The sequence below is a fragment of the Borborobacter xinjiangensis genome, assembly GCF_047739745.1.
Lineage (GTDB): Bacteria > Pseudomonadota > Alphaproteobacteria > Rhizobiales > Rhizobiaceae > Pseudaminobacter.
This window is the reverse complement of the sequence record NZ_JBLLVA010000003.1, coordinates 1-423,018: the sequence shown is the minus strand read 5'-3', so window position 1 is coordinate 423,018 and position 423,018 is coordinate 1. Positions and strand designations below refer to the sequence as shown.

Genomic DNA, 423,018 nt, shown 5'->3' with positions numbered 1-423,018 from the left:
CGTCGCAACCATCGAACCCGCCGAATGCGCAAACTACATCGCAAACGCCGGTTACGCTTCCGTAAACCTGAAAGGCTCTAGCCGGCTGGAGCAGTTACTTTGGCGCCGATTTCCTTTCGCACGATCGGCGCGACCTTCGTGCCGAACAACTCGATCGCCTTCATCAGCTTGGCGTGCGGCACGGTGCCGATCGCCATCTGCAGGAGGAAGCGGTCGTTCTTGAACAAGGCATGGCTGGCGATGATCTTTTCGGCCACCTGTTCGGGATTGCCGACGAACAGTGCGCCGCGCGGCCCGCGTGACTGGTCGAAATGCGCGCGGCTGGTCGGCCCCCAGCCGCGTTCGCGGCCGATGCGGTTCATCACCTCCGCCTGCGGCAGATAAAAGTCGTCGGCCGCCTGTTCGGCCGTTTCTCCGACAAAACCGTGCACATTGATGCTGGTGGCGAGCCTGGCCGGATCGTTGCCGGCGCGTGAGGCCGCCTCCCGGTAAAGGTCGAACAACGGTGCGAAGCGGGCCGGTTCACCGCCAATGATGGCGAGCGCCAACGGCAGGCCGAGCACGCCGGCGCGCGCGACCGATGCTGGAGTGCCGCCAACGGCGATCCAGACCGGCAGCTTTTCCTGCAACGGGCGCGGATAGACGCCGCGATCATGGATCGGCGCGCGCATCTCGCCCGACCAGGTCACGCGCTCGCTGTCCCGCAGCTTCAACAGCAGGTCGAGCTTTTCCGCAAACAGCCGGTCGTAATCCTCCAGGTCATAGCCGAAAAGCGGGAAGGATTCGATGAATGAGCCGCGCCCCGCCATGATTTCGGCGCGGCCGCCCGACAGCAGGTCGAGCGTCGCGAATTGCTGGAAAACCCGCACCGGGTCGTCCGAGGACAAAACGGTTACGGCGCTGGTAAGCCTTATGCGTTTGGTGCGCTCGGCCGCGGCCGCGAGCGCCACTGCCGGCGCGGAAGCCGCATAGTCGGGGCGATGATGCTCGCCAAGCCCGAAAACGTCGAGGCCCACCTGGTCGGCCAATTCGATCTCCTCGACGAGATTGCGGAGCCGCTGATGCGGGGTGACGGCGTCCGGCCCGCGCTCAAGGCTGACATCGGCGAAAGTATAAAGACCGATTTCCATCGGATTGTCCTCGATTGCGCCAGCGCGTCGGTCCGAAAGTTGGAAGTCGCTTTCGAATGACGCGAAGCTTGGATTGAGTTCACAAAAGGAGCGTCTTTTTGCACCCGATTGGACGCATGACTTTGCGCTTCAGATAACGACGCGTCGGCCTGATCGCCAGGGACCCGATCGTGAACGGTGTTTCCAAGATTTGGGGCAGCCAAACCGTTCCCCTACGGCAACATCTACCGATTACATGGCAGGCATTCCGAATTGGCGCTTGAACTCTCAAGTTTCCCGCGTATGTAAGCCTCGCAAGGCGACGACAGACTTCGCGAACTGACGACTAGGATTGAAGGCGAACATTGGCACTCTACAAGGAACAAGACATATTCGAACGGCGCAACGCCGCAAATGAAGCAAAAAGAGCCATGCTGGAGCGGTTCAAGGCAAGACCGGCCGACGACGATCCGGCGGTGCTGGCCCGCAGAGCCGAACGCCAGGCAATTCTCGAGGCGCGCGAAAGGCGCAATGCCGAGAAGGAAAGACTGAGGCAGGAACGTCTGGCACGCGAGGCGATCGAAAGAGCCGAGCGCGAAGCGGCGGAAGAAGCTGCACGCATCGCCGCCGAAGAGGCTGCCGCTGCCGAGGCAAAGGCCAAGGAAGCCGAGGAGATGGAGCGCATCTCCCGCCTGCTCGCCGACGAGGCAGCGCGCAAGGCCAAGCGTGACGCACGCTATGCGGCCCGCAAGGCTCGCGGTGGCCGGATGCCGCCACCGAGGCCGCTCTAATTCGGTACTCTGCGTAATTCAGATCGCAAACCGGCCTGGCGCTTCGCGCTATGGCCGCGGCTGCGTTCCGAACAACGCGCGATGAGTGTTTGAAGATACGTTCCGGCAAGGACCGGAACGTATCCGTTTCATGTTGGGCCTATTTGCTCTTGTCCTTCAGCCTTATCGCTTGAACCGCCGGCGCCTTGAGTGCCGGCTCGGCTGCCGGCTTCTTGGCGTCCTTCTTCGGCTTTCGCGGTTCCTTGTTACTGCGCAACTGTCCCTTGGCCATGGCGTGCTCCCTTGCTGCCGACGCATGTTTCCTAAGCCGACATCGGCTTTGAAAGACCACGCGCAAACTCAAATCGGCAGAGCGTCCCTTGCTTGCCCAAAGCACATATCGCGCTTCGGGCAGAGGGAGTGAACCAACAGATCGTGACAAGAGCAAGAGCCGAAAGCGGAGGCGGTTAACGCTCCTCACGCTTCCCCTGTAGTCGTGCGGTGATCAAATGTTCAGGGATGGTGGAGCGCTGGCTTCAATGCTCCCGCTCTTCCACCACCCGCAGCCGCAACTGGCCGGTCTTGGACTCGGCCGCGCGCCCGGCGGGAAGGGTGGCAGTGCCCGATGCCGGCTCGTCGGGACGGCTCGTGCCGAATTCCAGCGATTCGATCTTGGCGCCGCGCTTGGTCACCTTGGTCGACGAGACCAGAATGTCATCGATATCCTTGGACGCCTGGCCGAAATGCGTTTGCAGTTTGCGCACCCGCTCGTCGAGGCGCGAAACGTCCTCCATCAATCGGATCACCTCGCCCTGGATCAAATGCGCCTGTTCGCGCATGCGCGCATCCTTCAGGATCGCCTGGATGACCTGGATCGAGAGCATCAGCAGCGAGGGCGAGACGATGACCACGCGGGCACGGTGAGCGCGGTGTACGAGTTGCTCGAAATTCTCGTGGATCTCGCTGAACACCGATTCGGAGGGCACGAACATGAAGGCCGTGTCCTGCGTTTCGCCGTTGATCAGGTATTTCTCGGAAATGTCCCTGATGTGGATTTCGACGTCGCGGCGAAAGGCCTGAGCCGCAAGCTTCTGCGCATCGGGTCCTTCGGCGGCGCGAATCGCATTCCAGGCCTCCAACGGAAACTTGGCATCAATGACCAGCGAGGGAGAGTCGTTCGGCATCTTCACCAGGCAATCCGGCCTGTTGCCATTGGAGAGCGTCGCCTGGAAGGCATATGAGCCGTGCGGCAGGCCGTCGGCGACGATTGCTTCCATGCGCGACTGGCCGAAAGCGCCGCGCGTCTGCTTGTTGGAGAGGATCGCCTGCAATTGCACCACCTGGCCGGCGAGCGACTGGATGTTGCCTTGCGCGGTGTCGATGACGGCAAGCCGCTCCTGAAGTTTGGCAAGGCTCTCATGCGTCGATTTCGTCTGCTCGGTCATGGTCTGGCCGAGCCTGCCGGTCATCGCGTCGAGGCGCTGGCCGATCGATTGGGTGAGTTCGGCCTGCCGCGATCCGAAGACCTCGGCGATGGCGCCCATTCGACCCTGCATTTCCGCCTGCGACTGAAGGATCGAGGCCATGCGGGCCTCTGCGTCCCGCGCATGTTCGGCCGCCTCGATCGCTGCGACCGCCCGCGCCTTGGAGGAGCGCCATAGCGCGACGATGAGCACGACGAACACCGCCAGCACCAATGCGGCGCCGAGGGCGAGCAACTGGCCGAATGTGAGGGTTGAGGCGCCAAGGCGCAGGACCGGTTCGGAAAGCGGATCGTTCATTGCCGCACAATACGTGATTCGGGCGCCAAGGACAGATCAAAACAGGAACATCGACAGAGCCAAGATGGTTGACGGGTTTTAAGGGAAGTCTTAGGTGAAGCGAATGACCATCAAGCCGCTCATTATTCTTCCCGATCCCTTGTTGCGCCAGGTGTCCAAGCCGCTGGAGCGCGTCGACGAGCCGTTGCGCAAGCTGGCCGACGACATGCTGGAGACGATGTACGATGCGCCGGGCATAGGCCTGGCCGCTATTCAGGTTGGCGAGCCGCTGCGCATGCTGGTCATCGACATCGCCAAGGAAGGCGAGGAGCGGGCGCCGCAGGTCTTCATCAATCCGGAGATCGTGCACAGCTCCGACGAGCGGTCCGTCTACGAGGAGGGCTGTCTCTCCATTCCAGACTATTATGCGGAGGTGGAGCGGCCGGCCTCGGTGCGCGTCCGGTTCCTCGATCGCGAGGGCAAGGAACAGGAAATCACCGCCGACGGCGTAATGGCAACCTGCCTGCAGCATGAGATCGACCACCTCAACGGCGTGCTTTTCATCGATCATATATCCAGGCTGAAGCGCGACATGGTGGTCAAGAAATTCAAGAAACTCGCCAGAGACCGCCAGCCGAGCCGATTGGTCGGGTAGGGGCGGATGCCCCTTCGCATCATTTTCATGGGGACGCCGGAATTTTCCGTGCCGACGCTTCGCGCCCTGGCCGAAGCCGGGCACGAGATTGCCTGCGTTTACACGCAGCCGCCGCGCCCCGCCGGCCGGCGGGGGCTGGAACTGACGCCGTCGCCGGTACAGCGCGAGGCAGAGCGGCTGGGCATCGAGGTGCGTTCACCGGTCTCGTTGAAAGGTTCGGCCGAGCAGGAGGCATTCAGGCGCCTTGAGGCCGATGTCGCTGTGGTCGTCGCCTATGGCCTGCTGCTGCCGAGGCCGATCCTCGAAGGTACGCGGTTCGGCTGCTACAACGGCCATGCCTCGCTGCTGCCGCGCTGGCGCGGCGCGGCTCCCATCCAGCGCGCCATCATGGCCGGCGACGAGGAAACCGGCATGATGGTGATGAAGATGGACGAGGGACTGGATACCGGGCCGGTGGCAATGACCGCCCGCGTCAGCATCGAGCCTGACATGACCGCCGGCGAATTGCATGACCGCCTGATGAAGACTGGCGCGGAACTGATGGTCACGGCGATGGGAAGGCTGGAAAGCGGCGATCTGCCGCTTGTTGCGCAAGCAGCGGAAGGCGTCGTCTATGCGAGGAAGATCGACAAGGCCGAAACGCGCATCGACTGGTCGCGGCCGGCGCGCGAGGTTCACAACCACATTCGTGGCCTGTCGCCATTCCCCGGCGTCTGGTGCGAAATGACATCGGCGGGCAAACCCGAGCGGCTCAAACTGCTGCGTTCGACACGCGCGGATGGCAGGGGTTTGCCTGGCGAAATCCTGGACGATCGTCTGACCGTCGCTTGCGGCGAGGGCGCGATCAGATTGCTGGAAGTGCAGCGGGCGGGCGGCAAGCCGGTTGGCACGGATGAATTCCTGCGCGGCGCAAAACTTGGCAAAGGCATGAAGCTCGCATGAACGGCGTGACAATCAGGCAGGCAGAGGCTTCCGATCGGGCGGGCATCCGCCGTGTCGAGGAGCGGGCCTTCGGGCAGGTCTTCGAAGCCGACTTGGTCGAGCAGTTGGTAGCCGATGGCGACACGGTTCTGGAACTGGTGGCGGAGCGTGACGGGAGCATCGTCGGCCATGTGCTGTTTTCCCGGCTGGGGATCGAGGCAGGCGACGCAAGATTTGAAGCCGTGGCGCTGGCGCCGCTGGCGGTCGATCCTGATTTTCATAGTCAGGGCATAGGCAGCGCGCTGGTCGAAACCGCCCATGCGCGGCTGAAGGCTGACGGAGAAAGGCTTTCGGTGGTGCTCGGCGATCCAGCCTATTACGGCCGTTTCGGCTACGCCCACGCGCAGGCGGCGGGCTTTGAAAGCGACTATCAAGGCGAGGCGCTGCAGGCGCTGGCCTGGGGCGAAGCACCGACGACCGGCCTGCTGGTCTATGCCCGCGCCTTCCTGGCGCTCTGAGCCGGGCAATGCCGCGCTACCGCCTCGACATCGAATATGACGGAACCGTTTATGCCGGTTGGCAGCGGCAGGATGGGCCGGCGACGATTCAGGGCGTGATCGAGCGGGCGATCAGGGATTTCTGCGGCGAAGAGGTGACGTTGCGCGGGGCAGGGCGCACCGATGCCGGCGTGCACGCAACGGGCCAGGTCGCGCATGTGGATCTCCTGAAGACCTGGCGCGATGACACGGTTCGCGATGCGCTCAACGCACATCTGCAAATGGCCGGGGAGGCGGTGGCGATCCTTGCCGCCCGCGCCGTGGCGGACGATTTCGATGCGAGGTTCTCGGCCATCGGCCGGCGCTATCTTTACCGTATCCTCAATCGCCGCGCGCCTGCCGCGCTGGAGAGAAACCGGGTGTGGGTGGTGCAGAAGAAGCTCGACGCGGATGCCATGGATGAGGCGGCGCAGCTTCTGCTTGGCCGGCATGATTTCTCGACCTTCCGCTCCGGCCAATGCCAGGCGTCCAGCCCCGTCAGAACGCTCGACCGTTTCGATGTTCGGCGGGTCGGTGATGAGATCGAAATCCACGCCGCCGCGCGATCCTTCCTGCACAATCAGGTGCGCTCGATGGTCGGCACCATCAAGCGTGTCGGCGAGGGCGCCTGGAGGCCGAGCGACGTGAAGGCCGCGCTGGAAGCCAGGAACCGTGCGGCTTGCGGCTCCGTCGCGCCCGCTTGCGGACTCTACCTGACGGGAGTCGACTACGCGGGAATGTAGATGCCGAATGCTGCTTGCAGCACCAGGAGCACGACGACCGACGCAATGAACATGCCGGCGAAGACTGCGGTGCCCATTGCCGGTCCGCGATCGATCACTGCATTAGTCAGCCGCCAGGTCAGGGCCATGGAAAGTGCAAACAGCGCCAGCGACAGCACGATGACCAAGTCCGACCCTGACGAGGTGACCATCCGCAAAAGCGCGGCCGGCAACATCACCCATGACAGGATTGCCGACGCCCAGTTGGTGGCCACGACATAGTGGACGAAACGGTCGCGCAGGCCGGCAAGCGGGGCGGCGAAAGCGAGCGCGACCAGCGGCAATATCCAAGAGCCGAGATCGATGAGGGCGAGGCGCAGGAGATAGGAGAAGCGGCTCGCCGAAGCGGCCGGATCCGCACCGAGTTCGTTGGCGGTTCCCACCCAGCCGACGATCAGCGCCGGCAGCGCCACCACGATGGCGAAGAAGGAGTTCCAGAAGCCATCGGCGGAAAGATCGAGCATGGCGATGCCGTCGCGCCGGCCGGTCATCAGCCGCCATGCGCCGACCAGATATCTCTGGATGTCCTCGGAAGGTGGCATATGTCAGCCCTGTTCGAACCAGTCCTCGATGAACCGTGTGTAGATATTGGTCAGCATTTCCAGATCGTCGAGCGCGACCCGCTCGTCGACCATATGCATGGTCTTGCCGACCAGGCCGAATTCGACCACCGGGCAGTAGTCCTTGATGAAGCGCGCGTCCGAGGTACCGCCGGAAGTCGACAGCGCCGGTTGCCTGCCGGTAACCGCCTTCACCGATGCGCTCAACGTCTCGATCAGCTTGTCGTCGCGGGTGAGGAATACATGGCTCGGCCGGTCGCGCCAGGTGACCTCGAATTCGACCGGTTCCTTGCGCCCTTTGCGGTATTTCCGCCGGCCGCTGGCGATATCCAGCCGATTGTGGACTTCAGCCTGGATGGTTTCCGCAGTCCATGTATCGTTGAAGCGTATGTTGAAGGCTGCGGTCGCCTTTGCGGCGATGACATTGGTTGCCGCATTGCCGACATCGATCGAGGTGATTTCAAGATTGCTCGGCTGAAAGTTTTCCGTTCCGTCGTCGAAAGCCGGGCTCATCAGCGCGTCGAGCAGCGTCATCAGCCCTCGCACCGGGTTGTCGGCAAGGTGGGGATAGGCGACGTGGCCCTGCCGGCCGTGGACGGTGACGAGGCCGGAAATGGAGCCACGCCGTCCGATCTTGATCATGTCGCCGAGCAGGTCCGGATTGGTCGGCTCGCCGACGATTGCCGCATCCCAGGCTTCGCCGCGGCCGACCGCCCAATCGAGCAGCTTGACGGTGCCATTGATCGCCGGTCCTTCCTCGTCACCGGTGATCAGCAGCGACACCGAGCCTTTCGGCTTGCCGCGTGATTCGATATGGCGGGCAAGCGCGGCGACGAAACAGGCGATGCCGCCCTTCATGTCGACGGCGCCGCGGCCGTACATTTCCCCATCATGGACGGCGGCGGAAAACGGCGCTTGGCTCCATGCCGTCTCATCGCCGACCGGCACGACATCGGTGTGGCCGGCAAACATCAGATGCGGGCCATTGCCGGACAGGCGTGCGTAGAGATTCTCGATGTCGGGGGTGCCGTTTTCCGAAAAAACGGGGCGTTCGACGGCAAAGCCGAGCGGCGCAAGCATTGCTTCGAGCGCCGTCAGCGCGCCACCTTCGGCGGGAGTCACCGATGGACAGCGGATCAGGGCGGCGAGGTTTTCGGCAGGGTCTTTAGGCAAGCTCATGCAAACGCAGATACTTCAAACCGCCAGCGCTGTCACGGCGCATAAGCCATTGGCATTTGGTCCATCAACGCGGATTGGAACGACTGTCTGTTGGCAATAGACTGCCGTTCTCTCCGTTCATGACAGGACTGGAAAATGCCTTCCCGAAGCTTGCCGCTCTCCACCATCGGCTTCGACGCCGACGACACACTTTGGCAGAACGAGCAGTTCTTCCGCGTGACGGAAACGCATTTTGCTTCGTTGCTAGCCGAATATGCCGAGGGCAGCGACATTCACGCCCGCCTGCTTGAAGCGGAAAAGCGCAACCTGGCGGTCTATGGCTTCGGCATCAAAGGTTTCACCCTGTCGATGATCGAAACCGCGTTGGAGCTGAGCGGAGGCCGGGTACCGGCGCGCGTGATCGGCGAAATTCTCGCAGCCGGACGCGACATGCTCTCGCATCCGGTCGAAACGCTGCCGAACGTGCGCGAGACGCTGGAGGAACTGGCGGGAGCCTATCGACTGATCCTGATCACCAAGGGCGACCTGTTCGATCAGGAGCGCAAGCTGGCGCAGTCAGGGCTCGGCGAATTGTTCGATGCGGTCGAGATCGTCAGCGACAAGAACGCCGCCACCTATGAGCGCATCTTCGCCCGTCACGGCGACGGGCCGCACCGGGCGATGATGGTCGGCAATTCGCTGAAATCGGACATCGTTCCGGCCATCGAGGCCGGAAGCTGGGGCGTCTATGTTCCGCACGATCTCACCTGGGTCCTCGAACATGTCGAGGAACCGGCCGAGGCGCCGCGCTTCCGGCGCCTGGCGCATATAGCCGAGCTGGCCGATCTGATCGATGAATTGGAACGCTGACCGCCTATTTCGCCGCGTTGGTCTGCCTTGCGTACCGATTGGGTCCGGGCTCGCCCGGAAAGACGCAGAGCGCCAGGAAGGCGATGAACGAAACAATCGGAATGAAGAGCGAAACCGCGATGATGCCGGGCTTTCCCATGTCGTGCAGGCGCTTCACGCTGGATGAGATATGCACCCAGAGGAAGATGGCGAATGTTACGCCGAACACCACCGACCAGGTCTGCGCGGCCGGACTTTCCTCCGGCACGCGCATGAACTGGTAGAGCGGAAACGACACGACCGCCAGCATGAATAGAAACGTCAGTATGTACACCGCCCGGTTGATGCGACCGGCGAAGCTGAAGAAGAGCCAGAGAAACTGGTTTTTGTCAGGCAATTTCGTGCGTTTCCTGTCATGCGACGCGGGGTCGATCAGTCCCGCAGAAGCTCGTTGATCGACGTCTTGGAACGGGTCTGCGCGTCGACGCGCTTGACGATCACGGCGCAGTAGAGGCTGGGGCCGGGCTCACCATTGGGGAGCGGCTTGCCGGTCAATGAGCCTGCGACGACGACCGAATTGGCCGGCACCTCGCCATAGGTGATCTCGCCGGTGGCGCGGTCGACGATCTTGGTCGACTTGCCGATGAAGACGCCCATGCCGAGCACCGAGCCTTCGCGTACGATGCAGCCCTCCACCACCTCGGAGCGAGCGCCGATGAAGCAATTGTCCTCGATGATGGTCGGGCCGGCCTGCATCGGTTCCAGAACGCCGCCGATACCGACGCCGCCGGACAGATGCACGTTCTTGCCGATCTGGGCGCAGGAGCCGACCGAGGCCCAGGTGTCGACCATGGTTCCGGAATCGACATAGGCGCCGAGATTGACGAAGGACGGCATCAGAACCGCATTCGGCGCGATGTAGGCCGAGCGGCGCACCACGCAGGAGGGCACGGCGCGAAAGCCGGCCTTCTCGAAATCGACCGCACTCCAGCCGGCGAACTTCGACGGCACCTTGTCCCACCAGATCGAATCGCCCGGCCCGCCCTTGACGACTTCCATCGGATTGAGCCGGAAGGAGAGCAGAACGGCCTTCTTCAGCCATTGGTTGACCTTCCACACACCATCGGGCTGGCGCTCGGCTACGCGGGCGACGCCGCGGTCGAGCAGGCTCAGCGCGGTCTCGATGGCTTCGCGCCTTTCTCCGCGCGTATCGGTGGTGATGGTCTCGCGCTCCTCGAACGCCTTCTCTATGGTCGCTTCAAGATTCGCAAGGTCGGCTTTGGGCATGAAGTTTCTCCGCTACACGTGCTGTTAAGGGGCGTCTTTTAGGGTCGGGACCTAACAATATGGTCGACTGGCGTTGGGCTGTCGGCTGTTCCAAGATCGCGCGGACCCTATGTCAGGGCATAGAAGCGGTCAATCACGCCAGTGTCCCGGGACGGTGCTGGGGTGTGGAATTTTTGACGGGGGTTTTGAGAACGACATGAATCCGATGGAAAAGGAGGGGTGGACACCGCTACCCCACTCCGACGAGGACCTGGAACGGGTAAAGAGCGTCCCCGACACCCCACAGACGCGTGCCGCCACATACAGGCTTGCCTGGAACGACTCGGACTTCATGACAAGGCGCGAGTTGCGGGCGGTCAGGCTTCAACTGGAGTTGCTGAAACCTGAAATGGTGCTGGCCGAACGCGGCATTCGTTCGACCGTAATTCTGTTCGGCGGGGCGCGCATACCTGAACCGGGCGGCGAGGCCTGGGCCGCCAAGGACGAGACGCAGCGCAAGAACCTTGAGAAAAACAGCAAATATTACGACGAGGCGCGCAAATTCGCGCAACTCTGCTCACGCCATTCCGCCACCTCGCGCTATCGCGAATATGTGGTGGTTACGGGCGGCGGGCCGGGCGTCATGGAGGCGGGAAATCGCGGTGCGGCCGATGTCGGCGCGCCGTCGATCGGCCTCAACATCGTTCTGCCGCATGAGCAGGCGCCGAACGCCTATGTGACGCCGGAACTCTGCTTCAATTTCCACTACTTCGCCATCAGGAAGATGCATTTCGTCATGCGCGCCAAGGCGGTGGCGGTGTTTCCCGGCGGCTTCGGCACGATGGACGAGTTCTTCGAAACCCTGACGCTGATCCAGACCGGCCGCATGGAGCGGGTTCCTATCGTTCTTTTCGGCAAGGCGTTCTGGGAGCGGGCGATCGATCTCGATTTCCTGGCCGAGCAGGGCACCATCACGCCAGGCGATCAGGACATCATCGAGTTCGTCGATACCGCCGACGAAGCCTGGAAGATCATCCGCGAATTCTACCAGTTCTGACGCGGAAGCCCTCCGGGTCCGTCACGCGGCGCTTGGCGTTATCGTGCCGAGAAACGTCGCCAGATCGTCGGTGACGAAGTCCACGGCATCGTCATAGGACGGGTCGCGTTCCCAGATTTCGGAAAATGTCGGCTCGAAGTTCTTGGGTACGATCAGAACCGTCTGCATGCCGAGCGCCTTGGGAACGATCAGGTTGCGCGCCAGATCCTCGAACATCACCGCATTGGGGCCGGCGATGCGGTGGAGCGCGATGAACTTGTCGTAGGTCTCCGGCGCCGGCTTCGGCGTCAGGCCCGCCGCGACGATGTCGAAGATGTCGTCGAAATGATCGAGAATTCCGAGTTGGCGCGCGGTGCGCTCGGCATGGCCCCGGTCCCCGTTGGTGAAGATGAACTTGCGCCCCGGCAGCGCCTTTATCGCCTCGCCGAGCGCGGGATCGGGGACCAGCCACGAATAGTCGATGTTGTGGACTTTATTGAGAAAGTCGTCGGGATCGATATTGTGGCGCTGCATCAGCCCGCTCAGCGTCGTCCCGTATTCCAGGTAGAGCTCTTTCTGCAGCTTGCGCGCCTCATCGCGCGGCAATTGCAGAAGCTCCGACACATAGGCGGTCATCTTCACATCGATCTGCGAAAACAGATTGGTGTGATGCGGATAGAGCGTGTTGTCGAGGTCGAACACCCAATCGGTGACATGGGCGAATCGGGCGGATTTCGGAGACTGGGTCATGACAGTCCTTATGACACGACTGACGCATCGATGGCCATGAGCGCTTTGCCACGCTCGGGCCCGAAGCCGGAAAAGATCAAATCTTATGCATGCCTGAAAGGAGACCTTTAACGCTTTGCTGTCATGGGCTTTCGAAATCGGAAGCTGTCGATGAAAAGCATATTTGTAAGGTCCGGGCTGGTGGCGTTCGGGGCGGTTGCCGGGTCCCTACTGCTGGTGATCACCATCGTTCCCGCGCTCGGAGGGGTGGTTGACGGCAATGCGTGGCTGATGTGCATTATTTGCCCTCTCGCGACCGCTTGGCCGGCCAGCGCCTTCACCTTCTGGCAGAGCGATCGGCTGAAGCAGGCCCATCGCGACCTTGCCCGGGTCCATGCGCAGCTTGCCGCCGCCCATAGGCGCTTGGCCGAAAAGGCGCAGCGTGATGACATGACCGGCATGCTCAATCGCGAGGCTTTCTTTGCCGCGCTGGATGGTTCGCGGCGCAAGGCGGACCGTGGCGCGCTGCTGATCATCGATGCCGATCATTTCAAGCGAATCAACGATAATTTCGGTCACCTAACGGGAGACGACGCCTTGCAGAAGATCGCGGCGGCGATTTCGCGCGGCGTGCGCTCCAGCGACATACTGGGACGCATTGGCGGCGAGGAATTCGGCGCAATCCTCGTAGGTGCCTCGGACGAGGAGGCCGCAAGCGTTGCCGAGCGTATCCGCAGCGAAGTCGAGCAGATTCATTTCGCGCCGGTGGATGACGCGGTCGTTCGCCTCACCGTCAGCATCGGCGGAACGCATTGTCCACCCGATGGGACAGTGCCCGAACTGATGCGCGCGGCCGATGCCCGTCTTTACGAGGCCAAGCGACGCGGGCGCAACCTGGTGATCATAGGCGAGGTGATGGTGAGGGCCGCGTAAGAAGGACCCTAGGTCACCACGGCGGTAATTGAGGCCGCAACCAGGAAACCGGCGAGCACGAGCAGCACGCCATAGATCTTCGGCTTGCCGAACAGCACGGCGAATGCCGATATCCACACGACGATGGCGGCGGCGAGCGCGAACAGGAAACCCGGCTTGTCGCTCCACATGATACCGATTGCCATGAGGCCGCCGATTATCAGCGCCCCGAAGACAAGCATTATCGAGAGCGCGAACTTCTCCACCGAATCCATTGGTCGTCCTCTGATCGTCATGTTTGGGTAGCGTGCCGGGCGCCGCTAATCAACACGCCTGATGCGACCCTTGTCGAGCTTGAAAATTCCGTTCTGTCCGCCCTGCCGTTCGAAATCGCTCTGCAACTCGTCCCAGGTGCCGAGATATTTCCCGCAATCCTCGCAGGAAATGAAGGTTTCCGGCCTCACGGTCGATGGAATGCGCAAACGAATGGTGTGGCAGTAGGGGCATTCGAGACGATGATCGAGGAATTGCTCGGGCATTTTGTCTCCCTCCGGACATGAACGCCCGCACCTGACCCTAACACGATATTCGAACCCGTCGAATCACTACTGTGGTGATGAAGCCGAAAGCGCAATTGACGCTTCGTCTTTCCGCGGCTAGCTTCCCGCCCGGAACTGGTTTCGCCTTCGGGCGGATGAAAAGGGAATGCGGTGACGCCGTGATATCGGCCATTCCGCAACTGCCCCCGCAACTGTAGCCGTTGAGCCTTCTTCCAAAAAGCCACTGAGAGCGCATGGCGCGACCGGGAAGGCGGAAGAAACGCAATGACACGGAAGTCAGGAGACCTGCCTTTCCAGTCACCCATGCCCGAACACGAGGGGTGTTCCGGCGCGGTCGTCCGTGGCGGTGACATTTGAAAAAGTGTTGCCGCGCGCCCGGATGGCTGATGGGTTCTTGCCCTGACAAATCCTTCCGGTCCGCGGTTCTGATTGTGCCTGTGAAGCAGATTATCGCTTTGCCGGCCGGAACGGAGGGCTGAATGTCTACGACTATTTTCCGCGCGGGCTTTTCCGCATTTGCCGCAATCGGCGCTGTCCTGGCTTTTCAAGGCGCGGCTGGCGCGCAGGACGCAGACGGCGTCATCAAGCTCGAGCAGATCACGGTTACAACGCCGCTGCGGCGCGAATCGACGCTGGCCAGGAGCACATCGTCGGTGACTGTCATCGACGAAAAGGAGATCGAGCAATCGGGCGCGCTCGACCTGCCGACGCTGCTGAAATCCTACCCGGGTGTTTCCATCCGAACCAATGGCGGGCTCGGATCGGAGTCCAGCATTTCGCTGCGCGGAACGACTTCAACGCAGACATTGGTGCTTGTAAACGGTGTGCGGGCAAGCTCGGCGACGATCGGCACGACAGCCATCGCCAGCATCCCCCTGAGCTCGATCGAACGTATCGAGATCGCCAAGGGCGGGCATTCAGCCCAGTATGGCGCCGACGCTATTGGCGGCATCGTCAACATCATCACCAAGCAGGGCGGCACCTGCGCCAATGGCAACGCGATGTGCACGACGGTGAGCACGGGCGTGATGCATCCCTGGGGTGGTTATGTTTCCGGCAATGTCAGTGGCCAGACCGAGGACGGCACCAACTACGCCTTCGGCGGCAGTCTCCTGGGAACGCGCGGCTACGAGTTCACGCTGCCGTCCAGTTTCTCGCATGAGAAGGACGACGATGGGTTTCTCACCGGATCTGGCAATTTCTCACTGTCCAAGGATTTCGATTGGGGTCGCATCTATACCGATGGACTCTATGCGCGCGGGCGCAACCAGTATGATCGGCCATTTCCCGATCCCAACGAATCCGACACCGATACATTTGCCGGCAGGCTTGGCGGTCGCCTTGATCATTCCGATAGCTGGTCTTCCACCGTCGAACTGACTTCGGCAGTGGACAAGTCCTCGAACTTCCGTGGTGATATTGCCGGCGACGACTTCGATACACTCCGCTACGGCATATTTGCATCGACGCAAAAGTCACTGGAGCTTGACAACAGCCGGCACGTCTTTAGCGGCGGTGTCGAGGCATACCGCGAAACGATCTCTGGCAGCTCGGTTTTCGGTCTTCCCTACGATGCCACGGCGCGAGATCTTGCGGCGGTGTTCGGCCAGCATTCGCTCGAATACGAGGCGCTGACGATCGATTCGGGAATTCGCTACGATCACAACGAACAGTTTGGCGGCGCGACGACCTACAATATCGGCGCCAGCTATGAATTCGTGCCGGGTCTGGTGGCGCGCTCCTCGTTCGCCACCGGCTTTCGGGCACCGACCTTCAACGAGCTCTATTATCCGTTCATGGGAAATCCCGACCTCAGGCCGGAAAAATCGCGCTCCTATGAAGTGGGCCTGAACTGGCGGCCGACAGATTCGACCAGCCTCGATCTGGCGCTTTACCGGACCAGCATAAGGGACCAGATCAACTGGAGCGAGGTGTTTCCGGGCACTTGGCTACCGTCGAATATCGAGAACGTCATGATTACGGGCTTCGAAGCCGCTCTCGAGCATCGCTTCGACAATCGCTGGCGCGGCAGGGCCTCGGTCGATATTCGCGAGCCGAAAAATCGCGACAGCGGCCTGGATATTCCCTACCAGAACCGCTTCAAGGCATCCGCCGAGCTTTCGTTCAAGGCGACCGACAAGCTCGATCTGACGGCCGGGCTGCTATATGTAAGCAGCCGCTTTGCGGACGAGGACAATACGATCAAGCTGCCAGCCTATACGACCGTCGATGTCCTGGCATCCTATGCCTTCGATGAGCAGTCCGAGCTGAAGTTTGCGGTCGAGAATGTCTTTGACGAGCAGTATTCGACATCGAACGGCTACCGCTCGCCCGGACGTACGTTCAATCTGAGTTTCTCGCGAACCTTCTAGCGATTGCCGACGCCACTATGCGTTTCATTGAACGATCCGGAACAAGCCTTCTCCTCGCGGCGCTGGCCGGCCTGTTTCTGGCAGCGTCTGCCATGGCGGAGCCCGCGCCGCGCCGTGTCGTATCGTTGAATGTCTGCACCGATCAGTTGGCGATGCTGATTGCCGGCGAGGGGCAACTTCATTCCGTGTCGTTTCTCGCCCGCGATTCGGGCACCTCGGCAATGGCGGCTGAGGCGCAGCGCTACGTGATCAATCACAGTCAGGCCGAAGAAATCTTCCTGATGCAGCCCGACCTGGTTCTTGCCGGAACATTTTCGTCGCGGCCGACGATCGATCTCTTGCGGAGGCTCGGATTTCGCGTCGAGGAATTCGCGCCGGCAAGATCCTTTGAGGATGTGCGCGAGAATTTGACCCGCGTCGGCAGGCTGCTGCATCGCGAGATAAGAGCCGCCGAGCTGGTGGCGGACCTGGACGGTGGGCTTGCCGGACTGCGGGACGCCAAGGTTCCTCCGCGCACTATCGCGCTTTACGAGGCCAACAGCTATACGTCCGGCACCGGCACGCTGACGGATGCCATTTTTCGCGCCGCCGGGCTCACCAATATCGCCGAGAAACTCGGCGTCGCGGGAACGGTAAGGCTGCCGATGGAACTGCTGATAATGGCCGATCCCGACCTGATCGCCGCAAGCAACCGGGACTATGGCGCGCCGGCGCTGGCGCAGGAAAATTTTACGCATCCCGCCTATCTGGCGCTTGGCGCGCAAGAGCGGACCGTCAATGTGCCGGTACCCAATATGATCTGCGGCGGACCTTTTACGCTTGAGGCGGCGCGCATCCTTCAGGAGGCGGCGTCGATGCCGATCGGCAACGTCAAATGAGGGACCGTTCGCTCTATAGGCTGGTCGCCTCGGTGCTTGGTTTAGCCACAGTGGCGCTTTTCATCCTGTCGCTGACGGTGGGGCCGGCCGGCATCGCCTTTGGCGACAGCATTGCCGCACTTTTCTCCGCCAAACGCGACGGAATCGCCCTGATCATGCAGGAGATTCGCCTGCCGCGCGCCATCCTCGGTCTGATGATCGGCGCCACGCTCGGCCTTTCAGGCGCGGTGCTGCAAGGCTATCTGCGCAACCCACTGGCCGAGCCTGGCCTGCTCGGCATCAGCGCGTCGGCTTCGCTCGGCGCCGTGCTTGCAATCTATACCGGCCTCTCGGCCGCCTTCCCGCTCGGTCTGCCGCTTGCGGCCCTGGCTGGAGCGGTGGTCGCTGTCCTCGTCGTCCAGGCGATGGCGGGCATACGCGGCGGGGCGCTGACGATCATCCTTGCCGGGGTCGCGGTCACCAGCTTTGCCGGCGCCATGACCTCGCTGGCGCTCAACCTGTCGCCTAATCCATTCGCGGCGCTCGAAATCATGTTCTGGATGCTCGGCTCGTTGACCGACCGTTCGATGATCCATGTCTGGCTGGCTGGTCCTTTCATGCTGGTCGGCTGCCTCATGCTTGCGGGGCTCGGCCGCTCTCTCGATGCGCTGACGCTCGGCTCGGACGCTGCCGCAAGCATGGGAGTGGAGATGCGCCGGGTGCAGTTTCTGGCGGTTTTCGGCACCGCCGCCTCAGTCGGCGCGGCGACGGCTGTTGCCGGCGCGATCGGCTTTGTCGGGCTTGTCGTTCCGCATATCCTGCGCCCGCTGGTCGGCGCGCGGCCATCTCGGCTGCTTCCGGTCAGCGCGCTTGGCGGCGCATGCGTGCTTCTGGCGGCCGACATTCTGGTGCGCGTGATCGCGCCCGACCGCGACCTGAAGCTCGGCGTGCTGACGGCGATCGTCGGTGCTCCCTTCTTCCTCTGGCTGGTTTATCGCACCCGCAGGAGCATGCTGTGACCTTGCTTTCGGGATCGGACCTGCATGTTTCGTTGGGCGGCAAGGAGGTGCTGCACGGTCTGACGTTCGAGGTCGCCGCGGGCGAGTTCGTCGGGTTGATCGGCCCGAACGGCGCTGGAAAATCGACGCTGCTGCGCGCCATCCTCGGTCTGGTGCCGAGCCAAGGACGTGTTGCAATCGGTGGCGGCGATTCCACCACGATGAGCGCAATGGAACGGGCGCGCCATCTCGCCTATCTGCCGCAGGAGCGCGAGATTGCCTGGCCGGTTTCGGTCGAAATGCTGGTTTCGCTGGGCCGTGCTCCGCATCGACCGGCCTTCGCCGCGCTGACGCATGAGGACAAGGTTATCATCGAACAGGCGATGCGCCGGATGGAGGTCGAGGCGTTTCGGGATAGACCCGCGACGCAGCTTTCCGGCGGCGAGAAGGCGCGTGTGCTGATCGCGCGGGCGCTCGCCCAGGACGCGCCTCTGCTGCTTGCAGACGAGCCGGCGGCCGGCCTCGACCCCTCGCATCAGATCGCCCTGATGCGGACGTTCTCAGGGTTGGCCGGCGAGGGTAGGGCGGTCATCGCGTCGATGCACGATCTCGGCCTTGCCGCCCGCTGGTGCACGCGGCTGATTTTGATCGACAAGGGCATGATCGTCATGGACGGGCCGCCGAGGCAGGTGCTCACGCAGGAAGTGCTTCGCGGCGTCTACGGCGTCGAAACCTATCTCGGCGAGGCGCAAGGCGCGTTTGTCGTCCAGCCGCTGGATGTGGTTGGCGGTGCGTCTGCGGTGCCAAATGACGGCGCTTCTGCCTGATCTCTTCGCCCGCCACTTTACCTACCGCTCAAGGATACTACTCACGGCTGCAGCAAAAAGCCCCCGCCGTGGCGAGGGCCTTATTTGGTGCTGTCGAAGCTTGTTAACAGCCAGACCGCGTTTTCTGAACTGCTGAGCAGTAACGGCAACTTATCCAAGTATAGTTGATTGTCAACCAAATTTACGCGCAAGCTTAAGATTGACAAGCATCTACGTTCTGACATCAACTCACGGTTGGGTTAGGGGGGCGGAATTATGGCGGCATATTCCTTCGCATTTGACATAGGCACCAACTCCATCGGCTGGTGCGTTCTGGGGTTGGATGCGCAAGGGCAGCCGAACAAGATCAGCGATGCGGGGGTCCGCATCTTCTCGGATGGTCGCGAGCCGAAGTCGGGAAATTCACTGGCGGAAGGGAGGCGCGTCGCGCGCGGCATGGCGAAACGACGCGACCGCTACAAGCGCAGGCGCAAAGCGGTTATCCGCACGCTGGTGGAATATGGGCTGATGCCGGCCGATCCGGCTGACCGCAAGGCGCTGCTGGCCGAAACGAGCGACCGCAGCCCCGATGCTGTTATCGATCGCGTCTTGGCCGACGTCTATAATCTGCGCGCTCGGGGGCTCGATGAAAAGCTGCCGCTTTTTCATATCGGCCGCGCTTTTTTCCACCTCAACCAGCGGCGCGGCTTCAAGTCGAATCGCAAGGCGGACAGGCGTTCGAACGAGAAGGGTGCCATCGAGCTTGGCGCCAATCGCCTGCGCCAAAAGATGGATGAGGCCGGCGCCAGAACGCTTGGCCAGTTCCTCGCTATGCGCCGTGCCGCTGGCGAATGGGTGCGGGTGCGTGCCGGTGCGTTCGGCGACGAGGGGGACGAGCAGAACAAGTCGCCGGCCAAGACCGTCTATGACTTCTATCCGGTCCGCAAATTGCTGGAGGAGGAATTCGATGCCATCTGGCAAAAGCAGCAGGAATATTATCCCGAAACCCTGACGGAGGATCGCCGCGCGCATCTTTTCACGGTGATGTTTTATCAGCGGCCGTTGAAGCCGGCCGTCATCGGCAAATGCAGTTTCAATCCGGCCGAAACGCGGCTGGCCAAGGCGCATCCGCTGTTCCAGGCATTCCGCCTGTACAAGGAAGTCAATGAGCTGGAAATCGTCCTGCCGGACCAGTCGCAACGCAAGCTGACGTTCGATGAGCGCGATGCCTTGGTCCTCAAGTTGCGCGGTCAGCGAAAGGCTACCTTTGCTATGTTGCGCAAGGTCCTGAAGCTGCCGCGTGATATGCGGTTCAACAAGGAAACTGACAATCGCACTGATATGATGGGCGATGAGGTCAATGCGGCACTGTCGGACAACAAGGCTTTCGGCAATCGCTGGTCGAGCTTCTCCATGGATGAACAATGGGCCGTCATCGAGCAATTGCGCGAGCAGGAAGACCCGCTGGCGCTGCATGAATGGCTGGTTTCGGTCTATGGCCTTTCAGACGACGCAGCCGAGACGGTGGCGGCAATGCATTTGCCCGATGGCTACGGGCGGCTTGGGCCGACGGCGCTGGCTTCCATGCTGGAAGAGTTGAAGGTCGAGGTTATTCCGGAGGCGGAAGCGGCTCGCCGGGCCGGCTACGATCACGCGTTGGCCCGCACCGACGACGAAGGTTTTGATAGGCTGTCTAAATATCAGGAAATACTTGAGCGACGCATACCGCCTGGCACCGGCGAGGCGGACGACCCCTATGATGTCCGTAGAGGACGCATCACCAATCCCACCGTTCACATCGCGCTGAACCAGCTCCGTCGGGTGGTGAATGGGCTTATCCGCCGATATGGAAAGCCTGACCAGATTGCGCTTGAACTCGGGCGGGAACTCAAGCTCAACGACAAGCAGAAGGATGAGGTGAACCGCAAGATTGGCGAGAACACGCGCGCCGCCATAAAGCGCTCCGACAAGCTGCGCGAACTCGGCCAGAAGGACAATGGCTACAACCGCAACCTGCTGAAGCTCTGGGAAGAACTCAATCCCGCCAGTCCCGAGGATCGCGTCTGCATCTATACCGGCCGGCCGATCGGCATCCGCATGCTTTTCTCGAACGAGGTCGATGTCGACCACATCCTGCCGTGGTCGCGAACGCTGGACGACAGCCAGTCCAACCGCATTCTTTGCATGGCCGACGCCAACCGCGTGAAGGGCAACTGCGCGCCGGCGGAGGTGCGGGAATGGGAAGCGGATTATGACGCCATTCTCGAACGCGCCAACCGCTTGCCGCGCAACAAGCGCTGGCGTTTTGCCCGTGACGCCATGGAAAAATATAAGGACGACGAGGAATTCCTCGCCCGTCAGTTGACCGATACGCAATATCTTTCGCGGCTGGCGCATGAATATCTCGATGCGCTCTATCCAGGCGCAGAGGCCGATGGCAATGGCGTCCTGGCCAGGCGTCGGCATGTGCGGGTCGTTCCCGGCCGCATGACCGAGCTGCTGCGCCGCAAATGGGGGCTGAACTCCATCCTGCCAGATCATAATTTCGCCGGCACGGATCAGGCGAAAAACCGCAAGGACCATCGACACCACGCCATCGACGCGGCAGTCGTCGGCGTCACCACCCGCAGCCTGTTACAGAAGATCGCCACCGAGGCTGCATCGCGGGAAGCCGCCCCGCTGGAGGAGACAATCACCAAAATTCAGGAGCCCTGGCCGGGATTTCGTGAAGACCTCAAGGCGGTCGTCGAAAGGATCGTCGTCAGCCACAAGCCCGATCATGGAACCTTGCCGAAGGCCGGAGAGCGGGGGCGCACTGCCGGCCAGCTTCACAACGACACCGCCTATGGCATCACCGGCGAGATAGATGACAAGGGCAATCCGATCGTGGTGCGGCGCAAACCGTTCCTGTCACTGACCGATAAGGAGATTCACAGCATCCGCGACGCGGAGTTGCGCGAAAGCCTTTACACCGCAACGGCTGGTTTGAATGGCCGGGATTTCACCGCTGCCCTCGACCATTTCCGCAAAACCGACCGGAAATTTCGTGGAATTCGCCGTGTTCGCGTCGTGGAAGGCTTGGCGGTTATTCCCATCCGCGACAAAAATGGTGAAGTCTATAAAGGTTACAAGGGCGGCTCGAACTATCGGTATGATGTCTGGGAACTTCGAGACGGAAGGTGGGACGCCGAGGTGGTTTCGATGTTTGATGCGCATCAGCCAGGCTGGGAACCCAGAATGCGGGCCGAACACCACAATGCTCGCAAGGTGCTCAGCCTCCAGCAGAACGATATGGTGGCTTATGATGATGGTGGTCGTCGCGTAATCGCGCGCGTTCGAAAATTCGGTCAAAACAAACAAATATGGTTCGATGGGCATAAAGAAGCTGGCAAGCTGGACGATCGGCACAAAAATCCCGAAGATCCGTTTCGTGATTTCAGCAAAATGCCGGCCGGGCTGAAACAGATAAAGCTCCGCCAAATTCGCATTGACGAGATCGGCCGAGTGTTCGATCCAGGGCCGCAGGATAGCGTATCGCGAGAGGCAAGAAAGGCGAAGCCCGCGTAATTAAGCTTAACAAAAGCTTTCGCTTCCTTATCGTAATACAAGACCGTACGTTTTCAATATTATGGAACGCGTGGTCGACATAGAGACGGATGGGCTTTTTCTTGCCGCGCATCGTGGTTTTCTGACCGTCAGTTCCGCCGGCGAAGAAAAGGGGCGAATTCCACTTGATGACGTCGGTGCGCTTATCATTCATGCGCATGGCACAAGCTGGTCCAATACGGTACTTGTGCGTCTGAGCGAGCGCGCCGTGCCGGTTGTCATTTGCGGCGCCAATCACGCGCCGGTCGCCTGCGTCTGGCCTCTGGAGGGGCACTATCAGCAGGGCGCCCGCATGCGGGCGCAGGTCGGCGCGTCGAAACCTCTGACCAAGCAGATCTGGCGCCAGATCGTGGCGGCCAAAATTCGTATGCAGGGATACGTGCTGTCATGGGCAGGGAAAGAGGCGGGAGCCTTCGACCTGCTCGCGCGCAAGGTGCGTTCGGGTGACCCGGACAATATCGAGGCACAGGCCGCGAGACGCTACTGGAAAGCGCTGCTCGGTTCGGATTTTTCACGCGACCGCACGGCCGATGGCGCCAACGCGCTTTTGAACTACGGCTACACGGTGCTGCGCGCCGTTATCTCGCGAGCAATCTGTGCCGCCGGCCTGCACCCCACGATAGGTGTTTTCCATGCCAATCGAGCGAATGCCTTCGCGCTTTCCGACGATCTGATGGAGCCTTACCGGCCGCTTGTCGACCGGATCGTGTTCGAGCTCGTATCGAGCGGACATGTCGAACTGACAAGCGATGCCAAGCGCCGGCTGGCCTCCATCGCGACCCTCGACCTCGACAATGGCGACGGCACGGTCTCGCCGCTTTCCCTCCAGGCCCAGCGTTTTGTGCATTCGGTTGCCGTCAGCTTCGAAACCGGACGGGTGGAGATCGCCTTGCCGGGCAAACCGGCGCCGCAGGGGGTGCGCGAACTCATGGACGATCCATGACGGTGCGGGAGGAAAGGGCCAATGTCGGCCCGTCACATCTCAGCGGATACAGACTGATGTGGATGCTTGTGACCTTCGATCTGCCGGTCGAAACCAAAATCCAGCGGGCGGCCGCGACCAAATTCCGGCTATTCCTGCTTGATTGCGGCTTCGAGATGAGTCAGCTTTCGAACTATCTGCGGTTCTGCAGCGGCAAGGAGCAATTCGAAACCTATGTGCGCAGGATCGAGAGCAATCTTCCGGCCTGGGGCGATGTCTATATTTTCCAGTTTACCGACCGGCAGTACGAAAACATCGTCCGTTTCTCCGATCAGCGCCGGCGACGGCGGCAGAAAAATCCGGAACAGATGGCGCTTTTCTAGCGGAAACACGCAATTCGCCAGCACCGCCACCGCCGATTTTCCCTTTGCTTTCAGGAAGATCGGCGGACAGCGAGCTTAGCAGTTCAGAAAACGCGGTCCAGCGGCAACAAGGGCGCCTTCACAAATCACATGTTGGCTAGCTTAGCAGTTCAGAAAACGCGGTCCAGCGGCAACTCGCCACCTGTGCATCCGTGATATGGCGCAGAGCTTAGCAGTTCAGAAAACGCGGTCCAGCGGCAACTGCTTCCGGCATATAGAGGCCCTTGGCGCTAGCTTAGCAGTTCAGAAAACGCGGTCCAGCGGCAACCCAGAGTGGGCCACTCCGCTATTCAAGGAAAGCTTAGCAGTTCAGAAAACGCGGTCCAGCGGCAACTGGAGCACCACAGGTTCCATACCGGTAGCTAGCTTAGCAGTTCAGAAAACGCGGTCCAGCGGCAACGACACTTTGGACATAAACAAGGCCATTGGAGCTTAGCAGTTCAGAAAACGCGGTCCAGCGGCAACAACTGGCGCAAGGCGCAACTCTCATCCCTCAGCTTAGCAGTTCAGAAAACGCGGTCCAGCGGCAACCCGCCGCCGCTTCGAGCGTGCGCTGCGTGTAGCTTAGCAGTTCAGAAAACGCGGTCCAGCGGCAACTGTACCGTTTGTGAAGGCGAAGCCGGCTGCAGCTTAGCAGTTCAGAAAACGCGGTCCAGCGGCAACAAGTGAACGTGTCGGCCGCCTGCGACAGGAAGCTTAGCAGTTCAGAAAACGCGGTCCAGCGGCAACGTCGGCGCTGAACGGAACCGGTTGGTCATCAGCTTAGCAGTTCAGAAAACGCGGTCCAGCGGCAACACAAAAAGCCAGCCGTAGTTTGCTTTGTCGAGCTTAGCAGTTCAGAAAACGCGGTCCAGCGGCAACCAGAGCCATACCATCTACCTGAACAGCACCAGCTTAGCAGTTCAGAAAACGCGGTCCAGCGGCAACAACCTTTTCCTTGATCAGCTTGTGAGTGTCAGCTTAGCAGTTCAGAAAACGCGGTCCAGCGGCAACACGATGCTGTGTTGGAGCACCATATGGCTGAGCTTAGCAGTTCAGAAAACGCGGTCCAGCGGCAACTTTCTCGAAATAGTCGAGGGCTACTTTTCGAGCTTAGCAGTTCAGAAAACGCGGTCCAGCGGCAACTTTGTCGTCTTCGGTGAGCGTTGCCTTCTGAGCTTAGCAGTTCAGAAAACGCGGTCCAGCGGCAACGCGTAATTGACGCTTAATAGTCGTAAGATCAGCTTAGCAGTTCAGAAAACGCGGTCCAGCGGCAACCCGCTAAGTCGGCTTCCAACTCATCAATCCAGCTTAGCAGTTCAGAAAACGCGGTCCAGCGGCAACAAGGGCGGCCATCAGGTTGATAGGCCATTTTAGCTTAGCAGTTCAGAAAACGCGGTCCAGCGGCAACTGCCCCCTGCTCTTTGGCCCAGGCCTCAAAGCTTAGCAGTTCAGAAAACGCGGTCCAGCGGCAACTGGTCGCGAAGCCAGCCAACGGCCTCCTTGAGCTTAGCAGTTCAGAAAACGCGGTCCAGCGGCAACGGATGAACGAACCATTCGGCCCAAGCGTGCAGCTTAGCAGTTCAGAAAACGCGGTCCAGCGGCAACTCGCATTCTGTAATCGGCAGACGCAGCTTAGCAGTTCAGAAAACGCGGTCCAGCGGCAACAGGAATGGCAGGCGAGGTTAGGCACGTCGGAGCTTAGCAGTTCAGAAAACGCGGTCCAGCGGCAACCAACGAGACAGGAAGGCGTTACTCCTCGTTAGCTTAGCAGTTCAGAAAACGCGGTCCAGCGGCAACTAGATGGCGATCTGTTTGAATTCAGCCCGGAGCTTAGCAGTTCAGAAAACGCGGTCCAGCGGCAACCTATTCCGAGGGCGCACCGCAAGCCAGGACTAGCTTAGCAGTTCAGAAAACGCGGTCCAGCGGCAACGGTGTAGGCTATCCAACGCCGGGTAGGAGGAGCTTAGCAGTTCAGAAAACGCGGTCCAGCGGCAACCGGATGCGCCGCAAAAAGCTCAACTTTGCGAGCTTAGCAGTTCAGAAAACGCGGTCCAGCGGCAACCGGGTGTCACTTGATGTGCATTGTTTTAGAGCTTAGCAGTTCAGAAAACGCGGTCCAGCGGCAACTCCTGACGACATAGCCCCATGCAAACATGCAGCTTAGCAGTTCAGAAAACGCGGTCCAGCGGCAACAAAATAGGACAGTGTGTCGGTAAAGGAAGAAGCTTAGCAGTTCAGAAAACGCGGTCCAGCGGCAACCGCGAGAAGAACCCGCAAGCAGCCTGGGCTAGCTTAGCAGTTCAGAAAACGCGGTCCAGCGGCAACTCGATCGGCCATTCACCAAGGCCAATCTCAAGCTTAGCAGTTCAGAAAACGCGGTCCAGCGGCAACGCGAAGGACACGCGCACGCCAGCGCAGCGCAGCTTAGCAGTTCAGAAAACGCGGTCCAGCGGCAACACCATGAGCCGCCGTCTGTCTTGAGGCCGCAGCTTAGCAGTTCAGAAAACGCGGTCCAGCGGCAACCACCTCACCTCAATCGCCCCGACCGGAACCAGCTTAGCAGTTCAGAAAACGCGGTCCAGCGGCAACCAGATGGCTGATTTTAGCATTCCTTTCGCCCAGCTTAGCAGTTCAGAAAACGCGGTCCAGCGGCAACATGATCTGGATCGATGGTCAAGGTGCCAAAAGCTTAGCAGTTCAGAAAACGCGGTCCAGCGGCAACTGGGCCGAACAATGATGCAGATGAGCCGAAAGCTTAGCAGTTCAGAAAACGCGGTCCAGCGGCAACAATCCGGTGAATCGGGTCGCGGGCGCGCGGAGCTTAGCAGTTCAGAAAACGCGGTCCAGCGGCAACGACCATGGGAACCTTCCCACCGAGCCTTATAGCTTAGCAGTTCAGAAAGCGCGGTCCAGCGGCAACCGGATCACATCGACTTCATCGGCCGTGAACAGCTTAGCAGTTCAGAAAGCGCGGTCCAGCGGCAACGAAAAGTACCTGGCCCATGTCGCTGTACAGAGCTTAGCAGTTCAGAAAGCGCGGTCCAGCGGCAACAATGGACGTGTGGTTTCTCCACGTTCTTAGAGCTTAGCAGTTCAGAAAGCGCGGTCCAGCGGCAACGCGTCGTCGCCAGCATGTGCAGCCCGTAGAGCTTAGCAGTTCAGAAAGCGCGGTCCAGCGGCAACCGAACGCACCAGTGACGCCCCTGCCGTCCGCAGCTTAGCAGTTCAGAAAGCGCGGTCCAGCGGCAACTCTACCGCTCTGATTAATGTTGCTCGTGAGAGCTTAGCAGTTCAGAAAGCGCGGTCCAGCGGCAACGCCAAGGGCCGCCAATTGCGCGTCGAGGCCAGCTTAGCAGTTCAGAAAACGCGGTCCAGCGGCAACAACCTGCTCAATTGAGCAAATCGGAGAGTAAGCTTAGCAGTTCAGAAAACGCGGTCCAGCGGCAACCCGCCCGACTGAATGTAATCAAGCCCTTGGAGCTTAGCAGTTCAGAAAACGCGGTCCAGCGGCAACCGTTCGGGCAAGAAGGCGACTGCCGGGTGGAAAAGAAAGATGGGCAGGAAGGCGAGGATGAACGGGTCCGCGCCTTCCCTGTGAGTGGACTTGCTATTCCATCTCGATTTCGGGGTTGGTTGCCATCAGGTCTTCCCGCGTCATGCGCGAAAACATTGCAGGATACATGTAGCCGTAGCCTTCGGCGGCATATTTGGCCACGTCGATCACGGCGGCGGGCACCACGGTCATCATGTCGTAAAACTCTTCCGGGGCGTAGCCGCGGCTCTTTGCGGCGTTGCGGCAGATATGGATCTCGACGCCCTGGTCGGCGAGTTCCTTGAAGGCTTCATAGGCTTGCGGGAATGCCGCCCTGTTCTTGCGCGCGAAGGCATGCAATTCGTTGCCATGTGCGACGATGACGATGCGCGAGCCGTCAAAATCGCCGAACTCCTTGAGCGCCTTGATGTGGTTCTTGACGAAGCCGAGCGCGCTCAGCCCGTCCTTCGGCTCCCCGAAATTGAAATCGTAAAGGAATTTCTGGGCTCCATACTGCACCGGCTCGAATTTCGAGGGATCCTCCGGTCCGGCCTGGGCGACCGTGGCCATGGCCACGAGGCAGATGGATGCGGCAAGCGTTCTGAATTTCATTCTTTTACTCTCTCCCGGAAACGACATGTCTATACGCGCGCTGGTCGGCGCGGCGGCAACCTAGCGTATCAGCGGCGAGGTTTGAATGGCCGTTGGCGAAAAGATCATGCGTAAATTCAACAAGTTGGAGCACGATCGCCTGCATTGACCATTTTCCGAGGACGATGTTCAGCTTGGCAGGGGCTCAGTCGCAAGTCGTATGCAGGCTGCCGACCCGGCTGGCGACGACCCGCTCGATTGCCGACAGACCGTCCTGGATCAGTGCGGCCAGGATGCCGACAATCAGGCCGCCTTGCATGCGCGAGTTTGGCCAAACATCTGCCGATTGCAATTTTCGGGTGTACACTCGCGCTCGCTGCGGACAGGATGGAGCGGAGTATCATGGATGTCAGGATCAAGCGTATCTACGATTCCAGGTCGGATGCCGATGGCATGCGCATTCTCATCGACCGTTTGTGGCCGCGCGGCCTCAAGAAGGAAGATGCGGGAATCGATCTGTGGCTGAAGGAGATCGCGCCGAGCGACGATCTGCGCCGCTGGTTCCACCACGAGGCCGGAAAATGGGCGGAATTCCGTGAGCGTTATGAAAAGGAACTGCGCGAAAACGAGGCGGCCGTGAAAACATTGGAGGATCGTATTGGACGCGCCACGGCAACCCTGCTTTACGGAGCCAAGGACACCGAGCACAATCAGGCAATCGTGTTGCGCGACTTCCTGATGAAGCGTCGGCATTGACGGGGCGTTTCCAAGCGGCAAATGGACATTTCGTCGATTTGGAAATACCTGCCTCATTCGGATACAACGTTTCCGGCGCTCGGCCAGTAAGGATTCAGCAATGACCGTCAATGTCGCTCCCGTCGGGCTTGCCCGCGACCTCGCCGAGCGGGAAAAATCGGGCCGTCCAATCCGCATCGGGCTCATCGGGGCAGGCGAAATGGGCACCGATATCGTTACCGGCGTCGCGCATATGCCCGGCGTGGAGGTCGGAGCGATTTCGGAGCTGAATATCGAGGCTGCCAGCAAGGCCGTCGAGATCGCCTACCGGGAGCCCGGCCACGCGCGCGAAGTGTCGAACGCCTCTGCCATGACAGAAGCCATGGAGGCGGGCAGGATCGCGGTTACCGGCGATGCCGATCTGATTATCGGCAGCGACCTGATCGACGTGGTCGTGGACGCCACCGGCGTTCCGGCGGTTGGCGCCGAGATCGGTTTGCGCGCCATGGAACATGGCAAGCACCTGGTGATGATGAATGTCGAGGCGGATGTAACCATAGGCGCCTATCTCAAGACCGAGGCCGAAAGGCTGGGCGTCATCTATTCGCTGGGTGCCGGCGACGAGCCGTCGTCTTGCATGGAGCTGATCGAATTCGTCTCGGCAATGGGTCATACGGTCGTCGCGGCCGGCAAGGGCAAGAACAATCCGCTCAATATCGATGCCGTTCCGGACGACTATGCCGAGGAGGCGGCCCGCCGCAACATGAATGTCCGGATGCTGGTCGAGTTCGTCGACGGCTCCAAGACCATGGTGGAGATGGCGGCGATTGCCAACGCCACCGGGCTGGTGCCGGACAGGCCGGGCATGCATGGCCCGTCCGCGGCGCTTGACGAGCTTTCCAGCGTGCTCATTCCGCAGAAGGATGGCGGCGTGCTCTCGCGGGTCGGCGTCGTCGACTACACGATCGGCAAGGGCGTTGCGCCGGGCGTATTCGTCATCGCCGACATGTCTCATCCGCGCATTTCGGAGCGGATGGAGGACCTGAAGCTGGGCAAGGGTCCTTATTTCACCTTCCATCGCCCCTATCACCTGACCTCACTCGAAGTGCCGCTGACCTGCGCGCGGGTCGTGCTTTACGGCAAGGCCGATATGGTGCCGCTGGCAAAACCCGTGGCCGAAGTTTGCGCCGTGGCCAAGAAGGACATGCAGCCGGGCGAAAAGCTCGATGCGATCGGCCAATATTGTTACCGCGCCTGGATCATGACGGCGGCTGAAGCCCGCGCCGCGAAAGCCATTCCCTGCGGCCTGCTGCAGGACGGTTCGGTCATCCGGGCAATCGCCAAGGGCGAACTCATTACCTATGCCAATGCGGCGCCGGCGGCGGGTTCGAAGATTGCCGAAATGCGGGCGCGTCAGGACAAGCTGGTTTACGGCTCCTAGATGCGGCAATTTCTGACGGGCGGCGGCACGACAAGCCGGGCTTGACGCGCTATCAATGGGAAATGGGCCAGATTCTTTCGACGGACATCGCCATCATCGGCGCAGGAATTGCCGGCGCCGGAATGGCGGCCGCCATCGGGGCCGGGCGCGACGCGATCCTGGTCGAGCAGGAGGAGCGGCCGGGCTATCATTCGACGGGGCGTTCGGCGGCGATCTTCATCCAGAACTACGGCAATGATGTCATCCGGGCTTTGAGCCGGGCCAGCGCACCCTTGTTTACTCACGCGGACCCGGAACTGTTTCCGACGCCGCTTCTGTCGCCGCGCGGCATTCTGTTCGTAACCAACGAGAACGGCCTGAAGGATCACCGTGAACTGCTCTGTGCCGCCCAGGGCCTCGAGGAAATCGCGCCCGATGTGGCCAAGCGCATGGTTCCTCTGCTCAGGCGCGACTGGATCGCGGCCAGCGCCTTCGAGCCGGGCGCCCGCGACATCGACGTGGCGGCACTTCACCAGGGCTGGCTGAAGCGGGCGAAAGCGTCCGGTGTCCGCATCCTTTCCAGCGCGCCGCTCATTCGCGGCGAGCGCGCCAATGGCCGCTGGCGGATCGACACGGCGGCCGGACGGATCGAGGCGAATATCGTGGTGAATGCCGCCGGCGCCTGGGCCGATCGTGTTGCCGCCGCCTGCAGCGTCAGGCAGGTCGGGCTCACACCGATGCGCCGCTCCATCGCCGTTCTGCCTTGCCCGTCGGGTTTCGATTGCGCGCGGTGGCCATTCGTGGCCGAGACCGCCGACACCTGGTATTTCAAGCCGGAGCCGGGCCGGCTGCTGGTCTCGCCCGCCGACGAGGATCCGGTCGAGCCGCATGACGCTTTCATCGACGACATGGTGATGGCCGAAGGTCTGGATCGCTACGAACAGGCGGTGACCGTGCCCGTTACTCATGTCGAGCGCAGTTGGGCGGGACTACGCACCTTCGCGCCGGATCGGACCCCGGTGGTCGGGTTCGATTCGCAAGCGGAAGGCTTTTTCTGGCTGGCAGGGCAGGGCGGCTACGGTATCCAGACCGCGCCCGCACTTTCGTCGCTTGCCGCGACTCTGGTCAACGGCCAGGCGGCACCGTTCGAATTGCAGGATGCTGCTGCGGCAATGTCGCCGGCGCGCCTGCAAGCCTGATAAAACACCTGTACGCAGGCTGCGCGTCTCAGCTTCGCTGACAAGGTGGTTTCGAATATAGCTGGAGAATAAGTCAAGGACATTTTCCTGATTATTTATTGCGATGATAGTTTTATTCGGCAGCTTGATTGAGCGAAATAATCAGGATGAAAAAAGTATAGTTTAGGAAATGCAAAAAATATAATAGGATGCGCTTCGACAATTTAATATGAGATTCATTTCATATTGCACGGTTGTCCTTCCCCTGACTAGCATTTGAGAGCGTCGGAAGTCTGAGCCCCTGCGGCCCGGACATGCGGTGCACATCAAAGTACCTGGGAGGGAATGTTGTGAGGCAACCGATAGCTTGGGATGGCGACTACGCGCGCAGCGTGCTTGCCGAGCACAAGGGCCGACCCGGCGCGATGCTGCCGATGCTTCATGCCCTGCAGGAAGCATTCGGCTATATCGATCCGCAAGCTGTTCCGCTCATTGCCGATGCGCTGAACGTGTCGAAGGCCGAGGTGCACGGCGTCGTCACGTTCTACCATGATTTTCGTACCGCCCCGCCACCGCGTCATGTGCTGAAGATCTGCCGTGCCGAGGCTTGTCAGGCTTCCGGCGGCGACGGGCTGGCCGACCATGCCTGCCGGAAGCTTGGCGTGAAGTTTGGTGAGCAGACATCTGATGGTCGCGTCAGTCTCGAGGCGGTCTACTGCCTGGGGCTCTGCTCGGCCGCTCCCTCGGCGATGTATGACGGCCGGCTGGTCGGCCGTCTCGATCGCGCCAAGGTGGATGCACTGGTTGCGGAGGCAGAGCTATGAGCTTTCGCGTTTACATCCCCAAGGATTCCGTAGCCGTCGCCCTCGGCTCGGACCGGATCGCAGCCGCCTTCATCGAAGTCGCCGATAAAGCCGGAACGGATCTTGAAATCGTTCGCACCGGATCGCGCGGTATGCACTGGCTGGAGCCGCTGGTCGAATTCGAGACGGCCGACGGCCGCATCGGCTTTGGCCCGGTCGATCTCGCCGATGTTGAAAGCGTGTTCACCGCCGCCGCTACCGGCGCCGCCCATCCGCTCGGCATCGGCAATCCGGAAGAGCATCCCTTCATGAAGGGCCAGACGCGCCTGACTTTCGAGCGATGCGGCATCATCGATCCGGCATCGCTTGAGGACTACCGGACCCATGGCGGCTATCGCGGGCTTGAGGCTGCGCTTGCGGCCGGGCCTCAGGCAATCATTGCGACCGTAACCCAGTCCGGCCTGCGCGGCCGCGGCGGCGCCGGTTTCCCGACGGGCATCAAGTGGGACACGGTCGCGAAGGCTGCGGCGGATCAGAAATACATCGTCTGCAATGCCGACGAGGGCGACAGCGGCACCTTCGCCGACCGCATGGTGATGGAAGGCGACCCTTTGCTGCTGATCGAGGGCATGACCATCGCCGGCATCGCTGTCGGCGCCACCCAGGGCTATATCTACGTCCGCTCCGAATATCCTCTGGCCATCGAGGCGCTTAACGTCGCCATCGCAGCCGCACGCCGGGGCGGATTGCTTGGAAAACGGGTCGCCGGGTCGCAATACGACTTCAACCTTGAGGTTCGCGTCGGTGCGGGTGCCTATGTCTGCGGCGAGGAGACCGCCCTTCTGGACAGTCTCGAAGGCAAGCGCGGCACGGTGCGGGCCAAGCCGCCGCTGCCTGCCCACAAGGGTCTGTTCGGCAAGCCGACGGTCATCAACAACGTTCTGTCACTTGCCGCCGTACCGACCATTCTCGACAAGGGCGCGGAGTTCTACCGCGACTTCGGCATGGGCCGCTCGCGCGGCACGATGCCGATCCAGCTTGCCGGCAACGTCAAACATGGCGGCCTGTACGAAGTCGCCTTCGGCATTACGCTCGGCGAGCTGGTCAATGGAGTGGGTGGCGGAACGGCGTGCGGAAGGCCGGTGCGCGCGGTGCAGGTTGGCGGGCCCCTCGGAGCCTATTTCCCCCCATCCCTGTTCGATACGCCGTTCGACTACGAGGCCTTCGCCGCCAAGGACGGCCTGATCGGCCATGGCGGCATCGTCGTGTTTGACGACACGGTCGACATGGTGAAGCAGGCGCGCTTCGCCATGGAGTTCTGCGCGGTCGAATCCTGCGGCAAGTGCACGCCCTGCCGCATCGGTTCGACGCGCGGCGTGGAGACGCTGGACAAGATCATGATGAATATCGAGCCCGAGAAGAACCTCGCGCTCGTCACTGACCTTTGCAACACGATGAAGTTCGGATCGCTTTGCGCACTGGGCGGCTTCACACCCTATCCGGTGCTGAGCGCCATCACCCACTTCCCGGAAGATTTCAAGCCGCGCCCTGTCGCGGAAGCAGCCGAATAGGAGCGCCGCCATGGGTCTCATTCACGAAATCGACTACGGCACTCCGGCCTCGAAATCGGAAAAGCAGGTGACGTTGAACATTGACGGATTCGACGTCACCGTTCCGGAAGGCACGTCGATCATGCGCGCCTCCATGGATGCCGGCATTGCCATTCCCAAGCTGTGCGCGACCGATATGGTCGACGCCTACGGTTCCTGCCGGCTTTGCCTCGTCGAAATCGAGGGGCGGGCCGGCATGCCGGCCTCCTGCACGACGCCGGCCATGGATGGCATGGTGGTCAAGACGCAGACCCAGCGCCTGCGTGACATTCGTCGCGGCGTGATGGAGCTCTACATTTCCGACCATCCGCTCGACTGTCTCACCTGCGCGGCCAATGGCGATTGCGAGTTGCAGACGCAGGCCGGCGTGGTGGGCCTGCGCGACGTTCGCTACGGCTATGAGGGCGGCAATCACGTCTTCGCCAAGCAGAACGGCGAAGAGAATTTCCGCTGGATGCCGAAGGACGAGTCCAATCCCTACTTCACCTATGACCCGTCGAAATGCATCGTCTGCTCGCGCTGCGTGCGCGCCTGCGAGGAAGTGCAGGGCACGTTTGCGCTGACCATAGGCGGCCGTGGTTTCGAAAGCCGTGTGTCGCCGGGCATGCAGCAGCCCTTCCTCGAGTCCGAATGCGTGTCTTGCGGTGCTTGCGTGCAGGCTTGCCCGACGGCAACGCTGACCGAAAAGACCGTCATCGAGATCGGCCAGCCCGAGCATTCGGTGGTGACCACCTGCGCCTATTGCGGCGTCGGGTGCTCGTTCAAGGCGGAAATGCGGGGTGACCAGCTCGTGCGCATGGTGCCCTATAAGGACGGCAAGGCCAATCACGGCCATTCCTGTGTGAAGGGCCGTTTCGCCTGGGGCTACGCCACCCACAAGGACCGCATCCTCAATCCCATGATCCGCGAGAAGATCACCGACCCATGGCGTGAGGTGACCTGGGAGGAGGCCTTCGCTCATGTGGCGAACGAATTCCGCCGTATCCAGTACCAGTACGGCAGGGGTGCGATCGGCGGCATCACCTCGTCGCGCTGCACGAATGAGGAGACCTATATTGTCCAGAAGCTGATCCGCCAGGGTTTCGGCAACAACAATGTCGACACCTGCGCGCGCGTCTGCCATTCGCCTACTGGCTACGGGCTTGGCCAGACGTTCGGCACTTCGGCAGGCACCCAGGATTTCGACTCTATCGAGCATACCGACGTGGTGATGGTGATCGGCGCCAACCCCACCGACGGACATCCGGTCTTCGGCTCGCGCATGAAGAAGCGGCTCCGGGAAGGCGCCAAGCTGATCGTGATCGATCCGCGCCGCATCGATATCGTCCGTTCGCCGCATGTCGAGGCGGCGCACCATCTGCCGTTAAGGCCCGGCACCAATGTGGCCGTGGTCACCTCGCTGGCGCATGTCATCGTCACCGAAGGACTGTTCGACGAGGCCTTCATTCGTGAACGCTGCGACTGGTCCGAATTCGAGGACTACGCCGAGTTCGTCGCCGACAAGCGCCACAGCCCCGAGGAAGTGGCGAAGCTTTCGGGCGTGCCTGCGGAAATTATCCGGCAGGCGGCTCGCCTCTATGCCACCGGCGGCAATGGCGCGATTTATTACGGCCTCGGCGTTACCGAGCACAGCCAGGGCTCGACCACGGTGATGGCGATCGCCAACCTTGCCATGCTGACCGGCAATATCGGTCGACCGGGCGTGGGCGTGAACCCGCTGCGCGGCCAGAACAATGTGCAGGGCTCCTGCGACATGGGCTCCTTTCCGCATGAATTGCCGGGCTATCGCCATGTCTCGGGCGATGCGGTTCGTGACATCTATGAGAGCCTTTGGGGTGTGAAGCTCGACGACGAGCCGGGCCTGCGCATCCCCAATATGCTCGACGCCGCTGTCGAGGGTTGGTTCAAGGGCATTTACATCCAGGGCGAGGACATTTTGCAGTCCGACCCCGACACCAAGCATGTATCGGCCGGCCTCGCGGCGATGGAGTGCGTCGTCGTTCACGACCTCTTTCTCAATGAAACCGCGAACTACGCGCATGTCTTCCTGCCCGGCTCGACCTTCCTCGAGAAGGACGGCACCTTCACCAATGCCGAGCGGCGCATCAACCGCGTACGCAAGGTGATGGCGCCGAAAAATGGTTATGCCGATTGGGAGGTCACGCAGAAGCTCGCCCAGGCCATGGGCCTGTCGTGGGATTATAAGCATCCCTCTGAGATCATGGACGAGATTGCGCGGACGACGCCGAGCTTCAGCAACGTTTCCTACGACTATCTGGAAAAGATGGGCTCGGTGCAGTGGCCCTGTAACGAAAAGGCGCCGGAAGGCACGCCGGTGATGCATATTGACGGCTTCGTGCGCGGCAAGGGCAAGTTCATCCGCACCGAATATGTCGCGACCGACGAGAAGACCGGCCCGCGCTTTCCGCTGCTGCTGACGACCGGGCGCATCCTGTCGCAATACAATGTCGGCGCGCAGACGCGGCGCACCGACAATGTGGTCTGGCACAAGGAAGATCTCCTGGAAATACATCCGCACGACGCCGAGCAGCGTGGCATCCGCGACGGCTCGTGGGTGAGGCTTGCAAGCCGCGCCGGCGAGACGACGCTGCGGGCGCATGTAACCGACCGGGTGGCGGCCGGCGTCGTCTACACGACGTTCCACCACCCCGACACGCAGGCCAACGTCGTCACCACCGACTACACCGACTGGGCCACGAACTGCCCGGAATTCAAGTGCACCGCGGTTCAGGTCGCGCCCTCCAACGGCCCTTCGGATTGGCAGGAGGAATATTCCGACTTCGCGCGCAGGAGCCGGAGAATCGTTCCGGCCGAAGCCGCGGAGTAGCCCGCCATGGAAGCGTTCAGTTGCGTCGATCGCGCCGTGTGGCGCGGCGACGGGCTCGTTCGCGGAGAGCGCAGCATTCCCGAGGAGGTGGCGGTCGCCTTCTCCTACAACGGTTCCTCGCACGCCGTGATGATGGCGACGCCGCAGGATCTGGCCGACTTCGCCGCCGGATTCAGCCTGACCGAAGGCGTGATCGGCTCTGTCGCGGAGATCGAAAGTCTCGACATCGTCGAGGCGGAAGCCGGCATCGACCTGCGGATGTGGCTCACCGCGTCTCGGCGGGCCGTGTTGCAGGAACGGCGACGGTTCCTTGCCGGCCCGACCGGATGCGGGTTGTGCGGCATCGAATCCCTCGAGGAGGCCATGCGCGTGCAGGCGCCGGTGCTCGACGACGTCGTCTTCTCGCCGCACGAAATCATGTCGGCGCTCGACGCGCTGACCAGCCGGCAACCGCTCCACAAACGCACCAGCGCCGTCCATGCCGCCGCATTCTGGACGCGCGACGAGGGCCTACTCGCCTTGCGCGAAGATGTCGGCCGGCACAATGCGCTCGATAAGCTCACTGGCGCATTGGCGCATATGGGCCGAACCGGCCGCGGGGGGCTCGGAATCATGACCAGCCGCCTGTCGGTCGAACTGGTGCAGAAGGCGGCAGCGGCGGGGATACCGGTGCTGGTCGCCGTCTCAGCCCCGACGGCACTGGCCCTGCGGACGGCGCAAGCGGCAGGCATCACGATCGTCGCCGTGGCGCGCCGCGATGGCTTTGAAGTGTTCACCCACCCCCGCCGTATCGCTCAAAAAGGATTCAACGGTCATGTCGCCTAACAAACTCGTCTATATGGCCAACCAGATCAGCACGTTCTTCGCAACGCAGAGCCGGAGCGTGGCGCCGCAGGCGGTCGCCGATCATCTGAAGAAATTCTGGGAGCCGCGAATGCGCGAGCAGATTTGCGCGCATTGGAAAGAGGGCGGCGAAGGGCTGGACCCGATCGCCAGTGAAGCGATTGGTCTTCTTGCCCGCAAATAGCTGCATTTGAGTGCATTAAATCCGGCTTTTGCCATTCGAGCGTAAATTTGGTAGATGCCCGCAGCAAACGCCTCCCCGTTGGCGGGGCGGTGGACGTGCATCCTGCTGCGATCGGCATCGCTTCCTGATCCTGCTGGCGCTATCAATATTTGCACCGTGATCCGGGGGTAATGGCTGCGATGGTCCGCATAAACATCGAGGCGACGTGGCACTTCACCAACGAGACGTCTCCCCATTCGATGCGGGTGCTGCTTGGCTTCCTGCGCGAGATCAAGACCTCTGGTACCTTGGCGACGGCCGCCGAACACACCGGTATGTCTTACCGCCATGCGTGGAACCTGGTTGACCAGTGGTCGGCGTTTTTCGGCGAACCGCTGGTGGAAAGGCACCGCGGCAAGGGTTCGCATTTGACGCCGCTCGGCAGCAAGCTTGTCTGGGCCGAGCAGCATCTGAAGGCTCGGCTTGGGCCGCAACTTCACAATATCGCACAGGAACTGGAGATGGAGCTTGCCAGTCTCCTTCCAGATGTGCCGCCGCGCGTAAGGATACATGCAAGCCACGGCTTTGCGATATCCAAGCTCAGCGAGTTTCTCGCCCGCAATCCTGATTCCGGCATCGATCTGCGCTACATGACCAATCAGGCCTCGCTCGATTCGCTGCGGGCGCAGGAATGCGAACTTGCGGCAATTCACTTGCCGCACGGCGACCTGCGCAAGCGCGCCGTGGCGGCGTTGAAAAAATGGCTAGATCCGAGCATTTATTGCGTCATCGGCTTCGTCACGCGCGAGATGGGTCTTTTCGTCAGGCGCGGCAATCCGCTCAATATTTCAGGTCTCGGCGCGCTACGCGATCCCAAGATCAGCTTCGTCAACCGTGACGTCGGTTCAGGCTCGCGCGCACTGTTCGAGCAACTCTTGGCACAACACAAGATCGACAGCGGTGAAATCACCGGCTACCAGAACGTCGAACTCACGCATGCAGCGGTAGCAGCCCATGTCGCGAGGGGCATGGCCGACACCGGCTTCGGCGTCGAGGCCGCCGCGGTCGAGTTCGATCTGGATTTCGTGCATGTCATCACGGAAGACTATTTCTTCATCTGCCGCAGCAATGTGCTGAACACCAAAGCGGTCGAGCGGCTCAGGGAGATCATCAGCGGAACCGACTATCGTCGGGCTGTGAACTCGCTGCCAGGATATGCGGTATCGGACGCCGGCAGTGTCAAAACGGTGCGGAAGTTCTTTAAAGAGAATTCGTAGTTGGAAAATAGAGTTGCCAGTGCAAGTGTTTGCGTAACTTCATTCTGACGCATCGAGCGAATTCGCCTATCCTCTCCAGCCCAGGGACAACAGATTTGTCGACGATCGCGCCGGTGCCGCCGCTGGAGAATTGTGAGAAGCGTTCCGGCAACGATTGCCGGGAGGGACGCGGGCTTCTTTCCGTGGACGAGGCCCGCCGGCTGATCCTCTCCAGCGTCTCACCCCTTCAGGAATGTGAAGATGTCCCATTGCGCGAAGCGGTGGGCCGCGTTGCCGCCGCCGACATACAATCCAGCCTTGCACTTCCGTCTTTCGACAATGCGGCGATGGATGGCTTTTGCATTCACCTGGATGATCTTGGCAGTATCCCGCCAATCGGATTGCGGCTGCAAGGCGAAGCCAGGGCCGGCGACGAGCAGCGCCTGATGCTGCGGCGCGGGCACACGATCCGTATTACCACCGGAGCCCCAATTCCCGATGGCGTTGCGGCAATCGTGCCGCATGAACGGGCACGGATGGTGGAAGGCCGCGTCGAGATCGCCGCAAGAATTGAAGCGGGACGAAACATCCGCCGGCGCGCGGAGGATGTGGTACCGGGGGCGACGATCGTCGAAGGCGGAGCCCGGCTGAACGCTTGCCATCTCGCCATTCTCGCGGCGGCGGGAAAATCGCATGTACGCGTGCGTAGGGCTCCGCGCGTCGGCATATTGTCGACCGGAAACGAACTGGTTCCGCCGGGGACGCTGCCGGAAGGCGGCCGGATCGTCGATACCAATCGTTTCATCCTTTCCTCAATGCTGCGCTCGGCGGGTGCGACCGTGGAGGATCTCGGGATCGCCGCCGACGATGTCGATCTTCTTGCCGGAGTGCTCGGAGCCAATCGCCACCTCGATGTCCTCGTCACCTCGGGCGGCGTGGCCGGAAGCGTGGCAGACCGGGTTCCGGCGGCGATTGCCGCGCTGAAAGGCGAGACGACGGTTCTTTCCCTGGCTCTTCGGCCCGGCAAGCCGATCGGGTTCGGCTCCCTTGGAAAATGCAAGCTTTTGAATTTGCCAGGCAATCCGATGGCAACACTGGTCACGGCATTTCTCTTCCTCGGCCCATTGGTAAGAGCCTTGGCGGGACAAGACGAACGCCGGCGGCCTGGCGTCGCCAGGACCGCGCACGAATTCACTCACATCGAAGGCAGGCAGGAATTTGTTCCGGTCCGGATTGTCGACACCGGACCGGACGGCATTCCGCGTGCCGAGAAGCTCGGAAAGGGAGGTTCGGCGCGTCTGCTGCCGCTGGCGCAAGCCGACGGGCTGGCTGAGCTGCCCGCCTCGACTGGTGCCATACCGGCCGGGCAGCTGATGGTTTTTCACAGCTTCGTGGAGATGGGCCTGCTCCCGGCCTGATGCTCCCAGCCGCTCCGCGGAGCAATCCGACCGGCTTTGTTAGTTTTCCTATACTCCGACGAAGCCAAACTAAAAGACTTCAGCGTTGACCTGAGGCCTGGTTGATCTTCTAATTGTTGCGAATAACGCAACAGCGAGGAGATATAATCATGTTGGACACGAAGAAGGTCAGAGGCGGAAATGGTCTTGCGCCTATTGACGCTGAGGTCGACGAAATACTTGATGATGTTTTCAACATTACCAAGGAAGCGACCGAGTCTTTCTTCAATGCCTACAATGCGAACCCAAACCCACGTATCCTGGCGACGTGGCTTGAGACGCGCGCCTGGCGCGAGATCGACTATGTCTTTCTGCTGAACGAGCAAATCCGTCGCTACGGCCTGCGGTTTCGGCGCGACCACATCACCCTTTTGGCGAAGCAGTCGTTCCAGGAGGCTGAGCATTACGAGGAAGTCGGCAAGGCGGTTGAATCCCTTGGCGGCACGGTTCCGACATCGGTGCCGACGGCTGCGGTTCCCTGGAGCAACTTCCTTTGGGAGTGCATGGACCGGCACCATCTCGCCGCGATCGCAGCCTGGTATGTGTCCGAAACATCGGCTTCCGGCAGTTTCGAGCCGACCTTCAAGGGCGCGGAGCGCCAGGGCCACATGGATGTCGTGAGGATCTACAAGCAGATCGAAATCGACGAGAAATTCCACACCGGACTGGGTCGCCAGGTCCTCTCGACCTATGCCGAGACCGACCAGGATCGCGAAGAGATCCTGCGGGCGATGAGAGGCATGCGAGACATCGCGTGGAAATCGTTCACGCCGGAGGTTGTCGCTGCAACGATGCGGGCAGCCTGACCGCTGAAGTGTAGCACCAAAAGCGTGGACTGCCCCGGACCCTAGCCGGGGCAGTCGTCAACTCCCGGAACCTGGAAGGCTGACCCCATGAATCCGCGTCCTGAAAACATATTCGAAGGCCTGAGCGACCAGTTGTCGCTGAAGATCGAGGCAATGGAGGTAGAGGCGGAGGGCGTCGTATCGTTGGTGCTGACCGATGGTTTCGGCGGCACCCTGCCGTCCTGGGAGCCCGGCGCGCATATCGATCTGATCCTGTCGTCGGACCTGACCCGGCAATATTCGCTTTGTGGCGACCCTTCCGAGCGCGACCGGTGGCGGGTCGGCGTGCTGCTGGCACCCGATAGCCGCGGCGGCTCCCAATTCGTCCACGATCGGCTCCGCGCCGGCGATATCGTGCAGGTGGCTGGGCCGCGAAACAATTTTCGCCTGGTCGAGGCCGATCATTATCTGTTCATCGCCGGCGGTATCGGCATAACCCCGATCCTGCCGATGATCCGGGAAGTGGCGGCCAAGGGGAAGCGCTGGACCTTGCTTTACGGTGGCCGCACTGAAAGCTCGATGGCTTTCGTCAAGGAAATCGGTGAGTTCTCCGGCGGCGATGTCCATCTCGTGCCGCAGGACAAATACGGCCTGCTCGACCTCAAGCGCTTTCTGGCCGATCCCGTGCCGGGTCAGGTCGTTTACTGCTGCGGTCCGGGGCCGTTGATCGACGCGGTCGAGACCCACTGCTTCGGCTGGCCCGCCGGCATGCTTCATCGCGAGCGGTTTGCGCCGCGCCAACGGCCGGAAATCGTCGATGACGGCGAGTTCGAGGTGGAACTGGCAAACTCCGGTCGCAGGCTCAGCGTACCGGCCGGCAAAAGCCTGCTCAAGGTTCTCGAAGAAGCCGGCTGCAAGATTTCCAATTCCTGCCGCGCCGGAATCTGCGGGACTTGTCTGGTGAAGGTGCTGGACGGCGTACCGGAGCACAACGACGATCTTCTGGACGACGAACAGCGTGAGTCCGGCGCCGTCATTCTGCCTTGTGTTTCGCGATCGAGGACGAAAACCCTGGTTCTCGATCTCTAGGGCATCGGACCGAAAAGTGGAATCCGGTTTTCGGATCGATCCGATGCTTAGTCAAAAGAGTTAGAGCGTCCTTGTACGTCCGTCTTGACGCGGCGCTGTAATACCAGACCGGATTGAACGACAAAAATGGAGTGAGATCCCGGCCCGGAAAAAGGCCGGAATGCATGGGCCCGATATTTCCAATTATTCGAACTGGGAGGTAGAATAAGATGAGGAAGCGTAATTCAATACTCAGATCTGCATTGATATCCGGCGCGCTGATGTTCGGCGCTACGGTTCCGTCGCATGCCGAGGACATCAATATCGGCGTGAACATGCCGCTGACCGGCGCGTTCGCCGCATCGGGCGATTATGTCACCAACGGTGCGAAGATCGCAGTTGAGGAAATCAACGCCAAAGGCGGTGTCCTCGGCAAGAAGCTCAACCTCGTCATAGAGGACAACAAGAGCAACCCGACCGAGGCCGCGGCCGTCACCGAGAAGCTCATCGTCAGGGACAAGGTGCCGGTTCTGCTGGGTGCCTGGGGCTCGAGCCTGACGCTCGCCACGATGCCCAAGCTCATGCAGTATCAGGTGCCGATGGTGGTGGAGACTTCCGGCGCCAACAAGATCACCGAAAGCGGCAATCCCTATGTGTTTCGGATCGCGGCCACGCAGAACATCGAGGCCAAGGGATTTGAGGAGAAACTTGGGCTTTTCAACATCAAGAAGGTCGACTTCCTGGTGATCAACAACGACTGGGGCCGCAGCACCGTCACCGAGTTCACCAAGATGCTCGAGAGCAAGTCGATCCAGGTCGGCTATGTCGAGATGATGGACCAGGCGACGCAGGATGTGAGTTCGCAGCTTTCCAAGCTCAAGTCCTCGGACTCAGACACCATCATCGTCACGACGGCGGTGGAGCAGTTGACGCTGGTTCTGAAGCAGGCGCAGGCGCTTGGCATCGACAAGCAGATCATCACCACCGGCGGGTCGCAAAATCCCGACCAGCTGATCGAACAGGCCGGCAGCGCGGCTGAAAACACCACGCACCTGGTTTTCTTCGCCCCGTGGGAACCGGAGAATACGGCTTATCCCGAGAAAACCAGGGCTTTCATCGAAACCTGGAAAGCCAAGGGCTACAATTTCGCCGGGCTGACCGAAAGTTTCCGCGGCTATGACGGCATTCAGGTCATCGCCGCCGCGATCGAAAAGGCTGGCGCGACCGATCCGGTTTCCATCCAGAAAGCCCTTTGGGAAACCAAGGTCGACGTGCTGAATGGTGCCGTATCCTTTGCCAAGGTCGGTCAGTCGGGCGCCGAAAGCGCGCAAAGCACGCCGAACATCTATTTCGGCAAGGTGGAAAACGGCAAGGTCCACGTACTGCAATAACCACTCGGCAGCCTCACGGCGCCAGTGTGTTCCTCTCCTGCTTTCGTGCCAAACCCACGATCCAGCGATGGAATTCACTGGCGCCCGTCTTGTCGAAGACCGTCCTGTTCCAGGCAAGGATATAGGGCGAGGGCAGCATGAGGACCTGCTCGAAAGGCGCGATCAGTCGGCCGGTTCTCAATTCTTCAGCCACCATGGCCTTTTGCGCGAGCGCAATGCCGCGCCCCTCTATGGCTGCTTCGATCGCCAGGCTCGACAGCGAAAGCATGAAGAAATCGCGGATTTCGCTGCCATCCAGTCCAACGAGGCGGAACCAGTCCTGCCAGGTCGGCGCCGGCGACAGGAACGGTCGCCAGTCGATGGTAAGAAGGCGGTGCGCGAGCAGGTCAGCAGGCTTTTCGAGCGGCTGGGAAGCAGCGAGTTCGGGACTGCACACCGGAACAAGGCCATCGTTGAAGAGCGGAACGAAACTCTCGAACAGATGCGCCTTGTCGGCGTAGGTGATGCGGAAATCGAACGGCTTGCCGTCGAGCACCGGTTCGATTGCCGTGCCTTCCAGATGGAAGCAGACATTCGGATGGGTTTTCTGCCAGGTGAACATGTTGGGTGAAAGCCAGCGACTGGCGATCAACGGCAGGGCGCTGATAATCAGCGCGCTTGAGCGGTGAAATTCGACGATGTCGCTGCTGGCCTTGTGGAAATCCGCGAACGCCTTCGCTACTGCCTGGTGATAGGCGAGCCCCACTTCGGTCAACGCAAGCCCATTGCCTTTGCGGGCGACGAGATGTAGGCCCATCGCCTCTTCGAGGATCTTGATCTGCTGGCTGATCGCCCCCGGTGAGACCTTTAGCTCCTGGGCAGCTTTGGTCATGCTCCCGAAGCGTCCGACAGCTTCGAAAACTTGCAGCGCGCGAAGGGGCGGCAGTTCAACCATCCTGACCTCTTGGTTCGTTACTATGACCTGGTTCTGCCGTTGCCGGCTCGGTGCAAGCTCAACCGTATCCGCTGCGAAAACAAGAGGGAAGGAATTTGGAGAATGTGCCGCCGCTCCCGAAGACGGCCACATTCATCGGTAAGCGATGAATGCCGAAGACGCGAGCCGGAGCCCGCATCGTTCTCCAATTACGGTGCATGGCGCAAAAAACTGGGCTTGCGCTCTTGTTGTTCCTGTCTTATTATGGTCCTAATGATAATATGACCTTAACGTGCATTGGCCTTGGGCGATCTTCGGAACGCGTAGGAGGAGGTGTGCGCCGTCGCCGTGAAGCGGGTTGGAGCATGCTTTGTCGGCGAGGAGGCGTCTTGCCATCGGTCAGGCTGGAGGAGCAAGGAATGGTTGATTTTCGATAGGAATCGCGCCGGTGCCGGCGCGGCATGAACCGGCGCTCGGTTCTGCGGTGATCTAGCGGGTCGAGCGCCCGACATATTCACATCGGCAGAAATTCCTGCGGCAACGCGGAGAGACATTGTTGCGGCGCCCCGCTGTGGAGGTGCGATGCTATCCGCTTGTCCGCAAACAGCGTGTTCTTCGGAAAATTGGTGAGGAACAGTCTTGGATCAGTTACTTCAACATCTCGTCAACACGCTCATCATGGGCGGCACTTACGCTTTGCTTGGCATCGGCCTCACTCTGATCTTCGGGATCATGAGGATCGTCAATTTCACGCATGGCGAGCTTTATGCTTTCGGTGCCTACATGATGTATTTCTTTGCCGTCATTCTCGGCATGGATTTCTTCGTCTCGATCGCGTTCGCGATCGTCGCCGGCATGGTGCTGGGGGCGGCGATCGAATTCACGCTGTTGAGAAACAAGCGCGGCGCCGACATCGATACCACGATGCTTCTGATGATCGGCGCCTGGATCGTCATGCAGAATGTCGAGCATCTGACCTGGGGCGGTATCGCCAAGTCGGTGCCATCGCCGCTGCCGACCGAGCCGCTGGTGATCGGGCCGATCTCGATTTCCTGGCTGCGGGCCATGGTTCTGCTGATCGCGCTTCTTCTGATTGCCGGCACCTATCTTGTGATCAACCGCACCAAGCTCGGCAAGGCGATGCGCGCGACGTTCCAGGATAGCGGCACCGCCGCTTTGATGGGCGTCAATATCAGTGCCATCTACACCATGACCTTCGCTCTCGGTTCGGCGCTCGCGGCGGCTGCCGGCGCGCTGCTCGGGCCGGTCTTCGTCATTGCGCCGACCATGGGCGACCTCGCCTCCCTCAAGGCCTTCGCCATCGTCATTCTCGGCGGCCTGGGCAACATCACGGGCGCTGCTCTCGGTGGGTTCATCCTGGCCTTTGCCGAAGAAATCGGCGCCGGCTACATCTCGTCCGGCTACCGTGACGCGATGGGCTTCCTGATCATCATCATCGTTCTGATCTTCAAGCCTACGGGGCTGTTCGCACGCACGGAGCGCATCGGATGAAACGCTTTCTTCCCTATATTGCCGTCGCGTTCTTCGCTTCGGTTCCGCTGTGGCTCCAGGACCAGTACTTCCTGCACACATTGGTGGTTTCCGGCATCTTCATGCTGGCAGCCATGAGCCTGAACCTCCTGCTCGGCTATACCGGCCAGCTCAGCCTCGGCCATGTCGCCTTTTTCGGCATCGGCGCCTATGTCAGCGCGCTGACGTCGCTTGGCTTCAGCGTCTCGATCTTCGGTTATCAGATTACCCATGAGCCCTGGCCGCCGGTTGTCGGCGTCATACTCGGGACGCTGGTTGCCGGCCTTTGCGGCTATCTGATCGGTAAGCTCGCCTTTCGTGTGCGCGGCGCCTACTTCGTCATCGTCACGATCAGCTTCGCCGAGGTCGTGCGCCTGGTCGCGCTGAACTGGGTGGAACTCACCAATGGCCCGCTGGCCTTGCCAGGCATTCCGCCGCTGACGCTCGGCTTCGAATGGACCGGCTATGCCACGCTCTGGGGCAAGGCGCAGAACTACTATGTGGTGCTCGTCGCCATCATCGTCGCCTATGTGATTATCAAGCGGCTGGTCTACTCGCCCTTCGGCCGCGCCATGATCGCACTGCGCGAGAATGAAACCCTCGCAATGTCGGTCGGCATCAGCGTCACCAAATACCTGGTTCTGGCGGCAATCTTCGCCGGCGCAATGGCGGGTGCTGCGGGCGGCCTCTATGCCCACTACATCCAGATCATCGATCCTATGATCTTCATGTTCCTGAACACCGTCACCATGGTCATCATGGTGATCACCGGCGGCAAGGGCACCCTGGCCGGTCCGGTGGTCGGCGGCATCATCTTCGGCCTCGCGCCGGTGGTGCTGCGCTCCTATGTCGGTCCCGAACTGCAGTGGATCCTCTACGGCCTGCTGATGATCCTTATCGTCTACGTCCTGCCCGACGGCATCGTACCGGCCATCGAACGCTGGTTCGGCCGCCCGTCGAATTCAGCGAGCGACGGACGCTCCCTGACCCTCGAGACCAGCAAGGCGCCGCAATGATGAACGCACAGACAACTCCCCGTCAGCCGATCCTGGCCATCGAGCATGTCGCGGTCCATTTCGGCGGCCTGATCGCCATCTCCGACATGAATTTCCATGTCGGCGAGGGCGAACTGGTCAGCCTGATCGGCCCGAATGGTGCCGGCAAGACCACCGCCTTCAACGTCATCACCGGCTTCCTCAAGCCCACCAAGGGCAGGGTCACTTTCCGCGGCACGTCGCTCAACGGCCTCAAGCCGCACGAAGTGACGTCGCTGGGCTTGGTGCGGACGTTCCAGCGCACCAGCGTGTTCGACAAGATCACCGTCTTCGAGAACGTGCTGATCGGCCTGCATCGCCGCACGGCCGCCAGCCTCTTCGGCACGCTTCTGTCGCTGCCGAAGGAGCGCAAGGCCGAAGCGGCGCTGCGCGAAGAGGCATGGGAAATTCTGCGCCTGGTCGGCATCGATCATCAGGCCGACGAGCCCGGCGGCAGCTTGCCTTACGGCGACCAGCGCCTGCTTGGCGTGGCGCTCGCGCTTGCCGCCAATCCCTCCGCTCTGCTGCTGGACGAACCGGTTTCCGGCATGAATGCCTCGGAAACGGGACGCTTCATCAACCTGCTCAACAAGCTGCGCGCCAAGGGCAAGACCATTCTCCTGGTCGAGCATGACATGCCGATGGTGATGGGCGTATCCGACCGTATCGTGGTTCTCAACTACGGCCGCATCATCGCCGACGGCACGCCAACCGAAATCCAGAACGACCCCGAAGTCATCCAGGCCTATCTGGGTCAGGGAGTTAAGCATGCTTGAGATCAGGAACCTGGTTTGCCGCTACGGCAAAGTCACCGCGCTCAAGGGCATTTCGCTGAAAGTGCCGGAAAAGCAGCTTGTCGTGCTGGTCGGCGCCAATGGCGCGGGCAAGAGCACGACGCTGCGCGCCATCTCCGGCTTGGTGCCGGCGGCAAGCGGAAGCATATTCTTCTGCGGTCAGGACATCACCGGCATGTCCGCCAGTCGCATTCTCTCGCTCGGCATCGCGCATTGCCCGGAAGGCCGGCGGGTGTTCCCACACATGTCGGTGCAAGAAAATCTTGAGATGGGCTGCTATCTGCGCTCCGACAGCAAAGGCATCAACGCCGATCTGGATCGCATCTTCGGTCTGTTTCCACGGCTTGCGGAGCGCCGCAAGCAGGTTGCGGGCACATTGTCCGGCGGCGAGCAGCAGATGCTGGCGATCGGGCGCGCGATGATGTCGCGGCCGAAGCTGATCATGTTCGATGAACCATCGCTCGGCCTGGCTCCGAACATCGTCGAACAGACCTTCGAGATCATCCGCGGCATCCGCGAGTCGGGCACGACCGTCCTGATGGTGGAGCAAAATGCCTATGCCGCCCTCGACATGTGCAACTACGCCTATCTTCTTGAAGCCGGATCGATGGTGCTGGAAGGCCCTGGCGAAAAGCTGATCAATGATCCGCATGTCCGCGAAGCCTATCTCGGCGCCGGACTTGCCCATGCCTGATTGTTCGATGCGAGCGCGCTCTTCGCGCTCGCATCCGCTTTGACGGATCTGTGAAAAGATTCGTCGCTTGCTGCATCGTCGGCATGGCCTGAACGCCTCACGCGCAAGGCGACGATGTATGGGACACCGTATGGCGTCCGTTCCAGATTCCGGCGTGTGCTGAATCCGACTTGTATTATCTTCCTATTGATAGTAAGTATTTTGAATGGCGAGTCCTTGATGGGCTCGCGCAGTCGGGAGCGGCGTATTCATCCATCGCGACGCCTCGCGGCTGACTGCCACAACAACAGTCTCGAGGTTTGAATATGTCTGATACGTCCAAGCCGGTCATTGGCATCATCGGAGGAACCGGCGATTTGGGGTCGGGTCTTGCCAAGGGCTGGGCCGCGGCCGGCTACAAGGTCGTGATCGGTTCGCGCTCGCGCGAAAAGGCCGCCGCACTCGCCCCGGAACTCGGCGCCGGCGTGATCGGTGAGGACAATGTCGGCGCGGCCACTGCCGCCGACATCGTCATTCTGGCCGTACCGTTCTCCAGCCACGATGCGACCATCGAAGAGATCAAGCATGCCGTGCAGGGCAAGATCGTCGTCGATGCGGCTGTGCCGCTGGTGCCGCCCAAGGTCTCGACGGTTCAGCTTCCGGGCGAGGGCTCGGCCGCGCAGATCGCACAGCGACTGCTTGGCGACGGCGTCAGGGTCGTCTCGGCGTTCCACAATGTCGGCGCCGCGAAGCTTCACGCCGGCGGCCGCGTTGACTGTGACGTGCTTGTCTTCAGCGACGACAAGGAGGCGCGCGCCGCGGTGATCGAGATCGCCGGTGCGGTTGCCAAGCGCGGTGTCGGCGGCGGCGTGCTCGCCAATTCCGCAGCCGCAGAGGCGCTGACTTCGGTGCTGATCTGGATCAACCGGCAGTACAAGGTGCCGGGCGCCGGCATCAGCATTACCGGCCTCGAAGGCGCCTTGCAGGCCTGATTCCGATGTCCGTCTCGCCCGTTTCCTTCTACGCCCTGCCCGACATTCCGCTTGTCGAGCCGGGCGACGACCTCGCGGCGATCCTCACGGACGCCTTGCGCAGGAACGGTCTCGGGCTGGTCGATGGCGACATTCTGGTCATTGCCCAGAAGATCATTTCCAAGGCGGAAGGGCTCTATGTCGATCTGGATCAGGTAGAGCCTTCCGATCGGGCGCGAGAATTGGCCGAAAAGCTCGGCAAGGACCCGCGCCATGTCGAGGTCGTGCTTTCCGAGTCCGAGGAAATCGTCAAGGTCGGCGAGCATGTGATCGTCGCCGCCCATAAGCTCGGCTTCGTCATGGCCAATGCCGGCATCGACGAATCCAACATCAGCCATGGCGAGAGCGGCAATCGCGTCCTGCTTCTGCCGCGCGATCCGGATGGCTCGGCCGCCGGACTGAAGCGGCGGCTGGAACAGGAGTTCGGCGTGTCCATCGGCGTCGTCATCAATGACAGCTTCGGCCGTCCGTGGCGCAATGGCGTCGTCGGCGTGGCGCTGGGTGCGGCCGGCGTGCCGTCGCTCCTAGACCGGATTGGCAGCAAGGATCTGTTCGGGCGCACGCTGAAGGTCACCGAAATCGCCGTGGCCGACGAGCTTGCTTCCGCGGCTTCCCTGCTCATGGGGCAGGCCGACGAAGGGCTTCCTGCGGTGCTGGTGCGCGGCTTCCGCTCGGCTGCACCTCACCGTGCCGCGTCGTCGCTGATTCGAGACCGCGAGAGGGATATGTTCCGATGAGCACCGCAGTGCAGACCCAGCCGAATTCGCAAGAGGGCAAGGGCCGCATCGTCGCGCTTTGCGGCGGCGTCGGCGGCGCCAAGCTGGCATTCGGCCTGTCTCGCGTGATCGGCTCCGACCTGACCGTGGTGGTCAATACCGGGGATGATTTCGAGCATCTCGGGCTGCTGGTCTCGCCCGATCTGGACACGGTTCTCTATACGCTCGGTGGCATTGCCAACAAGGAACTGGGCTGGGGCCGCGCCGACGAAAGCTGGAACTTCATGGAGGCGTTGCGGCATCTCGGCGGCGAGGCCTGGTTCCAGCTTGGCGATCGCGACCTGGCGCTGCATGTCGAGCGCACGCATCAGCTTCGGACCGGGGTTTCGCTCACCGAGTTCATGGCGATGGCGGCTGAACGCCATGGGATTGCATCGAAAATCCTGCCCATGTGCGACGATCCGATCCGTACCATGCTGGCAACCTCGGAAGGAATGCTTCCTTTCCAGCGCTATTTCGTCGAGCGCCGCTGCGCGCCGGAGGTCAACGGCATCGTCTTCGAGGGTGCGGGCGAGGCACGGCCTTCCGCGCAGGTTACGGCCGCGCTGCAGTCGCCCGACCTGCGCGGCATCGTGATCTGCCCGTCCAATCCCTTCCTCAGCATCGATCCCATCCTGGCGACGCCCGGAATCCGCAAGCTGCTTGAAGGTGCGCGCGTGCCGGTTGTCGCCGTCTCGCCCATCATCGGGGGTGCGGCGGTCAAGGGACCGACCGTGAAGATCATGGCGGAGCTCAATGTGCCTGCAACCTCCCGCGCCATCGCCCAGCATTATGGCGGTCTGCTGCATGGTCTCGTCATCGATGAGGTCGATGCCGCTGACAGCGCCGGGATCGGGGGTCGAGTTCATGCGGCGCCGACATTGATGAAGAGCGACGAGGATCGCGAAAGACTGGCGCGCGAAGTGCTTGGCTTCGTCGATCTGATCGCTGCCGATCTGCAGACGAAGGCGAGGGCGCTCGGGTGAAGGCGGATTCGTGCATGCGCGGCGGCATTTGGGCACTGGTCCCGGTCAAGCGGCTTGATCGCGCGAAGTCGCGGCTGGCCGACATACTTGAGCCGGGCGAACGCAAGGCGCTGGCACGGGCAATGCTTTGCGACGTGCTTGGCACGCTTTCGCGCGTTGACGGGCTTTCCGGCATTCTGGTGGTAACCGGCGACTCGGAGGTCGCCTCGATAGCGGCCAGCTTCGGCGCGACTGTTATTCCCGATATGGTCGAGGACGGCATCAACGGCGCCGTGCGACACGGCATGCGCTGGTTCGATGCCGAGCACGAGTCGGGCGCTGTTGTCGTTCCCGGAGATGTTCCGTTCGTCACCGTCGCGGAGCTCAATTCGGTGCTGACTGCCTTGCGTTCCAGCCCTGTGGTCATCGCACCCGCCCTGCGGGATGGCGGCACCAATGTTCTGGCCGTGGCGCCGCCGCTGCTTTTGCGTCCGGCATTCGGGCCCGACAGTTTCGCCCGCCACGTCGCGGCCGCGCGCGCGCTCGGAATCGAGCCCAGGACGCTGCTGCTCGACGGAGCCGGCCACGATATCGACGTTGCTTCCGACCTTGCCTTCTACGATGGCGAGAGCCCGGCAAAGCGCACGCGTGCCTGTATCGGCCATTTCGCCGGCATAGGCTTTCCGGTTCCGGCCGGTTCATTCAAGGAGGTATTGCTGCCATGAGCGTCTCCACGCTTCTCACCAACTTTGCTCCGGACCGCCGCTTGACCCGCGAAGAAGCGCTCGCTCTGATCGACATTTCCGACCTTTCGCCTTTGCTCGCAGCTGCCTCCGCGCGACGCGATGCAGCACATGGCAATGCGGTCTCCTATTCGCGCAAGGTCTTCATTCCGCTGACGCAGCTTTGCCGCGACGTTTGCCATTACTGCACCTTCGCGCATCCGCCCCGGAAGGGTGAAAGGGCTTTTCTGACGCGCGAGCAGGTGCTGGCGATCGCCGAGGCCGGCAAGAAGGCCGGTTGCAAGGAGGCGCTTTTCACGCTCGGCGACAAGCCCGAGCTTCGCTACCGGCTGGCGCGCGAGGAACTCAGCGAGCTCGGCCACGAAACGACGCTCTCCTATCTGGCCGAAATGGCCGAGATGGTGCTGCGCGAGACCGGCCTGCTGCCGCATGTCAATCCGGGCCTGCTGACCGACGAGGATTTTGCATCGCTTCGCCGCGTGTCGGTATCGCAGGGCATCATGCTGGAAAGCACCTCGGAGCGGCTGTGCGCCAAAGGCGGCGCTCACTACGGCTCGCCGGACAAGCTGCCGGCGGCGCGGCTCGATACGATCAGGCGCGCCGGCGAACATGCAGTGCCCTTCACCTCTGGAATCCTGATCGGGATCGGTGAAACCCGCGCCGAGCGTATCGACTCGCTGTTGGCGCTGCGCGATCTCAACGACGCCCACGGCCATATCCAGGAGATCATCGTCCAGAATTTCAGGCCGAAGCCCGGCACGCTGATGGCTGGCGCGGAGGCGCCGTCGCTTGAGGATCATCTTTGGACCATCGCCGTCGCCCGGCTGCTGTTCGAGCCCGAAATGAACATCCAGGCTCCGCCCAATCTGAGCCCGGGCGTGCTGAGCCAGCTGGTTGCGGCCGGCATCAACGATTGGGGCGGCGTTTCGCCGGTCACGCCGGATCACGTCAATCCTGAGGCGCCGTGGCCGCATCTCAAGGAGCTTGAGGCCGCCACTAAGGCCGCGGGCAAGGACCTGACCGAGCGCCTGGCGATTTATCCTGCCTATGCTCGCCACGCGCTGCGCTGGGTCGATGCAAAGCTGCGCACGCCGCTCTACGACTTCATCGATGCCGATGGCTGGCCGCGCATGGACGGCTGGTGCCCGGGTCGGGCCGACCAGCCGCCGGCGGCCGATGTGGCGCTGCTCAAGGCACCGGCGCTTGCGCCGGCAGGAGACGAATTGCAGTCTATCCTCGATAAGGCCGCCGACGCAAAGCCGCTTGGCGAAGCCGAGATCGTCCGTCTGTTTCGGGCGCGCGGCGAGGAATTCGCCGCGGTGTGCAGGGCGGCCGATGATCTGCGCCGCAAGGTCAATGGCGACGTGGTCAGCTACGTCGTCACCCGCAACATCAACTACACCAACATCTGCTATTTCAAATGCCAGTTCTGCGCCTTTTCCAAGGGCAAGCTCAGCGAAAATCTGCGCGGCCGGCCCTATGATCTGGAGATGTCGGAGGTGGCGCGCCGGGTTCGTGAAGCCTGGGAGCGCGGTGCGTCCGAAGTCTGCATGCAGGGCGGCATCCACCCGTCCTACACCGGCAGCAAATATATCGAGCTTTGCCAGGCGGTGAAGGAGAGTGTGCCGGAGATGCACATTCACGCCTTCTCGCCGCTCGAGGTCTCGCAAGGCGCAAAGACGCTTGGCATTCCGGTCGTGGAATTCCTTGGGAAACTCAAGGCCGCCGGCCTCAGCACCTTGCCGGGCACGGCTGCCGAAATCCTCGATGACGAGGTGCGCGCACTGCTTTGCGCCGACAAGATCAAGACGGACGAATGGCTCGATGTCATGCGCGCGGCCCACGGTCTCGGCTACCGCACGACGGCGACCATCATGTTCGGCCATATCGAGCGTTACGAGCATTGGGCGCGGCATCTGATCCGAGTCCGCGACCTGCAGGTCGAGACCGGCGGCTTCACGGAATTCGTGCCGCTGCCCTTCGTCCATATGGAGGCGCCGATCTACCTCAAGGGCAAGTCGCGGCCTGGCCCGACCTTCCGCGAATCGATCCTGATGCATGCGGTGGCTCGCCTGGCGCTTCATCCGCATATCACCAACATCCAGGCGTCCTGGGTGAAGCTTGGCCCGGACGGTGTTAGGCATTGTCTGAATGCCGGCGTCAACGATCTGGGCGGCACGCTCATGGATGAAAGCATTTCGCGTTCGGCCGGCGCCAGTCATGGACAGGAAATGACGCCGCAACGCATGGAGGAGATCATCCGCTCCTCCGGACGTTTGCCGCGGCAGCGCAATACGCTCTACGGCAACGCGCCGGCGGCACTGCGCGAGCGTTCTTACATGCGCCGGCAGCAGCTTCCAAATGCGCCGCTGAGCCTTCAGCCGGCCTGCGCCGGCTGATTTCGCAGAAGAATCCACCGCGTGAATAGCGGTGGATTCTTTGCGTCATGGACTAGTCTTACTAACATTAGTATGATAGGTTGACTTGAACGCTGTGTGAAGCGGTGGCTCTCGAGGCCGGCTTATCACCGAATTCAACGCCGAGGTCGGCCCATTTTTGCAGAGAGCGGCTTGCCGCCAATGGAAGGAGGAGTGTGTGCTTGAAGCTCAGGTAGAGCCCTACAAGCGGCTCAGGGATAATATGTCCCAGCGCGACAGAAGTCTGCGCGAGAAGGTCATGACGCTCGAGGAGGCCGCTTCATTCGTCCAGGACGGCATGAAGGTGGGCATCGGCGGTTCCACTATGTCGCGCACGCCGATGGCATTGATCTGGGAGCTGGTGCGCCAGCGTCGCAAGAACCTGTCGTGCTCGCGCTGTATCGTTTCGACCGACGGCGACCTGCTGTTTGGTTCGGGAATTTCCGATCACATCGTGACGAGCTGGTTTGCGCAAGGAATTCTGTGGGGTCTCTCCAAGGTCATGCGCCACCATGTCGAGAAGCAGGGCAAGCGCTATGAGGAGTGGAGCCACATGGCTGTCGGCATGCGGTTTCGCGCCGGTGGCATGGGCGTGCCTTTCATGCCGATCCGCTCGATGCTCGGCTCGGACGTCATGAAGCAGCGGCCGGAAGCCAAGCAGATCGATTGTCCCTTCACCGGCGAGCAGTTGCTTCTGGTGCCGGCCCTCAACCCGGATGTCGCTCTGATCCATGTCCAGCGCTGCGACGCCTATGGCAATGCCCAGATCGACGGGCTGCAGTTCATGGACATCGATCTGGCGCTCGCCGCAAATCGCGTGATTCTGACCACGGAGCGCATCGTCTCCAACGATCAGATCCGTCGCGCCCCCGACCAGACGAAAATCCCGTTCTTCTGCGTCGATGCGGTAGTCGAGGTGCCTTACGGCTCGGCTCCGCACGAGTGCTACGGCCTTTACGAGCCGATGATGAAGCACATGGAAGCCTATGTCGCCCAGGTCAATTCCGACCCGGTCAAGGGCATGCGCGACTATCTCGAGCGCTACTTCTACGAGCCGAAATCCTGGAACGAATATCTTTCCCTGATCGGCATGGACGAACTTCTCGAAGCAAGCCAGAGGGGCCGGAGCATCTACAATGACTGACACGCAGCGCTATACCGCCAGCGAAATCCTGGCGATTTTGAGTGCGCGCCAGTTGCGCGACGGGCAGGTGGTGTTTGCAGGTGTCGGCGTTCCGCTTCTGGCCGCCACGCTTGCACAGCAGCTGCGTTGCCCGGGTCTGACCATCCTGTTCGAGGGCGGCGTCGTCGGCGCCTTCGTGGAGCCCGGCAAGCTGCCGCCCTCCACCAATGACCAGCGCTGCACCAAGCGCGCCAACATGGTGCTCGGCAGTGCCGAAGTGCTGCTGTTGCTGCAGCGCGGCTATGTCGACATCGGCTTCATGGGTGGCGCCCAGATTGATCAGTATGGCAATCTGAATTCGTCTTTCATCGGCGATCCATCGGACCCGAAGACGCGCCTTCCCGGCACCGGTGGCGGCAACGACATTTCGAGCCTCACCAACATGATCGTCGCCATGAAGCACGAGAAGCGGCGCTTCGTGGAGAAGGTCGATTTCATCACCAGCCCGGGCTTCATCCGCGGCGGTACGAGCCGCGGCGAAAGCGGCCTGCCTGCCGGCGGCATGTTCCGCGTCATCACGGAACTCGCAGTGTTCGGCTTCGACGACAAGACGCGGCGCATGAAGGTGCTGGCGCTCAATCCCGGCATTACCCGCGAGAACGTTCAGGACAATACCGGCTTCGATCTGGTCTTCGACGAGAAGGTCGCGGTCACCGAGCCGCCCACCGACCACGAACTCGAAATCCTGCGGCGCCTCGATCCCGAACGCCTGTTCACGGCCTGATCCAATTCATCTGGAGGAATTTACATGACCAAACTGAGCAACACGTTCGGCATCGCCGCGCGCAATTTCACCGCCTATCCGGAAATGCCGAACGCCAAGAAACTTATCGAATACGGCGTGCGCGTCGAGGAACTGGGCTTCGATTCGGTCTGGGTCTGGGACCACATGCTGCTTGGCGTTGACCCCAACTTCCCGATCATCGATTCTCTGACCGTGCTCACCGGCATTGCCGCGCGCACCACCCGCATCAAGATGGGCACGGGCATCCTCGTCCTGCCGCTGCGCAACCCGGTGGCGCTCGCCAAGCAGCTTTCGAGCATGGATCAGCTTTCGGAAGGTCGCCTGATCATGGGCATGGCCTCCGGCTGGTACAAGCGCGAGTTCGACGCCGTCGGCATTCCGTTCGAAAAGCGCGGCAAGTTCATGGCCGAGAACCTCGAGATCCTGAACCGCCTGTGGACCGAGGAAAAGGTCAGCGGCGAATACATGAACCACAAGATCTCGTCGGCTGTCATGTATCCGAAGCCGTTCCAGCAGCCGCGCATGCCGATTCTGATCGGCGGCTATGTCGACCGCGTGCTGCAGCGCGCCGCCGTCGATGGTGATGGCTGGTTGACCTATTTCTATCGCCCGGAGGACTTCAAGAAGTCCTGGGCAAAGATCCGCAACTTCGCCCAGGAAGCCGGCAAGGATCCGGATACGCTAATGAACGCCTCGCAGCTCCCGATCATGGTTGGCCCGTCCAAGGCAGCCGTCCGCGACGAGATGATGGACTGGCTGAACAAGGAGTGGGACTTCCCCGAGCACAGCGACTGCTCGCGTGAGAGCGCCATCATGGGTTCGGTCGACGAGTGCGTCGAGCAGTTGCGCGAGCATCTGGACGCCGGCGTCCAGAAGATCATCTTCGTTCCCTACAAGTACGAGATGGATCAGGTCGAGACGATCGCTCGCGACATCATCCCCCGCCTCAAGAATCGCTGAGCCCACCGCATCAAAGCCCCGTGCGGTCCGCGCACGGGGCAAGCACAGCCGCCAAGCAGGATTTCGGAGCCCTTCTCCATGACTGATGCCAACCGCCAGAAGATTCTAGACAAGGTCGACCAGAGCCGCGACCAGGCGATCACGTTCCTTCAGGAAATGATCGCGATTCCAAGCGTTACAGGCGACGAAGCCGCCATCCAGAAATATGTGTCCGAATACATGAAAAAGATCGGCCTCGATGTCGACATGTGGGACACCGACTGGGAAGAGCTGAAGAAACACCCAGGTTACCGGCCGGTCGATCGCGGCTATGAAGGCCGCCCCAACATCGTCGCCACGCTCAAGGGCACCGGCGGCGGCCGTTCGCTGCTGCTCAACGGCCATACCGACGTCATTCCCGTCGGCAATGGCGAGGGCTGGAGCGACGATCCGTGGTCGGCGAAAATCAAGGATGGCCGCATCTATGGCCGTGGCTCCTGCGATATGAAGAGCGGCGTCGCCAGCCACATCCTGGCCGTCCAGTATCTCAAGGAACTCGGCCTGACGCCGAAGGGCGACGTGCTGATCAATGTCGTCATCGACGAGGAGGTCAGCGGCCACGGCACGCTCGACACCGTCATTCGCGGCTACAAGGCTGACGCCGGCATTTCCGGCGAGACCAGCGACCTGGCCGTGCAGCCTGCCTGCATCGGCCGCATCTGGTTCCAGATCGACGTCCAGGGCAAGCCGGCGGGCATCCAGCAGCGCTATCTCGGCATCAGCGCCATCGATCTCGGCAACAAGATCGTCAAGGCGGTGCAGGAGCTTGAGGATCATCGCGTCGCCACCGTCAAGCATCCGCTCTACCCGAATGCGCTGGACTCGCTGCCCTGCATCATCGGCAGCTTCCAGGCCGGCAATTATCCGAGCGCCTTCCCGGCAAGTGCTGTGCTCAAGGGCTCGATCGGCACGGTTCCGGGCGAGGACCACGAGGGCGTCAAGCAAAGCCTGGTCGACAAGATCGCCAGGGTTGCCGCCGAAGATGAGTGGATGCGCGATCGTCCGCCGGTCGTGCGCTTCGTCGGCTATGACGCCGAGGCGTCGGAAATTCCGCGCGAGCACGCGATCGTGGAGACGGTCTGCCGCACCTACACCGAAGTGACCGGAAAGACCCCGGTGATCAGCGGACGCCAGGGCGCGGCCGACACGCGCTTCCTCAACAGCTACGGCAGCACGCCGACGGTGATCTTCGGGCCGGGCTCGACCGCCGTCATGCACGCCAATGACGAATATGTGTCGATTGACGACTACCTGACCTCGATCAAGGTCATGGCGTTGAGCATCTACGACTGGTGCAACGGGGAAGCCGCCCGGTAAACCGGCGCATTACTGTCAAATCTCGAAGAGGGGTCCAGCCAAGGCTGGGCCCTTTTTTTGTTCATGATCCGTGTGCCTGAAGGATGGTCTGGCTCCAAAATGATTCTATCTTACTATAAATAGGTTGACTTCGGTTTGAACCAGGCGCAAAGTCATGTGGACGTTAGGGCAAGTCCGGCAAATTGCGTCGATGGTCCCTGCCGTCGTTCGATTTTCAGGAGATGAGGGTCATGCATATTGCGGTTTTGTCCGACACGATGACCGACGCGCGGGTTGCTGCCACGCCCGAGACGGTCAGGAAGTACGAGACGCTGGGCGGCAAGGTTTCGATTCAGGGCGGCGCAGGCGGCGGCGCGGGTATTGCGGATAAGGATTTTGAAGAGGCCGGCGCCAGGCTCGTTCCCGATGCCGTGTCGGCCGTGAAAGATGCGGACATCGTGCTCGCCGTGAACCGGCCGAGCGGCGATGTCATTCGGGCCTGCAAACCTGGGGCAATCGTCATCGCCACCATGGACCCGCATAGGCCGGAAGCCGGGCTCGATGTCATGGCGAGCGCTGGCGTTTCCGCCTTCGCAATGGAGTTGATGCCGCGCATCACGCGCGCGCAGGCGATGGATGTGCTGTCCAGCCAGGCAAACCTTTCCGGCTATCGCGCGGTGATCGACGCCTCGGCCGAGTTCACCCGCTCGCTGCCGATGATGATGACGGCGGCGGGAACCGTGCCTGCGGCGCAGATATTCGTCATGGGCGCCGGCGTGGCCGGTCTGCAGGCGATTGCAACGGCCCGCCGTCTCGGCGCGGTCGTCTCGGCGACCGACGTGCGCCCGGCCGCCAAGGAGCAGGTTGAGTCGCTCGGCGCGCGGTTCGTCGCCGTCGAGGACGAGGAGTTCAAGGCTGCGGAATCCGCCGGCGGCTACGCCAAGGAAATGTCGAAGGAATATCAGGCAAGGCAGGCCGAGCTTATCGCTACCCATATCGGCCGGCAGGATATTGTCATCACCACGGCTCTTATTCCCGGCCGTCCGGCGCCGAGGCTGGTCACCCAGGCGATGATCGACACCATGCGAGCCGGCTCGGTTTTGGTCGACCTCGCGGTCGAGCGCGGCGGCAACATCGAAGGCTCGAAAGCCGGCGAGATCGTCACCACCGCGCGCGGTGTCAAGATCATCGGCAACTCGACCATTTCGAAAGTCGCCGCGACAGCGTCGAACCTTTACGCACGCAACCTCTACAGCTTCGTGTCGACCATGGTCGACCAGTCCAAGTCGAGCCTGGCGATCGATTGGGAAGACGAACTGATCAAGAGCACCAATCTCACGCGTAACGGTGCCGTCGTTCATCCGGCCTTTCTGAAGGCGACGCTTAACTAAGCAGCCTCTCATCCGCGATCTGGCGGGGCCGCAAGCCCGCCGCTTTACCCCTCCCGCGAGCCTCGCGGGAGAATGCCTTCGCTCGCGCCGCCGAACCGGCTGCGCTCACGATCTTGGAGGATCGATATGACGTCCACCGCTGTCATCCAACTATTCGTTTTCATGCTTGCCGGCTTTGTCGGCTTCCAGACCATCAGCCGCATCCCGCCGCTGCTTCATACGCCGCTGATGGCCGCGACCAATGCGATCTCAGGCATCTCGCTGGTCGCCTCGCTGGTCCTGGCGGGTTCAGACCAGGGACCGATCAGCACCGTGCTCGGCGCCGTTGCCGTCGCCTGCGCGATGGCCAACGTCGTCGGCGGCTTTCTCATCACCGACCGCATGCTGGCGATGTTCGGCCCCGCCAAGACCGCGAACAAGGGAGAGCGCAAGGGCGCTGACCATCAATGACCGAGACGTTCATCCAACTCGCCTATCTGCTCGCCGCAGCCCTTTTCATTCTGGCGCTGCGGTCGCTCTGCCATCCCGATACGGCCCGCCGCGGTATGCAGATGGCCGCCCTCGGCATGCTGGTCGCCGTTGCCGCGACACTGCTTCATCAGCGCATAGTCACCTTTGAATGGCTGGCGGTCGGCGCCGTCGTCGGCGCACTGATCGGCTATCCGCTCGGCATGTGGGTGCCGATGACGGCCATGCCGCAGCGCATCGCCTTCAGCCACGCTTTCGGCGCGCTCGCCGCCACGCTGGTCGGCATCGGCGAATATATCCACAGCTACGACACGCAGCACCTCACGCACGGCCATGTGCTGGCGCTCGGCTTCGAAGTGCTTCTGGGCGCGCTGACCGTCACCGGCAGCCTCATGGCGTTCGGCAAGCTGCAGGAAATCCTGCCTGGGCGGCCGATCACCTTCAAAGGCCAGAACGTATTCAACCTGTCGCTCTTCGCCATCGGCGTTGGCTGCCTCGTCTGGCTGGTGGTCAATCCCTATGACGTCTGGACATTCGCCGCCATCGGCGTCATCGGCCTTCTCGTCGGCATCCTGTTGGTGATGCCGATCGGCGGCGCCGACATGCCGGTGGTCGTCTCCCTGCTCAACTCCTATGCCGGCCTCGCTGCCGTCGCCACCGGCTTTGCCCTCGACAACAACATCCTGATCGTCGTCGGTGCGCTGGATGGCGCCAGTGGCTTCATTCTGTCGATCGCCATGAGCAAGGCGATGAACCGTTCGTTTTCGAACGTGCTTTTCGGAGCGTTCGGCTCGGCGGCATCGGACGAAGCGGCGGCATCCGGAGCCGGCGGCGAAATGGCGCCCATCAGCGCCGACGACGCAGCGCTGCGGCTCGCCTTTTCCCGGCGCGTCATCATCGTGCCCGGCTACGGCCTGGCCGTTGCCCAGGCACAGCATCAGGCCCGCGAACTCGTGGATCTCCTGGAAAAGAGGGGCGTGGATGTCCGCTTCGCCATCCATCCGGTTGCCGGGCGTATGCCGGGCCATATGAATGTGCTGCTTGCCGAAGCCGGCATCTCCTATGACAAGCTCGTCGACATGGAAGACATCAACCAGCGCTTCGCCGATACCGATGTCGCTCTGGTGGTGGGCGCCAACGACGTGGTCAATCCGGCGGCGCGCACCAACAAGTCCTCGCCCATCTATGGCATGCCGATCCTCAACGTGTCGGATTCCAAGAGCGTGATCGTGCTGAAGCGCGGCAAGGGCGCGGGCTTCTCCGGCGTCGAGAACGATCTCTTCGTATCGCCGAGAACCTCGATGCTGTTCGGCGATGCCAAGCAATCGCTGATGAAGCTTGGGGCCGAGGTCAAGCTGGCCTAAGATTTGACAGATGCGTTTTGGGGGCGGTGTCCTATAGTGGCGCCGCCCACAGTTGAGGATATCCCAAGCGAACGCCAGCCTGACGCGGCAGCGACGCCGCCAAATAAGTCTTGCTATCATTCCAAAAATAAGATGATATGGCGACGCAACAGGCGAACCGCTCGGTTAGCCGGCGGCATCCCGAAATCTGCCGATGCCGGTTGAACCCTTCCCAAGGGCCAGAGGAGGACGAGTATGACTGAACAGGGCGTCGGTGCCTCATTGCTGCGCAAGGAGGATGACCGTCTCCTTCGCGGCCGCGGCCAGTTTGTTGCCGACATTCGGCTTGCAGGCATGAAGGATGTCGCCTTCGTGCGCTCGCCGCTGGCTCACGCCAAGGTCGGAGAGATCCGGGTTCCCGACACCTGCCGCGACCGTGTCTTCATCGCCGCCGATCTTGAAGGTGTGAAGCCTATTGTCGCCGTGTCCGGTCTGGCTGGCTTCAAGGCCTCGGAACAGCCGATCCTCGCCTTCGAAAAGGTCCGTCAGGTCGGTGAACTCATCGCGATGTGCGTCGGCGATACGCGGGCGCAGGCTGAGGATGTGGCCGCCGCCGTGGAGGTCGATCTGGACGAGCTTCCGGCCGTCCACGACATGATTGCAGCGCGTAGTCCGGAGTCGGCGCTGGTTCACGAACACTGGGGCGACAACGTTTTTCTGGAGACCTTCGTCGATATCGACATCGAGACGGCGTTTGACGCGCCGATCAAGATAAGCCGCGAAATCTCCACCGCGCGCCAGAGCATGGCCCCGATGGAAGGCCGCGGGACCGTGGCCTATTGGGACAAGCGCATGGAGCAGCTCGTGCTCTATACGGGCACCCAGATGCCGCACATTGTCCGCACCGGCCTGGCCGAATGCCTCGGCCTCGATCAGGCGCAGGTGCGCATCGTTTCGCCGGACGTCGGCGGCGGTTTCGGCTATAAGGGCATCCTGCTGCCGGAAGACGTGTGTCTTGGCTGGCTGGCAATGCGCTGTGGTCATCCCGTTCGCTGGATCGAGGACCGCCGTGAGCACCTGACGGCTGGCGCGAACTGCCGCGAGCACCACTATCGCATCACTGCCTATGCCGATCGCGACGGCAAGCTGCGCGGCATCGACTGTGAGGCGACAGTCGATTCCGGTGCCTATTCGTCCTATCCGTTTTCGGCCTGCCTGGAAGCAGCCCAGGTCGCCAGCATTCTGCCGGGGCCATACGACTTTCCAGCCTATCGCTGCCGCACCTGGTCGGTCGCCACCAACAAGTGCCCGATCCTGCCCTATCGCGGCGTCGCCCGAACCGGCGTCTGCTACGCGCTCGAACTGGTGCTCGATGCGGTTGCTCGCGAGGCGGGCATCGAACCGCACGAGGTTCGCATGAAGAATCTCGTCAAGCCCGAGCAGATGCCGTTCGACAACATCACCAAAAAGCATTTCGACAGCGGCGACTATCCGGAGGCGCTTGAGCGCGCCCTTGCGGCGATGGACCTGAAGGCGATCCGCGAGCGCCAGAAGCACCCGGAACCCGATGGCAGGCTGATCGGCATCGGTCATTCCATTTACTGCGAGCAGGCCGCGCACGGCACCTCGGTCTATTCCGGCTGGGGCATACCGATGGTGCCTGGCCACGAGCAGGCCACCGCCCGCATGACGCCGGATGGCGGTCTAGAACTGCGCGTCGGCGTTCATTCGCATGGCCAGAGCATGGAAACGACGCTGGCCCAGGTCGCTCACGAAATCCTCGGCATCGAGACCGCCAAGATCAAGCTCGTCCACGGCGACACCGAATACACGCCCTATTCGACGGGAAGCTGGGGCTCGCGTTGCGCGGTGATGGCCGGCGGTGCGGTCGCGACCGCATCGCGCGAGGTTGCGGGCATGGCGAAGCGCATCGGTGCGCACCTGCTGCAGGCAGATCCGAAGGATGTGGAGATCGCCCACGGCAAGGTCGTCGGACCTTCCGGCAGCGTTACCTTCGAGGAGATTGCCCACACCTGGTATCGGCGCCCGCAGGACCTTCCGGAAGCCGTCGATCCGCGTGGTCTGGAGTCGACTATCGGTTTCAAGCCGGTGCGGGATTCCGGCACCTTCAGCTACGCCGCCCATGTTGCGCTCGTCGCCGTCGATCCCGAAATCGGCGACATCGAGATCCTCGACTATGTCATCGTCGAGGACGGCGGCAAGCTGATCAATCCGATGGTGGTGGACGGTCAGATTTACGGCGGCCTCGCCCAGGGCATTGGCACGGCGCTTTATGAAGAAATGAACTTCGATGCCTCCGGTCAGCCGCTGGCGTCGACCTTCGCGGATTATCTTCTGCCGGGACCCACAGAAGTTCCGGCACCGAGGCTAGACCATATGGAGACGCTGTCGCCCTATACCGAGTTCGGCGTGAAGGGCATAGGCGAGGGGGGTGCCATCGCCCCGCCGGCTGCAATCGGCAACGCTGTCAACGATGCGCTACGGCCCTATGGCGCCGAACTTCTGCGCTCGCCGATGACGCCACGCCGCGTGCTGGAGGCGATCCGCGCCGCAAGCGAGGAAAAGACAACTGAAGCGGAGCGGGAGGAGGCGGCGTGAAGCCTGTCAATTTCGACTATGCACGTCCGGCCGATGTCGGCGCAGCCCTGGCGCTTCTTGCCGAGGACAGCCTTTCGGTGAAGCTGATGGCCGGCGGCCAGTCGCTGGGGCCGATGCTCAACATGCGGCTGGTACAGCCCGATCTCCTGGTTGATATCGCCGGGATAGAGGAGCTCAAGCTGGTGGAGGAGCGGCCCGACGAGATCGTACTCGGCGCCTGCATCACTCATGCCGATGTCGAGGATTTGCGCGTTCCGGACGTGACGCTTGGTGCGCTTCCTGGCGTGGCGCGCGGCATCGCCTATCGGGCGGTGCGCAACCGCGGCACGATCGGCGGCAGTCTCACCCATGCCGATCCGTCCGCAGACTGGCTTTCAATCCTGTCGGCCATGGGCGCCAAGGTGACCCTGCGCGGACCTTCCGGCAGCCGGACGATCCCCGTCGAGGACTATATGCTCGGCGCGCTCGAGGCCGATTTGCGTCCGGGCGAGATGCTGGTTTCGATCTCCGTGCCGAAGCTCAGCCGCTCCGCCCGCTGGGGGTATTACAAGAGCTGCCGCAAGACTGGCGAGTTCGCCCACGCGATCGGCGCTTTCCTTGCCGATCCGGAGCGCGGCGTGAGCCGGGCGGTGATCGGTGCGACCGAGAGCCGGCCGATCGTCATCACCGAAGCGTCCCATCTCATCGGCGACGGAAAGGCCGAGCGCCTCGATCTCGCCTTCGACAGCCGTGCCGCCGGCGTAGTCATCGAAGCCGCCGGCATGACCGACCCGATCGACCGGCAGACCCATGTCGTCGCGCTGCGGCGCGCCATCGAGCGAGCACATTCAGCATGAACACGGTCACCCTCACGGTCAACGGCAAGCCGGCCAGCGCCACCATCGAGCCGCGCACGCATCTGGCCGATTTCCTGCGCGAAACCCAGAATCTGACCGGCACCCATATCGGCTGCGAACACGGCGTTTGCGGCGCCTGCACCCTGCTCGTCGACGGTGTGCCGACGCGCTCCTGCATCACCTACGCGGTCTCCTGCCAGCAGGCTGAAGTGACCACGGTGGAAGGACTTGACGACGACGATATCGCCGCCGAGCTCCGCACGGCCTTTTCGAAGGAACACGGTCTGCAATGCGGCTATTGCACGCCGGGCATGATCGTTTCGGCGCGCGATGTGGTGCTGCGCATGGATGCGCCATCCGAACACGACATCCGTGTTGCCATGAGCGGAAATCTTTGCCGCTGCACCGGCTATGTCGGCATCGTGCGCGCAATCCAGGGTGTGATTGCGGCGCGTCGTGCGCGTGGCATTGCAGCGATTGCCGATGGCAACCGCAAGATACTCGGACCCGCGGGTTCGGGGCATGCGGTCCCTGAATCCAACGGGGCAACCCTTCGTGCCCGCACTTCCGTCGGCACGGCAGCGCCGCAGGCGCGGGCGTCGGTGCCGACGTCGCGCCAGGATGCCGATTGGAAGCCTCAGACCACTTTCACCCAGAGTTTCACCGTCGCGCATCCGGTTGATGTCGTCTGGGATTTCTTCGGCAATATCGGTGAAGTCGCATCCTGTCTTCCCGGCGCTTCGCTGGCCGGGGAGCCGGTCGACGGCCATGTCGAGGGCCAGATCAGGGTGAAGGTCGGCCCGATCGCAGCCGAGTTCCAGGGTGTCGCCGATGTCACGCGCGACGACGCCACGCGTACGGGTACGATCAATGGCAGCGGCAAGGACAAGCGCAGCAACTCGCAAACTCGTGGCCTGATCGGATATGCCGTAAAGCCCGGAGATACGCCGGGCGAGACGCGCGTTGATGTCAGCATCGGCTACACGCTGACCGGCATGCTGGCGCAGTTCGGCCGCTCCGGCCTGGTTCAGGATGTGGCGGGTCGCCTCATTGCGGCCTTTGTCCAGAACCTCGAAGCCAAGCTCGCGCACAAGGCCCATGGCGGTGATGCGGATGCGCCGCCCGTGATCACCGAACTCGACGCCGGCTCGCTGGTTTCGTCCGTCATCATCGGCCGCGTGAAGCGCTTCTTCGCCAGCCTGTTCGGCCGGCGCTGAGTTCCGCGGACAGGAAGCAATCGGGACGATGCCGTTGCAGGCGTGCAGGACAGCGCGCCTGCAACGGCTCTGTGCATGCTTCAATATTTTCTCGAAAGTGTTCGGCAATTCCTCGCAAAGTGAAGGCTCGAAGCCGTCCCGCAACGCATGGTAAAGTTGCGAGGTGCCTTGCTGCGGAACCGGCCGCTGGGAACAGCAAAAGTGAATTTGCCTGGTAGAAACCCGGTCCCGATGTAAGCTGTTGTTTTGAGGACAATCTTTAATCACAGATTTGCAACTTTCCAGGAACAAACTCTGGCAAAGTGAACCTATTTGTCGTACATTCGTATCATGAGCAAACTTGCATCGATCTACGACCGCAGTCGCGTTCCTCTCTATGTCCAGGTGGCGTCCGTCATGCGCCAGCGCATCGACACCGGCTTCTGGATGGAAGGGGACAAGATCTCGACGCTTGAAGAACTCGAGCAGGAGTTCGCAGTGGCGCGGGTCACCATTCGCCAGGCCATCGAACTGCTGCGAGAAGAGGGGCTTCTCGATGCCCAGCAGGGCAGGGGCACTTTCGTGTCCGGCAAGCCCAAGCACAATCGTTGGCTCAACCTTGCCACCGACTTCGATTCAATGGTCGCATCTATCCGGGAAAACGTGCTGAAGCGCGTCCACATCGAGGAAAACGCTCCTCTGCCTGAACTGGCGGAGGGCGAGGGCAAGCCGGCGCCGGAAGGCTATACTTTCCTCAGGAGCGTGCAGTACAACAACGAGGAGCCGTTCTCCGTCGTCAATTTGTATCTGGCGCAGCATATCTTCGCCAAGGGGCGCGACCTTTTCAGCCACGTCGCGGCCCTGCCCAACATCGCGGAAATGGACGACGTCCTGATCACCCATGCCCATCAGACCGTGACGATCGGCGTCGCCGACCCGGAAACGGCGGATTTGCTCAAGATAGGTCTTGGCGAACCGACAGCCGACTGTCGGCTGGTTCTGGTGGACAGCGAGGATGTGGCGATTTACGTGGCAGACATCCATTACCACAAGAGCTGCTTTGCCCTACGTGTCGATCTGCTCGAGAAGACCGGCCCCCGCGGCGGTCGGAAGGCGGCAAACAGCAAGTAGAACGAGTGCGCTCAACTGAGCGCACCTATGCTTCGACGGCCTGACGCGTCGGACCGTCTGCGTGATTCCATCGGATATTGCGGTAACGTCTTATTGCGCGTGCGACCGGCCCCGAAAGGAGCCGGCCTTTTTCGCTTTTGCCGATTTTACGCGGCCGCAAGAACAGCGGTCGGGGCAGCGCCGACAATGTTTTCATAACGGGCTTCGTCGGTGGCGCCTTCGGTGTTGATGACGAAGACGCGCGACTGCGAGTCAAGACCGAGCTCCCGACGCAGCTTTTCATTCTTCATGACGCTCAGCAGGCCGGCCAGGCCGGCGCCGCCGCTTTCGCCGGCGACGATCGCCGGATCGCCGGAGGTCGGGCGCGCAAGCCGGCGCATGGTTTCGGCAGCATCATCCTCGCCGATTGTCATGAAGGCGTCGGCCGTGCGCGTCAGCACGCGCCAGGCGACGAGCGAGGGCTCGTAGCATTCCAGCATGGCCATGATCGTTGCCTCGCCATGCTCGACCTTGATGGGCTTGCCGGCGCGCGCGCTTTCATAGATGCAGGCGGCGCGATCGGGCTCCACCACGATCAGGCGCGGCCGGTCCTTGCCGAAGACAACGTCGAAATAGCCGGCGACGGCGGCAGCCAGGCCACCCACGCCGGCCTGGATGAACACGTGCGTCGGGCGCTGCGGCAGATCTCGCACCGCTTCGTTGAGCATCGCGGTGTATCCTTGCATCACCAGGCCGGGTATGCGCTCATAGCCCGGCCAGGACGTATCGGAAACGACGATCCAGCCTTTCTCATTGCACACGCGCTCGGCCTCGGCGACCGAATCGTCATAGGTGCCTTCGACCCGGATCATCTCCGCGCCGAAGCGCGCGATCGCTGCGACCCGTTCGTCCGAGACGCCCGAATGGACGAAAATCGCGGCCTTGGCGCCGACGAGTTGCGCGCCTGCCGCCACCGAGCGGCCGTGGTTGCCATCGGTGGCGCAGCCCACCGTCATGCCTTGTGCGACTTCGCGCACCGCCGGCGACTGCAACTCGCTGATGTCCACCGTTCTTCCGAGTTTGCGGCCCGCTTCCTCCAGCACCAGCCGGATCACCGCATAAGAGCCGCCGAGCGCCTTGAAGCTGCCGAGGCCGAGCCGAAAGCCCTCATCCTTCACATGGATGGCGCCGATGCCGAGTTCCTTCGCCAGTCCGGCCAGCGAATGAAGCGGTGTCGGCTTGTGATTGTCGCGATAGGTCAGGAAGCGCTCGACTTCCTTTGCCGCCTCGATGCTCAGCGTCTCGGCGTCGGCGGGGTCCAGCGGCTTGTTATGATCGGGGTGGGTATTGAGAACAAACATGAAATCGCTCCTGTTCAGGTGAGGAAATTATATTGCAGTAAGGTCGAATTTTGCGCTCTATTTGGCCGCATTGAATGAAACGTTTTTGCATGGAGAGCAGAGTGCAGGATGCTGCGGCCATTCCCCCCGACCTCGACCGCTTCGATCTTGCCATTCTTGAAATCCTGCAGCGGGACAACACCACGCCGCAGCGCGTGATTGGCGAGAAGGTCAATCTCTCGGCCGCCGCGGTGCACCGGCGCATCCGGCGCATGGAAGCCGATGGCGTCATCACCGGCAATGTCGCGAGCGTCGATCCGGCCCGCGTCGGGCGGCCGATCACCATCGTCGTGGAGGTTCGTGTCGAAAGCGAGCGGCTCGACCTTCTCGATGCCACCAAGCAAAGTTTTTCCAATGCGCCTGAGGTGCAGCAATGCTTTTACGTTACCGGTGATGCGGACTTCGTGCTCATCATCACCGTCGCTTCCATGGGCGAATACGAAGCGCTCACCCGCAGGCTGTTCTTCGAAAACCACAATGTGAAGCGGTTCCGCACACTGGTGGTGATGGACCGCATCAAGACCGGCGTTGCCGTTCCGCTGGGTCGGATACCATAGAAAAACGCCCCGGTGGTATTCACCGGGGCGTGGCAGTTGGCTCGATCGGGCCCGCTCAGGACCCCCCGGCGGCCAGCTCGATCTTGCCGTCGACAATCTTGATCAGCGTGCCATTCGCCATGTACTGGCCGCTCTCCCTGCCTTCAGGTCCGTCCTTGATGAAGGTAACGGTGCCGTTGAGGGTGGGGACTTCGATCTGCCAGAACGCTTCGCGGATTTTATCGGGCTCGGCGACGCCGGCCTTTTCGATTGCCGCCTTGATGACGCGGATGCCGTCATAGCCGCGATAGCTTTCGGTCAGGCCGGCCTCGTCATGGCCCTGCTTGGCCCAGGCGTCGATGAATGCCTTGGCCTGATCCGGATGCGGCGACTTCTCCGGCATCCAGGGAGCGAAGAACACCATATGCATGGTGTTGTTGGCGGCCGAGCCGGCCTGATCGACCAACTGGTCCGGATTCTGCGAACCGCCGGTGGTGATGATCTTCTTGGTGATGCCGAGTGCGGCCGCCTGCTTCAGCACCAGCGTCAGCTGCTCGACGGCCGTGGTGATGATGATCGTGTCGGCATCCGATGCCTTGATCTTGGACAGCTGGGCGCTCATGTCCTGCGACGCCTGATCCATGATTTCCGTCAGCCCGACTTCGACGCCGTTCTCCCCGAACATGGTGGTGAAGTCGGTGATGGTGCCGCGGCCCCAGTCATTGTTGATGGCCAGGAAATCGACCTTCTTGACGTCGAGCGTCGGCAAAAGCTTCTTGAACAGCTCCGCTTCGACCCATGAGGGCGGCGAGATCCGGAAGATATAAGGGTTGCCCTGCTTGGTGATCTTGCTGGAAGATGAGGTCTCGACCAGCATCGGCACTTCATATTGCATCAGCTTGGGCATGGCGGCGAGCGTCAGGCTGGAGCCCCAGGCGCCCATCATCACCGGCACCTTGTCGCGCTCGATCAGCTTTTCGGCGACCGCCGCCGCTTCAGTCGGATTGCTCTTGTTGTCCTCGATGACCAGTTCCACCTGGTTGCCGAGAATGCCGCCATTGGCATTGATCTCTTCAGCGGCGATCTTGGCGCCGTCGACGATATAGGTGCCCGATGCCGCGAACGGCCCGGTCAGCGGCTGGTTGATGCCGATTTTGATGGTGTCGGCGCTTGCGACGCCGGCCGTCGCCATCAAGAGCGACAAAGCGAATGTTGTAATAAAGTTGGTGCGCCTGCTCATTAATTCTCCTCCGGATCGGATTGATTGCGCCGCAAACCACTGCGCACCGGCGACAACGGCGCAACGAACCACCCTAGGGCCGCTCACGCCGTTCCGCATTGTCGCTTTCGGGCTGTGTGGCAGGAAAGCCCCGTTCACGGCCCAGGCACGTCAGTCATACCATCATTCTATTTTTAGGATGATAACGCAAGTGGAATTTAAGAACGCAGTGATGTGTGTAGGAACTTAAGCAACTTCTTCGTGTCGCGGTTTCGGTCATGGAGAATGGATGAATGGACCAGCGCTCGTTGCCGATCATGCCGACGTCAGATTGGACGTCCGGATGCCGCAAGATAGCGAGCTCCGACATGGTTCGCAGAATCTTGCAACTTTGCGGGGTTAGGAACAGGGTTGTGGCTTAAGTCGCGGGATTTTTGTGACCGAGGTGCATGCCATCTAACGCAGCTTTTGAAATCTCAGAGGACTTTCATCATGCCAGATAATCTTAGGCAAGGCGTCGATCGCCGCGATTTCATAATCGCGTCTGTTCCCACCGTCAGCGCGTCGGTTGCCTTCGCCGTCAACGCCGGCCGCAATTATGCGATCCGCTTCCGCCAGTTCGATGCGACGACACGGTGGAACATCGATCGTCCGGACGGTGCAAACCGCTCCGGGGAGACATCGGCGTTGCTGCTGACCGGCAGCGGCGAAAAGCGGGCCCCGGCACCATCATCCATTTCGGGCCGGCCGCGCTGGAGAGCATTCCGCTGGTGATGTTCACGGTGCCCGTCACAGCCGTCAAGGCCGCGAATCTCGTGGCTCTCGGTGTGAAAGATTACGCGAATGTGACACGTCGCCGGCTACCGGCGCCGACTCCACCAAGTGGATAAGCTTCGCACCGCAGAACATCGTGAACCAATCGTAGCATTACGAGTCGGGCAAATCGTCAGGTCCTACGATGTCGAGGGACCGTACGACGGTGGCGACGGGGCGGTGCGGTTCGAAGTGTGGAGATACTCGGCGACGACGGCCGATACCCGATGGTCCCGCGCCTGAAACTGAACTGGGAAGAGAACTACGGCGCGCCTCAGCGCGAGAGTTTGAGTACAACAGCTCGAAATCTACGCTGAGCCGCTGCGATGAGATCAGTTCATTCTCACTTGGTGAATTCCATCAATAGCAGTGAGAGTCAAACTCTCGACCCTCATCGAAAACGTGCCATCCACCACGATTCGCGGTTCGATCCATCTCGTGAAAGGCGAAACCTTGAACCTCATGCCGAACTCACGCGGCGCACCTTGCATTTCCCAAGAGCTGAGCGGAACGACGCTCAGCAACTCGCGATCTTCGGAATACTCAGCGAAAAAGAGCTCAACGTGCGAGCGGCCGCCGCCTAGTAACACGTCTATTGCATATTCGCCATCAGGTTCAACGGGGAAGAGACCATCATCTGCGCCCGCCAGATGGAAGCGCAAGAGGCTACGCCAGTTGCGTTGGAACAAGCCGAGCGGCGACTGCACGGACACCTCTGACCCCTGAAGTGTTGCTTCTGGCGTCCATCCGTTCGTGGCGACGGCTTTGCGCCCGCCAATCTCTAAACCCGTTTGAACGGTCCATGCAGAAATCCCTTCGGGCAGAGCGCCGGGCGCAGTTATCACTTGGGTTTGGAGATTGGTTGAGTTGGCAACAAAAGAGGCAACAGCAATGGCAACGGTTATGGCAAACCCACTGCTGATGAGCCATTTCAATTTCAATCTTTTGACCATGGAGGTCTGATCTCGCGTGCTTGCCGAACTGAGCGTGGTAGCGTTCAGCCGGTGGGTGATTGGGTAGGTTGCGCCTAAGCCAATCTACCGGGCGGTTTTGCTGCCAAGCCGACGAGGAGCGCAGCTATAACCGCGTGCGGAAGCGAGAAAATTGTGTCTCCGGATATCAGGCTGTACGGCATGACAGCCAAAGCGATGAAGCTGGAGCCTGACAGTAAACCCTCGCTGCCTGATTGGAATATGTAGATGGCGGTCAAACCGTAGAAGGATAGTGCGAGGAAGAGCCCGAGAACACCGAATGCGATCCAATGCGGACATGATGGACGCATGCGGGTAGTCAATAAACTCGCAATTGACGAATCTACACGAGAACTGCTGGTGATAGGCAAAGCCACGGCCCAATATGTAGCCGTTCTCCTGAATCATCTGCTAGCCGAGCTTCCACTTCTCGAGCCTGCTACCGAAGCCGTAGTTGTCCTCGAACGTTGATGCTAGAGCAACGGGAGACACATCGCGGGCGGCTAAGACTCGTGGCTGGCCGGTCTCGTCAGTGCTGACGGGACCAAAAGTGCCCTTAGGAGGCTCCCTCGCCTCCAGCAGCTCAATGGGAGATGCCGGCTCAGCAATTGCAGGCTCAGCGGTTCGAGATGCGGGCTCGGTGTGAGCGAACCAACCGGCGACCACCTGCTCGACGGTTACAACTTCTTCATCGGCAATTTTGGCCCGTGGCGCACCATAATAGGCGTAGAGCAAGGCAGTTAATGCGAGAGGAACAATGGCTAGTCGCGCAGTCCGAGCGGGTGACCGAAACGCATGTGCAGCCCAATAGATGGCGACCAAAACGGCGATTGCTGCGAATCGACGGGAGCCGGCGAAAAGCCCTGCTGCAAGGATGATCGCCAAACAAACGAGAAGGATTGCTTTGTATCGACTTTGATAACATAGGATCAGAGCGCTCGCACCGAGAGCCGCGATCCCGATATAGAGACTGAAAAGATTGTAATCGCCGCAGAAGGTCGTCCCTTGCGGATATCGTCCGAAGCACGTGTTTATCAGCGATCCGAACAGAACGCCGTTCAATTGCAAGCCGTACTTCACAAGACCTGCCACTGCAATTGGCACTGCGGTCACCGCGGCGGCGGTGAAGAAACCTAAAATGATGTCCTGTGGCCGATCAGAAGGATCAGACGCCAATAGTACAACCCCAACGACCCCTCCCGACCATATGAGGTTTCGGAGAACGTCATCGCTGTAAGGGGTTGTGCCAAGTAAAATCGCGGCGACGTGGCATGCCGCAAGAGCAACAATTACGAGATGCAGCAGGGTAGGCTTAAAGAATGGCGCCATTCGAATCCGGCGCACAAAAAGATCGATGATCAATGGCAGAAGCAGAAGCGCCGCAACGACTGTTGGGTATGGGTTGGCAGCGAATGGAGCACTAAGCGCCACCCCTGCCAGAAAGCCCCGAGATGGCCATTTGAGATCATAAGACAAGCCAATCCCCTGCAACTATTCGCCGTCGGCGGCGGCTAATGCCTCGTCCAGATATGATGCCCACAGATCGCGAGTTTCCTTCAGTGTCTCGCTTCAGTTATGGTGTACAGGGCGTGGAGCTGGTAGACGTGAACCGAGTGGTAGGAGGCGCTGAGGTAAAGGTTTCTCGCGTTGTTGAAGGTGAAATGGGTGAGGTCGTAGGCTGTCATCCCGCCCATGTCGTAGTACGGAAGGATGCGCTCTAACGTGACAATCCCACGGTCAAAGAAGTTCTTCGCTATCGCCTGGTCGGCCTTGATCTGTGCCGGGACCTGTGACCAGTCATACAGCCCGAGCAGGGCGAACATGTAGCCGTTGAGGATGTAGTTGTCCCTTGGCTGCGTCACGATCTCCTCGAAGAACACATAGTCCTTCAGGCTGGGGTCGAGGTCGGCAAGCGTTGTCATGACGCCGCCACTCGTCGTCGGGGTCAGCATGTAGGCTAATGCCTTCTTGCCGGCCGCTATGAACGCCTCGTCTTTGGTCGCATCGTAGAGGCGCACGAACAGGCTCATCGCCTGCCCCTGCGCCATAGCGGAGGTCCAACCGGCCTGAAGGAGCTGGTTCGTGACGTAATACCACCAGCGGTACGAGTACGGAAACGCGCCTACGTCATTTTGCAGTTCCAGCAGCTTGCGGCCGTTCTGTATGGCGACGTTCAGGTAGTTTTGATCGTTAGTGCGGAGCCACTTGCCATGCGCCTTCAAGCCACACTGCGCAAGCAGCACCGGATCATAGAACCAGCCATCCTCCCCTTTGATCACGCCCTTCGTGACGTTGATCAGAAAAATGCCTTCGGCGTCGGGCTTGAGGTAATTGGACGCCGCACACACGTCCATCCCGGAGTTAAGATAGTCGCCCGTTGCAGTGTGTTCAGTGATTTGCGCCCGCCAGTTGCTTGGTTCGATGCGCCACATGTTATGGGCATTGGCGACAGCGGCGGGGGCCGTCTCGGGGCGTAGGATTTCTGGCCATTGCTCCTCGCTCGCGATCAGTGAGAATGAATACACCGCAGAGCCAAGAAGCGCAGCGAAAACAGCAACAGCGACCAAATATCTCAAAATTCACCTCCAAGCCCACGCTTGAATAGGATCATTGGCGCCGCAAATCAACTGGAAGCTGTAGTAACAACGGTGCGAGCGATTATCGAAAGTTGTCTCGGCTTCTATCCATCGGCGTCGAAGCGCTTGGAGATGAAGGTCATCCCGACCACGAATACGACGGTAAGGAGCAGAGAGTAGATCGCATGCTCGAAAACCCTCTAAGCGAACGCTTCTTTCAATTCCAAATCTACCCGCTTTAAGGCGCCCCATAGCAAAGGATAGACGGGTCCGGCAGGGGCGTGGATTGGAAACAAGGCTCCGGGCAGGCTTGGCTGGAACACTTCACTCCACTCTGCCGCATACACATCGGCCCGAAAGAGTGAGATGTTAACTAATCGAGATCCACGACAACTGGCACGGCCCGCAGCATCGACGCGAAATCACCATCCGACAGAGATTTGCGCGGGCTTTCCCAAGTCCCTCGCCACTGCCGAAGCTTGTAGTATTCAAAGGTTGGGCGGTCGTCGGTATTCAGATCAATGGCGGTGAGATCACTGGACCTGTCTAGAACCAGAACGTCTAGATGATCCGCTCGCTCCGACTTCTCCTCGCGTCCGGGAAAACGCTTGAACCATGCGTCAGAAATGTCGGGCGTAACCGTAGCTCTATTTAGCGGGGGCAGGGCGCCATTCTTGAAATACACATGGTAGTAGCCCGGATAAAGCGCGGCTTCGAACACCTGAAGCCCATCGCGGGCGTGCCCTAGCAATGGCCTGACACCAAGGTAGCCCCCTTCAGTAAGTAGGTTCCGTTGCAGGCGCATGAACTCTACGGTGAAGAGATTTCCGGAACCGGCGTGCCATGGTTCATTTATTTTTGTTTGAATCAGGTCGTAGTTACCCCCAGCGGCTAATGCCTGCTGGACGAAGCGTCGACCGTCCTCAATAATGATTTGCACGCGAGAATCTTCAAATATCCGCCGAGTTGACGTCGTGGTATTGTCCCGCACTGCCTCGACTACTTCCTCTGAGATGTCCACAATGTCGATCTTCTCGACAAAAGGTAGATCCAGCAACGCGTCGATCAGATAAGCGTGGCCGATCCCGATGATGAGTATGCGACGGGGGCGGAAGCCAGGATCGAGAGCCAGTAGTTCAGTCAGGTTCCAGCGCCAGGCCTCGTATTGGTCTCCAGGACCTGGATCACGCACCATGGCAGAGGCTGACGCAGTGCGGTTCATGTCAATGATCTTGTAGAACGTACTCGTCGGCACCGTGGTGGCAACGCCGTTCCGCCCTTCATAGACGCGCTCGACCTCGTAGCCCCCAAGATGAAATTGGCGGTAGTAGTCGCGGGGGATAAGGAGAGCTAGCGCTAGGCCGGCAGAGGTTGCGACGAGTATGCGGCCGGACCCAAGCCGCGCCACGAACAGAATACCGGCTGCCACTATGCACGCGGTGATGGTCAAGGAAAGGCCCGTCCCGACGGATGGCAACAGCCATAGGCCGAACGCAAAAGTGCCGAGCACATTCCCAACGGTGTACAGTGAATAGAGGCGTGCAAACGACTTGCCGGCATCATCTATCCGGGCCGTCATTAGACGGGTCATCACTGGGAAAAGCGCCGACCACGCCAGCACGGGCAACATCAGCAAGCCGCCAAAAAGAAACACAATAAACGGATTCGGATCGCCGATCAGGTGAGACCAGTTCAGGGAAATTAGCGAGCCATTGAAGGTCGTGAAAGTTAGCGCGCCCAGCCATGCCGCCCACTCAGGCGGAAAGCGCATAGCGATAAGAAGCAGCAATGAGCCGGAGACGAAGAGTGCAGTCAGCACCCCGTTGCGAGATCGCCATGGCGCACGAGTGTCCGGCAAAGCGCGGCAAGACGCCTTGCAGCAAGGTGATTGAAATTAGCCAGAGTTTGCGGCGGGAGCGCAATTTCAGGGAGCCAATCTAGCAGGTGATCGATTAGCTCGTCCTTCCGCCATAAATCGCCATCAAACTCGACATCATAGGCGTACAAGGCCCGTTGAATACCCACCTCGTCCATCGAGCATATTTCTGAGAAGAACTGGGGGACATTCGAAATCTGGTAGACCTTGACGGTGGCACTCGCCGCCGTTCGTATTGTGTCAACCTGAGAAGCAAACCATTCTAAGCAGTCTCTGCGCGTCCAGACTTTCTCATTGGCATCTACCGAAGGTTTGTCGCCCATTGCGCGAACTTTGTCGGCAAGTTGACGATAAACCTCCTCCATAGCTTCGTAGCTCGGATTGACGCCTTGGCTGCTCGACAGTTTGAGCAACGCATTTATATTGCGAGACCTCAATGCGTCTTCTTCACCCTCGACTTCCCACAGCATATTGCTGGCCCAATCGGCCAGAGTCCGGCCTGAAGCCGATTTCACGGTTTTGAATTTCTTAGAGAAACTAGTGACCAGCCCCGCAAGGGCTGAATAGCCGGCGCGTTTCACACGCGGGCGTCGGAATGGTTGTAGCTTTGCCGAAACCGCGCGCGTGGTTACAAATCGAAACCAAGCAATTTCCCCATGCTTATCACAAAGGAGAGATTTCTCACAAACGGAGCTACCTTGCTTATTATCGACGCGCGCTGTGAGTTCTTTGATCGACCATTTTGCATCGATCTCGGTCGTTTTGACCTGAACATATTCTATAATTGTTTGCCCGGCCTCAATGCGACGCAGGACAACATCGTCTCCGGTCTCGCACTCCAATTGCAATATTGTGGAATCATGTAACATCTCAAGAGCAAGACGGGCTGCAACATGATCCTGAATTCGGAAACCTTTGCGGGCAGCTATGCCCCCCCCCGCATCTGTCGACGCAGCGATAATACTCAAATTATTAGACACCCGGCCCTTCTCCTGACTGGGCTGAACCTGGTGCGTGCGCCGATTTAAGACAATTATCCATGAGCCCCCCTCAAAAATGCTTACATCAGCGTTGTCCATTTGCCTACGGATTCCGTGTCACCGTTTGAACTCGATCAACTTTGGGTCGAGCTACGAGCACAAGCCTGAGCCTGCCGAATAAGGGTATAGCTCCGATGGCCGCAGTGACCACTCAAAGGGGAGTGAGTGATTTCAGTAGGTTATGTTCAGTCGGACTTCAGCACCTCTAGGCCAGCGCGCCTGCCGCTGCGTCCTGCTCAACAGGTTTGCTAAGGGCTTTGCCCTCGCGCCAGCAAGGTAAGTGGAACCGTCCGGGCGGTATCACCAGCCTTCCGCGCTTCGCTTGTGCCGGCCGGGTGATTCCCCTCCACCCCGGCCGCCCTTGCTCGTTGCTACCCCAGTCTCGGCGACGGCCAGAAGGTCAGGCGCGGCGTTCCGCTTCGCTGACCTTCAGACCTGAGGATCAGAGACATGACCAACGTATCCGACAACAACCCCCGCATCTATGTCGCCTGCCTTGCCGCCTATAATAACGGCTATCTGCATGGGGCTTGGATCGACGCGGATCAGGACGCCGACCAGATCAGGGACGAGATGACGGCCATGCTCGCGCGGTCCCCCATCGAGCACGCGGAGGAATACGCCATCCACAACTACGAGGGCTTCGAGGGCGTCAGCATCCATGAGTATGCCGGGATCGACACCGTGGCGCGGATAGCCGCTTTCATCGCAGAGCATGGCGCATTAGGCGCGGGCCTGCTGGAGCAGTTCAGCGGCGACATGGACCAAGCCGAATCCACCTTGCAGGACTGCTATCATGGTCAGTTCCCCAAGCTTGCCGACTACATGGAAGAACTGACCACCGAGAGCGTTACGATCCCCGACGCGCTGCGCTACTATGTCGATTGGGATGCGATGGCACGCGACGCTGAGATGGCCGGCGAGTTTTTCACCATCGAGACCGCATATGGCGAGGTCCACGTGTTCTCCAACAGATGAAAAATGGTCGCCCGTCCGCGCACGCGGGCGGGCGACCGGGTACCTGAGTTCAGCAGGGTTAAGAAGAAACCGATACTGATCGGGTTAGCCGATCAGTATATCGGCCGTGAGCGGCTTCTATATTTCTAGAAATCCTTGAGCCTCTTTTTGCCGGGCGCTGCCCAGCACGTCCCGGCTTGGGGAGGTGACGCCATGCTGAGCATTGATTGGCGATCACCGGCGGCATATGGCACACAAAGCAAATCCCGGCCGCTGGTTTCGCTTGGGAAAATCTGCGCCGCAACCATGATTATCGTCAGGACTTCCTGACCATCGCACAGACGGGGGACCGAGCGGCCGCGACCTTGAAACGTTCGCACGTCGCTGGGGCGTCCGATTTCCCCTGCGATCCAGATTCTCCGCATGACCAACAGTTACCGATGTGGAGTCCAAGCTTTCAGCCGCAAGTGGTGACGCTGTCGCCGGTTGAGCACAAGGACGGCGACACAGAACCAATAATGACGCTTGCGCATTTCGACGGCCTCGATCTGCGCCGCGCTCCCGATGGTTGGCACGGCATTTGGCAGGTGGATGACATCGCGCATCAATTCTGGTTGCCGGACGCTGCGCCGGACGCCGCCGCGTTCTACGCCGTCACGCTGCCGATGGACTCTTTTCTGGAGCTTCGTGCCCACGCCGCTCGCCGTTTTTGGCGATCCCTCAACGGCCGTGCTCCCGGTCCCGACTTCCGAGCGATCCCCGCCCAGCTCCGGCAATGGCATATCCTATCCCTGCGCGCGCTCGACGCTCGGCTGCGGGGCGAAAGCTATCGCACCATCGCCGAAGTCCTGCTCGGCTTTCGCGGCTCCAAGGAGGATTTCGAGAATGATTCGCGCAAAACAAGGCCCGCCGCCTGGTTGCGCATGGCATCAAGATGATGCGCGGCGGCTATCGCCTTCTGCTTCACTATCCGATCAAGCCCGGCAAGCGTTGATTGCGCCAGCATGGCCCTCACGCCCTGTTGGAACGAGAACGCCCGCCAAGGGTTTTGGAACGGCGCACGGCCGCCCATCGGCTACCGCATCGTCGCGGCGGAGCAACGGGGGTCGAAAATCAAGAAGAAGCTGGAGATCGACCCATTACACGCCGACACCGTGCGGCTGATCTATCGGCTATATCTCGAAGATGACGGCACATGCGGCGCGATGGGCGTCAAGGCCATCGCCACCTATCTCAATGAGCGCCGTTTCTTCACCCGTGACGGCGGGCGTTGGGGACTGGCGCAAATCCACGCTATCCTGATCCGCACCACCTATATCGGCGAGCACAGGTTCAATACCCGCTCGCACAAAGACCGAGAAAAGAAGCCGGAGAGCGAGGTCGCCATCATGGCGGTGCCGCCCCTGATCGAGCGCGAGATATTCGATGCCGTACAAGCGCGTTTGAAGTCACGCGATCCTTTGGTGACGCCCGCACGTGTTTCCAGCGGCCCCACACTGCTGACCGGTATTTGCTTCTGCGCCAAGTGCGGAGGTGCCATGACGCTTCGCACGGGTAAGGGAAGCGCAGGACAGACATATCGCTACTACACCTGCTCGACCAAGGCACGACAGGGGAATACTGGTTGCAAGGGGCGAGCGATTCCGATGGGTAAGCTCGATCATCTCGTCGCCGATCATATTGGAGATCGCCTGCTCCAGCCCAAGCGGCTGGAAACAATCCTTGCCAGCGTCATCGACAGGCGGCAGGAGCGCGTCGAGCGCCGCCGAGCACATCTGGCCGATCTTAACAGGCGAATCGCGGAAACTGACCAGCGGCTCGGCCGCCTGTTTGACGCCATCGAAGGTGGAATGATCGACAAGGATGACGCTATGGCGAAAGAGCGCATGGCGAGTCTTAAGGCGATCCGGGATCAAGCCGCAGCCGATGCCGAGCGCACGCAGCTCGCGCTAAACAGTTCAGTCAATCAGGGTGTCACCCCCGACATGCTCAAGGCATTCGCCTGCAAGGCTCGTGAACGGATACGGCTCGATGATGGCGGTTATCGCCGCGACCACCTGCGCGCCCTAGCACAGCGTGTCGAGGTCACCGACGATGAGGTTCGCATCATGGGATCGAAATCGGAACTGCTGCGAACGCTGGTCGCCGCTTCTAGCGTAGAAACGGCGGCGTTCGGCGTTCATAGTTCTGTTCTGAAATGGCGCGCCCGAAAGGATTCGAACCTCTGACCCCCAGATTCGTAGTCTGGTGTCAGTTGTTGAATTTGTTTGGTTTTCCAGCAAAAGAATAAAAATAGTAATGTTGTTTATGCAACAGTTTTTACTACATCTGCAAAACGAAAACCGCACTTTGAGAGTCTGTATCAAGACTGCTTCTGCGCCGCAAGCGTGCTCTCGAATTTCGCGATTGCATTCGTCGCCATCGTGCTAGTCCTGGACAAGTAGCGGTCAAGAATCTCCTGCGCGCGGCGAAGCGTGTGGCCCGTGATAGATGCGACTTCAGCCACGGTGCACCCTGCCTCAAAGAGCATGGTGACAGTCGTGCCTCGTATGTCGTGAAAGTGTAGATCGGCAATGTCCGGTCGCTTCTCGGCTGCCAGCTTCGCCGCCTTGTCCCAGCACTCCGCGAAATATCGCTTCTGGAACGCCTTGTCGGTTTTTGTCAGCAAGATAAGCGCCCCTCGACGGGGTATGGCATCCAGAGTGGCCTTGAGCGCCTGGGTGCATGGAACGCGCACATGCGCGCCAGTCTTGCCTTGCCGCAGGGTTATCGTCTGGCCGTCGTACTGCGACCACGCCAGCTTTCGAATGTCAGCTTGCCGCTGGCCGGTGTGGAGCGCCAGCACCATGGCAAGTTGCATCTCCGAGTCGGCAACAGCCATGAAGGCATCGACGTGCTCCGGCAACCATATCTTGTCGGATCGATCACTGGTGTAGGCGCGCTCGAATCCGTCGAGGACGTTCTTTTCTAAGTCGCTGTCCTTAGCCGCCCACGACAACACACGGGCAAGCACAGTTACGCGGTTGTCAGCCTCCCGAGGCTTGTCGGCAGAAAACTCGTCGTGCCAAGAGATGACATCGCGACGGAAAGTCTTCTGTGACAAGCCGCGCTTTGGAAGCGTGCCGAATTTATCCTCCCAGAACGTGAAGACTCGCGCGTACTCTTTCTGCGTGCTTGGCGCCAGCTTCCGCCATTTGGCCGTCTGCTGGAAGTCGCGAATAATGCCCGCGAGCGTCCCCGTCCCGCGCTTCGCCATGGATTGCTCAGCCTCGGCGATGGATGCAATGAACGTCGCTGTTCCCGGTTTACCAGCCAAGCGCTTGCCGCTGGCTCTGTGGTAATAGTAGGTCGACGTTTTGCCGTCCGCCAATTTCGCCTTGACGGTGTTGATGCCTTTAAGCCGCACTTTCATTATCGAGCTTCCATTGTTCGTATGGATCCAGATTCGCGCGCGCCACGTCGCCATTCAGAACACGCAAGATAGCATCCCGGCTCCACCGACGCGTGCCTGTAATGGCGGGGGGCACGATGCCCTTTCGCACCCAAACGTCAAAGCCAGCAGGCGTCAAGGCGCACATAGCAGCCGCTTGTGGGCGCGTTAGGATCGGGGGGTAGTTATCATTATCCGCCTTCACACCCCGCCTCCCTCTTTGCGGCCCTCTGTGAGAGCGGAACGGCGAATGACGTTATGCCGTTTGACGCACCAGTCGTAGAAGGCGACCATGGGCCACACTACGACTGCACACAGGACTGACACGACTTTCGCGAGGTAGTCGAACGTCATATCGATAACGTAAAATGGCACCGCCAAGAGCATAACTGCTTTGCCTGACACCCTGTAAGCGGCGCATTTCGCTTCCGTCAGCTTATCGGCCATCCTGCGCCTCCTTGAGCAATGCGATGAGCAGGGCGATGGCGGGCGTTGCTCCGACCCCTTCATATTCCGCGTCAGGTTCAGATGGTCGCCTTGGTGAATTGTTCACGAAAGCTGTGAAAGGCCCCTTGGCAACTGTCTCCCCCGCGCGCGTGGACGTTAAGGGTTTCGCGGCCATAATGGTCCAAGCCCACCCCGGCAGCACCCGCTCTACCAGCGCAATGGCGGCGTCTAGCGAGGCGGTGACCGGTGTTCCGTACAGGCGCATGTAGTTCACTGACCGCCACTCACGTTCCGGCCAGCCGCCTACGGCTTCCCAAATTGCCTCATCCAAGATTTCGCTCGGCCCGTCGAGCTTTTCGAGCTTGGCGATAAGGTCACGCCCTATCACGTCTCTGGCGGTGTCAGCCATCTATCTGCCCTCCTGCGCGGCGGGGAGGGCGGGACGGAGATCAGACGGCACAAAGCCGTCCGTTTGGCCGTAGCCTCTGGTGATGTCTTCTGCTGCTGCGATGCTGATGTTCCAGCCGCGCGACGGGACCGCCCGGTGATCCCATGTAATGCCTGCCACATAGTAGATCGCGCTCGGGTCTTCTTCGGCGTATGGGTTGGCCAGATGTACGGCCTGTCCGATGCGAAACTCGCATTCATGCGCCGGTACAGGTCCATTCACCATGCCTTCCGGCACCCGCCACCCACCAGAACCGGAGCCTGCCAGGGTGGCGCGGGCGGCACTGTGCCAGTTCACATAGACCTGCGGAACATCGTGCTGCGCCTGTTTCACAAGTGAACGTATCCGCGCCAGTTCGGCCTTTGCGTCGGTAAGCGCCGCCTCAAGGTGGGCGTACTCGCGCTCAAGGGCTTCGTGCAGATCGGCGCGTATGTATTCGGTTTCATAATCAACGGCTGTTCCGCCGATCTTAGAGGGATGCCATGTCTTCACACGAGCAACATTAGCCGCCCAAATCTTCTCCGGTTCCTCACCCATGACGGCCACCCTCCTGTGCCTTGAGGGCGGCGAGCCTGTCGAGCGTGTCCCTGATGTCGCCTTTCAGTGTCGGCGTTCCTTCCGGCGGCCTGCCTCGATAGGCGGGATAGGAATAGTCGCCATTCGCGAAATCAAATAGACGAACCGTGGTTTCGTCAGCCGCCTCCACCACCCGCTCCTCGGCTGGCGCAGGGGTGGCGGCTTTCGCTTTATCCAGCACCAGACGCAAATCCCGAGACACCCACCCGATGGCGTGTAGACAGTGCTCCAAAGAATGGCCGTGGTAAGGGCTAGAGGTGCCCTCATCACGCGCCTTCTCGCCAGCGCGCACTGCATCAAGCAACGGGTGATCGAGCTTGTCGTTCAGTGGCGTCTGTCCTTCCGGGACCTTGAAACGCCCTGTCACCTCTCCGCCCTCTACCAGTGCCGAGCGGGCGAACTCACGCAGCTTGTTGGCATCTATGCGGTAATCTTTTCCGGTGCGGAGCGCCGCCCTATAACCAGCATTGATGACTTCGGCCAGCTGCTCCCAAGCCACCGGCGATGATGCTTGTGGGGCGGCGTAGAGGGGTTCCCACGTCCAGCGTTCACGGTTGAACGGAAGATCGTCTATCGGCTTAAACCGGAGGTCACGCCCGCCTGTGTTTTTACTGGTGCAAAGCCAAGCCACCGGCTCTGCGTTGACTGTGGCGAGGGCGGCGGTGAGGGCGGTGCGCATCCATTCCTGTATCTCTGGCGGGACAGGTCGTTTCTCGATGCCCGAAAAGATGATGCCATCTCGCTTGTTGATGGCCTTGTACGCTGCGTCGCAAGCCGCCTCGACCATCTTGTCATTCACCTGCATGGCAGCCTCCTTGGATTGCGGTGAGGGCGGAGCGGGCGGAACGAAAATCAGATGGTCCGAACCAATCGCATAGCCTGTCATTCTTGCAGGCCAAATCGGTCCAGCCCTCATCATCAACCCATCCGTCCGCCAGACTGGCAAACGGCTCCAGCGCCTCCACTGCCTTATCCAACAGCGGCTCTAGTGCGGAGAGGCGGGCTTCGGCGGCTCCCTTGAGCTGCAGTGCGTTTGTCAGCGCTTCGTCAATCACAGCAGCGCGAACGGCAAGATCGTCCCGTTCCGCCCTGAGCCGTTCGATCTCGGCTGCTTGCGCTGTGATGGTGTCGGCGGCTTCCGAGATCAGATCAACACTACGGGCGGCGTAATACGCGGCATGGTTCGGCCACTCCGCTTCGTGCTCCCGCAACCGCTCCAACAGCCCATTGTCGGCTGGGGCGAGGACGGTGAGCTGCTGCGAAAACCATGCAAAGTCTTGCGGCGCAGGGTTGACCTTGGCCGCGAGGCAGTCGCCGTCTGGGCAGTTGCACATGTTGCGATCCTGCATTGTCTGGCAGACAGCATTCGTTGCGGCATCCCAAAGGTCTGTCGCCGCCTCCAGCGCTTCCTGGTGGCTGCTAATGCCGGTCATTGGTAAGCTCTCCCATGTCGCCGCGGAAATCCACGTCGGGAACGATCGATTGCGGCTTAAACACAACGCGGTAGTGGTAGGCGCTGACGTTAGCACTCTCCAACTGCTCGACGAACGCGCTAGTGTTGTCAGACAGCACCAGCGTATGGCGCTTGTATTCACTGGGGCCGGTCTTGCAGATAACGTTGAACGCCGTACCTGCCGAGTTCAAATCCATCGAGCAGCGGCCCTCCACCGACAGCATATAGCTATCGGTGATGCCGTTGTAAAAAACAACACGACGCGTGATTTCGAAATTATCGGCCGCCCGCTTGATGTTCTCTGTGGCGACGGTTGCATCGCTGGAGCAGCCCGTGATCGCGGCTCCAATCAATAGCGCGGCCAGTGCGGCCTTCAACAGGCCGCCCATCACGCAGCCCTCTTATTACGAGCCGCGCTACGCACCTGCCGGTTATCATTAGCGAAGCGACGCCGCTTGCCGTACAGGTCGACGCCCATAATATCTGCAACCTCGTTAGCAACCGAGCGGACTGCCGCCGCCAGTTCCTTCTGCGGCCTATGCTGGTAGTTGCCGGACTCAAGGCTGCGCGCAATTGACATTATGGCTGCTGCGGACGTGCCTTGTGCGATAAATTCGCGAGCGGTAAGGATATTCATGTGGTGGTTCCTTGTGGTGTGGTGATGTTAGATAGACCAGCGCGCACCGTGCAGAGCGCGGTTGGCGTCAACATGCGACTGGCTGTTGGTATTGGCGGCTATGCGGGCGCGAATGACATCGTGGGCATTAGCGCCGCGCCGGACTTGATACGCCGGCGCTTGCAGCAACGCGGGCAGTTCACTTGCAAACTCAAGCGCAAACTCTTTCTGCGGCAGGTTGCTGTTGGCAGCAACTCGCCGCTCTAACTCCTCAGCCGTCTCCGCCAGACCCGCCTCAACCGCCGCCGCGTATTCCCTCGCGGCTCGCGCGTCAGGCTCATCGAGTAGCGGCAGCACGTCGTCAAGGCCGCCATTTAAGACCAGTGCCAGGATGTTCTTCTCCTGCAAGATGCTGTCCTTGGCGCGGTGCTTGAGAACGTAATCGTCGCCCTTGGCCTTAACCCATAGGCCGTTGTCGAAACGCACGACGAACCCCTCTGCGCCTTGAATTGCGCGTGCGTAGGCGAGGAAGTCGGCTGCATTGGTGTGGCTGGGGCTGCGGTGAGAGACGAGCGGAATGCCCATGTCGCGCGCCCACATGGCGGCAGACTTCCTGTCCTGATACGCACCGCTGTAGTTATGGCGGACCGCTAAAAGCGTAAGGTTGCTGTCGTCATATCGAACCACGATTCGATTCTCTGGCGCGGTCCACTCAAATATCGGCGTAATGTGGTTGTCGAGCATAGCGCGACACGCCATCTCGACGTGTTCAGTCAAGTGCCGCTCCGCCTTCTTGGCAACATCGGTCCTGCCCATCCGTGTCATAAAGACAACTTCGCCGCTCACAATGGCGGGATGGATCATAGAACCGTCCAGTTTCTCGGTGATGGTGTGCGGCTGGCCGAAGTCGATCTTGTCGGGCTGCGTATCTGGCGCCTGCCCGATATTCATGAACTTATGCAGCGGTCGTGCCAAAACGGAACCATCCGGTGCAAACTTAATTCCGCGGCACTCGACGCGCGCAGGATGGTCGAATGTGTCTTCGCCTGCGAACACATAGTCGATTACGGTGTAGTCGCCTTTATCCGCAACCACGAAGTCCTTGCGCCCCTCAACGTAGGGGAGGACGTCGTTGATATGGGAGATGTGGAAGTGTCCGGTCATGCTGCCACCCTCGCGCCCTGGTTGGTGCGCAAGTCCACTACATTGACGTTCGGCAGGCCATCGCCAGCCAGAATGTCGCGCAGTGCGGACTGGAAGCGTTCATGATGAAACTCGACGAGCGGCTTGCCTTTGACGGTGACGTCGGCCCGCCAACCGGCCGTTGCCTTCTTCTCGGACAGAGGTCTATCGATGACGATGTAGGAAGTGCGCGCACCGACTGGAGCAAGAGCCACGCAAGCTAGCCTGTCTCGACGGCGCAGATTGGTTGCATCGATGCAAACAGGCAGGCCGCTATCGAGGCGCGCCTTGGCTATGCGATGCAGCGCAGTGAACACGTCATCATTGCGCGTCTGGTCTTGCTGCGAGCCGGTGTATTCGGCACGTAATTCGTCGCTGGAAACGTATCCCGGTAAGCCTTTTGCGTAGTTGGTCTTACCGGCGCCGCTTGGCCCCACCATAAGGGTCAGAAGCGCAGCACCAGGGTCAACTGGCGGGATGACGCGCCCGGCATCTTCCCAATTCGCGACAACTTGAAAGCACGGTATGCCTTCCGACCGCCACATGTCGACGACGCGCTGCCGGTCGTCATAGACGAGATCGGGCCGCTCCTGCTCTTGATTGAGCCAATAGCGCTTAAGCTCCACGTCTGGCGTGTTGTCACCCTCGGCGCGCATGTGCTGCAGGAAGCAAGGGTCTATGCCGTTTTCGGAAAGCCATTGTTCCGTCTCTGCTTGCACAACGTCGCTTCGCGCCGACCAGACTCGAACCTTATGCCCTGCCGACAGATGCGCGTGAAACGTCTCAATGACATGCGGCACAGGCAGGTCGTTGACGCACTCGCGAAAGAATGAGTCCCAATCGCCACGAACGAAGTGCGTGCGGTGATTGATGTTAGCTATCGTGCCGTCCAGATCGAAGATAACGAACATCACCTTACCTCCGCCACAACAGACCCACACAACCATTCCGCCGTGCTGGTTTCGACAATCTGCCAAGCCAAGTCCGCAATAATCTCAACGGCTATGTCTTCCGGAACGCCTTCCTTAACGGCCAAGGCAAGCAACGCCTCGCTGCGGTCGTAATCCGGCCAATCGCAGGCGTATTCTTGCGCGGCGTAGTGCGCGGCTTGTTCTAGCGTGCCAAGGTCAGCGGCCCGCGCCAACATGGCGCCGCCAAGCAGTAGCGAGCCGGTGTAAATGGCGAGGGCGGTGTAGAAGCGGAGGGTGGTCATGACTGCACCCATTCGAACCACGCCGATACCAAGCGCTCTAGTCGCGCCTTGGCTTCGTCGATCGTTTCGTAGTGTTCGGGAGCCTGCTTGATGCCAGGCAACAAGCAGGTGCATCCGTACTTCTTAGGGTCGCCGCGCGGCACCAATCCGGAATAGAAGGCCGCCCCTACGATCACCCGTCCTACGCGATAGTTCTCGCCATTCTGATACTGGCCAGTTTGCTTTTCCCACTTCGCGTTCATGACCGGCCCTCCGCTTTGGCGATTGCTGCGCGGGCGGCGCGGGTTTCCGGGTCGGGAACACCCATTCTTTGCTCGTACAGATTCCGCATATCCGCGAAGGGCCTGAGCGCGGCCAACAAATCAGGTGCAGCGGCGATCAGGCGGGCGTCCGCGCTGTTGATGCCGCGCACGTCGTATCTGTAAACGCTGCCTTCCTTCCGAGCCGCATCGATGCCCACGATGGACTGATCGCCTACCTCGAACTGAAGAAGGTCTTTTGCATCGATCATGCCACCACGTTTTGGCTGGAAGCGAGGTTGCGCACCGTGCATGCCCCACCGCACAAAATCCATGACATAGCGGCGGCCGCTGTGAGTGGTGGCCAGATAAACGTGGTTGCTGCTGGCGTTGCCGAACCATGCCCAAGGCCCCGGCGTATGCGCCACATTGCGCCCCGCGCAAGCAGGCGCACTGCTGCCGGCAGCAGCATCCACCGCCCCACTCACAGCCCGCACTCCACGACGCGCGGATCAAAGTCCCACTCGTCGTCTTCCGCCCGTACAACGGGCCTTGCGCGCCGCAATTCCGCATTTACGGCAGCAAGCTCTTTCACAAGAGCGCGGCGGCGCAGTTCAAGAAAGCGGATGTTGGCGCGGGAATGCTGGCTGCGGTGGCGCGTGCTGCGTGCGGCTACAATTGTTGACATGGCGACTCTCCTCTGTGGTGGTGAGGAGAGTTATGCGATATTCACCTATGTATGTCAACCAGAATTATGCGATTATCAAATATAGGCCGATAAACGCGTTTGATCGGCATCTAGCTACCGGCCAAATCAATGAGCGAATTTAAACTTTCCGCCAGTAGTCTCTGGAAAGGCGAAGAATGAACGCGCGCGCCCAATCGAGCGGTACGTCTTCTATGTCGGGTGCGTTCGAGCTGGTGAGCGTGTACAGGCCCTCCTGCGTGCCGCGGCGGACTCTCTTTATAAGCATGCGTCCATCGCTAAGCTGCACAACGCAGGTTGAGCCGATCGCCTTTTCGGGGGCCAGCGGCTCGCCTCCATACGCGACCAGGTCGCCGTCTTCGAAGATAGGGAACATCGAGTCGCCCCGGACAATGGCGGCCACCGAGCCTTGCGGAACAGGGAAGTCGACCTCGATTTGCTGCAGGGGCTCGCCATCGTTGATCGGTCGAACCTCCGCGCCGGCGCCAATATAGCCAATGACGTCCAGCGTGAAGTTCTCGCCCGGCATTGGAACGCCAAGGTATTTTGCAATCTCCGCCGCTTCGCCTGCCGAAAGGTCACGTTTGCCGCGGATGATCTTGCTTATCTTATCCTGGGAAAGGCCAATTGCGTCGCCAAGGTCTGCCTGTGTGACCTCCTTGCGCGCCATATGCGTCTGCAACCATCTAGCGACTTGATTTCTATCCATATTTCTTTTTCGCATAAATTTTGCCCCCTAGTCATGCGCGAATATCGCATAATCAGGGTTGACTTTAACATGTGAAATTCGCATAAGTGCGTCGTTAATTCGGATTAACCCTAACGATTCTCTACTATTCGTTTGGCTTACCCGGCAACCGAAACGAAAAAAGCGGCGCCCGCTTGCAACAGGCACCGCTTTGATAACCACCAACCGAACCACCACAGAACGGAAGGTTGCGCACTCTTACGGCGCACCCTCCCGGTTGTCAATACCGAGGAGCATTATGAGAAAAGAAGAGAAGAAGGCCGCAGCTCGCTTGCTGCGGGCGCGCGGCTTTTCGCTCGCCGCCATAGCATCACGTTTGGGCGTCACCAGAACGTCAGTTCACTACTGGCTGCGAGGGCGTAGGGCTGCCGTACCGCGTTTGCCGGCGCCAGTCGCGAAGCCAAACACCGCAGTTCGCTACATGCCAGTTAACGGCGGTGCGTCAACGATCTGCTTCCACCAACCCGTTTCATTGCCGCGCGTCACTTTTATCGACGGCCCGCAGGCAGGAGCGCGTGCAGAGGGGGCGGCGGCATGACCCAGCAGACCCTGCAGAGCCCGCAAATAGAGCTAGGCGTAAAGGTCCGCGCGTCGTTCGAGGGCAAGGTTATCGCGCGCACCGTTTCATTGGACCGCCCGCCTTCCGTGCTTGTCGAGTGCAAGGCGGACGCGGACAGCAACCGTGTGCTGCGCAAGTGGATCCCGGAAGACGAGCTGGAGGTGGTGGAATGAGTGGCAATAGCAACACTGACGACGACTTCATTGGGATCGGCGACGTCGTTGAGCACCGAATGAACACCGACGTGTTCGGTGTGGTTATCGGGTTCGAGGGCTCGCTTCTGCATGTGCGGCTTAGCCCGAGCCTGGTCGTGGCGAAGTTCCACGAATTCGAGCTTCGGATGGTTGAAGACGACGAGTACGAGCCGGAGCCAAAAGAGGCGGAGCCCAGCAACGTGATCAAGGTGGACTTCACCAAGCGCGTGAAGCTGGACAAGAACACCAAGACAGGAGGAGCGGCGTGATGGGCAAGTTTAAGGTAGGCGATAGGGTGCGGCTAGTAAAGGATGGCCGCTCGACGACCGGCGCAATTGGCAAGATGGCGACCATTAGCGCGTGGTCGTCTGGCAAAATCATCGATAACGGGGAATACCTGCTCGATATCGACCCTCCTGTAGACTACAAGACACTTGCCTGCACGCCGAACTTTACGCGCGCAAAACCGGACTGCTTTGAACTCGTTACTGAGTCGAAATTCAAGGTTGGCGACCGCGTAAACTGGACTCGCGTGAGCGGTGAGTTCGACGGCTCGACAATCGAGGCCATTGATGTTGATACCGGTTTCGCCACCCTCCGCATCGAAGCCGGCAAGTTCTACAAGACGCGCGACGGGCTCAAGGTGGGGCCGATGGTAGATCGTGGTGGATACTATACGCCAAACGGCGGGAGGCACCATTACAACAGCGACGGTAAGCGCCGGTTTGGCGATGATGATGGCACTGTGGTCATCGCCGAATGGCCCGCAGACGACCCGGCCAGCAACGACAACGAGCCGCCGGTTGCCATGCAACAGCAACCCGCCAGGTTCAAGGTTGGTGATCGGGTACGGGGCACGGGGTATAGTCACGGCTATAAAGGTGCGGTCGTGGAAGGCGTAATCACGCAGACTGACCGCACTTCGCTTCCTTATCTTATTGATATGACAAACGGCGACACTACGTGGCTTCACGAAGACGGCGTTGTGCTTATCACATCCAACACCCCCGCCATCGTCTGCCTCCTCGACAACGGCCAGCCTAAGCCAGCCGTAAGGCCGTTTGTCCACGGGAGCCGTGCCGCGGCAGAGAAAGAGGCGGCCCGCCTGTCGCACAAGTACCCTGGCAAAGAGTTCGGCGTGTACGAGTTCGTGTCCAGCGCCAAGGAAGACGCGGTTTACGAGCATGAATGGCAGCGGCTGGCGGCGCAGGGCCAGTTCTTTAGCGCCATAACAAATCTGCGGCAACTGTCTGGGCTAGATTCAGAAGCGGCCCAACTTGCCGTGGGCGACTGGCTCAACCGCGCCGCCTAGTTGTTGTTGCGGGCAGCAAACAACCAAACCAAACAACCAACCACCACAACAGCCTACTGCGCAAGCAGTAGGGGATGGAGGAACTATGTTCGAACGCATCCGCAATATCTTCACGCGCGTCGTAGATCGCGAGCACGAAACCGACACAAAGCTCGGCATGCCGTTGAGTGGCTCTGCACACCGCAGGAGGCTTGACACGATGTCCCGCATGACGGGCGGCAATGGCTTTACCGTCCCCGCAAAAGAACCTGAAACGGACAAGCAGGGCCGCACTCGTGGCGAGCGTAAGCGTGCCTTGCGTGCTGCAACGATGGAGAAGGTTAGTGAGACGCGGGAGCCGAAGTTCATGCATTCGGCGGCGCGTCGTAGGCTTGCCGGTGAGCAGCCGCGTCAGATGACGGGCTTTCCGATGCAGGTGGCAGCATGAGCAACTGGGCGCGCACCGTGGACAACCTAGCCGCAGCGGCTTTTATCCTGTCGCTGCTGGCTGCAACTGCCGCCTGGCTCGTCATCCTACCGACCGTAGGGCTGCTCTACAGCGTGGGAGTGCTGCCGTGAGCGACAAGCCCAAAACCGAGATCATCATTCTGCACGAAACCGTGCTGCAGTCATACCTTATCGACACCAGCACATTCATACTGTTCCTCGCGCTTATCGGGATAGGCGTCTACCTCGACAGCACCGCAATGCAGTGGATCGGCGCCATCATCGGCTTTTTCACCATTGCGGGCCGCGCTAGCCGCAAGCGGCGCATGTCGTTCGACGAAGCCCGGAAGCGCATCGACGAATTGGAGGCCAGCGTATGAAGGCCGTTGTTGACGGCCTTACCGACCTGCTTGCAGGCGCCCCGTTGGACTATGCGCCGGATGACCGAGGAGACGAACCTTACATCGAGACACACGCACTGTGGCGGGGAGTTATTGCGGCAGCAATAACGTTCGCCATTGTCGCCGCAATCTGCTGGGCCGGCTACGGCTTGTGGTTTGCGGCGGGCGTTCTGGCGGCGGTGTGGCTATGAAGAGGATCATGGTTGACGCTGATGGTCACGAGATAGTGACGCTCCGCGACTGGTTCGCAGGGCAGGCCACAGAAGGGGACATCTCCATGTACCTAACGGGGTTCATCGGCGACCAGTGGGTACAGCGAAATCGCGAAGAAGCAAAATACGCTTACGCCGACGCCATGCTCGCCGCCCGCTTCAAGGACCCCTCATGACCTGCCCACCCAACCCTTGGTGGCCAGCCGCGATGGCACTGGCCGCAATGACCGCAGCCTATGCGCTGCATCTGCTGGCGACAACGCCGGTTAACTGAAGGAGGTAACAACACTTGGCAATCTCACTATCAAGCCTCACATCCAGCAAGAAGGTCTACCCGCCCAAGGTCGTAATTTACGGCGTGGACGGCGTAGGCAAGACCAGCCTTGCATCCGAATGGCCGGATCCATTGTACCTGGCGACTGAGGGCGAAGCGCCGCCGTCCGATATCGAGATGGCGACGCCCAGCGATGAGAACGGCAACCCAAAGCCAATCGAGACGTTCGATGAACTGCTTACCATCTTCGGAGAACTGCTTACCGAAGAACACGCATTCAAAACTGTCATTATCGACAGCCTGGACGGCCTGGAGAGCCTTGTGTGGCAGGCGACGTGCGCGCGCCTTGGCATCAACAGCATTGAAGAGGCTGGGTACGGCAAGGGCTATATCGAAGCCGACACTGAGTGGAAGGACTATCTCGGCGCAATCGGTGCGCTTGCTCGCTCCGGCGTTAGCGTGGTGCAGCTTGCGCATCCAGAGATCGTGCGTTTCGACTCCCCGACAACAGACCCGTACAGCCGCTACGGTATCAAGCTTCACAAGCGGGCCAACGCGCTTATTCGCGAGCAGGCCGACATCGTGGCGTTCATGAACTACCGAATTTCACTCAAGGAGAAGGATGTAGGATTCAACAAGAAGGTTTCGCATGCGGAGGGCGGCAACGAACGCATCATCCACCTTTCCGAAAAGGCTGGCTTCGTCGCAAAGAACCGCATGAGCGCGCCAGACAGCATCCCTTATAAGAAGGGGCAGGGGTACGCCTCATTGTCCAAGTTCTTTCCGACTGACAACGACAACGCAGCACAAGAGGAGGCGGCTTGATGGAGGGCAACAACGAACTACGCCTTAACGAAGCCACTATGCAGAAGATTGTGCAGGAATGGCTTGATCGTGAGTTCAAGCCACCGGCCCATGTAAAATCGGTTTCGTATCTGGGTGGCGGCGATAGCACCTTTGTGGTGCGCATTGGCGACAAGCCCAACCCGCCACCTTTCAACTAACCACCACACCACCACCACCACCACAAGGAGTTACATATGGCCAAGTTTGGCGTGAGTATAGCTGTTACCGAGGAGAGCACGGAACAGCGCGAATTCCCGGACCTTCCGTCTGGGGTGTTTAAGGTCGAGATTAGCGCGGCCGAAGTTCGACGGAAGAACGAAGGCGAGCAAGATGAAACCGCCGGGTTCAATGCCACGTTCGACGTGATCGAGCCAGAAGAACTGCATGGCAGAAAATTCTTCAATTATTACAATCTAACCCATCCGAACCCCGAGGCGCAGCGGATCGGACAAGAAGAGTTTAGCCGTCTGCGTCGCGCCCTTGGCTTCGGCGACGTTGACGCTGACATGGAGGAACAGGACGTCATCGATGAGATGCGCCTTGTTCCGCTGATAGTCACCTACGGCATGGGCAAGGATTCCAAGAAGAAAAATCCTGATGGTACGCCCAAGTATCCGGCGCAAATGGGCATTCGCCGCTACTGGTATCCCGACCTTAACGACGCCCCGCCGATCGGCGTAGCGGCCGCGGCTAATGATAATCGTCCTGCCGCGAAGGTCGTGGCTAAGCCGGCAACGCCAGCCGCTACTGGTGGCTCAAAGCCTTGGAAGAAGTAGGCCTGATGATGGAGGTACAATCAGACAAGTTCCTGAACACCATCCGGGGCAAGGCAATCGCCGGTCACGCCACGCCCGACGAACTCATGAAGGTGTTCGGCCACATCGATGCCCTTGAGGACTTCCTAGACGAGCAAGACGAAGACGATGTGTTCGGCACGGAAGGCTGGCGTCATCTTCTTGGTCTCGACTAACCACAAACAACGGCGGCTGGTTGCTGGCGCAACTGGCCGCCAGATAGAGGAGAATGGTATGGCTTACGAAGCCGAAAGAAAACAGATACTGGGCGCCACGCCGTTGCGATTTGATAACGCATTCGTTGCAGGCGGCGCAGTGACGAGCGTCTTTACGGGCGCAGACATCAACGACGTTGATGTGTATTTCAAGTCGCGGCGCGCGTTCGAGACTGGCGTCTATCAGGCGTACGAAGATGGCCTCTGGTGCGTTGCGGCCAGCAAGCGCGCGGTGACGTTCGCACAAAATGGCGACGTGGTGCAGTTGATGCACTTCGATTACTTCCCGACCGCCGAGTGCATCTTCAAGGCGTTCGACTTCACGATCTGCATGGGCGCGCTGGACCTGGACGCCGGGCCAAAGTCCAAGTGGGAGGGCATAAAGCTGGTAACGACCGGAGAAGAGCACCCCGAATCCGGCTTCGTGTTCCATCCCGATTTCATGAAGCACAACAGCCAGCGCTTCCTGAAGTTCAACCCCGGCACTCGCTATCCCTTGGCTAGCGCCACCCGCGTCCTGAAATACCAGCAGCGCGGCTATACCATCGGCAAGGGCGACATGATGAAAATCGCGCTCGCCGTGCGTGGCGTTCGCATCGAATCGTGGGACGATCTAAAGGACCAGATCGGCGGCGCATACGGCGATAAGGTTGTCTTTGAGAAAGAAGACACGCCGTTCTCGCTTGAGGCTGCAATCGAGGCGCTGACGGTTGAAGGCGCGGAAAGCGAGCTGTGGTCGCAGCCCGCGAACGACAACATGCCGGGCAATGCGGAGGCTTTGCTTCGGCATCTGGCGGACCTGAACGGCGTCGAGTTCGTGCCGCCCGAATTGGACGAGGATGGCTGGCCAAAGGCTGACGCCGCAGAACAACCGCTGGCCGCGTAGTTCCTTTCCGCGCCAGCCGGGCCGTAAGTGTTACCAGCGCCTACGGCCCACCACCACACCGCGAACCACCACCGAGGAGACACGAATGCGCATCTCTTTGCCGCGCCACGACCTGGCGCACCTTCTATCGCATGTAACAAAGGCCGTTCCGAGCCGGAACACGATCCCGGTTCTGGGAACCGTTCGCCTTATCGCGCGCGACGGTAAGCTGACCGTCACGGGCACGAACATGGACCTTGAGATATCCGGCAGCATCGAGGCGGACACGCCCGAGCCGCTAGAAGCTTGTGTCGACGCCAAGTTGCTTTCTGCGGCGGCAGGCAAAGCTCCCGGCGAGACGATCACCATCGAGGCGGACAGCGGCCACATTCTCGTCAAGGCAGGCCGCAGCCGGGTTAAGTTGGACGTGCTTCCAGTTGATGATTTCCCGACGATGGAGGCCGGAGAATTCGCCGCAGAGTTCGAAGTCGACGCCGCTGCGCTGTTTGCACCGGTAGCGTTCGCCATGTCGGACGAGCAGACTAGATATTACCTCTGCGGCGCGTACCTGGAGCCGACCGCTATTACCGCCACCAACGGTCATAAGCTTTCAAGTGTAGCGCACGAGCTGATCGAATTTGCGCCCGTCATCGTTCCGTCCGCTACGGTCGCCATTGCACCAAAAGGCAAGGCAACTGTTCGTGTGTCCGAGCGAAAGATCCAGTTTGTCGCGGAAGGCATCACCATCACCAGCAAGCTGATCGACGGAACTTACCCAGACTACGAGCGTGTGATTCCCAAGAACCTTGAGAACGTTGCCGTGTATGACAATGCGACCATGAAGGCCGCTGCCGAGCGCGTGGCTATCGTGTCGCAGGATAAGTCGCCCTCTGTTCGGCTGGACCTGACTAGTGAGGAAATCACGTTGACCGCTAGAGGCAACGGCGAGGCGGACGATGTTGTGTCGTGTGCCTACGACGGACCTGCGCAGGCCGTAGGCTTCAATGCGCGTTACCTCGCTGAAGTGTTGGGCGCGCTGCCTGCAGGCGACGTGCGCATGGCTGTGGGCGATTGTATGGGGCCTGTGGTGTTTACGAGCGACGCGGCCCCCGAGCAGCGCGTTGTCTGCATGCCGCAGAGGGTAAGCTGATGTTCTTTTTCGAAGATGAATTCGGCTTTGATGAGGAACTGCGCGGCAAGACCGCAGCCATTGAAGCCATCAACCAAATCCGACGCGGTGATTACACCGACGCGATTACCACGCTGGAACGCGAGTTCCTGCCGCAGTGGGAAGACGTGTCGGATTGCGAGGCGGCTTACAGGGAGGCGATGGGAAAATGAAACTCACCGGACGAACACGCTACCGGACAGACTGGCGCGGCAGGCTAATCCTGCAAGTAGAGTACAGCCGATACTACTGTCACGACTTAAACGGCAGCGGCTATTACGACGAAGGTCATACGACACACTGGCGCGATGCGAAAGCCGAAGACCTGATCAACAAAGAGCAAGCCTAATGCCCTTATTTCCCCGCCCCACTCCATCGACTGTCCGCGCCATTTACGCGGCTTACGAAGCGGCTAACGAGCACTACGACAGCCTCGGAATAAGCGTCGGGGAAATCGGCGAAGCTTGTGATAGGGCGCTTTGGTACACGCTGCATTGGGTATCTCAGCCCGAAGTTCTGGACGGTCGCAAACTGCGGCTGTTCCAGACGGGCAACATTGAGGAAGAGAGACTTGTTCAAGACCTGGAAAGGATAGGCGTTGAGGTTTACGGCCAGCAGGACCGCATTCGCCTAGTGTCGGGTTTTGTGCGCGGCAAATGCGATGGCAAGGCCATGGGTATTCCAGAGGCGCCAAAAACAGAGCACTTGCTAGAGTTCAAATCCACAAACGAAAAGGGCATGAACGAGCTTCAGAAGAAGCGGAGCGTGCGCGAGGTCAAGCCGCTGCATTTTGGGCAGTGCCAGATCGGGATGCACGCCTTCGGTCTGTCGCGTTGTCTCTACCTTGCATCTTGTAAGAACACAGACACGCTGTACGCGGAACTGCTGGAGTATGATGCGGAATATTGCCTCCGACAGATAGCCCGCGCTCAGAGGCTCGTGTGTGCCTCTGAGCCACCATCCCGTATTAGCGATAAGCCGGACTTCTTTGGCTGCATATTTTGCAAGCACAAGGCGGTCTGTCATGAAGGTGCGTTTGCTCGTGTCACGTGCCGTTCGTGCGTTCACTCAACAGCAGAGCTAGGCGGTGATTGTCATTGGTCCTGCGCGCGGTTTTCGAAGCCACTCAGTGTTGATGAACAAAAGGCGGCTTGCCCCGCTCATCTATACCAGCCGGCGCTCGTACCTGGATCTTTGGAAGACGTCGACGAGGCGGCGGAAACGATCACCTACACCTTGCGCAACGGCGAAACGTGGGTGGATGGGGCGGCGGAGAAGAAGGAGAAAACGGCGTGAAACACATCTCTAGAGGGGACGAAGTACTAGTTGCCGGCGCTTGGTATCCGGTCGCCGGCTATTCAATGCGGCTAGAACCAAATGGCGGCAAGTCAGGGAGCGTCTTCACACTAAAGCCGTACGGCAAATTCGAGCCGTGCCTTGGCTATCGTATCGACTTTAAGGATGTCGAAGAGGTTAGGCAGGCAGCATAATGGCACTCAGATATTACCAGCGCGAAGCAATCGACGCGATCTTTTCCTATTGGCAGGAAGAGGCAGGCCACCCGCTTGTGGACATGGCCACGGGTACGGGCAAGTCGATTACGATGGCCACGCTGACCAAGGAATTGGTCGAGGGCTGGCCCGATCTGCGCGTGGTAAACATTGCCCACCGGGAGGAGTTGGTCGCCGGTAACTTCCAAGAACTAATAGGCATCTGGAACTTTGCCCCGACCGGAATCTACGCCGCAGCATTGAAGCGACGGGACGCCCACGCTCAAGTGCTCTTCGCCCAGATCCAGACCGTTTACAACAAGGCCAAGGAAATCGGCCACGTCGACGTACTTGAGATTGATGAGGTGCACCTCGTCCCTGCGAACACAGAGACGATGTACGGCAAGTTCATAGCTGCGCTTATGGAAATCAATCCGGATATGAAACTAGTTGGCTTCACTGCCACCCCATATCGGCTTGATAGCGGTCGCCTTGACGAAGGCGAGAACCGCATGTTTGACAAGGTGGTATATACCTACGGCATTGCTCAGGGAGTTGAAGACGGATACCTGGCGCCGCTGTCAAGTAAAGGTATGGACACTGGTTTCGACCTGACGGGCGTCGGCACGCTGGGCGGCGACTACAAGAAGGGCGCGCTCCAAACAGCGGTCGACAAAGAGGAGGTGACACGGCAAGCCGTTGCGGAAGCCATTGCTTACGGAGTTAACCGTAGAACCGCGCTGTTCTTCTGCTCTGGCGTTGAGCACGCAGAGCATGTCCGCGATGAAGTGCGCAGGAACGGCAAGTCGTGCGAAATGGTTTGCGGCGATACCGCAAAAGATGAGCGGCGGCGAATATTGGCCGACTTCAAGGCTGGTCGCCTCTGGGGCGTGACTAATGATGCGGTGCTGACCGTTGGCACCAATATACCAGGTATCGATCTCATCGCAGACCTGGCGCCGACAAAGAGTACAAGTCGTTACGTTCAAAAGGCGGGGCGGGGAACTCGTCCAATATACCGCGCTGGCTTTGATGCCAACAACGACAACACCACCGCGGAGGAGAGACGGGCCGCGATTGCCGATGGCCCGAAGCCTAACTGCCTCTATCTGGATTACGCAAAAAACGTTTCATATCACGGGCCGGTCGACCGCGCGCAACCGAAAACACCGGGGAAGGGTGACGGATCCCCGCCCGTGAAGCAATGCCCGCAGGATGAAGGCGGTTGCGGCGAGTTGGTGCACATATCCATTATGACCTGCCCATGTTGCGGTCATGAATTCCCGCCTTCGGAGGACGTAAAGATTACGCAGCACGCGGCGATGACGCCCATCATGTCTTCCGAGCAAGATATGTGGCGCGCCGTAACCAGCCGCCGCTTTTTCGAGCACCCCGGCAAGCAGGGCAAGCCGCCAAGCGTGAAGTGCGCGTATACCTGTGGGTTTTTGAACGTTAATTCATGGCTGTGCCCCGGCCATACAGGATTTGCGAAAACTAAGGCGGACCACTACTGGCGAGACCATGGCGGGCTACGGCCATTCCCTGATAGCGTGGAAGCTTGGCTTTTGAGGCAGCACGAACTCCTGCCGACCGCGGAAATCGAGATCGAATACAACGGCAAGTGGCCGAACGCAAAAAATTATAGGGCGGCAGCGGCTAACGATAACCCGCGACAGGCGGACAACGATAACGAAGTGCCGACCGGCCACACGAAAGAGAGTTGGGAAGCGTTGTTAGCGGATGAAGTGCCGTTCTAGCACCACCACCATGTGCCTAGTTGTGCGAGGCACAACATGGCGCAATTACCACCACCGAGGAGACCAACGCATGACCGCGCCCATCATTAACCCGCCACGCAATCACAACGCCGACCCTATCGACGTCGCCTTGGATCACATTCAAGACCTTTACGATGAGGCAAAGAATTTCGCCGATGGCGAGCCTATCGACAGCGAGGAAATGCACGACGCGATTACTAAGCTGTACGACGCTATTCACGACGCGGGCAAGGCTGCAGACGCCTTGCGCGTCGAGGTTAAGAAACCTCTGGACGAACAGATCAACGCGATACAATCAAGATTCAACCCCTTCATCCAGCCCAAGAAAGGGAAGGTCGATCTGGCTAAGGCTTCCCTCGGCGCTTTGCTTGCCGCGTGGCGCCGCCACGTCCAAGAGGAAAAGGCCCACATTGCGGAGGAAGCCCGCAAGGAAGCGGAACGGCTGGCCGAAGAGGCGCGTGCCATCCGTAAGGACGGCAACCTGGAGGCAACAGAAGCCGCTGAACTGCTTATCAAGGAAGCCGCCGCGGTAAGCCGATTTGCGAAGGCGCAGGAGAAAGGGCCGACTGGCCTTCGCACCGTGTGGCGGGCAGAGCTAGTCGATATCGAGAAAGCCTTGGACTGGGCATACGGGCGCGACCCTGATGCGTTCCGCGCACTGTGTCAGTCTCAGGCCGACGCGGTTGTGCGGGCCGGTATGCGGATGGTGCCAGGGTTTAGGGTTTTCGATGAGAAGGTGGCTGCTTGATGGTGTATGAACGCTACTACTACATGCCAATGCCGGTCAACGCTGACGGCGACGGCCCCGCAATGGGAGATGAAGCTGTTGCCACACTTCATGAGGTATGGGACGACGCCTGCCTAACGGTTTGCACCTGTGGCGATGAAGCTATGGCGCGCCGCGTTGCCGAGGCGCTTAACGCAGCCCAATCGTTGCCACCTATTGCCCAGCAATAGGCCGCAACCTTTCGTTAACCACTACCCACCACCACCACACACCACCACACCGGCACGGCTACTGGCCGCGCGAGAAGGAGGTACTATGAGAATTGAATGCATAGGCAACGCTACCCTGTACAACGGCGATTGCCTAGAAGTTATGGCGGGGCTGGGTCCGGTCGACCATGTGATCTCGGATCCGCCGTACGAGGCTCGAATGCAAATGCTGCACGCCAAGTTTAAGCTTCGCCGAACGGATGGCGGGCCGCAGAGGCAAGAGCTAAATTTCCAATCCATCAAGGATGTTCGCGACCCTTTCATCGATGGAATGAAGCCGCTCAATCAAGGATGGCTGCTTGCATTTTGTAACGTAGAGGGCGTTGGCGACTGGCAGAAAGCTATCGTTGACCGAGGCTTGAAGTTCAAAACCACATGCATCTGGGTAAAGCCCGATGCCACGCCAAAATTGAACGGGCAGGGGCCGGCGCTCGCCTATGAGTGCATCACGACGACGTGGTGCGGCAAAGGCCATGCCCGCTGGAACGCAGGCGGCAAGCGCGGCGTCTACACGCACCTAACCAACCAGCGCGACCGTGACGGTAGGCACCCGACCGAAAAGCCCATCCCGTTAATGGCTGAGTTGCTAGCCGACTTCACCAATCCCAACGAAACCATCCTCGACCCGTTCATGGGTGGCGGGACGACCGGCGTGGCTTGCGCTCGAATGGGGCGGAGGTTTGTTGGTATCGAATTGGACGAACGCTACTTCGACATCGCCTGTGAGCGCATCGCCAAAGCTTACGCTCAGGGCGACATGTTCGTGGATCGGCCCAAGAAAGAGAAGGCAGCGGGGCTGTTCGACGCCCCGGCCAACGACAACCATGCCGCTCCCGCGCAAGCAGGTGCAGCATGAACGCGTCCACCCAACACGACCCCGCCGAGTGCCACGTGTGCGGACGGCACGCGATAGGCATAGGCTTTGCGGGTCGCAAGCCTGAAGACACCCGCTGGCTCTGCGCCGAGTGCGCGCTGATCGTCGAAGACATAAAGAAGGTCAAGCGCATGGACGCATTCGAGTTGCGCGCCAGAGAGGGCGGCGTCGAGGCCGCGGCTGATGTGATCGCGGCCTACGGCACTGAGCTGTCCGAATACACAGATGAGCAGGCAGCGATGCTCGCGGGGGCGATCTGGAAGGGGTGTGCGGCGCGGTTGCGGGAGTTGATTAGAGAGGGGGAGGCGCCGTTTTGATGGACTGGACAGATAGAGTTCCGAATTGGACCGACTTGGCAACAGACGAACTCATAGCCGCTCTACGCCACGACCTAACGGCTAGCGAACATGAACTAGTTGCCGCCACAGTGCGCGCAGCTTACGCGCACGGCAAAGAGGCGGGTAGAGCGGGAGTCCTTAGCGCGATCACATGCAAGGGCCAGAACGGTGAGGTGTACAACTCATACAACGGCGGCGAAGATTTGCGGGAGTTTCTGACATGAAGCAGGGTTGGCACAAATGGTTTGCGTGGCATCCAGTGACTGTGTGTGCACCCACACCAGGCAAGCGCGTGTGGTTGCGGACGGTAAATAGGCTGCGGCTGAACGGCGAGTGGTTCCACGACGAGGGACCGCGCATTGAGGCTATTGAGGGTGAATCGCTCTACGGCGCGATGGAAAGGAGTCTGCGGCATGAACACTGACAAAATGCGCGAAATGCCGATCTGGATAGCAGGAGCGTCGCGCCGTTTTAGCAACGCCGGTAACTCCGCGCAGCGTCTCCGGGAGAGGGGAGAGTCGCCACGCGGAGTCTCGTCCGGTTAGTGCCGGAGAGCCGTTGTTTCGCCTTCGTCAAAAGAGCGGATCAACGGGATCAGCTGCCATACGGCCGACGCGCCAACGAGGATGTACACGATCCTGGAAAGCAAGGTCATTCGCCCGAAGATTGCCGCGACAAGATCGAAGTCGAATAGGCCGACAAGACCCCAATTCAGTCCGCCGACGATCAGAAGGATGAGGGAAACTATGTTGATAGTGCGCATTGCGGTTCCTTTGTTCGGTTCGTCCTTCAACAACGACGATGAGGATTGGTTCCGGCGCAGGCCGCCGTTTTTTGGGCGCGCAGATAATCATGCATCTCTCGTGGTGCCCGCAAACTGCGCTCCTGACGCTGCAACGATTGTCGATCAATGCAAAAACGGAGTCCAAATTGAATTACGATAACGATAACGCACCAGCAGGGGCGCTCCGCTTCCTATCCGTGTGCAGCGGCATCGAAGCTGCGTCCGTCGCATGGAAGCCGCTCGGCTGGAAGGCCGTCGCCTTCTCTGAAATCGAACCCGCGCCATGCTCGGTTCTCAAGCACCACTACCCCGACACGCCAAACCTCGGCGACATGACAAAATTCAAGGAGTGGCCAGACTATGGCAAAAATGGCGACCAACCAATTGACCTTCTTTGCGGAGGAACCCCCTGCCAGAGCTTTTCCGTCGCGGGACTTCGTTCGGGCCTTGCTGACCCTAGAGGCAACCTCGCACTCACATTTCTTGCAATCGCTGAGCGCTATCAGCCCCGCTGGATCTTTTGGGAGAACGTCCCTGGCGTCCTATCAAGCACCAGCCACGTCAGTCCCGATATCCGTGAGCCGGAAGTTCCGGTGGATTTGGGGTGCGACGGACAGGAAGTGGACACTGAAGACGAGTACGACGCAGAAGAAGTACACGCCTTCAACTCATTCCTGGCCGGACTTTCAGAACTCGGGTATGGGTGGGCATACGTCGTTCGTGACGCTCAATACGTCCGAGTGGACGGCTTTGCCAGAGCAGTTCCCCAAAGACGAAGGCGTGTGTTCGTTGTCGGATATCTTGGAGACTGGCGACGTGCCGCAGCGGTATTACTTGAGCCCGAAAGCATGTGCGGGAATCCTCCGCCGCGCAGGCAAGCGGGGCAAAAGCCTGCCCCAACCCTTAGCGCGCGCACTCAAGGCGGTGGCGGACTTGGTACGGACTTCGAGCTAGACGGTGGGTTGATTGCGAAGCAGGCGGACTTCGTGTGCGCTACATGCGGAGAGGAAAACGCTGCGACGTGGTGGCCTACCTGCGAGTGGTGCGGCCATGAACACTCTGACGACGTTGCGCACCCGCTGCTTGCAAAAGGAAACAGCAGCCACGACGATAGCAAGGAGACGTATGTGCCGGTCGCCTTTGGCGGCGGCAATACATCGGAAATCGATGTTGCCACGACGCTGACAACAAAAAACCAGCGCATCGATTTCGAGGCGGAGACGTTCGTTGCCACCCGCGAAGTTGCTGCGACACTGACGCGCGGCTCAGAAAACGAGAACGGCAAGGGAGGCTATGCGGGGCGCAGACAGGAGGATGACGTAAACCTGGTGGCACACAGCCTTACCGCCAACGGCTTTGATGCCAGCGAGGATGGAACCGGGCGGGGCACGCCTATTGTGCCGGTTCCCTACACCCTCGCCATTCGCGGTCGAGGCGACAGTCACAATCTCGAATGGAGGCAAGATGGAACGGCCAACGCCATCCTGACCCCGAACGGTGGGCGTGCTGGCATTGGTGTTGGTGCGATTGCGGCACCTGTGAACCACATCGAGTTTGAGGCAGCAGGAACAATGAAAGCCTGCAAGGATAGCGGCGGGTGGTCAAACTCGATCGACCATGCGGCCGCCGATTATATGGTTCCGCAGACCCACGCCATCCAAGCGGGCGCGACCCGTACCAATCCCAACAGCGGCCCCGATGGTGTCGGGGTACAAGCCGACGTCGCCTACACATTAGAAGCGCGTGCGGAGGTGCAAGCCGTCCAGCAGGAATGGGCCGTGCGCCGCCTTACGCCAGTAGAATGTGCTCGTCTTCAGGGCTTCCCTGACGGCTACCTGTCCGTCGTCATGCACAACGGCAAGCCGCTTGCAGACGGGCCGATGTACAAGGCGCTCGGCAATAGTTGGCCGGTGAATTCCGTCCGGTGGATTGGCCGACGCATTCAACTGGTCGAGGAGGTTGCAGCCGAACTTGCCTCCCACACACCCGCCAACGACAACAACAAGGAGGCCGCCCGTGCAGCGTGATAGTGAGACAGATAATCCGATGAACCCCAGCCAAGCGCACGACACAGCGTATGACCGCACACCAGAGCACGACCAGATGGTGGTGGAAGTTTACGAGTATATCAAGATGCGCGGCTTGCCGTATCGCCCGGTCTACACTCCCGCAGGCGGCGGCCACCAGGAATATGAAAACAGTTGGGTGGAGTGCGAGAAGATGTATGTGGGACGGCGAACGTTTTTCGCGGATATCGGCGTCGTAAAATGGTCGAACCACAAAGGAGGCCGACTAACCCCCTCTAAATACAGCCACCATTTGATCCTGGAGATAAAGCCAAAGATTTACTCGGTCGGTGCCGTCATTAGGCAAGTGAAGGCGCAGCAGCACCTCATAAACGGGTGGTGCGAAGCACTTGGTGACCGAGGAGGTCTCGGCTCGACAACTTCATGGGGAAAGGCGGCGCCGGTACTCGCGGCAAATGACCCTCTCCTTGATCTTTTTAGTCGAGCCGTCGAGCATGGCTTTACCTATTTTGTTTGGGATGGCGTCAAACTAGTGAAGCCGTCCGCGGCGACTTTCGTTCCGCTAGACCCGGAAACAGGGGAAGTATTCGAGCATGGAGAAGCAGCATGAACACCATGCTCGACGTTGCATTGTCCTACTCATCCAGCGGAATTCCTGTCTTCCCCTGCCGTGAGAAAGACGAAGAGACAAGCGATTTTGACCCCGAAACCGGCGAACTCATCGTCCTAAAAGCGAAAACCCCGCGGCTTGGGAACGGCTTCAAGGGCGCAACCAAGAGCGAGCGGCTAGTACGTGAGCTTTGGAAACGCGACCCTGACTCCATGATAGGCATTCCGACTGGCGAGCAAATGGGCGCATGGGTGCTCGATGTTGACATGCACAAGGATGACGACGGCAACGTCATCAACGGCTTTGAAACGCTCGCCATTCTCGAGAGCCAAAACGGCCCGCTTCCACGCACGGCTGTAGCCCAGACCGCAGGCGGCGGCGAGCACCATTACTTTGCCTACGTGCCGGGCGTCCGCAACCGCGGCAGGCTCGGTGCTGGTCTCGACGTGCGGGGATCCGGCGGATACGTCGTGGCACCAGGTAGCCGGCTGGCAACAGGCGCGGAGTACGCTTGGGTGGACTATGACGGCGACGGCCTGCCCCCGCTGCCAGAGGCCCCCGCCTGGCTCTTGGACCTTGTGCTGCCCGCAGCTCCGGCGGCACAGTCGCCCGCATACCCCACCGACTACACATACACGCCAGGCGACAACGCGGTGTACGTCGAGCGCTCCGTATCCGCCGAGCTTAGTGAACTAGCCACAACGCCACAGGGAGGCCGCGGACAGGCGGTGAACCGCAGCGCGTATAACCTTGGCACTTTCGTTGGCGCCGGCGCCCTGTCGCGCCAGGAGGCCGAAGCTGGGCTATTTGACGCGGCATACGCCAACGGCGTTGTCGCCAAAGATGGGGAGAAGGAAATCAGAGCCAAGATTCGCCGCGGTCTGGATGCCGGCATGAAGCATCCTAGGTCGATTCCTGCGCCCGCCGTGGGCGATGATACACCCATCGTCTCGCTCGGCGTGTTGACGCAGCCTCGCCATGAGCCGCGCGCGCTTGTTGTCGACGCCGAGCCGGACCCAGAAGACATACCGGAGTACAAACTAGAGTCGGTTGACGACCTAGAGGCGCTGACGCGGCCGGGCGGCTTGGTCGAAGACCTGATCGATTGGATCGTTTCCAGCGCGGAGCAGCCCTGCCGCGCGTTGGCAATGGCGGCCGTCCTGCCATTCGTGGCGGCGCTCTGCGGCTCGCGCTATTCGACCGGCTCAAGAGACACCCGCCCCAATATCTACACCGTTGCGCTGGCGGAGTCGGGCTTTGGCAAAGAGCACGCCCGCAGCCAGATCAAGCGGCTACTTATGGCCGATCAAGGCGTGTTCGAGAAGTACAGCGGCCCGGCGCGCATTATGTCGGCCTCCGCGCTTCGTGAGGTGCTGGAGGCAAACCAATCAGTCAACTGCCAGATTGACGAGTTCGGCGGGTTCGTGCGGGATATCACCGACCGCAAGGCAGGCAGCCACCAGCGGGCTATTTCGACCGACCTGCGCGATTACTACAGCGCCAGCTCCACGTTCTTCGAAGGCGCGGCCTACCGCGGCACCCCCCCCAAGCGCATCTATAACCCGAACCTGTGCATCCACGGCACGTCGACGCCCGACCAGTTCTGGACCGCCCTTAGCAGTGCTAGCGCTGAGGACGGGCTTTTGCCGCGCCTCATCCTGTTCCACATAACGGGGGACAAGCCGGCCGCAGTTCGCCCCGAAAGGGATGTGCGAGACACCCCGTACCTCCTGATGGAGCGAATGGCACACGTTGCAGGCATAAATGTTGTTCAGCAGCGCATGCCTGGTAGCAAGAAGTTCCCGCCGACAGGACCGGCAACAGGAGCGCAGAATAAGCCGACCATCGTTCCCTGGACAGAGGACGCACTAGGCATCTTCAGGGCGGTCAAGGGAACGATCGATGCCAACGAGATGGCCGCGGCTCCAGAGGCTAGGCCATTCATGCGCCGCATTGTCGAGAACGCCATCAAACTGGCGCTTATAGTGGCCGTAGGGACGGATCCTTTAGAGCCTGTGATAACGGAAGCCAACTTCGAGTGGGCCGCAGCTGTGGCATGGACGTGCGCCGCAGGAATGCTCTCCGAGGTAACGGAACGGCTGGCCGATAACCAGCGCGAGGCGAACTACAAGAAGATTGCCGGGCTCATCCGAAAAGCTGGCGCAAACGGCATCACGGAGGGCCGTCTGTTCGACCGATGTAAGGCGATCGACGGTTGGCAAAAGAAGGAGATTCTCGACGAATTGCGGTCGGTCGGAAGCGTCGTTTATGCGTCGAACGACAACAAAAAAGGGCGCCCTACAAGGCGGCTAAAGTGGGTGGATTAACGTCCATCCACGCCGTGGTTTCGTCCGTGGACGAAATTCACGCCTCCGACTTTCGTCATGGATGAAACCAACGCAAAAATGGACGAAAGTCAGCCTGAAAAGACGAATGAAATCAATAGGATATATATACTATATATAGTTTCATCCATTTATCCAATCGTTATGTAAAGAGTAGTCTTTTCTATCATTTTCATTGGTCTGTATAATATATAGGAGCGGAAATGACAAAATCGGAATCCACCACCGCGCTTGCCTCCACCACATCCAACGCCCCTGGCAAACGCCGCCAGACCACCGTCACGATAAAAGGCAAGCGGATGGTTGTTACCACTACTGCGGCCGGGGTAACAACGGTTAAGACTGCAACTCCGCAGGAGTGGGAATGCCAAAGTGAACAGGTCCGGCGCCTACGCAGAATACCGGGTGTATTGTTTGTCGGGGGGATGGAGGCCGGCAAGCGTGGCCCCCGAGCGCGTATGATAGCATTGGCTACCGGACTCACAGCCGGTCACCCCGACTTGACGATATTTATGCCGGGCGGACGCTGCGCTTTCATCGAAAACAAGGTGGGCAACGGAAGGCTGTCCCCTGCGCAAGTAGCGAGACATACAGCGCTGCGCAAACTCGGGTTTGAGGTTGAGGTGGTTCGAGCCAGCTCAACTGATGAGGCTGGTGACAAGGCGGTCGAACTCGTCAAGAAATGGCTGACTGCCAATGATAACAATAATGTCGCAAACGCCATATATGGCACTTGACATACTATCGCAAAAGACATACATTCAAGCCATCATGACGAGTCAGGAATTCAAACTCATTCGGACAAGACTCGGCTTGACCCAGGCGGAATTGGCTTCCGTTTTGGGCTATGCGAGCGCGCTACAGATATCCAGTTACGAGCGCGCCACCAATCCACGACCAGTGCCACAACTTCTGGCCCTGCTTATGAAGGCGTACGATGAAGGATACAGACCAAGGAATTGGCCACGAGCGCAGTGACTTTTACGTCTACACGTGGTCCAGACCAGACACAGGAGAGGTTTTCTATGTTGGCAAAGGGCACGGCAACAGAGATAAAAACCTCAGCGGACGCAACAAGCTATTCCGGAGCATACTTGATAAATTGAGCGCCTTAGGGATGGAGCCAACGGTTGAGCGTGTTAGTTCGGGGCTTACAGAGATTGGCGCGTTCCAATTAGAGGCCGAACTGGTGTCTCATTACGGCAGACGAGACTTGGGAACTGGCTCGCTTGCCAATTTTACGGATGGCGGAGAAGGTCGAGTTGGGTCGATCGTTAGCCTGAGAACTCGCAAAAAGAAGAGTTTGGCGCTCGCCAGGACGCTGCAAGACCCTGCAGTAAGAAAAAAATGGAGTAGGGCGCAGTTCACAAGGTACGAAGACCCAGCACAAAGGGAACTCACGTCACTCGCGCTGAAGAAGCGTTATGAGGATCCATCAGAGCGCGAAAAAACGGCGGCGGCCCTTCGCGGCATCCCCAAAAGTTCAGAGCATATTAAGCACGTAAGGGAGGCACTACTCGCTTCATGGGAGAGCGATGAGCTAAGGGCGGCCCATAGAAGGCAATCGCTTAAAAGGGGACCATCTAAGGCCAATAAGTCTGGCTTTAAAGGTGTCTCGTTTGATGCGTCTACAGGGAAGTGGCTGGCTCAAATTGAGGTTGCAGGCAAAAATAAGCACTTAGGTAGATACGGAAGCGCAGCGGAGGCCGGCAAGGCGTACGACGATGGAGCGGTAAAATTCTACGGGCGCGACGTATACCTAAATTTTCCCGATGCAGCGCAAGCCGCCAATGATAATGAGATCGCAACAGAGCAATCAATGAAGGTCGCCGGTTAAGGCAATGCACCGCTAGAGCCCAGCCAGCGCACTAGGCACCCCGCCTTGGCCGCGCTAGGGCATCCAGTACACGTAGTGCGCGCCACAACTTGCGAGGACGCCGCAGCGCAAGCCGTAGCCCTTGTTCGCGCATGGCTAGCCGCCCCCGTAGCTGCTAACGATAACAACGCCACAAACACCAAAGCGGCTTGACACAAAGCCCTGACAACACCTATAAGAAACCATCCGGCATTTTGCGATTCTAGCTATCCTTGTTTTGTTAAAGCGCGCGCACATAGCGCACATGGTCGCCGGACCAATCACAACAACAGAACGCGCACCATGCGCAGATACGAGGAATGGCTATGACGCATAGCGCACGGGCGGCTACGGCCGCGAATGATAATGCACCTCAGCGAATTGCGGTGACCGGCAGCTTACGGCATGGGGACGCGTCGTTCCCGGCGCACGAACTGGAGGATTTCATCGAGTACGACCTGAAGTTCGGACGGGCGCAGCCGGAATACCCCACCAGCGAAGATACGCAACTAAAGGCTGGCGGGACTGCGATCAAGTTTATCGACGAGACGGGGCGGCAGGTATGGGCTGCTGTTATTCCAGAAAGCGGCGACAACTGCTACGCATACCGGTGGCGCGTCGAGCTATATCGCTACAAGAATGAAGCCTATAGCGCTTTAGTGCGCGCCCAGCCGGCATACGTCGTTTGCGACTACGACGATTACTACGATGATGATTACGAGGTCGCTGCGTGATGGCCGCTGGACATAGGCCAAGGCTGCGCGGAGATCACCCGTACCAGACCACCACCAAGTTTCAGCGCGATGCTGATGGCCATCTCATTCGAGGCGACGACGGCATGTTGGTTCCTGTTGTGGCACACAACACAAATGTTCCCGTGGCGGCTGCCGCGGCGAGCCGTGTTAGCGTAACGGCACTGGCCGAGCACCGGGGGGCGGAGGAGAAGAAAGCTATGGCAAGAGAACGGCGCCGCATCAATAAGCGTCAACGCATTGGCGATCCGTCATGCGAGCAGTCGCGTGATGAGGATTTCCCGTTGCTGGCCGTGCTGCGGCGGGACCGCAATGAAGACGCCATTCGCGTCGTGCTTGAGTATCGCCGACTGGTAGCCCTGTGTGCAGCCGAGCCGCTGAAAGGCGTGGCATATTCCAACCGCGAGGCAACGGGCATGTCCGTCGAGTACGAAAGCATCTTGCGCGATGGTGTTGCCGAGGTTGATGCGGCAAAAAAAGGCGGATGGAAGGATACAGCGGTTCCTGGTGGCGAAATTGAGTATATCAAGCCAAGGCGGTCCAAGGGCGCCTACAACATACCGGCAAGGCGAAAGGCTGCCATCGAGTATGACGACAACTGCGAAGCCCGCACCGGCCGAACCGCGAGCCTGCATGTCAAGGTGACGGAAGACGTATTACTTGACCGCATAGACCGGTTCCCCATCCTCATGCGAATTCGTTCAGCGCTTGGGCCACTCGTAGATCCGTTTGAGGATGCTGTATTGGGCGGGCAGACTCTAATCAGCATAGGTGTCCGCGCTGGGTTCCACGGACGGGAGGCAGTTTCGGCAGGAAAAGCGCTAGTAATGCAGGCGGTTGAAGCTGCTTCACCGTTCCTACACACAAAAAAATACGTCGCGACAAACGACAACTATTTGATTGAGCATAAGAATTCCGCCTGAGTGCCACTAACGCGCATTCAAGTCACCTATAGGTGAGGGGCAATAAAGCCCCAAACCTCTTGCGGTTACAATTGCCGCCCCGGTGCCTTGCGCCGGGTAACTACACAAAGACGACCTTGGCCAGTGATGGTTCGAGATAGGCGCGGTAAGCGGGTAATCCGCACGCGATGCAGCCCGACTACCCGATTGGGGCTGCCGTCTTTGTTCGATGTAAGCCGTGGTTACCGTCTCTGCGCAAGCATGCGGCCATGGCAAATATCCGCCCTTGGCGCTGCCTCCTCCGGCGACTTGGGCGTATCTGCGGCGGGTTGAGGTGCCCAACGATAAAGGGCGTGCCTCCCCGCCGCTACAGATTCTTAGCAGCCCGCGTCTGTCCTGCGCAGATGCCACTGAACGACCGATTGTGTTGCCTAAAAGGAGCAATCGCCGTGGGTGGATTGGACGTCCCTTGGGCAAGGCATCATACCCGCGCTTCATGCGCTACCCACCACCCGCTTGGCCGCAGGTCCAGCCCGCCCGTTGTGGCGGGCTGCGTTTATTCTGGAGGAAATATGTTCGACTTCATATCGCGCACACTGTCGACGGCGTTCGATGTGGCCACGTTGCCTGTTGCTGCCGCCGCTGATGTTGTGACGCTCGGTGGTGCGCTTATGGATCGGAGTGAGCCGTACACTGCCACCAAGGTGAAGCGTGTTGCCCGTGGCGTGGGCGATGTAACTAAGGCTCTTGTCGAATGACGCATGAAGGCTGGGGCGGACTTGGCTAGGCCAGATAGCCGCAGTGCTGAAGCGCAGGCTTACAGGCGTCTGTACAAGACAGCCCGCTGGCAGCGACTGCGAGACGCCAAGCTTTCGCAGGATCCACTGTGTCAGTGGTGCCTAGAGCAGGAGATCGTCGAGCCTGCAACTGAGGTGCACCATGCAGATGGCGGCCATAAGGGCGATGTCGACAAGTTTTGGAATGGCCCATTCATCAGCACATGCAAGTCATGTCACTCATCACGGGGCCAGCGCGAGGACTTAGGTCAGGCCGTAGTGACGTTCGGCATTGATGGATATCCCCTCTAGGGGGGGAGGGGAGGGTCGGGTTTCTAGGGGCGCGCGGCCACGGACCGGCGGGGTAGTCGAGAACTAGCGCTAATACAGGAATTTCTATGAGTAAACGCAAGGCTCGTATCGATAGCGCTACCGAATCTGTGCGGGTCATGGCGAAGGCGACGGCCAAGATTGCGCCGCCAGACAACGTGCCTCTGGACGACGGGGACATGCCCTTCTTCGAAAGCGTCATCGCCGAATACGCACGGTCGGAGTGGTCGGCGCATCAGCTTGAGCTTGCGGCGATGCTCGCCCGCACCATGGCTGACTTGACGCGAGAGCAGCAGTTGCTCCGCGAAGAGGGCGGGGTTGCATACTCCGACAAGGGCACGCCGGTAGCAAACCCGCGCAAATCGATCGTACAGATGCACGCATCTTCAATCTTGTCATTTCGTCGGTCGCTGTCGCTTCACGCGCGCGCGCAAGCGGGAGAGGCAAGGGATGTGGCAAATCGGCGTGCTGGTGCAAAATCAATCGAGGCGGGAAACCCGCTAGAGGACGACTTGCTGGCGCGCCCGGAGTAGTCGCTGGAGCGGATGGCCAAGAAACAACTGTCGCGCGGCGAGCGCGTGATTGCGTTTATTGAGAAATACTGCTGCGTTCCAGAAGGGACATACAATCTCGGCAAGCCGGTCAAGCTTCTGCCATTTCAGCGCAAGTTCATTCTTGAGGTTTACGACAACCCGCATAACACGGCACGCGCTTACCTCTCAATCGCCCGCAAGAACGGCAAGACGGGATTGATTGCCTGCTTGCTCTTGGCGCACATTGTCGGCCCTGAGGCGTATCAAAACAGCCGCATCGTGTCGGGTGCCAGGTCAAGGAAGCAGGCCGCAGAAGTCTTCAACTACGCTGCGAAAATGGTGTGGATGTCGCCGGAGCTTAACAAGCTCGCGAAGTGTACGCCGTCCAGCAAAACTATTATCGGGTACGCAAAGAACGTTGAGTACCAGGCGATTTCCGCAGAGGCGAAGACTGCGCACGGCGGATCGCCAATTCTGGCGATTTTGGACGAGGTAGGCCAGATCAAAGGGCCGACTGACGACTTCGTTGAGGCAATTGTAACGTCGCAGGGCGCGTATGAAGGGCGAGCGATGCTGTTCGCCATATCGACGCAGGCGGCGACCGACAACGACCTTTTTTCCAGATGGATCGATGACGCGGAGACGTCGAAGGACCCGACTATAATTAGTCACGTCTACGCAGCGCCGGCGGATTGCGACGTGCTCGATGAATCTGGATGGGCTGCAGCAAACCCGGCGCTTGGGCTGTTCAAGTCGAAGACAGACGTGCGGAACGCCGCAGCCATTGCATCACGCATGCCCACGGAAGAGGCGAGCTTTCGCTGGCTTCATCTGAATCAGCGAATTGATGCCACGGCGCCGTTTGTAACTCCTGCTGTCTGGCGGGAATGCAACAAGCCGCCTATGGAGTCGTTTAAAGACCGACCTGTTTTTGGCGGCCTCGACCTGTCGGAGGTCAGCGACCTTACGGCGTTGGTGCTTTTGGCGCCGGAGGATGCAGACAAAGGAACGGTTTGGCACGTCAAACCAACATTCTGGCTTCCCGAAGATGGGCTTAGAGATAAGGCCAAGGCTGACCGCGTCCCATATGACGTCTGGCACAGTCAAGAGAAGCTAGAAGCGACGCCGGGTAAGACGATCGAATATGAGTTCGTCGCGCACCACTTGTACGATCTGTTTGGTGAACTCGACATTCGCAAGATTGCGTTCGATGACTGGAACTGGCGGCACTTAAAGCCGTGGCTACTCAAGGTTGGTTTTTCTGAAGAGCAACTTGAGGGCGATGGTGCGCTATTCGAGCCGATGCGACAAGGGTTCAAGACCATTTCGCCAGCGCTGCGTGACTTGGAAAGCCACATTCTCAATAAGCGAATAGCTCACGGAGATCATCCTGTACTCAACATGTGCATGATGAACGCTACGGTGCGGCGCGACCCTGCCGGAAACCGTAAACTCGATAAAGAGAAGTCTCGCGGACGTATAGATGGTGCCGTAGCCCTCGCCATGGCGACGTCAGTTGCGGCAACGTATGAGCCTGCGGCAATGCCAATCGACCCATGGGCTGACCCTGACTTCAAGCTTTCGGTCATATAGGAAGGTATTTGCCCATGTGGCCATTTTCTAGGGCGGAGAAGCGCGCTGACGCGGCTGAAAACCCGCAGGTTCCGCTTTCCGACGTTCGCGTGTGGCGTTCGCTGTTCGGCGAATGGAACGGCGTAGCAGGCGTCGAGGTGACACCAGAAACAGCGTTGACCGTTCCGGCTGTATGGTGCGCGGTCAACTTCTTGGCCGGCACGATTGCCAGCCTTCCGCTGCAGGTCTTCGCCAAGACGGATAAGGGGCGGGAAAGCAACGACAAGGATCAGCTTTACGGCATCCTGCATGATGCGCCGAACGAGGAGTGGACGTCGTTCGCCTGGCGCAAGTACAGCATGGTGAACACGCTCATTCACGGTCGGTCCCTGACCTTTATTGAGCGGAACAAGGCGGGCAGGGTGATGAACCTATGGCCGCTTGATCCGCTGAAATGCATGATTGAGCGTCGAGAGGGCCGCAAGCGGTACGTTTACGAGGACGGCGGTCGCAAGGTTGTGTATGCGGCGTCGGAAATCCTCGATATTCCGTTCATGTTGAAGGCGGACGGCGTCTCGCATGTAAACCCTATCGACAAGCTTAGCGGCGCTGTCGGCCTTGCGCTGGCACTAGAACAGTATGCGCAGAAGTTCTTCCTGAACGGTGGCGTGCCGCCATTGGCGCTTTATGGGCCAATGAAGTCGCCAGCATCTGCTGGGAGAGCGGCGACAGACATCGCCCAGGCGGTTCGAGATGCGAACTCCGAGCGTCGAAATGTCTTGATCATGCCAGACGGGCACGAACTCAAGCCGGTTGGGGTGGATCCTGCCGACTCGCAGATGGTTGAAGCTCGGCGCATGCAGATCGAGGAAATCGCCCGCGTTTTCGACATCCCGCCAGTGTTTTTGCAGGATCTTACGCACGGGACGTTCTCCAACACGGAACAGCAGGACCTCCATTACGTGAAGCACACCCTGACCCAGTGGACGAAAGCCTGGGAGCAGGAGTTGAACTTGAAGCTGTTCTCGGCGCGCAATCGCACCAAATATTGCGAGTTTAATGTCGACGGACTTTTGAGGGGCGACTTCAAAACCCGGATGGACGGGCTGGCCCGCGGTGTGCAGGGAGGCATTATTAAGCCTTCCGAAGCGAGGTCATTTGAGAACTACCCGGATGCTGGGCCGGACGCCGACAAGCTTTGGATGCAGGGCGCAATGGCTCCCATGGACGTGCTTGCGAAGGGGCCGGTCAAGCAGCCGGCGCCCGCTCCTGTAAATGACAACAACGAAGATGAGGCGAACGCCGCATGACCAAGATTGAGAAGCGCGGCGGCCTTTTGGGCGTTGAAACCCGCGCTGATAATGAGACGCGGACCCTGACGGGATATGCCGCGATCTTTAACAGTGACGCGGATATTGGCGGCTGGTTCACGGAGGCAATTGAGCCGGGTGCTTTCACTGGCGCACTTACCGCGGACGTTCGAGCGCTCGTCGATCATGATACTGGCCGTGTCATTGGCCGCACCAAGAGTGGGACGCTGCGATTGTCGCAGGACGCAAAAGGTCTGGCCGTAGAGATCGACGTTCCAAACACGACGGACGGCAACGACCTGTGGGCGCTCGTCGAGCGGGGCGACATTTCCGGCATGTCGATCGGGTTCATGGTCACCAAGCAGGAATGGGACGAGACGGTTGACCCGCCGAAGCGCACCATCAAGGAGGTTGAGTTGTTTGAGGTGAGCGCAGTTGCGTTCCCCGCCTACGACGACACCGAATTGGGCAAGCGTTCCCTTCAGGAATGGCGAGACGCCCACGCCGCATCTCCCGAAGATGAAACCACGTCCGATGAGGACAACACGAATCCGGCGGCGACTGACTTGCCGGTACGGAAGGCCGCGAACACAAGGACGCGACTTTCTATGAGCCTGGACCTGAAGGTCCGCAAACGCGGCTAGTCGCCGCACGCACCACTACAACTTAGCAGGGTCGCTTTGGCGGCCCTTTCTTTTGAAAGGGGACTTGATGTCCACTATTGCAGAACTGCGCGCAAAGCAGGAACAGCACGTTGCTGAGGCGCGCGCCGCCCTTGCCGAAATCAAGGACGACACCGCGGAAGACCGCGTAGCCGAGCTTGAGACCCAGCACGACCGTGCTATGGCTGAGTACGACAAGCTTGAGGCGCGCATTGCTCGCGAAGAAAAGCTTGCTCAGCGCGAAGCTGAACTGAACGCCGCCGATGAGCGCCGCCCGAACGGCGAAAACCGGCAGGTGAATCCCGGTGGTTCGGAAGGCACCGAAGAGCAGCGCGTTGCCAAACGTCTTGCAGCGTTCCGCAGCTACCTGCGCCTTGGCTTGGAGGACATGCCGGCCGAAGAGCGCAAGATTGTTCGCGAGATGCGCGCGCAGGGCACCACGCCCGACAATAAGGGCGGCTATCTGGTTCCAGACGGCTTTATGGCCGAACTGATCAAGTCGCTGAAGGCTTGGGGTCCGATGCTCGATCCGGGCGTAACGCGCCGCCTTGATACTGCGACCGGCAACTCGATTGCTTGGCCGACGATGAACGACACCTCGAACAAGGGTGCGCTTATCGCAGAAAACACGCAGGTCACCGCGACTGACGTGACGTTCGGCACCAAGACCCTTGGCGCCTACAAGTACACGTCCGGTGTTGTGCTGGTTTCTTCGGAACTCCTGCAGGACGCCGCGCTCAATGTTGAGTCGATCGTCCGCGATGCTATGGCGGAGCGCATCGGTCGTATTGCCAACGAGCATCTGACCATTGGCGATGGCACTGACAAGCCGAACGGTCTCATTACCGCTGCCGGCACGACTGCCGCTGCTGCAGCAGCCGCCATCTCGTTCGACGACATGATCGAGCTGGAGCATTCGGTCGACCCGGCCTACCGCTCGGACCCGAGCGTTCGCTGGATGTTCAATGACACCACGCTGAAGGCTCTTCGCAAGATCAAGGATCTTGAGGGCAACTACATCTGGCAGCCTGCCGATGCGAAGGCCGGCGCACCTGCGACGATCCTGAACTACGGCTACAGCATCAACCAGGATGTTGCCTCGGTTGCGGCTAGCGCCAAGTCGGTCGCGTTTGGCGCGTTCAACCGCTACGTGGTCCGCATGGTCAAGGAGTTCGCTATCCGCCGCCTCGTCGAGCGGTATGCAGACTTCGACCAGGTCGGCTTCATCGGCTTCACCCGCTTTGACGGTGAGCTGCTTGACGCCGATGCCGTCAAGGTTCTCGCCCACCCCGCAGCTTAATTTGAGACGGGCGGCCTCGGCCGCCCTCTTACTTTTCCGCGGAGGCGTGAATGAAAGTGAAATTGACCACCAGTTTGGCTGGTGATGGCTTCTCCTACCGCTTCGGCGAGATCGTCGAGCGTGACGAGTTGCTGAAAAAGATCGGCTCTGGCGTGGACAATGTCAGCGTGCCGTTTGTCGAATCCAAGGTTGAGCGCGCTGTAAAGGCGCCGCTAGCGAAGGAAACTCGCGACAAGGAAGCGCGGTAATGAATGAGTGGTCGCGATTGTCGCTTGTCACCGCGGCCACAACGCCGGTTGTGACAACGGTCGAAGCCAAGCGGCATATGAACGTCTTTCACGACGATGATGATACGCTGGTGGATTTGTATGTCACGGCGGCCACCGAGTTGATTGAGGGGCCGAATGGTATAGGCATTGCGCTTAGGCCGCAGACTTGGCGCTTGTCGCTGGATTACTTTCCGGCGGAGATACGAATTCCGCTTGGGCCTGTGACGGGCGTGACGAGCGTCAAATACACCGATACGACGGGCGCTGAACAGATCGTTACTGGCTACAGGCTGGACAAGGACGCGCAGCCCGCGCGATTGCTGCCCGCGCTGGGCGCGTCCTGGCCGACTATTTGTGATCCTGGCGCTGTGAAGGTTGAATTCAAGTGCGGTTACGCAGAGGTGCCGTTTGTGCTGAGGGCCGCAGTGCTTCTGCTTGCGGGCCATTGGTACAATAATCGCGAAACCGTCGACGACACCAGCCTGAAAAAAATTCCCTATGGCGTGGATACCATTCTGGAGAGGTATCGCGTCGGGAGGTTTGGATGAACAGGAGAGATAGTTGGTAGACCTAGTAATTACTCCCGCAAGCGTCGTGGCCGACAGCAACGTTACGCGCGATAGCGGCACGGCAGGCGAAGCCATCGCGGCTGGTCAGGCTGTTTACCGCAGTTCGACCACCAACAAGTGGATGCTTGCAGATTCGAACAGCGCGACCGCAGAGGCTCGCAAGGCGACGGGTATCGCACTGAATGGCGCGGCGCTCAACCAGCCTGTCACGGTCGCCAAGAATGGTGACGTAACGCTTGGTGCTGTGCTTACGGCCGGAACGGCATATTACCTATCGGACACACCGGGCGGGATTTGCCCCGTGGCGGACATTGGCGCGGGTGAGTATGTCTGCCTTTTGGGTTTGGCAAAGTCCACGAGCGTTCTGGCGCTTGGGATCCAGTATCCGGGCGTGAGCTTGTAACGGTAAGCGATAGGAGTAGGCATGTGGATCCGGGTTACTGAGGATTTTGACTGGCGGCAGCCCGGATTTACCATTGCTTACAAATCCGGGTGGGTTGGCAACGTTCCGCACGAAGCCGGCGAGGCTGCTATTGCGGCGGGCAGGGCAGTTCGGCTTAAGCCGCCACGGAAGAGTGAGGAGCCGCAGGAAAGGCTCGAACAGAAGGAGGATGACAATGACTGAAGTTGATTGTACGTGCGAGCCGGTTATTGGTTGCGAGTCGCTAATCGGGTATGCCTGCGGTGGTGTCCCTGTAGTAAAGTTCCGCGATAGCGATATCCTGTTTGTGCGCACAGAGCGCACACTAGCCGCAGACAAATACCACGAAATCCGCGATAAGATCGAGGATGATTTGCGTCACGCGGGCGTCAATTCCCCGCGCGTCGTCGTATTGCCCCCGCATCTCGACATTTCGATCCTAGACCGCGATGCCGCAGAACAATAGGCGAGCAGGCGCTTTACGCTCCCTCTGCAACATACAAGGCTGGGTAGAAGAGCCAGATGAGTGGGGCGGGACGAAGCAGGTATTCGGCACGATTGCTACGGTCGCTGCACACTTCCAGCCCTTGCGCGGGACCGAAAGTGTCATGGCTTCGCGGCTCGCTTCAGAGCAGCCATTCGTAGTTACGGTGCGCTCCTCTACCCAAACAAGAGCCATTACACCGGCCCATAAGCTGCAGGACGCGCGCAACACGTCACGGATGTTCGACATCAAGGCTGTTGCGGACCCGGATGGAAAAAACCAGTGGCTAGAATTGCTGGTGGTGGAGGTAGTGACCTGATGTGTGTTGAGTGCACCTCAGAAAACCTATACTACTAAGTTTCGAGCTTTCGCTGACCCTGAAATAAAGAAGCGAGTGTCGGACGGACTTAAGAGGGCATTCGCAAACCCAGAAGTGGCCGCGAGGAAAGTCGCCGCTGCGGAAGAGGTAAATTCTCGACCTAGCGTCATAGCGATCAAGCGAGAAAAGAGCGCAAACCTACGAAAGATGGAAGGGCCGAAGGGAAAGCCATACAAGGGCGTGGTGTCGGGGTGGAAAGAAGGTGTCTGGTTGGCAAGAATAAAAGTTGATAAGAAAAATTTCACATATGGGCCGTTCAGAACACAAGAAGACGCAGCAAAGGCCTACGACGTAGCAGCGATAGGGGCCTGGGGCGCGGGTAACTGTTATCTGAACTTTCCAGATACGGCGCACCATGGCTAAAAGCATCATCGGACTAGACCGCCTCAACCGCAAACTAAAGAAGCTTCCTGCTGCTGCTGAAAGAGCAATTCGCGAAGCTATGGCTGCAGGCGCCGACGAAATCGTCGCCATGATGGCGTCGTTGGTGTCAGTAGATAGCGGCGACCTCCGCGGTTCGATTGGCTGGGCATTTGGCGAGGCGCCAAAGGGGGCGCTAAAACTGGCGACGGTTAAGGCTGCAAACGGCAAGACGGTTATCACCATTTACGCCGGCAACAGCGAAGCGTTTTATGCTAGATGGGTGGAATTCGGAACGGCAGCACACACGGCCGGCGGCATGTTTAATGGCTCTACAATTCCAGCTATTCCTGCCTCTCCGTTTTTCTACGTCTCGTTTCGCAGCCTACGACGCCGCACAAAGTCGCGCATTACGCGCGCCATAACGCAATCAGCAAAACAGGTGGCGGCAGGTGGCGGATCCAGTTCTTGAACTCCAGGCCGCCATATTAGCGCGGCTTAAATCGCAGGCAGGCGTAACTGCGTTGGTCGGATCGAAGGTTTACGACACCCCGCCCGTTGGCGCAGAAATGCCGTACATCAGCATCGGGCCCGGCAATTACCAGACCGAAGATGTAGATTGCGTCTACGGCGGTGAGGCGATGATACAAGTCGACGTCTGGTCGAAGGCCAGCGTCCTGTCGGAGTCGCGACTTATCGCGGGTGCGGTACGGTCTGCGTTGCGAGGGTGGGAGCCGGCACTGGCAACCAATTCGGTTGTAACGTTCGACCATTGGCGTACCGATTACATCGAAGACGATCCGATCAAGCATGTATCGATCCGCTACACGGCGATTATTGAAGAGCCGTAACCGCGGCGCACCACATCCCCATCACCAAATGGCCGCCATCGAGCGGCCTTTTCTTTAGGAGGCCACATTGGCTGCACCAGTTACTGCAAAGTTCGGGAAATTTCGTATTCTTCTTGGGGACTCGGCCAGCCCGATGGTCTATAGCGCCCCATGCGGCTTCACCAGCAAGTCCCTGACGCTTGGAAAGTCGCTCTCGGAAGTTAGTTTGCCGGATTGTGAAAATCCAGATTTGCCGATCACCATCGGGAGAGATGTTCAGAGCATCTCGGCTTCCGTGTCTGGCGAGGGCGTTCTAGCCGCAAGCTCTGTTGAGACATGGCTAACCGCCTACGAAAGCACAGACAGTGTTCCGGTGAAGATTGAGGTTGAGTTCTCGACCGGCGTCGTTACTTGGACGGGAAACTTCCATATAGAGTCGCTTGAACTTGGCGCCGAGCAGGGCGGGCGCGTTACGCTCAATGTATCGATGCAAAGTGACGGCGAGTTGGTCCGCACGGATACGTTGGCGTAATGTCACGGGATGGGTCTGTTGAGCTTCCTTGGGCGGATGGTGATTACACCTTTCGCCTTGGCTGGAAAGAGATAGTCAAGCTTCAAGAGGCGGTGGACGCTGGCCCTTACTACATCTACGGCCAGTTTTTAGCGTCTGCCAGGATGCTTCTTGATCCGAGTGCCGCAAAAGGCATGCGGATTGAGTACATTCGAGAGGTTATTCGGTGGGGGCTCATTGGCGGCGGCAAGTCGGCCGAAGAAGCCAAGAAGCTTGTCAGCCTTTACGTGGAGGCGATGCCGCCAGATGCGAACTTAGAAGTTGCCGCGAAGGTACTTGGTGCGGGGCTGATGGGAGCGAAGGACGAAACGGTGGGGGAAGCCGACGCGGCAAGTCTAACGGCGACAAACTAGACGACTTGCCGCGCGGTAAAATCCGAATTGCCTCACTATACGGCAATGGTGCCGTTATGGGCTTCACGCCGCAGCAAATTGACGCAATGTCGATGTGGCAGTTCATGGCCGCCGCGGAGGGATACGTTAAGGCGAACAGTGGCGAGGAAGGGCTAAGTGCTTCTGAAGTAGACGAGCTTTGGGCTTGGATTACCTCTTAATCCAAGCCAGCAGCGTTCCTAAACCTGGCGCGTGCGAGTTCGAGCCTCTTTGTGGCGTCCGTCGTTACTGCCTGGCATGCAGTACGATCGACTATCATTCGCGTGCCTTGCAGCTTCTTATCGATGTCGCTGACTAACAACATCGCGTCAGCGCGCGACTTCCCCGCCATCGTTAGATCGTTAACGGCGACCTGCCTGTACGTTTCATAGAGTGCAGGCAGTCCGATCGTCTCTCCGCACATACGGAATGACGCCATCGTCTCAACGTTGGCATCGAACATCTCTTTGGCCGCAGCGTACGGGTCTTGGGCGACAGCTGCCCCGGACGCGAACAAAGACGCCACGAAAGCAATTCGGGAAGTGTAGATGGCCACGGACATAGAGCGTCTTGTAGTACAATTATCAGCCGACGTAAAGAAGTACGAGAACGCACTTAATAGGGCTCTCGGTGTCACCAATCGCCAGACAAGAGCGATGGAGAGCCGCTTCGACCGTATGAGCAAGAACGTGTCGGCGTCACTTGCTAACACGCTCCGCAACACAACTGCTCTAGTCGGCGGTGGCCTTGGCGTGCGTGAAATCGCGCAATACGCTGATGCCTGGACAGAGGCGGGGAACAAGATCCGCGCGGCAGCAACGTCTGCTGGCGTTCAGGCGCGGTCTTTGGAGGAGTTGAATAAGGGGGCTAACGACGCTCGTACTTCGCTGGCCGGCTATGCCGACCTTTATGCCAGACTTATTAGGTCTGCGGCGGGTGTAGCTAAAAGCGAAAGCGAAATTGCAGCGGCTACGAATGCGGTCTCTAAGGCATTCAAGGCAGGCGGAGCATCAGCAAGCGAGCAAGCTGCGGGTATTCTCCAGCTTGGTCAGGCATTGGGATCTGGCGTTCTGCAGGGCGACGAGTTGCGCTCACTGCGTGAAAACGCGCCCATTGTAGCACAAGCTATCGCCAAGGAATTCAATGCTACCATCGCTGGGCTGAAGCAGCTTGGCGCAGACGGCGAACTTACGTCCGACCGAGTCTTTAAGGCTATTCTGGCGGCGATACCGGACATTGAGAAGCAATTTGCCGCGACCAATAAAACGATTGGCGATGGCTTCATACAGGTCAAGAACAACCTTACCGAATACATTGGCACGATGGCCGAGGCAACGGGTCTCACGGAAGCCATCAATACGGTTCTCGGCGCGCTTGCGGGGAATATTACCTCCGTAGCGAACGCCGCTGCCGCGGCGGGAGTTGTGCTTGCCGCTACGTTCGGGCGAGGCGCAGCATTGGGCGCGGTCGCCGCGCTGGCAAACCCATTCGTTGCTCTTGCTGCAGCTGTCGGGGCGGCAGCATATGCGATCACGCAGCTTTGGGACAACATCGTCCCGCTACAGGGAAGCCTTGCCACTCTTGGCGACTACGCAGCGGCCTTGTGGCAGGTCTTGGGCGATGGTGCTGCTACGGTTCAGCAGACTGTTGTGGATGCCTTTAATACGATTGTAGACGGCATCAACGGCGCCCTGTCTGGGGTTGGGACATCTATCTCCGGATTGTGGGAGATGGTTAAGTCGGGCGTCAATTCGATCATCGACGCTTTTGCCCGCATGGCGGACTTGATACAAGCCGCCTTCGCCGCCGTTCCTAACGCGGTGGGAAGTGCAGTCGTCGCGGCTATGAATACCATGATTTCCGGCGTAGAGGCGGGCATCAACAAAGTAATTCAGGCTGTAAACGCAGCTATTCGCTCCATAAATAGTCTCAGTGGTTTTGCGGGTATCGCGCCCATCGGTGAACTGTCTACGCAACAACTAGGCCGCATCGAGGACTCGTACGCAGGGGCTGCTAAGGCTGCCGCTGGCGCGTGGAACGATGCTATCAACCGGGAGACGGTCGATTACCTTGGCATGGCCGGGAAGGGCATCACAGATGCAACTACCGGCGCTGTTGACGCTATCGTTTCCAAGGCCAACGAGGTTGCCAACGCTCGTAGGGAATTGGAGCGCGAGACTAACAGGGGCGGTGCGCTTACCGGGTTAGGTGAAAACACCGCCGGTTTTGGCGGCGGTATTGCTGGCGCGGGCGACGGTAGCGGCGGCAAGAAGAAAAAAGGAGGCGGCCGCTCCAAGCAAGACGAATTCGCTCGCGAAATCGAACAAATAAAGGAACGCACTGCCGCCCTGCAGGCCGAAACTGCCGCCATGGCGGGTATCAACCCGCTTATCGACGACTATGGCTATGCGCTAGAGAAGGCGCGAGCCAAACAGGACTTGCTTACTGCGGCAAAGAAGGCGGGAATTGCGGTCACTCCGGAGCTTGCTGCCAAGATTGATGAGTTGGCAACTGGCTATGCGAACGCAAGCGCAGAAGCCGATAAGTTGGCCGAAAGCCAAGACCGTGCACGTGAGATGGCGGAAGATTTCCGCGAACTCGGCAAAGACGTTCTGGGTGGATTTATCAAGGACTTGCGCGACGGAAAGTCCGCATCCGAGGCGCTGGCCAACGCGCTAGGCAAGGTGGCAGACAAGCTCCTCGACATGGCGCTGGACAGCATGTTTGGCGGCGGTGGCCTGTTCGGGGGTGGCGGTGGCCTGTTTGGCGGCGCGATCATCCCCGGCATTCTGCATTCCGGCGGCGTGGCCGGCCGTGACGGCTACGGGCATGGACGGGCGGTGTCTCCATCGGTCTTTGCTGGCGCCAAGCGCTATCACAAGGGCGGTGTCGCCGGTCTGATGCCAGGAGAGGTTCCCGCCATTCTGCAGCGCGGTGAAGTCGTCATTCCGAAGGGCACTAAGGCTGGGGCGACAGCGGGTCCGCAAAACCTGAACATCAACGTTAACGTCGATGGCGCCAATGGTGACGAGCACGTCATCAGCCTTGTGCGCCAAGGCGTGAGCGCCGGTCTCACCCAGTACGACAAGCAGTTGAACCATACGCTCAGCGGCAAGATAGCCAACGCGCAGGCGCGGACGATGTAGTCGCGCTTGCCCATTTCTAGGAATAGCAATGACCATTCGTTGGCCGAGGGCGGTTCTTCGCCCTCAAAACCCCAGCTTTGACATAGCGCCTCGCTCTTTGGCTGCGCCCGCCTCTGTTTCGGGCGCTACACAGGTCGTGTCGTCGGATGCCGGAATATGGAAGGCGACGTTCGGCAGCGTCATCATCCGCGATCGGCAGCATGTGCTAGCTTGGCGGGCGATTGCCAACTTGCTTGAGGGGCGGCTGGGGTCGATTTTGGTTCCGGTCTGTCGCGGTTACCAGCCGGTACCGGAAGGCTCCAAGCCGCTTTACGAGCCTGTGCCACATTCAGACGATGCATTCTTTGACGACGGGACCGGTTATGTCGGCCGCGTCATTGATGTGGTGACGGTCGGCTCCATGGCGCTGCGAGCGGTGTCTGGAACGGTCGCGGTGAACTATGCCGGCACGATTGAGCCGGGTCAGCATTTTTCGGTTGGCGAGCGGCTGTATCGGGTGCGGTCGTTCAATCCTGATACCGGTGCAATCACATTCCGTCCGCCGCTGCGCGAGGCCGTGCCGTCCGGGACCAACATCGAGTTCGACGAACCGGTCGTGAGGATGAGGTTAGCCACTGATGGTGAAATGGACCTGCCGCTCGATCTCGGGCGGTTCGCGTTTCCAAGCGTCAACTTTATCGAGGATCTGTGATGTCTGAAATCAGTGAAGATCGCGTGCGCGAAATCATTCGCGAGGAACTGTCAAAGCTCATGCCGCCCGCCTTGGCAGAGATCGAGCGGAAGCTGCCCGACATGCTGGATCGGCTTAAGGCCCGGAGCATGTGATGGCATTTTTCACACCCGAGCAGATTGCAATCCTTTCGGCCTCGACGGTGCGCGTCGACCTCCTTGTGAAACTCGAATTTAGATCATCCACGCAATACCTCTGGAATGGCAGCACCGATCTGGTGACTGGCGGGCAGACATGGAAGCCGATGCATGGCACCGGCGTTATCGACGGACTCTCCGCGCCGACAGGCACGGCGGCTGAGGCGGTGACATTCCAGCTCAGTGGCTTGCCAGACCAGGCGACCGACCTGCTCAGGATGGCGCTGGAAGATAAGCAGGACGCGACGCAGCAGTTAGTAACGGTCTACCTGCAACTGTTCAATGCGGACTGGCAGCCGGTTGGTGTGCCGATCGGCATCTGGTGGGGCTTTATGCAGCCGGCGCGTGTCACGCGGACGCCGATGCAAGGCACGGAAGGCGCGATCCAGTCGATCACGCTGCAGGCCGAGAATGCCTTCTTCAACCGGTCGCGCCCGCCTTATGGGCGCTATACCGATCGTGATCAGCAGAAGCGATATCCGGGCGACAAGTTCTTCCAGTTCACGCCGTCGCTCCTGTTCAAAACCTTCACATATCCGGACTGGTAACCTTGACCATCAACGAATTCATCGCCGCGGAGGCGCGGAAGCCTTTCGCGTGGGGTGAGACCGACTGCGCCTCGACCGCTGACCGGTGGGTGCAGTCGGTGCGTGGCTTCTCGCCCATGGCGCGGTACGGCCGCCATCACCAGAGCCGCGACGAGGCGCATGCGTGGCTTGCGGAGACGGGCGGGCTGGCGGTTCCCTTCAATCGCGTCATGCGTGCCGCCGGTTTCAAGCGGACCAGTGAGCCGAAGGCCGGCGATCTTGGTTTGGTCATCTTCGACGGGCGCCTTTGCATAGCCATCCACACGGGAACCATCTGGTTCAGCCGCCATGAGGATGGACTGATCGGCGCGCCGCTCGCAAACGTATGGAAGGCGTGGGCCATATGAGACCCAATTGGCGCATGCGAAACCTCGACCGGTATCTCGAAGATACGACGGCGCTCCGCAACCCGCAGCTCTACAAGACTTTCGGCTTCATCGAGGGCATTGTTTTCTCGTCGCTGGTTGCTTCGGGATCGGCGCTCGCTGGCTCTGCTTTCGCAATCGCTGCCATTACCGGCGCAGTCAGCATCGGGCTTTCAGTGGGGCTGTCATATCTGGCAGCCAGCATCTTTGCACCGAAGGCACCCAAGCCGGAAGATGTGCAGCAATCCGTTCGCCAGCCGGCAGCACCGCGCGTTCGGCATTACGGCCGGGTAAAGGTCTCGGGACCATGGGTGTTCGCCGAGGCCAAAGCGGGCGCATTCTATAAAGTGCTCGTAATAGGTCAGGGTCCGATCGATGCGATCGAGGAGTATTGGGTCGACGATACGCTCGTCACATTGGACAGCAACCGTGATGTTACCCATCCTACATGGCAGTCGGGCTGGGGTCCGCTATTGCATATCGAGACCAGGCTGGGTGCTGGCACCGAGGCTTTCTACAGTCCTTTGGCCGGTGAATTTCCCAACTGGACCTCGGCGCATCGCGGCAATGGCGTGGCATCGTTGTTTGCTGTTCAACGGCCAGTAGAGGCCGAATTCTACGGCGGCTGCTTTCCGAACGGCATCAACACGAATTACCGATTGGTGATCCGAGGCGCCAAGGTCAAGAACCCAGTTACAGGCGTTACGGCCTGGAACGACAACGCGGCCGCCGTCATCCGCGATTACATCGTCCATAGGGACGGCATGCGCTTGCCGGAAACCATCGTTTCGACGCCGCTGGCGCAGGCCGGTTGGGTCGAGGCCTATAATCGTGCCGCTGCGAGCATTGCGACCAAGGCGGGCAGCGAGCCGCGCTACCGCCTGTGGGGCTCCTACACGCTTGAGGAGCGGCCGGCCGATGTGCTTGGTCGCATGATGGCTTCGTGCGACGGCAGGCTGGTTCCGACAGCTGACGGCGGCCTGACACTGGATATCGGTGAGTGGCAGGAGCCAACGGTCACGCTGGGCACTGACACCATCGTTGGCCTTTCAGAGGTCGGGCCTAGCCGCGATATTCTTACGACCGCCAACACGATCCGAGCGAAATATCTCGATCCAAACCAAGACTACCAAGGGGCGGACGCGGATCCATGGGTCGATGCCGCCGATGTAAGCGAGCGCGGCGAGATCGCCACTGACATGGAATTCATCATGGCGCCGTCGCACAGCCAGGCGCGCCGCTTGATGAAGCTGGCGTCGTTCCGCGCGAATCCGTCGTTGGTCGGGCAGTTCCAGTGCAATCTCGGTGGACTAGCCGCCTTCGGCGAACGTTTCGTGCGCATCTCCTACCCGGACTTTGGCATCAACAGCGTGTTCGAGGTTCAGGACTTCCGCTTCAACATCGGGGAGGGCGGAATTTTGCAGGGCGTGACGATTCAGGTGCAGTCGATGCCGTCTGCCGCCTACACTTGGGACGCGGCGCAGGAACAAGGCGATGCGCCGGTCTATGATGAGACGGAAGTCGACAACACGGTTCCGGTCCCGGTTGCCCCTACCGTTGATATCCTCGCCGGCCCGATTGCTCGGCTATCGTTCAGCCCAGCACCAGCCGTCATCCTGTCGGTTGAGGCGCGGTACAAGCTGACCTCAAGCAGCACTTGGAACAGCATCACCGTCACAAAAGGCGCCACCACGGCGGACAGTTCAACGCTGGTCGAAGACGAAGAGTACGAATTCCAGCTCCGCTACGTGACCGAGAAGGGCAGGGCTGGCGATTGGTCGGTAAGCGCCGTCGCCCTGGCCGACTCCGTCCCCTGATCTAGCCCCCCCAATAGCACATTCGCCCTGCCGCTCCCGGTGGGGTCTTTAGAGACTTGGAGAATCCATATGGCGCAGACCGCCGAGACCGTATTCCGCGACTTCGTCATCGACGGCGTAGCATCATCCGGTGCCAACAAGGTGAAAAAAGCGGAGGTTCGCGAGCTTCTGAGGGGCTATGAAACCGCTATCGCTGGCTTTCAGGCTGGCGGCGGCGTCATCTTCCAGACCAAAGCTGCGATGGTGCTTACCTACGCGGCGAACCAGATGGCGTGGGTAGTGGCTGATGCCACCGCCGCGAACAACGGCATCTACCAGAAGCAGGGTGCTTCCGGCGGTGGCTCGTGGTCGCGAGTTGCTGATCTGCCGTACTCGTTCGTTCGCGCGAACAATGCGGGGGCGGGAACGGCCGACGCTATCGCGGCCACATCGTCGATACCGCTGCCATCGGCCACATATGGCGCGATCATCCTCATGAATGTTGCGGTGGCGAACACTGGCGCCGTGACGATTTCTATCAACGGCGCCGCGGCAAAGCCGCTGGTCACCAACTCGGGCAATGCACTTGCAGCCGGTTACCTGGCGGCAGGCATGCTGGTGGCGTTTGTGGATGCGGGAGCGAATTATCGTCTGCTGTCGGATATTGTCTCCTCATCAATCGTGGCCGCTGCGGATGCTGCGCGGGTAGACGCCGAGGCGGCCCGGTTAGCAGCCGAAGCCGCCGCTGCCGGCGTCAACCTGCCGAGCGTTACCGCCAACACCATGCTTGTCGATAACGCGGCAGGCACGGCGCGTGAGACGCGAACATTCGATGAAGTTCGATCTCTGCTTGGTGTGGGCCTTCGGCTTACCAGGAAAACTAATCGGTTGCCTTACGGCTCGTTCATCCGGGGGGCCGAAGGGTGGGCCGTCTCCAACCCAGCGGCCGCGAGGGTCTTCTTCAGCTTCGAAACCGACACCTCTGACAACATGGCGCGGTATTTCACTCGTTCCAAGGTTCAATTGGACGCTTCAGCCGCAAGTCAAACTCTTCTAGCGGGTTCTGCTTCCATTTTTGCAGTCGAGTCAGAAAGGGCATGTGTGGTCGGGTTCTGGGGGGCTGCTTATGGTTCGGTTGATCCACTGCCAATTAACATCCAGGTGAAGTGTTATGACGACGGTGGTTCGCTATTAGGCACGCTAACGATCGCCAAAAGCGTTGCTGCGGCGAGAAGCCCTACGGGAAGCTTTTATCTTGGGTTGGTCAATGCCCAGGGGGGCGCTTCCCCGGCATGGCCGGCGGGCACTGTTTCAGCCAGCGTGTTCGTGTCTCTGTCATCAACGGCGGCACAGGGGCTGCATTGTTTTGCTGTGCTGGCCATCCCATCCGACGAGTATCCGGGACAGCCCACAGCTACTGCTTTGTCAAACGCTGGTGGCGGAACCCATGAGGCGCTTACAATAGGCGACTATCTGTATGTCCTAAATCACGGCTTCAACTGGCTTGTGAAGTTCGATGCTGACCTCAAGTATGTTGGTCACATCTCAACCGGCGATTATCCGCATGACATCGTTGCCATCGGCGGCGATCTTTGGGTTGCAAACTTTGATGCGGCGACACTGCAGCGAGTGAATATCGGGACATTCTCTGTCACGAACACATATAACATAACGGGTGGCAGGGGCGGGTTCGGATTGGCCACCGATGGCGCGCGGCTATGGCTCGGGGCCGGCACCAACGCGCAGGGCTGTGCCTTATACGAGGTCGATATCAGCACCGGAGTGATGACGCTGCTTTCGACTGATCTTAATACAGGCGGGGCGAACATTCCCGTGCGCTACCTCGATGGTTCTGTCTGGACGATTCACGAGGGCAACAGTCAGGTCAAGCGGATCAACCCGACAGGTGGAGCTACGATCGCGACCATAAACTGCGGCCTCGGGCGGCTGTACGGGCTTGGCGTTGGCGAAGGTTTTGTCTGGGCAAATGGCCGTAATGGCGTTGCCAAGATCGACCCAGCAACCAACACGGTTGTGGCAAAATATCTGTACCGGAGCCTGACTTCAGGCCAGTCGAACGTACTCGTTCACAAAGGCTTTGCTCTGGCGTGCGGCGAACAGGGAGTTATGGCTGTCAATGCGCAGACCGGAGCGGTGCAAGAGCTGCTACTAGACTCCGGCGCATGCAAGTGGGTTCGCGACATGCCGAATGGTGATATAGCAGTCGGCGCCTATGCTGCGCCTTGGATGTTTGTGCTGAGGGCATAGCGCTTTTTGCCGCGCTACGCCCTTCGGAGAACCGAAGCATGCGGCCGATGGGGGCTGTTGGGATAGCAACCCCGCCAGGCCGACATAACTACCCCCTGCTTCAGCGCCCAGCCATTTTGCCCAATGAAATAAGGGTTGCTAGTTCTCCTATGCCCGCCGGGGGTATATTGTGCCCCCGGTCGGGTGTGTCGTCCACGTAGAAATTGAGTCCTGGCACGCCCCACTCTGCGGCTAGGTCCATCAGATAGGGGAAAAACACTTTGGCGCGGGCACCTTTGAAGCAACAGGTGTCGAACTTGTTCCAGAAGTATGTGGCGCGACGACCTTCGCCAAGCGCCGACATCAGGTAGAGATCGCCATAGTCAACGATGTCATAAAGACGGCTTCCGTGTTGTTCCCAATCACCAACGTCATCCGTGCGGACGCCTTTAGCCTTGGTCGGCATGCTCCCCATGAACACTAGCGTTGCATCGATCCGAGGGTCGAGCGCGCCAAGTAGCCCTGCCGTCCAGCCACCGCCCGAACGCCCAGCTGCAATGATCTGGTCATATCCGGTGCGGCTAGTGGCCCAATTCAACGAGAGTACAGCAGGCTCAACAAACCAGCGTAGCGAAGAAAAATTGTCCGTTTCGAACGTGCCGAGCCAGTTGTGAGGCAGCTTGCTGCCAAATTTCTGCGGCGGCCGATCAGCAGCATTGTCGCCGCTCATCGGCATTGATAGGTGGAGCAAGTCGCAGCCCAGTAAAAGGGCAGAGCGCATCAGCACGAAAGCATCGGGCTTGGGTTGGTCAACACCCTCCCCATGCCCTGAAAGGTAGAGGAACAAGCAGGCAGGTGTCTCGCGCTCGCTGCGTACAAACAGGACTCTGGACGTGCCAGCCTCGCCGTTTAGAAAGTTCAGGCGTTCCGCGCGAAATGGAAGGAAAGCGTGTATTGGGAGCGGGTGGCTTTCGAATTGCGCCGCAGTTGGAAGATCAGCGCTACCAAAAATGAATTTTGTGATTTCCGCTCTCTTGGCGAGAAGTTCCTGCCCGTTGGACGACTTGAGAAGGTCGAATGCGTCATTCGGCACTTCCTGGTCAAATATGACGTTCGCCGACACGTTGGACACATCCTTCGAGAGAGCGTCGAGGCGATTCTCTAATATTTGAACGAGGGATATCGTCATGTCGTTCCCGCGGTTTACCACGCTTTTAATGTACAGCGTACTCGCGATGCCCAAGCAACAGACGATCACAAAAGCGGTAATTCCAACACGGTAGTCTGCTATTTTCATAACCAACGTATAACCACACTCGCCCTACCCATTTCAAGAGCGCACCTTATTCTTCAGCGGGCAATCGTTCTATGCAGGCGGTGGCCTTAGGTCGTCCTGCCCCTGCTAGTTTGACGCGATGTCGTCTTTCCCGGCCCGAGTTAAAACCTCCGTCAATCCGATCAGGTCAGCATAATCTCGCTTTGTTGCCTCGGACAGGTTTCTACGAATGTGGCTGGCATCACGGTAGAGGAATTCGCCTCCAAGAGAAGATTGGCACCAGTCGCCCGTACAGAGGTGATCGCCGGGGAGAACCACTTCCACGTCATCTCGTCTTTTGGCGATTTCTGACAAATCCGCATACATTTTGCCCTGGTATCTACGGAACTCCTGTGAGGAAACGGTGTCACCGCCTTCCGGGCAACTTTTGCGTAGGAGCCCAAGCAGGTGGTGTGTAGCGCAAGGGATCGGGTCACTTCGCAGCTGCGGAACATCAGCGATTATGATGAATCTGCGGCCAGGTGCAGCCGCCTCGTTGATTAGTGTTTCCAGCCCGTATGCGATCATCTCGTACGGGTCGGGATGGCCAGGCAAAGACCCATCTTGAGAAACGACGTTGCCCAAGTTGGTCCAGGAGGCGGACAAAATCACCATGTTGACGTTTGGGCTATTGGACAGAAACTTGATTGCCGCCTCTCGCCAAGCGACGCATTTGCTCGGGTAGTCTGGGTCTTCTTTTCGAATTCTGTGCACGCGCTCCCCCAGCGCAGCTGGGCAAGTCCTGTATAGGATGAACGACGACCTAGCCCCTGAAGTCGCAGCCTCTATGACAGGCGCCATGTGCTCCGCATGGCTGTCGCCCCACAAAATCGCCTTTGTAGATGCAGAATTCCAGGGTGCGCCGAAAACGCAATAAGGCGCTTTCAAATCACCAAACTTCATCGAAGTCGGACACGACCAGTCCCACATAACATCAAGGCTACTTAGCTTCTCAAATTCCGGTGATATCCGGGTGGCGAACCCGCCATATTGCACAATCACAAGGCTAGCGATGGCTACCGCTGCCGACAGGCTTAATCCTCCGCCGAAAGCGGAAAGAGGTCTGAATGGTGCCTTCCGGGCAGGAATTTCGATGAACTGCCACGACAGTGAGGCGAGTATGACAGAGATACCCGCTAGCGCCGCAGCTTGAGCGGGAGTCGGCATCTCGCCGTTTGCGTAGTGGCGAAACAGCACCAGAACAGGCCAGTGCCATAAATAGAGTGAGTAGGAGATCAGCCCTACGAACCGCATGGGCGGGGCCGCCAAGATTCGCGCAGTGCGACTTTCGGCGCGAGGCCACACAAGCAATGCCGAGCCAAGAACAGCGGGCACCATAGGCCAGCCCGGAGAAGCCTCCGTGCCTACCAGGGAGGAGACTGACCAGAGGATTAGACCAAGCCCGACAATGCCCATCGCCTCGGATGCCAACCGATTTCGGATGACCGGGAGGAAGGCTAGGAGTGCTCCGGCCCCTAGTTCCCATGCGCGCGGGTGGGGGAGGTAAAACGCGGCTTTCGGGTCAGTGGCCACAGTGTGAACGCTATATGCGAAGCCAGCGACCATCAGCGAGGCGATGCTGTACGCGACGACCAAATGACGGCTCCGCGCCATCCAGATTATGCCGGCGAGCAATACCGGCCAAACGAAATAGAACTGCTCCTCAACCCCCAAGCTCCACATGTGCAACAGCGGCTGTAACTCCGCCTCGCGGTCGAAATAGCCGGTGTTCCAAAAGAAGTAGAGATTACCGAGGCCAAACGCCGAATAGGCAGCGCTTTCGCCCGTAGACGCGTAGTCGCCGGGCATGAGCAGAAACCAACCTGCGCCCAAGGTGGTTGCTAGAACCACCAGCAGTGCCGGCACGATGCGGCGAATGCGTTTGTTGTAGAACCGGACCAGTAGCGGTCCGATTGAGTGCCCATTCTTTCCGATGTCGTCGGCCAAGCCCTTGGTGATCAAGTAGCCGGAAATCACGAAGAATACGTCCACGCCGACAAAGCCGCCGGACAACGTCGTGACGCCATAGTGAAACAATAGGACGGAGAGGACTGCAACAGCGCGCAGACCGTCAATGTCCGGCCGATAGTCAGCCGTCTTTGTCATGTCGAGTTTCGGGAACCCCTGATTGCAATTCTGGAGATTTCGCGCATCCCGCTCGACAAATCAACCAGCCAGATACGCAAGCGGGCCTGACCGCCGTGGTGCAGAGGTCAGCAATCAGGCCCTCCCGCCCGGACCAGGCGGTGCGCAATTTTAGCGTGCGCGCGTAACTCATTACAACTAAATCAAAGGGACTATGTCATGGAACGCGCATACCGCGTGCTCGGCAGTCTTTCGCGCGTCCTCAATCGGCTAGCGAAAGGCAAGTCCGGTCAAACTCTGTGCGCCCGCATAGCCGCCAGCCACGGCACCGACTGCCTGTTCTGCCGGCTTGTTGCGTTGGCAACCAGCCCGGACCACTGCGCCGACGAACTGGCCCGCTGGAACAGGCGGGGGACGAGCGCGGCGATGAGGCTGCGCCAGCGCTAGAAATAAGGAAAATCCAAATGGACAAGACTGTTCCTTCTGGAGCAGCGATTCTGCTCGACTTCATTCGCAAGACGGAAGTCGGAACGGCAGAACCGCGCGGCTACGACGTCATCTATGCCAACAAGCAGGCCCATCTGCCTAAACCAATCACGCGGATGACAGTTGCGGAACTGCAGGCACACCAGTCAAAAGGCTGGCCAGCCAAGTCCACGGCCAGCGGAGGGTATCAGTTCATGCGCGCCACCTTGGCGGGGCTGCGCAAGGAACTTGGCCTGCGTGATGGTCAAATATTCGATGCTGACCTTCAGGACCGGCTTGGCTTCCACCTATTGAAGCGGCGCGGCTATGAATCGTTCATGGCGGGCAAGATCAGCGCGGCGGAATTCGGCAAGCGGCTCGCAATGGAGTGGGCGAGCTTTCCGGTGCTGGCCGCCACGAAGGGTGCGCATCGGCAGCTAAAGCGTGGTCAGTCGTATTATGCCGGGGATGGCCTCAATAAGGCGCTCGTGGCGCCTGAAGTGGTCGAAGCGATGATCGAGCGAGCCTGGAAGGCGGGCAATAAGCCGGTCGCAAATAAGCCAGCCGCTCCCAAGCCCACTACTAAGCCCACAACTGGACCCGCGTTTGCCGCCGTCCTGCTGATCGCCGCTGCGGCGGCGCTATTCCTCATCTTTGGCACATAACGAAGGGGCATAGAACATGCTCGCATCAATTCTGCTGGAGGCGGCCGGGTCGCTGGCCGTCCCTGTTATAAAGAAAATCCTGGCTGACAAGCTTGGCGGCATGGCTGGCGATCTCGTTGGCGGCGTGATCGACGCCGTGGCGGAGAAGGCCGGCGTGTCGCCTGATAAACTGCCCGACCTGCCGCAGCCCGAACTGGAAAAGGCTATCGTGGCTGCGGAGCCGATCGCCGCCGACCTATTGGCGCAGCACGTCGAATCGCAGCGCCTCATGAACGAAACGCTGGCCGCAGAGATGGACAAAAACGGCCCGCTGTGGACCTGGGCCTGGCGCCCGTTCGGCATGTGGTTGTTTCTGGCCCTAACCGCCCACTACGGCGTTATCGTGCCGCTGCTGAACGCGGTGCTAACGAGCCCGCTGGTGCTGGTGTTGGATATCCCGACATTCGTCACGCTCTTTATCACGTACACCGGCCTGTACATGGGCGGGCACACCGCGAAAGCCGCGGTTGAAAAGTGGCGGGCCAAATGACCGTGGAACTGATGGGTGCCATTGGGTTCCTCGTTATGCTGGCCGGCGCATTGTTCGGGCAGTACAAGTGGTGGGGCGGCGCGATTGGCAAGGTGCGCGACGATCTTGCCGCGCACAAGCTGCATGTTGCCGAAACGTATGTCAGCAAGCAGGGCCACCGCGAGGCGACCGAACAAATCATGGATGCCATCGGCGCGGTGAAGGCGTCTATCGACGGCACGAACCAGCGCATCGACCGGATATTAGAGAACGGCAGCAGGACAACGGCCCGCCGCTCCAGCTAAAAATAACCCTTGACGCGGCGCCATTTTTGTTGCAGCCGCTTGACAAGGTGCCGTGACAACACCTATAAAGGTCACATTCGGCAGAATCGCCAAATCCACCAATCCCGATAACCGGCCGCCAGAGCTACGGCGCATAGTGCGGCTATTGTAGGAGACTCCGCCATGCGGAAGTCGTGGATTGCGGCGATTGCTGCCGCATGTGTGCTTGCCTTTACACCGCTACAGCCAGCCGTTGCGCAGCAGCAGTGCGTACCGATTGCGGCACTTGTGGTTGAAATAACGAACGCCAACATTCCAGCCGACAAGGTTTTTGTCACCAGGGACGTCGGCATTATCAACGCTTACGTTGGTAAGCTTGGCATCGGCATTCCGGACGGATCGCAGCCGATTGGTCTGGTTACGGTTGAGCTTTCCGACCGCGTGTTTATCGCGCTAGTCGAGCCGGGCGATTGCATCCGACATACCGGCCTTATGTCAATCCAGCGTCACCGCATCGCGCTTAATGCTGCGATTGCTGGTGTTTGAACCTATGGGGCTGTCCGTAAAGGGCAGCCCCTATTTTTCGTTTTAGGGGAGATAAGAATGGAACGGTTCTTTGTTGCGTTCTTTGGGACGCTAATCCTTGTCGCTGTAAGCATTGGCATCATCGCCGCTGTAGTCCTCGGCTTTCACTATTTTGGTCTGGTTGGCGGTGGGCTGCTGGGTGCGCTTTCGCTCGCGTCGTTTGCAGGGCTAATGAACTACCTCGACGGCCCGGCGAAGAAGGAGCCAGCATAATGGCAACGTCGAGGTTTGACGCAAGACTGGTTCGCGACAAAGCGCAGGCCGCTATTGACGAGCAGTTTACGAAGCGTGAAAGGGCCAGCGAGGACGCCCTACAGTCTTACGTGGGCGAAATCGTTAGCGAAGGAATTTGGCCGTTTAAGCGTTACCACGTTCGAACGCGAACAGAAGCCGAGGAAAGATACGGCAGGGAAGGCTCGTTGCGCACAACCCGTTATTGGGTGGAGCGCCCCTTTAACCTGCGCATCCAGAGAATACGTGAAATTCTGCTTTTGTCGAAAGCCGCTGTTGGGCCGTCCGTGAGAATGGGAACCATCAGCGATGGGTTCGTGACGCTCAATTCCGATGAAGCGCAGCTTATAGGCCTTCACGAGGTGGACGCAGTATGACCGACTGGATTGAATGGCGCGGCGGCGAGTGTCCTGTGCGGGATGGTACTACGGTCGATATTAAGACGCGGATGCGTACTGGCGTCCAATACCCTGATGCCAGTCTGGCTGACTGGAGCCATATCGGAAGCGCGACAGACATTATCGCCTACCGAATCGTCAAGGAGGAGCCATGACCGACTGGCCCACTCACCCAGACGGCACAAACAAGACCATTGGCGAAATGACGGAGGAGGAGCGCCGCCCGATTCTTCGTACCGCATTCTTGCGCAGCAAGATGGCCGCAGTTCCAGCGCTCGCCGATACATTCAAGGAGCCCACCACTTGAAGCCACAAATTTCAAACGACCTCGCGCTTGAGGCAGCCATCATGCGCGCGGCTTGCGACAGCGACAGCGAAGCCGCCGCACGGCTCGGCATAGCTCGCTCGACGTTCCAGAACCGGCTTAGGCGCGCTGCGGAGCGTGGGCTTGTTGCGCCGGGCAGAGAGACGATGCCGGGGTATGTGATTAAGTCGCTAACTGAGGCGCCCACCGGCACGTACATCAAGCAGCAAAAAGAGCATGGTGAGCCGTACAAGCCGACTGAAGGTCTGGCCGTAAAGGGTAAGACGACATTGATTGATGCGGAAGGCCGCATCATCACGCAGCACATCATGGAGCGCCACGATGCGGCCGCGCAGCGGGCAGCGTTCGAGGCGACGCTGGAAGCAATGAAGGAGACGCTGCCGCGCATTCAGCCCGTAGCGGCGCCTGTGAGCGTACAGGACGATCTGCTAAATTTCTACGGCGTCACTGACAACCACTTCGGCATGCTATCCTGGCGCGAGGAGACGGGAAGCGACTACGACCTGCGTATTGCCGAGCAGCTATTCCTTGATTGGTTTGCCGCAGCCATAGCCCAAAGCCCGCAGGCACATACCGCTGTTCTTGGGCAAATTGGCGACGTGATGCACCACGATTCGATGGAGTCGGTGACGCCAGCGCATAGGCACGTCCTCGATGCGGATTCGCGACTGCAGAAGGTTATACGGGTTGTCATCCGGTGCCTGCGCCAGGTTGTGGACATGCTGCTGCAAAAACACAAGCACGTCCACGTCGTGATGGCGAGTGGTAACCATGACCCAGCAAGTTCGGCGTGGCTGCGCGAGATGTTCGCGGCCATATATGAGAACGAGCCGCGCGTGTCGGTCGATAATTCGCCGTCGCTGTATTACGCCTACGAGTGGGGCGACACCGCACTTTTTATGCACCACGGCCACAAGCGCAACATTGGCAATGTCGACGTGACGTTCGCTGGCATGTTCCGCGAACTGTTCGGTCGAACGAAGTACGCATATGGCCATGTCGGGCATCTACACAGCGACGAGGGCCGCAAGTCAGGTCTTATGTACATCGAGCGGCACGAGACGCTGGCCGCGCCGGATGCCTACGCGGCTGGGGGAGGGTGGCTATCCGGCAGGTCTGCCAAGGTTATCACCTACAGCAAGAAATATGGCGAAGTTGGGCGGCACACGCTGCGCCCGGAAATGGTGGCAGGAGCATCCCGCATGCAGGCCGCAAACGACAACAATCCGGAAGCGAGGAGGGTGGGGTGAGCACAATGAAGCCAATACCCATTGGCGCTGCCAAGCGCATAGCCAGCGAATATGGATACGATCAGGTCATCATCTATGCACGCCGCTGTCACGACACACCAGAGCCTCACGGCGAGCACGTGACTACATATGGACGCAACGTTGCACACTGCGGTGCAGCGGCGAAGATCGGGAACCACCTCAAGCGAGTCATGGGATGGGAGGTCTAGATGCGATGCGGCTACTGCGGCAAGGACGGCCATCCTTACACGTGCTGTCCATCTAACGGTTCGTCCGCGAACTTGCGGTGCTCTTATTGCGGTGGGCGCGACCACAACTACGAAGCATGCACGAAGCACTGGGGTGGCGGCAAGCTTCCGGGCGCCATTCGGCTGAAATAACCACTGCCCGCCTCACCAGCGGGCCAACCACCACAAAGAGGAGATAACATGCAAGTCGGCAAGATTGAATACGCGCCCAACCACGGGCGCAGCGCGGCGGGCACTCTCTACGACCACCCGCGCAACGTGCCCAAACTCCACTGGGACTCGGCCTCGCGCCGCTACGTCGAGTACGACACCGAGCACATGGAAACGTTTGGCGAGATTGGCCTATACGGCAAGCACACGCCCGTTGCGGTCGGTGCCGGCACGGCAGCCAACGATAATCGACCCAGCCTCGACCCCATCCGCAACCTTCCCGGCTATGTGTACCTCGGCTCGCCTTACACCCTATATCCCAACGGCTTGCACGAAGCGGCCCGCACGGTTGCGCTCGCGGCCAGCCGGCTTATGGCGAGGGGGCTCGTCATCTACAGCCCTATAGCCCACGGGCACTACATCGCCAGTCATTTTAAACTCCCCGCCGAATGGGAATTTTGGAAGCGCCAGTGCCAACCGCTGATGGAGGGCGCGTCTTCGCTAATTGTCCTTAAAATGGACGGATGGGCGGACAGCGTCGGTCTGACCTACGAAATCGAGTGGTTCCACGAAAACGGCAAGCCGATTGTTTATCTGGAGCCGGGTGCGTTGGAAGAGAGGAGGGCGGCATAATGGCTGGCGCACCACCTTATAGATGGCTGACCGGTCGGCGCCGTTTCAGAGTGGCAACAGACGGAACTGTCGTATTGCAGCTAGAGGAAGGTTGCGTCGACCATGGCGATAAATGGCGAGACGCTACCGTCGAAGACATAACAACCGAAAAGGGTTTCCGCTACGTGGAGTTGGCAGCATGAACCACTTCTATGTCGGCCAAGAAGTTGTCTGCGTGGATGCGACGTTCAAAGGCGTGACCATCCCGCAAGGCATAACCGAAGGCCAGGTTTACACAATTCGCTGGATCGGCGGGTTCACGACTTACGTGGACGGCACGTATATCGGAGTTCGCCTTGAAGGCGTGGACCGTGGCGTAGACCCGACCTATGGCTACGAAGACCCGCCGTTTGCTGCCCGCCGCTTCCGGCCTTTGGTCAAAGATCCTATCGCATTGTTCCGGCGCATAGCGACCGACCCCGACTATAAGATTGATGCACCAGAAGGGCCGCTGCACCCGGACGGGCCGCTGCCGGAAAAGGAACGAGAGAGGGAAGAAGTATGAACCTCGCGAAACATGCCGACGCCAGTGCGGAGATTCGCAGGGCTGCGGACTTGGCGTCCGGCCTCGCCGACGAGTTGAGGGCACTGAACCTCGGCCCTGTCTTCGATCGCGAACGCGACAAGCGGATCGAGAATATCAGTATGTATTTCGCCGGCATCGCCGAACGCCTTGGCTACAGAGTGGAGGCCGCGCAATGACCACCCACGCATATTCGCCATTCGGCCCGCAGCCCCTTGCCGACCGCGCGCCCGCGCCAGCAAACGACAACCCGATGCTGATTGGCCTCACCGGCAAGCGAAACGTCGGCAAGACCACCGTTGCCGACTTGCTGGAGGAAGAGTTCGGCTTTTCCCGCGCGCACGCTTTTGATGGCGGCAAGGAGGCGTCTCGCGCTTATTTCGAGCACGTCACGGGCGACTTTGAGATTGCCCGCCGCATGGTGTGGGGCGACCTGAAAGACCAGCCGTCGCCCTACCTGCCGGGCAATGTCGCGCCGCGGTATTTCTTGGAGCGGTTCGGCCACTTTATGGGCGCAGACATGGGCGTTGAGTGGACGCTTGCTATGGAGATTGGCCGTTTGCGTCGCTCGTCGCCGCGTACGCCGATCGTTGTCGAGAGCCTGGTGTACGAAGCGCCGTGGTTTAAGGCACAGGGAGGCTTTGTGGTGCGAGTCGAGCGTCCGGGGCACGATGGTCCCGCAGGAGTCGAAAGCGACGCTGTGCAGGCCGCTGTGGCGGCAGACGCCACGATTTCAGCAACGACGTTGCCGGAGCTTCGTGCTAATGCCAGGCGGCTAGTGGCGCGGTATGTGGGTGATTGGGAGCAAGCGGCGTAATGGACTTAGCCAAAGCCTACGAGATCGCTGCAGAGTGGCACGACAAGACCGCCGCGGGTTGCCGCGCTATCGCAGATGACGAGCCACGTATAGGCGCCGACATTCGCGCCAAGGCAAAGGAGGCGGCAAAACACCACGCGGGAAGCGCGGCTGCCTTACGGTTAGCCGCAATCGAGCATCGACGAAACAGGCTATTGCTGCAGTTGGATTAGGGCGCTTCGGCGCCCTTTTATTTTTGTGACGCCTTACTAGGCACCAACTCTCCTGTTTTCGGATCCCGCACGCGCCTCCGCTTCTTCTCGCCTGACGGCCTTGCCGCACGCGGCACAAGTTGTTCTGCGGTCACGCTGCGGAGGAACGTGGATGGTGCGAACGCACCAGTACCTAGCGTTAGCGCATCGACCAGCCGCTTATTTAGTAAGTCGTTATCGTGGAGGAACTTCACGCCTGCAAGCACCGCATCAACGTGACGGTTAGCCTCTGCGGCAAGTTCTTCCTTTGCGGCCACCTCCGCGCGCCTGGCTAGCTCGGCTTGCGCCATCGCTATTTCAGTGGCTAATCGCTCTAGTTCTGCCGGCGATTTCTCAAGCAGTTCCGGTCGTAGCTTCTCAATGCCTATGGCCATTCGTCCCTCCTGGTTGCAGGAAGGATTACAGCAGACGACCCGGCACAGCAACATGCAAAGCGACCGGCTCGTCTCCGCACCGGTCGCCTTAATGGCCGATACGCGGTGCGCCTAATAAACCTCCACTCGCACGCACATGGCTTCGGTTTTCCACTCGCCGTCTTCCATTATGTCGAAGCGCCAGAGTTCCAGGTTGCCTTCCGCCCACTCAAGCAGTTGCGCCTCTGTCGCGCGCTCGAACCTGATGCGCTTTGGCCTTGGCTCGCAGGCTGGGTTTTGCGCTACCTTGGGCGCCAGTTTGTTATCGTCTCCTTTCCCTCCCTTTCTTGCCGCCGCATTTTCCGCCACGTCTTCCGTGTCGGCCCAAAGTGTTAAGTCTTCCATACGCTCTTGTTGCCTCTGTACTGACTCGTCCCTCGCATTTCGGCGTTCCACCCGACCGCCCAGTTTGAATTTCCATGCTTTTTATTGGGTGCGGGAAAAAGGGCGCCGCCCGAGCCGGGGGTTGATAACCGGTTCGGCGACCGGCCGATTAGCTTTCGCCTGGACATACGCATCGCCCCCGGCCGTAAAGGCCAGGACGTGCGTTGCCACCGAGCAAACCGCACACAGGTCAGCGTTATTCAAGCGCCGACTAAAACCGGGTTATCAAGCCCTGCTCATATTGAGGATGATTTGCTTGAAAAGAGCAAGCGAAAACAGCCATTATTGATGCCTGTTAATAAACAGCTATGTGATTAGAATTTTAACGATTATTTGGAGGTAAGCGCGAACCATTAAGAGCGTTTGTTGCTGCGGCGCAACTGCTCGTTAGCGTCATTCCGGGGCGAGCCTTTTGCGTTTTTCGACCTCCCGCCGACCCGTTGTCTTCCGGCTCGCACAATCACCACGCCGCGAAAATGTTCCCGACTCGTTCCTCTGTGATTCGCGGCGGCGGCTTCTTAGATTCGCGCCATGTCCACCTTGAAGTTCGTAGAACCAATGATCCCGGCGCCATCGGACGATGTTCCGGTCGGTGACGACTGGATCCATGAAGTCAAATACGACGGCTACCGCGCCCAGATCGTCAAAGACGAGGCCGGCGTTCGCGTCTTCACGCGCAATGGCTATGACTGGTCCTCGAAGTTCTGGCCGATCGCGCTTGAGGCGCGGACCTTGCCTTGCACCTCAGCGATTATCGACGGTGAGATGATCGTCACCGATGAGAAGGGCGCATCGCACTTCCCGAGTCTGCCGGAGGCGATCCGCACCCAGCCGAGCCGGCTGGTGTTCGTCGCCTTCGATATCCTGCATATGGACGGCGAGGACATGCGCGGCAAACCTCTGCTAGAAAGGCGCACCGCGCTGTGGAAGCTAGTACAGCCGGCAGATAATCGCATCCAGTACAGCCATCATTTCGAGGGGCATGGCCCAGCTTTCTTTCAGGCGGTCGATGGCATGGGCCTTGAAGGCATTGTGTCCAAGAAGGCCAGCAGCCGCTACCGAAGCGGCCCGACGAAGAACTGGCTCAAGATCAAGTGCTACGAAGAAAGCGAATACGAGGTCGCTGGCATCCTACGCGAGCCTGGCAGCGCACCGCTGGCGCTGATGGTGACGCGCGATCCTGAGCGCCGCTATGTCGGCTCAGCGATCGTGGCGCTCAAGCAGGATATGCGCGAGCGGCTGTGGAGGCGCGTTCAGGAGAAGAAAGGCGCGCCGCCTCGTGGCGTGAAGAAGCCGCTGGCGAAGTGGACGCAGCCGGGTCTCGTCGGCCGTGTCAGGCATCTCCGCGGCGAGGAGAGGCTGCGGCATGCTACGCTGAAGGATTTGAAGGAAGAGGAGTAGGAGCTACTACGCCTTGACGCCAGCCCGCCATGTTCCTAATTCGTTCTCATGCAGATCGAGACGCTCGGAGACGCCTACAGCCATTCGGTGAACGTGCGCATGTGGTGCGCGCACGGTCCATCTGACGGCATGAAGCGGCGGCGTGAGTGCAATTTCAACGCGACCTTGGACATGATGACGCTGGTTGCCACTCGCGGGAGGGACTTCCCGATTGCCCGGCTGGCTGAGCGCCTGCGCTGTCCGCGCTGTGGTTCAAGGCGAATTCGGGTGCTGTTCGACATGCCAGCCGAAAGCCCTGCTGCATCGGCGAGGTTTGGCTGATGTCCAGGTGGACGGGGCGAACATGGGTGGAACAGATTCTGCAAAATGACTGCAAAATACCAACTACGTCAGATTTCGTCGGCGGAATTTATCCAATGAAATCAACGCTTGAATGGCGCGCCCGAAAGGATTCGAACCTCTGACCCCCAGATTCGTAGTCTGGTGCTCTATCCAGCTGAGCTACGGGCGCGCAACCGACCGTCGTAAACGGCCGCCCGATCGAAAAAACAATCGACCGCGAAGGAGAGTGCTACCTAGCGACTGAATGGACGAAAAGCAAGCCGGCTTGAGCAAACTTTTTGTGGAGCTGTATCCGGTGGTCTCGCTCGCCGAATTTGTCGGGGCAAACGCGTTTTCGCCGACTGGCCGCCGGCTTTTCAAAGCTCGAACTCAGCCCCGCGGTTCAAGCCGGGCGGCGAAGGCTGTTTCGGGCTTCGTCCAGTCTGATCGGCTGATCCGGAATCGTCACGCCGAAGATGGTGCGCCCGCCGACGCTCTCGACCAGATCGAGCGAGCCGCCATGGGCGCGTACGAGCTCATGGGCGATGGCGAGGCCGAGGCCGGTGCCGCCGCTGCGCGCCGATCCTCGAAACGCCGCAAACAGGTTTTCGCGGGCTTTCTGCGGCAGGCCAGGCCCGGTATCGGCGACGAGAATGCGGCTGACGCCGCCCTTGCGCTCGGCCGAGATCGACAGGCGCTTGACGACCGCGCTCTCCTTTTCGGCCGACATCGCCTGCACGGCATTGCGGCACAGATTGGTAAGAACCCGCAGCAATTGCTCGGAATCGGCATCGATTTCGAAGCCGGGATCGACATTGTTGACGAATTCGATTTCGCCCTCCGGCTCGATGCCGAGAAGACCGCGCAACTCCTCTATCACCTGCCGCAATCGCAGCCGCCGGCGCGAAGGGGCAGCCTCCTGCGTGCGTCCATAGGTCATCACGCCCTTGGAATAGGAGACAGCACGGTCGAGCGCCCGCACCAGCCTTGGGGCGAGCGCCTGCACGGTCGGGTCTTTCACGGTCCCCAGCCGATCGGACATCAGCTGGGCGGAGGCCAGCATGTTGCGCATATCGTGGTTGATCTTGGAGACCGCCAGGCCAAGATCGGCCAGCCGCTTCTGCTCGCCGAGCGTCTTTTGCAGGCGCTGCTGCATGTCGCTGAGTTCGCGCTCGGCGACTCCGATTTCGTCGCCGCGATCCTCGGGTTGGATGACGCGGCCAGGATCGTCCGGCGCCTGCGAAAAAGCCAGCATAGATTGGGTCATGGCGCGGATCGGGCGGATCATGATGCGGTTGATCGCGTAGTACACCAGCGTCGCCGTGAACAGGGAGATGATCAGCGACAGCAGCGCCACATTTCGCGAATAGACCAGCATGGCGTTACGCAGCTTCTTGTCGGGAATGATCAGCTCGAACTCTTTGTCACTGTCACCCACCGGCCCGAAAACGCGCAACATGCGGTCACCGCCGGCAAACAGCGTCATCAGGGCTTCGCCCATTGCGGCGGCCGGGCCGGTGTGGGCGAGATCGACGTGCTCATCCACCTCCGGCGGCATCTTGGCTACCACCAGCAGGCGGGCGACGCCTGCGTCGCGCACAGCGATCGCCTTGACGCCGATCGAGGCCAGAACGTCGTCCTGCACGCCGCGCGAGAGATCGGAAGGATCGACCTGCAGCAGGAGGATCGACACCGCCGCGGCCGTGCCCAGTCTTTCCTCCAGCCAGCGCAGGCGGAAGTTGGCTACCGAGGGCAGAAAGATCAACACCTCGGCAATCATCACGAAGAGAATGGTGAGGACCAGAAGCTTGGTCGACAGGCCGCGCGACAAGGGGACGGAGCGCGCCGTCTGCCGGCTGAAGCCGGCGGCGATGTCGGCTAGCGATTTCTCAGCCATTGGAGCAGCCTCATCGATGCTGTCGCCGCACCCAACGATAGCTTGGAGCTTTGCCGCGTTCAATCCGAAGGAATGACGCCTAACCGAAAAGCCGCAGGAAACGGATCAGACGACGAACCGCCTTCCCGCGCGTGGACGGTATAAAGTAGGTGATCGCCGCCCGTTTGCCAATTTCGCCCATGGTCGGGTAAGGCGCGACATAACGGGCGATGTCGCTTGTCCTAAGGTCTTTCGACAGAGCCAGCGCCCAGATATTGATCATCTCCCCCGCATTGGCTCCGACGATCGAAACGCCAAGAATCCTGCCGCGGGGGGAGGTGACCACCTTGATATGGCCCTGCGTGCGGCGTTCAGCCTGCGCGCGGTCGTTCTCGGCGTAAGGCCAGCGCAGAACGCGAATCGGCAGGCGCAGCTTGCGTGCCTCATCCTCGCTGATGCCGACCTGGGCAAGTTCGGGATCGGTGAAGGTCACCCGGGGAATGATCTGTCTGTTTTCCCGCGCCGGCAGCCGAAACAGCATTGCCCGCACCACCAGCCCGGCATGATAATTCGCGGCATGGGTGAACTGCAGCGAGCCGGCCGCATCCCCGATGGCGTAGACGCGACGGTTGGTGGTGCGCAGTGCCTTGCCGACCTTCAGTCCGTTGCCATCGTAAGCGATGCCCGCCTTGTCGAGCTCGAGACCAGCGACATTGGCACTGCGACCGGCCGCGACCAGAAGGTGCGTGCCGTCGATGGTTCGCGTGCCGGCCTCGGTCTCGATATGGGCGCGGACGCCAGTTTTGCCGCGCGGTTCCACCTCGGCGACCCTGGTATGCTCGAATATGCCGACGCCTTCCTTCCGCATCTGCGCGAGCACCACGGTGGCAAGTTCCGAATCCTCCTTGCCGAGCACCGACTGCGCTTCGATGACGGTCACCCGCGCGCCGAGACGGCGATAAGCCTGCGCCAGTTCCATGCCGACTGCGCCGCCGCCGATGACGATCAGGTGGCCGGGAAGCCGCTTCAGGTCGAAAATAGTTTCGTTCGTCAGGTAGGCGACTTTGTCGAGACCGGGGATCGGCGGTATCAGCGGCGACGAGCCGGTCGCGACCACGAAGCGCCGAGCACGGATTTCCGCATCTCCGGCAATAAGCGTGCGCCTGTCCTTGAAGCGGCCTTCGGCCTTGATCACCTGCACGCCGAGTGCGGTGAACCGCTCGGCCGAATCGTTCGGCGCTATGGAAGCGATCACCTCATGAATGTGACGGTGGACGGCCTGGAAATCGACCTGCGGTTCGACTGCGGCCACCCCGAAGGCCGCACCCTCGCGCATCGCATGGGCTTGCCTGGCCGCGGCGATCAATGCCTTCGAGGGCACACAGCCATAGTTCAGGCAGTCGCCGCCAAGCTTGCCTTTCTCCACCAGCACGACCCGAACGCCGAAAGCGGCCGCAGCCGCGGCCATCGACAATCCACCCGAACCGCCGCCGATGACGCAGATGTCCGGATCGAGGATCTTCACCATTGCAGGCCTTCGATTGACCAGGGATTTGGGAGCCGGGAAGGGTGCGGCAGATCACTGCATGCGTGATGCCCAGGTCCTCTTTACGATGGTGGCGAGTGCGGCGACAAGGGCAAGCGCTGCAAAGGCAAGCGTGATTTCCGGTGTCAGCAAATCGCCGATGCTGGCCTCCTGGCCCGTGGCTTCGGCGGCCACCAGAACGCTGTCCAGCCCGGCGCCGAGCCAGGCATATGCGAAACCGCCGGGCAGAATACCGATCAGGGTCGCGGCCAGGAACGTCTTGACACGAACGTTGAAGAAGGCCGGCGCGATATTGACCATGAAGAAGGGAATGAACGGCGCGATCCGCAGCACCAGCAGATAGCTGAAAGCATCTCGCTCGAAGCCTTCCGAAAGCTTCGCGGCAAAGGGACCGACGCGTGCCTTGAGATAGCCGCCGCATGCGCTGCGCGCGGCCACGAACAGCGCCGTCGCCCCGATCGTCGCTGCGACGATCGCGATAAGGCCGCCAACGAGCCAGCCGAACAGAAAGCCCGAGAAGACAGTCAGCACCGAGGCTGCAGGGAACGAAAAAGCCACCGCAAGCGCATAGAGCCCGATGAAGCCGGCAGGGGCAGCCACAGGATGCGCGGCCACGATGGATTTGAGCGCGAGCCTGCTGTCGGCGAGATAGTCGAGTGACAGATAGTGGTGCAGCCCCAGCGCATAGCCGAGCACCAGGCCGGATACGATCACGCCGAGCGGCAAGAATCGCCTGAGCGGCGGTCTTTGCCTGTCGATTTCTTTCGGTCCGGTCATCTCGGCGTTGGCGGCGTGCTTTGCCAAAGTTTCGCTTTCATCGTGATTCTGGCGGCGAATGCGGCGAGGATCGATCCGTATCGTATTCGATCTATACGCCGTTCCTTCAGTTGAGGCACAACAGACCGCGAAGCAAGCATTGAATGCGCACATAACCGACAGTTGAGCGGCATCGGCTTCGAAATCACCGCTTCGTGACGGGCTCGTGCGAGGAATATTCAGCGCGATGCGGCGATTGACTTCGCGGGGCCTTCTTTCTATAAGCCCGCACACGCTTGCGGCCATCCGTCCGGCGCATTTTGCATTGCGCCCAGGAAAGCCCGGCAAAGCCAGCTCCTGTTACAGTGTGACAGACACAAGAAGGGCCGCACGCCGCGGTATTAAAATAAATGAAGCGTACCTACCAGCCATCCAAACTCGTCCGCAAGCGCCGGCACGGCTTCCGCGCGCGCATGGCCACCAAGGGCGGCCGCGACGTCATTGCCGCACGCCGCAACCGTGGCCGTAAGCGGCTCTCCGCCTGAGCGGGAACGGACGGCCTTGCCGGATGACGGCAAGCCTGCACGCCCGGCTCCGCCAAGGCTGCGCAAAAGAGCCGAGTTTCTGGCGGTCCGGCGTGGCGAAAAACGCCGGGGGCGGCTTTTTCTGGTCGAAGCGCTCGACCGGAAAGACGAGGGTGCGCCGCGAGTGGGTTTCACCGTAACCAGCAAGGTCGGCAATGCGGTCGTGCGCAATCGCATCAGGCGGCGCCTCAAGGAGGCGGTCCGCATCCATGCCGCAGATGACATGGCGCCAGGCAATGACTATGTGATCGTCGGCCGCCAGGACATTCTGACGGTTCCCTTCGGCCAGCTTGCTGCCGAACTTTCACGGCGAATCCGCGGGACGCGATAAGGGCTTTCGATGGAAAACAACCGCAATTTCCTCATCACCATCGCGCTTTCGGTGCTGATCCTGACATTGTGGCAGGTGTTCTATATGAACCCGCGCGTCGAGCGCGAGCGTGAGGTGGCCCGCATCGAGGCCGAGCGGGTCCAGGCCGAGCAGAAGGCGCAGCCGGGCCAGGGTGGCGCTGATGTTCCGGCGGTACAGGGCGCGCCCGGCGCGATCCCCGGCGTTCCGGGCACCGATGGCGTGCCGCAGGCAAGCCGCGAGCAGGCGCTCGCCGCCTCCCAGCGCGTGAAGATCGATACGCCGAGCCTGGGCGGCTCGATCAATCTCGTCGGCGCCCGCATCGATGACCTTCTCCTGAAGGAATATCATCTGACGGTCGAGAAGAACTCGCCCAATATCGATCTTCTCAATCCCTCGGCACTGCCTAACGGCTACTATGCCGAAGTCGGTTTCGTCGGCAATGAGGCGACCGGCGCCGTCCCTGGGCCGGATACCATCTGGACTGCGGAGCCTGGCGTCACGCTGACGCCGACGACGCCCGTGACGCTCACCTTCACGAACGAGAAGGGACTGACCTTCAAGCGCACGATCGGTGTCGACGCCGACTATATGTTTACGATCTCCGATACGGTGACGAATGCCGGCCAGGCACCGGTGACGCTCTCCAACTATGGGCGCGTCATCCGTTTCGACAAGCCCACTACGGCCAGCATCTATGTGCTGCATGAGGGTCTGATCGGCGTCACCGGCGAGGAGGGACTGAACGAGATCACATATTCGACGATCGAGGACGATAAGCAGATCGTGCCGGGCAAGTCGAATGACGGGTGGCTCGGCATAACCGACAAATACTGGGCCGTCGCCCTCGTGCCTTCGACCAAGCAGGCCTTCCAGCCGCGCTTCAACTATTTCGGCGAAGGCCGCCCGCGCTACCAGTCCGACTTCATGACCGATGCGATCACCGTCGATGCCGGTCAGTCGGCGACGCTGGAGACCCTGGTCTTTGCCGGGGCCAAGGAAGTCGCCAAGGTCGACGCCTATGAGACGCAGCACAATATTCGCCAGTTCGAGCTGTTGATCGACTGGGGCTGGTTCTACTTCATCACCAAGCCGATGTTCTGGCTGATCGACTGGCTCTACAAGCTGCTCGGCAATTTCGGCCTGGCCATCATCGCCACCACCGTTCTGGTCAAGGCTGTCTTCTTCCCGCTCGCCAACAAGTCCTATGCCTCCATGGCGAACATGAAGAAGGTCCAGCCGAAGATGATGGAAATCCGCGAGAAATACGCGGACGACAAGATGAAGCAGCAGCAGGCGATGATGGAGCTGTACAAGACGGAGAAGATCAATCCGCTTGCCGGCTGCTGGCCGGTTCTGATCCAGATCCCGGTGTTCTTCGCGCTTTACAAGGTGCTCTACATCACCATCGAAATGCGGCACGCGCCCTTCTTCGGCTGGATTCAGGACCTCGCCGCACCCGATCCGACTTCGATCTTCAACCTGTTCGGCCTGCTGCCTTTCGCGGTGCCCGCCTTCCTGATGATCGGCGTCTGGCCGATCATCATGGGCATCACCATGTTCCTGCAGATGCGGATGAACCCGACGCCGCCCGATCCCACCCAGGCGATGATCTTCACCTGGATGCCGATCATCTTCACCTTCATGCTGGCATCGTTTCCGGCGGGTCTCGTCATCTACTGGGCATGGAACAACACGCTTTCGATTCTCCAGCAGGGGGTCATCATGAAGCGCCAGGGCGTCAAGATCGAGCTGTGGGACAATCTCGTCGGCATGTTCAAGCGAAAACCCAAGCCGGCGGAGTAGCGAGCGCGAATTCTTTTAAGGCCCCGCTTGTCCGGGGCCTTTTGTTTTCGGCTATGGACGGCCCTGGCTCCGCCTCATCGGCTGCCGACCCACCGAGAGCGGATCGCATTTCATTTGTCCATTGCCAGCCTTCCTGTCGCGGCGCGCAGCGTGGTCACGCTACGGTTCTTGCGATTGCATGGTGGAACTGGCCGGTTGACAAGGTGACGCGCAATCTTGATGCGATACCCGGCGCCGACATTTCCTAACTGGAGCAGGCAGAGTGACCGAACAGAACCCGACCAGAACCGTGACTCCGATGGCCGGCAGCCTGTTCGCCACGCCGTGGATATTCATCCGCGGCGTGCCCGCAATGAAGTTCCTGCCGCCGGAAGGGCCGCCCGAGATCGCCTTTGCCGGCCGCTCCAATGTCGGCAAGTCGTCGCTGATCAACGCTCTGGTTGGGCACAAGGGGCTGGCTCGCACGTCGAATACCCCCGGCCGCACCCAGGAGCTCAACTATTTCGTGCCCGACGGCTATTCGGGCGAGGGGGCGGACCTGCCGCCGATGGCGCTGGTCGACATGCCCGGATATGGCTACGCCAAGGCGCCGAAGGACCAGGTCGACCAGTGGACGAAGCTCGTCTTCGACTACCTTAAGGGCCGCGTGACGCTGAAGCGCGTCTATGTGCTGATCGATTCCCGCCACGGCATCAAGAAGAACGACGAAGAAGTGCTGAGCCTTCTCGACAAGGCCGCCGTTTCCTACCAAATCGTGCTGACCAAGACCGACAAGATCAAATCGGCCGGCGTGCCGCGGCTGATTGCCGAAACACTGGACAAGATCCGCAAGCGCCCGGCCGCCTTTCCAGCGGTCATTGCCACCTCTTCGGAAAAGGGCGACGGCATGGAGGAATTGCGCGACGCCATCGCGCTCGCCGTCAGCGGCGGCTGAACAGTACAGTTTTCGGATAACCCTGAAAGGCTCTAAGCGGTTGCCGGCTTGAAGGTCAACGCCAGGCCGTTCAGGCAGTGGCGCTTGCCGGTGGGCGGTGGCCCGTCATCGAAGATATGGCCAAAATGCCCGCCGCAGCGGCGGCAATGCACCTCGGTGCGCGTCATGAACAGCGTGTTGTCTTCCTTGGTGCCGATTGCGTCGGGCAGCGATTGCCAGAAGCTTGGCCAGCCGGTCTCGGACTCGTACTTCGCCTCCGACGAATAGGCGGCAAGGTCGCAGCCGGCGCAATGGAAAATGCCTTTGCGCTTTTCATTGTTGAGCGGGCTCGATCCGGCAGGCTCGGTGTCCTCCTGGCGCAATACGGCGAATTGCTCGGGCGTCAGCAGCGCCCGCCACTCCTCGTCGGTCTTGCTGATCTCGAAGGGTGCGGCCACGGCGGCGGCAGGCTTGCCCATGCGCCACAGCGCGGTGGCGCCGGAAGCAAGGGCGACGGCGGCGGTGCCGCCAAGCAGGAAGTCACGGCGAGTCATTGGCTTCTCCTCATGGCTTGACGGTAAGCCCAGCCGCGCATCACAGGCCAATCAACTCCGATTGAGGCGATGAAAAAGACGCTCCCCACAAGCGGCCAATTGCCCGGCAGCGCCTTTGCCGCTAAGACACCGCCGATTCCATTCGATGGGAGCCACCGATGACATCTACCGACATTGCAGCCACGGCGGCGGAACAGGCGCACCTGCTTTCGGCGGCACTGCCTTATATGCAGCGTTACGAAAACAAGACCGTCGTGGTGAAATATGGCGGGCACGCCATGGGCGACGCGGCGCTCGGACAGGCATTCGCCCGCGATGTCGCCTTGCTCAAGCAGTCCGGCGTCAATCCCATCGTCGTGCACGGGGGCGGCCCGCAGATCGGCGCCATGCTCACCAAGATGGGCATCGAATCGAAATTCGAAGGCGGTTTGCGCGTCACCGACCGCAAGACGGTCGAGATCGTCGAGATGGTGCTGGCGGGCTCGATCAACAAGGAGATCGTCGCCCTCATCAACGCCGAGGGCGAATGGGCGATTGGCCTCTGCGGCAAGGATGGCAACATGGTGTTTGCCGAAAAGGCCCGCAAGATTATGATCGATCCGGATTCCAACATCGAGCGCGTGCTCGATCTCGGCTTCGTCGGCGAGCCGGTCGAGGTTGATCGCACCCTGCTCGACCTGCTTGCGCGCTCCGAGATGATCCCGGTGATCGCCCCGGTCGCGCCCGGCCGCGACGGCCATACCTACAACATCAATGCCGACACCTTCGCCGGCGCCATTGCAGGCGCCCTCAACGCCTCGCGGCTTCTGTTCCTCACAGATGTGCCGGGCGTGCTCGACAAGAACAAGAAGCTTATCGACGAGCTGACGGTCGCCGAGGCAAAGGCGCTGATCAAGGACGGCACGATTTCCGGCGGCATGATCCCGAAGGTCGAGACTTGCATCGAGGCGATCGAGCGTGGCGTCGAGGGTGTCGTCATCCTGAACGGCAAGACGCCGCATTCGGTGCTGCTCGAATTGTTCACCGAACATGGCGCAGGAACGCTGATCGTTCCCTGATCATCTTCTAAGGTGGCCGAGCGGCACGTGCCCCGGCCCCTTGATGTTCTGCAGCACCAGTTGCGTGTGCACGTCGCGCACGCCTGGAAGCCGCATCAGCCGATGCATGACGAAGTCGTTGAGATCATCGACCGTCGGTACCATCACATGCAGCAGGAAGTCGTGGTCGCCGGTCATCGTCCAGCAGGCCGATACCTCGTCCATGCGCTGCACGGCGGCGATGAAGCGCTCCGGCGATTCATCGCTGTGGCTCACCAGCCGCACCTGAATGAAGACTTCGACCATCAGTCCGACTGCCCGCCGGCCGATCACCGCCCCGAAGCCCTTTACGACACCGGCCTGCCGCAGTGCGTCGAAACGGCGCGCGCATGGCGTGGTCGACAGGCCGATCTCCTGCGCCAATTCCGATACCGGCTTGCGGCCATCCCGCTGCAGGATATCAAGCATCCTGATCTCGAATTCGTCGAATTGAGGCATTTTCACTCCCAAATCCGAGTTTTGGTGTGAAACATACCTTGATTTTCCGCGAAAATCGACGGTTCAGGCGAAAACCGCCTCGGAACCCGCGTTATCCTCCGGGTCCGTGGAGGATTGGCCATGAATATCAGCGTCGAAGCCTATGCCCGTGAATGTGCGGCTCAAGGACTGCGTGGCGACTATTCGGTCTGCCGCGCCGATTTCACCGTCGAACAGAACTATGCCTACAGCGATGCCGAGCAGGAGGTGTGGCGCATTCTGTGCGACCGTCAGACCGAACTGACGCGGCGGTTGGCCCATCGATCATATCTCGACGGGGTCGAGACGCTTGGGCTGCTCGATCGCATCCCCGATTTCGACGAGGTGAGCGGCAAGTTGAGCAAGCTCACCGGCTGGACCCTCGTGGCGGTGCCGGGACTGATCCCGGCCGACGCGTTTTTCGTGCACCTCACGCATCGCCGTTTCCCGGTCACCAACTGGCTGCGCAAGCGCGAGGAATTGGATTACATCGTCGAACCGGACATGTTCCACGATTTCTTCGGCCATGTGCCGGCGCTGACCCAACCCTCCTTCGCGGACTTCATGCAGCAATATGGCGAAAGGGCCGCGGGCCTGATCGAGCTCGGCGGCCACGACATGATCTCGCGGCTCTATTGGTACACGGCCGAGTACAGCCTGATGCAGGAACCGGGCCAGCCGCTCAAGGCGTTCGGCGCGGGGTTGATGTCGTCCTTCAGCGAATTGCAGTTTGCCGTGGAAAGCCCGGACGCGCATCACGCCCCCTTCGAACTGGAGACGGTTATGCGCACCACTTATGAGATCGACAAGTTCCAGCGCGTCTATTTCGTGCTGCCTTCCTTCGACGCATTGCGCGATGCGTTCAGGCATGGCGATCTCAAGGGCATCATCGCGCGCCGCAAGGACGAACCGCCTCTCGATCCGGCGAGCGTGTGATCACCCGGCGGCAAGCAGGATCAGGATTCCTCCGACGATGAGCAGGCAACCGGCGATCTCCAGCCGGTTGATCTTCTCTCGGAAAAAGAAGACTGACGACGCGAAGGTGAACAGCATTTCTATCTGCGCCAGCGATTTGACGATCGCCGCCTGATGCAGCGTCATCGCCATGAACCATCCGAAGGAGGCCGATGCTCCGAAAAGCCCCGTAAGGAGCGCGGGCTTCCAGGCTTTCGCGATGCGCAGTATTTCGCCCCGGTCCTTCCACAGCATCCAGCCCAGCATGATGACGGTCTGGAAAACGATGACGAAGGCAAGCGTGAACGCTGCCTGCATCATGAAGTTCGGTCCGCCCAAGGCCAGTGAGGCGGCGCGATAGGCGACCGCCGAGACACCGAAACAGGTGCCGGACGTGAGCCCGATCAGCGCGTTGCGGCTGACGAGCGAAGACAGCATGGTGCGCCAGCTCAAATGCATGTGAGCGACGGAGATCAGCATAACCCCGAACACGCTGACGATGATCGCCGTTACCACGCCCGCCGTCACGCGTTCGCCGAGGAACATCAGCCCGAATATTGCCGCTTGTGCCGGCTCGGTGCGCGAATAGGCGGTGCCAACGGCGAAATTGCGGAATGAAAACAGGTGGATGAGCAGGAACGTCGCGGCGATCTGGCCGATTGCGCCCAACATGGCCCAGGCGGCGAAAGCCGTGTTCGGCGCCGGCAGCGGGTAGGCGGTAATGAAATGAAGGCCGCCGACAAACAGCAGCGCGAACGGAAATCCGAAGCCGAAGCGCACGAAGGTCGCGCCTGTCGTGCCCATCACGCTTTTCAGGTGCTTTTGGAACGCCGACCGCAAATTTTGCAGAAATGCAGCGGCGATGGTGATCGGGATCCAAAGCTCCATCGGAATTCTTGCAGACCGCGCCTTGCCAAGGGTGGGGACCAGACCTTTAATCGATTCCGGCTGCCGGAAACAGCGCGGCGGCTCATATGTATGGTGGATACACCTGCCGGCCGATTGCCGCTTTTCTGAAATTCGACTAGCGTTGACCGGATGATAAAAAACGGGGTGGACGTGGGGTCCGGACCCGACAGCCGGAGGTGGTTGACGATGTCCAAAAACAGGAATTCGGTGGAATTTTCCGGTATATCGCGCCGCACGGTGCTGAAGGCGGCTGGCGCGGGTGCGGCCTTGGCGACTGCAGCGGGTCTGCCCACGCATCTGTTCGCCGCCGATCCGCTCAAGGTAGCGGCCGTTTACACCGTACCGGTGGAGCAGCAGTGGGTGAGCCGTATCCACAAGGCGGCTAACGCGGCCAAGGAACGTGGCGATATCGAATATGTCTTTTCGGAAAACACCTCAAACAACGACTATGAGCGCGTCATGCGCGAATATTGCGAGGCAGGTCACAAGCTGATTGTCGGCGAAGTGTTCGGCGTCGAGGAAGCCGCCCGCGCGGTGGCGCGCGACTATCCGGACGTCGCTTTCCTGATGGGCTCGAGCTTCAAGCCGGACGACGCGGTGCCCAACTTCTCGCCCTTCGACAACTACATCCAGGATGCCTCCTATCTCACCGGCATCATTGCGGGCGCCATGACCAAGTCGAAGAATATCGGCATGGTCGGCGGATACCCGATTCCGGAGGTCAACCGGCTGATGCACGCCTTCATGGCGGGCGTGAAGGAAATCGCGCCCGACACCAAGTTCCAGGTCGCTTTCATCGGCTCCTGGTTCGATCCGCCCAAGGCAAAGGAAACGGCTTTCGCCCAGATCGATGGCGGCGCCGACCTGCTTTATGCGGAGCGTTTCGGCGTATCGGATGCCGCCAAGGAGCGGGGCATACTTGCCGTCGGGAACGTCATTGACACGCAGGCGGACTATCCTGAGACCGTAGTCGCCTCGGCGCTCTGGCATTTCGAGCCGACACTTGAAAAAGCGGTTACCGAGGTGAAGGCCGGTACCTTCAAGGCCGAGGATTATGGCGTCTATTCCTTCATGAAGAACGGTGGCTGCTCGCTTGCGCCGCTCGGCACCTTCGAGGGCAAGGTGCCGGCCGAGGTGATGGCCAAGGTTGCCGAGAAGGAAAAGGCGATCAAGGACGGATCTTTCACCGTCGAGATCAACGATTCCGAGCCGAAGTCGAATTGATGACAGCTCTCTTCTTCCCGCTTACGGGGAGAAGATGGCTCCGACGGCCGGATAGGGGCGGCGCCAGCCTTTAACGCCTATACTGCCCCTCATCTGCCTGCCGGCATCTTCTCCCCGTGAACGGGGAGAAGGCACGCCCCGACTGCTGTTTCAGCAACACACGAAGCCTTTCGATCTGGCCTACTATTGACGAGCACAGCCAAAACCTCTGACGCCGGCGCCGCGCCCGTCCTTCGCCTGACCGGCATCACCAAGCGGTTCGGGCCGCTGGTGGCCAATGACGCGATTTCCTTCGAGTTGAAGCGGGGCGAGGTCATCGCCCTGCTCGGCGAGAACGGAGCCGGCAAGACCACCTTGATGAACATTCTGTTCGGCCACTACGTTGCCGACGAAGGCAGCGTCGAGGTGAAGGGGAGACCGCTCGCGCCGGGCGATCCGCGTGCGGCACTCGATGCCGGAGTCGGCATGGTGCACCAGCATTTCACGCTGGCCGAGAACATGACGGTGCTCGAAAACATCGCGCTCGGCACGCAGAGCGCATGGAGGCTCAGGCTTGATCGTGCGGCCGCGCGCCAGCGCATCGCCCGGCTTTCGGCAGATTTCGGCCTCGCGCTCGAACCGGACGCGATGGTCTCGTCATTGTCCGTCGGCGAGCGCCAGCGTGTCGAGATCCTGAAGGCGCTCTACCGCGACGCCAGCATCCTCATCCTCGATGAGCCGACCGCGGTGCTGACGCCGGCTGAGACGGATGCGCTGTTTCGCACCCTGAAGCTCTTGGTCGGCCAGGGCTTGTCGATCATCTTCATCTCGCACAAGCTGCACGAGGTCATGGCGGTCAGCGACCGAGTACTGGTGCTGCGCGCGGGCAGGCTGGTCGGCGAACGCGTCACCGCAGGCAGCAGCCGCTCCGAGCTTGCGGCGCTGATGGTCGGCCAGGACATTGCCAGCCCGACCGTCCGTGAGGCCAAGACCGGCGCGGTTGTGCTCGAGTTGAAGAACGTCTCGACGGCGGGGCAGGGCTCCTCCGCGCGCCTCGACGATGTCTCGCTTGCGTTGCGAGGTGGCGAGATCACCGGGCTTGCCGGCGTTTCCGGCAACGGACAGGCGACACTCGCTGCGCTGATCGCCGGCACGATGAAGCCGGCTTCGGGCGAGATGACCGTCAGCGGCGCAAAGGTGGCCGATTGGTCGCCGCGTGCTGCTCTTGGCCACGGCATCGCCCGCATTCCGGAGGATCGCCATGCGGTCGGCACCATCGGCGATATGAGCGTGACCGAAAACGTGATTTCCGAACGCTACGGTACGCCCCGCTTCAGCCGCTACGGGTTTCTCGACTGGCGTGCGGCCCGGAACTTCGCCGCAGGCATCATCCGCGACTACGATGTGAAATGTCCGTCGCCCGAGGCCCGCATCCGGCTGCTTTCCGGCGGCAACATGCAAAAGCTCATTCTTGGCCGTGCGCTCGATGCCGAGCCCTCGATCATCCTTGCCAATCAGCCGACGCGCGGGCTCGATGTCGGCGCGGTCGCCTTCGTCCATCGCCGCCTGCTTGAGGCCCGTGATCGTGGCGCCGCCATCCTGCTGATATCGGAAGACCTCGAAGAAATATTGGCGCTGTCCGACCGCATTCTGGTGATGTCGAAGGGCCGGCTTTCCTCGCCCTCGAAGCGCGGCGAGCGCACCATCCGCGAACTCGGCGAACTGATGGCTGGCCATGGCGAGGAGGTGGCGTGATGATGGAAAGGAAATTTTCCCCCTCATCCGGCGCTCCGCGCCACCTTCTCCCCGCTGGGGAGAAGAGGAAAGCGGCAACGTCTCAAATCTCCTCTCCCTTCGGGGAGAGGTCGGCCGAGCGAAGCGGAGGCCGAGTGAGGGGGAATTTGCGCGGAGTACGTCATGCGGCTTGAGCCGAAACCTGCTCCGTCGCTGGGCGTCACCTTGCTTTTCCCCGTCGCCGCGATTGCCGCCACGCTGGTCATCGCCGCGCTGCTGGTGCTTGCCGCGGGTGCCTCGCCCTTTTCCGTATTCTATCTGGTTGCAAGGGGTGCGGCGGGCTCTCAGTTCGCCATCCTCGAGACGCTGACGCGCGCCACGCCGCTGATCTTTACCGGGCTTGCGGTGGCGATCGCCTTCCGCGCCAGGCTCTGGAACATCGGCGCGGAGGCGCAGCTTTACATCGGCGGTGTGGTCACCGTGGTACTTGGCACAGGCGCTTTGCCGCTGCCGTCGATCGTGCTGATACCGCTCATAATGCTCGCCAGCATGGCGGCCGGCGCGCTGTTGCTGGCGGGTCCCGCGCTGCTGAAGACGCGCTTCGGCGTCGACGAGGTGGTGACGACGCTGCTCCTCAATTTCATCGTCATCCTGTTCGTCTCCATGCTGTTGGAAGGCGTGTTGAAAGACCCGATGGGCCTCGGCTGGCCACAATCGCAGCGCGTGATCGCGGAGGCGCAATTGCCGCGCATCATCCAGGGCAAGCGGCTGCATCTCGGCTTCGTCATTGCGATCATTGCCGCCATTTTCACCTGGGTGGTCATGAAGAAGACGGTGCTCGGCTATGAGATGCGCGCGGTCGGCCACAATCCGGAGGCCGCCCGTTTCGCCGGAATTCCGGTCAATGCGGTGCTGATGAAGACGGCACTTCTTTCCGGCGGGCTTGCCGCCCTTGCCGGCTTCTCGGAAGTGGCCGGGCTCAAGGGCAATCTCACGCTCGACCTGTCGCCCGGCTACGGCTACACCGGCATCGTGGTTGCCATGCTGGCCATGCTCAATCCGCTCGGCGTCATCGCCGCTGCCATTTTCGTCGCCGGCATTTTCGTCGGTTCCGACGCCATGAGCCGCACCGTGGGTGTTCCAAGCTATATTGCCGAGGTCATGGTGGCCACCGCGCTTCTGACCATGGTCACCGCCATTCTGCTGACGCGCTTTCGGTTGAGGTGGAAGTGATGGCAGCGCTTGTCTCGACATTCCCCCTCATCCGGCCCTTCGGGCCACCTTCTCCCCGGTGGGGAGAAGAGGGAAGTGGCAAGGTCTCAGGTCTCCTCTCCCCTCGGGGAGAAGTCGGCCGAGCGAAGCGGAGGCCGGGCGAGGGGGTGCTTCACCGTCGCGCGGAGGGGCAGGACTGATGGAACAGGCCGTCGAAATCCTCTTCCAGACCTCCTTCTGGGTCGCGGCGGTCCGCATCGCTTCACCGCTGATCTTCGCCACAATGGGTGAACTGATTTGCGAACGGGCCGGCGTGCTCAATCTCGGCATCGAAGGCATCATGACGGTGGGCGCCTTTGCCGGCTGGTTCACCGTCTATTCGGGTGGTGACCTGTGGACCGGCGTGCTGATCGCCGCCATCGCCGGGGCAAGCTTCGGGCTCCTTCACGGCACCCTCACCGTGCCGCTCGGCCTGTCGCAGCATGTGGTGGGCATCGGCATTACGCTGTTTGCCACCAGTCTAACCTATTTCACCTACCGGCTGGCCTTGCCGGAAGTGACGACACCGCCCAAGATCGTGCCGTTCCAGCCGCTGCCGATCCCGGGCCTGTCGTCTATTCCAATCGTCGGCGAGGCGCTGTTCTCGCAGACGCCGTTGACTTACCTGGCCTTCGCCACGGTGGCCGTCGTCGCCTGGGTGCTTTACCGCACGCCGGTCGGGCTTGCGGTGCGGGCCGCCGGCGAAAACCCTGCGGCAGTCGAGGCACAGGGTATCAGCGTCACCGGCGTTCGCATCGGCGCCGTCATGATCGGCAGCGCGCTGATGGCGGTGGGCGGCGCGTTCCTCACCATGTCCGCCTTCAACTCCTTCTTCTTCGAAATGATCAACGGGCGCGGCTGGATCTGCATCGCGCTGGTGGTGTTCGGCTCCTGGAGGCCAGGCAAGGCGCTGCTCGGCGCCATCCTGTTTGCGGCTTTCGATGCCTATCAGGTCCGCCTGCAGCAATTGTCCGGGGGTGTCGTGCCATATCAGGTGTTCTTGATGATGCCCTATGCGCTTTCGATCCTGGCGCTGATACTGGTGGCGCGGCGCGCGACCTATCCCAAGGCGCTGATGATACCTTACCAGAAAGGCGAGAGATGAGTTTTGACCTGATCGTTCGTGGCGGCATTCTGCCCGATGGCGACATTGCCGATATCGGCATCAAGGGCGACAAGATCGCCGCCATTGCACCGAAGCTGGAGGCCGAGGCGCGAGAGGTCGTCGACGCGACCGGCAATCTCGTCACACAGCCATTCGTCGATCCGCACTTCCACATGGATGCGACGCTTTCCTACGGCCTGCCGCGCATCAACGCTTCCGGCACGCTGCTGGAGGGCATAGCGCTTTGGGGCGAGTTGAAGCCGCTGCTCACGCATGAGGCTGTCAAGGAGCGAGCGCTTGCCTATTGCGACTGGGCCGTATCGATGGGGCTGCTTGCCATCCGCACCCATGTCGACACCTGCGACGACCGGTTGCTCGCCGTAGAAGCCTTGCTGGACGTGAAGAAGACGTTCGCGCCCTATCTCGACCTCCAGCTTGTCGCCTTCCCGCAGGACGGTTTCTACCGCTCGCCCAATGCCCGCGAAAACACCATCCGCGCGCTCGACATGGGCGTGGAGATCGTCGGCGGCATTCCGCATTTCGAGCGGACCATGGCCGATGGCCGCCGCTCGGTGACGGAGCTTTGCGAGATCGCGGCGGAACGCGGCCTGATGGTCGACATGCATTGCGACGAGACCGACGATCCGAACTCGCGCCATATCGAGCAGCTTGCCTATGAGACGCAGCGTCTCGGACTTCAGGGCCGGGTCAATGGCTCGCATCTCACCTCCATGCATTCGATGGACAATTACTATGTCTCGAAGCTCTTGCCGCTGATTGCCGAAGCCGGCGTGTCGGCCTGTCCGAACCCGCTGATCAACATCGTCATCCAGGGCCGGCACGACACCTACCCGAAGCGGCGCGGCATGACCCGCGTGCCGGAGATGCTGAAGGCCGGCATCAAGGTCGGTTTCGGCCAGGATTGCGTGCTCGATCCATGGTATCCGCTCGGCACCGCCGACATGCTGGATGTCGCGTTCATGGGCCTGCATGTGGCGCAAATGACCAGTCCGGCCGATATGCGCCAGTGCTTCGACATGGTCACCAGAACCAACTCCGAGATCATGGGGCTTGATCATCTCGGGCTCGAGGTCGGCAAGTCCGCCAGCCTGGTCGTGCTCGATGCCGGCAATCCGGTGGAGGCGCTGCGCCTGCGTGCCGAACGGCTTTGCGTGATCTCCCGCGGCAAGGTCGTCGCCAACCGGGAGAAACGCGAGACGCGGCTTTCGCTTGCCGGCCGCCCGGCCTCGGTCAATCGTCGCCACAAGACGCCGCTGCAATCGCGGTAGTCCGCGACCGGCTTCCTCAACAGTTCCACAATTTCCCGCCAGAATACCGGCAGGGAGGATCGACCGATGATGTCCCGCATTTTGCCGGTCCTGGCGCTGGTCGCGCTCGTTGCCGGCTGCACCACCATGACGCCCGAGGAACGCCGCGCCGCCGACGAGGCGCAGTGCCGCTCCTATGGTTTCATGAAACGCAACGATGCCTTTGCCGAATGCCTGCAAAGGCTGGACCTCGACCGGCGGGCGGACCTGCGCTACCGCTCGGATTTCGATACATGGCACCGGCCGATGATCATATACCGCTCTGGGCCTGGCTGGATCGACCGCTACTAAAGATGCGTCTGGAGTGCGGCGGTCATCGGTAGTTTCCTCTCGCCACACGGTGCAGGCTGGGCTATGCGTGAGCTTTACGGGCGATTGCCTGGTTAGGTCCGACCCAATCGAAAGAAGCCATGAACCTGCGCCGCGCCCTGTCTTTTCCCAAGACGAATCTCGTACTTGCCGGCGTTATCATAATGCTGGTCGGCGATTTTTTCTTTGCGTTGAACGATGCGATGGGGAAGTGGCTGGTGGCGAGTTACTCCGTTGGCCAGGTGCTGCTCATCCGCTCCTGCGGCGCCTTTCTGGTGCTGGGGCCGATGCTGATGCGGCAAGGAACGGCCAAGCTGTTTCGCATGGAACGGCTTGATCTCCAGATATTTCGCGTCTCCATGGCAACCGCCGATGTCGGCCTTTTCTACGCCGCTGTCGTCTATCTGCCGCTGGCCGACGTCATGACCTTCTATATGGCAGCGCCGATCTATGTCGCGGCGCTGTCGCACTTCTTCCTTGGCGAGAAGGTTCGCTGGCGACGCTGGCTGGCCATCATCATCGGCTTCTGCGGCGTCGTGATTGCGCTTCGCCCATCTTCGGCTTCGCTTTCGCCGGCTTCGATTTTCGCGCTGGTGGGAAGTCTGTCCTTCGCGATCATGCTCATCCTCAATCGCCGGCTGCGCGGCACCCCCGACGTCACGCTCGTCACCTGGCAGACGGTCGGCGCGCTGGTGGTCGGACTGCTTATGAGCATCGGAACCTGGCAGACGCCGGGGCCGCTCGATCTCTTCGCGCTGCTGCTGCTCGGCGTCGTCTCCGGCACCGCCCACATGATGATCACCAGGGCGCTGAAGCTGGCGCCCGCCTCGACGCTGGCGCCGCTGCAATACACTCTGCTGCTATGGGCGGTGGTATTCGGCGTGGTGTTCTTCGGCGACATTCCGGACAGCCAGATGCTGATCGGCTCGGCCATCATCGTCGTTGCCGGACTGTTCATCTTCCATCGCCAGAACGTCGTCACGGAGGTGCCGCCCGAGAACGTGCCGCGCAACGTTCATTGAGGCCGGGACGGGGCCATGGCGTTCACCATCAGGCAGTTGCAGTTCTTCGTCGCCGTGGCCGAGCAGGGCACCGTGTCGGGCGCGGCGCAGAACCTGTCCATTTCGCAATCGGCCGTCACCGATGCCATCAAAGATCTGGAGCGTGATCTTGGCGTCGAATTGTTCGAGCGCCACCCGCGCGGCCTGAACATCACCCACAAGGGCCACCAGTTCCTGCGCCACGCCACCAAGATCCTCGCCGATGTTTCGGATGCGCGGCGCACATTTTCCGACGACAAGGAGCTTGCGACCGGGCGCCTGCAACTTGGCGTCACCTCGCTCGTCGCCGGCTATGTGCTTTCCGATCTGCTGGCACGTTATCGCCGCGCCTTTCCCTCGATCGAAATCTCGGCAATCGAGGACAATGGCGACTATCTCGAGCATCTGCTGATCGGTGGCGAACTCGATGTCGCGGTGATGGTCATCTCCAATCTTCGTGACCGCCTGGCGTTGCAGGCCGAAATCCTCGAGGTCTCGCCATACCGCCTGTGGCTGCCGCTCGGCCATACGCTGGCCGGCGCCGACATCATCGGCATCAACGACATTGCCACCGAGCCGCTGATAATGCTGACGGTCGATGAGATCGAGGAAAACACCGGCAAGCTCCTCGCCGCCTTTGGCGCGCGCCCGCATGTCGCCTTCCGCACCCGCTCGGTAGAGGCGGTGCGCAGTCTTGTCGCCACCGGAGCCGGCGTGGCGCTGCTGCCCGACCTTGTCTATCGGCCATGGTCGCTTGAAGGCGATCGCATCGAGTCGCGCGACATCTCCGGCTCGCTGCCGGTCGTGCAAGTCGGCATGGTCTGGCGGCGCGGCTCCAGCCTGCCGCAGGCGGCGCGCGATTTCATAGGCATCGCTCAGTCGCAGCGCCAGCCGCGCCAGCGGGCTTGAGCGACGATCTATCGGTAAAACCGATATCGGCCTTCTGATAAATCCGTTTGCGAATGCTTTTTTTTCGGCTCACCTTCTCGTTCGAGGAGCAGGACCGTGCTGCAGCGCGGTTCTTAAAATGGGAGGCCTGACATGAAATCCGTTTTGAAATCCTGCACGGCGATTGCTGTGGCGCTGACGTTTTCCGGGCAGGCGCCGGCACAAGACATGCTGCAGTCGCTCGGCGCCGGCGAGGGGGAGGTCAACATCATCGCCTGGCCCGGCTATATCGAGCGTGGCGAGACCGATAAGTCCTACGACTGGGTCACGGGTTTCGAGAAGGAGACCGGCTGCAAGGTCAACGTCAAGACCGCCGCTACCTCCGACGAGATGGTCGCGCTGATGAACGAGGGCGGCTTCGATCTGGTCACCGCCTCGGGCGACGCTTCGCTGCGGCTTGTTGCGGGCAAGCGTGTGCAACCGATAAACCTCGATCTGATCCCGAGTTGGAAGACGGTGGACGAGCGCCTGCAGAATGCGCCGTGGTTTACCGTGGATGGTGTGCACTACGGCGTTCCCTACCAATGGGGCCCGAACGTGCTGATGTACAACACCAATGTATTCAAGGAGGCTCCCAAGAGCTGGAATGTCGTGTTCGAGCCGATGGACCTGCCCGACGGCAAGCCGAACAAGGGGCGCATCCAGGCCTATGACGGTCCCATCCATATCGCCGATGCCGCCAACTATCTGATGGCCCACAAGCCCGAGCTCGGTATCAAGAGCCCGTACGAATTGAACGAGGACCAGTACAAGGCGGCGCTCGACCTGCTCAGGGTTCAGCGCACGCTCGCCGGTCGCTACTGGCACGACGCCATGATCCAGGTCGACGACTTCAAGAACGAGGGCGTCGTGGCGTCGGGGTCCTGGCCGTTCCAGGTCAACCTGCTTGCCGCTGAAAAGCAGCCGGTTGCCTCGACGATCCCCGAGGAGGGGGCAACGGGCTGGGCCGACACCACCATGATGCATGTCGACAGCCCGCATCCCAACTGCGCCTATATGTGGATGGAGCACTCGCTGTCGCCCAAGGTGCAGGGTGACCTCGCCGCCTGGTTCGGCTCCAATCCGGCCGTGCCGGCGGCCTGCAAGGGCAACGAGCTTCTGACCGACGAAGGCTGCAAGACCAATGGCTTCGAGGATTTCGAAAAGATCAAGTTCTGGCGCACGCCCGTCGCGAAATGCGAACAGGGCGAATGCGTGCCCTATTACCGCTGGGTGTCTGACTATATCGGCGTGATCGGCGGGCGGTGACGCTCTTTACTTCCCCTCGATGGGGAGGGTCGGGCCAAAGGGCCGGGGTGGAATGACCTCTGCGTGTCACGGTTCACCCCACCCGCGGCTTCGCCGCGTCCTCCCCATCGAGGGGAGGTAAGCGCCTAGCGACGCCAGTTCCGTGCAACGAGCCCTGAATTGCCGAGACAACCAATGACCGCAGCCGTAACCTTCCAGAAAGTCTCGCGCCATTTCGGAGCAGTCAGGGCCGTCGATGCGGTCGATCTCGACATCGCGCAGGGCGAGTTCTTCGCCATGCTCGGGCCGTCCGGCTCCGGCAAGACCACCTGCCTGCGACTGATCGCCGGCTTCGAGCAGCCGACCGCTGGCAGCATTTCCATCTTCAGCGAGCGCGCCGAAGGCGTGCCGCCATATCGCCGCAACGTCAACACGGTGTTTCAGGACTACGCGCTGTTCCCGCATCTGAACGTGCTCGACAATGTCGCCTACGGGCTGATGGTCAAGGGCGTGCCGCGTCCGGAGCGCGCCAGAGCAGCCAATGAGGCGCTGGAACTGGTGCGATTGCCGGGCTACGGCGCGCGCCGTCCCGGCCAGCTTTCCGGCGGCCAGCGCCAGCGCGTCGCGCTGGCACGCGCGCTCGTCAACAAGCCCAAGGTGCTGCTGCTGGACGAGCCGCTGGGCGCGCTCGATCTGAAGCTGCGCGAAAACATGCAGGAGGAACTGAAACTTCTCCAGCGCGCGCTCGGCATCACCTTCGTCTTCGTAACGCACGACCAGGGCGAGGCGCTGTCGATGGCCGACCGGGTTGCCGTGTTCGACAATGGTCGCGTCATGCAGATCGGCGCTCCACAGGATATTTACGAGCGGCCTGCCTCCCGTTTCGTCGCCGATTTCGTCGGCTCCTCCAACGTGCTGCCGCCGGACTTCGTGCAGCGCTGTTGCGGCCAGCGCCGTTGGGGCAGCCTCCGTCCCGAATCCATCCGTGTAGCCCCTGGAGCAACCGGCGAAGGCGTGGTGGCGCGCGTCGTTTCACGGCACTATCTCGGCGCCGCCACCAAGCTCGCGCTCGACGCCGATGGCTTGAGGCTGCACGCCACCATGCCCGCCGGCACTGCGCTGCCCGCAGATGGCGATCATGTCGTTCTCACCTTCAATCGCGACCAACTCCATCTGATGGAGGAGCAGGCGTGAGCGCGCAGGCGGCTATGGTGGCAAGCGAGGCCCCGGCACTGTTGCCAAGCCGCGGCGGCATCTCTGGTGCGCTGTCCGATACGCTTTGGCGCAGGCCGAAGCTTCTTCTGCTGCTGATGCTGACGCCACCCCTTTTGTGGCTCGGCATCGTCTATCTTGGTTCGCTGTTTGCGCTGCTGTTGCAGAGCTTCTTTTCGATCGACGAGTTCTCCGGCCTTATCAACCGCGAATTCACACTCAAGACCTACGGCGAACTGCTGCGGCCGTCCAATCTCGACATCATCATCCGCACCGTCACCATGGCTGCCTGTGTCACGCTCGCCTCGGCGGTGGTGGCCTTCCCGATCGCCTATTACGCAGCGCGCTATGCGCGCGGCAAATGGAAAGCGCTGTTTTATCTCGGCGTCATGCTGCCTCTCTGGTCCAGCTACCTGGTGAAGATTTATGCCTGGAAGCTGATCCTCGCCAAGGAAGGCATATTGACCTGGCTTTTCGCCCAGCTGCACCTCACCTGGCTGCTCGATGCCTGGCTGTCGCTGCCCTATGTTGGCGGCAATTCGCTGTCGGTTTCCTTTACCGGCACCTTCATCGTCTTCGTCTATGTCTGGCTGCCCTTCATGATCCTGCCGATCCAGGCAGCACTCGAGCGCGTGCCCGGAAACCTTGTCGAAGCCTCGTCCGACCTCGGCGCCTCGCCCGGCCAGACCTTTCGCAATGTGCTGTTCCCGCTGGCGCTGCCGGGCATCGTCGCCGGCTCGATCTTCACCTTCTCGCTGACGCTCGGCGACTACATCATTCCGCAGATCATCGGCACGTCGCGACTGTTCATCGGCCAGGCGGTCTATGCCCATCAGGGCACCGCCGGCAACATTCCGCTGGCCGCTGCCTTCACCGTGGTGCCGGTGGTAGTCATGGGCTTCTATCTCTGGGGAGCCAAGCGCATGGGGGCCTTCGATGCGCTCTGAACGTAGTCAATCGGCTCCCTTGAGCTTGAAACTCGCGGCCGCGGCGGGCTTGCTCTTCCTGCACCTGCCTATCCTGATCATCTTCGTCTACGCGTTTACCACCGAAGAGAAGAGCTATCAGTGGCCGCCGCCCGGCTTCACCGCGCAATGGCTTGCCGTTGCCTGGAATCGGCCGGACGTATGGGAGACGCTGAAGCTCTCGGTGCAGGTCGCATCGATTTCGACAGCGATCGCCCTGGTGCTCGGCACGCTCTGCGCCGCAGCCGTCAGCCAGACGAGATTCTTCGGCCGCGAAGTGATTTCGCTGCTGGTCATATTGCCGATCGCGCTGCCCGGCATCATCACCGGCATTGCGCTGCGCTCGGCCTTCAATCTTGCCGAGATCCCGTTTTCGTTCTGGACGATCATCCTCGGTCACGCCACCTTCTGCGTGGTGGTGGTCTACAACAATGCCGTCGCCCGCTTCCGCCGTACCTCCGGTTCGCTGATCGAAGCTTCGATGGATCTCGGCGCCGATGGCTTCCAGACGTTCCGCTATGTGATCCTGCCGAATCTTGGCACCGCCTTGCTCGCCGGCGGCATGCTGGCTTTCGCGCTGTCATTCGACGAGGTCATCGTCACCACCTTCACCGCCGGTCAGCAGCAGACACTGCCGATATGGATGCTGGAAGAACTCGTGCGCCCGCGCCAGCGCCCGGTCACCAATGTCGTGGCGATGGCCGTCGTGCTGGTGACGCTGCTGCCGATCCTTGCCGCCTACTATCTCACTCGCGATGGCGACCAGGTCGCCGGGGCCGGAAAATAAGAGCTGAAAGGACGAGAACCATGGATATCGAGATGCTGTTAGGCTCACGCTTCGAAAAAGGCACCGAGACCGAGGAGCCGATCCTCAATCCCAGGACCGGCGAGACGATACTGAAGCTGCCCGAGGCAAGTTCGGCGCAGATCGACGCTGCGGTTGCCGCAGCCGGAAAAGCGTTCGCCGATTGGTCGCGCACTACCCCTGCCCAGCGCTCCGCCTATCTGCTGAAGATCGCCGACCGCATCGAGGCCGAAGCGGAAGAGTTTGCCAAGCTGGAAGCACTGAACTGCGGTAAGCCGATCAATGCCGTGCTCAACGATGAAATCCCGGCCATCGTCGACTGCTACCGCTTCTTCGCCGGCGCGGTTCGCTCCATGCCGGGCCAGGTTGCGGGCGAATATCTGCCCGGCCATACCTCGATGGTGCGCCGTGATCCGATAGGTGTCGTTGCCTCCATTGCGCCGTGGAACTATCCGCTGATGATGATGGCCTGGAAGCTCGCACCGGCGATCGCCGGCGGCAACACTGTCGTCTTCAAGCCATCCGAGCAGACGCCGCTGACGGCGCTGAAGCTCGCCAAGGTCCTGGCCGAAGTGCTTCCGGAGGGCGTGGTCAATGTCGTGCTCGGGCGCGGAGAAAGCGTCGGCAACACGCTGATCAACCATCCGAAGGTCAACATGGTTTCGATCACCGGTGATGTGGCCACCGGCAAGAAGGTGCTGCAGGCGGCCGCAAAGACGGTCAAGCGCACCCATCTGGAGCTTGGCGGCAAGGCGCCGGTGATCGTGTTCGACGATGCCGATCTGGAAGCGGTGGTGAGCGGGCTGCGCGCCTTTGGTTACTACAATGCCGGGCAGGATTGCACCGCCGCCTGCCGCATCTACGCCGGCGGCAAGATCTACGACAAGCTCGTCGCCGACCTGTCGTCCGCCGTCTCGACCATCAAATACAATCAGTCCGACGATACCGAAAACGAGATCGGCCCGCTGATCTCCAGTCGCCAGCGCGACCGGGTCGCCAGCTTTGTCGAACGTGCGTCCGAGTTGAAGCATGTCGAGATCACCACCGGTGGCAACAAGGTCGAAGGCGGTGGTTTCTTTTACCAGCCGACGGTGGTTGCCGGCGCGCTCCAGGAAGACGAGATCGTGCGCCGTGAAGTGTTCGGCCCGGTGGTTTCGGTCACGCGCTTTTCGGATGTCGACGAGGCGGTCGATTGGGCCAATGATTCAGACTATGGACTGGCATCGTCGGTCTGGACCAAGGACGTGTCCCGCGCCATGGCGACCGCTTCGCGGCTGCAATATGGCTGCACCTGGATCAACACGCATTTCATGCTCACCAACGAGATGCCGCATGGCGGGTTGAAGCAGTCCGGATATGGCAAGGACATGTCGCTCTATGCGCTGGAGGACTACACGGCCGTGCGCCACGTCATGATCGCGCATGGGTGAGGAGCGGTCGCCGCAGGCGATCAATCGACAACGATTTGTCGATTGAAGAAACCAACGCGCGGAGCCATAGCGAAGGCCGGCAGGCGTCCGGTTTCGAGCAAAGCGAGACGGCATGCCTGCGAAATGCAGACAGATCTGCAAACGCCGGAGGCGCGCCGTTTTGGCAGCTTGGTGTTCCGCCCGAATTGCACTATCTGAAACGCTGGGAAATATTTCGCAATTCGGCTGGGCTTCGGCAGCGCGAAATGAAGGGATGCCATGACAAGCGTGACCAAGGAAATCGTTCTTCAACATCTGAAGACTGTCACCGGTCCTGATTTTTCTGGAGACATCGTCAGCCTGGGTCTGGTTTCCGACATCTTCATCGCTGACGGCAAGGTATTCTTCTCGATCACCGTGCCTGCTGCCCGCGCCAAGGAAATGGAGCCGTTGCGTCTGGCGGCCGAACGCGTCGTCAAGGCAATTCCGGGGGTTGCCGGCGCAATGGTGGCGTTGACGGCCGAAAAGAAGGGCGGCGGCATGGAAGCCCCGGTTCAGCCGCGCCCGGCCGCACCCCGGCCGGCACCTGCCGCGCCGCATGCGCCTGCCGGCCACCAGCAGGGCAAGCGCGGCGTGCCGGGCATCGAGGCGATCATCGCCGTCGCGTCCGGCAAAGGCGGCGTCGGCAAGTCGACCACCGCCGTAAACATCGCTCTCGGGCTTCTGGCCAACGGGCTGAAGGTTGGCGTTCTGGATGCCGATATCTACGGCCCCTCGATGCCGCGCCTCCTGAAGATTTCCGGCCGCCCGCAGACAGTTGGCGGCAAGGTGCTGAAGCCGATGGAGAACTACGGCCTCAAGGTCATGTCGATGGGCTTCCTCGTCGATGAAGAAACGCCGATGATCTGGCGCGGACCGATGGTCATGTCGGCGCTCACGCAAATGCTGCGCGAGGTCGAGTGGGGTCCGCTCGACGTGCTGGTGGTCGACATGCCGCCCGGCACCGGCGATGCGCAACTCACCATGGCCCAGCAGGTGCCGCTGGCCGGCGCGGTGATCGTCTCCACCCCGCAGGACCTTGCCCTGATCGATGCGCGCAAGGGGCTCAACATGTTCAAGAAGGTCGAGGTGCCGCTTCTCGGCATCGTCGAGAACATGAGCTATTTCATCGCTCCGGATACCGGCAAGCGCTACGACATCTTCGGTCATGGCGGCGCCAGGAACGAAGCCGAACGGCTGGGCGTCACCTTCCTTGGCGAGGTGCCGCTTGAAATGGGCATTCGTGAGAGCTCGGATGCCGGCGCGCCGGTCGTCGCTTCCAGACCAGATGGGCCGGAAGCGAAAATCTACCGCGACATCGCCTCCAAGGTCTGGGAGCGCATCAAGCAAGAGCGCGGCGCCGCCGAATCGACTGTTCCGAGCATCGTGTTCGAATAGGCGAACGTACTCCGGAGACCAGCGGGAGCGGCAGCAGATCGAGAGCCGTTGCGGCCGATCTTCGCCGTCACGGACTGGATCCGGCGCTTCCTCCGCTTGCGCTCGGTCGGCGGATGACGCCGCCGCGCTACCCCGCGCTCACCTTCTCGTTGAAGCTGGAAAAAAACTGTCCGGCGAGCTTCTTTGAGGTCGAACTGATCAGCCGGCTGCCGAGCTGGGCGATCTTGCCGCCGACATCGGCCTTGGCCTCGTATTTGAGCACCGTGGTGTCGGGCCCGTCCTCCGTCAGCGTCACGTCCGCCCCGCCTTTGGCGAAGCCGGCGACCCCACCCTTGCCCTCGCCGACGATGGTGTAGGAGTGCGGGGGCTTCAGGTTCTTCAGCGTCACCTCGCCGGCAAAGGTCGCCTTGATCGGGCCGATCTTCAGGACGACGGTTGCCGCCATTTCGGTCGGCGACTTCATCTCCAGGCTTTGGCAACCTGGAATACACTCCTTGAGTATGTCGGGATCGTTCAGCGCTTCCCACACTTTCTGGATGGGGGCCGTGATCTGTTCTTCGCCTTCGATGACGAGAGCCATGTCTTCCTCCCGGCTGAAACAATTGAAGACGTAACCCAGACCTCCGCGCCTGTCTATCGAACCAAAGTGCCGGAACCCACCCACACTTGCCGGCGATGCCGCCTTGCCATATCCATCGGTCACCGCATTTCGGGAGGATGCCATGACCGGTGCCGCCACGCGAAAGAAGTTCCGCTCGCAGGAATGGTTCGACAATCCCGACAATCCCGGCATGACCGCGCTCTATCTGGAGCGCTATCTCAACTACGGGCTGACCCGCGAGGAACTGCAATCGGGCAAGCCGCTGATCGGCATCGCCCAGACCGGCTCGGACCTTTCGCCCTGCAACCGCCATCACCTTGAACTTGCCAAGCGAGTCCGCGCCGGCATCGAGGCGGCCGGCGGCATCCCGCTGGAATTTCCCTGCCACCCGATCCAGGAAACCGGCAAGCGCCCCACCGCCGCGCTTGACCGCAACCTTGCCTATCTGAGCCTGGTCGAGGTGCTCTACGGCTATCCGCTCGACGGCGTGGTGCTGACCATTGGCTGCGACAAGACCACGCCGGCGCTGCTGATGGCGGCGGCGACCGTCAATATCCCGGCGATCGCGCTTTCGGTCGGCCCGATGCTCAATGGCTGGCACAAGGGCAGGCGCACGGGCTCCGGCACCATCATCTGGGAATCGCGCCAGCTTCTTGCCGCCGGCGAGATAGACTACAGCGAGTTCATGGAGATCGTCGCCTCGTCGGCGCCTTCGGTCGGCTACTGCAACACGATGGGCACGGCCACCACCATGAACAGTCTTGCCGAGGCGCTCGGCATGGAATTGCCGGGCGGGGCGGCAATCCCGGCGCCCTACCGGGAGCGCGGACAGATTTCCTACAAAACCGGCAAGCGCATCGTCGCCATGGTCCATGAGGATCTGAAGCCCTCCGATATCATGACGCGCGAGGCTTTTGAGAATGCCATTGTCGTGAATTCAGCGATCGGCGGCTCGACCAACGCGCCGATCCATCTCAATGCCATCGCCCGTCACCTCGGCGTGAAGCTCGACAATGACGACTGGCAGGCGATCGGCCACAAGATTCCGCTGCTGGTCAATCTTCAGCCGGCCGGCGAATATCTCGGCGAGGACTATCACCATGCCGGCGGCGTGCCGGCGGTTGTGAAGGAACTGCTCGAGGCCGGCCTTCTGCCGCATCCCGATGCCATGACTGTGAACGGCCGCTCGATCGGGGAAAACTGCGCGAATGCCGAAAACCTCAATCCAGAGGTGATCCGTTCGGCTGCCAATCCCCTGAAAGAGGAGGCCGGCTTCATCAACCTGAAGGGCAATCTGTTCGACAGCGCCATCATGAAGACCAGCGTGATCTCACCTGAATTCCGCGAACGTTACCTTTCCAATCCGAAGGACCCGGAGGCGTTCGAAGGCACGGCGATGGTGTTCGACGGGCCGGAAGACTATCACGCCCGCATCGACGATCCGGCGCTCGGCATCGACGAAAACACCGTGCTTTTCATGCGCGGGGCAGGGCCGGTCAGCTATCCAGGCGGCGCCGAAGTCGTCAACATGCAGCCGCCCGCCTATCTCATCAAGAAGGGCGTGCATTCGCTGCCCTGCATTGGTGATGGCCGCCAATCGGGCACTTCCGGTTCGCCATCCATCCTCAACGCCTCGCCGGAAGCCGCTGCCGGCGGCGGATTGGCGCTGTTGCGATCAGGCGACAGGGTGCGCATTGATCTGAGGCGAGGCACGGCCGACATCCTCGTCACCGATGACGAAATCACACGCCGGCGCGCCGAACTCCAGAATGACGGCGGCTACCGCTACCCGGATCATCAGACGCCGTGGCAGGAAATCCAGCGCGGCATGGTCGATCAACTGGCCGATGGTATGGTGCTGAAACCGGCGGTCAAATATCAGCGCGTGGCGCAGGCGAAGGGCATTCCGCGCGACAACCATTGAGGTGGCGGCTTAACGCTCTCCACGAGCGGACCACTGTGTCTGGCGCTCATCCGGCCGCTTCGCGGCCACCTTCTCCCGGGGAAGAAGAGGGCGCTGTTACTGCCGCCGTCTCTCCTCTCCCCTGGGGGAGAGGACGCGAGCGAAGCGAGCGTGTGAGGGGGGATATGTGGCCCCACCCTAAGGGGAGGTAAGGCGCAGCCTCACGCTGCCTTCTTGCGTGCCAGTCTCGCCTTGATGCTGGTGACGTCGGCGCGCGGCGTGGCGGCGAACAGCGTTTTGGTGTAGCTGTGCTTCGGGTTGGAAAACACCTCGTCACGCGACCCATATTCCACCGCCTCGCCGAAATACATCACCATCACCTCGTCGGCGATGTAGCGCACGACGGAAAGGTCATGGCTGATGAAGACATAGGTGAGCTGGAATTCGTCCTGGAGATCGGCGAGCAGGTTGAGCACCTGCGCCTGCACGGAAAGATCGAGCGCCGACACCGGCTCGTCCAGCACCAAAAGGCTGGGGTTCAGCATCAGCGCGCGCGCAATGGCGATGCGCTGGCGCTGCCCGCCGGAAAACATATGCGGATAGCGGTTGAAGTGCTCCGGGCCGAGCCCGACCTTGGTCAGCATCTGCATGGCCCGGTCGCGCCGTTCGGCGGCCGGCATGCCGGTATTGATCTTCAGCGGTTCGCCGAGCACATCGCCGATCTTCTGGCGCGGATTGAGCGAGCCGTAGGGGTTCTGGAACACGATCTGCACCTTGCGGCGCAGTTCCGGCGTCAGCGCGTCCTTGCCGATGTCCATCTTGTGGCCGTCGATGAAAAGCTCGCCCGAGGTCGCCGGATCGATCAGCGTGATGATGCGGGCAAGCGTGGACTTGCCGCAGCCGCTCTCGCCGACGATCGCCAGCGTCTTGCCCTTCTCGACCGAAAAGCTGACGCCCTTGACGGCGTGCACGGTGCGCGCCTGCGAAAACAGCCCGCCCGCGACATGATAGTCGCGCACGATGTTCCTGGCTTCTAGAACGATCTCGGTCATGCGGGCGTCCCCTCCGCCTCGGCCACGTAATCGGCGATGGTCGGCAGCCGGTCGCCGGTGGCGTTGTCGGGCAGCGCTGAAAGCAGCGCCTTGGTGTAGTTGTGCTTCGGACTCTCGAACAGCGAAAGCACGTCGGCCTCTTCCATCTTGCGGCCCTTGTACTGGACAATAACGCGATCGGCCGTCTCGGCGACCACGCCCATATTGTGGGTGATCATGATCAGGCCCATGCCATGCTCGGCCTGGAGCTTCATCAACAGGTCGAGGATCTGCTTCTGGATCGTCACGTCGAGCGCGGTCGTCGGCTCGTCGGCGATCAGCAGCTTGGGATTGCAGGCGATGGCGATGGCGATCATCACGCGCTGGCACTGGCCGCCCGACATCTGGTGCGGATAGGAGCCAAGCCGCTGCTCCGGCTCGGCAATGCCAACCTGGTGCAGCAGTTCGATGGCCCGGGCACGGCGCTTGGCGCGGTCCATGCCCATATGGACGCGCAGCACCTCCTCGATCTGGAAGCCGACGGTAAAGCAGGGATTGAGACTCGCCATCGGCTCCTGGAAGATCATCGCCATGTCCTTGCCGATCAGCTTGCGGCGATCGGCTTCGGAGAGCGAAAGCAGGTCGCGTCCGTTGAAGCTCATGCGGTCGGCCGTCACCTTGGCGGTCCACGGCAGCAGGCCCATCACCGCCAGCATCGACACCGACTTGCCGGAGCCCGACTCGCCGACGATCGCCAGCACCTCGCGCTCATGTACGGTCAGCGACACGCCGTCGACGGCGCGGAACTGGCCTGAAGCCGTGGTGAACTCGACGACCAGATTTTCGATTTCAAGCAGAGCCATCGGTCACGACCTCTTCAGCTTGGGGTCAAGTGCGTCGCGCAACCCGTCGCCGACCAGATTGATCGCAAGCACCGTGATCAGGATCGCCAGGCCGGGGAAGGTCACCACCCACCAGGCGCGCAGGATGAATTCGCGTGCTTCGGCAAGCATCGTGCCCCATTCCGGCGTCGGCGGCTGTGCACCCATGCCGAGGAAGCCGAGTGCGGCCGCATCGAGAATGGCGTTGGAGAAGGACAGCGTGGCCTGCACGATCAGCGGGCCCATGCAGTTGGGCAGGATCGTCCTGAACATCAGCCGCAGCGGCCCGGCCCCGGCGACTTTCGCGGCAGTCACATAGTCACGGGTCTTCTCCGCCATCACTGCCGCGCGGGTCAGCCGCACGAAATGCGGCTGCAATACCAAAGCGATGGCAATCATCGCATTGGTGAGGCCAGGCCCAAGCACGGCAACCAGCACCAGCGCCAGAAGCAGTGACGGGAAGGCCAGGATGATATCCATGATCCGCATGATCACGGTATCGATCCAGCCGCGATAGTAGCCCGCGATCACGCCGATGATGATGCCGCCCGCAAGCGCGATCGTGGTGACGATGACGCCGATGAACAGCGAGTAGCGCGTGCCGTAGAGAAGCCGCGAAAGCATGTCGCGCCCGACAGCGTCCGTGCCGAGAAGGAAGCTGGCATGGCCTCCGGCCTCCCAGAATGGCGGCACCAGAACGGCGTCGCGATACTGCGCGCTCGGAGAGTGCGGCGCCAGCAGCGGCGCCAGCAGCGCCACGACAACGAGCAGGATGAACACCCACAAGCCGATGACTGCGCCGCGGTTTTCCGAGAAATAGTACCAGAATTCGGCAAGCCGAGCGCGCCGGGAAGGATCGGTGGCGACGGCGGGAGCGATGGTCGTATCGGTCATGACCTGGCCTCCTCAGTGCCGGATGCGCGGGTTGATGAGGCCGTAGAGCAGGTCCACGCCCAGATTGACCAGCATGATGATGCCGGCAATCAGAAGCAGGCCGCCCTGGATCACGGCATAATCCCGCCGGAAGACGGAATCGACCATCCATTTGCCGATGCCCGGCCAGGAGAAGATCGTCTCGGTCAGGATGGCACCGGCCATCAGCACGCCGACCTGCAGTCCGATGGTGGTAATGACCGGTATCATCGCATTGCGCAGCGCGTGGATGCCGATCACCCGCCAGGGCGACAGGCCCTTGGCACGAGCCGTCCGGACATAGTCCTCGCCGAGAACTTCGAGCATCGCCGAGCGCGTCTGTCGCGCAATGACGGCGAGCGGGATGGTGCTCAGCACGATCGAGGGCAGGATGAGGTGGCTGACGGCGGACTTGAACGCGCCGCTCTCGCCTGAAAGCAGCGAGTCGATCAGCATGAAGCCGGTGACCGGCGGGAAGAAATACATGAGCGAAATACGGCCCGAAACCGGCGTCCATTGGAGGATGCCCGCAAACAGGATGATCAGCAGCAGGCCCCACCAGAAGATCGGCATCGAATAGCCGACGAGTGCGGCTCCCATGATCGACTGGTCGAAGAAGGAGCCGCGCTTGATTGCCGCGAATATTCCCGCCGGGATGCCGATCAGCACGGCAATGACTATGGCGCAGAACGAAAGCTCCAGCGTTGCCGGAAACAGCGCGAAGAACTGGTCAAGGATCGGCTTCTTGGTGACGATGGAGGTGCCGAAATCGCCGGTCAGAACGCCGCCCAGATAGTCAAGATACTGGATCGGCAACGGGCGGTCGAAACCGAGCGCGTGCGAAATCTCCGCATGGCGTTCGGGCGACATTACCCGCTCTCCGGCCAGCAGGGCCACAGGATCGCCGGGAAGCAGCCTTATGAAGGAAAAAGCGATGATCGAGACCCCGATGAAGGTGGGGATCAGGACGGCGAACCGCCCCAGCAGGAACCGGAGCATTTCAAACCTTTGATGTCTATGATGAGCGTTCCGCTCTTGGCGGCAGGATAGCACAAATGCATCTCAGGGGCGCCTGCCACGCAAGCGCCCCCGGATTGCCGAGGTCGGAGCCGATTTATTCGGCGAGGTCGACGCCTTCGAACGCGAAGTCGCCGAGCGGGCTCTGTACGAAGCCCTGGACTTCCTTGCGCATTGGCACGACGGAGAGCGAGTGGTCGAGCGTCGCCCACGGGGCTTCGCGCTTGAACACCACCTGCGCCTGCTCGTAGAGCTTCGTGCGCTCGGCCTGGTCGGCCGTCGCCTTGGCATCGAGCACCAGCTTGTCGAACTCCTCGTTGCACCACTGGGCGCGGTTGTTGCCGCCGACGGCGTCACAGCCAAGCAGCGTGTGGAGGAAGTTGTCCGGGTCGCCATTGTCGCCGGTCCAGCCGAGGATCACCGCACCGTCGCGATCCTTGGCCTTGGAGCGCTCCAGATATTCGGCCCATTCGTAGGACACGACCTCGACCTTGACGCCGATCTGCGCGAAATCCGACTGGATCAGCTCGGCGGCGCGGCGCGCGTTGAGCATGTAGGGGCGCGACACCGGCATGGCCCAGACCTTCATCGAGAGGTCCTTGACGCCGGCTTCCTCGAGCATCTTCTTGGCGGCTTCGGGATCGTATTTGTCGTCCTCGATGGCGTCGTTGTAAGACCACATCGTCGGCGGGATCGGGTTCTTGGCGGGCGTCGCCGCGCCCTGGAACACCGCGTCGATGATGGCCTGCTTGTTGATGGCCATGTTCAGCGCCTTGCGGACCTCGACCTTGTCGAAGGGCGCCTGCGTCGTATTGTAGGCCAGATAGGCGACGTTGAGCCCTTCCTGCTCCATCACCTTGAGCGCCGGGTCCGCCTTCATCGCCTCGACGTCGGCCGAGTTCGGATAGGGCATCAGGTGGCACTCGCCGGCCTTGAGTTTCTGGTAGCGCACGGCGGCGTCGGTGGTGATGGCGAACACCAGATCGTCGATCTTCTGCTTGCCGCCCCAATAGTCCGGATTGGCCTTGTAGCGGATCACCGCGTCCTGCTGGTAGCCGACGAACTGGTAAGGCCCGGTGCCGAGCGGCATCTGGTTGAGCTGTTCCTTCTTGCCGTCAGCTTCGAGCTTGTCGGCATATTCCTTCGACATGATCGAGATGAACGGCATCGCCAGATTGGCGAGGAACGGCGCTTCTTCCTTGTTGAGGGTGATCTTGACCGTCATGTCGTCGACCTTCTCGATCGACTTGATCAGTTCCGGCATGCCCATGCCGTTGAAATATTCCCAGGAAGCGCCCGCGACATACTGGTTCCAGGGATTGTCCTTGTTGAGCTGGCGCTCGAAGGAGAAAATGACGTCGTCGGCATTCAGCTCACGCGTCGGCGTGAAGAACTCGGTGGTCTGGAATTTGACGCCTGGCCGCAGCTTGAAGGTGTATTCCAGGCCGTCCTCGGAGATTTCCCAGCTTTCGGCAAGACCAGCGACCGGATTGGTGGTGCCGGGCTCGAACTCGAGCAGGCGATTGTAGACTGTGTGCGCCGCCGCGTCGAAGGTGGTGCCTGCCGTGTAAAGACCAGGATCAAACCCCTCCGGCGATCCTTCCGAGCAGTAGACGAAAGTTTTCGCGCTGGCCGCCCCGCTGAGGACGGTTGCGGCCGCAAGCGCCGCCGCAAAAGTCAGCTTCTTGAACATCAACAACTCCCTGATATTTGCCGAGCCCCCTTAACAGGCTGGTAAGTACGCATATAAGCACCGTTTTTCGGCCATTGGAACACCCCGTTCACATACCGGTAGGTAACGGCATGAAAGTTTCGAAGTTCGGCAAAATCCGCTCGTATTATTTCAATTTTCGTGGACTTTACGAAATAGCCCGGATCGGCGGAGACTGCGCAAACGGCCTCGATGCTTGGCAGCGCGGCGTGCTGACGGCGTTACGCTGGGGTACGACTTGCGCGCTCGCGGTTTGTCACAATAGATGAAGGACAGGGTATTTTAACCGGCACGTCTTGCATGCTGCGACGTCCGGCTGCGAAGTGGTGAGGAACATAATCAGCGGGTACACATAAGGGAGGCAAGGAATGGCGAAGACGACCGGCAAGACACCCGAAGGCGCTGCGAAAAAGACCGCCGCCGGCCAGAAGGCGAAATCGTCGAAGACAACCCCCAAGCCGGCTCCAAAGGCTGGCGAAACGAAAGCGATGGCTGCCGAAAAGCCCGCCAGGTCGCCCGCAGTGAAAAACGCTGCATCCGCGAAAGCCTCGCCGGTGCGGGCAACGAAACCCAAGGCGGCGTCCAAACCGGTTTCCGAGAAGAAGTCTGCTACCGGGAAGCCGGGCGCGACTGCTGAGACGAAATCGTCGAAGACAACCGCCAAGGCCGCTGCGAAGGCTGACGAAACGAAAACCGCACCGGCAAAAAAGCCCGCCAGGTCGCCGGCTGCGAAAGGCGCCGCACCCGCGAAGTCCTCGCGGGCACGCGCATCGAAACCTGAAACGATCAAGGCGCAGCCTGAACCGGTTGCCAGGAAGACCACTGCCGAGAAGCCCGCCACCGCTGCCAAGGCGAAGCCGGCAAAGAGCGCCAAGCCAGGCGGCCACCGCAGGGGCCACAGGAAACCCTGGCTGAAATCCTATCCGGAGAACATGGCGGCTGAGATCGCTCCGCTGGCTGCAAGCTCGATCGGCGACATGCTGATCGAGGCGTCGAAGCAATATGCCGGCCGGCCGGCTTTTACTTGCATGGGCAAGACGATCAGCTTTGCCGAACTGGAGCGCCTGTCGACGGCCTTCGGGGCTTTCCTGCAGTCGAAAGGACTGGCGAAAGGCGCGCGTGTCGCGCTGATGATGCCGAACGTGCTGCCATATCCGATCGCCATGCTCGGCATTTTGCGGGCCGGCTTTACGGTGGTGAACGTCAATCCGCTCTACATGCCGCGCGAACTGGAGCATCAGCTCAAGGATTCGGGCGCTGAAGCAATCGTCATCCTGGAGAATTTTGCCCACACGCTTCAGGCTATCGCGGGCAAAACCCCGGTCAAGCATGTTGTCGTGGCAACGATGGGCGACATGCTCGGATTGAAGGGCCATCTGGTCAATCTGGTTGTACGCCGCGTCAAGAAGCTGGTGCCGGCCTGGTCGCTGCCGGGCCATATCCCGTTTCCCGCCGCCCTCAAGCAGGGTGCGGCCCGAACTTTCAAGCCGGTGAAGGTGACGGGCGACGACATTGCTTTCCTGCAATATACCGGCGGCACGACCGGCGTCTCAAAGGGCGCGGTGCTGCTTCACTCCAACGTGCTGTCCAATGTGGCGCAATTGGCGCTGTGGGTGGAGGATGCTTATACGCTCAAGCCGAAGCCGGCGCATCTCACCTATATTTGCGCGCTGCCGCTCTATCATATCTTCGCGCTCACGGTGAACGCCCTGATGGGCATTCAGCAGGGCGCGCACAATATCCTCATTCCCAACCCGCGCGACATCCCGGCCTTCGTGAAGGAATTGCGGAAGTATCAGTTCAACATATTGCCGGGCCTCAACACGCTCTTCAACGCGCTGCTCAACAACGAGGATTTCCGCAAGCTCGACTTCAAGTCGCTGATGTTGACGCTTGGCGGCGGCATGGCGGTGCAGCAGACCGTTGCCGAACGCTGGAAGACGCTGACCGGCTGCTCGATAACCGAGGGTTACGGCCTGTCGGAAACCTCTCCGGTGGCGACCGCGAACAAGTGCAGCGCCGGCGAATTCACCGGCACGATCGGCCTGCCGATCCCATCCACCGACATCGCCATACGTGATGAAGATGGCAAGGATCTGCCGTTCGGCGAGGTCGGCGAAATCTGCATTCGCGGGCCGCAGGTGATGGCCGGCTACTGGAATCGTCCCGACGAGACGGCCAAGGCGATGACCCGAGACGGGTTTTTCAAGACCGGCGACATGGGCTTCATGGATAAACACGGCTATACCAAGATCGTCGACCGCAAGAAGGACATGATCCTGGTCTCGGGCTTCAACGTCTATCCCAACGAGTTGGAGGATATCGTCGCCCGGCATCCCGGCGTTCTCGAGGTCGCCGCGGTGGGTGTTCCCGACGAGCACTCGGGCGAAGTGCCGAAGCTGTTCGTGGTCCGCAAGGATCCCGACCTGACTTCCGAAATCCTGCTCGCCTACTGCAAGGAAAACCTCACCGGCTACAAGCGGCCGAGACTCGTCGAGTTCCGGGATGAGCTGCCGAAAACCAATGTCGGCAAGATATTGAGGCGCGAGCTGAGGGGGTAGGGACGACGCGGCTCTTGCCGATGTTTGCCGCTCTATCGCAGCGCGGCGAACGCCTCCGCCGATATAGCTATTTCCTGCCGGCCAGGAACTCCGGCAGGTCGGCGATCGACTGCAGTATGACATCGGCCATCGGCGCCAGCGTCTCGCGCGTGCCGGTGCCGCTGAGCACGCCGATGGCAAGCCCGGCGCCACCAGCGCGAGCCATTTCCAGATCGTGGCGGTTATCGCCCACCATGGCGATTTCGCTGGGCCTCAGTCCGGTCAGGTCCGAAAAGGCATAGATCGCGTCGGGCGCCGGCTTGGGGTTGGCGACGGCATCGTAGCCATAGGCTGCGTCGAACATCTGCGCCACGCCCATGGCAAGCAGGGTCTTTTCGGCCCCGCTGGTCGAATCGTTGGTCGCCACCCCGAGACGGAAGCCCGAACGGTGAAGGCGGGCTATAGCCTCACGGCTTCCCGGTAGCGCCACCGATTGCGCCGCCCCTTGCTTGGCGGTGAAGGCATCGAAGCCGGCGGTCATCTTCTGCCGCTCTTTCGCTTCGACGCCCGGATACCAGAGCGCGACAATGTCGGCATTGGTACCCGCCGCAAACACCGAATCGGCCTTGAACGCGTGGCTGGCGAAATCGTAGCCGGCGGCAGCCAGCAGGTCGTCGGCACGGGCGCGGTCGCCGCATGCCGCCTGCAGGGCCAGCAGATCGCCTATGGCGAACCAAGTCGCCTGGAAATCGATGAGCGTTCCGTCCTTGTCGAAAAGGATGCCCTTGATGCCCCGCAAATCGCCTACTCCGTTGCCCTCAGCCTGTGGATATGGCGCACCAACCCGGTCGTTGAAGCATCGCCATGCGCGCCATCCGCTGTGCCTTCGACGACAGGAAGAAGCGCGGTCGCCAGTTCCTTGCCGAGTTCGACGCCCCATTGGTCGAAGGAGTTGATGCCGAACAAGGTTCCTTCCACGAAAACACGGTGCTCGTAAAGCGCGATCAGCCTGCCAAGGGTATGCGGGTCCAGTTTACGATAAAGGATGGTGATCGAAGGCCGGTTGCCGGAAAAGACCCGATGCGGCGCGATCCTGTCGACCTGATCGACCGGCATGTCCTTGGTCAGCATTTGCCGGCGCGCTTCCTCCAGGGTGCGGCCCTTCATCAGTGCTTCGGATTGGGCCAGGCAATTGGCAAGCAACAGATCGTGGTGATGGCGAAGGTCAGGCTCGTGGCCTTCCGCACCGGCGAGGAACTCGACCGGGATGATGTCGGTGCCCTGGTGCAGAAGCTGGAAGAAGGCATGCTGGCCGTTTGTGCCGGGCTCGCCCCAGACCAGCGGGCCGGTGGGCGTGGCCGCATGGCCGCCGTTCAACGTCACCTGCTTGCCGTTCGATTCCATGTCGAGCTGCTGCAGATAAGCCGGCAGCCGCGACAGGCGCTGTTCGTAGGGAATGACCGCGCGCGCCGGGTAGCCGCAGATCACGCGATGGAAGTAGCCGACCATCCCCATCACCACCGGCATGTTGCGCAAAAGCGGCGCTTCCTCGAAATGCCGGTCCATCTGACGCGCACCGGCAAGGAAGTCGCCGAAGCGCTGCGCGCCGATGGCGATCATCACCGGCAATCCGATCGCCGACCACAGCGAATAGCGGCCGCCGACCCAATCCCAGAAGCCGAAGACGCGGTCCGGCGCGATGCCGAAGGCGGCGACCTTGTCCAGAGCCGTTGAGACTGCGACGAAATGCTGACCGACCGCATCGCGTCCCAGTGCTTTTTCGATCCATGTGCGCGCTGTTTGCGCATTGGTCATCGTCTCCACCGTGGTGAAGGTCTTGGAGGCGATGATGAACAGCGTCGTTTCGGGATTGAGTCCTTTCAGCGTGTCGTGAATATGCGCGCCGTCGACATTAGAGACATAGTGCGCGCGCGGACCGTCATGATAGGGCGCCAGCGCCAACGTGGCCATGGCCGGTCCGAGGTCGGAGCCGCCGATGCCGATATTGACGATATCGGTGAATTTCCCGCCGCCTGAGCCCGTGATGGCGCCGGCCCGCACCGCCTCGGAAAAACGCCCCATGGCGTCGAGAACCGCACGCACATCCTTCATGACGTCGCTGCCGTCCATCATCAGGCTCGCCTGCGGTCCGGCCCGCAGCGCCGTATGAAGCACTGCGCGGTCCTCGGTGGCATTGATCCTGTCGCCGGAAAACATCGCCGCGCGCCGCTCCGGCAGCTTGGCCGCAAGCGCCAGCCGCTCCAGCAGTTTCATGGTCGAGGCGGTCACCGCGCATTTCGACCAGTCGAGCAGCAGGTCGCCTTCAGTGAGCGAGAACTTTTCGAAGCGCTGCCCATCGAGCTGGAACGCCTCGCGCATGTTTTTCGGCGCGTTGGCGAAATCGTCGCGCAGTGCCGTCAAGGCTGCATGAAAGGGAGTGTCTGTCACTGAATTCTCCATGGTCGTCGGAGCCATCGTGTTGGCACGCGATCTTGTCGGAAAGTCAACCGACCGAAAATGATTATCAAAAAGCGAGGGCCATGAAGAGGGCGGAAACGACTTGGCACCAAGCTTGCCGCTTCGAGTTCGACGGGAAGGATCATTGGTATAAATAATAGCGATCAGAATAATTCATTGGCGCAATCATTTGGACCAGGGCTAGGCTGCACTGGTCCACGAAAGACGAAACGATAGCGCCTGCGCGGGAAAACGATGATGCCACAGCGAAACGATTCGGCCATCTGGTCGGGACTGTTCAGGATATCGACGGAATCGGGCCAGACCCTGCAGGCGCAGATCAGGCAGGCGATTGTTGCCGCCATTCTCGACCGCCAGATCGCCGCCTCGATGCCACTGCCTTCGTGCCGCATCCTGGCCGAGAAGCTGGGCGTGGCGCGCGGCACCGTGGTGCTTGCCTTCCAGCAGCTCGTTGACCAGGGTTTTCTGATCGCGCGCGAGCGGCGCGGCCATTTCGTCAATCCCGAAGTGTTGGCGACGCCGGCCAAGCCGCAACAGAAGACGGCCGACCAGGCCAGCGAAATCGACTGGAAGGCGCGCCGGCAGATCGCCGCCTCCGACATGCCGCGCGGAGCCAAGCTCGATAACTGGATCAAGTCTTCCTATCCGTTTGTCTACGGTCAGTTCGATCCGGCGCTGTTTCCGACCGCCGAATGGCGCGAATGCAACCGCATGGCGCTGGCGGTGCTTGAGATCCGCAACTGGGCGGCCGACATGGTCGATCGCGACGATCCGCTGCTGATCGAGCAGATTCAGGCGCGGCTTTTGCCGAGGCGGGGCATTTTCGCCAATCCCGACGAAATCATCGTAACGCTCGGCGCGCAGAACGCGCTCTATATGCTGGCGACGCTGCTGATGACCAAGGGGTCGATGGTGGCGATGGAAGACCCCGGCTATCCGGATGCGCGCAGCATCTTCCGGCTGGCTGGCGCCGACATCCATCCCACGCCCGTCGACGGGTCCGGTATCGTCACATCCGCCATTCCGGGCAAGCCCGGCTTTGTTTTCGTCACGCCGAGCCATCATTGCCCGACCATGGTGCCGCTCAGCGACGAGCGCCGGCAGAACCTGCTTGCCAGCGCCAGCCGCTACAACCAGATCATCATCGAGGACGGTTATGACAGCCAGTTGCTGGATGAGGCGCCGCAGCAGGCCCTGAAGAGCATCGACCGCACCGGGCGGGTGATCTATGTCGGCTCGCTGTCGAAGACGCTCGCGCCCGGTTTGCGGCTGGGCTACATCGTCGCCTCGGCCGATCTGATCGCTGAACTGAGGGCGCTGCGCCGGTTCATCCTCCGCCATCCGCCGGCCAACAACCAACGCGCTGTCGCCCTGTTTCTGTCGCTCGGCCATCATGAGGCGCTGGTGCGCCGGCTTTCGACTGCATTCGAGGAGCGCCGCAAGCGGCTGGTGCGGGCCATTTCGGCCTTCCTGCCCGAATGGCGGCCGACGGATGCCGCCGGCGGAACCTCGCTCTGGCTCGAAGGACCGCGCGGCACCGATGCCCGCGACCTGGCGGAAACGGCTCGGGCGCGTAGCGTCATCATCGAGCCTGGCGATCGTTTCTTCGACCAGGCCGACAAGCCGTCCCGCTTCATGCGGCTTGGCATCTCGTCGATCGCGCTCCAGCACATAGAGCCCGGCATTCGCGAACTTGCCACGGCCGCCGGTCGCAGGCCCGCGGCCGCCTGAGCCGCGTCTGGCGCCGATCGCGTACGCGCTCGTGAAAGCGGTGATTCTGGTCTATTCGGCTTGCCTTCGTGGCTCATATAAAGGCCACTCCGCCGTCGCATGTTAGTGGCGGATGGTTCGATGATGACCGCTTGGAGCGACATGGCATAATGGCAGCGGAACCGGGTTCTCGCCGCGCCGGAGGGCGGGAAGCGCGCCACGCCATGCGCGCCGCGCCCCTGGCCGAGGATGTGCGCCCGATACGGCCTGGACTTGAAGGCGGCAGATACAAGCCGCTGGACCAGAAAGACCTGGAGCGCATCAACGAAGCCGTGCTGACCTTGCTCGAAACCGTGGGCTTCGCCAATGCGATCCCGAGTTGCGTGGAGGCGTTGACCGGCGTTGGCGCGCAATATGGTGCCGATGGCCGCATCCGCTTCCCGCGCGCTCTGGTGCTGTCGACAATCCGCAATGCCGCACGCCATTTCACGCTGTTCGGTCAGGACCCGAAGCATGACATGAAGATTCAGGGCGCCCGCGTCCATTACGGTACGGCGGGCGCCGCGGTCCATTTTGTCGATGTCGAAAAGCGCGAGTACCGGGAGTCGCAGCTCCAGGACATCTACGATGCCGCCCGCATCGTCGAGGTGCTCGACAACATCCATTTTTTCCAGCGTCCGATGGTGGCGCGCGACATTGCCGATCCGCTCGATCTGGATTTCAACACGCTCTATGCCTGCGTGATGGGCACGTCCAAGCACGTCGGCACCTCCTTCACGGTTCGGGAAAATGTCGCGCCGGCGCTCGAAATGCTTCACGCGATCGCCGGCGGCGAAGCGAATTTCCGCGCCCGGCCGTTCGTTTCCAATTCCAACTGCTTCGTCGTGCCACCGATGAAATTCGCCGAGGATGCCTGCGGCGTGCTCGAGGCCTGTGTGGAGGGCGGCATTCCGATCCTGCTTCTCTCGGCGGGCCAGGCCGGAGCGACGGCGCCCGCGGCCGTCGCTGGCGCGGTGGTGCAGGCCGTGGCCGAGGTGCTGGCCGGGCTTGTCTACGTCAACGCGCTGAAGCCCGGCCATCCCGCGATCTTCGGCGCATGGCCCTTCGTCTCGGATCTGCGCACCGGGGCGATGTCGGGCGGTTCGGCCGAGCAGGCGCTGCTCACGGCGGCCTGCGCGCAGATGGCGCAGTTCTACGACCTGCCCGGGGGCTCCGCCGCCGGCATGGCCGACTCCAAGCTGCCCGACATCCAATCAGGCTACGAGAAGGGCATCACCAATGTCATGGCCGGGCTGGCGGGTCTGAACCTCGTTTATGAATCGGCCGGCATGCACGCTTCGCTGCTCGGTTTTTGCCTGGAAAGCCTGATCATCGACAATGACATGCTGGGCCACTGCCTGCGCTCGGTGCGGGGCATCGAAGTGACGGATGCTTCGCTTTCGCTCGACACGATCTCCGAGGTCTGTCTCAACGGGCCGGGGCATTATCTCGGCCACGAACAAACCCTGCGCCTGATGCAGACCGAATATTTCTATCCCGCAGTTGGCGATCGTTTCAGTCCGAAGGAATGGAACGAGAAAGGCAGACCCGACATGCTGCAGCGCGCGATCGCCGAGAAGAAGAGGCTCCTCGCCGAATCCTTCCCGCGCCACGTATCGAAAAGCATCGACGAGCGTCTGCGGGCTCACTTCGCCAACATTGCGCTGCCGCGCAGTCGGATGGGCGGCTGACCGTTTCAGCCGCCGCTGATGGCGGTCAGCACGAAGATTTCAGCGCCCGGCGAAAGCGGCGTTTTCAGCGCCGCGCGTTCGCCATCGACGAAGACATTGATGTGACGCCTGATCGCCGGACTGGAATCGCAAAGCCGGTCGCGCATTCCCGGCCAGCGGGCATTGAGCTCGTCCATCATTTCGTTGACCGTCGCGGCCGACATTTCCACGCGCCGCGCAGCACCCGGAAAGAGATCCACCAGCACTCCCGGCAGAACCACCGTCACCGGCGTCGATACGATCGGCGGGCCATCGGTCGCGGAGTCGCGATTGCGCGGGCTAGTCATCGACCACCAGCGTTTCCACCGACGTTATGGTCGGCAGATATTGCGCGACGCAGTTCCAGCTCTCGCCCTCGTCCGCGCTGGCGAAAAGAGCGCCGGAACTCGTGCCGAAATAGACGCCGGCCGGTTCCAGCCGGTCGGTGGCCATGGCTTGGCGCAGCACTCCGAAATAGGCGTTTTCCTGTGGCAGGCCCTCGCGCAGCGCCTCCCAGGTTCTGCCGCCGTCGCGCGTGCGCCACACGGCGGCTTTTGCTTCCGGCACGAACCTCCCCGCTGAATCGCCGTTGAGCGGCAGCAGGTAAAGGGTGTCGGCATCGCGCGGATGCGCTGCGGCCGGAAAGCCGAAACTCGAGGGCAGGCCGGCCTCGATGCTCACCCATTCCTTTCCGCCATCGTCGCTGCGATACATGCCGCAATGGTTCTGCTGGTAAAGGCGGCCGGAATCGCCGGACGCCATCACCAGGCAATGCACGCATTGGCCGAACTCGGGATAGTTCTGTCCTTCTGGTAGGAAATCGGCCCGGGTGCCGGTGTTGCGAGGCTGCCAGGTCTCGCCATTGTCGGCGGTGTGGAATACGCCGGCGGCCGAGATGCCAACCCACATCTTGCCTTCGTCCCTCGGATCGAGCACCAACGAATGCAGGATGAGGCCAGCCCCGCCGGGGCTCCAGTCAGGCCGGGAAGGGTGCTTTTGCAAGCCTTCAACATGCTGCCAGGACTGGCCCTTGTCGTCGCTGCGGAACAGGCCGGCAGGCTGGACGCCGGCATAGAGGCTGCCATTGCGCTGCGCCAGGCTCCAGACCGCCTTGATCGGCTCCTCGCCTTCGCGATAGGCCAGGCCCTCGCTCGAATGCGTCCATGTCTTGCCGAGGTCGGTGGATTTCCAGACCGCGGGACCGAACCACTCATTGCCACCGCCCGCATAGATCGTGCCGGTGTCCGGATCGGCAATGACATGGTTCATCGGCCAGGTCTCGCAGTAGGGACCACGAAGCTCCCACTGACCGCGACCAGCCTCGCTTTCGGCGATGAATGCACCCTTGCGGGTACCGACAAGGGCAAGGACTTTCCGTACCATGAACGGCTCCTTTCCCTCGCCGGAGAGCTCGTCGGGCGGCGTCAGCCGCGAGGGTTGACCAATGCCGCGAGATGGGTCTGGACATTCACGTTGATATCAACATTATATGATCATGTCAAAGCGCGCCTCACTTCCTTTCGAACTCACGCTGAAGGTGCGTGACACCTGCCTGTGTCTGCATGTCCAGCGGGCGGCGCGGGCGGTGGCGCGACGCTATGACGAGGCACTGCGGCCACTCGGGCTGACCAACGGGCAGTTTTCGCTGATGATGGCGCTCAACCGTCCCAAGCCGCCCCGTATAGCGGAGGTGGCGGCGCTGCTCGCAATGGATCGAACGACGCTCACCGCCAATCTCAAGCCGCTCGAACGCCGCAATCTTGTGACCGTCACGCCCGACGCAGCCGACAAGCGAAACCGATTGATGGCGCTGACCGCGGAGGGGCGCGCGCTGCTTGCCGCCGCCATGCCGGTTTGGGAAGAGGCGCAGGCCGCGAATGAGAACCTGCTGGTTGCTTCCGATGCCGACGGTCTTCGCGCCGATCTGCTCGCGCTCACCTAAATCAGGGCTGCAGTAACAGGTGCTGACCCTCGGGCCCGCAAGCCTTGACTGTTCACGATTTGAGAAAGGAGCCGCTTCGCTGCCTGAAGGCGCAACCAGGATGTTTGCTTTTCCTGCCAAGGCAACGAAGCCAAAGGGCTTTTCGCTCAGAAGCGTACCCGGCAATTACTTCGCGGCGCTTGCGCCTTGCAGGCGCACCGCATGCCTACAACTGTCGCGCTAAACATTCGGTCATCGAATGTTATTGAGCCGGCCAATTTTTTGCCACCTCACCTTTGTGCCTTGCATCGTTGCGAAAACATGGAAATTGAGCATGGCATATGATGCAGCGACGCGGAGAAACCATGGACCTCTGATCGGGACGGATGCTGCCCTGCCGCCGGTTCGCAATGGTCATCTCAAGGATTATCTATCCGCCGTCCCGGGGCAGCCATGGCTTTGGCTGGTAGCCATCGTTGCGCTCAATTTGCTTCTCGTCGCTGCCATGGTGGTGTTGGATCGGCACTACGGCATCGATTATTGGAACCTCGTCCGCGACACCAATGCCATCGCCGGCCAGCCGGCCTATTTCGGTTTCTATTCCAATCTTGGCATACTGTTATGGGCGGTTGCGGCCTGTTCCGCGCTTTTCGGTTGGCTGAGCCTTCGGCGACTGGGCGTCGCCGACCTGGGATTGCGGCCACTGATGCTCGGTGGACTGTTTGCCGCTATCGCCTGCCTGGACGACCTCTTCATGCTGCACGAAAATGCATATTTGGTCGGGATTCCAGAGAAGGCGGCGATGGCGTTCTATGCGCTCTTTTTGTTCGCATTCGCTGCCTCGACGCTGCCGGTCTTGCACCGGACCAAATGGATTCTGCTCGGCGCTTCGCTCGGCTCGCTGGCGATTTCGACGCTTGTCGACCTGATGGACTTGCAGATCGCCGGCAGTGTGTTGATCGAGGAAGCCTTCAAGCTCTCGGGAATTGCGTTCCTCGCCTCCTATCTGATCACCCTTTCCTTTTCGGCCCTTGCCGACCACTGCGCCGCCTTGCGCGCCTGACCCCGCCCGGACCTAGCGTAGAGTGCCGCCGGTAATTGGCTTATCTGCGTTGATCGATGAAGTGCTGCTTCAGCCGCGCAACCTCGCCGGCGGACCAGTCCTTCACGTCGGTCACCTCGATCCATGCGTCGATATAGTGCTCGGCGGCAAAGACATGGCCGTAGCCGATAGGTGAGGTGGTGGCCATGGCGACGTCGAGCGTCAGCTGGAGGAAGGTGACGACTGGATACCAACGCAGTTCGGGCGAGACGTCCGGGCCGCGCGGCGTCTTCATCCAGTCCGGCTCACGGTACAAGGAGCGTGGGTCGTAGAAGGTGATCGGATCGCTTGCATGTTGCAGGTAGACGACCCTCAGCGGCCCCCAATGCGCGCCGGGAATGTCGAGCGCATTCCTTTGGGCGGTGAAACGGACATAAGAGCCGTCGCGGAACTGCGGCAGCCATTCCGGCGTGCCTGGATTGCGGTCGTTGGTGACCGAACGCCAGATGCGGCTGGCAAAAGGCGGACCGCTCCACAGCGCGCCCTGATAGGGATCGCCAAGCACCTCGAAAAGCTCATTGGACAGTTCCGAGCTTAGCGCGCCGAGACTGAGGCCGTAGAGATAGAGCTTCGGGCGCTTGTCCTCGGGCAACGTGTGCCAGTAACCGTAGATTTCGGTGAACAGCGCGCGTGCCTGCTCGGCGCCGTAGCCGGGCTCGACCAGCAGCGACATCCAGCTGGCGAGGTAGGAATATTGGGTGGCGACGCTGGCGATGTCGCCATGGTGCAGATATTCGACCGGGTCGATGCCTTGCTCGTCGACCCAGCCGGTGCCCGTGGGCGTGATGATGACCAGCGTGGAGCGCTCGAAACCGCCGGCGCGCTTGAGTTCGGCGAGGGCGAGGCGGGCGCGCTCCTGCGGCGTCTCGGCCGACTGCAGCCCGACATAGACACGGATAGGCTCAAGCGCGGGCTTGCCGGTGAAGCCTGCGATGTCGGCTTCAGTGGGGGCCGTTGCGATATAGGAGCGGCCCATGCGGCCAAGATCCTGCCAGCCCACCAGAGAAGCGGGGCCGCCGGTCTTCCTCGCGTCGCTCGGCTGCTGGGTCTCTGGCGGCATCAGCGTGTCGAGGCGTCGGAAGGAAGCGTCGGCCGCGCGCAGCGCGTAGCGGAAGATGATGCCGTCGGCGGCGGACCAGAACAGCAGGACTGCGACCGTGGTGCCGATGACATAGGAGACGCGCTTGGGGATATAGCGGCTGAGCCGCTCGGACACAAAGTAAAGCGTCACTTTGAACAGGCGGGCAAGCGTTACAAGGAACACGAAGGTGACGAGCGCGATGGCACCGACTTCGAGCGGATGGGCGCTATCGACGGGGTCCATGCCCATGACCGAGCGGATTGAATTCTGCCACTCGGCAGCCCGCCACAGAAAGGCGAGCCCGATGATGCCGCATACGCAAGCTGCGATCACTTTGGTTACGCGGAGCACGCGCGACTGCGGTTCGGGCAATTCGAGATAGTGCCAGAGCCAGCGCAGGAAGAAACCGACACCGTAGCCGGCTGCCGCCGAGCAGCCCGACAGCACGCCTTGCGTGAGATAGTTGCGCGGGATCAGAGTCGGTGTCAGCGAGGCCGCAAAGAACAGAGTGCCGATCAAAAGGCCGGTCGTCGAGAACGAATACCAATATCTCACGACCCAACTGCGCATGGAAACTGGCCCCGAATATCTGATTGGAGCAGGTTGCAGCACGCAGCCTGCAGACGCAAGCCGACCGCATTTCTTCGCGCTGTGCATGACGCGGAAGCCGGGAAAACGATCCCGATGTCCGCCCTTGGCCTTCTACCCGCCAACACGTTGTAGTCGCCGCCCAACCGTAGCGCCGACATTGAGCACGCGCCAACCTTCCAACTGGCTCCATTCCCAGTGCGGCTGACGTCCATCAGCATCGGCTCCGCAAACCTCCGCTTGCATTCGCTCGCCGGCATGCCAAGCTTGCAGCGGAGAAAACGGGAGGAGGACATGCAGCAGTTCAGACCAGGACAACTTTCGCTCGCCATCACCCTGACGTGCGCCACGGTGCTCATGCCCGACGCGTTCGCCGCTTCGCCTGCCCCGGCGGAAGGCGAGAACGGCATGGTGGTGACGGCCCAGCATCTGGCCTCGCAGGTCGGCATCGATGTGTTGAAGAGCGGTGGCAATGCCGTGGATGCCGCCGTCGCGGTCGGCTACACGCTGGCGGTCGTCTATCCGACCGCCGGCAATCTGGGCGGCGGCGGTTTCATGACCATCCGCCTCAAGGACGGCACGACGACGTTCCTCGATTTCCGGGAGCGGGCGCCGCTTGCTGCCACCAAAACCATGTATCTCGACAAGGACGGCAACCCGGTCCCTGGCGCAAGCACTGATGGCTATCTTGCCGTGGGCGTTCCGGGCTCCGTCGCCGGCTTCGAAATGGCACGCGAGAAGTACGGCACCAAGGAACGCGAAGAGTTGCTGGCGCCGGCGATCAGGCTGGCGACGGAAGGCTTCGTGCTGGAGCCGGGCGACATCGCCTCATTTGCCGAGGGCAACGACATGCTGGCGCAGGACCCGGCGGCGGCGAAGATCTTCCTGAAGGAGGGCAAGCCGCTCGCACTCGGCGCGACCCTTGTGCAGGCCGACCTCGCCAAGTCATTGACGGCGATTTCGCAACGGGGGCCGGATGCGTTCTACAAGGGCAAAATCGCCGACCTGATCGTTAAGGCCAGCAAGGCCAATGGCGGCATTCTGGCAAAGGAAGACTTTGAGCAATACAAGGTTCGCGAGCTTAAGCCGGTAGAGTGCAGCTACCGCGGTTACGACATCGTCTCATCGCCGCCGCCCTCATCCGGTGGGCTGGTCATTTGCGAGATCCTCAATGTACTGGAAGGCTATCCGATCTCCTATCTCGGCTATGGCTCGGCCGAGACCACGCGGCTGATGGTGGAAGCCATGCGGCATGCCTTCGTGGATCGCAACACGGCGCTCGGAGATCCGGAGTTCGTCGACAACCCGGTCGAGAAGCTTACCAGCGACGCCTATGCCGCGGAAATCCGCGCCCGCATCGATCCGTACAGGGCAGGCGTGAGCGAGGAGCTGAAGCCGAGTGGATTCGGCGAATCGACGGAAACGACCCACTATTCGATCATCGACAAGGACGGCAACGCGGTGGCCGTCACCTACACGCTGAACGGCTCCTTCGGCACCGGCAAGGTGGCTGAAGGCACCGGCATACTGCTCAACAACGAGATGGACGATTTCACCATCAAACCCGGCGTGCCGAATCTCTACGGCCTGGTGCAGGGTGAAGCCAACGCCATCGAGCCGCGCAAGTCGCCGCTGTCGTCGATGAGCCCGACCATCGTCTCGCGGGAGGGCAAGCCGTTCATGGTGATCGGCAGCCCCGGCGGCTCGCGCATCATCACCATCACGCTTTCGGCGATCATGAATGTGGTCGACCACGGCATGGACCTGCAGGAGGCGATCGACGCGCCGCGCGTCCATCATCAATGGCTGCCGGACAAGGTGTTCATGGAGCCTTATGCGCTGTCTCCCGATACGCTGAGGCTGCTCACCGGCATGGGCTATGATGTCGGCATCGATCCGGACTGGACGATATGGGGCGAGGCGGCGGGCATCATCGTCGGGGGCAAGAACCTGAAGGAGATCGAGGCAGGTGACGGCGCGCGCTACTATGGCGCTATCGACAGCCGGGCAACAGCCGGCGCGGCAATCGGGTATTGAGTGTCGGGTGCTGGACAAAGGAAATGGCCGCAAATGTCGGCCATTTCGGCACTACATGAAGGTTGACGACAGGTTCGACACGCTCAGACGTTTCAAACGCCTCGCGCTACGCTGCGGCGTTTCATTGCCCTGAGTTCAATGCGCGTTCGGAGGTCTCTATCCGACACGCCCGTCTGGCTCTTCTGGATAAAATGCACGCTATGCGTTGAACTAGCGCGAGGGAGGAAGACTGACTTCCATTAACTGCTTGAAATCGTTGGTGCCGCTTGCGCGCATCCTATTGTAATTGCAGGATAATTCGTCGCATGTCAACGCCTATCAAAGCGCTTGATTGCACTTGCCATTCCCGTTTCGTTCTGTATCACATTTTATCACCGAATTTCACCCTAGCGCGGAAGTAGAAGGGGACATTTCGGGGGACGTGAAAACGTGGGGTGGAGCGGCCATGGGAGTGATGAACAGACTGACTGTGAAGGGTGTTGCATCGCTTCCGGAAGGTAAACATGCCGATGGCGGCGGCCTATGGCTCTATAAGCGTGAAAATGGTGCACAATGGGTGCTCAGATTCACGATCCACGGCCGACGTCGTGAGATGGGTTTAGGCTCTGCAACCCATGTATCTCTTAAGGAAGCGCGCGAGACGGCTAGCGAGTGCCGAAAGGTGGTTCGTGCGGGGATAGACCCTATCAAACAGCGCGAGCGCAAGCGTCGAGAAGCCGCTCGTAATATCCATTTGCTGAAGGATATCGCCGAAGATGCATTCGAGGCGCGCAAAGCCGAGTTGAAAGGCGACGGCAAGGCCGGCCGCTGGTTCACGCCGATCGAACTTCATATCCTGCCGAAGCTCGGCAAGGTGCCTGTAGCAGATTTGGACCAGAAGGACATTCGCGACACGCTAGCGCCAATTTGGCACACGAAGGCTGAGACGGCGAGGAAGGCGCTAAACCGGCTTGCGATCGTCATGCGCCACGCCGCGGCGCTCGGCCTAGACGTTGATCTGCAGGCAACGGACAAGGCCCGTGCTCTTCTGGGTAAATCGCGACACAAGCCCGCGAACATACCCGCCATGCCATGGAAGGACGTTCCGGCCTTCTACCAATCCTTGAGCGACGGCACGGTCACACATCTTGCCTTGCGGCTCCTGATACTCACTGGCGTTCGTTCCGGGCCGCTGCGACATATCCATGAAGACCAGATCGACGGCGATGTTTGGACCATTCCGGCCGCAATGATGAAGGGCAGGAGGGACGCAACAGTCGATTTCCGGGTGCCGCTATCGACCGAAGCCGTGGCAGTAATCGAGCAAGCCCGACGCCATGCCCGTAGCGGCCACCTATTCCCAAGCATCCGCAAGGGGGTCATCTCGGACATGACCATGGGCATGTTCATGCAACGGGCAAAGATGGAGTACCGGCCGCACGGCTTCCGTTCATCGCTACGCGACTGGATCGCCGACACCACAGACACGCCACATGAGGTGGCGGAAACCGTGCTGGGGCATATTGTCGGCGGCGCCGTCGAGCGGGCCTATCGCAGAACGGACTACCTAGAGCAGAGACGGGCCGTCATGAAGAAATGGGGGGCATACGTGGCCGGCAAAAAATAAAATATGTGAAGCGACGCCCAGCGTCGCGGGTTGCCGGGCCTGTGAGTGGGAAAGGTTGTCGGGTTGCTAACCTGGCGTAATTCCTAGGGGTCGCCGGGCACAGCAGGAGATTCATGCGGCCACGCCGGCGTTGCATTTCTCTTTTCGAATTCTACGACATCCTGGGCTCTGATCCGAAGAAGTTTGCCCCCGAGTTGAAACGAGTTAAGTTCGCCCCTGTTGATGAGGTTTCGTACGTGACGCTCGGAACAGAGCCACAAATCGGCAACCATTTTCGGGGTTAAGACTCGTGGCAGCTTCCGTTCTTCAGTCATCGATCAGCCTCGGGGGACGCTATGAATTGAGAGTTTCATCATCGATGGTCATTTCCAATGACAGGGAATGAATGTCCGCTTTTCGATTGATATCTGAACTCACTTCCAAAACCATAAACTTCAACCGGTCTGCGACAGTCAAAAGAGGGGCGAGCGCGCTGGCGGGGATGCCAATGAGCGGCTCCCACTGCTTTCTCGAACGGCCAAGATGACCGATACGGCCTCGTGACGGCCCTTCGATGGGATCGACCTCATCCGGAATAAGGATCAGTTCCACTCGCCGGAGCTTGAATCTGGTTGGACGGATCAAATTGCCTATAAACTTGAGATGGCGAAATTCCTGGCGAAACCACTCTCCGCGCCTTCCAGGATAGTGTTGGGTAACCCCGAGCGAATAGCTCCAATCCCATTTTTCGATCTCAACGACCAATCTCGTGAGTTCTGGTGATTTCATTTTCGGGCTTGTTGGCCGATTAGAGGCGAGCGTTGATCCAATCGCATACGTTCTTGCTGAGCCAGCCTTGATGCTGCCCCGAGACGAGTTTCGTCACGATCAATCGATCGTTCGTGTCCATGCGGATTCGAATATCGGCATCGAGCGCGTCTGCAGATGCCGCGGAACTGATAAACCACACCGAGTCCAGTCCGGAGTCTTTGATGTGTTCGTAATGGGAAAGGTAACTGATGAGGTTTTGCCGTGCCTGACTGTAATTAGCCCTCTGCTTATTCAGATCCCAAGTTACCAAGTAGACTGATATATTATTCTCCCAAGCCCGCGAACAACATGGAGGGAGTCGATCAAAATGTCGAATCTGGGCTGGCTATTTTCGCTCTTCTGATGAAAGAGCCTGCCAAGCCTCCAGACCGGACTCGGTCAGTATGTAGCTATCAATCCTGTCTGGGAACTTCGCGTGATTCCGGGTCTCTAAGAATCCCCGTGCTTTCAATCGGTCTTCAGTGTCACCGCCGCAACCCTTGATTTTCGTCCAGTGAACGGGAACACCGACGCCGTGGACGGCCAGCTGAGCTAGGGAATTGCGCTCTCGTTTCCCGAGCGGCGTTCCTGGAATCGATGCTTTCCATTGGTCCTCAGCCTGCTGGTAAAGCCTGGAGTAGTCTGAGCCATCCATCGTCAATGGGTCGTACCCAATCTGATCGTAATGCTTCTGAATCGGATCGTCTTTAGACCTCGGCAGCGGCAGCGCGTCCGCTGCACGGCTGTCCCGCTCTAAGATCATCCCATCGACCAGCTCATTGTCTAGATGATCGCTCACGCCTTCCGTAGGCCATTCATTCAAATACGCTTCGAGCTCCGATACGAGCCACAGCTTTCGCGAGTGCCATTTGCGCTGACGTGACCCCCTGAATTTCCTCCAGGAATGGCTAGAGTCCGCCCAAGGAAAGGGACGGACGGATGAGGCGATCAAGGTTCACTGAAGAGCAGATCATCGGGGTCCTGCGCGAGCAGGAGGCGGGCACGCCGACGGCTGAGGTGTGCCGCAAGCACGGCATCAGCGGAGCAACTTTCTACAAGTGGAAGGCCAAGTTCGGCGGCATGGAGGTGTCTGAGGCCAGGCGGCTGAAGACGCTGGAAGACGAGAACACTCGGCTCAAGCGGATGCTGGCCGAAGCCATGCTCGACAATGCGGCGCTGAAGGATCTGCTTGGAAAAAAATGGTAGCGCCCGCCGTCAAGCGAGAAGCTGTCGCGCATCTCATGACAGGGCACGGGATGAGCGAGCGGCGGGCGTGCCGAGTGGTCGGGGCAGACCGGACGAGCGTGCGCTATGAGGCGACGCGCGGCAGCGATCTGGAGCTTCGTGAACGGCTGAAGGCTTTGGCAGAGCTGCGCCGGCGCTTTGGCTACAGGCGTTTGCACGTGCTGTTGCGGCGTGAGGGGCATGTCGTGAACAGGAAACGGGTGGAGCGGATCTACCGTGAGGAGAAGCTGAGCGTGCGCCGGCGTGGGGGTCGCAAGCGGGCGATCGGAACCAGGCGGCCAGCCGATCTGCCGCTCCTGCCCAACCAGCGCTGGAGCCTCGACTTCGTGTCGGATCAACTCACCGATGGGCGCCGCTTTCGCATCCTGACCGTGGTGGACGACTGCACGCGCGAGTGCCTGGCGCTGGTGGCGGACACCTCGCTGTCGGGCCTGCGGGTCGCCCGTGAGCTGGACAGCCTCGTGCAGGCTCGCGGCAAGCCCGTCGGGATCGTCAGCGACAATGGAACGGAGCTGACTTCAAACGCCATCCTGAGCTGGGCGGATCAGGCCGGCGTTGGTTGGCACTACATCGCACCGGGAAAGCCGCAGCAGAACGGCTTTGTGGAGAGCTTCAACGGGCGGCTCAGAGACGAGCTGCTGAATGAGGTGCTGTTCCGCTCGCTGCCGCACGCTCGTGCTGTGCTCGAGGCCTGGCGTCGCGACTACAATGAGGAGCGGCCGCACTCCAGGCTCGGCTGGATGACGCCTAAGGCCTATGCCGGCGCCTTCTGCGGCCATACCGGCCAGCACACTGCGCAAGAGAACGGCTCCGTGTGCCGACCTCTTGTCAACCACAACAACAAAGGTTCAGATCAACCCAGGACTCTCGTCATGGCTGGATGAGAAATGGGGGTCACGTCAGCGCGGCCCCGGCAGAGCACCTTCTGCAATCATTCGATCGACCGAATTCACGCTGACACCAATAGCGAGAGCTACTTCCGTTCTGCTCAGAGCGAGGCGGAGGACTGGTCGTTTGTCAGCACGCGTGGCGGTCATCGAACACTCAACAATAGCTCGGCGCGTTCGATAGGCAGGTCGAAACAGCGCCGGAACGAAATGGAGGCGTTTGGAGAGATTGCATCAGGACGAGAGTTAGGAGACCCGAGCTAAAAGGGTGTCGAGAACATTTTCAGGTGCAAGGTCTTTCAATGTCTCTCTGAGTTTTGCAATTGAGCTCGGCGGGAGCAGGAAAGCCGGATTCATCTTGCTTCGAAGTTCATTTAGCCGTTTTTCGTCATCCGGCGTGGCGGAGGCCGCGGTCATAAAGCGATTATAGTCTCTTATATCTTCTTCGTTAAAATTCTCGAAGGCAGCGCTTACATAACAACCTTCCTTTGTGAGATAGTTATGTACAATAATGTTACATAACATATCTTCTTCATCAAATACTAAAACAACAAAATAGTTATGTTCTTCTGACATTTTGTCGGTAATTCTCGGAACAGATTCACCTGATCTAAACCGCATCCAAGAATCCCAATCTAGAGGATGCCAACACTCTGAATGCCACTGTAGAACAAACATTTTCAAATCGGAAAAAGGGGTTACCAAGCGCGGAGAGGGGTAAGCCTCTTCGAGAGTGGCAATTACCTCCCCCTCCACGCTCCGATGATTGTGCTTGGCGGCCTTTTTGATGCGGTCAAGCAAATCGGCGGGCACGGTAAGGACCGGTTTTAGTTGATGATTCTCGTCAAAGAAGCGAGATTTAATTACGTCAAACTGCTCTTCGATTTTGCTCAGTCTCGAAACTTCAGCACTCAGCTGTTCGTTCTTCAGGATCGAGCCGTAAAGACGCTCGTCCATCTCCTGAAACTCTGCAAGGCGAGCAATGATTTCGGCGTTGAGCGACCGATTGTGCTCGGCCGCCAACTCCTTGAGTTCATCGCGCATTCCGTCCGGAAAGCGGACAATGTACTGATCAAGTTTTCGGCTTTTTGAGTCCTGCGCCATCACGGCAATCCTTCATTTCCCGCAGCGTATCGCACTAGGCGATAAAAGTCCTTGACGCAATTATCGCATTAGGCGATATGGTTAATCCTATCGCACTAGGCGATGATTCGAAGAGTGGAGATCAATGGCTCGAAACGACCCTCAGGTTGCTGTGCGCCTGCCGCCTGATGTGAAAGCCTTCATTAAGGCCGAAGCTCGGGAGAACGCCAGTTCTCAAAACAGTGAGATCGTCCGCGCCATTCGCGCGGCCATGAAAGCAAAAGGCCCGGTCGAGGTTGCCGCCTCGCCGAGCCATGTCACCCGCCAACCCGCGTAAGGATGGAAAAGATGATGCCTGAACATAGCATTACCGCGCCAAAAATCAACCTGGACGACGCCCAGTCGACCGCTTCCGCTTTGCGTGAAATCAGCCGCCGCCGCTTTCTCCTCAACACTGCGATGGCCGGCGCGGCAGTCGCGGTCGCCGCTCCAGCGGTTGCGGCCGAACCAGAAATGACGCCCCGCGAGAAAGTAATTTGGCATGTTCAAGAGCTTGTCCGCCTAGCGCGGGCAGGTGGTGCGGGCTCAGTGACGATCCTTGTGTGCGGGCACGGATACGGCGGTGGAGAGGGGATAGAAAACTGCAAATCCGTCTACTTCGATGCTACCCGCGAGCAGCTGAAAATCGATAACGGCATGTTCGCCGCGGAAGGCGGTGACGCATGAGCCGCTTCATTCCCCAAACAGACATGAGTGCCGACCAACTGATGGATTGCAGCTATCAGGCCCAGGCTCTCATCCACTTATGTCAATTCGTGGCCGAGCGTATTTCCTCCGGTGATGAAGCGGCACGCCTTGGTGGGGAGATTGAGCAGGCACTGGCGCTGGCCGGCGAGTTTGCCGGCATCATGCACGATGCGCTTGAACGTCAGGAAGGGCTGAAAGGTGGCGCCAAATGAGTTCCGCCATCAAGCACCCCCTCGGCTTCAAGACCGACGGCTTGTCGATCTGTCAACTCTATGCCCTCAATGACGCGTTCCGTACCGTCTTTGATGTTCTTTCTGGGCTTCAGGAGCAGCCACGCTTTACCACGGAGCACGGCGAGGTTGATGAAACCTACAACAAGGCTGGGATAGTTCTCGATGATTTCTGCGATGCGCTCGCTGGCGAGATCGCAGCCATAGAGAAGATCGTAGAGACCAAGCCAGCGCTCACACCCGCAGATTACGACCGAAAGTTCTATTTGCTTGCGCAAGGATACCTGGGCGGCACTGAGCGACCCGAAGGGGTCATCGGTGAACTCTCGCGAATCGCCTCCAGCATGGGGGATCGCCCATGAACGCCATCGATCCCCTCCTGAAAGCCCGTGAGGTTGCTGATTTCATGCAGATCAGCATTCCCACACTCTACCGCCGCATCGCGGATGGCACCCTGCCCAAGCCGGTCAAGCTCGGCAGCCTGTCACGCTGGTCGCAGTCTGAAATCCTAGATGCCGTGGATGCTGCTAGGAAGAGGGGGGCCGCAGCATGAGCGCCCCCAACCAGTACGACACGGAGGCTTTTGCGGCGTTTGAAGAATGGCGCGCAGCCAAGATCAAATCCGATCAGACCATGACCTTTGCCGACGCGCGAGCGACGGCGCTGGCATGGGTGAACTTCCAGAACCTCTATCTCGGCGGCACTGAGAAGTGGCCGGTCAGAAACCAGCGGCTGCCGTCTGCAAGCATCGTGCCGTTCCCGTCCGGGCATCTCGGAGGCGCGACCTGATGGCACGGATCAGATCGAACCACCCAGGCCAGTGGTCTGACGAAGATTTCGTCTGCATGTCATATCCCGCACGCCTGCTCGCGCTCGGCCTGCGCAATCTCGCCGACGATCACGGTGTTTTCGAATGGAAGCCGCTCACCCTCAAGATGCAGCTTTTCCCTGCCGACAACGAAGACATGATCCCGCTGATGGAGGAACTGGTTGCGAACAACCAGGTGCTTAAGTTTGAAGTCGGCGGCAAAAGTTACGGAGCGATCCGGAACTTCATGAAGTGGCAGCGGCCCAAAAAGCCAACCTACGTCCACCCCGCTCCGGAAGCCGTCCTGAAATACGTTGCCGCCACTGGAGCCGAAGGCGGAAATCGTGAGCCAACAGATGGCGACCGTTGCGAACCAGACACCGCTTCAGGAGGCAACGGTTCCGTACCGGTTCGGAACCAGTCCCCCACCGGTACGGAAAAGTCTCCGCAGAGGAAGGAGGTAGGAGGTAGGAAGAAGGAAGAAAAGGATTCTTGTCCGAAACCGGCCGCTGGCCGGATTTCGTACCCGCCCGCTTTCGAGGATGTTTGGAAGGCTTATCCGACCGACAAGCTGATGTCGAAGAAGGATGGCTTCAACGCCTGGAAGAAGCTGGCGGATGACGACAAGGCCCTGCTGGCAAGGTCGCTGCCGGCATTCACCGCCTACTGCCAATCCGATCCGAGCTACCGGCCTGTCCACTTCGTCCGCTACGTCATCAGCCGCCGGTTCGATGGTATGGCGGATGACAGTCAGCCGATCCACACTCGGCAAGCGGGAACCATCAACGGCAAGCCCCTGCGGGATGCCAATGGCAATCTCACCAACGCCGCTCTGTTCGGGAGGGGCTGATGCACGACACCCGCTCCGCTTTGGCTGAACACGGCATTCGCCTTCGGGACGACAAGCCGGGCAACCACAAAACCGTCTGCCCGAATTGCTCGAGCAGCCGGCGCAAGAAATCCGATCCCTGTTTGTCGGTGACCGTCGAAACCGATGGTCGTGCTGTCTGGAACTGCCATCATTGCAGCTGGACTGGCGCGACTGGCGGCGAGGGTTACCGGCCGGCGCGCGAACGTCGAACCTATCGCAGGCCAGAGCGTGTAGCCGCGCCGCAGCGCCCGGAAACGCTGATCGGTTGGTTCGGCAAGCGCGGCATATCGCCGGCGACTGTTGAAAAGTTCGGCATCTACAAAACCCGGCAGTGGTTTCCGCAAACGGAGAAGGAGGAGGATTGCATCGCGTTCCCCTACGAGTGGGATGGTGAACTCCGCAACGTCAAGTACCGCACCGCGAGCAAGCATTTTCGGCAGGAGAAGGACCCCGAGCCGGTGTTCTTCAACGCGGACAGCATCGCCGAGGGTGAAGACCTGATCATCTGTGAAGGCGAAGTTGATGTGATGTCGTTTTCGGAAGCCGGCTTCGTGCATGTGGTCTCATTGCCGAACGGCGCACCCTCGGGCCCGGAGACCAGCGACAAGCGCTACGAGCCTTTTGGCACCCACTGGGACGCGGTGATGAAGGTCAGGCGCGTCCTGATCGCCACGGACATGGACGCGCCCGGCGAGCAACTCGCGCAGGAGATCGCCAAGCGCGTCGGCAGGGATCGCTGCTTCCGCATCCGGATGCCGTTGCACAACGATGTTCAGTGCAAGGACGCGAACGAATGTTTGGTCGAACACGGCACCGAGGTTCTGCGCGAGTGTGTCGCCCAGGCCGAACCATGGCCGATTGATGGCCTGCACGATGTCGAGGATTTCGCGCTCGACGTAATGGACCTTTACCACGGCAAGGGTCCGCAGCCGCTGACGACCGGCTTTGCCGAGCTCGACAAGGCGTTCAAGTACATTCCTGGTCAGTTCATCGCGGTGACCGGCATCCCCAACCATGGCAAGTCCAGGGTGATCGACCAGATCGCGGTGCAGACCGCCCGCTTGCGCGATGAGAAGTGGGCCATGTTCTCGCCCGAGACTGGCGAAGCCAACCACGTCGCCGACCTGTGCGAGATATGGGCGGGTAATCCGTTCTTCGACGGGCCGAACCTCCGCATGACGGAGAACGACGTTTCGGCCGCTTTGGCCTGGCTGAACGAGCGCATCTACATGCTTGGGGCGGTGGAGCACACGCCGTCGATCGACTGGTTGCTGGAGCGCGCCCGCGCAGCGGTCATCCGCTACGGCGTCAAGAACATCGTCATCGACCCGTACAACGAGCTCGAAGCCTCCCGGCCCGACAAGCAGACCGAAACCGAGTTCGTCTCCCAACTGATTTCGAAGTGCAAGCGCTTCGCCAAGCACCACGAGTGCACGGTCTGGATGGTGATCCACCCGACCAAAATGCGCAGCACTGATGACGGGAAGGACCCGGTCCCGGGCCTCTACGATCTCGCCGGCAGTGCCCATTGGCGCAACAAGGCCGACGCCGGTTTGGTCGTCTACCGCGACTACGAAAAGGCGGCCACCTTCGTGATTTCAAAGAAGATCAGGCGGCAACCGATGTGCGGTCGGCCGGGGGCGGTCAAACTCCAGTTCGTTGGTGCCGATCGGCGATTTCAGGACATTCGAGACAGCTATGCTAGCCTCGGGAGCGAGGCCATATGAGCAAGAAACGCCGCTTCCCCCAGCACTTAACCGACCAGAATACCGGCCTCCCTTGCCGCGTCCAGAAACGCCAAGCGGGCCATTGTCATACTGCGCTTTCTCTCCAGGGTCGCCACGCAGAGTTTACGGGCTTCGTGATACTTTGGCCCTCGTCGGGACGGCCATTTGTTGATCAAAAGATCGATCGCCTGACGTGCGTTGGCAACATCGTAAAGCACATTACCGATCGCAATTCGCACGGGAACGTCAAAGCGGCGCTCCATCGGGGCAGTTCACATTGCCAATATCCGAGCTTCGGATGCGGCATCAACAAAGGCGCATCTGGCCTGAACCGGCGTTGCACTCCCCGCCATTGCAGCCAAGAGGGACTCGTGGGCAAAGCGCTGCTTCGGTCCCGAGCTAGCGGGCCACTTGTCACTTCTCAAGCAGTTCCTCGCTTCCAGTATCGACGTGACCAGGAAGGTCTTCCCCGGTTTGCCAAACCGAATGCGAACGGGTTTGTCAAAGCGTTTAGTGCCCATCGTAAGAACTCCGCAATGGTTCCACCGCCGCCATCAACGCTTGGCGATGGGACTAGTTGCACAGGGCATGTGGAGAAAACCGCATGACGATAGCCGAGCGCAAGGCCCGTGAAGCCTATGACCGGGAGAACCCTTGGCGACCGATGGCGGAGGCCGCGCCGGACGGAACAGTTTGCGAGCTGCTGTTCAACGACATGGTCGGCAGCTTCGATGCGGGACCGAACCGGTATTTCCTCGACCTCGACGGCGACTGGTATCGGATCGATCCGCCCGAGCGGGTTTACACCGCGCCCATGAACTGGCGGCCCGCGTATGTGCGGCTCACCATCGAGCGGCGGCATTACCTCAAGAAACAAGCGAACACGAGGCGCAACGCATGAAGATAAAGGTTCCCGGCTGTATGTCTCTTGCCGTCAACGATTTGCGCTGGTTTGCGGTGCGGGTTCGTGGCGGCATGGCTGATCCGGTCTTCGCCGAGTTGCAGGACGCCGGATATGACGTCTACCTGCCTCGCCGGCGGTACGACCGTTATAACCGGCGCATGCGTGTCATGTCCGAACGGTCGGAGCCGCTTCTTCCCGGATATCTCTTTGTCGCGCATCCGCGCCGCGGCGGCCAGCCGGACGATTGGAGCGAGGTCCGAGGCGTCAATGGCGTGGTCGGCCCGCTCAGCAGTACTGTCGCGCCGCTGGTCATCCCCGCCGCCGTGATCGAGGCCATTATCACGGCCGAGTTCGAAAGCGCCTACGACGAAACAGCGGCGGCGAAGCGGGCGCGAGGGGATACCGATAGGAGCCGGCTGGAACAACGTTTCAAGCCTGGGCGGCAGTTCGTTGTGAGCGACGGCCCGTTCGCTTCGTTCCTGGCTGAGGCTGACAGCATCACTCATGATGAGCGGGTGAAGACCCTTGTCGAGATATTCGGCCGGATGACGCCGGTTGTGTTCGAGCCCGAGCAGCTTGAGGACCTGCCGAAAAAGGGCAAGTCGAAAGCTGCCTGATCTACGATTTATGCACCGCCGAACATTGCTGTTGTCGATTTGACGCAAATCACTTATATTCGGCGACGGATAATTTGCTCGTCTTTGTTTGGGGCCTTCGGGACTGCCAGCGGAGCAACCCCAGCTCAAGCAGATGCCTTGAGCGCGATGGAGGCTTGTCCCAAAAATTCAGTTGTTCACGATCATCTCTGACGCGCGCTTTACGACCAAACGCAGTCGTGCCGGACTGTAGCCCTTCGCCGCCGCGCAATTCCCAGACAAGCCACGGGCGTTATAGCGGGCGCTCGGAGGTCGATATGAAAATCGAAAACGTACAGTTGGCTACGCGGCGGACATCGGAAAGTGGGTTCGAGTCCCTATGCACGTTTAGTTTGGAGTTGACGCCCGAGGTAAAGCTTTATGGGTTGCAACTGCTAAAGGCGCCGGACGGCAAAATCCTGGTGCGCGCACCCAAATCGATGAACGGAAGCGCGTGTTGGTCAATGGCGCCTCGCTTAAGGGAGGAAATCGCCAGTCTCGCCACCGCAGCAATGCAAGATGCCTTTTTGCGCGGCGTGGTACGCAGAATGGAAAAGATCGCTAAGCTATAAAGCAGAAGGGCCGCCCTAGAGGACGGCCCAAAAGCTATGAGGGTCGATTCGTTAGCGGAACAGCGACAGGATTTGCTGAGCGGAACCGTTGGCGATCGACAGCGCCTGGATGCCAAGCTGCTGCTGGACTTGCAGCGCCTGGAGGCGGGTCGACTCTTCGTTCATGTCGGCATCGACAAGAGCGCCAATGCCACGGTCGATGGCGTTTCTCAGATCCTTGACGAAGTCCTGCTGCGAGTCGATGCGGCTCTTGACGGCACCGAGATCGGAAGCGGCCGTGGTGACGCTGGCGATCATATTATCGATGCCCTGAATTGCGTCATCAAGAGAAACGTTGAAAGCAACAGCGTCCGTAATGTCGATATCCATTACGTTGTAATCAGCGCCGCCGGAGCTGGCCCTGACGTTGCTGACCGAGATCGCGGAAGCCGTGGTAGCATCGTTGCTTGTGAAGCTAATGACACCGCCCGCAACCGTCACGCTGACATCATCCGTTGCGGTTGCGCCGACCGTCAGGTTGGCGTTCTCCAACGCCTTGGTCAGAGCCAAGACCATCTTGGCATCGGTGTCGATGACGCCCGTGGCGTCACCAATCGACGTATCCGCGGTCGCCTTGTCGATGGTGATTCGAATGGCATCTCCACCATCGATCGAGAGGTCGAAAGAGATGCTGTCATCGGCGTCGAGCGTGACGGATGCAAAGGCGTCCATCGCGACGGTTGAATTGGCGGCGCCAGAAGCGCTGTTGGCCGTGAACCCTGCCGTCAGGGTGTTGCCACCAGCTGATTCGAGGAGGCCCGAGCCCGTCGCGTTGGCATCGAACAGCGAGATTCCAGCAAGCGAGATGTCGATCGTCCCAACCGAGACCACACCATTGGAATCGCGCGTGAACGAAGCTACGACCGACTGAGTGGCGCTATAATTGCCGCCGGCGGTCGAATCGACCGAGAGCCAGTTTGAGCCAGAAAAGTTCGCAGACGAGGCGATGCTCTGCAGCGAGGTCTTCAACTGGTCGATTTCGGACTGAATTTTTGCCTTATCGACTCCCGGCTGGGTGGCCGCGACAAGTTTGGTCTTGATATTGTCGAGAACGTCCTTGGTGGCGTTCATTGCGGTATAGGCAACGTCAACCTGCGCGGCGCCAAGGCCCAGAGCGTCCTGAACCGTCGACATTGCCTTGTTGTCAGAACGCATGGTGGTGGCGATCGACCAATAGGCGGCGTTGTCAGAAGCTTGGGCGACGCGCAGACCGGTCGAGATGCGGCCCTGAGTGGTGGCGAGGTTCTTGTTGGTGGCGCTCAAGCTCTGGAGCGCCGTCATTGCGGACGCGTTGGTGAGAATGCTAGACATACTCATTATTCCTTTGAACTAGATGAGATTTCCGGTTCATCCGGCTGAGTAGGCTTGCATCATGCAGACCCGACTGGGTTCCCGCTCTCCGAGAATCAGTACACTAAAGGGTATTACCGAAAGCCTAATGCAAAGCAATCGCCTAAGGGCAGCTCGGCAGCTCGGCAGCTCGCTTGGCTCATAACCAAGAGGCCGTCAGTTCGAATCTGACTGCTCCAACCAGTTCAGGACGACGCAGGCCGGCAACGGTGCTGCACTCGCCGGTAAGCCAGTATCCCGGTAATAGGCGGCTGACTTCTGGATGAGAGCTGTCCGTCCTGACACGAGGCGCGACACGGTGAATCTCCAAGGCCGTAGCCGTTCAAAAGATCGGTGCAATGTCGAGAGTGTTGGAGCCTCGACCGCCTCGCTTCATTAACCGTCCATCAACCCGCCGAGGGCTCTATAGTGTCGCGGAGGGTACGATGAGCGAGTTAGATTGGCAGCATGAGGCGGTCTGGAGAGCAATCGACCAGATCGCGACCGATTGTGCACTTTCAACGTCACGACTGGCGATTATGTCGGGCCACGACTCGACGGCCTTCAACAAGTCAAAGCGCGTCCGACCGGATGGGAAAAAGCGTTGGCCCTCGGTCGGGGCGATTGCCAACGTTCTTCGCACTGCCGGAATGACCTATGCCGAGTTTGGCGCCCTCGTCGACCAGAAGATGGCGCGGCGCGAACAATAGGCGAAGGCCACCCGACTACTTGCCGTCTTTGGGGTAGAAACGAGATATCACGCCCTTGAGCATCTCGACGGTCTTCTTGTCGTGCTCGATGTCGCTTGCCGTTGTGTCAACCCATACCGGGTTTTCAGCCGTCATCGTCCTCGTCGAAAAATTGCCTTCCTGCATCAGCCGGATACGATGTTCGATGATTGCTATTTGTTCTTCGTAATATTTGCGCACTCGTCCCTCCGGGAAAAGCGAAGCTAACCACCAATGCCTCTCACCGACAAGGTGGCGTGAGCATGCCGACCAGACCGCCAGTCCACCGTCCGTTGGTAACCACCGGCAACCGCCAGCAAGAGCGTTAGTGGATCAGCTCGCAATGCGGAGCCGACGCTCGTATGCAAAGGCATCAGTTCGGTATCAGTTCAAGCTGCTGATCCAGTTGCTGCGGATCGGATGTCAGGCTTTGCACCAGGATCGCTCCTGCAAGTATCCCGCCTTCCAGTAAGGTGGCGAAGCCTTGGAGAAAGCGGAGCGCTATTCGCAGTGGGAGTGAGTGCTTCATTTCGGGGCAAACGAGTTGCCGTCTTTGCGGTTCCCCCGCAGCGAGAGAGGCTGTGACACACCGCACTAACCACCAATACCTCTAACGACAAGCGGGTGATCGGTGCTAGGCCGCCAGTCCATCGCCCTCCGGGCGCTACCGGCAACCGGCAGCGGCCGGCTCGCGCAAAAAACACCGGGGCCTCCAACCGACAAGCAGGCATGAGCACATGGCCCGCAACAGCTACTATCGTTCTGAGCATTGGCTGAAGCTGAGAGCGGCAGCGATCGGTCGTGATGGTGGCATCTGCACCGTGCCAGGCTGCAACGCTAAAGGCACTCACGTCGATCACATAAAGACCCGACCCAACAGCGATAGCCCGACATCGTTCGATGTGCTCCCAAACCTGCGCACGCTCTGCTCCTCCCATGACGCACAGGTGAAAGAGCTTCCATCAGGCAAGCGCAGGCGAGCCGGCAAGCTCGTCGTCAAGGGCGTCGACAAGCACGGATGGCCATTGGACCCGAACCACCCGTGGGCGAGGTAGGCAGCCTTCGCACCCGCACGCATGAATGTTGCATCGCGGTAGGGGGGCATCAAATCCTGAGGGCCTTCAGGGGTCCAGACCGCCCGGGGCAAGACTTTCGCTAAACCGTAACAATTTCGGTTTTCAGCTGAGGAAATTTTACGATGGCAACACGAGGTCGCAAGTCGGCCGCGTCACTCGAACTTGCGACTGTTTCGCCGGTTGAGGTGATCGCGAGGCCGGTTTGCCCGCACGATTTGGGCGACGAGGAATCGGAAGTCTGGTTTGCCGTGGTCAATCGGTTGCCGGCTGACTGGTTCCCGGCCGAGACGCTTCCGCTGCTTGTTCAGTATTGCCGTCAGGTGGTGCAGGCGCGTCGGATCGCCGAGCTGATCGAAAAGGCGACCAGCGATGTCGACGAGGACGGCAAGTCCACTTTGTCCATCAAGGATTACGATCGTCTTTTGAAAATGCAGGATCGGGAAAGCCGGGGCATTTCGTCTCTGGCGACCAAGATGCGCATTTCCCAGCAGGCGACGACCAACCATCGCGGCAACGCCAAAGGCTCGATCACAGGAAAGAAGCCGTGGGAGTCGTGACACGCGGCGGGCGCAACATCGCCTGGATCGAAGCTTGGCTGAAAATTCCCGAGGGACGGGACGTTGGCAAACCGGTTCGGCTGCGCAAATGGCAGAAGGACGAGATCAAGAAGATATACGACAATCCGGCCGGCACGCGCCGGGCGATCCTGAGTTTCGGGCGCAAGAACGGCAAGACGGCTCTCGCGGCTTTCCTGCTCCTGCTACATCTATGCGGGCCGGAAGCGCGGCCGAACTCGCAACTGTTCTCGGCGGCGCAATCGAGGGAGCAAGCGGCGGTCCTGTTCGCACTGGCGGCCAAGATGGTGCGGATGAATCCTGGTCTCGACATCAATCGTGGCGGCTTTGTCGGGGTTCGTGACAGCGGCAAGCAGCTTTACTGCCCGGAACTTGGGACGCTTTACCGGGCGCTTTCGGCGGATGCGTCGACGGCTTACGGCCTTTCCCCCGTTTTCATTGTTCATGACGAGCTCGGACAGGTGAAGGGGCCAAGGTCGGAACTTTATGAGGCGCTGGAAACGGCAACCGGCGCGCAGGACGATCCGATCTCCATTGTAATCTCGACGCAGGCGCCGACTGATGCCGATCTACTGTCGGTGCTAATCGACGATGCGAAGAAAGGGGCCGATCCCCGCACCGTCGTCAGCCTCTACACCGCTGATGAAGGCCTCGATCCGTTCTCGGTCGAAGCGATGAAGGCCGCGAACCCGGCCTTCGGCGATTTCCAGAACCCGATTGAGACGCAGGCCATGGCGGAAGACGCCCGCCGCATGTCGAGCCGGGAGCCTGAATACCGTAACCTGATCCTGAACCAGCGCGTCGACATGAACGCGCCTTTCGTCTCGCAATCAGTGTGGAAAGGGTGCGGCGCCGATGTGATTGCCAGCTTCGAGGGCTTGCCCGTCTATGGTGGCCTCGACCTGTCGGAAACGGCCGATCTGACCGCGCTGGTGCTTGTGGCACCGGCCGATGGTGTTTGGCACGTCAAGCCGACGTTCTGGCTGCCCCGAGCCAATCTGGCGGACAAGGCTCGGATTGACCGCGTTCCTTACGATCTCTGGCACCGCGAAGGTCACTTGATGGCCGCACCGGGCAAGACGGTCGACTACGAGTATGTCGCCGAACACATTCGCGGCCTGTTCGATCGGCTCGACATTATGAAGATCGCGTTCGATGCCTGGAACTGGCGGCATCTGAAGCCGTGGCTGCTCAAAGCCGGGTTCGATGAGGCCCAGCTTGAAGGCGACTACGCGGTCTTCGAGCAAATGAGGCAGGGCTTCCAGACGATGAGCCCGGCGCTTCGTGACCTGGAATCGTCGCTGCTTAATCAGAAGATCGCGCATGGAATGCACCCGGTCCTGACCATGTGCGCCGCCAACGCGACGGTACAGACCGACCCTGCCGGCAACCGCAAACTGTCGAAAATCAAATCTCATGGTCGAATTGACGGCATGGTCGCGCTGGCCATGGCGATGAGTGTCGCCGGGACCTACGAGGCTGACACAGGCCCGTCATTCTGGGAAGTCGCATAGGGATATCTGCTTATGGGCTTCTGGAAACGCATCTTCGGAATGGAGGCAAAGAGCGGGCCAACAAACTCGCTTGAGCTGTTCCGTGAGGTTTACGGCGGCGGCCGGCAGTCCCACGCCGGTAAGCTGGTTAATCTCGAAACGACACTTGAGGACGATACAGCCTACGCCTGCATGAGAGTGCTGTCGGAAGGCTGTTCGCAGGTTCCGTGGCATCTCTATCAGAAAGTTGACGGTCGGCGTTCGGTCGCCTCGGAGCATCCGCTTGATGACCTTCTGTATCGCGCGCCGAATGCCTGGGGCCAGACGAGTTTCGAATTTCGCGAAACGTTGATGCTTCATCTGCTGGTCGCCGGCAACGCGTATGTGTTCGTCAACCGCGTCGGCAGGGAGCGCAAGGTACGCGAACTGATCATCCTTGAGCCGCGCCGCGTGTCGGTGAAGCAAAAGGCCGATTATTCGCTGGAATACACGGTCACCGCCGATAATGGCGAGCGCCAGGTGTTCGGCAGGGACGCAATCTGGCACCTTCGCGGCCCATCCTGGAACTCATGGGCTGGCCTCGATGCGGTAAAGATGGCGCGGAATGCCATCGGGCTGTCAGCGTCGTTGGAACAAGGACAGTCCGAGTTCCAGAAGAACGGTGCCAACATTACCGGCATCGTCTCGGTCAAGGATAAGCTGGACAAGGACCAGTTCGAGCTTCTGTCAAAATGGATCGAGCGTCACCAGATTGGCGGTGATCGATCGCATATGCCGCTTATCGTGGATCGGGAAGGAAAGTATATGCCCACGGCAATGACTGGCGTCGATCAGCAACTGATCGAGACGCGCCGGCATCAGGTCGAAAGCATTTGCCGGCGCTTCCGTGTCATGCCGTTGATGGTGGGGCATCCCGCCGACATGGCAGCGCGTGCCGCAACGGAATCGATCTTTCTCGTCCACGTCACGCACACGCTGATGCCTTGGTATCAGAGAATTGAGCAGTCTGCCGATATCAACCTACTGAGCGAGGAAGAGCGGAAGGCCGGTTATTACACCAAGCTCAACCCCGATGCCTTGATGCGTGGTGCGACCAAAGATCAGGGCGAATATTTCGCCAAGGCACTCGGCTCCGGTGGCGGCAAGGGCTGGATGTCGCAGAACGATGTCCGCGATACGCTCGATCTCGACCGTTCCGACGATCCCGAGGCCGACAAGCTGCCGCAGCAGATCACCAAGCAGCCTCCGACAAACCCGCCGCCCGACCCGGCCAGCGAGGAATAGTCCCCATGGACAGAATTGAAGTGAAGTTCGCGGCCGATGAGATCGACGCGAAGACGGGAGAGTTCGCCGGTTATGGCGCTGTGTTCGGCAATGTCGACAGCCACGGTGACGTGATCCCGCCAGGCGCTTTCAAAGAGACGCTGGGCGAGTGGGAACAACGCGGCCGGTTGCCGTCGATGAAGCTGATGCATGGCACGGCGCTGAACCCTTTCACCGGTGACGATCTCCCGATCGGCAAGTGGCTGGAAATGCGAGAGGACGGGCGAGGCCTGTTCGTCAAGGGCAGGCTGTCAGGTCTCGATACCGATCACGGCCGCCGAATTCATGGTCTCATGCGAGATGGCATTCTCGACGGGCTGTCGATCGGCTTCAAAGCGCGCCGGGCAACCAAGTTGACCGGGCCTGCGAAGCGTCAGCTCGACGCTGTGGCGCTGTTTGAGGTGTCGCTGGTCGACGATCCATCGAACGACCGGGCTCGGTTGACCGACGTGAAGTCGGCCGAACTCAAAACCATTCGTGAATTCGAGGAAGCGCTGATCAACGGGATGTTGCCGGCACTTTCGGCGAAGGAAGCCAAGGCTCTGTTGGCCGGCGGCTTTAAGGCCATCCGATCCGAGCGGGATGCCGGTGAGATGAGCGATGAACTGGCGGAAATCATCCGCCGAAACACTCAACTCTTGGTCCGTTAGGAGATTCCCCATGGACATGACCGAAATCAAGTCCCTGCTTGACCAGCAGGGTGAGGCCTTCGCTGCGTTCAAAACGACGCTCGAAACAGAGATGAAGGGCAAACTCGACAAGACCGACCCGATCCTCACTGAAAAGCTCGGCAAGATCGAAGCGTCCCTCGACAAGGCTGTCGAAGCCAAGGCATCGCTCGAGGCGGCAATTGCCGCCGAAAAGAAGGAGCGCGAAGACCTGGAAGCCCGCCTCAATCGCAATGGTATCAAGGCCACTGGCGAAGAGGCGGCCAAGCGTGAACTTGAACTGAAGGAGTTCAATATCCTGCTTGCCTCGGTTGCTGCCGACCGCAAGAAGCAGGTCTCGCCGCTCGATGAGAAGGGTTATAGCGAGTATAAGGCGGCGCAGGAACGTTTCCTTCGCGATGCCAAGGAGAACTTGACGCCGGAGGAAATCAAGACCCTCTCGGTCGGTTCCGATCCCGACGGCGGCTACTTCGTCACGCCGGACACTGGCGGCAAGATCGTCAAAAAGGTTTACGAAACCTCTCCGATCCGCCAGATCGCGTCCCAGCAGACCATTTCCACAGATGCCTTGGAAGGCATCGAGGATTTGGACGAGGCCGGCGCCGGCTATGCCGGTGAAAAGGCGCTTTCCGGCGATCAGAAGACGCCGCAGGTCGGCAAATGGCGCATCCCGGTGTTCTGGATCGACACTGAGCCGAAGACCACCCAGCAGCTTCTCGATGATTCCGCCGTGGACGTCGAGGCGTGGCTGTCTGGCAAGGTTGCCGACAAGTTCGGTCGGTTCGAGAACCGTGAGTTCGTGACCGGCGCGACCAATATCCGGGGATTTACGTCCTATGATATCGCAGAAGACGGCGGCCACGGCGTTGACTGGGGCAAGATCGGCTATGTTAAGACCGGCGTGAGCAGCGATTTTGCTGCATCGAACCCGGCTGATCAGATCCTCGACCTGATTGGACTGCTCAAGGCGGCCTATCTGCCCAATGCTCGCTTCGTCACCCGTCGCTCGGTGGTGACGAAAATCCGCAAGTTCAAGGACGGCACGACCAATGCCTATCTGTGGCAACCGTCGTTTGTCCTGGGCGACCCGGAGCGCATTGCCGGCTATCCGGTCACGCGGGCGGAAGACATGCCGGCGCTTGCCAGCGGTTCGTTGTCGCTGGCCTTCGGTGACTTCTCGCAAGCCTATCAGATTGTCGACCGTCAGGGCATCCGTGTCCTGCGCGATAATCTGACTTCCAAGCCCTACGTGAAGTTCTACACGACCAAACGCACCGGCGGCGGTGTCCTCAACTTCGAGGCCATCAAGTTCCTGCGCTTCGGCAACGGCTGATCCATTCGGGGCGGCTCCGGTCGCCCCGCCCCTCCATCGTTCTCATTTCAGGAAAGGACACGCAAATGCGTGATCTCGCTTCGAATATTGGCGTTGCGGCGACGCTTGTCCCTGCGACCCAGGCGGCAACCCTCAAGGGCACGGCCGTCTACCTTCGCGACTATGACAGTGCGGCTTTGGTCATCAATACCGGCGCGATTGTCGGTGCAGGCCTCTACGTCATGTCCTTGCAGGAATCGGACACCACGACTGACGGTGATTTCACCGACGTGGCGGCCGACGACATGGTAGGCTCGTTGCCGGCCAGCCTTGCGGCCAGCTCGACCTACAAGGTCAGCTATGTCGGCAACAAGCGCTATCTCCGCGCCGTCATCACAAAGACTTCCGGCACGTCGATCGACGCCGGTGCCGTTGTGGTGCTCGGCCGCGCGCATCGTTCGCCGATAGCCTGACATCAATCGGGGCGGCGTTCGCGCCGCTCCATCCTCTTTTTTGAGGGCAGCTATGTATTCCACCTTCACCGTCACAACGCCGGCTTCCGATCTGTCGCTTTTGACGGTGGAGGAATTGCGCGCTGCAGTTGGCGTGACCGATGCCAGCCAAGACACCGCTTTGATGACGCTCGGCCTTCGGCTGTCGGCATCTATTGCCAAGCAGTGCGGTGTTGCTTCGGACGGTGTTTGGCCGGCTACTCTTCTTGCCGAAACTTGCAGCGAAGTCTTCCGGCCATCCCGTGGCGCCAATTCATTGGTTCTCGCTCGTCGGCCTGTGAGCGAAATCATATCAGTTGATGAGAATGGCGCGGCGCTGTCCGCGTCGGATTACGAGGTGAGCCGAGGTTCTGGCGTTCTCACGCGCATTTCTGCTGATCGTCCTGTCTCTTGGCCCAGCGGCAAGATCACGGTCGTCTACAAGGCTGGATACGACACCGCTCCGGGTGATCTGAAGCTTGCGGCATCGAAGCTGGCGACGGCTCTCTACAGTGAGACGGCACGCGATCCGAACCTCAAGCGCATCGATATCCCGGATGTCGAAGAGCGCGAATATTGGGTTGCTCCGTCTGACGATCCGCTGCTTTCGGCTGAAATCAGCGATCTTCTCGCTCCATATCGACAGGTATTTCTCTGATGGACCCGGTTGCCGATCTGGACGCCGCGCATGCGAGCCGGGGTGAGGAAATCGTGATCCGCCGCTACACGGCGACAACCGGAACGCCGCGCCCGAAGATCGACATTGCGGTTCGCGCCACGGTGCGCCCGATGAAAGCTGAAGACCTCGTTGGTGGCATTGATCAAACCTATTCCAAGGTCATTGTCAGCCCTACCGGACTGTCGCCGCTCCTTCCGTTTAAGAAAGGCGACAAGGCGGTCATTCAGGGTCGTGAGCGCAATATCGAATTTCCGCAACCGATCTTCGACGGTGACAGGCTCGTGCGCCTCAATCTTCTGGTGGCAGGCTGATGGCCGGATTCGAAACCTTTGACCGCGAAATCCGGGTCGCGACGGAAGGTTTGAGCCAAGAAGCCGTTTCAAGGGAGCTGGCGCGGTTCGCGCGGGCCGAGTTGGCAAAGGCTTTGGCGGGCGGCGCATCCCCGCAATACGACCGATACGTCAACGGCCGTCTCGGCGCGCCGGAAGAATCGGTCATCGCGCCGGGGCCAATCCTTTACGTCTTCTCGAATTGGCCGCTGGTCATCAATGCCGCGCTCGCGGAATTGCAGAAGCGCGCACCGCGCCGCTCGGGGCGATTTGCATTGTCATTCATCGTGCTCGTCGGCGGCCAGATCGTCAGCGAGTTCAGCGCGATCCCATCCGAGGCGGAAGTCATCATCACCAACTTCCAGCCCTACGTGCGCAAGGCCGAAGGTGGACGCCTCGGCATCCCACGCCGGCGGTTGTTCGATGGCACCAAGAACGCTATGGCGCGGCGGTTTCGCGAGGTCTTCCGCTTCGAAACGCGCTTCCTCGATATCAAGGGCGGTGTGCACCCGATGATCCCGTATCACCTCAAGCGCAGCCAGGGCCGCCGCAAGGACCGTCAGGCCGGTATGCCGATCACCTATCCCGCAATCGTCATCAACGCGGCCTGATCATGTCGAGCCCGACCGCCTTCGACGCCATTCATGATCACCTCGTCGCCCGCTGGGCGGCGACCGATCTGGTGTTCGAGAATGAGGACTATCAGCTTCCGGATGTGCCGGCGCATTTCGTCTATGTTGAGGTCTTCGGCGATCTGCTCGAACAGGACACGTTCGGCGCGCCGCAGAACAACGAATGGCTGGAGACCGGGCAAGTTTACCTGCACGTCATGACGCCGAACGGCACCGGCAGCGGTGAGGCACGAACGCTGGCCCGCGATCTCAGCTATCTTTTCCGCGAACAACCGCTTGGAAGCATGCACTTTCGCGAAATGTCGATCGGCATGGGCGAACCGGCAAAGACGTTTGGCAATTACTTCGCCATGACGCTGTCGATCACGTTCGATCGCCGCGACGTCACCGTTCTTCCCTGATCTTCACCAGCCCGGCAATCGGGATTTTTCCATAAAGGAGACCTACCATGACCGTTGCTGACGGCTCACAGACTCGCCTTGCCGACATTTCTGAAACAGTGATCGGCACCATTCCGGCCACGCCCGCCTTTCAGGTGATGCGCTATGTCTCGGAAGGCATCCGCCTCGCCAAGCAGACGGCGGTTCCGGACGAAATCCGCTCGGATCGCAACGTGTCGGACATCGTCGACATCGGCCGCATGGTGCAGGGGCCGATCAACACGCTGCTGAGCTATGGCACTTTCGACACATGGTTCGAGCGCCTGTTCTGTTCGACCTGGGCCGGCGATGTCCTGAAAAACGGCGTCGAGCACAAGACCGGCACGCTCGAAAAGACCTTCGAGCATGGCCCCAGCGATTCCTACATTCGGTATCGCGGTTGCCGCTGGAACACGCTCGACCTCTCGCTTCAGGCCCGCCAGTTCGTGACGGCAAACTGGGGTGTCATGGGCATCGGCTCGCCGACGCCGACGAATGCGATCATCACCGGCGCCACCTATGTCGCGGCAACCACGACCCCGGTGCTGAATGCCGGTCTCAATGTCGGCGCACTATCGATCACTGGCGTTGCCGCCGCACCGAAAATCCAGTCGATGAACATCCAGATCAACAACAACATCTACGCGAACGACGTGATCGGCTCCTATGAGCCTGACAGCCATGGTCTGGGCCGCTTCGATGTCACCGGCACCATGACGGCGCTGTTTGCCGATCTGGACCTCTACAACGCCATTCTCGATCATGACGACCTGGCGCTGTTGATCACCATGGGCGCGGCGACCGGCGAGAAATACACGCTGGAAATCCCGAAGCTGAAAGGGCTCGACGGTGGGCCGACCGTCGGCGGCAATGGTCGGGCAGTCATCATCGAAATGCCGTTCCAGGCCAAATATGACGCGACTTCGACGGCATCGCTGAAGCTGACGCGTGCGGTGGTGTGATGAAGAAGGCCGCCGCGACCGTCTCGGCCCAGACCGAGACCTTCATTCCGGCGCATGACTTCGCCGGCTATCCCTTCGGCCGCAAGGTCGATTTCCGGGCTGGGGTGGAAAGCATCCCGGTTCCGGCCGAGTTCGCGCAGCTCTGTCGCGAAAAGGGGCACGTCGCCTCGACGAAATCGGCACCCGACGCCGAGTAAGGTTCTGCGCAGAAACGGCGGCAGGTTGTCGGGCCTGCCGCCACCCTTTTCCGACAAAGGACATCATCATGACCGTCAAACTTGCCTCACTGAAGGCCGATCTCGCGCGTGAAGCCGAGGGCGACTGGATCGAATATCCCGACTGGCCCGGCGTCGAGTTCAACGTCTCGTCGCTGCATCTGCCGGCGTTCACGATCGCCCGCGACCTGATGTATCAGCGTTTCGCGCGCGTCTATAAAAGGAAGCCGGTTCCGAAGGATGTGCTATCTGCCGAGATCGGCAAGCTCTTCCATGCGCATATCCTGCATGGCTGGCGTGGCCTCGACGTGCCGTTCTCCAAAGAAACCGCGCTGGAGACGCTGACCAACCCGGAATACCGCAACGTGGTAGCGGCGGTGGAGTGGTGCGCCGCCAAGGTTTCCGATCTCGACATTGAATTCGTCGAGGATGCGGAAAAAAACTCCGCAGCGCCTTCCGCCAAAGGATAGGTCGGCAAGGCGCTGAAAAGTACGACGACTGGCTGGCCGAGATCGCGCGGGAATTCCCAGAAGAAGAATGGCTCCAGCCGGAGCCAGACGATCTCACCGAAGATGTAGAGCCGCAGCCGTGGCACTCGCTTTACTGGCAAGCCTGGGAGGCTCTCAGGTTCGATCGCCAGTATGGCGCGTTCGGTGGCGAAACGCCGATCTCCTACCTGGCAATCAGCCAATACGCCCGCGATCACGACATCGGTGGGAGCGACCTCATGCTGTTCCATCGGTTCATGGCGGCGATCGACGGCGAATGGCTTGAGCATGTGCGCAAGCGAGAGAAGAAGGAGGGTGCGGAGAGATGACGACCGAGCGTCGGACCTTCTATCGCGAAGTCGAACTGCTCCCCAACGGCGAACTTTTGACGCTGCGAAAGTGGTGCACTATCGACGGCTCAAGCGGTGGATCTCTGTCTTCTCAGCGCGCGCCAGATGAGGACAATCTTCCGGAGACGGTTCAGAACAGCAAGCCAGCGTTTCTGACGGATATGACGTCGTAAACCGGTTTTGCCCTGTCATCTCGACGGTCGCTTTTGCTCCGCACTTTGAACAACGTACCTCTCCCATTCCCGCCCCCGTTTAAACGAGCGGCAGCTTATCCCTTTCGCCGGAGAAATCCATGGCAGTAGAACTCCGCACACTGCGCGTCTCGGCTGATATGGACGCCAGCGGCTACGTCGCCGGCGCCAAGGCTATCGAGACGGCGAGTAAATCCGCCAGCGCGGCCAATGCCGGGCTCGGCGCCAGCGTATCGCAGACGGACCAGAAGGTCAGCCAGGCCGGCGACGTGTTGGCCCGGCTGTCGCGGCAGTATGTCGATGGCTATGCGTCGGCGCAGCGCATGAACAGCGCGGTCAACGCGCTGTCTCGCGGCCTTGAAACCGGCAAGATCACCATGAGCCAGGCGGTGCCGATCCTCGACGGCATCTACAAGAAATACGGCCAGATGGCTGACGGCGCGCAGTTTGCCGCCAAGGGACAGCATGAATTCGCCGCGGCTGTTTCCGATACCAGCGCGCGTCTATCAGCTCAAGCCGCAGCGGCGAACGCGGCAACGGCGGCGACCACACGGATGCATTCCGCTGCCAATGCGAATGCTCGTGGCGCCGGCAGCTTCCACACGGCCAACATTGCCGCACAGTTTCAGGATGTGGGCGTCACGGCCGCTATGGGCATGTCGCCGATCCAGATTGCTCTCCAGCAGGGCACCCAGCTTTCCGCCGTGTTCGAGGACATGCGGTCGCGTGGCGAGAGCGCCGGCGCCGGCCTGCTTGCCGCATTTTCGAGCATCATCAGCCCGGTCTCACTTCTGACGATCGGCATCGTCGGCCTGACCGCCGCAGCGATCCAGTATTTCTCGACTGGTCAGGATGAATCGAAGGCCCTTGACGATGCGCTGAGCCGGCACGAGGACAATATCCGGCGCATCAAGGATGCTTACGGCGAGGCAGCGGAGGGTGTGAAGGCCTACGCGCGCGAAAGCACCAACTCATTTGCTTTAATGCAGGCCGCGTCTGCTGCCGAACTGCGCATGGGGATTGCGGCCGGCGCTCAGTCTGTCCTTGGCAGCGTCACCGGCCTGACGGAGCAGGATTCCCGGACTGGAGAGGTCCGGAATATCCTAAATTCCGAGTTCAAACCGTTCGAGGAAGCAATCGAGCATCTTCGGCGCACGGCAGCGGCCGGCGAACCGGACATTGCCGGCTTCCGCCGCATGGTGACGGAGCGTTGGGACCTTGAGCCGAACAACGCTGCCTTGCTTGGCACCGCATCGGCGCTGCTGAAGACCACCGACGATTCCTACAAGGCGACCCTCGCGCTGACGCAAGCCGAAACCGCTCTGGACCAGATCGGCGATACGGCGAGGCGCAATGCGGAGGAGATCAAGGCCTTTGCCGACGCGATGGAGCGGCTGACGCGGATCGCGGCAGAGCCGATGTCCGACCAGGCATTGGCCATGCAGGAGCTGGTTCGTGCTCGCAATGCCGGCGGTGACCAGATCACGCGCATGGCGGCCGAACAGGCTTACCGCGATGCGATCAAGCGCATCGAGAACCGGGAAGCTGGCGCTGCTGTCCCGATCCCGACGCCGCGGCCAAACGATATCGACCGGCTCGACCAGGAGGCTAAGGCCCGCAACCCGGGCGCCGATTTCCTGCGGTCGCAGCAGGAGCGGATTGAATCGCTTAAGCTGGAAATGAGCCTGATTGGCGAGACGAATGCCGTTCGTGCTCGTGCAATCTCGCAAATGCAGGTGGAACAGCAAATCCGCCGGGCAGGCATCGACGCAAACAGCGCCGAAGCCAACAGCATGCGGATGAATGCCGCTGCGATCACCGAATATCAGCTTGCGCTCGACGAGGTTGCGAAGGCGCAGCAGGACTTCAACGAGCGGACCGAGTTTTTCGCTGGCCTCGGTATGGACCTGTTCGACGGCTTGACCAGCGGCGCGAACGGCCTGGCCGATGCATTGAAGCGGATTGTCAATGCACTGGCTGACGCCGTGCTTCAGGCAGTTTTGCTGGGGAAGGGTCCGCTTGCCGGCCTGTTCGGGACAGCTCCGCAGGGCGGCGCAAGTGTGGGCGGGCTGTTCGGCCAGTTCTTCGGCAGTGGGCCAGCGAGATCGCCTTCCAGTTTCGTCGATGGAGCCGCTGGCGGATTTGGCTCTGTTCTCGGCTATGTGAATGACAATTACGCGCCCGGTGCCGTCACGCGTGCTGCTTTGGCTCCCGTTGGCTCCTCAAGTCTTGTTGGAAACAGCATTGAGGTTCAGACGTGGAATTTCTTCAAGGGCAAGGGTCTTGCCGATCACCAGGTGGCGGGCATCATGGGCCACGTTGGAGCTGAGAGTGCCTTCCGCCCGAACGCCGTTGGTGACGGTGGCAATGCCTTCGGCTTGTTCCAATGGAACGATCGCGGTCCTTCGATGAAAAATTTCGTCGGTGCCGACTGGCAGACAAACGTCAAGGGTCAGCTCGACTTTGCATGGCACGAGCTCCAGACCTCAGAGCGCAAGGCTCTGGATAAGGTCCTCGCCTCGACGGACGTGCGCGGTGCCACCAAGGCATTCGGACAGTTCGAGCGTCCATCCGGGTATTCGGCGGCAAATCCGGAGGCAATGCACAATTTTACGGGGCGGTTGGAGGGCGCAGAGAAGGCCCTTGGCAAGTTCAGTGGCACGACCGCTGACGTCACCAAGGGTGCGGCTACTGCGGCCGGTGGTTTGAACGATCTCGGCGGAGGGTTATCCAAGATGGGAGACGCCCTCAGCCAGTTTCCGGCGGCTCCATCCGGTGGCATCGGCGGCTGGTTCAAGGGGCTATTCGGTGGCGGGCCGGGTTTTAACATGGACCTGCTTAGCACTCTGCCCGCTGCGACCCAGGCCACGGTGTTAGCGGGTGGCTTCACCGGCTTATTCTCGGAAGGCGGATACACCGGTCCAGGGCCGAAGAATAAGCCGGCCGGCGTGGTGCATGCCGGCGAGATCGTGTGGTCGCAGGCCGACATCAACCGCGCCGGCGGTGTTGCCGTGGTCGAGGCGATGCGCAAGGGCCTGTCCGGCTATGCCGAAGGCGGCGTTGTGACAGGTGCGAATCCGGCCATGCGGATGCCAGCCAATTCGAACGGCGGGCCGCGTCTCGTCGTCAACAATCGCACGATCAACAACTACGGCGCCGATGCTGTGGTGCGTAGCGAGGCGAACATCGAAAACGACGGATCGCTGTCGATCGAGACGATCATCGATCGCGTCGTCGCACTCAAGCTCGCCAACCGAGGCACCGCGTCCAACAACACGCTGCGCCGGTCGTTTGGTGCGCAGCAGGCATTGAAGAGGCGCGGCTGATGGTTGACGCTTGGCCGGCCTCGCTGCCGCAGTATCTGCTTCGCGATGGTTATTCCGGAGGCCTTGGCGACGGGCGCATTCGCTCTCGGCCGGACGCTGGTCCGCCGAAGGTTCGCCCGCGATCCTCGGCGATGCCCGAGCCGTTGCAAGGCCGGATGATGATGACCGGGGCACAACTCGCCGTCCTCGAAGCTCAGTAGCATCCTACTTCGATGCCTCTCGCGTCATGCGCTGGGCCGCAGCGAACGAGCTGCGCACCGATTATGATCTGACGACGGGAGACGCGGATGCGCTGATCGAAAACGCCGCCACAAACCTCTGGGCCGACCCAGAGGATGCGACCAAGTGGAACAAGAGCCAAGTCGACGTTGTCGAGAATGTTGGCGTCGACCCGGAGGGCGGCCTGACGCTGGACCGCATCGTCCCCACCACGACGAGCAGCGCGCACTATACGTCGCGAATCGTCTCGTCAGTTGCGGCGGGCCAGCGCTGTGCGTTTTCTCTCTTTTCCCGGGAAGATGGCTATCGCTATCTGCGGCTCTCGGGTGCAGCGCCAGTATTCTCGGACGCCGAGGGGCGGCTTGCAGCGTTCGATCTCCAGACAGGTACAGTGACCGGCACTCAGGGTTCGGTGACGGCTAAGATCGAGAATGTCGGTGGCGGCCTCTACCGCTGCCAGATGTCGATGACGGCCATTGCTACCGGCACAGGCGGACATGCTGCTGCTGTAAACAACGCACCCGGAACTGGTCTCGCGACATTCATCGGCGACGGTGTGTCCGGCATTCAGATGGGATACGCCCAGTTCGAAGTCGGGCCTGTCGCCACGTCCTACACAAGAGTGCCTCGCGCCGCCGATATTGTCAGTGCGGCGACCGGCGGTTTCCAGTTTAACCCTACGGAGGGCACGCTTTACGTTGAGTGCATTCATCTGACCACACCATCCAGCGGAACCGCCGGCCTTGCGGCGCTGGATGGTGCGGGGGGAAGCACCATTCGCATCCGCCACGGACAAGTGATAACGGGCGCAGACTTCTACGTTCAGAAGGACGGCGCGGGCCAGGTAGATACGGGCTCCTTTGCTGTCGTCCTCGGGGCCCTGACAAAATACGCATATGCATACAAGGCGGATGATTTCGCGTTCTGCCGCAACGGCGCGGCGGTCCTGACTGACAGCTCGGGTCAGGTCCCCACCGTTTCGAGCCTGGTTCTTTCGGCAAGCACTGTCGCGACACGCATCAGGCGCATGATCTATTACCCTCGGCGGCTCTCGAACGCCGAATTGCAGGCGATGACATCATGAGCCGGACCGTCTCACTCACCTTGCGCGAGGCGATGAATGCGCAGGAGACCGGCGAGGTCCTGGTGGTGCTGCTCACCATTACGCACCCGGACTATGCCACGCCGCTGCGGATATCGAGCGACCCGACGACGCTTCTCTCAGAGGCACCGCTGCAATACGGCACGGTGAGCCGAGGGGAGACATACCTGTTCGCTCCGTTCTCGACCTCGCTGCCCGACGACATGGACGAGCGCGCACCGACAGCCCGGTTCGTGCTGGAGAACATAAGTCGCGATCTGGTCGAGCTGGTCCGGTCCGTCTCGACGCCGGCAAAGGCCACGATCGAGGTGGTGTTGGCGTCCTCGCCCGACAGCGTGGAGATCGAGTATCCCGAGTTCGACGTCAAGAACGCGAGCTACAACGCCAACGTCATGACGCTGGAGCTGTCGATCGACGCGCTGACCGACGAACCGTATCCGTCCGGTACGTTTTCGCCAGCCTCCTTTCCAGGGCTGTTCTGATGCGACCGCTCGGCAATCTGGATGACTATGTCGGCTTGCCGTGGCTGGAGCGAGGCAGAGACCGCGACGGGCTCGACTGCTGGGGCCTGCTGGCCCTGGTCTATGCCGAGCGCCTTGGCATCCCACTCCCGAGCTACCGCGACGACTACCAGACGCTTGCTGATGCCAATGCGGTCGTTGCCCTGATCGCCGGGCACATGGATCCATGGAAATCGATCGTAGCCGGTGAAGAACGCGCAGGCGATGCGTTACTGATGTCTGTAGGCGGCCGGCCGCGCCATGTCGGCCTTGTCGCCGCTCCGAGTCTCGTCCTGCACATCGAGCGTGGCGCCGGCTCACTGATCGAGAACTACCATTCCATGCGCCTTCGCCGCCGCGTGCTCGGCTTCTACCGTCATGAGAGCCTGACATGAACATGATGGTTCCAAAGGTGCTGGACGGCGAGCTGCTCGGCCCGGCCGACGACATCCGTGTTGTGGCGGCTCTGCACCCAATGCGCCGGGCGCGCGTCGAGCGCCGCATGCCGGCTGGCATCACGCTCGCGGAGATCGCCGAGCGCATTGCGTCCGAGCAGGATTGCCTCGCCGTGCCGGGGGACTTCCAGATACACATCGACGGTCACCCGATCGCTCCAGCAATATGGCACTGCGTCCGGCCGAAGCCGACGACGACCGTCACTCTGCACCCGACATTGCAGGGCTTCCTGGCGCCGATCATTGGAGCCATCGGCGCCGCCTTTGCCTCGTTCAACGCGTTCATTGCGGGTCTCGGCTTCTTCGGCAAGCTCCTCATGGCCGGCCTCAGCATCGGCGTGAAGCTCCTGATGAACGCGCTGTTTGCACCACGCCCGCCGGTCCAGGAGACGCCGAAAATCGGGTACTCGTTTACCGGCGCGCGCAACCAGGCAGCACCGTTCGAGGCGGTCCCGGTCATCTTGGGGCACCACAGGTTCGTTCCATTCTATGGCGGCCTACCCTACACGGAGTCGGTCGGTGAGGATCAGTATCTGCGCGTCCTCTTCGTCTGGGGCTACGGGCCGCTCAGCGTCAGCCAGCTCAAGATCGGCGAGACGCCGATCTCGTCCTTCTCCGACGTCCAGATCGAGACCCGCAACGGCTATGTCGGCGATGCTCCGGTCACGCTGTATCCGCGTCAGGTCGTCGAGGAGCCGCTGTCGATCGAGCTGAAGTTCGAGGACGGCTGGCACCGTCGGTCGACGGCCGAGAACATCAACGAGATTTCTCTCGACGTCGTGATGCCGAACGGCATCCGGCGCACGGACAACAAGGGCCGGAAGAACATCTGGACCGTCGTCGTGATGGCGCGCTATCGGCTGGAGGGAACGTCGGCGTGGATCAACCTTCCCAACTTTTTCATCAGCGATAGCACGCTCGACACCATCCGCCGCACGGTTCGGGTCGCCGTCGCTCCGGGCAAGTACGAGGTCGAGGTCGCGAAGACCGACGACTACTACGACTACGATCCGGAGAATAACAACGTTACCGAGACGGTTGTGTGGACCGCACTGCGCGGTTTCCGCAACAGTGCCCCGCTCAACTTCGACAAGCCTCTCTGCGTCACCGCGATCCGCATTAAGGCCACCTCGCAGCTCAACGGAACGCTGGACACCCTCAACGGCGAGGTCATCTCGCTGGTCAAGGCGTGGAACGGCGTCTCCTGGGTCGCGAACCAGCCCTCCCGCAACCCGGCCGACCTGTTCCGCCACGTGCTTCAGGGGCCAGCCAACGCGCGTCCGGTGCCCGACTCTCAGGTCGATCTCGTCGCGCTCCAGGGATGGCACGCGTACTGCGTGGCCAACGGCTGGACCTTCGACCATCCTCGCGTCACCACTGCGTCCGTCTTCGACACGCTGGCGGACATCGCCGCCGCCGGCCGTGCCATGACGGTATTCAAGGACGGCAAGTGGTCCGTCATGTGGGACGAGCAGGACACGCCCGTCGTGCAGATGTTCACGCCGCGAAATTCGTGGGGCTTCGAGGCAACCCACGAGTTCCGCGAAATGCCCCACGGCTGGCGCGTCCGCTTCATCAACGCGCAGAAAGGCTGGATCGAGGACGAGCGTATAGTCTACGACGACGGCTACTCGGCCGCCAACGCGACCCGGTTCGAGGGCCTGGACTTCCCCGGCGTGACGCATCCCAGCACCATCTGGAGGCACGGCCGCTTCCACTTGGCTCAGCTGCGCCTTCGTCCTGAGACCTACACTCTCAATGTCGACTTCGAGAACCTGGCCTGCACGCGCGGCGATCGGGTCCGGATCGCTCACGACGTCATGCTGCTTGGTCTTGCCAGCGGGCGCGTCACGTTCGTGGATGGCCCTGCGCAGCGCGTCGTCCTGGACGAGCGGCTCATTCTGGACGGCAACAAGCTCTACCAGATACGCTTCCGACTGGCGGACGGCTCTTTCGTGCTCCGCTCAGTTGTGCCGGGGAGCTCCGGGGAAACACAGACGATCAATCTCGATGGTTCGGGCGACCTTCCCGCTGTCGGTGACCTGTTCACGCTCGGCGAGGCGACCCGTGACAGCGCGGTCTACCGCGTTCTCGGCATCGAGCCGCAGGACGACATCACCGCAAGGTTGACGCTGGTCGATGATGCGCCGGGCATCTACGAGGCCGATACTGGCGCGGTGCCTGCCTTTGAAAGCAACGTCACCGTTCCGCTCGACCCCTATCTGCTGCCGCCGACCGACATCCGGATTAACGCCAGTGTGTATCTGGAGGGCGACGCGTTCTTGGCGGCGGTGCGGCTGAGCTGGCAGCAGCCTCGGTTTGGCCGCGTTCGGCACTTCGATGTGGACTACCGCAACAACGCGAACGGTATCTGGCGTCGGGCCGCCTCGGTGGTTGCGCCGCAGACGTCGGCCGACATACGCGGGCTGGAGTCGGGGAGTTACACGTTCGCCGTGAGAGCCATCTTCGACGACGGTTCCTTCTCGCGGTGGGTCTACTCGGAGACGTTCGGCGCCGACACGCTGCTGCGTCCGCCGCCCGACGTTACGGGCTTCAAGATCGCGGTTTTGGGCGACCTCTCGACCCTATCGTGGACCGCCGTCCAGGCAGTCGGGATCAGCCACTACGAAATTCGGTTCGTCTCGGCCGAGAGCGCCACCGTAGAGTGGAACTCCGCGACGCCGCTGATCCCCGAGATTTCGGGGTCCAGTGCTCAGGTGCCGACGATGGTTGGCAGCTACCTCATCAAGGCGGTCTACCAGACCGGCGTGAAGAGCCTGAACGCAGCTGTGGTCCGCAGTAGCATCGCGGCGATCTCCGGGCTTAACGTGGTCGAGTTCTTCGAGGAGGGTCCGGCCTTTGCCGGCGCGGTTGATGGCGTCAATACCGAGGGCGGCGTGCTGCGTCTGCTCTCGAACAATACGCTGTCCAAGTGGGACGCCCTCAACGAGGTCGTCACCTTGTACTCAGGCGACGGAGAGCCGGACAGCCTCGGTCTTGCGGTCACAGGCATCTACAATTTCGCCGGCGGTCTCGACCTGGGCGAGGTCTACACCAGCCGACTGACCGCACTGGTGGAGGCGAGCGGCGAGAACACGGCCAACGTCATGGCGACGTGGCTGACACTCTCGGAGGTCATTCGCCTGGACAACTCCGAGCCCGAGGACTGGAACGTCGAGCTGCAGTACCGCACGACTTCCGGCGATCCTGCTCTGGGCGAGTGGAGCGGGTGGCTACCGTTCTTCGTCGGGGACGTGAGCGCCCGAGCCTTCGAGTTCCGCATCGTGCTCCAGGGGACGGCTCTAGAGGACACCAGCCCGGCCTACTCAAACATCACTCCGGTGGTCTCGCGGCTCAAGGTGTCGGTGGATATGCCCGATCGTGTCGTTGCAGGCGAGGACATTCCGGTACCGGCGTCCGGCCTCGACGTTGTCTTCGACCCGCCGTTCATCTCGCTGCAGGGCCTAGCCACCGCCGACCAGGACATGGCTACGGGAGACCGGAAGCTCATAACAGGCAAGGGGCCGGGAGGCTTCCACATTCAGTTCTTCAACTCAGCCGGAGCGGCGGTCGCACGCACGATCGACTACGTCGCCAAGGGATACGGAGCCATGCAATGACACAGTTCGACTTCGGGACGATTAATCCGACAACGAAGAGCGGAGCCACCCTCGCGACCGACCTCAATTCGTTCAGGGACGCTGTCAACAGCGGACACAAAGGATCAGCCGCACCCTCGTACTCTGTCGCCGGCATGCGGTGGATCGATGATTCTGGCGACCCTCTCTGGATTGTCAGAGTATACGACGGAACCAATTGGATCGACGAGTTCGCGATCGACAGCTCCGCCAATCGAGCCTATCCGGTCAGCGCTGGCGCCCGGCAGAGCTTTCAGGCTGTCGGCGGTGCAGTCGACGCGCTGACACTCACGCCGGTCCCGCCGCTGACCAGCTACACGGACTACGAGGTGGCGACGTTCGAGTCGCTGGCGAACAACACCGGGGCCGCAACTCTCAACGTATCCGGGGTCGGCGCCAAGGCCCTCCGCAAAATGCAAGCGGGTGCAGACGTTGCACTGGAGGCCGGCGACATTCTCGCCGGGCAACGGTATTTTGTAGTCTACGACGCGGCGGCCAACGCTGGTGCCGGCGCGTGGATTTTAATCAATCCGAGCATCGTGGATCCCTGGGCCTGCCAGCCGCTGGGCGTACCGATCCCTGTATTCGACCATCTCATCGCGGGTTTGGCACCCCCCACCAATCGGGTCTATCGCTATGTGATGCTCACTGCTGGCAAGACAGGAGCCGGAGGGTACAATAACGGCATCCTGTCAGGCGAGACCGTGTCCGGATCAGCCCCTCTGGTCAGTGCCTATGCCACCGTCTCTCTGGCCTCTTCGCCCCTGAACGGGAGGGTCGTGCAGCTCGTCAACACAGAGGGGCGCTTCATTCGCGCCAGCCTGACCCCTGGTGCCGTCGAGAACGACCAGATGCAGAGGATAACTGGTAGCATGTCCGGCGTGTTCAACCGCGCCCTGTTCGCGGCTCTCCCAGGTGGTGCGTTCACGCCAGTTACCTCCATCGGCACTGCATACGACACAGCGGGTCCGGCGCAGTCTGGCTACCAGAGCTTCACATTCGACAGTGGCAACTCCCCGGACGCCCGCGCCGGCACCGAGACCCGCCCGAAGAACGTCCAAGCGACCTATTACATGAGGATTAAGTGATGTCGTATTTCGCAGCGGAAGGCCGCGTCAGTCAGGCTGCCATAGAAGGCGGCATCGAGATCAGTGAAGAGCAATATCAGGCGGCGCTCGCCGGGATGTTGGCCGGCAAGCTCGTCAGCGTCGACGGAGGCTTTGCGGTCATTGATCCGCCCCAACCGGAGCCCGAACCGGAGCCGGAGCCACTGACACTTGACGAAGTGAAGGTCGCTCTAAAGTCATGGATCGATGCCTCAGCGGAGCAAGAGCGCCTCAAATACATCACGCCAGGTGCCGGCCAAGCTATGACCTATCAGCGCAAGGTCGAAGAAGCCCGTGCGGCCTCGACAGAACAGAACCCTGATCCGGCGGACTATCCGCTCCTGTCGGCCTCCGTCGGCATTGATGGCCCTGATCTCGCTGCGGTTGCCGCCGTCGTTCTCGCCATGGATGCGGCTTGGACGCAGATTGGCGCAGCGATCGAGGCAGTGCGCCTCGGTACAAAGAAGGCGATAGACGATGCCGCCGGCGAGGCGGCCGCGAGAGCCGCGGTCGAAGCAGCGGTTTGGCCTGTCTGACATAGGCTCATTGACAAAGGATATACGGGTCCGGCCGCGCTTTTGCGAGGAGGCACGACCGGACGTCGCTGGCACGACTCCGACAGCCTAGGTTTGCGGGCGGCTGCCGGACCGGACCGAAGTGGGGGGCCACTCGGGTCACATCAATGTTAACATTGGCACCCCCCATCAGCATCGCCGCTAATTGGGTTTACCCAGTTGGGATTATCGGAAACCGAAGCGGGCCTGACCGCTGCCCAGGAGTTAGCCAATCGCGATCAGGCCCTTCCTCGAAGGCCCAGCCGTTTGAAGTCAGCCAGGAGGTCAGTGGCCGGGCCATGCAGTCTTAGGGACTTGCACGGAACAGAATCTAGGCATGTCCCAGATCGGGACAAGGCTGCTTCTGAAAATTTTGAGCGGGCCCGGCAGGGGCGTGGGCTGGGCGGGGATGCTGCCGGACCCTGACCTGAATTGTTCAAGCTCAAGCCGACGTTAGACATAGCAACGTCGGTTCTGCCGGCAAACCACGATTGTGCCCTCTCCGCCGCGACCTGCGCGCATCGTTAACAGCCTCTTAAAATCGGAGACATCTGCCATGGACAAAACCGTTCCTGCCGGAGCGGCGATGCTGCTTGACTTCATTGGAGATATTGAGGCTCCGAAAGGTTACGGCACCATCTACGCCAACAAGCAGCACAAGCTTACGAAACCGCTGACTTCGATGACGCTCGGCGACGTGGTCGATGCGCAGGCCGGATGGTCGAAGAACCATGGATCGAGCGCGGCCGGCCGGTATCAGTTCATGAAGGCAACGCTCATCGATCTGTCGCGCGAGCTCGGGCTACGCGGCAATCAGATCTTCGATGCCGATCTCCAAGACCGGCTCGCCTACCATCTGCTCAAGCGCCGCGGCTACGAAGCCTTCATGGGAGGTCAGATCAGCCGCACCGAATTCGGCAAGCGGCTGGCGCAGGAGTGGGCCTCGTTGCCGGTGCTGGCCGCCACCAAGGGCGGATCACGAACCGTCAAGCGCGGACAGAGCTATTATGCGGGCGACGGGCTCAACAAAGCGCTGGTCGCTCCGGAGACGGTCGAAGCGCTGCTGGACAGGGTGAGGGCACTGGCCGGCAAGCCTGCGACGTCTCCCGCACCATCCAAGCCCGCACCGCAGCCAAGCACGTCAGCGAAGCCCGCAGGCGGCAAGCAGGGTGCTTCCGGTTCGATCCTCGCCGCCTTCGCTCTGATCGTCGTGGCGGTCGTTCTTTTCATCATCTTTGGGAACTAAGCCATGAGCGCCATAGCAGCGGTCATCCTCGACGCGGCGGCGGGCCTTGCCGTACCGTTCATCAAGAAAATCCTGGCCGACAAGCTCGGCGACGGCGGCAGGCTGGCGGGGGAGGTCATTGACACCGTGGCCGGCAAGCTCGGCGTTCCTGCCGATGATATTCCAACCGTAGCCGAATCCGATCCGGCCGCCGTGCAAGAGGCGATCATTGCGACTGAACCGGTCGCGGCCGATCTGGTCCTTGCCTATGTCGAGAGCCAGCGCCTTTCAAACGAACTGCAGCTCGCCGAGATGGCCAAGGAGCAGACATGGACATGGGCGTGGCGGCCGGCCTGGATGTACCTCATCGGCTTCTTCTGGCTGTGGCTGATCGTTGCCGTGCCGCTCGCCAATGCGATCACCGGCGCCTCGATCGACATCGTTGATGCCGGCACGCTGATGACGCTGACGGGTGCCTATCTTGGGCTCTACCTCGGCGGCCACACCATCAAGGATGTTGCCGCCAAGTGGAGCCAGAAATGACCAGGAGCTACGCAATCGCGGCCGTCGCCATGTCCGCAGCGGCCTTCTCAATCTGGCAGATGTGGTAAGGCGAGATGCCCAGAATGAAATTCGATCCATCCTTCAACCTTGGCCACGTCTTCACGATCCTGGCACTCGTGGGATCCGTGTTCGTGGCCTACATGAACGTCGTGCGCACCGTGGATAGCCACGAACTGCGTCTTGAGGCCATCGAAAAGCAGGTCGGCACCTCTGCCTCGTTTCAGAACCAAGTGCTCATGACGCTGACCACGATCCGCGAAGACATCGCGACGTTGAAGGAGCGGTCGAAGGTGTCGGGAAATTCACGTCCTTGAGCCGGTGATAAGAAGCCACCCGCAACTATCCTACCAACAACAGAATGGTTAACTGCTTATCAGCAAAGTTCGCGCAAAGTACTCTTGGGCGCAGCGGGGATTGATATGAAAAATCAGCTTTGGTTCGGGGACAATCTGACAATCCTCCGCGAAGAGATTCCTGACGCCAGCGTTGATCTCGTCTATCTCGATCCACCGTTCAACAGCCAAGCAAACTATAACGTTCTTTTCAAATCGCCAACCGACGAGGCCGCCAGTGCTCAAGTTGAAGCATTCCGGGACACTTGGACATGGGGCCCGGAGGCCCAATGGGCATCTGACGAAATAATGCAGGCAGGGGGCAGCGTGGCATCAATTATTCATGCCCTGCATGCCGCGCTCGGTGAAAGCGATATGATGGCTTATCTTGTTATGATGGCTCAACGGCTTGCCGAACTCCGGCGAGTTCTAAAGCCAACCGGGTCGCTGTTCCTTCACTGCGATCCGACCGCCAGTCATTATCTCAAGATTGTTCTAGACGCTATTTTCGGACCAGAGCGCTTCGCCAACGAAATCATTTGGCAACGAAGTACCGGAAAATCTTTGATGAGCCGGCGCCTTCCGACAAATCATGACGTTATTCTTAGCTTTGAGGCATCATCCAGTCGAACATGGAATGGCGATCAAATGTTCGAGCCGTATGATCTGGACAACCTGCCTCCTAAAATCGCCGAAAAGTATACTGGTGACGATGGTGATGGACGCCTTTATCAACTCGCTGACCTCCTCAATCCAAATCAGGACAGACCAAATCTTACGTACGAATTTCTAGGCATTACACGGGTGTGGCGATGGTCCCGAGAAAGAATGCAAGCAGCGTTCGAGGCCGGGAGAATTTACCAAGCCGGGCCAGGAAAAGTTCCGCGTTTCAAGCGGTACCTTGACGAGATGCGGGGCATGCCACTTGGTGACGTGTGGGTGGATATTCCGCCTCTCAATTCTCAGGCACGCGAGCGGCTTGGATATCCCACTCAGAAGCCGGTAAAGCTGCTCGACCGGATTATCCGCGCCGCCACGAATGAAGGTGATGTCGTTCTCGACCCCTTTTGTGGTTGCGGCACTACGGTCGCTGCAGCGCAGTCCGCCGGTCGCAACTGGATCGGGATCGACGTTGCCTATCATGCGATCCGTGTCATTGAAGAACGATTGGGAGCAATGACAGGCACCCCCGAGTACGATTTGGGCGGTATCCCCCGCGACTTTCCCAGCGCAGCGCGCCTAGCCGAGCGTGATAAGTATCAGTTCCAATGGTGGGCAAATTACCTCGTCGGCGTGCAAGCCTTGAAGGAAATCCGAAAAGGACCGGATCGCGGTATTGACGGTCAAATGTATTTCATGAACGGTCCACGCGGATGGGGACGCGTGCTAACCTCCGTCAAGGGCGGACAGCACGTCGGGACAAAGGATGTTCGCGAATTCAAGGCCGTCATCGACCGCGAGAGGGCTGAGATGGGGCTCTTCATCTGCCTTCGTGAGCCCACGCGCGACATGAAATCGGAGGCGGCCTCATTCGGCTTCGTGGACACTGCACATGGCCATTTGCCACGTCTACAAATCGTCTCCATTGAACGGTGGTTCAATGGCGAGCGACCGGTAATTCCGTCTCTTGGACATGTCTCGCGCGAGTACTTTCGGCAAACGTCAAAGCAGTCGACTCCGAAGGTATCAAAAAGACCGGATCCCTCTGCGCCGGAGTTTCCTTTCACCTTCCCGGGAGGAAAGAAAGAAGACGTGGTGGTCCATTTCAATCCGACCGCTGTTCCTCGAGAAGCTGCTGGCTTGCTCTAGTCTCGACACGTCACTCCGAAGGAACAAAAGCCGCGCTTGGCGGTTTGATCGTACGCACAGTAGGGTATCCCAACCCTTGGCCCGTCGTCTCTCCCCCCTCAGAGGCGGCGGGCTTTTCGTTTTTACAATACTGAAATTTGGCGATGGGCCGAAGGAACAAGAACCGCGCTTAGCCGTTTCTGACCTGCCCCGTTGGCGCGTTTCCTACAAAACGGCGCGCCGGCCATTGGCCCGTCGTCTCACTCTCACGCGAGATAACGGGCTTTTTCTTTGGCGATGGGACCCCTAGTTGGGGTCGCTGGACCTCTTACCCTATGAGATTTCGCGATGATGAACGGTGATACCGACAAGGACAATTATGCCCGTTCGCTCGCGCGCGAGACAGGCATTACCGAAGGCCAAGCACGTCTGTTGATTGACCTGCTCGGCATGCATCGGCCTCGCTGCTGCGAGAAGCCAGACTGTTGAAGAAAGGGGAGTTAGGGAAGGGCAATCCGCCTTAGGTCACACGCTGCTATGCGCGGTTGCGAGGCCCCCGCAAACCGGCTTTGGTCTTCCTAATCCTGCCGCCGTCCAACTCCAGAACGTTGATATTTCGTGCCTCCCGCATGAACTCGTCCTGGATTTCCCCCCAAGTGCCTATTACTCCACCGCATTTGCTGCACTGAATGAGCGTGGACTCGCCTGCACCCTCGGGAATGGCCATGGTAATGGTCCCGCAAGCCTTGCATTCGAGCTTTCCGTTAAGATTGCTCTGCACCGCCGCCCTCACTCTGTTTTCGCTGTCACCACTCAGCGCCGCACAGCCGCCAGATCGAGGCGATACGCCTGGCCTGGGTTGGGGGGCAGGAGGCTCAAATGGTTCGAAGAGCCTGGCCGTGCCCGGGCCTGTGGCGGGAGTAGGCCTCCCAATCTTGATGGTCGCAGGCGGCTATGTCTGGATTCGCCGCAGGGTACGGCGGGACAAAAAGCAAAAAAAGCACCGCTAGAAATTCCGACTAGAGCCGCCGTCCCTCACGAGGCGGCGGCTTTTTGTTGTCCTATGCCAGCCCCAATCTAGCGAGGACCCCTAGTCGCTCTTCCTATCGCGGCGTTTTGGCGCTCTAATACGCTCAGTCGATGTCTTTACCTCCCGCTTGCGACCCAGCCCCATTTCTTTCGCCATCGCCGATCTGCTGGCCGCATACTCCGGGGCTACGACCGGGTAGTCGGGCGCGAGATTCCATCTCTCACGATATTCCTCGGGAGACATATTGTGGTAGGCCATCAAGTGCCGCTTCAAAGACTTGAACTTCTTTCCATCCTCCAGGCAGAAGATATGGCTTCTTGTAACCGACCTCTTTATCGAAATAGCCGGCGTTCGTGGTTCATCCGCCGGGGGAACAGGCTCGGACAAGTTAACCAAAGCGGCATTCACGCGATCAATCAGCGCAGGAAGTTCGGTGACGGGAACTGGATTGTTCGACACGTAGGCAGACACGAGATTTGCGGTAATCGTCATAATCGAGAAGCTAGCATTATCTATCGTTCCGGTATCCGCAGGATTCATTACTTTTACCTCGCAAATACTGCCCCCATTAGGACTGTATGGAAAGACAGCTAGATTGGCTACAACGAATTTTTTACCGGTTGATCAAAGAAAAGGCGTCAGGGGCGTCGCTTGCGTTTCAAGTACGGCTTCGGAAAATCCAGCACTTTCGCAGACGCAGTTGGCCGCTTGAACTGCTCATGGGCCATGGCCTCAATTAAAAGGTCGAGCGCTTCGCGGGCACTTGCGCTTACCTCGTCATCGCCGTCAAGATGATGATAGGCCTGCTCCAGACGTAGCCGAGCAGCGGAAAAATCACTGATCATTTGAGGTCCTCAAAAACGCCACCTGCAATCCGCTATCTACGTGTCGAGGGTGAGTAAAACCTCAATTGTCATACGCGGATTTGATTTAAGTTGCACTGATGTTGACAGGTGGCTCCAACGACCCCCCGTACACGCGAAGCGGGGCCTTTTTACCGCCGTCGCCTTCGCGTCAACCACTCCCAACCGGTAAGCTGGCTCCCCCTGAGGGACTTCGGCTTGCGCGGCTCGGACTTCTCGTGGGCCTGGCCAAGTAGTTCAATCCAATCACCAACTTCGTCTGGTATTTCACTGAAGCCGAGAACCCACGCGATAACCAACGTTTCCGTACACCCCAGCGCATCTGCCAAGGTCGCGTTCGTCCAGTGCATGGCCCTGAGGCATTCGCGAAGGCGGCTTGGCGTCATGTTCCAGCTCGCTGCTACTTCCGGGGGCATGATCGTGAGCCCCGGCGAGCGGATAGGACCCGTCAGTCAAATGGACATTCGTTATTGATTGTCTCGATCGCCTTTAACGACAGTCGCGAGTTGTAGTGGCCAAGTGCGTCGTCATAAATCTTTCGATTTAATACTCGCCCCTTGGTCTTTGAATGAAAGTGAGCCACTTCGACCAAAAATATCGTCTCGATGTGATTGCGGAAGGTTGATCGGATCAGATCGCATCGGCTGTCCTGAGTATCTGTCGTGAGCGCACTTGCTGTAGATGCCAAGAGAGCAGCAGCACTGGCCGCCACGAGTGTTCTGATTCTAATCATTTAATCTTCCCGACAGCGTCGTGTATGTCTAAGTCTATCGCCAGGGCGAAATCTATCAGTCCGATGAGCTTTGGCCGTTTGATGCCCAACTCTAATTCGTTCAATTCGGCTTGCCTCCAGCCCAATGCTGCGCTTACCTGATCAGGGGTCAGGCCTCGCGCTTGCCTGTGCTTTCTGAAAATATCCATCAGTTGAGCGTATTCACGCTCATCCTGCATGATCTGCAGCAGCCTTGCCGCCACACGCGAATTGAAATCTGTTGGTTGCCCCTCAGGGCCGCTTTCCACTGATTGAATTGGAAGCTCTGCAATCTCCAAGGGCTCGACGGCCTTGGTTTCGACGCTGGAAGAGCCTGACCGCCACCAGAGCGTACCGGAAAGAAGCAGGACGGCGAGCGTTCCAACCACCCAGCTTCGCTTCGTCGTTCTGCGTCTTGGCTCCTCGACAACGATCCGGCTGAAGCCGTTCGCTTGGCGCGGGCGGCGGCGCTTCGGAGGGTCTCGGCGCGGCCTGCTATGAGGGCTAGGGGTGTTCTGTTGCGTTGGACGTTCGTCGGCGAAGCTCTGCCGGTCGATCTCTACACTCTTGTCGAGATCGTCGAAGAGGACCTCGGTCCAGTCAATTGGATCAAACAAAGCATCGATTGCGGAATCGTACTCTTCCTGGGGATGTTCGGGTGTGAATCGCGCGTCCGGCGGCGCTTCGAGCTGTGTAAGTTTGAATCTCGCGCCAACGGGCTTCTTTTCCGTCGCGGCGATACGGCTGTTTACGAAGCGGCAAAAGTCGAGAAGTTCATCTTGAGACGCACTGCAGCGCACGGCTTCGACGCCGCTGATGCCATGCAAAATGAGGGTTTTCCGTCCAAGAAAATCGCGAGAGGAAACGCTATGCAACGCGTCGTATAAGAACGACTTTGCTACGCGCGATCCGTCGTAAGGAATGAAGCAAACCTCGTCTTCGGTTGCCAGAACAGTTACAGGAACCTTTCGCGACCAAAGGAAGGGGCCAGCTCTTTGCAAACGACCAACCAGCGCGATTTGTGCCCGCCGCCTATGGTCTGACTGTCGCGCTTCATCATCATCGAGTTCCCCCAACTTCACCCCGCCCTCAACTTTGCGTGAGATTTGCGAAGGCAACTACCCCATATAGTGGGAGAAGGCGCGGGAGATGCGTGCAAAAAGTTAACGAATAGTGACTAGGAAATCTGCGTCTTTAAACGAGCCGCGGCTCCATGCAATCACGCCGGCATGCTTGGCGGCAAGGGCTTGAGATATGCGGATGGCTCTATACTCGCTTTGCTGCTCCATGGGATCGAAACGGGCTGAAGCTCGCCTTCCTCATCGCGGTCGAACGCCATGACCACAATCAGCTTCGGCGATCGCTGTTGCTGCTCCTGGGTCAATAGCTTCGCCTCACTTTGTTCATCTCGACGCTCGCGGATTTGAAAAAAATCTCGCACGAACCCGATTGCCCATCAACGAATTTGTTCCTAATTCGTTCTCATGCAAATCGAGACGCTCGGAGACGCTTACAGCCACTCGGTGAACGTGCGCATGTGGTGCGCGCACGGTCCATCCGATGGCATGAAGCGGCGGCGCGAGTGCAATTTCAATGCGGCCTTGGATATGATGACGCTGGTTGCGACTCGTGGCCGCGACTTCCCAATTGCCAGGCTGGCTGAACGCCTACGCTGCCCGCGCTGCGGCTCTAGGCGAGTCCGGGTGCTGTTCGACATGCCAGCGGAAAGCCCGACTGCATCGGCCCGCCGGAGCGCGGTGTGATTGCCATCCAGCGCGTCACTGTGTCTGCCTCGTAGGCGCAGCGGGCAAAGTTTGTGCGCCATGGCCGGGTCCCGCTGTCAAACGGCGATCACGGCCTCTTGCGAGTGCCCGCTCTCAAGGCTTCTGCGGCAGCATATGCAGCGGCAATTGCGGCTTCGACGCGATTATCTTTTTGCCTCATATGGCTTCGGGGTCGTTGGACTACGATTTTGGTTTGGTCTTCGGGCAGAAAACTAAACGCCTCATCAAGCTTCCACCGATCCCATACGACCCGGCCATCTATCCGTTTGGGTGCGGGCATTCGCCCGTCCCTCACCATTTCGTCAAACTTCGATGGCCCGACGCCGATGTATCTAGCGGCCACTATTCTGGACATACCGCGTGGCGGGTATGGGAAAAGGTCGGATGGGGGCTTTCGGCGTTCTACCATATTGCGTTGGCCATATGCTCGATACCGTCCATCCTAACGGATAAGCGATCCCTTCGTTAGGAAAGAGCCACGATTTATCTGTCCCAGAGGTCTATTTAACGCAAATTAAAAAGGGGGATAGGTACGGGGACCGCCAACTGTCAATTGCCGCTAATGCTTTGATTTCTTTGACTAATCACAGGAGGTTTGGTGCCGCTTGCGTGACTCGAACACGCGACCCCATCATTACGAATGATGTGCTCTACCAACTGAGCTAAAGCGGCATCCGGCGGTCACATTCAAGGACGCCGAACAGTGGCGCGGTGATATCCGCATTGCGCGGCAATTTCAAGCCGCCATAACGCGTCAAATTGCCGGAAGCCACTACGATTTAAAGCCGGAGCCGGTTTCGCGCCGCGCGATACTCGGTTTCCAGACGATCAATCAGTTCGGCGGCGGAAATGATGTGGTCAATCGTGCCGATGCCCTGGCCGCAGCCCCATATGTCCTTCCAGGCTTTGGTCGCCCCGCCATCGAAGTTCATTGCCGATGGGTCCGAGACCGGAAGGTTGTCGGGGTCCATGCCGGCAGCGCGCACCGAACCCTTCAGATAGTTGCCGTGAACGCCGGTGAACAGATTGGAATAGATGATGTCTGCTGCCTTCGATTCGACGATCATCTGCTTGTAGGCGTCAGACGCACGCGCCTCCGTGGTGGCGATGAAAGGCGAGCCGACATAGGCGAGGTCCGCACCCGCCGCCTGCGCGGCCAGAACGGCGCCACCATTGGCGATGGCGCCGGCCAGAAGCAGCGGCCCCTCGAACCATTGCCGGATTTCCTGAACCAGCGCGAAAGGCGACAGCGTGCCGGCATGGCCGCCGGCGCCCGCAGCAACCGCAATCAGCCCGTCCGCACCTTTCTCGATCGCCTTGCGGGCGTGCCGGTCATGGATGATGTCGTGCAGCACGATGCCGCCATAGGAATGCACCGCCTGATTGACCTCCTCGACCGCACCCAGCGAAGAAATCACGATCGGCACCTTGTATTTCACGCAAAGGCCGAGATCGTGCTGCAGGCGGGCATTGGATTTGTGGACGATCTGGTTGACCGCGAAGGGGGCGGCCGGTCTATCCGGATTGGCGGCATCATGATGGCGCAGCGTTTCGGTGATTTCGGCCAGCCACTCGTCAAGCTGCGCTTCCGGGCGCGCATTCAGCGCCGGAAACGAACCGACGATGCCGGCCTTGCACTGCGCCAGCACCAATGGCGGATGCGAAACGATGAAAAGTGGCGATCCGACCACCGGAATGCGAAGTCTGGTCAAGATATCAGGCAGCGCCACGGCCGAAATCTCCGCTGAAAATTGACGTTTCCGTAAACGTCGTTTGTTCTAGCAGATGGATCGGCAGGTGCAATCCGGCAAGTGCATTCCTCGGGCGCATTGCAAGAGGCGCAATTTTCCTGCGCAAAAATCCCGCATGCAGCGGCGGTGGCGGTATATCGTTCACGCCAGGCGTTGCCTCATCGGTCGGCTCCGTCTAACCATCAGCCGATAAATGTTCTGATCCTGGGGATTACGGTTTGGATGCGATCGAAAAGGCGATCCGAAACGCCTTCGAAAATGGAAATGCCGAGGACCGGGCCTTTCGCGAGAAGGTCTACCGTTCGGCGTTTGCCGCGCTTGACCGCGCACTTCAGGCAAATCCAAGCCTGACCGTCGAGGCGGCGATCAATCGCCGCAAGGCGTTGCAGGCCAGCATCACGGCGATCGAATCCGAATTCATGCCGGGTGGCGGCGTGGTCCAGCGGCCATCGGCTGGCGGCAGCCACGGACTTGACGATGTGCGGCCAGGACGCCCGGCTGGCGAGCAGTCGTATGTCGCGCCGACGATTGCAGCCGACGAACGCGGAAACCGGGCGGCACCGCGCGTCGAAATGCCTTCGCATGAGAAGATGTCGCCTGAGCCGCGGCTGGCAGGAAATGCGGCTGCGCCGGTCGAGGGCGAGCGCAACGAAGCGCGGGCGCGCCGGCCGTTCCGCATTCCCTTCACGCGCCTGTTCGTTGCCGCGACCATCTTCGCGGCCGTCGCCATCGGTGGCTGGTGGGCCTTCCAGACCGGCATTTTCAAAACCGCGGCCGAGCGCGACACCAGCGTGCCGAACCCGCCGCAAACCGTGCAGGACGAGGACTATATCCCCGAAAAGGAGGCGGCGCCGATCAGGCCGGGAGAGGCCGATTCGACGCGTGACTGGATCACGGTGTTTTCGCCGTCCGACGCTTCCATGGTCAGCGCGCCGGCTGGAACGAGTGCGGAGGTTATGGACGATGCGTCCGGAAACTTCCTGCGCATCCGCTCGGGCGAGTCGGGCTCGGCCATCCTGTTCGATATCGGGCAGGGCGTTCTGGAGGAGGTCGCCGGCAAGTCGGCGACATTCGACATCGTGGCGCGCGCCGAGGAGGGCAAGGAGACCGAAATGTCGGTCGATTGCAATTTCGGCGAATTGGGCGATTGCGGGCGCAAACGCTACGCGGTCGGCTATGAACGCGGCGACTACCTGTTCGAGGTGGATTTTACCGACAAGGAACCGGGTGGCGGCGGCACCATCGCCATCAATTCCGATTTCGCGAACGCGGGCAAGGCGGTCGATATCTACGAGATCAAGGTTTCGATCTCGCAGTAAAAGCCGGCATCATCGCTATCGGGACCCATTCCCGTGAGGGTCAAGAAAGAAAAATCGATCCCGGCCCTCCTTCGCTGGCGCCACGTCATTCCTTCTCAATCCAGCAGCGCGTGCAGCGTCTCTATCCGGTCGGCTTCGTGCGGCGGCTTGTCCCAGCGCAGCCGCGAGATGCGGGGAAAGCGCATGGCCACGCCCGATTTGTGCCGGGTCGAGCGGTTCAGCCCCTCGAAGGCGACCTCCAGCACCAGGCCATGGGCACGGTCGGCACGCACCGAGCGCACCGGCCCGAAACGCTCGACGGTATTGTCGCGCACGAATTTGTCGATCTGCCGCAACTCTTCGTCGGTGAAGCCGAAATAGGCTTTTCCGACCGGCACCAGTTCCTCCTCGCCATCCGCTCCCGACCACACGCCGAATGTATAGTCGGAATAGAAGCTGGAGCGCTTGCCGTGGCCGCGCTGCGCATACATCAGCACCGCATCGACCGTGAACGGGTCGCGCTTCCATTTGAACCACGGTCCTTTCGGCCGACCGGCGAGATAGGGCGAGCCGCATGCCTTGAGCATGACGCCCTCGATCACCGGATGCGGCGGATGGCGGCGCATCTCTTCCAATGCCTGCCAATCGGCAAAAGGCACGAGCGGCGAAAGGTCGAAGCGGGTCGGATCGAGCCTCGCGACGAAGCTTTCGAGCCGCGCGCGCCGCTCGCCGAAGGGCAGGGCGCGCAAATCCTCCGCTTCCTCCTGCAGGATGTCGTAGCAGCGCACGAAGACCGGATATTGCGCTTGCATTTTCGCCGACACCGCCTTGCGGTTCAGCCGCTGCTGGAGGTCGGAAAATGTACCGGTCTCGCGCAGCGGGTCGCCGACCAGCAGCTCGCCGTCCAGCGCCCCTTCGAAATCCATGGCCTGCACAAGGTCGGGAAAGGCAGGCGAGACGTCGTCGCCGGTGCGCGAATAAAGCCGCCTTATTCCGCCTTCCGAAACGGCCTGCACCCGGATCCCGTCCCACTTCCACTCGGCAGCATAGTTGGCGGGGTCGAGCTTTTCGAGGTCGCCGTCGCCGACCGGATTGGAAAGCATCACCGGGCGAAACAGCGCCCTGGCGGTTTTCTCCGGCCGCTCCGCTTTGCCTTCCAGCCAGGCGAAAAGCTCGGCATAGGGTGGTTTCAGCCCATGCCACAGCTCTTCGATATCCGTCACATCTACTCCGCCAAGATCGGCTACCGCCTGCTTGGCGAGCCGTGCAGAAACCCCGATGCGCATGCCGCCGGTCACCAGCTTGATGATGGCGTAGCGCGCCGAGATGTCGGCACGGTCCAGTAGCCCCGCCAGTATCTTTGGTCCGTCCAGCCGGCTCGCCGCCTGCAGCGCACCCACCACATCGGCAAGCGTGGGCGCGCGGTTGACGGTAAGCTCTTTTGGCGGATCGGGCCAGACCAGCGACACGGTTTCGGCAAGGTCGCCGACATAGTCGTAGGAATAGCCGAACAGCACCGGGTCCATGCGTTCGGTGATCAGCATGCGCAGCATCGCCGGCTTCACCGCCGCGATCGAAAGGTCGCCGGTGATCGCCGCCAGCGCCAGCCCGCGGTCGGGGTCCTCGACGGTGCGGAAATAATCGGTCAGCAGTGTCAGCTTGCCGTTGCGCGACGGTGTCAACACCAGCCGGTCGAGGAGTTCGGCGAAGCGGTTCATGGCGCACGCTTCGCGCGCAAGGATGCCCCCTCATCCGGCCGCTCCGCGGCCCTCTGCTCCCCGCCGGGGAGAAGAGGGCGTTGCGCAACCGGTCGGCGAGACCGTTCACAACCGCCATGATGATTGGCAGTGGCGGCGAACAATCTCCTCTCCCCAGCGGGGAGAGGGTGGCCGACCCCGGACTTGTTCCGGGGGGAGGCCGGGTGAGGGGGCCTTTGCAGGCGATGGCAGATGGGCAGCATCAGTCGCCCTCGTCCTCGTAGCCGATGAGGTGCAGCGGCTGCGCGACGATGCCGGCAAGCTCGCACCAGCGCACCAGCGCTTCCTCGCGGCCATGCGTCACCCACACTTCCGACGCGCCGGTCTCGGTGATCGTTTCGGTCAGCTCGTCCCAGTCGGAATGATCCGAAACGATCAGCGGCAGTTCCACGCCGCGCTGCCTGGCGCGCTGGCGAATGCGCATCCAGCCCGAGGCGAAGCACGCGACCGGATCGGGAAAGCGCCGCGCCCAGCGATCGGCGAAGGCAGCGGGCGGTCCGACGATGATCTCGCCGGCGAAATCGCTTTTGCCTCCGGTTTCGACGGTTGCCGGCTGCAGATCCCCAAGGGTTACTCCCCGGCTTTCGTAATAGTCACAGAGCTTTGCAAGCGCGCCATGGATAAAGATGGTCCGGTCATAGCCGGCATCGCGCAACAGGCGGATGACGCGCTGCGCCTTGCCGAGCGCATAGGCGCCGATCAGATGCGCGCGCTGCGGAAACTGCTCGACCGACTTCAAAAGCCGCGCGACCTCCGACGTGTCCGGCGGATGCTTGAACACCGGCAATCCGAAGGTCGCCTCGGTGATGAACACATCACAGGCAACCGGCACGAAGGGCGCGCAGGTCGGGTCGGCATGGCGCTTGTAGTCGCCTGAAGCCACGATACGCATGCCGTCATGCTCGACTGCGATCTGCGCCGAGCCGAGCACATGGCCGGCCGGGTGGAAAGTCACGCCGACGCCGTTGATTTCCAGCCTTTCGCCAAGCCGTGCCGCTTGCGTTGTCCCGGCGAAATCGCCTCCATAGCGCAGGCCCATGATGTCGAGCGTCTCGACCGTGGCCAGCACCGAGGCGTGGCCGGCGCGCGCATGGTCGGAATGACCGTGAGTGATCAGCGCCCGCCCGACCGGCCGCACCGGATCGATGTAGAAATCTCCTTGCGGGCAGTAGAGTCCTTCAGGACGAGGATGAAGCAGGTCGCGTGGGCGCATTTGCTCAAGATAGTGACTTGTAGCGGGCAGGAAAGGCCGTTCGAAGGCTGGCTCCTGCAAAATGATCCCGTTTTGTTCGCAATTTTGCTTGGCGGCTTTCGTTTGTCGCGCTACCTGTTCGGCGTGAACATGGAAGCCCACCCACAAAGACGGGAAAGCGCGCTGCTGCCGCAGCGCTTCGAGAACTGGTTCGCCAGCCGGGGCTGGGCGCCGCGCGCGCACCAGATCGAATTGCTGGCCCGCGCCCAGGCTGGCCATTCCGTGTTGCTGATTGCCCCGACCGGCGCCGGCAAGACGCTCGCCGGCTTTCTGCCGACGCTGGTCGATCTCGAGGCCCGGCCCAAGCGCCGGGCCGGCCAGGCGCATCGCGGCATCCACACGCTCTACATCTCGCCGCTCAAGGCGCTTGCCGTCGATATCGAGCGCAATCTCGGCAAGCCGGTCGGCGAAATCGGCTTGGCCGTCTCCATGGAGACGCGAACTGGCGACACGCCCGCTCACAAGCGTCAGCGCCAGAAACTGGTGCCGCCCGATATCCTCATGACCACGCCCGAGCAATTGGCGCTGCTGATCGCCGCCTCCGACGCGAAACGCTTCTTCGAGGATCTGCGCTATGTCGTGCTCGATGAACTGCACTCGCTGGTCACTTCGAAGCGCGGCCATTTGCTGGCGCTCGGGCTGGCGCGGCTGAGAAGCTTCGTGCCCGGCCTCCAGGCGATCGGCCTTTCGGCGACCGTCTCCGAACCCGACGAATTGCGCCGCTGGCTGGTCGGTCAGAATCCGCCCGGCGGCATGGCCGATCTGATCACGGTTGCCGGCGGGGCCAAGCCGGAAATCTCGATCCTCGATTCGGACGAGCACGTGCCATGGTCCGGGCACTCGGCCCGCTATGCGGTTCCCGAAATCTATGAGGCGGTGAAAAGGCATCGCACGACGCTGCTTTTCGTCAACACTCGCAGCCAGGCTGAATTCCTGTTCCAGGAGTTGTGGCGGGTGAACGACGACAATCTGCCGATCGCCCTTCACCACGGCTCGCTCGACGTCAGCCAGCGCCGCCGCGTCGAAAAGGCAATGGAGACGAATTCGCTGCGCGCCATTGTCGCCACGTCCACGCTCGACCTCGGCATCGACTGGGGCGATGTCGATCTCGTCGTCCATGTCGGTGCGCCCAAGGGCGCGAGTCGGCTTGCCCAGCGCATCGGCCGCTCCAACCACCGCATGGACGAGCCGAGCCGTGCGATCCTCATTCCGGCCAATCGTTTCGAGGTGCTGGAGTGCCGCGCGGCACTCGAGGCGAACTATCTCGGCGCGCAGGACACGCCCCCGCTGGTCGACGGCGCGCTCGATGTGCTGGCCCAGCATATCCTTGGCAGCGCCTGCGCCGCGCCCTTCCATCCCGATCTGCTCTATGACGAGATCAGGACCGCCGCTCCCTACGCAAATCTCGACCGCGCCACCTTCGACCGCGTCGTCGATTTCGTTGCCACCGGCGGCTATGCGCTGAAAAGCTACGAGCGCTACGCTCGCATAAAACTGACGAAGGACGGCATGTGGCGGGTCAGCCATCCGCGCGTTGCCCAGCAATATCGGCTCAATGTCGGCACCATCATCGAAGTGCCGGCGCTGAATGTGCGCTATGTGCGGCAGGGCAGGGGTGCGGTCGGCCGCGGCGGGCCGACGCTGGGCAAAATCGAGGAAGCCTTCCTCGAAACGCTGGTTCCCGGCGACACCTTCCTGTTCGCCGGGAAGGTGCTGCGCTTCGAAGGCATCCGCGAGAACGAGTGCTTCGTTTCAAACGCTCCCGGCAAAGATGCCAAGGTTCCCTATTACGGTGGCGGCAAGTTTCCGCTCTCCACCTATCTGGCCGGCGAGGTGCGCGCCATGCTGGCCGATCCCGACCGCTGGAAGCGGCTGCCGAACCAGGTGGCCGACTGGCTTCGCATGCAGGCCGACAAATCCGCCTTGCCGAAGCGTGAGGACCTGCTGGTCGAAACCTTCGCGCGCGGTGAGCGCCACTATATGGTCGCCTATCCGTTCGAAGGCAGGTTGGCGCATCAGACGCTCGGCATGCTTCTGACCCGCCGTCTGGAGCGGGCCGGTGCGCGTCCGCTTGGCTTCGTGGCGACCGACTACGCGCTGGCCGTGTGGTCGCTAGGCGACATGGGCCACATGTTCCAGCGCCGGCAACTGCCGCTCTCGCTGCTGTTCGATGAGGATATGCTGGGCGACGACCTCGAAGCATGGCTTGCCGATAGCTGGATGCTGAAGCGCACCTTCCGTGCCTGCGCGCTGATTTCAGGCCTCATCGAGAAACGTCATCCCGGCCAGGAAAAGAGCGGCCGGCAGGTCACCGTCTCGGCCGACCTGATCTACGATGTCTTGAGAAGCCACGAGCCGGATCACATCCTGCTTCAGGCGACACGTACCGATGCATCTGCCGGGCTGCTCGATGTCAGGAGACTTGCCGAGATGCTCTCGCGCATCCGCGGTCGAATCATGCATAAGCATCTGGAGCGCATCTCGCCCTTGGCGGTGCCGATCATGCTTGAAGTCGGCAAGGAACCCGTGCATGGCGAGGCGAGCGATTCGCTGCTTCTGGAGGCAGCGGACCTGATCGAGGAAGCCATGGGCCGGCAATGACAGCGTCAGCACGACCATCCGAGGCAATCATCATCGCCGGCGAGCGCGTCGTCTGCGACCCGCGCGGCGTGCTGTATATGCCTGACATGGAATTGCTGGTGGTCTCCGACCTGCATTTGGAGAAGGGCTCCTCATTTGCCCGTCGCGGGTCGCTGCTGCCGCCTTATGACACCGCCGCCACCTTGCAGCGGCTTCAGGCGGTTATTGCCGATTACGCGCCGAAACGTGTCGTCAGTCTCGGCGACAGTTTCCATGATGGCGAAGGTGCGGCACGCCTGCCCGAAATCTTCCGCCTGCGCCTTGAAGCGCTGATGGAGGGCCGCGATTGGTACTGGGTCGCCGGCAACCACGATCCGCAGCCGCCGGATGGGCTTTCCGGCCGGACGGTTCGGCAGATCGCCATCGGCGGCCTGACTTTCCGCCACGAACCTTCGGCTCATCCTATCGAAGGTGAGATCGCCGGCCATCTCCATCCGTGCGCGCGCATTGTCCAGCGCGGCCGCTCGGTGCGGCGGCGCTGCTTCGCTAGCGACGGCAGCCGCGTGGTCATGCCGGCGTTTGGCGCGTATACCGGCTCGCTCAACGTGCTCGACCGCGTCTATCACGGCATGTTTAGCTGGCCGGATTTCCGCGCCTATATGCTCGGCTCCAGCCGCATCTTCGCCATTGCCGGCTCGCTGCTTCGGCCGGGCTAGGTCGTGGACCGAAAAGTGGAACCCGGCTTTCGGAGAAATCCGATGCTCCGACAAAGAGATAGCTCGACAATATGCGTTCGTCAGGACGCACCTCGATCTAGTCCTTGCGGAAGACGATGCGGCCGAGCCAGCCGGTAAGCATGGCAAGCAGCACGGCGAATACACCGAACCAGAAGCCGTGATTGTTGGCGAAGCGAAAGATCGTCTGCTCGAAACCGGACTTGTAGATGGCGAGCTGCGCCGAGGTTTCCCGGATAAAGATACCGTTGCGAAACAGGAACGCACGAGCGCGGTGCGTGCCCACCGGCACGTTCGGCGCCAGCGAAAGCGTTGCCCGGAACAGGTTGGCGGAAAGGAACTGCACGCCGCCGACACGCTCGCTGTAAAGCCCGGTCGCCTTCTTGCGTTCGCGCAGGGCGGCCGTGAATTCCTCGATCGTGGCGGGCGTCTTGTCGCCTTCCTCGGCCACGCGGATATGCAGATTGTTGGCGCCGAGGGAGAGTCGGCGGTAGCTGTCCGGATCGGTAATGTCCTGCATGGCGCGCGTGGTGGCCACGGAATAGGAGACCGGCACGCTGTCGAAGGTCTCCGACTCAAGATTGACCCACATGCCGAGTACGCGGTCCTTGCGCCGCACCACGACCGGCCGCGCCGGTCCTTCCAACACGACGATGACGTCGTAACGGCCCTGCCGGCTTATCAGCGGATCGACATTTTCGATGGCGCCGAAGATGGTGAGGTCGGCACCGGCGAAATCGGCGGTGATCGCCACGCGATCGGTGGAAAGGCCGATCTGGATCGTCTCGGGCACGGGATTCTGCGCCAGGGTGGCGCTCGGCCAGCATAGAAGCGCGGCCAGCCCGGCGATTGCCGCCACCGCCCTCATAGATGGCCTCCGTCGATGCCTGCCAGCGAATAGAGGCTGGCCGGCCGCACGAACAGGTCGAACGCGAGCCGCAGCGCCACCGCAAGCACCAGCAGCGCCAGCAGCGCCCGCAATTGTTCGCCGCGCAACCGTTGTCCGGCCTTTGCGCCGTACTGGGCGCCGGCGACCCCGCCCAGCATCAGCATGAAGGCAAGCACGATGTCGACCGTCTGGTTGGTGGTCGCATGCACGATCGTCGTGTAGGCCGAAACGAAGATGATCTGGAACAGCGAAGTGCCGACAACGACATTCGTCGGCACCTTCAACAGATAGATCAGCGCCGGCACCATGATGAAGCCGCCGCCGACACCCATGATCGACGAAAGAAAGCCGATGCCGGCGCCGAGACCCAGCACCGGAATGACGCTGACGAACAGCTTGGAAGCACGAAACCGCATCTTCAGCGGCAGCCGCAGGATCCAGTTATGCTGGCCGGGCTTCTTCAACGACGGCGGCGGGCCGCCCTTGCTGCGACGGATGGCGTTGGCGCTTTCAATCAGCATCAACGTGCCCACGCTGCCCAGAAGCAGCACGTAAAGCAGCGAGATGAGGAGGTCTAGCTGGCCGAGGCTTCTGAGCAGGGCAAACACATAGATGCCGATGGTCGAGCCGATGACGCCGCCGGCAAGCAGCATGCTGCCGAGCTTGAAATCGATGGTGCCGCGTTTGAAATGGGCAAGGGCACCCGAAAACGAGGAGGCAATCACCTGATTGGCGCCGGTCGCCACCGCGATTGCCGGCGGGATGTTGTAGAAGATCAGGAGCGGCGTGATAAGAAATCCGCCCCCGACGCCGAAGAGGCCTGACAAGAATCCGACCGCCGCGCCCATCGCGAGCAGCACGGCAGCGTTGACGGACAATTCTGCGATCGGGAGATAGATACCCACCCGTCAAACTCTAAAGAATGCAATTGTTGGCGAAGGCGCTCTTCGACCTCCGAATGTCCTTAGCTCTTGCCCCGGCACGGCGGCGAAGTCAAACCTCGCACGGCGAAAAACAAAAGCGTGATCGGGATTTAGCACGATGAATGAGCCAGGTATGTCGTCGAGGCGACACACCCGCCGTTATTTGCGCGCAATGAGCGCCCGAACCAGCTTTTCGTCTACCTCGCCTGTGGCCGGCATTGCGTTGTCCTTCTGGAACGCGGCGATGGCATTCTTCGTCTTCAGGCCGATCACGCCGTCGGCGTTGCCAGCGTCATAGCCGTTCTTGTTCAGAATGGCCTGGATATTGCGCACGGCCTTCTTCATGTCGATGCTGGCCGTGGTCGCCGGACTTTCCTGCCAGGCTTCCGGGATATCGATCGAGTTCGCTGCGGTGTCGAGCGGCTTGGGTTTCCACAATTCGGCCGCCGCGCGGGCGCGCTCAAGCTGTTCGGGCCGCAGCGCATTGGCGATTTCGTCGCGCTTGGCGGTGGCGTCCTTGTCGCCGGTCTTGGCGACCAGCGCGAACCATTTGTAGGAATCCTCCAGATTCTGCGTCATGCCGACGCCCTTGGCCGACAGGATGCCGAGATTGAACTGACTGTCCTTCACGCCGAGCTCGGCCGCCTGGACGAACCAGCGCGCCGCCGACTCATTGTCGGTCGTGCCATCCGCGCCCATGGCGAACAGCACCGCCAGATTGTGCATGGCGCTGGCATTGCCCTGGTTCGCCGCAAGCTGATACCAGGTCTTGGCCTTGGCCAGGTCCCGTTCGACGCCGATGCCCTTTTCATAGAAATTGCCGATGCGATACTGCGCCGGCGCGAAGCCGAGCTCGGCCGATTTCTCGTACCATTTGGCGGCCGCCGCCATGTCGCTGGCAACGCCGCGACCATCCGCATAGCGCGAGCCGATCTCGAACAGCGCCTTCTCGTCGCCGGCATTGGCCGCCTCGCGCAGGGCGACCGGCCCGGCGTCGGCCGGAACGCTGATGGCCGGCGCTGCCGCCTCGCTCGCAGCCGGCGCTTCCGGCGCTATTGGCTCGCTTGCTGTGCTGGCCGCGCCCGCTTCGGGCTGCGCCGGCAGGGCGGTCGTATCTTCTTTCGCCGGCTCGCCCGTCGCTTCTGCCGTGACGGGCGCTGCGGTCACGGGCGTTACCGCGTTCGGTGCGATGAAGTCGGTTGTCTCCTCCGCATGGTGCGCGGCTGCGACCTGCGTTCCGGTGTCCTGCGGGTCGGCGACCGGGGCTGCCGGAAGTTCAGCGGCGGAAGCCTCCATATTCTGTTCGCCGGCAATCGACGCCGGCGTGTCGCTCGCTATCTTCTCGCCCTCTGCCATGAAGGCCTTGCCGAGTTGCAGTCCGGCCAGCGCCAGCATGATCGCAGCCGCCGCCATCAGTATCGGCTTGCGGCGCGCCTTCAGCAGGTCGCCGATCCGTAGCGCCCGCACCGGTCCCTTGATGTCGGACTGGCGCTTCAATGTCTCGGCTTCCGCCGCGGCGGCTTGCGCTGCGCGGCGCGCGGCGGCGATGAAGTCGGACTTCGCCGCTTCGCTTTCACCTTGCTGGGCCGGCTGGCCGCGCTCGGCCCGCACGCGCTTCATGATCGCGTTGAGATCTGGCGCGCCCGAGCCGGGCTCGAGCGGGCGATTGGCGATTTTGGGGTCCAGCGGCTCGTCGAGATCGACGCTCGGCGTCTCTTCGACGGCGGTGGGAGCCGGCGTTTCGACTGGCTGTGCAGCCTCACGGTTCTTCCTGCCGCTGAAAACGCGTGTCAGGTTGCCAAGTACGGAGCCGCCGCGGGTGGCAGGCTCGTTATCTGCGATCATGTCGGAATCGAGCGCGGCGAAGGCAGCCTCCGCCGCCGCTTGCGCCGGCGTGCGGGCTGGAGCCGGGGTGGGCGTGCCGGAGCCGCGTTCGATGCCGTCGACGAGCGGCAGCGGTTCGTCGAAATCCAGCGAAGGCGTGTCCTGCAGCGCCATCTTGCGAAGCGGGTCGCGCGTCGGCTGCGGCTCATCATCCTTTTCCAGCGATCCAAGCCGGTCGACGATCTTCAGCAACGTGTCGTGAATGGCTTCGAAAGTCTTGGTGTTGCGCTCGTCGGAACGGCGCGTCAGCGCTTCCAACGTCTTCAGATCCTGGGCAAGGCCGGAAACCGCGTCGCTATGGGTGTGCGATTGCGCGAGCGAGCGGACGGCATTTTCCGCGGCCTGGCGTGCCGCCTCAAGGATGGTGTCGTGACTGCCGGCAATAGACTTTTCGATGTCATCGAGGCGCGGCCCGAGATCCTCGAATTCAGGGAGCGGGCTTGCGGGGCGGGCAAGATGCTCCGACAGCCCGGCCACCTGCGTTTCCAGATTGCGGATCAGGTCGGGGTCGATCCCGGCGAACTGCCTTGCCGAGTAATCGAGCCGGCTTGAAATGCTTTCCAGCCGCGTCTCCAGATTGCGGATGGCATCCGGGTCCACGGACCCGAATGGTCCGTTCTCGATGCGATCGGCCAGCGCCGCGAAGCGTGCGTCGATCGCCTCCATGATACCGGTGTTGTCGACGGCTGCCGGCGTGCGCTGGTCGAGCCGGTCGGCGACCTCGTCAAGCCGGCGCTCCAGATCGCGAAACAACATGTTGCCCTGGTCGAGCGCATCGCCCTGGCGCCGCTCGATCATGCTGGCGAAAACGTCGAAGCGCTGTTCGATGCCCTGAAAGATATAGTCCGCATCGGGCGCCGGCGGAGCGCGATCGATCTTGTCGGCGATGATTGCGATCTGCGTGGCAAGCCGCTCGACCGCTTCCTGCGGCATATGGACTTGCGCGGTGATCTCGTCGACGCGCTGCGAAAGCGCGTTGAGCCGGTCCATGACCGCGGCATTGGGGCGGTCCTCGGCGACCTCCTCGATCTGCCGTGCCAGCGCCGAAATCCGCGCTTCGATCCGTTCGAATGGCTCGGGATCGAAATCCGCCATCCGCGCGGTCGCCGTCGAGGCGACGATGGCGCGTGAAATCTCGTCCAGCCGCTCGTCGATCAGCCGCAGCGTGCCGGTATCGCCATGTTCCGTCTGGCGTATGAAGTGGTCGACCGCGCCTGCCAGCGTGCGCACCTTTTCCTCCAGCGAGCGCAGCGAAAGCGATTCCGGCAGATTGTTCACCGCGTCACTGATTTGTTCCAGTCGCGCTGTCAGGGCCGAGATCGCCTGGTCATCGGCGCGTCCGGAGGCGACCCGGTCCTCGAAATCCGTCCAGCGCTGGTCGAAATCCTGCCAGCGGCGATCGACCGACAGCACGGTTTCCTCGCGCGCCAGCGTGTCGAGCGCGTTCCTGACCTGCTCGAGTTCCAGCCGCAGCATGTTGACGCTCTTGTCGTCGCTGCGTTCGGAGAGCGAATGAATGGCCCCGGAAAGCCGCTCGAATTCGAGGGCAAGCTCGTTGCTGTTCTTGGCCGCGCCCGATGCCTGAACGCGTTCCATGTCGCGGCGCAGCATGTCGAACTCGCGGCGCATGCCGGAAGCAACCTGCTGCCGTAAATCCTCGCGCAATGCCTTAAGCTCGCCGGCGATGTTGCCGAACGCCGCCATCCCGTCCTCCTGGCTGCGCACCCGGTCCAGATCGCGCGCGATCGCCTGATAGGACGGTGCATCGACCTGGCCTCCGCGCGCACCGGCGTTCGCCCGGGCTTCCTCCGGCCGCGCCCGCCCATAGGGCAGGTCGGCAAATCGCTGGCTGCTTTCAGCCGCTGGCCGCTCGCGCGCGAAGTCGGCAGCCGGCTCGTAGGGCCGCGCCAGCCGCTGTTCGAGATTTTCCAGCGAACGGTTCAACTCCTCCAGCGTCGTGTGCGGCCGGCGTGTTCTGCCGACATTGAGGGAGTCGAGATAGGAGCGCTTGCTGTTCATCGAAACGTCCATTCGCCGTTGCTGGTGGCCCAGTGATCAATTCCGCCGTCGGATGCGGTTTGCAGCAAGCCCTGGACGAGTTTCATCCAGATCGCCCCCGCGATCCTGAAACCGTGAAGAATTCGATACGGGTCGTCCACGGTTGACCGACAACCGCACCTTTCGCCCAACGTGGTAAACAACGCGTTAACTAACTTGCCAGGCGCGCCGCTTTCCTTAAAAAGTCATGAAAGCGGCGAAAATGCCGCGCTTGCAACGTAAGCAGGGTATGCGTATATCATTTACGTAAACGTAAGTAGTGAAGGTTGCCAACCGCTGCACGGCTGTATCGTGGTCGGATTTGAAGCTTGAGGGTCGATACGACCCTTGCTCCGGCGGTTTTCCTGGGCAGCCAAGGTTTTGCGGGCCTTATGGGGATGCAAATGACTATGAAACTTGTAGGCGCCGGCGCTGCTGCCGCCGGTGGGCCGGCTGTCGAAACGAGAGCTGACGAAAGCGGGCTGCGGCGGATCGGCGAAATCGCCAGCCAGTATGGGGTCACGCTGCGCACGCTGCGCTTCTATGAAGACAAGGGGCTGCTCCACCCGCTGCGGGACGGCAATACGCGCCTTTACACGCATCGCGACGAGGCGCGCCTCAAGCTCATCCTGCTTGGCCGCAAGGTCGGTTTTTCGCTGCGTGACGTCAAGCAGATGCTCGATCTCTACGATCCCAAAGGCTCCAATGCCAAGCAGCTTCGCGTCACGCTCGAAAAGTCCGAGAAGCAGTTGGCCCGCCTCAACAAGCAGCGCCAGGACATCGAGGAAGCCATCCGCGAGTTGACCGATTCCATGGCGGATGTGCGCGCCAGACTTGCCGAACGTCCAGCGCCGGTCGCGGCCAACGGCTGACCTTGCCGCTTGGCCTGTCCGAACTTTTAGCACCAGAATGCCAGACTCGTGTATTTCGCTGAGCGGGCGAGATGCACATTCGGCCCTCGCCAAGCATCTTCTCGCCAAGACGCCTTCGCCGGAACCAATCTTCCCGAATTGACGTTTACGCAAACGTCAATTATTGCTATGCCCTCACGAAGGCTAGGACCTGGCGCCTGCATCATGAGCGCCGGTGCCATCATCACGATCGCGGAGGACGAATATGCCGTCATACAGGGCGCCGGTTGCAGATACGCTTTTCGTGCTGAAGGATGTGCTCGGCTACGAGCGCTACAGCAATCTTGCCGGCTTTTCCGACGCCACGCCTGACGTGCTCGAGGCGATTTTGGCTGAAGGCGCCAAGCTCGCCGAGAACGTGCTTCAGCCGACCAATCGCACGGGCGATCTCGAGGGCTGCGTGCGCCATGATGACAGCTCGGTCACGACGCCCAAGGGTTTCAAGGAAGCCTACGGCCAGTATTGCGAGGGCGGCTGGGTGGGCCTTGCGGTTCCGGCCGAACATGGCGGGCAGGGGCTGCCTTATGCGGTGCATTCGGCTGTTGGCGAATATATGTCGTCGGCCAATATGGCGCTGATGATGTATCCGGGCCTGACGCAGGGCGCCATCGCCGCCATCCTCGCCCACGGTTCGGACGAGCAGAAGCAGAAATACCTGCCCCGCATGGTCGACGGCTCATGGACCGGCACGATGAACCTCACCGAGCCCCATTGCGGCACCGACCTTGGCCTGTTGCGCACCAGGGCGGTGCCGAATGGCGACGGAAGCTATCGGATTTCCGGCCAGAAGATCTTCATTTCCGCCGGCGAGCACGACATGGCCGACAATATCGTCCATCTGGTGCTTGCCCGCATCGAAGGGGCGCCGGAGGGCGTGAAGGGCATCTCGCTGTTCATCGCTCCGAAGTTCCTTCTCGATGAAGCCGGCAATCCGGGCCGGCGCAACTCCGTCTCCTGCGGCTCCATCGAGGACAAGATGGGCATCCATGGCAACGCCACCTGCGTCATGAATTACGACGAGGCGACCGCCTATCTGCTTGGGCCCGAAAATGGCGGGTTGAAAGCGATGTTCACCATGATGAACGAGGCACGTCTCGGTGTTGCCCTCCAGGGCCTCGCCGTCTCCGAAATCGCCTATCAGAACGCGGCCGCCTATGCGAAGGAGCGGCTGCAGGGTCGTTCGCTGTCCGGTGCCAAGGCGCCGGATAGAAAGGCCGACCCGATCATTGTCCATCCCGACATTCGCCGCGCGCTGATGACGATGAAGGCGTTCAACGAGGCCGGCCGCGCCCTGATGCTGTGGACGGCGCTGAATTCGGACATCGCCCACCGCTCCGAGGACGAGGCCGAACGGCAGGCAGCCGACGATCAGCTTTCGCTGCTGACGCCCATCGTCAAGGGCGTGCTCACCGACAAGGGCTTCGACCATGCGGTCATGGCGCAGCAGGTGTTCGGCGGCCACGGCTATATTGAAGAGCACGGGATGAGCCAATTCGTGCGCGATGCGCGCATCGCCATGATCTATGAGGGAGCAAACGGCATCCAGGCGCTTGATCTTGTCGGCCGTAAGCTGGCGCAGAATGGCGGCAGCGCTGTGCAGGCCTTCTTCAAGGAGGTCGGCGAGTTCTGCGAGGAAAATCGCGCCGATGAGAACATGGCGCCCTACACCAAGGCGTTGAAGAAGGGACTGAACGACCTTCAGGCAGCCACTATGTGGCTGATGCAGAACGCGATTCAGAAGCCGGACAATGCCGGGGCCGCCTCCACCGACTATATGCATCTCTTCGGGCTTGTTGCGCTGGGCTATATGTGGGGCCGCATGGTCAAGGTGGCGCAGGGAAAGCTTGCCGAAGGAGCCGGCGACACCGCATCCTTCTACGAGAACAAGCTCGTCACCGGCCGCTATTTCATGGAACGTGTCATGCCGGAAACTGCGGCGCACCTGGCCCGGATTTCCTCCGGTGCGGACACCATGATGGCGCTGCCGGCGGAGGCATTTTAAGATCGGATGTCGGACTTGAGGGGTGGGCCGACATTAGGAGGAACTGCGCAATGACCAACGCCACCGAAGTCCTCGGCCTGCCGAAACCTGCCTGGATGTCGGAAGATGTTGCCATGCTCTACGACATGGCGACGAAGTTCCTCGAAGCCGAGATCGCGCCGCGCTACGACGAGTTCGAGAAGGCCGAGAGCTTCGACCGCGAGAGCTGGACCAAGGCGGGCGAAGCGGGTCTGCTCTGTGCGTCGATGCCCGAGGAGTATGGCGGTTCGGGCGGCACCTTCGCGCATGAGAGCACCATCATGGAAGCCATCAGCCACGTCGGCGTCGATGGCTTCGGCATCTCCCTCCACAATTCCATCGTTGCCCCCTACATACTTCACTACGGCTCCGAGGAGCAGAAGAAGAAATGGCTGCCGCGCATGGCAACCGGCGAACTGATCGGCGCGATCGCCATGACCGAGCCCGGCGCCGGTTCGGATCTTCAGGGCGTCAAGACCGCCGCGAAAAAGGACGGCAACCACTATCTCCTCAACGGCTCCAAGACCTTCATCACCAACGGCCAGCTCGCCAATCTGATCATCGTCGTCACCAAGACCGATCCGTCGCAAGGCGCCAAGGGCACCTCGCTGATCGTGGTTGAAACCGACGAGGCTGAGGGCTTCGAGCGCGGCCGCAACCTCGACAAGATCGGCCTGAAATCCAACGATACGTCGGAACTCTTCTTCAACGATGTGCGCGTGCCGACGGCCAACCTGCTCGGCGCCGAGGAGGGCCGGGGCTTCATCCAGCTCATGCAGCAATTGCCGCAGGAACGCCTGCAGATCGGCGCGACGGCGATCGCCATGATCGAGCGCGCACTGGCGCTGACCATCGATTACGTCAAGGAACGCAAGGCGTTCGGCAAAGCCATCATCGATTTCCAGAACACCCAGTTCAGGCTTGCCGAGCTCAAGACCGAGGCAACCATCGGCCGTGTGTTCTACAACAATTGCGTCGAGCGTCACATTTCAGGCGGGCTCGATCCGGTGACGGCCTCGATGGCCAAATATTGGCTGTCCGACCTTCAGGGCAAGGTGGTCGACGAATGCCTTCAACTGCATGGCGGCTATGGCTACATGAATGAATACCCGATCGCCCGCATGTATCGCGATGCCCGCGTGCAGCGCATCTATGGCGGCACTAACGAAATCATGAAGCTGCTGATCGCCAGGAGTTTGTAGGTTTTACCAATGAACGCCCCCTCATCCGCCCTCGCTTCGCTCAGGCACCTTCTCCCAGCTGGGGAGAGGCAGGCAGCGAAGAAGGTGACCTCCTCTCCGCACCGGGGAGAGGAAATGCTGCCGCAGCGCTGGCGCCTTCCGCTGGGTTCCTCTCCCCACCGGGGAGAGGTGGCCCGAAGGGCCGGTGAGGGGGCGAATTCGATCATCGGGGCGACGTCGCTCGTCCGGAAACGATAGGGAGAAAAGAATGGCCGAAGCTTATGTCTATGACGCCGTGCGAACGCCGCGCGGGCGCGGCAAGAAGGATGGCGCGCTGCATGAGGTTCCGGCCGTCAGGCTGGCCGCCCGCACGCTGGAAGCCGTGCGCGATCGCAACGGGCTCGATACCTCGACCGTCGATGACATTATTTTCGGCTGTGTCGATCCGGTGGGCGAGGCGGGCTCCGTCATTCCGCGCGCCGCGGCCTTCGAGGCCGGCTACGCGACTTCGGCGCCCGGCATGCAGATTTCGCGCTTCTGCGCTTCCGGTCTCGATGCCATCAATCTCGGTGCCGCCAAGATCGCGCAAGGCGCAGACGAGATCGTCATTGCCGGCGGCGTCGAGAGCATGTCGCGCGTCGGCATGGGCATGTCGGGCGGCGCCTGGTTCATGGATCCTTCAGTCGGCCTGCCCGGCTGGTTTGTGCCGCAGGGCATTTCGGCCGACCTGATCGCCACAAAATACGGTTTCTCGCGCGACGATGTCGACGCCTATGCGGTGGAGAGCCAGAAGCGCGCTGCCCATTCGTGGGAAAAGGGCTGGTTCAAGAAGTCGGTCATTCCGGTGAAGGACCAGAACGGCCTGACCATCCTCGACCGCGACGAGCACATGCGCCCGACCACGGATATGCAGTCGCTGGCCTCGCTCAACCCGTCCTTCGTCATGCCGGGGGAAATGGGCGGCTTCGATGCGGTTGCCGTGCAGAAGCATCCCGAGGTCGAGGCGGTCAATCACGTCCATCATGCCGGCAACTCCTCCGGCATCGTCGATGGGGCCGCCGCCGTCCTGCTCGGCTCGAAGAAGGCCGGCAAGTCGATGGGGTTGAAGCCGCGCGCGCGCATCCGCGCCTTCGCCAATATCGGCTCGGAGCCGGTGCTGATGCTCACCGGTCCGGTCGATGTCACCGAAAAACTATTGAAGCGCGCCAAGATGAAACTGTCGGACATCGACCTGTTCGAACTCAACGAGGCCTTTGCCTCGGTGGTGCTGCGCTACATTCAGGCGTTCGACATTTCGCACGACAAGATCAACGTCAATGGCGGCGCGATCGCCATGGGCCATCCGCTCGGCGCCACCGGCGCGATGATCTTCGGCACCGTCCTGGACGAACTGGAGCGGCGCGACCTCAACACCGCGCTGGTCACGCTGTGCATCGGCGCCGGCATGGGCACCGCCACGATTATCGAACGGGTTTGATTTGAAAGCCCCCTCATCCGGCCCTTCGGGCCACCTTCTTCCTGTGGGGGAGAAGAGCGCGGCGGCGACGTTTGCGACCTCCTCTCCCCGCCGGGAAAAGGGTGGCGAGCGAAGCGAGCCGGGTGAGGGGGAAGTTCTACGAATTATCAGGAGGAATCTCTCCAATGGCTGATTACAACAACTTCACTCTCGAAATCGACGCCGACGGCATCGCGCTGGTCACCTGGGACATGAAGGATCGCTCGATGAACGTCTTCACCGAAGAGGTGATGGACGAGCTCGACAGGATCGTCGACCAGGTCGCCTCCGACGTCGCCGTCAAGGGAGCGGTTATCACCTCCGGCAAGGAAACCTTCTCCGGCGGTGCCGACCTCACCATGCTCAAGCGGATGCTGACGCTGTTCCATGAAGAGGAGCAGAAGAACCATGACAAGGCGGTCAAGCTGCTGTTCGACAATGCCGGGCGCATGAGCGCTTTGTTCCGCAAGCTGGAGACCTGCGGCAAGCCCTGGGTTTCCGCCATCAACGGAACCTGCATGGGCGGCGCTTTCGAACTGTCGCTTGCCTGTCATGGCCGCGTGGCTGCCGATTCCGACGTGGTGAAAATGGCGCTTCCGGAAGTGAAGGTGGGCATCTTCCCGGGTGCGGGCGGCACCCAGCGCGTGCCGCGTCTGGCCGACCCGCAATCGGCGCTGCAGATGCTCACCTCCGGCCAGAACCTTTCGCCGCAGCGCGCCAAGTCGATGGGCCTGATCCACGAGATCGCCGAACCCAAGCAACTGGTCGATGCCGCCAAGGCGATGATCCGGAACGGCCTCAAGCCCGTCCAGCCCTGGGACGAAAAGGGCTTCAAGCTACCGGGCGGCCCGGTTTATTCGGCCGCAGGTGCCAATCTCTGGCCGCCGGCAATCGCCATTCTTCGCCGCGAGACTTACGGCAACTATCCTGCCGCAAGCGCCATCCTGAAATGCGTCTATGAGGGCCTGCTGGTGCCGTTCGACATCGGTCTGAAGATCGAGCAGCGCTATTTCACCGAGATCATGCAGACGACCGAGGCGGCGATGATGATCCGCTCGCTGTTCGTCTCCTTGCAGGAGCTCAACAAAGGCGCACGCCGGCCCGCTGGCGTGGCCGCGACCAGGTTCAAGAAGATCGGCATCATCGGTGCCGGCTTCATGGGCGCCGGCATTGCCTATGTCACCGCCAGGGCAGGCATTCCGGTGGTCCTCATCGATCGCGACATGGAATCGGCCGAAAAGGGCAAGGCGCATTCCGAAAAGCTGGTCTCCGAACAGATCAGGAAGGGCCGCGCCAAGGCCGAGGACAAGGACAGGCTCCTGTCGCTGATCACGCCGAGCGCCGACTACGCCGATCTTGCCGGCAGCGACCTGGTCATCGAGGCGGTGTTCGAGGATTCCGAGGTCAAGAAGGCAACCACCGAAAAGGCTGAGGCGGTGCTCAAGCCTGCTTCAGTGTTCGCCTCCAACACTTCGACCATTCCGATCACGTCGCTGGCGAAGAACTCGGCCCGCCCGAAAAATTTCGTCGGCATCCATTTCTTCTCGCCGGTCGACAAGATGATGCTGGTCGAGATCATCCTCGGCAAGAAGACCGGCGACAAGGCGCTGGCGGTGGCCATGGACTATGTCCGCGCCATCAAGAAGACGCCGATCGTCGTCAACGACACGCGCGGCTTCTATGTGAACCGCTGCGTGCTGCGCTACATGTCGGAAGCCTTCAAGATGCTGATCGAGGGCGTGCCGGCGCCGATGATCGAGAATGCCGCGCGCGCTGCCGGCATGCCGGTCGGGCCACTGGCGCTGACTGACGAGACCGCGATCGATCTTGCCCAGCAGATCATGAAACAGACCATCCGCGATCTCGGCGAAAATGCCGTCGATCCCGAGCAGATGAAGCTCATCGACACCATGGTCGACACCCATGGCCGCTTCGGCCGCAAGAACGGCAAGGGCTTTTACGACTATCCGGAAAAGCCGGCGAAGAAGCATCTGTGGCCCGGCCTGAAGGACCTGTACCGGCAGCGCAACCCCGACAAGATCGACTATGAGGAGTTGAAGCAGCGTTTCCTGGTGGTCATCGCGCTGGAGGCTGCCCGCGTCATGGAGGAGGGTATCGTCACCGATCCCCGCGAGGCCGATGTCGGCTCGATCCTCGCCTTCGGCTTTGCGCCCTATACGGGCGGCGCGCTGTCCTATATCGACGGCATCGGCGCGGAAAAATTCGTCAGGATCGCCAAGGGCCTGCGCAAGAAATACGGCGCCGAGTTCAAGGCCCCGAAGCTTCTGCTCGACATGGCGGAGAAGGGCGAAACCTTCTACCAGCGTTTCGATCCTTATACGAAGGAAGAGGCGAAGAAGGCGGCTTAACGGGCAAGCTTTCCCCGTTTACGGAGAGAGGATGCCGGCAGGCAGGTGAGGGGGCAGCACGAACCTTGAGATGCCCGCGCTCCCCTGGCCCTTGGCCCGCCTTCTCCCCGGAGGGGAGAAGAGAGCGGCGGCAATTTCAGCTCCCTCCTCTCCCCAGTGGGGAGAGGGTGGCTTGCGCAGCAAGCCGGGTGAGGGTGCAATAGGCAGACGGGTGAATTGAAAAATGTATGTCTGGGCCCGCCTCCTTCGTGCCGTTCTCACCGCCCGCAGCCGTGGTCCCTATGTGATGGGCGAGGAGGGCCGGCTCGGCTTCCGCTGCCTGCCCACCGACATCGACACCAATGTCCATCTCAACAATGCCCGCTACATGATGCTGGCCGATGTCGGCCGCATCGACATTTTCCTGCGCAGCGGCCTGCTGAAGCTTGCCCGTCAGAACCGCTGGGCGCCGATGATGGGCGGCATGCAGTCCGTCTTCGTGCGCGAAATCCGGCTGTGGCGGCGCTTCGAGGTCGTTTCTTCGATTGACACCTGGCATGGCGCGCAGGTCATCGGCCGACATCGCTTCGTTCTCGACAACGGCGAAACAGCCGCCTTGGTGATGACCACAGCCGGCATCTACGATCTTCCGAACCGGCGTTTCGTGCCGATCCACGAAATATTCGCCGTGCTCGGATACGATGTGACGCCGCGCTCGCCGACCGAGGCCGAACGCATTTTCATGGATTCCCATGCCAGCCTGCGGGCAGTGGCAAGGCGCGGCGGCTGAGATCGGCTCGGCCGATTTTCTGGACAATCCGCGGCCGGCACGCTACAACAACGGCAAAGGTATTTTTTCCTGTTTTTTCTGACGCGAGATCACGACGATGCTTTCGCACGACCGGGTCTGGGCTGCCATCGACGCATTGGCCGAACGCCATTCGCTTTCGGCCTCGGGTCTGGCGAAGCGGGCAGGGCTTGATTCCACCGCCTTCAACAAGTCCAAGCGGGCCTCGGCCGACGGCAGGCCGCGCTGGCCGTCCACGGAATCGCTTGCCAAGATCATCGAGGCGACCAATTCGACCCTGGATGAATTCCTGGGTCTGCTCGAGGGCCGCCCGAACGCGGCGGACCGGCCGCTGCCGGTGCAGAAATCCACCGTGCCGCTGCTCGGTTTCGCGCAGGCCGGCGCCGGCGGCTTCTTCGACGATGCAGGCTTTCCCGCCGGCCAGGGTTGGGACCTGGTCGAACTCCCGGCGCAATCGACTGAAAATTCCTATGCGCTTCAGGTCCAGGGCGATTCCATGCTGCCGCTCTACCGCCATGGCGACGTGCTGATCGTCGAGCCGGGTGCGAGGATCAACAAGGGCGATCGCGTCGTCGTCAAGACGCATGGCGGCGAGGTCATGGCCAAGGTGCTGGCCCGCCGAACCGCCAAGGCAATCGAACTCCAGTCGATCAATCCCGAACATCCGACCCGGGATGTCGCCATGAGCGATGTCGATTGGATGGCGCGCATCGTCTGGGCGAGCCAGTAGGCGCGGGCGATGCGCTCCGGTGTCATAGCCGCCTGCGCCCTGACGCTGCTCGGTTTCAGCTTCGCCATTCTGGCCGGCGGTCAAACTTTGACCGGCCAGCCGTCTAACGACGAGGCGCTGTCTGCGCCGACGACCGGCGGCGCCGACGAACCGGCAACCCCAGCAGCTACAGAAGCCGATCCGCCGCGTCCCTCTCTGCAATCGCGCGTCACCGCGCCCGAAAAGCCTGAGCCGTTGGAGAAGTCCGCGGAACTCGAACGCACCGCGCCGCGCGAGCCGCTTGGCGATCTTGGCCTTGCCGCTTCGCCGAAGAAGAAGGCGGATGGCGGAACCATTCTCTATCGTCCGGTGGCCAGCGCCGCAGGCAGGATCGAGGCGATGGGTTACTCCATCACGCTTGCAGACATCGAAGCGCTCGATGCCGACGAGACCTGCGATTTCGAAGGCAAGACCTGGCCCTGCGGAGCAAGGGCAAGATCGGCCTTCCGGGCTTTTCTGCGCGGCCGCGCGGTGACCTGCGACGTGCCGCCCAAGCCGGACGGTGCCGTCACCCCCACCACTTGCCGGCTGGGCAAGCAGGATGTCGGCGCATGGCTGGTCGAAAACGGCTGGGCCCGCGCTACCGCCGGTCCCTACGCCGATGCCAGCGAGAATGCGCGCTCGGCGGGCAAGGGCATGTTCGGCCCGCCGCCGGCCGCAGTCAGCCTTCCCGCGCTGCCGGCGTCCGAAGATCTTGCGATTACGCCAACTGACCCGTCAGGGCCTTTTCAATAAGCGCGCGGGTTTCCGCAATTCCGTAAAGGGCGGCGAAGGAGCCGAAGCGCGGCCCGCGCTCCTGTCCGATCAGCACCTGGTAGATCATCTGGAAGAAGGCGACTGAAACGCCGGGGCCCCCTTCCGGGCTCTGTTTCGCATGGTCCTGATAGCGCTCGATCTTGCGCGCGACGTTCAGCGCCGCGTTCTGGATCGCTTCGCCACTGGCATCCGCCGGCAAGGCACCGAGGCTCTCCGACAGAGCCCGAAGTGCTGCTCGCTCGATCTCGTCGGGCGCGCGATAGGATTTCTGCGGCTTCACGAAATCGTCGAAATAGCGGATCGCATATTCCGCCAGTCGGTCGAGTTCGGGGTGTGTCTGCGGCGTCACGCCTTCGACATGGCGCGAAATGAAGCCCCATAGCACATCCTTGTTCTGCGCGTTGGAGGCGCTGACAAGATTGAGCAGCAGCGAGAACGGCACCGGCAGGTCGATCGACGGCGGATTGCCATAGTGCATGTGCCACACCGGATTGCCGAGGCGGTTCTTCCAGTCCTGCTTCGGAAAGGCCGAGAGGTAGGTATAGTATTCGTCAACCGCCTTGGGGATCACGTCGAAATAGAGCTTCTTGGCCGCCCGCGGCTTCTGGAACATATAGAGGCCGAGGCTTTCGGTCGGCGCATAGGTCAGCCATTCATCGATCGTCAGCCCATTGCCCTTCGACTTGGAGATTTTCTGGCCATTTTCGTCGAGAAACAGCTCGTAGACGAAATGTTCCGGCGCACGGCCACCGAGGATCTCGCAGATGCGGTCATAGATCACCGCATTGGTCTGGTGATCCTTGCCGAACATTTCGAAATCCACACCAAGGGCCGCCCAGCGCATGCCGAAGTCCGGCTTCCATTGCAGCTTCACAAGGCCGCCGGTCACGGGCAGGGTGGTTTCCTTGCCATCCTCATCGTCAAAAGTGATGGTGCCGTTCTTCGCGTCGACATGTTTCATCGGCACGTAAAGAACGCGCCCGCTCTTCGGCGAGATCGGCAGGAAGGGGCTGTAGGTTGCCTGACGCTCTTCGCCAAGCGTCGGCAGCATCACCTTCATAATGTCGTCATAGCGTTCGGCGGCGCGCAGCAGCACTTCGTCGAAACGCCCCGACTTGTAATAGGCGGTAGCGCTGGCGAATTCGTAGTCGAAGCCGAACGTGTCGAGGAAGCGGCACAGCATCGCATTGTTGTGATCGGCGAAGCTTGCATAGTCGCCGCCGAACGGGTTGGGCACGGCTGACAGCGGCTTGTGCAGATGCGGCTCAAGGAACGAGCGATCCGGTACATTGTCGGGAATCTTGCGCATTCCGTCCAGGTCGTCGGAGAAGCACAGCAGCCGGGTCTTGACCTTGTCTTGGGTGATGACCCGGAAGGCGTGCCGCACCATCGAGGTGCGCGCCACCTCGCCGAATGTGCCGATATGCGGCAGGCCCGAGGGTCCGTAGCCGGTTTCGAACAGGACGGTATCGGGAAACCCACTGCCTTTGTAGCGCGCCACGATCTTGCGCGCTTCCTCGAACGGCCAAGCCTTGCTTTCGGCCGCCGCGGCGAGAACCTCGGGGTTGAGATCGCTGATATGTGAGCCCGTCATGTCGCTGTCCTGCATCATCGCCGGCAAAAGCCGGCGATGGATGCTCTAAGGCGCGTGATGATGGGCGTCAACGATTGCAGGGGTTTTTCCTTGCGGCGCAAGGGCGCCCCTCCTACCTTCGCATGGTCATTGATGAAGGAAACCGGAATGCCGACGCCCACTGTCCAGGAAGCCCTGATTTATCTGATGGTCGTCACCTCGGCGTCCGACCGCGACATGACGGACGCCGAGCTTGGCCGCATCGGCGATGTCGTCCGCTCCTGGCCGGTTTTCGAGGAGTTCGACGACCGCAAGCTGGTCGCCGTGGCGCAGGACTGCCAGAAATTGCTGCACGAGCCGGAAGGCCTCGACGGGGTTTACGAGCTTGCGGCGCGCGTCATTCCCGAGCGGCTGCACGACACCGCCTATGCGGTTGCTCTCGAGGTCGCCACCGTCGATCTTGAAATGCGGCTGGAGGAAGTGCGGGTGCTTCAGCTCCTGCGTCGCAGTCTCGGTCTCGACGACGCCACCGGTACGGCGATCGAGCGCGCCGCCAAGGCGCGTCACCGAACGCTGACCTGACGATCGGGCTTTGTCGCCATGGATGGGATGATACCAACCGAAGCCGCAATCCGGATCGCGGCTTTCCTGGCGATCTTCGGCTCGATGGCGATCTTCGAATTATGGTCGCCGCGTCTGGAGCGGCCGGAGATGCATGGCGCGATGAAATCGCGCCGCTGGTTCACCAATCTTTCGATGGTGGTGATCTCGTCGCTCGTGCTTCGGGTGGCGTTCCCGGCTGCGGCGGTCGGCGCCGCGGTCTTTGCCGAAACGCGCGGTTGGGGTCTGCTGCGCCTGCTGGGGGCTGGCGGGCTTGTCGGCGGCATCATCGCTTTTGTCGTGCTCGACTTCGCCGTCTGGCTCGAACATGTCGTCAGCCACAAGGTGCCGTTTCTATGGCGCATCCACCGTATGCATCATGCCGATACCGGTTTCGACGTCACGACGGGGCTGCGGTTTCATCCGCTCGAGATTTTGCTGTCGATGGTGTGGAAGGCGGCGATAGTCATTGCGCTCGGAGCACCGGTGCTGGCCGTCCTGGTGTTCGAGATCGTGCTGAACGGCTCGTCCATGTTCAGCCATTCCAACGTCCGCCTCGGTGCGCGCATCGATCGCCTGCTGCGCCGGGTCATCGTCACGCCGGACATGCACCGCGTTCATCACTCCGCCGAACGCGTGGAGACGGATTCCAACTATGGCTTCAATTTCTCGTTCTGGGATCGCCTGTTCGGCACCTATTCCGACCAGCCGAGGCGCGGCCATGACGCCATGATGATCGGCCTCACCGAATATCGCGGCAACAAGCCGGCCCATATCGGCTGGTCGCTGTTGTTGCCGTTCCTCTCAAACCGTGCCCGGCAGTGACTGCGTCACCCTGAAAACTTCTCCGGCACACGGCGACGCCGCTTTAATAAAAACTCACCGGAAAATACCGCAAATAAAGTTCCGCGAATGTGCCCTTCATCGATATCTGATGCAACGCATAGTTGAAGGCATCCGCCAGCGTTTCGTCCTCAATCCTGGTCGCGATTGCAAGTCCGGTGCCGAGATATTCGGGTGCGAGATAGGGGCCGCCCGCGAAACGGCAGCAACCGGCAGCTTCCGATCCGGCAAGCCAAAAGCCGAGCCGCATGCCGTCGCCGAAAACCGCGACGATCTTGCCGGCCTTCAAATCCTCGAACATCCATTCGCGTTTTGAATAGGTGACGACCCTCACGTCCGGAAAATAGTCGCGCAACAGGCGTTCATGCGCCGAACCCTGTGTCACGCCGATACGCTTGCCCTCGAGTTTCTCGAAGATCGGCTCCGCGACGACGCTGTCCTTCGGCGCGATGAAACGGGCCGGAAATCGCAGATACGGACGCGAAAACGCATATTTCTCACGCGATTCCCGCGTCACCGCAATTCCGGCGATCACCGCCTCGCCTTCGCCTGCCTTCAGCGCTCGTTCCAACTCACCCCAGGGCAGCGCCTGGATCTGACATTTGTCGGCGATACCGAGTTCCGCGCAGATGGCTCGGGCCAGATCGACATGAAAACCCGAAAGCCGCCCGTTTGCGTCGATGAAATTGAATGGAGGGAAATCGGTGGTGGTCAGAAAACGCAGCCGCGCCAGCGTGGAAAGATCGGGCTTCTGCAACTGCTCCCTCGCATCCCACAGGACAGGCACCTCCGGCCCCGCTGCGCGCACCGGCAGACAGGCGAGAACGCCAAGGAAAATCGACGCCAGAAGGATCGAGCGGGCATTCACGACGAGGTTCCCTGGGCGGTGAAACTGAACGGAAATCTTTGGACGCCGCCGCAAGGACACGGCGTCGCACGATCATAGATGCTGGCTTGGCGCAATTCAACCAAAGGTACGTAGCCCGCACGAGAATGGCTGCTACGATCTGGTCGGGGCATATGGCGACATTGGGGGCATGTTGCGGTGGGGATTCTCGTAAATACAACGATGCGCCGGGGCGTGCGGCACACGGCGTGTTATGGCGCTGTTCCACTCTGATCTGGAAGATTCCGGCGTTTCGCGCCGGAACGCGTCGCAAGTCGTCACGGCGGACAGGGGACCATCCGCGCACACCGGCGCGGATGAGCTTTTCCTGGCAAGCCTGCTGATCCCGGACTTCGCCGACTGGAAGCCTGTACTTGCCCGGCTGGGCCTGTCTTTGGATGCCGCATCGCGCATCGCCATGCAGGCGGGCGTGAACGGCACCGATTTCCAGACCGAGCTGCTGGCCTCGGGCCAGGTGGGAGAAGTCGAGTTCTTTCGGGCGCTCGCCGTCGAACTCGGCCTGCCGTTCGTCGCCGAGATCGATCCCGACAAGATGATCGTGCGTGAAGCCGACTGCGTGGCGCTTCTGAAAAAGCGCGGCGGGCACAAGCCGGTCAAGCTGGAGGAGGCTTCGGGTGTAACCTGCCTTATCGCGCCGGAGCGGGCGCGCATCAGCCATATGCGCCAAATGTTCCGGCAGCGCCCGGCCTTGCGCGGGCGCCTCAAGATCACCACCAGCGGCGCCCTGCGCAATGCCGCGCAACAGCGCGCGCAGCCACTTCTGTCGCGGCTGGCCACGCGGGGCCTGTTCGAAAGATACCCGCAATATTCCGCGCTGATCGTAGCGAATGCCTGGCAGGGCTGGCTCTGCGGCGCGCTGTTCGTGACGCTGGCGGTCGCGCTGATGCTGGCGCCGGAAGCGGCCCAATTCGTCGTCCATCTCTTCTTCTCGGTGTTTTTCCTGGCCTGCGTCGCCTTGCGGCTCGTTGCGCTCCAGCAGGTGGTGCCGCTTCGCAATGCCAGCGTGCCGCGCCCCGTCCGCGCCGATATGCCGGTCTATTCCGTACTGGTCGCACTCTACGATGAAGCCGAAATCGTGCCGGACCTGCTGAAAGCGCTCGACGCCATCGTCTGGCCAAGGAGCAAGCTGGAGATAAAGCTCGTCTGCGAGGCTGACGACGCCGCCACGCTTGCGGCGCTGCGCGCCTTGCCGCTGCCGCCTCATATGGAGGTGATCGAGACGCCCGTCAGCAATCCGCGAACTAAGCCCAAGGCACTCTCCTATGCGCTGCCGGTGGTCAGCGGCGACTTCGTCGTGCTCTACGACGCCGAGGACAGGCCCCATCCGCTGCAATTGGTGCTGGCATGGCAGCGCTTCTCGCAAAGCGGCGAGGACCTCGCCTGCCTCCAGGCTCCGCTCGAAATCGCCAATCGGCACACCGGCATAATCGCCCGGATGTTCTTCTTCGAATATGCGGCCCTGTTTCGCGGTCTGCTGCCCTGGTTGGCGCGGCGCCGGCTGATCCTGCCGCTCGGCGGTACGTCCAACCATTTCCGCCGGTCGGCGCTCGAACATCTTGGCGGCTGGGACCCGCATAACGTCACCGAAGATGCCGATCTCGGCCTGCGGCTGGCGCGCTTTGGCTATCGCACGGAGATCATCTCGTGCCCGACCTATGAGGACGCGCCCGAGGATTTCTCCACCTGGTTGCCGCAGCGCACCCGCTGGTTCAAGGGGTGGTCGCAAACCTGGCTCGTCCATATGCGTCAGCCGTTTCGTCTGGCCAAGGACCTTGGGCCGCTCTCCTTCGTGCTGACGCAAGTCCTGTTCGCCGGCATGGTGGTTTCGGCGATCTTTCATCCCTTTTTGGTCGCCACCGCCCTCCTGATCGTGCTGAAGCTCGCGCTCGGCGGCTCTTTGAGCGTGTGGCAGTCGGGCTTGCTGCCGATCGACATCGTCAACATCGTCTGTGGCTATCTCTCATTCCTGCTGCTTGGGTGGCAGACCCTGGAGGGCAAGGAACGCAGAAGCTTCTGGAAAATCGTCGTTTTCACGCCGGTCTACTGGATGATGATGTCGCTTGCCGCCTGGCGCTCGCTCATCCAATTGTGGTCGCGGCCGCATCATTGGGAAAAAACGCCGCACTTCAAGCCACGACCTGTCCCGCCGGACTGACCGGCGTGGCGCCGTGCGGGCGGCCTATTTGACGACGAACTCCGGGCCCTCGCCGATGATCTTCTCGTCCGCTTCGCCAATGGCATCGAGGTCGCGGCCGGGATAGGGCAGGCTGGTCAGGATGCGCCTTATCACTGCCAGCCGCGCCCGGCGCTTGTCGTTGGCGCGCACGATGATCCACGGCGCGTGCGCCGTGTGGGTGCGCTCCAGCATCAGGTTGCGCATCTGCGTGTAGTCGTCCCATTTGGAGATGCCGGCGATATCCATCGGCGAGAATTTCCAATTGGTCAAAGGGCTGTGGCGGCGGTCGTGGAAGCGCTTTAGCTGCATTTCCTGTCCGATGCTCAGCCAGAACTTGAAGAGGTTTATCCCCTCGCTGACGACAAGCTCCTCAAAGCGCGGCGTCTCTTCGAGGAAATGCCGGTGTTGTTCAGGTGTGCAGAACCCCATGACCGGCTCGACGCCGGCGCGGTTGTACCATGAGCGATCGAAGGACACGAATTCGCCGGCAGCGGGAAAGTGCGACATGTAGCGCTGATAGTACCACTGACCGCGCTCGGTTTCGGTCGGCTTTGTCAGGGCTACGTTTCTTGCGGTGCGCGGGTTCATATATTTGCGGATGGCATTGATCGTGCCGCCCTTGCCGGCGGCGTCGCGTCCCTCGAAAATCGCCAGAACCCGGCTGCCGGTCGCCTGCATCCATGCCTGCAGCTTGACGAGCTCTATCTGCAGCCGCTCAAGGGTCGCCTTGTATTCCTTGCGCGGCATTTTCTCGTCATAGGGATATCCCCCGGATTGCATCTTCGCCTTGTCGATCCATTTCGGCAGCTTCGGATCGTTGATGTCGAATATGCGCTCGGTGCCGTCGACCATGATCGTCAGCGGCCCTACGACCGCACCATCCGCATCGGCTTCGGCTTTTTTCATGGGCGCAACCTTTCCAGTATGGCCAGTCATGCTATTGGGAGCTTCCGGATCGGTCTAGCGTGAACTTTCCGGAGCCGGCGCGTGAAGCGGGCTGCGGCCGCATCATGCTTCGTGATGTGGAATCTGGCATGAATGATGATGCGAGCAGCAAAAGCCCGGTAAGAAGCGCCCTGCGGACGGTGGCGCTGCGCTTTGGCCAGAACCGCTGGATGCTTGCGGCCGGCGTCGTCTGCGTGCTCGCCATTCGGGCCTGGGGCAGCACCGACAATGCGGTTTTGATCGCCATCGCCGTGCTTTTCCTTGTTGCGGCCGCCGCGCCAAGCCGCACCCCGCGTGAGCGCCGCGCCGAGCAGGCGGCCGCGGCCACTGCAGACGCAATGGGCGGCCTGTCGAGCGAGCAGCTTGCCGCAGCCGTCGCCGATCCGCTGATCGTCTTCGATGGAGCGGGCGGTGTCGTCCATGCCAATGAAGCAGCCGTCGCCGCATTCGGCGAGATGCGCCCCGGCATGTCGCTGCTGTTGAAATTCCGCGCGCCCGAGATGCAGGACCTGATCCAGTCGGTGCTGTTTTCTCACGCTTCGGTGCGCATTGCCGACTATGTGGAGCGCGTGCCGATCGAGCATGTCTACCGCGTCACCGCCTCCGCCGTCGGCCGCGGGACCGGGCTCTACGTGCTGGCTTTCAAGGACCAGAGCGAGGCACGCCGTATCGACCGCATGCGGGCCGATTTCATTGCGAACGCCAGCCATGAACTGCGCACGCCGCTGGCCTCGATCGCCGGCTTCGTCGAAACGCTGCGCGGTCCGGCTCGCGACGACGCCCAGGCGCGCGATCATTTCCTCCAGATCATGCAGAACCAGACGGCGCGCATGGCCCGGCTGATAGACGATCTCCTGTCACTGTCGCGGCTGGAGATGAAGTCCCATATCAAGCCCGGCGTGAAGGTCGAGTTGCGCGGAGTGCTCGAAAACGTCATGGATTCGCTTCGTCCACTCGCCAGCGATTCCGGTATCGTGATCGAGCGCGATTTCGCCGACGGCGCTTTCGAGGTTTCCGGAGACCGCGACGAACTGTTCCAGGTGTTCGAGAATCTCCTGGAAAACGCCTGCAAATACGGCCAGTCCGGCGGACGTGTGCTGGTGTCCATCGCCGGACCGCAGCCGGGTGGCGAACCCGAGACAACGGTGACGATACGCGATTTCGGCCCCGGAATCGCCGAAGAGCATATCCCCCGCGTAACGGAACGCTTCTACCGGGTGGATGCCGAAGCCAGCCGCGCCCACAAGGGCACCGGACTGGGCCTCTCGATCGTCAAGCACATATTGACTCGACACAACGCCCGGCTTTCGATCAAGTCGAAACTGGGGGAAGGTGCCGCCTTCACCGTGCATTTTCCAGTCGATTGACGACGCGGTCGGCGCCGCGTTCGGCCTCCCCCCGGCGCTTTCTTTATTCCGTCATATCCGTAGCTTATGCTCGCAGATTCAAGTCCACGATTCATGCCGAGCCCGGAGAAGGACAGGCCATCCATGCAGTCGCAGCACATTGTCAGCGCCTATGATGAGGAATTGCAGTTTCTGGCCCGCAAGATCGCGGCCATCGGCGGCCATGCCGAGCGCATGGTCGATCAGGCGGTTTCGGCGCTCGTCAATGCCGATACCGCGCTGGCAGTGAAGGTGGTGGAGGCGGATGCCTTTCTCGACGAGGCCGAGCGCGAGATCGACGATCGCGCCATCATCATCATCGCCAAGCGCCAGCCGGTCGCCGCCGATCTGCGCGAGATCATCGGTGCGATCCGCATTTCGGCCGATCTGGAACGGGTGGGCGACCTCGGCAAGAACGTCGCCAAGCGCGTCGTGGCGGTGTCCCAAAGCCGCCAGCCTGTCAGCCTGTTCCGCGGCCTCGAGGCGCTGGCGGAGCTTGCGCTGACTCAGCTCAAGGAGGTTCTCGACGTCTACGCCTCGCGCTCGGTCGAGCGCATCGAGTTCGTGCGCGACCGCGACAATGAGATCGACGCCATGTACACGTCGCTGTTTCGCGAACTCCTCACCTATATGATGGAAGACCCGCGCAACATAACGCCGTGCACGCATCTGCTGTTCTGCGCCAAGAACATCGAGCGCATCGGTGACCATGCCACCAACATCGCCGAAACCATCTACTATGTCGTCACCGGCAACCAGATGCCGCCGGAACGGCCGAAGCAGGACAAGAGCCACCACGTGACGCTTGGCGAAACGAAATAAGCGCTGCGTTATTGCAGACCGAAGACAGAGCGCCGTGCGTCCAATCGGACGCACAAGGGACGCTCTAACACCTTTATTGAGCAATTGAGCATCGGCCGAAAACCAGACTCCACTTTTTCAGCCGACGCCCTAGCAAGACGTGACGCTCGGCGGAGTTCAAGTCGCCTGCACCGTCCTGCCGGACATCTCCCCTCAAGGGGGAGATCAGCCTTCAGGGCGACTTTCGCCAATCGTCGATGTTGCAGAATGTGCACGGCAGGTGAAGCTGCTCGATCTCCCCCTTGAAGGGGAGATGTCCGGCAGGACAGAGGGGGGTGCGGTAGCCCTTGTCCCCGAGAGTATTTCCGCCGCCTCAGCGGCTGCGGCGTCGCTCGCTTGCCGGCTGGAACGCGATCTTGGAGTGGTATTTGCAATAGGGGCCGGTTTCGGCGGCATCGTTGCCGCAGAAGTGGAAATCCTCCGAAAGCGGATCGCCGTTCGGCCATTTGCAGGTGCGCTCGTTAAGCTCGACCAGTTGCAGGTGCCGCGAGATCGGCACGACCACGTCTTCGACCGGGCGCATATATTGGCGCGCCACCGGCTCGGTGTCGAACTGGGCCTGAAGGGCGGTCGCGCCGATCGTCACCGTGCGCGTCACCGTCGTGGTGCTGCGGGTCGTAGCCGTCTTGGTGGACACTGTCGCGCCACTCGCCACCTTCTTTTGCCGGGCGGGCGCTGCCGTTGCCCGACCGCGGCCCGACAGCTTCAGCCGGTGGACCTTGCCGATCACCGCATTGCGGCTGACACCGCCAAGCTGGGCGGCGATCTGGCTGGCGCTGAGGCCTTCGGCCCACAACTTCCGGAGGGTTTCGACGCGCTCGTCAGTCCAATTCATGAGAGCTTGCTCCTGCTTTGGCGTGCGACTGCCGGAATCCTTCCCCGTCCCGACAAAAGCCGGGCCGACACCACATATATACGGGTGATTAGGTGTGCCGCACGAAATCTGGTCTTTTCTTGACCCTAAACTACCTTACTGGCTGACTCCGTGACAAGAGTCCGGAATGCAACACCGAATCGGTTTTTGGGGTTTTCCCCAACTTGCCCGCGAACAAAGGCTCCTCGCGCGCCCAGGCTGTGGTGCGCAACGCCCCAATGCGGGGTTTTCCGACGTTTCCATTGACTTGATGGCCGAAAACGCAATATGCCAGACAAAGCCGCCGCTTGGGCGGCTTTTTGGTTTTTGCTACCGGGACATATGTAAAATGAGCGGTTCGGCGCTTTACGAGACTTTCGCACGCGCTCCCCTGGCCTTCGAAAAGGGCGAGGGGGTCTGGCTGGTGACGAAGGATGGCAGCCGATATCTCGACTTCGCCGGCGGCATCGCCGTCAATTCGCTGGGGCACGGACATCCGAAGCTGGTTTCCGCCCTCACCGAACAGGCGGCCAAGCTCTGGCATACCTCCAACCTTTATGAAATCCCCGGCCAGACCCGCCTTGGCGAGCGCCTCGTTGCAGCAACCTTTGCCGACAAGGTGTTCTTCACCAATTCCGGCGCCGAGGCGCTGGAATGCGCCATCAAGACGGCGCGGCGCTACCATTATGTCAACGGCCGCCCCGAGCGCTTCCGCATCATCACCTTCGAGGGCGCGTTCCACGGCCGCACGCTGGCGACCATCGCCGCCGGCGGGCAGCAGAAATATCTCGAAGGATACGGCCCCAAGGTGGAGGGCTTCGACCAGGTGCCGTTCGGCGACATGGAGGCTCTTGAAAAGGCGATCACGCCGGAAACCGCGGCCGTCCTGATCGAGCCCGTGCAGGGCGAAGGCGGCATCCGCGAAGTGCCGGCGCAGACCATGCGGCACCTGCGCGAGCTTTGCGACCGCAATGGCCTGCTTCTTATCCTCGACGAAGTGCAGAGCGGCGTCGGCCGCACCGGCAGGCTCTTCGCCTATGAATGGTCGGGAGTAACGCCGGACCTGATGGCGATCGCCAAGGGCATAGGCGGCGGCTTCCCCGTCGGCGCCTGCCTGGCGACGGACGAGGCGGCCGCCGGCATGACCGCCGGCGTCCACGGCACAACTTTCGGCGGCAATCCGCTGGCGATGGCGGTCGGCAACGCGGTGCTGGACGTCATCCTGGAAGATGGCTTCCTCGACGAGGTCGCCCGCAAGGCGCTGCTGATGAAGCAGGGGCTCGCCGCCATCTGCGACGAATTCCCGGACGTGATCGAGGGCGTGCGCGGCACCGGGTTGATGCTCGGCCTGAAATGCGCGCTTTCCAATGCCAAGGTGAATACGGCGCTGCGCGAGGAACATCTGCTCGCGGTTCCGGCCGGCGACAATGTCGTGCGTCTGCTGCCGCCGCTCACCGTTTCCGATGATGAGATCCGCGAGGCGCTGCGGCGCATTCGCAACGCCGCGCAAGGCCTGTCCAAAGCCGCCGCGTAAGCAGGGATATGCCATGACCAGCGCAATCCGCCATTTCACCGACCTTTCCGCCCTTTCCGAAAGTGTGCTGCGCGGTGTGCTCGATGATGCCGCAGCCCGCAAGGCGCGGCTGAAAGCGGGCGAGCGTTCCCGTCCGCTCGACGGCCGGGTGCTGGCGATGATCTTCGACAAACCCTCGACGCGCACCCGCGTTTCCTTCGACGTCGGCATGCGCCAGCTCGGCGGCGAAACCATCATGCTCACCGGCACCGAAATGCAACTCGGCCGCTCCGAGACCATTGCCGATACGGCCAAGGTTTTGTCGCGTTATGTCGATGCGATCATGATCCGCACCACTTCGCATGACCGCCTGATCGAGCTCACCGAAAACGCCACCGTCCCCGTCATCAATGGCCTGACGGACGATACCCATCCCTGCCAGATCATGGCCGACATGATGACCTTCGAGGAGCATCGCGGCCCGGTTGCCGGCAAGACCTTCGCCTGGGTCGGCGACGGCAACAATGTGCTGCATTCGCTGCTCGAGGCTTCGGCCCGCTTCGGCTTCAATCTCAATGTCGCGGTGCCCAAGGGCAGCGAGCCGGAGCGGAAATATGTCGACTGGTCGCTCGCCAATGGCGGCGCCGTCACCTTCACCGCCACCGCCGAGGAGGCGGCTACCGATGCCGATTGCGTGGTCACCGACTGCTGGGTGTCGATGGGGCAGGAGCATCGCGCTCGCGGCCACAATGTCTTCCTGCCCTATCAGGTCAACGCCGCTCTAATGCGCCATGCCAAACCCGACGCGCTGTTCATGCACTGCCTTCCGGCCCATCGCGGCGAGGAAGTCACCGACGAGATCATCGATGGGCCGCATTCGGTGGTGTTCGATGAGGCTGAAAATCGCTTGCATGCGCAGAAGGCGGTGCTTGCCTGGTGCCTGGGCGCGTAAGCGCCCGGCCTGCATTGCCGCCTAGGCGCCCGACCCGCGCCGGCGCGCTTTCACCCTGCCGGGCTTGATTGCCGCCGCCTGTGTGCCTATCTGCGGCCATCACCTTCGTTTAAACCTGCACCGGGCGAGAGCATCGGACCGAAAAGTGGAATTCGGTTTTCGGAAAAATCTGATGCGTTAGTAAAAGACGGATCGCCGATATGCGTCGGTCAGGACGCATGTCGATCCATCTTGCGTCCGGACCCTGCTTCATGGGATTTTTGCACAGTGGCTGACAGCGAACTCAAGCTCGGCGAATTCGGCTTCGCCGGTGACGATACCGTGGTCCCCTTCGATGTGGGGCCGCTCGACGTGCGCGGCCGCATGGTCCAGCTCGGACCGTTGCTCGACCAGATTCTGGCGCGCCACGACTATCCAGAACCCGTCGCGCGCCTGCTTGCCGAAGCGGTGGTTGTGACGGTGCTTCTCGGCACGTCGCTCAAATTCGAAGGCAAGTTCATCCTGCAGACCCGCACTGACGGGCCGGTCGACATGCTGGTTGCCGACTTCTCGACGCCGCATTCGCTGCGCGCCTATGCGCGCTTCAATGCCGAGCGCCTTGAGGCGCTGCTGGAGGCCGGCGAGACCGCGCCGCAGACCCTGCTTGGCAACGGCGTGCTGGCCTTGACCATCGATCAGGGCCCGCACACGCAGCGCTATCAGGGCATCGTCCAGCTTGATGGCACCACGCTGGAAGAAGCCGCCAAAACCTATTTTCGGCAATCGGAGCAGATTCCGACCGACGTGAAATTGTCGGTCGGCAAGCTGGTGCTGCCGGGCGAGGGCGGTCGAAGCGAACATTGGCGCGCCGGCGGCCTTCTCGCTCAGTTTCTGCCCAAGGCGCCGGAGCGGCTGCGCATGCCGGACCTGCACGGCGGCGATGGCGATCCCGGCGGCCCGGCGCATGAGGTCACCGACAATGCCTGGCAGGAGCTTCTGGCGCTGGTGGCGACGGTCGAACACACCGAACTTCTCGACCCGAGCGTCGGCTCCGAACGGCTGCTCTACCGGTTGTTCAACGAGCACGGCGTGCGGGTCTACGAGGGCACGCAAGTGCGCGATCAATGCTCCTGCTCCCGCGAAAGGATCAGGGGCATTCTCGACGGTTTTTCCGCCGAGGAGATCACCGACAGCGTCGAGGACGGCCTCATCCGGGTGAACTGCGAGTTCTGCTCGAAGGCTTATGAGTTCGAGCCGGCGGAGTTCTCCGCGGAGGCGTAGCGGGTAGGGCGATAAGGGCATCAGCATCGCCCACTCGCCATGGTTCACGCGTTACGGCATGGATCCTCGGGTCAAGCCCGAGGATGACGACTGGGGATACGTTTCCGCCAATCACCACGCCGGTGACGTATCTCGGCCCTCGTCCCGATCACGCTCAATTCACCGTCCGCGATGTCGTCGGCACGTCGAGCGAAAATGCCGGTATATCCACGTCGAACAATTCGTCGCGGGCGTTGCGCATCGTGTAGCGCCCCACCATGATGCCGGACGGCGTGGAGAGCGGGCATCCCGACATATATTGATAGCTGTCGCCGGGATTGAGTTCCGGCTGTTCGCCGACCACGCCCGAGCCGCGCACCTCCTCGACATGGCCAACCGCATCGGTGATATGCCAGTAGCGCGACAGAAGTTGCACGAACTCGTTCGACTGGTTGGCGATCGTCACCCGATAAGCCCAGACATAGACGTTCTGCGCCGGATCGGAGCGTTCCGCCAGATAGAACGGCTCGACACTCACTTCGATATCGCGCGTAACGGCGCTGTACATGGGCAGGCACTCCGGATCGGCGGGCAATCCGCCGAAACTTTTATTGTTCAACGGTCTTTGGCCCTATCATCAACCTGATTGTGATTTTCGCGTGACGGGTTTTCAAGCCTAACTGAAACAAACCGTGCTGGGAGTGGCTGCATGCTGGATGGCTGGGCGCGCAGGCGCATCGATCCTGTGTTCGACATCATCGGCAGTCGCCTTGCCGCCGCCGGCGCGTCGGCAAATGGCGTGACGCTCGCCGCCTTTGCCGTGGGCATGGCGGCAGCCGTCGCCATTGCTCAGGGCTGGTATCTTGCCGGCCTCATTCTCCTGGCTGCAAGCCGCCTTGGCGACGGCCTGGACGGCGCCGTGGCCAGGATCAACGGCAAGACCGACCTTGGCGGCTATCTCGACATCGTGCTCGATTTCGCCTTCTACGGAGCGATTCCCATCGCGTTCGTGCTGGCCGATCCGGCGGCCAATGCGGTGGCCGGCGCGGTGCTGGTCTTCGCCTTCTATGTCAACGGCGCCAGTTTCCTTGCCTATGCCGTCATGGCCGAGAAACGAAAGCTTGAAACCCAGGCGAGGGGGGCGAAATCGCTCTTCTTCACCACCGGCTTGGCGGAAGCGACCGAAACGCTGGCCGTCTTCGTCGCCTTCTGCCTGTTTCCGCGCTGGTTCGCGCCGCTCGCCTACATCTTCGCGGCCGTGACGCTCTACACCGCCCTGTCGCGCATCGTGCTGGCCGGGCGAACGTTCCGCTGACGCTTACTGATCAGCCACCGGGCTTTTTGCTTCGAGCGCGTCCCCCGGCCGCCCGTCTTCCCGGCTCTTTGACAATGGCCAGACGGTGCAACCGGGCATGGCGATAATGACGCGCGGGCTGGGGTGGAAAGGAGTATGGAGGCAAAGATCATCAGGCCGCCGCCTCACTTGCCGGCTCCTTAAGCTGCCGCCCTCAGCGCCTGATCGATATCCGTCAAAAGGTCGTCGATATCCTCCAGGCCGAGCGACAGGCGCAGCGTGCCGTCGCCGATGCCAAGCTCGGCGCGAGCCTCCGGCGTCAGGTTCTTGTGCGTGGTGGTTGCCGGGTGGGTGATCAGGCTCTTTGAATCGCCGAGATTGTTGGTGATGAGGAAGATGTCGAGCGCGTTCTGGAACGCGAAGGCCGCCTTCTTGCCGCCCTTGACGTCGAGGCAGATCAGCGTCGAGCCGCCCGACATCTGCTTCTTGACGATATCGGCTTGCGGATGGTCGGGGCGGCCCGGATAAATCACCCGGGTGATCTCCGGCCGCTCGGCCAGGAAATCCGCCACTTTGGCGGCGTTTTCCGTCTGCTGGCGTACCCTGAGTGGCAGCGTTTCAAGTCCCTTCAGCAGTGTCCAGGCGTTGAACGGCGAAAGGCTCGGACCGGTGTGGCGGAAATAGTCGTGGAGGTTCTCGTCGATCCACTTCTTGTCGGAGAGCACGATGCCGCCGAGGCACCGACCCTGTCCGTCGATGTGCTTGGTTGCCGAATAGACAACGACATGCGCGCCAAGCTCCAGCGGCCTCTGCTGCAACGGCGTGGCGAAGACGTTGTCGACCACCACCTTCGCGCCGATCGAATTCGCGAGTGCCGAAACCGCCGCGATGTCCACCACTTCCAATGTCGGGTTGGTCGGGCTTTCGAGGAAGAACAGCTTGGTATTGGGCCGCAGCGCCTTTTCCCAGTTTTCGACCTTCGTGCCGTCCACCAGCGTGGCCTCGATGCCGTATCGCGGCGCCAGCGTCTCGACCACCCAGCGGCAAGAGCCGAACAGCGCGCGCGCCGCCACGATATGGTCGCCGGCTTTCAGGCTGCACAGCACCGCGGCCGCCACCGCCGCCATGCCGGAGGCCATGGCGCGGGCGTCTTCCGCGCCCTCCAGCGCGCACATGCGCTTTTCGAACATGTCGACGGTCGGGTTGGCGTAGCGCGAATAGATGAAGCCAGGCAGTTCGCCCTTGAAGCGGGCTTCGGCGGCTTCGGCGCTTTCGTAGACATAGCCCTGCGTCAGATAGATCGCTTCCGAGGTCTCGCCGAAGTCGGAACGCAGCGTTCCGGTGTGGACAAGTTGGGTTGCGGGTTTCCAATTGCGCTTCTTTTCGATTGTCATCGCCCTGATCCAGACACAAAAAAACCGGCCGCAAAAAGTCGCGTGCCGGTCCAAAAGCGGCCCTTTAGCGACTTGTTTAACGTGGCTGCAAGCCGACCGGCAAATCACCACGGGATAAAATGCCTTTAGACCCGGTGCCCGCTTGCGTCAATGATGCGTATCATTAAACGTCGGTCAGTTGTTTCAGGAGCGGATATTGCACAAGTCGGGCATTCTTCCGGATCAGGAGATCGGCGCGCTGTTCCAGTCCGGCCGGCTCGCCTCGGCGCGGCCGCTCGACAAGGACCAGATCCAGCCTGCCAGCCTCGACCTCAGGCTTGGCGACAGGGCATGGCGGGTGCGCGCCAGCTTTTTGCCGGGGCCGGACTGCCGTGTCGCTGAAAAGCTCGACCGGCTCAAGCTGCACGAGATCGACCTGGCCAATGGTGCGGTGCTGGAAACCGGCTGCGTCTATATCGTGCCGCTTCTGGAACGGCTCGACCTGCCGGCTTCTGTTTCGGCCTCCGCCAACCCGAAAAGTTCCACCGGCCGCCTCGACATTTTCACCCGGGTCATGACCGACCGCGGCCAGGAGTTCGACAAGATTCCGGCCGGCTATTCGGGTCCGCTTTATCTCGAGGTCAGCCCGCGCACCTTCCCGATCATCGTGCGCACCGGCTCGCGCCTGTCGCAGGTCCGCTTCCGCGTCGGCAACGCGCTTTTGAGCGAGGCCGAGCTTCACGCGCTGCATGAGGCCGAGCGGCTGGTTGCCTCCGACGTGCCGAACATTTCCGGCGGCGGCATCGCGCTTTCCATTGACCTCCAGGGCAATGGCGATGGCCTGGTCGGCTATCGCGGCAAGCATCACACCGGGCTGGTGGACGTTGACAAGCGCGCGGCGCAAGACGTGCAGGATTTCTGGGAGCCGCTCTATCGTCGCGGCACCGGCGAATTGGTGCTGGACCCGGACGAATTCTACATTCTTGTTTCACGCGAGGCGGTGCACGTGCCGCCCGAATACGCCGCCGAAATGACGCCCTTCGATCCGTTGGTCGGCGAATTCCGCGTTCACTATGCAGGCTTCTTCGATCCCGGTTTCGGTCACTCGAAGGCCGGCGGAACCGGCAGTCGCGCGGTGCTCGAAGTGCGCAGCCACGAGGTGCCGTTCATTCTCGAACATGGTCAGATCGTCGGCCGCCTGGTCTATGAGCGCATGGCATCGCGCCCGAAGGCGCTCTACGGCAGCGATCTCGGCTCCAATTATCAGGCGCAGGGCCTGAAACTGTCCAAGCATTTCCGCGCCGGCTGAGACAGCACGGCAAAGCGGCGCGAGACGACGCTAGTCTTCCGGCAGGGAAGCGGGATGGCGGATCGAGGACGTGCGCGAGCCAGCGACTGGCGGTTTGCCAGTCAGGCCGGTACGCGCCGGCAAGCGCCCGGTTTGCATGACGCTTCCGGTTGCGGGTTGTCGTTTGCGCCACCAGATGTACCAGCCGGTTGCCAGCAACAGCAGGGGAACTGTTCCGATCAGTAGAACGGCAAGTCGGCCGGGCAGGCTGAAGGCCGTCCCGATATGGAGCGGATATTTGTAGTCCGAAATCCCGAGCCCCGTGCCGATCTGCCGCCAGTCATGCGCATGAAGCACCTGGCTTGTATAAGGGTCGATCGCCACAAAGCTGCGGCCGTTAGGGTGCGTATTCGTCGGAAATCGCATGCGAACCACAGCCGGCTCGGCCTCCGTCTGCGGAAACTTCACCGAAACAAGCTCGGCACCGGGTAGAGCATTCCGTGCGCTGGTGAGCCAGGCGGAAACCGGCTCCCGAGACGCCTCCGCCGGCATAGTCACCTTGTCCGGCAGCGACAATGTCGGCCCGCCCAGGCTGGTGATCAGGAACGAAGTTGTGACCTGATGAAACACCAGCATGGTTCCGGTAATCACCGGAACCAGCAGGAAGAGCGCGGAAGCGGCTCCTGCCACCCGGTGCAGATCGTACATTCTGGGCAGCATAGGCAGGCGCCAGCGGATCTTGAAGGTGTTGGCGAGCCGTCCTCGCCTGGGCCACCACAGGGCGATGCCCGTCGCCACGATGCTGATCAGCAGCAGTGCCAAGTAGCCGCTGATCGTTTCGCCGGTTTCGCCAGCCAGAAGATGCACATGAAAATTGCGAAGGAACCCGACCAGACCGTCATGCTCGTCGCGCGTGCCGAGCACGCGCGACGTGTAAGGGTCCAAATAGACTTCTTCGGAGCCCTCCTTACCCATGCGGAACAGCAGGCTTTCATCGTCCCTTCGAGGCAAGCGCATGGAGACGAGCGGCGCATGGGGAAACTGCTGTCGAACAGTCGCCACGGCGTCGTCCGGATTCCACGCTCGCGCATGCACCTCAACCCGCAACAGATGCGGATTGAGCGCTGCATCGATTTCGTGGCTGAACACCAGCAGGCTGCCGCTCAGCGCGATTGCTGCCGCCCATAGGCCCACCGACAGGCCGAGAACGCGATGCAGGACGCGGCAAAACTGCTTCACCGAGGCGAACCGCATGGGAGCGCCTAAAACTGCTTCTGGAAGGTGAGAGCGAAGGTCCGCCCACGGCCGGCGAAGAATTGGTCGTCGCGTGTCGTGGCCGTCTGCGAGTAGTAGGTGATGTACTGTTCATTGAACAGATTCTCGACGCTCAGCAGAAAGTCGCCGGCGGGCGTCGTCGTAGCCAGTGACAGATCGACAAGCGTGTAGCCGTCGAAGTTCTGATTGGCAGGCGCCGCATCGCCGGTGAAGTCCCGGTCGAAGAAATGCGAGAGCTGTACGCGCGCAGACAACGGCAGTGGCAGAGCATCCTGCGTGTTCCACTCGGCAAAGATATTGAGCCGATCCGGTGCGACATTGACGCCGCCCAGATCCGTATCCACCACGTCGTCGCCATCGGAATCGAACCGGCCGGTGGTCCGCGAATACATGGCGCCTAAGCGCCACTCGTCGGTGAGATCATACGCGGCCGACAGTTCGAGGCCTTGCAGTTCGGTCCTCTCGCGGCGGACCTCGAATATGCCGCCGACATTTTCCAGACGCATGCCGAGGTCGGAGTCGGACCAGAAATAGGCGGCATGAAGCTTCAGCCGGTCGCCATTGTAATCAACGCCGATTTCCCGGTTGTCCGCGATCACCGGTTCGAGGTTGAGGAGATCGGCAACGTTCTGGCCAGGCGCGTCCACCGCCCGCAGCACGCGGCCGATATCCGGCATGGTGAAGCCCTTCGAATAGGAGCCGTAGACCGACCAATTGGCACCGAGATCGAACACCGCGCCGACATTGGGCAGTACGTCGTCGAATTTTGGCGTTCCGCCCTCGACGGCGATGCCGCCGGCGCCGGCAATAGTGGTGTAATCGTCGACCTTCAGTCTCGCCGACTCGTAACGAAGGCCGCCGCTGAGCTGCAGCCGCTCGTCGAACAGCGCCTGATTGAGCTGGACGAACGGCGCCCAGTTGGTGAAAGTGGTCTCCGGCACCCATTCACGGTCCGTATGAACCAGAACCTGGCTTGTCTGGTCGACCAGATAATCGAGACCGGTGGTGACGGTAAGACCCGGTATATTGAACCCGTCATGGCTGTAGCTCAGCTTCAGACCATGCTTCTGCGATTCATTTTGTGACTGGTCGAGCAGCGTGCCTACGGGCGCGATGGCCGGATCCTGAAAGGATGGAAGTATGCCGCCGCCGAACAATGCGGCAAAATCCTGGTAGAACGCCTGGGCGCGTAATTGTCCGTCCCACAATGCGTCGTGATTATAGTCGAGCGAGACCGTGGTGACGGCGTTTTCAGGCGCGTCCCCTTCAGGTTCGCCGCGTTGCACTGTCGTCGGTATTCCGGCGGCGCGATCGCCAGGTACCACCGCATAGTCGCCCTTGCCGCTCAAGCGATAATCATTGACCATCAGTTGCAGCCGCTGGTCCGGCGTGAAGTCGTAACCGGCCTTGAAGAACAGGTCGCGACTGGTCGAATTGGCGAGATCGCCCTGGGTGAGATCAAGTCCGATCGGCAAGCCGGCCGCATCGAAATAGAGGCCCTGCGTCTGCAGAGTGCCGCCGACGGTCAGATCGGCATCGCCCCATTTGCGGCCGGTCAGAAACACGCCCTTGTAGCCGAAGCCATCGCTTTCGAAATCGCCCGAGGCCGTCATCCGCGTCTTGATAAGGCTCGTCCATTCCTCGGACTGCGCCATATTGCGGGTGTGCAGGTTGATGATGCCGCCGAGCGCTCCCATGCCCTGGACGGCGCTGGAGCCATTTATCACTTCGACGCGCTCCAGCAGGTCCGGATCGATAGTATGCGCCTCGCGCTTGCTATCGCGCAAAGGCGTGCTTTGCGGCACGCCGTCGATCATGAAGAGTGGTGGACGCCCCCGCAGCGTCTCGCCGGAATTCGAAAGCTTCTGCCGGCTCGGCGAATAATTCGGCACCAGATGGCCCAGCACCGTGGAGAGATCGTCGGATATGGAAAGCTCGGTATCGAGCTGTTCCTGATCGATGATGGTGACGGTATTCGGAACCGAGGAGATCGGCTGCGGGGTCCGCAGCGCGCCCAGCACGACCAACTGCTCGAGAACGGTCACTTCATTGTCGTCGGTGGTCGCGTCCTGCGCACCGGCAGACGAGCTGGCAAGGGCAACTATCCCCGCTGTTGCCCACAACTGTGCCTTCATTCCAATCTCCTCCTTACAGGCTTGTTGTCGTCTTGCCTGGCAGGGGAGCTGGGTGATGACGTTACGTTACGGCGGAGTAGTTATCATGAATGTGTCTGTCAAGTTTAAGAGGGCACTCGGTCCACTGTGAAAAGGTACCATAGTCAGTTGCGCCCCCCGGCTCGCCATTGGGGCAAACTCCGAGGCTGAGAAAGTCAGGCGCAAGTCTTTGAAAGCAGGGCTGGAGCGGGTAGCGGGAATCGAACCCGCGCGATCAGCTTGGGAAGCTGACAAGCTACCATTACATCATACCCGCGTGACAGCACGGATATCATGACCCGGCAGGTCACGGCAACGGGAATCAGGCGCGTTCAAACGTCTTGAAGCGCGCCCTTCAAGTGCGTATGTGCGCGCAACGCTATCGAACAAGCGAATCGCGGGAGAATGTCGGTGTCCGGACTTACACGCTTTCTCGGGGACAGCCCGTTCCGGGTGGTGCTCAAACTTGCGGTGATCTCGTTTCTTGTCGGCATCGTCATGAGCTATTTCGGCTGGTCGCCCTATGACGTGGTTTATGGCGTCCGCGATTTCTTTCTTCAGATGTGGAATATGGGCTTCCGGGCCATTGATCGGTTCGTCGGCTATTTCCTGCTCGGCGCGGCGATCGTCGTTCCGGCATTCGTCATTCTAAGGCTTTTCAGCTATCGCCGCTGAACGCAGTCGCCAGGGAGCCACGGTGGATCAAGCGTCGACGGTGTCGACCTCAAAGGCTTTCGAGGTCACCAATCGCCACATCTTGGCGATAGCTTTGCCGATGACGCTGGCCTATCTGACGACGCCGCTGCTTGGCCTTGTCGATACGGCGGTGGTCGGGCGATTTGGCGACGCAGCCCTGCTGGGCGGATTGGCGGCAGGCGCGATCGTCTTCGACGTCGTGTTCACCAGCTTCAATTTCCTGCGCTCCGGCACGACGGGCCTCGTCGCTCAGGCATTCGGGCGTGGCGATGCGCTCGAGGAACGCGCCGTCTTCTGGCGAGCCTTCGCCATCGCCGCTGTTTCCGGCCTGGTTCTCGTCATGCTGGCGCCGTTGATTGCCGCCGCCGGCGAATGGTTCATGGATGCCGAGCCGCGTGTCAGCCAGGCCATGGATGCCTATATCCGCATTCGGCTGCTGTCGGCGCCTGCCTCCCTCATCAACTATGCGGTGCTCGGCTATTTCCTTGGCCGCGGCGAAGCGGGCCGCGGGCTTCTGCTCCAGCTTCTGCTGAACGGCGTAAACATCGTGCTTTCCATCTGGTTCGGCCTTCATCTCGGCTGGGGCATCGAAGGCGTGGCATGGGGCACGGTCTGCGGCGAAGTGGTCGCCGTAGTGATCGGTCTGGCGGTCGTCGTGCGGCGCTTCAGGCGGCTGCCGCGCATGTCGCGACAGCAGGCATTCAACACGGCGGCGATGCGGCGCCTGCTCTCGCTCAATGGCGACATCATGATCCGCTCTTTCGTGCTGATGGGTGCCTTCACGCTGTTCACGCGCCAGGGCGCGCAACTCGGCACGCTGACGCTCGCCGCCAACGCCGTGCTGATGCATTTCTTCATGGTGACCAGCTATTTCCTCGACGGCTTTGCCACGGCCGCCGAACAGTTGGCGGGCAGGGCGGTCGGCGCCCGCTACAAGCCGGCCTTCACCCGGGCCGTGCTCTTGACGTCAGTGTGGGGTTTCGTGGTGGCCGGCGTGTCGAGCGCTGCGGTCATGATTTTCGGCGACCGGATCGTCGCTGTCCTCACCACGTCAGGCGATGTGCAGGCACAGGCTGCCCTTTATCTGCCCTGGGCGGCGCTGACGGCGGTGAGCGGCGTGCTGGCCTTTCAGATGGACGGCGTTTTCATCGGCGCGACATGGTCGCGCGACATGCGCAACATGATGCTCCTCTCATTTGCCATCTTCGTCGCCTCGCTCCTGCTGCTCGGATATTATCTCGGCAACCACGGACTGTGGGCGGCGCTGCATATTTTCCTGATCGCGCGCGGAATAAGCTTGGCTGCGGCGATGTCACGGCGCGTCGGCCGGACATTTGCCTGACTACAGCTTTTGATCGGCCCAATGCGCAAGTCGCGTGTCGCGCAGTTCGCTGAGCGATGAAACGCCTTCCTGCGCGGCAAGCCGGCTGAGGTCGCCGACGATCTGCCGTGGCAGCGAGGGCCCAGCATAGACCATTCCGGTGTAGAGCTGAACCAGATCGGCACCTGCTCGGATTTTCTCAAGCGCAGTTTCGGCCGAATCGACGCCGCCGACCCCAATAAGCGCTCGTTCCGGACCAAGCAGCCTGCGCATACGGGCAAGCACGGCGGTGGAACGCTGGAAGAGCGGCTTGCCCGAAAGCCCTCCATTCTCGCCCGCATGCGCGGTGCTGGCAAGCCTCGGCCGTCCAATCGTCGTATTCGAGACGATGACGCCTTCGATCTGCTTTTCGGAGACTTCGGCGGCGATGTCTTCCAGATCGGCTTCGTGAAGGTCGGGTGCTATCTTCAGAAAAACAGGGGTCTTTTTCGGCTGGCCTTCGACCGCTGCATCGCGCGCCGCCACGACCCGGATCAAAAGCTCGGCAAGGCTCTCGCGCGCCTGCATGTCGCGCAGGCCGGGCGTATTGGGCGACGAGATATTGACGGTGAGATAAGAGGCGTAGCGTGCAAACCGCGTCACCCCTAGCTCGTAGTCGCCGATGCGATCGGCGCTATCCTTGTTGGCCCCGATGTTGACGCCGACAATCCCCGGCCGCCCGGACCGAGCGACCAGACGCTGCCCGAAAGCCGCGTGACCTTCATTGTTGAAGCCGAGACGATTGATGACCGCCTCATCCTCTGCAAGCCGGAAAATGCGCGGCTTGGGGTTGCCGGGCTGCGGCAGCGGCGTGACGGTGCCCACTTCGGCAAAGCCGAACCCAAGCTGCAAAAGCGCGTCCGGCACTTCGGCATTTTTGTCGTAGCCGGCAGCCATGCCGAGCGGATTGGGAAAATCGAGCCCGCAAAGCCTGACGCCGAGGCGCTGGTCGTGGCGTGCCGGGGCGGAAGGCAACACACCGCATTTCAGCGCTTTGATCGAGAGGCCATGCGCCGTTTCGGGGTCGAGCGCGAACAGGAGGTTTCGGCCTAGCCGATTGAACAGGCTCATGTCAGTGGCGGGAAAATATGCGCGCCATCGGCGCCGAGCGGCAATGGTTTCACCCATTCGACGGCTGACAGCTCGAGCGGTCCGTAGAGGTGCGGAAACAGCGCTCCGCCCCGGGAGACTTCGTATTTCAACCGCTCGCCGAGCTTGGCGTCATCGACCGCGATCAAAAGCAGACCGTTTTGACCGGCGAAGTGCTTGGCCGCCGTTTCCGCCACCTGGTCGGCGGTCGAAAAATGGATGAAGCCGTCGGCAAGATCGACCGGCGCGCCTGAAAACACCCCGGAATCTTCTGCCTCGCGCCACAGCGCCTGCGGGCATATCTTGTAAATGGTCTGTCGCATACGCGCCCTATAATGCGAAAGCGCGGGCGGGAAAAGACGTGAACGACCGCCATCTCCCTATTTCGGGCGCAAACGAAGGACAGATTTGAAACAACAGCTTGATAGGAGGTTTTCATGCGTCTCCTTGCCATCACCGCTCCAACGGTTCTCCTTTTGCTTATGGCCGCTACCGTCGCCTCGGCACAAACCGAACGGTACCAGCTCGAGAAAACTGAAGACGGCTATGTCCGCATGGACACGCAGACCGGGGAAATGGCGATCTGTGAGGAGCGAGCCGGTCAGCTGGTCTGCAAGCTGGCGGCTGACGAACGCTCGGCCTATCAGGACGAGACGGATCAACTGCAGGCTACGGTAAAGGCGCTGGAGGAGCGTATAGCAAAGCTCGAAAGTGCGGTCGGCGTCACGCCGAAATCCACATTGCCCACCGAGGAGGAGTTCGAGAAGACGATGGGCTATATGGAACGTTTTCTGCGCCGTTTCATGGGCATTGCCAAGGACCTCGAACAGGAGGACAAGGCGCCCGAAGCGAAGCCCTCGGACCCGAGCCGGACCTGAGCGCCCGTCGTTTCGGCGCCTGTGCGGGGCGCTAATTTAGCTGTTTCTATCAAGCAGCGCGCGAAATTTGTGCGTTTTGCAATCTGAAGTTTTTGTTATGATCGCATTCGGACCGGCGCGAGAGAGGCGGACGAACATCGCGCGGCCGACGATTCAAGGAGGATGCAGTGTTAAAGGAATTCCAGGAATTCATTTCAAAGGGCAATGTTATGGATCTGGCGGTCGCCGTCATTATCGGCGCTGCTTTCGGCAAAATCGTCGATTCCATGGTCAACGACATCATCATGCCGATTGTCGGAGCCATTTTTGGCGGGCTCGATTTCAACAACTATTTTTATCCGCTGTCCTCGGCCGTGACCGCACCGTCGCTCGACGCGGCGAAGGCGCAGGGCGCGGTGTTCGCCTATGGCAGCTTCGTGACCGTCGTCCTGAATTTCCTCATCCTTGCCTTTATCATTTTTCTGATGGTCAAGGCGGTCAACAATATGCGCCGCCGCTTGGTCGCCGAGAAGCCGGTCGAGCCGGCGGCGCCTCCGGCCGATATCGCGCTGCTGACCGAAATCCGCGATCTGCTGGCCAAGCGATAGTTGCGGATAGCGGCAAGCTCCGGCCGAAATATCGGCGGGAGCGGTCAAGACTTTTCAGGCCCTGGCCCTTCCGTGGCGGGGCCTTTTCAGTTTTCGAAGGGCACCGAAACCGATAGCAGTCGTATCACTCACGGGGTTTGCCATGCCACTTGTCGAAAGCCTTCGAAACGAGGCCCGTCTCGCGCCGGAAAGCGGCATTGTCGCGCTCGCCAACTATGGGCGCGGACGCGAAGGGCTGATCCCGCTCTGGGTGGGCGAAGGCGACCTGCCGACCCCGTCCTTCATCTCGGAGGCGGCCGTGCATGGTCTGGCGGCGGGCGAGACTTTCTATACCTGGCAGCGTGGCCTACCTGAGCTGCGCGAGGCGCTGGCGCGCTATCATATGCGCCATTTCGGCAGGCATTTCGCCAGCGATGAATTCCTGGTCACCGGCGGCGGCATGCAGGCGATCCAACTGGCGCTTGATGCGACCGCGGGCGCGGGCGACGAGGCGATCTATCTGACGCCAGCCTGGCCGAACTTTGCCGGAGCCGCCGGTATTGCCGGCGTAAGGCCGGTCGCCGTACAGCTCGACCGGTCGGACAATGGCTGGTCCTGCGATATAGCCAAGCTGGAAGCCGCGGTGACGCCGCGCACCCGCGCCATTTTCTTCAACAGCCCGTCCAATCCCACAGGTTGGACTGCCGACCTTGACACGCTGAAAGCCGTGCTCGACCTGTCGCGCAAGCATGGCCTCTGGATCATCGCCGACGAGATCTATTCGTTGTTTTATTACGGCGGCGGCGGTCGCGCACCGTCCTTCATGGACATCATGGACGATGAGGACCGCATCCTGTTCGTCAACACATTCTCGAAGAACTGGGCTATGACCGGCTGGCGCATGGGCTGGCTGCGCGTGCACCCGTCGCTGCAGCAAACCTTCGAGAACTTGATCCAGTATTCGACATCGGGCGTGGCGCAGTTCATGCAGCGCGGCGGCGTCGCGGCGCTCGATCATGGCGATGCTTTCCTGGCTTCGCAAATCGAACGGGCGCAGCAAGCGCGCGACATCGTCTGCGGTATTCTCAATCAGACTGGGCGGGCGCGGATCGACGTGCCGCAGGGTGCCTTCTACCTGTTCTTCTCCGTCGACGGCGTAACCGATTCATACGGCGCCGCATTCGAGATCGTCGACAAGGCCAATGTCGGCCTTGCGCCCGGCACTGCATTCGGAGACGGTGGCGAAGCCTGTTTCAGGCTGTGCTTCCACAGGCGTCTCGATCAGGTCGAGGAGGCGGCGTCACGCCTTGCCGCTTGGATAAGCAGCCGCTGAGCAGGATTGGACGAACCGGGCGTCAGCCGCCCGATTGCGGAACCAGAAGCGGCACGATCCTGTCGCTCTCGGCGACCATCGGCTTGTCGCCGGTGTCGTAGGGAATGCCGAGCGCGTCCCATGTCTCGACAAGCGCGTCCCTGAGCGTGTCGATCAGTTCGTCCGTATGGAACGGCGTCGGCGTGATGCGCAGGCGTTCGGTGCCGCGCGGCACGGTCGGATAGTTGATCGGCTGGATGTAGATGCCATGGACGCCGAGCAGGCGGTCGGTCGCCATCTTGCACAGTTCCGGATTGCCGACCAGGATCGGCACGATGTGCGTTTCAGACGGCATGACGGGCAGTCGCGCCGCCGAAAGTACCTCTTTCGTGCGTGCTGCCTGCCGTTTCTGCCCGTCGCGTTCGACCTGCGAGGTCTTGAGGTGACGGATGGCGGTGGCGGCAGCCGCGGCAAGCGCCGGAGGCAGGGCCGTGGTGAAGATGAAGCCCGGCGCATAGGAGCGCACCGCGTCGATGACCGCGCTCGGACCGGAAATATAGCCGCCCAGCGTGCCGAACGCCTTGGCCAGCGTGCCCTCGATGATGTCGATCCGGTCAGCGAGGCCTTCGCGCTCGGTGATGCCGCCGCCGCGCTGCCCATACATGCCGACCGCATGGACCTCGTCGATATAGGTCATCGCGTTGTATTTTTTCGCCAGATCGGCGATCTGGGCGATCGGCGCGATGTCGCCGTCCATCGAATATACGGATTCGAAAACGATCAGCTTGGCACGCTCGCGGCCTGCCGCCTGCAACAGGCTTTCGAGATGAGCGACGTCGTTGTGGCGGAAGATTTTCTTTTCCGCGCCTGAGCGACGGACGCCCTCGATCATCGAAGCGTGGTTGAGCTCGTCCGAAAGGATCAGGCAGTTTGGCAACAGCCGCGCGATGGTGGAAATCGAAGCTTCGTTGGAGATGAAGCCGGAGGTGAATACCAGCGCCGATTCCTTGCCGTGGAGGTCGGCAAGTTCATGTTCGAGATCGACCAGCGGGGAGTTGGTGCCGGAGATGTTGCGCGTTCCGCCGGCTCCGGAGCCCATTGTGCCCGCCGTTTTCTGGAAGGCGGCAACGACATCCGGATGCTGGCCCATCCCCAGATAGTCGTTGGAGCACCAGACAGTGATCTCCTGGGTGCCATTGTGGGAATGCCACAGCGCACGGGGAAACGCCCCGACGATCCGTTCCAGATTGGCGAAGACGCGATATCGCCGTTCGGCGTGAAGCTGGTTGATGGCGTCTTCGAAAAATCGCTGATAGTTCATCGTGCCTTCCCGAATTTGCAGCAAACCATAATCTCGGGGCCGTCATCAGTCCATGCCATGATTAAGGTCAAAATGCCACGCCAACCTTCGTCGAAACTCGCATGTGGCGGAGGCAACGGATGGTTTTTGCGCGGAATTTCGACATATTGCATTCCTAGCTGGGACTTTTTGAGGAGTTTCCATGACAGTTCTGGTGACCGGCGGGGCAGGCTATATCGGCAGCCATATGGTGTGGGAATTGCTGGACGCCGGCGAACAGGTCGTCGTCGTCGACCGACTCTCGACCGGGTTCGAATGGGCGGTGGCTCCCGAAGCCGAATTCGTGCGCGGCGATATAGCGGATGTGAAACTGGTGAAAGAGGTGATCCGCGCGCATGCGGTCGACGCGATCATTCACTTTGCCGGTTCCATCGTCGTGCCGGAATCGGTGGCCGACCCCCTTGGCTACTACGAGAACAACACCTGCAAGACCCGCTCACTGATCGAGACCGCGGTGCAGGAAAATGTGCGCAATTTCATCTTCTCGTCGACCGCTGCGGTCTATGGCGCGGCCGGGCTGGAGCCGGTGGGCGAAGATGCGCGCCTTGCGCCCGAATCGCCTTATGGCGTCTCCAAGCTGATGAGCGAATGGATGTTGCGCGACGCGGCACGAGCACACGATCTTCGCTATACCGTCCTTCGTTATTTCAATGTCGCGGGAGCCGACCCAAAGGGCCGCACCGGCCAGTCGACGCCGGGCGCCACCCATCTGATCAAGGTCGCCTGCGAAACGGCGCTCGGCAAACGGGCCGCAATGCAAGTCTATGGAACCGACTATCCGACGCCGGACGGAACCTGCGTGCGGGACTATATCCATGTCAGCGATCTTGTCGCTGCGCATCGCCTTGCCTTGCACCGCCTGCGCGACGGCGGTGATAGCCTCGTCGCCAATTGCGGCTACAGCCACGGCTATTCCGTGCTCGAAGTGATCGACAGCGTACGGCGTGTCTATGGTGCCGAGTTCGAAGTGACGGTCGGCGGCAGGCGCGCGGGCGATGCCGCTGCCGTTATCGCCAATTCGGAGCTCGCGCGCCGCGAGCTTGGCTGGACGCCGGCGCATGACGATCTCGATGCCATTGTTGGTGATGCGCTTTCGTGGGAGCGCAGCCTAACGCGCAGGAACTCCGCACGCGGCGCCTGAAGACCTCCGATCTCTTCGACGCTTGCGGCGCCACGCGGCGCGCGCGAGAATGTTGTTCTGTTGGCGCAGAAAGCGATTAAGGTGGCCAATGAATTGCGCGGCGACGGGCAATTGCAGGCGCTTCGCATTGAAGATCAGGGGAAGGAGATCGTCATGTCGAAAGTCATCAAGGGCGGTACCATCGTTGCGGCCGACAGAACTTATGAAGCCGATATTCTCATTGAGGGTGAGATGATCGCGGCGATCGGCAAGAATCTTTCCGCAGATACGGTGGTCGACGCTGCGGGCGCCTACGTCATGCCCGGCGGCATCGACCCGCATACCCATCTCGAAATGCCCTTCATGGGCACCACGGCCGCCGAAACCTGGGAGAGCGGCACTTTCGCAGCGCTTTCGGGTGGCACCACGACCGTGGTTGATTTCGTCATTCCGGGGCCAAACGGAATGCTCGCCGCACTTGAGGAGTGGGAGGGGCGGGCGACGCGGCAGGCTTCCTCGGACTATTCCTACCATATGTGTGTCACAAGCTGGTCCGAGCAGGTGTTCTCGGACATGGCCAAGGTGGTTGAGCGGGGCATCAACACCTTCAAGCATTTCATGGCCTATAAGGGCGCGCTGATGGTGAACGACGACGAAATGTTCGCGTCCTTTCAGCGCTGCGCAGCACTTGGGGCGCTGCCGCTTGTTCATGCCGAGAACGGTGACATCGTCGCCGCCTTGCAAGAGAAGTACATGAACGAGGGCGCCACCGGGCCGGAGGCGCATGCATTTTCGCGCCCGCCCGAGGTCGAGGGCGAGGCGACCAACCGCGCAATCATGATCGCCGACTCCGCCGGCGTGCCCGTCTACATCGTGCACACCTCGTGCGAGCAGGCGCACGAAGCCATCAGACGGGCGCGGCAGAAGGGCATGCGCGTCTATGGCGAGCCGCTGATCCAGCATCTGACGCTCGACGAAAGCGAATATCTCAATCGCGATTGGATGCATGCCGCACGCCGGGTGATGTCGCCGCCCTTCCGCGACAAGCGGCACCAGGACAGTCTCTGGGCAGGTCTGGCCGCAGGCTCGCTGCAGGTGGTGGCGACGGACCATGCCGCCTTCACCAGCGAGCAGAAGACGCTCGGTCTCAAGGATTTCCGCAAGATCCCCAACGGCACCGGCGGGCTTGAAGACCGGATGCCGGTGCTTTGGACGCGAGGTGTCGAAACCGGCCGTCTGACCATGAACGAATTCGTCGCGGTGACCTCGACCAATATCGCGCAGATTCTCAACATCTATCCGCAGAAAGGTGCAATCCTGCCGGGTTCGGACGCCGATCTCGTCGTTTGGGACCCGAAGCTCTCAAAGACGATCTCGGCGGCTAACCAGAAGTCGATCATCGACTACAATGTCTTCGAAGGCATCAAGGTCAGCGGCCTGCCGCGCTATACGTTGTCGCGCGGCGACATCGTCTGGTCGGATGGCCAGAACGACCAGCCACAGCCGGGTCGCGGCAAGTTCGTCAAGCGTCCGCCGTTCCCGGCCGTCAATCAGGCGCTCTCAAAGTGGAAGGAAATCACCGCTCCACGCGCCGTCACGCGGTCGGCCGAACATATGCCGATCGGCGTCTGAAGGGAAATAATAAAGCGCCGACGCAAGGCCGGCGCGTTCGCAGCTATTCGGCTGGGTTCGCCTCTTGAGCCAGGCGCAGCGCGCGCAGGCGGGCTGTCTTTTTCTCTCTTGCCCGCCTTTCGGCAGAGATATATTCGCGCGAAATTCTGTCGGCGCGTTCGTTCTTATCTTCGCGCTGATTTTCTGGTGATCTGGCAAGCATCAAAAAATACTCCTATATACAACTCTCATATAGGAATTCCTGGAGCGTTTTAAACGGCCGGCGGTTTGGGGCGGATCAGCCGGTGTAGCAGCCGCGCTCGATGGCGAGGCGGCGCACGAGTGCAAGCACCGTGTCGATAGTAGGTGTCGGCTGGCTGGTGAGGCGGCCGAGTTCCTGAACCGCCGTCACCAATGCGTCGATTTCCATCGGGCGGCCGCGCTCCAGGTCCTGGAGCATCGAGGTCTTGTGCGCGCCGACATCACCGGCGCCCTTGATGCGGCGATCTACACTTACGAGGAATTTGACGCCGAGCGCTTCACCGATCGCCTGCGCCTCCAGCATCATCGCGCGTGCCACGGCGCGGGTGCCTTCGTCGGCGACGATTTGCTCCAGCGTGCTGCCGGTCAGCGCCGAAATCGGGTTGAAGGAGAGGTTGCCCCACAGCTTCACCCAGATTTCGCTGCGGATATCCTCGCGCACCGGCGCCTGCAGGCCGGCGGCAATCAGTTCTTCGGCAAGCCGCAGCACCCGCTCGCTCTTTGCGCCGGAAGGTTCGCCGAGCGAGAAACGGGTGCCGTCGAGGTGGCGAATGACGCCCGGCGCCTCAACCTCAGCGGCCGGATAGACGACGGCGCCGATCACCCGCTGCGGTCCGATCCGGTCCCAGATGATCCCGCCGGGATCGACGGAGGCGAGGCGCGTACCCTCAAACGGCCCCGCCAGTCCCTGAAAATACCACCATGGCACGCCGTTCTGCATCGTCACCACGGCGGTATGTTCGCCGATCAGCGGCGCGATCTGGTCGAGTATGCCGGCGACAGAATGGGCTTTCAGGGAAAGGACCACATAGTCCTGCACGCCGAGTTCCGACGGGTCGGCGGTGGCGCGCACTTTGTACGCGCTTTCGCGGCCCGCTTCGATCAAGCGAAGCCCGGTCTCGTGAATGGCAGCCAGATGTTCGCCGCGTGCGACGATCGACAGGTCGACGCGTCCAGCGCCCGCCAGCCTGGCAGCAAGATAGCCGCCGATCGCGCCTGCTCCAAAGATCGCAATCCGCATCAGCCGAGGCCAAGTTTTGCTGCAAGGCCGATGCGCTGCAGCTTGCCGGTCGCGCCCTTGGGAATTTCATCGAGGATCACGACCCGGCGCGGCACCTTGAAATCGGCAAGCTTGCCGGCGGCGAAGTCGCGGATCTCGACTTCCGTAGCCGAAATACCCTCACGCAGCACAATCGCCGCGGCGACGTCCTCGCCAAGTTTGTCATGCGGCATGGCGAAGGTGACGACTTGAGCCACCGCCGGGTGATCCATCAGGGCCTCGTCGACTTCGAGCGGCGAAATCTTCTCGCCGCCTCGATTGATGATCTCCTTGAGCCGACCGGTAACCCGCAGATAGCCATCGGCGTCCATCCGGCCTTGGTCGCCGGTGTGGAACCAGCCATGGGCGAACGCGCTCTCATTGGCCTGCAGATTGTTCTCGTAGCCGGCGGTGACATTTTCGCCGCGAATGACGACCTCGCCGATCTCGCCGGCCGGCAGCAGGCGTCCGTCCGCCGCCATGATTGCGACCTCCGGTCCGGAGGCGACGCCGACGCTGCCTGCCTTGCGCGCGCCGGGCGGTAGGCGGTTGGACGTCATCTGGTGCGCGGCCTCGGTCATGCCGTAGGATTCGATCACCGGACAGCGGAACGTCGCCTCCAATTCGGCCATCACCTGCGGCGGCAGCGAGGCTGACGAAGAGCGGATGAAGCGCAACGCCGCATCCGCGACGGCCTCCGAATTGCGCTCCGCGCGCGCCAGGATCGCCTGGTGCATGGTCGGCACCGCCGTGTACCAGCTCGGCCGGGCGTCGGAGAGCCATTGGAAGAAGCGCAGCGCGTTGAAGCCTGGCGTGCAATAGACACTGCCCCCGGCGGCAAGCGACGACAACACCGCCGCCATCAGCCCGTGAATATGGAACAGCGGCATGATGTTGAGGCAGCGGTCGGCCTCCGACAGCTTCAGCGTCGCGCCGATATTGCGCGCGGAAGCCGCAAGATTGGCGTGGCGCAGTGGCACCAGCTTGGGCCGCGACGTGGTTCCCGACGTATGAAGCAGCAGCGCGATGTCATCCGCCTCGGCTAGGCCTTGCGCGGCCGGTTCGCCGACCGGCGCGCCGGATATGCGGAAGCTGCCGGCCGGCGCCTGATGATCGGCAATCAGCCGCAAGATACCAATGCCCAATTGCTCGGCAACCGTCACGGCCGGGCCGGCTTCGTCTTCGCCGACCAGGATCGCCTTGGCACCGATGTCGCTCAGGTAGAATTGCAGCTCTTCGGCGCGGTAGGCGGGGTTGAGCGGCGCCGTTGTCGCGGTAGCGGCAACCGAGAGGAAGGCGGTTGCCATTTCCGGCCCGTTGGGCAGCACAATGGCGACGCGATCGCCACGGCCGATGCCGAGCGCATTGAGCTGCCTCGCTGCCTCGTCGATCTGCCGGCGCAGCCCGCCATGGGTTAGCGTCGTGCGATCGGGGGCGGAAATCGCCGGCGCGTCATGTGCACCGGCGACGATGCGGTCGATGCCCGATGACTTTTCAGACAACGCGGACCTCCAGCTCGCCCACGCCATCGATATGGCCGTGCAGCACGTCGCCGCGATTGACTGCGCCGACGCCGGCCGGCGTGCCCGACATGATGATGTCGCCGGCGGCGAGCGTGAACAGGCTTGAAAGATAGGAGATCATTTCCGGCACCTTCCAGATCAGCTGGTTGAGGTCGCCAGTCTGCCTGCGCGCACCATTAACGTCCAGCCAGATCGCACCCTCGGCTGGATGGCCGATGTGGCTGGCCGGAACCAGCGGCGAACAGGGGGCCGAAGCTTCGAATGCCTTGCCGACTTCCCAGGGGCGGCCCATTTCCTTGGCCTTGCCCTGCAGGTCGCGGCGCGTCATGTCGAGCCCGACACCATAGCCGAACACGCAATCGAGGGCTCTTTCGATCGCGATACTGTCGCCGCCGCTCTTCAGCGCCACCACCATTTCGATCTCATGGTGGACGTCGCTCGACATTGGCGGGTAAGGGAATTCGCCGCCGACGACCAGATTGTCCGGATTCTTCTGGAAGAAGAAGGGCGGTTCCTTATTCGGATCATGCCCCATCTCCACAGCATGGGCGGCATAGTTGCGGCCGACGCAATAGATGCGGTGCACCGGAAAGAGCAGGTCCGTACCGGCCACCGGCAGGGCCACTCGCGGCCCCGGATCGAAAACATAATTGGTCGCCGCGTCTTGCAAATTCATCCTCTCACTCCTGCGTAATAATCCACCTTGGCTTCCGCCCGTTCGATCAGTTCGGCGACCAGCAGCGCAAAGCCGAAAAGAATGATTGTCAGCGCCCAGAACTGGGTCATGCGGAAATTCCGCGAGAACGTCTCGAAAAGCGCACCGTAGCCGACAATCGACACCAGCAATTGTCCGATGACGACGCCCTTGACCCCGCGGATCAGCCCTAGCCGAATGCCGGCCAGAATTTCGGGCAGCGCCGCCCAGATGATGATCTTGCCGTAGAGCGCCACACGCGAAGCGCCGTAGGAGCGCGCCATCTCGATCAGCGAGGGGGCTATGTGGCGCACACCGGCGCGGGTGTCGAGAACGATGATCCACACGGCAAACAGGAAGACTGCCGCGACGATGGTTCTTTCGCCGAAGCCGAACAGGATCATCAGCACCGGCACCAGCGCCGAGAGCGGCGCGCTGGAAAAGATATTGACCCACATGCCGAGCAGGTCGTCGGCGATCTTCACCCGGCCCATCAATATGCCGAGCGGGACGCCGGCGGCGATGGCGAGCGTCATGCCGAGGACGAAAGCCCTCAGTGTCGTCACCGTGGCTGACTGCCAGCTTGGCTGCTGCACGAGATCGATCGCCGCGACGATCACGTCCGAGAAGGGCGGCAGCAGGAAGACCAGGTCGAGGCGCCCGACGATCTCCCACAACACGCACCACACCAGCAACGAGGCCATCATCGGAATGCGGTAGCCGAACAGGGTCATGGCCGCGCCTCCTGCTCAATCCACATATTGCTTCAGCCCCTGCCAGATTTCCTCGACGGTATCGAGATAGTGCCGGTCGCGATGGATCTGGTCCGGATCGCCGGAGCGGTCGATCGCCGGCTCGATGATCTGCGAAACGCGGCCGGGGCGCGGTGAAAGCAGGACGATTCGGTCGGAGATGTATACCGCCTCCTCGATGGAATGGGTGACGAAGATGAAGGTCTTCTTCTGGTTGGTGCGCAGCCGGATCAGGTCTTCCTGGAATTTGCGGCGGTTTTGCTCGTCGACTGCCGAGAACGGCTCGTCGAGAAGCAGGACCTCGGCATCCACGGCCAGCGCGCGAGCGAGCCCCACACGCTGGCGCATGCCGCCGGAAAGCTCATGCGGGTACTTGTCCTCGAAGCCGCCGAGGCCGACTTCCGCCACATAGCGGCGGGCGATCTCCTCGCGCTCGGCCTTGGCCGCTCCACGAAGCTCGAGGCCGAACGCGACGTTGCGCAGCACCGTCGCCCAGGGCAGGAGTGCGAAGTCCTGGAACACGAAGGCGCGTTCCGGGCCTGGTCCGAGCACGGGTTTGCCGTCGACGGTAATGGTTCCGTCGTTCGCCTCGATGAGGCCGGCGATGATCTTGAGCAGGGTGGTCTTGCCGCAGCCGCTCGGGCCGAGAAGGCTGGTGAGCTTGCCGCGCGGAAAGTCGAGATCGATGCTGCGCAATGCCTCGACATCACCGTAGGTCTTGGAGACGCCGCGCACCGAGACGATCGAATCGACGGTTTGCGGCATGTGCAAGGAGTCCTTTCGTAGGGCTGCGGCGCGCATCATGCACCTCTCGCTTCTGGCCTGAAAATGCGCGTCTCGAGCCACTGCAAGACAACCAGCGTCAGCGTGGACAGAGCGATGATCGAGGCGATTGTTGCGTACATCTCGGCATAGTCGGCGCGCGAGCGATGGAAGGTGATGAGGTCGCCGATGCCGGTGGGCGTAATCAGCAGTTCGGCCAGCACGACGCCGACGAAGCCGCCCGCCACGCCGAGACGAAGGCCGGCGAAGATGACGGGGCTCGCATCCGGCAGGACGATCTTGGCGATCTCCTGCCGCCGTGAGCCCAGAAACGAACGGCACATCAAAAGCAGCGAAGGATTGGCATTGCGCACCGCCTTGTAGGTGTTGAGCACAATGATCGGCAAAGCGAGGATCATCACGGCGAGCGTCTTGGCGGTCAAACCGATGCCGTAGACGAAGGTGACCAGCGGAATGAAGGCCGCGACCGGCGCGGCCTGCAACACGATGAAAACCGGAATGACCAGCCATTCGCCCGGGCGCCACAGCCCGCATAGCGTGCCGACGCCGACCCCGATGAAGGCGGAGAGGACCACCCCGAGCACAAGCGGCTGCAGCGTCGACACATAGGCCGTGGGCAGGCTGCCATCAGCCATCAGCCTGAGAAAGGCGGCCAGCGTGTCGGAGAATGTCGGGAAGGCGAAGCTGACCGGGATGCGGCCGGCAATCTCCCAGGCGATGGCGAAAAGAGCGATCGACAGCAGCCTGGTGACGATCGGCTTCTCTATCAGCCCTCCGATTGCCGCTCGCCGCGAAGCATTGCCGAGCGGCAGGGAAGTGCTGGTTTGATTGCCGAGGCTCCAGGCCATGTCTGAGGCGCCTATTTCTTGCCGAGCTTGGCCACGGCGCGGTCAAGGGCGCTTGTGTCCCAGAAGTCTTCGACTTTGAGCGATGCGGGATCGCCCTCGATCTGTCCCGAAAGGGTGAAAAAGGCGAAATCGTCGCGGGCAGCTTCCGCGCCGCCGCCATTCAGCGGCAGGCTGCCGGCCTCTGCCGTTTCCTTGTAGTATTCGGCGATCTCCTTGTCGGCATCAGCGCCGAGATCAGGCAGCAGCTTGTATTTGTTACGGTATTCGACCGCGACAGCAGGATTTTCGGTGATTTCCCGCGCCGTGCTGATCATCTCCTCGACGAGGATGTCGACGTCCGCCGCGCCGTCTTTCAGGTAGTCGGCGGTGGCGAACAGGCCCTCATCGGTGGCGCTGAGATCTTCGACCGGAAGCACGATGAACTTGCCCGGCGCTTCGGCTTCCAGCGCCCGGCGGTTAGCCGCATCGACGATCGTTGCCTTGATGGTTCCCTGAAGCAGCGCATTGCGGCGCACTTCGGAGCCGGGAACATAGCTGATATTGCCGTATTTGATGCCATTGTTCTTGGCCATCAGCAGCATCACCGCCTCGGTGCCGGAGCCGCGCGCCTGTACGGCGATTTCCTGGCCGTCCAGGTCTTTCCAGTTCTTGTAGGATTCGCTGTTGACCACGGGGAAGAAGCGCAGGGTCGAAATCTGCGCAAACAGGCGGATCGGCACGCCGGCCTTCTGGATCAGCGTATAAGGGGCGCCGATACCGACATCAGCCTGGCCGCCGACGATGGCCTGAGCGGCCAAATCCTCATCGTTGAGGATGATCAGTTCGATATTCACGCCGCGCTCCTTGGCGCGCTCGATGGCTGCAAGGGTCTGGATCGATTCGATGCCGGGCAGATCACCGAAGGCGATGCGCATGTCGCCTGCCTCAGCCGCCGGAAGCGATGCGCTGCTTGCCAAGATGGCGGCGAAGACGCCGGCCAGCATTGTTCGTCTGGAAATGCTGAACATTGATGCTTCCTCCCCAGGTCTATAACCAATATAAGATTGGTTAGACCTGCTGCCGGTATTGGTCAAGGTATTTCTCCCTTGTAGTCGCCGGCTTTGAGCGTGTTGACCCATGCCTTCATTGGGATTATGACCGGCGCTGATAACGAGGCATATAAATTGGTTAAACCGGTGGATATTGATGGAAATGGCGGGCATGCGGCGCTCGTGCAGCTACAGGCCTATCTGGCGCAGCTCAATCTGCCGGCCGACAGCCGCCTGCCGCCGGAACGCGAGCTATGCGAGAGCCTTGGCGTGTCGCGTGGCGATCTGCGCAAGGCGCTTGCCGTGCTTGAGAAGGACGGCCGCATCTGGCGGCATGTCGGCAAGGGCACGTTCATCGGCAGCGGCCCTGTCGAGGAGACGGTGGCGATCGCTGACATTGCTGGCCGAACCAACCCCTCGGACGTCATGCGCGCACGCCTGATTGTTGAGCCGGAGATTGCCCGCGAGGCCGCCCTTCACGCCACCCTCGACGACATTGCCGCGATGCGCCAGTCGCTGGCGCAGACCAGGCAGGCCACCACTTGGCGGCAATATGAGAACCTGGACAATCTGCTTCATCGCCAGATTGCCCAGGCGAGCCGCAATACGGTGCTGCTGGGCCTGTTCGATGTGCTGAATGCGATCAGGCGCGCCGTGGTGTGGGGCAGGCTTCGCTCCGATGGTGCTTGCCCGCCGGCCGACCATCACAGTTTTGCTGATCACGACCGCATCGTCGACGCGATCGAGGACCGCGATCTTGGCGGCGCGGCCGCCGCCATGCGGCTGCACCTCCAGGAGGTTGAGCGACGGTTGATCCCATTGCGTGAGGCGGCGGAATAGAGGGTGTTCCGCGTCAGGTCCTGGTCCTGCCGCCGATTCGTTCGTCCTTCGACCAGCCCTGCGCGCCGATCAGCGGAACGAACCAGACGCCGCCGAAATCTTCTTCGTCGAAATTGTCGCCGCTGCGACGCACCAGCCTGACAAGGTGCTGGGCGCGCACTTGTGGGCCGACCGGCATCACCAGGCGCCCGCCTTCAACCAGTTGCTGTTTCAAGGCCCCGGGCACCTCGAAACCGCCGGCGGCAGCGATGATCGCATCGAAGGGTGCTTCTTCCGGCCAGCCAAGGCTGCCGTCGCCCGTGCGAACCTCGATATTGTCGTAACCCAGCCAGGCAAGCCGCTCGCGGGCAAGGTCAGCAAGCGACGCCAGGCGTTCGATCGAGAACACGCGCGCCACGATCTCGGCCAGTATGGCGGCCGCGTAGCCCGACCCGGTGCCGATATCCAGCACCCGGTCCTCCGGTTGAAGCCTGGCAAGTTCCGTCATCAGGGCAACGACATAGGGCTGCGAGATGGTCTGGCCGTTACCGATCGAAAGCGGCATATCGTGATATGCATATTCGCGAACGTTGTCGGCGACGAACTCTTCGCGGGGCACTGTCCCCATGGCACGCAGCACGTTAAGGTCGCGCACACCCCTTCCGGCAATCTGCCGGTCGACCATTCGGCTCCGGGCCTCGGCGAAATCCAGCACGGGCTTGTCCTTGCCATGTGCAGTTCGGATAATTCGCAAGCCGTGGCCGAAGTTCCGGGCCATGGTCCATGGCCGGTACTATTCGGTGGGTTTTTCGTCGGTCTCGTCTTCGTCGTCGCGCACCGGAATGGCGTAGCTGCCCGATAGCCAGCGATTGAGATCGACTTCCTTGCAGCGCGTCGAGCAGAAGGGATAGGCTTCCCGCGTGGCGGGACGGCCGCATTCGGGGCAGGGCCGTTTCGGTCGCAGCGGCGTGACCTTGCCGGCATCGCTCATGTGTGCGCTCCCGACAGCCAGTTGAAGTGAACCTTGAAGCCTTCGGCCGTGAGCAGTCCGACCGTTTCATAAAGCGGCAGGCCGACGACATTGGTATAGGAGCCGACCAGCTTGACCACGAAAGTGCCGGCAAGCCCCTGGATGGCATAGCCGCCTGCCTTGCCCCGCCACTCTCCGGACGCGAGATAGGTTTCGAGTTCCTCGCGGCCAAGCCGCTTGAAACGGACCCTTGTTTCCACCAGCCGCTGACGCAGCTTGCCCGCCGGCGTGATCAGGCAGATGCCCGTGTAGACGCGGTGCGAGCGACCCGACAGAAGCTTCAGACAGTTCGACGCCTCGTCGACCAGTTCCGTCTTGGGCAGGATGCGGCGTCCCACAGCAACCACCGTATCGGCCGCCAGGATGAATTCCCCGTCGGAATGCTGTTCGCCCTTCAGCGATTCGAGCGCTTTCTCAGCCTTCGTCCTGGCCAGTCGCTTCGCCAGCGAGCGCGGATGTTCGGCCTTGTTCGGCGTCTCGTCGGTGTCGGTAGGCAACAGCCGGCTGGGCTCCAGCCCCGCCTGTTGCAGAAGCTCGATCCGGCGCGGCGAACCCGAGGCGAGCACAAGCTTCTGGATGGTGCTCATCACAATCCTGTCTGTGATATGCGACGGAACCGTTCTACTTGAAGCGGTAGGTTATACGACCCTTGGTCAGGTCGTAGGGGGTCATTTCGACCAGAACCTTGTCGCCGGTCAGAACGCGAATGCGGTTCTTGCGCATACGGCCAGCCGTATGAGCCACGATTTCATGTTCATTTTCGAGCTTGACCCGAAACATCGCGTTCGGGAGCAATTCCGTCACAGTACCCGGAAACTCGAGGACTTCTTCCTTCGGCATTCTATTCCTTTGGTCTGGATTTCATTTCGGCACCCGGGCCGAAATTCACGCGGAACCTATATGATTATCGGGCCTTTGTGAACAAGCTTATTTAAAGGTGTCTTGGCACGTTCACGTGATGAAACGCTGGGCAATTCTAGCCTTCAGCCGATCCCTTACGTCGCGATAGGCATCCAGTATCTGCTCGCGCGTGCCCGTCACCGTCGTCGGATCGGCGGTCGGCCAATATTCCACGTCGACCGCGATCGACCGCGTCAGCTCAAGCGCGGCGTGATGTGCCTCCGGCGCCAGCGTCACGATCAGGTCGAAATAGTCATCCTCGAGATCTTCCAGGGTCTTGGATTGGTGCTCTTCGAGAGAAAGGCCGGCTTCCGCCAGCACTGCGTCGACGAACGGGTCGCGCTCGCCGGCGCGCACGCCAGCCGAGGCAATGAAGGTCGAGGCCGGCAACACGGCGCGGGCAAGGGTCTCGGCCATGGGCGAGCGGACGGCATTCATGCCGCACATGAACAGGATCGACCTTGGAGGGTTAGGCGCGGTCAGGGCTATCCTCGCCAGTGCAGCACGCACACAAGGGTGAACACGCGGCGCGCCGTGTCGAAATCGACATCGATCTTGCCGGCCAGGCGGTCCATCAGCGTCTGCGAGCCTTCATTGTGCAGTCCACGGCGGCCCATGTCGATTGCCTCGATCTGGCTTGGCGTCGACGTGCGGATCGCCTCGTAATAGCTTTCGCAGATCATGAAATAGTCCTTCACGATGCGGCGAAATGGCGTCAGCGACAGGATGTGCGTCACCACCAGGCTGCCATCCTCGCGAGAGATCTCGAAAACCAGCCGCGAGTCGACGAGCGACAATTTCAGTTTGTAGGGGCCGCCGCCTTCGTCATTGACCGGCTGGAAGCTGTTCTCCTCGATCAGGTCGAAGATCGCCACCGCCCGCTCATGCTCGATGTCGGGCGTCGAACGGCCGATCGATTCGTCGAGTTCGACGTCGATCAATCTCGATTGCTTGCGGCCGATATCGTGCATTCGCTTTACAGATTCAATCGGATGGCGACGGAACGGGCATGCGCGTCAAGCCCTTCGGCCTTGGCCAGCGCGATCGCCGCCGGCGCCAGCGCGCGAAGTTGCCCGGGCGCAAGTTTAAGGATCGACATGCGCTTCATGAAGTCGAGTACCGACAGGCCCGAGGAGAAACGCGCAGAGCGCGCGGTCGGCAACACATGGTTCGAACCGCCGACATAGTCGCCGATCACTTCCGGCGTATGGCGGCCGAGGAACACCGCTCCCGCATTGCGGATACCAGGCAGCATCGCATCTGGATCAGCGACCGCAAGCTCCAGATGCTCGGGCGCGATGCGATTGGCGAGCGGAATGGCCGCGTCGAGAGTGTCGACCAGGATCACGGCGCCGAAATCGCGCCAGCTCGCAGCGGCCGTTTCGGCGCGTGGCAGCGATTGAAGTTGGCGCTCGACCGCCTCGCAGACGGCTGTGCCGAAAGCTTCGTCGTTGGTGATCACGATCGACTGCGCGGCGCTGTCGTGTTCGGCTTGGGCAAGCAGGTCGGCGGCGATCCAGTCAGGATCATTGTCGGCATCGGCGATGACCAGCACTTCGGAGGGACCGGCGATCATGTCGATGCCGACCGTTCCGAAGACCTGGCGCTTCGCGGCGGCCACATAGGCATTGCCCGGACCGACGATCTTGGCGACCGGCTTGATGGTTTCGGTCCCGTAGGCAAGTGCCGCCACGGCCTGCGCGCCGCCGATGCGGTAGATTTCCGAGATTCCGGCAAGGTCGGCGGCAACCAGCACCAACGGATTGATGACGCCACCGGATGCGGGCACCACCATGACGATACGCTCCACGCCGGCGACGAGGGCGGGAATGGCGTTCATCAGCACCGAGCTCGGATAGCTTGCGGTGCCGCCCGGAACATAAAGGCCGACGGCCTCGATCGCGGTCCAGCGCGAACCAAGCTCGACGCCGAGCGGGTCGGTATAGCGGTCGTCCTGCGGGCGCTGGCGCTGGTGGTGCGCGCGGATGCGGTCGCGGGCGAATTTCAGCGCTTCGACGACTTCCGTATCGGCCTCGTCGTAAGCGCGCGCGATGTCGCCTTTCGAGACCGCAATGCCGAGCTCGCTGAGATCGGCGCGGTCGAGCTTTTGCGAATAGTCGACAAGGGCGGCATCGCCTCGGTCGCGAACATTCGCAATGATGTCGCGCACGACGGCATCGACATCCGCCGAAGCCTCGCGCTTCGTGGTCAGGAATGCTGCGAAGCGCGTTTCGAAGTCAGGTTCGGTGGTGCGGAGCGTGATGGCCATTATATGCGCGAAACTCGTCAGATTTTGTGAATGGGACGGGAGGCGGCCTCCCATGCGCCGCCGACATCGGTCAGGCGCGCTTCGATGCATTCGACCTGCAACGCGATGGCGCCGCCGCCGGCAAGCACCAGTTCGATGACGCCGGCCGGCACCTCGCGTTGATGAAAGCGTATCGCCAATAGTGACAACACGTCCTCCGGCTTGTCGCGCGCGACCCCGGTCGTCCTGACGCCGAGCACGCGGTTGAAATCGAGAACGCTTTTGCGGCGCTGATAGCGCAGGCGCAGAAACCCGGTCTTCGTTTCCCAGGCAAAGCGGTTCATCGTCAGCACGAATCGCTTGGCCGATGCGGAAAAATTGAGATCCGCGACCTTCATGACGGCATCCTGCGCATGCGCCGAGACGATGCTCAAATCCTGTTCGTCGAGAGCGACGAGTTTTAGCTGGTCCATGTCGGCGTCCGCGCCTGTGCGAAACTCTTTCATTTCGTGTTATGCGGTCTTCGCACGAGGCGCAACCGCAAGGAGGCCGAGGTGTGCTGTCGATTGATCCCGGGTCTCAATAAGTGGTGCGGCGTTCTTCCGAGGGCGGGCGTCCGAACTGCAGCCGGTAGCTCTGCGCGAAATAAGAATGCGAGGTGAAACCGGTGGCAATGGCGATGTCGAGGATAGGCATGTTCGTCTGCCGCAGAAGCTCACGTGCCCGCTCCAGCCGCAGCCGCATATAGTAGCGGCCGGGGGTGACGTTCAGGTGGCGCAGGAACAGGCGCTCCACCTGGCGCACCGAAAGGTCGGCCATCCTGGCAAGCTGCACCGCCGAAAACGGTTCATCGAGATTGTCGGCCATCAGCTCGACGATCCTGCGCAGCTTTTCGGATTTTCCGGTGAGGTCGCGCTCCGGGCCGATGCGCTGGCGGTCGCCGGCGGAGCGGATGCGCTCATGCTGGAACTGGTTGGCGACGCCATTGGCGACACCCGCCCCGAAATCGGAGCGCACGATCTCCAGCATCAGGTCGATGGAAGTCGTCCCGCCGGCGCAGGTGTAGCGTTTGCGATCTATCTCGAACACATTGCCGGTGCATTCGATGTCGGGAAAGCGCTCGATGAAGCCGGCGCGATTTTCCCAGTGGATGGTGCAGCGGTGGCCTTCGAGCTGCCCGGCCTCCGCAAGCAGATAGGAGCCGACTGACAGCGCGCCCAGCGCGCCGCCGCGCCGGCCCCAGTTGCGCAAGGCTCCGAGAACCTTGCTCTTGCCGGGAAATTCGGTGGTGAGCCCGACGCAGACGAATAATATGTCGGCGGGCGGAATATCGGCCACGCTGTAGTCGATCTTGAGCGGCAGGCCGTTGGAGGCCATGACCGCATCTCCATCCGCCGACACCGTCGTCCAGCCGTAGTAATCGTGACCGAGCAGCCGGTTCGCCGAGCGGACGGTGTCGATTGCGGCCGCCAGCGAAAACATCGAGAACTTGTCGACCAGCAGGAATGCGAACTGCCGTCCGCCTTCCCCGGCGTCGGGCATGATCGGCATTCCTACCGGAAGGGGAAGCATCGACAAGCCGGCATCTCCACTCGGCTGCGAGGAGGGTCGGAGCATCGGACCGAAAAGTGGAACCGGTTTTCGGATCGATCCGATGCTCAATCAATGTGCTGGAGCGTCCTTTGTGCGTCCGATCGGACGCACGGCGCTCTAGAAGGTCGGGCGCTCGATGCCGGCGGCGCGGCTGGCCGAAACCAGCGTGTTGGCCATGAGCATGGCGATCGTCATCGGGCCGACGCCACCCGGCACCGGCGTGATCGCGCCGGCTGCCTTCTCGGCGCCCGTGAAATCGACATCGCCGACGATCCGCGACTTGCCATCGCCCTTTTCCGGCGCAGGAACGCGGTTGATGCCGACATCGATGACGGTTGCGCCGGGTTTCACCCAGTCGGCCTTGATCATTTCGGGGCGACCGACGGCAGCGACCAGAATATCGGCGGTGCGTGCCAGAGCCGGCAGGTCCTTGGTGCGGCTATGGGCGATGGTCACGGTGCAATTGGCCGCGAGCAGCAGATTGGCCATCGGCTTGCCGACGATGTTGGAGCGCCCGACGACTACGGCGTTGAGGCCTGAGAGATCCTTGCCGTGCACCCGTTCGATCAGCAGCATGGAGCCGGCCGGCGTGCAGGGCACGAAAGCGGTGTCGAGCTCACCGGTGCCAAGCTTGCCGACATTGATGAAATGAAAGCCATCGACGTCCTTCTCGGGCGCAATCGCCTGGATGATCTTGCCCGAATCGATGTGCGCCGGCAGCGGCAGCTGCACCAGGATGCCGTGAATCTGGCGATCGGCATTGAGATCGCCGATGAGCTTCAGCAGGTCGCCCTCGGTGGTTTCCGCCGGCAGCGTGTGCTGGACCGAGTGGAAGCCGCACTCCTTGGCCTTCTTTCCCTTGGAAGAGACATAGACCTGGCTCGCCGGGTCTTCGCCGACGATGACGACCGCGATGCCGGGGGTTACTCCATGCTTGCTGGAGAGATCGGCCGTGAGACGCTTGACCTTCTCGACCACGTCATCGGCCACGGTCTTTCCATTGATGATTTCCGTCATGACTTTCCCTTTGGGCTTTGATGTCGATGGTGACGCATAGTCACGAAAAGGGGCGTTGTGCAACCTGGGACCAATCGACACTCAGGATGGTATGAGCAAAAATCGTTCAGTTCGAGGAGCGGAGCCGACGGCGCAGTTGCCCTGCGTCGAGGTTGCGCGACGCGGAAATGGGCGATTTTGGCCATATCCCTGCGGGACGCGGCGGATTGCGGCCCTGAATGTGTCGAAAATGCTCGACGGTGGTCGACACCGCCATGCGCTTTTCTCCTGTTCAGGACCGAAATCCGGCTCGCGCCACGCCCAAATCCTGAATGTCGATTGGTCCCAGCCAAAAGCCGCTTGCGTCGCGGATTCGTCAATCCACGAGATTTGGCGGTCAGAAATAGCGGCGGCGTGCCCGCGATCGCGCCAGATCTTCCACTGCATGGCGGAACTCCCGCAGGCTGGCGCGGATTTCCTCGATCGGCGCCTGCGCCGGGGCATCGGGATCGGCCGGCTGCGCCGCGTCATCCTGGTTTTGTTGCGGATGGATCGGTTTGCCCGGCATTGGCGCCCGCGCAGGTGCGGGTTCATATATGCGCGGCGCTGGGCGGCTCGGCTGCGTCTCCGGTCCGGGCCGGCTGCTCGCGCCGAATGATGCCGGGGGTATGAAGTAGGGTGAAGCGGCCTCTGCGGCCGGGGGCACGGTCGCGGGTTCTTCGAACTGTGCACGACCTGTTCCCTGGCCCTCCTGCCGATCGACGTTGCGAGCGGACGGTAGGGGCTGGGGCAAGCCGGAAGCGGCATTGGTCGTTTGCACCTCAGGCCGCTCATTGTCGTGCGGCTTGCCGGCCTTCTGGACCACGCGCTGCCTTGAAAGGCGCTTGCGCCTGCGCTCGTCGGCGGTGTCGCGCAGGCTCTCATAGGCGCCACGCATGCCGCCGAGCCCCACGCCAGCCAGAAAGCCCAGGATCGTTCCCAGCATTGCGATGCTGGAGCGGGACGGGCCGTTGGCCTGCAGCGGCGGATAGGCGACGGAAATCACGCTCATATTGGCGGTATTTATGTCCTTCTGCTCGCCGGTTTCGCGGGCGCGCAGCAGGAAAGCCTCGTAAACCGCCCGCTTGGCGGCGGCTTCACGTTCAAGTTCGCGCAGCGTGACGAGCTCCGAGCTGACATCGCCCTGGCGGACCTTGAGCTGGGCAAGTCGCGAGGCCAGTTCCTGCTCCAGTTGCACGGCGCGCTTGAGCTCGGTCTGCACCGACGCGACGATGCGGCGCAGTTCGCCGCCGATCTGTTCGCGCGCTCCGGCAAGCTGCGCCTCGACCGCCTGGCGTTGCGGATGACGTGGGCCGAGCCTGACGGCAAGGCGATCGGTCTCGCTCTTCAGCGCGGCATATTGCGAGCGAAGTTCGGTGATTGTCGACGACGCCAGTTCTTCCGGAAGAGCGCCGCCCAGAACTGAATCGAGATTGGCGGTCTTGGTCGAGGCCGCCTTGGCGTTGAGTTCCATGGTGCGCGCGCGGGCGACGGAAAGCTGCTCGTTGAGCTTCAGAATCTGCTCGTCGGTGATGAGACGGCCCTGCGCATCGATGAGGTCGTTTTCGGTCTTGAAGGCCTCGACCTCGCGCTCCGCTTTCTCCACGCCGGCGCGCAACTCGTCGAGCCGCGAGGTCAGTTCGTCGGTTGCCCGCCCGGCAGTGTCCGACTGGAGTTCGCCATAGGTCTGGAGGAAGACATCGGCCATGGTGTTGGCGATCAGCGCCGACTTTTCGGCATTCTGCGTCTTCACCGCAATGACCACGATGAAGGTCTTGCCACCGCGTTCGACCGTAAGGCTTTCGGCGAGGTGCTCGATGGCGAGGGTGCGCCGTATCGCCGGATCGTCGTCGCCGCTCTCGCTCCCGGTTAGAAGCGAGCGCAAGCTGAAGCCGCCTCCTGCTTGGCCGTTGAATTCCGGATCTTCGTCGAGTTTGAGTTGCTCGACCACCTTGTTGAGCACGGTGCCCGAGGTGATGACCCGCACCTGGTTCTCGACGATGGCAAGCGTCGCCTCGTTGGAGAAGCCGGCCTGAGTGAGATCACGCTCGACCAGCTTGAGTTCGCGCGGATCGATCAGGAGCTCGGTCGCCGCTTCGAACGTCTTCGGCGTCGAAAGCGCGATGGCCACGCCGAGCGCGGCGCCAAGGACCGTCGTCAGCAGGATGAGCTTTCTGGACGCCACGATGCCGCCGATGACCTTCATCGGATCGATCAAGGGCTTCCATTGCCTGTCGTCCTCGACATCGGCGTGGACGGTTTCGATTTCGTCCGAGACATATGTCCGCTGCTCGTTGCCGGGATCGGCGACTTGGTCTTGATTTGGCTGCGTGTCGTCGTCCTTCCGCGAAAATGGCGAGCGTAACTCCGTCCAACGCGTCTTCCAACCGGTAAGAAGACCAGCAAGCCCCGCGCTTTCGGACCGCCGTGTTTTTTCGACGCCTGGAGATTTCGGCCTTTCAACCACTGCCGGTTGCGGCGTCGGGTCCTGCTCATCGCCCGCGAACGCCAGAAGCGAGCGTTTCCGGCTGTTGCGATTTTCGGTGTCAGACATTGGCGGCAGACTTCAAATGCGGGGCTCACGCGACCGGAGCCCCGATCATTAAGCCACATTAAACAGGTATGGGAAACAAACGGTTAATTTATGTCGCTTCAGGCTTGCACCTGGCGCTTGTGCCGCTGGATGCTGCAATCCTGGTGCGGGATCGGAGAACGGCACATTAAACTTTTGCCCGTAGGCTCCCCCTGCAACATGACCCATGCCAGTGACATCAGGCCGGCCCACCGGACCACGCGACTTGCGTCTTTCCTGTCGGAACGACGGGGGCTTGTGTTCGACTATCTATCGGCAATCAGCGGCGCCGGCGGTCGCCTGGTGTTTTCGCTCGTCTATTTCGTAGCTCTCGCCAACACGCTGTCGCTCGGCGACTTCGGCCTGTTCGCGACCGCCTCGGCCGCCGGGGTCATGCTCTCGCGCATCCTGGCGCTGGGGTTCATTTCGGCGCTCTATCGAACCGCCACCATTCGGCCCAACCTGATCGGTGTCTACAGCGCCGGTTTCATTCTGTTGTCGGTGCTGTCGCTGCCGTTGCTGGCGGCGGCATCCTATGCGGTCTATCTGATCTTCTTTGCCAGCGAGCTTGCGCCCGCGGTCTTCGCGACCGTGATCTTCGCCGAGACGCTGTTGTGGCGGCCGGTGGAGGCCGCGATCATCGTCAACAATGGGCTCGGCCGCTTCGGACGCGCATCCGTGTTGTCCATCATCGGCACGGCAACGCGGGCGGTGTTTGCCGCGGCTTTCTTTTTCTGGCCAGGCGGCAACCTGGTCGATTGGTCGCTGTTTTATGTCGCGGCAAACGCTTGCAGCGCGATCGTTGCGTTCGGCTTCTTCTATCCGCGCCAGCGCCTGCGGCTGCGTCCTGCGCTCTATCTGCGCAGGTTGGCCGATTCGGTCTATGTCGCCGGCGCCGAAGTATTGTTTTATCTCCAGATGGAGTTCGACAAGCTGCTGGTGCTTTCGATCGGCGGACCCCAGCTTGCCGGCCTCTATGCGATCATCATGCGCCTTGTCGATCTGACGGCGATTCCGATTCGAACCTTCTCCATGATGCTGGTGCAGCGCATGATGCGGGCACCGCAAATGCTGGAACGCCTTCGCGTCCGTGGCGGTATCGAATTCGGCATCTTCCTGGTTTCGACGCTCGCGCTGCTCGGTCTGGCACTCATCCTGCACTTCTTTCCCAATGCGCTCGGTAGTTCCGTGGCGGAGGCCGCACCCTTGCTTGGACTGGCGATCTGCATTCCGGGCCTGCGCAATCTTATCGAATATCAGGCAGAATTGCTGTTCGCCCGCGGCCAGACGCTGGTGAGGGCGTTCAATCTGGCGCTTCTGGCGACCCTCAAGGCGGTACTTCTGGTCGTGGTGCTGACGCGCGGTCTCGATACCGCGAGCCTGATCTGGTGGCTGAACGGGGTTTTCGCCGTGCTCTATCTCGGATCGACGCTGCTTACCTATTCGGCCATGCGCATGCCGGCCAGGGCGGTCTGATTCAATCTTTGAGCCATCGGACCGAAAAGTGGAATTCGGTTTTCGGAAAAATTCGATGCTCCAACAAAGAGATAGATCGACAATATGCGTCCATCAGGGACGCACGCCGATCTAGCCAATCAGGCGACGAAGGCGCTCGGCATCGACATCGATGAAGGATTGCAGGCCGACGGCGACCTGCTCCTGCCCCATGCCGGCAACGAAGGCGCGCAAATCCGCATCCGACAGATGCGAGCCGTACCAGTGCACGCGGCAGAATTCTTCCGACCCGTGGAAATGATCCTCTCCGTCGAGAATATCGTCGATAAAGCTGCCATAGATCATGCACTCGGAGAATTTCCGGCGCGAGCCGACCACTTCGATCCAATGGCGGCCGTGCACCGCCTCGATGCGCGCGCACATCGCCTTTACGCTGTCGCGTCGCCAGGCAATCAGCGTGGAGACGTAATCGTGCCGCGCGACCTCGGGAACCTTAATGCCGAGTGCTGCGCCGGCATTTTGCGCCCATATGTCATGATCGACGTTCCGCTGACCGATCAACGTCAGGTCGCGCCGGAATAGCCGGACCTTGCCTTCCTTCTGGAAGGCGGCGCAATCGAACGGCTTGAGGAACACGACGTCGGAATCGCAGTAGACCAGAACCTCCTCGCGAATGTGGTCGGCGATTGCGATGCGCCGCAATTGCTGGACGTGCCAGCCGCGAAGCGGCTTCGTCCTGAGGCTCAGCCAGATGCGTCGGCGAAACAGGCTGAGCGGGTCGTCTACCGCCCAAAGCCAGCCCGGCAGCAGGTCGCCTTCGTCGACGACAGTGCGGCGGCTTGATTCCAACTGGCGAAACAATGCCACGTCGCGGCGCTCGACGAGGATATAGTGATGGTCCGCACCGGTGACGTGCCGGTCCATGGTCTCGCACATAAGCCGGCAGCGATCGAAATCGGCCGCATAACTTGCGGTGACGAGCGCCGTGCCGGCTACCGATTGCCTCGTGTGAGCAGGGGGCGCTTCCTGTTTGGCAAGCCCGATGGTCACCATCCATCCTTTGGCGCTGAAAACTTTTGGCGCAGCACGCGGGCGAGAAACAGCGGATTGCCGACGATGTAGCGCCGCCACAGCCGCCGCGGCTCGATCATCAGGCGGAACACCCATTCGAGGCGAAGGCGCCGCATCCAGGCAGGCGCGCGTGGCACAGCGCCGCTCATGAAGTCGAGCAGCGCGCCGACCGCAATCGGCAGTGTGCAATGACGCTCAGTGATGTGTTGGGCGATCCACAACTCCTGTCGTGGAACTCCCATCGCCACCAGCAATATGTCCGGCTTCAGGCGCTTGATCCGCTCGAGGATTTCGGGCTCGTCATGCTTCGAGAAATAGCCGTCGTGAATGACCGAGAAGTGATGCTGCCCTGCAAGGGCCGACAGTTTCTTTGCAGCCATCTCGGCATTGCGGCGCGTGGCGCCGATGAGCCCGACGCTCAGCGCTTTCTTGGAAGCTTTGAGAAAGCCCGGAATGAAATCCGTCCCGTTCAGATTTGCCGGAAATGGCGAGCCGTAGAGCAGCTTGGCGGCGATATCGACGCCGATGCCGTCGGGCAGGATCAGGAAATCATCGAGCGCGGCCGCAAATGTCGAATCGGTAGAGGCGATATTGGCGTTGTGCGCGTTGAGAAAACTGACCTTGGTGAAGCGGCGCTCTTCCAACATGCGCTTCAACAGCGCAATGGCCTCTGTCCATTCGATGTTGGCAACAGGAATGCCAAGAATCGTCTTGGTGTCGCTAGCGCTGAAAACGGCACGCTTGGCATGGACGTTCATGCCGCGACCTCATTCCGCACGCGGCCCAGCGCATCGAGACCCCAGCCGATGCGCGCGTCGAGCGCAGCGCGCTGGCGGCGATAGAAATGCGAACCATCCGCATCGCCTCCACGGTTGGACGCGGCAAGCTCCAGCGCGCGAGCGAAGGCCTGCGGATCGTCCGCGACAGTGCAGTTTGCCGGCAGAAAGTCGATCCCGCGCAACGCGCTTCTGGTGGCGACGGAAGGCAACCCCAGTTCGAAGGTTTCGATGGTTTTCAACTGCACGCCGGTTCCGGCGCGACTGATCAGCGGAACGACGGCTGCACCGCGCACGAATTCCGTCGCAGCCGGAACGTGGCCGACGAACTTCACGCCGGGATGTTCGGAGCGGACGCCGGGAGGCATGTGACCGGCGATCCTGATCTGGAAATCGCGCCGCAGGCGCGGCACGACCGCTTCGAGAAACCAGTCTAGACCGACGCGATTGGGCTCCCAGGTCCAGGTGCCGATCAGGGCGGCATCGCAATCGATATCGCGTCTTGTCACCGGCGGCTGATCACGCCGTGTAACCAGGGGCAGGGCGGCGGATTTTCCCTTCGAGGCGATGCCGAGGGCGGAGCGATCCTCCTCGGCGAGGGTGAAAACGAAGCGTGCGCGTTCGCACAGCCTTGCCTCGAGGCCTTTCAGGATACGTGCTTCACGGGCGTAAAGCAGGCGCCGGATAACGCCGCGACTGGTCCTGGCGTTTTCTTCGGCCGTGCGAAATTCGACATTGTGGGCGACGAAGATCGACGGCTTGTCGTCGAACAGGCCTTCGAAGGCCCCGGCAAGCTGCACTGAATTCAGCACATAGCCGTCGAAGGGACCGGCGGCATCGATGGCCTGCCGCACCTCTTCGGGAGATATGACGCGCAGCTTGGCAGAGGAGAAGGTGAGGCCGTTCAGAATAGCCCGGGCAAGCCATGCGGTCTTTCGGCGAGCGCCGGCGCCGACGGTGCGCACGTCGATCTCACCCAGAGGCACGACGTCCCTGCGTTCCACGACGGGCACGCCTCGTTCCGTAAATCCAAGGACGGTCACGCGACACCCGGCACGGCGCAAAGCGTCGAGGATCGCCGCACTGGCGATCTCGTAACCCGACCCCTGACCGCCACCCGGAACGATCGATGTTGCAAACAGCAGATGCATCACATGTTCACCCGTCGCATCTGCTAGCAGGAGTGGGTGAACCGTTGATTAAGCGAAGCGTTCGCATTGTCGCGATCGCCGCGCCTGATGGGGCTTAACGACTCGTTGGCAAGCGCATGCTATGGCAGGCAGGGGTTCCAAGGGCGATCTGCGCATGACTCTTTCGACATCCGACGGCTCCATATCGATCCTCGGCAAATCTCCGGACTTGCGATTCGAGGCCATCGAAGCGGTTGTGACGCTGCCGACATTTCGGCGTCCCCGTCAGGTGCTCGACACATTGGAGTCCCTGCGTGCCCAGCAAACGGCCCGCAGGTTTGCCGTCATCGTCATGGAAAACGAAGCCGAGGCGCGGGAAGGGGCCGCATCGGCGCTGCCGCTTTTCGAGGCAGGCAAGATCGAAGGAATGGTCATCGTCGCCCATGAGCGCGGCAATTGCAGCGCCTACAATGCCGGCTGGGAGACGGCATTGCGGCATTTCCCGGCATTTCGCCATCTGCTGGTCATCGACGACGACGAAGTCGCCGATCCGCACTGGCTGGAGCGCATGTGCAGCTGTGCCGAGACGCTTGAGGCCGATATCGTCGGCGGGCCGCAAACGCCGCGATTTTCCGACCCGACCCACTCGGCTTGGGCGCTGCATCCGGTTTTTGCGCCGCCCTATACGGAGAGCGGAATGGTCGGCGTACTTTATTCGTCCGGCAACCTGCTGGTTTCGCGCCAGGTTCTCGAGGCGATGGGGCCGCCTTTTCTCGATCTCCGCTTCAATTTCATGGGCGGCGGCGATTCAGACTTTCTGAGCCGTGCGGTACAGCGCGGCTTCCGGCTTGCCTGGTGCGCCGAAGCTCCCGTTTACGAGACGGTGCCGGCGCGCCGCGTCGAAGCGGACTGGATCCGCGCCCGCAGCCTTCGCAATGGCGTCATCTCGACGCTGGTGGAAAAGAAGAAACGCGCCGGGACACCTCTTGCCGGGGCGAAGGTGCTAGCCAAAAGCCTGGCGCTGCTTGCGGTTTCGCCTTTGCGCGGCCTTGCCCGGCTTGCCGGTACGGGTTCGCTTTCGATCGGTCTCTACCCGGTCTATGTGGCGCTTGGGCGGGTGATGGCCGAATTCGGATATGCCAATGAGCAATATCGCCAACCTGAAAAGCACTGAGCGCGGGCAGATCGCCGATGCCTTTTCGCGCGAGGGTGTTGCCACCGCCGTCGCGGCGCTGCTGTTCACCATCGTCATCATCTCGTTCCGACCTTTCCAGCCGGCGGGAGTCGAAACCGCCGGCAACGGCGACATCGTCAACCAGCTCGGCTTCGGCTCGCTCGGCGCGGCCTCCATCATTGCGCTGATGACGCTCACCGATCGTCGCGTGCTCTCAGCGCTGTTCAGCCCTTCCTTCCTGCTGCTGATCGGCTTTCTGCTGTTTTCCGTCGCGCATGCGGCCGATTTCGATGCGGCCGTGCGTGCCGCCTCCTTTACGTTGATCGGCATCCTGGTGATGGCGACGGTTCTGGCCATTCCGCGCGACGCGGATGCATTTTCGGCCGTCATCGCCTTCGCCGGATTTGTCGTCGTCGGCATGTCCTATATCGGACTGGTGCTCTATCCCAACGAGGCCATGCACACGGCTGCTTCGTCCGAGCCTCAGCATGCCGGGCTCTGGCGCGGGGTGTTTGCGCACAAGAATATCGCCGGCCCGGTGATGGCCTGTTTCAGCTTCGCCGGCCTCTACCTGTTCCGGCGCGGGTGGAAGATCAGAGGCCTCATTCTGCTGGCGGCCGCCATGATCTTCATGATGAACACCGGCTCGAAGACCACCGCTGGGCTTGTGCCGCTGGCAATTCTGATGGTCGCGGTGCCGGGCATCGTGGGCATGCGGATGGCCACGCCGACCCTGTTTCTTCTGGCAATGGCCGGGGTGGCGGTTGGCACTGTCGGCGTTGTTTTCATCGATCCGGTCAAGACACTTGCCGAACAGATGCTGCCCGATCCGACTTATACCGGGCGCACGACGCTGTGGGAGTTCGCCGGCGAGATGATCGCCAAGCGCCCCTGGTTCGGCTATGGTTATGACAGTTTCTGGGGATCGGCTCTGGTGGCCAATACCGATCAGCCCTTCGATCGGGCATGGGATGTTCGCCCTGTCGTGCATGGTCACAACGGCTATCTCGACATCGCGCTCATCATGGGTATCCTGGCACTTTGCGTGGCCGTATACGTCTTCTTCATCGCCCCGCTGCGCGATTATATGCGCATCCCGATGCGCAAGGAAAGCATCTATCTCGGCGACTTCTTCATGATGACGCTGCTCTTTACCGCGCTGAATTCGTTTTTGGAGAGCTTCTTCTTCCGGCGTGCGGATCCGGTATGGCTCCTGCTGGTGTTCGGCCTGATTGGCCTGCGGCTCACGGCGCGGTTTTCACTTCCGTCCGGCCGGAACACGGCCTAAGAGAAGGCTTTAGGAGGAATGCAGAAATGACCGTCAAAGTCGTGCTCGCCGGTTGCGGCCATATGGGCTACGCCATGCTCGTGGGTTGGCTGAACTCCAGGATATTAACGCCATCCGAAGCCTTCATTGTCGAGCCGAATGCCGAACTGCGCGCCCGTGCTGAAAAACTCGGCGCCCGCACGGGCGAGACGGCGTCCGATATTCTGGCTGATGGGCCGTCGGTGGTCGTGCTGGCGGTGAAGCCGCAGATAATCCGGGAAGTGACGAAGGACTATGTCCGCTTCAGCGACGGTCGCACGACTTTCGTCAGCGTCGCGGCCGGCACCTCCATCGCAACATTCGAGGAGATACTGGGTGCGCGCGCGCCGATTGTCCGCGTGATGCCGAACACGCCGGCAGCGATCGGCAAGGGCATGATGGTCGCCTGCGCCAACAGTCGCGTTTCGCCCCAGGCAAGGCAATTCGTCACCGAACTGCTTTCGGCAAGCGGCAAGGTGGCCGAGATCGACGACGAGCGGCTGATGGATGCTGTCACGGCCGTCTCCGGCTCCGGGCCGGCCTATCTATACCATTTCATCGAGTGCCTGACGGCGGCCGGAGAGAAGGCCGGTCTGCCGGCCGAGATTGCCGGCCGGCTTGCCATGCAGACGGTCTATGGTTCGGCGGTCCTCGCCGCGACGAGCGATGAGACGCCGGGTGAGCTTCGCCGCCAGGTGACCAGCCCAAATGGCACGACGGCCGCGGCCCTGGCGGTGCTGATGGGCGACGACCGGCTAAAGAATCTGATGGCAGAAGCCGTAGAGGCAGCCCGGGCGCGCTCGGTGGAACTGGGCAAGTAAACCGCCGAAGCTTTCGATAGCTATCTGACCACCAGAACCGGCACCTTGCTGTGGGTCAGAACCTCGATGGTCTGGCTGCCGAGCAGCAGCCGGCCAAGGCCGCGCCGTCCATGCGAGGCCATGACCACCAGATCGCAGCCATTGTCCTTCGCGGCCGCGACGATCCCCTCGGCGGGAAACCGGTCCTCCAGATGCAGCAGGTCGGCCGCCACGCCGACACGTTTGGCCTCTTCCTTCGATTTGGCGAGGAGCCTTTCTGCGAATTCCCTGCGACTGGCGGTGTAACGCTCGATGTCGGCCGGGCTGGCGACCCAGCCGGTATCGCCGGCCATCGCATAGGAAGGAAACGGCTCGGTCACGGTCAGGATCGTGACCACGCTGCCGAGGTCTCTTGCGAGCGCAAGTCCTTGCTCGACGCCTTTTTGCGCCAGTTCGGAGCCGTCCGTTGCAATCAGTATGTGCTTGTACATGGTTGCCTTCCCTGCTGCAAAATATGCCGACTGAAAGGGCAGCATCGCCGCTTCCTGGCGTGCGGTCAAACAGCCAATGGCGCCGCCAAAATCCTAACCCAAAATTAAGCAAGGTTACGGTAACCGGCTGTTCACCCTGTATCTTAAGCAGATTGAAAACGAGTTTGGGTAGGTTCGCCTTGTCACAACAACGGGCAACGAGGAATTTCCCCGATGATCAACCTCCTGAAGCGCTTTCACAAGGATGAATCCGGCGCCACCGCCATCGAGTACGGCTTGATCGCTGCGCTCATCTCGATCGCCATCATCGGCGGCGCTCGCGCAATCGGCGGCGACTTGGCCGGCAAGTTCCAGACCATCTCGGACGAACTCAAGGGCACGCCCGCGGCTGAGGACGACGGCTGAGCCTCGCGAAATAGCAACAACATCAGGACCGCCTTCGGGCGGTCCTTTTGTTTATGGCAAAGGCCGCGAAATGCGGCCTTTGCTTTGTGCGAGGTCGGCGTCAGTAGCCGCCGCCACCGCCGCCATAGTAGCCGCCGCGGTCGTAATAGCGATCGTCCTGGCAGGGCGCCGTATAGACGCTGCCGTCCCGCCGCTGGTAGCGGCAATAGTCCTGGCCTCCGCGCTGGGGCGTGGTCGCCGTGCCGATGGCCGCTCCAAGCAGGGCGCCGCCCGCCGCGCCGGCCACCGTGCTCTTGGTATTGCCCCCCAGTGCCTGGCCAGCCAATGCGCCGACGCCGGCACCCACCAATGCGCTGGTGCCGGCACGTTGATTTTGCTCGCTCGTGGCGCAGCCAGCGACGGAAACCGCCAGAAGTGCTGAAACCGCTACTGCGGCCATACGGAATTTCATGATTTTGCCTCTCCTTTCGAAAATGAGGCGGCATCCTTGCTTGGCCAATGTGGTGGAAGCAAGATCGGCCGGCGAAATCGAAACGATTTCCGCAGCATGGAAGCCGACGTTGCACCGCTATTTTTTCGTGCGGCGGCGACCGCCCGGTCGAACCACCAGTTGAGGGCCGGTCTGGCCGCAGACCCGAAACGGCCGAGAAGGCCGATCCGCAAACCCGGGAAAGTTCGCACCGCGCGCCCGTTTTCGGTGCCGCTGGAAGGCAAGGTGATTGCCCGGCAATATGCCGGGCGCCTTGCCGTGACCGATGGCGTCTGGAACGCACCGAACGTCTTCTACAATGCCGACATCGCCTATGCGCGCCGCTTGCGGTTGCGGCGCCGCTTCAACGCGATCGCGAACGTCTTCGGCAGCGATGTCGCGCATTGGACCTATCCGATGCCGGTGAAGCTGAACAACGCCCGCAACATCTACACCATCCACGACCTCGTGCCGCTCCGGCTTCCCTTCGCCACGCTCGATCAGAAGAGGGTCTATTACCGGATGATCGAACGGCTCTGCCGGGAAGCGGACATGATCGTTACGGTTTCGGAAACCTCCCGGCGCGACATATTGAGTTTTTTCGACATCGCGCCCGAGAAAGTTGTCAACACCTATCAATCGGTCGAAATACCAAAGCGGTTTCTCGACATCGATGAACATGTGCTGAAGGAGGAACTGCTTGGCCTGCACGATGTGGCGTACAAGGGATATGTGCTCTTCTACGGCGCAGTGGAACCAAAGAAGAACCTGGCCCGGCTGATGGAAGCCTACATGTCGTCCGGTCTGGATATGCCGCTGTTGATTGTCGGCAAGGATGGATGGCTGTTCGAAAAGGACATGGAATTGCTCGATATGCCGAGCAATTGCTATGAGGTGGAGCGCGACGGCGTCACCACCCGCAGGCAGCGCATCCGCCGCATCGACTATGTATCGTTTCCGCAGCTGATCAATCTGGTTCGCGGTGCCCGTATGGTCGCCATGCCCTCTCTCTATGAAGGATTCGGATTGCCGATCGTCGAGGCGATGCTGTGCGGCACGCCGGTGATGACGGCCGACCTGGGCGCCACTTGCGAAGTGGCCGGCGATGCGGCGGTGCTGGTCGATCCTTACGACACGCGCGCCATTCGTGATGCCATGATCGCGCTTTGCCGCGACGACGAGCTATGCGCAACCATGACCGCAAAAGGTCGTGAGCGGGCGAAGGCGTTCAGCCCCGAATTGCATGCGGAAAGACTGAATGCGGTTTACATGCAGGCAACAAAGCCCTGACAATGCCGATGGAGGGCCGGGCGGAGATAAACCCGTCTCCCGGTCGCGAATTTTGCGCCGTCATGCAGGAAAGTGCTTGACCTATACTTGAAGTTCTTCGCGCAATGCAGCATAGCTGCGGCGGGGGCATGCGTTGAACGTTGAAACGAAGACGCTTTGTGGCTTGCGCATCTGGCGTGGCCAAACATTCGTCTGAGCCAGGCAAGCGCGCATATCGAAAGCGATGGCTCGTCTGCCATCGCCCGGATGTGGAACGTGCGCTGTCCCCGAGTCGAAGATGAAGGGGGCGCGGGTGAAACTTCTGAACATTGCCAAAAGGCGGGATGCGGGCGCTGATGTCGGCCGCCTTGTTGCTGCCGCCGATGAAGCGCGCGACGCCGGCGACTGGGCTGCTGCTGCGGAAAGATACGCCGCCGCCCTTGCCGTTGACGACAGCCTGGCGGGTATCTGGATTCAGAAGGGCCACGCGCTCAAGGAACAGGGCGACCTGACGGGGGCAGAGGAAAGCTATCGCGTCGCGCTGAAGCTGACACCCGGCGATGCCGATGGGCATCTCCAGCTTGGGCACGCCTTGAAGCTGCAGGGACGTGCCGGCGAAGCGGCGGACGCTTATCTGGCCTCGCTCGAACTTGCCCCGAATTCGCGCGAAGCGATGCGGGAACTGCTGGGTCTCGGCTATCAGAAGAGCGAGCTGCTGGAATTGACCTCGGCCAATTCCGATGTTGAGGGCGACGCCGCCAGCCGAATTCAGATCGCGTTCGACGTCAGTGACCTCATCGGCTATTTTTCCAACGTCAGGACCCCGACTGGCATACAACGGGTCCAGATCAATGTGATCACCTCGCTGCTGGCCGAGCATCATGCCGATCTGGATATCCGTATCATCTGCTATTCCGAGACGTCCGACTATTGGCGCGAAATTCCGTCGCAGCTTTTCGTAAAACTCTGCGCGCTGTCGAAGACCGGGGCAAGCACGGTCGATCTTGCCTGGCGCCGGATGATGAAGGATGTGAGAGACGAGATCGAGCTTGCCGACGACTTCGCCTTCGCCTGGGGTGCGCGAATCGTGAACATCGGCACGTCATGGTGGCTGAGGAACTACTTTCTGAACCTGCGCCATGCCAAGGCAAGGCATGGGATCGTCTATATCCCCTTCCTGCACGATTTCATTCCGCTGATCACGCCGGAGCACTGCGTCAAGGAATTGACGCAGGATTTCGTTTCCTGGTGCCTTGGCGTGTTCCAGCATGCCGATCACTACATTGCCAATTCGAATGCGACGGCGAGGGACCTGGCCCGCGTCGCCGGTGCGCTCGGCCACGAAAATCCCGCGCCGTCCGTGGTGCATCTCGACGGCGAACCGGAGACAAAGCCCGCCATCGTGCGCAAGGTCAGCGACCGTGTCGGTGCGGTCCTGGAAAGACCTTATGTGCTGTTCGTGTCCACGATCGAATCGCGCAAGAATCATCTGTTCGCCTTCAACGCATGGCTGCGGATGATTCGCGAGCGCGGTGAGGAGAATGTCCCGGACCTGGTTTGTGTCGGAAACCGGGGTTGGATGGTCGAGGCGGCGCTAGGGCGGCTGGCTTCCAGCGCGCGGCTGTCCAAGAAGGTAACGCTGCTGTCCGGTATCTCCGACGTCGATCTTGCGGCGCTCTACAGGAATTGCGAGTTCACGATCTATCCGAGCTCATATGAGGGCTGGGGCCTGCCGGTCACCGAATCGCTGTCGTTCGCCAAGGTGCCGGTGGTCACCGCCATATCCTCGCTTCCCGAAGCCGGCGGCGAATTTGCGGACTATTTCGAGCTCGGCTGGGAGGCGGATTTCATCGCCAAGGTCACCCGCCTGCTCGACGACGAGGAATATAGGCGCCAGCGCGAAAAGCATATCCGAGCGAATTTCCGTCCGCGCAAATGGTCGGCAATCGCCGGCGACATTCTCGCCGCGGTTCGTGCCTTGCCGGCCCCGGCAAAGCCGGCGGAAAGCAAGCAGCAACTCACCGTATGGCCGCTCGCGGCCAAGCCCGGCGAACTGCATCGGCTGTGCCGCTCCGAACGCGTTACCCTGGCGAACGGCGCTTCAAGCGGAGAAATGTTCAGGGCAGGGCGGGGCTGGAATTTCCCGGATGACTGGGGCTGCTGGATGCGCAACCCGAGCGGCGATATCGCTTTCTCCTTTCCCGACACGGGAAAGGGTGAGGGCAGGACCCTATTGATGTATATCGGCCTCAAGGGCCTGCCCGACGGAAGCGGAACGCTGACCTACGACATTCGTCAACTCGCCGGTGCGGAGCCTTTGGCGTGCGGAATGCTGGCCGCAGGCGGGAAAAAAGTATGCCGGTTGCGAATTCCTCTCTTACCCGGCGAGGACCATGTGCATTTGGTGCTGAGTTCGGATCTTGCCGTCGACCTTAGCGAAACCACGGACGGTGTGGACCGCCGCAAGGTCACACTCGGCGTCGAATGGTTCTATTTCTGTCTCGAGAGCGATGTTGAGGCGCGCCAGGATTTCATTGAGGCGCAAACGCTGAACGATATGAGCATTCTTGAGAAGGCCGTTCCAGCCAGCGTTTTTTAGAGCGTTTCGCGGTCAGATTGAAACGGTTCTGTTTGACCGATTTGCGAGCGATCCGCCAGGCGCCTGCCACCGAAAGGACGCAGGGGCTCGGAATTCGTTGCCGTGAAGCCTGTCCCTCAGGATAAGGAGACAGGTTCTACGAGGTGAGGCGCTCGATGACCGCGCCGCAGCCGGACAGTTTTTCCTCAAGCCGCTCGAAGCCGCGATCGAGGTGGTAGACCCGATTGACGACGGTGTCGCCCTCGGCGGCCAGCCCGGCGATCACCAGCGACACGGAAGCGCGCAAATCCGTCGCCATCACCTGTGCGCCCTTGAGTTTGGTGACACCCTCGACGATAGCCGTCTGGCCGGACAGCGTGATATGCGCGCCAAGTCGCGCCAGTTCCTGCACATGCATGAAGCGATTCTCGAAAATCGTTTCAGTGATCTTCGACCTGCCCCGTGCCATCGTCATCAATCCCATGATCTGGGCCTGGAGGTCGGTCGGAAAGCCGGGGAAGGGTTCGGTCACCACATCGACCGGGTCGATGCCGCTGCCGTTGCGCACGACGCGGATACCGGACGAGACCGGCACGATTTCGGCGCCGGTCCGGGCGATCACGTCGAGCGCGCCCTGAAGCAGTTCCGGCCGGGCGCCTTCAAGGACGACGTCGCCGCCGGTCATTGCCACCGCCATGGCGTAGGTGCCGGTCTCGATGCGGTCGGGTATGACCCGATGCTTCGCCCCCGAAAGCGAATCGACGCCGTCGATGGTGATCGTCGGCGTCCCCGCTCCTGAAATTTTCGCGCCCATGGCGATCAGGCATTCGGCGAGATTGACGATCTCGGGCTCGCAAGCTGCGTTCTCCAGCACTGTCTCGCCTCTCGCCAGGGAGGCCGCCATCAACAGCACATGGGTGGCGCCGACCGAGACCTTGGGAAAGACGTAGCGATTGCCGACAAGCCGGTTCTTCGCCTTGGCCAGGATATAGCCGCTGTCCACATCGATATCCGCGCCAAGCGCCTGCAAGCCTTCTATGAACAGGTCTACGGGGCGCGTACCGATGGCGCAGCCACCGGGAAGCGAGACCCTGGCCTCGCCCATCCTGGCAAGCAAGGGGCCGATGACCCAGAAGCTCGCGCGCATTTTCGAAACAAGCTCATAGGGCGCTGTCGTGTCGACGATATCGCGTGCCGAAAAATTGATGGTGCGCGAGTAACCCTCCTGCTGGCGTTCGCGCTTGCCATTGACGGAGTAGTCGACGCCGTGATTGCCGAGGATGCGTGTAAGCTGCTCGACATCGGCCAGGTGCGGCACGTTTTCGAGCGTCAGCGTTTCATCCGTGAGCAAGGATGCGATCATCAGCGGCAGCGCCGCGTTCTTCGCGCCCGAAATCGGGATGCGGCCCTCCAGATGATTGCCGCCGGAAATTCTTATGCGATCCATGAAAAAACACTTCCCCGGAAATGCCCGGATTGCCCCGCTGAGTTCGCGGTGGGTTTAAAGCATCGCGTGGTGCTGCACAAGAAACAGGATTTCGGCACGCTGTCTGACCCGCGGCCATCCCCAGCGCAGCCGCCACCTGTTCGCCATTCTCATTTTTTGGCGGCTTCGATGCCCTCGGGCCGGTTGTCGGCCTCGCCGGTTCGGCGCGCCCGCGCCTGTGCCTTCCGCTTCTGTAGATTGGCGCGCAACTGCTCGGCAAGGCGCGCCTTGCGGGCTTGCTTCTCGGCTGAATCCTGAGTGGTCTTCCTTGAATCCATCCGCTTGCCCGATCCGTCCCTTTGGATTGTGACGAGGCAGAAATAGATATCATTGTGGCGGCGCCGTGTCCGCAATCAACGTCAATACACAGCTTGCGCTTACCGCATTGATATGGCAGAAGTCCGCCGCATCCGGAAGCTGCGGTAGCTCAGTGGTAGAGCACTCCCTTGGTAAGGGAGAGGTCGAGAGTTCAATCCTCTCTCGCAGCACCAGGGATCTTCCGAAAATTTCGTAGTTCCCAGCGCCGCCAGCCATGCGGTCGTCAAACGATCGGCCATGTCTCGTGATGCTCCGTTATGCGTTTGGTCCCGCAAAGAGCCGACTACCGCACCAGCGTTCCGAAAACCGATTTCGATTTTCAGGCCGATGCGCTAGCTTCCCCGCGAACACGCGTGACGAGGGGAAACTCCACCAATGATGAAATCTCTGCGGGCGGTCCTGGCCGCCTCGGCGCTGGTCTCGACTGCGACATATGCCGACACTGCCGATCGGTCGATCATCGTGCTCGACGCCTCCGGCTCGATGTGGGGACAGATCGATGGCAAGCCCAAGCTAGAAATTGCGCGCGAGACGCTTAAAACCGTTCTCCAGACTGTACCAGTCGATATGGAACTCGGATTGATGGCCTATGGCCACCGGCAGAAGGGCGCATGCGACGACATAGAGCTTGTCGTACCGCCCGCCACCGGCACGTCCGGCTCGATCGCATCCGCGGTCGACGGCATGAATTTTCTCGGCAAGACGCCGCTTTCCGCAGCGGTGAAGCAGGCGGCCGAATCACTCAAATATACCGAGGACAAGGCGACAGTCGTTCTCATCACCGACGGGCTGGAAACCTGCAATGCCGATCCATGCGCAATCGGCAAGGAGCTCGAGCAGGCCGGCGTCGATTTCACCGCGCATGTCGTCGGCTTCGGCCTGACGGCGGAAGAAGGGCGGCAGGTGGCATGCCTCGCCGAAAACACCGGCGGGAAATACATCCAGGCCTCTGATGCCGGCGCGCTGAGAGACGCGCTGGTCGAAACTGTGGCGGCTGAACCTGAGCCCGCGCCGGAGCCGCAACCGCAGCCAACGCCGGCCGCGCCCGAATTCAATGTCGTGCCGACCTTGAAGCTTGCCGAGACGAGTTCTCCGCTGCCGGCGGACGCCGGCCAGAGCTGGCAGGTCTACAAGGCCAACGGAGACGGCAAACGCGGCGACCATCTGTCGACCGACTACGGTGACTGGAAGGGCAAGCTGGAGCCCGGCGACTACATTCTGGTCGGCAAGCTCGGCGAGGCCGAGGTCGAGCAGCGGCTGGCGATCGAAGCCGGCAAGATTTCAGAGCCTTCACTGGTGCTGAATGCCGGGACGGTGACGATCAAACCGCTGCCTGCCGCCGGTGAAGGTGCTGCTGATTCGGCCACGGTGTTTTTCGAGTATCCGGGTGGAAGCACCACCGAATATGGCCTGGCCAAGGTCGTGCTGCCGGCCGGCAAGCAGACGGTCAAGGTCAAGATCGGTTCCGCCGAGGTGAGCGAAAGTTTCGATCTGGCGCCCGGCCAGTCCATCGAGAAGGAAATCATCGCCGGTGTCGGCAGGGCTATCGTCAACGGATTCTATGCGACGGAGATGAAGATCGAGGCCGGAGGCCTCGACGCCAGGATATTCAAGGCGGCCAAGAAGATCGATGGTTCGCGCGAGCAGGTGACTTACGGCTACGGTCCCGACGAGAAATTCGATCTGCCGCCCGGCGAGTATGTCGCGGTCGTCAAGCTGGACCAGGCTGTCGCCGAACAGCCTTTTACGGTCAAGGTTGGCGAATCGGTGGAAGTGAACGCGGTGCTGAATGCGGGCATCCTTGCGATTTCCGCGCCGGGTGCGGAGCGCATCGAAGTGTTTTCGGCCCGGAAGGACATTCAGGGCGAACGAAAGAGCTTCGGCTACGCGTATGGCGACAGCCATCAGACCACCTTGCCAGTCGGCGATTACGTTGTTGTCGCGGATCGCGGCGATGATGGCGGCAACAAGGAAGAACCGGCGACAGTCAAGGCTGGCGAGCGGGTCGAACTTACGATTCCGTGAAAATAGCGCAGGCTTCGTTCACGCCATGCCGAACGCGCTTGCCCCCTGATCGGCGCGGCCGGCCATCTGGCGAAAGCCGGCGAACAATTCGCGGCCGAAGCCATACTCGTTGCCGCTGAGGTCGATCAGCGGCACCTTGCGAGCCTTCAGTTCCGCATCGGCCACCAGCACCTCAAGCGTGCCGTTATCGGCGTCGAGCCTTACGATATCGCCATCGCATATCTTGCCGATCGGCCCGCCTTCGAGCGCTTCCGGGGTTACATGGATCGCGGCGGGCACCTTGCCGGAGGCTCCCGACATGCGCCCGTCAGTGACCAGCGCCACCCGGTGGCCGCGGTCCTGCAGCACGCCGAGAATGGTGGTGAGCTTGTGCAGTTCCGGCATGCCGTTGGCGCGCGGACCCTGGAAGCGGACGACGGCGACGAAGTCGCGATCGAGCTCGCCCGCCTTGAAGGCGTCATGCAGCGCTTCCTGGCTGTCCAGCACCACGGCCGGCGCCTCGATCAGCCGGCGTTCGGGCTTGACGGCGGAGGTCTTGATGATCGCATGGCCGAGATTGCCGGTCAGGACCTTGAGGCCGCCGCTCGGCTGGAACGCTTTGGCATAGGGAACGAGCACCTTCTCGTCGCCGCTTGAAGCGGGCGCCGGATCGCGGGCCACGCTGCCATCGGCGGCAAGCTTCGCCTCGATCGCATAGGGATGAAGGCCATCGCCCCAGACGGTCTGAACGTCTTCATGCAGCAGGCCGGCATCGAGCAGTTCGCGAATCAGGAAGCCGAGCCCGCCAGCGGCGTGGAAATGGTTCACATCGGCGAGCCCGTTCGGATAGACGCGGGCCAGAAGCGGCGTCGCATCCGAGAGATCGGAAATATCCTGCCAGGTCAGCCTTATCCCGGCCGCCGCGGCAATGGCGATCAGGTGGATCGTGTGGTTGGTCGAACCGCCGGTGGCGTGAAGCCCGACAACGCCGTTGACGATCGACCGCTCGTCGATCATCCGCCCGACCGGCGTATAGGCATTGCCGAGGGCGGTGAGGCTGAGCGCGCGCTTGGCCGCTTCCCGGGTCAGCGCGTCTCGCAACGGCGTGCCGGGATTGACGAAGGAGGCGCCGGGCGTGTGCAGCCCCATGATCTCCATCAGCATCTGGTTGGAATTCGCCGTGCCGTAGAAGGTGCAGGTGCCGGGTCCGTGATAGGACTTCGATTCCGCTTCCAGCAACTCGGCGCGCCCCACCTTGCCCTCGGCGTAAAGCTGGCGAATCTTCGCCTTCTCGTCATTGGGCAGGCCAGAGGTCATCGGACCGGCCGGAATGAACACGCAAGGCAGGTGGCCGAAAGTGAGGGCCGCGATCATCAGGCCCGGCACGATCTTGTCGCAGACGCCAAGATACACCGCCGCATCGAACATGTTGTGCGAGAGACCGATGGCGGTGGCCATGGCGATGACATCGCGCGAGAACAGCGAAAGCTCCATGCCGGGCTGGCCCTGGGTTACGCCGTCGCACATGGCCGGCACGCCGCCCGCCACTTGCGCGGTGCCGTCCACTTCGCGCGCCGCTTCCTTGATCAGTTGCGGGTAGGTCTCGAACGGCTGATGCGCAGAAAGCATGTCGTTATAGGCGGTGATGATGCCGAGATTGGGCACCTTGTCGCCGCTGAGCGCGGCCTTATCCGCCGCAGAGCAGGCTGCAAAACCGTGGGCGAGGTTGCCGCAGGATAACACGGCGCGATTGGCGGTTCGGCTCGCGGCATCGGCAATGCGCTGCAGATAGATTTCCCGGGAGGCCTTCGAGCGCTCTCGAATACGATCGGTGATGGCTTCGATGTCTTTTCTCGCGCCCATGGCGGTCGCTCCTTGCAAGTTCACGTCGCGCAAAGCCGGGAGGAACTCAGGCGACAGAGGTGAAAACTATGGCGCCCAGAACACCTGTACTGGCGCAGGCGCGTGATCGAACACGGCGCGGACGGGCAGGCGCGCTGCCTGCCCCAAAGCGCTTTCCAGCACGGTGCGCTTCTCCTGTCCCTCGATATGCAAGGCAACGAAGCCTGCCTCGACGATGCGCGCGAGCGCCAATGTCAGACGCGGCTCAACGCCGCTCGGCGCATTGACTGCCAGCACCTTTGCGGGCGAGTTCGGATCAAGCAGCTCTTCCAGATTGTCAGCATCCGGAAAGAACGAGGCGGTGTGGCCGTCCGTTCCCATGCCGAGAACCGCCATGTCGAGCGGCAGCGCTTTGCTGATCGCGTCACTGGCGCGGCGGGCTGCTCCTGGCAGATCGCCCGGCGTATAGAGCCCGATGAATTTCGCTGCGGCCGCCTCGTTCCGCAAAAGAGTCTCAGTGACCAGCCCTTGATTGGAGCGCGGGGAATCCGGCGGCACGGCGCGCTCATCGACCAGCGTCACCGTCACCTTGCTCCAGTCGAGCTTTTCACGCGACAGGGCGTGGAAGAACAGGCGAGGGGTCGTGCCGCCCGAAACGGCGAGGCGCGCTTCGCCACGCTCGGCGATCGCGTCGCCAAGCAGGCTGGCAACCTTTCGGCCAAGCGCTGCCGCCAGTTCGCCGCGTGAGGCGAATTCGTGCCAGTCGCTTTGCGCCTCGTCCATCCGCTCAGCTTTCGTGCCAGGTCCGGCCGTCGCGTTCGATCAGCGCGATCGACGCTGAAGGTCCCCAGGTGCCGGCCGTATAGCCCTGCGTTTCCTGGCGGCTGTCGTCCCAGGCATTGTGGATCGGGTCGATCCAGGCCCAGGCGGCTTCCACTTCGTCGCGGCGCATGAACAGCGTCTGGTTGCCCCGGATCACGTCCATAATCAGCCGCTCGTAAGCGTCCGGATTCCGCTCCTGAAAGCTTTCGGCAAAGCTCATATCGAGCGGAACGTTGCGCAGCCGCATGCCCCCCGGTCCGGGATCCTTGATCATGATCCACTGCTTGACGCCCTCGTCCGGCTGCAGCCGGATGACAAGCTGGTTGGCGGTTATGTTGCCCGCACTCTCCTCGAAGATCGAATGCGGGATCGGCTTGAACTCGATGACGATCTCGGAAACCCGCGAGGCCAGCCGCTTGCCGGTGCGCAGGTAGAACGGCACGCCCGCCCAGCGCCAGTTGCCGATCTCGGCCTTGATGGCGACGAAGGTTTCGGTGCTGCTTTCGCCGTTTGCCAGTTCCTCGACATAGCCCTTGACCGGCCCGTTCGACGAGGCGCCGGCCCGGTATTGTCCGCGAACCGAGACCTTGGGCGCCTCGTTGCCGTTGATGCGTCTCAGCGAGCGCAGCACTTTCAGCTTCTCGTCGCGCACAGCATCCGCTTCCATTGAGGCGGGTGCCTCCATGGCGACAAGACAGAGCAGCTGCAGCATGTGGTTCTGCATCATGTCGCGCAGCGCGCCGGCCTTGTCGTAATAGGTGACCCGGTCCTCGAGGCCGACTGTTTCGGCAACCGTGATCTGCACATGGTCGATATGGGCCGAATTCCACAGTGGTTCATAGAGCGCATTGGCAAAGCGCAGCGCCATCAGGTTCTGCACCGTTTCCTTGCCGAGATAGTGGTCGATGCGGAAAATCTGCTGCTCGGAAAATACCTTGCCGATCTGGTCGTTCAGCTCACGCGCCGAGGCAAGGTCGCGCCCGATCGGCTTTTCCACGACGATGCGTGAATTCGCCGTGATCATCCCGTGCTCTTTAAGATTGGTCGAGATGCTGCCGAACAAGCTGGGCGCGACCGCGAGATAGAAGGCGCGTATGCTGTCGCTGCCATCCAGGGCCTTCTTGAGCCTGGCAAAGCCGTCGCCGGATACCGCATCGGCGGCGACGTAGGAAAGCCGCGCAAGGAAGCTGTCGAGCTGTGTAGCGGCGATCTCTTCCGGCTTCACATGGTCGCAAATCGCCGTGCGAGCGAAGTCGCGATACTCCTTGTCGGTCAGCTTGGCGCGAGAGGCGCCGATAATACGCGTCGGATCGGAAAACTGGCCGGCTTGCTGACGTTGGAACAGCGCCGGCAGCAGCTTGCGTTCCGCAAGGTCGCCGGTACCGCCGAAAATGATGAAATCGAAGGGTTCGACGGGAATGATCTGGCTGGTCATGGTCGTTCCGTTTTTTCGGCAGGCGCTGATTTTTACCGGTTTAATCTAATCGATTTAAATTTACCAGTGCCACAGTGCCACAGCTTCGACCTTGACACTGGTCCAACCCGCGCCTTCTGATTGAATGCAGGTTGTCTGTGTCAGGTTACATGGAAAAGACAGCTCCTTACCTAGACCTGTCGGGTCTGAAATCCAGAGGAGATTGGCAATGGGCACGCATCTTTCCGCGACGGTGACCGAGGGGCGGGCCTTCATGCAAGTGATCGATGGCAGGCAGGCCGACGCGCTCTCGGGCAAGCGCATCGACGTCTTCTGCCCCTCGGACGGAAAGGCGTTCGCATCTATCCCTGCCGCCGGCAGGTCCGACGTCGATCTCGCCGTCACAGCCGCACGGCGCGCCTTTGATGAAGGCCCATGGAGCCGGATGTCAGCCATCGAGCGCGGGCGCTGCCTGACCCGATTGTTCCAACTGGTTGAAAAGCATGGCGATGAACTCGCCGCATTGGAATCGCGCGACACCGGCAAGCCGATCCGCCAAGGCAAGGCGGATGTCCTTGGCGCCATGCGCTATTACGAGTTCTACGGCGGCGCTTGTGACAAGGTTCATGGCGACACCATTCCCTTTCTCGACGGCTATACGGCACTCACGCTGCGCGAGCCGCATGGCGTGGTCGCCGGCATCATTCCATGGAACTATCCGCTGCAGATATTGGGGCGTGTCGCCGGTGCAGCACTTGCCATGGGCAACACGCTGGTCGTCAAGCCTTCCGAGGACGCCTCGCTGACGTCCATTCGCATCGCCGAACTGGCGCTTGAAGCCGGCTTTCCCGAAGGTGTGTTCAACGTCGTTACCGGCTATGGCTCCGATGCCGGGGCGGCGCTATCGGCCCATCCGTTGGTGGACTACGTCACCTTCACCGGTTCGCCGCTGACCGGCACCGCAATCCAGCAGGCGGCAGCGCTCAATAATCGCGGCGTAACGATGGAACTGGGCGGCAAGTCGCCGCAAATCGTCTTTGCCGATGCCGATATCGATGCGGCTCTTCCGGTGCTGGTCAACGCCATCATCCAGAATGGCGGCCAGACCTGCTCGGCGGGCAGTCGCGTGCTGATCGAAAGGCCGATCTACGAGGAGGTGGCGTCGAAGCTTGCCGAGCGTTTCTCGAAGCTCGTTGCCGGGCCGCATGAGGCCGATCTCGATCTTGGAGCGCTGATCAACCCCAAGCAGCGGGAGCGCGTTAGGTCGATGGTTGCGGCGGCGCGCGAGGCGGGCGTGGCGGTTCTTGCCGAAGGGGCAATCCATCCTGATGCGCTGCGCGAAGGTTACTATCACCGGCCGGTGCTGTTCGGCTCGGTCGATCCGAGCGCCGAAATCGCCCGTGAGGAGGTTTTCGGACCGGTGCTGGCGCTGTTTCCCTTCGAAAGCGAGGAGGAGGCGGTGCGGCTTGCCAACGGCACCGAATTCGGCCTGGTTGCCGGCGTCTGGACGCGCGATGGCGCTCGCCAGCACCGGGTCGCCAAGCGGGTGCGTGCCGGGCAGGTTTTCGTCAATTCCTATGGTGCGGGCGGCGGCATCGAACTGCCCTTCGGCGGCTTCAAAAAATCCGGTCATGGCCGCGAGAAAGGATTCGAGGCGCTCTACGACATGTCCGCCACCAAGACCATCGTCTTCAACCATGGGTGAGCGGACGAAAGCGATGGCACGTCTGAAAGACAAGGTCGCGATCATCACCGGTGCTGCCTCCGGCTTCGGCGAGGGTATGGCGAAGCGCTTTGCGGAGGAGGGCGCCAGGCTTGTGGTGGCCGATATCAACGCCAAGGGTGCCGAGCGCGTAGCCGATGAAATCGGTGCGGCGGCTATACCCGTCACCACCGATGTGGCGTTGCGCTCGGAAATCGACGAACTGGTCGCGACGGCGGTGGCCGAGTTTGGCCGCATCGACGTCATGGTCAACAATGCCGGTTACACGCACCGCAATGGCGACCTGCTGGCAGTGGAGGAGGAGGTTTTCGACCTCATCACTGCTGTCAACATGAAGGCGATCTACCATGCGACGCGCGCCGTCGTGCCGATCATGGAGAGCCAGGGCGGCGGCTCCATCATCACCACCGCCTCGACCGCCGGCCTGCGGCCGCGCCCGGGCTTGACCTGGTACAACGCCTCCAAAGGCTGGGCGATCACAGCCACCAAATCCATGGCAGTGGAGCTTGCCCCGAAAAATATCCGGGTGAACTGCCTTTGTCCGGTTGCGGGCGACACAGGCATGCTGGCGCAGTTCATGGGGGATGACACGCCGGAACTGCGGGCGAAGTTTCGTGCTTCCATTCCGCTCGGGCGGCTGTCGACGCCGCTCGACATCGCCAACGCAGCACTCTGGCTCGCATCCGACGAGGCGGAATTCATCACCGGCATCGCACTCGAGGTCGACGGCGGACGCTGTATCTGAGCCTTTTCCCGCCGCGAGAGCGCCTGAGCCCTTCTCAATCCTGCGTTGCCATCTTTTAGCCCGAAATTCCTTCATTCTTTTTGCCGGGGCGGGTGGCACAGAGAGGGGACCCGCTCGTGATCCTGAAAAGGTGGAGGACGAGGCTGTCGTTCTGCGCCATCTTTTCCGCTTGTGTTCTTGCTGGTTGCACCACGCAAGGAGCAGACGGTCTGGTGGACAACGTCAAGACCTCGTCAATTGGCAAGACATCGTCCGTGAAGTCTTACGGCTATTCGGCAAAGGACAAGGAATGTCTGGCCCGTGCAATGTTTTTCGAATCCAACAGGTCCAGCCGCGAAGGCCTTGTCGCCGTTGGCACCGTGGTCATGAACCGGCTGCGGTCCGGTCGCTATGGCAACACGGTCTGCAGCGTCGTCGGCCAGAAAGGGCAGTTCGCGCCCGGCGTCTTGACAAGGCGCATGAATTCCAAGGCGCTTCCGGATGTCCAGAACGCCGCCGACGCGGTGCTGAAGGGTGAACGCCATCCCGGTGTGAAGAATGCCATGTTCTTCCACACGGCCGGGCTGCGTTTCCCGTACAAGAACATGCACTACGTTCTTGTCGCCGGAGGCAACGCTTTCTACGAGAAGCGCAGCAGGAAGCGTGTGCCGACGCCAGCGGTGGAGACCAAGGTCGCGGAGATCGATGCGCCGAAGGCACCGCTCTCATATGAGGCTGATCCGAAGGCCGTGGACGCCATCGGCGCGATGATTGCGAGTCAGATGCAGCCGCCGTCAGACTAGATGTGAGCTTTCAGGAGGTTGTCCATTCGGTTCGGTCCGGGAACTCTGAGGGTTGTCAAAGCTTCAGCGGTTCTCGGAGGAGCGAATGAACATCCACAGGAACGCCCGCTTGACGCCGTTGCTCCAGGGAAATGCGGAGAAGCGGTGCGATCAGCGCCCCCGCCGGTCAGATCAAAAATGCGTCATTCAAACTCCTGCATCAGGAGTTTGAATGACAAACCAAATCATTGGGAATCCCTTGCCGTCGCTTATTTGGCGGCCTGCTTCGCGGCTTCGATCCAACCGTCGAATTCCTGCTGGTGCGCCTTGATCCAGTCGCCGGCCTGGCGTTCGAGGTCGGCGGGCTTGTCCTCGCCTTTGTACATCTGCGCATTCTGGGCGAAAATGTCCTCGAGCGGGATGCTCATCACCTCGAACAGCTTCTTGGCGGCAGGATTTTCCTCCAGGAACTTGTCGTTTGCCACCACCTGGATATCGTTTGCCGGCCAACCCATCTGGCAGGGGTTGTTCGCACATCCCTTCACGTCGGGAATGGCGGTGTGCGCCTCCATTTCCTTCTGTTCGTCCGGGAGCGAGGGCTTGGAGACTTCCAGCCACACCACATCTTCGCCCGGCTTCAGCATGCCGACCGTCCAGTTGGGCGTCCAGGTGTAGAAGAAAATGGGCTGGCCCTGTTCGTAGCGGCTCACCGCATCCGCCATCGAGGCCGAATAGGCAGCTTGGATAGCGTTGACGGTATCGCCAAGCTCATATGCCTTCATCTGGTGGGTGATGGTCAGTTCGCAGCCCCAACCGGGAGGGCAGGCGACGAGATCGGCCTTGCCGTCGCCATTGCTGTCGAAAAGCTTGGCGATTTCGGGTTTCTTGAAGTCGTCGATCTTCTGGATGTTGTGGGCGTCCGCCGTCTTCTTGTCGATCAGGTAGCCCTGGAGCGCGCCACCCTTGGCCACATAGCCGACGGTGCTCGCCTTGCCCTTGAGATCTTCCAGATAGGTGTTGTGCAGCGGAAACCAGCCGCTTGCCCAAAAGTCCATGTCGCCTTGGGCGACCGCCTGGTAAAAGGGCGGATTGTCGAGCGCCGTCGGTCCCTCGACTTTATAGCCAAGCGTCTCCATCGCCTTCTTGTAAACCTGCGCCTGGAACCATTCGGTGTCCCAGGTGGGCTGACCCATCTTCACTGTCTTTCCTTCCCCGGGCAGCGACTGTGCCCAGAGCGGCGCGGTGCTCAGGGCCACCGCAGCCAGCGCTGACCCCAACCCGAAGAGAAATTTGCTTCCGGCCATTTCATGCTCTCCTTTCTCGCTGCGTTTCACGCAGTCCTGCTCCCAAAATTCATCGCTTATGCGGGTTCTTGCGCAGCCGCTGCTTCAGGCTTGCGCCCGCCGGCGGAGGGATTGGCAGCGCCTTTGCGCCGCCTGGCGCCATCGCCGTCGCCAAGCGCTTGTGTAATCCGATCGAGGATGATGGCCATCAACACGATGCCGAGACCACCGATGCCGGCATAGCCGACATCGAGCCTGCCAAGGCCCGTATAGACCGTCAGCCCGAGCCCGCCGGCGCCGATCAGCGCGCCGATCACCGCCATCGACAAAGCCAGCATCAGCGTCTGGTTGACGCCGGTCATGATGGTGCGCAGCGCCAGCGGCAGTTGGATTTCCCACAGGATCTGGCGCGGCGTCGAACCGAAGGCGCGGCCGGCCTCGACAAGCTCTTCCTGCACCTGGCGAATGCCGAGATTGGTTAGCCGCACCAGCGGCGGAAGCGCAAAGACGATCGTGGCGATTACCGCCGGCACCACGCCGACGCCGAACAGCATGACGATCGGAACCAGGTAGACGAAGGAGGGGATCGTCTGCATCACGTCAAGGATCGGCCGGACGATCGCCGCCGTGCGGTCGCTGCGGGCGGCCGCGATGCCGATGGGAATCCCTACGACGATGCAGAAGGCCACAGCCGTGACGATCATCGCCAGCGTGATCATCGTTTCCTGCCAGACGCCGATCCAGTCGAGCAGCAGCAGGGACAAAAATGTGAGGAGGGCAATGCCCCGCCCAGCCGTGCGCCATGCAGCCAGGACAGCCAGTATGACGATGACGGCGAAGGGGATCGCCAGAAGCAGTGACTGCAACCCGTCGAGAACCTGCGAGATCGGCCATTGCAGTGCCCGAAATATCGGCCGCAACGTGGGAACGAGCCAGTCCTTCACAATGGCCTCGATCCAGTCGTCGAGCGGCAGCACTCCGTAGTGGGAAGGCCGAGCGACGTCCGCGGCTGCTTGAAGGCGGTCCAGGGTTTGCGAAGGCATGGTCACGACCTCCCTTGCGATTCTGGGGCGCTGGCCAGCATTGCCGTGACATCGGCGGCCGTTACCGACCCCTCGGGACGGCCTTCTGCATCGACAATGACGACCGGAGCGGGTCCTGCGGCGAGGGCGAAGACCTCGTGAAGAGGGCGGCTGCCTTCGATCGAGGCGGCCCCGTTTGACAACAGCGCCTGAAGCGCCTCCGCCTGCGCGGGCGCACGTATCGCGGAGCGTACCGGGAGCACGCGACCGCGATCTATGTCGCGAGTGAAGGCGGCGACATAGTCGTCCGCCGGGCTGAGCACGATATCGGCTGGCCGGCCGACCTGCGCGAAGCGACCGTCCTTCATCACCGCCACATGGTCGCCAAGTGTCAGCGCCTCGTTGAGGTCATGGGTGATGAAGATGATAGTGGTGCGATAGCGGCGCTGAAGTTCCAGCAACTCACCCTGCATGTCGCGTCGGATCAGCGGGTCCAGCGCGCTGAACGGCTCGTCCATCAGCAGGATTTCCGGATCCAGCGCCAAAGCCCGCGCCAGGCCGACGCGCTGCTGCATACCGCCGCTGAGATCGGCAGGATGGCGATCGGCCCAATTGCCGAGGCCGACGCTGTCCAGCGTTTTCAGCGCCTTGGCGCGGCGCTCGGGCTTGGCCAGCCCGCGCATCTTCAGGCCATATTCGACATTTTCCGCAACTGTGCGGTGCGGCAGCAAGGCAAAGTGCTGGAAGACCATGGTGATCTTTTCCAGCCTGAGTTCCCGCAGCCTTTCCTCCGAAGCGGTGACCACATCTTCGCCGTCGATCTCGATGCTGCCGGCGGAGGGCTCCTGTAAGCGGTTCAGGCAGCGCACCAATGTCGACTTGCCTGATCCGGACAGGCCCATGACGACGAAAATCTCGCCGGCATCCACCGAAAACGAAACATTGTCGATAGCGACGACCGCGCCGGTGCGCTCAATGATCTCCCGTCTGGAAAGCCCGTCGCGCGCCAGCGCCAACGCCTCTTGCGCATCCGTGCCGAAGACCTTGCTCAGTCCGCGGACCTCGATACGCTTGGATGCCGGCGGCGTCTCGGTGGGTGACGGATCGGTGCGGGAAGCGCCGTGCATCACGAAGAACCCTGGGTGGCAAAGCGGGCGAAGCCGCCAGCGAAGTGGCCCATCGCTGAATTAAAGTTATGTCCGTTGATCGCGTTGGTCCGCGTTCCAGCCATGCCGCTCCTCCCAAAGGCTATGATTTCAGCGTTGAGACGGACTTGTAAACCGCACTCCTGTGAATGTTCGTCATAATTCCACGTAATGTGACCATCACGCGCGTCAGAATGGTGAATTCTGCAGCGTTGCCGTCGATCCATTGGTTTCGGAGCAGATCCACGCCAGGAATGACTCCACCGCAGGTTTCCGGGCGGGTGCCGCCTTCAGCACAACGAAGTAGGCGTGGCGGGTTCGGACCGATTCGGAGGAAACCCGGATAAGCTGCTTCTGCCGCAGAAGATCGGAGACGAGCCTGTGCCAGCCGAGTGCGATGCCTTCTCCGCGCAAGGCGGCATAGATGGCATCGGTGTAGAAATTACAGCTCAAGGTAACGTTGCGGGGATCGCTGCTGTGTCCGAATGCGCTCAGCCATTGCTCCCACCCGGTCCAGCTGGAATCCAGTGAATCGCTGGCGATGAGATTGTGGCGCGCAAGATCGGCGACACAATCCGGCGCTCCGTGCTCGGCCAGATACCCCGGGCTGCACACAGGGAAGATGTCGTCGTTGAACAGCATGATCGCCTTGCCGTCCGGCCAGTTTCCGTTGCCGTAGCGAATGGCGACATCGATATCCTCGCGAAGCAGGTTGACCGCACTATCCTGGGTCACGATTTTCAGCTTCACGTCGGGGTTTGCCCGGCGAAAGTCCGATATATTGGGCAGCAGCCAGAAATGTGAAAAGGCGACCGACGCCGAAATGACCAGTTCGGCGGGTTTGCTCTCGTCGGTGATGCTCTGCACCGTCTGGGCGATGATGCCGAGCGCCTCCGACATCGATTTCGAAAGGCTAAGGCCACGCGCTGTCAATTCGATCGAGCGATGCAGCCGGCGAAAAAGCTGAAATCCGAGGTTTTCCTCCAGCCCCTGCACCTGTCGGCTCACGGCGGCTTGCGTGATTCCCAGCTCGGCTGCGGCCTTGGTGAAACTTTTCTGGCGGGCAGCCGCCTCGAAAACGACCAACGATGTCATCGAGGGAAGCTGGCGACGATATCCAGACATGAGCCTGCCTTATGCTAAGCGAACGAAAAAGTGCCCTTGACGGTTCTAGTGCATAACGGATGCTCATGCACAGGAGCCTTTTTGTCTTCCTCGTCCGTTCACGGACGGGGAGCAGTGCAAAGGTGCCTGGCGGCCGATGGCGTGGCCGTCTTCGAGCGTCATGAACAGGGTTGCCGCGATGAACGAAATTCCCGAAACAGCAGTCCAGCCTGCCCAGCGCCGCGAACGGGGAGGCGGGCGCCACGCCCGCCGCGAATTGCGTTCGCACGGCCCGCAAGGCGTGGGCCGCCCCTACATCATGCGCAACATCCCGACCTATGACGTTCTCTCCGAAGAGAACCTTGTGCGCATCGAGGAGACGGCAGACCGCATCCTGGCCGAAATCGGCATCGAGTTCCGCGACGATCCGGAAGCGCTGGCACATTGGAAGCGGGCGGGCGCCGAGATCGATGGCGTGCTGGTGAAGTTCGAGCCGGGCATGTTGCGCGAAATCCTGAAGACTGCGCCCGCCGAATTTACTCAGCACGCGCGCAATCCCGCCAATTCGGTGCGGATCGGCGGCGGAAGCGTCGTGTTTTCGCCCGCATACGGATCGCCCTTCGTGATGGACCTCGACAAGGGGCGGCGTTACGGCACGATCGAGGATTTCCGCAATTTCGTGAAGCTGGCGCAGTCATCGCCCTGGCTGCATCACTCCGGCGGGACCATTTGCGAGCCGGTGGACGTGCCGGTGAACAAGCGCCATCTGGACATGGTTTATGCCCACATCAAATATTCGGACCGCGCCTTCATGGGCTCGGTGACGGCCGAGAGCCGGGCGGAGGATTCCATCGACATGGCGCGCATCGTGTTCGGGCGCGATTTCGTCGATGAGAACTGCGTCATCCTAGGTAACGTCAACGTTAACTCGCCGTTGGTGTGGGATGCGACGATGACGACGGCGCTGCGCGCCTATGCCCGCGCCAACCAGGCGGCGGTGATCGTGCCCTTCATTCTCGGCGGAGCCATGGGGCCGGTGACCAATGCCGGCGCAATCGCGCAATCCCTGGCCGAAACCATGGCCGGCTGCGCTCTGACCCAGCTGGAGCGGCCCGGCGCGCCGGTGATCTTCGGCAATTTCCTGTCCTCAATGTCGCTGAGGTCTGGCTCGCCGACTTTCGGCACGCCCGAGCCGGCGATCGGCTCGATGGTGGTGGGGCAATTGGCAAGGCGGCTCAATCTACCGCTCAGATGCTCGGGCAACTTCACCACTTCCAAGCTGCCCGACGCGCATGCCATGAATGAAGGCACGATGTCGATGCTGGCCGCCGTTCACTGCGGGGCCAATTTCATCCTGCATTCGGCAGGTTTCCTCGATGGGCTCCTGTCCATGTCCTACGAGAAATTCGTCATGGACACCGATTTCTGCGGCGCCTTGCACACCTATCTCGACGGCGTGAAGGTCGACGACAACCAGCTCGCGCTCGATGCCTTTCGCGAAGTGGGGCCGGGCAGTCACTTCTTCGGCAGCGCACACACGCTAGCCAACTATGAAACGGCGTTCTGGGATTCGGAAATTGCCGACAATGAGCCTTTCGAAAAATGGGAGGCGGCCGGCTCCAAGGATGCCGCCGCCCGCGCCAATCTGCGCTGGAAGAAGGCGCTCGCCGAGTACGAGGCGCCGCCGCTCGACGAGGCGATAGACGAGGCGCTGAAGGAGTTCATGAGCCGGAAAAAGTCCGGCATGCAGGACGCCTGGTACTGAATTGTCGTCGCCTAACCTGCGCGCGCCTCGGCAATCGCTTTGGTGAAGGTCTCCTCATTCATCACGCCATGAAAGATCTTGGTGCCGACGATGAAGGATGGCGTGCCGCCAAAGCCGAAAGCGTTGGCCTGGTCCATGTTGCGGGCCAGGATGCCGTCGACGCGTTTGGAATCCTTCTTGAACGCCGCTTCCATGGCCTTGGGATCCAAGCCCGCTTTTTCAAGCGCGCCGTCCACCTGTTCGTTCGTCAGCCGCCCCTCGGTGGCCATCAGCGCATGCAGAGCCTCGGAATATTTGCCCGAGGCTTTTGCTGCGAGCACGAGGCTTGAAGCATAAACCGATGTTTCCCCGAAGATCGGCCAGTCCTTCATGATCAGCCTGACATTGCCGTCCGTCTTGACGACCTTCATCAGCTCGGGATGACCTTTCTTGCAGTAGGGGCACTGATAGTCGAAGAATTCCGCGATCGTGACATCGCCTTTCGGATTGCCGAGCGCGGGAATTTCAGGGTCGAACAACACCTCTTGCACGGTCGGGAAATCTTGCGCGCCGACAAGGCCGGGAAGGATGAGTGCTGCGGCTCCGGCCGCGGAAGCGGTCAGAATCTGTCGTCGGTTGATCATCAGATTTCTTCTCCTTTTCCTGATTGTTGTTTGTCGAGAACGACCACGCGCGAACCCTTGGGCACGCGCCGGTGCAGATCGATGATGTCCTGATTGAAAAGGCGAATGCAGCCGGATGAGACGGACTTGCCGATCGACCACGGTTCGTTGGTGCCATGGATGCGGTAGAGCGTGTCCTGCCCGCCTTTATAGAGGTACAGGGCTCGCGCGCCGAGCGGATTTCGCAAGCCGCCTTCCATTCCTCCGGCCCATTTTTCATAGCGTTCCGGATCGCGCTTGATCATGTTCGGAGTGGGCGTCCAGCCCGGCCAGGAAGCCTTGCGCGAAATATCGGCGTCACCCTGATATTCGAGCCCGGCCTTGGCGACGCCGACGCCATAGCGCATCGCCTTGCCGCCCTCCATTACCAGATAGAGAAAGCGCGCATGCGGATCGACGACGATCGTGCCGACCGGTTCATCCGTCTTGTAATCCACCACTTGCCGCAAATTGCGCTTGTCGATCTTCGAGACGTCTACTGCCGGAATAAGGGTGCCATTGTCGTCGATCGCGCCGTACATTTTGACATAGGACGGATCGGGTGCGGGCTTCAGCGCGGCCTTTGTTGTGGGCTGCGTGGTGGATGAACAGGCTGCGACGGCCACCGGGACCGCGGCAAGAAAAAGCGCGCGCAGCAGAATGGCCGGCCCGGTGCCGGTGCGGTGTTTTTTGCGGGTAGGCAAGTGTGTCTCCTTAGTTTTCACCGCTGAGGCGGGCTATTTTGGATTGCAGTATTTCGCGCGAGATCTCGCCCAGATGGGCGTGCTGAAGCACGCCATCGGCGCCGATGAACAGCGTTGCGGGCAGGCCCGGCGCGCCGTAATGCCGGGACAGATCGACAAACTGGTCGAGCAGGATCGTCTCGAGTTCGATTTTCTCGCGTGACAGGTAGCGTAAGATCGCGTCGCGCCCTTCGCCCTGATTTGCGAAGACGAAATCGACGGCTGGAGATGATGCCGCGACTTCAGCCATCATCGGCATTTCGCGACGACAGGGCGGGCACCACGTCGCCCAGAGATTGATCACCATGGGCTTGCCGGTTTTGCCGTCGAGCATTTGTTCCTGGCCGGCAAGGGTAGGGAATGATTTGGCGGGCAGCGCTATGGCCTGGGCGCCGCCGGTAAGTTGCCAGGCGGTGTTCCATACGACCAGCGCCAGCGCGAGCGGCAGGAGCGACCACAGCCGCTGCCGGGCGGTCTTCAGCACCAAAAAGACGGTAAGCAGTATGGCGAAAGCGGCGGGCGGCCAATAGAAGCCGCCCTCCCAAAGGGCAAGCGCGCGCAAGGGTTCCGCGGCAAAGCTGCGCCAATGGATCGCGACATGTCCAAGCCGGGCAGCAACGATGCCCCCGAGCAACACCCACCAGGACCAGGCTTGAAAGCGTTGGTCGACGCGGTGCGCCAGAACGCCGGAAACAAAGGTGAAGATGAAGACGCCGAGGACCACGGCGAAGCGGTCGGCGGCCATCACCAGGGGTCCGATGGAGACTGCATCCATCTCAGATGCCGCCTGTCAGGCTCGCGGACCGGGACAGGCCTTCCGCGGTAATCTCGCCGACCAGCCGTGTGCCGGCCATTTCGCGACTGGTCTTGTCGAAGAAAACCATCGTCGGTGGACCGGCGACATTCAGTTGCTTCATCAAATCGGCATTGGCCGCGTCCAGGCTGGAAAGGTCGGCCTCGATCAGGTCAAAGCCGCCGAGGCTGCGGCGTACCCCGTCGTCGGTCAGAACCGAGCGCTCGATCGTACGGCAACTGACGCACCAGTCGGCGGTGAAGTAGACCAGGGTCGGCTTTGCTCCCTTTGCCGAATCCAACTGGGCCTGGAGGTCCGGCACGGAGGCCACCTTGGCGAAGCTGAGTTCGCCCGAAGCGGCAGGCGCCGAACGGCTGGCGAAGACAGCCAGCGGCTTCAGCGGATCGGTTGCGCCGGAGGCAGCGCCGAGCAACAGGATCACGCCATAGACCAGCGCCGTCGTTCCGAAGGCGCGGGCAGCCACCAATGCGTTGATTCCGCTATATCGGTTGCTGAAGGCAAGGCTCGCCACGCCGATCAGCAACGCCGCCCATAGCGCCAGATCAACGCCCGCCGGGAGAAGCGGAGTCGCCATCCAGATAGCCGTCGCCAGAAAGCCGAAGCCGAACAGGCGCTTGACATTCTCCATCCAGGCGCCGGCGCGCGGAAGCGCGCTGCCACCGAGCGTTCCAAGGATGATCAGCGGAATTCCCTTACCGATGCCGAGCGCAAAGAGCGCAGCCGCGCCAAGCGCCACATCTGCCGTCTGGGCAATGTAAAGAAGCGCGCCGGCCAAGGGAGCAGTAACGCATGGACCAACGATCAGGGCCGAGGAAAAGCCGAGCACGGCTGCGGAGCGCTTTGATCCGCCCATCGCGCCCGTCCTCCTTGCGACCCAGTTCGTCCACGACAGGGGCAATTGCAGCTCGAACAGGCCGAACATCGACAGCGCCAGCAGAGCGAATGCGAGCGCAAGGACTCCGGTCGTAATGGGCGATTGCAACACCATCTGCAGGTTCTGGCCTGACCATCCGGCGACCGCCCCGAGCAGGCCGAAAGCGCTGGCGAGCGACAGGACATAGATGGTGGAAAGGATGAAGCCGCGGCGCGGTGTCAGCCTGTCGCCCTCCCGCGCCAGCGTTCCTGCCAGGATCGGATACATCGGAAAGACGCAAGGGGTGAATGCAAGCAGCAGGCCGAACAGGGGAAAGCTGGCAATCACCAGAAGCACGCCCCCGCGTTCCAGAAGCGAGGGGATCAGGCCCTTGTCTTCGGCGAGCGCGAATGTTGCGGTGGAAGCATCGCTGCTTTCTGCCTGGGGCAACGGATTGGACGGTGCCGAGGTTTGATTATCGGTTTCCCACTGCAGCGTCGAAACCGCGCCGCCTGCAAAGGGATTCGTGATGGCAAGCGTTACCGGATCGATGACCCTGGTTTCCGGCCGGTAGCATATGCCATCTTCCTGGCAACCTTGATAGACGAGCTCGATCGGTGCCTTGCCCGTCGGGCCGACGACGGCGCTCGCGCGATCGTAGTAGATCTCCATCCGCCCGAAATTCGGGTCGTCCTTGGAAATTCCGGATGTGGTCTCAACCGGGATCTCCTCACCGTCCGCCACCCTGGCGCTTATGTGGTCGCGGTAAAGGTAATACCCCTCGGCAATCGTCCAATCGAACCGGAGCGCTCCATTTGACTCTTTGGCGACTTTCAGTTCGAAAGCCTCGTCCACGGGCAGGGGACCGGCCTGCACTGTCGCCAAAGAGCCAAGAAAAATCAGAACGGCAAGAAATAGCCTCATTATCGTCCTCGATTGCGTGGGCGCATGCTGCCAGGACAGCGCTCATGGAAATCAAGGTGCGGACGCCAGCTTAAGGCAGCCTTAAGCGAGAGCGGCAGATTGGGTGCGCGGAAGCTAGGGTCAGGACCTGTTAATATGATCGAAATGGCGCATGGAACGGCAAGGAAATGCCAGGAGAAGGCCGAAGGTCGATGTGGTTCCATCGACCGAGGGTTCCGACGCAGCAGTTCGACGCCGTTTCGGCGTCCTTCAGATGGCCTCACACCATTTCGACCAGAGTAATAGGCCCTGACCCTGGCGGAAGCGAGAAAAGTGCGAATACTTGTGGTTGAAGACGATCCGATGCTGCTCGACGGGCTGACCGTCGGCCTTGGCTTGGCTGGCTTCACCACCGATCCGGTATCGACCTGCGAAGACGCTCTGGCAGCGGTGGCCGCGCAGCGCTATGACGCCATCGTGCTCGATCTCATGCTGCCGGACGGGTCGGGGCTCGATGTCCTTGCTTCGCTGAGAGGAAAAAAGGATGCGACCCCGGTGCTTCTGCTGACTGCCCGCGATCAGGTGGCCGATCGCATCAATGGGCTCGACGCCGGTGCCGACGACTATGTCGGCAAGCCCTTCGATCTTGACGAGCTTGCCGCCCGCCTGCGTGCCGTCGCACGTCGCGGGGCAGGGAGGGCCGCGGCCCTGCTGGAGTGGCGCGGGGTGGTGCTCGATCCGGCGCAACTGACCGCGACCAGCGGCAGCGCTCCGGTCAAGCTTACGCGTCGGGAGTTCGCTGTTCTGCGGACGCTGATGGAGCGGCCCAGCGCGACCGTTTCGAAAGCAGCCCTGGAGGAAGCGCTCTATGGCTGGCAGGAAGAAGTCGAAAGCAACGCGGTCGAGGTGCACGTCCACCATTTGCGCGCGAAGCTCGGCTCCGATTTCATCAGGACGGTGCGCGGTCTTGGCTACCGACTGGCGGAGGAGGGTTGATGACCTCAATCAGAACCCGGCTGATCACCATCCTGATCGGCACCACCGGGCTCGTCTGGCTGTTGGCCGTCGCCTGGATCTATCTGAGCACCCAGGCGGAGGTCGAGCGGGTTCTCGATGCCAGGCTGACCGAAGCCGCACGCATGGTGAATTCGCTGCTCACCGATCACCGCATCGAGATCGCGATGGCCGAGGGCCTGGGCGATATTTCGCCCAAACCGAATGTCGAGCACCACCCCTATGGGCGTCAGCTTTCCTGCCAGATCTGGTCGCTGGACGGCATGCTGGTGGGGCGCTCAGAAAGTGCGCCCCATGCAAGGCTGACCGAGGTGAAGCAAGGCTTTTCCGAAACCGAGGTCGATGGCGAAACCTGGCGCGTCTATACGGTTGAGAATCCACGGCTCGGTGTGCGCGTGATGATCGGCGACAGCGTGCGCATTCGTAACAAGCTTGTGGGCGACGTCATCAAAGGTCTGGTGCTGCCGGCGGCGTTGATCCTGCCTTTTCTGGCCGGCATGATCTGGCTCAGCGTCAGGCGGGGCCTGTCGCCGCTCAACGATATGGCGGGCGCCCTGTCGGCACGAGCGGCAAACGATCTGCGGCCCTTGCCGAACACTGACATGCCAAAGGAGATCGCACCGGCCATCAACGCGCTCAATGGCTTGTTCAAGCGCGTCGCGGAGGCGCGCGAACGGGAGCGGGGTTTTACCGCTTTCGCCGCGCATGAGTTGAAGACGCCGCTTGCCGGTCTCAAGACCCAGGCGCAGATCGCGCTCGGCAGCGGCGATGGCGAGGTGCATGCCAACGCGCTTCGCCAGATCACCGCCGGGGTCGACCGCACCAGCCGGCTGGTCAGGCAGTTGCTGGACCTGGCGGCGTTGGAGGCGAGCGACGACGAGCCCGCTTTGAACCCCGAAAATCCGGCCAGGCTGCTTTCGACCGTTTTGGCGGATGTGTCGGAGCTTGCGCGATCGCAGGGCGTAACGATCGAGTTTGTCGATATAAGCGACGATCTACAGATCATGGTCGAGCTTCAGTTCTTCCTTCTGGCGCTGCGAAACCTGCTGGAGAATGCGATCAATCATTCGCCCGAGGGAGGTACGATCACCTGCCGCGTCGTGGCGGAAGGAGATCGGATACAGCTTGTCATCGAGGACGAAGGTTCAGGTGTTCCAGAAGCCGAACTGCCTCGTGTGACCGAGAGATTCTTTCGTGGCCGCAACCGCTCGGCTACGGGCAGCGGTCTCGGCCTTGCCATCGCGCAAACCGCGATGGAGCGCATCGGCGGCCAATTGCGGCTCGAGAATCGTCAGCCGCGTGGCCTGACCGCCGCGCTCGCGGTAAGGTCAGCTCATGGCAACAAATGAACGCTCGCAGCGAACGCTCTGCTGCGTTGGTTGCGCAGTGCCGCCGGCGTCGTCTGATATTTCTCTCGGAACGCGCGGATGAAATGCGATGAATCGCAGAAGCCGGTCGAAGCCGCAATCTGGGTCACAGTATATTCGGTGTGGCTGAGCAGAAATTCGGCATATTCAAGCCGCATGATCTTGTAGGCAAGCGTGGGCGCCATGCCCACTGCCCGCTGGAAATGACGTTCGAGCTGGCGCCGGGTGGCGCCGAGGCGACGCGCGATTTCCGCCGCCGCGAGCGGTGCATCGATGTTCTGCTGCATTAAGAGCAACGCTTTCTTGACCAGTTGATCGTCAGTCTTGAGATCGAGCGGAATGCCCGGCTGCGGTTTCTCCGCGCGCAGCGCGTCGTCGATGATCATGATGTGCAGGCTCTTGCGCGCCTGGGCGCGGCCGACGTGTTTTTCCACCAGATGCGCCGCCAGATGCGCTGAACTCGCCCCGCCCGAGCAGGTCAGCCTGTCGCGATCGACGATGAAGATCTGGTCGGAGACGGGTTTCAGCCCGTCGAACTGTTCCAGGAAGTCCGTGTGATGGAACCAGCTGACGCAGCAGCGATAACCGTCCATCAGTCCGGCGCTATGCAGAATAAACGCCCCGGTGCAAACGCCGACCAAGGGTATCTTCAACGCCGCGGCACGTTGCAGATAGCGAGCATATTGCGGGCTGAGATTGGGAATCTCGTCGATCAGACCGCCCACCACGACGATATAGTCGTACTTCGTCGGGTCGCCGAGGCGCTCATTGGGTTGCACCATCACTCCGCAGCTCGATGCCACCGGGTTCATCGTATCAGATAGCACAGTCCATTCGCACAGGATCGGCCGGCTGCGGTCTCCCTCGTCGGCGGCAAGCCGCAGCACGTCGACGAAATTGGCAAAGGCGCACAGGGTGAAGCGCCGTGCGAGGATGAAGCAGACTGACAGGCGAGGGGCAGCGCCCCGCATTGGCGGCTGGTTACGTCTGACGCTTTCCATTCGAGCCTCCAGCGACGAGGCTGTCGCATGGGTTATATTACGCTGACGCAACTGTTCTGTTCAACTACCGCGTGGTTCGCAATAGTCCCGCCATGTTGAACCTCGGGGTGTGCCGTGACCCGCTTCTCGCTTTCTTCGCTTCTGACCAACGCCTTGACCGGCAACAAGAACTGGCAGCCGCAATGGCCGGATGCCGAGCCCAAGGCCGAATATGACGTCGTCATCGTCGGCGCGGGCGGGCATGGTCTTGGCGCCGCCTACTATCTTGCCAAGGAGCATGGCATCACCAAAGTCGCCATCATCGACAAGGGTTGGCTCGGCGGTGGCAATACCGGCCGCAACACGACGATCATCCGCTCCAACTATCTCTATGACGAGAGCGCGCGCCTCTACGACCATGCGCTGGATCTCTGGGAGGGGCTCAGCCAGGAACTCAACTACAATGTGATGTTCTCGCAGCGGGGCGTCATGATGCTAGCGCACTCCGTTCATGATGTGCAGAGCTTCAAGCGCCATCTCCACTCCAACCGCCTCAATGGCGTCGACAATGAATGGCTGACGCCCGAGCAGGCCAAAGAATATTGTCCGCCGCTCAACATCGCCGCCAACGCCCGCTATCCCGTCATGGGCGCGACGCTGCAGCGGCGCGGCGGCGTTGCCCGTCACGACGCTGTCGCCTGGGGCTATGCACGCGGGGCAGCGGAGCGCGGCGTCGATATCATCCAGAACTGCCCGGTGACGGCGATCCGCCGGGATGCGTCCGGCCGGGTGAGTGGCGTGGAGACGCCTCGCGGCTTCATCAAGGCGAAGAAGGTGGCGGTGTCGGCCGCCGGCAACACCTCGGTGGTGATGGACAGCGCCGGCGTCAGCCTGCCGCTCGAGAGCTACCCGCTGCAGGCACTGGTATCGGAGCCGGTCAAGCCGATCTTCCCATGCGTGGTCATGTCCAACACCGTGCATGCCTATATCAGCCAGTCCGACAAGGGAGAGCTGGTGATCGGCTCGGGAACCGACCAGTACGTCTCCTATAGCCAGCGCGGCGGCCTGCCTTTGATCGAACACACGGTCGCGGCGATCTGCGAGGTGTTTCCGATCTTCACCCGCATGCGCATGCTGCGCAAATGGGGCGGCATCGTCGATGTCACGCCGGATCGTTCGCCGATCATCGGCAAGACGCCGGTGCCTGGTCTCTACGTCAATTGCGGCTGGGGTACCGGCGGTTTCAAGGCGACGCCGGGCTCGGCCCATGTCTTTGCCCACACCATCGCGAGCGACGAACCGCACCCGATCAACGCGCCTTTTACGCTGGAGCGCTTCACCAGCGGCCGGCTGATCGACGAAGCCGCCGCTGCCGCCGTGGCGCACTGAGGAACGCTGAAATGCTCTTGATCCATTGCCCCTATTGCGATGCCGAACGGCCGGAAGTCGAGTTCGCCTATGGCGGGGAAGCCCATATTGCCCGTCCGTCCGATCCCTCGAAACTCACAGATGAGGAATGGAAGAACCACCTTTTCATCCGCCGCAACACGCGCGGCACGCATTTCGAGCGCTGGCGGCACCAGCATGGCTGTGGCCGCTTCTTCAACGCGGTGCGCGACACGGTGAGCGACAAATTCGTGATGACCTACAAGGCCGGACTGCCCCCGTCCGAGCGAAACCGAGATTGAGAAAGCGCGCGCATGACCACCCATCGCGTTTCCGGAAAGGGCCGGATCGACCATGACCGGCCGGTTAGCTTCACCTTCAACGGGCAGAGTTTTGAAGGCCGCAAGGGCGACACCCTTGCCTCGGCGCTGCTTGCCAACGGCGTGCATCTCATTGGCCGTTCGTTCAAATATCACCGCCCGCGCGGCATTCTGTCCGCGGGCTCGGAAGAGCCGAACGCGCTTGTCGGCACCGACCGCGGCGACGGACGTTTCGAGCCGAACACCCGGGCGACGGTGCTCGAAATATTCGACGGACTGTCGGCGACCAGCCAGAACCATTGGCCATCGCTGAAGCGCGACGTCGGCACCGTCAACGACGCGCTCTACATGCTGTTTTCGGCAGGCTTTTACTACAAGACCTTCATGTGGCCGAAGAGCTTCTGGAACAAGGTCTACGAGCCGTTCATCCGAGGTGCGGCCGGCCTCGGCAAATCCCCGTCCGTGCCGGACCCGGACACCTATGCCAGCCGGTTCGCCCATTGCGACGTGCTGGTGGTTGGCTCCGGCCCGGCCGGTCTTGCGGCCGCGCTTGAAGCAGGCAGGAGCGGCGCCAAGACCATTCTGGTCGACGAGCAGGCCGAGCTCGGTGGGTCGCTTTTGTCCGAACCGGAGGCGACGATCAACGGCATGCCGGCGTGGGACTGGCTCGCGGCAGGCAAGAGCGAACTTGTCGCCATGCCGAATGTTACGCTTCTCACGCGAACCACGGCGATCGGCTATTACCATCAGAATTTTCTGGGGCTCTGCCAGCGCCTGACCGATCACCTTGCCGATGTACCGGAGGGTGCGCCGCGCGAGCGCATGTGGAAGGTCAGGGCCAGGCAGGTGGTGCTTGCGCAGGGATCGATCGAAAAGCCGCTGGTCTTCGACGGCAACGACAGGCCCGGCGTGATGCTGGCCGGTGCGGCGCGGACTTATCTCAACCGATATGGTGTCAAGGTCGGACATCGCGCCGTCGTCGCGACCTCGCACGATTCCGCCTGGTATGCAGCATTCGACCTGGCGCGCGCCGGCACAAAGGTTGCGGCTGTCGTCGACATCCGCACCGAGGTGCCGCAGGCGCTGCTCTCCCAGGCGCAGGCGCTTGGCATCGACGCGCTGTGCGGCTGGACGATTACCGGCACCAAGGGGCGCCTGCGGGTGAGTTCGGTTCGCGTCAATCCGGTCGAGCAGGGCGGCAAGGTTGGCTCCGGGAGAACGATCGCCTGCGACACGCTGCTGATGTCGGGAGGCTGGACGCCGAGCGTTCATCTGTTCTCGCACACCAAGGGCAAGCTTGAATGGAACGAAGCCGGCCAGATGTTCCTGCCCGGCGAACGGACGGAGGAGAGCCGCTGCGCCGGCGCCGGCAATGGCAAGTTCGGCCTGTCGGAAGCGCTAGCGGATGGTGCTGCGGCTGGCGCGGAATCTGCCATGGGCGCCGGTTTCAAAGCGAGTGCGCGAAGCTATGCCGTGCAGGGCGAGGCGCTGACGAATGGTGTCAGCAACCGTGAGCTGCCGTCGGACAAGAATGCCTCTTTCGCCAAGGCATTCGTCGACTTCCAGAACGACGTCACCGCAAAGGATATTCGTCTTGCGGTGCGCGAAGGCTTCAAATCGATCGAGCACATCAAGCGTTACACCACGACAGGGATGGCGACCGACCAGGGCAAGACCTCCAACATCAACGGCCTCGCCATCGCGTCCGACGCGGTGAAGCGGCCAGCCCCGGCTGTGGGCCTCACCACGTTTCGTCCGCCCTATACGCCGACCACTTTCGGCGCCTTCGCCGGTTACAATCGTGGCGATATGTTCGAGATCACGCGCAGGACGCCGATCGATAGCTGGGCCGAGGAGAACGGCGCGATTTTCGAGCCCGTCTCGCTGTGGCGGCGTGCCTGGTATTTCCCGAAGGCGGGCGAGGACATGCACCGCGCGGTGGCGCGCGAATGTCGCCAGGTGCGTTCCTCGGTCGGCATGTTCGACGCCTCGACGCTCGGGAAGATCGAGATCGTCGGACCTGATGCGGCAGAGTTCATGAACCGCATATACACCAACGCCTGGAGCAGGCTCGCTCCCGGCCGCTGCCGCTACGGCCTGCTGCTCGGCGAGGACGGCTTCATCCGCGATGACGGTGTGATCGGGCGTTTGACGAAGGATCGCTTCCACGTCACCACCACCACCGGCGGCGCGCCGCGCGTGCTTGCGATGATGGAGGATTATCTCCAGACCGAATGGCCGGAGCTGAAGGTGTGGTTGACTTCGACCACGGAGCAGTGGGCGGTGATTGCGCTCAATGGTCCGAACGCCCGCAAGCTGATCGAGCCGCTTGTCGAAGAGATCGATCTTTCCGATGAAGCCCTGCCGCATATGTCGATTGCGGAAGGCAGGATTTGCGGTGTGCCGACAAGGTTGTTCCGGGTGAGTTTCACCGGGGAGCTCGGCTTCGAGGTCAACGTGCCGGCGCGCCATGGGCTGGCCGTTTGGAAAGCGCTGCATGAAGCCGGGCAGCAATATGGAATCACGCCTTACGGCACCGAGACCATGCACGTGCTGCGCGCCGAGAAGGGTTACATCATCGTCGGGCAGGATACCGATGGAACGCTGACGCCGGACGATGCCGGCCTGGACTGGGCGATAGGCAAGGCGAAGCCTGACTTCGTCGGCAAGCGCTCGCTCAGCCGCTCGGATATGCTGAAAGCCGAGCGCAAGCATCTCGTCGGCTTGCTCACCAACGATCCCAAAATCGTGCTTGAAGAGGGGGCGCAGATTGTCCTCGACCCCAACCAGCCCTTGCCGATGAAGATGATCGGGCATGTGACCTCCTCCTATTGGAGCGAGACGCTCGGACGCTCGATCGCGCTTGCCGTCGTCGAAGGCGGCAAGTCAATGCGGGGCAAGACGATCCACGTCCCGATGCCCGGCAAGACGCACGCCGCCGAAATCTCCGGGACCGTTTTCTTCGATCCCGAAGGCAAGCGCCTCCACGCATAGGAGCTGACGATGAAGCACGAACATCACCCGCTGGAGGGCAGGCGCATCGCCAGCGTCATGGACCGCCTAGTAATCGGCATGGCCGAGGATTGCGCCCGTTTCAACCTGCGCATCGGTGCCGAAGGGTTGGCTGCTGCCGGCAGGGCGTTCGGCTACGAATTGCCAGACGCGATCGGCGCCATGACAGCGAGGGACGGGCGGTTCGCCATCTGCCTGGGGCCCGACGAATGGCAGCTCCTCGCGCCGGCAAGCGACGCCGAGGGGATCGAACAACGCTTTGCCGCGCTCTATGCAGAACTTCCGCACAGTCTTGTCGATGTCGGCCACCGTGACGTCGGAATCGAGATAAGCGGCGAAGCGGCAGCGCTTGCCCTGGCATCGGCCTGTGCCCTCGATCTCGAAGCAATGCCAGCGGGCACGGCGACGCGCACGATCTTCGACAAGGCACAGATCGTTCTGATCCGCCACGATGAGCAGCATTTCCGCATCGAGGTCTGGCGCTCGTTCGCGAGCCATGTCTGGGCGATATTGGAGGCTGCCAGCCGCGAGGTTTCGCTGGGCATGTGACTGAGCCGGCGCGAACGCTGGCGGCATCGACCATTTCGCTCGATGACCATCTGATGCACGAGGTATGTTATAAGCGCGGCTGGCCCCAGCCTTGACGCGGGTCGGCGGCCGGTGAATCGAGCCTGGGCGTTGACAGCATCGATTGCACGCGTCAGTGAGCAGCCTGGCATCCGAAACCTTGATCGGTGCCCTCACGGAGTAATCTTTGTCGATGCAGGAAATCACCTTTCGAAAGCCCAGCGATCTGCATGTGCATTTTCGTGACGGGCCCATGTTGGCGGCGGTCGTGCCCTACACCGCGCGTGATTTTCGCCATGCGCTGGTGATGCCCAATCTGGTGCCGCCGGTTACGACCACCGCGATGGCAGCCGCCTATCGCGAGCGGATCATGGCGGCCGTGCCGGAAGGCTTGGATTTCACGCCGCTGATGACCTGCTATCTCACCGACGACACCGATGCGGGCGACCTTGTGGCCGGCTTTCGCGACGGCGTGACGGTCGGCGCCAAACTCTATCCAGCCCATGCGACGACCAATTCCCAGCATGGCGTGACCAACATCAGGAATATCCGTGACGTGCTTGTTGCCATGGCCGATGCCGGCATGCCGCTTCTCACTCATGGCGAGCGGGTGCGCCCCGACATCGACGTCTTCGACCGCGAGAAGTTCTTCATCGACGAAATCCTTGTGCCGACGCTGGAGGAAATCCCCACCCTTCGCGTGGTGATGGAGCACATCACCACCGCCGATGGCGCCTTGGCGGCGAGGTCCTTCGGTGATCGCGTCGCCGCCACCATCACCCCGCAGCACCTTCTGTTCAACCGCAATGCGCTTTTCGAAGGCGGGCTGCGGCCCCATCTTTACTGCCTGCCTGTGTTGAAACGGGAGGAGCACCGTCTTGCGCTTCGACAGGCGGCGACGAGCGGGCTTCCCAACTATCTGCTCGGAACCGACACCGCACCGCACCTGCGTCGCGACAAGGAGGCCGATTGCGGTTGCGCCGGCGTCTTCAGCGCGCCCGTTGCACTGGAAGCCTACCTGCAGGTTTTCGAGGAAGAGAACGCGCTCGACCGCTTCGAGCGTTTCGCCACCCTCAATGGAGCCGCATTCTATCGCCTTGAGGTTCCGCAGGAGACGGTGACCTATGTCCGTCGCGAAAGATATGTTGCCGAGCAGATCGAAGTCGGAGACCAGAGCGTTATCCCGCTTCATGCCGGCAAGAGCGTCGGCTGGTCGAAACTTGGCGCGGGAGCCGAACATTGACGGCGGTCATGTATGGGATCAGGAATTGTGACACAGTGAAGAAGGCACGCGCCTGGCTTGAGAGCCACGGCGTAGCCTATGACTTCCATGACTACAAGACGGCCGGCCTCAGCCGTGCGCTCATCGAGCGCTGGTGCGACGAACTGGGCTGGGAAGTCCTGCTGAATCGCGCCGGCACCACCTTCCGCAAGCTTTCCGATGCCGAGAAGCGAAATATCGATGCGCGCAAGGCGATGGAACTGATGCTGGCTCAGCCCTCGATGGTCAAGCGGCCGGTACTCGACGTCGCCGGCCGCCTTCTCGTCGGCTTCAAACCCGAACTCTATGCCGAGGCGACCGGCAGCTAGATCGACGTGCGTCCTGACGAACGCATATTGTCGATCGATCTTTTTGTCGGAGCATCGGATCTTCCGAGAACCGGATTCCACGGGCTCGATGCTTTAGATGCGATCCCTGAGCGCGTACCAGTTGAGCGCCAGAAACAAGAGTGGCGCGCGCAGACGTCGGCCGCCGGGGAAGGGCGGTATTTTCAGCTCCTCGATCAGCTTCAGCCGATCGCGGTTGCCGGCGACCGTTTCGGCGTAAAGCTTGCCGACGAAATTGGACAGCATGACCCCGTGGCCTGAATAGCCGCCCGCCGAAATCACATTTGGCATCACCTCGCGCACAAACGGCGTGCGCGGCATGGTGATGCCGACATAGCCGCCCCAGCCATGGCTGATCTCGACATTTTTCAGCCGAGGGTAGATTTCGGAGATCTGCCTGCGGATGTGGATGTGGATGTCCTTGGGGTCGGCGACCGCGTAGATTTCCCGGCCGCCGAACAGCAGCCGATTGTCCTTCGTCTTGCGGAAATAGCGCACTACGAAACGGGAGTCATCGACCGCCTCGCCCCCCGGAATGACGCCGCTTTCCGGATCGAGCGGCACCGTTGCGCCGATGAACGAGCCGATCGGCATGATGTGGGCGGCACTTACGGGTTCGAGAGCGCCGCCATAGGCATTGACCGCGACCAGGCATTTGTCGGCGGTGATGGTGCCGGTGGGGGTCGTCACCGTTACCTTGCCGGCGGCCGACACGATGCCCGTCGACGGGGTATTTTCGAACAGCCGCGCGCCTGCGGCGGCCGCGACACGTGCGGTGCCGATGACCAGCTTCAGTGGGTGGATGTGGCCGGTGCCGGTGTCGCGCGTGCCGCCGAAATAGGCGGTGGAACCGAGCCGCTCGGCCGTCTCCCGCGCGTCCATGAAGGAGATATGCGGATAGTTGAAGCGCGCAGCCATGGCCTCCGTATGCGCCTTGAAGTCGTCGACATAACGCTTCTTGTGCGCCACCGACATCTGCCCCGGCCTGTAGTCGACCTCGATGGCATGCGCGGCCGCGAAGTCGAGCAGATGCGCCTTGGCCTCCTCAGCCAGATCAAACAGCGCCTTGGCGCGCGAAAAGCCAAGCTCGCGCTCGGTCTCCTCCGCCCAGGCGCGCTGGCCGGTTCCCAGTTGGCCGCCATTGCGCCCGGATGCGCCGTCGCCGAACCGATGCGCCTCGATCAGCACGACATCGGTGCCGGCCTTTGCGAGGTGGGCGGCCGCCGACAGGCCGGTAAAGCCGCCGCCGATGATGACGACGTCAGCCGTGCGGTCGCCGTCGAGCGCCGGGTAGGACGGCCGCTCGCCTGCTGTCGCCTCATACCAGGAATAGCCGGGAGAGATGGGGGATTGGTAGAGCATGGTCATTGTCAGGGCGAATAGGGAATGGGGAATAGCGAATAGTGAACAAGAGCCGTGACTTCGAGCAGGGTCGATCTATTCGCCGTTCGCTATTCGCTACTTGCTCCTTATCCTCACACATTCAACAGCAGGAATTCCCGCTCCCAGGGACTGATCACCTCCATGAAGGTCTCGAATTCCGCCCGCTTGATCGCGGCATAGGTCGCGGCGAAGGAGTGGCCGAGCAGGTCCTTCAAATCCTCGTCGGCCTCGAACAGATCGACTGCCTCCAAGAGGTTGCGCGGCAGGTCGATTTCGTCTTCGTTGGCGGTGGTCAGGATCGCCGCATCCGGCTTCAGGCCCTTGTTCATGCCGATCAGTCCGCAAGCCAGTGAAGCGGCAAGCGCAAGATAGGGATTGGCATCGGAGGAAGGAATGCGGTTCTCCACACGACGGCCGGCCGGATCGGAGCGCGGCACGCGGAAAGCGACCGTGCGGTTGTCGTAGCCCCATTTGGTATTGACCGGCGCCGACGCCGCCTGCGTCAGCCGGCGGTAGGAGTTCACATAGGGCGCAAACATCACCAGTGCGTTCGGCACGTGGCTCTGCATGCCGCCGATGAAGTTGAAGAAGGCTTCGGTTTCCGTGCCGTCCTCCGCGGCGAAGATGTTCCTGCCGGTCTTCTTGTTGAGGATCGACTGGTGGATATGCATGGCCGAGCCGGGCTGACCCTGGATGGGCTTGGCCATGAAGGTGGCGTAGGTGTCGTGCTTCAGCGCCGCCTCGCGGATCGTGCGCTTGAACAAAAACACCTGGTCGGCAAGCTCGATCGGGTCGCCGTGGCGAAGATTGATCTCCAATTGCCCCGCACCCTCCTCATGTATGAGGGTGTCGATCTCCAGCCCCTGGCTTTCGGAGAAATGGTAGATGTCGTCGATCAGCTCGTCGAATTCGTTGACGCCGGCAATCGAATAGCCGGCGCCACCGCCGATCGGCCGCCCCGAACGCCCGACCGGCGGCGTCAGCGGATAATCGGGATCGGGATTCTTGCGGACCAGATAGAATTCGATCTCCGGCGCCACCACCGGCTTCAGGCCCTGGCGCTCATAGGCGGCGATGACGCGCTTCAGCACGTTGCGGGGTGTGAACTCGACCGCGCGCCCGTCCTGATGGACGAGGTCGCAGATGACCTGCGCCGTCGGATCTTCTTCCCAAGGCACCGCCGTCAGCGTCGAGAGATCCGGCATCAGCTTGAGGTCGCCGTCATCCTCCGGATAGGCGAAGCCGTTGCCATCCTCGGGGTAGCCGCCCGAAATCGTCATCATGAACACGGCCGAGGGCAGGGCCAGCGAGGTGTTGGAGGTGAATTTGTTGGAGGGCATCATCTTGCCGCGCGCAACACCGGCCTGGTCGGGCGTGATACACTCAATGTCTTCGATGCCGCGCCATTCGAGCCAGTCGCTGACTTCCTTCCAGTTCTTGACGCCACGAAGATTTTTGACAAATGCAGGCACACGTGCGCGCGCCCTGACTTTCGAGGGGCGGATTTCCTTCTTTGAGGCGGGCATCAATCACCAGATTTGATTTCGACGCACAAGTATAGCCGCGCCGCGCGAACGATGGGAAGGGGCCGCGATGGTCTTATTCGGACATGCCTTGCATCAGTCGGTCGACCACGGGCTGCAACAATTCGGTCGTGATCGGCTTCACGACCACGGCATCGATCACATCCGCCGTGGATTGCTGATTGCCCGTCGCCTTCCTGTTGGTGAGGAGGATGACGCGGGGGCGGTCGTTGGCCGTGGCAGCGCGAAGCAACGCAAGCCGTGGAACGAGCGCCTCGCACTCGCGGTTGTCGGCGCCGCCATCAAGAACCACCATGGCGGGAAGGCTTGCCTCCAGCGTCCTGAGCGCCGTTTCGGGATCGAGCGAGATCGATTTCAATCCGGACCTTTCCAGGATCTTCGATACCACCACCCGATTTATCCGCGACTTTGCGACGATAAGCGCTTTGTCGGGGTCGATCTGGAAATCGGATGCTGTACCCGAACCATCGGCCAAGCCGCGCTTCGGGTCGAGACGAGACTTGTTCATGAGAAAATCGGTGCCGTGAAACTCAATTTATGGTTGAGATTGCGGGCAAGTAATCTCACGCCGGCCGCGATTGTCAAGTTGAAATATACGGACCACGGAAGCGAGGAAAACTGAAAGTATTTATTCGACTGTTGCCGTTAAGTTTGCTCCAGCGACTTGCTATAATGCTGCATGAAAAAAATATCACCCGCACGCAAAACGCACGGGTGATTTAATAAGCGGCAATAAACGCGCGACTCCGGCGGAGGCAGGGATCTCGCTGCCGGGATCGCGCTCCGGTCAGTTGCCGCTCGATTGGGTGACGACCACCGGGATCAGCAGATCGCCCCAGTTGCCGTTTCCGCCATGGTGCCTTGCCGACCTCACCAGCTCGACCGAAACACCCGCCTCCACAGCCTTCATCACCGACTGGTTAAGGCGATGCAGGTCGTTGGCGACAATGCGGATAGCCGCCTGCTGGTCCGTGCTCATGGCTGAAGACTGTTCCTCTGCCCTTTCCTTGACGCGTGTCTTGGGCGGCATGATGTTCTCCGTTGGGTTCTGTTGCCCTGAGGCATTTTCAAGGATGCCGCCCGGGGCCGAAGCCCGGGGCGGCGTCCGTAAGCTACTCTACTCGGCCGCCGAACGGAACTGGGCGCTTTCGGTCGATTCCTTCATCGCCGTGGTTGAAGACTTTCCGCCGGTGATTGCCATCGACACGGCGTCGAAATAGCCGGTGCCGACTTCGCGCTGGTGCTTGGTCGCGGTGTAGCCGTTGGCCTCCGCCGCGAATTCGGCTTCCTGCAGCTCGGAATAGGCCGCCATCTGGCGATCCTTGTAGCCGCGCGCCAGTTCGAACATGCCGTAGTTGAGCTGGTGGAAGCCAGCCAGCGTGATGAACTGGAACTTGTAGCCCATTGCACCGAGCTCGCGCTGGAATTTCGCGATCGTGGCGTCGTCGAGGTTCTTCTTCCAGTTGAACGACGGCGAGCAGTTGTAGGCGAGCTTCTTGCCCGGATGTGCCTTGTGCACGGCCTCCGCGAACTTCCTGGCCTGCCCGAGATCCGGCTTGGAGGTCTCCATCCAGATCAGGTCGCAATGCGGCGCATAGGAAATGGCACGAGCAATGCACGGTTCGATGCCGTTCTTCACCTGGTAGAAGCCTTCGACGGTGCGGCCGGCGTCATGGTCGACGAAAGGCTGGTCGCGCTCATCGATATCGGAGGTCAGAAGCTTGGCGGCTTCGGCGTCCGTACGGGCAACGATCAGCGTCGGCACACCCATGACGTCGGCGGCCAAACGCGCCGCATTGAGGTTGCGGATATGCGCGGCCGTCGGGATCAGAACCTTGCCGCCGAGATGGCCGCACTTCTTTTCCGAGGCGAGCTGGTCCTCGAAGTGAACGCCCGCGGTGCCAGCCTCGATGAAGGCCTTCATGATCTCGAAGGCGTTGAGCGGGCCGCCGAAGCCGGCTTCCGCATCCGCCACGATCGGGGCGAACCAGGTGTCGACCGACAGGCCATTGCCTTCCGCCGTCTCGATCTGGTCGGCGCGCTGCAGCGTGCGGTTGATGCGCTTGGCAAGCTCGGGCGCGGCATTTGCCGGATAGAGCGACTGATCGGGATACATGGCCGAAGCGGTGTTGGCGTCGGCCGCCACCTGCCAACCCGACAGATAGATCGCCTTCAGACCGGCGCGCACCATCTGCATGGCCTGATTGCCGGAAAGCGCGCCGAGCGCATTGACGAAATCCTCTTCATTGATGAGCTGCCACAGTCGATTGGCGCCCATTTCGGCCAAGCTGTACTTGATCTGCACGGAGCCGCGCAGCCGCTTGACGGTATCAGCCGTATACGGCCGCTCGATGCCGTCGAAACGGCCTTCTGGTGCGGACGGAACGAGATTGTAAAAATCGGTCATAGTGGTCTCCGGGCAATCAGGAATGACAAAACGCTCGGCGAAAACTGCGACGCCGATATGTGACTGAATTTACATTGCAGCGCGCAAAGAGCGAGGAATTTCTGAGAAATAGCCGGGCAAATAAGGAAAACCTGTCGCCGATTTGACAAGGCCGAGGTGTAAACATGTAAATCTTGTAAATGCCCGAAAGGCGTGCTAATTCGGGATCAAATTGTAAATTGATGTAAATTCGCCATGGCTGAGCAGAAGATATTCGCCGGTCCGCGCATTCGGCGCATCCGTAACGCCAAGGGCCTGACCCAGACGGCGATGGCGGAAGGATTGGGCATTTCACCCTCCTACCTCAATCTTCTGGAGCGCAATCAGCGACCGCTGACTGTTCAGCTGATCCTGAAGCTCGCTTCCGTCTACAAGGTCGAGCCGGAGGAATTGCAGGGTGAGGCGCGTGGCTCGATTGCGGCCCTCAAGGAGGTTTTCGCCGACCCGCTTCTGACCGGGGAACTGCCGGGCGATCAGGAATTGGTCGAGATCGCGGAAGGCGCGCCGAATGCGGCCGCCGCCATTCTCAAGCTGTTTCGTGCCTATCGGGAGCAGGCTGAGCGCCTGTCCGATCTTTCGGAGCTTTTGGCACGAGAGGGCAGGGCCACTGCACTTTCCGGCGCCAGGCTGCCGATTGATGAGGTTCATGAGGTATTCGAGCGCCAGCCCAATCATTTCCCGGCAATCGAGGAGGAGGCGGATGCTTTCGTCAGGCTGCTCGATGCGGGCGACGATCTGGCGACGGCATTGAAAGCATGGCTGAAGCGTGAGCACGGCATCGTGGTCAAGGTGCTGCCTGTCGCCACCATGCCGAACTGGCGCAGGCGCTACGACCGCCATTCGCAACGCCTGTTCATTTCAGAGCGGCTGTCTCCCTTCGACCAATTGCGTGAAGTGGCGATGGAAGCCTGCCTGATGCGTATGCAGGTGGCGATTGCCTCCGGCATCCAGAATCTCAAGCTGTCCTCCGACGAGGCTCGCCGCCTGGCCCGCTTCGAGCTCGGCCGCTACGCGGCCCATGCGCTGATGATGCCCTATCAGGCCTTTTACGCCGCGGCGGTGCGCTCGCGCTATGACGTGGATGTGCTTAAATCGCGCTTCGGCGTGTCGTTCGAGCAGGCGGCAAACCGGTTGACGACGCTGCAGCGGCAGGGCAGCGCCGGCGTGCCGTTCTTCATGCTGGAGGTCGACAATGCCGGGAACCGGTTCCGCAAGGCGGGCGCCCAGGGCTTTCCGCAAAGCCGTTTCGGCGGCGGCTGCCCGAAACTGCCGGTCCACGCGGCCTTCGCGCAGCCCGGCCAGATTTTCGTGGAAGCTGTCGAAATGCCGGACGGTGCCGAATTCCTCTGCGTTGCCCGAACGCTCGAGGGGCCGCAGGGCGCCTTCAACGAGCGCCCGCGTCGCACCGCGATCCTCATCGGCTGCGACATCGGCTTTCGCGATGAGACCGTTTATGGCGCGGCCCTTCCGGGCGCGCCGGGCAAGCCGGGCCAGGTGGCGGCAACCGCTGTCGGCCCTGCCTGCCGGCTCTGCGAGCGCACCGGATGCCTTGCGCGCGCCGAACCGCCGATAACGCGGCCGCTTGGCCTCGACGAAATGGTGACCGGACTCAGCGCCTTCGATTTCCAGTGAGGCACGGCCGCCGGGGCTGAAACTTTGCTGACGGTGTCACAACCATAAGCGGGCGCTGGATCACGCGTCGCATTTGGGCTTGGTCTACGCGAAGGGACGCACATATGTCGTCAGGCGGCATGTGTCCGTGCCCGGCAACGTCAATGGTCGAGCCATGTCGGAAACCACACTCTCGTCCCGCTCGGCGGTCGAACCGCAAATATCGCCCGGCGCGGAGCGTCTTGGCGTGCTCCTGGTCTTTCTTTCGGCGCTATGCTGGAGCTTCGGCGGCGCCATCGCTCGCTTCATAGAACTGCAGGACAGTTGGGCCGTGGTGTTCTGGCGTTCGGTGTGGGCGGCCGTTTTCCTGCTTGGTTTCATGTTCTGGCGCGATGGACTGCGCGGTACGCTGAGACTGTTTGGCGGCATGGGCCTGCCTGGACTTGGCGTCGCCTTGTGTTTCGCAACGGCCTCCACCGCCTTCATCGTTGCGCTGACCTATACGACCGTCGCCAATATTCTGCTCATCCAGGCTGGCGTTCCGCTATTCGCGGCGCTGCTTGCCTGGGTGCTGTTCCGCGAGCGGGTTTCCGGCGCGACATGGGCAGCTATCGCCGCGGTGATCGCCGGCGTGGCGATCATGGTCTCGGAATCGCTCGGCGGCCAGGTTTCGCCGGTCGGCGACAGCCTGGCGCTGCTGATCGCGGTGATGTTTTCAATCGCGACCGTGATTACGCGCCGCTTCGCCCATGTGCGCATGACGCCCGCGACCTGCCTCGGCACGATGTTTGCGGCGCTGTTTGCCTTTAACCAGGCTGGAGCGCTGGCGGCGCCGGCGCGCGACATGGCATTTCTGGTTGCATTCGGTGCGCTCAACCTTGGCGTGGGCCTGGCATTCTTCGCCACGGGCGTGCGGCTGGTGCCGGCGGCTCTTGCAGCGCTTCTGGGCACGTTCGAGCCTATTCTCGGACCTATCTGGGTCTGGCTCAGCCACAATGAGGTGCCCTCGGCACGCACGATCATCGGCGGATCGGTGGTTTTCGTGGCGCTGCTCGTCCATATCGGGCTGCAGTTCCGGCGCCAGTCGCGGCCCGCGCGCCCCGGCGTCTCGGGTGTGTCAAATCCCCATTGACAGAACTGTTACACGGCAGCACCTTATGTGATCTGCAACGGCCAAACAGGTATATCTTGCGAGAAATCACCGGAAGCGCACAACCCGGAACCAATCCTCCTTCCATCGGCAGCATTCCCATCACTCCCATCCTGACGGGTGTTGAAAAACCACCGACGCATATTTCTCCAGGCAAGATTCCTTCCGTCGCAACGACTCAAAAATCGTCCTTCATCTCACCGGAGCACGAAGCCGAATACCGCGCCTTCGTCGAAAAGCACCCGGATATCGAAGCAGTGGAATTCCTGCTCGTCGATCCTAACGGCGTGCTGCGCGGTAAATGGGCGCCCGGCGACGCCCTCAAGAAAGCCTTCCAGGATGGGGTGAACTTCCCCATGTCGCTGCACGGGCTCGACGTATGGGGCCGCGAGGTCGCTGAAACCGGCCTGCACATCGAAACCGGCGACAAGGATGGCTACTGCCGCGCCACGCGCGGTTCTCTGGCGATCGTTCCATGGGCCAAGCGCAAGACCGCGCAGGTGCTGCTCCAGACGTTCACGCCGGAAGGCGAGCCTTTCATGGCCGATTCGCGCCAGGTGCTGAAACGCAAGGTCGCGGAAGTGAACGCCAAGGGGTTCTTCCCCGTCGTCGCTTTCGAGCTCGAATTTTATCTGCTCGATCCGGAAATCGAATGGGATGACGGCATGCCTGCGCCGGTTGGCGCCACTGCAGGCCCCGACCGGCTGCGCATGTACGGGCTCGATGACCTGGCTGAGCGCGCCGAACTGTTCGACATGATCCGCGATGCGGCCGACGCGCAGAACCTGCCGATCGACACCATCATCAAAGAGGCGGCGCCCGGCCAATTCGAGGTCAACCTCAAGCATCGGGCCGATCCGCTGCGCGCCGCCGACGATGTCATCCTTTTGGAGCGTATCGTGGTGGGCTGCGCCCGCGCCCATGGGCTGACCGCCACCTTCATGGCCAAGCCCTTCCTCGAATATGCCGGCAACGGCATGCACGTCCACGCCTCGGTGCTCGACCGCGACGGCAACAACATGTTCAGTGGCGCCGAAGGTCGCAAGCGGCTCGAAGCGGCGATCGCCGGACTGCTCAAGACCATGCCGGAATCGCTGCTGCTGTTCATCAACACCTGGAACGGCTTTCGGCGCATCACACCGGGCTCCTATGCGCCGACAAGGGCGGTCTGGGGCGAGAACAATCGGTCGGTTGCGTTGCGTATTCCCGTATCGTCGGAGGAAAACCGACGGCTGGAGCATCGCATCGCCGGGGCCGACGCCAATCCCTATCTGGTCATGGCAACGCTCATCCAGGGCATGGTCGAAGGAATCGAGAATGGCGATGTGCCGCCGCCGCCGGTGGTGGGCAATGCCTATGACGACGGCGGTCTTTTCCTGCCGGACGACATGGACGAGGCGCTGCAGCTCATGGCCAGAAGCACTTTCGTCGAGCGGGCGCTGGGGCCGCTTATGGCCAAGGTCTACCAGGATCTCAAAAGAGCCGAAATACTGGCGTTCTGGGCCGAAATAACCCAGCTCGAACGCACCACTTATCTGTGATCGGCAGGTGCAATTCCGCTTGTCGCACTGTCGGAAGGTCAATAGGCTAATTATCAACACCCGGCTGCCGATAGTCGGGCATGGGGCTTTGAAAGGGAGGTTTCAGATGATTCGCAAGGCGCTTTGGCTGTCAGCCACCACGGCGTTCTCGGTGGCTTTGACGATGGCGGCGAGTGCGCAGGAGCGCGTCGTCAACGTTTTCAACTGGTCCGACTATATCGATGAATCGATCATTGCCGATTTCACCAAGGAAACCGGCATCAAGGTCGTCTACGACGTCTATGATTCGAACGAAATTCTCGAAACCAAGCTGCTGGCGGGCGGCAGCGGGTATGACGTCGTCGTGCCGACCGGGAGCTTTCTGCAGCGTCAAATCGAGGCCGGCGTCTATCAGAAGCTCGACAAGTCGAAGCTTCCCAATCTGAAGAACATGTGGGATGTCGTGACCGATCGGACCAAGATTTTCGATCCCGGCAACGAATATTCCATCAACTATATGTGGGGAACGATCGGCATCGGCTACAATATTGCGAAAATCAAGGAAGCCCTCGGCACCGACAAGATCGATAGCTGGAAGGCAGTCTTTGATCCGGAGCAGGCTGCAAAGCTCAAGGATTGCGGCATCAACTTCCTCGATTCACCGACGGACATGATTCCGGTGACGCTTGCCTATCTGGGATTGAACCCGGACAGCCATGATCCGGCAGACATTGCCAAGGCGGAAGAGGCGCTGCTCAAGGTTCGTCCCTATGTGCGCAAGTTCCATTCCTCCGAATTCATCAATGGCCTGGCAAATGGCGACATCTGCATAGCCGTCGGCTGGTCGGGCGACATCTTCCAGGCGCGCGACCGGGCCGCCGAGGCCGATCAGGGCGTCGAGCTTTCCTATGTCATTCCAAAGGAAGGCACGCAGATGTGGTTTGATCAGATGGCAATTCCCGCCGATGCGCCGCATGTTGCCGAAGCGCACGAATTCCTGAACTACATCATGAAGCCGGAGGTCATCGCCAAGTCCTCCAACTACGTCTTCTACGCCAATGGCAACAAGGCTTCGCAGGAGTTTCTCGATCCCGAAGTTCGCAACGATCCGGCCGTCTATCCGGACGACGCGGTGCTGGCCAAGCTTTTCGTCAACACGACGCTCGACCCCAAGACGCAGCGCGTGTTCACACGCGCATGGACGAAGATCGTAACCGGGCAATAAGCGTCAAAGACCCCGCAGAGCATCTGCGGGGTCTTTGATATGCGGCGAGCGAGCGAGGCGGGTTTTTCATGAAATCGCTTGGAAGCATTCGCAGGAGCTTTGCGCCGTGGAGCGATCCTGATGCCAAGCCCTATATAGTTTTTGAGAACGTCACCAAGCGTTTCGGCGATTTCACCGCCGTCAACAACCTGTCGCTCAGTATTTTCGAACGTGAGTTCTTTGCGCTGCTCGGCGCGTCCGGCTGCGGGAAGTCGACGCTGTTGCGCATGCTTGCCGGCTTTGACGAGCCGACTTCCGGGCGCATCCTGCTCGACGGGCAGGATCTGCGCGGCATTCCGCCGTATCGCCGCCCGGTCAACATGATGTTCCAGTCATATGCGCTGTTTCCGCATATGACGGTCGAGGCCAACATAGCCTTCGGCCTGAAGCAGGACGGCATGCCCAAGCCGGAGATCGAGGCGCGCGTCGGCGAAATGCTCAAGCTGGTTAAGCTCGAGCAGTTCGCCAGGCGCAAGCCGCACCAGCTTTCGGGTGGCCAGCGTCAGCGCGTGGCTTTGGCGCGCTCGGTGGCCAAGCGTCCCAAAGTGCTGCTGCTTGACGAGCCGTTGGGTGCGCTGGACAAGAAATTGCGTGAGGAAACGCAGTTCGAGCTGATGGACCTCCAGCAGAATCTTGGCCTGACCTTCCTTGTCGTCACCCACGATCAGGAGGAGGCGATGACGATGGCCGATCGCATCGCCATCCTCGACAAGGGCGAGGTCATGCAGGTGGCGACGCCTGCGGAGGTCTACGAGGCTCCGAGTTCGCGTTTTGTCGCGAGTTTCGTCGGCAATGTGAACATGTTCGAGGGGACCGTAGCCGAGCTTGACGCCGGGAGGGCCCGCATCGCCGGCAACGGCATGACGATCCACGCCGACAATGTCGGCAACGCGACCGCAGGGAGCCCGGTCGCCTTCGCGATCCGGCCCGAAAAGATCAAGGTGACCTCGCGAAAGCCGGAAGACGGCAAGGCCAATGTCGTCGAAGGGGAAATCTACGACATCGCCTATCTCGGCGACATGACCGTCTATCACGTCAGGTTGCCCGACGGGCAGGTGGTGAAGGCGAGTTCGCTGAATGCGTCGCGCGTCGCCGACAATCCGCTGAGCTGGAATGATCGGGCCTGGATCTCGTTTCTGCCCGATGCCGGCGTGGTGCTGACGAGATAGGATCGACAATGACAGACGTCGCCGTCGTCGCTCCGGAAGCCGCCGCCTCCCGTCCTTCAGCGCTCAGGCGCGCGGCGACGGCGCTCTACAGCCGGCTGGTCATCGTCGTGCCCTATCTGTGGCTGCTGTTTTTCTTTCTGGTTCCCTTCGTCATCGTCTTCAAGATTTCGCTGTCGCAGACGGCGATCTCGATGCCTCCCTACCAGCCGGTGCTCGGATTGGGCGAAGGCATCGCCGGTCTGTTCGAGCAGTTGAAGCAGCTCAGCCTCGACAACTATGTCTGGCTGACCGAGGACGCGCTTTATATCAACGCCTACGTTTCCAGCCTGGTCATTGCGGGCATCTCGACGTTCCTTACGCTGCTCGTCGGCTATCCGATCGCTTACGGAATGGCGCGCGCGCCGGAGTCCCTGCGGCCGACGCTGTTGATGCTGGTCATCCTGCCGTTCTGGACAAGCTTCCTGATCCGCGTCTACGCCTGGATCGGCATATTGAAGCCGGAAGGCCTGCTCAACCAGTTCCTGCTGGCCACGGGCATCATCGACCAGCCGCTGATTATCCTGAACACGCATGCGGCGATTTTCATCGGCATCGTCTATTCCTACCTGCCGTTCATGATCCTGCCGCTCTATTCGTCGCTGGAAAAGATGGACTATTCGCTTATCGAGGCGGCCAAGGATCTCGGCTGTCCGCCGATCAGCGCCTTCTGGAAAATCACCTTCCCGCTATCGATCCCCGGCGTTGTCGCCGGCTGTCTTCTGGTCTTCATTCCGGCGGTCGGCGAATTCGTGATTCCGGATCTGCTTGGCGGTTCGCAGACGCTGATGATCGGCAAGACGCTGTGGAACGAGTTCTTCGCCAATCGCGACTGGCCGGTCTCGTCGGCGGTGGCTGTCATCCTGCTCCTGCTTCTGGTCGTTCCGATCGTGATCTTCCAGCAATCGCAGGCGCGCGCGCAGGAACGGGATCGGTGAACTGACATGAACGCCACCTGGAGCCGCTTCAACATCACCTCGATCGTGCTCGGCTTTGCCTTCCTCTATTTGCCGATCGTGCTGCTCGTCATTTTCTCGTTCAACGAGTCCAAGCTGGTCACCGTATGGGGCGGTTTCTCGACCAAATGGTATGGCGAACTGTTCAACAATGTCGGTCTCATGAACGCCACCTGGGTTACGCTGCGGGTGGCGTTGATATCGGCAAGCGTCGCGACCGTGCTCGGTACGTTGGCGGCGCTGACGCTGACGCGCTACACGCGCTTTCGCGGCCGGCTGCTGTTTTCAGGCATGGTGTTTGCGCCGCTGGTCATGCCGGAAGTCATCACCGGGCTCTCGCTGCTTCTGCTTTTCGTGGCGATCGGGCTCGATCGCGGCTTTGTGACGGTGACCCTTGCGCACATCACCTTTTCCATGTGCTTCGTTGCCGTTGTGGTCCAGTCGCGGCTTTTGAGCTTCGACCGCTCACTGGAGGAGGCGGCGATGGATCTGGGCGCCCCGCCGGTCAAGACCTTCTTCCAGATCACGCTTCCGGTCATCTTGCCGGCAATCATTTCGGGTTGGATGCTGGCCTTCACGCTGTCGCTGGACGATCTCGTTATCGCGAGCTTTACCTCGGGACCGGGCGCCACCACGCTGCCGATGAAAATCTACAGCCAGGTGCGCCTTGGCGTGACGCCGGAGATCAACGCCGCCTGCACGATCCTGATCGGCATCGTCACCGCGGGCGTGGTGGCGGCTTCCATCGTCAACAAGCGCCGCGAGGTCCAGCGCCGGCGCGACGAGCAGGTGGCGCAACGGGGCTAATTAGACAGGGCTTCTACTGCGCAGGCGCGGCAAGCGGCGCCTGGACCGGCGAGATGAACGGCGCATTCCATGTGCCGCCGACGAAAAACCTCACCGGCGGCTGCGCGCCATTCAATTCCGCAGCCTCTTCGGGCGTCAGCAGGCCACCCGACAAGGCCAATCCGCGCCCGACATAGGGCACAATGCCATTCAGCCACAGTCTGCCTTGAGCGGTGCGTGCTTCGGCTTTCTCAATCCTTATGACGCCACGCGAGACACTGGCCTTGACCTCGGCGCCTTCAATCGGCAGCGACCCTTTCGCTACGTCGTCGAGCGCAAAGAAGCCACCGTCCGAACTGCGCTTGAGGAAGCTGGCGAGATCGAAATCCGATAGCGCGCCTTCGCCGAAATTCGCCGAGATCGATCCGTCCGCGTTCTCCAGAATGGAGTCCCAGGCCCGGCCGGCACCTTTCAGAATGATGGACACGGTGCCACGGCCGATAGGCACAAGCCGCGTCATGCCGGCTGCCGTTCCGAACGCGCCGCCATCGACATCGGATGCCAGCAACCGCATTTCAACCTGAGTGCCTTCCGGCTTGCGGTCGAAGCGGACGCCGGCCTGGATGTTGCCACCGAAAGCCGCGGCATCCGAAATGTCGAAGACCGAGAGCCCGCTCTTGACCTGAGCGGTTGCGGCGACGTCGGCCAAAGTGACCGAGCCTGCTGTTGCCTTGGCTGCCGATAGTCGAAGATCGAGGTTGAGCCGGTCCGAGAAAACCGGATCGATCTCAGTTGGGGCCGTCGGACTCCCTGGTGCCAGCGGCGTGAATGCCGCGAGGAAGGTCTTCAGGTCGAGCGTCTCGAACGCCAAGGTTCCCGAAAGCAGGGGCACGCCTTCACCGCGCGCGAGATCGAGCGTGCCCATGCCGGGGTTGTCGTCGAACATGATCTCGGCGTTCTCGAATTTCAGCCGTCGGGCATCTCCGGTCATATGGCCGGCTATCGACACCGAACCTATGGTGGTGCTTGAAGCCGTATCGGCGCGCGACCATTCCAGCATGCGCCTGAGCGAGGGAGACGCGAACTTGATCTTGCCGTCGAGATAAGGGTTTTCATCGGCCCTCACCAGGCCTTCGAACGAAGCAGTTGCCGGGGCTGAATTCATTGAGGCGGCAAGCGGTGCCTCGCCACCTGCAAACAGCGTCAGCGGCTTGGGCGATGAGACGTCGAGGGTTACCGATTCGCCGCGCCAGATTGCAGTAGCCTTCAGGGATGCCGCCTTGTTGAGCGTCGGCCAAGACAGTTTCCCGGCGATGCCTGTGATGATTTCCCGGTCCTTCGCGTCCGCGAATACGGTCAGACGGCCGTCGGTAACCTCGACACTGCCGAAACTATCGGACGAGATCCGAGCCGGGTCGGGCGCCTCCGGATTGGCAAGAATGGCCTCCCGCATTGCCTGAACAGCACGCGAGACGCGCCCGCCGCCGGATTTGGCCACCATGAGAGAGCCGTCCGCAGCCTTTTCGAGACGGAGTGTGGGGCGCACCAGCCTGGCGTTCGAGAACTCCACATCCCCCGAGAGTGCCGCGAAAGGTGATAGCCCGATTTCGAGACGCTCTGCCTCAATTACCGGCGGGTGATCGCTCTGGCCCCACGGCGAAAGCCTGACATTGGTAAGGATCGCCCGAAAATTCGGCCAGACCTGGATTTCGGGGGGCGCGCCGATGGTCACCTGATAGCCGCTCAACGAGCTCAACTCGTAAGCGATTCGATTGTGCACGATGCGGGTGGAAGCAAGCAGCGGCAAAGCCGACACGACCAGCGCCACCGCCAGAATGAGCGCGGCGAAGATCCAGATGCTGCGTCTGATCAGTGGAGATGGCATTTCGCCTCGTTCGTGCTGACCGATTGGCCAATTGCCGCCGCGCAAATCGACGCCACGTTGTCGGGTTTAGCGAACGCGCATGACATTTCAACCTTTATTGTCAGCGCAGTTGAGCGGCGTAGGGGATAGCATCTTGCCGTGATTCAAGGTGAAATGCACGACACCGACTTGCCGGAGGATGATGCCATGACCGATGCCGCTCCGCTCTGGACGCCTTCCGCCGAGCGGATCGCCGCCGCCCGGATGACGGCATTCATGGAGGCGGCTTCCCTTCGGGCCGGAAAACGCTTCGCCACCTATGGTGAGTTGCATAACTGGTCGGTCGAGGATCGCGAAGCCTTCTGGAATCTCGTTTGGGAGTTCTGCGGTGTAATTGGCGAGCGCGGAGAACAGGTGCTCGTCGATGGCGACAGGATGCCCGGCGCCACATTCTTCCCGCAGGCGCGGCTGAACTTCGCCGAGAACCTGCTGCGCCGGACGGGAAGCGCCGACGCTATCGTCTTCAAGGGCGAGGATAAGGTCGAACGTCGTCTGTCCTGGGACGAGTTGCACGCGCTTGTTTCGCGTCTCCAACAGCTTTTGCGAGCGCTTGGCGTCGGTCCGGGCGATCGGGTCGCGGCGATGATTCCCAATATGCCGGAGGCCGTCGCCGGCATGCTGGCGGCGGCCTCCCTCGGTGCTGTGTGGTCCTCCTGTTCGCCGGATTTCGGCGTGCAGGGCGTGCTCGACCGCTTCGGCCAGATCGAACCGGTCGTGTTCATCGCATCCCATGGTTATTTCTACAACGGCAAGGAGATCGACGTTTCGGCCAAGGTCGCGGAAGTGGCCGCCAAGCTCCCCTCCGCGCGCAAGGTGTTGATTGTCGACTATCTCGGCAAGGCAGGGGAGGTTGCCAGCGGCATCGAAAAGGCCGAGGCGCTTGCAGCGGCGCTGGCACCTTTCGGCGCGCGCCCCGTTACCTTCGAGCGCCTGCCATTTTCCCACCCCCTCTATATTCTCTATTCGTCCGGCACCACCGGCATCCCCAAATGCATCGTGCATTCGGCTGGCGGTACACTGCTCCAGCATGTGAAGGAACTTTGTCTTCACGCCGATGTCGGCGAGGGCGACCGTTTCTTCTACTTCACCACCTGCGGCTGGATGATGTGGAATTGGCTGGTCTCCGGACTTGCTGTCGGGGCGACGCTGCTTCTCTACGACGGATCGCCCTTCTATCCGGGCGGCAACGTGCTCTTCGACTTCGCCGACCGGGAGAGGATGACCTATTTCGGCACGTCGGCGAAGTTCATCGACTCGGTGCGCAAGGCTGGATTGCGCCCGATCGAATCCCACGATCTTTCAAGCGTGCGGACGCTGTCTTCGACCGGGTCGCCGCTCTCGCCCGAGTGCTTTGCCTTCGTCTATGACGGCATCAAAAAGGACGTTCACCTGGCTTCGATTTCAGGCGGAACCGATATCGTCTCCTGCTTCGTTTTAGGTGTGCCGATCGAGCCGGTCTGGATCGGCGAGATCCAGGCGGCCGGTCTCGGCATGGCCGTCGATGTATGGGACGACGATGGCAGGCCTGTCCGTCAGCAGAAGGGGGAGCTTGTCTGTACCCGCGCCTTTCCGTCGATGCCGATCGGATTCTGGAACGATCCGGATCGCGCCAAATACCACGCCGCCTATTTCGAGCGTTTCGACAACGTCTGGTGCCATGGCGACTTCGCCGAATGGACGGAGCATGGCGGCATCATCATTCATGGCCGCTCGGATGCCACGCTTAACCCAGGGGGCGTGCGCATCGGCACCGCCGAAATCTACAATCAGGTCGAGCAGATGCCGGAGATCCTCGAGGCGCTCTGTATCGGGCAGGATTGGGAGGGTGACGTGCGCGTGGTGCTGTTCGTGCGTCTGGCCGAGGGCGTAAGACTGGACGAAGCGCTGGAAAAGGCGATCAAGGCCAAAATCCGCAGCGGTGCAAGCCCCCGCCACGTGCCGGCCCGGATTGTCGCCGTTGCCGACATTCCCCGCACCAAATCCGGCAAGATCACCGAGATCGCTGTGCGCGACATCGTTCATGGCCGAGCAGTCAAGAACAAGGAAGCGCTGGCCAATCCGGAAGCGCTAGAGCTGTTCAGGGACCTTCCGGCGCTGAAGCGTTGATACGTCGCGCCCTGCGATCCGCCGCCACCCATCGGCCCGCGATTTCCGCGGCAGGCTACTCGCCGAGGTCCGCTCGAACATGCTTAATCAATGGTAATCGCGAAGTTTACCGAGGTTTCACAAGTGGTACACATTCGTAAATTTGATCGCATTCCGGTAAGGAATTATTAAGTCTTGGCCGCGATATTGGTCGCAACTTGAGGGAAATTCCCGGTTCGCACTTGCGGTGCCATTTCGCTCAAGCCCCGTTGTGACAAACGTTGAAATTCAGGCGTTCCTCTGGGAACGCCTTTTTTCTTGGATGCGCAACAGCCTATAGCGGCGTGCCTTCGCGGTCGCGTGCCAAGGCGCCCGAGAGCAGGATGACCGGCACCAGCGCGGTCAAAATGATAAGGATCGCCGCCACCGCCCCATCTTCCGGCACACCGCGCGAGGCGTTTTCGTAGACATAGGTCGCGAGCGTGTTGAAGCCGAACGGCCGAAGAAGGATCGTGGCCGAAAGCTCCTTGATCGTGTCGACGAACACCAGCACGGCGGCGGTGAAGATCGCCGGCTTCAAAAGCGGCAGCAGAATTTTAGCCGCGCTGCGGCCAGGCGTCTGGCCGAGGCTGCGCGCGGCCTCGTCAAGGTTTGGCGGCAGCTTTTCCATGCCCGAGCGAATGGCGCCTTCGGCCAGCGCCAGGAAACGGATCGAGCAGGCGATGATGACCGCGGCCGCCGAGCCGGTCAGCAATAGCCCGGTCGAAAATCCCCAATGTGCCCGCGCAAAACCATCGATGGCGTTGTCGAAGCGCGCCAGAGCAAACAGCAGCCCGAGACCGAGAATGCCGCCGGGAAGCGCGTAACCGACGGAGGCGAGCCGCACTGTCGCGGCGATCGACCGGGATTTGCAGAGCCGTACCGCGTTGATCAGGAAAAGCGCCAGCCCAACCGTGAGAACGGCAGTCACCATCGCCGTCATGACGCTGTGCAGGAAAGCGTCGCCGAGTTCTGGCGAGAGGAACTGGTCGGTTCGGCGCGAGGCATATTGGCCGAAGACGAACAGCGGGATGCCGAAACCGGTAAGCACGGGCAGGCCGGTGGCCAGCACGGCAATTGCTGCGCGCGGGCCCGTAAGTTTCACACGGGGAGGGCGCGCGCGCATATGAGTGGCGCGGCCGGTGTGGAAGCGCTGGCGGCGGCGCGCCCAGAGTTCGGCCGCTAGCAGGAGGAACACCAGAAGCAGCATCAAAAGGGCGATCTGTGCGCCGCCTTCCAGGCTGCCGCGATTGAGCCATGTTGCGTAGACGGAGAAGGTCAAAGTGCGGACGCCAAGATATTCGGCGGCACCAATGTCGTTGATTGTCTCCATCAACACCAGCGCGACGCCGGCCACGATGGCCGGACGCGCCACCGGCAGCAGCACGCGCCAGAATACTCTCGAAGGCGTGGCGCCAAGCGTTCGCGCCACGTCGGCGATGTTGCGGCCCTGCATCAGGAAAATGATTCGGGTGGTGAGATAGACGTAAGGATAGAGAACGCAGGACAGCACGAACGCTGTACCCGGCGTCGAGCGAATGTCGGGAAACCAGTAGTCGCGAATCGTATCGAAGCCGAAGATCGCCCGAACGAGGCTCTGCACCGGGCCGGTATAATGAAAGAATTCTCCGAAAGCATAGGCCGCGAGATAGGGTGGAACCGCAAGCGGCAACACCAGCGCCCAGGCAAAGCTCTTGCGGAACGGAAAGTCGAAGGTGACGACCAGCCAAGCACCGGTCACGCCGACGATTGAGGTCGCTGTCGCGACCAGCGCGAGGAGGTAGAGGGTGGTTACGCTGGAGCCCGGCAGTACGTTAGCGATGAGGTGCGGCCAGTCTTCGGCCGTGCCCGACAGCGCTACATAGGCGAGCGACAGGATCGGCAGGAGCACGCAGGCGCAGATCGCCAATGTGGCGACATGCGTGCTGGTATGACGGATTCGCTTGACGCGAAGCCGCCCCGGCTCCGCTGCCCGGTGCAGTCGCGCCTCGGATATGGATCGAATTCCGGACACTCAACTCGCCTCAAAAACGCAAAAAGCCGGCCCACCGGTCCGACTTTTCGCTTGGGAGGTTATTTCCGCCCTCAACTTGCGGGGCCGTCATCCAGGCCGACGCGGTCAACCATCTCGGAGGCCGCCTTGCGGTTCTTGGCGATCTCGACCAGCGGCAGCGTATCGGACTTCAGTTCGCCGAACGCCTTCACTGTTTCGGAAGGCTCAAGACCGGGTTCCACCGGATATTCGAAGTTCTTCTCGGCATAGACCTGCTGCGCCTTGTGGCTGGACAGGAACTGGATCAGCTTCACGCCATTTTCGCGGTTGGGGGCGTTCTTGGCGAGCGCGGCACCCGAAATGTTCACATGGGTGAGGCCATTCTCAAAGGTGGGGAAAAGCACGTTGATGCCGTTGCCCCACTCCTTCTCCTGCGAATCCTTTTCGTTGGTCCGCATCAAGCCGACATAGTAGGTGTTGCCGATGGCGATGTCGCATTCACCGGCGGCGATCGCCTTGGCCTGCGGCCGGTCGCCGCCCTCGGGCTTGCGTGCCAGATTGGCTTTCAGGCCCTTCATCCATTCTTCGGTCTTTTCCGGACCCCAATGCGCTATGGCGGCCCCAAACAGCGCCAGATTGTAGTCGTGCTGACCCGAACGCATGCAGATCTTGCCCTTCCACTTGGGGTCGGCGAGTTCGGCGTAAGTAATGGTGGTGTCCTTCACACGCTCCTTGGAGGCGTAGACGACACGCGCGCGCTTGGTGACGCCGAACCAGTGGCCCTCCGGATCGCGATACTCGGCAGGAAGATTGGCATTGACGGTCGCGTCGTCCAGCGCCTGCGTCACGCCCTTTTCCTTGGCGGTGGTCAGACGCGCGACGTCGACGGTCATGATCACGTCGGCCGGCGAATTCTGCCCTTCGGCCAGGATGCGTTCCTCCAGGCCCTTGTCGAGAAACAACACCTCCGTCTTGATGCCGGTTTCGGCGGTGAAGGCGTCGAGCACGGGCTGGATCAGCTCCGGCTGGCGGTAGGTGTAGATGTTGACGGTGCCGTCCGCGAGCGCGGAGCCGGCGAAAAGGGTGGCAAGCGCTAGAGCGGCGTATCCGGCCGCCTTCGACCGCGCGTTTCCGATTGTCATTGTTTCTCTCCAGACCAGAGGGGTTCAAGGCCCCGGGGGCATATGCTGGCCGCTGCACGGCAGGCCACTCATCTTTTGGGTCATTTGCCGCGGGAGGTCAATAGAAAGCCCAATAATTTCAATAGTTTAGAATTATTCTAAACTGGAGAGAACAAGACAGCTTTTCAATGGCTTGAGCTGTCGCGGCATGCCAAAAATGCTCTTGGCACTTAGGCTGAGTTCGCTCGACAGACGCGATTTAGTGGAGTGGTGAAGGTTCAGTCGGCCAGCACTCGGGTCGAGGGAAAGGCCACTTCCACCAGCGTGCCTTCGCCCGGCGTCGAGTTGATGACGAACTTCGCCCGATTGGCTTCAACCATCGCCTTGGTCAGCGGCAACCCCAGGCCGGTGCCGTCGCCACGTGCCCGTTTCAGCGAATTGATCTGCTTGAACGGCTTCAGGGCCTGCTCGATCTCGGCCTGCGTCATGCCGATGCCGGTATCGCGCACGCGCATGACCACGTCGCCGCTCGTCTCATATGCGGTCGACACAACCACTTGGCCGCCGGCTTGTGTGTAGCGAATGGCGTTGGACAAAACGTTGAGCGCGATTTGGCGTACGCTGCGAGGGTCGGCCACCACATCGGGCAGTTTCGAGGCAAGGCTCGAACGAATGATGACGCGCTCGCGGTTGGCCTGCGGCTGCATCATGGCGACCGTTTCGGCGAGCGTGTCGTTCAGCGACACCGCCTCGTAGGCCATTTCCTGCTGACCGGCCTCGATCTTGGAAATGTCCAGCAGATCGTTGACGAGGTCGAGCACATGATTGCCGGAGCGGTTGATGTCGCGCAGATAGTCGCGGTAGCGGTCGTTGGCGACCGGCCCGAACTTCTCATCGATCATAAGTTCCGAAAAGCCGATGATGGCGTTGAGCGGCGTGCGGATTTCATGGCTGATGCGCGCCAGGAAATCCGTCTTCTGCGAGGAGGCGCGCTCGGCGAGCATGCGCGCCTTGGTCAGTTCCTCCTCGGCGCGCTTCCACTGGGTTATGTCGCGCACGACAGCGCAGAAGCCGCTTTCGTTGGGCAGTCTGCCGATGGTCATGAACAGCGGTATGAAACGGCCCTGCGCCTCGCGGCCGATCACCTCGCGACCGTCGTTGAGCACGCTCGCCACACCGTGGTCGGTCAGGCCGTTCAGATAGTCGCTCGCTATCCCTTGGCTTTCCATCGCGAAAAGCGATGCGAAGGACTTGCCGGCAACCTCGTCGCTATCGAACCCGAAAAGCGCTTCGGCTGGCCGGCTGATCGAACGGATGGTTCCATCGCTGGCGATCAGCACGACGCCATCGGTTGCCGTGTCGATGATCGTGCGCATTTCGGCAACCTGCGCGCGCAGTTCTGCTTGCGCGGGTGACTGCAAATCGGCCGTCAAGGGCGGCGTTTCCAAATCTCCGGTACGCCTCACCACCAGCATCAGCGCCTTGCCGCCCTGCCAGGGCACGGAGCGCAGCAGCGCCTCAATCGGAAATTCCAGGCCGTCGCCGGTACGAAGGCGCAGCTCGCGCTCGGCCGCGGGAGTGTCCTCGTCGGCATAGCTCTCGGCAAACAAGGCGTCGAGCCCGCCGGCTTCGGTCAGATGCTCGACCGAGCGATAGGCGGTGAGCGTGAGGAATTCCTCGTTGGCATAGTGCAGAACATCGCCGGAATGGATCAGCACCGGCACCGGCAACCGCTCCAGAACCGACATGTCGGAGGTTGCCGCCGCTTCTCTCGGCTCCTCGGCGGGGGTTGTGAAGCCCTCGGCCATGCGCCGCAGCGGCGTTTCCGTCCTGGCGTTTCCGTTCGCCGGGGTGATGGTGACGTCCTGCGAAGGCAGGGAAGCGGACGGCCTTGCAGTCGGTGCCGTTTCCTGCTTCTGATCGGCAGGCGCCTGTGCGGCGTCGCTGTCGACCTCTTTATCCAGGCTATCTACGGCAGGCTGAGCTTGCTCTTCATCGCCGATATTGACCTTGCTATCGGCCTCGCTGGCGGGAGAGGCCGCAATATCGGGCATAGGCGGCAACGGTGCCGTGTCGGTGTCTGATGTGGCGATGTCTTCGGCCGGCGCTTCGGGAGGCGCGCCCTCGGCGCCTTCTCGCGCCTTGGCCGCCTCGCTCTCGCGCTTCAGGCGCTCGCCGATCTCCCGGAAAGCGCTGCGTTCGATCGTTGACAGGCCTTTTTCCGGCGCCGGCGGGCGGTGCTCCGCGAGCCGGATCACCTTGTCGGTGAAGCGGCGATCCGGCTGGGGCGCGATCGAAAGCGCCGGGACTTCGCCCTGGAAGGGGTCGCTCGGCTGAGGCGCCGTATCGGTAACTTCTTCGTCCGGCTCTACCTGCGGCTCGGCGGGGCTGGGCGGGCTCACCAGCACCAACCCGATCTTTTCGGGATCTTCCACGGCCTCTGCGACGCGCGCGACACCGAAGCCGCGAAAGCCTTCGAAATTGCGTTCGCGGCCGTAGACCGGCAGCGCCGCCAGATCGACCGGGATTTTCATGCCCGTGCCGGCCACCGGCCACAGGACCGACCGGCCGGACCATGTATCGCGCCGTTCAAGCAACTCGGAAATTTCGCCGGAAGGATCGAGACCGAAGGCATTGGCCACATCGCGGAAGCGCCTGCCGATGACGTCAGCGGCGTTGGCGCCGACGGCATCGACAAATTCATCGGAGATTTGGCTGAAATGGCCATCGGCGTCGGTTCGCCAGACGAAACGTACCGGCGCCGCATCGCGGTCCGGCATGACCGGCTCGCTCGGCGCCGGGTCTGGAGCCTGGCGCGCCGCCTCGCCGCTCGAGCTGAAGTACCAGGTGTCGTGCTCGCTCGATCCGGTGCCCGGACCGGCTGGAATATCCTCTGAAACCTCCGGCGACGAGGCATCGGCGACGTCGGGAATGGCGGTCGGCGGTGAATGGTCATGAGTCTCGACAGCGTTCTGCCCTACCAAGTCACCGTCGTCTTGCCGACGTTCATCGACCACCACGAGAAGATGCAGCGCCGGCTCGTCCACCAGCCGCGCCAGACCTGCCGGGAAGCGGTGATTTGCGCCGGCAATCATGCGCTTCACCAAGCGATCACGTTCGCCGCTTACCTCGCCCACGAGGCTTGCCAACGTCTGTTGGGAGATGCCGAGCCCGGCGAAACTCTCCGAGGCAACGCGGATTTCGCCGGCTGCTCCCACGAGAGCGGCGAAATGGCCGGGCTCGCTCAGCCCGCTGATTGCCAGCGCGGCACTGTCTGCCTGGCCGGCTTCCGCCGGTGCCGCGAGCAGAATTGCGGCTTCCCCATCCGGCAGTTTCAGCGCGCTGGCCAGAAAGGCCACTGCACGGCTAACCGCACCGGTCGCAAGCCGCACCAGAAGCCGCCGGTCGCGTCCGATTTCCGGAAAGCCGCTGGTCGCCATGATCTGGCGTTTTGCCGTAGAGCTCAGCATCGGCGAAGCGCCGATGATTGCCTCGATCTGCGAATAGCCGAGAAGTTGCGCACCCGGTCCGTTTGCCCAGATCACCTGATCGAGGTCCGCCGACAGGATCGCCATTGCATCGCCGTTGGCGAAGCGCTCTCGCACTTCGTCGAGCACGACGACATCAATGAACGAATACGAAGCTGACGGCATGAACTGACTGACCACCTTTGGCTGTCTGGAATCCGCGCGATTAACCGATTGTTAATAAAAGCCGGAGCGCCAAAGGTCCAGAAAACAGCGCGTTCCGGTCCCGGAAACTCGGCGTTTGGTTAACGCGACGACCGGTTTTTCTGGTGCGACGCACAATACATGTTGCAATGCACCATAAAACGCTGTACATCGGTTTTATAAATGAACGGGGCGGCCTTCCAACCGGGCTGTCCACTGCAAGGGATGTACTAATGTCCAAGACCGCAGCCAAGAATGAATTCGGTGAGAACGTGGAATTCCCGACCTTCGATGCCTCGAAAGCCACCGACCAGATTCGTGCTTTCGCCGAAAAGGGCGTCGAGCAGTCGAAGGAAGCCTATGCAAAGTTGAAGACCGGTGCCGAAGAGACCCAGAAGGCTCTTGAGTCGACCTTCGAGAGCGCCAAGACCGCTGGCAACGAGCTGTCGCTGAAGTCGATCGCGGCCCTTCGCGCCAATGCCGAAGCCGGTTTTTCGCATCTTGAAGCACTCGTCGGCGCCAAGTCGCTTTCCGAAGTGATCGAGCTGCAGAGCTCCTTCCTGCGTCAGCGCGTGGAAGTCGCTGTCGAGCAGGCCAAGGACTTCCAGGCCGTTTCCACCAAGGCTGCCGAGGACGTGACCAAGCCGTTCAAGAACGTCTTCGAAAAGGCGTTCAAGGAACTCAAGGTCGCCTGAACAGTTAGGCGTTAAGAAGTACCCGAAGGGCGGTCCTCCTCCCCTCCAAACTTCGGGCATAGCGGCCGGCATCTTCTCCCGCTGGCCATACAAGGAAAAGACCGGCTCCTCCTCCCGCCGGTCTTTTTCTTTTTTTCGGGTTGGTTCAAGGCGCTTTTCCGCCCGTGGCTAAATTGATTGCACCATCCGCGCCAGACGTCTTGAAATCTCTTCCGATTGTCCGTATTGGAGCGCTGCGCCAACATTGGCAGGCGCGGTTGTAGCTCAGTTGGTTAGAGCGCCGGATTGTGGATCCGGAGGTCGGTGGTTCGAGCCCACCCAACCGTACCACTTCTCCCATTCCTTCTTGAACAACGCTTGCCGCTTAGAACAGCGATCCTTGCGCGCCCGGGTCGTTGGATGCCGTATCCTTTCGGGGCTGCGTCGGCTTTGGCTGCGGCTTTGCTCGCGTCGCGGCAGAGCCAGCAACAGCTTCGACCATGCCGTCGGCAAAGCGCAGCGAAAGCGCTGCCTCAGGTTCGACCTCGGCCGCCCGCTTCACCAATGCGCCGCTTGTGTCCGACACAAGCACGAATCCGCGTTCCAGGATGGACTGGTGCGATAGTGTCGCAAGCAGGCGGTCGGCCTGCGTCAACCGGCTGCGAAGTCGGCCCATGCGCATTGTGGCGGCATGGTCCATCCGCCGCTCGGCGCTAACCAGTCTTTCGACGCAAAGCCTGTTGCGTCGAACCAAAGGTTCCGGGCCGATACGCTGGGCGGTGCGATCGAGCCGCGAGCGCCGTTCACGCAGCGCAGCGCGAAGCCCGGCGCAGGCCCGAGCGATGTCGCGCTCCGTCATTTTCCGGATTTCGCCAATGCGGCGGTCGAGCGTTGCCGGCGACAGGCGAATGGCCGCAAGCCGCGCCCGCTTGCGTTCGGTGCTGATGATCAGCGCGCGCGAAAGACGGCTCGTCACCTCGTCGAAATGGCGTCGCGGCAGCGCCAGAAGCTGGTCGGGCGAGGGGAGAGCTCGCCCTGCTGCCCGCAGAACCTGCCGCTTGCGGTCGAAATTGCGCGATGTGCAAGCACGCAGCCGCGCCGCCAGGCTGGCGAGGTTCGCTTCCAGATCGGCCTTGACCGGCACCGCGATTTCGGCGGCGCCCGTCGGGGTCGGTGCGCGCATATCCGCCACCAGATCGACGAGGGTCCAGTCTGTCTCGTGCCCGACCGCCGAGATCACCGGAATGCGCGAAGCTGCAACCGCGCGCGCCAGCGCTTCGTCGTTGAACCCCCAGAGGTCTTCGAGGCTGCCGCCGCCGCGTGCCACGATCAGCAGGTCGGGTCGGGCGATCGCACCGCCTACCGGCAGCGCGTTGAAGCCTTCCACAGCCGCCGTCACTTCCGCGCCGCAGGTCTCGCCCTGCACCCGCACCGGCCAGACCACGACATGTAGCGGAAACCGATCATTGATCCGATGGATGATGTCGCGGATCACCGCGCCGGTTGGCGAGGTGACGACGCCGATTACCGCCGGCATGAACGGCAGGCGCCGCTTGCGCGAGCTTTCGAACAGGCCCTCGGCGGCCAGTCGGCGCTTGCGTTCCTCCAGCAGCGCCATCAGCGCGCCGGCGCCGGCCGGTTCGAGATTGTCGATGACGATCTGATATTTGGATGAACCTGGATAGGTAGTCAGCCTGCCGGTGGCGATGACCTCCATGCCCTCTTCGGGACGGAATTTCAGCCGGCTCATCGTGCCTTTCCACACCACGGCCTCCAGCCGGGCGCGGTCATCCTTCAGGCAGAAATAGGCGTGGCCGGATGAATGCGGGCCGCGGTAGCCGGAGATTTCGCCGCGCACGCGCACATTGCCGAAAGCATCTTCCACGGTGCGCTTCAGCGCGCCGGAGATTTCGCTCACAGTGTATTCGGCCGCGTTGGTTCGTGATTCGGGCAGCAGGTCGCTCATCGTGCGATTGGGGCCTTTCCGTCGCTTCGGGTCAAGGGTTTCGGATCGTCATATCGGTTGCTTCAATGATTGGATAAGAAGAATTGGATAGACGTGGCAGGCCAGCGGCGACATAGGCGATGCTTCAAGAAGGGAGCGCTCCATGTCCGCGCAGACCGCCACCATGCCCGAACCGTCCGCCTCAAGTGAACGCGCCGACCGGCCGTTCCAGCCGCTGGACTACGGCCTCTATGCACTCACGGTCATTTCGTGGAGCGCGTCTTGGTTCGTCATCTCGTTGCAGGTCGGCGTCGTGTCCCCCGAAGTAAATCTCGTCTGGCGCTTCGGCATCGCCACGGTGCTGATGTTCGGGTGGGTGGCGTTCAGCGGCCGCCGGCTAAGGTTTTCCGCCGCCGATCATTTGCGGTTTGTCGCGCTCGGCATGCTGCTTTTCTCGACCAACTTCGTGTTTTTCTACTATGGCGCACTCTATCTGGTCAGCGGCCTGCTTTCGGTGGTGTTTTCGCTGGCCTCGGTCATCAACATGCTGCTTGGCGCCATCATCATGCGCGAACGTCCGTCGCCCCGCATTCTGGCCGGCGGGCTGACCGGCTTTGCCGGTATCGCGCTGATGTTCTTTCCGGAAATCGCCGCCCACGGCCTGTCGGGATCGACGATGATCGGTCTTGTGCTTTGCATCTGCGGCACACTGTGCTTCTGCACCGGAAACCTTGTCTCTGCCGCCAACCAGCGCCGTGGCCTGCCGCTGATCTCCACCAGCGCCTGGAGCATGCTCTATGGCACGCTGTTTTGCGCACTGCTCGCCTTGCTGTTCGGCAGGCCGTTCATCATGGAACCGACTGTCTCTTATGTCGGATCGCTGGTCTTCCTTGCGGTCGTTTCCACGGTGATGGCATTTGCCGCCTATCTCACCTTGCTCGGCCGCATCGGGGCTGCCCGCGCCGGATATGCCACGGTGATCTTCCCGATCTTCGCGCTGCTGATTTCGACGCTGCTCGAAGGGTATGTTTGGAGCATCTATGCGCTCGCCGGTCTGGTCCTGGTGGCTGCGGGCAATGTCCTGGTGATACGCGGCGGCCGTTGAGCTTCACCAGCCGGGCGCAACCAGGTTCGGCTTCGGCCGCCTGGTACGGATGCCGTTGAGCGCAGCCAGATCGAAGGGTCCGTTCTCCTCGCTCGCACGCATCGAAATGTTGTCGAGGCTTTCGGAAATATGCCGTGCCACCGCCTCGACGATCTCGGGACTGGCGGTGTGACCGCGCATGATGCCGATCTTGCAATCCGGCAGCGGGCCGAAGCCGTCTGCCTCGCCAAGAACGCGCATGCCCGGCCTCAGCGCACATTCCGGCAGCACCGAAATCGCCAGGCCCGACAATACGGCTGCCGCGATCACTGTTGCCGACCAGCTTGTGAACAGAATGCGATATTCGCGGTTCATTGCGTCGAGCACGTCGCAGGCCGAACGGCGCCAGATGCAGGTTGGCCGGCCGAAAGCCATCGGCAGCACCTCCTCCTCATGCGTGGGATGGGTGGCCGAGCTGACCCAAAGCAACGGCTCGCGCCGTACCAGTTCAGACTGGCTGGCAATGGCGTCGTGCGTTACCAGGGCGATATCGAGATTGCCGCGCCTGAGCTGCTCGACCAGGCCGGGCGTCGGCTCGCATGTCACCGTCAGCTCCACGCGTGGATTGGAGCGGGCGAAGCGCGCCATGATTTCCGGCAGGAAGCGGTCGGCATAATCGTCGGGCGTGCCGATGCGCACCGTGCCTTCCAGTTGCCGATCATCAAATGCGGCAAGCGTTTCGCGGCTGAGATGGATCATCCGCCGTGCATAGGAGAGCAGGCGCTCGCCCTCGTCGGTCAATCGGTTCCCCCGTCCATCCTTTTCGAACAGGTGCTTGCCGATGCGTTCCTCGAGCCTGCGCATCTGCATGGAAACGGCCGACTGCGTGCGGTGCACCCTTTCGGCCGCGCGGGTAAAACTCCCGGTATCGGCGATCATGACGAAGGTCTGCAGTTGATCGAGATCGAGCGGCGCGGCCATGGCGAAATCCATCATCATTTCTGATGCTAAAGATTAGAAACATTCGTTGGATTAATCAATACGCCGGTGGCAGAGTTCAGCATCGGTGCGGGCGGGCGCGCTGACGAGGAGAGATGAAATGACCACGATCGATCACGCAACGGGTGGGCTGTGCGCGACAACGCGTCCGACCGTCATGTCGCGCGTGATGAATACGGCGGTCAGCCTTTTCCGCGCCTGGAAACATCGCAGCCAATTCGATCGTCTTGGCGAAATGTCGGATGCGGAACTGGCCGATATCGGCCTGACGCGCAGCGATCTGCGTATTGCGAGCGATCTGCCCTTTGGCCTCGATCGAACCGCCCATCTGAACGCGATCGTCAGGAACCGCGTCGATGCGTGCGCCGCCTCAGGGTGCGCCGACTGAGTTTTGCAGGCTCTCCCACTCCCGCCGGAAATCCCCCCGGCCTGCCTGCACACCTGCCCGGTCCGAGAGGACCGGGCATTTTCATTCGCGGAGCGCTTTTAGCGCCGCCTGTCCATGCCTCTGGTGAACTGCTCGAAGATCGATTCGACACCCTTCTGGTATTCGTCGCGCTGCTTGGCGCCGGTTTCGAACATCTTGCCGAAGATGTCGTCATAGGGATTCTTTGGCTGGCCGCTCGACGTCGTTTCGCTTTCACGTTGCGGCTCGGAGTTCTCCTGCGGTGCCCGCCGGGCCTGCCCTCCGCCAAGCATCTCCTCGAAGATCTTGCCGAGCGGATTGTCTCCATAAGGATTTTGCCTCTGCTGTGTCTCCCTCTGCCGGGCGCCGCCGCCGAACATGCCTTCCAAGATCTGCCCCAGCGGGTTGTCGCTCGGATTGCCGGACTGCGGCGTCGGCTGCTGTGGCGTGGTGCCGCCCAATGCACCGCCCTGCCGCATCATCTGTTCGATGATTTCGCCAAGCGGATTGCCGCTGCCGCCAAAGCCGCTCGCCTGCAAGCGGTCCGTGGACTGCTTGAACAGTCCGCCCATGAGCATCGAGGCAAGGGCGGGCAGCATCTGCTTCAGCACATCCTGGCCGATGCCGGTTGCCTGCGCCGCCTGGTCCGCCACCGCCCGCGACAGTTCCTTCGAACCGAAAAGATGGCCGAGAATGCCGTTGCCTTCACTCATTCCCGCAGGGGAAAAGGCATTTGCGGGATTCTCGAAATATTTTGCGTGCTGGCCGCTGGCCATCGCTCTCATGAACGAACCGAGACCGTACGGGTCGGACGTGTTCTGCTTCAGGCCCTGTGAGAACGCCGGCATCAGCGCGTCGACAGCCGCCTGCGTCTGTTGCTGCGACAGGCCGAACTGCCGCGCCAGTGCCTCCATGCCATTGCCGTTCTGTGAATTCGCAAGCATGTCGAACAAGGGATGCATTCTTCGATCCTCCTCGGAAATCGGTAGGCCGCAGCAGCCTAGCTCAAAGCCGAGGATACGCCTATCGGCGTTTGCCTAATAGGCATACTCGAGAAAGACCGGCTCGATCGATCCGCCCCAGCGCGTGTGATAGGCGTTGAGCATCTCCTCGGCGCTCGTGGTGCCGCGCGACACGACCTCGTCGAGCGTCGAGAGGAACGTCGCCTCGTCAAAGCCGTCGCGATTCTTGCGGTCGCGATTCTTGAGCCCCTTGCGCGAAATCGCCAGGACCTCGCGGCCGAGCTCGCGCAAGGTGGTGTTGCGAAATGGCGCGTTGATGCCCTGGGCCGGGACCGCGGTGCGCATCGCCAGCACCTCCTCATAGGTCCAGTCGGCTGTCAGCGCCTCGGCGTCGTTCAGGGCCTCGGCGTCGTAAAGCAGGCCGACCCAGAGGGCCGGCAGCGCGCAGATGCGCCGCCATGGTCCGCCATCGGCACCGCGCATTTCCAGAAAGCGCTTGAGTCGGACATCCGGAAACAAGGTCGACAGGTGGTTCGCCCAGTCGCCCATCGTCGGCACGCCGTCCTTAAGGTCGTTGCGGGCCGCTCCGTCCATGAACTGGCGGAAGGTCATATGCGTCATGTCGTGGTACTGGCCGTCGCGAATTATGAAATACATCGGCACGTCGAGCGCCCAATCGACGTAGTCGGCGAAGCCAAACCGCGGTGAAAAGCAGAACGGCAGCAGGCCCGAGCGCTGGTTGTCGGTGTCGGCCCAGATGTCGCCACGCCAGCTCTGCAGCCCGTTGGGGCGGCCATCGGTGAAGGGGGAATTGGCGAATAGCGCCGTCGACAGCGGCTGCAGCTTCAAGGACACCTGCATCTTGCGCCGCATGTCTTCTTCGGAGGCGAAGTCGAGATTCACCTGTATGGTGCAGGTGCGATACATCATGTCGAGACCTTTCGTGCCGACCTTCGGCATGTAGTTCGTCATGATGGCATATCGCGACTTCGGCATGCGCGGCGTCTCGGCCAGGGTCCATTTCGGGCTGCCGCCGAGCCCGAGGAAGCGGATGCCGAGCGGCTCGGCGATCTCGCGCAACTGTGCCAGATGTGCGTTGCCCTCGCGGCAGGTCTGGTGAATGGTCTCGAGCGGTGCGCCGGACAGTTCGAACTGGCCACCGGGTTCCAGCGAGATCGCTCCCTGGCCGGTCGGTTCCACCAGCCCGATCACGCGGCCGGCGTCGAGGATCGGGTCCCAGCCCAGCGTCTTCTGCATGCCTTCAAGAAGCGCGCGGATGCCGCGCTCGCCGCCATAGGGAACCGGGCTATTTCCATCCACATAGAAGGGGAACTTTTCGTGCTCGGTGCCGATGCGCCATTTCTCGCGCGGCTTGTTGCCGGCCGAAAGATAAGCGACAAGTTCGTCCATTCCCTCGATCGGCCGGAAATCACTGGTGTCGCGCGCCATTTTTCATCCTCTTACCGCGCCGCGCTTCCGATTGGACGCGCAAGGAACGCCGTAGCATCTTGATCGACGCACAATCCGTTCCAAAAATCGATTCCGATTTTTGGCGACCTGCGCCAGCCCACTCCGGGCGCGCGCTTGATGGACGCAAATCATCCGCGCGATCAAGCGAAAAATCCTGACTCTTCATCAAGTCAAATTGTCTGCCAGTCGCCTATCGAGGCCTGGATCAGCGCAAGTGCGGCCACTGCCGCCGTATCGGCACGCAGGATGCGCGGCCCAAGCGGAATGGCGGTCACGAAGGGCAGGGCATGGAGCTGGCGCCGCTCGTCCTGCGAAAAGCCGCCCTCCGGCCCGATCAGCAGGCCGAGCCGGCGTTCCGCAACATCGCGCAAGACGGGCAGCGGGTTGTCGGTTTGCGCACTCTCATCGCAGAAGATCAGGCGTCGGTCGTGATCCCAGGAAGCAAGCAGCAGGTCGAGCTTCTGCGCCTCGCGCACTTCGGGCAAAGCCAGGATGCCGCACTGTTCGGCCGCCTCCACGACATTGGCGCGCAGCCGCTCGATGCCGGGCCTGGCGATCTGCGTGTGCTGGGTGATCACCGGCTGGAGCACGCCTGCGCCCATCTCGACCGCCTTCTGCACCAGATAGTCGAGCCGGCCCTGCTTAAGCGGCGCGAAACAGTAGATCAGGTCGGGATGCGCGGGCTGCTTCCGTGTCTCTTCAACCGCACGAAGTCGCACGCTTTTCTTGGCCTTGGCCTCGATACGCGCCAGCCATTCGCCGTCACGACCGTTGAACAGCAAAAGCTCTGCCCCTTCGCCGAGCCGCAGCACATGGCTGAGGTAATGGCTCTGTTCCGCGCTCGCCTCGATGGCGGCCCCGGAGCTGAGGTCCTGCGGCACGTAAAGCCGCTGCATCTTATAGTTCGCACGCATGGCTGGATGAATGCGGGAGCACGTATTCGCCGTCAAGTCTCGGCACTCGCATGCCAGACCGGCCTGTATCCGGCGCGCAGGACTTCCACCGTGGCGAGGGGTGTTACAAGCTCGAGCCGCTCCCTGCCCATCATTTGCGCCGGCTCGTAGCCCTCGAAACTCCAGGCCAGCAACGTGCCGCCACGCTTTGTGTGCGCCTTGCCATCCATCGCCACCATGGCACCATCCGGCAAGCCGTTGAGCTGGCGCTCGTCGATCACGACATACCGCCCGCCGGCCGCCCGCCTTTGGCCGTGCAGCATGGCATCGATCGCCGGTGCTCTCGGCTTCGCGATGCCGAACGCGTCACCGAAGCAGGCGGCATACGCCTTCGCCTCTTCGCGCCGGCAGTAGAAGCAGGGGCGATGGCCTGCCGCCAGCGCCGTCACCTCGTCGAGAAAGAACAGCTCGGTCCAGCCGGCGCGGCCGCTCGGACTGTTTCGCCCCATCACCTCGCGCCGTCTGCGACGAAATTCGCACAGACAGATGATCCACGCCTTGGTGGTCCAGCGCCGCTTCAGCAGGCTGCGCGTCATCGGATCGTGGATGACGCCACGATTGCCGGTGAACATGCCGCGCGCCGTCACCGCATGAATGTCGCCGAAAGGATCGACGCGGTTTTGCAGTGGCATGCTGGCTCCCCCTTCTTCGATGCAGCGGCGCATGCTATCGGGCCTTTCGATTCTGTCATACGGGGGCGGCTTTTCATGCGGGTGCTGGTTGTTCAGAATTTCGACAAGGCTGAACTCGGGCAAGTGGGCGATGCGTTGGCCGAGGCGGGCGCCGAGATCGATATTCGCAAGGCGCATCTGGGCGATCCCCTGCCTGCAGATGCCAGCGAACACGACGCACTCGTGGTGCTGGGCGGCGGGCAGAACGCGCTGGCCGATGAGGAGTTTCCTTACATTCCAAGCATTCTCAGCCTGATGCGCGACTTCGAGGCGAAGGACCGCGCGGTGCTGGGCATCTGCCTGGGCGGTCAGCTTCTGGCGCGTGCCTTCGGCGGCGAAAATCTGATCGGCACTTCGCCGGAATTCGGCTGGCGGCAAATCTCGCGCACCGATGCCGCCGCTGACGACGCGGTGCTCGGCGTCTTGCCCGAAACATTCCTCGCGTTTCAGGTGCACGACGACACCTTTACACTACCGAAGGGCGCGGTGCATCTCTGCACCACTCCCGCGACGCGCAATCAAGCCTTTCGCGTCGGTCGTGCCGCCTATGGCTTCCAGTTCCATTTCGAGGCAGACCTTCCGCTTGTGCGGCAGTGGAATGCCGCTTTTCCGGAGCTGATGCTCAAACACCGGCCGGATTGGTTCGACAGTTTCGACGATGAAGCCGCCGCGCACAGCCGCCAGGCCGACGAAGCGGGGCTCGCGCTCGCCCGCGCCTGGGTCGCCACGATCTGACGCCGCCCGCCCTCATCGTGGCAAAAATGGCACGTTGAGGAATTTCCACAGGCGCCGATAGAGCAGGCGCTGGCGCGGCCGCGGCGCCAGGCTTAGAAGGTCGCCGTCTCCCTTGCAGATGACTTGCTTGCCAAGCGGTTCCCGACAGCGAACGCAACGCAATTGTAATGTTTTTGATGGCGAAATGCCGAAAGTTCCAACCGAGATGACTGCCTTGAAAGCCGCGCTTCTATCCTTCGCCATGCTCTCCGCCATCGCGCTCGGCGGGTTTGGCATCTATGCCGCCGATGCGGCAGGCGATCATCTTGTCGTTGATGGTTACGGCGTCACCGCCGCGCATTACTGACTTATCCACTCACCGACAGGATACGTTTCTCCGCGCCGTCCACGACGCGCGCGGTGAGCACGCCTGACTTGCAGGCGTAGGTATCGACGTTGACCCGATTGGAGCGGATTTCCGCTTCGGGCGAGGGCGTGTGGCCATGCACCACCACCTTCGGATGCAAACCGGTGTGATCAAGGAACTCGTCGCGAATCCAGGTCAGATCACGGCTGTCCTGCATTTCCAGCGGCACCCCCGGCCGTGCGCCGGCATGACAGAAGAAGAAATCGCCGAAGCTCTCGCAGAGGCCCAGCCCCTGCAGGAACGTGACGTGCCCCTGCGGCACCGCGCGGCTCAACGCGGCGTGGCCGATCGCCAGTGCCGCCGGAGCGTTGAAATCAAGCTGCACCCCGTAGGAGAGGGCCGTTTCAACGCCGCCATAGCGCGCGAACAAGCCGTGCGGGGATGGGTATGCAAGGAATTCGAGAAAGCCGATGTCGTGGTTGCCGGCCAATGCGATCATCCGGCGGTCCTCGTGCACTGCGGCGATCAGGAGGTCGAGCACGCCTTTCGGGTCCGGCCCGCGATCGACATAGTCGCCGAGATGAATGACGCGCCAATCGTCCGGCCGGTCACATGAAAGCTCTTGCCTGATTCGGGCATGCATCATCTCCAGCAGGTCGAGGCGGCCATGCACGTCACCGATGGCGTAAAGGCGCATCCCGGCAGGGCCGCTCGCGTTCTGGAAATGAATGCCTTCCGCCACGATCAGCCTCCGCCGATGGTGTGGCTGCGTTTGAGCGGGATCAGCGATAGAGCAAGTCGCTGCCGAGCTCACTGATGTTACGCTTGCCACAAAGCGCCATGGTGATGTCCAGCTCCCGGGCGATGATGTCGAGCGTCAGCTTCACGCCGTCCTTGCCCAGTGCTCCCAGCCCATACAAGAACGGACGCCCGATATAGGTTCCCTTGGCGCCGAGGCAGAGCGCCTTCAGCACATCCTGGCCGGAACGGATTCCGCCATCCAGGTGAATTTCGATGCGGTCGCCGACCGCTTCGACGATTTCCGGCAGCACCGAAATCGATGACGGCGCGCCATCGAGCTGACGGCCGCCATGATTGGAAACGATGATCGCGTCGGCTCCGGCTTCGGCCGCCATGAGGGCATCTTCCTTGTCGAGAACTCCCTTCAGGATCAGTTTGCCGCCCCAGAGCTCCTTGATCCACGCGACGTCCCTCCAGGACAATTTCGGGTCGAACTGTTCGGCCGTCCACGCCGACAGCGAAGACAGATCGGCGACGCCCTTGACGTGCCCGACGATGTTACGGAATGCCCGCCGCTTGGTGCCCATCATGCCGAGGCACCAGCCCGGCCGGGTCGCCATCTGATAGATGTGCTTGGGCGTGAATTTGGGCGGGGCAGACAGCCCGTTGCGAATATCCTTGTGACGCTGACCGAGAATCTGCAGGTCCAGCGTTAGCACCAGGGCTGAACAATTTGCAGCCTTTGCCCTTTCGATCAGGCTGGCGACGAAAGCCCGGTCGCGCATGACATAGAGCTGAAACCAGAACGGTTTCGTGGTCGATTCGGCGACGTCTTCGATGGAGCAGATGCTCATGGTCGACAGCGTGAAGGGAACGCCGAACTGCTCTGCCGCCTGCGCGGCAAGAATTTCGCCATCCGCATGCTGCATTCCGGTCAGTCCGGTCGGCGCCAATGCCACCGGCATCGCTACTTTCTGGCCGATCATGGTGCTTTCCAGCGAACGGCCGGTCATGTCCACCAGCACGCGCTGCCGAAGCTTGATCTTGCGGAAATCCTCCTCGTTCGCCCGATAGGTGCTTTCCGTCCATGAGCCGGAGTCGGCATAGTCGAAGAACATCTTCGGCACACGCCGCCGGGCGAGTTCCTTGAGGTCGTTGATCTCAACGATTTCGGTCATCAAATTCCCCATTCGATCAATCTTCGGGCTGACGCTATTTTTCAGAGCCGGTTTGCCGCCTTGCCGCGCCGATGCGCTGGCGCAGCCTGAGTTTCGACACGCGCTGCCATTCGCCGGTGCGTTCAGCGTCTTGCGTCGAGCGTTCGACATAGGTGATGTGGTCCATCGCCGCCTGACGGGCGCGCGCCGGATCGCCTTCGGTCACGGCGGCGTAGATCGCGCGGTGCTGCTCCAGAAACGCCTCCCTCGCGCCAGGCAGATCGAACATCAGCCGGCGGTTCTGGAATACGTCGTCGGAAAGCAGCCGGTAGCAGGACCGCAGCGTGTGGAGCAGGATGATGTTGTGCGCGAATTCACCGATTGCGAGATGGAACTCGACGTCGATGCTGGCTTCTTCCTCGAGATTGACGCGCTCATGCGCCTGTTCCATCCGCGCCATGATGCGGTCGAGCAGAGCGATGTCGTCCTTCGTGGCGCGTCGCGCCGCATATTCGGCGGCCACGCCCTCGATCTCGCGGCGATATTCGAGATAATCGGCGGTCGCCTTGCGGTTGGTGGCGATGAGATCCAGCACCGGCTTGGAAAAGACCTGGCCGATGACATCGGCGACGTAAGTGCCGCCGCCGTGGCGGGTCACGATCAGCCCGCGCACTTCCAGGATTTTCAACGCCTCGCGCAGAATGGGACGCGAAACCTCGAACTGGCGCGCCAGTTCGCGCTCGCCCGGAAGCCGATCGGCCACGCGCAACACGCCCTCGAGAATAAGGCTCTCGATCTGCTGCACCACCTCGTCGGCGGTGCGCGAATGTTCGATCCTGGAGAAAATTTCGCTCAAACCGGCTGTCCCTAAGGCGGCGACTGCCCGAACATTCGCCGATGCCGCGCACAATAACGGCATCCGGCCAAACTGGTCAATTTAATTATCCATTTGTGGGTTTCGCCTCCGGGCTGAGGCGGGCGCAGTCTTCGCCAGGTCCTACTTGTCGATTGCCTTGGCTGCCGATAGTGCATATTGGCAGCGCATTCCTTACCGGAGGCCTCATAGGCAGCATGCCCGCGGACCAGTTCAATTCCCAGTTCGTACCGCGCGCGACCGGCAGCGTGATGGGCTTTCCCGCGCATGAAGGCCGCCCCGACGCCATCGGCGAGGTCCATGCGCGTCCGCGTCCGCCGATCGAGACGCCGCGCCTGCTGATACAGCTTGCTTTCATGACCGAGGGCGGTTCGACGGTCGACCATGCGGTGCTTGCCGAACTGTCGCGTCGGCTCGGCATCGCGGCGCCCGATCGCCAGGCCCGTCACCACGCCATGAAGTGGGGGCAGGGCACGCTGCGCTGGGAACGCCATACCGAATTCTCGACCTATCTTTGGGAGGGACCGCTGGAGCCCGGCTCCGCGGATTCGCCTTTCGGCAATGGGTTCAGCCCGCCCGGGACGGTCATTTCCGGCATAAGGCTGGAGATCCGCAAATGGACCGATGACAGCGAGAAGCTGATCGCCGCCTTCGATCCCGCCAGCCTTTCCTATTCGCTGGTCGAAAACGGCAAGGCCGGCATCGTTACCGATTTCCACCAGGACGGCGATGGGCTTACGCGCATCCTCGTGCTGGACCGCGGCATGTCGCCCTCGCGCATCGGTGCGCTGTCGCAGCGCCTCATCGACATCGAGAACTACCGCACTTTGGCCATGCTCGGCCTGCCCCTGGCACATTCGCTGTCGGCGCGCGTACGACGCATCGAAGACCGGCTGACCCAGATCACCCGCGAGATGAAGGCTTCCGAAACGCGCGACAGCCAGACCCTGCTTGCCGATCTCACCGAGCTTGCGGCCGAACTGGAGGCGGATGCGGCCGCCAGCCTATATCGCTTTGGCGCCAGCCGCGCCTATAACGGCATCATCGAGGAGCGTTTGCAGGCGCTGGCCGAGGAGCCGGTGCCCGGCTACGAGACATGGCTGGGCTTTTTGCAGCGCCGGGTCGCGCCGGCCATGCGGACATGCCGGTCGGTCGAAGAGCGCCAGGCCAATCTGTCGCGCAAGCTGACCCGTGCGACGACCCTGCTCAGGACCTGGGTCGACGTGGAGGTCGAGCATCAGAACCGCGACCTGCTTGCCTCGATGAACAATCGCGCGCGCCTGCAATTGCGCCTGCAGCAGACGGTCGAGGGGCTCTCTGTCGCAGCCGTCTCCTACTATGTCGTCGGCCTCATCGGCTATCTGGCCAAGGGAACGTCGGTGTTCGGCCATGCGCTCAAGCCCGAACTGGTGACCGCCGCCTCCGTGCCGGTGACCATCCTGCTTGTCTGGTGGATCGTACGGCGCATCCGTCGTTCGCATGACGACAGCGCGAAAGTCTCGCACGCCGAGTAGGCGCAGCGCTTCGTACTCGCCAAATCCGGATGGCGGGCCTTCAAGCAAGCGTCAGATTGACGCTATGGAACTGTCGTCCATTCGCAGCGCCGTGCACATACGATGCACGGTTTGCGCGCGGCGAATTTAACTGGTAAATGCTTTTTACCAGTAATGCTCCAGGAGGACGGCCGATGTCCGGGTTGGTGATGCCCGCGCCCGATGCGGAGACGCTGCACCGTCGCGCCGAGATCGTCGCGGATATGCGCATCATCGTGCCGGGCGAAGGCGTCGTCGACGCCGTCAACGAGATGCGCGCCTTTGAAAGCGACGGCCTTACCGCCTACCAGCAACTGCCGCTGGTGGTCGTGCTGCCGGAAACTGTGGCGCAGGTTTCGCGCATCCTCAAATATTGCGACGAGCGCGGCATCCGCGTGGTGCCGCGTGGTTCGGGTACATCACTTTCGGGCGGTGCGCTGCCGCTGGAGGATGCAGTGCTTCTGGTGATGAGCCGTTTCAACCGCATCCTCGAGATTGACTACCCCAATCGCACCGTTGTCGCCCAGCCGGGCGTCACCAATCTCGGCATCACCCATGCCGTGGAAATGGAGGGCTTTTACTACGCCCCCGATCCATCTTCGCAGATCGCCTGCTCGATCGGCGGCAACGTCGCGGAAAACTCCGGCGGCGTTCACTGCCTGAAATACGGGCTCACCGCCAACAATGTGCTCGGCATCGAGATGGTGCTGATGAATGGAGAGGTCGTGCGCCTCGGCGGCAAGCATCTCGATTCGGAAGGTTACGATCTGCTCGGTCTCATGACCGGATCGGAGGGGCTGCTTGGCGTCGTCACCGAGGTCACCGTGCGCATTCTGAAGAAGCCGGAAACGGCGCGTGCGCTGCTGATTGCGTTTCCGACAAGCGAGCAGGGCGGTCAGTGCGTGGCCGATATCATCGGGGCCGGCATCATTCCAGGCGGCATGGAGATGATGGACCGCCCCGCGATCCACGCGGCGGAGGATTTCGTCAACGCCGGATACCCGCTGGAGTGCGAAGCGCTGCTGATCGTGGAACTGGATGGTCCGGGCGTCGAGGTCGACCACCTGATCGACAAGGTCGAGGCGATTGCGTTGCGCAACGGTTCGACCACTTGCCGCATTTCCCAATCGGAGGAGGAGCGGCTGGTCTTCTGGGCCGGCCGCAAGGCGGCTTTTCCGGCGGTGGGCCGCATCTCGCCGGATTACTACTGCATGGACGGCACCATCCCGCGCAAGGAATTGCCGCGGGTGCTTGCCGGCATGCGCGAGCTTTCCGAGCAGTATGGATTGCGGGTGGCGAATGTCTTCCACGCCGGCGACGGCAATCTGCACCCGCTGATCCTCTATGACGCCAATGTGCCGGGCGAACTGCAGAAGGCCGAAGACTTCGGTGCCGACATTCTGCGGCTTTGCGTCAAGGTCGGCGGCGTGCTCACCGGCGAGCACGGCGTTGGTGTCGAGAAGCGCGATCTGATGCCCGAAATGTTCAACAAGATCGATCTCGATCAGCAGATGCGCGTCAAATGCGCGTTCGATCCGAAACATCTGCTCAATCCGGGCAAGGTCTTCCCGCAATTGCGCCGCTGCGCCGAACTCGGCCGCATGCATATTTCCGGCGGCAAGCTGCCGTTTCCGGATATTCCGAGGTTTTGAGGGTGGCCGGAGTCACAGATCAAGTCATGTTTGTGTTGTGCAATACCCCCCTCTGGCCTGCCGGCCATCTCCCCCTCAAGGGGGGAGATTGGCAGCTTCTATCCCTGCTCTTTTCGCGCCGTGTTGAAGATTGGCGAAAGCGGGGATGCAAGCTGATCTCCCCCCTTGAGGGGGAGATGGCCGGCAGGCCAGAGGGGGGTGTCAAACGGAGCCTTATGTCCCTCTCAGTCACGGCGAAGATGGAATCATGACCACCTTCACCCCATCTTCCGCGGCCGAGGTTCTGATTGCCGTGCAATGGGCGGCGGTGAACGAGGCGCCGCTTGAAATCGTCGGGCACGGCTCCAAGCGCGGCATCGGTCGTCCTGCCCAGACCGAGCACACGCTCGATCTTTCCAGCCTCACTGGCGTCACGCTCTATGAGCCGGAAGAACTGGTGCTTTCGGCCCGCGCCGGCACGCCGCTTGCCGAGATCGAGAAGCTGTTGGCCGAGAGCGGTCAGGAACTTGCTTTCGAGCCGATGGACTACGGTCCGTTGTTGGGAAGCCAACGCGGTCGCGGCACCATCGGCGGCGTGCTTGCAGCCAACCTTTCCGGTTCTCGTCGGCTGAAGGCAGGTGCGGCGCGCGACCACATTCTCGGCATTAGTGCCGTTTCCGGTCGTGGTGAAGCCTTCAAATCGGGCGGCCGTGTCGTCAAGAACGTCACCGGCTATGATCTGTCGAAGGCAATGGCCGGCTCATGGGGCACGCTGGCGGTGCTGACCGATGTCACCTTCAAGGTGTTGCCGAAGGCGGAGACTGAGACGACGCTTGCCGTGCGCGGGCTGCTCGATGAAGACGCGGCGATCGCCATGGCGTTGGCTCTCGGCTCCAGCGCGGAGGTTTCGAGCGCTGCCCACATTCCGGAGAATCTCGCCGGCTCCATCGCCGGTGGCTCGCTTGCGGGCAGTTCGGCGACGCTTCTGCGTATCGAGGGCTTCGGCCCGTCGGTGATCTATAGGTCGCGGGCCTTGATTGACCCGCTGAAGAATGCCGGCCCGATCGAGGAGTTTGCAGGCGACGCCTCCAGTGCGATCTGGCGCGACGTCCGCGACTGCATTCCCTTCGCCGATGGCAGCGAGCGGCCGGTCTGGCGCATTTCGATGACACCGGGCGAAGCGCACAAGATGGTCATGGCGCTGCGCATGGAGGCGGCATGCGACGCTTTCTACGATTGGCAGGGCGGTCTTGTCTGGCTGCGTATGGAGGCCGACCCGGAGCACGAAACCATCCGCCGCCTGTTGAAGCAATTCGGCGGCGGTCATGCCACGCTGGTGCGCGCCAGCCATGCGTTGCGTGCCGCGTTGCCGGTCTTCGAGCCGCAGCCGGCGGCACTGGCGGCACTCTCGGCGCGCCTGCGGCAGGAGTTCGATCCCAAGGGAATTCTCAATCCCGGTCGCATGGTTCCTGCCGACAGGTCTGCTAGTCTGGAGGGATCGAAACAGGGGGAGATCAATCCATGAGCGACATCGACAACCGGCCGAACGCGCCGCGCCAGACGGACCGGTGGCTGGAGCCCGGCAAGACCAATGTGCAGGTGATCTATATTCTCTATCTTGCCGGTCTCGTCATCGGCATCAGCGGCCTGATCGGCATCGTGCTTGCCTATTTCAATCGCGGCAAGTCGGAGGCCTGGATCGAAACGCACTATACATGGCTCATCCGTACATTCTGGATCGGCCTGCTCTATGCGACGGTTTCGGCCGTGCTGCTCCTGCTGTTCATCGGCGTGTTCCTGCTGTTTGCCGTTGCGGTCTGGTTCATCGCTCGCTGCATCGTCGGCCTGCAGGCGCTTTCGCGCGGCGAGCCGATCGCCAAGCCGCAAAGCTGGTTTCTCTGAAAGATAAGCAAAGCCGATGCAGACCAATTTCACCGCCGAGCAGCTTGCCGATCCGCATGTGGCGGAATCGGAGAAAATCCTGCGCAAATGCGTGCATTGCGGCTTCTGCACGGCGACCTGTCCTACCTATGTGACGCTCGGCAACGAGTTGGACAGTCCGCGCGGGCGCATCTACCTGATCAAGGACATGCTGGAAAATGGCCGTGCGGCCGACAGCGAGATCGTCACCCATATCGACCGCTGCCTCTCCTGTCTGGCTTGCATGACGACATGTCCCTCAGGGGTCAATTACATGCATCTGGTCGATCATGCGCGCGCCCATATCGAGAAGACCTACAGGCGGCCGCTGCCCGACCGCATCATTCGAGCGCTTCTCGCCTTTGTGCTGCCGCATCCCGCGCGCTTTCGTTTGGCGCTGAGGTTGGCGCGGCTCGGCACGCCCTTTGCGAAGATCTTCGAGTCCGTTCCGGCGCTGCGGCCGCTTGGCGCGATGCTGAAGCTGGTGCCGGCGTCGGTTGGGGAAAGATCGCCGATGGCGTCGCCGGGCAGCCATGCCGCGTCCGGTCCGCGCCGCGGCCGGGTCGCAATCTTGACCGGATGTGCCCAGCCGGTGCTCGATCCCGGCATCAACGAGGCGACGATCAGCCTGTTGACGCGGCTCGGCATCGAGGTGGTGGTGCCGCAAGGCGAGGGTTGCTGCGGCGCGCTGGTCCATCATATGGGGCGCGAGGAGCAGGCACTCGCTTCGGCGCGCCGGAATGTCGACGCCTGGACACGTCAGATCGAGGATGGCGGTCTCGACGCGATAGTCATCACCGCCTCAGGATGCGGCACGACCATCAAGGATTACGGCTTCATGCTGCGGCTCGATCCGGCCTATGCCGAAAAGGCGGCGCGCGTTTCAGCGCTCGCCAAGGATGTCACCGAATATCTCGCCACGCTCGACCTGCCGGAGCCGGTGCGCCGGCCGGGCTTGACCGTAGCCTACCATTCAGCCTGCTCGATGCAGCACGGACAGAAGATCACCCGCCAGCCGAAGGAACTTCTGGCGCGCGCCGGCTTCGTGGTGAAGGAGCCGCGCGAGGGTCATCTGTGCTGTGGTTCGGCCGGCACCTACAACATCATGCAGTCTGAGATTTCCGCGCAACTGCGCGATCGCAAGGTGAGGAATATCGAGGCCACGGGAGCCGACATTGTAGCCACCGGCAATATCGGCTGCATCACGCAGATTGCATCTGCGGCGCAAATGCCGATCGTGCATACGGTGAAGCTTCTCGACTGGGCCTATGGCGGGCCGCAGCCCGAAGGCGTGCCGAATGCGCGCACGCCGGCGATGGTTACCGCGGAGTAAAACATCGACCGAACGGTCCGATGTTTGAACCATTCCTACCTGAAGTTCACGACCGTCGAGTCGTCCGCCCCCCGATAGGTGGACTGATAGAGCGCCCGCTGGCGGTTCAGCGCCACCATCGTATTGCGCAGCAGGATCGCCACGGTAACCGGCCCGACGCCGCCCGGCACCGGTGTGATCCACGACGCCACTTCCTTGACGCTGTCGGTATCGACATCGCCGACGATACGAGTCGAGCCGTCGGGCGCGGTTTCGGAATTGATACCGATATCGATAACGGCAGCACCCGGCTTCACCATGTCCGCCTTGATCAGGCGCGGCTTGCCGACGGCCACGAACAGCGCATCGGCGCGCCTTGCGTGAGCGGCGACCGAGCGGGTCATGTGATGGCAGACCGTCACTGTCGCGCCCTCGCTCATCAGCAGGAAGGCGATCGGCTTGCCGACGATTTCGGAATGCCCGACAATCACCACTTCGAGGCCCTTGAGGTCGAGTCCGGTCGCCTTCAGGAGTTCCACCGAAGCTGCCGCAGTACAGGGAGCAAGGTCGAGCTCGTTGTAGACGATGTTGCCGATCGAGGCCGGATGCATGCCCTCGACATCCTTGAGTGGATGGATCGCGCCCTGGATGGCCTTGATCGGGATATGCGACGGCACCGGGCGCTGGATAATGATACCGGTAACGCGCGGGTCGGCATTCATGCTCTGGATGGCGGCTTCCAGTTCGCGCGCCGTGATTTCGGCGGCGAAACGGCGTTCCTCGAAATCGATGCCCGCCCGTTCGGCCTTTGCGCGCTGGTTGCGAACATAGACGTCGACCGCCGCCACGTCGCCTACGGTGATGGACACCAGGCGAGGCGGAAAACCTTCGGCAGTCGCCTTTTCGGCGGCTTCACGGACCTCTTGCATGATGCGGGCGGCAACCGGCGCGCCTTTCAAGTAGCGGGTGTCGTCGAGCGGCATTTCACATCTCCTTCGGCGGTCGGGGCTATAGCGCAAGGATTGCTGTTTTGCAGCATTATGTTTCAGCATAGCCGAAAGAATAATATTTTCACACAAGGAAAATCCGAGCGCATCCCGCGAGTATATAGTCGCTTGGGAGGCATGGCAAAAGAGCAGCACGACCACTGACGGGCTGCTCCTCGCCAGCGGCGATGCTATTCAGATGACCACCACCTGCGTTCCGACCCTCACGCGTTCGTAGAGATCGACGACGTCCTCATTGCGCATGCGGATGCAACCCGAAGAGACCGCTGCGCCGATCGTCCAGGGCTGGTTGGTGCCGTGGATGCGGTAGAGGGTGGAGCCGAGATAGAGAGCGCGCGCGCCCAGCGGATTGTCCGGTCCCCCTTCCATATGAGCCGGCAGAACGCGCCCTTTGGCCCGCTCGCGCGCGATCATCGCCGCCGGCGGCCGCCAGTCCGGCCACTCGCGTTTTTGTGTCACCTTGTGTGTGCCGGCCCATTCGAAGCCCGGCTTGCCGGTGCCGACACCGTACCGCCGCGCCTGCCCGTTGGCCTCGACCAGAAAGAGGAAATTCTGTTTCGTGTCGATGATGATCGTGCCCGGCTTGTGCGGACCGTCATAGGCGACGGTCTGCGGCAGATAGATGGGATCGATCTGCTGTGCGCGCGCGGCCGGCTTAGCCCGTGCGGCTGCGATGCCGGCGGTGCGTTGCCCATCCGGCGCGGTCTCGCGGCTCGTCTTCTTGCCGTAGCGCCGGTCGAACCGCGGTTCCTCGGCAAAGGGTTGCACCTGCACGCCGCTTGGCAGGCTCTGGCGTACCTGATGGCGAAATGCCTTGCCGGGCGTGTGGCCGAGTTGCATGACCCAGGGTGCTGAAAGATCGGGACTGACCACCACCGGCGGCCGCTCGGCATAGCGGTCATTGGCCAGGGCAGGCGAGGCGACGGCCGCGGCAAGCGCTGTCGCCCCGACGAAAAGTACATGTTTCATCGGACGCACTCTCAACTTGATATGCGCGAGGAAGCCCCCGCTCCGGTCACGATTTTGGCGGGATCGGGAAACGAAAACATGAATCGGGATGTGTAAAATGCGAACCGACGCTTAAACCTTCCGATGTGGTTACCGCCTCGTTCAGGAATCTGGTAAAGGCGGCGTAAAGGCCGTTCGCGGCGATGTCAGCTATCGGAAACAGCATGGAATCTCAGAAAACGGGCTTGATTTCGGGCGAGGATGGCGTCGTCCGCTGCTCCTGGCCCGGCAACCTGCCGGACTATCTCCACTATCACGACCATGAATGGGGCAGGCCGGTCGCGGACGATCGTCGCCTTTTTGAAAAGATCTGCCTTGAAGGTTTCCAATCAGGCCTGTCGTGGCTCACGATCCTGCGCAAGCGCGAGGGATTTCGCGAAGCCTTCGCCGATTTCCATTTCGAGCGGGTCGCCGAGTTCACCGACGCCGATGTTGAGCGCCTGCTCGGCAATGCTGGCATCGTGCGCCACCGGGGAAAAATCGCTTCGACCATCAACAACGCCAGACGCGCCCGCGAACTGGCGCAGGAGGCCGGTTCGCTCGCCGCATGGTTCTGGAAGTTCGAGCCTGGCCCCGAGGAGCGTCCGGCAATCGTCAACTATGCCAGCCTGATCGCCAATCCGACCACGCCGACCTCGACGCGCATATCGAAGGAGTTGAAGAAGCGCGGCTGGAGCTTCGTTGGCCCGACCACCGTCTACGCCTTCATGCAGGCGATGGGGCTGGTCAACGACCATATCGAAGGCTGCGCCTGCCGTGGCGCTGTGGAAACGGAACGCGCGAATTTTACGCGCCCGCGTTAGCGTCCACGCGTTTTCCAGACGAGCCGACGCCGGGGCTATCCGCCCCTATGACTCACCGCCTGACGGGCGCTTCAGTCACGCCGGGTGGCTGAACCGGGCGATCCGCGCATCCTTCATCAGGTTGCGAAAGTCTCTGCCGCTCACATGCACCAGCGTCTTGTGGTCGCCGCCTTCGAAATAGATGTCGCCGGCTTCGCCGAGGCTTTGGTCGAGGATTACCGGTACATCGTAAGCCGACCCGATCGGCGGGACGGCGCCAATGTCGCAATCGTCGAACAACGTGCCGACTTCATCTTCCGAGGCGAGACCGAGGCGCCTGTCGACAACCTCCTGCAAGGTCGAGAATTCGACCCGGTGGTTGCTGGGCACGACAGCCAGCACATATCCCATCTCGTGGTGAACGACCACGGACTTGGCAAGTCTGCTGCCTGGAACATGGGCCGCCTGCGCTGACTGGCTGGCGGTGGCGGTGCGGTGGTGAGCGACGGTGTCGTAGGGAATTCCCTCGCCGTCTATGTAGTCCTGGAGTTTCTTTGCGATCGTCATCGTAGGCGTCCCTTCGGGTTGGAGCGGCGACGCGTAAGTAAACGAGGGACTTATTCTCCTCTCATCGGTTGCGATGTCAACGCCGAACCGATGGATTTGGCGCCGCGTGCCGGTAGATGCCTAAGACCCGGCTCCGAAGAAGAGAACACGGCTGAGCAGCGTGTAGTCGGACTCCGAAACCATGATCCAGACGAAGACCAGGATCAGCAGCGGCGGCAGCAGAATGGCGTAGGTCAGCGCCAGGCGCTCCCAGGCCATGTGCATGAAGATGGCGACGATCAGGCCCGCCTTCAGCATCATGAAGATCAGGATCAGCGACCATCTGAGATAGCCCTGCAATCCGACATAGTCGACGGCATAAGAACAGGCGCTAAGGACGAACAACCACCCCCAGACCACAAGGTAGAGCTTGATCGGATGCTGCTGGCCCTCGGTATGCGCGGCCGCTTGCGCCGAACCGCCATTGGTACGGTCGTGCAGTTCTTGCGGGGTTACCTGTGCCATTTCTCTTCCTCACCAAAGGTAGAAAAGGGCGAAAATGAACACCCAGACCAGGTCGACGAAGTGCCAGTAAAGCCCCATGATCTCGACGCTCTCATAGCTGCCAGGGCGGCTTGTGAAGAAGCCTCGCCTTCCGTGATCGAAATCGCCCCTCCATACCTTTCTGGCGATGATCAGGAGGAAGATGACGCCGAAGGTCACGTGAGTCCCGTGAAAGCCGGTGATCATGAAGAAGGACGAACCGAACTGTTCGGCGCCCCAGGGGTTTCCCCCGGGCCTCACTCCCTCCTGGATCAGCTTCGTCCATTCGAAGGCCTGCATGCCGACGAATGTCGCGCCGAGAGCCGCTGTGATGAGCATGAGGACGGCCGTCTTGCGGCGCTCGCGCCGGTAGCCGAAATTCACCGCCATCGCCATTGTGCCGCTGCTCGAGATCAGCACGAAGGTCATGATGGCAATCAGGAGCAGGGGTACGCTTACCGAGCCGATATGCAGGCCGAACACCTCGCTCGGGTTCGGCCATGGCACTCGCGTCGACATGCGCGCCGTCATGTAAGAGAGCAGGAAGCAGCCGAAGATGAAGGTGTCGCTGAGCAGGAAGATCCACATCATGGCCTTCCCCCACGGTACGTTCTTGAAGGCGCGCTGGTCGGACGACCAGTCGGCTGCCACGCCGCGCAGCCCGCCCGGCCGTTCCTGGGTCGGTTGAATGGTCGTTAGCGTCGTCTCGGCCATATGCGTGGTCCTTCAGGTCAGCAATTGGCGGCAGATGTCGATGAGCGCGTTGGCCCAGCCGGCGAGGAGCACGAAGATCGCAAGCCAGATGAAGAGCAGGAAATGCCAGTAGGTCGCGCAGAGCTCGATGCTGAGTTGCAGGCGCCCAGCCTCCTCGACGTTCCAGGCTCGGGCTGTCGTGCGGCCGAGCGCCACCAGGCCGCCAAGGATATGCAGACCGTGCATGCCGGTGATCAGGTAGAAGAAGCTGTTTGCCGGATTGCCCGACAGGAAATAGCCGTCGGTGGTCAGGTCGCGCCATACCGTCAACTGCCCGGCCAGGAACGCCAGCGCCGTCAAACCGCCGGTGCCGAGCGCAAGCCTTGCCGTGCCGAGCTGATCCCTGCGAATGGCAACGACTGCCAGGTGCAGCGCCACGCTGCTGAGCACGAGCATGCCGGTGTTGAGCCACAGAAGCGGCGGCACCGGCATGGCTTGCCAATCCGGCAATCCCATTCGGATGAAATAGGCGCTGGCAAACAGCGCAAACAGACAACCAACGACGGCGAGGAAGACGCCAAGGCCGATCTTCTCCGCAGGCAGGTCGGGCGCCTCGGTTCCTGGAAACGCGTTGGAGGGGCCATGTTCCAGCCAGGGCTTCGACATCAGCCGCTGCTGGGCGAGCCACCATCCCGCCACCCCGGCAAGTACCAGCAGGAAGACGACGATGACGCTCATGCCGGCCTCGTCGTGGCCTTGGTCGGCCATGGATCGTTCTGCGCGATGAAGTCTTCCGGCGCGCCGGGAACGCTGTAGTCATAGGCCCAGCGATAGACTACCGGCAGTTCCTTGCCCCAGTTTCCGTGCGGCGGCGGCGTGGTCGGCGTCTGCCATTCGAGGCTCGTCGCGCGCCAGGGGTTGCCACCGGATTCCTTGCCGAAGCGCAGGCTCCAGAACAAATTGAACAGGAACACCAGTTGCGCAAAGCCGACGATAAGCGCGGCAACGGTGATGAAGGCGTTCAGCGTATGGACCGAGTCCGGGATGAAGGCCGTTTCTCCCAGTTCCGGATAGCGGCGCGGCACGCCGATCAGCCCGACATAGTGCATGGGAAAGAAGATGGCATAGGCGCCGATGAAGGTGATCCAGAAATGGAACTGGCCCATTGCCTCGTTCAACATGCGACCGGTCATCTTCGGATACCAATGGTAGATCGCGCCAAGGATCACCAGGATCGGCGCGACGCCCATGACCATATGGAAATGCGCCACGACGAACATGGTGTCGGAAAGCGGCACGTCGACCACCACATTGCCGAGGAACAGGCCGGTCAGCCCGCCATTGACGAAGGTGACGATGAAAGCCAGCGCAAACAGCATCGGGATGGTGAGGTGAATGTCGCCGCGCCACAGCGTCAGCACCCAGTTGTAGACCTTGATCGCGGTGGGAATGGCGATGATCAGCGTGGTGGTGGCGAAGAAGAAGCCGAAGTAGGGATGCATGCCGCTGACATACATATGGTGCGCCCAGACGATGAAGCTCAGCGCCCCGATAGCGACGATCGCCCATACCATCATGCGATAGCCGAAGATGTTCTTGCGCGCATGCGTGCTGATGAGGTCGGAGACGATACCGAAGGCGGGTAGCGCCACGATGTAGACCTCCGGGTGGCCGAAGAACCAGAACAGGTGCTGGAACAGGATGGGGCTGCCGCCGCCATATTGTAGCTGCTCGCCCATTTCCACCAATGCGGGCATGAAGAAGCTGGTGCCGAGCAGGCGGTCGAACAGCATCATCACGCAGGCGACGAACAGGGCAGGGAAGGCAAGCAGCGCCATTACCGTGGCGGTGAGTATGCCCCAGACTGTCAGCGGCAGGCGCATCAGCGTCATGCCGCGGGTGCGTGCCTGGAGCACTGTCACCACATAGTTCAAACCGCCCATGGTGAAGCCGATGATGAACAGGATCAGCGAGGTAAGCATCACGATGATGCCCCAACCTTCTCCGCCGGGAGTTCCCGACAGGATCGCCTGTGGCGGGTAGAGCGTCCAGCCGGCGCCGGTGGGGCCGCCAGGCGCGAAGAAACCGGCCACGAGCACCAGAACCGCAAGCAGGTAGATCCAGTAGCTCAGCATGTTGACATAGGGAAACACCATGTCGCGGGCGCCGACCATCAACGGGATCAGGTAGTTGCCGAAGCCACCGAGAAACAGCGCGGTCAGGAGATAGATCACCATGATCATGCCGTGCATGGTGACGAACTGGTAATAGGCCTCCGGCGTGATGAAATCGAAGGTGCCGGGAAAGCCGAGTTGCAGCCGCATCAGCCAGGACAGCACCAGCGCCACCATGCCGATGGCGATCGCCGTTCCGGCATACTGGATCGCGATGACCTTGGCGTCCTGCGAGAAGACGTATTTCGTCCACCAGCTATGCGGATGGTAAAGCTCGACTTCGGGGACTTCGGCGGGAGGTACGCCGTCAACCGCGCCGGGTGTGACATCGACCATCATTCACCTCTCGTGCTGCTCGGCTGCTCCCACCTGCTGGGGAGCCGACAATTGGGCGAAGGTCGACTGCTCCTGCAGCCACGTGTCATAGTCCTGCTGCGTATCGACCGCGACCACGCCGCGCATGAACGCGTGGCCCGTGCCGCAGAGTTCGGCGCACAGGACCTCGAAGTTCCCCGTTCGGGTCGGCGTGAACCAGAAATAAGTGACGGTGCCCGGTATCATGTCCATCTTGGCGCGGAATTCCGGCACGTAGAAATCATGCAGCACATCTATCGATCGCAGCAGCACCTTCACCGGCTTGCCGATCGGAAGATGGAGGTCCGCGGCCTCTCCGACCACGTCGTCCTGGCCGTTTGGGTCGTCCGGATTGATGCCCAGCGGATTCTCCGTGCTGACCAGCCGGCTGTCGGAGGTGCCGAGCTTGCCGTCGGCGCCCGGCAGACGGAAATTCCATTGCCATTGCTGGCCGACGATCTCGACCTCGGTGGCGTCGTCGGGCACGTTGATGAACTGGCTCCACACGAACAGGCCGGGAATCAGCATGGCGGTGACGCCGATTGCGGTCACCACCGTCAGCCACCATTCCAGTCGCCGGCTCTCCGGCTCGTAGACGGCTTGCGCGCCCTCCTTGTGGCGGAAGCGGAACACGCAATAAGCCATGAACAGCACGACGGCGGCAAAAACCGCGCCGGTGATCCAGAAGGTTATGATGAGCGTCTGGTCGATATAGTTCCAGTTGGATGCGATCGGCGTCCACCACCATGGGCTCAGCACATGGAAAAGCACCGAGCCTACCACCACCAGAACCAACACAAGCGCTATGGCCATTCTCTGTTCCTCCCGGTATTCCGAGGGACACTTCCGACTGCCTTGCGAATGTCGGCGCCATAATAGCTCGTTTTATTGTGGAATTTCCAGTCTGAGGGAGCAAGGCCGAAGCATCATTACGGTTGAGGTACGCCGTGCTTTCGTATCTGAATCCGCTCACCGGTCGGATGCCGCTTGATCTTGCAGTTGCTCAGGCTGTTTAGGTGCAAAGCACAAAACTCTTCGCATGGGCACAAATCTGTGGCACATCGCCTGAGATGACGTTGGGGAAGGACAATCATGAGCGCATCGGCAGACATCAAGGCACTGACCCCGCCGGATATCGCGCGCCGCAAGGGCGCCACGCCACTCGTCTGCCTCACCGCCTACACGACGCCCGTTGCACGTCTGGTCGACCGGCATTGCGACATCGTTCTGGTCGGCGACAGCGTCGGCATGGTGCTGCACGGCCTTTCCTCGACGCTCGGCGTCACTCTCGACATGATGATCATGCACGGACAGGCGGTGCGGCGCGGCGTCGAGCGCGCGCTGATGGTGATCGACATGCCCTTCGGCAGCTATGAGGAAAGCCGCGAGCAGGCTTTCCGCAACGCCGCGCGCATCATGGCCGAAACCGGCTGCGGGGCGGTGAAGCTCGAAGGCGGCGAGACCATGGCGGATACGGTGCGCTTCCTTGTCGGACGCGGCATTCCGGTGATGGCTCATGTCGGGCTGACCCCGCAGGCGGTAAACACGCTGGGCGGCTACAAGGTGCAAGGGCGGGGAGAGGACGCACAACGTGTCCTGCGCGATGCGGTGGCGGTCGCCGAAGCCGGAGCATTCTCCGTCGTGCTCGAACAGATGACGGAGCCTCTCGCCCGCGCCATCACCGCAAAAGTGGCCATCCCGACGATCGGCATCGGGGCATCCGCCGCCTGCGACGGGCAGGTGCTGGTCGTGGACGATATGCTTGGCATGTTCACCGACTTCCGCCCGAAATTCGTCAAGCGCTATGCCGATCTGGGCCGCGAGGCCGATGCGGCGATCGCCGCCTACGCAGCGGAAGTACGCGAGCGGCGATTCCCGGCGGACGAGCATGTTTCCGCCGACGTCTCGCAGGGTGAAACCGGCGGCAAGGGAGCATCGACATGACCGTGGCGATCGTCCGTTCGACAACCGAACTTCGATCGACCATCGCCGCGTGGCGTGCGCAGGGTGAAAGGATCGCGGTGGTGCCGACGATGGGCGCCTTGCATGCGGGGCATCTCAGCCTTGTTAGTGCCGCGATGAACCTTGCCGACCGGGTGATCGTCACGCTTTTCGTCAACCCCAGGCAGTTCGGCAACGCCACCGATCTCGCGACCTATCCGCGAACCGAAACGGAGGACGCGGCCAAGCTCGGTCCGCTCGGCGCACATCTTCTCTATGCGCCGGGCGAAACGGAAATGTATCCGGCGGGCTTTGCCACGACCGTTTCGGTGAGCGGCGTCAGCGAAGGTCTTTGCGGGGCTTACCGGCCCGGCCATTTCGATGGTGTCGCCACCGTGGTGACCAAGCTTTTCCTCCAGACAGGAGCCGACATCGCCGTTTTCGGCGAGAAGGACTTCCAGCAATTGCATGTGGTTCGGCGCATGGCCCGCGACCTCGATATTCCAATCGAAATCGTCGGCTGCCCGACGGTGCGCGAGCCCGACGGGCTGGCGCTTTCCTCGCGCAATGTCCGCCTCTCGAATCGAGAGCGCGAGATCGCGCCGAAGCTGGCAATGATAATGTCGGATGCGGCACGAAAGCTCGTGTCCGCGATCGCGGCCGAACCGATTCTCCAGGAAGCGAAGGCGGCAATCGTCGCCGCCGGTTATCGAGAGGTCGAGTATCTGGAACTGCGCGCCGAAGATGACCTTTCGCCGCTTAAGCGCGCTGACAGGCCGGCGCGCCTGCTGGCGGCGGCATGGCTCGGGCAGACGCGGCTTATCGACAATGTCAAAGTTGGCCCGCCGGGTTCCGCCTGACTAACGCCGACAGTCCCCTCTTTAGAGACCTTATCCTCTTGTTTTCGGCTCTCGTGAGCCGCGAAAACTGTGCGCTCCCGCCTCGACGGGGCGTGCAGCCGACATCATTCGTTTGCGCTCCGCAATCAGATGTGGAGAAAGTCCTTTTTGAAAATTTGCACTTTGCTATGATGAAAAAAACATTCATGGTAGTTGAAATCGGTTTTTAAAACTGGTACCGATTGAGATAGAAAGACACGGAAGGAGGACATAGGTCCATGTGTGGGATTGTCGGACTGTTTCTGAAGGACAAATCGCTGGAGCCGCAGCTCGGCGCTCTGTTGTCCGAAATGCTCGTTACGATGACCGATCGCGGCCCCGACAGCGCAGGCATCGCCATCTATAATGCGGCCGCGGGCAATCGCGGCAAGATCACCATTCAGTCGCCTGCTGCCGAGGCCGATTTTGCCGGTCTGGACAAGGAGCTTGGCGAGAAGATCGGCGAGTCGGTGAAGATGCTGGCGAAGTCGACGCATGCCGTGCTGGATGTGCCGGCAGCGAAGCTTCAGGAGGCTCGCGAGGCTGTCCTGGAACTGCGCCCGAACGTGCGCATCATGGGCATCGGCGAAGCGATTGAAATCTACAAGGAAGTGGGTCTTCCCGAGGACGTCGCCGACCGGTTCGGTCTTTCCGGCATGAGCGGCACCCACGCCATCGGCCACACACGCATGGCGACTGAATCGGCGGTGACGACGCTTGGCGCGCATCCGTTCTCGACCGGCCCCGACCAGTGCCTCGTGCACAATGGATCGCTGTCCAATCACAGCAACGTTCGTCGCGAACTCATCAAGAAGGGCATGAAGTTCGAGACCGAGAACGACACCGAAGTCGCGGCAGCCTACATCTCCTCGAAGATGGCCGATGGTCTCAACCTCGGCGAAGCGCTTGAGAGCAGCCTGAACGACCTCGATGGTTTCTTCAATTTCGTCGTCGGAACCAAGAACGGCTTTGGCGTCGTTCGCGACCCGATCGCCTGCAAGCCGGCGGTCATGGCGGAAACCGATCAGTATGTGGCATTCGGTTCGGAATATCGGGCGCTTGCCAATCTGCCGGGCATCGAGCAGGCCAGGGTCTGGGAGCCTGAGCCGTCGACGGTCTATTTTTGGGAGCATTGATCCATGCACACGACAAATTCCGCACTTGCGGTATCCCCCGATCTCGGGTCCGAGCCGAGGGTCTTCGACCTTGCAGTAACGACTTTGCGCGAACTCAACCAGGCGCTTCACGACAATGAGCGCGGCTCCAATCATACCGCTTGGGAAGTATTGAACCCGAAGGGTGGTCATGCGGTCGCGGCCGGCGTCGACACCCCGATCAATGTCGATATCCGTGGCAGTGTCGGCTACTACTGTGGCGGCATGAACCAGGAAGCCACGATCACCGTGCACGGCTCGGTTGGTCCCGGCTGTGGCGAAAACATGATGTCGGGCGAAATCATCGTCAAGGGCAATGCCAGCCAGTATGCCGGTGCGACCGGTCGTGGCGGTCTGCTCGTCATCGAAGGCGATGCGTCTTCGCGCTGCGGCATTTCGATGAAGGGTATCGATATCGTCGTTCGCGGCAATGTCGGTCACATGTCAGCTTTCATGGCGCAGTCCGGCCACCTTGTGGTTCTGGGGGATGCCGGAGACGCGCTTGGCGACTCCATCTATGAAGCAAAGCTGTTTGTGCGCGGCAAGGTGAAAAGCCTTGGTGCCGACTGCATCGCCAAGGAGATGCGGCCCGAGCACATCGCCAAGCTGCAGGAGCTTCTTGATCGTGCTGGCATCAAGGATGCGAAGCCTGAAGAGTTCACTCGCTATGGGTCGGCTCGCAAGCTTTACAATTTCAACATCGATAACGCCGCCGCATACTGAGGCCAGAATATTATGACCTATCAGAACCCGCCGACGACTCCGCGTAAATCCGCGACCTTCGATGATTACACGATGTCGGAAATCCGCCGCGCAGCGGCAACCGGTATCTATGACATTCGCGGCAGTGGCGCGAAGCGCAAGGTGCCGCATTTCGACGACCTCCTGTTCCTGGGCGCATCGATTTCCCGCTATGCGCTTGAGGGCTACCGTGAACGGTGCGACACCAATGTCGTTCTGGGCACCCGCTTCGCCAAGAAGCCGATCGAACTGAAGATCCCGATCACCATCGCCGGCATGAGCTTCGGCTCGCTGTCCGGCCCCGCCAAGGAAGCGCTCGGCCGTGGCGCCTCGTTGTCGGGTACGTCGACGACGACGGGTGACGGCGGCATGACCGAGGAAGAGCGCGGTCACTCCGAGAAGCTGGTCTATCAGATGCTGCCGTCCCGTTACGGCATGAACCCGCGCGACCTGCGCCGCGCCGACGCCATCGAAGTGGTCGTTGGCCAGGGTGCGAAGCCCGGTGGTGGCGGCATGCTTCTTGGTCAGAAGATTTCCGACCGCGTTGCCGAGATGCGCACGCTGCCCAAGGGCATCGACCAGCGTTCGGCCTGCCGCCATCCCGACTGGACCGGTCCGGACGACCTCGAGATCAAGATCCTCGAAATCCGCGAAATCACCGATTGGGAAAAGCCGATCTATGTGAAGATCGGTGGCACGCGTCCTTACTACGACACCGCTCTTGCCGTTAAGGCGGGTGCAGACGTGGTCGTGCTCGACGGCATGCAGGGCGGCACCGCCGCAACGCAGGAGGTGTTCATCGAGCACGTCGGTCTTCCGATCCTCGCCTGCATCAGGCCTGCCGTTCAGGCATTGCAGGATCTCGGCATGCATCGTAAGGTCCAGCTCATCGTCTCCGGCGGCATCCGCAATGGCGCGGACGTGGCCAAGGCACTGGCGCTCGGCGCCGATGCCGTTGCGGTCGGTACGGCGGCGCTCATTGCGCTCGGCGACAACGATCCGCATTGGGAGAGCGAGTATCAGAAGCTCGGCACCACTGCCGGTGCCTATGATGACTGGCATGAAGGAAAGGACCCTGCTGGCATTACCACGCAGGATGCGGAACTGATGAAGCGTGTCGACCCGGTTGCAGCCGGACGCCGACTGGCTAACTACCTGAAGGTGATGACGCTCGAAGCGCAGACTGTCGCGCGTGCTTGCGGCAAGAACCATCTGCATAACCTGGAACCTGAAGACCTCTGCGCCTTGACGGTCGAAGCTGCCGCCATGTCGGGTGTTCCCTTGGCCGGAACCAAGTGGATCCCCGGTCAGACACAGTTTTGATGCAGGGCTTGGGGAGGATCATACTATAGACGCCGTCCAATGACTGGCAGGGAGGAACATTGATGGGCACGACATTTGAGAACAAACTTGACAATGGCGTAACGACCGACCTCGAGGCGTTCGCCAGGGCTCGGAACGTGAAATATTTCATGGTCACGTACACCGACCTTCTCGGGTATCAGCGTGCAAAGCTGGTTCCGACCCGCGCCATCGCGGGTATGCAGAAGGACGGTGCCGGGTTTGCCGGATTTGCTGGCGGCATGGACATGACGCCGGCGGACTCCGACATGTTGGCGGTGCCGGACCCGGCATCGGCCATCCAGCTTCCCTGGAAGCCGGAAGTTGCCTGGGTCGCTTCGAACTGCGTAATGGAAGGCAAAAGCGTCGATCAGGCGCCGCGCAACACCCTCAAGCGTCTTGTCGAGGAAGCTGCGGCGCAGGGTATCCGGGTCAAGACCGGTGTTGAGCCGGAATTCTCCTTCGTTTCCTTTGACGGCAAGGCTTTGTCGGACGAGCACGACAACTCCAAGAAGCCTTGCTATGACCAGCAAGCCTTGATGCGTCGCTTCGACATCATCCGCGAAGCCAGCGACGCCATGCTGGAACTCGGCTGGGAACCGTACCAGAACGACCATGAAGACGCCAACGGCCAGTTCGAAATGAACTGGAAGTACGATGACGTTTTGACGACGGCCGACAAGTACTCCTTCTTCAAGTTCATGATCAAATCGCTGGCGGAAAAATACGGTTTTCGCGCCACGTTCATGCCGAAGCCATTCCCAAATCTGACGGGTAACGGTTGCCACGCGCACATCTCGGCATGGGATCTGTCCGGCAAGTCCAACGTGTTCGCTGACGACAGTTCGGCGGATGGCTTGTCGCAGAAGGGCATGTACTTCCTCGGCGGCATCATGAAGTACGCCGCCACCATGACGGCGATCATCTGCCCGACGGTAAACTCCTACAAGCGTATCAATGCGCCGCGCACGGTTTCCGGCTCCTCCTGGGCGCCGAACGCGGTCACCTGGACCGGTAACAATCGCACGCATATGGTGCGCGTGCCCGGACCCGGCCGCTTCGAGCTGCGACTGCCCGATGGCGCCGCCAATCCTTACCTGATGCAGGCGGTTATTCTGGCTGCCGGTCTGAAGGGCCTTCGCGACAAGATCGAGCCAGGTCCGCGCAGCGACATCAACATGTACACCGAAGGGCACACCATCAAGGATGCTCCGAGGTTGCCGTTGAACCTGCTCGACGCTCTGCGTCTCCTCGACGGGGACAAGGAATTCAAGGCCGCGCTGGGTGAGGATCTGGTCAACGGCTTCGTCAAGATGAAGACGGCGGAATGGAATTCCTACGTCTCGCATCTCACCCAGTGGGAACTCGACCACACGCTGGACTGCTAAAACCAGCGTACCTGGAATCGGAACAGCAGGCCGCGTCGCGGAATTAAAAGTGATGAAATACTCGATTTTTTCCTTGGCGCGCGCCGCGCTTTCCGGTCACAAGTCTTGGGCACGCACCTGGCGTGACCCGGCTCCGAAAAGTCACTACGACGTGGTGATCATCGGTGGCGGCGGCCATGGTCTGGCAACCGCCTACTTCCTGGCCCACACCTATGGCATCAAGAATGTCGCGGTGCTGGAAAAGGGCTGGATCGGCTCCGGCAATGCCGGCCGAAACACCACCATCATCCGCTCCAACTACATGCTTCCCGGCAATGTCGGCTTCTACGAGCTTTCGATGAAGCTGTGGGAGCAGATGGAGCAGGACCTCAACTACAACACGATGGTCAGCCAGCGCGGCATCATCAATCTCTATCATTCGGATGCCCAACGCGACGCTTTCGCACGGCGTGGCAACGTGATGCGCATCAACGGCATCGACGCCGAGCTGCTCGATGCCGTCCAGATCCGCAAGGTTCTGCCCTTCCTGAACTACAACAATGCGCGCTTCCCCATTCAGGGCGGCCTGTGGCAGAAGCGGGCTGGCACGGCGCGTCACGATGCAGTGGTCTGGGGCTATGCTCATGCTGCGGACGGATACGGCGTCGACATCATCCAGAATTGCGAAGTGACCGGGTTTGTTCGCGATGCGAACGGCAAGGTGACCGGCGTCGAGACCTCGCGCGGCAAGATTGGCGCCGGCAAGGTCGGCATGTCGGTGGCCGGCAGCTCCTCCCGCGTGGCGGCAATGGCGGGCCTCAGACTGCCGATTGAAAGCCACGTGTTGCAGGCGTTCGTTTCGGAAGCCATCAAGCCGCTTCTTCCCGGTGTCGTTACCTTCGGCGCAGGGCACTTCTACGTCAGCCAGTCGGACAAGGGCGGTTTGGTTTTCGGCGGCGACCTCGACGGCTACAATTCCTATGCCCAGCGCGGCAACATGCCGACCATGGAAGACGTCTGCGAGGGCGGCATGGCGCTGATGCCGATGATCGGCCGCGTTCGCCTGCTGCGTCAGTGGGGCGGCATCATGGACATGTCGATGGACGGTACGCCGATCATCGACCGTTCGCCGATCGACGGTCTCTATGTCAATGCGGGTTGGTGCTACGGCGGCTTCAAGGCGACCCCGGCAGCAGGTCTCACCTTCGCGCATCTTCTGGCGCGCGACGAACCGCACCAGGAAGCCAAACGCTTCCGGCTCGACCGCTTCCAGCGCGGCGCCATGATCGATGAGAAGGGCCAGGGCGCCCAACCCAATCTTCATTGAAGAAACAGAATAGGACAGTCGGAAATGCGCATAGCATGTCCATTTTGTGGAACGCGCGAGAATGGTGAATTCACCTATCTCGGCGACGCCAAGCCGAAGCGCCCGGTAGTGACCGCGCTTGAAGGAGACGGCGCGAACGGGCAGGAAGCAGCGTTCTACGACTATGTCTATCTGCGCGACAATGTCGCCGGCGACATGAGTGAATACTGGTATCACGGCGGCGGCTGTCGCTCGTGGCTGATTGCCGAGCGCAACACGCTCACCCATGAAATCAAGTCGGTGCGCCCTGCGCCCGGCGCAGGGGCCGCATCGCCAAAGGCGGACGCCAGATCATGAGCAGTTCACAATCTCACCAGGGCGCGCTTGCCCTGACTACAGCCGAAGCCGAGAAGGTCGACAACGTCGCAGCGGCTACGCGCCAGTCCCATCGCCTTGCCAATGGCGGTCTGATCGACCGCTCGGCGCCGCTTACCTTCACCTTCGATGGCGCCCAGATGACCGGCTATGCCGGCGACACGCTGGCCTCGGCGCTGGTCGCCAATGGCGTGACGCTCGTCGGCCGCTCGTTCAAGTATCACCGTCCGCGCGGCATTCTCACCGCAGGCTCCGAAGAGCCGAATGCGCTGGTCGAATTGCGCAGCGGCGCGCGGCGCGAAGCCAACACCAAGGCGACCACGATCGAGCTCTACAACGGCCTGGAGGCGCAGAGCCAGAACCGCTGGCCGTCATTGCGCCGCGACGTGATGGCGATCAACCAACTGTTCTCGCCGATCTTCGTCGCTGGCTTCTACTACAAGACGTTCATGTGGCCGGCGAAGTTCTGGGAATCGCTCTACGAGCCGGCTATCCGCCGCGCCGCTGGCCTTGGCCGGTCAAGCGGTCTTCCCGATCCGGACCATTATGACAAGGCGTGGGCGCATTGCGATGTTTTGGTCGTCGGCTCCGGCCCGGCTGGCCTTTCGGCAGCACTTGCCGCCGGCCGAAGCGGCGCTCGCGTCATCCTGTGCGAGGAAGATAGCCGGCTTGGCGGCCGCTTGCTTTCCGATCGCGGCGAAATCGACGGGTCACCCGCGCGCCAGTGGCTCTCGGCGGCCCTGGCCGAACTTTCATCTCTGCCCAACGTCCGCATCATGGCCCGTACGGCCGTGTTCGGCGTCTATGACGGCGGCACCTACGGAGCGCTCGAGCGGGTCAACGATCATGTCGTGGCGCCTGCCAAGCATCAGGTTCGTCAGCGCCTCTGGCGCGTTGTCGCCAAACGCTGCGTCGTCGCTGCCGGTGCGGTCGAACGTCCGATCGTGTTCCCCGGCAACGATCGTCCGGGCGTCATGATGGCTTCGGCGGTGCGCACCTATATCGAGCGCTTTGCGGCGCAGCCGGGTAAGCGCCTCGCGGTGTTCACCAACAACAGCGACGGCTGGAGGACGGTCGAATCGGCGCTTCGTGCCGGCATCGAGATCGCCGCCGTGGTCGATTCGCGGTCGCGTGTTCCGGAAGAATACCAGGTCCTGGCTAAGGCCTCCGGCTTCCCGTTGCTCAACGGCGTCGTCAACGATGTCGCCGGCGGCGTTTCGGGAATAAGCAAGGTTAGCGTCGCCCAGGCAAACGGCGGCACGACGCAAATCGCCGTCGATACGCTCGCCATGTCGGGCGGCTGGAATCCGAATGTCGGCTTGGCGTCGAATCATCGCGGCCGCCCTGCATGGCGCGATGACATCGCTGCTTTTGTTCCGGGCGAGTGCCCGACGGGCATGGTCGTGGTCGGTGCCGCCAATGGCGATCTTTCGCTGGGCGCCTGCCTGCGGCTCGGCCATGCGGCGGGCGCTGCGGCTGCCGCTGAAAGCGGTCACGGGAAGAAGTCCGGCAACGCGTCGAGCGCGGCTGAAGAGGCGTTCTCGATCACTCCGCTGTGGCATGTCGACGGCAAGAAGGCGTTTGTGGATTTCCAGCACGACGTGACGGCTTCCGATGTGGCCTTGGCGCAGCGCGAAGGTTTCGAGTCCGTCGAGCACCTGAAGCGCTACACCACGCTCGGTATGGCAACGGATCAGGGCAAGAATTCCAACGTCACCGGCCTCGCCATCATGGCGCATGTCAGCGGACGCTCGATTCCGCAGACTGGAACGACGATCTACCGTTCGCCGCAGGTGCCTGTCGCCATTGGCGCCTTGGCCGGTCATCACCGCGACGAGGCGTTCCACTCGACTCGCCTCACGCCGTCCCATCACTGGGCTGCCGAGCGCGGTGCCGTCTTCGTCGACACCGGCTTGTGGAAGCGCGCCCAGTGGTATCCGCTCGCGGGCGAGAAGGACTGGCTGACCTCGGTCAATCGCGAGGTCCTGGCCGTCAGGAACGGCGTTGGCTTTTGCGACGTCTCGACCCTCGGCAAGATCGACGTGATGGGGCCGGACGCGGGTGTCTTCCTGGATCGCGTCTACATCAACGCATTCTCTTCCCTTGCCGTCGGCAAGGCCCGCTACGGCCTGATGCTGCGTGAGGACGGCATCGTCATGGATGACGGCACCACGTCGCGGCTGGCCGAGGATCATTACTTCCTCACCACCACCACGGCCAAGGCCGGACCGGTGATGCAGCATCTGGAATTCTGCCGCCAGGTCCTGTGGCCGGAACTCGACGTGCAACTTACCTCCTGTACCGACCAGTGGGCGACGTTCTCGATCGCCGGTCCGAAGACCCGCGATCTGCTGCGCGAAATCGTCGATCCGTCCGAAGACCTGTCCAACGAGGGCTTCCCGTTCATGGGCGTGCGCGAAGTACCGCTTCGCGGCGGCATGTATGCCAGGCTGTTCCGGATCTCCTTCTCGGGTGAGATGGCGTTCGAGATTTCGGTGCCGGCCCGCTATGGCGACGCGCTGGCCCGCAATCTGATGATCGCCGGCAAGCCTTTCGGTGTCACCCCTTACGGGACCGAGGCGCTCGGCGTGATGCGTATCGAAAAGGGCCACGTTGCCGGTCCCGAGCTCAACGGCACCACGACGGCGGCCGATCTCGGCCTCGGCAAGATGATGTCGAAGAAAAAGGACTTCATTGGCCGTGTCATGGCCGGACGCGAGGCGCTCGTGGCGGAGGACCGTCAGGTCGTCGTCGGCATCAAGCCGGTCGACAAGACGCGGCGGCTGCGCTCTGGTGCGCATATCATCCCCAAGGGGGCTATCGTCGGACCGGAGACGGATCACGGTTATGTCACCTCTGTCTGCCACTCGCCGATGCTCGGCCAGTGGGTCGGCATGGGCCTGGTCGAACGTGGGCGTGAGCGCTTCGGTGAAATCGTGCGCGCACATGATCCGCTGCGCGGCGAGGATTACGACGTCGAGATTTGCAATCCCATCTTCTATGACCCCGAAGGAGGGCGTCAGCGTGCCTGATTTCGTCTGGACCGCACGGTCCCCGCTAGAGCAGACAGTTGTTCCTGGCAGCCTTGGTGTTGCGGGGCAGGCTGGCGTGAAGCTTTCCGAGATTCGCGATTTCAATCTCGTCCAGATCATGACCCGGCGCGGAAAGTCCGCGGCGGCAGCCAAGGCCGTCAAAGCGCATTTCGGCGTCGCCGGGCCTGCCAAGCCGAACACGGTCGCGGCCGGCAAGAGCGTCCTTATCTGGTCCGGACCCGATCAGGTAATGGCACTGTCGGCGCGCGGCACCAGCATTCGCCCTCTCGATACGATGCGCGAGGCCTTTGCAGGCATCGCGTCCCTGTCCGATCAGTCCGACGGGCGTTGCATGGTCCGCGTTTCGGGCCCGCGCGCGCGCGATCTGCTGGCCAAGCTGTCGTCGATCGATCTGCACGACAGCGTCTTTCCGGTCGGAGCGGCGGCTGCGACCTCGATCGACCACACGGCGGTCAATCTCTGGCGGGAAGCCGATGCCAAGGATGGATCGCCGACTTACAGCATCCTGTTCTTCAGCAGTTTTGCCGACAGCCTTTGGCACACGATCACGGATTCGGCTGCCGAGTACGGCATCGAGGTGGCAGCGCCGCACGGCCTCGACTCATAGGGCCGCCTTAAACACAAGTTGCTTCGACGAAAGGGCGGCGATTTTGCCGCCCTTTCGCTTTTCGGCGTTGCGTTTGGCGCAGCTTGGTCGTGTTGTCCTGCGCATCGCGACAGCGACATCGGAGGCAGCATCCTGGCGGAGAAGGGGAGGGACTTTCGGCGTGCGCTACCGCCTTGATCTTTGCAGGTAGGCCCAAAACAAAAAGCGAAAGGCCCGCCGGTTTGGCGGGCCTTTTGCTTGGATGCGGTCGTGGCGGGGCTGGGTGCGCCG

General features: G+C 61.3%; 416 protein-coding genes, 6 tRNA genes, 1 pseudogene, 1 CRISPR repeat array and 2 riboswitches. Of the genes and pseudogenes, 270 read left to right on the top strand and 153 right to left on the bottom strand.

Annotated elements, in window-relative coordinates:
- Nucleotides 1–77: 77 nt before the first annotated feature.
- The gene (locus ACLKMW_RS06625) at nucleotides 78–1,130 is read right to left on the bottom strand and encodes an LLM class flavin-dependent oxidoreductase (RefSeq protein WP_415723600.1); all 1,053 of its coding nucleotides are present in this window, start codon (nucleotides 1,128–1,130) and stop codon (nucleotides 78–80) included.
- 344 nt (nucleotides 1,131–1,474) lie between these two features.
- On the opposite strand from ACLKMW_RS06625, the gene ACLKMW_RS06620 reads away from it, so the two are divergent.
- Nucleotides 1,475–1,900, top strand: coding sequence for a DUF6481 family protein (locus ACLKMW_RS06620; RefSeq protein ID WP_415723599.1), 426 nt, complete (start codon nucleotides 1,475–1,477; stop codon nucleotides 1,898–1,900).
- A 139-nt stretch (nucleotides 1,901–2,039) separates the two neighbouring features.
- On the opposite strand, the gene ACLKMW_RS06615 is transcribed toward ACLKMW_RS06620, so the two are convergent.
- Entirely contained in the window at nucleotides 2,040–2,171 is a 132-nt protein-coding gene (locus ACLKMW_RS06615) for a hypothetical protein (RefSeq protein ID WP_415723598.1), read from the bottom strand.
- Nucleotides 2,172–2,415: 244 nt separating this feature from the next.
- Complete coding sequence (locus ACLKMW_RS06610) at nucleotides 2,416–3,660, bottom strand: DNA recombination protein RmuC (protein ID WP_415723597.1); 1,245 nt, start codon at nucleotides 3,658–3,660, stop codon at nucleotides 2,416–2,418.
- A 103-nt stretch (nucleotides 3,661–3,763) separates the two neighbouring features.
- Between ACLKMW_RS06610 and def the strand changes: the two genes are divergently transcribed.
- Genes def through truA form a run of 4 tightly spaced genes read left to right on the top strand, consistent with a single transcriptional unit; the run spans nucleotide 3,764 to nucleotide 6,494 of the window.
- A complete protein-coding gene (gene def, locus ACLKMW_RS06605; protein WP_415723596.1) occupies nucleotides 3,764–4,294 on the top strand; it encodes a peptide deformylase in 531 nt (176 codons plus the stop codon).
- Nucleotides 4,295–4,300: 6 nt separating this feature from the next.
- A complete protein-coding gene (gene fmt / locus ACLKMW_RS06600; RefSeq protein ID WP_415723595.1) occupies nucleotides 4,301–5,236 on the top strand; it encodes a methionyl-tRNA formyltransferase in 936 nt (311 codons plus the stop codon).
- Nucleotides 5,233–5,733: a GNAT family N-acetyltransferase gene (locus ACLKMW_RS06595; RefSeq protein WP_415723594.1), complete on the top strand. Its 501-nt coding sequence runs from the start codon at nucleotides 5,233–5,235 to the stop codon at nucleotides 5,731–5,733. Before fmt ends, ACLKMW_RS06595 begins: the two co-directional genes overlap by 4 nt.
- An 8-nt stretch (nucleotides 5,734–5,741) precedes the next feature.
- Complete coding sequence (gene truA, locus ACLKMW_RS06590) at nucleotides 5,742–6,494, top strand: tRNA pseudouridine(38-40) synthase TruA (RefSeq protein WP_415723593.1); 753 nt, start codon at nucleotides 5,742–5,744, stop codon at nucleotides 6,492–6,494.
- Here truA and ACLKMW_RS06585 read toward each other — a convergent pair.
- Both ACLKMW_RS06585 and dapE read right to left on the bottom strand, forming a co-directional pair.
- Complete coding sequence (locus tag ACLKMW_RS06585; RefSeq protein WP_415723592.1) at nucleotides 6,479–7,075, bottom strand: transporter; 597 nt, start codon at nucleotides 7,073–7,075, stop codon at nucleotides 6,479–6,481. The genes truA and ACLKMW_RS06585 overlap by 16 nt on opposite strands.
- Before the next feature lie 3 nt (nucleotides 7,076–7,078).
- A complete protein-coding gene (gene dapE / locus ACLKMW_RS06580) occupies nucleotides 7,079–8,272 on the bottom strand; it encodes a succinyl-diaminopimelate desuccinylase (RefSeq protein WP_415723591.1) in 1,194 nt (397 codons plus the stop codon).
- 135 nt (nucleotides 8,273–8,407) lie between these two features.
- Here dapE and ACLKMW_RS06575 point away from each other — a divergent pair, with 135 nt between their 5' ends.
- Entirely contained in the window at nucleotides 8,408–9,121 is a 714-nt protein-coding gene (locus ACLKMW_RS06575; RefSeq protein ID WP_415723590.1) for an HAD family hydrolase, read from the top strand.
- A 4-nt stretch (nucleotides 9,122–9,125) separates the two neighbouring features.
- Here the strand turns inward: ACLKMW_RS06575 and ACLKMW_RS06570 are convergent, their stop codons facing one another.
- Both ACLKMW_RS06570 and dapD read right to left on the bottom strand, forming a co-directional pair.
- The gene (locus ACLKMW_RS06570) at nucleotides 9,126–9,497 is read right to left on the bottom strand and encodes a DUF805 domain-containing protein (RefSeq protein WP_415723589.1); all 372 of its coding nucleotides are present in this window, start codon (nucleotides 9,495–9,497) and stop codon (nucleotides 9,126–9,128) included.
- A gap of 35 nt (nucleotides 9,498–9,532) precedes the next feature.
- Nucleotides 9,533–10,387 carry a 2,3,4,5-tetrahydropyridine-2,6-dicarboxylate N-succinyltransferase gene (gene dapD / locus ACLKMW_RS06565; RefSeq protein WP_415723588.1) on the bottom strand — a complete coding sequence of 285 codons (855 nt, stop codon included), beginning with the start codon at nucleotides 10,385–10,387 and terminating at the stop codon, nucleotides 9,533–9,535.
- Between the two features lie 196 nt (nucleotides 10,388–10,583).
- Between dapD and ACLKMW_RS06560 the strand changes: the two genes are divergently transcribed.
- Entirely contained in the window at nucleotides 10,584–11,423 is an 840-nt protein-coding gene (locus ACLKMW_RS06560) for an LOG family protein (protein WP_415723587.1), read from the top strand.
- 21 nt (nucleotides 11,424–11,444) lie between these two features.
- On the opposite strand, the gene ACLKMW_RS06555 is transcribed toward ACLKMW_RS06560, so the two are convergent.
- Nucleotides 11,445–12,152 carry a pyrimidine 5'-nucleotidase gene (locus ACLKMW_RS06555; protein ID WP_415723586.1) on the bottom strand — a complete coding sequence of 236 codons (708 nt, stop codon included), beginning with the start codon at nucleotides 12,150–12,152 and terminating at the stop codon, nucleotides 11,445–11,447.
- 150 nt (nucleotides 12,153–12,302) lie between these two features.
- Between ACLKMW_RS06555 and ACLKMW_RS06550 the strand changes: the two genes are divergently transcribed.
- Nucleotides 12,303–13,064, top strand: coding sequence for a GGDEF domain-containing protein (locus ACLKMW_RS06550; protein ID WP_415723585.1), 762 nt, complete (start codon nucleotides 12,303–12,305; stop codon nucleotides 13,062–13,064).
- 8 nt (nucleotides 13,065–13,072) lie between these two features.
- Here ACLKMW_RS06550 and ACLKMW_RS06545 read toward each other — a convergent pair whose 3' ends face one another.
- Nucleotides 13,073–13,318, bottom strand: coding sequence for a hypothetical protein (locus tag ACLKMW_RS06545; protein ID WP_415723584.1), 246 nt, complete (start codon nucleotides 13,316–13,318; stop codon nucleotides 13,073–13,075).
- Nucleotides 13,319–13,363: 45 nt separating this feature from the next.
- Complete coding sequence (locus ACLKMW_RS06540) at nucleotides 13,364–13,582, bottom strand: hypothetical protein (RefSeq protein WP_415723583.1); 219 nt, start codon at nucleotides 13,580–13,582, stop codon at nucleotides 13,364–13,366.
- A 118-nt stretch (nucleotides 13,583–13,700) separates the two neighbouring features.
- Nucleotides 13,701–13,910: riboswitch (cobalamin riboswitch) on the top strand.
- Nucleotides 13,911–14,082: 172 nt separating this feature from the next.
- Between ACLKMW_RS06540 and ACLKMW_RS06535 the strand changes: the two genes are divergently transcribed.
- The 7 genes from ACLKMW_RS06535 (at nucleotide 14,083) to cas2 (ending at nucleotide 23,547) form a co-directional block, all read left to right on the top strand.
- Nucleotides 14,083–15,975 carry a TonB-dependent receptor domain-containing protein gene (locus ACLKMW_RS06535; RefSeq protein ID WP_415723582.1) on the top strand — a complete coding sequence of 631 codons (1,893 nt, stop codon included), beginning with the start codon at nucleotides 14,083–14,085 and terminating at the stop codon, nucleotides 15,973–15,975.
- A 17-nt stretch (nucleotides 15,976–15,992) separates the two neighbouring features.
- Nucleotides 15,993–16,853, top strand: coding sequence for an ABC transporter substrate-binding protein (locus tag ACLKMW_RS06530; protein ID WP_415723581.1), 861 nt, complete (start codon nucleotides 15,993–15,995; stop codon nucleotides 16,851–16,853).
- The gene (locus ACLKMW_RS06525) at nucleotides 16,850–17,851 is read left to right on the top strand and encodes a FecCD family ABC transporter permease (protein WP_415723580.1); all 1,002 of its coding nucleotides are present in this window, start codon (nucleotides 16,850–16,852) and stop codon (nucleotides 17,849–17,851) included. Before ACLKMW_RS06530 ends, ACLKMW_RS06525 begins: the two co-directional genes overlap by 4 nt.
- On the top strand, nucleotides 17,848–18,657 hold the full coding sequence (locus ACLKMW_RS06520) for an ABC transporter ATP-binding protein (protein ID WP_415723579.1): 810 nt from the start codon (nucleotides 17,848–17,850) through the stop codon (nucleotides 18,655–18,657). The genes ACLKMW_RS06525 and ACLKMW_RS06520 overlap by 4 nt, the downstream gene beginning before the upstream one ends.
- A gap of 255 nt (nucleotides 18,658–18,912) precedes the next feature.
- The gene (gene cas9, locus ACLKMW_RS06515) at nucleotides 18,913–22,203 is read left to right on the top strand and encodes a type II CRISPR RNA-guided endonuclease Cas9 (protein WP_415723578.1); all 3,291 of its coding nucleotides are present in this window, start codon (nucleotides 18,913–18,915) and stop codon (nucleotides 22,201–22,203) included.
- Nucleotides 22,204–22,264: 61 nt separating this feature from the next.
- Complete coding sequence (gene cas1 / locus ACLKMW_RS06510) at nucleotides 22,265–23,185, top strand: type II CRISPR-associated endonuclease Cas1 (protein WP_415723577.1); 921 nt, start codon at nucleotides 22,265–22,267, stop codon at nucleotides 23,183–23,185.
- Nucleotides 23,182–23,547 carry a CRISPR-associated endonuclease Cas2 gene (cas2, locus tag ACLKMW_RS06505; RefSeq protein WP_415723576.1) on the top strand — a complete coding sequence of 122 codons (366 nt, stop codon included), beginning with the start codon at nucleotides 23,182–23,184 and terminating at the stop codon, nucleotides 23,545–23,547. Before cas1 ends, cas2 begins: the two co-directional genes overlap by 4 nt.
- 72 nt (nucleotides 23,548–23,619) lie before the next feature.
- Nucleotides 23,620–27,082: a CRISPR direct-repeat array (repeat unit 36 nt; unit sequence AGCTTAGCAGTTCAGAAAACGCGGTCCAGCGGCAAC).
- A gap of 93 nt (nucleotides 27,083–27,175) precedes the next feature.
- On the opposite strand, the gene ACLKMW_RS06500 is transcribed toward cas2, so the two are convergent.
- Complete coding sequence (locus ACLKMW_RS06500; RefSeq protein ID WP_415723575.1) at nucleotides 27,176–27,712, bottom strand: DsrE family protein; 537 nt, start codon at nucleotides 27,710–27,712, stop codon at nucleotides 27,176–27,178.
- A gap of 381 nt (nucleotides 27,713–28,093) precedes the next feature.
- Here ACLKMW_RS06500 and ACLKMW_RS06495 point away from each other — a divergent pair, with 381 nt between their 5' ends.
- From ACLKMW_RS06495 to ACLKMW_RS06435, 13 genes are all read left to right on the top strand, one after another.
- Nucleotides 28,094–28,447 (top strand): DUF488 domain-containing protein, encoded by a 354-nt coding sequence (locus ACLKMW_RS06495; protein WP_415723574.1) that lies wholly within the window; start codon nucleotides 28,094–28,096, stop codon nucleotides 28,445–28,447.
- Between the two features lie 100 nt (nucleotides 28,448–28,547).
- Nucleotides 28,548–29,867 (top strand): NAD(P)H-dependent oxidoreductase, encoded by a 1,320-nt coding sequence (locus tag ACLKMW_RS06490; protein WP_415723573.1) that lies wholly within the window; start codon nucleotides 28,548–28,550, stop codon nucleotides 29,865–29,867.
- 41 nt (nucleotides 29,868–29,908) lie between these two features.
- Nucleotides 29,909–31,045: an NAD(P)/FAD-dependent oxidoreductase gene (locus tag ACLKMW_RS06485; protein WP_415723572.1), complete on the top strand. Its 1,137-nt coding sequence runs from the start codon at nucleotides 29,909–29,911 to the stop codon at nucleotides 31,043–31,045.
- Between the two features lie 329 nt (nucleotides 31,046–31,374).
- The gene (locus ACLKMW_RS06480) at nucleotides 31,375–31,848 is read left to right on the top strand and encodes a formate dehydrogenase subunit gamma (protein ID WP_415723571.1); all 474 of its coding nucleotides are present in this window, start codon (nucleotides 31,375–31,377) and stop codon (nucleotides 31,846–31,848) included.
- Entirely contained in the window at nucleotides 31,845–33,398 is a 1,554-nt protein-coding gene (locus tag ACLKMW_RS06475; protein WP_415723570.1) for a formate dehydrogenase beta subunit, read from the top strand. The genes ACLKMW_RS06480 and ACLKMW_RS06475 overlap by 4 nt, the downstream gene beginning before the upstream one ends.
- 10 nt (nucleotides 33,399–33,408) lie before the next feature.
- The gene (gene fdhF, locus ACLKMW_RS06470; RefSeq protein WP_415723569.1) at nucleotides 33,409–36,285 is read left to right on the top strand and encodes a formate dehydrogenase subunit alpha; all 2,877 of its coding nucleotides are present in this window, start codon (nucleotides 33,409–33,411) and stop codon (nucleotides 36,283–36,285) included.
- Between the two features lie 6 nt (nucleotides 36,286–36,291).
- Nucleotides 36,292–37,110: a formate dehydrogenase accessory sulfurtransferase FdhD gene (gene fdhD / locus ACLKMW_RS06465; RefSeq protein ID WP_415723568.1), complete on the top strand. Its 819-nt coding sequence runs from the start codon at nucleotides 36,292–36,294 to the stop codon at nucleotides 37,108–37,110.
- Nucleotides 37,100–37,312 carry a formate dehydrogenase subunit delta gene (locus ACLKMW_RS06460; RefSeq protein WP_415723567.1) on the top strand — a complete coding sequence of 71 codons (213 nt, stop codon included), beginning with the start codon at nucleotides 37,100–37,102 and terminating at the stop codon, nucleotides 37,310–37,312. The genes fdhD and ACLKMW_RS06460 overlap by 11 nt, the downstream gene beginning before the upstream one ends.
- A gap of 179 nt (nucleotides 37,313–37,491) precedes the next feature.
- A complete protein-coding gene (locus tag ACLKMW_RS06455) occupies nucleotides 37,492–38,568 on the top strand; it encodes a substrate-binding domain-containing protein (protein ID WP_415723621.1) in 1,077 nt (358 codons plus the stop codon).
- 95 nt (nucleotides 38,569–38,663) lie between these two features.
- Nucleotides 38,664–39,965 carry a molybdopterin molybdotransferase MoeA gene (locus tag ACLKMW_RS06450; RefSeq protein WP_415723566.1) on the top strand — a complete coding sequence of 434 codons (1,302 nt, stop codon included), beginning with the start codon at nucleotides 38,664–38,666 and terminating at the stop codon, nucleotides 39,963–39,965.
- 149 nt (nucleotides 39,966–40,114) lie between these two features.
- The gene (locus ACLKMW_RS06445) at nucleotides 40,115–40,810 is read left to right on the top strand and encodes a hypothetical protein (RefSeq protein ID WP_415723565.1); all 696 of its coding nucleotides are present in this window, start codon (nucleotides 40,115–40,117) and stop codon (nucleotides 40,808–40,810) included.
- A gap of 87 nt (nucleotides 40,811–40,897) precedes the next feature.
- Nucleotides 40,898–41,878 carry a PDR/VanB family oxidoreductase gene (locus tag ACLKMW_RS06440; protein ID WP_415723564.1) on the top strand — a complete coding sequence of 327 codons (981 nt, stop codon included), beginning with the start codon at nucleotides 40,898–40,900 and terminating at the stop codon, nucleotides 41,876–41,878.
- 209 nt (nucleotides 41,879–42,087) lie between these two features.
- Complete coding sequence (locus tag ACLKMW_RS06435; RefSeq protein WP_415723563.1) at nucleotides 42,088–43,248, top strand: ABC transporter substrate-binding protein; 1,161 nt, start codon at nucleotides 42,088–42,090, stop codon at nucleotides 43,246–43,248.
- A gap of 13 nt (nucleotides 43,249–43,261) precedes the next feature.
- On the opposite strand, the gene ACLKMW_RS06430 is transcribed toward ACLKMW_RS06435, so the two are convergent.
- Entirely contained in the window at nucleotides 43,262–44,182 is a 921-nt protein-coding gene (locus tag ACLKMW_RS06430) for a LysR substrate-binding domain-containing protein (protein ID WP_415723562.1), read from the bottom strand.
- A 618-nt stretch (nucleotides 44,183–44,800) separates the two neighbouring features.
- On the opposite strand from ACLKMW_RS06430, the gene ACLKMW_RS06425 reads away from it, so the two are divergent.
- From ACLKMW_RS06425 to ACLKMW_RS06330, 20 genes are all read left to right on the top strand, one after another.
- Nucleotides 44,801–45,673, top strand: coding sequence for a branched-chain amino acid ABC transporter permease (locus ACLKMW_RS06425; RefSeq protein WP_415723561.1), 873 nt, complete (start codon nucleotides 44,801–44,803; stop codon nucleotides 45,671–45,673).
- Nucleotides 45,670–46,707 (top strand): branched-chain amino acid ABC transporter permease, encoded by a 1,038-nt coding sequence (locus tag ACLKMW_RS06420; RefSeq protein WP_415723560.1) that lies wholly within the window; start codon nucleotides 45,670–45,672, stop codon nucleotides 46,705–46,707. The genes ACLKMW_RS06425 and ACLKMW_RS06420 overlap by 4 nt, the downstream gene beginning before the upstream one ends.
- Nucleotides 46,707–47,501 (top strand): ABC transporter ATP-binding protein, encoded by a 795-nt coding sequence (locus tag ACLKMW_RS06415; protein WP_415723620.1) that lies wholly within the window; start codon nucleotides 46,707–46,709, stop codon nucleotides 47,499–47,501. The genes ACLKMW_RS06420 and ACLKMW_RS06415 overlap by 1 nt, the downstream gene beginning before the upstream one ends.
- Nucleotides 47,494–48,213 (top strand): ABC transporter ATP-binding protein, encoded by a 720-nt coding sequence (locus ACLKMW_RS06410; RefSeq protein ID WP_415723559.1) that lies wholly within the window; start codon nucleotides 47,494–47,496, stop codon nucleotides 48,211–48,213. The genes ACLKMW_RS06415 and ACLKMW_RS06410 overlap by 8 nt, the downstream gene beginning before the upstream one ends.
- A gap of 305 nt (nucleotides 48,214–48,518) precedes the next feature.
- Complete coding sequence (gene npdG / locus ACLKMW_RS06405) at nucleotides 48,519–49,184, top strand: NADPH-dependent F420 reductase (RefSeq protein ID WP_415723558.1); 666 nt, start codon at nucleotides 48,519–48,521, stop codon at nucleotides 49,182–49,184.
- 5 nt (nucleotides 49,185–49,189) lie between these two features.
- Nucleotides 49,190–49,960 (top strand): coenzyme F420-0:L-glutamate ligase, encoded by a 771-nt coding sequence (cofE, locus tag ACLKMW_RS06400; RefSeq protein ID WP_415723557.1) that lies wholly within the window; start codon nucleotides 49,190–49,192, stop codon nucleotides 49,958–49,960.
- Nucleotides 49,957–50,964, top strand: coding sequence for a 2-phospho-L-lactate transferase (gene cofD / locus ACLKMW_RS06395; RefSeq protein ID WP_415723556.1), 1,008 nt, complete (start codon nucleotides 49,957–49,959; stop codon nucleotides 50,962–50,964). The genes cofE and cofD overlap by 4 nt, the downstream gene beginning before the upstream one ends.
- Before the next feature lie 14 nt (nucleotides 50,965–50,978).
- Nucleotides 50,979–51,668, top strand: a complete 690-nt coding sequence (cofC, locus tag ACLKMW_RS06390; protein ID WP_415723555.1) for a 2-phospho-L-lactate guanylyltransferase — start codon at nucleotides 50,979–50,981, stop codon at nucleotides 51,666–51,668.
- On the top strand, nucleotides 51,665–54,085 hold the full coding sequence (gene cofH, locus ACLKMW_RS06385) for a 5-amino-6-(D-ribitylamino)uracil--L-tyrosine 4-hydroxyphenyl transferase CofH (RefSeq protein WP_415723554.1): 2,421 nt from the start codon (nucleotides 51,665–51,667) through the stop codon (nucleotides 54,083–54,085). The genes cofC and cofH overlap by 4 nt, the downstream gene beginning before the upstream one ends.
- A 241-nt stretch (nucleotides 54,086–54,326) precedes the next feature.
- On the top strand, nucleotides 54,327–55,247 hold the full coding sequence (locus ACLKMW_RS06380) for a CoA transferase subunit A (protein ID WP_415723619.1): 921 nt from the start codon (nucleotides 54,327–54,329) through the stop codon (nucleotides 55,245–55,247).
- On the top strand, nucleotides 55,240–56,010 hold the full coding sequence (locus ACLKMW_RS06375) for a CoA-transferase subunit beta (protein WP_415723553.1): 771 nt from the start codon (nucleotides 55,240–55,242) through the stop codon (nucleotides 56,008–56,010). Before ACLKMW_RS06380 ends, ACLKMW_RS06375 begins: the two co-directional genes overlap by 8 nt.
- A 24-nt stretch (nucleotides 56,011–56,034) precedes the next feature.
- On the top strand, nucleotides 56,035–56,991 hold the full coding sequence (locus tag ACLKMW_RS06370; RefSeq protein ID WP_415723552.1) for an LLM class flavin-dependent oxidoreductase: 957 nt from the start codon (nucleotides 56,035–56,037) through the stop codon (nucleotides 56,989–56,991).
- 78 nt (nucleotides 56,992–57,069) lie between these two features.
- Complete coding sequence (locus ACLKMW_RS06365; RefSeq protein WP_415723551.1) at nucleotides 57,070–58,347, top strand: ArgE/DapE family deacylase; 1,278 nt, start codon at nucleotides 57,070–57,072, stop codon at nucleotides 58,345–58,347.
- 230 nt (nucleotides 58,348–58,577) lie between these two features.
- A complete protein-coding gene (locus tag ACLKMW_RS06360) occupies nucleotides 58,578–59,717 on the top strand; it encodes a Re/Si-specific NAD(P)(+) transhydrogenase subunit alpha (RefSeq protein WP_415723550.1) in 1,140 nt (379 codons plus the stop codon).
- A 126-nt stretch (nucleotides 59,718–59,843) separates the two neighbouring features.
- A complete protein-coding gene (locus tag ACLKMW_RS06355) occupies nucleotides 59,844–60,167 on the top strand; it encodes an NAD(P) transhydrogenase subunit alpha part 2 (RefSeq protein ID WP_415723549.1) in 324 nt (107 codons plus the stop codon).
- Nucleotides 60,164–61,549 (top strand): NAD(P)(+) transhydrogenase (Re/Si-specific) subunit beta, encoded by a 1,386-nt coding sequence (locus ACLKMW_RS06350; protein ID WP_415723548.1) that lies wholly within the window; start codon nucleotides 60,164–60,166, stop codon nucleotides 61,547–61,549. Before ACLKMW_RS06355 ends, ACLKMW_RS06350 begins: the two co-directional genes overlap by 4 nt.
- 234 nt (nucleotides 61,550–61,783) lie before the next feature.
- Complete coding sequence (locus ACLKMW_RS06345) at nucleotides 61,784–64,147, top strand: xanthine dehydrogenase family protein molybdopterin-binding subunit (RefSeq protein WP_415723547.1); 2,364 nt, start codon at nucleotides 61,784–61,786, stop codon at nucleotides 64,145–64,147.
- Complete coding sequence (locus ACLKMW_RS06340; RefSeq protein ID WP_415723546.1) at nucleotides 64,144–64,983, top strand: FAD binding domain-containing protein; 840 nt, start codon at nucleotides 64,144–64,146, stop codon at nucleotides 64,981–64,983. Before ACLKMW_RS06345 ends, ACLKMW_RS06340 begins: the two co-directional genes overlap by 4 nt.
- Nucleotides 64,980–66,200: a xanthine dehydrogenase family Fe-S subunit gene (locus ACLKMW_RS06335; RefSeq protein ID WP_415723545.1), complete on the top strand. Its 1,221-nt coding sequence runs from the start codon at nucleotides 64,980–64,982 to the stop codon at nucleotides 66,198–66,200. The genes ACLKMW_RS06340 and ACLKMW_RS06335 overlap by 4 nt, the downstream gene beginning before the upstream one ends.
- A 330-nt stretch (nucleotides 66,201–66,530) precedes the next feature.
- Nucleotides 66,531–67,310 (top strand): GntR family transcriptional regulator, encoded by a 780-nt coding sequence (locus ACLKMW_RS06330; RefSeq protein WP_415723544.1) that lies wholly within the window; start codon nucleotides 66,531–66,533, stop codon nucleotides 67,308–67,310.
- A 146-nt stretch (nucleotides 67,311–67,456) separates the two neighbouring features.
- Here ACLKMW_RS06330 and ACLKMW_RS06325 read toward each other — a convergent pair whose 3' ends face one another.
- Entirely contained in the window at nucleotides 67,457–68,650 is a 1,194-nt protein-coding gene (locus tag ACLKMW_RS06325; protein ID WP_415723542.1) for a diaminopropionate ammonia-lyase, read from the bottom strand.
- Between the two features lie 101 nt (nucleotides 68,651–68,751).
- On the opposite strand from ACLKMW_RS06325, the gene ACLKMW_RS06320 reads away from it, so the two are divergent.
- The gene (locus tag ACLKMW_RS06320) at nucleotides 68,752–69,246 is read left to right on the top strand and encodes an Lrp/AsnC family transcriptional regulator (RefSeq protein WP_415723541.1); all 495 of its coding nucleotides are present in this window, start codon (nucleotides 68,752–68,754) and stop codon (nucleotides 69,244–69,246) included.
- 55 nt (nucleotides 69,247–69,301) lie between these two features.
- Here ACLKMW_RS06320 and ACLKMW_RS06315 read toward each other — a convergent pair whose 3' ends face one another.
- Nucleotides 69,302–70,465, bottom strand: a complete 1,164-nt coding sequence (locus ACLKMW_RS06315; protein ID WP_415723540.1) for an ABC transporter substrate-binding protein — start codon at nucleotides 70,463–70,465, stop codon at nucleotides 69,302–69,304.
- A 471-nt stretch (nucleotides 70,466–70,936) separates the two neighbouring features.
- On the opposite strand from ACLKMW_RS06315, the gene ACLKMW_RS06310 reads away from it, so the two are divergent.
- Nucleotides 70,937–71,218 carry a hypothetical protein gene (locus ACLKMW_RS06310; RefSeq protein ID WP_415723539.1) on the top strand — a complete coding sequence of 94 codons (282 nt, stop codon included), beginning with the start codon at nucleotides 70,937–70,939 and terminating at the stop codon, nucleotides 71,216–71,218.
- A gap of 371 nt (nucleotides 71,219–71,589) precedes the next feature.
- Here the strand turns inward: ACLKMW_RS06310 and ACLKMW_RS06305 are convergent, their stop codons facing one another.
- The 5 genes from ACLKMW_RS06305 to ACLKMW_RS06285 form a co-directional block, all read right to left on the bottom strand.
- Nucleotides 71,590–72,210 carry a hypothetical protein gene (locus ACLKMW_RS06305; protein WP_415723538.1) on the bottom strand — a complete coding sequence of 207 codons (621 nt, stop codon included), beginning with the start codon at nucleotides 72,208–72,210 and terminating at the stop codon, nucleotides 71,590–71,592.
- A gap of 429 nt (nucleotides 72,211–72,639) precedes the next feature.
- Complete coding sequence (locus ACLKMW_RS06300) at nucleotides 72,640–73,704, bottom strand: hypothetical protein (protein WP_415723537.1); 1,065 nt, start codon at nucleotides 73,702–73,704, stop codon at nucleotides 72,640–72,642.
- Between the two features lie 80 nt (nucleotides 73,705–73,784).
- Nucleotides 73,785–74,804: a D-glucuronyl C5-epimerase family protein gene (locus ACLKMW_RS06295; protein WP_415723536.1), complete on the bottom strand. Its 1,020-nt coding sequence runs from the start codon at nucleotides 74,802–74,804 to the stop codon at nucleotides 73,785–73,787.
- 373 nt (nucleotides 74,805–75,177) lie between these two features.
- Nucleotides 75,178–76,623 carry a spermine/spermidine synthase domain-containing protein gene (locus tag ACLKMW_RS06290; RefSeq protein ID WP_415723535.1) on the bottom strand — a complete coding sequence of 482 codons (1,446 nt, stop codon included), beginning with the start codon at nucleotides 76,621–76,623 and terminating at the stop codon, nucleotides 75,178–75,180.
- Nucleotides 76,617–77,759, bottom strand: coding sequence for a dsDNA nuclease domain-containing protein (locus ACLKMW_RS06285; protein ID WP_415723534.1), 1,143 nt, complete (start codon nucleotides 77,757–77,759; stop codon nucleotides 76,617–76,619). Before ACLKMW_RS06285 ends, ACLKMW_RS06290 begins: the two co-directional genes overlap by 7 nt.
- A gap of 411 nt (nucleotides 77,760–78,170) precedes the next feature.
- Between ACLKMW_RS06285 and ACLKMW_RS06280 the strand changes: the two genes are divergently transcribed.
- From ACLKMW_RS06280 to ACLKMW_RS06265, 3 genes are all read left to right on the top strand, one after another.
- Complete coding sequence (locus ACLKMW_RS06280) at nucleotides 78,171–78,698, top strand: antirestriction protein ArdA (RefSeq protein WP_415723533.1); 528 nt, start codon at nucleotides 78,171–78,173, stop codon at nucleotides 78,696–78,698.
- 206 nt (nucleotides 78,699–78,904) lie between these two features.
- Nucleotides 78,905–79,615 carry a DUF2285 domain-containing protein gene (locus tag ACLKMW_RS26545; RefSeq protein ID WP_458575164.1) on the top strand — a complete coding sequence of 237 codons (711 nt, stop codon included), beginning with the start codon at nucleotides 78,905–78,907 and terminating at the stop codon, nucleotides 79,613–79,615.
- A 66-nt stretch (nucleotides 79,616–79,681) separates the two neighbouring features.
- Nucleotides 79,682–80,905, top strand: coding sequence for a recombinase family protein (locus ACLKMW_RS06265; RefSeq protein ID WP_415723532.1), 1,224 nt, complete (start codon nucleotides 79,682–79,684; stop codon nucleotides 80,903–80,905).
- A gap of 134 nt (nucleotides 80,906–81,039) precedes the next feature.
- On the opposite strand, the gene ACLKMW_RS06260 is transcribed toward ACLKMW_RS06265, so the two are convergent.
- The 15 genes from ACLKMW_RS06260 to ACLKMW_RS06190 form a co-directional block, all read right to left on the bottom strand.
- On the bottom strand, nucleotides 81,040–82,089 hold the full coding sequence (locus ACLKMW_RS06260) for a tyrosine-type recombinase/integrase (RefSeq protein ID WP_415723531.1): 1,050 nt from the start codon (nucleotides 82,087–82,089) through the stop codon (nucleotides 81,040–81,042).
- A 219-nt stretch (nucleotides 82,090–82,308) separates the two neighbouring features.
- Nucleotides 82,309–82,554, bottom strand: coding sequence for a hypothetical protein (locus ACLKMW_RS06255; RefSeq protein ID WP_415723529.1), 246 nt, complete (start codon nucleotides 82,552–82,554; stop codon nucleotides 82,309–82,311).
- On the bottom strand, nucleotides 82,544–82,963 hold the full coding sequence (locus ACLKMW_RS06250; RefSeq protein WP_415723528.1) for a hypothetical protein: 420 nt from the start codon (nucleotides 82,961–82,963) through the stop codon (nucleotides 82,544–82,546). Before ACLKMW_RS06250 ends, ACLKMW_RS06255 begins: the two co-directional genes overlap by 11 nt.
- Nucleotides 82,964–83,539 (bottom strand): hypothetical protein, encoded by a 576-nt coding sequence (locus tag ACLKMW_RS06245; protein WP_415723527.1) that lies wholly within the window; start codon nucleotides 83,537–83,539, stop codon nucleotides 82,964–82,966. It abuts the gene before it with no gap.
- Nucleotides 83,532–84,383 carry a hypothetical protein gene (locus tag ACLKMW_RS06240; RefSeq protein ID WP_415723526.1) on the bottom strand — a complete coding sequence of 284 codons (852 nt, stop codon included), beginning with the start codon at nucleotides 84,381–84,383 and terminating at the stop codon, nucleotides 83,532–83,534. Before ACLKMW_RS06240 ends, ACLKMW_RS06245 begins: the two co-directional genes overlap by 8 nt.
- A complete protein-coding gene (locus tag ACLKMW_RS06235; protein WP_415723525.1) occupies nucleotides 84,370–85,011 on the bottom strand; it encodes a hypothetical protein in 642 nt (213 codons plus the stop codon). The genes ACLKMW_RS06240 and ACLKMW_RS06235 overlap by 14 nt, the downstream gene beginning before the upstream one ends.
- Nucleotides 84,998–85,420 (bottom strand): beta-sandwich lipoprotein, encoded by a 423-nt coding sequence (locus tag ACLKMW_RS06230; RefSeq protein WP_415723524.1) that lies wholly within the window; start codon nucleotides 85,418–85,420, stop codon nucleotides 84,998–85,000. The genes ACLKMW_RS06235 and ACLKMW_RS06230 overlap by 14 nt, the downstream gene beginning before the upstream one ends.
- A complete protein-coding gene (locus ACLKMW_RS06225) occupies nucleotides 85,420–85,668 on the bottom strand; it encodes a hypothetical protein (RefSeq protein WP_415723523.1) in 249 nt (82 codons plus the stop codon). Before ACLKMW_RS06225 ends, ACLKMW_RS06230 begins: the two co-directional genes overlap by 1 nt.
- Nucleotides 85,669–85,695: 27 nt before the next feature.
- Nucleotides 85,696–86,811 carry an RNA ligase gene (locus tag ACLKMW_RS06220; protein ID WP_415723522.1) on the bottom strand — a complete coding sequence of 372 codons (1,116 nt, stop codon included), beginning with the start codon at nucleotides 86,809–86,811 and terminating at the stop codon, nucleotides 85,696–85,698.
- Nucleotides 86,808–87,740 carry a phosphatase domain-containing protein gene (locus ACLKMW_RS06215; protein WP_415723521.1) on the bottom strand — a complete coding sequence of 311 codons (933 nt, stop codon included), beginning with the start codon at nucleotides 87,738–87,740 and terminating at the stop codon, nucleotides 86,808–86,810. Before ACLKMW_RS06215 ends, ACLKMW_RS06220 begins: the two co-directional genes overlap by 4 nt.
- Nucleotides 87,740–88,042 (bottom strand): hypothetical protein, encoded by a 303-nt coding sequence (locus ACLKMW_RS06210; RefSeq protein WP_415723520.1) that lies wholly within the window; start codon nucleotides 88,040–88,042, stop codon nucleotides 87,740–87,742. The genes ACLKMW_RS06215 and ACLKMW_RS06210 overlap by 1 nt, the downstream gene beginning before the upstream one ends.
- The gene (locus ACLKMW_RS06205; RefSeq protein WP_415723519.1) at nucleotides 88,039–88,284 is read right to left on the bottom strand and encodes a hypothetical protein; all 246 of its coding nucleotides are present in this window, start codon (nucleotides 88,282–88,284) and stop codon (nucleotides 88,039–88,041) included. Before ACLKMW_RS06205 ends, ACLKMW_RS06210 begins: the two co-directional genes overlap by 4 nt.
- Nucleotides 88,281–88,769, bottom strand: coding sequence for a hypothetical protein (locus ACLKMW_RS06200; protein WP_415723518.1), 489 nt, complete (start codon nucleotides 88,767–88,769; stop codon nucleotides 88,281–88,283). Before ACLKMW_RS06200 ends, ACLKMW_RS06205 begins: the two co-directional genes overlap by 4 nt.
- Complete coding sequence (locus ACLKMW_RS06195; protein WP_415723517.1) at nucleotides 88,766–88,969, bottom strand: hypothetical protein; 204 nt, start codon at nucleotides 88,967–88,969, stop codon at nucleotides 88,766–88,768. The genes ACLKMW_RS06200 and ACLKMW_RS06195 overlap by 4 nt, the downstream gene beginning before the upstream one ends.
- 139 nt (nucleotides 88,970–89,108) lie before the next feature.
- On the bottom strand, nucleotides 89,109–89,696 hold the full coding sequence (locus ACLKMW_RS06190) for a LexA family transcriptional regulator (RefSeq protein WP_415723618.1): 588 nt from the start codon (nucleotides 89,694–89,696) through the stop codon (nucleotides 89,109–89,111).
- 277 nt (nucleotides 89,697–89,973) lie between these two features.
- Here ACLKMW_RS06190 and ACLKMW_RS06185 point away from each other — a divergent pair, with 277 nt between their 5' ends.
- The 21 genes from ACLKMW_RS06185 to ACLKMW_RS06085 all read left to right on the top strand — a co-directional run bounded on the left by ACLKMW_RS06185 (nucleotide 89,974) and on the right by ACLKMW_RS06085 (nucleotide 102,456).
- Nucleotides 89,974–90,273 carry a helix-turn-helix domain-containing protein gene (locus ACLKMW_RS06185; protein WP_415723516.1) on the top strand — a complete coding sequence of 100 codons (300 nt, stop codon included), beginning with the start codon at nucleotides 89,974–89,976 and terminating at the stop codon, nucleotides 90,271–90,273.
- The gene (locus ACLKMW_RS06180; RefSeq protein WP_415723514.1) at nucleotides 90,270–90,467 is read left to right on the top strand and encodes a hypothetical protein; all 198 of its coding nucleotides are present in this window, start codon (nucleotides 90,270–90,272) and stop codon (nucleotides 90,465–90,467) included. Before ACLKMW_RS06185 ends, ACLKMW_RS06180 begins: the two co-directional genes overlap by 4 nt.
- Nucleotides 90,464–90,757 carry a hypothetical protein gene (locus ACLKMW_RS06175; protein WP_415723513.1) on the top strand — a complete coding sequence of 98 codons (294 nt, stop codon included), beginning with the start codon at nucleotides 90,464–90,466 and terminating at the stop codon, nucleotides 90,755–90,757. The genes ACLKMW_RS06180 and ACLKMW_RS06175 overlap by 4 nt, the downstream gene beginning before the upstream one ends.
- Entirely contained in the window at nucleotides 90,757–91,800 is a 1,044-nt protein-coding gene (locus ACLKMW_RS06170) for a hypothetical protein (protein ID WP_415723512.1), read from the top strand. The genes ACLKMW_RS06175 and ACLKMW_RS06170 overlap by 1 nt, the downstream gene beginning before the upstream one ends.
- 85 nt (nucleotides 91,801–91,885) lie before the next feature.
- Complete coding sequence (locus ACLKMW_RS06165; protein WP_415723511.1) at nucleotides 91,886–92,227, top strand: hypothetical protein; 342 nt, start codon at nucleotides 91,886–91,888, stop codon at nucleotides 92,225–92,227.
- A 127-nt stretch (nucleotides 92,228–92,354) separates the two neighbouring features.
- The gene (locus ACLKMW_RS06160; RefSeq protein ID WP_415723510.1) at nucleotides 92,355–92,606 is read left to right on the top strand and encodes a hypothetical protein; all 252 of its coding nucleotides are present in this window, start codon (nucleotides 92,355–92,357) and stop codon (nucleotides 92,604–92,606) included.
- Entirely contained in the window at nucleotides 92,603–92,818 is a 216-nt protein-coding gene (locus ACLKMW_RS06155) for a hypothetical protein (protein ID WP_415723509.1), read from the top strand. Before ACLKMW_RS06160 ends, ACLKMW_RS06155 begins: the two co-directional genes overlap by 4 nt.
- Before the next feature lie 8 nt (nucleotides 92,819–92,826).
- Nucleotides 92,827–93,015: a hypothetical protein gene (locus ACLKMW_RS06150; RefSeq protein ID WP_415723507.1), complete on the top strand. Its 189-nt coding sequence runs from the start codon at nucleotides 92,827–92,829 to the stop codon at nucleotides 93,013–93,015.
- Between the two features lie 113 nt (nucleotides 93,016–93,128).
- Nucleotides 93,129–93,938 carry an ATP-binding protein gene (locus tag ACLKMW_RS06145; protein WP_415723506.1) on the top strand — a complete coding sequence of 270 codons (810 nt, stop codon included), beginning with the start codon at nucleotides 93,129–93,131 and terminating at the stop codon, nucleotides 93,936–93,938.
- Nucleotides 93,938–94,117: a hypothetical protein gene (locus tag ACLKMW_RS06140; protein WP_415723505.1), complete on the top strand. Its 180-nt coding sequence runs from the start codon at nucleotides 93,938–93,940 to the stop codon at nucleotides 94,115–94,117. Before ACLKMW_RS06145 ends, ACLKMW_RS06140 begins: the two co-directional genes overlap by 1 nt.
- A gap of 36 nt (nucleotides 94,118–94,153) precedes the next feature.
- Nucleotides 94,154–94,735, top strand: coding sequence for a DUF669 domain-containing protein (locus ACLKMW_RS06135; RefSeq protein ID WP_415723504.1), 582 nt, complete (start codon nucleotides 94,154–94,156; stop codon nucleotides 94,733–94,735).
- A gap of 5 nt (nucleotides 94,736–94,740) precedes the next feature.
- On the top strand, nucleotides 94,741–94,929 hold the full coding sequence (locus tag ACLKMW_RS06130) for a hypothetical protein (protein WP_415723503.1): 189 nt from the start codon (nucleotides 94,741–94,743) through the stop codon (nucleotides 94,927–94,929).
- A gap of 58 nt (nucleotides 94,930–94,987) precedes the next feature.
- Nucleotides 94,988–95,854 carry a hypothetical protein gene (locus ACLKMW_RS06125; protein ID WP_415723502.1) on the top strand — a complete coding sequence of 289 codons (867 nt, stop codon included), beginning with the start codon at nucleotides 94,988–94,990 and terminating at the stop codon, nucleotides 95,852–95,854.
- Between the two features lie 85 nt (nucleotides 95,855–95,939).
- Nucleotides 95,940–96,983: a DNA polymerase III subunit beta gene (gene dnaN, locus ACLKMW_RS06120; protein WP_415723501.1), complete on the top strand. Its 1,044-nt coding sequence runs from the start codon at nucleotides 95,940–95,942 to the stop codon at nucleotides 96,981–96,983.
- Nucleotides 96,983–97,174: a hypothetical protein gene (locus tag ACLKMW_RS06115; RefSeq protein ID WP_415723500.1), complete on the top strand. Its 192-nt coding sequence runs from the start codon at nucleotides 96,983–96,985 to the stop codon at nucleotides 97,172–97,174. Before dnaN ends, ACLKMW_RS06115 begins: the two co-directional genes overlap by 1 nt.
- On the top strand, nucleotides 97,171–97,350 hold the full coding sequence (locus ACLKMW_RS06110) for a hypothetical protein (RefSeq protein ID WP_415723499.1): 180 nt from the start codon (nucleotides 97,171–97,173) through the stop codon (nucleotides 97,348–97,350). Before ACLKMW_RS06115 ends, ACLKMW_RS06110 begins: the two co-directional genes overlap by 4 nt.
- Nucleotides 97,350–98,297, top strand: a complete 948-nt coding sequence (locus ACLKMW_RS06105; protein ID WP_415723498.1) for an oxidoreductase — start codon at nucleotides 97,350–97,352, stop codon at nucleotides 98,295–98,297. Before ACLKMW_RS06110 ends, ACLKMW_RS06105 begins: the two co-directional genes overlap by 1 nt.
- 193 nt (nucleotides 98,298–98,490) lie before the next feature.
- Nucleotides 98,491–100,248, top strand: a complete 1,758-nt coding sequence (locus ACLKMW_RS06100; protein WP_415723497.1) for a DEAD/DEAH box helicase family protein — start codon at nucleotides 98,491–98,493, stop codon at nucleotides 100,246–100,248.
- 70 nt (nucleotides 100,249–100,318) lie between these two features.
- On the top strand, nucleotides 100,319–101,017 hold the full coding sequence (locus tag ACLKMW_RS06095) for a hypothetical protein (protein ID WP_415723496.1): 699 nt from the start codon (nucleotides 100,319–100,321) through the stop codon (nucleotides 101,015–101,017).
- A 294-nt stretch (nucleotides 101,018–101,311) separates the two neighbouring features.
- Complete coding sequence (locus tag ACLKMW_RS06090) at nucleotides 101,312–102,121, top strand: DNA-methyltransferase (protein WP_415723495.1); 810 nt, start codon at nucleotides 101,312–101,314, stop codon at nucleotides 102,119–102,121.
- A complete protein-coding gene (locus ACLKMW_RS06085) occupies nucleotides 102,118–102,456 on the top strand; it encodes a DUF6511 domain-containing protein (protein ID WP_415723494.1) in 339 nt (112 codons plus the stop codon). Before ACLKMW_RS06090 ends, ACLKMW_RS06085 begins: the two co-directional genes overlap by 4 nt.
- 562 nt (nucleotides 102,457–103,018) lie before the next feature.
- Here the strand turns inward: ACLKMW_RS06085 and ACLKMW_RS06080 are convergent.
- A complete protein-coding gene (locus ACLKMW_RS06080; RefSeq protein ID WP_415723493.1) occupies nucleotides 103,019–103,240 on the bottom strand; it encodes a DUF378 domain-containing protein in 222 nt (73 codons plus the stop codon).
- Between the two features lie 89 nt (nucleotides 103,241–103,329).
- Here ACLKMW_RS06080 and ACLKMW_RS06075 point away from each other — a divergent pair, with 89 nt between their 5' ends.
- From ACLKMW_RS06075 to ACLKMW_RS05930, 30 genes are all read left to right on the top strand, one after another.
- Nucleotides 103,330–105,288 carry a DNA cytosine methyltransferase gene (locus ACLKMW_RS06075; protein WP_415723492.1) on the top strand — a complete coding sequence of 653 codons (1,959 nt, stop codon included), beginning with the start codon at nucleotides 103,330–103,332 and terminating at the stop codon, nucleotides 105,286–105,288.
- On the top strand, nucleotides 105,278–105,898 hold the full coding sequence (locus tag ACLKMW_RS06070) for a hypothetical protein (protein WP_415723491.1): 621 nt from the start codon (nucleotides 105,278–105,280) through the stop codon (nucleotides 105,896–105,898). The genes ACLKMW_RS06075 and ACLKMW_RS06070 overlap by 11 nt, the downstream gene beginning before the upstream one ends.
- The gene (locus ACLKMW_RS06065; RefSeq protein ID WP_415723490.1) at nucleotides 105,895–108,225 is read left to right on the top strand and encodes a bifunctional DNA primase/polymerase; all 2,331 of its coding nucleotides are present in this window, start codon (nucleotides 105,895–105,897) and stop codon (nucleotides 108,223–108,225) included. Before ACLKMW_RS06070 ends, ACLKMW_RS06065 begins: the two co-directional genes overlap by 4 nt.
- 221 nt (nucleotides 108,226–108,446) lie before the next feature.
- Complete coding sequence (locus tag ACLKMW_RS06060) at nucleotides 108,447–108,980, top strand: VRR-NUC domain-containing protein (protein ID WP_415723489.1); 534 nt, start codon at nucleotides 108,447–108,449, stop codon at nucleotides 108,978–108,980.
- Nucleotides 108,940–109,221, top strand: coding sequence for a helix-turn-helix domain-containing protein (locus tag ACLKMW_RS06055; RefSeq protein WP_415723488.1), 282 nt, complete (start codon nucleotides 108,940–108,942; stop codon nucleotides 109,219–109,221). The genes ACLKMW_RS06060 and ACLKMW_RS06055 overlap by 41 nt, the downstream gene beginning before the upstream one ends.
- Entirely contained in the window at nucleotides 109,181–110,080 is a 900-nt protein-coding gene (locus tag ACLKMW_RS06050; protein WP_415723487.1) for a hypothetical protein, read from the top strand. Before ACLKMW_RS06055 ends, ACLKMW_RS06050 begins: the two co-directional genes overlap by 41 nt.
- A gap of 344 nt (nucleotides 110,081–110,424) precedes the next feature.
- The gene (locus tag ACLKMW_RS06045; protein ID WP_415723486.1) at nucleotides 110,425–110,832 is read left to right on the top strand and encodes a hypothetical protein; all 408 of its coding nucleotides are present in this window, start codon (nucleotides 110,425–110,427) and stop codon (nucleotides 110,830–110,832) included.
- Nucleotides 110,832–111,773, top strand: coding sequence for a hypothetical protein (locus ACLKMW_RS06040; protein ID WP_415723485.1), 942 nt, complete (start codon nucleotides 110,832–110,834; stop codon nucleotides 111,771–111,773). The genes ACLKMW_RS06045 and ACLKMW_RS06040 overlap by 1 nt, the downstream gene beginning before the upstream one ends.
- Before the next feature lie 551 nt (nucleotides 111,774–112,324).
- Complete coding sequence (locus tag ACLKMW_RS06035; protein ID WP_415723484.1) at nucleotides 112,325–112,510, top strand: hypothetical protein; 186 nt, start codon at nucleotides 112,325–112,327, stop codon at nucleotides 112,508–112,510.
- 416 nt (nucleotides 112,511–112,926) lie between these two features.
- Nucleotides 112,927–113,391, top strand: coding sequence for a terminase small subunit (locus ACLKMW_RS06030; RefSeq protein ID WP_415723483.1), 465 nt, complete (start codon nucleotides 112,927–112,929; stop codon nucleotides 113,389–113,391).
- A 12-nt stretch (nucleotides 113,392–113,403) separates the two neighbouring features.
- Complete coding sequence (locus ACLKMW_RS06025; protein ID WP_415723482.1) at nucleotides 113,404–114,984, top strand: terminase large subunit; 1,581 nt, start codon at nucleotides 113,404–113,406, stop codon at nucleotides 114,982–114,984.
- 14 nt (nucleotides 114,985–114,998) lie between these two features.
- Nucleotides 114,999–116,273, top strand: coding sequence for a phage portal protein (locus ACLKMW_RS06020; RefSeq protein ID WP_415723481.1), 1,275 nt, complete (start codon nucleotides 114,999–115,001; stop codon nucleotides 116,271–116,273).
- The gene (locus ACLKMW_RS06015) at nucleotides 116,270–116,917 is read left to right on the top strand and encodes an HK97 family phage prohead protease (RefSeq protein WP_415723480.1); all 648 of its coding nucleotides are present in this window, start codon (nucleotides 116,270–116,272) and stop codon (nucleotides 116,915–116,917) included. Before ACLKMW_RS06020 ends, ACLKMW_RS06015 begins: the two co-directional genes overlap by 4 nt.
- A 67-nt stretch (nucleotides 116,918–116,984) precedes the next feature.
- A complete protein-coding gene (locus ACLKMW_RS06010; RefSeq protein ID WP_415723479.1) occupies nucleotides 116,985–118,235 on the top strand; it encodes a phage major capsid protein in 1,251 nt (416 codons plus the stop codon).
- A 50-nt stretch (nucleotides 118,236–118,285) separates the two neighbouring features.
- On the top strand, nucleotides 118,286–118,483 hold the full coding sequence (locus ACLKMW_RS06005) for a hypothetical protein (protein WP_415723478.1): 198 nt from the start codon (nucleotides 118,286–118,288) through the stop codon (nucleotides 118,481–118,483).
- Nucleotides 118,483–119,052 (top strand): head-tail connector protein, encoded by a 570-nt coding sequence (locus ACLKMW_RS06000; protein ID WP_415723477.1) that lies wholly within the window; start codon nucleotides 118,483–118,485, stop codon nucleotides 119,050–119,052. Before ACLKMW_RS06005 ends, ACLKMW_RS06000 begins: the two co-directional genes overlap by 1 nt.
- Nucleotides 119,053–119,065: 13 nt before the next feature.
- Nucleotides 119,066–119,476, top strand: coding sequence for a hypothetical protein (locus ACLKMW_RS05995; RefSeq protein WP_415723476.1), 411 nt, complete (start codon nucleotides 119,066–119,068; stop codon nucleotides 119,474–119,476).
- Nucleotides 119,477–119,690: 214 nt separating this feature from the next.
- On the top strand, nucleotides 119,691–119,960 hold the full coding sequence (locus ACLKMW_RS05990) for a hypothetical protein (RefSeq protein ID WP_415723475.1): 270 nt from the start codon (nucleotides 119,691–119,693) through the stop codon (nucleotides 119,958–119,960).
- Complete coding sequence (locus tag ACLKMW_RS05985; RefSeq protein ID WP_415723474.1) at nucleotides 119,944–120,297, top strand: head-tail adaptor protein; 354 nt, start codon at nucleotides 119,944–119,946, stop codon at nucleotides 120,295–120,297. Before ACLKMW_RS05990 ends, ACLKMW_RS05985 begins: the two co-directional genes overlap by 17 nt.
- Before the next feature lie 415 nt (nucleotides 120,298–120,712).
- The gene (locus ACLKMW_RS05980; RefSeq protein ID WP_415723473.1) at nucleotides 120,713–121,189 is read left to right on the top strand and encodes an HK97 gp10 family phage protein; all 477 of its coding nucleotides are present in this window, start codon (nucleotides 120,713–120,715) and stop codon (nucleotides 121,187–121,189) included.
- Nucleotides 121,170–121,568, top strand: a complete 399-nt coding sequence (locus tag ACLKMW_RS05975) for a DUF3168 domain-containing protein (protein WP_415723472.1) — start codon at nucleotides 121,170–121,172, stop codon at nucleotides 121,566–121,568. The genes ACLKMW_RS05980 and ACLKMW_RS05975 overlap by 20 nt, the downstream gene beginning before the upstream one ends.
- Nucleotides 121,569–121,635: 67 nt before the next feature.
- Nucleotides 121,636–122,079, top strand: a complete 444-nt coding sequence (locus tag ACLKMW_RS05970; protein WP_415723471.1) for a phage tail tube protein — start codon at nucleotides 121,636–121,638, stop codon at nucleotides 122,077–122,079.
- Complete coding sequence (locus ACLKMW_RS05965; protein WP_415723470.1) at nucleotides 122,079–122,471, top strand: gene transfer agent family protein; 393 nt, start codon at nucleotides 122,079–122,081, stop codon at nucleotides 122,469–122,471. Before ACLKMW_RS05970 ends, ACLKMW_RS05965 begins: the two co-directional genes overlap by 1 nt.
- Before the next feature lie 566 nt (nucleotides 122,472–123,037).
- The gene (locus tag ACLKMW_RS05960; RefSeq protein ID WP_415723469.1) at nucleotides 123,038–125,635 is read left to right on the top strand and encodes a tape measure protein; all 2,598 of its coding nucleotides are present in this window, start codon (nucleotides 123,038–123,040) and stop codon (nucleotides 125,633–125,635) included.
- Nucleotides 125,636–125,663: 28 nt separating this feature from the next.
- On the top strand, nucleotides 125,664–126,326 hold the full coding sequence (locus ACLKMW_RS05955) for a hypothetical protein (protein WP_415723468.1): 663 nt from the start codon (nucleotides 125,664–125,666) through the stop codon (nucleotides 126,324–126,326).
- Nucleotides 126,326–126,460 carry a hypothetical protein gene (locus ACLKMW_RS05950; protein WP_415723467.1) on the top strand — a complete coding sequence of 45 codons (135 nt, stop codon included), beginning with the start codon at nucleotides 126,326–126,328 and terminating at the stop codon, nucleotides 126,458–126,460. The genes ACLKMW_RS05955 and ACLKMW_RS05950 overlap by 1 nt, the downstream gene beginning before the upstream one ends.
- The gene (locus ACLKMW_RS05945) at nucleotides 126,460–127,050 is read left to right on the top strand and encodes a hypothetical protein (RefSeq protein WP_415723466.1); all 591 of its coding nucleotides are present in this window, start codon (nucleotides 126,460–126,462) and stop codon (nucleotides 127,048–127,050) included. Before ACLKMW_RS05950 ends, ACLKMW_RS05945 begins: the two co-directional genes overlap by 1 nt.
- A 2-nt stretch (nucleotides 127,051–127,052) precedes the next feature.
- A complete protein-coding gene (locus ACLKMW_RS05940; RefSeq protein WP_415723465.1) occupies nucleotides 127,053–127,436 on the top strand; it encodes a DUF6950 family protein in 384 nt (127 codons plus the stop codon).
- 89 nt (nucleotides 127,437–127,525) lie between these two features.
- Complete coding sequence (locus ACLKMW_RS05935) at nucleotides 127,526–129,271, top strand: phage tail protein (RefSeq protein ID WP_415723617.1); 1,746 nt, start codon at nucleotides 127,526–127,528, stop codon at nucleotides 129,269–129,271.
- A gap of 69 nt (nucleotides 129,272–129,340) precedes the next feature.
- Nucleotides 129,341–131,518: an NHL repeat-containing protein gene (locus ACLKMW_RS05930; protein WP_415723464.1), complete on the top strand. Its 2,178-nt coding sequence runs from the start codon at nucleotides 129,341–129,343 to the stop codon at nucleotides 131,516–131,518.
- Between the two features lie 100 nt (nucleotides 131,519–131,618).
- Here the strand turns inward: ACLKMW_RS05930 and ACLKMW_RS05925 are convergent, their stop codons facing one another.
- Together ACLKMW_RS05925 and ACLKMW_RS05920 are read right to left on the bottom strand one after the other, a co-directional pair.
- Entirely contained in the window at nucleotides 131,619–132,794 is a 1,176-nt protein-coding gene (locus tag ACLKMW_RS05925; RefSeq protein ID WP_415723463.1) for a hypothetical protein, read from the bottom strand.
- Between the two features lie 105 nt (nucleotides 132,795–132,899).
- Nucleotides 132,900–134,918 (bottom strand): acyltransferase family protein, encoded by a 2,019-nt coding sequence (locus ACLKMW_RS05920; RefSeq protein WP_415723462.1) that lies wholly within the window; start codon nucleotides 134,916–134,918, stop codon nucleotides 132,900–132,902.
- A gap of 198 nt (nucleotides 134,919–135,116) precedes the next feature.
- Here ACLKMW_RS05920 and ACLKMW_RS05915 point away from each other — a divergent pair, with 198 nt between their 5' ends.
- The 15 genes from ACLKMW_RS05915 (at nucleotide 135,117) to ACLKMW_RS05845 (ending at nucleotide 142,230) form a co-directional block, all read left to right on the top strand.
- Nucleotides 135,117–135,344, top strand: coding sequence for a hypothetical protein (locus ACLKMW_RS05915; protein WP_415723461.1), 228 nt, complete (start codon nucleotides 135,117–135,119; stop codon nucleotides 135,342–135,344).
- Nucleotides 135,345–135,361: 17 nt separating this feature from the next.
- Nucleotides 135,362–136,027 (top strand): lysozyme family protein, encoded by a 666-nt coding sequence (locus tag ACLKMW_RS05910; RefSeq protein WP_415723460.1) that lies wholly within the window; start codon nucleotides 135,362–135,364, stop codon nucleotides 136,025–136,027.
- A 16-nt stretch (nucleotides 136,028–136,043) separates the two neighbouring features.
- Nucleotides 136,044–136,556, top strand: coding sequence for a hypothetical protein (locus ACLKMW_RS05905; RefSeq protein ID WP_415723459.1), 513 nt, complete (start codon nucleotides 136,044–136,046; stop codon nucleotides 136,554–136,556).
- A complete protein-coding gene (locus ACLKMW_RS05900) occupies nucleotides 136,553–136,840 on the top strand; it encodes a hypothetical protein (protein WP_415723458.1) in 288 nt (95 codons plus the stop codon). Before ACLKMW_RS05905 ends, ACLKMW_RS05900 begins: the two co-directional genes overlap by 4 nt.
- Before the next feature lie 162 nt (nucleotides 136,841–137,002).
- Entirely contained in the window at nucleotides 137,003–137,365 is a 363-nt protein-coding gene (locus ACLKMW_RS05895) for a hypothetical protein (RefSeq protein WP_415723457.1), read from the top strand.
- Nucleotides 137,366–137,422: 57 nt separating this feature from the next.
- Nucleotides 137,423–137,617 carry a hypothetical protein gene (locus tag ACLKMW_RS05890; protein ID WP_415723456.1) on the top strand — a complete coding sequence of 65 codons (195 nt, stop codon included), beginning with the start codon at nucleotides 137,423–137,425 and terminating at the stop codon, nucleotides 137,615–137,617.
- Nucleotides 137,617–138,012, top strand: a complete 396-nt coding sequence (locus tag ACLKMW_RS05885) for a hypothetical protein (protein ID WP_415723455.1) — start codon at nucleotides 137,617–137,619, stop codon at nucleotides 138,010–138,012. Before ACLKMW_RS05890 ends, ACLKMW_RS05885 begins: the two co-directional genes overlap by 1 nt.
- Nucleotides 138,009–138,188: a hypothetical protein gene (locus tag ACLKMW_RS05880; RefSeq protein WP_415723454.1), complete on the top strand. Its 180-nt coding sequence runs from the start codon at nucleotides 138,009–138,011 to the stop codon at nucleotides 138,186–138,188. Before ACLKMW_RS05885 ends, ACLKMW_RS05880 begins: the two co-directional genes overlap by 4 nt.
- The gene (locus tag ACLKMW_RS05875; RefSeq protein WP_415723453.1) at nucleotides 138,185–138,340 is read left to right on the top strand and encodes a hypothetical protein; all 156 of its coding nucleotides are present in this window, start codon (nucleotides 138,185–138,187) and stop codon (nucleotides 138,338–138,340) included. The genes ACLKMW_RS05880 and ACLKMW_RS05875 overlap by 4 nt, the downstream gene beginning before the upstream one ends.
- Nucleotides 138,337–139,608: an oxidoreductase gene (locus tag ACLKMW_RS05870; RefSeq protein ID WP_415723452.1), complete on the top strand. Its 1,272-nt coding sequence runs from the start codon at nucleotides 138,337–138,339 to the stop codon at nucleotides 139,606–139,608. The genes ACLKMW_RS05875 and ACLKMW_RS05870 overlap by 4 nt, the downstream gene beginning before the upstream one ends.
- Nucleotides 139,609–140,036: 428 nt before the next feature.
- Nucleotides 140,037–140,639 carry a DUF1937 family protein gene (locus ACLKMW_RS05865; RefSeq protein ID WP_415723451.1) on the top strand — a complete coding sequence of 201 codons (603 nt, stop codon included), beginning with the start codon at nucleotides 140,037–140,039 and terminating at the stop codon, nucleotides 140,637–140,639.
- Nucleotides 140,640–140,817: 178 nt separating this feature from the next.
- On the top strand, nucleotides 140,818–141,183 hold the full coding sequence (locus tag ACLKMW_RS05860; protein ID WP_415723450.1) for a hypothetical protein: 366 nt from the start codon (nucleotides 140,818–140,820) through the stop codon (nucleotides 141,181–141,183).
- On the top strand, nucleotides 141,180–141,380 hold the full coding sequence (locus ACLKMW_RS05855) for a hypothetical protein (RefSeq protein ID WP_415723449.1): 201 nt from the start codon (nucleotides 141,180–141,182) through the stop codon (nucleotides 141,378–141,380). The genes ACLKMW_RS05860 and ACLKMW_RS05855 overlap by 4 nt, the downstream gene beginning before the upstream one ends.
- Entirely contained in the window at nucleotides 141,377–142,018 is a 642-nt protein-coding gene (locus ACLKMW_RS05850) for a nucleoside/nucleotide kinase family protein (protein WP_415723448.1), read from the top strand. Before ACLKMW_RS05855 ends, ACLKMW_RS05850 begins: the two co-directional genes overlap by 4 nt.
- A complete protein-coding gene (locus tag ACLKMW_RS05845) occupies nucleotides 142,018–142,230 on the top strand; it encodes a hypothetical protein (RefSeq protein WP_415723447.1) in 213 nt (70 codons plus the stop codon). The genes ACLKMW_RS05850 and ACLKMW_RS05845 overlap by 1 nt, the downstream gene beginning before the upstream one ends.
- A 17-nt stretch (nucleotides 142,231–142,247) precedes the next feature.
- Here ACLKMW_RS05845 and ACLKMW_RS05840 read toward each other — a convergent pair whose 3' ends face one another.
- Nucleotides 142,248–142,643 carry a hypothetical protein gene (locus ACLKMW_RS05840; RefSeq protein ID WP_415723446.1) on the bottom strand — a complete coding sequence of 132 codons (396 nt, stop codon included), beginning with the start codon at nucleotides 142,641–142,643 and terminating at the stop codon, nucleotides 142,248–142,250.
- Between the two features lie 111 nt (nucleotides 142,644–142,754).
- Nucleotides 142,755–143,027: a hypothetical protein gene (locus ACLKMW_RS05835; RefSeq protein WP_415723445.1), complete on the bottom strand. Its 273-nt coding sequence runs from the start codon at nucleotides 143,025–143,027 to the stop codon at nucleotides 142,755–142,757.
- A 570-nt stretch (nucleotides 143,028–143,597) separates the two neighbouring features.
- On the opposite strand from ACLKMW_RS05835, the gene ACLKMW_RS05830 reads away from it, so the two are divergent.
- Nucleotides 143,598–144,467, top strand: coding sequence for an ATP-dependent DNA ligase (locus tag ACLKMW_RS05830; protein WP_415723444.1), 870 nt, complete (start codon nucleotides 143,598–143,600; stop codon nucleotides 144,465–144,467).
- A gap of 434 nt (nucleotides 144,468–144,901) precedes the next feature.
- On the opposite strand, the gene ACLKMW_RS05825 is transcribed toward ACLKMW_RS05830, so the two are convergent.
- The 4 genes from ACLKMW_RS05825 to ACLKMW_RS05810 all read right to left on the bottom strand — a co-directional run bounded on the left by ACLKMW_RS05825 (nucleotide 144,902) and on the right by ACLKMW_RS05810 (nucleotide 148,987).
- Nucleotides 144,902–144,978 (bottom strand) — tRNA-Arg (locus tag ACLKMW_RS05825).
- Between the two features lie 213 nt (nucleotides 144,979–145,191).
- Nucleotides 145,192–146,685, bottom strand: coding sequence for an ATP-binding protein (locus ACLKMW_RS05820; RefSeq protein ID WP_415723443.1), 1,494 nt, complete (start codon nucleotides 146,683–146,685; stop codon nucleotides 145,192–145,194).
- Nucleotides 146,686–146,764: 79 nt separating this feature from the next.
- Nucleotides 146,765–148,192 carry a dihydrolipoyl dehydrogenase family protein gene (locus ACLKMW_RS05815; RefSeq protein ID WP_415723442.1) on the bottom strand — a complete coding sequence of 476 codons (1,428 nt, stop codon included), beginning with the start codon at nucleotides 148,190–148,192 and terminating at the stop codon, nucleotides 146,765–146,767.
- 51 nt (nucleotides 148,193–148,243) lie between these two features.
- Nucleotides 148,244–148,987, bottom strand: coding sequence for a TVP38/TMEM64 family protein (locus tag ACLKMW_RS05810; RefSeq protein ID WP_415723616.1), 744 nt, complete (start codon nucleotides 148,985–148,987; stop codon nucleotides 148,244–148,246).
- 389 nt (nucleotides 148,988–149,376) lie between these two features.
- On the opposite strand from ACLKMW_RS05810, the gene rpmH reads away from it, so the two are divergent.
- The 4 genes from rpmH to yihA all read left to right on the top strand — a co-directional run bounded on the left by rpmH (nucleotide 149,377) and on the right by yihA (nucleotide 152,639).
- On the top strand, nucleotides 149,377–149,511 hold the full coding sequence (rpmH, locus tag ACLKMW_RS05805) for a 50S ribosomal protein L34 (RefSeq protein ID WP_072602205.1): 135 nt from the start codon (nucleotides 149,377–149,379) through the stop codon (nucleotides 149,509–149,511).
- A 16-nt stretch (nucleotides 149,512–149,527) separates the two neighbouring features.
- On the top strand, nucleotides 149,528–149,881 hold the full coding sequence (gene rnpA / locus ACLKMW_RS05800) for a ribonuclease P protein component (protein WP_415723441.1): 354 nt from the start codon (nucleotides 149,528–149,530) through the stop codon (nucleotides 149,879–149,881).
- A gap of 9 nt (nucleotides 149,882–149,890) precedes the next feature.
- Complete coding sequence (yidC, locus tag ACLKMW_RS05795) at nucleotides 149,891–151,705, top strand: membrane protein insertase YidC (RefSeq protein WP_415723440.1); 1,815 nt, start codon at nucleotides 149,891–149,893, stop codon at nucleotides 151,703–151,705.
- 298 nt (nucleotides 151,706–152,003) lie between these two features.
- A complete protein-coding gene (gene yihA, locus ACLKMW_RS05790; RefSeq protein ID WP_415723615.1) occupies nucleotides 152,004–152,639 on the top strand; it encodes a ribosome biogenesis GTP-binding protein YihA/YsxC in 636 nt (211 codons plus the stop codon).
- 32 nt (nucleotides 152,640–152,671) lie between these two features.
- Here yihA and msrB read toward each other — a convergent pair whose 3' ends face one another.
- Nucleotides 152,672–153,172, bottom strand: a complete 501-nt coding sequence (gene msrB / locus ACLKMW_RS05785; protein WP_415723438.1) for a peptide-methionine (R)-S-oxide reductase MsrB — start codon at nucleotides 153,170–153,172, stop codon at nucleotides 152,672–152,674.
- A gap of 158 nt (nucleotides 153,173–153,330) precedes the next feature.
- Here msrB and argB point away from each other — a divergent pair, with 158 nt between their 5' ends.
- Entirely contained in the window at nucleotides 153,331–154,230 is a 900-nt protein-coding gene (gene argB, locus ACLKMW_RS05780; protein WP_415723437.1) for an acetylglutamate kinase, read from the top strand.
- On the opposite strand, the gene ACLKMW_RS05775 is transcribed toward argB, so the two are convergent.
- On the bottom strand, nucleotides 154,231–154,707 hold the full coding sequence (locus ACLKMW_RS05775) for an Lrp/AsnC family transcriptional regulator (protein ID WP_415723436.1): 477 nt from the start codon (nucleotides 154,705–154,707) through the stop codon (nucleotides 154,231–154,233).
- A gap of 120 nt (nucleotides 154,708–154,827) precedes the next feature.
- Between ACLKMW_RS05775 and phhA the strand changes: the two genes are divergently transcribed.
- Entirely contained in the window at nucleotides 154,828–155,661 is an 834-nt protein-coding gene (gene phhA, locus ACLKMW_RS05770; RefSeq protein WP_415723435.1) for a phenylalanine 4-monooxygenase, read from the top strand.
- On the opposite strand, the gene ACLKMW_RS05765 is transcribed toward phhA, so the two are convergent.
- Nucleotides 155,662–156,567, bottom strand: coding sequence for an EamA family transporter (locus tag ACLKMW_RS05765; RefSeq protein ID WP_415723434.1), 906 nt, complete (start codon nucleotides 156,565–156,567; stop codon nucleotides 155,662–155,664).
- A 207-nt stretch (nucleotides 156,568–156,774) separates the two neighbouring features.
- On the opposite strand from ACLKMW_RS05765, the gene ACLKMW_RS05760 reads away from it, so the two are divergent.
- From ACLKMW_RS05760 to ACLKMW_RS05695, 14 genes are all read left to right on the top strand, one after another.
- Nucleotides 156,775–157,812, top strand: a complete 1,038-nt coding sequence (locus ACLKMW_RS05760; protein ID WP_415723433.1) for a BMP family protein — start codon at nucleotides 156,775–156,777, stop codon at nucleotides 157,810–157,812.
- A gap of 186 nt (nucleotides 157,813–157,998) precedes the next feature.
- The gene (locus tag ACLKMW_RS05755) at nucleotides 157,999–159,546 is read left to right on the top strand and encodes an ABC transporter ATP-binding protein (RefSeq protein WP_415723432.1); all 1,548 of its coding nucleotides are present in this window, start codon (nucleotides 157,999–158,001) and stop codon (nucleotides 159,544–159,546) included.
- Nucleotides 159,547–159,708: 162 nt separating this feature from the next.
- Entirely contained in the window at nucleotides 159,709–160,758 is a 1,050-nt protein-coding gene (locus ACLKMW_RS05750) for an ABC transporter permease (protein WP_415723431.1), read from the top strand.
- 178 nt (nucleotides 160,759–160,936) lie between these two features.
- Nucleotides 160,937–161,881 (top strand): ABC transporter permease, encoded by a 945-nt coding sequence (locus ACLKMW_RS05745; protein ID WP_415723430.1) that lies wholly within the window; start codon nucleotides 160,937–160,939, stop codon nucleotides 161,879–161,881.
- A complete protein-coding gene (locus ACLKMW_RS05740) occupies nucleotides 161,878–163,170 on the top strand; it encodes an amidohydrolase family protein (RefSeq protein WP_415723429.1) in 1,293 nt (430 codons plus the stop codon). The genes ACLKMW_RS05745 and ACLKMW_RS05740 overlap by 4 nt, the downstream gene beginning before the upstream one ends.
- Before the next feature lie 66 nt (nucleotides 163,171–163,236).
- Entirely contained in the window at nucleotides 163,237–163,500 is a 264-nt protein-coding gene (locus tag ACLKMW_RS05735) for a hypothetical protein (RefSeq protein ID WP_415723428.1), read from the top strand.
- A gap of 119 nt (nucleotides 163,501–163,619) precedes the next feature.
- Nucleotides 163,620–164,540 (top strand): DMT family transporter, encoded by a 921-nt coding sequence (locus ACLKMW_RS05730; protein ID WP_415723427.1) that lies wholly within the window; start codon nucleotides 163,620–163,622, stop codon nucleotides 164,538–164,540.
- A 15-nt stretch (nucleotides 164,541–164,555) separates the two neighbouring features.
- The gene (locus ACLKMW_RS05725) at nucleotides 164,556–165,467 is read left to right on the top strand and encodes a LysR substrate-binding domain-containing protein (protein ID WP_415723426.1); all 912 of its coding nucleotides are present in this window, start codon (nucleotides 164,556–164,558) and stop codon (nucleotides 165,465–165,467) included.
- Nucleotides 165,468–165,599: 132 nt separating this feature from the next.
- A complete protein-coding gene (locus tag ACLKMW_RS05720) occupies nucleotides 165,600–166,754 on the top strand; it encodes an ABC transporter substrate-binding protein (protein ID WP_415723425.1) in 1,155 nt (384 codons plus the stop codon).
- A gap of 174 nt (nucleotides 166,755–166,928) precedes the next feature.
- Complete coding sequence (locus ACLKMW_RS05715) at nucleotides 166,929–167,927, top strand: ABC transporter ATP-binding protein (RefSeq protein WP_415723424.1); 999 nt, start codon at nucleotides 166,929–166,931, stop codon at nucleotides 167,925–167,927.
- A 14-nt stretch (nucleotides 167,928–167,941) separates the two neighbouring features.
- On the top strand, nucleotides 167,942–168,892 hold the full coding sequence (locus tag ACLKMW_RS05710; protein ID WP_415723614.1) for an ABC transporter permease: 951 nt from the start codon (nucleotides 167,942–167,944) through the stop codon (nucleotides 168,890–168,892).
- Nucleotides 168,882–169,697, top strand: a complete 816-nt coding sequence (locus ACLKMW_RS05705) for an ABC transporter permease (RefSeq protein WP_415723423.1) — start codon at nucleotides 168,882–168,884, stop codon at nucleotides 169,695–169,697. The genes ACLKMW_RS05710 and ACLKMW_RS05705 overlap by 11 nt, the downstream gene beginning before the upstream one ends.
- A gap of 20 nt (nucleotides 169,698–169,717) precedes the next feature.
- Nucleotides 169,718–171,145: a gamma-aminobutyraldehyde dehydrogenase gene (locus tag ACLKMW_RS05700; RefSeq protein ID WP_415723422.1), complete on the top strand. Its 1,428-nt coding sequence runs from the start codon at nucleotides 169,718–169,720 to the stop codon at nucleotides 171,143–171,145.
- A 258-nt stretch (nucleotides 171,146–171,403) separates the two neighbouring features.
- Nucleotides 171,404–172,561 (top strand): Mrp/NBP35 family ATP-binding protein, encoded by a 1,158-nt coding sequence (locus ACLKMW_RS05695; protein ID WP_415723421.1) that lies wholly within the window; start codon nucleotides 171,404–171,406, stop codon nucleotides 172,559–172,561.
- Between the two features lie 127 nt (nucleotides 172,562–172,688).
- On the opposite strand, the gene ACLKMW_RS05690 is transcribed toward ACLKMW_RS05695, so the two are convergent.
- On the bottom strand, nucleotides 172,689–173,141 hold the full coding sequence (locus tag ACLKMW_RS05690) for an SRPBCC family protein (RefSeq protein WP_415723420.1): 453 nt from the start codon (nucleotides 173,139–173,141) through the stop codon (nucleotides 172,689–172,691).
- Nucleotides 173,142–173,283: 142 nt separating this feature from the next.
- Here ACLKMW_RS05690 and ACLKMW_RS05685 point away from each other — a divergent pair, with 142 nt between their 5' ends.
- Nucleotides 173,284–175,086, top strand: a complete 1,803-nt coding sequence (locus ACLKMW_RS05685) for an IlvD/Edd family dehydratase (protein WP_415723419.1) — start codon at nucleotides 173,284–173,286, stop codon at nucleotides 175,084–175,086.
- Between the two features lie 200 nt (nucleotides 175,087–175,286).
- On the opposite strand, the gene ACLKMW_RS05680 is transcribed toward ACLKMW_RS05685, so the two are convergent.
- The 5 genes from ACLKMW_RS05680 to ACLKMW_RS05660 form a co-directional block, all read right to left on the bottom strand.
- Nucleotides 175,287–176,117 carry a dipeptide ABC transporter ATP-binding protein gene (locus tag ACLKMW_RS05680; RefSeq protein ID WP_415723418.1) on the bottom strand — a complete coding sequence of 277 codons (831 nt, stop codon included), beginning with the start codon at nucleotides 176,115–176,117 and terminating at the stop codon, nucleotides 175,287–175,289.
- Nucleotides 176,114–176,959, bottom strand: coding sequence for an ABC transporter ATP-binding protein (locus ACLKMW_RS05675; protein ID WP_415723417.1), 846 nt, complete (start codon nucleotides 176,957–176,959; stop codon nucleotides 176,114–176,116). The genes ACLKMW_RS05680 and ACLKMW_RS05675 overlap by 4 nt, the downstream gene beginning before the upstream one ends.
- A gap of 3 nt (nucleotides 176,960–176,962) precedes the next feature.
- Nucleotides 176,963–177,871 (bottom strand): ABC transporter permease subunit, encoded by a 909-nt coding sequence (locus ACLKMW_RS05670; protein WP_415723416.1) that lies wholly within the window; start codon nucleotides 177,869–177,871, stop codon nucleotides 176,963–176,965.
- 12 nt (nucleotides 177,872–177,883) lie between these two features.
- Nucleotides 177,884–178,888 carry an ABC transporter permease subunit gene (locus tag ACLKMW_RS05665; protein WP_415723415.1) on the bottom strand — a complete coding sequence of 335 codons (1,005 nt, stop codon included), beginning with the start codon at nucleotides 178,886–178,888 and terminating at the stop codon, nucleotides 177,884–177,886.
- 115 nt (nucleotides 178,889–179,003) lie between these two features.
- Nucleotides 179,004–180,599: an ABC transporter substrate-binding protein gene (locus tag ACLKMW_RS05660; protein ID WP_415723414.1), complete on the bottom strand. Its 1,596-nt coding sequence runs from the start codon at nucleotides 180,597–180,599 to the stop codon at nucleotides 179,004–179,006.
- 506 nt (nucleotides 180,600–181,105) lie between these two features.
- On the opposite strand from ACLKMW_RS05660, the gene ACLKMW_RS05655 reads away from it, so the two are divergent.
- A complete protein-coding gene (locus ACLKMW_RS05655) occupies nucleotides 181,106–183,178 on the top strand; it encodes a long-chain-fatty-acid--CoA ligase (protein WP_415723613.1) in 2,073 nt (690 codons plus the stop codon).
- 67 nt (nucleotides 183,179–183,245) lie between these two features.
- Here the strand turns inward: ACLKMW_RS05655 and ACLKMW_RS05650 are convergent, their stop codons facing one another.
- Both ACLKMW_RS05650 and pgi read right to left on the bottom strand, forming a co-directional pair.
- Nucleotides 183,246–183,956, bottom strand: a complete 711-nt coding sequence (locus ACLKMW_RS05650; RefSeq protein ID WP_415723413.1) for an HAD family hydrolase — start codon at nucleotides 183,954–183,956, stop codon at nucleotides 183,246–183,248.
- A gap of 5 nt (nucleotides 183,957–183,961) precedes the next feature.
- On the bottom strand, nucleotides 183,962–185,617 hold the full coding sequence (pgi, locus tag ACLKMW_RS05645; protein WP_415723612.1) for a glucose-6-phosphate isomerase: 1,656 nt from the start codon (nucleotides 185,615–185,617) through the stop codon (nucleotides 183,962–183,964).
- Between the two features lie 255 nt (nucleotides 185,618–185,872).
- On the opposite strand from pgi, the gene pdxR reads away from it, so the two are divergent.
- Together pdxR and ACLKMW_RS05635 are read left to right on the top strand one after the other, a co-directional pair.
- The gene (gene pdxR / locus ACLKMW_RS05640) at nucleotides 185,873–187,366 is read left to right on the top strand and encodes a MocR-like pyridoxine biosynthesis transcription factor PdxR (RefSeq protein WP_415723611.1); all 1,494 of its coding nucleotides are present in this window, start codon (nucleotides 185,873–185,875) and stop codon (nucleotides 187,364–187,366) included.
- Nucleotides 187,367–187,515: 149 nt separating this feature from the next.
- Nucleotides 187,516–189,075 carry a trimethylamine methyltransferase family protein gene (locus ACLKMW_RS05635; protein WP_415723412.1) on the top strand — a complete coding sequence of 520 codons (1,560 nt, stop codon included), beginning with the start codon at nucleotides 187,516–187,518 and terminating at the stop codon, nucleotides 189,073–189,075.
- Nucleotides 189,076–189,080: 5 nt separating this feature from the next.
- On the opposite strand, the gene ACLKMW_RS05630 is transcribed toward ACLKMW_RS05635, so the two are convergent.
- Both ACLKMW_RS05630 and ACLKMW_RS05625 read right to left on the bottom strand, forming a co-directional pair.
- A complete protein-coding gene (locus ACLKMW_RS05630; protein WP_415723411.1) occupies nucleotides 189,081–189,401 on the bottom strand; it encodes a MoaD/ThiS family protein in 321 nt (106 codons plus the stop codon).
- Nucleotides 189,394–190,476 carry a WD40/YVTN/BNR-like repeat-containing protein gene (locus tag ACLKMW_RS05625; RefSeq protein ID WP_415723410.1) on the bottom strand — a complete coding sequence of 361 codons (1,083 nt, stop codon included), beginning with the start codon at nucleotides 190,474–190,476 and terminating at the stop codon, nucleotides 189,394–189,396. The genes ACLKMW_RS05630 and ACLKMW_RS05625 overlap by 8 nt, the downstream gene beginning before the upstream one ends.
- A gap of 112 nt (nucleotides 190,477–190,588) precedes the next feature.
- On the opposite strand from ACLKMW_RS05625, the gene ACLKMW_RS05620 reads away from it, so the two are divergent.
- Together ACLKMW_RS05620 and ACLKMW_RS05615 are read left to right on the top strand one after the other, a co-directional pair.
- Nucleotides 190,589–191,035: a MarR family winged helix-turn-helix transcriptional regulator gene (locus ACLKMW_RS05620; RefSeq protein ID WP_415723610.1), complete on the top strand. Its 447-nt coding sequence runs from the start codon at nucleotides 190,589–190,591 to the stop codon at nucleotides 191,033–191,035.
- 313 nt (nucleotides 191,036–191,348) lie between these two features.
- Nucleotides 191,349–192,077, top strand: coding sequence for a hypothetical protein (locus ACLKMW_RS05615; RefSeq protein WP_415723409.1), 729 nt, complete (start codon nucleotides 191,349–191,351; stop codon nucleotides 192,075–192,077).
- A 40-nt stretch (nucleotides 192,078–192,117) separates the two neighbouring features.
- Here ACLKMW_RS05615 and ACLKMW_RS05610 read toward each other — a convergent pair whose 3' ends face one another.
- A complete protein-coding gene (locus tag ACLKMW_RS05610) occupies nucleotides 192,118–193,767 on the bottom strand; it encodes an alpha/beta hydrolase (protein WP_415723408.1) in 1,650 nt (549 codons plus the stop codon).
- A 375-nt stretch (nucleotides 193,768–194,142) separates the two neighbouring features.
- Here ACLKMW_RS05610 and ggt point away from each other — a divergent pair, with 375 nt between their 5' ends.
- Both ggt and ACLKMW_RS05600 read left to right on the top strand, forming a co-directional pair.
- Nucleotides 194,143–195,822 carry a gamma-glutamyltransferase gene (gene ggt, locus ACLKMW_RS05605; RefSeq protein ID WP_415723609.1) on the top strand — a complete coding sequence of 560 codons (1,680 nt, stop codon included), beginning with the start codon at nucleotides 194,143–194,145 and terminating at the stop codon, nucleotides 195,820–195,822.
- A gap of 445 nt (nucleotides 195,823–196,267) precedes the next feature.
- Nucleotides 196,268–197,428: a tyrosine-type recombinase/integrase gene (locus tag ACLKMW_RS05600; RefSeq protein WP_415723608.1), complete on the top strand. Its 1,161-nt coding sequence runs from the start codon at nucleotides 196,268–196,270 to the stop codon at nucleotides 197,426–197,428.
- An 83-nt stretch (nucleotides 197,429–197,511) separates the two neighbouring features.
- Here ACLKMW_RS05600 and ACLKMW_RS05595 read toward each other — a convergent pair whose 3' ends face one another.
- The 3 genes from ACLKMW_RS05595 to ACLKMW_RS05585 all read right to left on the bottom strand — a co-directional run bounded on the left by ACLKMW_RS05595 (nucleotide 197,512) and on the right by ACLKMW_RS05585 (nucleotide 199,016).
- Nucleotides 197,512–197,742: a helix-turn-helix domain-containing protein gene (locus ACLKMW_RS05595; RefSeq protein ID WP_415723407.1), complete on the bottom strand. Its 231-nt coding sequence runs from the start codon at nucleotides 197,740–197,742 to the stop codon at nucleotides 197,512–197,514.
- A gap of 19 nt (nucleotides 197,743–197,761) precedes the next feature.
- Complete coding sequence (locus ACLKMW_RS05590; protein ID WP_415723406.1) at nucleotides 197,762–198,196, bottom strand: hypothetical protein; 435 nt, start codon at nucleotides 198,194–198,196, stop codon at nucleotides 197,762–197,764.
- Nucleotides 198,197–198,563: 367 nt separating this feature from the next.
- Nucleotides 198,564–199,016 (bottom strand): hypothetical protein, encoded by a 453-nt coding sequence (locus ACLKMW_RS05585; RefSeq protein ID WP_415723405.1) that lies wholly within the window; start codon nucleotides 199,014–199,016, stop codon nucleotides 198,564–198,566.
- 140 nt (nucleotides 199,017–199,156) lie between these two features.
- Here ACLKMW_RS05585 and ACLKMW_RS05580 point away from each other — a divergent pair.
- Nucleotides 199,157–200,346, top strand: a protein-coding gene (locus tag ACLKMW_RS05580) for an IS3 family transposase (RefSeq protein WP_415723404.1) whose coding sequence is annotated in 2 segments (ribosomal slippage) — nucleotides 199,157–199,409 and nucleotides 199,409–200,346 — 1,191 coding nt in all. Because the reading frame shifts where the segments join, the coding sequence is not laid out codon by codon here.
- Nucleotides 200,347–200,595: 249 nt separating this feature from the next.
- Here ACLKMW_RS05580 and ACLKMW_RS05575 read toward each other — a convergent pair.
- The gene (locus tag ACLKMW_RS05575; protein WP_415723403.1) at nucleotides 200,596–201,453 is read right to left on the bottom strand and encodes an Arc family DNA-binding protein; all 858 of its coding nucleotides are present in this window, start codon (nucleotides 201,451–201,453) and stop codon (nucleotides 200,596–200,598) included.
- A 124-nt stretch (nucleotides 201,454–201,577) separates the two neighbouring features.
- Here ACLKMW_RS05575 and ACLKMW_RS05570 point away from each other — a divergent pair, with 124 nt between their 5' ends.
- From ACLKMW_RS05570 to ACLKMW_RS05535, 8 genes are all read left to right on the top strand, one after another.
- Nucleotides 201,578–201,769 (top strand): Arc family DNA-binding protein, encoded by a 192-nt coding sequence (locus tag ACLKMW_RS05570; protein ID WP_415723402.1) that lies wholly within the window; start codon nucleotides 201,578–201,580, stop codon nucleotides 201,767–201,769.
- 11 nt (nucleotides 201,770–201,780) lie between these two features.
- A complete protein-coding gene (locus ACLKMW_RS05565) occupies nucleotides 201,781–202,158 on the top strand; it encodes a hypothetical protein (protein WP_415723401.1) in 378 nt (125 codons plus the stop codon).
- Nucleotides 202,155–202,391 (top strand): hypothetical protein, encoded by a 237-nt coding sequence (locus ACLKMW_RS05560; protein WP_415723400.1) that lies wholly within the window; start codon nucleotides 202,155–202,157, stop codon nucleotides 202,389–202,391. Before ACLKMW_RS05565 ends, ACLKMW_RS05560 begins: the two co-directional genes overlap by 4 nt.
- A complete protein-coding gene (locus tag ACLKMW_RS05555; protein WP_415723399.1) occupies nucleotides 202,388–202,771 on the top strand; it encodes a hypothetical protein in 384 nt (127 codons plus the stop codon). The genes ACLKMW_RS05560 and ACLKMW_RS05555 overlap by 4 nt, the downstream gene beginning before the upstream one ends.
- The gene (locus tag ACLKMW_RS05550) at nucleotides 202,768–202,962 is read left to right on the top strand and encodes a helix-turn-helix transcriptional regulator (RefSeq protein WP_415723398.1); all 195 of its coding nucleotides are present in this window, start codon (nucleotides 202,768–202,770) and stop codon (nucleotides 202,960–202,962) included. Before ACLKMW_RS05555 ends, ACLKMW_RS05550 begins: the two co-directional genes overlap by 4 nt.
- Entirely contained in the window at nucleotides 202,959–203,198 is a 240-nt protein-coding gene (locus tag ACLKMW_RS05545; RefSeq protein WP_415723397.1) for a hypothetical protein, read from the top strand. Before ACLKMW_RS05550 ends, ACLKMW_RS05545 begins: the two co-directional genes overlap by 4 nt.
- A gap of 176 nt (nucleotides 203,199–203,374) precedes the next feature.
- Nucleotides 203,375–204,067: a hypothetical protein gene (locus ACLKMW_RS05540; RefSeq protein ID WP_415723396.1), complete on the top strand. Its 693-nt coding sequence runs from the start codon at nucleotides 203,375–203,377 to the stop codon at nucleotides 204,065–204,067.
- A complete protein-coding gene (locus ACLKMW_RS05535; protein ID WP_415723395.1) occupies nucleotides 204,067–205,815 on the top strand; it encodes a DnaB-like helicase C-terminal domain-containing protein in 1,749 nt (582 codons plus the stop codon). The genes ACLKMW_RS05540 and ACLKMW_RS05535 overlap by 1 nt, the downstream gene beginning before the upstream one ends.
- 26 nt (nucleotides 205,816–205,841) lie before the next feature.
- Here ACLKMW_RS05535 and ACLKMW_RS05530 read toward each other — a convergent pair whose 3' ends face one another.
- Nucleotides 205,842–206,078, bottom strand: a complete 237-nt coding sequence (locus ACLKMW_RS05530) for a DUF982 domain-containing protein (protein WP_415723394.1) — start codon at nucleotides 206,076–206,078, stop codon at nucleotides 205,842–205,844.
- A gap of 9 nt (nucleotides 206,079–206,087) precedes the next feature.
- The gene (locus ACLKMW_RS05525) at nucleotides 206,088–206,336 is read right to left on the bottom strand and encodes a DUF982 domain-containing protein (protein WP_415723393.1); all 249 of its coding nucleotides are present in this window, start codon (nucleotides 206,334–206,336) and stop codon (nucleotides 206,088–206,090) included.
- 83 nt (nucleotides 206,337–206,419) lie between these two features.
- Between ACLKMW_RS05525 and ACLKMW_RS05520 the strand changes: the two genes are divergently transcribed.
- From ACLKMW_RS05520 to ACLKMW_RS05510, 3 genes are all read left to right on the top strand, one after another.
- Nucleotides 206,420–206,716, top strand: a complete 297-nt coding sequence (locus ACLKMW_RS05520; RefSeq protein WP_415723392.1) for a hypothetical protein — start codon at nucleotides 206,420–206,422, stop codon at nucleotides 206,714–206,716.
- Nucleotides 206,713–207,336 (top strand): transcription termination/antitermination protein NusG, encoded by a 624-nt coding sequence (gene nusG / locus ACLKMW_RS05515; protein ID WP_415723391.1) that lies wholly within the window; start codon nucleotides 206,713–206,715, stop codon nucleotides 207,334–207,336. The genes ACLKMW_RS05520 and nusG overlap by 4 nt, the downstream gene beginning before the upstream one ends.
- Before the next feature lie 296 nt (nucleotides 207,337–207,632).
- The gene (locus ACLKMW_RS05510) at nucleotides 207,633–207,926 is read left to right on the top strand and encodes a hypothetical protein (RefSeq protein ID WP_415723390.1); all 294 of its coding nucleotides are present in this window, start codon (nucleotides 207,633–207,635) and stop codon (nucleotides 207,924–207,926) included.
- A 51-nt stretch (nucleotides 207,927–207,977) separates the two neighbouring features.
- Here ACLKMW_RS05510 and ACLKMW_RS05505 read toward each other — a convergent pair whose 3' ends face one another.
- Nucleotides 207,978–209,276 carry a flagellin N-terminal helical domain-containing protein gene (locus ACLKMW_RS05505; RefSeq protein WP_415723389.1) on the bottom strand — a complete coding sequence of 433 codons (1,299 nt, stop codon included), beginning with the start codon at nucleotides 209,274–209,276 and terminating at the stop codon, nucleotides 207,978–207,980.
- A 147-nt stretch (nucleotides 209,277–209,423) separates the two neighbouring features.
- Between ACLKMW_RS05505 and ACLKMW_RS05500 the strand changes: the two genes are divergently transcribed.
- Nucleotides 209,424–209,494, top strand: a tRNA-Met gene (locus tag ACLKMW_RS05500).
- 246 nt (nucleotides 209,495–209,740) lie between these two features.
- Complete coding sequence (locus ACLKMW_RS05495) at nucleotides 209,741–210,004, top strand: hypothetical protein (protein WP_415723388.1); 264 nt, start codon at nucleotides 209,741–209,743, stop codon at nucleotides 210,002–210,004.
- Nucleotides 210,005–210,019: 15 nt separating this feature from the next.
- Here the strand turns inward: ACLKMW_RS05495 and ACLKMW_RS05490 are convergent, their stop codons facing one another.
- Nucleotides 210,020–210,223: a hypothetical protein gene (locus ACLKMW_RS05490; protein WP_415723387.1), complete on the bottom strand. Its 204-nt coding sequence runs from the start codon at nucleotides 210,221–210,223 to the stop codon at nucleotides 210,020–210,022.
- A 536-nt stretch (nucleotides 210,224–210,759) separates the two neighbouring features.
- Between ACLKMW_RS05490 and ACLKMW_RS05485 the strand changes: the two genes are divergently transcribed.
- The 28 genes from ACLKMW_RS05485 (at nucleotide 210,760) to ACLKMW_RS05355 (ending at nucleotide 236,523) form a co-directional block, all read left to right on the top strand.
- Nucleotides 210,760–211,077 (top strand): hypothetical protein, encoded by a 318-nt coding sequence (locus ACLKMW_RS05485; protein WP_415723386.1) that lies wholly within the window; start codon nucleotides 210,760–210,762, stop codon nucleotides 211,075–211,077.
- 143 nt (nucleotides 211,078–211,220) lie between these two features.
- Nucleotides 211,221–211,655: a hypothetical protein gene (locus ACLKMW_RS05480; protein WP_415723385.1), complete on the top strand. Its 435-nt coding sequence runs from the start codon at nucleotides 211,221–211,223 to the stop codon at nucleotides 211,653–211,655.
- Nucleotides 211,643–213,187, top strand: a complete 1,545-nt coding sequence (locus tag ACLKMW_RS05475; protein ID WP_415723384.1) for a terminase TerL endonuclease subunit — start codon at nucleotides 211,643–211,645, stop codon at nucleotides 213,185–213,187. The genes ACLKMW_RS05480 and ACLKMW_RS05475 overlap by 13 nt, the downstream gene beginning before the upstream one ends.
- 12 nt (nucleotides 213,188–213,199) lie before the next feature.
- The gene (locus ACLKMW_RS05470; protein WP_415723383.1) at nucleotides 213,200–214,450 is read left to right on the top strand and encodes a phage portal protein; all 1,251 of its coding nucleotides are present in this window, start codon (nucleotides 213,200–213,202) and stop codon (nucleotides 214,448–214,450) included.
- Nucleotides 214,451–214,455: 5 nt separating this feature from the next.
- Nucleotides 214,456–215,139, top strand: coding sequence for an HK97 family phage prohead protease (locus ACLKMW_RS05465; protein ID WP_415723382.1), 684 nt, complete (start codon nucleotides 214,456–214,458; stop codon nucleotides 215,137–215,139).
- Between the two features lie 10 nt (nucleotides 215,140–215,149).
- On the top strand, nucleotides 215,150–216,490 hold the full coding sequence (locus ACLKMW_RS05460) for a phage major capsid protein (RefSeq protein WP_415723381.1): 1,341 nt from the start codon (nucleotides 215,150–215,152) through the stop codon (nucleotides 216,488–216,490).
- Nucleotides 216,491–216,555: 65 nt separating this feature from the next.
- Nucleotides 216,556–216,942 (top strand): hypothetical protein, encoded by a 387-nt coding sequence (locus ACLKMW_RS05455; protein ID WP_415723380.1) that lies wholly within the window; start codon nucleotides 216,556–216,558, stop codon nucleotides 216,940–216,942.
- Nucleotides 216,943–217,075: 133 nt separating this feature from the next.
- Nucleotides 217,076–217,618, top strand: a complete 543-nt coding sequence (locus ACLKMW_RS05450) for a hypothetical protein (RefSeq protein ID WP_415723379.1) — start codon at nucleotides 217,076–217,078, stop codon at nucleotides 217,616–217,618.
- Nucleotides 217,618–217,950 (top strand): hypothetical protein, encoded by a 333-nt coding sequence (locus ACLKMW_RS05445; protein WP_415723378.1) that lies wholly within the window; start codon nucleotides 217,618–217,620, stop codon nucleotides 217,948–217,950. The genes ACLKMW_RS05450 and ACLKMW_RS05445 overlap by 1 nt, the downstream gene beginning before the upstream one ends.
- Nucleotides 217,950–218,579: a hypothetical protein gene (locus ACLKMW_RS05440; protein ID WP_415723377.1), complete on the top strand. Its 630-nt coding sequence runs from the start codon at nucleotides 217,950–217,952 to the stop codon at nucleotides 218,577–218,579. Before ACLKMW_RS05445 ends, ACLKMW_RS05440 begins: the two co-directional genes overlap by 1 nt.
- Nucleotides 218,580–218,581: 2 nt before the next feature.
- Nucleotides 218,582–219,001, top strand: coding sequence for a hypothetical protein (locus tag ACLKMW_RS05435; RefSeq protein ID WP_415723376.1), 420 nt, complete (start codon nucleotides 218,582–218,584; stop codon nucleotides 218,999–219,001).
- 47 nt (nucleotides 219,002–219,048) lie between these two features.
- Complete coding sequence (locus ACLKMW_RS05430; protein WP_415723375.1) at nucleotides 219,049–219,981, top strand: phage tail tube protein; 933 nt, start codon at nucleotides 219,049–219,051, stop codon at nucleotides 219,979–219,981.
- Nucleotides 219,981–220,178 carry a hypothetical protein gene (locus ACLKMW_RS05425; RefSeq protein WP_415723374.1) on the top strand — a complete coding sequence of 66 codons (198 nt, stop codon included), beginning with the start codon at nucleotides 219,981–219,983 and terminating at the stop codon, nucleotides 220,176–220,178. Before ACLKMW_RS05430 ends, ACLKMW_RS05425 begins: the two co-directional genes overlap by 1 nt.
- 68 nt (nucleotides 220,179–220,246) lie before the next feature.
- Nucleotides 220,247–220,666 carry a hypothetical protein gene (locus tag ACLKMW_RS05420; RefSeq protein WP_415723373.1) on the top strand — a complete coding sequence of 140 codons (420 nt, stop codon included), beginning with the start codon at nucleotides 220,247–220,249 and terminating at the stop codon, nucleotides 220,664–220,666.
- Nucleotides 220,615–221,013: a phage tail assembly chaperone gene (locus ACLKMW_RS26540; RefSeq protein ID WP_458575165.1), complete on the top strand. Its 399-nt coding sequence runs from the start codon at nucleotides 220,615–220,617 to the stop codon at nucleotides 221,011–221,013. Before ACLKMW_RS05420 ends, ACLKMW_RS26540 begins: the two co-directional genes overlap by 52 nt.
- A 313-nt stretch (nucleotides 221,014–221,326) precedes the next feature.
- Nucleotides 221,327–224,551, top strand: a complete 3,225-nt coding sequence (locus ACLKMW_RS05415; protein ID WP_415723372.1) for a phage tail tip lysozyme — start codon at nucleotides 221,327–221,329, stop codon at nucleotides 224,549–224,551.
- The gene (locus tag ACLKMW_RS05410; RefSeq protein ID WP_415723371.1) at nucleotides 224,551–224,751 is read left to right on the top strand and encodes a hypothetical protein; all 201 of its coding nucleotides are present in this window, start codon (nucleotides 224,551–224,553) and stop codon (nucleotides 224,749–224,751) included. The genes ACLKMW_RS05415 and ACLKMW_RS05410 overlap by 1 nt, the downstream gene beginning before the upstream one ends.
- A gap of 26 nt (nucleotides 224,752–224,777) precedes the next feature.
- The gene (locus ACLKMW_RS05405; protein WP_415723370.1) at nucleotides 224,778–225,854 is read left to right on the top strand and encodes a phage head spike fiber domain-containing protein; all 1,077 of its coding nucleotides are present in this window, start codon (nucleotides 224,778–224,780) and stop codon (nucleotides 225,852–225,854) included.
- Nucleotides 225,851–226,354, top strand: coding sequence for a DUF1833 family protein (locus ACLKMW_RS05400; protein ID WP_415723369.1), 504 nt, complete (start codon nucleotides 225,851–225,853; stop codon nucleotides 226,352–226,354). Before ACLKMW_RS05405 ends, ACLKMW_RS05400 begins: the two co-directional genes overlap by 4 nt.
- Nucleotides 226,354–226,767, top strand: coding sequence for an NlpC/P60 family protein (locus tag ACLKMW_RS05395; protein ID WP_415723368.1), 414 nt, complete (start codon nucleotides 226,354–226,356; stop codon nucleotides 226,765–226,767). Before ACLKMW_RS05400 ends, ACLKMW_RS05395 begins: the two co-directional genes overlap by 1 nt.
- A complete protein-coding gene (locus ACLKMW_RS05390) occupies nucleotides 226,764–230,447 on the top strand; it encodes a host specificity factor TipJ family phage tail protein (RefSeq protein WP_415723367.1) in 3,684 nt (1,227 codons plus the stop codon). The genes ACLKMW_RS05395 and ACLKMW_RS05390 overlap by 4 nt, the downstream gene beginning before the upstream one ends.
- Complete coding sequence (locus tag ACLKMW_RS05385) at nucleotides 230,444–231,553, top strand: hypothetical protein (protein ID WP_415723366.1); 1,110 nt, start codon at nucleotides 230,444–230,446, stop codon at nucleotides 231,551–231,553. Before ACLKMW_RS05390 ends, ACLKMW_RS05385 begins: the two co-directional genes overlap by 4 nt.
- Nucleotides 231,553–232,107: a hypothetical protein gene (locus ACLKMW_RS05380; protein WP_415723365.1), complete on the top strand. Its 555-nt coding sequence runs from the start codon at nucleotides 231,553–231,555 to the stop codon at nucleotides 232,105–232,107. The genes ACLKMW_RS05385 and ACLKMW_RS05380 overlap by 1 nt, the downstream gene beginning before the upstream one ends.
- 574 nt (nucleotides 232,108–232,681) lie before the next feature.
- Nucleotides 232,682–233,371 (top strand): lysozyme family protein, encoded by a 690-nt coding sequence (locus ACLKMW_RS05375; protein ID WP_415723364.1) that lies wholly within the window; start codon nucleotides 232,682–232,684, stop codon nucleotides 233,369–233,371.
- 3 nt (nucleotides 233,372–233,374) lie between these two features.
- Nucleotides 233,375–233,893, top strand: a complete 519-nt coding sequence (locus tag ACLKMW_RS05370) for a 3TM-type holin (protein ID WP_415723363.1) — start codon at nucleotides 233,375–233,377, stop codon at nucleotides 233,891–233,893.
- Nucleotides 233,894–233,976: 83 nt separating this feature from the next.
- On the top strand, nucleotides 233,977–234,228 hold the full coding sequence (locus tag ACLKMW_RS05365; RefSeq protein WP_415723362.1) for a hypothetical protein: 252 nt from the start codon (nucleotides 233,977–233,979) through the stop codon (nucleotides 234,226–234,228).
- Nucleotides 234,229–234,333: 105 nt separating this feature from the next.
- Nucleotides 234,334–236,055 (top strand): DNA methyltransferase, encoded by a 1,722-nt coding sequence (locus tag ACLKMW_RS05360; RefSeq protein ID WP_415723361.1) that lies wholly within the window; start codon nucleotides 234,334–234,336, stop codon nucleotides 236,053–236,055.
- 327 nt (nucleotides 236,056–236,382) lie between these two features.
- Nucleotides 236,383–236,523: a hypothetical protein gene (locus ACLKMW_RS05355; RefSeq protein ID WP_415723360.1), complete on the top strand. Its 141-nt coding sequence runs from the start codon at nucleotides 236,383–236,385 to the stop codon at nucleotides 236,521–236,523.
- A 601-nt stretch (nucleotides 236,524–237,124) separates the two neighbouring features.
- On the opposite strand, the gene ACLKMW_RS05350 is transcribed toward ACLKMW_RS05355, so the two are convergent.
- The 7 genes from ACLKMW_RS05350 to ACLKMW_RS05320 form a co-directional block, all read right to left on the bottom strand.
- On the bottom strand, nucleotides 237,125–237,604 hold the full coding sequence (locus ACLKMW_RS05350; protein ID WP_415723359.1) for a Ros/MucR family transcriptional regulator: 480 nt from the start codon (nucleotides 237,602–237,604) through the stop codon (nucleotides 237,125–237,127).
- 98 nt (nucleotides 237,605–237,702) lie between these two features.
- Nucleotides 237,703–237,909, bottom strand: coding sequence for a hypothetical protein (locus ACLKMW_RS05345; protein ID WP_415723358.1), 207 nt, complete (start codon nucleotides 237,907–237,909; stop codon nucleotides 237,703–237,705).
- A gap of 466 nt (nucleotides 237,910–238,375) precedes the next feature.
- Complete coding sequence (locus ACLKMW_RS05340; protein ID WP_415723357.1) at nucleotides 238,376–238,660, bottom strand: hypothetical protein; 285 nt, start codon at nucleotides 238,658–238,660, stop codon at nucleotides 238,376–238,378.
- Nucleotides 238,657–239,754, bottom strand: a complete 1,098-nt coding sequence (locus ACLKMW_RS05335) for a helix-turn-helix domain-containing protein (protein ID WP_415723356.1) — start codon at nucleotides 239,752–239,754, stop codon at nucleotides 238,657–238,659. Before ACLKMW_RS05335 ends, ACLKMW_RS05340 begins: the two co-directional genes overlap by 4 nt.
- A 775-nt stretch (nucleotides 239,755–240,529) precedes the next feature.
- Nucleotides 240,530–240,871, bottom strand: a complete 342-nt coding sequence (locus ACLKMW_RS05330) for a hypothetical protein (protein ID WP_415723355.1) — start codon at nucleotides 240,869–240,871, stop codon at nucleotides 240,530–240,532.
- Between the two features lie 187 nt (nucleotides 240,872–241,058).
- Nucleotides 241,059–241,134, bottom strand: a tRNA-Thr gene (locus tag ACLKMW_RS05325).
- Between the two features lie 107 nt (nucleotides 241,135–241,241).
- Nucleotides 241,242–242,192: an NAD(P)H-dependent flavin oxidoreductase gene (locus tag ACLKMW_RS05320; RefSeq protein ID WP_415723354.1), complete on the bottom strand. Its 951-nt coding sequence runs from the start codon at nucleotides 242,190–242,192 to the stop codon at nucleotides 241,242–241,244.
- Between the two features lie 239 nt (nucleotides 242,193–242,431).
- Between ACLKMW_RS05320 and ACLKMW_RS05315 the strand changes: the two genes are divergently transcribed.
- On the top strand, nucleotides 242,432–243,532 hold the full coding sequence (locus ACLKMW_RS05315; RefSeq protein ID WP_415723353.1) for a hypothetical protein: 1,101 nt from the start codon (nucleotides 242,432–242,434) through the stop codon (nucleotides 243,530–243,532).
- Nucleotides 243,533–243,627: 95 nt separating this feature from the next.
- On the opposite strand, the gene ACLKMW_RS05310 is transcribed toward ACLKMW_RS05315, so the two are convergent.
- A complete protein-coding gene (locus ACLKMW_RS05310; RefSeq protein ID WP_415723352.1) occupies nucleotides 243,628–245,229 on the bottom strand; it encodes a cisplatin damage response ATP-dependent DNA ligase in 1,602 nt (533 codons plus the stop codon).
- 241 nt (nucleotides 245,230–245,470) lie between these two features.
- The gene (locus ACLKMW_RS05305; protein ID WP_415723351.1) at nucleotides 245,471–246,481 is read right to left on the bottom strand and encodes a ligase-associated DNA damage response exonuclease; all 1,011 of its coding nucleotides are present in this window, start codon (nucleotides 246,479–246,481) and stop codon (nucleotides 245,471–245,473) included.
- Between the two features lie 129 nt (nucleotides 246,482–246,610).
- Here ACLKMW_RS05305 and ACLKMW_RS05300 point away from each other — a divergent pair, with 129 nt between their 5' ends.
- Both ACLKMW_RS05300 and pdeM read left to right on the top strand, forming a co-directional pair.
- Entirely contained in the window at nucleotides 246,611–249,121 is a 2,511-nt protein-coding gene (locus tag ACLKMW_RS05300) for a ligase-associated DNA damage response DEXH box helicase (RefSeq protein ID WP_415723607.1), read from the top strand.
- Complete coding sequence (gene pdeM / locus ACLKMW_RS05295; protein WP_415723350.1) at nucleotides 249,118–249,816, top strand: ligase-associated DNA damage response endonuclease PdeM; 699 nt, start codon at nucleotides 249,118–249,120, stop codon at nucleotides 249,814–249,816. The genes ACLKMW_RS05300 and pdeM overlap by 4 nt, the downstream gene beginning before the upstream one ends.
- Nucleotides 249,817–249,913: 97 nt before the next feature.
- Here the strand turns inward: pdeM and ACLKMW_RS05290 are convergent, their stop codons facing one another.
- The 3 genes from ACLKMW_RS05290 to ACLKMW_RS05280 form a co-directional block, all read right to left on the bottom strand.
- A complete protein-coding gene (locus tag ACLKMW_RS05290; protein WP_415723349.1) occupies nucleotides 249,914–250,702 on the bottom strand; it encodes a TIGR02186 family protein in 789 nt (262 codons plus the stop codon).
- Nucleotides 250,699–251,628, bottom strand: coding sequence for a sulfite exporter TauE/SafE family protein (locus ACLKMW_RS05285; protein ID WP_415723348.1), 930 nt, complete (start codon nucleotides 251,626–251,628; stop codon nucleotides 250,699–250,701). Before ACLKMW_RS05285 ends, ACLKMW_RS05290 begins: the two co-directional genes overlap by 4 nt.
- Nucleotides 251,629–251,805: 177 nt before the next feature.
- Nucleotides 251,806–255,549, bottom strand: a complete 3,744-nt coding sequence (locus ACLKMW_RS05280; RefSeq protein WP_415723347.1) for a peptidoglycan-binding protein — start codon at nucleotides 255,547–255,549, stop codon at nucleotides 251,806–251,808.
- A 422-nt stretch (nucleotides 255,550–255,971) separates the two neighbouring features.
- Here ACLKMW_RS05280 and ACLKMW_RS05275 point away from each other — a divergent pair, with 422 nt between their 5' ends.
- The 8 genes from ACLKMW_RS05275 to ACLKMW_RS05240 all read left to right on the top strand — a co-directional run bounded on the left by ACLKMW_RS05275 (nucleotide 255,972) and on the right by ACLKMW_RS05240 (nucleotide 265,834).
- Nucleotides 255,972–256,439 carry a MerR family transcriptional regulator gene (locus ACLKMW_RS05275; RefSeq protein WP_415723346.1) on the top strand — a complete coding sequence of 156 codons (468 nt, stop codon included), beginning with the start codon at nucleotides 255,972–255,974 and terminating at the stop codon, nucleotides 256,437–256,439.
- A 244-nt stretch (nucleotides 256,440–256,683) separates the two neighbouring features.
- Entirely contained in the window at nucleotides 256,684–258,480 is a 1,797-nt protein-coding gene (locus ACLKMW_RS05270; RefSeq protein WP_415723345.1) for an acyl-CoA dehydrogenase C-terminal domain-containing protein, read from the top strand.
- Nucleotides 258,481–258,530: 50 nt separating this feature from the next.
- The gene (locus ACLKMW_RS05265) at nucleotides 258,531–259,700 is read left to right on the top strand and encodes an acyl-CoA dehydrogenase family protein (RefSeq protein WP_415723344.1); all 1,170 of its coding nucleotides are present in this window, start codon (nucleotides 258,531–258,533) and stop codon (nucleotides 259,698–259,700) included.
- A 247-nt stretch (nucleotides 259,701–259,947) separates the two neighbouring features.
- The gene (locus tag ACLKMW_RS05260) at nucleotides 259,948–261,156 is read left to right on the top strand and encodes an acetyl-CoA C-acetyltransferase (RefSeq protein WP_415723343.1); all 1,209 of its coding nucleotides are present in this window, start codon (nucleotides 259,948–259,950) and stop codon (nucleotides 261,154–261,156) included.
- 164 nt (nucleotides 261,157–261,320) lie between these two features.
- Nucleotides 261,321–263,543: an FAD-dependent oxidoreductase gene (locus ACLKMW_RS05255; RefSeq protein ID WP_415723342.1), complete on the top strand. Its 2,223-nt coding sequence runs from the start codon at nucleotides 261,321–261,323 to the stop codon at nucleotides 263,541–263,543.
- Nucleotides 263,544–263,766: 223 nt separating this feature from the next.
- Complete coding sequence (locus ACLKMW_RS05250) at nucleotides 263,767–264,312, top strand: thioesterase family protein (RefSeq protein ID WP_415723341.1); 546 nt, start codon at nucleotides 263,767–263,769, stop codon at nucleotides 264,310–264,312.
- Between the two features lie 97 nt (nucleotides 264,313–264,409).
- The gene (locus ACLKMW_RS05245) at nucleotides 264,410–265,060 is read left to right on the top strand and encodes a S24 family peptidase (RefSeq protein WP_415723340.1); all 651 of its coding nucleotides are present in this window, start codon (nucleotides 264,410–264,412) and stop codon (nucleotides 265,058–265,060) included.
- 9 nt (nucleotides 265,061–265,069) lie between these two features.
- The gene (locus ACLKMW_RS05240) at nucleotides 265,070–265,834 is read left to right on the top strand and encodes a thermonuclease family protein (RefSeq protein ID WP_415723339.1); all 765 of its coding nucleotides are present in this window, start codon (nucleotides 265,070–265,072) and stop codon (nucleotides 265,832–265,834) included.
- On the opposite strand, the gene ACLKMW_RS05235 is transcribed toward ACLKMW_RS05240, so the two are convergent.
- A complete protein-coding gene (locus ACLKMW_RS05235; protein WP_415723338.1) occupies nucleotides 265,800–267,449 on the bottom strand; it encodes a lysine--tRNA ligase in 1,650 nt (549 codons plus the stop codon). The genes ACLKMW_RS05240 and ACLKMW_RS05235 overlap by 35 nt on opposite strands.
- Nucleotides 267,450–267,596: 147 nt before the next feature.
- On the opposite strand from ACLKMW_RS05235, the gene ACLKMW_RS05230 reads away from it, so the two are divergent.
- Complete coding sequence (locus ACLKMW_RS05230) at nucleotides 267,597–268,010, top strand: tellurite resistance TerB family protein (RefSeq protein ID WP_415723337.1); 414 nt, start codon at nucleotides 267,597–267,599, stop codon at nucleotides 268,008–268,010.
- 18 nt (nucleotides 268,011–268,028) lie between these two features.
- Nucleotides 268,029–268,853 (top strand): sterol desaturase family protein, encoded by an 825-nt coding sequence (locus ACLKMW_RS05225; protein WP_415723336.1) that lies wholly within the window; start codon nucleotides 268,029–268,031, stop codon nucleotides 268,851–268,853.
- 43 nt (nucleotides 268,854–268,896) lie between these two features.
- On the opposite strand, the gene ACLKMW_RS05220 is transcribed toward ACLKMW_RS05225, so the two are convergent.
- Nucleotides 268,897–269,739: a transporter substrate-binding domain-containing protein gene (locus ACLKMW_RS05220; protein ID WP_415723335.1), complete on the bottom strand. Its 843-nt coding sequence runs from the start codon at nucleotides 269,737–269,739 to the stop codon at nucleotides 268,897–268,899.
- 232 nt (nucleotides 269,740–269,971) lie between these two features.
- Between ACLKMW_RS05220 and ACLKMW_RS05215 the strand changes: the two genes are divergently transcribed.
- Nucleotides 269,972–271,933, top strand: coding sequence for a glycosyltransferase family 2 protein (locus ACLKMW_RS05215; protein WP_415723334.1), 1,962 nt, complete (start codon nucleotides 269,972–269,974; stop codon nucleotides 271,931–271,933).
- A 24-nt stretch (nucleotides 271,934–271,957) separates the two neighbouring features.
- On the opposite strand, the gene ppk2 is transcribed toward ACLKMW_RS05215, so the two are convergent.
- Nucleotides 271,958–272,860, bottom strand: a complete 903-nt coding sequence (gene ppk2, locus ACLKMW_RS05210) for a polyphosphate kinase 2 (RefSeq protein ID WP_415723333.1) — start codon at nucleotides 272,858–272,860, stop codon at nucleotides 271,958–271,960.
- 128 nt (nucleotides 272,861–272,988) lie between these two features.
- On the opposite strand from ppk2, the gene ACLKMW_RS05205 reads away from it, so the two are divergent.
- Together ACLKMW_RS05205 and phoU are read left to right on the top strand one after the other, a co-directional pair.
- Complete coding sequence (locus tag ACLKMW_RS05205; RefSeq protein ID WP_415723332.1) at nucleotides 272,989–274,266, top strand: ATP-binding protein; 1,278 nt, start codon at nucleotides 272,989–272,991, stop codon at nucleotides 274,264–274,266.
- A 123-nt stretch (nucleotides 274,267–274,389) separates the two neighbouring features.
- Nucleotides 274,390–275,106 carry a phosphate signaling complex protein PhoU gene (gene phoU, locus ACLKMW_RS05200; protein WP_415723331.1) on the top strand — a complete coding sequence of 239 codons (717 nt, stop codon included), beginning with the start codon at nucleotides 274,390–274,392 and terminating at the stop codon, nucleotides 275,104–275,106.
- Between the two features lie 352 nt (nucleotides 275,107–275,458).
- Here phoU and ACLKMW_RS05195 read toward each other — a convergent pair whose 3' ends face one another.
- Nucleotides 275,459–275,980: a GcrA family cell cycle regulator gene (locus tag ACLKMW_RS05195; RefSeq protein ID WP_415723330.1), complete on the bottom strand. Its 522-nt coding sequence runs from the start codon at nucleotides 275,978–275,980 to the stop codon at nucleotides 275,459–275,461.
- 367 nt (nucleotides 275,981–276,347) lie between these two features.
- On the opposite strand from ACLKMW_RS05195, the gene ACLKMW_RS05190 reads away from it, so the two are divergent.
- The 3 genes from ACLKMW_RS05190 (at nucleotide 276,348) to ACLKMW_RS05180 (ending at nucleotide 279,723) form a co-directional block, all read left to right on the top strand.
- The gene (locus ACLKMW_RS05190; RefSeq protein ID WP_415723329.1) at nucleotides 276,348–277,532 is read left to right on the top strand and encodes an aspartate aminotransferase family protein; all 1,185 of its coding nucleotides are present in this window, start codon (nucleotides 276,348–276,350) and stop codon (nucleotides 277,530–277,532) included.
- A gap of 13 nt (nucleotides 277,533–277,545) precedes the next feature.
- Entirely contained in the window at nucleotides 277,546–278,463 is a 918-nt protein-coding gene (gene argF / locus ACLKMW_RS05185) for an ornithine carbamoyltransferase (RefSeq protein WP_415723328.1), read from the top strand.
- Between the two features lie 267 nt (nucleotides 278,464–278,730).
- On the top strand, nucleotides 278,731–279,723 hold the full coding sequence (locus ACLKMW_RS05180) for an Hsp33 family molecular chaperone (RefSeq protein ID WP_415723327.1): 993 nt from the start codon (nucleotides 278,731–278,733) through the stop codon (nucleotides 279,721–279,723).
- A gap of 154 nt (nucleotides 279,724–279,877) precedes the next feature.
- Here the strand turns inward: ACLKMW_RS05180 and apaG are convergent, their stop codons facing one another.
- The gene (gene apaG, locus ACLKMW_RS05175; protein ID WP_415723326.1) at nucleotides 279,878–280,270 is read right to left on the bottom strand and encodes a Co2+/Mg2+ efflux protein ApaG; all 393 of its coding nucleotides are present in this window, start codon (nucleotides 280,268–280,270) and stop codon (nucleotides 279,878–279,880) included.
- A gap of 141 nt (nucleotides 280,271–280,411) precedes the next feature.
- Here apaG and ACLKMW_RS05170 point away from each other — a divergent pair, with 141 nt between their 5' ends.
- Nucleotides 280,412–281,017 carry a CDP-alcohol phosphatidyltransferase family protein gene (locus ACLKMW_RS05170; protein WP_415723325.1) on the top strand — a complete coding sequence of 202 codons (606 nt, stop codon included), beginning with the start codon at nucleotides 280,412–280,414 and terminating at the stop codon, nucleotides 281,015–281,017.
- A 179-nt stretch (nucleotides 281,018–281,196) separates the two neighbouring features.
- On the opposite strand, the gene ACLKMW_RS05165 is transcribed toward ACLKMW_RS05170, so the two are convergent.
- Nucleotides 281,197–282,390: an O-succinylhomoserine sulfhydrylase gene (locus tag ACLKMW_RS05165; protein ID WP_415723324.1), complete on the bottom strand. Its 1,194-nt coding sequence runs from the start codon at nucleotides 282,388–282,390 to the stop codon at nucleotides 281,197–281,199.
- 44 nt (nucleotides 282,391–282,434) lie between these two features.
- Nucleotides 282,435–282,511: riboswitch (SAM riboswitch) on the bottom strand.
- A 75-nt stretch (nucleotides 282,512–282,586) separates the two neighbouring features.
- Between ACLKMW_RS05165 and ACLKMW_RS05160 the strand changes: the two genes are divergently transcribed.
- Nucleotides 282,587–283,678 (top strand): 2'-deoxycytidine 5'-triphosphate deaminase, encoded by a 1,092-nt coding sequence (locus tag ACLKMW_RS05160; protein ID WP_415723323.1) that lies wholly within the window; start codon nucleotides 282,587–282,589, stop codon nucleotides 283,676–283,678.
- A gap of 30 nt (nucleotides 283,679–283,708) precedes the next feature.
- On the opposite strand, the gene ACLKMW_RS05155 is transcribed toward ACLKMW_RS05160, so the two are convergent.
- The 3 genes from ACLKMW_RS05155 to ACLKMW_RS05145 all read right to left on the bottom strand — a co-directional run bounded on the left by ACLKMW_RS05155 (nucleotide 283,709) and on the right by ACLKMW_RS05145 (nucleotide 287,362).
- Nucleotides 283,709–284,911 carry a PepSY-associated TM helix domain-containing protein gene (locus tag ACLKMW_RS05155; protein ID WP_415723322.1) on the bottom strand — a complete coding sequence of 401 codons (1,203 nt, stop codon included), beginning with the start codon at nucleotides 284,909–284,911 and terminating at the stop codon, nucleotides 283,709–283,711.
- An 8-nt stretch (nucleotides 284,912–284,919) separates the two neighbouring features.
- Nucleotides 284,920–287,067: a TonB-dependent receptor gene (locus ACLKMW_RS05150; protein ID WP_415723321.1), complete on the bottom strand. Its 2,148-nt coding sequence runs from the start codon at nucleotides 287,065–287,067 to the stop codon at nucleotides 284,920–284,922.
- A gap of 221 nt (nucleotides 287,068–287,288) precedes the next feature.
- Nucleotides 287,289–287,362 (bottom strand) — tRNA-Gly (locus tag ACLKMW_RS05145).
- Between the two features lie 128 nt (nucleotides 287,363–287,490).
- Between ACLKMW_RS05145 and ACLKMW_RS05140 the strand changes: the two genes are divergently transcribed.
- Nucleotides 287,491–287,760, top strand: coding sequence for a DUF6460 domain-containing protein (locus ACLKMW_RS05140; protein WP_415723320.1), 270 nt, complete (start codon nucleotides 287,491–287,493; stop codon nucleotides 287,758–287,760).
- Nucleotides 287,761–287,782: 22 nt separating this feature from the next.
- Complete coding sequence (locus tag ACLKMW_RS05135; protein WP_415723319.1) at nucleotides 287,783–289,123, top strand: MATE family efflux transporter; 1,341 nt, start codon at nucleotides 287,783–287,785, stop codon at nucleotides 289,121–289,123.
- Here ACLKMW_RS05135 and ACLKMW_RS05130 read toward each other — a convergent pair whose 3' ends face one another.
- The gene (locus ACLKMW_RS05130; protein WP_415723318.1) at nucleotides 289,124–290,212 is read right to left on the bottom strand and encodes a quinone-dependent dihydroorotate dehydrogenase; all 1,089 of its coding nucleotides are present in this window, start codon (nucleotides 290,210–290,212) and stop codon (nucleotides 289,124–289,126) included.
- The gene (locus ACLKMW_RS05125) at nucleotides 290,209–290,553 is read right to left on the bottom strand and encodes a DUF952 domain-containing protein (RefSeq protein WP_415723317.1); all 345 of its coding nucleotides are present in this window, start codon (nucleotides 290,551–290,553) and stop codon (nucleotides 290,209–290,211) included. Before ACLKMW_RS05125 ends, ACLKMW_RS05130 begins: the two co-directional genes overlap by 4 nt.
- A gap of 114 nt (nucleotides 290,554–290,667) precedes the next feature.
- On the opposite strand from ACLKMW_RS05125, the gene ACLKMW_RS05120 reads away from it, so the two are divergent.
- The 3 genes from ACLKMW_RS05120 (at nucleotide 290,668) to ACLKMW_RS05110 (ending at nucleotide 293,007) form a co-directional block, all read left to right on the top strand.
- On the top strand, nucleotides 290,668–291,108 hold the full coding sequence (locus ACLKMW_RS05120; protein ID WP_415723316.1) for a hypothetical protein: 441 nt from the start codon (nucleotides 290,668–290,670) through the stop codon (nucleotides 291,106–291,108).
- 167 nt (nucleotides 291,109–291,275) lie between these two features.
- On the top strand, nucleotides 291,276–291,695 hold the full coding sequence (mscL, locus tag ACLKMW_RS05115; protein WP_415723315.1) for a large conductance mechanosensitive channel protein MscL: 420 nt from the start codon (nucleotides 291,276–291,278) through the stop codon (nucleotides 291,693–291,695).
- Between the two features lie 142 nt (nucleotides 291,696–291,837).
- Entirely contained in the window at nucleotides 291,838–293,007 is a 1,170-nt protein-coding gene (locus tag ACLKMW_RS05110; RefSeq protein ID WP_415723314.1) for a pyridoxal phosphate-dependent aminotransferase, read from the top strand.
- 22 nt (nucleotides 293,008–293,029) lie between these two features.
- Here the strand turns inward: ACLKMW_RS05110 and hemA are convergent, their stop codons facing one another.
- Entirely contained in the window at nucleotides 293,030–294,307 is a 1,278-nt protein-coding gene (gene hemA, locus ACLKMW_RS05105; protein WP_415723313.1) for a 5-aminolevulinate synthase, read from the bottom strand.
- A gap of 181 nt (nucleotides 294,308–294,488) precedes the next feature.
- Here hemA and galE point away from each other — a divergent pair, with 181 nt between their 5' ends.
- Both galE and hydA read left to right on the top strand, forming a co-directional pair.
- Nucleotides 294,489–295,487: a UDP-glucose 4-epimerase GalE gene (galE, locus tag ACLKMW_RS05100; protein ID WP_415723312.1), complete on the top strand. Its 999-nt coding sequence runs from the start codon at nucleotides 294,489–294,491 to the stop codon at nucleotides 295,485–295,487.
- 153 nt (nucleotides 295,488–295,640) lie between these two features.
- Nucleotides 295,641–297,098 carry a dihydropyrimidinase gene (gene hydA / locus ACLKMW_RS05095; RefSeq protein WP_415723606.1) on the top strand — a complete coding sequence of 486 codons (1,458 nt, stop codon included), beginning with the start codon at nucleotides 295,641–295,643 and terminating at the stop codon, nucleotides 297,096–297,098.
- Between the two features lie 43 nt (nucleotides 297,099–297,141).
- Here the strand turns inward: hydA and ACLKMW_RS05090 are convergent, their stop codons facing one another.
- From ACLKMW_RS05090 to ACLKMW_RS05055, 8 genes are all read right to left on the bottom strand, one after another.
- Nucleotides 297,142–297,300, bottom strand: a complete 159-nt coding sequence (locus ACLKMW_RS05090) for a hypothetical protein (RefSeq protein ID WP_415723311.1) — start codon at nucleotides 297,298–297,300, stop codon at nucleotides 297,142–297,144.
- Between the two features lie 75 nt (nucleotides 297,301–297,375).
- The gene (locus ACLKMW_RS05085; RefSeq protein WP_415723310.1) at nucleotides 297,376–298,359 is read right to left on the bottom strand and encodes a 2-dehydropantoate 2-reductase; all 984 of its coding nucleotides are present in this window, start codon (nucleotides 298,357–298,359) and stop codon (nucleotides 297,376–297,378) included.
- Nucleotides 298,359–299,906 (bottom strand): acyl--CoA ligase, encoded by a 1,548-nt coding sequence (locus tag ACLKMW_RS05080; RefSeq protein WP_415723309.1) that lies wholly within the window; start codon nucleotides 299,904–299,906, stop codon nucleotides 298,359–298,361. The genes ACLKMW_RS05085 and ACLKMW_RS05080 overlap by 1 nt, the downstream gene beginning before the upstream one ends.
- On the bottom strand, nucleotides 299,872–300,576 hold the full coding sequence (locus ACLKMW_RS05075) for a fumarylacetoacetate hydrolase family protein (protein WP_415723308.1): 705 nt from the start codon (nucleotides 300,574–300,576) through the stop codon (nucleotides 299,872–299,874). Before ACLKMW_RS05075 ends, ACLKMW_RS05080 begins: the two co-directional genes overlap by 35 nt.
- Nucleotides 300,573–301,328 (bottom strand): ABC transporter permease, encoded by a 756-nt coding sequence (locus ACLKMW_RS05070; protein WP_415723307.1) that lies wholly within the window; start codon nucleotides 301,326–301,328, stop codon nucleotides 300,573–300,575. Before ACLKMW_RS05070 ends, ACLKMW_RS05075 begins: the two co-directional genes overlap by 4 nt.
- A 15-nt stretch (nucleotides 301,329–301,343) precedes the next feature.
- The gene (locus ACLKMW_RS05065; protein WP_415723605.1) at nucleotides 301,344–302,147 is read right to left on the bottom strand and encodes an ABC transporter ATP-binding protein; all 804 of its coding nucleotides are present in this window, start codon (nucleotides 302,145–302,147) and stop codon (nucleotides 301,344–301,346) included.
- Nucleotides 302,147–302,977 carry an ABC transporter permease gene (locus ACLKMW_RS05060; RefSeq protein ID WP_415723306.1) on the bottom strand — a complete coding sequence of 277 codons (831 nt, stop codon included), beginning with the start codon at nucleotides 302,975–302,977 and terminating at the stop codon, nucleotides 302,147–302,149. The genes ACLKMW_RS05065 and ACLKMW_RS05060 overlap by 1 nt, the downstream gene beginning before the upstream one ends.
- Before the next feature lie 11 nt (nucleotides 302,978–302,988).
- On the bottom strand, nucleotides 302,989–303,984 hold the full coding sequence (locus ACLKMW_RS05055) for an ABC transporter substrate-binding protein (protein WP_415723304.1): 996 nt from the start codon (nucleotides 303,982–303,984) through the stop codon (nucleotides 302,989–302,991).
- Nucleotides 303,985–304,152: 168 nt separating this feature from the next.
- Here ACLKMW_RS05055 and ACLKMW_RS05050 point away from each other — a divergent pair, with 168 nt between their 5' ends.
- Nucleotides 304,153–304,845 (top strand): FadR/GntR family transcriptional regulator, encoded by a 693-nt coding sequence (locus ACLKMW_RS05050; protein ID WP_415723303.1) that lies wholly within the window; start codon nucleotides 304,153–304,155, stop codon nucleotides 304,843–304,845.
- Between the two features lie 13 nt (nucleotides 304,846–304,858).
- Here ACLKMW_RS05050 and ACLKMW_RS05045 read toward each other — a convergent pair whose 3' ends face one another.
- From ACLKMW_RS05045 to ACLKMW_RS04995, 11 genes are all read right to left on the bottom strand, one after another.
- Nucleotides 304,859–305,539: a protein-L-isoaspartate(D-aspartate) O-methyltransferase gene (locus tag ACLKMW_RS05045; protein WP_415723302.1), complete on the bottom strand. Its 681-nt coding sequence runs from the start codon at nucleotides 305,537–305,539 to the stop codon at nucleotides 304,859–304,861.
- Nucleotides 305,540–305,617: 78 nt separating this feature from the next.
- Nucleotides 305,618–305,815 carry a DNA gyrase inhibitor YacG gene (gene yacG, locus ACLKMW_RS05040; RefSeq protein ID WP_415723301.1) on the bottom strand — a complete coding sequence of 66 codons (198 nt, stop codon included), beginning with the start codon at nucleotides 305,813–305,815 and terminating at the stop codon, nucleotides 305,618–305,620.
- Nucleotides 305,812–306,441, bottom strand: coding sequence for a Maf-like protein (locus ACLKMW_RS05035; RefSeq protein ID WP_415723300.1), 630 nt, complete (start codon nucleotides 306,439–306,441; stop codon nucleotides 305,812–305,814). Before ACLKMW_RS05035 ends, yacG begins: the two co-directional genes overlap by 4 nt.
- A 34-nt stretch (nucleotides 306,442–306,475) precedes the next feature.
- A complete protein-coding gene (gene infA, locus ACLKMW_RS05030; RefSeq protein ID WP_128624473.1) occupies nucleotides 306,476–306,694 on the bottom strand; it encodes a translation initiation factor IF-1 in 219 nt (72 codons plus the stop codon).
- A gap of 111 nt (nucleotides 306,695–306,805) precedes the next feature.
- Nucleotides 306,806–307,201 carry an arsenate-mycothiol transferase ArsC gene (locus tag ACLKMW_RS05025; protein WP_415723299.1) on the bottom strand — a complete coding sequence of 132 codons (396 nt, stop codon included), beginning with the start codon at nucleotides 307,199–307,201 and terminating at the stop codon, nucleotides 306,806–306,808.
- A 38-nt stretch (nucleotides 307,202–307,239) separates the two neighbouring features.
- Nucleotides 307,240–307,725, bottom strand: coding sequence for a UPF0262 family protein (locus tag ACLKMW_RS05020; protein ID WP_415723298.1), 486 nt, complete (start codon nucleotides 307,723–307,725; stop codon nucleotides 307,240–307,242).
- Between the two features lie 5 nt (nucleotides 307,726–307,730).
- Nucleotides 307,731–309,023, bottom strand: coding sequence for a histidinol dehydrogenase (gene hisD / locus ACLKMW_RS05015; protein ID WP_415723297.1), 1,293 nt, complete (start codon nucleotides 309,021–309,023; stop codon nucleotides 307,731–307,733).
- Between the two features lie 17 nt (nucleotides 309,024–309,040).
- Complete coding sequence (locus tag ACLKMW_RS05010; RefSeq protein WP_415723296.1) at nucleotides 309,041–309,475, bottom strand: DUF2948 family protein; 435 nt, start codon at nucleotides 309,473–309,475, stop codon at nucleotides 309,041–309,043.
- Between the two features lie 106 nt (nucleotides 309,476–309,581).
- The gene (locus ACLKMW_RS05005; protein WP_415723295.1) at nucleotides 309,582–310,544 is read right to left on the bottom strand and encodes a GlxA family transcriptional regulator; all 963 of its coding nucleotides are present in this window, start codon (nucleotides 310,542–310,544) and stop codon (nucleotides 309,582–309,584) included.
- A gap of 168 nt (nucleotides 310,545–310,712) precedes the next feature.
- On the bottom strand, nucleotides 310,713–311,612 hold the full coding sequence (locus tag ACLKMW_RS05000; protein WP_415723294.1) for a bifunctional methylenetetrahydrofolate dehydrogenase/methenyltetrahydrofolate cyclohydrolase: 900 nt from the start codon (nucleotides 311,610–311,612) through the stop codon (nucleotides 310,713–310,715).
- Between the two features lie 376 nt (nucleotides 311,613–311,988).
- Complete coding sequence (locus tag ACLKMW_RS04995; protein ID WP_415723293.1) at nucleotides 311,989–314,184, bottom strand: GumC family protein; 2,196 nt, start codon at nucleotides 314,182–314,184, stop codon at nucleotides 311,989–311,991.
- A gap of 198 nt (nucleotides 314,185–314,382) precedes the next feature.
- On the opposite strand from ACLKMW_RS04995, the gene ACLKMW_RS04990 reads away from it, so the two are divergent.
- Nucleotides 314,383–315,678 (top strand): lipopolysaccharide biosynthesis protein, encoded by a 1,296-nt coding sequence (locus ACLKMW_RS04990; RefSeq protein WP_415723292.1) that lies wholly within the window; start codon nucleotides 314,383–314,385, stop codon nucleotides 315,676–315,678.
- A gap of 111 nt (nucleotides 315,679–315,789) precedes the next feature.
- Here the strand turns inward: ACLKMW_RS04990 and ACLKMW_RS04985 are convergent, their stop codons facing one another.
- The 3 genes from ACLKMW_RS04985 to ACLKMW_RS04975 are packed head-to-tail and all read right to left on the bottom strand — an operon-like array spanning nucleotide 315,790 to nucleotide 318,655.
- Nucleotides 315,790–316,710 (bottom strand): DUF6492 family protein, encoded by a 921-nt coding sequence (locus tag ACLKMW_RS04985; RefSeq protein ID WP_415723291.1) that lies wholly within the window; start codon nucleotides 316,708–316,710, stop codon nucleotides 315,790–315,792.
- Nucleotides 316,704–317,486, bottom strand: a complete 783-nt coding sequence (locus ACLKMW_RS04980) for a WecB/TagA/CpsF family glycosyltransferase (RefSeq protein WP_415723290.1) — start codon at nucleotides 317,484–317,486, stop codon at nucleotides 316,704–316,706. The genes ACLKMW_RS04985 and ACLKMW_RS04980 overlap by 7 nt, the downstream gene beginning before the upstream one ends.
- Complete coding sequence (locus ACLKMW_RS04975) at nucleotides 317,483–318,655, bottom strand: glycosyltransferase (RefSeq protein ID WP_415723289.1); 1,173 nt, start codon at nucleotides 318,653–318,655, stop codon at nucleotides 317,483–317,485. The genes ACLKMW_RS04980 and ACLKMW_RS04975 overlap by 4 nt, the downstream gene beginning before the upstream one ends.
- 154 nt (nucleotides 318,656–318,809) lie before the next feature.
- Here ACLKMW_RS04975 and ACLKMW_RS04970 point away from each other — a divergent pair, with 154 nt between their 5' ends.
- The 3 genes from ACLKMW_RS04970 to proC are packed head-to-tail and all read left to right on the top strand — an operon-like array spanning nucleotide 318,810 to nucleotide 321,935.
- Nucleotides 318,810–319,808, top strand: a complete 999-nt coding sequence (locus ACLKMW_RS04970) for a glycosyltransferase family 2 protein (RefSeq protein ID WP_415723288.1) — start codon at nucleotides 318,810–318,812, stop codon at nucleotides 319,806–319,808.
- Nucleotides 319,777–321,096, top strand: coding sequence for an O-antigen ligase family protein (locus ACLKMW_RS04965; protein ID WP_415723287.1), 1,320 nt, complete (start codon nucleotides 319,777–319,779; stop codon nucleotides 321,094–321,096). The genes ACLKMW_RS04970 and ACLKMW_RS04965 overlap by 32 nt, the downstream gene beginning before the upstream one ends.
- A gap of 26 nt (nucleotides 321,097–321,122) precedes the next feature.
- A complete protein-coding gene (proC, locus tag ACLKMW_RS04960; protein WP_415723285.1) occupies nucleotides 321,123–321,935 on the top strand; it encodes a pyrroline-5-carboxylate reductase in 813 nt (270 codons plus the stop codon).
- A 20-nt stretch (nucleotides 321,936–321,955) separates the two neighbouring features.
- On the opposite strand, the gene ACLKMW_RS04955 is transcribed toward proC, so the two are convergent.
- Nucleotides 321,956–322,405 carry a universal stress protein gene (locus ACLKMW_RS04955; protein ID WP_415723284.1) on the bottom strand — a complete coding sequence of 150 codons (450 nt, stop codon included), beginning with the start codon at nucleotides 322,403–322,405 and terminating at the stop codon, nucleotides 321,956–321,958.
- 213 nt (nucleotides 322,406–322,618) lie between these two features.
- Here ACLKMW_RS04955 and ACLKMW_RS04950 point away from each other — a divergent pair, with 213 nt between their 5' ends.
- Nucleotides 322,619–322,810 carry a Flp family type IVb pilin gene (locus ACLKMW_RS04950; RefSeq protein ID WP_415723283.1) on the top strand — a complete coding sequence of 64 codons (192 nt, stop codon included), beginning with the start codon at nucleotides 322,619–322,621 and terminating at the stop codon, nucleotides 322,808–322,810.
- Between the two features lie 100 nt (nucleotides 322,811–322,910).
- Here ACLKMW_RS04950 and ACLKMW_RS04945 read toward each other — a convergent pair whose 3' ends face one another.
- Nucleotides 322,911–323,261, bottom strand: coding sequence for a glycine zipper 2TM domain-containing protein (locus ACLKMW_RS04945; protein ID WP_415723282.1), 351 nt, complete (start codon nucleotides 323,259–323,261; stop codon nucleotides 322,911–322,913).
- A 96-nt stretch (nucleotides 323,262–323,357) separates the two neighbouring features.
- Between ACLKMW_RS04945 and ACLKMW_RS04940 the strand changes: the two genes are divergently transcribed.
- Nucleotides 323,358–324,569, top strand: a complete 1,212-nt coding sequence (locus tag ACLKMW_RS04940) for a glycosyltransferase family 4 protein (RefSeq protein WP_415723281.1) — start codon at nucleotides 323,358–323,360, stop codon at nucleotides 324,567–324,569.
- A gap of 292 nt (nucleotides 324,570–324,861) precedes the next feature.
- Nucleotides 324,862–327,147, top strand: a complete 2,286-nt coding sequence (locus ACLKMW_RS04935; RefSeq protein ID WP_415723280.1) for a glycosyltransferase family 4 protein — start codon at nucleotides 324,862–324,864, stop codon at nucleotides 327,145–327,147.
- 136 nt (nucleotides 327,148–327,283) lie between these two features.
- On the opposite strand, the gene murA is transcribed toward ACLKMW_RS04935, so the two are convergent.
- Together murA and ACLKMW_RS04925 are read right to left on the bottom strand one after the other, a co-directional pair.
- Entirely contained in the window at nucleotides 327,284–328,573 is a 1,290-nt protein-coding gene (gene murA, locus ACLKMW_RS04930) for a UDP-N-acetylglucosamine 1-carboxyvinyltransferase (protein ID WP_415723279.1), read from the bottom strand.
- Nucleotides 328,574–328,722: 149 nt separating this feature from the next.
- Nucleotides 328,723–328,890, bottom strand: coding sequence for a hypothetical protein (locus ACLKMW_RS04925; RefSeq protein ID WP_415723278.1), 168 nt, complete (start codon nucleotides 328,888–328,890; stop codon nucleotides 328,723–328,725).
- 138 nt (nucleotides 328,891–329,028) lie between these two features.
- On the opposite strand from ACLKMW_RS04925, the gene ACLKMW_RS04920 reads away from it, so the two are divergent.
- Both ACLKMW_RS04920 and ACLKMW_RS04915 read left to right on the top strand, forming a co-directional pair.
- A tRNA-Thr gene (locus tag ACLKMW_RS04920) sits at nucleotides 329,029–329,103 on the top strand.
- Between the two features lie 202 nt (nucleotides 329,104–329,305).
- The gene (locus tag ACLKMW_RS04915) at nucleotides 329,306–330,955 is read left to right on the top strand and encodes a vWA domain-containing protein (protein ID WP_415723277.1); all 1,650 of its coding nucleotides are present in this window, start codon (nucleotides 329,306–329,308) and stop codon (nucleotides 330,953–330,955) included.
- An 18-nt stretch (nucleotides 330,956–330,973) separates the two neighbouring features.
- On the opposite strand, the gene edd is transcribed toward ACLKMW_RS04915, so the two are convergent.
- From edd to zwf, 3 genes are all read right to left on the bottom strand, one after another.
- Complete coding sequence (gene edd / locus ACLKMW_RS04910) at nucleotides 330,974–332,797, bottom strand: phosphogluconate dehydratase (protein WP_415723276.1); 1,824 nt, start codon at nucleotides 332,795–332,797, stop codon at nucleotides 330,974–330,976.
- Nucleotides 332,798–332,863: 66 nt separating this feature from the next.
- Nucleotides 332,864–333,559 carry a 6-phosphogluconolactonase gene (pgl, locus tag ACLKMW_RS04905; protein WP_415723275.1) on the bottom strand — a complete coding sequence of 232 codons (696 nt, stop codon included), beginning with the start codon at nucleotides 333,557–333,559 and terminating at the stop codon, nucleotides 332,864–332,866.
- Nucleotides 333,560–333,563: 4 nt separating this feature from the next.
- Entirely contained in the window at nucleotides 333,564–335,033 is a 1,470-nt protein-coding gene (zwf, locus tag ACLKMW_RS04900; protein ID WP_415723274.1) for a glucose-6-phosphate dehydrogenase, read from the bottom strand.
- A gap of 208 nt (nucleotides 335,034–335,241) precedes the next feature.
- On the opposite strand from zwf, the gene ACLKMW_RS04895 reads away from it, so the two are divergent.
- The 3 genes and pseudogenes from ACLKMW_RS04895 to ACLKMW_RS04885 form a co-directional block, all read left to right on the top strand.
- Nucleotides 335,242–336,717, top strand: a complete 1,476-nt coding sequence (locus ACLKMW_RS04895) for an aldehyde dehydrogenase family protein (protein ID WP_415723273.1) — start codon at nucleotides 335,242–335,244, stop codon at nucleotides 336,715–336,717.
- 13 nt (nucleotides 336,718–336,730) lie between these two features.
- Nucleotides 336,731–337,480, top strand: coding sequence for an SDR family oxidoreductase (locus ACLKMW_RS04890; protein ID WP_415723272.1), 750 nt, complete (start codon nucleotides 336,731–336,733; stop codon nucleotides 337,478–337,480).
- 116 nt (nucleotides 337,481–337,596) lie between these two features.
- Nucleotides 337,597–338,119 (top strand): annotated as a pseudogene (locus ACLKMW_RS04885) (cell wall hydrolase); the annotation flags it as partial.
- 391 nt (nucleotides 338,120–338,510) lie between these two features.
- On the opposite strand, the gene proX reads toward ACLKMW_RS04885, so the two are convergent.
- From proX to ACLKMW_RS04865, 4 genes are all read right to left on the bottom strand, one after another.
- A complete protein-coding gene (gene proX / locus ACLKMW_RS04880) occupies nucleotides 338,511–339,545 on the bottom strand; it encodes a glycine betaine/L-proline ABC transporter substrate-binding protein ProX (RefSeq protein ID WP_415723271.1) in 1,035 nt (344 codons plus the stop codon).
- A gap of 56 nt (nucleotides 339,546–339,601) precedes the next feature.
- Nucleotides 339,602–340,567: an ABC transporter permease gene (locus tag ACLKMW_RS04875; RefSeq protein ID WP_415723270.1), complete on the bottom strand. Its 966-nt coding sequence runs from the start codon at nucleotides 340,565–340,567 to the stop codon at nucleotides 339,602–339,604.
- A 2-nt stretch (nucleotides 340,568–340,569) separates the two neighbouring features.
- Nucleotides 340,570–341,673 (bottom strand): quaternary amine ABC transporter ATP-binding protein, encoded by a 1,104-nt coding sequence (locus ACLKMW_RS04870; protein ID WP_415723269.1) that lies wholly within the window; start codon nucleotides 341,671–341,673, stop codon nucleotides 340,570–340,572.
- A gap of 207 nt (nucleotides 341,674–341,880) precedes the next feature.
- A complete protein-coding gene (locus ACLKMW_RS04865) occupies nucleotides 341,881–342,816 on the bottom strand; it encodes a LysR substrate-binding domain-containing protein (protein ID WP_415723268.1) in 936 nt (311 codons plus the stop codon).
- Between the two features lie 160 nt (nucleotides 342,817–342,976).
- Here ACLKMW_RS04865 and ACLKMW_RS04860 point away from each other — a divergent pair, with 160 nt between their 5' ends.
- On the top strand, nucleotides 342,977–344,560 hold the full coding sequence (locus ACLKMW_RS04860) for a trimethylamine methyltransferase family protein (RefSeq protein WP_415723267.1): 1,584 nt from the start codon (nucleotides 342,977–342,979) through the stop codon (nucleotides 344,558–344,560).
- Between the two features lie 11 nt (nucleotides 344,561–344,571).
- On the opposite strand, the gene ACLKMW_RS04855 is transcribed toward ACLKMW_RS04860, so the two are convergent.
- The 4 genes from ACLKMW_RS04855 to dsbD are packed head-to-tail and all read right to left on the bottom strand — an operon-like array spanning nucleotide 344,572 to nucleotide 348,535.
- Nucleotides 344,572–345,183, bottom strand: coding sequence for a DsbA family protein (locus tag ACLKMW_RS04855; protein WP_415723266.1), 612 nt, complete (start codon nucleotides 345,181–345,183; stop codon nucleotides 344,572–344,574).
- A complete protein-coding gene (locus ACLKMW_RS04850; protein ID WP_415723265.1) occupies nucleotides 345,183–345,905 on the bottom strand; it encodes a L,D-transpeptidase in 723 nt (240 codons plus the stop codon). The genes ACLKMW_RS04855 and ACLKMW_RS04850 overlap by 1 nt, the downstream gene beginning before the upstream one ends.
- Before the next feature lie 10 nt (nucleotides 345,906–345,915).
- A complete protein-coding gene (locus ACLKMW_RS04845; RefSeq protein ID WP_415723264.1) occupies nucleotides 345,916–346,719 on the bottom strand; it encodes a prolipoprotein diacylglyceryl transferase family protein in 804 nt (267 codons plus the stop codon).
- A 1-nt stretch (nucleotide 346,720) separates the two neighbouring features.
- A complete protein-coding gene (gene dsbD, locus ACLKMW_RS04840; protein WP_415723263.1) occupies nucleotides 346,721–348,535 on the bottom strand; it encodes a protein-disulfide reductase DsbD in 1,815 nt (604 codons plus the stop codon).
- A 312-nt stretch (nucleotides 348,536–348,847) separates the two neighbouring features.
- Between dsbD and ACLKMW_RS04835 the strand changes: the two genes are divergently transcribed.
- Nucleotides 348,848–349,510 (top strand): response regulator, encoded by a 663-nt coding sequence (locus ACLKMW_RS04835; RefSeq protein WP_415723262.1) that lies wholly within the window; start codon nucleotides 348,848–348,850, stop codon nucleotides 349,508–349,510.
- Entirely contained in the window at nucleotides 349,510–350,877 is a 1,368-nt protein-coding gene (locus ACLKMW_RS04830; RefSeq protein WP_415723261.1) for an ATP-binding protein, read from the top strand. The genes ACLKMW_RS04835 and ACLKMW_RS04830 overlap by 1 nt, the downstream gene beginning before the upstream one ends.
- Here ACLKMW_RS04830 and ACLKMW_RS04825 read toward each other — a convergent pair.
- Nucleotides 350,862–351,896: a GlxA family transcriptional regulator gene (locus ACLKMW_RS04825; protein ID WP_415723260.1), complete on the bottom strand. Its 1,035-nt coding sequence runs from the start codon at nucleotides 351,894–351,896 to the stop codon at nucleotides 350,862–350,864. The two genes, ACLKMW_RS04830 and ACLKMW_RS04825, sit on opposite strands and share 16 nt — an antisense overlap.
- Before the next feature lie 114 nt (nucleotides 351,897–352,010).
- Here ACLKMW_RS04825 and ACLKMW_RS04820 point away from each other — a divergent pair, with 114 nt between their 5' ends.
- The 6 genes from ACLKMW_RS04820 to ACLKMW_RS04795 all read left to right on the top strand — a co-directional run bounded on the left by ACLKMW_RS04820 (nucleotide 352,011) and on the right by ACLKMW_RS04795 (nucleotide 358,750).
- Entirely contained in the window at nucleotides 352,011–353,264 is a 1,254-nt protein-coding gene (locus tag ACLKMW_RS04820; protein WP_415723259.1) for a sarcosine oxidase subunit beta family protein, read from the top strand.
- 11 nt (nucleotides 353,265–353,275) lie between these two features.
- Nucleotides 353,276–353,563 (top strand): sarcosine oxidase subunit delta, encoded by a 288-nt coding sequence (locus ACLKMW_RS04815; RefSeq protein ID WP_415723258.1) that lies wholly within the window; start codon nucleotides 353,276–353,278, stop codon nucleotides 353,561–353,563.
- A gap of 12 nt (nucleotides 353,564–353,575) precedes the next feature.
- Nucleotides 353,576–356,575 carry a sarcosine oxidase subunit alpha gene (locus tag ACLKMW_RS04810; RefSeq protein ID WP_415723257.1) on the top strand — a complete coding sequence of 1,000 codons (3,000 nt, stop codon included), beginning with the start codon at nucleotides 353,576–353,578 and terminating at the stop codon, nucleotides 356,573–356,575.
- A 9-nt stretch (nucleotides 356,576–356,584) separates the two neighbouring features.
- A complete protein-coding gene (locus ACLKMW_RS04805; protein ID WP_415723256.1) occupies nucleotides 356,585–357,142 on the top strand; it encodes a sarcosine oxidase subunit gamma in 558 nt (185 codons plus the stop codon).
- Between the two features lie 211 nt (nucleotides 357,143–357,353).
- On the top strand, nucleotides 357,354–358,403 hold the full coding sequence (pyrC, locus tag ACLKMW_RS04800) for a dihydroorotase (RefSeq protein ID WP_415723255.1): 1,050 nt from the start codon (nucleotides 357,354–357,356) through the stop codon (nucleotides 358,401–358,403).
- A complete protein-coding gene (locus tag ACLKMW_RS04795; protein ID WP_415723254.1) occupies nucleotides 358,400–358,750 on the top strand; it encodes an ArsC family reductase in 351 nt (116 codons plus the stop codon). Before pyrC ends, ACLKMW_RS04795 begins: the two co-directional genes overlap by 4 nt.
- Before the next feature lie 93 nt (nucleotides 358,751–358,843).
- Here ACLKMW_RS04795 and ACLKMW_RS04790 read toward each other — a convergent pair whose 3' ends face one another.
- The 5 genes from ACLKMW_RS04790 to aceA all read right to left on the bottom strand — a co-directional run bounded on the left by ACLKMW_RS04790 (nucleotide 358,844) and on the right by aceA (nucleotide 364,102).
- Nucleotides 358,844–360,130, bottom strand: coding sequence for an NAD(P)/FAD-dependent oxidoreductase (locus tag ACLKMW_RS04790; protein ID WP_415723253.1), 1,287 nt, complete (start codon nucleotides 360,128–360,130; stop codon nucleotides 358,844–358,846).
- Between the two features lie 113 nt (nucleotides 360,131–360,243).
- Nucleotides 360,244–361,677, bottom strand: a complete 1,434-nt coding sequence (locus tag ACLKMW_RS04785) for a glutamine synthetase family protein (RefSeq protein WP_415723252.1) — start codon at nucleotides 361,675–361,677, stop codon at nucleotides 360,244–360,246.
- 73 nt (nucleotides 361,678–361,750) lie between these two features.
- Nucleotides 361,751–362,203, bottom strand: coding sequence for a response regulator (locus ACLKMW_RS04780; RefSeq protein ID WP_415723251.1), 453 nt, complete (start codon nucleotides 362,201–362,203; stop codon nucleotides 361,751–361,753).
- Between the two features lie 279 nt (nucleotides 362,204–362,482).
- Complete coding sequence (locus tag ACLKMW_RS04775; protein WP_415723250.1) at nucleotides 362,483–362,725, bottom strand: SMc00767 family acetate metabolism repressor; 243 nt, start codon at nucleotides 362,723–362,725, stop codon at nucleotides 362,483–362,485.
- Between the two features lie 87 nt (nucleotides 362,726–362,812).
- Nucleotides 362,813–364,102: an isocitrate lyase gene (aceA, locus tag ACLKMW_RS04770; protein ID WP_415723249.1), complete on the bottom strand. Its 1,290-nt coding sequence runs from the start codon at nucleotides 364,100–364,102 to the stop codon at nucleotides 362,813–362,815.
- Between the two features lie 234 nt (nucleotides 364,103–364,336).
- Between aceA and ACLKMW_RS04765 the strand changes: the two genes are divergently transcribed.
- From ACLKMW_RS04765 to ACLKMW_RS04735, 7 genes are all read left to right on the top strand, one after another.
- Nucleotides 364,337–365,773: a helix-turn-helix domain-containing protein gene (locus tag ACLKMW_RS04765; protein ID WP_415723248.1), complete on the top strand. Its 1,437-nt coding sequence runs from the start codon at nucleotides 364,337–364,339 to the stop codon at nucleotides 365,771–365,773.
- 154 nt (nucleotides 365,774–365,927) lie between these two features.
- A complete protein-coding gene (locus ACLKMW_RS04760; protein ID WP_415723247.1) occupies nucleotides 365,928–366,884 on the top strand; it encodes a DMT family transporter in 957 nt (318 codons plus the stop codon).
- A gap of 176 nt (nucleotides 366,885–367,060) precedes the next feature.
- Nucleotides 367,061–368,443: a glutamine synthetase family protein gene (locus ACLKMW_RS04755; protein ID WP_415723604.1), complete on the top strand. Its 1,383-nt coding sequence runs from the start codon at nucleotides 367,061–367,063 to the stop codon at nucleotides 368,441–368,443.
- A 106-nt stretch (nucleotides 368,444–368,549) separates the two neighbouring features.
- On the top strand, nucleotides 368,550–369,647 hold the full coding sequence (locus tag ACLKMW_RS04750; protein ID WP_415723246.1) for a polyamine ABC transporter substrate-binding protein: 1,098 nt from the start codon (nucleotides 368,550–368,552) through the stop codon (nucleotides 369,645–369,647).
- A 68-nt stretch (nucleotides 369,648–369,715) separates the two neighbouring features.
- The gene (locus ACLKMW_RS04745) at nucleotides 369,716–370,855 is read left to right on the top strand and encodes an ABC transporter ATP-binding protein (RefSeq protein ID WP_415723245.1); all 1,140 of its coding nucleotides are present in this window, start codon (nucleotides 369,716–369,718) and stop codon (nucleotides 370,853–370,855) included.
- Between the two features lie 8 nt (nucleotides 370,856–370,863).
- A complete protein-coding gene (locus ACLKMW_RS04740) occupies nucleotides 370,864–371,829 on the top strand; it encodes an ABC transporter permease subunit (RefSeq protein WP_415723244.1) in 966 nt (321 codons plus the stop codon).
- 6 nt (nucleotides 371,830–371,835) lie between these two features.
- Entirely contained in the window at nucleotides 371,836–372,654 is an 819-nt protein-coding gene (locus ACLKMW_RS04735; RefSeq protein WP_415723243.1) for an ABC transporter permease, read from the top strand.
- A gap of 13 nt (nucleotides 372,655–372,667) precedes the next feature.
- Here the strand turns inward: ACLKMW_RS04735 and ACLKMW_RS04730 are convergent, their stop codons facing one another.
- Nucleotides 372,668–374,518: an AsmA family protein gene (locus ACLKMW_RS04730; protein ID WP_415723242.1), complete on the bottom strand. Its 1,851-nt coding sequence runs from the start codon at nucleotides 374,516–374,518 to the stop codon at nucleotides 372,668–372,670.
- Nucleotides 374,519–374,704: 186 nt separating this feature from the next.
- Here ACLKMW_RS04730 and ACLKMW_RS04725 point away from each other — a divergent pair, with 186 nt between their 5' ends.
- Entirely contained in the window at nucleotides 374,705–376,663 is a 1,959-nt protein-coding gene (locus ACLKMW_RS04725) for an acetoacetate--CoA ligase (protein ID WP_415723241.1), read from the top strand.
- Nucleotides 376,664–376,976: 313 nt separating this feature from the next.
- Here the strand turns inward: ACLKMW_RS04725 and ACLKMW_RS04720 are convergent, their stop codons facing one another.
- The 3 genes from ACLKMW_RS04720 to ACLKMW_RS04710 form a co-directional block, all read right to left on the bottom strand.
- On the bottom strand, nucleotides 376,977–378,686 hold the full coding sequence (locus tag ACLKMW_RS04720; RefSeq protein ID WP_415723603.1) for an ABC transporter permease: 1,710 nt from the start codon (nucleotides 378,684–378,686) through the stop codon (nucleotides 376,977–376,979).
- 80 nt (nucleotides 378,687–378,766) lie between these two features.
- Nucleotides 378,767–379,816, bottom strand: a complete 1,050-nt coding sequence (locus tag ACLKMW_RS04715) for a Fe(3+) ABC transporter substrate-binding protein (RefSeq protein WP_415723240.1) — start codon at nucleotides 379,814–379,816, stop codon at nucleotides 378,767–378,769.
- Nucleotides 379,817–380,073: 257 nt separating this feature from the next.
- Complete coding sequence (locus tag ACLKMW_RS04710) at nucleotides 380,074–383,448, bottom strand: PAS domain S-box protein (protein WP_415723239.1); 3,375 nt, start codon at nucleotides 383,446–383,448, stop codon at nucleotides 380,074–380,076.
- Nucleotides 383,449–383,699: 251 nt separating this feature from the next.
- Between ACLKMW_RS04710 and ACLKMW_RS04705 the strand changes: the two genes are divergently transcribed.
- Both ACLKMW_RS04705 and ACLKMW_RS04700 read left to right on the top strand, forming a co-directional pair.
- Entirely contained in the window at nucleotides 383,700–384,161 is a 462-nt protein-coding gene (locus tag ACLKMW_RS04705; RefSeq protein ID WP_415723238.1) for a phasin, read from the top strand.
- A 253-nt stretch (nucleotides 384,162–384,414) separates the two neighbouring features.
- Nucleotides 384,415–384,491: transfer RNA gene (locus ACLKMW_RS04700), tRNA-His, on the top strand.
- A 34-nt stretch (nucleotides 384,492–384,525) separates the two neighbouring features.
- Here ACLKMW_RS04700 and xseA read toward each other — a convergent pair.
- Nucleotides 384,526–386,106, bottom strand: coding sequence for an exodeoxyribonuclease VII large subunit (gene xseA, locus ACLKMW_RS04695; RefSeq protein ID WP_415723237.1), 1,581 nt, complete (start codon nucleotides 386,104–386,106; stop codon nucleotides 384,526–384,528).
- A 142-nt stretch (nucleotides 386,107–386,248) separates the two neighbouring features.
- On the opposite strand from xseA, the gene ACLKMW_RS04690 reads away from it, so the two are divergent.
- Nucleotides 386,249–387,190: a DMT family transporter gene (locus ACLKMW_RS04690; RefSeq protein WP_415723236.1), complete on the top strand. Its 942-nt coding sequence runs from the start codon at nucleotides 386,249–386,251 to the stop codon at nucleotides 387,188–387,190.
- 3 nt (nucleotides 387,191–387,193) lie between these two features.
- On the opposite strand, the gene ACLKMW_RS04685 is transcribed toward ACLKMW_RS04690, so the two are convergent.
- On the bottom strand, nucleotides 387,194–388,150 hold the full coding sequence (locus tag ACLKMW_RS04685) for a LysR substrate-binding domain-containing protein (RefSeq protein ID WP_415723235.1): 957 nt from the start codon (nucleotides 388,148–388,150) through the stop codon (nucleotides 387,194–387,196).
- A 118-nt stretch (nucleotides 388,151–388,268) separates the two neighbouring features.
- Between ACLKMW_RS04685 and ACLKMW_RS04680 the strand changes: the two genes are divergently transcribed.
- Nucleotides 388,269–388,556, top strand: coding sequence for a DUF1127 domain-containing protein (locus ACLKMW_RS04680; RefSeq protein ID WP_415723234.1), 288 nt, complete (start codon nucleotides 388,269–388,271; stop codon nucleotides 388,554–388,556).
- Between the two features lie 98 nt (nucleotides 388,557–388,654).
- On the opposite strand, the gene ACLKMW_RS04675 is transcribed toward ACLKMW_RS04680, so the two are convergent.
- From ACLKMW_RS04675 to ACLKMW_RS04660, 4 genes are all read right to left on the bottom strand, one after another.
- Nucleotides 388,655–389,536, bottom strand: coding sequence for a DUF937 domain-containing protein (locus ACLKMW_RS04675; protein WP_415723233.1), 882 nt, complete (start codon nucleotides 389,534–389,536; stop codon nucleotides 388,655–388,657).
- A gap of 75 nt (nucleotides 389,537–389,611) precedes the next feature.
- Entirely contained in the window at nucleotides 389,612–390,985 is a 1,374-nt protein-coding gene (locus ACLKMW_RS04670) for a glutamate--cysteine ligase (RefSeq protein WP_415723232.1), read from the bottom strand.
- A gap of 191 nt (nucleotides 390,986–391,176) precedes the next feature.
- A complete protein-coding gene (locus ACLKMW_RS04665; protein ID WP_415723231.1) occupies nucleotides 391,177–391,920 on the bottom strand; it encodes a 16S rRNA (uracil(1498)-N(3))-methyltransferase in 744 nt (247 codons plus the stop codon).
- 32 nt (nucleotides 391,921–391,952) lie between these two features.
- Nucleotides 391,953–392,591 carry a hypothetical protein gene (locus tag ACLKMW_RS04660; protein ID WP_415723230.1) on the bottom strand — a complete coding sequence of 213 codons (639 nt, stop codon included), beginning with the start codon at nucleotides 392,589–392,591 and terminating at the stop codon, nucleotides 391,953–391,955.
- A 75-nt stretch (nucleotides 392,592–392,666) separates the two neighbouring features.
- On the opposite strand from ACLKMW_RS04660, the gene ACLKMW_RS04655 reads away from it, so the two are divergent.
- Nucleotides 392,667–393,365: a type 1 glutamine amidotransferase gene (locus ACLKMW_RS04655; protein ID WP_415723229.1), complete on the top strand. Its 699-nt coding sequence runs from the start codon at nucleotides 392,667–392,669 to the stop codon at nucleotides 393,363–393,365.
- 184 nt (nucleotides 393,366–393,549) lie between these two features.
- Complete coding sequence (locus ACLKMW_RS04650; RefSeq protein WP_415723228.1) at nucleotides 393,550–393,711, top strand: hypothetical protein; 162 nt, start codon at nucleotides 393,550–393,552, stop codon at nucleotides 393,709–393,711.
- Between the two features lies 1 nt (nucleotide 393,712).
- On the opposite strand, the gene ACLKMW_RS04645 is transcribed toward ACLKMW_RS04650, so the two are convergent.
- The 3 genes from ACLKMW_RS04645 to ACLKMW_RS04635 are packed head-to-tail and all read right to left on the bottom strand — an operon-like array spanning nucleotide 393,713 to nucleotide 396,465.
- Entirely contained in the window at nucleotides 393,713–394,456 is a 744-nt protein-coding gene (locus ACLKMW_RS04645) for a metallophosphoesterase (RefSeq protein WP_415723602.1), read from the bottom strand.
- A gap of 37 nt (nucleotides 394,457–394,493) precedes the next feature.
- On the bottom strand, nucleotides 394,494–395,630 hold the full coding sequence (locus ACLKMW_RS04640; protein ID WP_415723227.1) for an alpha-hydroxy acid oxidase: 1,137 nt from the start codon (nucleotides 395,628–395,630) through the stop codon (nucleotides 394,494–394,496).
- Between the two features lie 34 nt (nucleotides 395,631–395,664).
- Nucleotides 395,665–396,465 (bottom strand): FadR/GntR family transcriptional regulator, encoded by an 801-nt coding sequence (locus tag ACLKMW_RS04635; protein WP_415723226.1) that lies wholly within the window; start codon nucleotides 396,463–396,465, stop codon nucleotides 395,665–395,667.
- Nucleotides 396,466–396,680: 215 nt separating this feature from the next.
- On the opposite strand from ACLKMW_RS04635, the gene ACLKMW_RS04630 reads away from it, so the two are divergent.
- From ACLKMW_RS04630 to glcF, 5 genes are all read left to right on the top strand, one after another.
- On the top strand, nucleotides 396,681–397,997 hold the full coding sequence (locus ACLKMW_RS04630; protein WP_415723225.1) for a DUF3422 family protein: 1,317 nt from the start codon (nucleotides 396,681–396,683) through the stop codon (nucleotides 397,995–397,997).
- A gap of 173 nt (nucleotides 397,998–398,170) precedes the next feature.
- Nucleotides 398,171–399,667, top strand: coding sequence for an FAD-linked oxidase C-terminal domain-containing protein (locus ACLKMW_RS04625; protein ID WP_415723224.1), 1,497 nt, complete (start codon nucleotides 398,171–398,173; stop codon nucleotides 399,665–399,667).
- Nucleotides 399,668–399,914: 247 nt separating this feature from the next.
- A complete protein-coding gene (locus tag ACLKMW_RS04620; RefSeq protein WP_415723223.1) occupies nucleotides 399,915–401,171 on the top strand; it encodes an FAD-binding protein in 1,257 nt (418 codons plus the stop codon).
- On the top strand, nucleotides 401,168–401,548 hold the full coding sequence (locus tag ACLKMW_RS04615; protein WP_415723222.1) for a DUF4870 family protein: 381 nt from the start codon (nucleotides 401,168–401,170) through the stop codon (nucleotides 401,546–401,548). The genes ACLKMW_RS04620 and ACLKMW_RS04615 overlap by 4 nt, the downstream gene beginning before the upstream one ends.
- Before the next feature lie 16 nt (nucleotides 401,549–401,564).
- Nucleotides 401,565–402,899, top strand: a complete 1,335-nt coding sequence (gene glcF, locus ACLKMW_RS04610) for a glycolate oxidase subunit GlcF (protein ID WP_415723221.1) — start codon at nucleotides 401,565–401,567, stop codon at nucleotides 402,897–402,899.
- A gap of 35 nt (nucleotides 402,900–402,934) precedes the next feature.
- On the opposite strand, the gene ACLKMW_RS04605 is transcribed toward glcF, so the two are convergent.
- Together ACLKMW_RS04605 and ACLKMW_RS04600 are read right to left on the bottom strand one after the other, a co-directional pair.
- A complete protein-coding gene (locus tag ACLKMW_RS04605; RefSeq protein ID WP_415723220.1) occupies nucleotides 402,935–403,861 on the bottom strand; it encodes a bifunctional 5,10-methylenetetrahydrofolate dehydrogenase/5,10-methenyltetrahydrofolate cyclohydrolase in 927 nt (308 codons plus the stop codon).
- A 198-nt stretch (nucleotides 403,862–404,059) separates the two neighbouring features.
- Nucleotides 404,060–404,854, bottom strand: a complete 795-nt coding sequence (locus ACLKMW_RS04600) for a L,D-transpeptidase (RefSeq protein ID WP_415723219.1) — start codon at nucleotides 404,852–404,854, stop codon at nucleotides 404,060–404,062.
- 203 nt (nucleotides 404,855–405,057) lie between these two features.
- Between ACLKMW_RS04600 and ACLKMW_RS04595 the strand changes: the two genes are divergently transcribed.
- Nucleotides 405,058–405,696, top strand: coding sequence for a DNA-3-methyladenine glycosylase I (locus tag ACLKMW_RS04595; RefSeq protein WP_415723218.1), 639 nt, complete (start codon nucleotides 405,058–405,060; stop codon nucleotides 405,694–405,696).
- Between the two features lie 75 nt (nucleotides 405,697–405,771).
- Here ACLKMW_RS04595 and ACLKMW_RS04590 read toward each other — a convergent pair whose 3' ends face one another.
- The 6 genes from ACLKMW_RS04590 to coxB form a co-directional block, all read right to left on the bottom strand.
- Nucleotides 405,772–406,242 carry an aminoacyl-tRNA deacylase gene (locus ACLKMW_RS04590; RefSeq protein WP_415723217.1) on the bottom strand — a complete coding sequence of 157 codons (471 nt, stop codon included), beginning with the start codon at nucleotides 406,240–406,242 and terminating at the stop codon, nucleotides 405,772–405,774.
- A gap of 120 nt (nucleotides 406,243–406,362) precedes the next feature.
- A complete protein-coding gene (locus ACLKMW_RS04585; RefSeq protein ID WP_415723216.1) occupies nucleotides 406,363–406,746 on the bottom strand; it encodes a cytochrome C oxidase subunit IV family protein in 384 nt (127 codons plus the stop codon).
- 9 nt (nucleotides 406,747–406,755) lie between these two features.
- Nucleotides 406,756–407,478, bottom strand: a complete 723-nt coding sequence (locus tag ACLKMW_RS04580) for a heme-copper oxidase subunit III family protein (RefSeq protein WP_415723215.1) — start codon at nucleotides 407,476–407,478, stop codon at nucleotides 406,756–406,758.
- A 12-nt stretch (nucleotides 407,479–407,490) separates the two neighbouring features.
- Nucleotides 407,491–408,195: a cytochrome c oxidase subunit 3 gene (locus tag ACLKMW_RS04575; RefSeq protein WP_415723601.1), complete on the bottom strand. Its 705-nt coding sequence runs from the start codon at nucleotides 408,193–408,195 to the stop codon at nucleotides 407,491–407,493.
- The gene (gene ctaD, locus ACLKMW_RS04570) at nucleotides 408,192–409,970 is read right to left on the bottom strand and encodes a cytochrome c oxidase subunit I (RefSeq protein ID WP_415723214.1); all 1,779 of its coding nucleotides are present in this window, start codon (nucleotides 409,968–409,970) and stop codon (nucleotides 408,192–408,194) included. The genes ACLKMW_RS04575 and ctaD overlap by 4 nt, the downstream gene beginning before the upstream one ends.
- On the bottom strand, nucleotides 409,971–410,798 hold the full coding sequence (gene coxB, locus ACLKMW_RS04565) for a cytochrome c oxidase subunit II (RefSeq protein WP_415723213.1): 828 nt from the start codon (nucleotides 410,796–410,798) through the stop codon (nucleotides 409,971–409,973).
- Between the two features lie 279 nt (nucleotides 410,799–411,077).
- On the opposite strand from coxB, the gene panB reads away from it, so the two are divergent.
- From panB to ACLKMW_RS04515, 10 genes are all read left to right on the top strand, one after another.
- Entirely contained in the window at nucleotides 411,078–411,929 is an 852-nt protein-coding gene (gene panB / locus ACLKMW_RS04560; RefSeq protein WP_415723212.1) for a 3-methyl-2-oxobutanoate hydroxymethyltransferase, read from the top strand.
- On the top strand, nucleotides 411,926–412,786 hold the full coding sequence (gene panC, locus ACLKMW_RS04555) for a pantoate--beta-alanine ligase (RefSeq protein WP_415723211.1): 861 nt from the start codon (nucleotides 411,926–411,928) through the stop codon (nucleotides 412,784–412,786). Before panB ends, panC begins: the two co-directional genes overlap by 4 nt.
- Before the next feature lie 257 nt (nucleotides 412,787–413,043).
- A complete protein-coding gene (locus ACLKMW_RS04550; protein WP_415723210.1) occupies nucleotides 413,044–413,940 on the top strand; it encodes a class II glutamine amidotransferase in 897 nt (298 codons plus the stop codon).
- Nucleotides 413,941–413,943: 3 nt separating this feature from the next.
- Entirely contained in the window at nucleotides 413,944–414,681 is a 738-nt protein-coding gene (locus tag ACLKMW_RS04545; protein WP_415723209.1) for a GltB/FmdC/FwdC-like GXGXG domain-containing protein, read from the top strand.
- Between the two features lie 12 nt (nucleotides 414,682–414,693).
- Nucleotides 414,694–416,022 carry an FMN-binding glutamate synthase family protein gene (locus ACLKMW_RS04540; protein WP_415723208.1) on the top strand — a complete coding sequence of 443 codons (1,329 nt, stop codon included), beginning with the start codon at nucleotides 414,694–414,696 and terminating at the stop codon, nucleotides 416,020–416,022.
- 62 nt (nucleotides 416,023–416,084) lie between these two features.
- Complete coding sequence (gene glnT, locus ACLKMW_RS04535) at nucleotides 416,085–417,428, top strand: type III glutamate--ammonia ligase (protein ID WP_415723207.1); 1,344 nt, start codon at nucleotides 416,085–416,087, stop codon at nucleotides 417,426–417,428.
- A gap of 52 nt (nucleotides 417,429–417,480) precedes the next feature.
- Entirely contained in the window at nucleotides 417,481–418,734 is a 1,254-nt protein-coding gene (locus ACLKMW_RS04530) for a sarcosine oxidase subunit beta family protein (RefSeq protein WP_415723206.1), read from the top strand.
- A gap of 24 nt (nucleotides 418,735–418,758) precedes the next feature.
- A complete protein-coding gene (locus ACLKMW_RS04525) occupies nucleotides 418,759–419,070 on the top strand; it encodes a sarcosine oxidase subunit delta (RefSeq protein ID WP_415723205.1) in 312 nt (103 codons plus the stop codon).
- Nucleotides 419,067–422,120, top strand: a complete 3,054-nt coding sequence (locus ACLKMW_RS04520; protein WP_415723204.1) for a sarcosine oxidase subunit alpha family protein — start codon at nucleotides 419,067–419,069, stop codon at nucleotides 422,118–422,120. The genes ACLKMW_RS04525 and ACLKMW_RS04520 overlap by 4 nt, the downstream gene beginning before the upstream one ends.
- Nucleotides 422,113–422,748, top strand: coding sequence for a sarcosine oxidase subunit gamma (locus tag ACLKMW_RS04515; RefSeq protein ID WP_415723203.1), 636 nt, complete (start codon nucleotides 422,113–422,115; stop codon nucleotides 422,746–422,748). Before ACLKMW_RS04520 ends, ACLKMW_RS04515 begins: the two co-directional genes overlap by 8 nt.
- The last annotated feature ends 270 nt before the right edge of the window (nucleotides 422,749–423,018 follow it).

Coding starts and splice junctions, on each gene's coding strand:
- ACLKMW_RS06625 (WP_415723600.1), bottom strand. CDS start 1,130: ATGGAAATCGGTCTTTATACTTTCGCCGATGTCAGCCTTGAGCGCGGG.
- ACLKMW_RS06615 (WP_415723598.1), bottom strand. CDS start 2,171: ATGGCCAAGGGACAGTTGCGCAGTAACAAGGAACCGCGAAAGCCGAAG.
- ACLKMW_RS06610 (WP_415723597.1), bottom strand. CDS start 3,660: ATGAACGATCCGCTTTCCGAACCGGTCCTGCGCCTTGGCGCCTCAACC.
- def (WP_415723596.1), top strand. CDS start 3,764: ATGACCATCAAGCCGCTCATTATTCTTCCCGATCCCTTGTTGCGCCAG.
- fmt (WP_415723595.1), top strand. CDS start 4,301: ATGCCCCTTCGCATCATTTTCATGGGGACGCCGGAATTTTCCGTGCCG.
- ACLKMW_RS06595 (WP_415723594.1), top strand. CDS start 5,233: ATGAACGGCGTGACAATCAGGCAGGCAGAGGCTTCCGATCGGGCGGGC.
- truA (WP_415723593.1), top strand. CDS start 5,742: ATGCCGCGCTACCGCCTCGACATCGAATATGACGGAACCGTTTATGCC.
- ACLKMW_RS06585 (WP_415723592.1), bottom strand. CDS start 7,075: ATGCCACCTTCCGAGGACATCCAGAGATATCTGGTCGGCGCATGGCGG.
- dapE (WP_415723591.1), bottom strand. CDS start 8,272: ATGAGCTTGCCTAAAGACCCTGCCGAAAACCTCGCCGCCCTGATCCGC.
- ACLKMW_RS06575 (WP_415723590.1), top strand. CDS start 8,408: ATGCCTTCCCGAAGCTTGCCGCTCTCCACCATCGGCTTCGACGCCGAC.
- dapD (WP_415723588.1), bottom strand. CDS start 10,387: ATGCCCAAAGCCGACCTTGCGAATCTTGAAGCGACCATAGAGAAGGCG.
- ACLKMW_RS06560 (WP_415723587.1), top strand. CDS start 10,584: ATGAATCCGATGGAAAAGGAGGGGTGGACACCGCTACCCCACTCCGAC.
- ACLKMW_RS06555 (WP_415723586.1), bottom strand. CDS start 12,152: ATGACCCAGTCTCCGAAATCCGCCCGATTCGCCCATGTCACCGATTGG.
- ACLKMW_RS06550 (WP_415723585.1), top strand. CDS start 12,303: ATGAAAAGCATATTTGTAAGGTCCGGGCTGGTGGCGTTCGGGGCGGTT.
- ACLKMW_RS06545 (WP_415723584.1), bottom strand. CDS start 13,318: ATGGATTCGGTGGAGAAGTTCGCGCTCTCGATAATGCTTGTCTTCGGG.
- ACLKMW_RS06540 (WP_415723583.1), bottom strand. CDS start 13,582: ATGCCCGAGCAATTCCTCGATCATCGTCTCGAATGCCCCTACTGCCAC.
- ACLKMW_RS06535 (WP_415723582.1), top strand. CDS start 14,083: ATGTCTACGACTATTTTCCGCGCGGGCTTTTCCGCATTTGCCGCAATC.
- ACLKMW_RS06530 (WP_415723581.1), top strand. CDS start 15,993: ATGCGTTTCATTGAACGATCCGGAACAAGCCTTCTCCTCGCGGCGCTG.
- ACLKMW_RS06525 (WP_415723580.1), top strand. CDS start 16,850: ATGAGGGACCGTTCGCTCTATAGGCTGGTCGCCTCGGTGCTTGGTTTA.
- cas9 (WP_415723578.1), top strand. CDS start 18,913: ATGGCGGCATATTCCTTCGCATTTGACATAGGCACCAACTCCATCGGC.
- cas1 (WP_415723577.1), top strand. CDS start 22,265: ATGGAACGCGTGGTCGACATAGAGACGGATGGGCTTTTTCTTGCCGCG.
- cas2 (WP_415723576.1), top strand. CDS start 23,182: ATGACGGTGCGGGAGGAAAGGGCCAATGTCGGCCCGTCACATCTCAGC.
- ACLKMW_RS06500 (WP_415723575.1), bottom strand. CDS start 27,712: ATGAAATTCAGAACGCTTGCCGCATCCATCTGCCTCGTGGCCATGGCC.
- ACLKMW_RS06495 (WP_415723574.1), top strand. CDS start 28,094: ATGGATGTCAGGATCAAGCGTATCTACGATTCCAGGTCGGATGCCGAT.
- ACLKMW_RS06490 (WP_415723573.1), top strand. CDS start 28,548: ATGACCGTCAATGTCGCTCCCGTCGGGCTTGCCCGCGACCTCGCCGAG.
- ACLKMW_RS06475 (WP_415723570.1), top strand. CDS start 31,845: ATGAGCTTTCGCGTTTACATCCCCAAGGATTCCGTAGCCGTCGCCCTC.
- fdhF (WP_415723569.1), top strand. CDS start 33,409: ATGGGTCTCATTCACGAAATCGACTACGGCACTCCGGCCTCGAAATCG.
- fdhD (WP_415723568.1), top strand. CDS start 36,292: ATGGAAGCGTTCAGTTGCGTCGATCGCGCCGTGTGGCGCGGCGACGGG.
- ACLKMW_RS06460 (WP_415723567.1), top strand. CDS start 37,100: ATGTCGCCTAACAAACTCGTCTATATGGCCAACCAGATCAGCACGTTC.
- ACLKMW_RS06455 (WP_415723621.1), top strand. CDS start 37,492: ATGGTCCGCATAAACATCGAGGCGACGTGGCACTTCACCAACGAGACG.
- ACLKMW_RS06445 (WP_415723565.1), top strand. CDS start 40,115: ATGTTGGACACGAAGAAGGTCAGAGGCGGAAATGGTCTTGCGCCTATT.
- ACLKMW_RS06440 (WP_415723564.1), top strand. CDS start 40,898: ATGAATCCGCGTCCTGAAAACATATTCGAAGGCCTGAGCGACCAGTTG.
- ACLKMW_RS06435 (WP_415723563.1), top strand. CDS start 42,088: ATGAGGAAGCGTAATTCAATACTCAGATCTGCATTGATATCCGGCGCG.
- ACLKMW_RS06430 (WP_415723562.1), bottom strand. CDS start 44,182: ATGGTTGAACTGCCGCCCCTTCGCGCGCTGCAAGTTTTCGAAGCTGTC.
- ACLKMW_RS06420 (WP_415723560.1), top strand. CDS start 45,670: ATGAAACGCTTTCTTCCCTATATTGCCGTCGCGTTCTTCGCTTCGGTT.
- ACLKMW_RS06415 (WP_415723620.1), top strand. CDS start 46,707: ATGAACGCACAGACAACTCCCCGTCAGCCGATCCTGGCCATCGAGCAT.
- ACLKMW_RS06410 (WP_415723559.1), top strand. CDS start 47,494: ATGCTTGAGATCAGGAACCTGGTTTGCCGCTACGGCAAAGTCACCGCG.
- npdG (WP_415723558.1), top strand. CDS start 48,519: ATGTCTGATACGTCCAAGCCGGTCATTGGCATCATCGGAGGAACCGGC.
- cofE (WP_415723557.1), top strand. CDS start 49,190: ATGTCCGTCTCGCCCGTTTCCTTCTACGCCCTGCCCGACATTCCGCTT.
- cofD (WP_415723556.1), top strand. CDS start 49,957: ATGAGCACCGCAGTGCAGACCCAGCCGAATTCGCAAGAGGGCAAGGGC.
- cofC (WP_415723555.1), top strand. CDS start 50,979: ATGCGCGGCGGCATTTGGGCACTGGTCCCGGTCAAGCGGCTTGATCGC.
- cofH (WP_415723554.1), top strand. CDS start 51,665: ATGAGCGTCTCCACGCTTCTCACCAACTTTGCTCCGGACCGCCGCTTG.
- ACLKMW_RS06380 (WP_415723619.1), top strand. CDS start 54,327: ATGTCCCAGCGCGACAGAAGTCTGCGCGAGAAGGTCATGACGCTCGAG.
- ACLKMW_RS06375 (WP_415723553.1), top strand. CDS start 55,240: ATGACTGACACGCAGCGCTATACCGCCAGCGAAATCCTGGCGATTTTG.
- ACLKMW_RS06370 (WP_415723552.1), top strand. CDS start 56,035: ATGACCAAACTGAGCAACACGTTCGGCATCGCCGCGCGCAATTTCACC.
- ACLKMW_RS06365 (WP_415723551.1), top strand. CDS start 57,070: ATGACTGATGCCAACCGCCAGAAGATTCTAGACAAGGTCGACCAGAGC.
- ACLKMW_RS06360 (WP_415723550.1), top strand. CDS start 58,578: ATGCATATTGCGGTTTTGTCCGACACGATGACCGACGCGCGGGTTGCT.
- ACLKMW_RS06355 (WP_415723549.1), top strand. CDS start 59,844: ATGACGTCCACCGCTGTCATCCAACTATTCGTTTTCATGCTTGCCGGC.
- ACLKMW_RS06350 (WP_415723548.1), top strand. CDS start 60,164: ATGACCGAGACGTTCATCCAACTCGCCTATCTGCTCGCCGCAGCCCTT.
- ACLKMW_RS06345 (WP_415723547.1), top strand. CDS start 61,784: ATGACTGAACAGGGCGTCGGTGCCTCATTGCTGCGCAAGGAGGATGAC.
- ACLKMW_RS06335 (WP_415723545.1), top strand. CDS start 64,980: ATGAACACGGTCACCCTCACGGTCAACGGCAAGCCGGCCAGCGCCACC.
- ACLKMW_RS06330 (WP_415723544.1), top strand. CDS start 66,531: ATGAGCAAACTTGCATCGATCTACGACCGCAGTCGCGTTCCTCTCTAT.
- ACLKMW_RS06325 (WP_415723542.1), bottom strand. CDS start 68,650: ATGTTTGTTCTCAATACCCACCCCGATCATAACAAGCCGCTGGACCCC.
- ACLKMW_RS06315 (WP_415723540.1), bottom strand. CDS start 70,465: ATGAGCAGGCGCACCAACTTTATTACAACATTCGCTTTGTCGCTCTTG.
- ACLKMW_RS06310 (WP_415723539.1), top strand. CDS start 70,937: ATGCCAGATAATCTTAGGCAAGGCGTCGATCGCCGCGATTTCATAATC.
- ACLKMW_RS06305 (WP_415723538.1), bottom strand. CDS start 72,210: ATGGTCAAAAGATTGAAATTGAAATGGCTCATCAGCAGTGGGTTTGCC.
- ACLKMW_RS06285 (WP_415723534.1), bottom strand. CDS start 77,759: ATGGACAACGCTGATGTAAGCATTTTTGAGGGGGGCTCATGGATAATT.
- ACLKMW_RS06280 (WP_415723533.1), top strand. CDS start 78,171: ATGACCAACGTATCCGACAACAACCCCCGCATCTATGTCGCCTGCCTT.
- ACLKMW_RS06265 (WP_415723532.1), top strand. CDS start 79,682: ATGGCCCTCACGCCCTGTTGGAACGAGAACGCCCGCCAAGGGTTTTGG.
- ACLKMW_RS06260 (WP_415723531.1), bottom strand. CDS start 82,089: ATGAAAGTGCGGCTTAAAGGCATCAACACCGTCAAGGCGAAATTGGCG.
- ACLKMW_RS06255 (WP_415723529.1), bottom strand. CDS start 82,554: ATGGCCGATAAGCTGACGGAAGCGAAATGCGCCGCTTACAGGGTGTCA.
- ACLKMW_RS06250 (WP_415723528.1), bottom strand. CDS start 82,963: ATGGCTGACACCGCCAGAGACGTGATAGGGCGTGACCTTATCGCCAAG.
- ACLKMW_RS06245 (WP_415723527.1), bottom strand. CDS start 83,539: ATGGGTGAGGAACCGGAGAAGATTTGGGCGGCTAATGTTGCTCGTGTG.
- ACLKMW_RS06240 (WP_415723526.1), bottom strand. CDS start 84,383: ATGCAGGTGAATGACAAGATGGTCGAGGCGGCTTGCGACGCAGCGTAC.
- ACLKMW_RS06235 (WP_415723525.1), bottom strand. CDS start 85,011: ATGACCGGCATTAGCAGCCACCAGGAAGCGCTGGAGGCGGCGACAGAC.
- ACLKMW_RS06230 (WP_415723524.1), bottom strand. CDS start 85,420: ATGGGCGGCCTGTTGAAGGCCGCACTGGCCGCGCTATTGATTGGAGCC.
- ACLKMW_RS06225 (WP_415723523.1), bottom strand. CDS start 85,668: ATGAATATCCTTACCGCTCGCGAATTTATCGCACAAGGCACGTCCGCA.
- ACLKMW_RS06220 (WP_415723522.1), bottom strand. CDS start 86,811: ATGACCGGACACTTCCACATCTCCCATATCAACGACGTCCTCCCCTAC.
- ACLKMW_RS06215 (WP_415723521.1), bottom strand. CDS start 87,740: ATGTTCGTTATCTTCGATCTGGACGGCACGATAGCTAACATCAATCAC.
- ACLKMW_RS06210 (WP_415723520.1), bottom strand. CDS start 88,042: ATGACCACCCTCCGCTTCTACACCGCCCTCGCCATTTACACCGGCTCG.
- ACLKMW_RS06205 (WP_415723519.1), bottom strand. CDS start 88,284: ATGAACGCGAAGTGGGAAAAGCAAACTGGCCAGTATCAGAATGGCGAG.
- ACLKMW_RS06195 (WP_415723517.1), bottom strand. CDS start 88,969: ATGTCAACAATTGTAGCCGCACGCAGCACGCGCCACCGCAGCCAGCAT.
- ACLKMW_RS06190 (WP_415723618.1), bottom strand. CDS start 89,696: ATGGATAGAAATCAAGTCGCTAGATGGTTGCAGACGCATATGGCGCGC.
- ACLKMW_RS06185 (WP_415723516.1), top strand. CDS start 89,974: ATGAGAAAAGAAGAGAAGAAGGCCGCAGCTCGCTTGCTGCGGGCGCGC.
- ACLKMW_RS06180 (WP_415723514.1), top strand. CDS start 90,270: ATGACCCAGCAGACCCTGCAGAGCCCGCAAATAGAGCTAGGCGTAAAG.
- ACLKMW_RS06175 (WP_415723513.1), top strand. CDS start 90,464: ATGAGTGGCAATAGCAACACTGACGACGACTTCATTGGGATCGGCGAC.
- ACLKMW_RS06170 (WP_415723512.1), top strand. CDS start 90,757: ATGGGCAAGTTTAAGGTAGGCGATAGGGTGCGGCTAGTAAAGGATGGC.
- ACLKMW_RS06165 (WP_415723511.1), top strand. CDS start 91,886: ATGTTCGAACGCATCCGCAATATCTTCACGCGCGTCGTAGATCGCGAG.
- ACLKMW_RS06155 (WP_415723509.1), top strand. CDS start 92,603: ATGAAGGCCGTTGTTGACGGCCTTACCGACCTGCTTGCAGGCGCCCCG.
- ACLKMW_RS06150 (WP_415723507.1), top strand. CDS start 92,827: ATGGTTGACGCTGATGGTCACGAGATAGTGACGCTCCGCGACTGGTTC.
- ACLKMW_RS06140 (WP_415723505.1), top strand. CDS start 93,938: ATGGAGGGCAACAACGAACTACGCCTTAACGAAGCCACTATGCAGAAG.
- ACLKMW_RS06135 (WP_415723504.1), top strand. CDS start 94,154: ATGGCCAAGTTTGGCGTGAGTATAGCTGTTACCGAGGAGAGCACGGAA.
- ACLKMW_RS06130 (WP_415723503.1), top strand. CDS start 94,741: ATGATGGAGGTACAATCAGACAAGTTCCTGAACACCATCCGGGGCAAG.
- ACLKMW_RS06125 (WP_415723502.1), top strand. CDS start 94,988: ATGGCTTACGAAGCCGAAAGAAAACAGATACTGGGCGCCACGCCGTTG.
- dnaN (WP_415723501.1), top strand. CDS start 95,940: ATGCGCATCTCTTTGCCGCGCCACGACCTGGCGCACCTTCTATCGCAT.
- ACLKMW_RS06115 (WP_415723500.1), top strand. CDS start 96,983: ATGTTCTTTTTCGAAGATGAATTCGGCTTTGATGAGGAACTGCGCGGC.
- ACLKMW_RS06110 (WP_415723499.1), top strand. CDS start 97,171: ATGAAACTCACCGGACGAACACGCTACCGGACAGACTGGCGCGGCAGG.
- ACLKMW_RS06105 (WP_415723498.1), top strand. CDS start 97,350: ATGCCCTTATTTCCCCGCCCCACTCCATCGACTGTCCGCGCCATTTAC.
- ACLKMW_RS06100 (WP_415723497.1), top strand. CDS start 98,491: ATGGCACTCAGATATTACCAGCGCGAAGCAATCGACGCGATCTTTTCC.
- ACLKMW_RS06095 (WP_415723496.1), top strand. CDS start 100,319: ATGACCGCGCCCATCATTAACCCGCCACGCAATCACAACGCCGACCCT.
- ACLKMW_RS06090 (WP_415723495.1), top strand. CDS start 101,312: ATGAGAATTGAATGCATAGGCAACGCTACCCTGTACAACGGCGATTGC.
- ACLKMW_RS06085 (WP_415723494.1), top strand. CDS start 102,118: ATGAACGCGTCCACCCAACACGACCCCGCCGAGTGCCACGTGTGCGGA.
- ACLKMW_RS06080 (WP_415723493.1), bottom strand. CDS start 103,240: ATGCGCACTATCAACATAGTTTCCCTCATCCTTCTGATCGTCGGCGGA.
- ACLKMW_RS06075 (WP_415723492.1), top strand. CDS start 103,330: ATGCATCTCTCGTGGTGCCCGCAAACTGCGCTCCTGACGCTGCAACGA.
- ACLKMW_RS06065 (WP_415723490.1), top strand. CDS start 105,895: ATGAACACCATGCTCGACGTTGCATTGTCCTACTCATCCAGCGGAATT.
- ACLKMW_RS06060 (WP_415723489.1), top strand. CDS start 108,447: ATGACAAAATCGGAATCCACCACCGCGCTTGCCTCCACCACATCCAAC.
- ACLKMW_RS06055 (WP_415723488.1), top strand. CDS start 108,940: ATGATAACAATAATGTCGCAAACGCCATATATGGCACTTGACATACTA.
- ACLKMW_RS06050 (WP_415723487.1), top strand. CDS start 109,181: ATGAAGGATACAGACCAAGGAATTGGCCACGAGCGCAGTGACTTTTAC.
- ACLKMW_RS06045 (WP_415723486.1), top strand. CDS start 110,425: ATGACGCATAGCGCACGGGCGGCTACGGCCGCGAATGATAATGCACCT.
- ACLKMW_RS06040 (WP_415723485.1), top strand. CDS start 110,832: ATGGCCGCTGGACATAGGCCAAGGCTGCGCGGAGATCACCCGTACCAG.
- ACLKMW_RS06035 (WP_415723484.1), top strand. CDS start 112,325: ATGTTCGACTTCATATCGCGCACACTGTCGACGGCGTTCGATGTGGCC.
- ACLKMW_RS06030 (WP_415723483.1), top strand. CDS start 112,927: ATGAGTAAACGCAAGGCTCGTATCGATAGCGCTACCGAATCTGTGCGG.
- ACLKMW_RS06025 (WP_415723482.1), top strand. CDS start 113,404: ATGGCCAAGAAACAACTGTCGCGCGGCGAGCGCGTGATTGCGTTTATT.
- ACLKMW_RS06020 (WP_415723481.1), top strand. CDS start 114,999: ATGTGGCCATTTTCTAGGGCGGAGAAGCGCGCTGACGCGGCTGAAAAC.
- ACLKMW_RS06015 (WP_415723480.1), top strand. CDS start 116,270: ATGACCAAGATTGAGAAGCGCGGCGGCCTTTTGGGCGTTGAAACCCGC.
- ACLKMW_RS06010 (WP_415723479.1), top strand. CDS start 116,985: ATGTCCACTATTGCAGAACTGCGCGCAAAGCAGGAACAGCACGTTGCT.
- ACLKMW_RS06005 (WP_415723478.1), top strand. CDS start 118,286: ATGAAAGTGAAATTGACCACCAGTTTGGCTGGTGATGGCTTCTCCTAC.
- ACLKMW_RS06000 (WP_415723477.1), top strand. CDS start 118,483: ATGAATGAGTGGTCGCGATTGTCGCTTGTCACCGCGGCCACAACGCCG.
- ACLKMW_RS05990 (WP_415723475.1), top strand. CDS start 119,691: ATGACTGAAGTTGATTGTACGTGCGAGCCGGTTATTGGTTGCGAGTCG.
- ACLKMW_RS05985 (WP_415723474.1), top strand. CDS start 119,944: ATGCCGCAGAACAATAGGCGAGCAGGCGCTTTACGCTCCCTCTGCAAC.
- ACLKMW_RS05980 (WP_415723473.1), top strand. CDS start 120,713: ATGGCTAAAAGCATCATCGGACTAGACCGCCTCAACCGCAAACTAAAG.
- ACLKMW_RS05965 (WP_415723470.1), top strand. CDS start 122,079: ATGTCACGGGATGGGTCTGTTGAGCTTCCTTGGGCGGATGGTGATTAC.
- ACLKMW_RS05960 (WP_415723469.1), top strand. CDS start 123,038: ATGGCCACGGACATAGAGCGTCTTGTAGTACAATTATCAGCCGACGTA.
- ACLKMW_RS05955 (WP_415723468.1), top strand. CDS start 125,664: ATGACCATTCGTTGGCCGAGGGCGGTTCTTCGCCCTCAAAACCCCAGC.
- ACLKMW_RS05950 (WP_415723467.1), top strand. CDS start 126,326: ATGTCTGAAATCAGTGAAGATCGCGTGCGCGAAATCATTCGCGAGGAA.
- ACLKMW_RS05945 (WP_415723466.1), top strand. CDS start 126,460: ATGGCATTTTTCACACCCGAGCAGATTGCAATCCTTTCGGCCTCGACG.
- ACLKMW_RS05930 (WP_415723464.1), top strand. CDS start 129,341: ATGGCGCAGACCGCCGAGACCGTATTCCGCGACTTCGTCATCGACGGC.
- ACLKMW_RS05925 (WP_415723463.1), bottom strand. CDS start 132,794: ATGAAAATAGCAGACTACCGTGTTGGAATTACCGCTTTTGTGATCGTC.
- ACLKMW_RS05920 (WP_415723462.1), bottom strand. CDS start 134,918: ATGACAAAGACGGCTGACTATCGGCCGGACATTGACGGTCTGCGCGCT.
- ACLKMW_RS05915 (WP_415723461.1), top strand. CDS start 135,117: ATGGAACGCGCATACCGCGTGCTCGGCAGTCTTTCGCGCGTCCTCAAT.
- ACLKMW_RS05910 (WP_415723460.1), top strand. CDS start 135,362: ATGGACAAGACTGTTCCTTCTGGAGCAGCGATTCTGCTCGACTTCATT.
- ACLKMW_RS05905 (WP_415723459.1), top strand. CDS start 136,044: ATGCTCGCATCAATTCTGCTGGAGGCGGCCGGGTCGCTGGCCGTCCCT.
- ACLKMW_RS05900 (WP_415723458.1), top strand. CDS start 136,553: ATGACCGTGGAACTGATGGGTGCCATTGGGTTCCTCGTTATGCTGGCC.
- ACLKMW_RS05895 (WP_415723457.1), top strand. CDS start 137,003: ATGCGGAAGTCGTGGATTGCGGCGATTGCTGCCGCATGTGTGCTTGCC.
- ACLKMW_RS05890 (WP_415723456.1), top strand. CDS start 137,423: ATGGAACGGTTCTTTGTTGCGTTCTTTGGGACGCTAATCCTTGTCGCT.
- ACLKMW_RS05885 (WP_415723455.1), top strand. CDS start 137,617: ATGGCAACGTCGAGGTTTGACGCAAGACTGGTTCGCGACAAAGCGCAG.
- ACLKMW_RS05880 (WP_415723454.1), top strand. CDS start 138,009: ATGACCGACTGGATTGAATGGCGCGGCGGCGAGTGTCCTGTGCGGGAT.
- ACLKMW_RS05875 (WP_415723453.1), top strand. CDS start 138,185: ATGACCGACTGGCCCACTCACCCAGACGGCACAAACAAGACCATTGGC.
- ACLKMW_RS05865 (WP_415723451.1), top strand. CDS start 140,037: ATGCAAGTCGGCAAGATTGAATACGCGCCCAACCACGGGCGCAGCGCG.
- ACLKMW_RS05860 (WP_415723450.1), top strand. CDS start 140,818: ATGAACCACTTCTATGTCGGCCAAGAAGTTGTCTGCGTGGATGCGACG.
- ACLKMW_RS05855 (WP_415723449.1), top strand. CDS start 141,180: ATGAACCTCGCGAAACATGCCGACGCCAGTGCGGAGATTCGCAGGGCT.
- ACLKMW_RS05850 (WP_415723448.1), top strand. CDS start 141,377: ATGACCACCCACGCATATTCGCCATTCGGCCCGCAGCCCCTTGCCGAC.
- ACLKMW_RS05845 (WP_415723447.1), top strand. CDS start 142,018: ATGGACTTAGCCAAAGCCTACGAGATCGCTGCAGAGTGGCACGACAAG.
- ACLKMW_RS05840 (WP_415723446.1), bottom strand. CDS start 142,643: ATGGCCATAGGCATTGAGAAGCTACGACCGGAACTGCTTGAGAAATCG.
- ACLKMW_RS05835 (WP_415723445.1), bottom strand. CDS start 143,027: ATGGAAGACTTAACACTTTGGGCCGACACGGAAGACGTGGCGGAAAAT.
- ACLKMW_RS05830 (WP_415723444.1), top strand. CDS start 143,598: ATGTCCACCTTGAAGTTCGTAGAACCAATGATCCCGGCGCCATCGGAC.
- ACLKMW_RS05820 (WP_415723443.1), bottom strand. CDS start 146,685: ATGGCTGAGAAATCGCTAGCCGACATCGCCGCCGGCTTCAGCCGGCAG.
- ACLKMW_RS05815 (WP_415723442.1), bottom strand. CDS start 148,192: ATGGTGAAGATCCTCGATCCGGACATCTGCGTCATCGGCGGCGGTTCG.
- ACLKMW_RS05810 (WP_415723616.1), bottom strand. CDS start 148,987: ATGACCGGACCGAAAGAAATCGACAGGCAAAGACCGCCGCTCAGGCGA.
- rpmH (WP_072602205.1), top strand. CDS start 149,377: ATGAAGCGTACCTACCAGCCATCCAAACTCGTCCGCAAGCGCCGGCAC.
- yidC (WP_415723440.1), top strand. CDS start 149,891: ATGGAAAACAACCGCAATTTCCTCATCACCATCGCGCTTTCGGTGCTG.
- yihA (WP_415723615.1), top strand. CDS start 152,004: ATGGCCGGCAGCCTGTTCGCCACGCCGTGGATATTCATCCGCGGCGTG.
- msrB (WP_415723438.1), bottom strand. CDS start 153,172: ATGACTCGCCGTGACTTCCTGCTTGGCGGCACCGCCGCCGTCGCCCTT.
- argB (WP_415723437.1), top strand. CDS start 153,331: ATGACATCTACCGACATTGCAGCCACGGCGGCGGAACAGGCGCACCTG.
- ACLKMW_RS05775 (WP_415723436.1), bottom strand. CDS start 154,707: ATGCCTCAATTCGACGAATTCGAGATCAGGATGCTTGATATCCTGCAG.
- phhA (WP_415723435.1), top strand. CDS start 154,828: ATGAATATCAGCGTCGAAGCCTATGCCCGTGAATGTGCGGCTCAAGGA.
- ACLKMW_RS05765 (WP_415723434.1), bottom strand. CDS start 156,567: ATGGAGCTTTGGATCCCGATCACCATCGCCGCTGCATTTCTGCAAAAT.
- ACLKMW_RS05760 (WP_415723433.1), top strand. CDS start 156,775: ATGTCCAAAAACAGGAATTCGGTGGAATTTTCCGGTATATCGCGCCGC.
- ACLKMW_RS05750 (WP_415723431.1), top strand. CDS start 159,709: ATGCGGCTTGAGCCGAAACCTGCTCCGTCGCTGGGCGTCACCTTGCTT.
- ACLKMW_RS05745 (WP_415723430.1), top strand. CDS start 160,937: ATGGAACAGGCCGTCGAAATCCTCTTCCAGACCTCCTTCTGGGTCGCG.
- ACLKMW_RS05740 (WP_415723429.1), top strand. CDS start 161,878: ATGAGTTTTGACCTGATCGTTCGTGGCGGCATTCTGCCCGATGGCGAC.
- ACLKMW_RS05735 (WP_415723428.1), top strand. CDS start 163,237: ATGATGTCCCGCATTTTGCCGGTCCTGGCGCTGGTCGCGCTCGTTGCC.
- ACLKMW_RS05730 (WP_415723427.1), top strand. CDS start 163,620: ATGAACCTGCGCCGCGCCCTGTCTTTTCCCAAGACGAATCTCGTACTT.
- ACLKMW_RS05725 (WP_415723426.1), top strand. CDS start 164,556: ATGGCGTTCACCATCAGGCAGTTGCAGTTCTTCGTCGCCGTGGCCGAG.
- ACLKMW_RS05720 (WP_415723425.1), top strand. CDS start 165,600: ATGAAATCCGTTTTGAAATCCTGCACGGCGATTGCTGTGGCGCTGACG.
- ACLKMW_RS05715 (WP_415723424.1), top strand. CDS start 166,929: ATGACCGCAGCCGTAACCTTCCAGAAAGTCTCGCGCCATTTCGGAGCA.
- ACLKMW_RS05710 (WP_415723614.1), top strand. CDS start 167,942: ATGGTGGCAAGCGAGGCCCCGGCACTGTTGCCAAGCCGCGGCGGCATC.
- ACLKMW_RS05705 (WP_415723423.1), top strand. CDS start 168,882: ATGCGCTCTGAACGTAGTCAATCGGCTCCCTTGAGCTTGAAACTCGCG.
- ACLKMW_RS05700 (WP_415723422.1), top strand. CDS start 169,718: ATGGATATCGAGATGCTGTTAGGCTCACGCTTCGAAAAAGGCACCGAG.
- ACLKMW_RS05695 (WP_415723421.1), top strand. CDS start 171,404: ATGACAAGCGTGACCAAGGAAATCGTTCTTCAACATCTGAAGACTGTC.
- ACLKMW_RS05690 (WP_415723420.1), bottom strand. CDS start 173,141: ATGGCTCTCGTCATCGAAGGCGAAGAACAGATCACGGCCCCCATCCAG.
- ACLKMW_RS05685 (WP_415723419.1), top strand. CDS start 173,284: ATGACCGGTGCCGCCACGCGAAAGAAGTTCCGCTCGCAGGAATGGTTC.
- ACLKMW_RS05680 (WP_415723418.1), bottom strand. CDS start 176,117: ATGACCGAGATCGTTCTAGAAGCCAGGAACATCGTGCGCGACTATCAT.
- ACLKMW_RS05675 (WP_415723417.1), bottom strand. CDS start 176,959: ATGGCTCTGCTTGAAATCGAAAATCTGGTCGTCGAGTTCACCACGGCT.
- ACLKMW_RS05670 (WP_415723416.1), bottom strand. CDS start 177,871: ATGACCGATACGACCATCGCTCCCGCCGTCGCCACCGATCCTTCCCGG.
- ACLKMW_RS05665 (WP_415723415.1), bottom strand. CDS start 178,888: ATGCTCCGGTTCCTGCTGGGGCGGTTCGCCGTCCTGATCCCCACCTTC.
- ACLKMW_RS05660 (WP_415723414.1), bottom strand. CDS start 180,599: ATGTTCAAGAAGCTGACTTTTGCGGCGGCGCTTGCGGCCGCAACCGTC.
- ACLKMW_RS05655 (WP_415723613.1), top strand. CDS start 181,106: ATGGCTGCCGAAAAGCCCGCCAGGTCGCCCGCAGTGAAAAACGCTGCA.
- pgi (WP_415723612.1), bottom strand. CDS start 185,617: ATGGAGAATTCAGTGACAGACACTCCCTTTCATGCAGCCTTGACGGCA.
- pdxR (WP_415723611.1), top strand. CDS start 185,873: ATGCCACAGCGAAACGATTCGGCCATCTGGTCGGGACTGTTCAGGATA.
- ACLKMW_RS05635 (WP_415723412.1), top strand. CDS start 187,516: ATGGCAGCGGAACCGGGTTCTCGCCGCGCCGGAGGGCGGGAAGCGCGC.
- ACLKMW_RS05630 (WP_415723411.1), bottom strand. CDS start 189,401: ATGACTAGCCCGCGCAATCGCGACTCCGCGACCGATGGCCCGCCGATC.
- ACLKMW_RS05625 (WP_415723410.1), bottom strand. CDS start 190,476: ATGGTACGGAAAGTCCTTGCCCTTGTCGGTACCCGCAAGGGTGCATTC.
- ACLKMW_RS05620 (WP_415723610.1), top strand. CDS start 190,589: ATGTCAAAGCGCGCCTCACTTCCTTTCGAACTCACGCTGAAGGTGCGT.
- ACLKMW_RS05615 (WP_415723409.1), top strand. CDS start 191,349: ATGGCATATGATGCAGCGACGCGGAGAAACCATGGACCTCTGATCGGG.
- ACLKMW_RS05610 (WP_415723408.1), bottom strand. CDS start 193,767: ATGCGCAGTTGGGTCGTGAGATATTGGTATTCGTTCTCGACGACCGGC.
- ggt (WP_415723609.1), top strand. CDS start 194,143: ATGCCCGACGCGTTCGCCGCTTCGCCTGCCCCGGCGGAAGGCGAGAAC.
- ACLKMW_RS05600 (WP_415723608.1), top strand. CDS start 196,268: ATGGGAGTGATGAACAGACTGACTGTGAAGGGTGTTGCATCGCTTCCG.
- ACLKMW_RS05595 (WP_415723407.1), bottom strand. CDS start 197,742: ATGACTGAAGAACGGAAGCTGCCACGAGTCTTAACCCCGAAAATGGTT.
- ACLKMW_RS05590 (WP_415723406.1), bottom strand. CDS start 198,196: ATGAAATCACCAGAACTCACGAGATTGGTCGTTGAGATCGAAAAATGG.
- ACLKMW_RS05575 (WP_415723403.1), bottom strand. CDS start 201,453: ATGGCGCAGGACTCAAAAAGCCGAAAACTTGATCAGTACATTGTCCGC.
- ACLKMW_RS05570 (WP_415723402.1), top strand. CDS start 201,578: ATGGCTCGAAACGACCCTCAGGTTGCTGTGCGCCTGCCGCCTGATGTG.
- ACLKMW_RS05565 (WP_415723401.1), top strand. CDS start 201,781: ATGATGCCTGAACATAGCATTACCGCGCCAAAAATCAACCTGGACGAC.
- ACLKMW_RS05560 (WP_415723400.1), top strand. CDS start 202,155: ATGAGCCGCTTCATTCCCCAAACAGACATGAGTGCCGACCAACTGATG.
- ACLKMW_RS05555 (WP_415723399.1), top strand. CDS start 202,388: ATGAGTTCCGCCATCAAGCACCCCCTCGGCTTCAAGACCGACGGCTTG.
- ACLKMW_RS05550 (WP_415723398.1), top strand. CDS start 202,768: ATGAACGCCATCGATCCCCTCCTGAAAGCCCGTGAGGTTGCTGATTTC.
- ACLKMW_RS05545 (WP_415723397.1), top strand. CDS start 202,959: ATGAGCGCCCCCAACCAGTACGACACGGAGGCTTTTGCGGCGTTTGAA.
- ACLKMW_RS05540 (WP_415723396.1), top strand. CDS start 203,375: ATGATCCCGCTGATGGAGGAACTGGTTGCGAACAACCAGGTGCTTAAG.
- ACLKMW_RS05535 (WP_415723395.1), top strand. CDS start 204,067: ATGCACGACACCCGCTCCGCTTTGGCTGAACACGGCATTCGCCTTCGG.
- ACLKMW_RS05530 (WP_415723394.1), bottom strand. CDS start 206,078: ATGGAGCGCCGCTTTGACGTTCCCGTGCGAATTGCGATCGGTAATGTG.
- ACLKMW_RS05525 (WP_415723393.1), bottom strand. CDS start 206,336: ATGGGCACTAAACGCTTTGACAAACCCGTTCGCATTCGGTTTGGCAAA.
- ACLKMW_RS05520 (WP_415723392.1), top strand. CDS start 206,420: ATGACGATAGCCGAGCGCAAGGCCCGTGAAGCCTATGACCGGGAGAAC.
- nusG (WP_415723391.1), top strand. CDS start 206,713: ATGAAGATAAAGGTTCCCGGCTGTATGTCTCTTGCCGTCAACGATTTG.
- ACLKMW_RS05510 (WP_415723390.1), top strand. CDS start 207,633: ATGAAAATCGAAAACGTACAGTTGGCTACGCGGCGGACATCGGAAAGT.
- ACLKMW_RS05505 (WP_415723389.1), bottom strand. CDS start 209,276: ATGTCTAGCATTCTCACCAACGCGTCCGCAATGACGGCGCTCCAGAGC.
- ACLKMW_RS05495 (WP_415723388.1), top strand. CDS start 209,741: ATGAGCGAGTTAGATTGGCAGCATGAGGCGGTCTGGAGAGCAATCGAC.
- ACLKMW_RS05485 (WP_415723386.1), top strand. CDS start 210,760: ATGGCCCGCAACAGCTACTATCGTTCTGAGCATTGGCTGAAGCTGAGA.
- ACLKMW_RS05480 (WP_415723385.1), top strand. CDS start 211,221: ATGGCAACACGAGGTCGCAAGTCGGCCGCGTCACTCGAACTTGCGACT.
- ACLKMW_RS05470 (WP_415723383.1), top strand. CDS start 213,200: ATGGGCTTCTGGAAACGCATCTTCGGAATGGAGGCAAAGAGCGGGCCA.
- ACLKMW_RS05465 (WP_415723382.1), top strand. CDS start 214,456: ATGGACAGAATTGAAGTGAAGTTCGCGGCCGATGAGATCGACGCGAAG.
- ACLKMW_RS05460 (WP_415723381.1), top strand. CDS start 215,150: ATGGACATGACCGAAATCAAGTCCCTGCTTGACCAGCAGGGTGAGGCC.
- ACLKMW_RS05455 (WP_415723380.1), top strand. CDS start 216,556: ATGCGTGATCTCGCTTCGAATATTGGCGTTGCGGCGACGCTTGTCCCT.
- ACLKMW_RS05445 (WP_415723378.1), top strand. CDS start 217,618: ATGGACCCGGTTGCCGATCTGGACGCCGCGCATGCGAGCCGGGGTGAG.
- ACLKMW_RS05440 (WP_415723377.1), top strand. CDS start 217,950: ATGGCCGGATTCGAAACCTTTGACCGCGAAATCCGGGTCGCGACGGAA.
- ACLKMW_RS05435 (WP_415723376.1), top strand. CDS start 218,582: ATGTCGAGCCCGACCGCCTTCGACGCCATTCATGATCACCTCGTCGCC.
- ACLKMW_RS05430 (WP_415723375.1), top strand. CDS start 219,049: ATGACCGTTGCTGACGGCTCACAGACTCGCCTTGCCGACATTTCTGAA.
- ACLKMW_RS05425 (WP_415723374.1), top strand. CDS start 219,981: ATGAAGAAGGCCGCCGCGACCGTCTCGGCCCAGACCGAGACCTTCATT.
- ACLKMW_RS05420 (WP_415723373.1), top strand. CDS start 220,247: ATGACCGTCAAACTTGCCTCACTGAAGGCCGATCTCGCGCGTGAAGCC.
- ACLKMW_RS05415 (WP_415723372.1), top strand. CDS start 221,327: ATGGCAGTAGAACTCCGCACACTGCGCGTCTCGGCTGATATGGACGCC.
- ACLKMW_RS05410 (WP_415723371.1), top strand. CDS start 224,551: ATGGTTGACGCTTGGCCGGCCTCGCTGCCGCAGTATCTGCTTCGCGAT.
- ACLKMW_RS05405 (WP_415723370.1), top strand. CDS start 224,778: ATGCGCTGGGCCGCAGCGAACGAGCTGCGCACCGATTATGATCTGACG.
- ACLKMW_RS05400 (WP_415723369.1), top strand. CDS start 225,851: ATGAGCCGGACCGTCTCACTCACCTTGCGCGAGGCGATGAATGCGCAG.
- ACLKMW_RS05395 (WP_415723368.1), top strand. CDS start 226,354: ATGCGACCGCTCGGCAATCTGGATGACTATGTCGGCTTGCCGTGGCTG.
- ACLKMW_RS05390 (WP_415723367.1), top strand. CDS start 226,764: ATGAACATGATGGTTCCAAAGGTGCTGGACGGCGAGCTGCTCGGCCCG.
- ACLKMW_RS05385 (WP_415723366.1), top strand. CDS start 230,444: ATGACACAGTTCGACTTCGGGACGATTAATCCGACAACGAAGAGCGGA.
- ACLKMW_RS05380 (WP_415723365.1), top strand. CDS start 231,553: ATGTCGTATTTCGCAGCGGAAGGCCGCGTCAGTCAGGCTGCCATAGAA.
- ACLKMW_RS05375 (WP_415723364.1), top strand. CDS start 232,682: ATGGACAAAACCGTTCCTGCCGGAGCGGCGATGCTGCTTGACTTCATT.
- ACLKMW_RS05370 (WP_415723363.1), top strand. CDS start 233,375: ATGAGCGCCATAGCAGCGGTCATCCTCGACGCGGCGGCGGGCCTTGCC.
- ACLKMW_RS05365 (WP_415723362.1), top strand. CDS start 233,977: ATGAAATTCGATCCATCCTTCAACCTTGGCCACGTCTTCACGATCCTG.
- ACLKMW_RS05360 (WP_415723361.1), top strand. CDS start 234,334: ATGAAAAATCAGCTTTGGTTCGGGGACAATCTGACAATCCTCCGCGAA.
- ACLKMW_RS05355 (WP_415723360.1), top strand. CDS start 236,383: ATGATGAACGGTGATACCGACAAGGACAATTATGCCCGTTCGCTCGCG.
- ACLKMW_RS05350 (WP_415723359.1), bottom strand. CDS start 237,604: ATGAATCCTGCGGATACCGGAACGATAGATAATGCTAGCTTCTCGATT.
- ACLKMW_RS05345 (WP_415723358.1), bottom strand. CDS start 237,909: ATGATCAGTGATTTTTCCGCTGCTCGGCTACGTCTGGAGCAGGCCTAT.
- ACLKMW_RS05340 (WP_415723357.1), bottom strand. CDS start 238,660: ATGATTAGAATCAGAACACTCGTGGCGGCCAGTGCTGCTGCTCTCTTG.
- ACLKMW_RS05330 (WP_415723355.1), bottom strand. CDS start 240,871: ATGGTAGAACGCCGAAAGCCCCCATCCGACCTTTTCCCATACCCGCCA.
- ACLKMW_RS05310 (WP_415723352.1), bottom strand. CDS start 245,229: ATGAACCGCTTCGCCGAACTCCTCGACCGGCTGGTGTTGACACCGTCG.
- ACLKMW_RS05305 (WP_415723351.1), bottom strand. CDS start 246,481: ATGCGCCCACGCGACCTGCTTCATCCTCGTCCTGAAGGACTCTACTGC.
- ACLKMW_RS05300 (WP_415723607.1), top strand. CDS start 246,611: ATGGAAGCCCACCCACAAAGACGGGAAAGCGCGCTGCTGCCGCAGCGC.
- pdeM (WP_415723350.1), top strand. CDS start 249,118: ATGACAGCGTCAGCACGACCATCCGAGGCAATCATCATCGCCGGCGAG.
- ACLKMW_RS05290 (WP_415723349.1), bottom strand. CDS start 250,702: ATGAGGGCGGTGGCGGCAATCGCCGGGCTGGCCGCGCTTCTATGCTGG.
- ACLKMW_RS05280 (WP_415723347.1), bottom strand. CDS start 255,549: ATGAACAGCAAGCGCTCCTATCTCGACTCCCTCAATGTCGGCAGAACA.
- ACLKMW_RS05275 (WP_415723346.1), top strand. CDS start 255,972: ATGACTATGAAACTTGTAGGCGCCGGCGCTGCTGCCGCCGGTGGGCCG.
- ACLKMW_RS05270 (WP_415723345.1), top strand. CDS start 256,684: ATGCCGTCATACAGGGCGCCGGTTGCAGATACGCTTTTCGTGCTGAAG.
- ACLKMW_RS05265 (WP_415723344.1), top strand. CDS start 258,531: ATGACCAACGCCACCGAAGTCCTCGGCCTGCCGAAACCTGCCTGGATG.
- ACLKMW_RS05260 (WP_415723343.1), top strand. CDS start 259,948: ATGGCCGAAGCTTATGTCTATGACGCCGTGCGAACGCCGCGCGGGCGC.
- ACLKMW_RS05255 (WP_415723342.1), top strand. CDS start 261,321: ATGGCTGATTACAACAACTTCACTCTCGAAATCGACGCCGACGGCATC.
- ACLKMW_RS05250 (WP_415723341.1), top strand. CDS start 263,767: ATGTATGTCTGGGCCCGCCTCCTTCGTGCCGTTCTCACCGCCCGCAGC.
- ACLKMW_RS05245 (WP_415723340.1), top strand. CDS start 264,410: ATGCTTTCGCACGACCGGGTCTGGGCTGCCATCGACGCATTGGCCGAA.
- ACLKMW_RS05240 (WP_415723339.1), top strand. CDS start 265,070: ATGCGCTCCGGTGTCATAGCCGCCTGCGCCCTGACGCTGCTCGGTTTC.
- ACLKMW_RS05235 (WP_415723338.1), bottom strand. CDS start 267,449: ATGACGGGCTCACATATCAGCGATCTCAACCCCGAGGTTCTCGCCGCG.
- ACLKMW_RS05230 (WP_415723337.1), top strand. CDS start 267,597: ATGCCGACGCCCACTGTCCAGGAAGCCCTGATTTATCTGATGGTCGTC.
- ACLKMW_RS05225 (WP_415723336.1), top strand. CDS start 268,029: ATGGATGGGATGATACCAACCGAAGCCGCAATCCGGATCGCGGCTTTC.
- ACLKMW_RS05215 (WP_415723334.1), top strand. CDS start 269,972: ATGGCGCTGTTCCACTCTGATCTGGAAGATTCCGGCGTTTCGCGCCGG.
- ppk2 (WP_415723333.1), bottom strand. CDS start 272,860: ATGAAAAAAGCCGAAGCCGATGCGGATGGTGCGGTCGTAGGGCCGCTG.
- ACLKMW_RS05205 (WP_415723332.1), top strand. CDS start 272,989: ATGAATGATGATGCGAGCAGCAAAAGCCCGGTAAGAAGCGCCCTGCGG.
- phoU (WP_415723331.1), top strand. CDS start 274,390: ATGCAGTCGCAGCACATTGTCAGCGCCTATGATGAGGAATTGCAGTTT.
- ACLKMW_RS05195 (WP_415723330.1), bottom strand. CDS start 275,980: ATGAATTGGACTGACGAGCGCGTCGAAACCCTCCGGAAGTTGTGGGCC.
- ACLKMW_RS05190 (WP_415723329.1), top strand. CDS start 276,348: ATGAGCGGTTCGGCGCTTTACGAGACTTTCGCACGCGCTCCCCTGGCC.
- argF (WP_415723328.1), top strand. CDS start 277,546: ATGACCAGCGCAATCCGCCATTTCACCGACCTTTCCGCCCTTTCCGAA.
- apaG (WP_415723326.1), bottom strand. CDS start 280,270: ATGTACAGCGCCGTTACGCGCGATATCGAAGTGAGTGTCGAGCCGTTC.
- ACLKMW_RS05170 (WP_415723325.1), top strand. CDS start 280,412: ATGCTGGATGGCTGGGCGCGCAGGCGCATCGATCCTGTGTTCGACATC.
- ACLKMW_RS05165 (WP_415723324.1), bottom strand. CDS start 282,390: ATGACAATCGAAAAGAAGCGCAATTGGAAACCCGCAACCCAACTTGTC.
- ACLKMW_RS05155 (WP_415723322.1), bottom strand. CDS start 284,911: ATGCGGTTCGCCTCGGTGAAGCAGTTTTGCCGCGTCCTGCATCGCGTT.
- ACLKMW_RS05150 (WP_415723321.1), bottom strand. CDS start 287,067: ATGAAGGCACAGTTGTGGGCAACAGCGGGGATAGTTGCCCTTGCCAGC.
- ACLKMW_RS05140 (WP_415723320.1), top strand. CDS start 287,491: ATGTCGGTGTCCGGACTTACACGCTTTCTCGGGGACAGCCCGTTCCGG.
- ACLKMW_RS05130 (WP_415723318.1), bottom strand. CDS start 290,212: ATGAGCCTGTTCAATCGGCTAGGCCGAAACCTCCTGTTCGCGCTCGAC.
- ACLKMW_RS05125 (WP_415723317.1), bottom strand. CDS start 290,553: ATGCGACAGACCATTTACAAGATATGCCCGCAGGCGCTGTGGCGCGAG.
- ACLKMW_RS05120 (WP_415723316.1), top strand. CDS start 290,668: ATGCGTCTCCTTGCCATCACCGCTCCAACGGTTCTCCTTTTGCTTATG.
- ACLKMW_RS05110 (WP_415723314.1), top strand. CDS start 291,838: ATGCCACTTGTCGAAAGCCTTCGAAACGAGGCCCGTCTCGCGCCGGAA.
- hemA (WP_415723313.1), bottom strand. CDS start 294,307: ATGAACTATCAGCGATTTTTCGAAGACGCCATCAACCAGCTTCACGCC.
- galE (WP_415723312.1), top strand. CDS start 294,489: ATGACAGTTCTGGTGACCGGCGGGGCAGGCTATATCGGCAGCCATATG.
- hydA (WP_415723606.1), top strand. CDS start 295,641: ATGTCGAAAGTCATCAAGGGCGGTACCATCGTTGCGGCCGACAGAACT.
- ACLKMW_RS05090 (WP_415723311.1), bottom strand. CDS start 297,300: ATGCTTGCCAGATCACCAGAAAATCAGCGCGAAGATAAGAACGAACGC.
- ACLKMW_RS05085 (WP_415723310.1), bottom strand. CDS start 298,359: ATGCGGATTGCGATCTTTGGAGCAGGCGCGATCGGCGGCTATCTTGCT.
- ACLKMW_RS05080 (WP_415723309.1), bottom strand. CDS start 299,906: ATGGCGTGGGCGAGCTGGAGGTCCGCGTTGTCTGAAAAGTCATCGGGC.
- ACLKMW_RS05075 (WP_415723308.1), bottom strand. CDS start 300,576: ATGAATTTGCAAGACGCGGCGACCAATTATGTTTTCGATCCGGGGCCG.
- ACLKMW_RS05070 (WP_415723307.1), bottom strand. CDS start 301,328: ATGACCCTGTTCGGCTACCGCATTCCGATGATGGCCTCGTTGCTGGTG.
- ACLKMW_RS05065 (WP_415723605.1), bottom strand. CDS start 302,147: ATGCGCGCCGCAGCCCTACGAAAGGACTCCTTGCACATGCCGCAAACC.
- ACLKMW_RS05060 (WP_415723306.1), bottom strand. CDS start 302,977: ATGGCCTGGAGCCTCGGCAATCAAACCAGCACTTCCCTGCCGCTCGGC.
- ACLKMW_RS05055 (WP_415723304.1), bottom strand. CDS start 303,984: ATGTTCAGCATTTCCAGACGAACAATGCTGGCCGGCGTCTTCGCCGCC.
- yacG (WP_415723301.1), bottom strand. CDS start 305,815: ATGAGCGATGCCGGCAAGGTCACGCCGCTGCGACCGAAACGGCCCTGC.
- ACLKMW_RS05035 (WP_415723300.1), bottom strand. CDS start 306,441: ATGAGCACCATCCAGAAGCTTGTGCTCGCCTCGGGTTCGCCGCGCCGG.
- infA (WP_128624473.1), bottom strand. CDS start 306,694: ATGCCGAAGGAAGAAGTCCTCGAGTTTCCGGGTACTGTGACGGAATTG.
- ACLKMW_RS05025 (WP_415723299.1), bottom strand. CDS start 307,201: ATGTGCGGCATGAATGCCGTCCGCTCGCCCATGGCCGAGACCCTTGCC.
- ACLKMW_RS05020 (WP_415723298.1), bottom strand. CDS start 307,725: ATGCACGATATCGGCCGCAAGCAATCGAGATTGATCGACGTCGAACTC.
- hisD (WP_415723297.1), bottom strand. CDS start 309,023: ATGGCCATCACGCTCCGCACCACCGAACCTGACTTCGAAACGCGCTTC.
- ACLKMW_RS05010 (WP_415723296.1), bottom strand. CDS start 309,475: ATGGACCAGCTAAAACTCGTCGCTCTCGACGAACAGGATTTGAGCATC.
- ACLKMW_RS05005 (WP_415723295.1), bottom strand. CDS start 310,544: ATGCCCGACGCCGGGGAAGGCGGACGGCAGTTCGCATTCCTGCTGGTC.
- ACLKMW_RS05000 (WP_415723294.1), bottom strand. CDS start 311,612: ATGACGGAAATCATCAATGGAAAGACCGTGGCCGATGACGTGGTCGAG.
- ACLKMW_RS04995 (WP_415723293.1), bottom strand. CDS start 314,184: ATGTCTGACACCGAAAATCGCAACAGCCGGAAACGCTCGCTTCTGGCG.
- ACLKMW_RS04990 (WP_415723292.1), top strand. CDS start 314,383: ATGACCCATGCCAGTGACATCAGGCCGGCCCACCGGACCACGCGACTT.
- ACLKMW_RS04985 (WP_415723291.1), bottom strand. CDS start 316,710: ATGGTGACCATCGGGCTTGCCAAACAGGAAGCGCCCCCTGCTCACACG.
- ACLKMW_RS04980 (WP_415723290.1), bottom strand. CDS start 317,486: ATGAACGTCCATGCCAAGCGTGCCGTTTTCAGCGCTAGCGACACCAAG.
- ACLKMW_RS04975 (WP_415723289.1), bottom strand. CDS start 318,655: ATGCATCTGCTGTTTGCAACATCGATCGTTCCGGGTGGCGGTCAGGGG.
- ACLKMW_RS04970 (WP_415723288.1), top strand. CDS start 318,810: ATGACTCTTTCGACATCCGACGGCTCCATATCGATCCTCGGCAAATCT.
- ACLKMW_RS04965 (WP_415723287.1), top strand. CDS start 319,777: ATGAGCAATATCGCCAACCTGAAAAGCACTGAGCGCGGGCAGATCGCC.
- proC (WP_415723285.1), top strand. CDS start 321,123: ATGACCGTCAAAGTCGTGCTCGCCGGTTGCGGCCATATGGGCTACGCC.
- ACLKMW_RS04955 (WP_415723284.1), bottom strand. CDS start 322,405: ATGTACAAGCACATACTGATTGCAACGGACGGCTCCGAACTGGCGCAA.
- ACLKMW_RS04950 (WP_415723283.1), top strand. CDS start 322,619: ATGATCAACCTCCTGAAGCGCTTTCACAAGGATGAATCCGGCGCCACC.
- ACLKMW_RS04945 (WP_415723282.1), bottom strand. CDS start 323,261: ATGAAATTCCGTATGGCCGCAGTAGCGGTTTCAGCACTTCTGGCGGTT.
- ACLKMW_RS04940 (WP_415723281.1), top strand. CDS start 323,358: ATGGAAGCCGACGTTGCACCGCTATTTTTTCGTGCGGCGGCGACCGCC.
- murA (WP_415723279.1), bottom strand. CDS start 328,573: ATGGATCGCATAAGAATTTCCGGCGGCAATCATCTGGAGGGCCGCATC.
- ACLKMW_RS04925 (WP_415723278.1), bottom strand. CDS start 328,890: ATGGATTCAAGGAAGACCACTCAGGATTCAGCCGAGAAGCAAGCCCGC.
- ACLKMW_RS04915 (WP_415723277.1), top strand. CDS start 329,306: ATGATGAAATCTCTGCGGGCGGTCCTGGCCGCCTCGGCGCTGGTCTCG.
- edd (WP_415723276.1), bottom strand. CDS start 332,797: ATGGGCGCGAGAAAAGACATCGAAGCCATCACCGATCGTATTCGAGAG.
- pgl (WP_415723275.1), bottom strand. CDS start 333,559: ATGGACGAGGCGCAAAGCGACTGGCACGAATTCGCCTCACGCGGCGAA.
- zwf (WP_415723274.1), bottom strand. CDS start 335,033: ATGACCAGCCAGATCATTCCCGTCGAACCCTTCGATTTCATCATTTTC.
- ACLKMW_RS04895 (WP_415723273.1), top strand. CDS start 335,242: ATGGGCACGCATCTTTCCGCGACGGTGACCGAGGGGCGGGCCTTCATG.
- ACLKMW_RS04890 (WP_415723272.1), top strand. CDS start 336,731: ATGGCACGTCTGAAAGACAAGGTCGCGATCATCACCGGTGCTGCCTCC.
- proX (WP_415723271.1), bottom strand. CDS start 339,545: ATGGCCGGAAGCAAATTTCTCTTCGGGTTGGGGTCAGCGCTGGCTGCG.
- ACLKMW_RS04875 (WP_415723270.1), bottom strand. CDS start 340,567: ATGCCTTCGCAAACCCTGGACCGCCTTCAAGCAGCCGCGGACGTCGCT.
- ACLKMW_RS04870 (WP_415723269.1), bottom strand. CDS start 341,673: ATGCACGGCGCTTCCCGCACCGATCCGTCACCCACCGAGACGCCGCCG.
- ACLKMW_RS04865 (WP_415723268.1), bottom strand. CDS start 342,816: ATGTCTGGATATCGTCGCCAGCTTCCCTCGATGACATCGTTGGTCGTT.
- ACLKMW_RS04860 (WP_415723267.1), top strand. CDS start 342,977: ATGAACAGGGTTGCCGCGATGAACGAAATTCCCGAAACAGCAGTCCAG.
- ACLKMW_RS04855 (WP_415723266.1), bottom strand. CDS start 345,183: ATGATCAACCGACGACAGATTCTGACCGCTTCCGCGGCCGGAGCCGCA.
- ACLKMW_RS04845 (WP_415723264.1), bottom strand. CDS start 346,719: ATGGATGCAGTCTCCATCGGACCCCTGGTGATGGCCGCCGACCGCTTC.
- dsbD (WP_415723263.1), bottom strand. CDS start 348,535: ATGAGGCTATTTCTTGCCGTTCTGATTTTTCTTGGCTCTTTGGCGACA.
- ACLKMW_RS04830 (WP_415723261.1), top strand. CDS start 349,510: ATGACCTCAATCAGAACCCGGCTGATCACCATCCTGATCGGCACCACC.
- ACLKMW_RS04825 (WP_415723260.1), bottom strand. CDS start 351,896: ATGGAAAGCGTCAGACGTAACCAGCCGCCAATGCGGGGCGCTGCCCCT.
- ACLKMW_RS04815 (WP_415723258.1), top strand. CDS start 353,276: ATGCTCTTGATCCATTGCCCCTATTGCGATGCCGAACGGCCGGAAGTC.
- ACLKMW_RS04810 (WP_415723257.1), top strand. CDS start 353,576: ATGACCACCCATCGCGTTTCCGGAAAGGGCCGGATCGACCATGACCGG.
- ACLKMW_RS04805 (WP_415723256.1), top strand. CDS start 356,585: ATGAAGCACGAACATCACCCGCTGGAGGGCAGGCGCATCGCCAGCGTC.
- pyrC (WP_415723255.1), top strand. CDS start 357,354: ATGCAGGAAATCACCTTTCGAAAGCCCAGCGATCTGCATGTGCATTTT.
- ACLKMW_RS04790 (WP_415723253.1), bottom strand. CDS start 360,130: ATGCTCTACCAATCCCCCATCTCTCCCGGCTATTCCTGGTATGAGGCG.
- ACLKMW_RS04785 (WP_415723252.1), bottom strand. CDS start 361,677: ATGCCCGCCTCAAAGAAGGAAATCCGCCCCTCGAAAGTCAGGGCGCGC.
- ACLKMW_RS04780 (WP_415723251.1), bottom strand. CDS start 362,203: ATGAACAAGTCTCGTCTCGACCCGAAGCGCGGCTTGGCCGATGGTTCG.
- ACLKMW_RS04775 (WP_415723250.1), bottom strand. CDS start 362,725: ATGCCGCCCAAGACACGCGTCAAGGAAAGGGCAGAGGAACAGTCTTCA.
- aceA (WP_415723249.1), bottom strand. CDS start 364,102: ATGACCGATTTTTACAATCTCGTTCCGTCCGCACCAGAAGGCCGTTTC.
- ACLKMW_RS04765 (WP_415723248.1), top strand. CDS start 364,337: ATGGCTGAGCAGAAGATATTCGCCGGTCCGCGCATTCGGCGCATCCGT.
- ACLKMW_RS04760 (WP_415723247.1), top strand. CDS start 365,928: ATGTCGGAAACCACACTCTCGTCCCGCTCGGCGGTCGAACCGCAAATA.
- ACLKMW_RS04750 (WP_415723246.1), top strand. CDS start 368,550: ATGATTCGCAAGGCGCTTTGGCTGTCAGCCACCACGGCGTTCTCGGTG.
- ACLKMW_RS04745 (WP_415723245.1), top strand. CDS start 369,716: ATGAAATCGCTTGGAAGCATTCGCAGGAGCTTTGCGCCGTGGAGCGAT.
- ACLKMW_RS04740 (WP_415723244.1), top strand. CDS start 370,864: ATGACAGACGTCGCCGTCGTCGCTCCGGAAGCCGCCGCCTCCCGTCCT.
- ACLKMW_RS04735 (WP_415723243.1), top strand. CDS start 371,836: ATGAACGCCACCTGGAGCCGCTTCAACATCACCTCGATCGTGCTCGGC.
- ACLKMW_RS04730 (WP_415723242.1), bottom strand. CDS start 374,518: ATGCCATCTCCACTGATCAGACGCAGCATCTGGATCTTCGCCGCGCTC.
- ACLKMW_RS04725 (WP_415723241.1), top strand. CDS start 374,705: ATGACCGATGCCGCTCCGCTCTGGACGCCTTCCGCCGAGCGGATCGCC.
- ACLKMW_RS04715 (WP_415723240.1), bottom strand. CDS start 379,816: ATGACAATCGGAAACGCGCGGTCGAAGGCGGCCGGATACGCCGCTCTA.
- ACLKMW_RS04710 (WP_415723239.1), bottom strand. CDS start 383,448: ATGCCGTCAGCTTCGTATTCGTTCATTGATGTCGTCGTGCTCGACGAA.
- ACLKMW_RS04705 (WP_415723238.1), top strand. CDS start 383,700: ATGTCCAAGACCGCAGCCAAGAATGAATTCGGTGAGAACGTGGAATTC.
- xseA (WP_415723237.1), bottom strand. CDS start 386,106: ATGAGCGACCTGCTGCCCGAATCACGAACCAACGCGGCCGAATACACT.
- ACLKMW_RS04690 (WP_415723236.1), top strand. CDS start 386,249: ATGTCCGCGCAGACCGCCACCATGCCCGAACCGTCCGCCTCAAGTGAA.
- ACLKMW_RS04685 (WP_415723235.1), bottom strand. CDS start 388,150: ATGGCCGCGCCGCTCGATCTCGATCAACTGCAGACCTTCGTCATGATC.
- ACLKMW_RS04680 (WP_415723234.1), top strand. CDS start 388,269: ATGACCACGATCGATCACGCAACGGGTGGGCTGTGCGCGACAACGCGT.
- ACLKMW_RS04675 (WP_415723233.1), bottom strand. CDS start 389,536: ATGCATCCCTTGTTCGACATGCTTGCGAATTCACAGAACGGCAATGGC.
- ACLKMW_RS04670 (WP_415723232.1), bottom strand. CDS start 390,985: ATGGCGCGCGACACCAGTGATTTCCGGCCGATCGAGGGAATGGACGAA.
- ACLKMW_RS04665 (WP_415723231.1), bottom strand. CDS start 391,920: ATGCGTGCGAACTATAAGATGCAGCGGCTTTACGTGCCGCAGGACCTC.
- ACLKMW_RS04660 (WP_415723230.1), bottom strand. CDS start 392,591: ATGCCACTGCAAAACCGCGTCGATCCTTTCGGCGACATTCATGCGGTG.
- ACLKMW_RS04655 (WP_415723229.1), top strand. CDS start 392,667: ATGCGGGTGCTGGTTGTTCAGAATTTCGACAAGGCTGAACTCGGGCAA.
- ACLKMW_RS04650 (WP_415723228.1), top strand. CDS start 393,550: ATGCCGAAAGTTCCAACCGAGATGACTGCCTTGAAAGCCGCGCTTCTA.
- ACLKMW_RS04640 (WP_415723227.1), bottom strand. CDS start 395,630: ATGACCGAAATCGTTGAGATCAACGACCTCAAGGAACTCGCCCGGCGG.
- ACLKMW_RS04630 (WP_415723225.1), top strand. CDS start 396,681: ATGCCCGCGGACCAGTTCAATTCCCAGTTCGTACCGCGCGCGACCGGC.
- ACLKMW_RS04625 (WP_415723224.1), top strand. CDS start 398,171: ATGTCCGGGTTGGTGATGCCCGCGCCCGATGCGGAGACGCTGCACCGT.
- ACLKMW_RS04620 (WP_415723223.1), top strand. CDS start 399,915: ATGACCACCTTCACCCCATCTTCCGCGGCCGAGGTTCTGATTGCCGTG.
- ACLKMW_RS04615 (WP_415723222.1), top strand. CDS start 401,168: ATGAGCGACATCGACAACCGGCCGAACGCGCCGCGCCAGACGGACCGG.
- glcF (WP_415723221.1), top strand. CDS start 401,565: ATGCAGACCAATTTCACCGCCGAGCAGCTTGCCGATCCGCATGTGGCG.
- ACLKMW_RS04605 (WP_415723220.1), bottom strand. CDS start 403,861: ATGCCGCTCGACGACACCCGCTACTTGAAAGGCGCGCCGGTTGCCGCC.
- ACLKMW_RS04600 (WP_415723219.1), bottom strand. CDS start 404,854: ATGAAACATGTACTTTTCGTCGGGGCGACAGCGCTTGCCGCGGCCGTC.
- ACLKMW_RS04595 (WP_415723218.1), top strand. CDS start 405,058: ATGGAATCTCAGAAAACGGGCTTGATTTCGGGCGAGGATGGCGTCGTC.
- ACLKMW_RS04590 (WP_415723217.1), bottom strand. CDS start 406,242: ATGACGATCGCAAAGAAACTCCAGGACTACATAGACGGCGAGGGAATT.
- ACLKMW_RS04585 (WP_415723216.1), bottom strand. CDS start 406,746: ATGGCACAGGTAACCCCGCAAGAACTGCACGACCGTACCAATGGCGGT.
- ACLKMW_RS04580 (WP_415723215.1), bottom strand. CDS start 407,478: ATGGCCGAGACGACGCTAACGACCATTCAACCGACCCAGGAACGGCCG.
- ACLKMW_RS04575 (WP_415723601.1), bottom strand. CDS start 408,195: ATGAGCGTCATCGTCGTCTTCCTGCTGGTACTTGCCGGGGTGGCGGGA.
- ctaD (WP_415723214.1), bottom strand. CDS start 409,970: ATGATGGTCGATGTCACACCCGGCGCGGTTGACGGCGTACCTCCCGCC.
- coxB (WP_415723213.1), bottom strand. CDS start 410,798: ATGGCCATAGCGCTTGTGTTGGTTCTGGTGGTGGTAGGCTCGGTGCTT.
- panB (WP_415723212.1), top strand. CDS start 411,078: ATGAGCGCATCGGCAGACATCAAGGCACTGACCCCGCCGGATATCGCG.
- panC (WP_415723211.1), top strand. CDS start 411,926: ATGACCGTGGCGATCGTCCGTTCGACAACCGAACTTCGATCGACCATC.
- ACLKMW_RS04550 (WP_415723210.1), top strand. CDS start 413,044: ATGTGTGGGATTGTCGGACTGTTTCTGAAGGACAAATCGCTGGAGCCG.
- ACLKMW_RS04545 (WP_415723209.1), top strand. CDS start 413,944: ATGCACACGACAAATTCCGCACTTGCGGTATCCCCCGATCTCGGGTCC.
- ACLKMW_RS04540 (WP_415723208.1), top strand. CDS start 414,694: ATGACCTATCAGAACCCGCCGACGACTCCGCGTAAATCCGCGACCTTC.
- glnT (WP_415723207.1), top strand. CDS start 416,085: ATGGGCACGACATTTGAGAACAAACTTGACAATGGCGTAACGACCGAC.
- ACLKMW_RS04530 (WP_415723206.1), top strand. CDS start 417,481: ATGAAATACTCGATTTTTTCCTTGGCGCGCGCCGCGCTTTCCGGTCAC.
- ACLKMW_RS04525 (WP_415723205.1), top strand. CDS start 418,759: ATGCGCATAGCATGTCCATTTTGTGGAACGCGCGAGAATGGTGAATTC.
- ACLKMW_RS04520 (WP_415723204.1), top strand. CDS start 419,067: ATGAGCAGTTCACAATCTCACCAGGGCGCGCTTGCCCTGACTACAGCC.